The organism is Stenotrophomonas sp. Marseille-Q4652, from assembly GCF_916618915.1.
Lineage (GTDB): Bacteria > Pseudomonadota > Gammaproteobacteria > Xanthomonadales > Xanthomonadaceae > Stenotrophomonas.
In genome coordinates, this window is sequence record NZ_CAKAKE010000001.1 from 229,363 (window position 1) to 682,930 (window position 453,568).

421 protein-coding genes, 8 tRNA genes, 4 pseudogenes and 1 riboswitch (2 of these 434 running past the window's edge) are annotated in these 453,568 nt (G+C 67.8%); of the genes and pseudogenes, 262 read left to right on the forward strand and 171 right to left on the reverse strand.

The window, feature by feature from the left end; all coding sequences use genetic code 11:
• Nucleotides 1-1,010 carry the 3' portion of a DEAD/DEAH box helicase family protein gene (locus tag LG380_RS00980; protein ID WP_225763183.1) on the forward strand. Its footprint begins 1,897 nt before the window's first position, so 1,010 of the gene's 2,907 nt are visible here — the last part of the coding sequence; its start codon lies off the left edge, out of view; its stop codon occupies nt 1,008-1,010.
• 39 nt (nt 1,011-1,049) lie between these two features.
• Nucleotides 1,050-1,241 carry a hypothetical protein gene (locus tag LG380_RS00985; RefSeq protein WP_225763184.1) on the forward strand — a complete coding sequence of 64 codons (192 nt, stop codon included), beginning with the start codon at nt 1,050-1,052 and terminating at the stop codon, nt 1,239-1,241.
• Between the two features lie 84 nt (nt 1,242-1,325).
• Here the strand turns inward: LG380_RS00985 and LG380_RS00990 are convergent, their stop codons facing one another.
• A complete protein-coding gene (locus LG380_RS00990; RefSeq protein WP_225763185.1) occupies nt 1,326-2,273 on the reverse strand; it encodes a cation transporter in 948 nt (315 codons plus the stop codon).
• Nucleotides 2,270-2,725 carry an ABC transporter substrate-binding protein gene (locus tag LG380_RS00995; RefSeq protein WP_225763186.1) on the reverse strand — a complete coding sequence of 152 codons (456 nt, stop codon included), beginning with the start codon at nt 2,723-2,725 and terminating at the stop codon, nt 2,270-2,272. The genes LG380_RS00990 and LG380_RS00995 overlap by 4 nt, the downstream gene beginning before the upstream one ends.
• Nucleotides 2,726-2,874: 149 nt before the next feature.
• Between LG380_RS00995 and LG380_RS01000 the strand changes: the two genes are divergently transcribed.
• The 5 genes from LG380_RS01000 to LG380_RS01020 all read left to right on the forward strand — a co-directional run bounded on the left by LG380_RS01000 (nt 2,875) and on the right by LG380_RS01020 (nt 8,371).
• Nucleotides 2,875-3,183, forward strand: coding sequence for a hypothetical protein (locus LG380_RS01000; RefSeq protein ID WP_225763187.1), 309 nt, complete (start codon nt 2,875-2,877; stop codon nt 3,181-3,183).
• 28 nt (nt 3,184-3,211) lie between these two features.
• On the forward strand, nt 3,212-3,544 hold the full coding sequence (locus LG380_RS01005; protein WP_225763188.1) for a thioredoxin family protein: 333 nt from the start codon (nt 3,212-3,214) through the stop codon (nt 3,542-3,544).
• A gap of 207 nt (nt 3,545-3,751) precedes the next feature.
• Nucleotides 3,752-5,263 carry an ATPase domain-containing protein gene (locus tag LG380_RS01010; protein ID WP_225763189.1) on the forward strand — a complete coding sequence of 504 codons (1,512 nt, stop codon included), beginning with the start codon at nt 3,752-3,754 and terminating at the stop codon, nt 5,261-5,263.
• Nucleotides 5,250-6,917 carry an ATP-binding protein gene (locus LG380_RS01015; protein ID WP_225763190.1) on the forward strand — a complete coding sequence of 556 codons (1,668 nt, stop codon included), beginning with the start codon at nt 5,250-5,252 and terminating at the stop codon, nt 6,915-6,917. The genes LG380_RS01010 and LG380_RS01015 overlap by 14 nt, the downstream gene beginning before the upstream one ends.
• Before the next feature lie 110 nt (nt 6,918-7,027).
• Nucleotides 7,028-8,371 (forward strand): MATE family efflux transporter, encoded by a 1,344-nt coding sequence (locus LG380_RS01020; protein WP_225763191.1) that lies wholly within the window; start codon nt 7,028-7,030, stop codon nt 8,369-8,371.
• A 22-nt stretch (nt 8,372-8,393) separates the two neighbouring features.
• On the opposite strand, the gene LG380_RS01025 is transcribed toward LG380_RS01020, so the two are convergent.
• Nucleotides 8,394-9,020, reverse strand: coding sequence for an MBL fold metallo-hydrolase (locus LG380_RS01025; RefSeq protein ID WP_225763192.1), 627 nt, complete (start codon nt 9,018-9,020; stop codon nt 8,394-8,396).
• Between the two features lie 446 nt (nt 9,021-9,466).
• Nucleotides 9,467-9,874 carry a hypothetical protein gene (locus tag LG380_RS01030; protein ID WP_225763193.1) on the reverse strand — a complete coding sequence of 136 codons (408 nt, stop codon included), beginning with the start codon at nt 9,872-9,874 and terminating at the stop codon, nt 9,467-9,469.
• Between the two features lie 212 nt (nt 9,875-10,086).
• Here LG380_RS01030 and LG380_RS01035 point away from each other — a divergent pair, with 212 nt between their 5' ends.
• On the forward strand, nt 10,087-10,800 hold the full coding sequence (locus LG380_RS01035) for an AraC family transcriptional regulator (RefSeq protein WP_225763194.1): 714 nt from the start codon (nt 10,087-10,089) through the stop codon (nt 10,798-10,800).
• Nucleotides 10,801-10,903: 103 nt separating this feature from the next.
• Nucleotides 10,904-13,561 carry a M1 family metallopeptidase gene (locus LG380_RS01040; RefSeq protein WP_225763195.1) on the forward strand — a complete coding sequence of 886 codons (2,658 nt, stop codon included), beginning with the start codon at nt 10,904-10,906 and terminating at the stop codon, nt 13,559-13,561.
• Nucleotides 13,562-13,695: 134 nt separating this feature from the next.
• Here LG380_RS01040 and LG380_RS01045 read toward each other — a convergent pair whose 3' ends face one another.
• The 5 genes from LG380_RS01045 to gcvP form a co-directional block, all read right to left on the reverse strand.
• Nucleotides 13,696-14,025 (reverse strand): hypothetical protein, encoded by a 330-nt coding sequence (locus tag LG380_RS01045; RefSeq protein WP_225763196.1) that lies wholly within the window; start codon nt 14,023-14,025, stop codon nt 13,696-13,698.
• A gap of 88 nt (nt 14,026-14,113) precedes the next feature.
• Nucleotides 14,114-16,180, reverse strand: coding sequence for a S9 family peptidase (locus LG380_RS01050; RefSeq protein WP_225763197.1), 2,067 nt, complete (start codon nt 16,178-16,180; stop codon nt 14,114-14,116).
• 292 nt (nt 16,181-16,472) lie between these two features.
• Nucleotides 16,473-17,231: a hypothetical protein gene (locus LG380_RS01055; protein ID WP_225763198.1), complete on the reverse strand. Its 759-nt coding sequence runs from the start codon at nt 17,229-17,231 to the stop codon at nt 16,473-16,475.
• A gap of 18 nt (nt 17,232-17,249) precedes the next feature.
• On the reverse strand, nt 17,250-18,695 hold the full coding sequence (locus LG380_RS01060; protein ID WP_225763199.1) for an XVIPCD domain-containing protein: 1,446 nt from the start codon (nt 18,693-18,695) through the stop codon (nt 17,250-17,252).
• A gap of 201 nt (nt 18,696-18,896) precedes the next feature.
• Nucleotides 18,897-21,761, reverse strand: a complete 2,865-nt coding sequence (gene gcvP / locus LG380_RS01065; RefSeq protein ID WP_225763200.1) for an aminomethyl-transferring glycine dehydrogenase — start codon at nt 21,759-21,761, stop codon at nt 18,897-18,899.
• Nucleotides 21,762-21,845: 84 nt separating this feature from the next.
• A riboswitch (glycine riboswitch) is annotated at nt 21,846-21,954 on the reverse strand.
• Nucleotides 21,955-22,227: 273 nt separating this feature from the next.
• Between gcvP and LG380_RS01070 the strand changes: the two genes are divergently transcribed.
• Nucleotides 22,228-23,478, forward strand: coding sequence for a multidrug effflux MFS transporter (locus tag LG380_RS01070; RefSeq protein ID WP_225763201.1), 1,251 nt, complete (start codon nt 22,228-22,230; stop codon nt 23,476-23,478).
• Between the two features lie 85 nt (nt 23,479-23,563).
• Nucleotides 23,564-23,980 (forward strand): hypothetical protein, encoded by a 417-nt coding sequence (locus LG380_RS01075; RefSeq protein ID WP_225763202.1) that lies wholly within the window; start codon nt 23,564-23,566, stop codon nt 23,978-23,980.
• Between the two features lie 97 nt (nt 23,981-24,077).
• Here the strand turns inward: LG380_RS01075 and LG380_RS01080 are convergent, their stop codons facing one another.
• The 4 genes from LG380_RS01080 to LG380_RS01095 form a co-directional block, all read right to left on the reverse strand.
• On the reverse strand, nt 24,078-26,081 hold the full coding sequence (locus tag LG380_RS01080; RefSeq protein WP_225763203.1) for a M2 family metallopeptidase: 2,004 nt from the start codon (nt 26,079-26,081) through the stop codon (nt 24,078-24,080).
• A 504-nt stretch (nt 26,082-26,585) separates the two neighbouring features.
• Nucleotides 26,586-28,241 carry a phosphoethanolamine--lipid A transferase gene (locus tag LG380_RS01085; RefSeq protein ID WP_225763204.1) on the reverse strand — a complete coding sequence of 552 codons (1,656 nt, stop codon included), beginning with the start codon at nt 28,239-28,241 and terminating at the stop codon, nt 26,586-26,588.
• Nucleotides 28,238-28,996, reverse strand: a complete 759-nt coding sequence (locus LG380_RS01090) for a phosphatase PAP2 family protein (RefSeq protein WP_225763205.1) — start codon at nt 28,994-28,996, stop codon at nt 28,238-28,240. Before LG380_RS01090 ends, LG380_RS01085 begins: the two co-directional genes overlap by 4 nt.
• A gap of 113 nt (nt 28,997-29,109) precedes the next feature.
• Nucleotides 29,110-30,738 (reverse strand): glycosyltransferase family 39 protein, encoded by a 1,629-nt coding sequence (locus LG380_RS01095; protein ID WP_225766392.1) that lies wholly within the window; start codon nt 30,736-30,738, stop codon nt 29,110-29,112.
• 244 nt (nt 30,739-30,982) lie between these two features.
• Between LG380_RS01095 and LG380_RS01100 the strand changes: the two genes are divergently transcribed.
• Together LG380_RS01100 and LG380_RS01105 are read left to right on the forward strand one after the other, a co-directional pair.
• Complete coding sequence (locus LG380_RS01100; protein WP_225766393.1) at nt 30,983-31,693, forward strand: response regulator transcription factor; 711 nt, start codon at nt 30,983-30,985, stop codon at nt 31,691-31,693.
• Nucleotides 31,690-32,982: a histidine kinase dimerization/phospho-acceptor domain-containing protein gene (locus LG380_RS01105; RefSeq protein ID WP_225763206.1), complete on the forward strand. Its 1,293-nt coding sequence runs from the start codon at nt 31,690-31,692 to the stop codon at nt 32,980-32,982. The genes LG380_RS01100 and LG380_RS01105 overlap by 4 nt, the downstream gene beginning before the upstream one ends.
• Nucleotides 32,983-33,079: 97 nt before the next feature.
• On the opposite strand, the gene LG380_RS01110 is transcribed toward LG380_RS01105, so the two are convergent.
• From LG380_RS01110 to LG380_RS01130, 5 genes are read right to left on the reverse strand one after another with little or no spacing between them, the layout of a single operon-like run.
• Nucleotides 33,080-33,574 (reverse strand): hypothetical protein, encoded by a 495-nt coding sequence (locus LG380_RS01110; RefSeq protein WP_225763207.1) that lies wholly within the window; start codon nt 33,572-33,574, stop codon nt 33,080-33,082.
• Between the two features lie 59 nt (nt 33,575-33,633).
• On the reverse strand, nt 33,634-33,891 hold the full coding sequence (gene minE, locus LG380_RS01115; RefSeq protein WP_225763208.1) for a cell division topological specificity factor MinE: 258 nt from the start codon (nt 33,889-33,891) through the stop codon (nt 33,634-33,636).
• 2 nt (nt 33,892-33,893) lie between these two features.
• Entirely contained in the window at nt 33,894-34,703 is an 810-nt protein-coding gene (gene minD / locus LG380_RS01120; RefSeq protein ID WP_225763209.1) for a septum site-determining protein MinD, read from the reverse strand.
• A gap of 34 nt (nt 34,704-34,737) precedes the next feature.
• Nucleotides 34,738-35,478, reverse strand: coding sequence for a septum site-determining protein MinC (gene minC / locus LG380_RS01125; RefSeq protein ID WP_225766394.1), 741 nt, complete (start codon nt 35,476-35,478; stop codon nt 34,738-34,740).
• A 14-nt stretch (nt 35,479-35,492) separates the two neighbouring features.
• Nucleotides 35,493-36,086 (reverse strand): GNAT family N-acetyltransferase, encoded by a 594-nt coding sequence (locus tag LG380_RS01130; RefSeq protein ID WP_225763210.1) that lies wholly within the window; start codon nt 36,084-36,086, stop codon nt 35,493-35,495.
• Nucleotides 36,087-36,223: 137 nt separating this feature from the next.
• Between LG380_RS01130 and LG380_RS01135 the strand changes: the two genes are divergently transcribed.
• The 6 genes and pseudogenes from LG380_RS01135 (at nt 36,224) to LG380_RS01160 (ending at nt 40,825) form a co-directional block, all read left to right on the forward strand.
• Entirely contained in the window at nt 36,224-37,429 is a 1,206-nt protein-coding gene (locus LG380_RS01135) for a sensor histidine kinase (protein ID WP_225763211.1), read from the forward strand.
• A complete protein-coding gene (locus tag LG380_RS01140) occupies nt 37,429-38,070 on the forward strand; it encodes a response regulator transcription factor (protein WP_225763212.1) in 642 nt (213 codons plus the stop codon). The genes LG380_RS01135 and LG380_RS01140 overlap by 1 nt, the downstream gene beginning before the upstream one ends.
• A gap of 83 nt (nt 38,071-38,153) precedes the next feature.
• Nucleotides 38,154-38,222 (forward strand): annotated as a pseudogene (locus tag LG380_RS01145) (DNA-binding response regulator); the annotation flags it as partial.
• Between the two features lie 300 nt (nt 38,223-38,522).
• On the forward strand, nt 38,523-39,590 hold the full coding sequence (locus LG380_RS01150; RefSeq protein ID WP_225763213.1) for a polyketide cyclase: 1,068 nt from the start codon (nt 38,523-38,525) through the stop codon (nt 39,588-39,590).
• A 97-nt stretch (nt 39,591-39,687) separates the two neighbouring features.
• Nucleotides 39,688-40,059, forward strand: coding sequence for a DUF423 domain-containing protein (locus tag LG380_RS01155; RefSeq protein ID WP_225766396.1), 372 nt, complete (start codon nt 39,688-39,690; stop codon nt 40,057-40,059).
• 85 nt (nt 40,060-40,144) lie between these two features.
• Nucleotides 40,145-40,825 (forward strand): DNA-3-methyladenine glycosylase, encoded by a 681-nt coding sequence (locus LG380_RS01160; protein WP_225763214.1) that lies wholly within the window; start codon nt 40,145-40,147, stop codon nt 40,823-40,825.
• A gap of 17 nt (nt 40,826-40,842) precedes the next feature.
• Here the strand turns inward: LG380_RS01160 and LG380_RS01165 are convergent, their stop codons facing one another.
• Genes LG380_RS01165 through LG380_RS01195 form a run of 7 tightly spaced genes read right to left on the reverse strand, consistent with a single transcriptional unit; the run spans nt 40,843 to nt 45,041 of the window.
• Nucleotides 40,843-41,667: a M15 family metallopeptidase gene (locus tag LG380_RS01165; protein WP_225763215.1), complete on the reverse strand. Its 825-nt coding sequence runs from the start codon at nt 41,665-41,667 to the stop codon at nt 40,843-40,845.
• A 9-nt stretch (nt 41,668-41,676) separates the two neighbouring features.
• Nucleotides 41,677-42,243 (reverse strand): PH domain-containing protein, encoded by a 567-nt coding sequence (locus LG380_RS01170; protein ID WP_225763216.1) that lies wholly within the window; start codon nt 42,241-42,243, stop codon nt 41,677-41,679.
• Nucleotides 42,240-43,529, reverse strand: a complete 1,290-nt coding sequence (locus tag LG380_RS01175) for an alpha/beta fold hydrolase (protein ID WP_225763217.1) — start codon at nt 43,527-43,529, stop codon at nt 42,240-42,242. The genes LG380_RS01170 and LG380_RS01175 overlap by 4 nt, the downstream gene beginning before the upstream one ends.
• Nucleotide 43,530: 1 nt before the next feature.
• Nucleotides 43,531-43,710, reverse strand: a complete 180-nt coding sequence (locus LG380_RS01180) for a DUF4177 domain-containing protein (RefSeq protein WP_225763218.1) — start codon at nt 43,708-43,710, stop codon at nt 43,531-43,533.
• On the reverse strand, nt 43,707-43,886 hold the full coding sequence (locus tag LG380_RS01185; protein WP_225763219.1) for an Arc family DNA binding domain-containing protein: 180 nt from the start codon (nt 43,884-43,886) through the stop codon (nt 43,707-43,709). Before LG380_RS01185 ends, LG380_RS01180 begins: the two co-directional genes overlap by 4 nt.
• Complete coding sequence (locus LG380_RS01190; protein ID WP_225763220.1) at nt 43,883-44,167, reverse strand: hypothetical protein; 285 nt, start codon at nt 44,165-44,167, stop codon at nt 43,883-43,885. Before LG380_RS01190 ends, LG380_RS01185 begins: the two co-directional genes overlap by 4 nt.
• Nucleotides 44,168-44,174: 7 nt before the next feature.
• Nucleotides 44,175-45,041 (reverse strand): SPFH domain-containing protein, encoded by an 867-nt coding sequence (locus LG380_RS01195; RefSeq protein WP_225763221.1) that lies wholly within the window; start codon nt 45,039-45,041, stop codon nt 44,175-44,177.
• A gap of 130 nt (nt 45,042-45,171) precedes the next feature.
• On the opposite strand from LG380_RS01195, the gene purT reads away from it, so the two are divergent.
• Nucleotides 45,172-46,359 carry a formate-dependent phosphoribosylglycinamide formyltransferase gene (purT, locus tag LG380_RS01200; protein ID WP_225763222.1) on the forward strand — a complete coding sequence of 396 codons (1,188 nt, stop codon included), beginning with the start codon at nt 45,172-45,174 and terminating at the stop codon, nt 46,357-46,359.
• 48 nt (nt 46,360-46,407) lie between these two features.
• Here the strand turns inward: purT and LG380_RS01205 are convergent, their stop codons facing one another.
• The 7 genes from LG380_RS01205 to LG380_RS01235 all read right to left on the reverse strand — a co-directional run bounded on the left by LG380_RS01205 (nt 46,408) and on the right by LG380_RS01235 (nt 51,403).
• The gene (locus tag LG380_RS01205) at nt 46,408-47,031 is read right to left on the reverse strand and encodes a hypothetical protein (protein WP_225763223.1); all 624 of its coding nucleotides are present in this window, start codon (nt 47,029-47,031) and stop codon (nt 46,408-46,410) included.
• Between the two features lie 39 nt (nt 47,032-47,070).
• Nucleotides 47,071-47,673, reverse strand: a complete 603-nt coding sequence (locus LG380_RS01210; RefSeq protein ID WP_225763224.1) for a hypothetical protein — start codon at nt 47,671-47,673, stop codon at nt 47,071-47,073.
• Nucleotides 47,674-47,677: 4 nt separating this feature from the next.
• Nucleotides 47,678-48,430 (reverse strand): PhnD/SsuA/transferrin family substrate-binding protein, encoded by a 753-nt coding sequence (locus LG380_RS01215; RefSeq protein WP_225763225.1) that lies wholly within the window; start codon nt 48,428-48,430, stop codon nt 47,678-47,680.
• On the reverse strand, nt 48,427-48,951 hold the full coding sequence (locus LG380_RS01220; protein ID WP_225763226.1) for a PAS domain-containing protein: 525 nt from the start codon (nt 48,949-48,951) through the stop codon (nt 48,427-48,429). Before LG380_RS01220 ends, LG380_RS01215 begins: the two co-directional genes overlap by 4 nt.
• A 2-nt stretch (nt 48,952-48,953) precedes the next feature.
• On the reverse strand, nt 48,954-49,343 hold the full coding sequence (locus tag LG380_RS01225; protein ID WP_225763227.1) for a roadblock/LC7 domain-containing protein: 390 nt from the start codon (nt 49,341-49,343) through the stop codon (nt 48,954-48,956).
• Between the two features lie 62 nt (nt 49,344-49,405).
• Nucleotides 49,406-50,617 carry an endonuclease/exonuclease/phosphatase family protein gene (locus LG380_RS01230; protein WP_225763228.1) on the reverse strand — a complete coding sequence of 404 codons (1,212 nt, stop codon included), beginning with the start codon at nt 50,615-50,617 and terminating at the stop codon, nt 49,406-49,408.
• A gap of 48 nt (nt 50,618-50,665) precedes the next feature.
• On the reverse strand, nt 50,666-51,403 hold the full coding sequence (locus tag LG380_RS01235; RefSeq protein WP_225763229.1) for an arginyltransferase: 738 nt from the start codon (nt 51,401-51,403) through the stop codon (nt 50,666-50,668).
• A gap of 160 nt (nt 51,404-51,563) precedes the next feature.
• On the opposite strand from LG380_RS01235, the gene LG380_RS01240 reads away from it, so the two are divergent.
• The gene (locus LG380_RS01240) at nt 51,564-52,133 is read left to right on the forward strand and encodes an EF-hand domain-containing protein (protein WP_225763230.1); all 570 of its coding nucleotides are present in this window, start codon (nt 51,564-51,566) and stop codon (nt 52,131-52,133) included.
• A gap of 108 nt (nt 52,134-52,241) precedes the next feature.
• Here the strand turns inward: LG380_RS01240 and LG380_RS01245 are convergent.
• The 4 genes and pseudogenes from LG380_RS01245 to LG380_RS01265 form a co-directional block, all read right to left on the reverse strand.
• A pseudogene (locus LG380_RS01245) lies at nt 52,242-53,454 on the reverse strand (RNA polymerase sigma factor).
• A gap of 57 nt (nt 53,455-53,511) precedes the next feature.
• Entirely contained in the window at nt 53,512-54,024 is a 513-nt protein-coding gene (locus LG380_RS01255; RefSeq protein ID WP_225763231.1) for a DUF2007 domain-containing protein, read from the reverse strand.
• 1 nt (nt 54,025) lies between these two features.
• The gene (gene tesB / locus LG380_RS01260; protein WP_225763232.1) at nt 54,026-54,934 is read right to left on the reverse strand and encodes an acyl-CoA thioesterase II; all 909 of its coding nucleotides are present in this window, start codon (nt 54,932-54,934) and stop codon (nt 54,026-54,028) included.
• A gap of 61 nt (nt 54,935-54,995) precedes the next feature.
• Nucleotides 54,996-55,775: an enoyl-CoA hydratase/isomerase family protein gene (locus tag LG380_RS01265; RefSeq protein ID WP_225763233.1), complete on the reverse strand. Its 780-nt coding sequence runs from the start codon at nt 55,773-55,775 to the stop codon at nt 54,996-54,998.
• 37 nt (nt 55,776-55,812) lie between these two features.
• On the opposite strand from LG380_RS01265, the gene LG380_RS01270 reads away from it, so the two are divergent.
• Nucleotides 55,813-56,268 (forward strand): copper chaperone PCu(A)C, encoded by a 456-nt coding sequence (locus LG380_RS01270; protein ID WP_225763234.1) that lies wholly within the window; start codon nt 55,813-55,815, stop codon nt 56,266-56,268.
• A 56-nt stretch (nt 56,269-56,324) separates the two neighbouring features.
• Here the strand turns inward: LG380_RS01270 and LG380_RS01275 are convergent, their stop codons facing one another.
• Both LG380_RS01275 and uvrA read right to left on the reverse strand, forming a co-directional pair.
• Nucleotides 56,325-56,735, reverse strand: a complete 411-nt coding sequence (locus tag LG380_RS01275) for a thioesterase family protein (protein ID WP_225763235.1) — start codon at nt 56,733-56,735, stop codon at nt 56,325-56,327.
• Nucleotides 56,735-59,683: an excinuclease ABC subunit UvrA gene (gene uvrA / locus LG380_RS01280; RefSeq protein ID WP_225763236.1), complete on the reverse strand. Its 2,949-nt coding sequence runs from the start codon at nt 59,681-59,683 to the stop codon at nt 56,735-56,737. Before uvrA ends, LG380_RS01275 begins: the two co-directional genes overlap by 1 nt.
• A 277-nt stretch (nt 59,684-59,960) precedes the next feature.
• Between uvrA and rplU the strand changes: the two genes are divergently transcribed.
• The 3 genes from rplU (at nt 59,961) to obgE (ending at nt 61,804) form a co-directional block, all read left to right on the forward strand.
• Nucleotides 59,961-60,269 (forward strand): 50S ribosomal protein L21, encoded by a 309-nt coding sequence (gene rplU, locus LG380_RS01285; RefSeq protein ID WP_225763237.1) that lies wholly within the window; start codon nt 59,961-59,963, stop codon nt 60,267-60,269.
• A 17-nt stretch (nt 60,270-60,286) separates the two neighbouring features.
• Nucleotides 60,287-60,547: a 50S ribosomal protein L27 gene (gene rpmA, locus LG380_RS01290; protein ID WP_225763238.1), complete on the forward strand. Its 261-nt coding sequence runs from the start codon at nt 60,287-60,289 to the stop codon at nt 60,545-60,547.
• 198 nt (nt 60,548-60,745) lie between these two features.
• Nucleotides 60,746-61,804, forward strand: coding sequence for a GTPase ObgE (gene obgE / locus LG380_RS01295; RefSeq protein ID WP_225763239.1), 1,059 nt, complete (start codon nt 60,746-60,748; stop codon nt 61,802-61,804).
• Nucleotides 61,805-62,119: 315 nt separating this feature from the next.
• Here the strand turns inward: obgE and rpsT are convergent, their stop codons facing one another.
• Nucleotides 62,120-62,389 (reverse strand): 30S ribosomal protein S20, encoded by a 270-nt coding sequence (gene rpsT, locus LG380_RS01300; protein ID WP_225766400.1) that lies wholly within the window; start codon nt 62,387-62,389, stop codon nt 62,120-62,122.
• 98 nt (nt 62,390-62,487) lie between these two features.
• On the opposite strand from rpsT, the gene murJ reads away from it, so the two are divergent.
• The 10 genes from murJ (at nt 62,488) to cyoD (ending at nt 73,916) form a co-directional block, all read left to right on the forward strand.
• Complete coding sequence (gene murJ, locus LG380_RS01305; RefSeq protein ID WP_225763240.1) at nt 62,488-64,122, forward strand: murein biosynthesis integral membrane protein MurJ; 1,635 nt, start codon at nt 62,488-62,490, stop codon at nt 64,120-64,122.
• Nucleotides 64,123-64,203: 81 nt separating this feature from the next.
• Nucleotides 64,204-65,151 (forward strand): bifunctional riboflavin kinase/FAD synthetase, encoded by a 948-nt coding sequence (locus LG380_RS01310; protein WP_225763241.1) that lies wholly within the window; start codon nt 64,204-64,206, stop codon nt 65,149-65,151.
• Nucleotides 65,148-67,979 (forward strand): isoleucine--tRNA ligase, encoded by a 2,832-nt coding sequence (ileS, locus tag LG380_RS01315; RefSeq protein ID WP_225763242.1) that lies wholly within the window; start codon nt 65,148-65,150, stop codon nt 67,977-67,979. Before LG380_RS01310 ends, ileS begins: the two co-directional genes overlap by 4 nt.
• The gene (gene lspA / locus LG380_RS01320) at nt 67,979-68,485 is read left to right on the forward strand and encodes a signal peptidase II (protein ID WP_225763243.1); all 507 of its coding nucleotides are present in this window, start codon (nt 67,979-67,981) and stop codon (nt 68,483-68,485) included. The genes ileS and lspA overlap by 1 nt, the downstream gene beginning before the upstream one ends.
• A 57-nt stretch (nt 68,486-68,542) precedes the next feature.
• Entirely contained in the window at nt 68,543-69,493 is a 951-nt protein-coding gene (gene ispH / locus LG380_RS01325; RefSeq protein ID WP_225763244.1) for a 4-hydroxy-3-methylbut-2-enyl diphosphate reductase, read from the forward strand.
• A 36-nt stretch (nt 69,494-69,529) separates the two neighbouring features.
• A tRNA-Thr gene (locus tag LG380_RS01330) sits at nt 69,530-69,605 on the forward strand.
• A gap of 315 nt (nt 69,606-69,920) precedes the next feature.
• Nucleotides 69,921-70,949 (forward strand): ubiquinol oxidase subunit II, encoded by a 1,029-nt coding sequence (cyoA, locus tag LG380_RS01335; protein ID WP_225763245.1) that lies wholly within the window; start codon nt 69,921-69,923, stop codon nt 70,947-70,949.
• A gap of 2 nt (nt 70,950-70,951) precedes the next feature.
• Nucleotides 70,952-72,949 (forward strand): cytochrome o ubiquinol oxidase subunit I, encoded by a 1,998-nt coding sequence (cyoB, locus tag LG380_RS01340; protein WP_225763246.1) that lies wholly within the window; start codon nt 70,952-70,954, stop codon nt 72,947-72,949.
• On the forward strand, nt 72,946-73,581 hold the full coding sequence (cyoC, locus tag LG380_RS01345; RefSeq protein WP_225763247.1) for a cytochrome o ubiquinol oxidase subunit III: 636 nt from the start codon (nt 72,946-72,948) through the stop codon (nt 73,579-73,581). The genes cyoB and cyoC overlap by 4 nt, the downstream gene beginning before the upstream one ends.
• On the forward strand, nt 73,581-73,916 hold the full coding sequence (gene cyoD / locus LG380_RS01350) for a cytochrome o ubiquinol oxidase subunit IV (protein ID WP_225763248.1): 336 nt from the start codon (nt 73,581-73,583) through the stop codon (nt 73,914-73,916). The genes cyoC and cyoD overlap by 1 nt, the downstream gene beginning before the upstream one ends.
• Nucleotides 73,917-74,218: 302 nt before the next feature.
• On the opposite strand, the gene LG380_RS01355 is transcribed toward cyoD, so the two are convergent.
• A complete protein-coding gene (locus LG380_RS01355; RefSeq protein ID WP_225763249.1) occupies nt 74,219-76,300 on the reverse strand; it encodes a bifunctional diguanylate cyclase/phosphodiesterase in 2,082 nt (693 codons plus the stop codon).
• A 269-nt stretch (nt 76,301-76,569) separates the two neighbouring features.
• On the opposite strand from LG380_RS01355, the gene LG380_RS01360 reads away from it, so the two are divergent.
• Together LG380_RS01360 and radA are read left to right on the forward strand one after the other, a co-directional pair.
• Nucleotides 76,570-77,250, forward strand: coding sequence for a lysoplasmalogenase (locus LG380_RS01360; protein WP_225763250.1), 681 nt, complete (start codon nt 76,570-76,572; stop codon nt 77,248-77,250).
• Nucleotides 77,251-77,280: 30 nt separating this feature from the next.
• Complete coding sequence (gene radA / locus LG380_RS01365) at nt 77,281-78,675, forward strand: DNA repair protein RadA (protein WP_318780073.1); 1,395 nt, start codon at nt 77,281-77,283, stop codon at nt 78,673-78,675.
• A gap of 63 nt (nt 78,676-78,738) precedes the next feature.
• Here the strand turns inward: radA and ccsA are convergent, their stop codons facing one another.
• On the reverse strand, nt 78,739-79,524 hold the full coding sequence (ccsA, locus tag LG380_RS01370) for a cytochrome c biogenesis protein CcsA (protein WP_225763252.1): 786 nt from the start codon (nt 79,522-79,524) through the stop codon (nt 78,739-78,741).
• A gap of 107 nt (nt 79,525-79,631) precedes the next feature.
• Between ccsA and ffh the strand changes: the two genes are divergently transcribed.
• The 6 genes from ffh (at nt 79,632) to rplS (ending at nt 84,111) form a co-directional block, all read left to right on the forward strand.
• On the forward strand, nt 79,632-81,011 hold the full coding sequence (gene ffh, locus LG380_RS01375) for a signal recognition particle protein (protein ID WP_225763253.1): 1,380 nt from the start codon (nt 79,632-79,634) through the stop codon (nt 81,009-81,011).
• A gap of 22 nt (nt 81,012-81,033) precedes the next feature.
• Nucleotides 81,034-81,837 carry an aminotransferase class IV family protein gene (locus LG380_RS01380; protein WP_225763254.1) on the forward strand — a complete coding sequence of 268 codons (804 nt, stop codon included), beginning with the start codon at nt 81,034-81,036 and terminating at the stop codon, nt 81,835-81,837.
• 111 nt (nt 81,838-81,948) lie between these two features.
• The gene (rpsP, locus tag LG380_RS01385) at nt 81,949-82,209 is read left to right on the forward strand and encodes a 30S ribosomal protein S16 (RefSeq protein ID WP_225763255.1); all 261 of its coding nucleotides are present in this window, start codon (nt 81,949-81,951) and stop codon (nt 82,207-82,209) included.
• Between the two features lie 42 nt (nt 82,210-82,251).
• A complete protein-coding gene (rimM, locus tag LG380_RS01390; RefSeq protein ID WP_225763256.1) occupies nt 82,252-82,764 on the forward strand; it encodes a ribosome maturation factor RimM in 513 nt (170 codons plus the stop codon).
• 58 nt (nt 82,765-82,822) lie between these two features.
• Nucleotides 82,823-83,566 carry a tRNA (guanosine(37)-N1)-methyltransferase TrmD gene (gene trmD, locus LG380_RS01395; RefSeq protein ID WP_225763257.1) on the forward strand — a complete coding sequence of 248 codons (744 nt, stop codon included), beginning with the start codon at nt 82,823-82,825 and terminating at the stop codon, nt 83,564-83,566.
• Between the two features lie 146 nt (nt 83,567-83,712).
• Nucleotides 83,713-84,111 (forward strand): 50S ribosomal protein L19, encoded by a 399-nt coding sequence (gene rplS, locus LG380_RS01400; protein WP_225763258.1) that lies wholly within the window; start codon nt 83,713-83,715, stop codon nt 84,109-84,111.
• Nucleotides 84,112-84,248: 137 nt separating this feature from the next.
• Here rplS and LG380_RS01405 read toward each other — a convergent pair whose 3' ends face one another.
• Nucleotides 84,249-85,748: an MATE family efflux transporter gene (locus tag LG380_RS01405; RefSeq protein ID WP_225763259.1), complete on the reverse strand. Its 1,500-nt coding sequence runs from the start codon at nt 85,746-85,748 to the stop codon at nt 84,249-84,251.
• Nucleotides 85,749-85,901: 153 nt separating this feature from the next.
• Here LG380_RS01405 and LG380_RS01410 point away from each other — a divergent pair, with 153 nt between their 5' ends.
• Both LG380_RS01410 and LG380_RS01415 read left to right on the forward strand, forming a co-directional pair.
• Entirely contained in the window at nt 85,902-86,159 is a 258-nt protein-coding gene (locus tag LG380_RS01410; RefSeq protein ID WP_225763260.1) for a hypothetical protein, read from the forward strand.
• Nucleotides 86,152-86,562: a S4 domain-containing protein gene (locus tag LG380_RS01415; protein ID WP_225763261.1), complete on the forward strand. Its 411-nt coding sequence runs from the start codon at nt 86,152-86,154 to the stop codon at nt 86,560-86,562. The genes LG380_RS01410 and LG380_RS01415 overlap by 8 nt, the downstream gene beginning before the upstream one ends.
• A 73-nt stretch (nt 86,563-86,635) precedes the next feature.
• Here the strand turns inward: LG380_RS01415 and katG are convergent, their stop codons facing one another.
• Together katG and LG380_RS01425 are read right to left on the reverse strand one after the other, a co-directional pair.
• On the reverse strand, nt 86,636-88,852 hold the full coding sequence (katG, locus tag LG380_RS01420; protein WP_225763262.1) for a catalase/peroxidase HPI: 2,217 nt from the start codon (nt 88,850-88,852) through the stop codon (nt 86,636-86,638).
• Nucleotides 88,853-88,972: 120 nt separating this feature from the next.
• Nucleotides 88,973-89,593 (reverse strand): DUF937 domain-containing protein, encoded by a 621-nt coding sequence (locus tag LG380_RS01425; protein ID WP_225763263.1) that lies wholly within the window; start codon nt 89,591-89,593, stop codon nt 88,973-88,975.
• Nucleotides 89,594-89,723: 130 nt separating this feature from the next.
• Here LG380_RS01425 and LG380_RS01430 point away from each other — a divergent pair, with 130 nt between their 5' ends.
• Both LG380_RS01430 and LG380_RS01435 read left to right on the forward strand, forming a co-directional pair.
• Nucleotides 89,724-90,416 carry a YafY family protein gene (locus LG380_RS01430; RefSeq protein ID WP_225766402.1) on the forward strand — a complete coding sequence of 231 codons (693 nt, stop codon included), beginning with the start codon at nt 89,724-89,726 and terminating at the stop codon, nt 90,414-90,416.
• A gap of 87 nt (nt 90,417-90,503) precedes the next feature.
• Nucleotides 90,504-91,142: a glutathione S-transferase family protein gene (locus LG380_RS01435; protein WP_225763264.1), complete on the forward strand. Its 639-nt coding sequence runs from the start codon at nt 90,504-90,506 to the stop codon at nt 91,140-91,142.
• A gap of 101 nt (nt 91,143-91,243) precedes the next feature.
• Here LG380_RS01435 and mutS read toward each other — a convergent pair whose 3' ends face one another.
• Nucleotides 91,244-93,799, reverse strand: coding sequence for a DNA mismatch repair protein MutS (gene mutS / locus LG380_RS01440; RefSeq protein WP_225766404.1), 2,556 nt, complete (start codon nt 93,797-93,799; stop codon nt 91,244-91,246).
• Between the two features lie 282 nt (nt 93,800-94,081).
• Here mutS and LG380_RS01445 point away from each other — a divergent pair, with 282 nt between their 5' ends.
• Nucleotides 94,082-94,867, forward strand: coding sequence for a helix-turn-helix domain-containing protein (locus tag LG380_RS01445; protein ID WP_225763265.1), 786 nt, complete (start codon nt 94,082-94,084; stop codon nt 94,865-94,867).
• A 4-nt stretch (nt 94,868-94,871) separates the two neighbouring features.
• On the opposite strand, the gene LG380_RS01450 is transcribed toward LG380_RS01445, so the two are convergent.
• Entirely contained in the window at nt 94,872-96,299 is a 1,428-nt protein-coding gene (locus LG380_RS01450) for a GGDEF domain-containing protein (protein WP_225763266.1), read from the reverse strand.
• A 132-nt stretch (nt 96,300-96,431) separates the two neighbouring features.
• Between LG380_RS01450 and LG380_RS01455 the strand changes: the two genes are divergently transcribed.
• On the forward strand, nt 96,432-97,397 hold the full coding sequence (locus LG380_RS01455; RefSeq protein WP_225763267.1) for a cation diffusion facilitator family transporter: 966 nt from the start codon (nt 96,432-96,434) through the stop codon (nt 97,395-97,397).
• 69 nt (nt 97,398-97,466) lie between these two features.
• Here the strand turns inward: LG380_RS01455 and LG380_RS01460 are convergent, their stop codons facing one another.
• A complete protein-coding gene (locus LG380_RS01460) occupies nt 97,467-99,530 on the reverse strand; it encodes a 3-hydroxyacyl-CoA dehydrogenase NAD-binding domain-containing protein (RefSeq protein ID WP_225763268.1) in 2,064 nt (687 codons plus the stop codon).
• A 235-nt stretch (nt 99,531-99,765) separates the two neighbouring features.
• Here LG380_RS01460 and rpoE point away from each other — a divergent pair, with 235 nt between their 5' ends.
• The 9 genes from rpoE (at nt 99,766) to recO (ending at nt 108,480) form a co-directional block, all read left to right on the forward strand.
• A complete protein-coding gene (gene rpoE / locus LG380_RS01465; protein WP_225763269.1) occupies nt 99,766-100,386 on the forward strand; it encodes an RNA polymerase sigma factor RpoE in 621 nt (206 codons plus the stop codon).
• Nucleotides 100,383-101,288, forward strand: a complete 906-nt coding sequence (locus tag LG380_RS01470) for a sigma-E factor negative regulatory protein (protein WP_225763270.1) — start codon at nt 100,383-100,385, stop codon at nt 101,286-101,288. Before rpoE ends, LG380_RS01470 begins: the two co-directional genes overlap by 4 nt.
• 82 nt (nt 101,289-101,370) lie before the next feature.
• A complete protein-coding gene (locus LG380_RS01475) occupies nt 101,371-102,885 on the forward strand; it encodes a DegQ family serine endoprotease (protein WP_225763271.1) in 1,515 nt (504 codons plus the stop codon).
• A gap of 172 nt (nt 102,886-103,057) precedes the next feature.
• Complete coding sequence (gene lepA / locus LG380_RS01480) at nt 103,058-104,851, forward strand: translation elongation factor 4 (protein ID WP_225763272.1); 1,794 nt, start codon at nt 103,058-103,060, stop codon at nt 104,849-104,851.
• Between the two features lie 77 nt (nt 104,852-104,928).
• Entirely contained in the window at nt 104,929-105,729 is an 801-nt protein-coding gene (lepB, locus tag LG380_RS01485) for a signal peptidase I (RefSeq protein WP_225763273.1), read from the forward strand.
• Nucleotides 105,730-105,756: 27 nt separating this feature from the next.
• Nucleotides 105,757-106,137 carry a DUF4845 domain-containing protein gene (locus LG380_RS01490; protein WP_225763274.1) on the forward strand — a complete coding sequence of 127 codons (381 nt, stop codon included), beginning with the start codon at nt 105,757-105,759 and terminating at the stop codon, nt 106,135-106,137.
• Nucleotides 106,127-106,807 (forward strand): ribonuclease III, encoded by a 681-nt coding sequence (rnc, locus tag LG380_RS01495; protein WP_225763275.1) that lies wholly within the window; start codon nt 106,127-106,129, stop codon nt 106,805-106,807. The genes LG380_RS01490 and rnc overlap by 11 nt, the downstream gene beginning before the upstream one ends.
• Complete coding sequence (gene era / locus LG380_RS01500; RefSeq protein ID WP_225763276.1) at nt 106,804-107,706, forward strand: GTPase Era; 903 nt, start codon at nt 106,804-106,806, stop codon at nt 107,704-107,706. Before rnc ends, era begins: the two co-directional genes overlap by 4 nt.
• 27 nt (nt 107,707-107,733) lie before the next feature.
• The gene (gene recO, locus LG380_RS01505) at nt 107,734-108,480 is read left to right on the forward strand and encodes a DNA repair protein RecO (RefSeq protein ID WP_225763277.1); all 747 of its coding nucleotides are present in this window, start codon (nt 107,734-107,736) and stop codon (nt 108,478-108,480) included.
• Nucleotide 108,481: 1 nt separating this feature from the next.
• On the opposite strand, the gene LG380_RS01510 is transcribed toward recO, so the two are convergent.
• The gene (locus tag LG380_RS01510; RefSeq protein ID WP_225763278.1) at nt 108,482-109,210 is read right to left on the reverse strand and encodes a response regulator; all 729 of its coding nucleotides are present in this window, start codon (nt 109,208-109,210) and stop codon (nt 108,482-108,484) included.
• A gap of 116 nt (nt 109,211-109,326) precedes the next feature.
• Between LG380_RS01510 and rlmD the strand changes: the two genes are divergently transcribed.
• From rlmD to LG380_RS01545, 7 genes are all read left to right on the forward strand, one after another.
• Nucleotides 109,327-110,664: a 23S rRNA (uracil(1939)-C(5))-methyltransferase RlmD gene (gene rlmD, locus LG380_RS01515; protein WP_225763279.1), complete on the forward strand. Its 1,338-nt coding sequence runs from the start codon at nt 109,327-109,329 to the stop codon at nt 110,662-110,664.
• Between the two features lie 3 nt (nt 110,665-110,667).
• Nucleotides 110,668-111,171 carry a CYTH domain-containing protein gene (locus LG380_RS01520; protein ID WP_225763280.1) on the forward strand — a complete coding sequence of 168 codons (504 nt, stop codon included), beginning with the start codon at nt 110,668-110,670 and terminating at the stop codon, nt 111,169-111,171.
• 102 nt (nt 111,172-111,273) lie between these two features.
• On the forward strand, nt 111,274-112,278 hold the full coding sequence (gene nagZ, locus LG380_RS01525; protein ID WP_225763281.1) for a beta-N-acetylhexosaminidase: 1,005 nt from the start codon (nt 111,274-111,276) through the stop codon (nt 112,276-112,278).
• Nucleotides 112,278-112,829 carry a hypoxanthine-guanine phosphoribosyltransferase gene (locus LG380_RS01530; protein ID WP_225763282.1) on the forward strand — a complete coding sequence of 184 codons (552 nt, stop codon included), beginning with the start codon at nt 112,278-112,280 and terminating at the stop codon, nt 112,827-112,829. The genes nagZ and LG380_RS01530 overlap by 1 nt, the downstream gene beginning before the upstream one ends.
• 116 nt (nt 112,830-112,945) lie before the next feature.
• On the forward strand, nt 112,946-113,692 hold the full coding sequence (locus tag LG380_RS01535) for an S-methyl-5'-thioinosine phosphorylase (RefSeq protein WP_225763283.1): 747 nt from the start codon (nt 112,946-112,948) through the stop codon (nt 113,690-113,692).
• 87 nt (nt 113,693-113,779) lie between these two features.
• The gene (locus LG380_RS01540) at nt 113,780-113,986 is read left to right on the forward strand and encodes a cold-shock protein (protein ID WP_225763284.1); all 207 of its coding nucleotides are present in this window, start codon (nt 113,780-113,782) and stop codon (nt 113,984-113,986) included.
• Between the two features lie 191 nt (nt 113,987-114,177).
• Entirely contained in the window at nt 114,178-114,450 is a 273-nt protein-coding gene (locus tag LG380_RS01545) for a hypothetical protein (protein ID WP_225763285.1), read from the forward strand.
• Between the two features lie 7 nt (nt 114,451-114,457).
• Here LG380_RS01545 and pdeM read toward each other — a convergent pair whose 3' ends face one another.
• Genes pdeM through LG380_RS01565 form a run of 4 tightly spaced genes read right to left on the reverse strand, consistent with a single transcriptional unit; the run spans nt 114,458 to nt 120,144 of the window.
• Nucleotides 114,458-115,102, reverse strand: a complete 645-nt coding sequence (gene pdeM, locus LG380_RS01550) for a ligase-associated DNA damage response endonuclease PdeM (RefSeq protein WP_225763286.1) — start codon at nt 115,100-115,102, stop codon at nt 114,458-114,460.
• The gene (locus tag LG380_RS01555) at nt 115,092-117,548 is read right to left on the reverse strand and encodes a ligase-associated DNA damage response DEXH box helicase (protein WP_225763287.1); all 2,457 of its coding nucleotides are present in this window, start codon (nt 117,546-117,548) and stop codon (nt 115,092-115,094) included. The genes pdeM and LG380_RS01555 overlap by 11 nt, the downstream gene beginning before the upstream one ends.
• Nucleotides 117,545-119,149, reverse strand: coding sequence for an ATP-dependent DNA ligase (locus LG380_RS01560; RefSeq protein ID WP_225763288.1), 1,605 nt, complete (start codon nt 119,147-119,149; stop codon nt 117,545-117,547). Before LG380_RS01560 ends, LG380_RS01555 begins: the two co-directional genes overlap by 4 nt.
• Nucleotides 119,146-120,144 (reverse strand): ligase-associated DNA damage response exonuclease, encoded by a 999-nt coding sequence (locus LG380_RS01565; RefSeq protein ID WP_225763289.1) that lies wholly within the window; start codon nt 120,142-120,144, stop codon nt 119,146-119,148. The genes LG380_RS01560 and LG380_RS01565 overlap by 4 nt, the downstream gene beginning before the upstream one ends.
• Before the next feature lie 89 nt (nt 120,145-120,233).
• Between LG380_RS01565 and LG380_RS01570 the strand changes: the two genes are divergently transcribed.
• The gene (locus tag LG380_RS01570; RefSeq protein WP_225763290.1) at nt 120,234-121,886 is read left to right on the forward strand and encodes an acyl-CoA dehydrogenase family protein; all 1,653 of its coding nucleotides are present in this window, start codon (nt 120,234-120,236) and stop codon (nt 121,884-121,886) included.
• Nucleotides 121,887-122,018: 132 nt separating this feature from the next.
• On the opposite strand, the gene LG380_RS01575 is transcribed toward LG380_RS01570, so the two are convergent.
• The 3 genes from LG380_RS01575 to LG380_RS01585 form a co-directional block, all read right to left on the reverse strand.
• Nucleotides 122,019-122,366, reverse strand: a complete 348-nt coding sequence (locus tag LG380_RS01575; protein ID WP_225763291.1) for a hypothetical protein — start codon at nt 122,364-122,366, stop codon at nt 122,019-122,021.
• A 143-nt stretch (nt 122,367-122,509) separates the two neighbouring features.
• Entirely contained in the window at nt 122,510-122,863 is a 354-nt protein-coding gene (locus LG380_RS01580; RefSeq protein ID WP_225763292.1) for a hypothetical protein, read from the reverse strand.
• Nucleotides 122,864-122,984: 121 nt separating this feature from the next.
• Nucleotides 122,985-124,160: an acetyl-CoA C-acyltransferase gene (locus tag LG380_RS01585; protein WP_225763293.1), complete on the reverse strand. Its 1,176-nt coding sequence runs from the start codon at nt 124,158-124,160 to the stop codon at nt 122,985-122,987.
• Nucleotides 124,161-124,325: 165 nt separating this feature from the next.
• On the opposite strand from LG380_RS01585, the gene LG380_RS01590 reads away from it, so the two are divergent.
• Nucleotides 124,326-127,175, forward strand: a complete 2,850-nt coding sequence (locus tag LG380_RS01590; protein ID WP_225763294.1) for an autotransporter serine protease — start codon at nt 124,326-124,328, stop codon at nt 127,173-127,175.
• Nucleotides 127,176-127,208: 33 nt separating this feature from the next.
• Here LG380_RS01590 and LG380_RS01595 read toward each other — a convergent pair whose 3' ends face one another.
• Complete coding sequence (locus LG380_RS01595) at nt 127,209-128,306, reverse strand: Glu/Leu/Phe/Val dehydrogenase dimerization domain-containing protein (RefSeq protein WP_225763295.1); 1,098 nt, start codon at nt 128,304-128,306, stop codon at nt 127,209-127,211.
• A 214-nt stretch (nt 128,307-128,520) separates the two neighbouring features.
• On the opposite strand from LG380_RS01595, the gene LG380_RS01600 reads away from it, so the two are divergent.
• Both LG380_RS01600 and sstT read left to right on the forward strand, forming a co-directional pair.
• Nucleotides 128,521-129,441, forward strand: a complete 921-nt coding sequence (locus LG380_RS01600) for a M14 family metallocarboxypeptidase (protein WP_225763296.1) — start codon at nt 128,521-128,523, stop codon at nt 129,439-129,441.
• A gap of 109 nt (nt 129,442-129,550) precedes the next feature.
• Nucleotides 129,551-130,771: a serine/threonine transporter SstT gene (gene sstT, locus LG380_RS01605; RefSeq protein WP_225763297.1), complete on the forward strand. Its 1,221-nt coding sequence runs from the start codon at nt 129,551-129,553 to the stop codon at nt 130,769-130,771.
• Between the two features lie 3 nt (nt 130,772-130,774).
• Here the strand turns inward: sstT and LG380_RS01610 are convergent, their stop codons facing one another.
• Nucleotides 130,775-131,680, reverse strand: a complete 906-nt coding sequence (locus LG380_RS01610) for a LysR family transcriptional regulator ArgP (RefSeq protein WP_225763298.1) — start codon at nt 131,678-131,680, stop codon at nt 130,775-130,777.
• A 123-nt stretch (nt 131,681-131,803) separates the two neighbouring features.
• Here LG380_RS01610 and LG380_RS01615 point away from each other — a divergent pair, with 123 nt between their 5' ends.
• The gene (locus LG380_RS01615; protein ID WP_225763299.1) at nt 131,804-132,439 is read left to right on the forward strand and encodes a LysE family transporter; all 636 of its coding nucleotides are present in this window, start codon (nt 131,804-131,806) and stop codon (nt 132,437-132,439) included.
• 6 nt (nt 132,440-132,445) lie between these two features.
• On the opposite strand, the gene LG380_RS01620 is transcribed toward LG380_RS01615, so the two are convergent.
• Nucleotides 132,446-132,685 carry a DUF2789 domain-containing protein gene (locus LG380_RS01620; protein WP_225763300.1) on the reverse strand — a complete coding sequence of 80 codons (240 nt, stop codon included), beginning with the start codon at nt 132,683-132,685 and terminating at the stop codon, nt 132,446-132,448.
• A gap of 51 nt (nt 132,686-132,736) precedes the next feature.
• Nucleotides 132,737-133,501, reverse strand: coding sequence for a prolyl oligopeptidase family serine peptidase (locus tag LG380_RS01625; protein WP_225766406.1), 765 nt, complete (start codon nt 133,499-133,501; stop codon nt 132,737-132,739).
• A 148-nt stretch (nt 133,502-133,649) separates the two neighbouring features.
• Here LG380_RS01625 and LG380_RS01630 point away from each other — a divergent pair, with 148 nt between their 5' ends.
• A complete protein-coding gene (locus LG380_RS01630) occupies nt 133,650-133,943 on the forward strand; it encodes a hypothetical protein (RefSeq protein ID WP_225763301.1) in 294 nt (97 codons plus the stop codon).
• A 76-nt stretch (nt 133,944-134,019) separates the two neighbouring features.
• A complete protein-coding gene (locus tag LG380_RS01635; protein WP_225763302.1) occupies nt 134,020-135,129 on the forward strand; it encodes an HDOD domain-containing protein in 1,110 nt (369 codons plus the stop codon).
• Nucleotides 135,130-135,136: 7 nt separating this feature from the next.
• On the opposite strand, the gene LG380_RS01640 is transcribed toward LG380_RS01635, so the two are convergent.
• Nucleotides 135,137-136,693 (reverse strand): phospholipase D family protein, encoded by a 1,557-nt coding sequence (locus LG380_RS01640; protein WP_225763303.1) that lies wholly within the window; start codon nt 136,691-136,693, stop codon nt 135,137-135,139.
• A 63-nt stretch (nt 136,694-136,756) separates the two neighbouring features.
• Nucleotides 136,757-137,464, reverse strand: coding sequence for an rRNA pseudouridine synthase (locus tag LG380_RS01645; RefSeq protein ID WP_225763304.1), 708 nt, complete (start codon nt 137,462-137,464; stop codon nt 136,757-136,759).
• Between the two features lie 202 nt (nt 137,465-137,666).
• Between LG380_RS01645 and LG380_RS01650 the strand changes: the two genes are divergently transcribed.
• On the forward strand, nt 137,667-138,182 hold the full coding sequence (locus LG380_RS01650) for a Pvc16 family protein (protein ID WP_225763305.1): 516 nt from the start codon (nt 137,667-137,669) through the stop codon (nt 138,180-138,182).
• A gap of 3 nt (nt 138,183-138,185) precedes the next feature.
• Here the strand turns inward: LG380_RS01650 and LG380_RS01655 are convergent, their stop codons facing one another.
• Entirely contained in the window at nt 138,186-138,683 is a 498-nt protein-coding gene (locus tag LG380_RS01655) for a M48 family metallopeptidase (protein ID WP_225763306.1), read from the reverse strand.
• A gap of 68 nt (nt 138,684-138,751) precedes the next feature.
• Between LG380_RS01655 and LG380_RS01660 the strand changes: the two genes are divergently transcribed.
• The 3 genes from LG380_RS01660 to LG380_RS01670 all read left to right on the forward strand — a co-directional run bounded on the left by LG380_RS01660 (nt 138,752) and on the right by LG380_RS01670 (nt 141,575).
• Nucleotides 138,752-139,306 (forward strand): DUF2058 domain-containing protein, encoded by a 555-nt coding sequence (locus tag LG380_RS01660; RefSeq protein WP_225763307.1) that lies wholly within the window; start codon nt 138,752-138,754, stop codon nt 139,304-139,306.
• Nucleotides 139,307-139,448: 142 nt separating this feature from the next.
• Complete coding sequence (locus LG380_RS01665; RefSeq protein ID WP_318780092.1) at nt 139,449-140,960, forward strand: catalase; 1,512 nt, start codon at nt 139,449-139,451, stop codon at nt 140,958-140,960.
• Nucleotides 140,961-141,017: 57 nt separating this feature from the next.
• The gene (locus tag LG380_RS01670; RefSeq protein WP_225763309.1) at nt 141,018-141,575 is read left to right on the forward strand and encodes an ankyrin repeat domain-containing protein; all 558 of its coding nucleotides are present in this window, start codon (nt 141,018-141,020) and stop codon (nt 141,573-141,575) included.
• 53 nt (nt 141,576-141,628) lie between these two features.
• On the opposite strand, the gene LG380_RS01675 is transcribed toward LG380_RS01670, so the two are convergent.
• Nucleotides 141,629-142,849: a leucine-rich repeat-containing protein kinase family protein gene (locus LG380_RS01675; RefSeq protein WP_225763310.1), complete on the reverse strand. Its 1,221-nt coding sequence runs from the start codon at nt 142,847-142,849 to the stop codon at nt 141,629-141,631.
• 132 nt (nt 142,850-142,981) lie between these two features.
• Between LG380_RS01675 and LG380_RS01680 the strand changes: the two genes are divergently transcribed.
• The gene (locus LG380_RS01680; RefSeq protein WP_225763311.1) at nt 142,982-143,248 is read left to right on the forward strand and encodes a DksA/TraR family C4-type zinc finger protein; all 267 of its coding nucleotides are present in this window, start codon (nt 142,982-142,984) and stop codon (nt 143,246-143,248) included.
• A gap of 8 nt (nt 143,249-143,256) precedes the next feature.
• On the opposite strand, the gene LG380_RS01685 is transcribed toward LG380_RS01680, so the two are convergent.
• From LG380_RS01685 to LG380_RS01715, 7 genes are all read right to left on the reverse strand, one after another.
• Nucleotides 143,257-144,510 carry a sugar transporter gene (locus LG380_RS01685; protein WP_225763312.1) on the reverse strand — a complete coding sequence of 418 codons (1,254 nt, stop codon included), beginning with the start codon at nt 144,508-144,510 and terminating at the stop codon, nt 143,257-143,259.
• A 105-nt stretch (nt 144,511-144,615) separates the two neighbouring features.
• Nucleotides 144,616-145,116 (reverse strand): GNAT family N-acetyltransferase, encoded by a 501-nt coding sequence (locus LG380_RS01690; protein WP_225763313.1) that lies wholly within the window; start codon nt 145,114-145,116, stop codon nt 144,616-144,618.
• Complete coding sequence (locus LG380_RS01695) at nt 145,113-145,667, reverse strand: mechanosensitive ion channel domain-containing protein (RefSeq protein ID WP_225766407.1); 555 nt, start codon at nt 145,665-145,667, stop codon at nt 145,113-145,115. Before LG380_RS01695 ends, LG380_RS01690 begins: the two co-directional genes overlap by 4 nt.
• A gap of 247 nt (nt 145,668-145,914) precedes the next feature.
• Nucleotides 145,915-146,088: a hypothetical protein gene (locus LG380_RS01700; RefSeq protein ID WP_225763314.1), complete on the reverse strand. Its 174-nt coding sequence runs from the start codon at nt 146,086-146,088 to the stop codon at nt 145,915-145,917.
• Complete coding sequence (locus tag LG380_RS01705) at nt 146,042-146,443, reverse strand: YkgJ family cysteine cluster protein (protein WP_225763315.1); 402 nt, start codon at nt 146,441-146,443, stop codon at nt 146,042-146,044. The genes LG380_RS01700 and LG380_RS01705 overlap by 47 nt, the downstream gene beginning before the upstream one ends.
• Nucleotides 146,444-146,655: 212 nt before the next feature.
• On the reverse strand, nt 146,656-148,011 hold the full coding sequence (locus tag LG380_RS01710; RefSeq protein WP_225763316.1) for an Hsp70 family protein: 1,356 nt from the start codon (nt 148,009-148,011) through the stop codon (nt 146,656-146,658).
• Nucleotides 148,012-148,086: 75 nt separating this feature from the next.
• Nucleotides 148,087-148,881 carry a hypothetical protein gene (locus tag LG380_RS01715; RefSeq protein ID WP_225763317.1) on the reverse strand — a complete coding sequence of 265 codons (795 nt, stop codon included), beginning with the start codon at nt 148,879-148,881 and terminating at the stop codon, nt 148,087-148,089.
• Nucleotides 148,882-148,992: 111 nt separating this feature from the next.
• On the opposite strand from LG380_RS01715, the gene LG380_RS01720 reads away from it, so the two are divergent.
• A complete protein-coding gene (locus tag LG380_RS01720; protein ID WP_225763318.1) occupies nt 148,993-149,331 on the forward strand; it encodes a zinc ribbon domain-containing protein YjdM in 339 nt (112 codons plus the stop codon).
• A gap of 33 nt (nt 149,332-149,364) precedes the next feature.
• On the opposite strand, the gene LG380_RS01725 is transcribed toward LG380_RS01720, so the two are convergent.
• Nucleotides 149,365-150,465: a tetratricopeptide repeat protein gene (locus LG380_RS01725; RefSeq protein WP_225763319.1), complete on the reverse strand. Its 1,101-nt coding sequence runs from the start codon at nt 150,463-150,465 to the stop codon at nt 149,365-149,367.
• 299 nt (nt 150,466-150,764) lie between these two features.
• Between LG380_RS01725 and thpR the strand changes: the two genes are divergently transcribed.
• The 5 genes from thpR to LG380_RS01750 all read left to right on the forward strand — a co-directional run bounded on the left by thpR (nt 150,765) and on the right by LG380_RS01750 (nt 153,348).
• A complete protein-coding gene (gene thpR, locus LG380_RS01730) occupies nt 150,765-151,352 on the forward strand; it encodes an RNA 2',3'-cyclic phosphodiesterase (RefSeq protein WP_225763320.1) in 588 nt (195 codons plus the stop codon).
• Nucleotides 151,353-151,391: 39 nt separating this feature from the next.
• Nucleotides 151,392-151,991 carry a hypothetical protein gene (locus LG380_RS01735; protein ID WP_225763321.1) on the forward strand — a complete coding sequence of 200 codons (600 nt, stop codon included), beginning with the start codon at nt 151,392-151,394 and terminating at the stop codon, nt 151,989-151,991.
• 80 nt (nt 151,992-152,071) lie between these two features.
• Nucleotides 152,072-152,251: an oxidoreductase-like domain-containing protein gene (locus LG380_RS01740; protein WP_225763322.1), complete on the forward strand. Its 180-nt coding sequence runs from the start codon at nt 152,072-152,074 to the stop codon at nt 152,249-152,251.
• A gap of 46 nt (nt 152,252-152,297) precedes the next feature.
• On the forward strand, nt 152,298-153,017 hold the full coding sequence (locus LG380_RS01745; RefSeq protein ID WP_225763323.1) for a DUF998 domain-containing protein: 720 nt from the start codon (nt 152,298-152,300) through the stop codon (nt 153,015-153,017).
• A complete protein-coding gene (locus LG380_RS01750; protein WP_225763324.1) occupies nt 153,001-153,348 on the forward strand; it encodes a RidA family protein in 348 nt (115 codons plus the stop codon). The genes LG380_RS01745 and LG380_RS01750 overlap by 17 nt, the downstream gene beginning before the upstream one ends.
• A gap of 111 nt (nt 153,349-153,459) precedes the next feature.
• On the opposite strand, the gene LG380_RS01755 is transcribed toward LG380_RS01750, so the two are convergent.
• The 3 genes from LG380_RS01755 to rnfB form a co-directional block, all read right to left on the reverse strand.
• Nucleotides 153,460-153,798: a Spy/CpxP family protein refolding chaperone gene (locus LG380_RS01755; protein WP_225763325.1), complete on the reverse strand. Its 339-nt coding sequence runs from the start codon at nt 153,796-153,798 to the stop codon at nt 153,460-153,462.
• A complete protein-coding gene (locus LG380_RS01760; protein WP_225763326.1) occupies nt 153,768-154,004 on the reverse strand; it encodes a hypothetical protein in 237 nt (78 codons plus the stop codon). Before LG380_RS01760 ends, LG380_RS01755 begins: the two co-directional genes overlap by 31 nt.
• A 71-nt stretch (nt 154,005-154,075) precedes the next feature.
• The gene (gene rnfB / locus LG380_RS01765) at nt 154,076-154,489 is read right to left on the reverse strand and encodes an Rnf electron transport complex subunit RnfB (RefSeq protein WP_225763327.1); all 414 of its coding nucleotides are present in this window, start codon (nt 154,487-154,489) and stop codon (nt 154,076-154,078) included.
• Nucleotides 154,490-154,627: 138 nt separating this feature from the next.
• Here rnfB and LG380_RS01770 point away from each other — a divergent pair, with 138 nt between their 5' ends.
• Nucleotides 154,628-155,539 carry a pseudouridine synthase gene (locus tag LG380_RS01770; protein WP_225763328.1) on the forward strand — a complete coding sequence of 304 codons (912 nt, stop codon included), beginning with the start codon at nt 154,628-154,630 and terminating at the stop codon, nt 155,537-155,539.
• Here the strand turns inward: LG380_RS01770 and LG380_RS01775 are convergent, their stop codons facing one another.
• The 8 genes from LG380_RS01775 to LG380_RS01810 form a co-directional block, all read right to left on the reverse strand.
• Nucleotides 155,540-156,130, reverse strand: coding sequence for an HAD family hydrolase (locus LG380_RS01775; protein WP_225763329.1), 591 nt, complete (start codon nt 156,128-156,130; stop codon nt 155,540-155,542).
• A 43-nt stretch (nt 156,131-156,173) separates the two neighbouring features.
• Nucleotides 156,174-158,258, reverse strand: a complete 2,085-nt coding sequence (metG, locus tag LG380_RS01780; protein WP_225763330.1) for a methionine--tRNA ligase — start codon at nt 158,256-158,258, stop codon at nt 156,174-156,176.
• Nucleotides 158,259-158,379: 121 nt separating this feature from the next.
• A complete protein-coding gene (locus LG380_RS01785; protein ID WP_225763331.1) occupies nt 158,380-158,826 on the reverse strand; it encodes a DUF2147 domain-containing protein in 447 nt (148 codons plus the stop codon).
• 111 nt (nt 158,827-158,937) lie between these two features.
• On the reverse strand, nt 158,938-159,354 hold the full coding sequence (locus LG380_RS01790; protein WP_225763332.1) for a VOC family protein: 417 nt from the start codon (nt 159,352-159,354) through the stop codon (nt 158,938-158,940).
• The gene (locus LG380_RS01795) at nt 159,351-160,400 is read right to left on the reverse strand and encodes a serine hydrolase domain-containing protein (RefSeq protein ID WP_225766409.1); all 1,050 of its coding nucleotides are present in this window, start codon (nt 160,398-160,400) and stop codon (nt 159,351-159,353) included. The genes LG380_RS01790 and LG380_RS01795 overlap by 4 nt, the downstream gene beginning before the upstream one ends.
• Before the next feature lie 39 nt (nt 160,401-160,439).
• The gene (locus LG380_RS01800) at nt 160,440-162,302 is read right to left on the reverse strand and encodes a DUF885 family protein (protein ID WP_225766410.1); all 1,863 of its coding nucleotides are present in this window, start codon (nt 162,300-162,302) and stop codon (nt 160,440-160,442) included.
• Nucleotides 162,303-162,424: 122 nt separating this feature from the next.
• Entirely contained in the window at nt 162,425-163,210 is a 786-nt protein-coding gene (locus LG380_RS01805) for a queuosine precursor transporter (protein ID WP_225763333.1), read from the reverse strand.
• Complete coding sequence (locus LG380_RS01810) at nt 163,200-163,868, reverse strand: DUF502 domain-containing protein (RefSeq protein WP_225763334.1); 669 nt, start codon at nt 163,866-163,868, stop codon at nt 163,200-163,202. The genes LG380_RS01805 and LG380_RS01810 overlap by 11 nt, the downstream gene beginning before the upstream one ends.
• 60 nt (nt 163,869-163,928) lie before the next feature.
• On the opposite strand from LG380_RS01810, the gene LG380_RS01815 reads away from it, so the two are divergent.
• The gene (locus LG380_RS01815; protein ID WP_225763335.1) at nt 163,929-165,281 is read left to right on the forward strand and encodes a hypothetical protein; all 1,353 of its coding nucleotides are present in this window, start codon (nt 163,929-163,931) and stop codon (nt 165,279-165,281) included.
• Here LG380_RS01815 and LG380_RS01820 read toward each other — a convergent pair whose 3' ends face one another.
• From LG380_RS01820 to trxA, 3 genes are all read right to left on the reverse strand, one after another.
• Nucleotides 165,282-165,746 carry a DUF4442 domain-containing protein gene (locus LG380_RS01820; protein ID WP_225763336.1) on the reverse strand — a complete coding sequence of 155 codons (465 nt, stop codon included), beginning with the start codon at nt 165,744-165,746 and terminating at the stop codon, nt 165,282-165,284. It lies immediately after the preceding gene.
• A 33-nt stretch (nt 165,747-165,779) separates the two neighbouring features.
• Complete coding sequence (locus LG380_RS01825) at nt 165,780-167,348, reverse strand: CHASE2 domain-containing protein (protein ID WP_225763337.1); 1,569 nt, start codon at nt 167,346-167,348, stop codon at nt 165,780-165,782.
• Between the two features lie 189 nt (nt 167,349-167,537).
• Nucleotides 167,538-168,398, reverse strand: coding sequence for a thioredoxin (trxA, locus tag LG380_RS01830; RefSeq protein WP_225763338.1), 861 nt, complete (start codon nt 168,396-168,398; stop codon nt 167,538-167,540).
• A gap of 123 nt (nt 168,399-168,521) precedes the next feature.
• On the opposite strand from trxA, the gene LG380_RS01835 reads away from it, so the two are divergent.
• The 7 genes from LG380_RS01835 to rlmH all read left to right on the forward strand — a co-directional run bounded on the left by LG380_RS01835 (nt 168,522) and on the right by rlmH (nt 175,527).
• Entirely contained in the window at nt 168,522-169,139 is a 618-nt protein-coding gene (locus tag LG380_RS01835) for a DUF998 domain-containing protein (RefSeq protein ID WP_225766411.1), read from the forward strand.
• A gap of 169 nt (nt 169,140-169,308) precedes the next feature.
• The gene (gene leuS / locus LG380_RS01840) at nt 169,309-171,951 is read left to right on the forward strand and encodes a leucine--tRNA ligase (RefSeq protein ID WP_225763339.1); all 2,643 of its coding nucleotides are present in this window, start codon (nt 169,309-169,311) and stop codon (nt 171,949-171,951) included.
• Nucleotides 171,952-172,143: 192 nt separating this feature from the next.
• Nucleotides 172,144-172,725: an LPS assembly lipoprotein LptE gene (gene lptE, locus LG380_RS01845; protein ID WP_225763340.1), complete on the forward strand. Its 582-nt coding sequence runs from the start codon at nt 172,144-172,146 to the stop codon at nt 172,723-172,725.
• A 45-nt stretch (nt 172,726-172,770) separates the two neighbouring features.
• Nucleotides 172,771-173,814 (forward strand): DNA polymerase III subunit delta, encoded by a 1,044-nt coding sequence (holA, locus tag LG380_RS01850; protein WP_225763341.1) that lies wholly within the window; start codon nt 172,771-172,773, stop codon nt 173,812-173,814.
• A gap of 17 nt (nt 173,815-173,831) precedes the next feature.
• On the forward strand, nt 173,832-174,512 hold the full coding sequence (nadD, locus tag LG380_RS01855) for a nicotinate-nucleotide adenylyltransferase (protein ID WP_225763342.1): 681 nt from the start codon (nt 173,832-173,834) through the stop codon (nt 174,510-174,512).
• A 56-nt stretch (nt 174,513-174,568) separates the two neighbouring features.
• Nucleotides 174,569-174,979: a ribosome silencing factor gene (rsfS, locus tag LG380_RS01860; RefSeq protein ID WP_225763343.1), complete on the forward strand. Its 411-nt coding sequence runs from the start codon at nt 174,569-174,571 to the stop codon at nt 174,977-174,979.
• A 77-nt stretch (nt 174,980-175,056) separates the two neighbouring features.
• A complete protein-coding gene (rlmH, locus tag LG380_RS01865; protein ID WP_225763344.1) occupies nt 175,057-175,527 on the forward strand; it encodes a 23S rRNA (pseudouridine(1915)-N(3))-methyltransferase RlmH in 471 nt (156 codons plus the stop codon).
• 45 nt (nt 175,528-175,572) lie between these two features.
• Here the strand turns inward: rlmH and LG380_RS01870 are convergent, their stop codons facing one another.
• Complete coding sequence (locus LG380_RS01870) at nt 175,573-176,238, reverse strand: TonB family protein (RefSeq protein ID WP_225766412.1); 666 nt, start codon at nt 176,236-176,238, stop codon at nt 175,573-175,575.
• A gap of 518 nt (nt 176,239-176,756) precedes the next feature.
• Between LG380_RS01870 and LG380_RS01875 the strand changes: the two genes are divergently transcribed.
• Nucleotides 176,757-179,774 carry a TonB-dependent receptor gene (locus LG380_RS01875; protein WP_225763345.1) on the forward strand — a complete coding sequence of 1,006 codons (3,018 nt, stop codon included), beginning with the start codon at nt 176,757-176,759 and terminating at the stop codon, nt 179,772-179,774.
• 143 nt (nt 179,775-179,917) lie between these two features.
• Here the strand turns inward: LG380_RS01875 and LG380_RS01880 are convergent, their stop codons facing one another.
• On the reverse strand, nt 179,918-180,652 hold the full coding sequence (locus LG380_RS01880) for an SIMPL domain-containing protein (protein WP_225763346.1): 735 nt from the start codon (nt 180,650-180,652) through the stop codon (nt 179,918-179,920).
• A 130-nt stretch (nt 180,653-180,782) separates the two neighbouring features.
• Here LG380_RS01880 and LG380_RS01885 point away from each other — a divergent pair, with 130 nt between their 5' ends.
• The 4 genes from LG380_RS01885 to tldD are packed head-to-tail and all read left to right on the forward strand — an operon-like array spanning nt 180,783 to nt 188,360.
• Nucleotides 180,783-181,406 (forward strand): Maf family nucleotide pyrophosphatase, encoded by a 624-nt coding sequence (locus LG380_RS01885; protein ID WP_225763347.1) that lies wholly within the window; start codon nt 180,783-180,785, stop codon nt 181,404-181,406.
• Nucleotides 181,407-181,411: 5 nt separating this feature from the next.
• Nucleotides 181,412-182,896: a ribonuclease G gene (gene rng / locus LG380_RS01890; protein ID WP_225763348.1), complete on the forward strand. Its 1,485-nt coding sequence runs from the start codon at nt 181,412-181,414 to the stop codon at nt 182,894-182,896.
• Between the two features lie 51 nt (nt 182,897-182,947).
• Nucleotides 182,948-186,868: a YhdP family protein gene (locus LG380_RS01895; protein WP_225763349.1), complete on the forward strand. Its 3,921-nt coding sequence runs from the start codon at nt 182,948-182,950 to the stop codon at nt 186,866-186,868.
• Between the two features lie 46 nt (nt 186,869-186,914).
• Nucleotides 186,915-188,360, forward strand: a complete 1,446-nt coding sequence (tldD, locus tag LG380_RS01900) for a metalloprotease TldD (RefSeq protein WP_225763350.1) — start codon at nt 186,915-186,917, stop codon at nt 188,358-188,360.
• 92 nt (nt 188,361-188,452) lie between these two features.
• Here tldD and yjgA read toward each other — a convergent pair whose 3' ends face one another.
• A complete protein-coding gene (gene yjgA / locus LG380_RS01905) occupies nt 188,453-189,034 on the reverse strand; it encodes a ribosome biogenesis factor YjgA (RefSeq protein ID WP_225763351.1) in 582 nt (193 codons plus the stop codon).
• A 62-nt stretch (nt 189,035-189,096) separates the two neighbouring features.
• Between yjgA and pmbA the strand changes: the two genes are divergently transcribed.
• Together pmbA and LG380_RS01915 are read left to right on the forward strand one after the other, a co-directional pair.
• Complete coding sequence (pmbA, locus tag LG380_RS01910) at nt 189,097-190,464, forward strand: metalloprotease PmbA (RefSeq protein ID WP_225763352.1); 1,368 nt, start codon at nt 189,097-189,099, stop codon at nt 190,462-190,464.
• Nucleotides 190,465-190,548: 84 nt separating this feature from the next.
• Nucleotides 190,549-190,905, forward strand: a complete 357-nt coding sequence (locus tag LG380_RS01915; protein WP_225763353.1) for a DUF4870 domain-containing protein — start codon at nt 190,549-190,551, stop codon at nt 190,903-190,905.
• Between the two features lie 72 nt (nt 190,906-190,977).
• On the opposite strand, the gene LG380_RS01920 is transcribed toward LG380_RS01915, so the two are convergent.
• From LG380_RS01920 to LG380_RS01935, 4 genes are all read right to left on the reverse strand, one after another.
• Nucleotides 190,978-191,856 carry a farnesyl diphosphate synthase gene (locus tag LG380_RS01920; protein ID WP_225763354.1) on the reverse strand — a complete coding sequence of 293 codons (879 nt, stop codon included), beginning with the start codon at nt 191,854-191,856 and terminating at the stop codon, nt 190,978-190,980.
• Nucleotides 191,846-192,103, reverse strand: coding sequence for an exodeoxyribonuclease VII small subunit (locus LG380_RS01925; RefSeq protein WP_225763355.1), 258 nt, complete (start codon nt 192,101-192,103; stop codon nt 191,846-191,848). Before LG380_RS01925 ends, LG380_RS01920 begins: the two co-directional genes overlap by 11 nt.
• Nucleotides 192,104-192,135: 32 nt before the next feature.
• Nucleotides 192,136-193,431 carry a tRNA lysidine(34) synthetase TilS gene (gene tilS, locus LG380_RS01930; RefSeq protein WP_225763356.1) on the reverse strand — a complete coding sequence of 432 codons (1,296 nt, stop codon included), beginning with the start codon at nt 193,429-193,431 and terminating at the stop codon, nt 192,136-192,138.
• 73 nt (nt 193,432-193,504) lie between these two features.
• Nucleotides 193,505-195,214, reverse strand: coding sequence for an alkaline phosphatase (locus LG380_RS01935; RefSeq protein WP_225763357.1), 1,710 nt, complete (start codon nt 195,212-195,214; stop codon nt 193,505-193,507).
• A gap of 151 nt (nt 195,215-195,365) precedes the next feature.
• Between LG380_RS01935 and LG380_RS01940 the strand changes: the two genes are divergently transcribed.
• From LG380_RS01940 to LG380_RS01970, 7 genes are all read left to right on the forward strand, one after another.
• Nucleotides 195,366-196,697, forward strand: a complete 1,332-nt coding sequence (locus tag LG380_RS01940) for a dicarboxylate/amino acid:cation symporter (protein ID WP_225763358.1) — start codon at nt 195,366-195,368, stop codon at nt 196,695-196,697.
• Nucleotides 196,698-197,004: 307 nt separating this feature from the next.
• On the forward strand, nt 197,005-197,532 hold the full coding sequence (locus tag LG380_RS01945) for a hypothetical protein (protein ID WP_225763359.1): 528 nt from the start codon (nt 197,005-197,007) through the stop codon (nt 197,530-197,532).
• Nucleotides 197,533-197,537: 5 nt separating this feature from the next.
• On the forward strand, nt 197,538-198,170 hold the full coding sequence (locus LG380_RS01950; protein ID WP_225763360.1) for a hypothetical protein: 633 nt from the start codon (nt 197,538-197,540) through the stop codon (nt 198,168-198,170).
• A gap of 226 nt (nt 198,171-198,396) precedes the next feature.
• Nucleotides 198,397-199,896 (forward strand): adhesin, encoded by a 1,500-nt coding sequence (locus LG380_RS01955; protein ID WP_225766413.1) that lies wholly within the window; start codon nt 198,397-198,399, stop codon nt 199,894-199,896.
• 136 nt (nt 199,897-200,032) lie between these two features.
• Nucleotides 200,033-200,737, forward strand: coding sequence for a C39 family peptidase (locus tag LG380_RS01960; RefSeq protein ID WP_225766414.1), 705 nt, complete (start codon nt 200,033-200,035; stop codon nt 200,735-200,737).
• Between the two features lie 10 nt (nt 200,738-200,747).
• On the forward strand, nt 200,748-201,515 hold the full coding sequence (locus LG380_RS01965; protein ID WP_225763361.1) for a hypothetical protein: 768 nt from the start codon (nt 200,748-200,750) through the stop codon (nt 201,513-201,515).
• Between the two features lie 36 nt (nt 201,516-201,551).
• Complete coding sequence (locus tag LG380_RS01970) at nt 201,552-202,829, forward strand: transporter (RefSeq protein WP_225763362.1); 1,278 nt, start codon at nt 201,552-201,554, stop codon at nt 202,827-202,829.
• 22 nt (nt 202,830-202,851) lie between these two features.
• On the opposite strand, the gene LG380_RS01975 is transcribed toward LG380_RS01970, so the two are convergent.
• From LG380_RS01975 to LG380_RS01985, 3 genes are all read right to left on the reverse strand, one after another.
• Nucleotides 202,852-204,180, reverse strand: coding sequence for a sigma-54 dependent transcriptional regulator (locus LG380_RS01975; protein WP_225763363.1), 1,329 nt, complete (start codon nt 204,178-204,180; stop codon nt 202,852-202,854).
• A 304-nt stretch (nt 204,181-204,484) separates the two neighbouring features.
• Nucleotides 204,485-205,216 carry a C40 family peptidase gene (locus LG380_RS01980; protein ID WP_225766415.1) on the reverse strand — a complete coding sequence of 244 codons (732 nt, stop codon included), beginning with the start codon at nt 205,214-205,216 and terminating at the stop codon, nt 204,485-204,487.
• Between the two features lie 124 nt (nt 205,217-205,340).
• The gene (locus LG380_RS01985; RefSeq protein WP_225763364.1) at nt 205,341-205,877 is read right to left on the reverse strand and encodes a C40 family peptidase; all 537 of its coding nucleotides are present in this window, start codon (nt 205,875-205,877) and stop codon (nt 205,341-205,343) included.
• 110 nt (nt 205,878-205,987) lie between these two features.
• On the opposite strand from LG380_RS01985, the gene LG380_RS01990 reads away from it, so the two are divergent.
• From LG380_RS01990 to LG380_RS02015, 6 genes are all read left to right on the forward strand, one after another.
• Entirely contained in the window at nt 205,988-206,467 is a 480-nt protein-coding gene (locus tag LG380_RS01990; RefSeq protein WP_225763365.1) for a peptidylprolyl isomerase, read from the forward strand.
• Between the two features lie 109 nt (nt 206,468-206,576).
• Nucleotides 206,577-207,791: a DUF418 domain-containing protein gene (locus LG380_RS01995; protein WP_225763366.1), complete on the forward strand. Its 1,215-nt coding sequence runs from the start codon at nt 206,577-206,579 to the stop codon at nt 207,789-207,791.
• A gap of 9 nt (nt 207,792-207,800) precedes the next feature.
• On the forward strand, nt 207,801-209,048 hold the full coding sequence (locus LG380_RS02000) for an FAD-dependent oxidoreductase (RefSeq protein ID WP_225763367.1): 1,248 nt from the start codon (nt 207,801-207,803) through the stop codon (nt 209,046-209,048).
• Entirely contained in the window at nt 209,045-210,409 is a 1,365-nt protein-coding gene (gene gorA, locus LG380_RS02005) for a glutathione-disulfide reductase (RefSeq protein ID WP_225763368.1), read from the forward strand. Before LG380_RS02000 ends, gorA begins: the two co-directional genes overlap by 4 nt.
• A gap of 121 nt (nt 210,410-210,530) precedes the next feature.
• Complete coding sequence (locus LG380_RS02010; RefSeq protein ID WP_225766416.1) at nt 210,531-210,848, forward strand: MGMT family protein; 318 nt, start codon at nt 210,531-210,533, stop codon at nt 210,846-210,848.
• Between the two features lie 41 nt (nt 210,849-210,889).
• Entirely contained in the window at nt 210,890-211,534 is a 645-nt protein-coding gene (locus LG380_RS02015; protein WP_225763369.1) for a rhomboid family intramembrane serine protease, read from the forward strand.
• 77 nt (nt 211,535-211,611) lie between these two features.
• On the opposite strand, the gene LG380_RS02020 is transcribed toward LG380_RS02015, so the two are convergent.
• Together LG380_RS02020 and LG380_RS02025 are read right to left on the reverse strand one after the other, a co-directional pair.
• Complete coding sequence (locus LG380_RS02020) at nt 211,612-213,615, reverse strand: M13 family metallopeptidase (RefSeq protein WP_225763370.1); 2,004 nt, start codon at nt 213,613-213,615, stop codon at nt 211,612-211,614.
• Nucleotides 213,616-213,801: 186 nt separating this feature from the next.
• Nucleotides 213,802-215,898 carry a M13-type metalloendopeptidase gene (locus tag LG380_RS02025; protein WP_225763371.1) on the reverse strand — a complete coding sequence of 699 codons (2,097 nt, stop codon included), beginning with the start codon at nt 215,896-215,898 and terminating at the stop codon, nt 213,802-213,804.
• Nucleotides 215,899-216,034: 136 nt separating this feature from the next.
• On the opposite strand from LG380_RS02025, the gene LG380_RS02030 reads away from it, so the two are divergent.
• Complete coding sequence (locus LG380_RS02030) at nt 216,035-217,660, forward strand: NAD(P)/FAD-dependent oxidoreductase (RefSeq protein WP_225763372.1); 1,626 nt, start codon at nt 216,035-216,037, stop codon at nt 217,658-217,660.
• A 4-nt stretch (nt 217,661-217,664) separates the two neighbouring features.
• Here LG380_RS02030 and LG380_RS02035 read toward each other — a convergent pair whose 3' ends face one another.
• The 3 genes from LG380_RS02035 to LG380_RS02045 form a co-directional block, all read right to left on the reverse strand.
• On the reverse strand, nt 217,665-218,444 hold the full coding sequence (locus tag LG380_RS02035) for a hypothetical protein (protein ID WP_225763373.1): 780 nt from the start codon (nt 218,442-218,444) through the stop codon (nt 217,665-217,667).
• Between the two features lie 145 nt (nt 218,445-218,589).
• Nucleotides 218,590-220,554, reverse strand: coding sequence for a S9 family peptidase (locus tag LG380_RS02040; RefSeq protein ID WP_225763374.1), 1,965 nt, complete (start codon nt 220,552-220,554; stop codon nt 218,590-218,592).
• Nucleotides 220,555-220,694: 140 nt separating this feature from the next.
• A complete protein-coding gene (locus LG380_RS02045; protein ID WP_225763375.1) occupies nt 220,695-223,490 on the reverse strand; it encodes a TonB-dependent receptor in 2,796 nt (931 codons plus the stop codon).
• 332 nt (nt 223,491-223,822) lie between these two features.
• Between LG380_RS02045 and apbC the strand changes: the two genes are divergently transcribed.
• The gene (gene apbC / locus LG380_RS02050) at nt 223,823-224,677 is read left to right on the forward strand and encodes an iron-sulfur cluster carrier protein ApbC (protein WP_225763376.1); all 855 of its coding nucleotides are present in this window, start codon (nt 223,823-223,825) and stop codon (nt 224,675-224,677) included.
• Between the two features lie 139 nt (nt 224,678-224,816).
• The gene (dcd, locus tag LG380_RS02055; RefSeq protein ID WP_225763377.1) at nt 224,817-225,392 is read left to right on the forward strand and encodes a dCTP deaminase; all 576 of its coding nucleotides are present in this window, start codon (nt 224,817-224,819) and stop codon (nt 225,390-225,392) included.
• A gap of 68 nt (nt 225,393-225,460) precedes the next feature.
• Here the strand turns inward: dcd and LG380_RS02060 are convergent, their stop codons facing one another.
• From LG380_RS02060 to LG380_RS02070, 3 genes are read right to left on the reverse strand one after another with little or no spacing between them, the layout of a single operon-like run.
• Nucleotides 225,461-225,625: a DUF5668 domain-containing protein gene (locus LG380_RS02060; protein ID WP_225763378.1), complete on the reverse strand. Its 165-nt coding sequence runs from the start codon at nt 225,623-225,625 to the stop codon at nt 225,461-225,463.
• 31 nt (nt 225,626-225,656) lie between these two features.
• Nucleotides 225,657-226,079: an HIT family protein gene (locus LG380_RS02065; protein ID WP_225763379.1), complete on the reverse strand. Its 423-nt coding sequence runs from the start codon at nt 226,077-226,079 to the stop codon at nt 225,657-225,659.
• Nucleotides 226,076-226,735 carry a dienelactone hydrolase family protein gene (locus LG380_RS02070; RefSeq protein WP_225763380.1) on the reverse strand — a complete coding sequence of 220 codons (660 nt, stop codon included), beginning with the start codon at nt 226,733-226,735 and terminating at the stop codon, nt 226,076-226,078. The genes LG380_RS02065 and LG380_RS02070 overlap by 4 nt, the downstream gene beginning before the upstream one ends.
• 145 nt (nt 226,736-226,880) lie before the next feature.
• On the opposite strand from LG380_RS02070, the gene rimO reads away from it, so the two are divergent.
• Together rimO and LG380_RS02080 are read left to right on the forward strand one after the other, a co-directional pair.
• Nucleotides 226,881-228,248, forward strand: coding sequence for a 30S ribosomal protein S12 methylthiotransferase RimO (gene rimO, locus LG380_RS02075; RefSeq protein ID WP_225763381.1), 1,368 nt, complete (start codon nt 226,881-226,883; stop codon nt 228,246-228,248).
• Between the two features lie 6 nt (nt 228,249-228,254).
• Complete coding sequence (locus LG380_RS02080) at nt 228,255-229,088, forward strand: DUF3025 domain-containing protein (RefSeq protein ID WP_225763382.1); 834 nt, start codon at nt 228,255-228,257, stop codon at nt 229,086-229,088.
• Here LG380_RS02080 and greB read toward each other — a convergent pair whose 3' ends face one another.
• A complete protein-coding gene (gene greB / locus LG380_RS02085) occupies nt 229,089-229,592 on the reverse strand; it encodes a transcription elongation factor GreB (RefSeq protein ID WP_225763383.1) in 504 nt (167 codons plus the stop codon).
• A gap of 104 nt (nt 229,593-229,696) precedes the next feature.
• Between greB and LG380_RS02090 the strand changes: the two genes are divergently transcribed.
• Nucleotides 229,697-231,151: a rhomboid family intramembrane serine protease gene (locus LG380_RS02090; protein WP_225763384.1), complete on the forward strand. Its 1,455-nt coding sequence runs from the start codon at nt 229,697-229,699 to the stop codon at nt 231,149-231,151.
• A gap of 62 nt (nt 231,152-231,213) precedes the next feature.
• Here the strand turns inward: LG380_RS02090 and LG380_RS02095 are convergent, their stop codons facing one another.
• Both LG380_RS02095 and LG380_RS02100 read right to left on the reverse strand, forming a co-directional pair.
• Nucleotides 231,214-232,485, reverse strand: coding sequence for a hypothetical protein (locus tag LG380_RS02095; protein WP_225763385.1), 1,272 nt, complete (start codon nt 232,483-232,485; stop codon nt 231,214-231,216).
• 64 nt (nt 232,486-232,549) lie between these two features.
• Nucleotides 232,550-234,310, reverse strand: a complete 1,761-nt coding sequence (locus LG380_RS02100) for a DUF853 domain-containing protein (RefSeq protein ID WP_263973773.1) — start codon at nt 234,308-234,310, stop codon at nt 232,550-232,552.
• Here LG380_RS02100 and LG380_RS02105 point away from each other — a divergent pair.
• A complete protein-coding gene (locus LG380_RS02105; RefSeq protein WP_225763387.1) occupies nt 234,230-235,819 on the forward strand; it encodes a transglycosylase SLT domain-containing protein in 1,590 nt (529 codons plus the stop codon). The two genes, LG380_RS02100 and LG380_RS02105, sit on opposite strands and share 81 nt — an antisense overlap.
• Nucleotides 235,820-235,941: 122 nt before the next feature.
• Here the strand turns inward: LG380_RS02105 and asd are convergent, their stop codons facing one another.
• Together asd and LG380_RS02115 are read right to left on the reverse strand one after the other, a co-directional pair.
• On the reverse strand, nt 235,942-236,784 hold the full coding sequence (gene asd / locus LG380_RS02110; RefSeq protein ID WP_225763388.1) for an archaetidylserine decarboxylase: 843 nt from the start codon (nt 236,782-236,784) through the stop codon (nt 235,942-235,944).
• Complete coding sequence (locus LG380_RS02115; RefSeq protein ID WP_225763389.1) at nt 236,781-237,425, reverse strand: SCO family protein; 645 nt, start codon at nt 237,423-237,425, stop codon at nt 236,781-236,783. Before LG380_RS02115 ends, asd begins: the two co-directional genes overlap by 4 nt.
• Before the next feature lie 167 nt (nt 237,426-237,592).
• Here LG380_RS02115 and prmB point away from each other — a divergent pair, with 167 nt between their 5' ends.
• The 8 genes from prmB (at nt 237,593) to LG380_RS02155 (ending at nt 245,473) form a co-directional block, all read left to right on the forward strand.
• Complete coding sequence (gene prmB / locus LG380_RS02120) at nt 237,593-238,519, forward strand: 50S ribosomal protein L3 N(5)-glutamine methyltransferase (protein WP_225763390.1); 927 nt, start codon at nt 237,593-237,595, stop codon at nt 238,517-238,519.
• Nucleotides 238,516-239,619: a chorismate synthase gene (gene aroC / locus LG380_RS02125; RefSeq protein WP_225763391.1), complete on the forward strand. Its 1,104-nt coding sequence runs from the start codon at nt 238,516-238,518 to the stop codon at nt 239,617-239,619. Before prmB ends, aroC begins: the two co-directional genes overlap by 4 nt.
• Nucleotides 239,612-240,646, forward strand: a complete 1,035-nt coding sequence (locus LG380_RS02130; RefSeq protein WP_225763392.1) for a D-glycerate dehydrogenase — start codon at nt 239,612-239,614, stop codon at nt 240,644-240,646. Before aroC ends, LG380_RS02130 begins: the two co-directional genes overlap by 8 nt.
• Before the next feature lie 84 nt (nt 240,647-240,730).
• Nucleotides 240,731-241,756, forward strand: coding sequence for an aspartate-semialdehyde dehydrogenase (locus LG380_RS02135; RefSeq protein WP_225763393.1), 1,026 nt, complete (start codon nt 240,731-240,733; stop codon nt 241,754-241,756).
• Between the two features lie 105 nt (nt 241,757-241,861).
• Nucleotides 241,862-243,631 carry a FimV/HubP family polar landmark protein gene (locus tag LG380_RS02140; RefSeq protein WP_225763394.1) on the forward strand — a complete coding sequence of 590 codons (1,770 nt, stop codon included), beginning with the start codon at nt 241,862-241,864 and terminating at the stop codon, nt 243,629-243,631.
• Nucleotides 243,632-243,645: 14 nt separating this feature from the next.
• The gene (locus LG380_RS02145) at nt 243,646-244,011 is read left to right on the forward strand and encodes a VOC family protein (protein WP_225763395.1); all 366 of its coding nucleotides are present in this window, start codon (nt 243,646-243,648) and stop codon (nt 244,009-244,011) included.
• Between the two features lie 38 nt (nt 244,012-244,049).
• Nucleotides 244,050-244,823, forward strand: a complete 774-nt coding sequence (gene truA, locus LG380_RS02150) for a tRNA pseudouridine(38-40) synthase TruA (RefSeq protein ID WP_225763396.1) — start codon at nt 244,050-244,052, stop codon at nt 244,821-244,823.
• The gene (locus LG380_RS02155; protein WP_225763397.1) at nt 244,820-245,473 is read left to right on the forward strand and encodes a phosphoribosylanthranilate isomerase; all 654 of its coding nucleotides are present in this window, start codon (nt 244,820-244,822) and stop codon (nt 245,471-245,473) included. Before truA ends, LG380_RS02155 begins: the two co-directional genes overlap by 4 nt.
• Nucleotides 245,474-245,494: 21 nt before the next feature.
• Here the strand turns inward: LG380_RS02155 and LG380_RS02160 are convergent, their stop codons facing one another.
• Nucleotides 245,495-246,382, reverse strand: coding sequence for a LysR family transcriptional regulator (locus LG380_RS02160; RefSeq protein ID WP_225763398.1), 888 nt, complete (start codon nt 246,380-246,382; stop codon nt 245,495-245,497).
• 94 nt (nt 246,383-246,476) lie between these two features.
• Between LG380_RS02160 and trpB the strand changes: the two genes are divergently transcribed.
• From trpB to pnp, 30 genes are all read left to right on the forward strand, one after another.
• Nucleotides 246,477-247,691 carry a tryptophan synthase subunit beta gene (trpB, locus tag LG380_RS02165; RefSeq protein WP_225763399.1) on the forward strand — a complete coding sequence of 405 codons (1,215 nt, stop codon included), beginning with the start codon at nt 246,477-246,479 and terminating at the stop codon, nt 247,689-247,691.
• A 29-nt stretch (nt 247,692-247,720) separates the two neighbouring features.
• A complete protein-coding gene (trpA, locus tag LG380_RS02170; RefSeq protein WP_225763400.1) occupies nt 247,721-248,533 on the forward strand; it encodes a tryptophan synthase subunit alpha in 813 nt (270 codons plus the stop codon).
• 120 nt (nt 248,534-248,653) lie between these two features.
• Nucleotides 248,654-249,538, forward strand: a complete 885-nt coding sequence (gene accD / locus LG380_RS02175; RefSeq protein WP_225763401.1) for an acetyl-CoA carboxylase, carboxyltransferase subunit beta — start codon at nt 248,654-248,656, stop codon at nt 249,536-249,538.
• Nucleotides 249,538-250,890 carry a phosphoglucosamine mutase gene (gene glmM, locus LG380_RS02180; protein ID WP_225763402.1) on the forward strand — a complete coding sequence of 451 codons (1,353 nt, stop codon included), beginning with the start codon at nt 249,538-249,540 and terminating at the stop codon, nt 250,888-250,890. Before accD ends, glmM begins: the two co-directional genes overlap by 1 nt.
• Nucleotides 250,891-251,068: 178 nt before the next feature.
• Entirely contained in the window at nt 251,069-252,007 is a 939-nt protein-coding gene (locus LG380_RS02185; RefSeq protein ID WP_225763403.1) for a 2-oxoglutarate and iron-dependent oxygenase domain-containing protein, read from the forward strand.
• A 173-nt stretch (nt 252,008-252,180) separates the two neighbouring features.
• A complete protein-coding gene (gene tpiA / locus LG380_RS02190) occupies nt 252,181-252,933 on the forward strand; it encodes a triose-phosphate isomerase (protein WP_225763404.1) in 753 nt (250 codons plus the stop codon).
• A 28-nt stretch (nt 252,934-252,961) separates the two neighbouring features.
• Nucleotides 252,962-253,387, forward strand: coding sequence for a preprotein translocase subunit SecG (gene secG / locus LG380_RS02195; protein WP_225763405.1), 426 nt, complete (start codon nt 252,962-252,964; stop codon nt 253,385-253,387).
• A 48-nt stretch (nt 253,388-253,435) separates the two neighbouring features.
• Nucleotides 253,436-253,520 (forward strand) — tRNA-Leu (locus LG380_RS02200).
• 112 nt (nt 253,521-253,632) lie between these two features.
• Nucleotides 253,633-253,989 (forward strand): NADH-quinone oxidoreductase subunit A, encoded by a 357-nt coding sequence (locus tag LG380_RS02205; RefSeq protein WP_225766417.1) that lies wholly within the window; start codon nt 253,633-253,635, stop codon nt 253,987-253,989.
• Nucleotides 253,980-254,534, forward strand: a complete 555-nt coding sequence (locus LG380_RS02210; RefSeq protein ID WP_225763406.1) for an NADH-quinone oxidoreductase subunit B — start codon at nt 253,980-253,982, stop codon at nt 254,532-254,534. The genes LG380_RS02205 and LG380_RS02210 overlap by 10 nt, the downstream gene beginning before the upstream one ends.
• 34 nt (nt 254,535-254,568) lie before the next feature.
• Entirely contained in the window at nt 254,569-255,321 is a 753-nt protein-coding gene (locus LG380_RS02215; protein ID WP_225763407.1) for an NADH-quinone oxidoreductase subunit C, read from the forward strand.
• A gap of 74 nt (nt 255,322-255,395) precedes the next feature.
• Nucleotides 255,396-256,625, forward strand: coding sequence for an NADH-quinone oxidoreductase subunit D (locus LG380_RS02220; RefSeq protein WP_263973790.1), 1,230 nt, complete (start codon nt 255,396-255,398; stop codon nt 256,623-256,625).
• A gap of 91 nt (nt 256,626-256,716) precedes the next feature.
• On the forward strand, nt 256,717-257,244 hold the full coding sequence (gene nuoE / locus LG380_RS02225; RefSeq protein WP_225763409.1) for an NADH-quinone oxidoreductase subunit NuoE: 528 nt from the start codon (nt 256,717-256,719) through the stop codon (nt 257,242-257,244).
• Between the two features lie 3 nt (nt 257,245-257,247).
• Nucleotides 257,248-258,588: an NADH-quinone oxidoreductase subunit NuoF gene (gene nuoF, locus LG380_RS02230; protein ID WP_225763410.1), complete on the forward strand. Its 1,341-nt coding sequence runs from the start codon at nt 257,248-257,250 to the stop codon at nt 258,586-258,588.
• Nucleotides 258,585-260,819, forward strand: coding sequence for an NADH-quinone oxidoreductase subunit NuoG (gene nuoG / locus LG380_RS02235; RefSeq protein WP_225763411.1), 2,235 nt, complete (start codon nt 258,585-258,587; stop codon nt 260,817-260,819). Before nuoF ends, nuoG begins: the two co-directional genes overlap by 4 nt.
• Entirely contained in the window at nt 260,816-261,907 is a 1,092-nt protein-coding gene (nuoH, locus tag LG380_RS02240; protein ID WP_225763412.1) for an NADH-quinone oxidoreductase subunit NuoH, read from the forward strand. Before nuoG ends, nuoH begins: the two co-directional genes overlap by 4 nt.
• Nucleotides 261,908-261,911: 4 nt before the next feature.
• Nucleotides 261,912-262,400 (forward strand): NADH-quinone oxidoreductase subunit NuoI, encoded by a 489-nt coding sequence (gene nuoI, locus LG380_RS02245; protein ID WP_225763413.1) that lies wholly within the window; start codon nt 261,912-261,914, stop codon nt 262,398-262,400.
• 9 nt (nt 262,401-262,409) lie between these two features.
• A complete protein-coding gene (locus tag LG380_RS02250) occupies nt 262,410-263,072 on the forward strand; it encodes an NADH-quinone oxidoreductase subunit J (RefSeq protein WP_225763414.1) in 663 nt (220 codons plus the stop codon).
• Nucleotides 263,069-263,374, forward strand: coding sequence for an NADH-quinone oxidoreductase subunit NuoK (nuoK, locus tag LG380_RS02255; protein WP_225763415.1), 306 nt, complete (start codon nt 263,069-263,071; stop codon nt 263,372-263,374). The genes LG380_RS02250 and nuoK overlap by 4 nt, the downstream gene beginning before the upstream one ends.
• Nucleotides 263,375-263,381: 7 nt before the next feature.
• On the forward strand, nt 263,382-265,490 hold the full coding sequence (gene nuoL / locus LG380_RS02260; protein ID WP_225763416.1) for an NADH-quinone oxidoreductase subunit L: 2,109 nt from the start codon (nt 263,382-263,384) through the stop codon (nt 265,488-265,490).
• Between the two features lie 20 nt (nt 265,491-265,510).
• Nucleotides 265,511-267,019 carry an NADH-quinone oxidoreductase subunit M gene (locus LG380_RS02265; RefSeq protein ID WP_225763417.1) on the forward strand — a complete coding sequence of 503 codons (1,509 nt, stop codon included), beginning with the start codon at nt 265,511-265,513 and terminating at the stop codon, nt 267,017-267,019.
• A gap of 35 nt (nt 267,020-267,054) precedes the next feature.
• A complete protein-coding gene (nuoN, locus tag LG380_RS02270; RefSeq protein WP_225763418.1) occupies nt 267,055-268,509 on the forward strand; it encodes an NADH-quinone oxidoreductase subunit NuoN in 1,455 nt (484 codons plus the stop codon).
• Between the two features lie 214 nt (nt 268,510-268,723).
• A tRNA-Met gene (locus LG380_RS02275) sits at nt 268,724-268,800 on the forward strand.
• Between the two features lie 206 nt (nt 268,801-269,006).
• Nucleotides 269,007-269,597, forward strand: a complete 591-nt coding sequence (rimP, locus tag LG380_RS02280; RefSeq protein WP_225763419.1) for a ribosome maturation factor RimP — start codon at nt 269,007-269,009, stop codon at nt 269,595-269,597.
• 4 nt (nt 269,598-269,601) lie between these two features.
• Complete coding sequence (nusA, locus tag LG380_RS02285; protein ID WP_225763420.1) at nt 269,602-271,113, forward strand: transcription termination factor NusA; 1,512 nt, start codon at nt 269,602-269,604, stop codon at nt 271,111-271,113.
• Between the two features lie 95 nt (nt 271,114-271,208).
• Entirely contained in the window at nt 271,209-273,845 is a 2,637-nt protein-coding gene (infB, locus tag LG380_RS02290) for a translation initiation factor IF-2 (protein WP_225763421.1), read from the forward strand.
• A gap of 72 nt (nt 273,846-273,917) precedes the next feature.
• The gene (gene rbfA, locus LG380_RS02295) at nt 273,918-274,313 is read left to right on the forward strand and encodes a 30S ribosome-binding factor RbfA (RefSeq protein ID WP_225763422.1); all 396 of its coding nucleotides are present in this window, start codon (nt 273,918-273,920) and stop codon (nt 274,311-274,313) included.
• A gap of 110 nt (nt 274,314-274,423) precedes the next feature.
• Entirely contained in the window at nt 274,424-275,335 is a 912-nt protein-coding gene (truB, locus tag LG380_RS02300) for a tRNA pseudouridine(55) synthase TruB (RefSeq protein ID WP_225763423.1), read from the forward strand.
• A 160-nt stretch (nt 275,336-275,495) separates the two neighbouring features.
• Nucleotides 275,496-275,756 carry a 30S ribosomal protein S15 gene (rpsO, locus tag LG380_RS02305; RefSeq protein ID WP_225763424.1) on the forward strand — a complete coding sequence of 87 codons (261 nt, stop codon included), beginning with the start codon at nt 275,496-275,498 and terminating at the stop codon, nt 275,754-275,756.
• 200 nt (nt 275,757-275,956) lie between these two features.
• On the forward strand, nt 275,957-278,065 hold the full coding sequence (pnp, locus tag LG380_RS02310; protein WP_225763425.1) for a polyribonucleotide nucleotidyltransferase: 2,109 nt from the start codon (nt 275,957-275,959) through the stop codon (nt 278,063-278,065).
• 89 nt (nt 278,066-278,154) lie between these two features.
• Here the strand turns inward: pnp and LG380_RS02315 are convergent, their stop codons facing one another.
• Nucleotides 278,155-278,718: an isochorismatase family cysteine hydrolase gene (locus LG380_RS02315; RefSeq protein ID WP_225763426.1), complete on the reverse strand. Its 564-nt coding sequence runs from the start codon at nt 278,716-278,718 to the stop codon at nt 278,155-278,157.
• Nucleotides 278,719-278,935: 217 nt separating this feature from the next.
• Nucleotides 278,936-281,686, reverse strand: a complete 2,751-nt coding sequence (locus LG380_RS02320; protein ID WP_225763427.1) for a TonB-dependent receptor — start codon at nt 281,684-281,686, stop codon at nt 278,936-278,938.
• Between the two features lie 363 nt (nt 281,687-282,049).
• Between LG380_RS02320 and LG380_RS02325 the strand changes: the two genes are divergently transcribed.
• Nucleotides 282,050-283,663 carry an alpha-glucosidase gene (locus tag LG380_RS02325; RefSeq protein ID WP_225763428.1) on the forward strand — a complete coding sequence of 538 codons (1,614 nt, stop codon included), beginning with the start codon at nt 282,050-282,052 and terminating at the stop codon, nt 283,661-283,663.
• A 205-nt stretch (nt 283,664-283,868) separates the two neighbouring features.
• Nucleotides 283,869-284,090 carry a hypothetical protein gene (locus LG380_RS02330; protein ID WP_225763429.1) on the forward strand — a complete coding sequence of 74 codons (222 nt, stop codon included), beginning with the start codon at nt 283,869-283,871 and terminating at the stop codon, nt 284,088-284,090.
• Between the two features lie 62 nt (nt 284,091-284,152).
• On the opposite strand, the gene LG380_RS02335 is transcribed toward LG380_RS02330, so the two are convergent.
• The gene (locus LG380_RS02335) at nt 284,153-286,222 is read right to left on the reverse strand and encodes a glycoside hydrolase family 97 protein (protein ID WP_225763430.1); all 2,070 of its coding nucleotides are present in this window, start codon (nt 286,220-286,222) and stop codon (nt 284,153-284,155) included.
• Nucleotides 286,223-286,226: 4 nt separating this feature from the next.
• A complete protein-coding gene (locus LG380_RS02340) occupies nt 286,227-288,998 on the reverse strand; it encodes an alpha-1,6-glucosidase domain-containing protein (RefSeq protein WP_225763431.1) in 2,772 nt (923 codons plus the stop codon).
• A 206-nt stretch (nt 288,999-289,204) separates the two neighbouring features.
• Between LG380_RS02340 and LG380_RS02345 the strand changes: the two genes are divergently transcribed.
• Both LG380_RS02345 and LG380_RS02350 read left to right on the forward strand, forming a co-directional pair.
• Nucleotides 289,205-290,683 (forward strand): MFS transporter, encoded by a 1,479-nt coding sequence (locus LG380_RS02345; RefSeq protein WP_225763432.1) that lies wholly within the window; start codon nt 289,205-289,207, stop codon nt 290,681-290,683.
• Entirely contained in the window at nt 290,683-292,386 is a 1,704-nt protein-coding gene (locus LG380_RS02350; RefSeq protein ID WP_225763433.1) for an alpha-amylase family glycosyl hydrolase, read from the forward strand. The genes LG380_RS02345 and LG380_RS02350 overlap by 1 nt, the downstream gene beginning before the upstream one ends.
• A gap of 79 nt (nt 292,387-292,465) precedes the next feature.
• Here the strand turns inward: LG380_RS02350 and LG380_RS02355 are convergent, their stop codons facing one another.
• Nucleotides 292,466-293,497: a LacI family DNA-binding transcriptional regulator gene (locus LG380_RS02355; RefSeq protein WP_225763434.1), complete on the reverse strand. Its 1,032-nt coding sequence runs from the start codon at nt 293,495-293,497 to the stop codon at nt 292,466-292,468.
• 310 nt (nt 293,498-293,807) lie between these two features.
• Between LG380_RS02355 and thrS the strand changes: the two genes are divergently transcribed.
• The 10 genes from thrS to LG380_RS02405 all read left to right on the forward strand — a co-directional run bounded on the left by thrS (nt 293,808) and on the right by LG380_RS02405 (nt 302,819).
• Entirely contained in the window at nt 293,808-295,712 is a 1,905-nt protein-coding gene (gene thrS, locus LG380_RS02360; RefSeq protein ID WP_225763435.1) for a threonine--tRNA ligase, read from the forward strand.
• 61 nt (nt 295,713-295,773) lie between these two features.
• Complete coding sequence (gene infC / locus LG380_RS02365; protein ID WP_225766418.1) at nt 295,774-296,298, forward strand: translation initiation factor IF-3; 525 nt, start codon at nt 295,774-295,776, stop codon at nt 296,296-296,298.
• Between the two features lie 288 nt (nt 296,299-296,586).
• Nucleotides 296,587-296,784, forward strand: a complete 198-nt coding sequence (rpmI, locus tag LG380_RS02370) for a 50S ribosomal protein L35 (RefSeq protein WP_010342861.1) — start codon at nt 296,587-296,589, stop codon at nt 296,782-296,784.
• An 11-nt stretch (nt 296,785-296,795) separates the two neighbouring features.
• A complete protein-coding gene (rplT, locus tag LG380_RS02375) occupies nt 296,796-297,155 on the forward strand; it encodes a 50S ribosomal protein L20 (RefSeq protein WP_017157120.1) in 360 nt (119 codons plus the stop codon).
• 185 nt (nt 297,156-297,340) lie between these two features.
• On the forward strand, nt 297,341-298,336 hold the full coding sequence (locus LG380_RS02380) for a phenylalanine--tRNA ligase subunit alpha (RefSeq protein ID WP_225763436.1): 996 nt from the start codon (nt 297,341-297,343) through the stop codon (nt 298,334-298,336).
• Between the two features lie 93 nt (nt 298,337-298,429).
• Entirely contained in the window at nt 298,430-300,811 is a 2,382-nt protein-coding gene (gene pheT, locus LG380_RS02385; RefSeq protein WP_225763437.1) for a phenylalanine--tRNA ligase subunit beta, read from the forward strand.
• A 19-nt stretch (nt 300,812-300,830) separates the two neighbouring features.
• A complete protein-coding gene (locus tag LG380_RS02390) occupies nt 300,831-301,130 on the forward strand; it encodes an integration host factor subunit alpha (protein ID WP_054657702.1) in 300 nt (99 codons plus the stop codon).
• Nucleotides 301,111-301,467, forward strand: a complete 357-nt coding sequence (locus LG380_RS02395) for a MerR family transcriptional regulator (protein ID WP_225763438.1) — start codon at nt 301,111-301,113, stop codon at nt 301,465-301,467. Before LG380_RS02390 ends, LG380_RS02395 begins: the two co-directional genes overlap by 20 nt.
• A gap of 65 nt (nt 301,468-301,532) precedes the next feature.
• Nucleotides 301,533-301,609: transfer RNA gene (locus LG380_RS02400), tRNA-Pro, on the forward strand.
• 220 nt (nt 301,610-301,829) lie between these two features.
• On the forward strand, nt 301,830-302,819 hold the full coding sequence (locus tag LG380_RS02405) for a TraB/GumN family protein (RefSeq protein WP_225763439.1): 990 nt from the start codon (nt 301,830-301,832) through the stop codon (nt 302,817-302,819).
• Nucleotides 302,820-302,894: 75 nt separating this feature from the next.
• Here the strand turns inward: LG380_RS02405 and dxs are convergent, their stop codons facing one another.
• From dxs to rnd, 7 genes are all read right to left on the reverse strand, one after another.
• A complete protein-coding gene (gene dxs, locus LG380_RS02410) occupies nt 302,895-304,805 on the reverse strand; it encodes a 1-deoxy-D-xylulose-5-phosphate synthase (RefSeq protein ID WP_225763440.1) in 1,911 nt (636 codons plus the stop codon).
• Nucleotides 304,806-305,036: 231 nt separating this feature from the next.
• On the reverse strand, nt 305,037-305,702 hold the full coding sequence (locus tag LG380_RS02415; RefSeq protein ID WP_225763441.1) for an HNH endonuclease: 666 nt from the start codon (nt 305,700-305,702) through the stop codon (nt 305,037-305,039).
• A gap of 97 nt (nt 305,703-305,799) precedes the next feature.
• On the reverse strand, nt 305,800-307,590 hold the full coding sequence (locus LG380_RS02420; protein ID WP_225763442.1) for an acyl-CoA dehydrogenase C-terminal domain-containing protein: 1,791 nt from the start codon (nt 307,588-307,590) through the stop codon (nt 305,800-305,802).
• Between the two features lie 59 nt (nt 307,591-307,649).
• Nucleotides 307,650-308,129 carry an LEA type 2 family protein gene (locus LG380_RS02425; RefSeq protein WP_225763443.1) on the reverse strand — a complete coding sequence of 160 codons (480 nt, stop codon included), beginning with the start codon at nt 308,127-308,129 and terminating at the stop codon, nt 307,650-307,652.
• Nucleotides 308,130-308,383: 254 nt separating this feature from the next.
• Nucleotides 308,384-308,459: transfer RNA gene (locus LG380_RS02430), tRNA-Phe, on the reverse strand.
• Between the two features lie 198 nt (nt 308,460-308,657).
• Nucleotides 308,658-308,733 (reverse strand) — tRNA-Ala (locus LG380_RS02435).
• 16 nt (nt 308,734-308,749) lie between these two features.
• A complete protein-coding gene (gene rnd / locus LG380_RS02440) occupies nt 308,750-309,841 on the reverse strand; it encodes a ribonuclease D (RefSeq protein WP_225763444.1) in 1,092 nt (363 codons plus the stop codon).
• A gap of 117 nt (nt 309,842-309,958) precedes the next feature.
• Here rnd and LG380_RS02445 point away from each other — a divergent pair, with 117 nt between their 5' ends.
• Both LG380_RS02445 and LG380_RS02450 read left to right on the forward strand, forming a co-directional pair.
• Nucleotides 309,959-311,809: a formylglycine-generating enzyme family protein gene (locus tag LG380_RS02445; protein WP_225766419.1), complete on the forward strand. Its 1,851-nt coding sequence runs from the start codon at nt 309,959-309,961 to the stop codon at nt 311,807-311,809.
• Between the two features lie 94 nt (nt 311,810-311,903).
• Nucleotides 311,904-312,809 (forward strand): M48 family metallopeptidase, encoded by a 906-nt coding sequence (locus LG380_RS02450; RefSeq protein WP_225763445.1) that lies wholly within the window; start codon nt 311,904-311,906, stop codon nt 312,807-312,809.
• A gap of 34 nt (nt 312,810-312,843) precedes the next feature.
• On the opposite strand, the gene xseA is transcribed toward LG380_RS02450, so the two are convergent.
• Together xseA and queG are read right to left on the reverse strand one after the other, a co-directional pair.
• The gene (gene xseA / locus LG380_RS02455; RefSeq protein WP_225763446.1) at nt 312,844-314,196 is read right to left on the reverse strand and encodes an exodeoxyribonuclease VII large subunit; all 1,353 of its coding nucleotides are present in this window, start codon (nt 314,194-314,196) and stop codon (nt 312,844-312,846) included.
• Nucleotides 314,189-315,334, reverse strand: a complete 1,146-nt coding sequence (gene queG, locus LG380_RS02460) for a tRNA epoxyqueuosine(34) reductase QueG (protein WP_225763447.1) — start codon at nt 315,332-315,334, stop codon at nt 314,189-314,191. The genes xseA and queG overlap by 8 nt, the downstream gene beginning before the upstream one ends.
• Before the next feature lie 23 nt (nt 315,335-315,357).
• Between queG and LG380_RS02465 the strand changes: the two genes are divergently transcribed.
• The 6 genes from LG380_RS02465 to LG380_RS02490 all read left to right on the forward strand — a co-directional run bounded on the left by LG380_RS02465 (nt 315,358) and on the right by LG380_RS02490 (nt 322,926).
• Nucleotides 315,358-316,827 carry an NAD(P)H-hydrate dehydratase gene (locus LG380_RS02465; protein ID WP_225763448.1) on the forward strand — a complete coding sequence of 490 codons (1,470 nt, stop codon included), beginning with the start codon at nt 315,358-315,360 and terminating at the stop codon, nt 316,825-316,827.
• 7 nt (nt 316,828-316,834) lie between these two features.
• Complete coding sequence (gene tsaE, locus LG380_RS02470; protein WP_225763449.1) at nt 316,835-317,320, forward strand: tRNA (adenosine(37)-N6)-threonylcarbamoyltransferase complex ATPase subunit type 1 TsaE; 486 nt, start codon at nt 316,835-316,837, stop codon at nt 317,318-317,320.
• Between the two features lie 79 nt (nt 317,321-317,399).
• Complete coding sequence (locus LG380_RS02475; protein ID WP_225763450.1) at nt 317,400-318,983, forward strand: N-acetylmuramoyl-L-alanine amidase; 1,584 nt, start codon at nt 317,400-317,402, stop codon at nt 318,981-318,983.
• A gap of 165 nt (nt 318,984-319,148) precedes the next feature.
• The gene (gene mutL / locus LG380_RS02480) at nt 319,149-321,029 is read left to right on the forward strand and encodes a DNA mismatch repair endonuclease MutL (protein ID WP_225763451.1); all 1,881 of its coding nucleotides are present in this window, start codon (nt 319,149-319,151) and stop codon (nt 321,027-321,029) included.
• Between the two features lie 38 nt (nt 321,030-321,067).
• Nucleotides 321,068-321,970 (forward strand): DUF1684 domain-containing protein, encoded by a 903-nt coding sequence (locus LG380_RS02485; protein ID WP_225766420.1) that lies wholly within the window; start codon nt 321,068-321,070, stop codon nt 321,968-321,970.
• 32 nt (nt 321,971-322,002) lie between these two features.
• Nucleotides 322,003-322,926 (forward strand): TraB/GumN family protein, encoded by a 924-nt coding sequence (locus LG380_RS02490; RefSeq protein WP_225766421.1) that lies wholly within the window; start codon nt 322,003-322,005, stop codon nt 322,924-322,926.
• A gap of 57 nt (nt 322,927-322,983) precedes the next feature.
• On the opposite strand, the gene phaR is transcribed toward LG380_RS02490, so the two are convergent.
• The 3 genes from phaR to gluQRS form a co-directional block, all read right to left on the reverse strand.
• Complete coding sequence (phaR, locus tag LG380_RS02495) at nt 322,984-323,514, reverse strand: polyhydroxyalkanoate synthesis repressor PhaR (protein WP_225763452.1); 531 nt, start codon at nt 323,512-323,514, stop codon at nt 322,984-322,986.
• Between the two features lie 150 nt (nt 323,515-323,664).
• Nucleotides 323,665-324,405 (reverse strand): acetoacetyl-CoA reductase, encoded by a 741-nt coding sequence (phbB, locus tag LG380_RS02500; RefSeq protein WP_225763453.1) that lies wholly within the window; start codon nt 324,403-324,405, stop codon nt 323,665-323,667.
• Between the two features lie 46 nt (nt 324,406-324,451).
• Nucleotides 324,452-325,348, reverse strand: coding sequence for a tRNA glutamyl-Q(34) synthetase GluQRS (gluQRS, locus tag LG380_RS02505; RefSeq protein WP_225763454.1), 897 nt, complete (start codon nt 325,346-325,348; stop codon nt 324,452-324,454).
• 91 nt (nt 325,349-325,439) lie between these two features.
• Here gluQRS and htpX point away from each other — a divergent pair, with 91 nt between their 5' ends.
• Entirely contained in the window at nt 325,440-326,306 is an 867-nt protein-coding gene (htpX, locus tag LG380_RS02510; protein ID WP_225763455.1) for a protease HtpX, read from the forward strand.
• 145 nt (nt 326,307-326,451) lie between these two features.
• Here htpX and LG380_RS02515 read toward each other — a convergent pair whose 3' ends face one another.
• Nucleotides 326,452-327,279: an inositol monophosphatase family protein gene (locus LG380_RS02515; protein ID WP_225763456.1), complete on the reverse strand. Its 828-nt coding sequence runs from the start codon at nt 327,277-327,279 to the stop codon at nt 326,452-326,454.
• A 118-nt stretch (nt 327,280-327,397) separates the two neighbouring features.
• Here LG380_RS02515 and LG380_RS02520 point away from each other — a divergent pair, with 118 nt between their 5' ends.
• The 3 genes from LG380_RS02520 to LG380_RS02530 all read left to right on the forward strand — a co-directional run bounded on the left by LG380_RS02520 (nt 327,398) and on the right by LG380_RS02530 (nt 331,262).
• Nucleotides 327,398-328,159 carry an RNA methyltransferase gene (locus tag LG380_RS02520; RefSeq protein WP_225763457.1) on the forward strand — a complete coding sequence of 254 codons (762 nt, stop codon included), beginning with the start codon at nt 327,398-327,400 and terminating at the stop codon, nt 328,157-328,159.
• An 89-nt stretch (nt 328,160-328,248) separates the two neighbouring features.
• Entirely contained in the window at nt 328,249-329,130 is an 882-nt protein-coding gene (locus tag LG380_RS02525; protein WP_225763458.1) for a phosphate/phosphite/phosphonate ABC transporter substrate-binding protein, read from the forward strand.
• The gene (locus LG380_RS02530; RefSeq protein WP_225763459.1) at nt 329,127-331,262 is read left to right on the forward strand and encodes an EAL domain-containing protein; all 2,136 of its coding nucleotides are present in this window, start codon (nt 329,127-329,129) and stop codon (nt 331,260-331,262) included. Before LG380_RS02525 ends, LG380_RS02530 begins: the two co-directional genes overlap by 4 nt.
• 33 nt (nt 331,263-331,295) lie before the next feature.
• Here LG380_RS02530 and epmB read toward each other — a convergent pair whose 3' ends face one another.
• Entirely contained in the window at nt 331,296-332,324 is a 1,029-nt protein-coding gene (epmB, locus tag LG380_RS02535) for an EF-P beta-lysylation protein EpmB (RefSeq protein ID WP_225763460.1), read from the reverse strand.
• 99 nt (nt 332,325-332,423) lie between these two features.
• On the opposite strand from epmB, the gene efp reads away from it, so the two are divergent.
• The 5 genes from efp (at nt 332,424) to LG380_RS02560 (ending at nt 336,680) form a co-directional block, all read left to right on the forward strand.
• Nucleotides 332,424-332,990 carry an elongation factor P gene (efp, locus tag LG380_RS02540; RefSeq protein ID WP_225763461.1) on the forward strand — a complete coding sequence of 189 codons (567 nt, stop codon included), beginning with the start codon at nt 332,424-332,426 and terminating at the stop codon, nt 332,988-332,990.
• 176 nt (nt 332,991-333,166) lie between these two features.
• Entirely contained in the window at nt 333,167-334,510 is a 1,344-nt protein-coding gene (locus LG380_RS02545; RefSeq protein ID WP_225763462.1) for a TRZ/ATZ family hydrolase, read from the forward strand.
• Nucleotides 334,511-334,560: 50 nt separating this feature from the next.
• Nucleotides 334,561-335,289 carry a bifunctional 2-polyprenyl-6-hydroxyphenol methylase/3-demethylubiquinol 3-O-methyltransferase UbiG gene (gene ubiG / locus LG380_RS02550; RefSeq protein WP_225763463.1) on the forward strand — a complete coding sequence of 243 codons (729 nt, stop codon included), beginning with the start codon at nt 334,561-334,563 and terminating at the stop codon, nt 335,287-335,289.
• Nucleotides 335,286-335,975: a phosphoglycolate phosphatase gene (locus LG380_RS02555; protein ID WP_225763464.1), complete on the forward strand. Its 690-nt coding sequence runs from the start codon at nt 335,286-335,288 to the stop codon at nt 335,973-335,975. The genes ubiG and LG380_RS02555 overlap by 4 nt, the downstream gene beginning before the upstream one ends.
• Nucleotides 335,976-335,999: 24 nt before the next feature.
• Entirely contained in the window at nt 336,000-336,680 is a 681-nt protein-coding gene (locus tag LG380_RS02560; RefSeq protein WP_225763465.1) for a squalene/phytoene synthase family protein, read from the forward strand.
• A 337-nt stretch (nt 336,681-337,017) separates the two neighbouring features.
• Here the strand turns inward: LG380_RS02560 and LG380_RS02565 are convergent, their stop codons facing one another.
• From LG380_RS02565 to yidD, 3 genes are read right to left on the reverse strand one after another with little or no spacing between them, the layout of a single operon-like run.
• Nucleotides 337,018-337,863 carry a M23 family metallopeptidase gene (locus LG380_RS02565; protein ID WP_225763466.1) on the reverse strand — a complete coding sequence of 282 codons (846 nt, stop codon included), beginning with the start codon at nt 337,861-337,863 and terminating at the stop codon, nt 337,018-337,020.
• Nucleotides 337,863-339,209 (reverse strand): dihydroorotase, encoded by a 1,347-nt coding sequence (locus tag LG380_RS02570; protein WP_225763467.1) that lies wholly within the window; start codon nt 339,207-339,209, stop codon nt 337,863-337,865. Before LG380_RS02570 ends, LG380_RS02565 begins: the two co-directional genes overlap by 1 nt.
• Nucleotide 339,210: 1 nt before the next feature.
• The gene (gene yidD, locus LG380_RS02575; protein ID WP_225763468.1) at nt 339,211-339,462 is read right to left on the reverse strand and encodes a membrane protein insertion efficiency factor YidD; all 252 of its coding nucleotides are present in this window, start codon (nt 339,460-339,462) and stop codon (nt 339,211-339,213) included.
• Nucleotides 339,463-339,739: 277 nt separating this feature from the next.
• Here yidD and dksA point away from each other — a divergent pair, with 277 nt between their 5' ends.
• On the forward strand, nt 339,740-340,942 hold the full coding sequence (dksA, locus tag LG380_RS02580) for an RNA polymerase-binding protein DksA (protein ID WP_225763469.1): 1,203 nt from the start codon (nt 339,740-339,742) through the stop codon (nt 340,940-340,942).
• Nucleotides 340,943-341,017: 75 nt separating this feature from the next.
• On the opposite strand, the gene LG380_RS02585 is transcribed toward dksA, so the two are convergent.
• The 3 genes from LG380_RS02585 to cysS form a co-directional block, all read right to left on the reverse strand.
• Nucleotides 341,018-342,265: an MFS transporter gene (locus LG380_RS02585; protein ID WP_225763470.1), complete on the reverse strand. Its 1,248-nt coding sequence runs from the start codon at nt 342,263-342,265 to the stop codon at nt 341,018-341,020.
• A complete protein-coding gene (locus LG380_RS02590) occupies nt 342,262-342,702 on the reverse strand; it encodes a SufE family protein (protein WP_225763471.1) in 441 nt (146 codons plus the stop codon). The genes LG380_RS02585 and LG380_RS02590 overlap by 4 nt, the downstream gene beginning before the upstream one ends.
• 64 nt (nt 342,703-342,766) lie before the next feature.
• On the reverse strand, nt 342,767-344,167 hold the full coding sequence (gene cysS, locus LG380_RS02595; protein WP_225763472.1) for a cysteine--tRNA ligase: 1,401 nt from the start codon (nt 344,165-344,167) through the stop codon (nt 342,767-342,769).
• Between the two features lie 158 nt (nt 344,168-344,325).
• Between cysS and LG380_RS02600 the strand changes: the two genes are divergently transcribed.
• The 20 genes and pseudogenes from LG380_RS02600 to LG380_RS02695 all read left to right on the forward strand — a co-directional run.
• Entirely contained in the window at nt 344,326-344,895 is a 570-nt protein-coding gene (locus tag LG380_RS02600) for a hypothetical protein (RefSeq protein ID WP_225763473.1), read from the forward strand.
• A 306-nt stretch (nt 344,896-345,201) separates the two neighbouring features.
• Nucleotides 345,202-346,212: an N-acetylornithine carbamoyltransferase gene (locus tag LG380_RS02605; RefSeq protein ID WP_225763474.1), complete on the forward strand. Its 1,011-nt coding sequence runs from the start codon at nt 345,202-345,204 to the stop codon at nt 346,210-346,212.
• 28 nt (nt 346,213-346,240) lie between these two features.
• Entirely contained in the window at nt 346,241-347,434 is a 1,194-nt protein-coding gene (locus LG380_RS02610) for an argininosuccinate synthase (protein ID WP_225763475.1), read from the forward strand.
• A 75-nt stretch (nt 347,435-347,509) separates the two neighbouring features.
• Nucleotides 347,510-348,607: an acetylornithine deacetylase gene (locus LG380_RS02615; protein ID WP_225763476.1), complete on the forward strand. Its 1,098-nt coding sequence runs from the start codon at nt 347,510-347,512 to the stop codon at nt 348,605-348,607.
• A 70-nt stretch (nt 348,608-348,677) separates the two neighbouring features.
• On the forward strand, nt 348,678-350,006 hold the full coding sequence (locus LG380_RS02620) for an acetylglutamate kinase (RefSeq protein ID WP_225763477.1): 1,329 nt from the start codon (nt 348,678-348,680) through the stop codon (nt 350,004-350,006).
• A gap of 3 nt (nt 350,007-350,009) precedes the next feature.
• Nucleotides 350,010-350,606, forward strand: coding sequence for a GNAT family protein (locus LG380_RS02625; RefSeq protein ID WP_225763478.1), 597 nt, complete (start codon nt 350,010-350,012; stop codon nt 350,604-350,606).
• The gene (gene argC / locus LG380_RS02630) at nt 350,603-351,556 is read left to right on the forward strand and encodes an N-acetyl-gamma-glutamyl-phosphate reductase (RefSeq protein WP_225763479.1); all 954 of its coding nucleotides are present in this window, start codon (nt 350,603-350,605) and stop codon (nt 351,554-351,556) included. Before LG380_RS02625 ends, argC begins: the two co-directional genes overlap by 4 nt.
• 60 nt (nt 351,557-351,616) lie before the next feature.
• Nucleotides 351,617-352,912 carry an argininosuccinate lyase gene (gene argH / locus LG380_RS02635; protein WP_225763480.1) on the forward strand — a complete coding sequence of 432 codons (1,296 nt, stop codon included), beginning with the start codon at nt 351,617-351,619 and terminating at the stop codon, nt 352,910-352,912.
• Nucleotides 352,912-353,175, forward strand: coding sequence for a YciI family protein (locus tag LG380_RS02640; protein WP_225763481.1), 264 nt, complete (start codon nt 352,912-352,914; stop codon nt 353,173-353,175). The genes argH and LG380_RS02640 overlap by 1 nt, the downstream gene beginning before the upstream one ends.
• A 21-nt stretch (nt 353,176-353,196) precedes the next feature.
• Nucleotides 353,197-354,354: a glutamate 5-kinase gene (gene proB / locus LG380_RS02645; RefSeq protein WP_225763482.1), complete on the forward strand. Its 1,158-nt coding sequence runs from the start codon at nt 353,197-353,199 to the stop codon at nt 354,352-354,354.
• 24 nt (nt 354,355-354,378) lie between these two features.
• A complete protein-coding gene (locus LG380_RS02650) occupies nt 354,379-355,626 on the forward strand; it encodes a glutamate-5-semialdehyde dehydrogenase (protein WP_225763483.1) in 1,248 nt (415 codons plus the stop codon).
• A 142-nt stretch (nt 355,627-355,768) separates the two neighbouring features.
• A protein-coding gene (locus LG380_RS02655) for an IS3 family transposase (RefSeq protein ID WP_225763484.1) occupies nt 355,769-356,901 on the forward strand; the annotation gives its coding sequence in 2 pieces (ribosomal slippage) (nt 355,769-356,024 and nt 356,024-356,901; 1,134 coding nt in all).
• Nucleotides 356,902-357,115: 214 nt separating this feature from the next.
• Nucleotides 357,116-357,324, forward strand: a pseudogene (locus LG380_RS02660) (hypothetical protein).
• Between the two features lie 252 nt (nt 357,325-357,576).
• Nucleotides 357,577-358,668, forward strand: coding sequence for a catalase family protein (locus LG380_RS02665; protein ID WP_225763485.1), 1,092 nt, complete (start codon nt 357,577-357,579; stop codon nt 358,666-358,668).
• 24 nt (nt 358,669-358,692) lie between these two features.
• Nucleotides 358,693-359,388: a hypothetical protein gene (locus LG380_RS02670; protein WP_225763486.1), complete on the forward strand. Its 696-nt coding sequence runs from the start codon at nt 358,693-358,695 to the stop codon at nt 359,386-359,388.
• A gap of 1 nt (nt 359,389) precedes the next feature.
• Nucleotides 359,390-360,766, forward strand: coding sequence for a Dyp-type peroxidase (locus tag LG380_RS02675; protein WP_225763487.1), 1,377 nt, complete (start codon nt 359,390-359,392; stop codon nt 360,764-360,766).
• An 87-nt stretch (nt 360,767-360,853) separates the two neighbouring features.
• Nucleotides 360,854-361,003 carry a hypothetical protein gene (locus LG380_RS02680; RefSeq protein WP_158230263.1) on the forward strand — a complete coding sequence of 50 codons (150 nt, stop codon included), beginning with the start codon at nt 360,854-360,856 and terminating at the stop codon, nt 361,001-361,003.
• A gap of 63 nt (nt 361,004-361,066) precedes the next feature.
• Nucleotides 361,067-362,046 (forward strand): IS5 family transposase gene (locus LG380_RS02685; protein ID WP_225763488.1). Its coding sequence is split into 2 segments (ribosomal slippage): nt 361,067-361,337 and nt 361,337-362,046, totalling 981 coding nucleotides; the frame shifts between segments, so codons are not numbered across the junction.
• Between the two features lie 481 nt (nt 362,047-362,527).
• Nucleotides 362,528-362,710 carry a transposase gene (locus LG380_RS02690; RefSeq protein ID WP_263973791.1) on the forward strand — a complete coding sequence of 61 codons (183 nt, stop codon included), beginning with the start codon at nt 362,528-362,530 and terminating at the stop codon, nt 362,708-362,710.
• Nucleotides 362,711-362,732: 22 nt separating this feature from the next.
• A pseudogene (locus LG380_RS02695) lies at nt 362,733-362,933 on the forward strand (GFA family protein); the annotation flags it as partial.
• 78 nt (nt 362,934-363,011) lie between these two features.
• On the opposite strand, the gene LG380_RS02700 reads toward LG380_RS02695, so the two are convergent.
• On the reverse strand, nt 363,012-363,374 hold the full coding sequence (locus LG380_RS02700; RefSeq protein ID WP_225763489.1) for a YajD family HNH nuclease: 363 nt from the start codon (nt 363,372-363,374) through the stop codon (nt 363,012-363,014).
• A gap of 363 nt (nt 363,375-363,737) precedes the next feature.
• Here LG380_RS02700 and LG380_RS02705 point away from each other — a divergent pair, with 363 nt between their 5' ends.
• The 7 genes from LG380_RS02705 to LG380_RS02735 all read left to right on the forward strand — a co-directional run bounded on the left by LG380_RS02705 (nt 363,738) and on the right by LG380_RS02735 (nt 369,280).
• Nucleotides 363,738-366,305: a GGDEF and EAL domain-containing protein gene (locus tag LG380_RS02705; RefSeq protein WP_225763490.1), complete on the forward strand. Its 2,568-nt coding sequence runs from the start codon at nt 363,738-363,740 to the stop codon at nt 366,303-366,305.
• A 453-nt stretch (nt 366,306-366,758) separates the two neighbouring features.
• A complete protein-coding gene (locus LG380_RS02710; protein WP_225763491.1) occupies nt 366,759-367,127 on the forward strand; it encodes a hypothetical protein in 369 nt (122 codons plus the stop codon).
• A 12-nt stretch (nt 367,128-367,139) separates the two neighbouring features.
• A complete protein-coding gene (locus tag LG380_RS02715; protein WP_225763492.1) occupies nt 367,140-367,526 on the forward strand; it encodes a hypothetical protein in 387 nt (128 codons plus the stop codon).
• 106 nt (nt 367,527-367,632) lie between these two features.
• The gene (locus tag LG380_RS02720; RefSeq protein ID WP_225763493.1) at nt 367,633-367,986 is read left to right on the forward strand and encodes a hypothetical protein; all 354 of its coding nucleotides are present in this window, start codon (nt 367,633-367,635) and stop codon (nt 367,984-367,986) included.
• Between the two features lie 76 nt (nt 367,987-368,062).
• Entirely contained in the window at nt 368,063-368,365 is a 303-nt protein-coding gene (locus LG380_RS02725; protein ID WP_225763494.1) for a hypothetical protein, read from the forward strand.
• A 133-nt stretch (nt 368,366-368,498) separates the two neighbouring features.
• Entirely contained in the window at nt 368,499-368,669 is a 171-nt protein-coding gene (locus LG380_RS02730) for a hypothetical protein (RefSeq protein ID WP_225763495.1), read from the forward strand.
• On the forward strand, nt 368,666-369,280 hold the full coding sequence (locus LG380_RS02735) for a hypothetical protein (protein ID WP_225763496.1): 615 nt from the start codon (nt 368,666-368,668) through the stop codon (nt 369,278-369,280). The genes LG380_RS02730 and LG380_RS02735 overlap by 4 nt, the downstream gene beginning before the upstream one ends.
• 79 nt (nt 369,281-369,359) lie before the next feature.
• Here LG380_RS02735 and LG380_RS02740 read toward each other — a convergent pair whose 3' ends face one another.
• The 6 genes from LG380_RS02740 to LG380_RS02765 form a co-directional block, all read right to left on the reverse strand.
• Nucleotides 369,360-370,628 carry an MFS transporter gene (locus tag LG380_RS02740; protein ID WP_225763497.1) on the reverse strand — a complete coding sequence of 423 codons (1,269 nt, stop codon included), beginning with the start codon at nt 370,626-370,628 and terminating at the stop codon, nt 369,360-369,362.
• A gap of 79 nt (nt 370,629-370,707) precedes the next feature.
• Nucleotides 370,708-370,784, reverse strand: a tRNA-Pro gene (locus LG380_RS02745).
• Between the two features lie 157 nt (nt 370,785-370,941).
• Nucleotides 370,942-371,018, reverse strand: a tRNA-Pro gene (locus LG380_RS02750).
• Between the two features lie 57 nt (nt 371,019-371,075).
• A complete protein-coding gene (gene cydX / locus LG380_RS02755; protein WP_225763498.1) occupies nt 371,076-371,168 on the reverse strand; it encodes a cytochrome bd-I oxidase subunit CydX in 93 nt (30 codons plus the stop codon).
• A gap of 24 nt (nt 371,169-371,192) precedes the next feature.
• Nucleotides 371,193-372,338 carry a cytochrome d ubiquinol oxidase subunit II gene (gene cydB / locus LG380_RS02760; protein WP_225763499.1) on the reverse strand — a complete coding sequence of 382 codons (1,146 nt, stop codon included), beginning with the start codon at nt 372,336-372,338 and terminating at the stop codon, nt 371,193-371,195.
• A 14-nt stretch (nt 372,339-372,352) separates the two neighbouring features.
• Nucleotides 372,353-373,933 (reverse strand): cytochrome ubiquinol oxidase subunit I, encoded by a 1,581-nt coding sequence (locus LG380_RS02765; RefSeq protein WP_225763500.1) that lies wholly within the window; start codon nt 373,931-373,933, stop codon nt 372,353-372,355.
• A 196-nt stretch (nt 373,934-374,129) separates the two neighbouring features.
• Between LG380_RS02765 and cydD the strand changes: the two genes are divergently transcribed.
• On the forward strand, nt 374,130-375,839 hold the full coding sequence (gene cydD, locus LG380_RS02770) for a thiol reductant ABC exporter subunit CydD (RefSeq protein ID WP_225763501.1): 1,710 nt from the start codon (nt 374,130-374,132) through the stop codon (nt 375,837-375,839).
• Nucleotides 375,836-377,515, forward strand: a complete 1,680-nt coding sequence (gene cydC / locus LG380_RS02775; RefSeq protein ID WP_225763502.1) for a thiol reductant ABC exporter subunit CydC — start codon at nt 375,836-375,838, stop codon at nt 377,513-377,515. Before cydD ends, cydC begins: the two co-directional genes overlap by 4 nt.
• Nucleotides 377,516-377,650: 135 nt before the next feature.
• Here cydC and LG380_RS02780 read toward each other — a convergent pair whose 3' ends face one another.
• From LG380_RS02780 to ccmA, 12 genes are all read right to left on the reverse strand, one after another.
• A complete protein-coding gene (locus LG380_RS02780; RefSeq protein WP_225763503.1) occupies nt 377,651-378,250 on the reverse strand; it encodes a DUF1294 domain-containing protein in 600 nt (199 codons plus the stop codon).
• A 68-nt stretch (nt 378,251-378,318) separates the two neighbouring features.
• Nucleotides 378,319-379,167 carry a DNA ligase gene (locus LG380_RS02785; protein WP_225763504.1) on the reverse strand — a complete coding sequence of 283 codons (849 nt, stop codon included), beginning with the start codon at nt 379,165-379,167 and terminating at the stop codon, nt 378,319-378,321.
• Nucleotides 379,168-379,269: 102 nt separating this feature from the next.
• Nucleotides 379,270-380,382 carry a homoserine O-acetyltransferase gene (locus tag LG380_RS02790; protein WP_225763505.1) on the reverse strand — a complete coding sequence of 371 codons (1,113 nt, stop codon included), beginning with the start codon at nt 380,380-380,382 and terminating at the stop codon, nt 379,270-379,272.
• Between the two features lie 67 nt (nt 380,383-380,449).
• Complete coding sequence (locus LG380_RS02795; protein WP_225763506.1) at nt 380,450-381,448, reverse strand: tetratricopeptide repeat protein; 999 nt, start codon at nt 381,446-381,448, stop codon at nt 380,450-380,452.
• Nucleotides 381,442-381,879 carry a cytochrome c-type biogenesis protein gene (locus LG380_RS02800; protein WP_225763507.1) on the reverse strand — a complete coding sequence of 146 codons (438 nt, stop codon included), beginning with the start codon at nt 381,877-381,879 and terminating at the stop codon, nt 381,442-381,444. The genes LG380_RS02795 and LG380_RS02800 overlap by 7 nt, the downstream gene beginning before the upstream one ends.
• Complete coding sequence (locus tag LG380_RS02805) at nt 381,876-382,505, reverse strand: DsbE family thiol:disulfide interchange protein (RefSeq protein WP_225763508.1); 630 nt, start codon at nt 382,503-382,505, stop codon at nt 381,876-381,878. The genes LG380_RS02800 and LG380_RS02805 overlap by 4 nt, the downstream gene beginning before the upstream one ends.
• Entirely contained in the window at nt 382,498-384,435 is a 1,938-nt protein-coding gene (locus LG380_RS02810) for a heme lyase CcmF/NrfE family subunit (protein ID WP_225763509.1), read from the reverse strand. The genes LG380_RS02805 and LG380_RS02810 overlap by 8 nt, the downstream gene beginning before the upstream one ends.
• The gene (gene ccmE, locus LG380_RS02815) at nt 384,436-384,900 is read right to left on the reverse strand and encodes a cytochrome c maturation protein CcmE (protein ID WP_225763510.1); all 465 of its coding nucleotides are present in this window, start codon (nt 384,898-384,900) and stop codon (nt 384,436-384,438) included.
• On the reverse strand, nt 384,897-385,070 hold the full coding sequence (gene ccmD, locus LG380_RS02820) for a heme exporter protein CcmD (protein WP_225763511.1): 174 nt from the start codon (nt 385,068-385,070) through the stop codon (nt 384,897-384,899). Before ccmD ends, ccmE begins: the two co-directional genes overlap by 4 nt.
• Entirely contained in the window at nt 385,067-385,816 is a 750-nt protein-coding gene (gene ccmC, locus LG380_RS02825; protein ID WP_225763512.1) for a heme ABC transporter permease CcmC, read from the reverse strand. Before ccmC ends, ccmD begins: the two co-directional genes overlap by 4 nt.
• A 41-nt stretch (nt 385,817-385,857) precedes the next feature.
• Nucleotides 385,858-386,550 (reverse strand): heme exporter protein CcmB, encoded by a 693-nt coding sequence (ccmB, locus tag LG380_RS02830; protein WP_225763513.1) that lies wholly within the window; start codon nt 386,548-386,550, stop codon nt 385,858-385,860.
• Nucleotides 386,547-387,176, reverse strand: a complete 630-nt coding sequence (ccmA, locus tag LG380_RS02835) for a heme ABC exporter ATP-binding protein CcmA (RefSeq protein ID WP_225763514.1) — start codon at nt 387,174-387,176, stop codon at nt 386,547-386,549. Before ccmA ends, ccmB begins: the two co-directional genes overlap by 4 nt.
• Before the next feature lie 144 nt (nt 387,177-387,320).
• On the opposite strand from ccmA, the gene LG380_RS02840 reads away from it, so the two are divergent.
• The 3 genes from LG380_RS02840 (at nt 387,321) to LG380_RS02850 (ending at nt 389,823) form a co-directional block, all read left to right on the forward strand.
• Complete coding sequence (locus LG380_RS02840; protein ID WP_225763515.1) at nt 387,321-388,469, forward strand: pyridoxal phosphate-dependent aminotransferase; 1,149 nt, start codon at nt 387,321-387,323, stop codon at nt 388,467-388,469.
• Nucleotides 388,470-388,483: 14 nt separating this feature from the next.
• Nucleotides 388,484-389,299, forward strand: coding sequence for an amidohydrolase (locus tag LG380_RS02845; protein WP_225763516.1), 816 nt, complete (start codon nt 388,484-388,486; stop codon nt 389,297-389,299).
• A gap of 92 nt (nt 389,300-389,391) precedes the next feature.
• Entirely contained in the window at nt 389,392-389,823 is a 432-nt protein-coding gene (locus LG380_RS02850) for a hypothetical protein (protein ID WP_225763517.1), read from the forward strand.
• An 87-nt stretch (nt 389,824-389,910) separates the two neighbouring features.
• Here LG380_RS02850 and LG380_RS02855 read toward each other — a convergent pair whose 3' ends face one another.
• From LG380_RS02855 to LG380_RS02865, 3 genes are read right to left on the reverse strand one after another with little or no spacing between them, the layout of a single operon-like run.
• Nucleotides 389,911-391,500 carry a pseudouridine synthase gene (locus LG380_RS02855; protein ID WP_225763518.1) on the reverse strand — a complete coding sequence of 530 codons (1,590 nt, stop codon included), beginning with the start codon at nt 391,498-391,500 and terminating at the stop codon, nt 389,911-389,913.
• Nucleotides 391,493-392,380 (reverse strand): SMC-Scp complex subunit ScpB, encoded by an 888-nt coding sequence (gene scpB, locus LG380_RS02860; protein WP_225763519.1) that lies wholly within the window; start codon nt 392,378-392,380, stop codon nt 391,493-391,495. The genes LG380_RS02855 and scpB overlap by 8 nt, the downstream gene beginning before the upstream one ends.
• A 16-nt stretch (nt 392,381-392,396) precedes the next feature.
• Entirely contained in the window at nt 392,397-393,305 is a 909-nt protein-coding gene (locus LG380_RS02865) for a ScpA family protein (protein ID WP_225763520.1), read from the reverse strand.
• A gap of 343 nt (nt 393,306-393,648) precedes the next feature.
• Between LG380_RS02865 and LG380_RS02870 the strand changes: the two genes are divergently transcribed.
• From LG380_RS02870 to LG380_RS02910, 9 genes are all read left to right on the forward strand, one after another.
• Nucleotides 393,649-393,948 carry a YciI family protein gene (locus LG380_RS02870; protein WP_225763521.1) on the forward strand — a complete coding sequence of 100 codons (300 nt, stop codon included), beginning with the start codon at nt 393,649-393,651 and terminating at the stop codon, nt 393,946-393,948.
• Nucleotides 393,945-394,208: a BolA family protein gene (locus LG380_RS02875; protein ID WP_225763522.1), complete on the forward strand. Its 264-nt coding sequence runs from the start codon at nt 393,945-393,947 to the stop codon at nt 394,206-394,208. Before LG380_RS02870 ends, LG380_RS02875 begins: the two co-directional genes overlap by 4 nt.
• Before the next feature lie 106 nt (nt 394,209-394,314).
• Nucleotides 394,315-395,358 carry a LacI family DNA-binding transcriptional regulator gene (locus tag LG380_RS02880; protein WP_225763523.1) on the forward strand — a complete coding sequence of 348 codons (1,044 nt, stop codon included), beginning with the start codon at nt 394,315-394,317 and terminating at the stop codon, nt 395,356-395,358.
• A 46-nt stretch (nt 395,359-395,404) separates the two neighbouring features.
• Nucleotides 395,405-398,443 carry a TonB-dependent receptor gene (locus LG380_RS02885; protein WP_225763524.1) on the forward strand — a complete coding sequence of 1,013 codons (3,039 nt, stop codon included), beginning with the start codon at nt 395,405-395,407 and terminating at the stop codon, nt 398,441-398,443.
• Between the two features lie 198 nt (nt 398,444-398,641).
• Entirely contained in the window at nt 398,642-400,204 is a 1,563-nt protein-coding gene (locus LG380_RS02890; RefSeq protein WP_225766422.1) for a glucoamylase family protein, read from the forward strand.
• 9 nt (nt 400,205-400,213) lie between these two features.
• Nucleotides 400,214-401,503, forward strand: coding sequence for a sugar ABC transporter substrate-binding protein (locus LG380_RS02895; RefSeq protein ID WP_225763525.1), 1,290 nt, complete (start codon nt 400,214-400,216; stop codon nt 401,501-401,503).
• Complete coding sequence (locus tag LG380_RS02900; protein WP_225763526.1) at nt 401,500-402,384, forward strand: sugar ABC transporter permease; 885 nt, start codon at nt 401,500-401,502, stop codon at nt 402,382-402,384. The genes LG380_RS02895 and LG380_RS02900 overlap by 4 nt, the downstream gene beginning before the upstream one ends.
• The gene (locus tag LG380_RS02905) at nt 402,381-403,217 is read left to right on the forward strand and encodes a carbohydrate ABC transporter permease (protein WP_225763527.1); all 837 of its coding nucleotides are present in this window, start codon (nt 402,381-402,383) and stop codon (nt 403,215-403,217) included. The genes LG380_RS02900 and LG380_RS02905 overlap by 4 nt, the downstream gene beginning before the upstream one ends.
• A 115-nt stretch (nt 403,218-403,332) precedes the next feature.
• Nucleotides 403,333-406,509 (forward strand): discoidin domain-containing protein, encoded by a 3,177-nt coding sequence (locus LG380_RS02910; RefSeq protein WP_225763528.1) that lies wholly within the window; start codon nt 403,333-403,335, stop codon nt 406,507-406,509.
• Between the two features lie 109 nt (nt 406,510-406,618).
• Here the strand turns inward: LG380_RS02910 and LG380_RS02915 are convergent, their stop codons facing one another.
• From LG380_RS02915 to zwf, 5 genes are read right to left on the reverse strand one after another with little or no spacing between them, the layout of a single operon-like run.
• Complete coding sequence (locus LG380_RS02915) at nt 406,619-407,278, reverse strand: bifunctional 4-hydroxy-2-oxoglutarate aldolase/2-dehydro-3-deoxy-phosphogluconate aldolase (RefSeq protein WP_225763529.1); 660 nt, start codon at nt 407,276-407,278, stop codon at nt 406,619-406,621.
• 24 nt (nt 407,279-407,302) lie between these two features.
• Nucleotides 407,303-409,216, reverse strand: coding sequence for a phosphogluconate dehydratase (edd, locus tag LG380_RS02920; RefSeq protein WP_225763530.1), 1,914 nt, complete (start codon nt 409,214-409,216; stop codon nt 407,303-407,305).
• A gap of 36 nt (nt 409,217-409,252) precedes the next feature.
• The gene (gene pgl, locus LG380_RS02925; RefSeq protein ID WP_225763531.1) at nt 409,253-409,972 is read right to left on the reverse strand and encodes a 6-phosphogluconolactonase; all 720 of its coding nucleotides are present in this window, start codon (nt 409,970-409,972) and stop codon (nt 409,253-409,255) included.
• The gene (gene glk / locus LG380_RS02930) at nt 409,969-410,973 is read right to left on the reverse strand and encodes a glucokinase (RefSeq protein ID WP_225763532.1); all 1,005 of its coding nucleotides are present in this window, start codon (nt 410,971-410,973) and stop codon (nt 409,969-409,971) included. The genes pgl and glk overlap by 4 nt, the downstream gene beginning before the upstream one ends.
• The gene (gene zwf, locus LG380_RS02935) at nt 410,970-412,436 is read right to left on the reverse strand and encodes a glucose-6-phosphate dehydrogenase (RefSeq protein WP_225763533.1); all 1,467 of its coding nucleotides are present in this window, start codon (nt 412,434-412,436) and stop codon (nt 410,970-410,972) included. Before zwf ends, glk begins: the two co-directional genes overlap by 4 nt.
• Before the next feature lie 232 nt (nt 412,437-412,668).
• Between zwf and ugpC the strand changes: the two genes are divergently transcribed.
• Nucleotides 412,669-413,763, forward strand: a complete 1,095-nt coding sequence (gene ugpC, locus LG380_RS02940) for a sn-glycerol-3-phosphate ABC transporter ATP-binding protein UgpC (protein ID WP_225763534.1) — start codon at nt 412,669-412,671, stop codon at nt 413,761-413,763.
• A 3-nt stretch (nt 413,764-413,766) separates the two neighbouring features.
• On the opposite strand, the gene LG380_RS02945 is transcribed toward ugpC, so the two are convergent.
• Nucleotides 413,767-414,630: a folate-binding protein gene (locus LG380_RS02945; RefSeq protein WP_225763535.1), complete on the reverse strand. Its 864-nt coding sequence runs from the start codon at nt 414,628-414,630 to the stop codon at nt 413,767-413,769.
• A gap of 40 nt (nt 414,631-414,670) precedes the next feature.
• Here LG380_RS02945 and LG380_RS02950 point away from each other — a divergent pair, with 40 nt between their 5' ends.
• The 10 genes from LG380_RS02950 to LG380_RS02995 all read left to right on the forward strand — a co-directional run bounded on the left by LG380_RS02950 (nt 414,671) and on the right by LG380_RS02995 (nt 421,580).
• Entirely contained in the window at nt 414,671-414,838 is a 168-nt protein-coding gene (locus LG380_RS02950; protein WP_225763536.1) for a DUF1674 domain-containing protein, read from the forward strand.
• 66 nt (nt 414,839-414,904) lie between these two features.
• Nucleotides 414,905-415,291: a succinate dehydrogenase, cytochrome b556 subunit gene (gene sdhC, locus LG380_RS02955; RefSeq protein ID WP_225763537.1), complete on the forward strand. Its 387-nt coding sequence runs from the start codon at nt 414,905-414,907 to the stop codon at nt 415,289-415,291.
• 2 nt (nt 415,292-415,293) lie between these two features.
• Nucleotides 415,294-415,677: a succinate dehydrogenase, hydrophobic membrane anchor protein gene (gene sdhD, locus LG380_RS02960; protein ID WP_225763538.1), complete on the forward strand. Its 384-nt coding sequence runs from the start codon at nt 415,294-415,296 to the stop codon at nt 415,675-415,677.
• A gap of 7 nt (nt 415,678-415,684) precedes the next feature.
• A complete protein-coding gene (sdhA, locus tag LG380_RS02965) occupies nt 415,685-417,475 on the forward strand; it encodes a succinate dehydrogenase flavoprotein subunit (protein WP_225763539.1) in 1,791 nt (596 codons plus the stop codon).
• An 18-nt stretch (nt 417,476-417,493) separates the two neighbouring features.
• A complete protein-coding gene (locus LG380_RS02970; RefSeq protein WP_225763540.1) occupies nt 417,494-418,279 on the forward strand; it encodes a succinate dehydrogenase iron-sulfur subunit in 786 nt (261 codons plus the stop codon).
• A 110-nt stretch (nt 418,280-418,389) separates the two neighbouring features.
• Nucleotides 418,390-418,644 carry a succinate dehydrogenase assembly factor 2 gene (locus LG380_RS02975; RefSeq protein WP_225763541.1) on the forward strand — a complete coding sequence of 85 codons (255 nt, stop codon included), beginning with the start codon at nt 418,390-418,392 and terminating at the stop codon, nt 418,642-418,644.
• Nucleotides 418,595-419,044 carry a hypothetical protein gene (locus tag LG380_RS02980; RefSeq protein ID WP_225763542.1) on the forward strand — a complete coding sequence of 150 codons (450 nt, stop codon included), beginning with the start codon at nt 418,595-418,597 and terminating at the stop codon, nt 419,042-419,044. Before LG380_RS02975 ends, LG380_RS02980 begins: the two co-directional genes overlap by 50 nt.
• A 23-nt stretch (nt 419,045-419,067) precedes the next feature.
• A complete protein-coding gene (locus LG380_RS02985) occupies nt 419,068-420,309 on the forward strand; it encodes a lipoprotein-releasing ABC transporter permease subunit (protein WP_225763543.1) in 1,242 nt (413 codons plus the stop codon).
• On the forward strand, nt 420,302-421,012 hold the full coding sequence (gene lolD, locus LG380_RS02990; protein WP_225763544.1) for a lipoprotein-releasing ABC transporter ATP-binding protein LolD: 711 nt from the start codon (nt 420,302-420,304) through the stop codon (nt 421,010-421,012). The genes LG380_RS02985 and lolD overlap by 8 nt, the downstream gene beginning before the upstream one ends.
• A 109-nt stretch (nt 421,013-421,121) precedes the next feature.
• A complete protein-coding gene (locus LG380_RS02995; RefSeq protein WP_225763545.1) occupies nt 421,122-421,580 on the forward strand; it encodes a DUF6491 family protein in 459 nt (152 codons plus the stop codon).
• A gap of 4 nt (nt 421,581-421,584) precedes the next feature.
• On the opposite strand, the gene LG380_RS03000 is transcribed toward LG380_RS02995, so the two are convergent.
• The 3 genes from LG380_RS03000 to ftsY all read right to left on the reverse strand — a co-directional run bounded on the left by LG380_RS03000 (nt 421,585) and on the right by ftsY (nt 424,304).
• Nucleotides 421,585-421,860 (reverse strand): oxidative damage protection protein, encoded by a 276-nt coding sequence (locus tag LG380_RS03000; protein ID WP_225763546.1) that lies wholly within the window; start codon nt 421,858-421,860, stop codon nt 421,585-421,587.
• Between the two features lie 14 nt (nt 421,861-421,874).
• Complete coding sequence (mutY, locus tag LG380_RS03005) at nt 421,875-422,936, reverse strand: A/G-specific adenine glycosylase (RefSeq protein ID WP_225766423.1); 1,062 nt, start codon at nt 422,934-422,936, stop codon at nt 421,875-421,877.
• A 93-nt stretch (nt 422,937-423,029) separates the two neighbouring features.
• Nucleotides 423,030-424,304 (reverse strand): signal recognition particle-docking protein FtsY, encoded by a 1,275-nt coding sequence (ftsY, locus tag LG380_RS03010; RefSeq protein WP_225763547.1) that lies wholly within the window; start codon nt 424,302-424,304, stop codon nt 423,030-423,032.
• Between the two features lie 99 nt (nt 424,305-424,403).
• Here ftsY and LG380_RS03015 point away from each other — a divergent pair, with 99 nt between their 5' ends.
• A complete protein-coding gene (locus tag LG380_RS03015; protein WP_225763548.1) occupies nt 424,404-424,706 on the forward strand; it encodes a hypothetical protein in 303 nt (100 codons plus the stop codon).
• A gap of 54 nt (nt 424,707-424,760) precedes the next feature.
• Here LG380_RS03015 and htpG read toward each other — a convergent pair whose 3' ends face one another.
• Nucleotides 424,761-426,668, reverse strand: coding sequence for a molecular chaperone HtpG (gene htpG, locus LG380_RS03020; RefSeq protein ID WP_225763549.1), 1,908 nt, complete (start codon nt 426,666-426,668; stop codon nt 424,761-424,763).
• A gap of 194 nt (nt 426,669-426,862) precedes the next feature.
• On the opposite strand from htpG, the gene rsmD reads away from it, so the two are divergent.
• From rsmD to LG380_RS03050, 6 genes are all read left to right on the forward strand, one after another.
• Nucleotides 426,863-427,483, forward strand: a complete 621-nt coding sequence (rsmD, locus tag LG380_RS03025) for a 16S rRNA (guanine(966)-N(2))-methyltransferase RsmD (RefSeq protein ID WP_225763550.1) — start codon at nt 426,863-426,865, stop codon at nt 427,481-427,483.
• Nucleotides 427,480-427,986, forward strand: a complete 507-nt coding sequence (coaD, locus tag LG380_RS03030) for a pantetheine-phosphate adenylyltransferase (RefSeq protein WP_225763551.1) — start codon at nt 427,480-427,482, stop codon at nt 427,984-427,986. The genes rsmD and coaD overlap by 4 nt, the downstream gene beginning before the upstream one ends.
• Nucleotides 427,987-428,028: 42 nt before the next feature.
• Nucleotides 428,029-428,520 (forward strand): hypothetical protein, encoded by a 492-nt coding sequence (locus LG380_RS03035; protein WP_225763552.1) that lies wholly within the window; start codon nt 428,029-428,031, stop codon nt 428,518-428,520.
• Between the two features lie 99 nt (nt 428,521-428,619).
• Nucleotides 428,620-428,904, forward strand: coding sequence for a YfhL family 4Fe-4S dicluster ferredoxin (locus LG380_RS03040; protein WP_225763553.1), 285 nt, complete (start codon nt 428,620-428,622; stop codon nt 428,902-428,904).
• Nucleotides 428,901-430,640, forward strand: a complete 1,740-nt coding sequence (gene ggt, locus LG380_RS03045) for a gamma-glutamyltransferase (RefSeq protein ID WP_225763554.1) — start codon at nt 428,901-428,903, stop codon at nt 430,638-430,640. Before LG380_RS03040 ends, ggt begins: the two co-directional genes overlap by 4 nt.
• Before the next feature lie 106 nt (nt 430,641-430,746).
• A complete protein-coding gene (locus LG380_RS03050; protein ID WP_225763555.1) occupies nt 430,747-431,637 on the forward strand; it encodes an MBL fold metallo-hydrolase in 891 nt (296 codons plus the stop codon).
• A 65-nt stretch (nt 431,638-431,702) separates the two neighbouring features.
• Here LG380_RS03050 and upp read toward each other — a convergent pair whose 3' ends face one another.
• Nucleotides 431,703-432,335 carry a uracil phosphoribosyltransferase gene (gene upp, locus LG380_RS03055; protein ID WP_225763556.1) on the reverse strand — a complete coding sequence of 211 codons (633 nt, stop codon included), beginning with the start codon at nt 432,333-432,335 and terminating at the stop codon, nt 431,703-431,705.
• Nucleotides 432,336-432,495: 160 nt separating this feature from the next.
• Between upp and LG380_RS03060 the strand changes: the two genes are divergently transcribed.
• From LG380_RS03060 to LG380_RS03075, 4 genes are all read left to right on the forward strand, one after another.
• A complete protein-coding gene (locus LG380_RS03060) occupies nt 432,496-435,039 on the forward strand; it encodes a TonB-dependent receptor (RefSeq protein WP_225766424.1) in 2,544 nt (847 codons plus the stop codon).
• On the forward strand, nt 435,039-436,220 hold the full coding sequence (locus LG380_RS03065; RefSeq protein ID WP_225763557.1) for a phytase: 1,182 nt from the start codon (nt 435,039-435,041) through the stop codon (nt 436,218-436,220). The genes LG380_RS03060 and LG380_RS03065 overlap by 1 nt, the downstream gene beginning before the upstream one ends.
• Nucleotides 436,217-437,593: a metallophosphoesterase family protein gene (locus LG380_RS03070; protein WP_225763558.1), complete on the forward strand. Its 1,377-nt coding sequence runs from the start codon at nt 436,217-436,219 to the stop codon at nt 437,591-437,593. The genes LG380_RS03065 and LG380_RS03070 overlap by 4 nt, the downstream gene beginning before the upstream one ends.
• Nucleotides 437,594-437,932: 339 nt before the next feature.
• A complete protein-coding gene (locus tag LG380_RS03075; protein WP_225763559.1) occupies nt 437,933-438,556 on the forward strand; it encodes an inorganic diphosphatase in 624 nt (207 codons plus the stop codon).
• Between the two features lie 205 nt (nt 438,557-438,761).
• On the opposite strand, the gene LG380_RS03080 is transcribed toward LG380_RS03075, so the two are convergent.
• Nucleotides 438,762-440,258, reverse strand: a complete 1,497-nt coding sequence (locus tag LG380_RS03080) for an aminotransferase class III-fold pyridoxal phosphate-dependent enzyme (RefSeq protein ID WP_225766425.1) — start codon at nt 440,256-440,258, stop codon at nt 438,762-438,764.
• Between the two features lie 119 nt (nt 440,259-440,377).
• Here LG380_RS03080 and LG380_RS03085 point away from each other — a divergent pair, with 119 nt between their 5' ends.
• From LG380_RS03085 to fabV, 7 genes are all read left to right on the forward strand, one after another.
• Complete coding sequence (locus LG380_RS03085) at nt 440,378-440,809, forward strand: Lrp/AsnC family transcriptional regulator (RefSeq protein ID WP_225763560.1); 432 nt, start codon at nt 440,378-440,380, stop codon at nt 440,807-440,809.
• Nucleotides 440,810-440,889: 80 nt separating this feature from the next.
• Entirely contained in the window at nt 440,890-441,924 is a 1,035-nt protein-coding gene (queA, locus tag LG380_RS03090) for a tRNA preQ1(34) S-adenosylmethionine ribosyltransferase-isomerase QueA (protein WP_225763561.1), read from the forward strand.
• Between the two features lie 94 nt (nt 441,925-442,018).
• Nucleotides 442,019-443,158, forward strand: a complete 1,140-nt coding sequence (tgt, locus tag LG380_RS03095; protein ID WP_225763562.1) for a tRNA guanosine(34) transglycosylase Tgt — start codon at nt 442,019-442,021, stop codon at nt 443,156-443,158.
• Nucleotides 443,159-443,278: 120 nt separating this feature from the next.
• The gene (yajC, locus tag LG380_RS03100; protein ID WP_225763563.1) at nt 443,279-443,605 is read left to right on the forward strand and encodes a preprotein translocase subunit YajC; all 327 of its coding nucleotides are present in this window, start codon (nt 443,279-443,281) and stop codon (nt 443,603-443,605) included.
• Nucleotides 443,606-443,662: 57 nt separating this feature from the next.
• Nucleotides 443,663-445,513: a protein translocase subunit SecD gene (secD, locus tag LG380_RS03105; RefSeq protein ID WP_225763564.1), complete on the forward strand. Its 1,851-nt coding sequence runs from the start codon at nt 443,663-443,665 to the stop codon at nt 445,511-445,513.
• A gap of 19 nt (nt 445,514-445,532) precedes the next feature.
• Nucleotides 445,533-446,507, forward strand: a complete 975-nt coding sequence (gene secF / locus LG380_RS03110; protein WP_225763565.1) for a protein translocase subunit SecF — start codon at nt 445,533-445,535, stop codon at nt 446,505-446,507.
• Nucleotides 446,508-446,749: 242 nt separating this feature from the next.
• Complete coding sequence (gene fabV / locus LG380_RS03115; RefSeq protein WP_225763566.1) at nt 446,750-448,027, forward strand: enoyl-ACP reductase FabV; 1,278 nt, start codon at nt 446,750-446,752, stop codon at nt 448,025-448,027.
• A 45-nt stretch (nt 448,028-448,072) separates the two neighbouring features.
• Here fabV and LG380_RS03120 read toward each other — a convergent pair whose 3' ends face one another.
• From LG380_RS03120 to LG380_RS03130, 3 genes are all read right to left on the reverse strand, one after another.
• Nucleotides 448,073-450,145: an EAL domain-containing protein gene (locus LG380_RS03120; protein WP_225763567.1), complete on the reverse strand. Its 2,073-nt coding sequence runs from the start codon at nt 450,143-450,145 to the stop codon at nt 448,073-448,075.
• A 90-nt stretch (nt 450,146-450,235) separates the two neighbouring features.
• Nucleotides 450,236-451,426: an NAD(P)/FAD-dependent oxidoreductase gene (locus tag LG380_RS03125; protein ID WP_225763568.1), complete on the reverse strand. Its 1,191-nt coding sequence runs from the start codon at nt 451,424-451,426 to the stop codon at nt 450,236-450,238.
• Between the two features lie 3 nt (nt 451,427-451,429).
• Nucleotides 451,430-451,978, reverse strand: a complete 549-nt coding sequence (locus tag LG380_RS03130) for a YaeQ family protein (protein ID WP_225763569.1) — start codon at nt 451,976-451,978, stop codon at nt 451,430-451,432.
• 474 nt (nt 451,979-452,452) lie between these two features.
• Between LG380_RS03130 and LG380_RS03135 the strand changes: the two genes are divergently transcribed.
• From LG380_RS03135 to LG380_RS03145, 3 genes are all read left to right on the forward strand, one after another.
• Complete coding sequence (locus tag LG380_RS03135) at nt 452,453-452,662, forward strand: cold-shock protein (RefSeq protein ID WP_039005002.1); 210 nt, start codon at nt 452,453-452,455, stop codon at nt 452,660-452,662.
• Between the two features lie 128 nt (nt 452,663-452,790).
• Entirely contained in the window at nt 452,791-453,498 is a 708-nt protein-coding gene (locus LG380_RS03140; protein WP_225763570.1) for a glutathione S-transferase, read from the forward strand.
• Nucleotides 453,499-453,526: 28 nt separating this feature from the next.
• Nucleotides 453,527-453,568, forward strand: the beginning of a protein-coding gene (locus LG380_RS03145) for a YdiU family protein (RefSeq protein WP_225763571.1). Its footprint extends 1,518 nt past the window's final position; the window shows 42 of its 1,560 coding nt (coding positions 1-42); the start codon lies at nt 453,527-453,529; its stop codon lies beyond the right edge, outside the window.

Genomic DNA, 453,568 nt, shown 5'->3' on the forward strand with positions numbered 1-453,568 from the left:
ATCCTGGCAAGGACACCACCTACATCCTCGACTTCCAGAACGACACCGACGAGATCCTGCAGGCATTCCGCACCTACTACGAGACTGCCGAACTGGAGGCGACCACCGACCCCAATATGGTCCTGGACCTGCGGGCCAAGCTTGACGCGGCTGGCCACTACGACCAGTACGAGGTCGAGCGGGTGGCGAAGGTGGAGCTGGACCCGGATGCAAAGCAGTCACAACTGGTGGCTGCGATCCAGCCGGTGGCCGACCGGTTGCTCAAGCGCTACCAATCCGCCGCCCATGCCTTGGCCACGGCCGAGGCGGCAGGCGATGGCCAGGCAGCCGGCGAAGCGAAGGACACGCTGGACGCCCTGCTGTTGTTCAAGGGCGACATGGGTGCGTTCAACCGGATCTACGCGTTCTTGTCGCAGATGTTCGATTACGGCAACACCGACATCGAAAAACGCTTCCTGTTCTACCGCCGGCTGCTGCCCCTGCTGGAGTTCGGGCGCGAGCGCGACACCGTGGATCTGTCCAAAGTGGTGCTCACTCACCACACGCTGCGCAGTCGGGGGGCGCAGGCACTCAGTCTGCCCGGTGCCGAGGCGTACCCATTGTCACCAATGGATGGCGTGGGCAGCGGTGGCGTGCGGGAAAAGGAGCAGGCGTACCTCTCCGAGATCATCGAGCGAGTCAACGGGCTGTTCGAGGGACAGATCACGGACGAGGACCAGCTGCAGTACGTAAACGGGGCCATCAAGGGCAAGCTGTTGCAGAACGCGACCCTTGTGCGGCAAGCAGCCGACAATTCCAAGGAGCAATTTGGCAATTCTCCGGACCTGACCCGCGCGTTGGTGGACGCCATTATCGATGCCTTCGAGGCCCATGCCACGATGAGCCAGCAGGCGCTGGATTCCCCACGTGTCCAGCAGGGCCTGAAAGACATCCTCCTGGGGCCGGGGCAGCTGTACGAAACGCTGCGTGCGAGGGGAACTTCCGGCCAGGTCGCTGCCTCGGCCCGCTGATTCGCCGGTTTCGCCCTGGGCCGATAACTTGCGCAGCGCTTGAATGAACCTGGCCCTATTTCCCTGCTGGGCAGCGACCTGATGAGCGCCTCGCTGGAGGGCTATGCGGTGCTGAAGGTGTCCGGCAAGGGCGCCGGGCTGGATGGCCTGCGGCAGATGCTGTCGGCGCTTTTTGCGCGCAAGCGCCGCACCGAACCGGTCGCCCCGTTGAAGGAAGCCGAGCCGGCCTGAGTGCCGCGTCTGCTTGAACAAAGGCCGCCCCCGGGCGGCCTTTCCTTTTCTGCTTCAGCGCGGTGGCTCCGGGCGGCTACGGGCTCAGTCGCCCCCGTTCCCCACCGCCACCTCGATCCGGTCCAGCCGCCAGTGCAGGGCACGGGCGACGCTGCGGATCTCCTCGGCCTGTTCGAGGCTGACCTGCGGATTGTCCAGCAGCACCACGCCGGAGAGGCGGAAGCCTTCCTCGTGCAGGCGCACCGCGCAGCCGTGGACCCAGGGCAGGGCGCTGATGCGCTCGCACAGGCGCTCGGGCAGGGGATCGGGATCGCTGCGGTCCAGGGTCTGCGGGCGGGCATCGTGCAGGTCGCGCACGGCGGCGCGCAGGTTGCCGGCGCCGTCGCGCAGGATGCTGCCGGCGATCACCAGCGCGGCCACCGCATCGGCCCACCACCAGCCCATGCCGATGCCGGCCACGCCGACGATGCCGGCGGCGGCCGTCATCCAGTCGGCCTTGCTGACGTCGGCATCGGTATGCAGCGGCTTGAGGCTGAGCTTCCTGGCCAGCGCCAGTTTCTTGTGGCCCAGGATCACTGGAGGCACGGCGGACAGCGCCAGTACCGCCATCATCAGCCAGCCCTGCCACAGCACGTGGCCGGCGATGACCACGCTGCCGACCACCGGCCGCGTGGCGGTGAGCAGGGTATGCACGCCGTCGTAGACCAGCGCCAGGCCGACGCCGGTCAGGGCCACGGCCGAGATCAGGAAGTTGATGTCGAAGGCGCGCTCGCGTCCGGTGATGTACTCCTCGTCCACGCCCTTGCGGCGGAAGCGGCTGGCCACGAGAAAGGCGATGGACGGCACCAGGCTCAGCACGTCCTCGACCAGCGCGGTCTTCATCGCCTGCGAACCGCCCATGACCAGGTACATGGTGATCGAGACCAGCGACATCCACAGCAGGGTCCAGCGGCACAGGCGCTCGGCGCGGTGCAGGGCCTCGCGCTGTTCCGGCGGCAGGGCGCGTGGGGTGGGGCGTTGGGCAATACTCATCGCGCGCCCTCGTGTTCGACCAGCCAGGTGTCCACGGCCAGCTGCCAGGCCGACTGCCCCGGCGGCAGGGCAATGCGACGCTCGGGCATGGGGCCGTGCGGCCCAGCGCGCAGGCCATGCGGGCGCGACCAGCCCACATCCGGCTTCCACGGCGTGTCCGGGTGGTGGCCACCGATCACCGCATGGAGGCGCGCGTGCTGCAGCTCGCGCATCAGCGCTTCGTGCGCGCCCGGCTGCCAGATCACACGGTAGCCGCGCGATTCGGCGAAGCGCTCGAGCAGGGCGGCCTCCTCGCCGCTGACCGAGCCATCGGCGCCGACGATCACCCACGGCGGATCGTGGCTGGCGCCCACGCGCATGCCGTGGCTGGCGGCCTGTTCGCTCAGCCCGTCGGCATCGCGCGGGTAGCGGTCGCAACCGGGCAGACCGAGCAGGGCAAGCAGCAAAAGCATCAAGAGCAGTGAGCGGGCCATGCCGGCCTTATGGACGCAGTGGGGTGAAAGGCCCGTCACCATTGCAGCACCTTGTGCCGGGACGCGCACACGTGATGGCCACGAGCTGCATGCCAAGGTGATCGCAGACCCCTGTTGGTGGCCCTGCCATGCACCTGATCCAGCTGTTCCTGCCGCTGTATGACAACGAGGGCGCGGCCTTCCCCCGGGCGCTGTTCGACGAGGTACGCGCGGAGCTGGCCGAGCAGTTCGGCGGCGTCACTGCCTTCGTGCGCTCGCCGGCCGTCGGGCTGTGGGAAGACGACGAGGGTGATGTGCAGCGCGATGATGTTGTGCTGCTGGAGGTGATGGCCGAGCACGTTGACCACGGCTGGTGGCGCGGCTATCGCGGGCAGCTGGAACAGCGCTTCCGCCAGGACGAGGTGCTGGTGCGTGCCAGCGCGGTGGAGCGGCTGTAGCACACTGTCCTGACCGAGGAGCCTGACGATGAGCGGTTACGCAACGCATTACCTGGACACCGAACCCGCCCGTGCCGACGTGGATGCACGCGCGGAAACCCTGCTGCTGGAATTCGGCGCGCCGTGGTGCGGCCACTGCCAGGCCGCGCAGCCGGCAATCCGCGCGCTGGTCGGTGAATACCCGCAGCTGGAACACCTGCGGATCGAGGACGGCCGCGGCAAGCCGCTGGGCCGCTCGTTCCGGGTCAAGCTGTGGCCGACGCTGGTGCTGATGCGCGGTGGCGAGGAGCTGGCACGCGTGGTGCGGCCGGTCTCCGATGCGGACCTGGCGCCGCTGCGCGAGGTGTTGGCTGCGGGGTGAGACAGGGACCGGGTTTGTTGATGCCTGGGTGTGCGCGGCAACCCGTTGCCGCGATGCAGCTGCCGGCTACCCTGACCCGCGCATTTTTCGGTCGCCGGGTGAGGCGCGGCTTGCTTGAATACACAGGCCTCCAACGCCGCGCTGCCTTCACATCAGTTCGGGATAGTGGCTCATCCCATGTCCCGCGCGAACGCGGAAGGTCCCACCATGCAGCACGGCTCCGGCCAACAGATTGGCAAGCGTATTTCCACCGGCAACCCGGGCCTGGATGACATCCTCGGCGGCGGGCTGGATCCGGACCGGCTCTATCTCTACGAAGGCCGCCCGGGCGCCGGCAAGACCACCCTGGCACTGGAGTTCCTGCTCGAGGGCGCGCGGCGTGGCGAGCGGGTGCTCTACATCACGCTGTCCGAAAGCCAGCGCGAACTGCAGCTTGTGGCCGAGCGCCATGGCTGGGACCTGTCGGGGGTGGAAGTCATCGAGATGGCCCCTTCCGAGGCCATGCTCGAACAGGAGCAGGAGATCACCCTGCTGCACCCGGCCGAAGCGGAGCTGGGGCAGACGACCCGCTTGATCCTGGACCGGGTGGAACAGGTCAATCCCAGCCGGGTGGTCATCGACAGCCTGTCCGAGCTGCGCCTGCTTGCGCAGAACTCGCTGCGCTATCGCCGCCAGGTGCTGGCGCTCAAGCAGTTCTTCGCCAACCGCAACTGCACGGTGGTGCTGCTGGATGACATGACCTCGTCCGAGGGCGACCTGCAGTTGCATTCGATTTCCCACGGTGTGGTGCTGCTGGAGCAGCTGGTGATCGACTACGGCGCCGAACGCCGCCGCCTGCGCGTGATCAAGATGCGCGGGATGGACTTCCGTGGCGGTTTCCACGACATGAAGATCGTGCGCGGTGGCATCGAGGTATACCCGCGGCTGGTGGCGTCCGAGCACCACACGATATTCACCGGAGACTTTGCCCCCAGCGGCAATCCCGGCCTGGACATGATGCTGGGCGGCGGGCTGGAACGTGGCACCAATGCGCTGCTGATCGGCCCGGCCGGTGTCGGCAAGTCCTCGCTGGCATTGACCTACGCCATGGCCGCTGCCGGGCGCGGCGACCGCACCGCGCTGTTCGCCTTCGACGAGGGACGCGGCACGATCGTGGCGCGCGCCCAGGCCCTGGGCCTGGACCTGCTGCCGGCGATGGAGCAGGGGCTGGTGATGTTCCAGCAGATCGACCCGGCGGAAATGTCGCCCGGCGAGTTCGCGTCCATCGTGCGCCGGCGGGTAGATGAGGACGGCGTCCGGCTGGTGGTGATCGACAGCCTCAACGGCTACCTCAACGCCATGCCGGACGGGCGCTTCCTTATCCTGCAGATGCACGAACTGCTGACGTTCCTGGCCCAGCAGGGCGTGGTGACACTGCTGGTGCTGGCCCAGCACGGCATGGTCGGTCCGGTCGACGCACCGCTGGACCTGAGCTACCTGAGCGATGCGGTGCTGATGCTGCGTTACTTCGAGCATGCAGGCCGGGTGAGGCGGGCGATGTCGGTGGTGAAGAAGCGCAGCGGTTACCACGAGCAAAGCATCCGCGAATTCCAGCTGGGCCAGCGCGGGCTGGTGGTGGGGCCGCCGCTTACCGACTTCAGAGGTGTACTGGCGGGCGTGCCGACCTACACAGGTGATGGGATGCCCTTGTTGCCAGGCGAAGAACATGCCGCTGGATGACGCCCCCGTCCTGGTGTTCGCCCCCACCGGGCGCGATGCCACTGCAGCGTTCGACCTCCTCCAACGGGCCGGCATCGCCGCCCGCATCTGCCGCGACCATGCGCACCTGCTGAACGAGCTGGACGGAGCCGCGGCCGTCTTTGTCGCCGAGGAGGGGATGGTCGGCCAGCCGGCGGAGGGCCTTGCCCACTGGGTTGAAAACCAGCCTCCGTGGTCGGACCTGCCGTTTGTGATGCTGACCAGCCGCGTGGACCATCCACGGGCTGCTGCCTGGCGGCAGGAGCAGGTCGAGCGCCTGGGCAACGTGGCGCTGCTGGAACGTCCGGTCCAGCCCATCACCCTGATCAGCGTGATCAAGGCGGCTTTGCGCGCACGCGCCCGCCAGCTGGAGGTGCGCGCGTTGCTGGATGCACGCGCGGCCGCGGCGGCGACCCTGGAAGCCCAGGTGGAGCAGCGCACCGCCCAGCTGCACGAGGCCAACGGACGCCTGCGCGAGGAGATGGACCGCCGCGCGCGGATCGAGCTGTCGTTGCGTCATGCACAGAAGATGGAAGCGCTGGGCCAGCTCACCGGTGGCGTGGCGCACGACTTCAACAACCTGCTGATGGTGATCAGCGCCGGGCTGGACATGCTGGATACCACCGATGATCCGGCACGCCGCGAGCGCTTCATCGAGGCGATGCGCCAGGCCAGTGCCCGCGGCGCATCGCTCACCCGTCAGTTGCTGACGTTCTCGCGGCGCCACGCCCTGCATGCCGAAGCGGCGCTGCTGCCCGCATTGCTCGACAACATGGGCGAACTGCTGGACCGCAGCCTGCGCGGCGATGTGACGGTAAACGTGCAGCTGGCACCGGACCTGTGGCCGGTGCATGTCGATGCGGGCGAGTTCGAGATCGCCCTGCTCAACCTGGCCGTCAACGCGCGCGATGCGATGAGCGGCAGTGGATGCCTCACCATCCGCGCGGAAAACGTGATCGAACAGGTGGACGGGCAGGCGCAGGAAATGGTGCGGCTGGAAGTGCGCGACACCGGCGCGGGCATGAGCGAGGCGGTCAAGGCACGCGTGTTCGAGCCGTTCTTCACCACCAAGGATGTCGGCAAGGGCTCGGGCCTGGGGCTGGCCCAGGTGTATGGCTTTGCCCAGCAGTCCGGTGGGCGGGTGGACATCGATTCGGCGCCGGGCAAGGGCACGGCGATCGTGCTGTTGCTGCCGCGCTCGCCGCACCCGTTGCCGCTGGACCGCACTCCGCCGGCGAGGAAGCAGGCGCCGGCCGAAACGCCCGGCCACTGCGTGCTGCTGGTGGAGGACGAGCAGGAGGTGGCCAGCCTGGTCCAGGAAATGCTGCGCTCCATCGGCTGCGAGGTGGTGCACGCGATGAGCGCGCGTGCGGCGTTGGGGGCGCTGGCCAACGGCCGCCATATCGACCTGGTGTTCTCCGACGTGATGATGCCCGGCGGTACCAATGGCATCGACCTGGCGCGGGAAGTACGCCAGCGCCGGCCGGAACTGCCGATCCTGCTCACCAGCGGCTTCGCCGACTCGATCGGCTCGCAGGCGCAGGAACTGGACATCCCGGTGCTGCGCAAGCCGTACTCACTGGAGGACCTGCGCGCGGCGGTCCAGCAGCAGTTGCAGAAGGTGCACGAGCACTAGCGGCGCTTTATGTCCGCGATGAACCCAGGCCAGCGGCGGTACGTGGCTGAGCCTGTTCGCGTCAGGCGGGCTTGCATGTCCGGAGCCACAGGCTCCGGCATCATTGCCCGATGACTGTTGCTTCCACCGCCCATGCCGACCCGTTGACCCGCGCCGGGATCGCCCGCCGGGCATGGCCGATCATCCTCGCCAACGCCTCGGTGCCGTTGCTCGGCCTGGTCGATACCGCGGTGATTGGCCACTACGGCAGCACGGCCGACCTTGGCGCGCTGGCGCTGGGCGCGCTGCTGTTCAACTTCGTCTACTGGAGCTTCGGCTTCCTGCGGATGGCCACCACCGGCTTCATCGCCCAGGCCGCCGGCGCCGGCGACGAGGCCGAGGTGCGTGCGGCGCTGGCGCGGCCGCTGCTGATGGGCGCGGGCCTGGGCGTAGTGATCTGGCTGCTGCAGTGGCCGTTGGCGGTGGGTTACTTCGCGGTGATGGATGCCAGCGATGCGGTGGCTGCGACCGGGCGTGAGTACTTCAGCGCCCGGGTCTGGGGCGCGCCAGCGGCGCTGGCGCTGTATGCACTCAGTGGCGCACTGGTCGGGCTGGGCCGCAGTCGCAGCCTGCTGGCCGTGCAGTTGCTGCTCAACGGTTTGAACGCCGGCCTGGACGTACTGCTGGCCGGCACGCTGGACCTGGGCGCGCGCGGCATCGGCTTGGGCACGGCGATCGCCGAATGGACCACCTGTGTTGTCGCGGCTTGGCTGGTGTGGCGTGTGCTGCGCGCACGCCATCGTGATGCGACGCACTTCCTGGACTGGCAGCGGATCGCCGATCGCGCGCGGCTGCGGCGCACGCTGGTGGCCAATGGCGACATCATGGTGCGCACGCTGTGCCTGCTGGCCGGCTTCGGCTGGTTTGCCCGGCAGGGCGCGACGTTCGGTGATGCCACGCTGGCGGCCAACCACCTGCTGCTGCAGCTGGTGTCCTTCAGTGCGTTCTTCCTCGATGGCTTTGCCTACGTGGCCGAGGCGCAGGTCGGCCGTGCGGTTGGCGCTCGTGACCGCGCCGGCTTCCGCCGCGCGGTGCGGCTGACCAGCGAACTGGCGCTGGCCACGGCGTTGCTGCTGGCCGTGAGCGTGTGGCTGGGTGGTGACGCGGTGATCAAAGCGCTGACCTCGCTCGGCGAGGTCGCCACGTTGGCCGGCGTCTATCTGCCGTGGGCGGGCCTGTACGTGCTGCTGTCAGTGGCCGCGTTCCAGCTCGATGGCGTGTTCATTGGCGCGACCGGCACGCGGCAGATGCGCAATGCGGGGCTGATCTCGCTGGCCATGTTCCTCGCCTGCGCGCTGCCGATGGCGGCGACCTGGGGCAACCACGGGTTATGGGCGGCCTTCGTGCTGTTCGTGGTGGCACGTGTGCTGGCGTTGCTGCCGTACTACCGGCGGCTGGAGCGCGGGCTGCGCTGAGCCTGGCAGCGCACGGTGCCGATCAGCCGCTCGCGCGCGGTCGGCAGGGTTCGCCGAGCGCGCGACCGGCCAGTGCTTCGAACTGCACCGGATCATGTGAGCAGAAGATGGTTACCCCCGACTCGCGAAGTGCCAGGTGCCGCAGGCGGTCACGGTGTTCGAGCCGGGCGCGGCGGTCCTTCTCCATGAGGCACTGGTACAGGCGCAGTCCTGGGGTGCAGCGGGGCTCGGGGTCCATTTCGCGGCGATCGAAATGGGCGTCTCCGGCCAGCAGCAGCCACTCCTGGTCGCGACGGATTGCCACGCCGGCATGACCATGGGTGTGGCCGGGCAGGTGCGACATCAGGATCTCCGGCGGCAGGCCGTGCAGGCCGGAGACGCTGTCGAAGCCCATCCAGGTTTCAGTGCGCGCGTCGTCGTAGGTTCGCCAGCGGAGGCGCGATCCCCATTGCGCCGGACGGAAGCGCTGGCGGTCCAGCCAGGTGTGCTGCCGCTCGGCGAACTGCTGCTCCACCGCGCGCAGATGCACGGTGGCAGCGGGGAAATCATCCAGGCCGCCCGCGTGGTCGAAATCCAGATGGGTGAGGACGATGTCGGTGACGTCCTCCGGTGCATAGCCGAGTGCACGGACCTGATGCGCAGCGGTCATCATCCCTGCGCAGGTCAGGCGACAGCAAGCCGAGAAAGAAGCCGCTCAAGCGGTCCCGCGGCGCGGCCACGTCGCGCAGGCCCAGTCCGGTGTCCACCAGCACGAGCCTGTCGGCGGTCTCCAGCAGGAGGCAATGGCAGGCCAGCGTTGCCCGGGTCAGTCGCGGCGTGCGCCCGTCCATCAGGTGGCCGCCCACTGGACAGGTGGAGATGCAGCTCAGGTGGTGCACGATCATGCAAACCCCCGGCGTGGCGATCGCCGTTTGTAACGGCAGGGACCGAGATCATGCGCAGGGTAAGCGCGTCGCGCTGCGCAGGCGGATGTTGCGGGCTCGGCAGCGGGAAGGCAGCGCCAAGTGGTGTTCACCGCAACGGCACGCCAGGCGGCCCGCCGCAGAGGCGATGCAATCCCAGCGCATGCGACAGGCATGGGAAGGCGAGTCCACCTCAACGCGGTGGAATGTTGGGAATGTCGTTGATCTGCTTTTCGATGATGGTGGTGATCGCGGCCACGGTATTGCCGAAGGCACCGGCATTGCCCGCGTCGAAGGCCTGCTTCCACTGGCCGTAGCCTTCCAGGTAGGCCGGGTCGGTCTCGCGCTCGCCAATCAGCGTCGGCTCGCTGTAATCCAGGGTCGGGGCGGTGATCGGCGCATGCGCCATCCTGGTCTGGATGCCACCCGGCGCGTGCGGGTTGCGGATGCGCAGGTTGTCCAGGGTGACATGGAAGATCTGCCCGCCCAGCGGATGCTCGTCGATGCGGTTGATCAGCACGGTCGGCTGTTCATCGGCAGTGCGTCCTCGGCATTGCCATAACTGGCCGACGGCATAGCGGGAGGCGGAAGGGAAGCTCATCGGAAACCTCGACGTGAAGGGCGGTCTGGCGGCAGGCGGGTCACTCCCGGCGACCGGCAACGCTACCGCAAGCGGGCCCCTCCGTTTTTGCTCCATCTGGCAGCAAATCGTGATCGTGGACCAATGGATGACAGCTACCGGGACCGCCGTCGGTGGAGCTGGGACGCTGGGCCATAATGGCCGGTAATGTCGGCCCCAGGACCATGGAAGCGATGCGCGTAGATCCGGCTGAGATCGAAGCCCTGTTCGATGCCATTCCCAACGTGCTGTTCTTCGCCAAGGACACGCGGGGGCGCTACACCCATGTCAACAAGACCATGCTGCAGCGGCTGGGGGTGAAGTCGCGCGCGCTGGTGATCGGCAAGCGCGCCGACGAGGTGTATCCGGCCGGCATGAGTGAGGACTACGTGGCCCAGGACGAGCGCGTGCTGGCCGGCGAGGTCATCGAGAACGTGATGGAGCTGCACCTGTTCGCCAACCGCCAGCCGGGCTGGTGCCTGAGCTGCAAGCGGCCGATCGTGGTGGACGGACGCATCGTCGGGCTGATCGGCATCTCGCGCGACCTCGGCCAGCGCGGTGGGCTGGAAGGCGAGTACGAGCCGCTGCGCCTTGCGCTGGACTACCTCAACGCCAACTACGGCCAGAACGTGCGCATGCAGACCCTGCTGGACATCACCGGCTTCTCGCTGTCCAAGCTCGAGCGCAGCTTCCGCAAGGTGTTCCAGATGACGCCGCAGCAGGTGCTCAGCCGCCTGCGCATCCAGATGGCCATGCACCTGCTGCACGGTCCGGACAGCATCGCCGCCATCGGCCAGGCCTGCGGCTTCACCGACCAGAGCGCGTTCACCCGCAAGTTCAAGGCCGAAACCGGCATGGCCCCGCGGCAATACCGGTTGCAGGTGGGCGGGGGCGCGGGATCGCATTGAGCAGAGCTCGCGCATGACTTCTGGCGGTGGGGGCATCACTGGCACCGGCGGATGATCAACTCGGGCAATCGCGCCTTCATCAAGGTTCCGAAGGGGGAATTCCATGCGTCGTACCCTGGCTGTTGCTGTCTCGCTGGCACTGGCACTCACGGCGGTGGATGTACTCGCCACCGAAGCTGGCCCGGCCGCCCCGGCCGCCGGCAAGGCAATCACCACGCAGTTGCCTGCCACCGCCCGTCCGTCGCATTACCGCATCGAGGTGACGCCTGACGTCGAGGCGCGGCGTTTCACCGGCAAGGTGGAGATCGCGCTCGAGGTGCTGGAGCCGACCCGCAGCATCGTGCTGCAGGCCGTGGACATGAACTTTTCCAACAGCCGGCTCACCGGGCCCGACGGCAAGACAATCACGCTCAAGGCCAGCGCCGACGCGGCCAACCAGACGGCCAGCTTCGATGCCGGCCGCATCCTGGCGCCCGGCAGCTACACCCTCAGCACCGATTACACCGGGCTGATCGGCACCCAGGCCAATGGCCTGTTTGTGCTCGAGTACCCGACCGCAGACGGCAACAAGAAGGCGCTGTTCACCCAGTTCGAGAATTCCGACGCCCGTCGCTTCGTGCCCTCATGGGATGAGCCCAACTTCAAGGCTACCTTCGACCTGACGATGAATGTGCCGGCCGGGCAGATGGCAGTGAGCAACATGCCGGTCAAACAAACGCGCGGCATCGGCAAGGGCATGGAGCAGGTGGTGTTTGGCACCTCGCCGAAGATGTCCACCTACCTGCTGTTCCTGGCCGTGGGCGATTTCGAGCGCGCCGCGAAGGCGGGCCCGGATGGCGTGGAGATCGGCGTCATCACCCAGAAGGGCAAGATCGACCAGGCGCGTTTCGCGCTGGAATCCAGCGACGAGGTGCTGCGCGAATTCAACGACTACTTCGGCGTGCCATACCCGCTGCCGAAGCTGGACAACATTGCCGCGCCGGGCCGCAGCCAGTTCTTCGGCGCGATGGAGAACTGGGGCGCGATCTTCAGCTTCGAGCACATCCTGCTGGTGGACCCGAAGATCTCCAGCATCGGCGACCAGCAGGCCATCTATTCCACGGCCGCGCACGAGATTGCCCACCAGTGGTTCGGCAACCTGGTCACGATGGCGTGGTGGGACGACCTGTGGTTGAACGAGGGCTTCGCCACATGGATGGCCGCGCGCACCACGCGCAAGCTGCATCCGGAGTGGAACCTCAATGACACCCGCGCCGCCTTCACCAGCCGCGGTGCGATGGAGCGCGATGCCTATGCCACCACTCACCCGGTGGTGCAGCACGTACAGACCGTGGAGCAGGCCAGCCAGGCATTCGATGCCATCACCTACGGAAAAGGCGCGGCGGTGATTTCCATGCTCGAGGACTACATCGGTGCCGATGCCTGGCGCGACGGCGTACGCAGCTACATCGCTGCCCATGCCTATGGCAACGCGGTGACCGACCAGCTGTGGGAGCAGATGGACAGGGCGGCGCCGGGCAAACACTTCCTGCAGGTCGCGCATGATTTCACCCTGCAGCCGGGCGTTCCGCTGATCAAGGCTGATGCGCAGTGCGTGGGTGGCAAGACCCGCGTGGCGCTGGAACAGGGCGAGTATTCGCTGGACCAGCCCGGCAAGACGCCACTGCGCTGGCAGGTGCCGGTGAAGCTGCGCGCCGGCAAGGCCGAACCGGTGACCGTGCTGGTCGATGGCATCTCACAGGTGGAGCTGTCGGGCTGCAAGGCACCGGTGGTGGTCAACGCCGGGCAGAAGGGCTACTTCCGTACGCTGTATTCCCCCGGTCACTTCAAGACGCTGCGCACCGGCTTTGACAGCCTGCCAGCGGTGGACCAGCTAGGTGTGTTCATGGATACCAGCGCGCTGGCCGTGGTGGGACAGCAGCCCGAAGCCGACCTGCTGGACCTGGTCACCACGCTCCCGGCCGATGCGGCCACCGACCTGTGGCTGGTCGCCGCCGGCACGATGGGCGCGATTGACAAGCTGTATCGCGATGACCCGCGGCAGACGCAGTTCCGTCGATTTGCCATCGCCCGGCTGTCGCCGGTGATGCAGTCGCTGGGCTGGGATGACCGCAAGGACGACTCGGCCGAAACCAAGCAGCTGCGCACGCGCCTGATCGCCACGCTTGGCGGGCTGGGCGACGAGGCGGTGCTGGCCGAGGCACGGCGTCGCTTCGATGCCTTCCTCGCGCAGCCGGAGAGCCTGTCACCGGAATTGCGCCGCACTGTCCTCGGCCTCGTCGCCCGCAACGCTGATGCCGCCACCTGGGACACGCTGCGCAAGCTCGCCAACGCCGAGACCGCTTCGCTGGTGCGCGAGCAGTACTTCAACCTGCTGGCCCTGCCGGCGGACAAGGCGCTGGCACAACGTGCGCTGGACATGGCACTCACGCCCGAGCCGGGCGCGACCGGTGGTGCGGCGCTGATCGCGGCCGTGTCGCGTGAACATCCGCAGCTGGCATTCGACTTCGCCACCGGCCATCGCGAAAAGGTGGACAGCCTGGTCGACTCCACCTCGCGCTCGCGCTACTACCCGGGCCTGGCGGGCGCGGCCAACGACCTGTCGATGGCAGCCAAGGTCCGCGCCTTCGCCGCCGAGCACATCGCCGAAGGCTCGCGCCGTGACGCCGAAACCGTGGCAACCCGCATCGAGACCGCGGTCAAGCTGCGCGCACAGCGTCGGCCGCAGCTGGATGCCTGGCTGGATGCGAACGTGAAGTAAGCGGGCGCAGGCAGAAGAAGCACGGGCGGCCGCTGGCCGCCCGTTTCTTTTGCAGCCCGTGGCCAGGCGCGCCACCTGCAGGGAGGTCGCCAGACATTACAGTCGTGGATCTTGACCCAAGGACCGCTACACGCTCAGGACGCGTCGCGTTTTCGCACGGCGTAGAACTCGACCTTGCCGCAGCCGCTGCAGATGAAGGTATCCAGCGCCTCGCGCGTGACCATCAGCTCGCCGATGTTGCCGAACAGGAACGGCGCCAGCTGGCTCCCTGCATGCAGTTCGATCACCCCTGCCGCAACCATGGGCTGCGCACAGCGCAGGCAGTGCTGCGGCGGGAATGCGTTGGCCGCCATCGGGGTGCTCGCGGTAGCCGCGCTCGCGTCCGGATCGAAGCCGCAGCGGGTACAGACCTTCCAGCCTCCAGGCACGGCCTGGTCGCAGTTGGGACAGATCCAGTCGTTCATGGTGCGCTCCATGCGGGAGGTCGCCGGCCGGGAGGGCAGCGGCCCGTCGGGACAAAACAGGAGCGGCCTTGCGGCCGCTCCGGAGGGATTACTTGCGTACCTCGGGCTTGTGCGCCTGCAGTGCGCCGGCCAGGCCCGGCACGTTGTCCGCACCGGTCGGCACCTGGATGCTGGAGCCGGCGAAGTCGTCGCCGATCGGCTGTGCGCGTCCGCCCAGGCAGGTGGACAGGAAACCTTCGGCCACCGCGTTGAAGGCCTTGCTGTTTTCCGGACGGTGGAAGCCGTGGCCCTCGTCCGGAAACAGTACGTAGGTAACCGGGATGTTGCGCGCCTTCATCGCATCGACGATCTGGTCGCTCTCGGCCTGCTTGACCCGCGGGTCGTTGGCGCCCTGGCCGATCAGCAGCGGCTTGCTGATCGCATCGACGCGGCCCAGCGGCGAACGCTCGGTCAGCCAGGCCTTGCCTTGCTCGGTGGCCGGATCGCCCATGCGCCGGGTGAGCTGCTGGTAGAAGCTGGCCCAGTACGCCGGCACGGTGGACAGCAGGGTGTTGAGGTTGGACGGGCCGACGATGTCCACGCCACAGGCGAAGTCGTCCGGGGTGAAGGTCAGGCCCGCGAGCGTGGCGTAGCCGCCGTAGCTGCCGCCCATGATCGCGACCTTGTCAGCGGTGGTGACGCCCTGCTTGACCGCCCAATGCACGGCGTCGATCAGATCGTCGTGCATCTTCGCCCCCCATTGGCCGTCACCGGCGTTGGTAAACGACTTGCCGAAGCCGGTGGAGCCGCGGAAATTCACCGACAGCACCGCGTAGCCGCGGTTGGCCAGCCACTGGTTGTAGCCGCTGTAGCCATAGGCGTCGCGCGCCCACGGACCGCCGTGCACCAGCAGCACCAGCGGCACCGGCACATTGGCCTTGCCGTCCCCGTCCGGGTCGGCGTGCAGCGGCAGGGTGAGGTAGCTGGGCAGGGTCAGGCCGTCGCGCGAGCGGATCTCGTGCGGCCACATCGGCGCCAGCGGCTTGCCATCCAGCGCCGGGCGCGCGGAGAACAGCTTGGTCAGCTTGCCGGGGGCACCGGGCGTGCGGTCGTAGCGGTAGTAGACCAGCGGCGATTCAGCCGCCGAGTAGGTGACGATCCAGGTGCGGTCATCGAGCGTGCGCGAATTGACCCCGATCTCGCCCGGGCCGATGGCTTCAAGCGTGCGCAGGTCCGCGGCGAGCGTGCCATCCAGCGGCTTCCATTCCTCGCGCAGGTAGTTCACCGACACCGCCTGCAGCTCGCCGCTGCGCGGGTCGGTCAGCCAGTCCTGCACGTCGGCGCGCGCATCCTCGGCCAGCAGCTTGCGGCCGCCGGAGTTGCTGTCCACCGCGTCCACCGCGGCAGTGTCGCGGCCGCGCGAATCGGACAGGTACAGGGTGCTGCCGTCGCGGGTCATGCCCAGCACGTTGGTGGTGAGCACGTCCTCGAACGGCACCTCTTCGGCCTTGTCCCAGCGCTCGCCGTTGCGCTTGAGGATGTCCAGACCGCCATCGGGGCGCGAACGCGTGGCAAAGCGCAGGTTGAAGTCGCCGTCGACGAAGTAGGTCGCGATCTCGGTGGTGTTCCTCTCCACCAGACTGCGCTTGCCGCTGGCCAGGTCCACCCGGTACAGGTCATGCCACTTGGTGTCGCGGTCGTTCATCCCCACCAGCAGGCTGTCCGGATGCTGCGGGCTGCCGGCGACCACCCGTGCCGTGGTCTTGGGGAAGGGGCTCAGGTCGCGGCTCTGGTCGCTGGCCACGTCCACCGAGTGCAGGTGGAAGTCCTCGTCGCCGCCGGTGTCGCGCAGGTAAAGCAGGGTGTCGGGCTGGTAGGACCAGAAGTAGTTGCGGATGCCGCGGGCCTTGTCCCCGGTGACCGGGCGACCGGCCGCCGGATCGTCGACCGGCGCGACCCAGACATTCATCACCCCGTCGACGGGGGCGATCCAGCTCAGGTACCTGCCGTCGTGGCTGATCTGCACGCTGGCCCGTTCGGGATTGCCGAACAGCGCATCGCGCGGGATCAGTTCGACCTGTTCAAGGCGGGTGGTCGATGTCGCGCCGGAATCGGAGGTGGAGGCGCAGGACGCCAGCGCCAGGGCAACGCAGGACAGCAACACGGTGTGCTTCATCGGTGTACCCCTTCCCTGAGTGGAAGCCGCACGCTACCGCAGATCCGGGCACCGTGCCCGGCATCGGATCGCAGGGTGGGGGCCCGCTCCATCGCCACGTCCGGCCAGCCCCTCGCAGGTTGCCCACGAGGCGGGCGCGTTGGAGTGTAGGAATGTCGCGTTGTGCTGGCGTGCGCAGGGCGGGAATGGTGTCGTCGCCCGAAAAAAGGCCCCGCAGTGCGGGGCCCCTTGTTCGCTGTGGTTGGGATCGCCCTGTCAGCCGCCTTGGTGGCGGCGTTTGGTGGGTCTCCGCTTATCGGCGTTGGATGCGGAACCCATTCCCGGTCCAGAGGAGGTCGCCACCGTGTATCAAGCCGGGTTCGGCGTAGCTGGTTCCAGGCAGGTCGGCCGGCAATGGCCGATCAGGATCGGCTTCCCGCCATATGGCCATTCGATCTTGATTGGCCAACATCCCTGAGGCAGCAAATGGAGGGCTCACCCCCATGTCGTCGAGCATCCGCTGCTGGGCGTCGGAGAGATCGGGGAATAGCCGCCCCTCCACCTCGGTTACGTGATGCAACTCGCCGTCGGGCGTGAGGGTAAACAGGAGCAGGCCCGTATCGAACTCCCCCAGTCCGCGTTGTGAGCAACTGCGACTCAGGGCGGAGTAGTCCGCTTTGGTCATCAGGTGCGCTTGAGGGAGTCGGTTGCAGGACCCTGCGATCTGAAGGGCGATCCCGGCGTGGCCGCGCTGGCGCCCATCAAAGTGGCGTATCCAGATCGAAAAATCGTCCCCGCGTGCATAGAACTCCCGTTTTGTGGAGTGGGCGTAACGAAGGCTGGAAAGGGCGCCAAGGGCAGGCCTGTCCAAGGGCGCAACTGCCTGCGGCAGGTTGATCAGCACTGCTTGAAGATGGGCAGGCAGCGCTTCCCAAGGGCCTTTCTGGGGGGTGTAGTGCAGGGTGTCCATTCCCGCGAAGGATGCTTTTTCGGAAATGGTGGAGTTCGAGCGAGCAGAGGCGCATGCCACCAGCAGGCATGCGATGAAGAAGGCGGGGGCGCGATGGCGCATTCAAGGAACTCCTCGTTTTTATCGAGCCAGAGGCTGGGTTTGATTCAAACTTTGCTGCAGGCGATCCGGAACTGCCTGGTTCTCTTCTCTCGCATGAGCGGCGAGTTGATCCAGTGCGCTCTCTACAGTGCTTTGTGAAAGGGCGGATGCGGGAACTGCCAGTCGCTGTCTGGCAGGGTCGTTGCCTTCTGTCCTGACCAAAAAAACGGTTTCTCCTGCTTGAGCATCAGGCAGGGGGTGACTTGTTCGGATTGCGTCGACGGAATCCCAGTTTGCCTCCTTCGCCGCGTGCAGAATGGTCAGGGAAACAGCATCCAAGCCTTCCGGCCAACGCTGTCCCATTCCTTGCACATGTTGCCGGATCTGTGAGTACAGCCTGTGATCCGGGTGGTCAGGCATCCTCGCATCTGCCTCTCTGCGGCCGAAGGCGGTGACCATGGATGGGTCGTGCCTGTCGATCTGTTCTGGCTGGCTGCTGGTCAATACATACTGCCATCGTGCCTGGCCTGGCGTGCCGCGCAGGGCCTCCAAGTACCTGCCATAGACGCCTTCGCGGCGGTCGTCTTGGCCGGGCAGGGTCTGGCAACCTGCGGAGTCAGTGTTTCTGTTACTCCCCATGTGGTGTTTGAACGTGTCGTTCAGCGGTTGGATTCCCATCGCGTCAGCGGAGTCAAACCAACCATCGCCGTTCGTGTCGCGCTGTACGCCGGAAGTCCTGTCCTCCACCGCAGCTCGTGACGGGCGCAAGGCGAAATGAGTGGCGCCCCGGCCACCCGGTGTGAGATGGGTCGTCGCGCGCATTTCAACAGAGCCTTCGGCGAGTCGCCCAAGATCAGCGGTACCATCCTGGTTGCTGTCCATCCCTTCGGCACGTCGAAAACGGGAGTCCTGGAACGGGCTTGGGCGGGGGACGAATCCGGAGCGTGCGTCGTATTGGGACGTCGGCTCGGTGTTGGCGTTGAAGTGCGCGAATCCAGTGGTGTTATCCGTGTTTTTCCAGAGCACCACCATACGGTCGTCATAGTAGCCTCGCCCCGCATTTGCGGTGGTTCTTGTTTCATTGCGGATTCCCAATATCACCCGATTCCCGGCGTTGAGATCCTCGATGGCTTCGGTGCTTCCTCGTGATGACACGATACTGGCGTACGCATGGAACTGCTGGGGGGCGCTAAGTATTTCCAGTTCTTCGTAGGTGGGGAGGCGTGGAGGAAGGGAACTATCAAGAAGCCGCTGTCGCGTTGACCGCAGGAGAGCATCGGATTCAAGAGGGCTCTGATCCGCTGTAACGAAATACTCTCGGTTCTCGGCAATGACGTACCGATCGAGGGCTTCCTGCACCGCGAGAGGTTGGTCCTGACGTAGTTGTTCCAGTCTTCGAAGCGCTGCAGCTGTCCCCGCTTGAGAGAACAGCCGGCTGATCTCGTTCGCGGAGGTGCGAATATCGAGGTAATCCTGTTCGTCCATGGCGACTTCCTGTCGTGCTCCCGCTGCAATGCTAGGACAAACAGGAGGAGTGATTCGTGCGGATTATCACAATGAGTTTGCCGCGATGACTGGCCGCTGGAACCGCTGGAGGCCGGTAGCCCAGGCGTTGCGGAATAAAAACAACAAAGGCCCCGCAATGCGGGGCCCTTGTTGTCACATGTTGCTGGAACGGACCGAGGCTCAAGCCTCCACGTCGTCCTTGTAGGCGTCGACCGGGATGCAGGCGCAGAACACGTTCTTGTCGCCGTGCACGTTGTCCACGCGGGCTACCGGCGGCCAGTACTTCTGGCGCTTCAGCGATTCGAGCGGGAAGGCCGCCAGTTCGCGCGGGTAGCCGTGGGTCCACTCGCTGGCCGAGACGTGCGCGGCGGTGTGCGGCGCGTTCTTCAGCGGGTTGTCCTCGCGGTCGAGCTTGCCGGCCTCGATGTCCTTGATCTCGGCGTGGATCTGGATCATCGCGTCGATGAAGCGGTCCAGTTCGCCCTTTGGCTCGGACTCGGTCGGTTCGACCATCAGCGTGCCGGCGACCGGGAAGCTCAGGGTCGGGGCGTGGAAGCCGAAGTCGACCAGGCGCTTGGCCACGTCCTCGGCGCCGATGCCGGTGGCCTTCTCCAGCGGACGCAGGTCGAGGATGCACTCGTGGGCGACCAGGCCGTTGCGGCCGGTGTACAGGGTCGGGAAGTACGGGGCCAGGCGGGTGGCGACGTAGTTGGCGTTGAGCAGGGCCACCTGGGTGGCACGGCGCAGGCCGTCGCCGCCCATCATCGCGATGTACATCCAGCTGATCGGCAGGATGGAGGCAGAGCCGTAGCTGGCCGCGCTGACCATGCCCACCGCGCCGTTGTCGCCGAGCTTGCCCGGCAGGAACGGGGCCAGGTGCGACTTGACCGCGCACGGGCCCACGCCCGGGCCACCACCGCCGTGCGGGATGCAGAAGGTCTTGTGCAGGTTGAGGTGCGAGACGTCCGAACCCCAGTTGCCGGGACCGGCCAGGCCGACCAGGGCGTTCATGTTGGCGCCGTCGGTATACACCTGGCCGCCGTGGGCGTGGATGATCTGGCAGATCTCCACCACATCCTCTTCGAACACGCCGTGGGTAGAGGGGTAGGTCATCATGATCGCGGCCAGGTTGGCCGAGTGCTTCTCGGCCGCAGCGCGGATGTCTTCCACGTCGATGTTGCCGTTGGCATCGCACTTGGTGACCACAACCTTCATGCCGGCCATCTGCGCCGAGGCCGGGTTGGTGCCGTGCGCGGATTCCGGGATCAGGCAGATATTGCGATGCGACTCGCCACGGCTGGCGTGGTAGGCGCGGATCGCCAGCAGGCCGGCGTATTCGCCCTGCGCGCCGGAGTTGGGCTGCAGGCTGACGGCGTCATAGCCGGTGCACGCGACCAGCATCTGCTCCAGGCCGTCGATCAGTTCCCTGTAGCCGGTGGTCTGGTCGGCCGGGGCCAGCGGGTGGATGTTGGCAAACTCCGGCCAGGTGATCGGGATCATCTCGGCCGTGGCGTTGAGCTTCATGGTGCACGAGCCCAGCGGGATCATCGTGCGGTCCATCGCCAGGTCCTTGTCGGCCAGCGAACGCAGGTAGCGCAGCATCTCGTGCTCGCTGTGGTGCGTGTTGAACACCGGATGCTGCAGGTAGGCGCTGGTGCGCAGCAGGCCGGACGGCAGTTCCTCGCCGATGGCCGCATCGAGTGCGTCGATGTCGCAGGTGGCGCCGAACAGGCCGGCCAGCGCGACCACGTCCTCGCGGGTGGTGGTCTCGTCCAGGCTGATGCCAAGCGAGATGCTGTCGATGTGGCGCAGGTTGTAACCGGCGGCCACGGACCTGGCGTGGACCGCCTCGGCATCGATGCCGGTGATGTGCAGGGTGTCGAAGAACTCATCGCCGACGTTGATGCCGGCATCGCGCAGCGCCGCGGCCAGGATGCTGGCCAGGCGGTGGGTGCGCTGGGCGATGCGCTTCAGGCCTTCCGGGCCGTGGTAGACGGCGTACATCGAGGCCATCACCGCCAGCAGCACCTGCGCGGTGCAGATGTTGGAGGTGGCCTTCTCGCGGCGGATGTGCTGTTCGCGGGTCTGCAGGGTCAGGCGGTAGGCCGGGTTGCCGTGCGCGTCGACCGACACGCCGATCAGGCGACCCGGCATCGAGCGCTTGTAGGCGTCGCGGCAGGCCATGAAGCCGGCGTGCGGGCCGCCGAAGCCGAATGGCACGCCGAAGCGCTGGGTGTTGCCGATGGCGATGTCCGCGCCCCACTCACCGGGAGCGGACAGCAGGGTCAGCGCCAGCAGGTCGGTGGCCACGGCCACCAGGCCCTGGCGGGCGTGCACGGCCTCGACCAGCGCGGCGTGGTCGGCGACCTTGCCGAAGGTGTCCGGGTACTGCAGCAGCACACCGAAGCTGTCGGTTTCCAGCGCCTGCACCGGGGTGCCGATGACCAGCTCGATGTCCAGCGGCTGGGCGCGGGTCCTGAGCAGCTCCAGGGTCTGCGGGTGCACGGCGTCGTGCACGAAGAACACGTTGGACTTGCTCTTGGCCGAACGCTTGGCCAGGGTCATCGCCTCGGCGGCGGCGGTGGCTTCGTCCAGCAGCGAGGCGTTGGCGATCTCCATGCCGCACAGCTCGGCGACCATGGTCTGGAAGTTGATCAGCGCTTCCATGCGGCCCTGCGAGATTTCCGCCTGGTACGGGGTGTAGGCGGTGTACCAGGCCGGGTTCTCGAGGATGTTGCGGGCGATGACGTGCGGCGTGTGGGTGCCGTAGTAGCCCTGGCCGATGAAGCTGCGCAGGACCTTGTTCTTGCCGGCAATGGCGCGGATCTTCTCGAGCGCCTGGACTTCGGTCAGCGAGCCGGGCAGGTCCAGCGCGGCGGCGGCCTTGATGCTGCCCGGGACGATGGCGTCGGTCAGCGATTCCAGCGAGTCCTGGCCGACCACGGCCAGCATCTGGGCGATTTCGCTGGCATCCGGGCCGATATGGCGTTCGACGAAGGCACCGTTGTGCTCGAGCGCGCGCAGGGAAGGGGTGTTCTGGGACATGGTCTGGAGGTCTCAGGAATCAGGCAGGGGCGGGGTGCGGGCCGCAACCGTCCACGCAAGCGGACGGAAAGCGCGGCTTTCCGCGGGTGCCCCTCTGTCCTTTTGCCTGAGAGTTTGGAAGCGACGCGACGAGGATCGTGCGCTTCGTGCCCCTTCGGCGCCGGGTTGGACCGGTCTCTCCAGAGTGTTGGTGCAGATGGTATCGGGCCTGAGCGATTACGGGCGTTGCGCCTTCGGCAGCGGGTCGAGCCGCTTCTCCCACCTTGTAGCCCGGCAATTATAGCCCGGTACAGCTGGCCGGGACGGGGCTGGCTTAAACTGCGCGCCCTTTTGTTACCGCTTCGCCCGGCGCCTGTTGGCCGCCCGGGCGCTCGCGCGTGAGCTCCTTGATGCCGCCACGCAGGCCGCGGGGCTGTCATGCTGAATGGGCGCGCGTACCTGGCGTGGCCCGCAACCTGGAAACCCAATGCAAGCTACCAAGCAGCTCTCGCCCGGCCGCATCGCCTTGCTGATCGGCGGGTTGTCGATGTTCGGCCCGTTCGCCATCGATGCGATTTTCCCGGCGTTCCCGCAGATGGGCGCGCAGCTGGGTGCCGACAAGCTGGCCATGCAGCAGACCATCAGCGTCTACCTGTTGGCCTATGCGTTCATGAGCCTGTTCCACGGCGCGCTGTCCGACGCGCTGGGCCGCAAGCGGGTGATCGTGGGCGGCCTGATGGTGTTCATCCTGGCCTCCATCGGCTGCGCGCTGTCGCGCGACATGGGCACGCTGCTGTTCTTCCGCGCGCTGCAGGGGCTGTCAGCCGGCGTGGGCTACATCATCGGCCGCGCGGTGATCCGCGACCTGTACGAGGGTGACGATGCGCAACGGCTGATGAGCCACGTCTCGATGGTGTTCTCCATCGCGCCTGCCATCGCGCCGATCATCGGTGGCCTGCTGCTCGGGTGGACCGGCTGGACCGGCGTGTTCTGGTGCCTGGTCGGGTTCTCGACCCTGCTGCTGCTGACCACCTGGCTGTGGCTGCCGGAAACCCATCCGCCGCACGCGCGGCAACCATTGCGTGCCGGCCAGCTGGCACGCGACTACATCGGCATCGCCTCCAATGCGCGCTTCCTGCGCCTGGCCGCTGCCGGTGCGCTGGGCTTCGGCGGGCTGTTCCTGTACATCGCCTCGGCTCCGGCCTTCGTGATGGACCTGCTGCGTCTGTCCGAACGTGAGTTCGCGTGGCTGTTCGTGCCGACGATCGGCGGCATGGCGCTGGGCGCATTCGCCTCGGGGCGCGCGGCCGGCCGCATCCCTGGTGAGCGGTTGGTCGCCATCGGCTATGGCTGCATGGCCGCGGCCACACTGTTCAACATCGGCTACAACACCTTCGCCACGCAGATGAGCGTGCCGTGGGCGGTGTTGCCGATGTCGATGACGGCCTTTGGCGTAGCGCTGATCTTCCCGATCCTGAGCCTGGCGATCCTGGACATGTATCCGCGTCTGCGCGGTTCGGCTTCGTCGTTGCAGGCGTTCAGCACGCTCATCACCAATTCGGTCATCGCCGGCCTGCTGTCGGCGCTGCTCAGCCACAGCGGCCTGTCGCTTGCCATCGGCGCGGGGTGTTTCGCGCTGGCCAGCTTCGGGATGTGGTCATGGGAGATGCGGGTGTCTGGACGTGTGCTGCCGGCCAGCGTCGAGCCGCATCCGCTTGAATCCAGCGAGTCCGCCTGAGTCCGCGCCCATCCACGCAGCCAGCGCGGCGATGCGGGACAATGGCGTCCCCGCCGGCCCCACGCCGTCCACAGTGAGTTTTACGATGTCCATCGAGTCCAAGAACCGCCGCGATGCCCGCAAGAAGCAGGCCGAGCGCGAGAGCAACCGCGCCGCCGCCAATCCGCCTGCGCGCCCGGCCATCGAGCCGCACGCCGAGCTGCGCGACCAGCACCGGACCCTGCTGGCCGGCATCGTCCGCCGCGAGGGCGAATGGGTGCTGGGCATGGACGGCAAGATCGCCGGCGAGACCACCAGCGCCGCGCGCGTGCTGGCGCTGCTCATGCAGGCCGCCGAGCTGCACGAACGCCAGGGCACGCCGGTGCGGCTGATGTATTCGGACGCGCTCAAGGACGCCGCCCACGCCGAAGCCGCGGGCAATGGCCAGACCTTCGACGAGTTCAAGGCCGCGCTGGCCGCTGAACTGGGCGGCGGTGGCGAACCTGCTCCGCTGAGCCACTGACTCCGGCCAGCACTGGCAGAAAAAACTCCCGGCATGACCGGGAGTTTTTTTTGTCCATCCTTGGTAGCCGTCCTCGCGAACGGCCACCAGCGCGGGATCAGCCGGCGTTGGCTGCCGGAGCCGGAGCCGGAGCTCCCGCCGAGGCTTCCCAGCCGCACATCTGGCCCTCGTTCTGCTGCTTCAGCCATTCCTGCAGCGGCGAGAAGTATTCCAGCAGCGGGGCGGCGTCGAGCTTCTGGGTGCCGGTCAGCTCGTTGAGCGTGGCCTGCCACGGCTGGCTGGCGCCCTTGTTGAGCATCGCCCAGAACTTCTGGCCGGCTTCCTTGTTGCCGTAGAAGCTGCATTCGTTGAGCGGGCCGGTGTAGCCGGCCGCATCGCACAGGCCCTTGTAGAACTGGAACTGCAGCACGCGCGCCAGGAAGTAGCGGGTGTACGGGGTGTTGCCCGGCACGTGGTACTTGGCGCCCGGATCGAACAAGTCCTCGCCGCGCGCGGTGGCCGGGGCCACGCCCTGGTACTTCGCCTTCAGTTCCCACCACTTGGCGTTGTACTGCTCGGGCTTGATCGAGCCGTCGAACACGCCCCAGCGCCAGCGGTCGATCATCAGCCCGAACGGCAGGAACGACACGCCGCTCAGCGCCATGCGCATCTGGTTGTTGATCACCGCCTCGCGGCTTTCCTGCGGCTGGTCGACCAGGCCGATCGAGCTCAGGTAGCGAGGAGTCATCGCCAGCACGATGGTGTCGCCGATGGCCTCGTGGAAGCCGTCGTTGGCACCGCCCTGGAACAGCGGCTGCTGCGGGTTGTAGGCCAGGTCGTAATAGATGTGGCCCAGTTCGTGGTAGATCGTGGTGAAGTTTTCCTCGGTCGGGGTGATGCACATCTTGGTGCGCACGTCCGGGCTCTTGCCGTCCTCGCCACCCATGTTCATGTCCCAGGCGCTGGCGTGGCAGACCACATTGCGGTCCAGCGGCTTGATGAACTGGGTGTTCTGCCAGTAGCTCTCCGGCAGTTTGGGCATGCCCAGAGACACGTAGAAGTCCTCCGCGCGCTCGGTCATCTGCCTGGCGGTCAGCAGTTCGGCCTCACGCTGCGCCTTGAAGCGGGACTCGGCGCTGGCGGTGGCGCCCGGCTTGGCCAGGGCGGCGCTGAGGTTGGCCTGGTGCTGCTTTTCCAGCGCGGCGGTGATGTCCAGGCTGCCGGCACCAGCGTAGGGCTCGAGCATGTCCCACAGGTTGCTCCAGTCCTGCTGCCACATGTTGCCGGCGAGGTGCGCCGGGATCATGCCGCCGGCCACTTCGCCCTTGTCCTTGCCATAGGACTTCACCAGCTTGCTGCGGGTGTAGCAGTGCAGTTGCTCGTACAGCGGCTTGACCTGTTCCCACAGGCGGTCGGTTTCGGGGCCGACCTGCTCGGCCGGCATGTCGTAGGCGCTGCGCCACATCGCGCCGGCATCGGCAAAGCCCATTTCCCTGGCACCTTCGTTCACCAGTTCGACGAAGCGCTGGTAATCCTTGCGCATCGGCGCGGCGGTGGCGTGCCAGCCCTGCCAGGCGTCGAGCTGCTTGTCGTAGTCGCGCGAGCGCGCCAGCACCTGTTCCAGCTCACCGAGCTGGCGGCACTGCTTCGCATCGCCCTCGCCGGTGCAGTACTCGCCCGAGCCGTAGTCGCCTTCCATCTTGGTGGCGATGCGGGTCAGCTCGCCGAGCTTGGCCGGGTCACGCGGGGCCGGCATCGAGGTCGACAGCTTCAGCAGGTTGATCGCGCGCTTGGTGTCCTCGCTCATCGGCTGGCCGTCGTACTTGCCGGCCTGTTCGATCCAGCCATTGAGGATGGTCAGCCAGCGCTCGTTGGCCTTGGCCGCCACGCGCGCCGAGTCGTCATTGATGTAGGTCGACGACAGCCACTGGGCCGAGGTCATTTCCGGGTACATCGCCTTGAGCTCGGCGTTGACGCGGGCGATGAACTCATCGGCGCTTTCGGCCGGAGCGGCGCTCGCCGCCGGTGCGGTGGTTTCCGGCGCTGCTTCCTTCTTGCAGGCCGACAGCGAAAGGACGGCGGTGCCGATGGCAGCGGCCAGCAACAGGTGACGATGGTTCACGGATATCCCCGGTGGTGTTGAATACCGGCGAAGGCTAGAGGGCGTCACCCCTGGCCGCAAGTGCGCCGGTCGGCGCCGCAGCGCCATCAACAGCACGCCGCCGCCGATCATCGCCAGCCCGGCCCATCCGCGCCATGCCAGCCGTTCGTGCAGGAGGGCGCACCAGCAACACGCTGGGCTTGCCCGCCGGCGCTGCCTGCGAGCCTGCCGGCGTTGCAGGGCACGGAAGTCGAAGACCAGAAGGCACCCGCGGCCAGGGCGGACAGCGCGGACAGCGCAACCAACCCGGCGTGGCCGCCGGCAGCCGCGCCGGATTGCTCCACTGGCGGCGGCGGGCGCAACCGCCGTCTAGACGACCAAGGTGACGACGGTGCGCAGCTGGATCGCCAGGTCCGAGTGATCCGCTGCAGCGAAGGCTGACAGAGCCGACACCAGTGCCCAGAACAGCCATTGCGGATGGGGGGCATGACCGAGACTCCAAAGCGACCACCGTGGTGTCTGGCGTCAGGTCGCGCAACCGGCGAACAGGTCGCGCGAGCGGTCGTAGAGCGAGGTCCGCACCTGCATCAAGCCGAGCACGGACGGAAACAGATTGTCGTGATCGCTGCGCTGGGCAGCGCGCTGGCGCACGCACGCCAGATCCAGCCCGCGGTCCTGGGCAAACCCCTGCGAGAACCACATCACCATCGGTACCCGCGTCTGTTCCTGCGGCGCGATGGCGTAGGGCACGCCATGCAGGTACAGGCCCTTCTCGCCGAGTGATTCGCCATGGTCGGACAGATAGATCATCGCGCTGTCATAGTCGTCCATGGCGCGCAGCGTGCGGATCGTGCGGCTGAGGAAATGGTCGGTGTAGCGCACCGAGTTGTCGTAGCTGTTGACGATCTGCTCGCGGCTGCACTTGCCCAGGTCGGCCGTGTCGCAGGTGGGGCCGAAGTGCCTGAACGTGGCCGGATAACGCTGGAAGTAACTGGGACCGTGGTTGCCGAGCTGGTGCAGAACGACCACCCGGTCGCCGGGTTTGGCCCGCACCTGCGCGGCCAGGTCATCGAGCAGGATTTCATCCATGCAGCGGCCATCGGCGCACAGCCCCGGCTTGCGGGCCTCATCCAGGCGCTGGATCTCGAGCCCCTCGCATACGCCCTTGCAGCCGGACTGGTTGTCCCGCCACAGGGTCGAGATGCCCGCATGCTCGAGCACATGCAGCAAGGACTGGTGTCCGCGGATCTTCTTCTCGTCGTAATCGTGCCGGCCGAATGGAGAGAACATGCAGGGCAATGAAACTTCCGTGCTGGTGCCACAGGCATGCATGTCGGGAAAGTTGATCGCCTCGGTCTGGGCCAGTTCCGGTGTGGTCTGTCGCTCGTAGCCATTCAGTCCCCAATTCTGCGCACGCACCGTTTCGCCTACAACCAGCACCAGCAGGCGTGGGCGGCTGCCGGCAGCGCGGGGCAGGGTACTGGCGTCAGTGCCGAGTGGCAGCCTGGGTTGTTTGCCGATGGCACCGGCGGAGGAGAGGTTCTGCTTCAGCGCCACCAGGTAGTTGACCGGCGTGGCGAGGTAGCGCACTTCGCGATGGTTGCGCAGCAACGCCGAGAGGTCCTGGAAGGAAACCATGGCACTGGCGCCGCCGACAACGACGATGCCGGCGAGGAAGGCCAGTCGCCACAACAGCGCGTGGGTCCAGCGGCGCCGGCGCAGCCGCAGCCGCGACAGGGCCAGGATGGGAAGCACGGCATAGCCCAGCAGCGGCAGGATCAGCGCCGGCGTCATCAGCTCGCGCGATTCCTTCTGGTCGGTTGCCAGCACATTGCGCAGCATGTCCGCATCCAGGTACACGTTGTAGCTGTTCATGTAATGCGTGGCGAAGGCGGTGGCCACCAGCAGGACGACCAACAGCGACTTGGCGTTCCAGCGCCACAGCAACAGGCCGAGCAGCAACGCATGCACCGACACCAGCAGCGCCAACAGCGACCCGGCGAACAGCACGCTGCCCGGATGGGTTGCCATGGCGTTGCGCCAGAACAGCGCGTTGCAGGCCAGGGCGAAGAACGTGCTGGCTGCCAGGATCAAGGTCTCGGTGGACAGCTCGGGGCGCCAGCTGCGCAGGCCGGAAAGTGACGGAAGGCGGCTCCTGGTCTGGACGGCGGCGACATTCATGCCCGTGCTCCAGCGGTCGGTGCCTGGACGGCAACGGGCACAGCACCCGCGGCCAGTCGTGGGAACATGACCAGGAACAGCGTGGCTGCGACCAACCAGCTGATCCCCAGCGACCACAGGTCGTGCGAGAGGAAATGCGCGCCACGCAGTTGTTGGCCGGCGCCGAAAATCGCTCCGGCCAGCAACGCGGTGGCAAGCAGGCGCCCACGTAGCTGCGGGCGGACCACCCAGGCGAAGAAGTACAGCGCCACCCACGCATAGCCGGCGCTGGAATGACCGCCGGGAAAGCAGGCCGCAGACGGCATGTCCGGCGGCCGTGCCTCGAAGAGGCCGACGAAGCTGCGCGTACCGCCGTAGCGGTCCAGGTCCCACGGGCAGTCCATGTGGGTGAGCGACTTCAGCAGCGACACCAGGCCGGTGGACAGTCCAAGCGCAAGCAGCAGGTAAAGCAACGGACGGCGAAGCTGTCGCCAGCGGATATCGGTGCCGGCGCGCGCCAGCGCGGCCACGACCACCAACGACGCGCCCACGCTCAGCCACTTGCCGCCGCGATGGATCAAGCCACTGGTAAGCCATGCGTCCCTCAGTCCCCAATGGTTGCCTTCCAGCTGGTACAGATGGTCGGCAAGCCACAGGTCACCGCCACCGCCCATCAGCAGCGCGCTGAGCAGGACGAGTGCGGACGCAGGGAGGAAAAGGTGCTTGCAGGAAAACTCCAGGCGTGCCGGTGGCAGGCTCGAAGTGGAACGGAACAAGAAAGGCTTCATCAGCTGACATGCATGCCATCGGCAGGGAAGGCGGCATGGTCGGTCGGTCACTGTCGGAAGCCGGTTGGAGGTATGTCGGAGAGCCGTTAACAGCGCCGGGTTCAATCCTGCTCGATTCCGCCAACGGCCGTGGTGCCGGCATCGACCGTGCAGCCGGCGCGCATCGCGGTGCCGGGCAGCAGCAGCCAGCGGTTGCGATTGGCCGTACCGATGGCGATCACCTGGCTATGGTCCACGCAGGGGCTCAACGCGCGATCCAGCACGAACAGCCAGCGTCGCTTGGGCGCGGCGGCGAGCCAGCGGCTGGCATCGCGCCATTGTTCGGAAACGGGTCGCTTGAAGCCGAAGTCCACTGCGCGGGGACGGGCCTGCAGCAGGTTCTGTTCGCGCCAGGCCACCATGCCCAGTTCCGCACCCGGGCCGATGCGTGCCTGTACCTTGCGCATCACCGCCGAGGCAGAACTGTAGGGATCCAGGGTCGGCATCAGGCCCAGTCCGTAGCTGCACCACAGCAGTGCCGTCATTGCGACCACCGCCAGAGCGGCATGGCGCAGGCGCGTAACCGCCAGCACGATCAGCGTGGCGACGCCGAAGCCGAGCAGCCAGTATCCAAGGGGGTGCAGGACGGAAGGATCGATTGCCCGGCGCAAGGCAGCCTGCCGCGCCCAGCCTGCGCCGGCAATCGCGCCGGTGCCGGATATCAGCGCGCCTGCGCCCAACGCGGCGACGTACACGGCCAGTACCCAGCGCACGCCCGTGCGACGCAGCAGGCCAGGCAGCAGCGGGGCGGCGGCGATCGCCAGCGCCGGCAGCATCGGCAGCACATAGACCTCGCGTTTGCCGGGACTGAGGCTGAAGAACAGCAGCACCAGCGCGGACCAGCCGAGCAGCAGCAGGTGGCGCGGGTCGACGCGTCGGCAGCGCCGCCACCACGCCGGCAACAGCCAGGGCAGCAGCAGGCTGCCCGGCAGCCAGAGCAGGAGCATGACCTGCAGGTAGTACCAGGCGGGTTGGCGGTGGTGCCAGGCCGCGGCGTAACGCGTTCCGGTCTGTCTGAACAGCAGTTCGTGCGCGTAGGCCGGCAGGGCCGGATCGGCACCGTGCAGCAATGCAATGGACAGCGGCAGCAGCCAGACCGCCGTGCCTGCGAGGAACAACGGCGGCAGCAGGGCCCAGCGCCAGCGATCGCCCGGCCGTGCGGCGGCCAGCCTTGGCCTCCGCCGGCGCAAGGCCAGCCAGGGCAACAGCACCAGCAAGGGCAGGAAGCCCACGCCCTTGGTCACCGTGCCAATGCCGGCGGCAACCACGCCGATGGCGAACGCCGGCCAGTCGGGTCCGCGCAGCAGGTGCCGCATCAGGCCCCACAGCGACAGCGTGGTCATTGCCACCAGCGCCATGTCGATCTGCCCGCGCTTGGCCATCAGGCCGAACTGCAGGCAGGCGAACAGGGCCACTGCCGCGTAACCGGCGACGCGGTGGTTCCACAGGCGCCGTGCCAGGTCCCAGGTCAGAGCCAGTGTCAGCAATGCCGCCAGCAGCGAGGGCAGCAGGAAGGCGACCTCCCAACGCCCGAGCAACTGGTACGCGGCCGCCTGCATCCACATGAAGACCGGCGGCTTCTCGGCGTAGAGCTCGCTGCCGCGATGTGGCAGCAACCATCGTCCGCTCTCGACCATCGTGCGCGCGGCCAGCACGAAACGGGGTTCGTCCGGAGGTGATGGCTGGCGCATTCCCAGTCCCGCGGCCAGGCTTGCCGCGATCAGCGCCAGCAGGGCAAGAAACGGGTAGGGAATGCGGCGAGGGCGCGGACTGGACGATTGCACGTTGGCACGGACTCCCACCGGGTCCGTCCATGCTCCGCTCCGCCATGTCGGAATCGCGTCCGAAGACGGCGTTTTCGACATTCCTCCGACACCCGCGGGCTACCATTCCCCGCGACGCCCCGTGCCGGGGAGCTTGCTTGTGGTACCGACGATGCGGCTGCTGGTGATTGAAGACAATCGCAACCTGGTCGCCAATCTCTTCGATTACTTCGAAGCGCGCGGCCATGTGCTGGATGTCGCGCCCGATGGCGTCACTGGCCTGCACCTGGCGAGCACGCAGCGCTATGACGCGCTGATCCTGGACTGGATGCTGCCGCGGATGGAGGGCCCGGAGATCCTGCGCCGGCTGCGCGAAGAACATCATTCCCAGGTGCCGGTCATCATGTTGACCGCACGCGATGAGTTGCCCGACAAGATCGCCGGCTTCCGCGCCGGTGCCGACGATTACCTCACCAAGCCGTTCGCACTGCCGGAGCTGGAGGTGCGGCTGGAAGCACTGCTGGCACGTGCCAACGGACGCCAGCAGCGGCGCGTACTGGAAGTGCACGACCTGCGGCTGGACCTGTCGACGCTGGAAGCGACGCGCGCCGGCCAGGTCCTGCACCTGTATCCGGCCTGCCGCAAGCTGCTGGAGGTGCTCATGCGCGCCAGCCCGGCGGCGGTGCCGCGCGAGGCCCTGGAGTTCGCGCTGTGGGGCGATGAACCGCCGGATGGCGACATGCTGCGCTCGCATGTGTACGAGCTGCGCCGCAGCGTGGACGCACCGTTTGCCGAAAAGCTGATCCACACCCTGCCACGGGTGGGGTACCGCCTCTGCGCACCGGCATCCACGCCGGTGGCAGATGCGACGGATCGGGGATGAAGCGCAAGCCCCTGGGCCGCAAGCTGCTGGGCTGGCTGGCCACCTATCTGGCGCTGGTGACACTGGCAGTGTTCGGCGCCGCCAACTACGTGCATGAACATGCCGAACACGCGGTGTGGCGCGCGCTGCTCAACTCCGAGCTGGACAGCATCCTCGGTCACCTGCGCGAGGATGGCGACTACCGCTGGCAGGATTCGGACACGCTCCGCCTGTACCGCGAATCGGACCCCGGAGGGCTGCCGGCGGAGCTGCGTGGGCTGCACCCTGGCCTGCATGACGGCGAGTTCATCGAGGCCCGCAAGAGCGCGCTGATGGTGCGGCAGACCCCGGACCTGGGGCGGGTCGTGCTGGTTCTGGACATCGCCGACTTCGCCGAACTGGAAGGTTTCATCAGCCGCCTGGCCATGTGGGCCGGCGTGGCCCTGGCCATCGTGACCCTTTTGATGGCCTGGGTGGGCGTGGCGCGGCTGGTCCATCCGTTGTCAGCGCTGGCGCGGGACATCGGCGAGCTGCAACCGGAGAAGCCGGGCCAGCGGCTCGAAGTTGGGCCGCAGGGCAGCGCCGAACTCGAGGTCATCGCCGCCGCGCTCAACGATTACCTGCGGCGCAACGAACAGTTCGTCGAGCGCGAACGCACCTTCGTCGGCATGGCCAGCCACGAACTGCGCACGCCGGTGGCGGTGATCACCGGGGCCGCCGGGCTGGCGCTGGAACAACCCGGCCTGCCCGAACGTGCGCGCCAGCAACTGCAGCGCGTGGAAAGCACGGCGCGTGGCATGGAGGAGCTGATCCAGATGCTGTTGATGCTGGCGCGGGAGCCGGCGCGGCTGGCCGCCCTCGCCGAGCCGGTGGCGCTGGATCGGCTGTTGCCGGAGATCATTGCCGACCACCGACACCTGGCCGAGGGCAAGGCGCTGGAGATCGTCATGGAAACTGCGCCGGCCTGCGAAATCCTGGCGCCTTCGGGCGTGATCCAGGCCACCTTCGGCAACCTGCTGCGCAACGCCATCGAGAACAGCGACCGCGGGAAGATCGTCGTGCGCCTGTCAACGCAGGGGATGGTCATGATCGACGATCCCGGCCATGGCCTGAGTCCGGAGGAGATCAGCCAGGCGTACGCGCAACTGGCGCGCGGCGGGCGCAGTCCGCTCGGTGGCCTCGGTCTGGACCTGCTCGGAAGGCTGTGCGAACACCTGGGCTGGACACTGCGCTTCGAGTCGCTTGCAGGCGCCGGCACGCGGGTCATCCTCGGGATGGGAGCTTCGCTACCGCCCGGGAGCCCAGGCTAGGTCACTTCTGCGCGTCATTCACGCGCACGGTGCATACACGAGGCAGGAATCGAAAGATGCCTGTTGCGCCACGCGGATGCATGGCGCCGCGGCCGGATCAGCTGACTGGCAGGCCGCGTTGTTCCAGCCAGCTGCGGGCGTTTTCCGCATCCTGCTCGAACCACGCCCGGGTGGAGCCCAGGCGGTAGGTGTAGCCCCAGGCATCCATGTCGGCCATCAGCCGCGCGCTGCCGACGCCGGGCAGGCGGCCGGCCAGCACGATCTGCAGGTAGCAGGTGGCGTCCTCTTCCTCGACCGAATCGGTGGCATCGGTATGCACCGCGGCGCGGCGCTCGGCCGGCAGAACGATCAGGTGGCAGGCCTCGTGCAGCATCGAGTGCACCGGCGTGTCATCGCGCACGTATACGTCGTGGGCAATGACGCCGGCTTCCGGCTCGCCCCAGTAGCTGCCGGGGATCTTGTCGCCGTCAGCGACGCGGTTCAGCCGCAGCCCGTACTGCGCGAGCAGGCCTTCGGCGTCGGCCCACGCGATATCGCCCACGCACAGCACATCCGGCGTGGGTTCCTGGGTATCAGCCGGATGGTCGGGCATGGGAATGGCGGGATCGGAAAAAAACAGGACCGCCAGCGGCGGTCCCGGGATTCAGCAGGTCAGGACTGCGGGCCTTCGGGCAGGGCAACCGAGATGTCGAGCACGTCGTGCTCGCCATCCTTGACCAGGTCGACCTTGACCGCATCAACATCGATGTTGACGTACTTCTTGATCACTTCCAGCAATTCGCGCTGCAGCAGCGGCAGGTAGTCCGGCCCCCCGCGCTGGCTGCGCTCCTGGGCGATGATGATCTGCAGGCGGTTCTTGGCCGTTTCCGCGGAGGTCGTCTTGGTCTTGAGGAAGTCGAACAGTCCCATGCTTACCCTCCGAACAGCTTGCTGAAGAAGCCTTTCTTCTCCACGCTGGTGAAGCGCATCGGGCGTTCCTCGCCCAGGATGCGGCGAACGGCATCTTCATACGCCTGTCCGGCCGGCGATTCGGCATCGAGGATGACCGGTTCGCCCTTGTTGGATGCATTGAGCACGTCGCCCGATTCGGGGATCACGCCGATGGCCTTGAGCCCCAGCACTTCCTCGACGTCACCGATGGACAGCATCTCGCCGGTCTCCACGCGGGCCGGGCTGTAGCGGGTCAGCAGCAGGAACGCCGGCACCGCGCCGCCGTTCTCGGCCTTCTGGGTCTTGGAATCGAGCAGGCCGATGATGCGGTCCGAGTCACGCACCGAGGACACTTCAGGGTTGACCACGACCACGGCGCGGTCGGCGAAGTACATCGCCAGGAACGCACCCTTCTCGATGCCGGCCGGCGAGTCGCACAGGATGTAGTCGAAACCATCGGCTGCCAGGTCCTTGAGGACCTTCTCCACGCCTTCCTTGGTCAGCGCGTCCTTGTCGCGGGTCTGCGAGGCAGCCAGCACGTACAGGTTGTCGAAGCGCTTGTCCTTGATCAGGGCCTGCTTGAGCGTGGCCTCGCCATGGACGACGTTGACGAAGTCGTACACCACGCGACGCTCGCAACCCATGATCAGGTCGAGGTTGCGCAGGCCCACGTCGAAGTCGATGACCGCGACCTTCTTGCCAAGACGGGCCAGGCCGCACGCCAGGCTGGCGCTGCTGGTGGTCTTGCCCACGCCGCCCTTGCCGGAGGTGACAACGATGATTTCAGCCAAAGGATTTCTCCAGAATGTTCGTTAGGGGGCTGCGTCAGTCCAGCGCAGCGATCTTGATCTGGTCCTGTTCCAGCCAGACCTGCACGGCCTTGCCGCGCAGCTGTTCGGGAACATCGTCCAGCACCTTGTAATGACCGGCAATGGCAACCAGCTCGGCATGGAAATCACGGCAGAAGATCCGCGCGCCGGTATTGCCCTGGGCACCCGCCAGTGCCCGGCCACGAAGCGTACCGTAGATATGGATGCTGCCGTCGGCAATCACCTCGGCGCCGGCGCCGACGGTGGACAGTACGGTCAGGTCGCAGTTCTCCGCGTACAACTGCTGGCCCGAGCGCACGTTGCCATGCTGCATGCGGCCGGGCTGCGGCGCGGCGGCCGGCGGAGCCGGGGCGGGCGCAGGTTCCGGGCGCGGCGGCGGAGGCGGCGCGGCGGCAGCTGGTTCGGCGCGTTCGTACTGCGCACGGAACTTGGCCAGCAGCGGCAGGCCGAGCTGCTCGGACAACCGTTCGGTCTCGGAGGTGCCATAGGCCAGCGCGACCGGCAGCACGCCGGCGCCGCGCAGGCCATCGAGCAGGGCCTTGGCCGTGGCCACGTCGGGCACGTGGCTCAGGCCGCCGAAATCCAGGATCACCGCGGCGCGGCCGAACAGCTTGGGCGCGCGGGCCACACGTTCCTGCATCTCGCGCACGAGGCGCGGGACGTCGAGGGTGCGGATGCGCAGGTTGGCAATCCCGACCTGGCCGATCTTCAGTTCGCCGGCCTGTTCGTAATCCATGTTCACCGCCACGCTCAGGTCCCCGTTGCCTGCTGGCCCGCGGCGACGACGCGCGGCTTGCCCACCCAGGGCGCGTCCGGCAAGTTGTCGCCGTAGGTCTTGCGCACCCATTCATAGCTGCACAGGTCCTTGAGCAGCATGCTGGCGCGCACGTCGACGTCCGGCATCAGGTTCTGCCCGACCTCGCGGAAGCCGAAGCTGCCATGGAACAGCAGGGCCGCGTCGGCGCCGTGGTCGAGGAACACCTCGCAGGCCATCTGCGGGTAGCGCAGCTCGGCATAGCTCTGGGCATCGGCGTAGAACGCACGGCCCACGCCGCCACCGCGGCGACGGGACGCCACGACGATGCGGTCGATGTAGAAGAACTTGGGGTAACGCTCGCGGAACCAGGCGAAATTGCAGCTGTCGTGCTGGTTGTCGCTGCCGAAACCGACCAGGAAACCGGCCAGGTTGCCGTCGCGCTCGGCGACGCGGAAGTACTCGGCGTTCTCGTAGAAATGGCGCAGCCTTGCTGCATCCAACGGCAGGATCGCCAGCCCGGCATTGTTGTTGAGTGCCAGGACGGAATCGAGCTCGTGCTCGCGCACGTCGCGGATGACGATCGACATTAGGACTCCGTGGGGTAACGCGGTCGGCCCCGAAGGGCTGTGCGCCCGATTATCGCATGGGCGGCTCGGCGCAAGCGAGCGTAAGTGCATGACTTCCGTGGGAGTGCGCGGAAGCGGGTTCAGCCTAAGATGGCCGGATGTTGGGATACCTCAGTCATACCCGCGTCCTGCGGCTAGCCGGCCTGTTCACCTGGGCCATCGTCTGCGTGCCCTTGGTCTACGCACAGTACGTGCCCGTGGAAGAGGGCGGCGGCTTCCTGTACGAACGCGCCGAGGTGCTGTGGCTGTTCATGGCCTACCTGGCCTTCGGCGGCTGTTATTTCTGGCTGACCCGGGGCCTGTCCGCCGGCGGCCATTCGCAGTGGTACGACCGCTTGATGCTGCTGGCGCTGACGATCTCGGCGCTGGCGGTGAGCTACCTCAGTGGTTCGGGCCTGGGCAGCATCCTGATGATGGTCGCCGCAGGGGTGATTCCGTGGCTGCTGACCGTGCGGGTGGGCGTTGCGTGGCTGCTGCTTAGCCAGCTGGCGGTGCTGCCGGTCTATTACCTGATCCTGGGTTTTCCACTGTTCGAGGCCCTGATGCAGTCGCTGCTGTACGGCGGGTTTTCGATGTTCATCTTCGTTACCAGCCTGGTGGCGCGGCAGCAGACCGAGGCCCGCGAGGAGCAGCGCCGGCTCAACGCCGAACTGCGCGCCACCCGCCTGCTGCTGGCCGAGAGCGCGCGCATCAACGAGCGCACCCGCATCTCCCGCGAGCTGCATGACCTGCTGGGCCACCACCTGACCGCGCTGAGCCTGAACCTGGAAGTGGCCGGGCACATCACCGAGGGCCAGGCGCAGGAGCACGTCCGCCAGGCCCACACCCTGGCCAAGCTGCTGCTCACCGACGTGCGCGAGGCGGTGAGCCAGCTGCGCGAGAGCGGCACCATCGACCTGGCCGCGGCGCTGCGGCCGCTGACCGAGCAGGTCCCATCGCTGGACATCCACTTGGACATCGACGAGCCCCTCAACGTCGAGGACCCCGAGCGCGCCCACGTGCTGCTGCGCTGTACCCAGGAAATCATTACCAACGCCGTGCGCCACGCCCGCGCCCGCAACCTGTGGATCCAGGTGCGGCGCGAGCAGGGGCAGGTGGTCATTGCCGCGCACGACGATGGCCTGGGCGCCGATCCGGCAGGCATGATTCCCGGCAATGGCCTGCGCGGCATGCGCGAGCGTGTCACCCAGTATGGTGGCGAACTGAATATCGAGACCGGGCAGGGGCGGGGCTTCCGGCTGACCCTGTCGGTCCCCGGCGTTGCCAGCCCGATGCTGGCCCCCGTTCCACAAGGAGTGCACTGATGATTCGCGTCTGCCTGGTCGACGACCAAACGCTGGTGCGGCAGGGGATCCGCTCGCTGCTGGCGCTGGATGACGGCATCGAGGTGGTGGCCGAGGCCGCCGACGGCCGCCAGGCCGTGGAGATGATCCCTGGCGTGGCCCCTGACGTGGTGCTGATGGACATGCGCATGCCGGTGATGTCCGGCCTGGAGGCGCTGCAGACGCTGTCGCGGCTGGGCCAGTTGCCGCCGACCATCATCCTGACCACCTTCGACGACGACCAGCTGGTGCTGGCCGGGCTCAAGGCCGGGGCCAAGGGTTACCTGCTCAAGGACGTGACCCTGGAGCAGCTGGTCGGCGCGATCCGCACCGTCGCCGATGGTGGTTCGCTGGTGCAGCCGGCGGTGACCCAGCGCCTGCTGTCCGGGCTGGAGCACATGCGCAACGAGTTCGTCAGCCTGGACCGCCCGGACCCGCTGACCGACCGCGAGACCGAGATCCTGCGGCTGATGGCCAGTGGCTTTTCCAACAAGGAGATCGCCAACTCGCTGGGCGTGGCCGAGGGCACGATCAAGAACCACGTGTCCAACATCCTGTCCAAGCTCGGCGTGCGCGACCGCACCCGCGCCGTGCTCAAGGCCTTCGAGCTGCAGCTGGTCTGACCGACAGGATGCCCGGCCCGCCGCAGCGCGGCGGGCGTTCGCGGCCACGCGAGGCGGTGCCTCGCAGGCAGTGGCCGCTCACCCTGTCCAAGCTCGGCGTGCGCGACCGCACCCGCGCCGTGCTCAAGGCCTTCGAGCTGCAGCTGGTCTGACCGACAGGATGCCCGGCCCGCCGCAGCGCGGCGGGCGAGGCGCTGCCTGTCTGAACGGTTGAGCCGGTGTGCTGTGCTTTGCCGGAACTGGCGTGAAGGCCGTCCATCATCGCCGGAATGCTGCAGTGCTCATGTCCAGCGGTGGCATGATGCGCTACCCTCCGCTGCCGTTACGCGGAGAATTCCGCTGCCGGCATGGAGGTCGGTAACCGACCTCGTAAACAACGGCCGCGTTCCCTGATAGGATGGGGGCTTGGCTTCAATCAACCCGGCCGTGGGATCGGCCCCGGAGACTCCTGAATGACCCGTATTATCGAGTTCCTGATCGCCTTGGGGATCGTGGCTGGCCTGTTCGTCATCATTGGCGTGTGTCTGCCGGGCGAGCGCCACCTTTCCGAAAGCATCGAGACCAACCGCAAGATGACGATCGTGTACGACACGGTCAGCAGCCTGCGCCGCTTCAAGGACTGGAACCCGCTGGTACTGCGCGATCCCGCCGTTGAACTGAAGCTTTCCGGCCCCGAGTCGGGCGTCGGTGCCCGCCTGGACTACAGCTCCAAGGAAGGCTCGATCGGCCAGGGCAGCTGGGAGATCACCGAGGCCGAGAAGGACAGCCGCGTGGCCATCGCCATCCAGGATCGCGCCAAGGGTCATGACAAGACCACGGTGTTCAACCTGGAGCCGACCGGCAAGAACAACCGCAACGTCAAGATCACCCAGGAATACAGCGTCAAGTACGGCTTCGACCTGCTCGGCCGTTACGCCGGCCTGTACGTGACCCGTCACGTCGGCGACGACCTGAAGCTGGGCCTGTCGCGCATGGTCAACATGCTGGCCACCGTGCCGAACGTGGACTACCGCGCCTCCGAAGCCCCGCTGACCGACCTGAAGGTCGTCGACGTGCCGGCCGAGGACCTGCTGGTCGTCAACGCCGGCAACATCGATCGCGGCAACGACACCATCCGCAAGTCCATCGAGGACAACCAGGAGTGGATCAAGCGCGCGATGGAGGCCAACGGCCTGGAAGCCGCGGGTCCGGTTCGCATCGTGACCACCGACTTCGGTGCCGAGAAGTACGCCTTCGACGTGGCCCAGCCGGTCCGCAAGAAGGGGGCCGAAGGCAAGCTGGAAGTGAAGATCCCCGGCGGCAATCCGGCCACCTACGTCCACACCGAACCGCGTCGCTCGGCCTACGCAACCTACACCGGCCACATGGCTGGCCTGGACATCGCACGCAACGCCCTGCGCGCGTGGGCGACCACCGCCGGCTACGAAGTGGTTGATCGCCCGTACGAGTCCTGGAAGGGCGGCGTCGACAAGGCCTTCACCACCGAAGGCAGCTACGACGTGTACTGGTCCATCAAGTAAGCAACTGCTTCGCGATGACCTGATAGTCGAAAACGCGCCGCTCCATGCGGCGCGTTTTTTTTTGCCGGCCACCTGGCCGCAGGCAGGAAAAACGATGATGCTCAGCCTGGAACGACGCGCCCGCAAACCTTCCCTCCTGGCCTGCCTTGGCGGGCTGCTCGCTGCCGCGGCCATCGGCGTGTCGGCCTGGGCCGCCCATGGCGTGGCCGACCCGCATGCGCAGTCACTGCTCGACACCGCCTCGCTGTACGCCTTCGGCCACGGCGCCGTGCTGGCTGCGCTGGGGCCGCGTGCGGACCGCTCGTTCGGCCGCCTGTCGCTGTATCTGTTGCTGCTGGGCACGCTGCTGTTTTCCGGCAGCCTGGTCGCCGGGGCGATGCTGCAGTGGTCGACCCGGCTGGCACCGATCGGCGGCGGCACGCTGATGGCCGGCTGGCTGCTGCTGGCGATCAATGCGCTGCGGCGCTGAACCGGCTGCGACGATGGGGCTGCCCGTCAATCCGGTCCATCGTGCGCGCGCCCGCCGCACCCTTCTGCTGCCGGGGGCCTGAGCCATGCCCCGGCATCCGCGTGGCTTTGATGTCGAGCGGGCACACAGGCATCTGTTGCGCCATGACCGGGCGCTGGCCGGCTGGATCCGTCGCATTGGGCCCATCCCGCCGCCGGATGGCTGGCGACGTCCTTTCGACCCGGTCGATGCGCTGGCCCGCTCGATCCTGTTCCAGCAGCTCAGTGGCAAGGCCGCTTCCACCATCGTCGGCCGCGTGGAGCTGGCCATCGGCAGTGACCGCCTGCATACCGACACGCTCGGCCGTGTCGATGACGCGACGTTGCGGGCGTGTGGGGTATCGGCCAACAAGACGCTGGCGCTGCGCGACCTGATGCGGCGTGAGGCCGAAGGCGGGATTCCCAGCCTGCGCCGCATGGCATTCATGGACGAGGATGCGATCGTGCAGGCGCTGGTGCCGATACGCGGCATCGGTCGCTGGACGGTGGAGATGATGCTGATGTTCCGCCTCGGCCGGCCCGACGTGCTGCCGGTCGATGACCTTGGTGTGCGCAGGGGCGCACAGCTCGTCGATGGACTGGACGCCCTGCCGACACCAAAGCAGCTGGCCGAGCGCGGCCGGGCCTGGGGTCCGTACCGTACCTGGGCCAGCCTCTACCTGTGGCGGATCGCTGACGGCGCCGGTGACGATGTCACCGCGCCACGCACCAACCGCTCGCAGGACTAAGCGACAGCCGAGCGGCGTTATCCGGGCCGGGCGCTCGCGTCGGCCGCGCCATGGAAGCGCCAGTGCCAGGGTTCGTAGACGATGCCGTGCGGGTTCTCGCGCGGATAGCTCATGTGGAAGCCGAAGTCCGCGGCGCGGCCTTGCAGCCAGACGAAGGCCTCGGTGGTTTCGAACGATTCCTCGGCCGGTGGCTCGCCGGGCGTGCCGATGTCCAGTGCGTCGCCGCCATGGTGCTCGCTGAAGCCCGGCGCGGCGTTGACGGTGAGGATCTGCGCGACGCTCTGCCCGCGCGCGAGCTTCCGTTCGAAGATGCCCAGCTGGTAGTCGTGGCTGCGGTAGCCGGAGATGGCGTGCAGGGCCACGTCATCAACGGCAGCGGCCAGGCGCAGGCGCTGCCAGCCGCGTGCCGCGGCGGGCGAGAGCCACAGCGGGCGGCGCCAGCAGTCGAAACCGGCCAGCTGCAGCACCGCCGGTTCGGCTTCCAGCTCGAGGCCGGTGCGCGTGGCGTAACCCTCGTCCAGCCCGAGCTGGTCCAGGCGCTCGTGCAGCCGGTCCAGCGGCAATGTGGTGCCGATGCCGGGGATGCCGCGCGGCTTGCGCTGCAGTTCGTACACTAGGGCGAGGGCCTGTTCGATGCCTGGCTCGCGGCGCAGCCGCGGCACCAGCGGGAGCAGGCCTTCAGGCAGCGACGCGGCGAGATAACGGCCGTCGCGCTTGCGCCGCAGCACATGGCGGGCACGGGCCAGCGCGCGGGCATCGGCATTGCTGCGCGCGCGCAGCAGGCCACCGGGCCACAGTTCGATGGCCGGCGTGTTGAACAGGAAGGCGGGAGCGGGACGCATGGGGCCAGCTTAGTGCGCGGTGCCAGGAGCGGCCAGTTCGCGGAGTTCATCCAGCAGCTGGCGCGGGTTTTCCGGGCTTACCAGCACCCAGCTGCCATCGCGCAGCGGCAGCGCCAGCACCTTGCTGTTGTCGGTGACCAGGCAGAAGCAGCGGCTGCCGTCGCGCATGCGGAAATGGCCGGAGCGGAAGCCGGGGATCTGGTAGCCGTTGGTCTTGAGCGCGGGCTTGAGGTCGGTGTGTTCCTCCAGGCTCATCACCCGCGCACGGTCCAGCTCCAGGCTGTCCAGCGCCACCCGCCGCCGGTAGAACGTGCTGGTGATCGCCAGCTGCGTCGGTTCCAGCACGATGCGGCGTCGGCGGTACATCAGGGTCAGGCCCAGCATCACCAGCGGCAGGATCACCAGTGGCGACCAGGAGTCGAACGTCGGCCGGATGGGTGGCTTGCCGTCGAACACGTTGAGCACCGGCGCGATGGCCAGCACCACCAGCAGCGGCACCCATAGCCACCACAGCGTCGAGGCGGCCGGCTCGGCCACCTTGACGTGGCGGGGATAGCCGCCGGCCCGCGCCTTCATCGCGACCTGATCCAGCTGGCGATGTCGCCGATCAGGGCCGCATCGACGTGGCCGGGCTGCGCGTATTCCTCCAGGCTGCCCTTGCCCTGCCCGGCAATGCCGAGGTGGTTGAGGGCAGGGTAGTGGTGGAAACGGTAGCGATCGCCGGACAGTTCCTGCTTCCAGCGCTGCCAGTCGGCATCGACCACCTGGAAGTCTCGCCCGCCCTGCAGCAGCAACGCCGGCAGGCCGCTGGCGCGCACGTCGGCCACCGCGTCGACCTGTTCCAGCTCCTGCCAGAAGCGACCCGGGGTGTTCAGCAGTGAGGCTTGGGGATCGCGGCGGACCGCGGCGATGGCCGCGTCCAGTGCGTCCAGGTGCGCCTGTTCCTCGGCGCTGACGCTGCCGTCCAGGTTGACGAAGTAGCGGTTCTGTTCGGCCAGCAGGTCGAGCAGGGGGCGTGCCGGGGCGGCGAACAGCACCAGCCCGGCAACCTTGCCTGCGCTGGCCTTGGCGATGTGCCCGGCCAGCAGGCCGCCCTGGCTGTGGCCGAGCACGAAGACGCGCTTCGGATCGATGCCATCGATGGCGGCCAGTGCGGCCACCGCGGCCACGGCGTCGTCGACGGTTTCCTCGGCGATCCCGAAGCTGGCGGTGAAATCCTGCGGACGCGCATGGGTGCGTTTGTCATAGCGCAGCACGGCGATGCCCTGCGCGGCCAGGCCGCGGGCGATGTCCAGGAACGGGCGGGTCGGACCGATGGTCTCGTCGCGGTCCTGCGGGCCGGAGCCGTGCACCAGCACCACGGCCGGGAACGGTCTCTTGCCGCGCGGCAGGGCGAGGGTGCCGGGCAGGCCCGGCCTGCCATCGTTGCCCGGCACCTCGAAGGCCTGCTCGGAGAACGGCGCATCGGCGGCCGGGGCAGGGGCCGGATCGGCGGCGGCCGGCTGCACCAGGAAGCCGACGACCTGGCCCTCGGCATTCACCGCCACCTGCGCCTGCAGGCGTGCCTTGGCGTATTGCAACGGGATCACCACGCTGCCCGCTCCGCCCTCGGCCTGGCTCACCTTTGCCGGGCCGCGCTCACCGCGTGGGCCGGCCTGGGCTGGTAACGATTCCCACACCGCCTTGAGCTTGTCGGCCGGCACGGCGGCCTTCATTCCCGGCGAGAACATCGCCTCGGCCGCGGCGTACTGGCCGGCGTCGAGCTGGTCGAGCAGGCGCGTGGCGATGGCCTGCGGATCGGCGGCCAGCGCGCTGGCGACCGGAACCAGGGCTAGCAGGGCAGCGAACGTGAGTCGACGCATGTCAGCTCTCCCTCTTGAACAGCAGGATCAGCGGGTACATCGCACCGTTGTTGACCGAATTCACCAGTTCCCAGCCCAGCTGGCCCTGGCGGTTGAGATGGTCCTGCACCACGGAAGCATCGTGGCCGCCAAAGGTCTTGGGTTTCACTTCCACGGTCAGGTACTGCCAGCGCTTGCTCACGACTCGTCCTCCTTGTCCTGTTTCGGTTTGGGCAACCGCCCGGCCTTGCGCAGTGCGTCGCGCAACACGTATTCGATCTGCGCGTTCAGGCTGCGCAATTCGTCATCGGCCCAGCGCTGCGCCGCCGCCAGCACGTCGGCGTTGATGCGCAGCGGATAGGCCTTCTTCTCGCTCATCGCCGCGGGGCCTGTTTCGAGCCGCGGCGCAGGTGCAGCACCAGCGACACGCCGAGCACGTTGACCGCGACCACCAGGGCAATGACCACCGCGTACATCGCGCGCTGGTTGCCGCTGGCCAGGTACAGGCCCAGCGCGCCGGCGAACATGCTCAGCGCGATCAGGGCCCAGCGCAGCCCGGTGCCGCGGGCGTGGTCGCTGTCGTCGCGCCCTGACCAGCCGGCGATGACCAGGGCAGGCACGCCGGTGGCAGCGATGATCAATGGGGCGAGCACATCCATGGCCACCTCAGTACAGCGAACCGGCGTTGACGATCGGCTGGGTGCCGCGGTCCGAGCACAGCACGGTGAGCAGGTTGCTGACCATGTGCGCCTTGCGCTCCTCGTCCAGCTCGACCACGCCGTTCTTCTGCAGTTCGGCCAGCGCCATCTCCACCATGCCCACCGCGCCGGCGACGATGCGGGTGCGGGCGGCGATCACCGCGTTGGCCTGCTGGCGCTGCAGCATCGCCTGGGCGATTTCCGGGGCATAGGCCAGGTGGCTGATGCGGGCATCGAGCACCTGCACGCCGGCGTCGGCCAGGCGTTCGGCCAGTTCGTCCTTGAGGTGCTGGGAAATCTCTGCCGCGTGGCTGCGCAGCGCCAGCTGGCCTTCCTCGTGCTGGTCATAGGGATAGCTGGTCGCCATCGCGCGCAGCGCCGACTCGGACTGGATGTGCACGAAGCTCTCGTAGTCGTCGACGTTGTAGACCGCTTCGGAGGCATCCACCACCTGCCACACGATCACCGCGGCGATCTCGATCGGGCTGCCATCCAGTTCGTTGACCTTGAGCTTGCCGGACTCGAAGTTGCGCACGCGCTGGCTGACCTTCTTCTTGGAGTAGAAAGGGTTGTTCCAGCGCAGGCCGTTGTCCTTGACCGTGCCCACGTACTTGCCGAACAGGCTCAACACCGCGGCCTGGTTGGGCTGCACCGAGTACAGGCCGGTCAGCATGAACGCGCCGACGATGAAGACCAGCACCGAGCCGATCGTGGCCGTGCGCGGAAGCTCATCGGCGCCGGCCAGCATCATCACCCAGACCGCCAGGCCGAAGGCGGCAAGCAGCATCAGCACCAGCGGAATGCCAGACAGCGAACGAATCGGCTTCTCTTTCATGGGAGTACGTCCTGTGGGTTGTGGATTGAAGATATCAAATTGATATCAGGTTGCAAGAGGGGGCCCGCGAGCGGTCGCGGCGGGCCGCCGTTTAGAATTGGCGCCCCTCAAACGCATCGATGGAACCGCCATGACCACGCTCGGCACGCCGCTCTCGCCCTCCGCCACCCGCGTGCTGCTGCTCGGCTCGGGCGAACTGGGCAAGGAAGTGGCCATCGAACTGCAGCGCTTCGGGGTGGAGGTGATTGCCGCCGACCGTTACGCCGACGCCCCGGCCATGCAGGTCGCCCATCGGTCGCACGTGCTGGACATGCTTGACCCGGTCGCCCTGCGCCAGCTGATCGAGCGCGAGCGCCCGCACCTGGTGGTGCCGGAGATCGAGGCGATCCATACCGAGACCCTGGTGCAGCTGGAACAGCAACTGGGCCAGCGGGTGGTGCCGACCGCGCGCGCCGCACGCTTGACCATGGACCGCGAAGGCATCCGTCGCCTCGCTGTCGAGACCCTGGGCCTGCCGACCTCGCCGTACCGTTTCGTCGATACCGAGGCCGAGTACCGCCAGGCCGTGGCCGAGATCGGCCTGCCGTGCGTGGTCAAGCCGGTGATGTCGTCCTCGGGCAAGGGCCAGAGCACGCTGCGCAGCGAGGCCGACATCGCCCCGGCCTGGGAATACGCGCAGACCGGCGGCCGCGCCGGCGCCGGCCGTTGCATCGTCGAAGGCTTCATCGACTTCGATTACGAGATCACCCAGCTGACCGTGCGCCATGCCGGCGGCACCTCGTTCTGCGCGCCGGTGGGGCACCTGCAGAAGGATGGCGATTACCGCGAGAGCTGGCAGCCACAGCCGATGTCGCCGCGCGCGCTGGCGCGTGCGCAGGAGATCGCCGGCGCCATCACCGCTGACCTCGGCGGCTGGGGCGTGTTCGGCGTGGAGCTGTTCGTCAAGGGCGACGAGGTGTGGTTCAGCGAGGTGTCGCCACGTCCGCATGACACCGGCCTGGTGACCCTGGCTTCGCAGGAGCTGAGCCAGTTCGCGCTGCATGCGCGGGCGATCCTCGGCCTGCCGGTGCCGTCGATCGTGCAGCATGGGCCGTCGGCCTCATGCGCGATGCTGGCGGTGGGCGAGGGCGTGCCGGAGTTTGCCAATGTCGAACAGGCGCTGCAGGTGCCGGGCACGGCGCTGCGCCTGTTCGGCAAGCCGTCGGTGCACGGCCAACGCCGCGTCGGCGTGACCCTGGCCCGTGGCGAGGATGTCGAGCAGGCCCGACGTATCGCGCGCGACGCGGCCGCGGCCATCGATGTCACCCTGCGCGCCTGAGGCGCGCCCTGCCTGCGGCCGGGGTGATGCCGCCGCAGGCCTGGAGTATCAGAGCGGGGCAGCGAAGCGCGCTCCGGCCAGGCGGATGCTCCACACCAGTTCGACCATGGCCAGATTGCTGAGCAGCGGCTCGCCGGCCAGGATCAGCCAGTAGCCGGTCTCGTCGATCCAGAACGGCACGAACGACCAGTCCGGGAGCAGCATGTCCGGATCACTGAAGAACGACACATGCCGTGCACCCGGCCAGCCGCGGTTGGCCTGGCGCTGCGCGTAGCTGGAGAAGTCGGCCGCCGCCGCGCTCAGGGTCTCGGCCATGTCCTGGTCCAGGCCGCACTGGCCCAGGCAGAACCCGCCGTCGGAGGCGAGGATGGCGCGGCGTTCGCCCGACAGCGGTGCGATCACGTGCTGGGCGAAGTCACCCAGGCGCACGTCCGGGGCCGGGGTTTCGCGCTTGAGCAGTTGCACCCACTGCTTCTCGCGCAGCGTGTCGAGCATGCGCCCGGTGCGGTCGTGCTCGTTGCGCCAGTCGGCCAGCGCCATCGCGCGCGGTGCCGACAGCAGGGCCTGGGTGGCCTTCTGCACTGCATTGGGGGAAGGCGAGGAAAATGCGTGCAGGGCGCCGCGCGGGGTGGGCAGCAGCCAGGTGGCCTCGGTGGCGGTGTCAGTGGTCATGCTCGGCTTCCTTGAAGAGGGGGCGCGATACGGCGGCGGTTACTGCACGTCGCCGCCGCTGCCGCGGCGTTCCAGCCATGCGGCCACCTGGCTCCAGCGGTCGCCGACGGCCACTTCGTGGCGTCGCAGGTCGCGGCTGGCCACCATGAAGGCCAGCTTGTCCTGGCAGGAGATGCAGTGGTCCAGGAAATCGTTCTCGATGCGCGGTGCCTGCATCGGGTCGCCGTCCAGCAGGGCCTCGACCACCTGTCTGGCCATCCGCCGGGAGTGGTCCGGGCTGGTGCGGCGCACCCGTGCCGGCACGTTGGCAGAGGGCTGGGCGAATACCGACCAGCGCGTGGCCAGCGGGGTGATCACCGACAGCGCATGGCCGTGTGCGTGGCGGGCAAAGGCCTCGGCCACGTAGGGATGCAGGCGCCCGCCGGCCAGCTGCAGCGCCACCTGGCGCATCGCGCCCTCGCTGCCGGGCAGCGCGACGAACATGTCCGCCAGCACGCCCTGCACCGGCTCGGTGTCGTCCAGCTGCAGGGCGGCGTGCAGGCGCGCCAGGTGGCTGGCGGGGTCCTGCGGGGCACGGGCGACCGCGCAGGTGCGTGCGCGGAAGCCGCGGCGGGCATCCAGGGTGGCGTCGGTCAGGGACATGCGCTCAGTCCAGCAGGGTGTCCATCAGGTCGATCATGAACTCGGCGTCCTCGCTGGACATCGGCTCGAAGCCGCCGGGCAGGCCAAGCGCATCGAGCACCTGGTAGTCGGCACCGTTGTCCGGGTCCATGCCCAGCAGCGCGTCGCTCAGGTGCGGCAGGCGATCGCCCACGCGCGGGTGTGCCAGCACCACGTGGCTGATGTCGCGCAGCCGGCTTTCGACCAGCACGCGCAGCCGTTCGCGGGTGATGCGTGCCAGCGAGTGGTAGGCCGAGGCAAGGAAGAAACCGGCATCGGTCAGGCCGCCCAGGGTCATGCGCGCGGCGGCCTGGTAGCTGCTGGCCGGGCGCCACTTGATGTCGGCTTGGGTCAGGTCGGCCGGTTCCAGCAGGCGCAGGCCTATCAGCTTGACGTCGTGGTTGTCGGTCAGCGCGATGCTGCAGCCCGGGCGCAGGTCTTCCACGCACTGCCAGGGTGAATCGATCGCGGTGGCGATCACCATCTCGTCGGACTGTCCGCGGGGTCGCGCCACCGGCACGAAACCGCGGCCACGGATCAGCCCGGCCGCGTCGAACGGGTTGGCGTAGATCAGGTCGGTGCTGTCGCCGGCCAGGAGCTGCGTCTGCTCGGCGCCGGTGGCGGGCATCTGCAGGTGCAGGCGCAGGCCGGAACGCTGCTGCAGCGAGGTGCTGAGCATGTACCAGCCGGGGAAGTTCTCTGGCGCGAAGTCCGGGGCGATAAGCATGTTGAGGGTCATGCCAGCACCTCCGGCTCGCGCTGCTGCTGTTCCTGCTGCAGCCACTGGCGGTACACCGGCAGCAGGTCCTCGATGCGCTTGCGCGAGGGCTTGCGCCGCACCGAGCTGTAGCCGACCACCTTGCCGTCGCGGATGTTGGGCAGCGCGGTGGCGTAGACCCAGTAATGCGCGCCATCCTTGCGCAGGTTTTTGACGTAGCCATGCCATTTGCGGCCTTCCTGCAGCGTGGACCACAGGTCCTTGAACGCGGCGCGCGGCATGTCCGGGTGGCGCAGGATGTGGTGCGGTGCGCCGATCAGCTCGTCGCGGGTGTAACCGCTGAGTTCGACGAAGGCATCGTTGGCGTGGGTGATGATGCCGTCCAGGTTGGTACGCGAAACGATCAGGCGGCCATCCGGGTAGGGCACTTCCCGGTCACTCCAGTGCAGCAGGCGCTGGGCTCCGTCGCTGAAGGTGAAACGGGCCGAGCGGTGTTCCTCGGCCGGCGGCGTCATGTCGGGCAGGAGCATCCTGGTGGTCATCGTCAGACCAGGCGGCTCAGTGCCTGGGCGGCACGCTTGATGTCCAGGAAGGCGAGACCAAGCTTCACTTCGGCCTTGGTCAGCACCGTCAGCACGGCTTCCTCGCCGGCGGCGGTCATGATCACGTAGCCGTTCTCGCCCTGCACCAGCACGCGCTCGAGGCGGCCGCGGCCGAGCTCGCGGGCGGTGCGCTCGCCGAGCGAGAGCAGTGCGGCCGACATCGCGCCGATGCGGTCCTCGTCCATGCCCTGGGGCATGACCGAGTCGATCAACAGGCCGTCGATGGAGATCAGCGCGGACGCCTCGATATCGGCACTGGAGGCGTTGAGGCCTTCCAGTGCCTGGCGGATGTCCTGCGCGCGTTGCGGGTGAGGGAGGGCGATGGCGTTCATGCGGGCATTGCAGCAGGCATGAACGCGCGGGGCCTTGATCCGGATCAATCCCTCCGGCGGACTCAGTGGTCCGTGTCGACGTCCACCCAGACCAGGCGGTGATCACTGCCGTCGACGATTGCCGCTTCGGCACTTTGCTGCGATGGCCAGAAAACGCCTGCATCCACGTACCTGAAGTTGGCCGACGGCAGCACGTAGTCCAGCCGCATGGTGCCGGCCGGCGGGCCGAAGTCACCGGTGGCCTGCGCCAGCGTGCCGCTCCGGGTGATGCCGCGTTCGGCATATTCCTGTCCCGCCTGCAATGCGCCGGCGCTGGTCGGCACCGGGTACTGCAGCACGCGCGGATGCTGCAGCAGGGCATGGATGGCCTGGCGATGGCCTGCGCCATCCTCCGGATCGTTGTTGAGGTCGCCCAGGATCACGAACCGTGCATCGGCGGCCAGTCCTCCACAACGTCCCCGGTCATCGCACAGCCACTGGCTGTCGGTCGAATCCAGGTACTCGCGCCACAGGCGCAGTTCGTCGTGGTTGCGCGCGCGATTGCGGCGTTCCGGGCCGTCGAACACCGGCGGCGTCGGGTGCGAGGCGAGCACGTGGAGCGTGCCGTGCGGCGTCTCTACCGGTACGTCCCAGTGCGACTTGGACGACAGCCGCAGCTGCGACCACACCGCATCGTTCCAGAACGGCTTGCCGGTCGCCGGATCCTGCGGCCGCATCGCGCCGGGCATGGCGCTCCACTTCAACAGCTGGAAGGTGCGTGCGCGCGCGTCGTCGATCGGGTGGCGCGACAGCACCAGCATCCCGTACTGACCCGGGTGCAGGCCGTAACCCCAGGCGTCATTGCCGCGGTCACGTCCGCTGCCGCCGACCTCGCCATTGTTGTCCAGGTCCAGGCCGCTGGGCACGCCGGTGTTCACCGGTGCCAGGTAGCGGTAGGCGTAGTGCAGCGGCTCGCCACCGCCGGGCTGGGCGACTTCCAGATAGCGCTGCTGGAACAGGTCGGCCGCGCGATGGTTGGCGTCGTAATCGAACTCGCTCAGCAGCACCACGTCCGGGCGAACCTGCTGCAGCACTGCGGCGATCTTGCGTGCATGCGCGCTGTCGCCTTCCAGTTCGCGGATCAGGCCGCCGGCCTCCTCCGAATACAGCGAGGCGTTGTAGGCGGCGATCCGCAACGGCGTGGGGTCCTGGCTGGCTTGCGACGGGGAAGGCGAGGTGGTGGTGCAGGCGCCGCACAGCAGGGCCAGCAACAGCGGCAGGGAAAGACGTTTCATCCCGACATTCTGCACTGTCGCGCGCGCTGGCGCATCGCGACCAATGGCCTACAGGCCGTCCAGCGCAGGATCGAACTCATGCCAGCGGCGGCCGTCGTAGGCCTCCAGCGGGCGGTAACGCCGCTTGTAGTCCATCTTCCGGTGGTCGCGGATCCAGTAGCCCAGGTAGAGGTGCGGCAGACCCTCGCGCGCGGCCCACTGGATCTGCTGCAGGATCCCGTAAGTCCCCAGCGAGCGGTCGTGCTGGTCCGGATCGAAGAACGTGTAGACCGCTGACAACCCATGGGTGGTGACGTCGGTGACGGCCACGCCGACCAGTGCGCCGTGCAGGCGCATTTCCATGAAGCGCCCATGCGACCAGCTGCCGACCAGGAACTGGTCGAACTCGTGCGGGCCGTGCTGGTCCATGCCACCGCCGGCATGGCGCTGTGACAGGTAACGCTGGTACAGCGCGAACTGCTCGTCGGTACGCTGGGCAGGAACGATGCGGCATTCGATGTCGGCATTGCGCGCCAGGCAGCGGCGCTGGCTGCGGTCCGGTATGAACCGCGCCACGGGGATGCGCACCGGCACGCAGGCGCTGCACGAAGGGCAGTGCGGCCGGTAGACCAGGTCGCCGGAACGACGGAAGCCCCAGCCCAGCGCCATCGGATACACCACGCCCAGCCGCGGGTCCTGCGGATCCAGTACCAGGTCGCGGGCCTGGCGGTCGGGCCAGTAGCCACAGGGATGCGTGCCGGTCTGGAACAGCCTGAGGTCGTCGCGGGGGTCGGCGTGGATGGCCATGACGGAAAGCATAGCGCTGGCGTGTCTCAGCAGCGGCGACTGTCTGCCGGATGAACATGGCCGGCCGGTGCGTCAACCCTGCGCGTGCTGCCGCGTTATCCCCACTGACGGCGCGCGACACCCCACGCCGCTCACTCCTACATCAAGACGGAGCAACACCATGAGTCAACGCACCCCGATGATCCTGCTGGCCATGCTGCTGGCGACCTCCACCGGCGTCGCGATTGCCGCCACCCAGCAGGCCCCGGAAAAGTCCCGGGCGCCGCGCATCGATGCCAACAATGATGGCGTGATCGACCGCAGCGAAGCTGCTGCCCGTCCGCGCCTGGCCGAGCGTTTCGACCAGCTCGACGTCAACAAGGACGGCAAGCTCTCGCGCGAGGAGATGCCGCGCATGCGTCACCACGGTGGCCGCTTCGGCCACCACGGCAAGGGCGGTCCGGGTGGCGGCTTCGGCATGGCCGGCATGGACACCGACAAGGACGGCCGCATCAGTGCCGCCGAGGCGCGTGCCCACTTCGAGAAGATGGACGTCAACAAGGACGGCTACATCGACCAGGCCGATTACAAGGCAATGGCCGAAAAGCGTCGCGCCGAGTGGTTCGCCCGGGTCGATACCGACAAGGACGGCAAGCTGAGCCAGGCCGAGCTGGACGCGGCCAAGGCGAAGTTCGGCGAGCGTCGTGGTAGTGGCGAGCGCGCCCCCGGCCAGGCGCCGGCCAAGCGCTGAGTCCTGCAGTACGAGGTCATTGCCATGCAATGACCGGGCGCCGATAGACGAACGCCCCGGCCTGGCCGGGGCGTTTCCTTTTGCATGCACCTGCCCGGTAGCGGGCGCTCAGCGCAGGAAGACATAAAGCACGGCGGCCACGACGAAGAGCGTGGTGCCGGCCACGGCGCCACGGCCGAACATGCTGCGGTAGATCCACGTCGGTCCGCTGCGCCCATGGCGCGCGGCGTCGCGGGCCAGCATCGGTCCCATTACCCGCGGCTGGATCACCAGGTACTGGTAGTTGATCACGCCCATGCCACCCAGCAGGACCGCGGCCACGTAAAGGCTATCGAGCCGGAGGGCCACCGTCGCCAGCGTGGCCATGCAGAAAACCGCGCTGCTGAAGGTCTGCAGGCGGACCAGCCTGCGCACCTGCGCCCGCTCGGTGTCGTTCCCGGCAAAGCGCAGCAGGTACAGGCCCCCCAGATAGGCGCTGGCAACGCCGATCGTCACGCAGGCCAGGGTCAAACCCAGGTGGAAGGTGTCTGAAAGATAGGCCTCGACGGCTGCACCCAGTGATCCCAGTGCGGCGCCACCGCCGGCGCTGCTGGCACCCAGTCCGCCAGCACCGAGCTTGCCGGCACCGGCACTGGCCCCGGCCATGCCGCTGCCGACGATGACCGCGTTGGCCGTGCCCGGCGCGGCGACCATCAGCAGCGAGCTGACCGTGGCCGCGAACGCCGTGCCCGGCGCGCTGCTGCGGGCGAAGGTTCCAAATCGCTGCATCAGCTCCTCGCGCACGCTGGCCCGGGCCCGCGACAGGCGTTTGCGCACGGCTGCATCACTCAGGCCCAGCAGCGCGGCAACCTGCTGCGAGCTCTGGCCCTCGCGGTAATAGAGCAGCAGGGTCTCGCGGCTGTCCTCGGGCAGCGCGGAAATGATGTCCTCGGCCACGCACTCCTCTTCCAGCCGCAACAGCCGCTGGGCGGGCGAGGGCGACGGGTCGGCGGCCATGCCGATGGCGATCTCGGCCGCTTCGCCGGTCAAGGGCCGGCGCCGGTTGGCGCGCAGCCAGTCGCGGGGCCAGGTTGCGGGTGATCTGCCGCAGCCAGGGCAGGAAGCTGGCGTGGTTGTTCAGGTGGTGCAGTTGCTGCCAGGCCTTGAGGAACACCTCCTGGGCGATGTCCTCGCTGGCCTGCACGTCGCGGGTGATGGCCAGGGCGACGGCGGTGACGGTGTTCTGGCAGCCGCTGACGATGCGGCCATAGGACTGCGTGCAGCCGCGGGCAGCGATGGGCAGTTCACGCTGCAGCAGCATCTCGAGCGGGGCACCGTTCATGGAGACTCTCCTTGCGGGGTACCTGCCATGACGTGGGCCGCGGCCGGATGTGACCGCTCAGCGTCGCGCCGGATCGGCCGGCTGGATGCGGACCCGGACTTCCTCTTCTTCCGGCTGTGGGTCAGCCTGCTGCGGAACCGTCACTGGTGCCTGCTGAGGTGCTGGCGCGGCCGGGGGCGGAGCGTTGCGGTGGCGCAGGGTCACGAACATCGCCACTGCGGCGATCACCAGCAGCAGTGCGATGCGGATGCGCCAGGCCCAGCTGCGGCCGCTGCCCTGGGCAGGCGCGTCGCGGAAGGCGAACTCGGCCGTGGGGTGGTCGCGGCGCGTGGTGTCGAGCAGCCGCGCCTGGCGCAGGATCTCGCGTGCACGCGGCTGGTCGTCGGCGTGGATCACCCACACCGCCGGGTACTTCTGCGCGTCGCCCTTGTCGAGGTAGCTGAACTGCCCCTTGCGCTTGCTGTGGTACGAGCGGCCGTTGCTGATGCGCACCTCGATACCCGCGTCGCGTAGCAGGTCGGCCACGCCCTCCACCGTTTCCACGCGTTGGCTGCTGAATACCTGGCGCATGTCAGTCCTTTGCCGGCACGGCGGTGACGGCCTCGCGGTTGTTGACGACCCGGATCAGGCCTTCCTGTGCAGTGCTGGCCACCAGCACGCCATCACGGGTGAAGAACTGGCCACGGGCCAACCCGCGCGAATCCTGCGCGCTGGGGCTGTCGAGCGAGTACAGCAGCCAGTCGTCGGCACGGAACGGGCGGTGGAACCACAGCGCGTGGTCGAGCGAGGCCATCTGCACGTGCGGCTGGTAGTAGCTGATACCGTGCGGAAAGGTGGCCGTGCCCAGCAGGTGGAAGTCCGAAGCATAGGCCAGCAGCGCCTGGTGCAGTTCCGGCCTGTCGCCGACCGGCTCGGTCAGTCGCAACCACACCTGGTGGTAGGGCGGGCGCTTGGGCGGGTTGAGTTCGTCGCGCGGGTAGACGTGGCGGAACTCGAACGGGCCGCCACGCGAGAGCCAGCGCTGCACCTTGATCGGCAGCCGTTCCAGCACGTCCTGCGGCAACGGCCGGTTCGGTTCGATGTCTTCGGGCTGCGGCACCTCGGGCATCTTGTGCTGGTGCTCGGCGCCGGTTTCGGCGTCCTGGAAGGAGGCCGCGCAGAAGAAGATCACCTTGCCGTGCTGGATCGCGGTGACCCGGCGAACCGAGAAGCTGCCGCCGTCACGGGTGCGGTCCACGTCGTAGACGATGGGGTGGTCGATATTGCCGGCACGCAGGAAGTAGGCGTGCAGCGAATGCACGTGGCGGCCGTTGTCGACCGTGGCCTGCGCGGCGGACAGCGCCTGGCCGAGCACCTGGCCACCGAACACGTACTTGGTGCCGATGTCGCGGCTCTGGCCGCGGAACAGGTTGTCCTCCAGCCGCTCCAGCGTGAGCAGGTCGATCAGTTCGGAAACAACGGGTTCGTGCTGTGCGGACAAGGGGGCAGCCTGGGGGAGTCAGGCCGCGATTATAGCGAGCGGGTCCGGGCTGCTGCGGGGCTCAGGCCTTGCCGATGCGGGCTACCAGCGCGTGCAGTGCGGCCTGTGCATCGGGCGCATACCAGGCATCGACGAAGCGCTCGATCTGGATCAGGTCCGGCTGCAGGGATTCGTGCAGCTCGGCGCGGGCGATGGCGCGGGTCAGCAGCATCGGCTGGCGCGGCAGGCGCAGCAGCGACTCCATCCACTTGATGGCACGGGCGACGACCTGCGGGCCATCGGCCAGTTCGTCGACCAGGCCGATTTCCAGGGCCCGCTCGGCGCTGACCATCTCGCCGCGGGCGAGCAGGTTGGCCGCGCGATGCGCGCCGACCGCGCGACGCATCAGGCGCTGGATGCCTTCCGGCGCGACCAGGCCGACCTGCACCTCGTTCAGGCCGATGGCATACGGCTGCGCCGGGTCCACGCTGCGCGCCATGATCCGGTAGTCGCAGCACAGCGCCAGCACGCAGCCGCCCGCCGGGGCATGGCCGGTCAGCGCGGCCACGACCGGGATCCGCGACTCGGCCAGGGTGCGCACCGCACCGAAGAACGCCTGCCAGCTGTCCAGCAGCCCGTGCTTGTCCTCGCCATGCGAGAGCAGGTGCGGCACATCCATGCCCGCGGTGAAGATGCGCTCGCTGCCGGAGATCACCAGGCCGTGCACGTCCTCGGCCATGGCGTGGTTTACCGCGGCGATCAGGGCACGGCACAGCTCGGTGTCGAGCGCGTTGACCGGCGGGCGGGCCAGGCGGAGCTCGCGGATGGGTCCGTGGTTGATCACCTCGATGCGTGTGGTCATGCTGCAGATCCTGGCTTGGGCGTAAGGACGGGCGACGATGATAACCAAACCATTCGGGCGGGTACTGTTTGCCGTGGCCGCGTGGTTGCCGCTGTCCGTGCCTGCTGCCGGAGGCACGACGCCGTGCCTGCAGATGCGCAAGGGCTGGGTGCGGCAGCCGCCGCACACGGCGATGCCGATGGCCGCCGGCTTTGGCACGCTGGTCAATCGTTGCGAGGCCGCGCAGGTGGTGGAAGGTGCCGCGAGCAGCCTGTTCGCCGAGGTGTCGCTGCATGAAACCATCAGCGACGATGGGATCAGCCGGATGCGCCCGATCGAGCGGCTGGTGGTGCCGGCCCGGGGGGAAGTGACGCTGGCGCCCGGTGGCCTGCACCTGATGCTGATGCGCGGTGGCAAGCCCCTGGTCGATGGCCAGCCGGTGCCGCTGGAACTGCGCCTGCACGACGGCACGGCGGTACCGGTCGAGATGCGCGCGGCCAGGTCCGCGCCCTGATCCAAACGGAAACGGCGGCCAGTGGCCGCCGTTCTTTTTTCAAACCGGAGTCCGGCTCAGACCGAAGCCGCGCGCACGGCGTCCGGCAGCGGGGCGCTCCTGCCGGTCTGGGTGTCGATCCACACCACCACGACGTTGCCGTCCGAATACAGCACCGACGGATCCTTCTGGTCGACGATGCGGTGGGCGATGGTGACGCTGGAGCTGCCCAGGCGCTCGACGTACAGCTCGACGGTGATGTCGTTGGGCCACACGATCGGCGCGCGGTAGTTGACGTTGGTATTGGCCACCACCGGGGCGACGCGGTCGCTCATCGACACGCCTTCCACGCCCAGCATCCAGCGCACGCGCGCTTCTTCCAGGTAGGAGATGTACTTGGAGTTGTTGACGTGGCCCATGGCGTCCATGTCGCGCCAGCGCAGGGTGATCGGCACGCGGGCCAGCAGCTTGGGGGTGTTCTCGCTCATTACTCGCTCTTGTTGCGGGTGGATTTCTTCGTGGCCTTGGTCGCCTTGGCAGCCTTGCGCGGCGGACGGGCATCGGGCTTGTTGGCCACGGCGGCCGGCTGCTCGGGCCGTGCGCTGGTGGAGGGCAGCATCTTGGCCAGGAACTGCCCGGTGTACGAATCCGGGTGCGCCGCCACTTCCTCCGGGGTGCCACTGACCAGGATGGTGCCGCCGCGATGGCCGCCTTCCGGACCCAGGTCGACGATCCAGTCGGCGGTCTTGATCACGTCCAGGTTGTGCTCGATCACCACCACGGTGTTGCCTTCGTCACGCAGCTTGTGCAGCACGCCCAGCAGCGCCTCGATGTCGTGGAAGTGCAGGCCGGTGGTCGGCTCGTCGAGGATGTACAGGGTGCGGCCGGTGTCGCGACGGCTCAGTTCCTTGGACAGCTTGACGCGCTGCGCCTCGCCGCCGGACAGCGTGGTCGCGCTCTGGCCCAGCTTGATGTAGCTCAGCCCGACGTCGACCAGGGTCTCGAGCTTGCGCGCGATCGACGGCACCGGCTCGAACAGCTTCAGTGCATCCTCGACGGTCATTTCCAGCACGTCGTTGATGTTGTAGCCCTTGTAGAGGATGTCCAGCGTCTCGCGGTTGTAGCGCTTGCCGTGGCAGACGTCGCACGGCACGTAAACGTCCGGCAGGAAGTGCATCTCGACCTTGATCAGGCCGTCGCCCTGGCAGGCTTCGCAGCGGCCGCCGCGCACGTTGAAGCTGAAGCGGCCCGGCGAGTAGCCGCGCGCGCGTGCCTCGGGCACCTGCGCGAACAGCTCGCGCAGCGGGGTGAACAGGCCGGTGTACGTAGCCGGGTTGGAGCGCGGGGTGCGACCGATCGGCGACTGGTCGATGTCCACGACCTTGTCGAACAGGTCCAGCCCGTCGATTTCCCTGTACGGGGCGACCGGGTGCGAGGAGCCGTTGATCTCGTTGGCGGCCAGCGAGAACAGGGTGTCGTTGATCAGGGTCGACTTGCCCGAGCCGGACACGCCGGTCACGCAGGTCAGCAGGCCCGAGGGAATCTCCAGGTCCACGCCCTTGAGGTTGTTGCCGCTGGCGCCGCGCAGGCGCAGGGTCATCTTCGGGTTTGGCTTGTGCCGGCGCGCCGGGATCTCGATCGCGCGCTTGCCCGACAGGTACTGGCCGGTCAGCGAGCGCGGCGATTCCAGGATGTCCTGCAGCGTGCCCTGCGCGCAGATCTCGCCGCCGTGCACGCCGGCGCCGGGTCCGATGTCCAGCACGTAGTCGGCCAGGCGGATCGCGTCCTCGTCGTGCTCGACCACGATCACCGTATTGCCGAGGTCGCGCAGGCGGGTCAGGGTGCCGAGCAGGCGCTCGTTGTCGCGCTGGTGCAGGCCGATGGACGGCTCGTCGAGCACGTACATCACGCCGACCAGGCCGGCGCCGATCTGGCTGGCCAGGCGGATGCGCTGGGCCTCGCCACCGGACAGGGTGTCGGCCTTGCGTTCCAGGGTCAGGTAATCCAGGCCGACGTCGACCAGGAAGCCCAGGCGTTCGCTGATCTCCTTGACAATCTTGGACGCGATCTCGCCGCGCCAGCCCGGCAGGCTCAGCTCGCGGAAGAACCGCAGCGCATCGTCAATCGGCAGCACCACCAGCTCGGGCAGGGCACGCTCGGCGACGAACACGTTGCGCGCGGCCTTGTTCAGGCGCGCGCCCTTGCACTCGGGGCAGGCGCGCTCGCTGATGTACTTGCCGAGTTCTTCCTGCACCGCGGCCGATTCGGTCTCGCGGTAGCGGCGCTCCAGGTTCGGGATGATGCCCTCGAAGCGGTGCTTGCGCTGGGTGCGGCCACCGGCCTCGGTGAAGTAGGTGAAGGTGATCGCCTCCTCGCCGCTGCCGTACAGCACGGCCTGCTGCACGTCGCCCGGCAGCGAGTTCCACGCCGCATCCACGTCGAACCTGTAGTGCTTGGCCAGCGAGGCGATGAGCTGGAAATAGTAGGCGTTGCGACGGTCCCAGCCGCGCACCGCGCCGGCGGCCAGCGACAGCTCCGGGTGCACCACCACGCGCGAGGGATCGAAGAATTCGGCCATGCCCAGGCCATCGCAGCCCGGACAGGCGCCCATCGGTGCGTTGAACGAGAACAGGCGCGGCTCCAGCTCCGGCAGCGAGTAGTCGCACACCGGGCAGGAATACTTGGACGAGAACAGGGCCGGCGCGGCGTCGGCATTGTCCAGCGACTGCACCGAGGCCATGCCATCGCCCAGCTTGAGCGCGGTCTCGAAGCTTTCGGCCAGGCGCTGCTTGAGGTCCTCGCGCGGGCGGAAACGGTCGATCACCGCCTCGATGGTGTGCTTGACGCGCAACGCCAGCGGCGGCACCGCATCGATCTCGTGCAGCTCGCCGTCCACGCGCACGCGCACGAAGCCCTGCGCGCGCAGCTGGTCGAACACCTGGGCGTGCTCGCCCTTGCGGTCACGGATTACCGGGGCCAGCAGCATGTAGCGCTGCTCCGGGTCCAGGGCCAGGACCTGGTCGACCATCTGGCTGACGGTCTGCGCTTCCAGCGGGTAGCCGTGGTCCGGGCAACGCGGGGTGCCGACGCGGGCATAGAGCAGGCGCAGGTAGTCGTAGATCTCGGTGATCGTGCCGACGGTCGAGCGCGGGTTGTGCGAGGTCGACTTCTGTTCGATCGAGATCGCCGGGGACAGGCCCTCGATGTGGTCCACGTCGGGCTTTTCCATCACGCTCAGGAACTGCCGGGCGTAGGCCGACAGCGATTCCACGTAGCGGCGCTGGCCCTCGGCGTAGATGGTGTCGAAGGCCAGCGACGACTTGCCCGAGCCGGACAGGCCGGTGATCACGATCAGCTTGTCGCGGGGCAGGTCGAGGTCGAGGTTCTTCAGGTTGTGCGTCCGCGCGCCGCGGATGCGGATGAAATCCATCGCCATGGGGGATCCGTTTGTAGCCGCTCTAGGCCCGGAGCGGGGGAGTGGGAGCGCCGCACGCGGCAGTCGATCAGCCTAACGAGCCACTGATCTGGGGGCAATTGCCGCGATCCCCACCGCCCTGCCGGCCCTTGTGGCGCAAAGGCCGGGCCCGGTTGGGCCGCGGTTTATCCAGAGTGCGGGGCGGGTTGACCCGGACCTGGTCGTGCCGGTAAAATCCCGCTTCTGTCCGCCCTCGACGGCGGCAGGCGACCACAATAACTACAGAGGAAGACTGGTCATGTATGCAGTTCTGGTAACCGGCGGTAAGCAGTACCGCGTGGCGCAGGGCGAAACGCTCCGCGTGGAAAAGCTCGAAGCCGAGGCCGGCAGCGAGATCAAGTTCGACAACATCCTGATGCTGGGCGACAGCGACGGCATCAAGCTGGGCGATGCGCTGAAGGGCGCCTCGGTGACCGCCAAGGTCGTGGCCCACGGCCGCGCCGACAAGGTCCGGATCATCAAGTTCCGCCGCCGCAAGCACCACATGAAGCGGCAGGGCCATCGCCAGCACTACACCGAAATCCAAATCACCGGCATCGCCGGCTAAGCTAAGGAGAATCCGTCATGGCACATAAAAAGGGCGTAGGCTCCTCGCGCAACGGTCGCGATTCCAACCCGAAGTACCTGGGCGTCAAGATCTTCGGTGGCCAGGCCATCGAGGCTGGCAACATCATCGTCCGGCAGCGCGGCACCCAGTTCCACCCGGGTTCGGGCGTTGGCCTGGGCCGCGACCACACCCTGTTCGCGCTGGTCGATGGCAAGGTCGAGTTCTCGGTCAAGGGTCCGAAGAAGCGTCGTACCGTCAGCGTGGTCGCGGAAGCCTGATTTCCGCACCCGCAGGCACCCGCCGCGCGCGGGTCTGCTGACGAAAGCCCCGCTTCGGCGGGGCTTTTCGTTGCTGCAAAACAAGATTTCCGCGGTGGTGTCGGGCCCTTTTTGGGGTGGCATCCCGCAGTCGTTACACTTGGCGTGGCGCTCGGTCGTCCGCCGATCTTCCTTCCGAAACATCCCGATAGTGGTCAGATGAAACTTGTAGACGAAGCAGAAATCCAGGTCATCGCCGGCAATGGCGGCAACGGCTGCGTCGGCTTCCGTCGCGAAAAGTTCATCCCGCTGGGCGGGCCGGACGGCGGCGACGGTGGTGCCGGCGGTAGCGTGTGGATCCGCGCCGATGAGAACCTCAATACCCTGGTGGACTTCCGCCACGACCGCATCTTCAAGGCGCAGCGTGGCGAGAACGGCATGGGCCGGCAGATGTACGGCAAGGCCGGCGAGGACCTGGTCATCACCGTGCCGGTCGGCACCGTGGTCATCAACGTCGATACCGACGAGGTGATCGGCGACCTCACCAACCATGGCGACCGCCTGCTGGTGGCCAAGGGTGGCAAGGGTGGCCTGGGCAACATGCACTTCAAGAGCTCGGTCAACCGGGCCCCGCGCCAGGCGCTGCCGGGCGAGGAAGGCGAGGAGCGCACGCTCAAGCTCGAGCTCAAGCTGCTGGCCGACGTCGGCCTGCTGGGCTTCCCCAATGCCGGCAAGAGCACCCTGATCCGCGCCGTGTCCGCGGCCACCCCCAAGGTGGCCGATTACCCGTTCACCACGCTGTACCCGAACCTGGGTGTGGTGAAGGTGGAGAACTACCGCAGCTTCGTGATTGCCGACGTCCCCGGCCTGATCGAGGGCGCGGCCGATGGCGCCGGGCTGGGTACCCAGTTCCTGCGCCACCTGCAGCGCACCCGCCTGCTGCTGCACCTCGTGGATATCTCGCCGATGGAAGGTGGCGTGGAGGGCGTGTCGCCGGTCGAGCAGGTGCGTGCGATCGAGCGCGAGCTGGAAAAGCACGATCCGGAGCTGCTGGAGAAGCCGCGCTGGCTGGTGCTGAACAAAGCCGACCTGATGTTCGAGGACGAGGCGAAGGCCGCAGCCGAGCAGGTCATTGCCGAGCTCGGCTGGACCGGTCCGTGGTACCTGGTGTCGGCGTTGGGCCGTGAAGGCACCTGGCCGATCATGAAGGACGTGATGGCCTTCTTTGACCGCCAGCGCGAGGAAGAAGCCGAGGCCCGCGACGCCGCGGGCGCCTGACCGGGGCGGGTGAGGGGCGGGCAGCCGAGACGCGGTTGCTCGCTGGTGAGGTCACTACGGGAAGCTGCAACTTCCCCCGCTGCAGCAGCAAAAAACCGGCCGTAGCCGGTTTTTTTGTGTTTCATGGTGGCTGCCCTGTTGCTCGTGAGCCCGGGAAGGGCTGGAGCTTGCCGCGCGGCGCGCTGGCCAGGTGCGGAACCGCTCGCTGGGCCTGTTCAGCGGGTCCAGTGGGCGTCTATACTGCAGGCACGCAAAAAACCCGGCCATGGCCGGGTTTTTCCGTCCGACCGGGAGCTGGCTCCCGGCGGCGCCGGATCAGGCGGCCTTGAGGGCCTTGATGCGGGCGGTGATGCGGCTCTTGTGACGCGCAGCCTTGTTCTTGTGGATCAGGCCGCGGGCGCTGAAACGGTCGAGGATCGGCTGGGCGACGGCGAAGGCGGCTTCGGCGCCGGTGGCATCGTTGGCGTCCAGGGCCTTGATCACCTTCTTGACAGCGGTGCGCAGCATCGAACGCTGAGCCGTGTTGCGCGCGTTGCGCACGACGGTCTGCTTGGCGCGCTTCTTTGCGGACTTGATATTGGCCACGTTGGTGGTTTCCTGAAAAAACGGTGTAATGGGAACAGCAGCAAGCTGGAAATTATGAGGCCTATGGAAATCTGCGTCAAGTTGAGTTGTCAAGAGGGATGGCTGTGAGCGGCAAGTTGCTGCGGTCCGCCGCTGTTTTCAGCTCCATGACCTTCCTGTCCCGCATCAGCGGGCTGGTCCGCGACCAGGTCTACGCGCAGGTTTTTGGCGCCAGTGCGGCCATGGATGCCTTCGTGGTCGCGTTCAGGATCCCGAATTTCATGCGCCGGCTCTCGGCCGAGGGCTCGTTCTCGATGGCCTTCGTCCCGGTGCTGGCCGAGTACAGGGCCCGGGGCGACCATGCCGCGGTCAAGGCCCTGGTGGACCGGGTGGCCGGGGTGCTCAGCGCCTCGCTGCTGCTGGTGACCGCGCTGGCCATCGCCGCTGCGCCATGGCTGATGCAGGTGTTCGCGCCGGGCTTCCCGGCCGGCAGCGAGCAGGCCGAGCTGGCCACGCTGATGCTGCGGATCACCTTCCCGTATGCCCTGTTCATCTCGATCGCCTCGCTGGTGGGCGGGGTGCTGAACAGCTACCAGCGGTTTGCGATCCCGGCGCTGTCGCCGATCCTGCTGAACGTGTCAATGATCGCCGCGGCGTTGTGCCTGGCGCCGCAGCTGGAGAGCTGGGGCTACGAACCGGTGCTGGCGCTGGCCTGGGGCGTATTCGCCGCCGGCATCCTGCAGCTGGCCTTCCAGTTGCCGTCGCTGGCCCGGCTGGGACTGTTGCCGCGACCGCGCTGGGACGTGGCCCACGCCGGGGTGCGCAAGATCATGAAACTGATGGTGCCGACCCTGTTCGGCTCCTCGGTGGCCCAGTTCAACCTTTTGTTCAACACCCTGGCGGCATCGCTGCTGGTGGGTGGCAGCGTGACCTGGCTGTACTACAGCGACCGCCTGCTGGAGTTCCCGCTGGGCATGTTCGGCGTGGCTATTGGCACGGTGATCCTGCCGCACCTGTCCAGCCGCCATGCCGAGGCCGACCCGGCCGGCTATTCCAGGGGCCTGGACTGGGGTTTCCGGCTGTGCCTGCTGGTCGGCGTGCCGGCCTGCCTGGGTCTGGTGCTGTGTGCCGAGCCGCTGCTGGCCACGCTGTTCCAGTACCGCAACTTCACCGCCGAGGACGTGCGCATGAGCGCGCTGAGCCTGATGGCGCAGTCGCTGGCGGTACCGGCCTTCCTGCTGGTGAAGGTGCTGGCCCCGGCGTTCTATTCGCGACAGGACACCCGCACCCCGGTCAGGGCGGCGCTGGTGTCAATCGCGGTCAACGCGGCCTGCACGCTGCTGTTCTTCGTGCTGCTGGTGGTCGTCAGCCCGACCGGGCAGGCGGCGCTGGCGGCCGCCGACGGCAACTGGCTGCGGGCGCTGAAGCTGATCCCCGGTGCCCACGCCCTGCTGGCGCTGGCGATCGCGGTGGCCGGCTGGGTCAATGCCCTGCAGCTGGCCTGGTACCTGCGCAGGGCGCGGGTCTACCAGCCGCAGCCCGGCTGGGGCCGGTTCCTGCGCCAGCTGGCGCTGGCCAGCGTGCTGATGGCTGCGGCGGTCATCGCCCTGCGCCTGCTGTGGTGGGACTGGAGCGCCTGGGCCTGGTGGGAACGCGGCTGGCGCCTGGCCCTGCTGGTCGGCACCGGCGGAGTGGTGTACGCCGCGGTGCTGCTGGCCATGGGCTACCGGCCGCGCGACCTGCGTGGCCAGTAAGGCCCCGGTCGCGGCGGCACCGCTATACTTCCCGGCTACATGTCGCAATGAACCGGCCCTGCGGGGCCGCATCCGGGTTGAATGAGCAGGCTGTTTAGAGACGTCGACGGCGGGGAGTTGTTCCCGCAGGGAAGCGTGGTCTGCATCGGCGCCTTCGATGGCCTGCATCTGGGCCACCGGGCACTGGTGCGCCACGCCGCTGCCCGTGCGCGGGCGCTTGGCCTGCCGGCGGTGGCCCTGGCGTTCGAACCGCTGCCGCGCGAATTCTTCGCCACCGGGGCCAAGCCGCCGCGACTGAGTCTGGCCCGCAACAAGGTCGCGCTGCTGCGCGAGCTGGGCATCGACTCGGTCGGCCTGCTGCGCTTTGACGGGCGCATGGCCGCCACCGCGGCCGAGGACTTCGTGCGCGACATGCTGGTGCGCCGCCTCGGCGCCCGCGAGGTCTGGATCGGCCCACAGTTCCACTTCGGCAACCGCCGCCGCGGCAACCTGGCGCTGCTGCAGGAGATGGGCGCAGGGCTGGGCTTCAGCGCCGGCGAGATCGAACCGGTGCACGTGCACGGCGAGCGTGTGTCCAGCACCCGCATCCGCGAGCTGCTGGTGGCTGGCGAGTTCGACCGCACCGCCGACCTGCTCGGACGGCCGTACACGATTGCCGGGCGGGTGGTGCGCGGCCGCCAGCTGGGCCGCACGCTGGGCTTTCCCACCGCCAACCTGCGCTTCCCCAAGACCCCGGCGCTGGCCGGGATCTACGCCACCTGGGTGCACGGCGTGTTCGAGCAGCCGTGGCCGTCGGTATCCAGCTTCGGCACCCGGCCCACGGTGGAGGGCGTCGAGCCGCTGCTCGAGGCGCACCTGTTCGACTATGCGGGCGACCTGTACGGTCGCCACATCGAAGTGGAGTTCGTCGCCAAGCTGCGCGACGAAGAGAAATTCAACGACCTGCCGGCGCTGACCGCGCAGATGCATCGCGACGCCGAGCAGGCCCGTCGCATCCTTTCAGAACACAGACTGCGAGCCACCGCGTGAGCCAGGACTACAAAGCCACCCTCAACCTGCCGGCAACCGATTTCCCGATGCGCGGCGACCTGCCCAAGCGCGAGCCGGGCATCCTGGCGCGCTGGGAGGAGCAGGGGCTGTACGCGCAGTTGCGCGCCAACGCCGAAGGCCGTCCGCTGTTCGTGCTGCACGACGGCCCGCCCTATGCCAACGGCCAGATCCACCTGGGCCACGCGGTCAACAAGATCCTCAAGGACATCATCGTCAAGTCGCGCTACCTGGCCGGCTTCGATGCGCCCTACGTGCCGGGCTGGGACTGCCACGGCCTGCCGATCGAGATCGCGGTGGAGAAGAAGTTCGGCAAGGTCGGCACCAAGCTGGACGCGGTGCAGTTCCGGCAGAAGTGCCGCGAGTACGCCGCCGAGCAGATCGAGCTGCAGCGCCGCGACTTCAAGCGCCTGGGCGTGACCGGCGACTGGGACAACCCGTACAAGACCCTGGACTTCGCCTTCGAGGCCAACGAGATCCGCGCGCTGGCCAAGATCGTGGCCAATGGCCACCTGGTGCGCGGCGCCAAGCCGGTGCACTGGTGCTTTGACTGCGGCTCGGCGCTGGCCGAGGCCGAGATCGAATACCAGGACAAGACCTCGCCGGCGATCGACGTGGCCTACGCCGCGCGCGACGGCAAGGCGCTGGCGGCCAGCTTCGGCGTGGAGCTGCCTGGCGACGTGGAAGTGGCGGTGCCGATCTGGACCACCACGCCGTGGACGCTGCCGGCCTCGCTGGCGGTGTCGCTGGGTGCCGACATCGAATACGCGCTGGTTGAAGGTCCGGCCCATGAGGGCCGCCGCCGCTGGCTGGTCCTGGCCTCGGCGCTGGCCGAGCGTTCGCTCAAGCGTTATGGCGTGGAGGAGGTGATCGTCCACGGCCACGCCCCGGGCTCGGCGCTGGAGAACCAGCTGCTGGCGCATCCGTTCTACCCGCAGCGCGACATCCCGCTGCTCAACGGCGAGCACGTGTCCGATGCCGACGGCACCGGCGCGGTGCACACCGCGCCCGGGCACGGCCAGGAAGACTTCGTGGTCAGCCAGAAGTACGGGCTGATGGACACGTACAACGCCGGCCAGGTCAATCCGGTCGACGGCCGTGGCGTGTACCTGGAATCGACCCCGCCGGCGGGCGACGTGGGACTGGCCGGGCTGCACCTGTGGAAGGCGCAGCCGCTGATCGTGGACGTGCTGCGTGCCTCCGGCGCGCTGCTGGCCTTCGCAGAGATCCAGCACAGCTACCCGCACTGCTGGCGGCACAAGACGCCGGTGGTGTTCCGCGCCACCCCGCAGTGGTTCATCTCGATGGACAAGGCCGGCCTGCGTGCCGATGCCATGGCTGCCATCGACAGCGTCGGCTGGTTCCCGGGCTGGGGCAAGGCGCGCATCAGTTCCATGGTCGACGGCCGCCCGGACTGGTGCATCAGCCGCCAGCGGACCTGGGGCGTGCCGATCGCGCTGTTCACCCATCGCCAGACCGGTGAACCGCATCCGCGCAGCGTCGAGCTGATGAACGCGGTGGCCGACCGCGTGCAGGTCGAGGGGATCGACGTGTGGTACTCGCTCGATGCCAGCGAGCTGCTGGGCGAGGAGGCCGCGCAGTACGAGAAGGTCACCGACATCCTCGACGTCTGGTTTGACTCGGGCGTGACCCATGAAGGCGTGCTGCTGGAGCGTGGCTTCGGCAAGCCGGCCGATCTGTACCTGGAAGGTTCTGACCAGCACCGCGGCTGGTTCCAGTCCTCGCTGCTGACCGGCGTGGCGATCGACCGCCATGCGCCGTACAAGCAATGCCTGACCCACGGCTTCACCGTGGACGAGCACGGTCGCAAGATGTCCAAGTCGCTGGGCAACGGTATCGAGCCGCAGGACATCATGAAGACCCTGGGCGCGGACATCCTGCGCCTGTGGATCGCCAGCGCCGACTATTCCAACGAGATGTCGCTGTCGCAGGAAATCCTCAAGCGCAATGCCGACGCCTACCGCCGCCTGCGCAACACCGCGCGCTTCCTGCTCGGCAACCTGGACGGCTTCGACCCGGCCGCGCACGCGGTGCCGCTGGACGGCATGGTCGTGCTCGACCGCTGGATCGTGCACCGCGCCTGGGAGCTGCAGGAGAAGATCAAGGCTGCCTACGACGTCTACAACATGGCCGAGATCGTCCAGCTGCTGCTGAACTTCTGCAGCGTGGACCTGGGCTCGCTGTACCTGGACGTGACCAAGGACCGCCTGTACACGATGCCGACCGATTCGCGCGGCCGGCGCTCGGCGCAGACGGCGATGTTCCACATCGCCGAGGCCTTCACCCGCTGGATCGCGCCGATCCTGACCTTCACCGCCGACGAGCTGTGGGGCTACCTGCCGGGCGGGCGCAAGGACAACGTGCTGTTCACCACCTGGTACGAGGGCCTGGCGTCAATGCCGGCCGACGCCCAGCTGTCAGCCGCTGATTTCGACCAGTTGCTGGCCGTGCGCGAGCAGGTGGCCAAGGTGCTCGAGCCGATGCGCGCCAACGGCGCCATCGGTGCCGCGCTGGAGGCGGAGATCACCATCGCCGCCAGCGAAGAGCAGGCCGTGCGCTGGCAGCCGCTGGCAGACGAGCTGCGCTTCCTGTTCATCAGCGGCGATGTGCAGGTGCGCCCGGCGACCACCGACGAGGTGTTCGTCAGCGCCCAGCCGACCAGCAAGGACAAGTGCGTGCGCTGCTGGCACTATCGTGCCGACGTCGGCAGCGTGGCCGCGCATCCGGAGCTGTGTGGCCGTTGCGCCGGCAACGTCGACGGCGCCGCCGAAGACCGGCGGTGGTTCTGATGACCGCTGCGCGTCCGCATCCCAATGCACTGGTGTGGCTGCTGCTGTCGGCAGCCGTGATCGGCCTGGACCAGTGGTCCAAGGCCTGGGTGCTGTCCAGCCTGCCCGAGTACCAGCCGGTGGTCGTCATCGAGGGCTTCTGGAACTGGTTCCGCACTTACAACACCGGCGCGGCATTCAGCTTCCTCAGCAATGCCGGTGGCTGGCAGCTGTATTTCTTCACCGCTCTGGCAGTGGGCATCAGCGGGCTGCTGGCGTTCTGGCTGTCGCGTACCGCCCGCGGTGACTGGCGCGGCGCGCTGCCGTACGCGCTCGTGATCGGCGGCGCGATCGGCAACGTGATTGACCGCCTGGTGCATGGTCACGTGGTCGACTTCATCCAGTGGCACGTCGGCGAGCATTACTGGCCGGCGTTCAACGTGGCCGACATGGCGATCGTCGGTGGCGCCATCGGCATCGCACTGTTCGGTCTGTTCGAAGGCAAGAAGGCCAAGAAAGCGGGATAATTCCCGCCTGTCCCCCCCGCATGGAACCGGCCGTAGCCGGCCGGAGCTGCTGATTTGATGGATGTCCTGCTCGCCAACCCCCGAGGCTTCTGTGCCGGCGTCGACCGTGCGATCGAGATCGTCAAGCGTGCGATCGAGACGCTGGGTGCGCCGATCTACGTGCGCCACGAGGTCGTGCACAACCGCTTCGTGGTCGATGACCTGAAGGCGCGCGGGGCGATCTTCGTCGAGGAGCTCGACGAGGTGCCGGACGGCAACACCGTGATCTTCAGCGCCCATGGCGTCTCCAAGGCGGTGCGTGCCGAGGCCGACCGCCGCGGGTTGAAGGTGTTCGATGCCACCTGTCCGCTGGTGACCAAGGTCCACCTGGAAGTCAGCCGCCACTGCCGCGCCGGCCGCGACGTGGTGCTGATCGGCCACGAAGGCCATCCGGAGGTAGAGGGCACGATGGGGCAATGGAGCCGCGAGGGCGGCACCGGCCAGATCTACCTGGTGGAAAGCGTCGAGGACGTGGACGCGCTGGTCGTGGCGCAGCCAGACAACTTCGCCTACACCACCCAGACCACGCTGTCGGTGGACGACACCCGCGCGGTGATCGAGGCGCTGCGCCGGCGCTTCCCGGCCATCCAGGGCCCGAAGAACGACGACATCTGCTACGCCACCCAGAACCGCCAGGACGCGGTGCGCGAACTGGCGCGCCGCTGTGACCTCGTGCTGGTGGTCGGCTCGCCCAACAGCTCCAACTCCAACCGTCTGGCCGAGCTGGCCCGGCGCGAGGGCGTGGAGTCCTACCTGATCGATGGCGCGCACGAGATCGATCCTTCCTGGGTGATCGGCAAGCAGCACATCGGCCTGACCGCGGGCGCCTCCGCGCCGCAGGTGCTGGTCGATGGCGTGATCGCGCGCCTGCGCGAGCTCGGCGCTGGCAGCGTGGCCGAGCTGGATGGCGAGCCCGAGTCGATGGTGTTCGCCCTGCCCAAGGAACTGCGCCTGCGCCTGGTCGATTGACCGGTATGCGGGGCAGGGCCTAGAATTCACGGCTTCGCCGGAATAGCTCAGTTGGTAGAGCGGCGCATTCGTAATGCGTAGGTCGCAGGTTCGACTCCTGTTTCCGGCACCATATTCAGACCAGCTCCGGCTGGTCTTTTTTTGCTCCGCCTCCGGCGCGCGCATCAGCCCATCGACACGCGGGAGTTTGTCTATGCAAAAGACGGGATGCGCGCGCGGTGCGGCAATATGTCGCACATCAAAACCCGCTTTTACTGCGCTGGATCATTGCCCGAGTCTTTCTAAAGATTCCTGCGCCGCCTAAAATCACGGGGCTGAATCCATGACCAAGTCATCGCTCCGCATCGGTAACCCGATGTGGGGCGATCCGCGCATGCGGATACGGTCCGGTCGTGGGTTCGGCGCCCCCTCGCAATTGGATCGACCGATGATTCCGTTGAAATCTCTTGGACGCATGCTGCGTCCGGGCCTGCTGCTTGTCATGACCGCGATCCTCGCGGGCTGCAACTCGGCCATCCTCAGCCCCAAGGGCCAGATCGGCCAGGACGAGAAGACCCTGCTCATCACGGCCACCGTGCTGATGCTGCTGGTCGTCATTCCCGTGATCGTGCTGACCCTGGCATTCGCATGGAAGTACCGCGCTTCCAACACCAAGGCCCGCTACGAGCCGACGTGGTCGCACTCCACCGCCATCGAAGTGGTGGTCTGGTCGATCCCGTGCATGATCGTGCTGGTACTGGCCGTGCTGACCTGGCGCTCCTCGCATGCGCTGGACCCGTACAAGCCGCTGGAGCATGAAAAGCCGGGCATCGAGATCGAAGCGGTTTCGCTCGACTGGAAGTGGCTGTTCATCTATCCGGAAGAGAAGGTCGCGGTCGTCAACGAACTGAAGTTCCCGGTCGATACCCCGCTGAACTTCAAGCTGACCTCCGACACGGTGATGAATGCGTTCTTCATCCCGCACCTGGGCAGTATGGTCTACTCGATGGCCGCCATGGAGACCAAGCTGCACCTGATCGCCAACGAGGAAGGTGCCTTCCCGGGGCGTTCGTCGAACTACAGCGGCAACGGCTTCTCCAAGATGCACTTCACTGCCCATTCGGTGAGCGATGCCGAGTACCAGCAGTGGCTGGGCGAGGTGCGCGCCGATGGCAAGCGCATGGACAAGGCCGCCTTCGCCGAACTGGGCGCCGAGCGCAACCATGACTGGTACCCGGTAACCTACTACGGCCAGGTCGAGGACGGCCTGTTCGACTGGGTTGTCGAGAAGCACATGGGCGACAACCACCACTTCGGCATGAAGCATGCCGCCAGGGACGGTGCCGAAGGGCACGAGGGCCATGAAGGCCACGCCGCGCATGATGCCGGCGCCGCCGAGGAAGCGGTGGAACACGCGCACACTGAAATCACTGACGAGCACGCGGCCCACCAGGGGCACGGCGTCTCGGGAGAATGACAATGTTCGGAAAACTCTCTTGGGGAGCCATTCCGCACGACCCGATCGTGATCACGACGTTGATCGCGGCCGGCATCGGCGGACTGCTGGTCCTCGCACTGATCACCAAGTTCAAGCTGTGGGGCTATCTCTGGAAGGAGTGGTTCACCTCGGTTGACCACAAGAAGATCGGCGCGATGTACCTCATCGTTGCCTTCGTCATGCTGCTGCGCGGCTTCGCCGACGCGATCATGATGCGTGTCCAGCAGGCCATTGCCGCTGGCGGTGCCGAGGGCGTGCTGCCGCCGCACCACTACGACCAGATCTTCACCGCCCACGGCGTGATCATGATCTTCTTCGTGGCGATGCCGCTGATCACCGGCCTGATGAACCTGGTCGTGCCGCTGCAGATCGGCGCGCGCGACGTGGCGTTCCCGTTCGTCAACTCGCTGAGCTTCTGGCTGTTCGTGGCCGGCGCGGCGCTGATGATGATCTCGCTGGGCGTGGGCGAATTCGCCCAGACCGGCTGGCTGGCGTTCCCGCCGCTGTCGGGCCTGGACTACAACCCGGGCGTCGGCGTGGATTACTACATCTGGGCACTGCAGGTAGCAGGCCTGGGTACAACGCTGAGCGGCATCAACTTCTTCATCACCATCCTCAAGATGCGTACCCCGGGTATGCCGCTGATGAAGATGCCGGTGTTCAGCTGGACCGCGCTGGTGACCAACCTGCTGATCGTCGCCGCCTTCCCGGTGCTGACCATCACCCTGGTGCTGCTGACCCTGGACCGTTACCTGGGCACGCACTTCTTCACCAATGACGGTGGCGGCAACGCCATGCTGTACGTCAACCTGATCTGGATCTGGGGCCATCCCGAGGTCTACATCCTGGTGCTGCCTGCGTTCGGCGTGTTCTCCGAGGTGATTGCCACCTACTCGCGCAAGAGCCTGTTCGGCTACAAGGGCATGGTGTACGCGACCGCCGCCATCGGCGTGCTGTCCTTCATCGTGTGGCTGCACCACTTCTTCACCATGGGTTCGGGCGCCAACGTCAATGCCTTCTTCGGCATCACGACGATGATCATCTCGATCCCGACCGGCGTGAAGATCTTCAACTGGCTGTTCACCATGTTCCGCGGCCGCGTGCACTTCACCACCCCGGTGATGTGGACCATCGGCTTCATGGTGACCTTCGTGATCGGCGGCATGACCGGCGTGATGCTGGCCATCCCGGCCATCGACTTCGTGCTGCACAACTCGCTGTTCCTGATCGCCCACTTCCACAACGTGATCATCGGCGGCGTGGTGTTCGGCATGTTCGCCGGGATCACCTACTGGTTCCCGAAGATGTTCGGCTTCAAGCTGGACGAAACCTGGGGCAAGCGTGCGTTCTGGGGCTGGTTCATCGGCTTCTATGTCGCCTTCATGCCGCTGTACATCCTGGGCTTCATGGGCGCCACCCGCCGCATGCAGAGCTACCCGAACCTGGAATACCAGCCGTACTTCATCGTGGCTGGCATCGGCGTGGCGATCATCGCCCTGGGCATCCTGTGCCAGGTGATCCAGATCATCGTCTCGATCCGCGACCGCAAGAAGAACGCGGACCTGACCGGCGACCCATGGGATGCCCGTACGCTGGAGTGGGAAACCTCTTCGCCGCCGGCCTTCTACAACTTCGCCGTGCTGCCGAAGGGCGAGGAGCTGGACGACTTCTGGGCGCGCAAGCAGCGTGGTGAGGCCTGGCCGAAGCCGGCGAAGTACGCCGACATCCACATGCCGCGCAACACCGGTACCGGCGTGGTGATCGGCGCCTTCAGCCTGGTGTTCGGCTTTGCGATGATCTGGCACATCTGGTGGCTGGCCATCGTCGGCCTGGTCGGCATGATCGGCACGTTCATCTACCGCACCTTCGACAAGGACGTGGACTACTACGTGCCGGCGGCCGAGGTCGAGCGCATCGAAAATGAGCATCGCCGCCACCTGGAAGCCCAGGGGCTGGTGAAGACGGAGCTGAAGGCATGAGCAATATCTCCCACACCCTGAACCACGGTTCCGCCGCGCATGCGGCGGACCATGGCCACGACCACGAGCACCACGACACCGGCGAGAACACCATCTTCGGTTTCTGGGTGTACCTGATGAGCGATCTGCTCATCTTCGCCACCCTGTTCGTGACCTTCGTGGTGCTCTCCGGTGCCACCAACGGCGGCCCGGCCGGCAAGGACCTGTTCGACCTGTCCTTCGTGGCCTGGGAAACCGCGCTGCTGCTGCTGTCCTCGCTGACCTTCGGCCTGGGCATGATCGCCATGCACCAGAAGAAGGTCGGCCTGATGTTCGGCTGGCTGGCGATTACCTGGCTGCTGGGCGCCGGCTTCATGGCCATGGAAATCTGGGAGTTCAATCACCTGATCCATAACGGCCATGGCCCGGGCCACAGCGCCTTCCTGTCGGCGTTCTTCGCCCTGGTCGGTACCCACGGCCTGCACGTGACCGCCGGCCTGCTGTGGCTGCTGGTGATGTTCGTCCAGCTCAAGCAGAACGGCCTGACCCAGACCAACAAGACCCGCATGGCGTGCCTGAGCCTGTTCTGGCACTTCCTGGACCTGGTCTGGATCGGCGTGTTCTCTGTCGTCTACCTGTCGGGAGCCCTGTAATGTCCGCACACGACAACACCCATGGCGCCGGCGGCGAAAGCCACGGCAGCGTCAAGTCCTACCTGATCGGCTTCGTGCTGGCAGCCGTGCTCACCATCATCCCGTTCTGGGTGGTGATGAGCGGCAGCATGACCGGCTTCGCCGCCGGCATGGTGATCCTGGTCGCCGGCATCCTGCAGTTGCTGGTGCACCTGGTGTTCTTCCTGCACCTGGACGGTTCCTCGTCCTCGCGCTGGAACATCAATGCCGGCCTGTTCACCTTGGTGGTCATCGGCATCATCGTTGCCGGCACCCTGTGGGTGATGTGGAACATGAACTACTTCATGATGCACTGAGCCGCTTCGCCGGTTTGAAGGAAAAGGCCGCCTCCGGGCGGCCTTTTTCTTGCCTGCGCCTCGCTGCTGGCTGCTCGACGGGAGGGCTGCGACATCCCCGTCGATGTCCGCCTGCGGCTTCGCGCATGTGCCGGGCGCAGGCACAGGCCCGGCGAGTGGATTCTGGACATGTCCACCCCATGAGCCTTGCCGCGGACGTCGCGGACCAAGGGAGTGGCGCTCTGCGCGCCCGTGGAATGCGTGCGGGTCCTGGGGAGATCGCAGCGCTGCCAGCTGCGCAGGCGCAGTGCCAGCTTACGGAATCAGCCCGGTGACGACGCGCCGTGCCCTGCCGCGTCCAGGAAGCGTGCCGCATCCATCGGCCGGCCCAGGTGGTAGCCCTGCAGGGAATCACAGCCCAGTTCGCTGAGGTAGGCCTGCTGTTCCCGGGTCTCCACGCCTTCGGCAACGATGCGCAGGTTGAGCGTGCGTCCCAGCGCGATGATCGACGACACGATCGCTGCGTCCTCGGCGCCGTGCACAAGATCGCGGACAAAGGCGCGGTCGATCTTCAGCTCGGAGGCCGGCATGCGCTTGAGGTAGAGCAGGCTGGAGTAACCGGTGCCGAAGTCGTCGATCGAGATGCGGACGCCCAGCGCGGTCAGCGCCGACAGGATCGCCAGGCTGGCATCCACGTCCTTCATAGCCGTGGTTTCGGTGATTTCCAGGGTCAGCCTGTCGGCGGGAATGCGATGGCGCTGCAGGGTGTCGGCGACCAGCCGGGGCAGTTCGCTGTCGGTGAACTGCACGGGGGAGAGATTTACCGCCATCGACCAGTGTGGGTAGCCGGCGTCATGCCAGCGGCGCAGCTGCGCGCAGGCCTGGTCCAGCACCCATTGCCCGATGGGGAGAATCAGCCGGCTGCGCTCGGCCAGCGGGATGAAGAGGTCCGGAGCCAAGAAGCCGCGCTCGGGGTGGTTCCAGCGCAACAGGGCTTCGGCGCCGGTCACCAGCGCCGGTGCGCCGGCCGCGAACTTGGGCTGGTAATGGAGGACCAGCTCCCCGCGCTGCTGGGCGCGCCGCAGGTCCTGCAGCAGGCGCAGGGCGTCGCTCGCGGCGGCTTGCATCGTCGGGGTGAAGAAGCTGTAGCCGTTACGGCCGTGCTGCTTGGCGTGGTACATCGCCGTGTCGGCGCTGGCGAGCAGGCCGTGGGCGTCCTGGGCATCCTGCGGGTAGAAGGCCACGCCGATACTGGCGCCGATGGCGATGTCCGCCTCGTCGGTGGGCATGGTCTCGGCCAGGGTGCTGCAGATCCGCTGCGCGACTTCGGCGGCGTCCTCCGGCGTATCGACCTGGGTGAGCACGATGAACTCGTCGCCACCCAGCCGCGCGATGGTGTCCTGGGCCCGCACGGCCCTGGCGATACGTCCGGCCACCAGCCTGAGGACGTGGTCGCCGAGGTGGTGGCCGTAGGCATCGTTGACCTCCTTGAAGCCATCGAGGTCGACGAACATCAGCGCGAGCAGCTGGCCATTGCGCCGGGCCTTGAGGATGGCCTGCTCCAGCCGGTCCTGCAGCAGCAGGCGGTTGGGCAGGTGGGTGAGCGGATCGTGCAGCGCGGCCTGGACCAGCTTTTCATTGGCATCGGCCAGCGATTCGCTGAGCCGCCCGGTGCGCTGGCGCATCTGCCGGTCGTAGACCGAGGCGATCAGCGCGATACCGATCGTCGCCACCGTGGCGACGATCACCACCAGGGCAAGCCAATGGCTGTCCATGCCGCCATTGCCGGCCGCGCTGCAGATGCTGCCGGCCGGAAAGTTCGCCGCCGCCATCCCGGTGAAATGCATGCCGACGATGGCCAGGCCCATCAGCAGCGAGGCCAGCAGGCGCATCGACAGGCGCGGTACCTGGCTCGTTTCCAGCCACAGCGTGATCCACAGCGCTGCAGCGGACGCAGCGATGGCGATCACGATCGAGCCGGCAAACCACAGCGGGTCGTAGTCGATGCCGGGGTCCATGCGCATTGCCGCCATGCCCAGGTAGTGCATGGTGGCGATGCCCAGGCCCATCAGCAGTGCGCCGGTGGCGAGCTGGCGGCGCCGTAGCTGCGGACGCGACACCAGCCACAGTGCATAGCCGGAGGCTGCCAGTGAAGCCAGCAGCGAATAGCCGGTGATGGCCAGGTCGTAGCCCAGCGGGATCGGCAGACGGAAGGCGAGCATGCCGATGAAGTGCATCGACCACACCCCCAGTCCCATGGCCAGCGTGCCCGCCGCCAGCCAGGCGCGGGAAACGCTTCCCTTGGTGTGGCGCACCCGCCCGGCCATGTCCAGCGCGGTATACGAGGCGAGGATGGCAACCAGGAAGGCGGCGAAGACGAGCTGGGGGTTGTAGGTGCCGGACATGCGGAAAGCCGTGTGGGTTGGAGCAACGGCTTGCAGGCTGTCAGGCAGCGTCCCGGGTGCCTGGGATCCTGCGCCATCGCGGACGGGCAGGGCCAGGGCCAGGGTGCAAAGACATGGTGGTGCACCGAATGCGCGCGGATTCTAGCAAGCGCCGACGCCAGGGCCGGGCGGGGCCCAGTTGCCTGTTCAGCAAGCGTCGTCCCGAGGGCCACCCTTTTGCTTTCGCCAGGCCGGCCGGGGATGCTTGGCGCTCTGGAAGGGGAGAATGCATGGAACGGAACCGGATGTTGGGGATGGCGGTGGCGCTGGCTGCCGCTGGGGCGATCATCGGCGCGGCGGCAGGGGGTGGTTGGCTGTGGCTGCATTACGTGTGCAAGCCGCTGACGACGGTGCTGGTGCTGTGCGCCGCGCTCTGGGCCGAGGGTGTCGTTCCGCGCTACCAGCGCTGGGTGGTGGCTGGGCTGCTGCTGTCCCTGGCCGGTGATGTGTTCCTGATGCTGCCCGGTGACTTCTTTGTGCCGGGGCTGGTGGCCTTCCTGCTGGCCCACCTCTGCTACATCGCCGCCTTCATTCCCGGGGTGCGCCTGCTGCACTCGCCCGGCATCGGCCTGGTGCTGGTTGCCTACGGCGCGGCCAACGTGCTGGCGCTGTGGCGGTATCTGGAAAATGCGCTGCGGGCGCCGGTGGTGGTCTACCTGCTGGTGCTAGCGACGATGGTGTGGGTCGCACTGGCGCGCTGGCGGCAGATGCCTGCCGGGGTTGCCGGTCGTGGCGCCGCCGGTAGTGCGGCGCTGGGCGCTGTGCTGTTCATCAGCAGCGATTCGCTGCTGGCCTGGGACCGCTTTGCCGGCGCCGTGCCACTGCCGGCACTGGGAATCCTGGCCACGTATTTCCTCGCGCAATGGTGCATTGCCCGCTCGGTCTCAGCCGGCGCGAATGCGCCGCGCTAGAGTTGTGCCCCTTCCGAGACAGGATCGATGATGGCCAAGAGCACGGGCAAGCCCCGCACCGCCTACGTGTGCAGCGAATGCGGCGCCGAGTACAGCAAGTGGCAGGGGCAGTGCACCGAGTGCGGTGTGTGGAACGTGCTCAGCGAGATCGCACTGGAAAGCCCAGCCGCGGCCAGGTCGCCGGCCTCGCGCCGCACCGGCTGGGCCGGCAAGGTCGAGGCGCCGAAGATCACCGCGCTCAAGGACGTGCAGCAGGGCGAGCATGCACGTGTCTCCACCGGCATCGGTGAGTTCGACCGCGTGCTGGGCGGCGGCCTGGTTGAAGGTGCGGTGGTGCTGGTCGGTGGCGACCCGGGCATCGGCAAGTCGACCCTGCTGCTGCAGGCGCTGGCGATGATGGCCGCGCAACTACCGGTGCTCTACGTCACCGGCGAGGAATCGCTGGCCCAGGTGGCCGGGCGCGCGGTGCGGCTGGACCTGCCGCTGGACGGCCTCAACGCACTGGCCGAGACCGGCATCGAGAACATCCTGCAGCACGCCTCGGCAGCGAAGCCGCGGCTGATCGTGGCCGACTCGGTACAGACGCTGTGGACCGAAACCCTGACCGCCGCACCCGGCTCGGTGAGCCAGGTGCGCGAGAGCGCCGCGCGGCTGGTGCGTTACGCCAAGGAGACTGGCACCGCGGTGTTCCTGGTCGGCCACGTCACCAAGGAGGGCGGCATCGCCGGGCCGCGCGTGCTCGAGCACATGGTCGATGCAGTGCTGTATTTCGAAGGCGAGAGCGGCAGCCGTTTCCGCGTGTTGCGCGCGTTCAAGAACCGCTTCGGCGCGGTCAACGAGCTGGGCGTGTTCGCGATGGGCGAGAAGGGCCTGAAGGAAGTGCCCAACCCGTCGGCGATCTTCCTGTCCGGCGGCAGCACCCGCCAGCCCGGCAGCTGCGTGATGGTCACCCGCGAAGGCACGCGCCCGCTGCTGGTGGAGGTGCAGGCGCTGGTCGATTCCTCGCCGCTGTCCAATCCGCGCCGCGTTGCCGTCGGCCTGGAACAGAACCGGCTGGCGATGCTGCTGGCGGTGCTGCATCGCCATGGCGGCGTGGTGGTCGGCGACCAGGATGTGTTCGTCAACGTGGTCGGCGGCATCCGCGTGCAGGAAACCGCGGTCGACCTGCCGGTGCTGCTGGCGGTGCTGTCCTCGCTGCAGGACCGGCCGCTGGGCGAAAAGACGATTGCCTTCGGCGAGGTCGGCCTGTCCGGCGAGATCCGCCCGGTGCCCAACGGCGAGGAACGTCTGCGCGAGGCCGCTACCCACGGCTTCAAGCGCGCCATCGTGCCCAAGGCCAATGCGCCCAAGGGCGGACAGATCAAGGGGCTGGAGATCATCGCGGTGGAGCGGCTGTCGCAGGCCATCGAAGCTGCCTGCGAATAGTGCGATCGTGTCGGGGCGCGCTTCCCTGGGCTGGTGGATTGGCGCCAGCGTTCGCCGCCGGCGTCAGCGGTTGAACACCAGCTCGATCGCGGCCTTGGAGCCGAAGAAGGCCAGCAGCAGCAGGATGCTGGCGACCAGGGTCAGGCGCACGGCCTTGAGGCCGCGCCAGCCCCAGCGCCAGCGGCCCAGCAGCAGCGTGCCGAACACCACCCACGACAGCACGCTGAGCACAGTCTTGTGCACCAGCTTCTGCGCCAGCAGGTCATCGACGAACAGCACGCCGCTGATCAGGGCCAGGGTCAGCAGGAAGAAGCCGGCGCTGATCGTGCGGAACAGCAGCGTTTCCAGTTCATTGAGCGGCGGCAGGATGCGGCTCATGCCACCGAGCCGGCGCTGGCGCAGGGCACGTTCCTGGACCCGCAGCATCAGCGCGAGCAGGGTGCCCACGGCCAGCGTGGCGTAGGCCAGCAGTGCCAGCCAGGCATGGGTGGCCAGCCGCCAGCCCAGTGCCGGGGATGGCGAATGGTCGGCGAACTGGAAGGCCAGCAGCGAGAGGGCGGCCAGCGGATAGGCCACCAGCGCCAGCGCGCCAAGCCGGCCGCGGGCGGCGACCAGGCTGGTCAGCCCGGCCATGCCCAGCCCGACCAGCGACAGCGCGGCGAAGAAATGCAGGTCCGGGCCACCCGGGGTCGAGAGCGCGATGTCGACGTGGTGCAGGCCATGGAGCGCCACGGCCAGGATGCCCGGCGCCAGCCAGCGCCAGCGCCCCTTGCCTGGATGCAGGGCGGTATGGGCCAGCAGCAGGCTGGCGACCAGGTAGGACAGGGCCGCGACGAGAACGATTGCCATCGAAGCAGTTTCGCATAGCGCGCACCCCGATGCGATGCATCCACGGGTGGCTGCGGGCCAGCGGCTATAATGCGCCGTTTCCGTCCTTTGCCCGCAGGTTGCACCGCATGTTCGAGTCCCTGACCCAGCGCCTTTCCGGCACCATCGAGCGCCTGCGCGGGCGCGGCCGCCTCACCGAGGAGAACATCCGCGAGGCCACCCGCGAGGTCCGCATCGCGCTGCTGGAGGCCGACGTCGCGCTGCCGGTGGTGCAGGCGCTGATCGAGCGCATCAAGGTGCGTGCGGTCGGCCAGGAAGTGCTCAAGTCGCTGACCCCGGGCCAGGCCCTGATCAAGGTCGTGCGCGACGAGCTGACCACGGTGATGGGTGCCCAGGCCAGCGACCTGAACCTCAACGTCCCGGCCCCTGCAATCATCCTGATGGCGGGCCTGCAGGGCGCCGGCAAGACCACCACCGTGGGCAAGCTGGCCAAGCACCTGAAGGAAAAGCGCAAGAAGAAGGTGATGGTGGTGTCGGCCGACGTCTACCGTCCGGCCGCGATCGAGCAGCTCAAGACCCTGGCCGAGCAGACCGGCGTGCTGTTCTTCCCGTCGGCGGCCGACCAGAAGCCGGTGGACATCGTCAACGCCGCCATCGCCGATGCGCGCAAGTCCTTCGTGGACGTGCTGCTGGTCGATACCGCCGGCCGCCTGGCCATCGACGAAGCGATGATGGCCGAGATCAAGGCCCTGCACGCGGCGGTCAATCCGGCCGAAACCCTGTTCGTGGTCGACTCGATGACCGGCCAGGACGCGGCCAACACCGCCAAGGCCTTCGGCGAGGCACTGCCGCTGACCGGCGTGGTGCTGACCAAGACCGACGGTGACGCCCGCGGCGGCGCCGCGCTCTCCGTGCGCTACATCACCGGCAAGCCGATCAAGTTCGTCGGTACCGGCGAGAAGGTCGACGGCCTGGACGTATTCCACCCCGACCGCGTCGCCAGCCGCATCCTGGACATGGGCGATGTGCTGTCGCTGGTCGAGCAGGTCGAGCAGCAGGTCGACAAGGACAAGGCGCAGAAGCTGGCCGAGAAGGTCGCCAAGGGCAAGAAGTTCGACCTCAACGACATGCGCGACCAGCTCGAGCAGATGCAGAACATGGGCGGCATCGGCGGCCTGATGGACAAGCTGCCGGGCCTGGGCCAGATCCCGGAGAACCTCAAGGCGCAGGTCGCCGGCAGCAAGGAAGTGCCGCGCATGATCGCCATCATCAACTCGATGACCAAGAAGGAGCGCCGCAACCCGGCCATCCTCAACGGTTCGCGTCGCGCCCGCATCGCCCGCGGCTCCGGCACCCAGCCGTCCGACGTCAACAAGCTGATGAAGCAGTACCAGCAGATGGAAAAGATGATGGGCAAGCTGGCCGGCGGCGGCATGAAGGGCCTGATGCGCAACATGAAGGGGATGATGGGCATGATGGGCGGCCGCGGCGGACTGCCGTTCCGCTGAGCCCCCGCGACGCCGCCCGGTAATGGCCGCGATGGACGCGCTGTTCTGCAACGGTCGGCCCGCCGGCGTGCCGGACCTGGCGGCGGCGCTGGTCAACTACGGCCACTTCACCTCGCTGCAGGTGCGCGCTGGCGCGGTGCAGGGCCTGGACCTGCATCTTTCGCGTCTGCGGCAGGGCAGCCTCGAGCTTTTCGGCAGCCCGCTGGACCTGGCGCAGGTCCGTAACTGGATGGCCGAGGCGCTGCGGGCGACCGGACGGGACGATGCCTCGCTGCGGGTGACCGTGTTTTCCCCCCAGTTCGATTTCCGCAACCCGCTGCGGGCGATGGCGCTCGACGTACTGGTCGCCGTCGGTGCGCCGGTGGCGATCGAGCCGCGGCCACGGCGGGTGCGTACCGCGTGCTTCCGCCGCGACACCCCGCAGATCAAGCACGTCGGCACCTTCCCGCTGTTCCAGCAGCGTCGGGCGGCGATGCGCGACGGCTTTGACGACGTGCTGTTCGTCGATGCGGAGGGGCGCATCAGCGAGGGCAGCACCTGGAACATCGTCTTCCACGACGGCAGCCAGCTGGTATGGCCGCAGGCCCCCGCGCTGCGCGGCACGGCCGAGGCGCTGCTGCGAGACGGCTGGGAGGGGCCGCAGCAGGAATACCCGGTGATGCTGGACGGGCTGGGCCGGTTCGGCGCGGCAATCGCCTGCAATGCCTCCGGGCTGTGGCCGCTGGCCAGCATCGACGGGCAGGCACTCGCGGGCTCGCAGGCCCTGTATGAGCAGGCGCGGCAGGTGCTGGATCCGGTGCCATGGGAACCGCTGGCCCCGGCCTGAGGCAGGTCTCCGGGTCGAAAGCGGGGGTGGGCTTGGAATGCGCCGTAGCCGCCGCTATAATTCGCCGCTTACCTCGCCATCCTGGCGACTGGGCAACAAAGGAAAATCCCCATGGTCAAGATTCGACTGACCCGCGGCGGCGCCAAGAAGCGTCCGTTCTACCACATCATCGTTACCGACGTCCGTAGCGCCCGCGACGGCCGCAACATCGAGCGCGTCGGCTACTACAACCCGGTCGCCCAGGGCGCCGAGCAGCGCGTGGTGCTGGACATTGCCGCTGTCGACAAGTGGGTCGCCAACGGCGCCCAGATGACCGACAAGGTCCGCAACCTGTACAAGGAAGCGGCCAAGGTCCAGGCCACCGCGGCCTGATCCTGAGGGCCACCCGCAAGGGTGGCCCGTTGGTATACGCAGATGAAAGATACCGAGCGCCGGATCCTGCTGGGCAGGGTGACCGGCGCTTTTGGTGTCCGGGGCGAGGCCAAGCTCGAGTCCTGGACCGAACCACGCACCTCGATCTTCCGCTACCAGCCGTGGATCCTGCGCAGTCCCTCCGGGCAGGAAACCGAAATGACCGGCGCCCGTGGCCGCGATTCGGGCAAGCACCTGGTGGCGACGCTGCCGTGCGTGACCGACCGCGACGTGGTCGAGGCCATGCGCGGCACCGAGATCTACGTGCCGCGCAGCGCGCTGCCGCCGCCAAGGCCGGACGAATACTACTGGGTCGATCTGGAAGGCCTGCAGGTGCAGACCGTCGAGGGCGTGTCCCTGGGCCGGGTGTCGCACCTGTTCTCCACCGGCTCCAACGACGTGATGTCCGTGGTCGGTGACCGCGAGCGGCTGGTGCCGTTCGTGCAGCCGGATTTCGTCAAGTCGGTGGATTTCGACGCCGACCTGATCGTGGTCGACTGGGACCCCGAGTTCTAGTCCCGGCCGGACGGGGGTAAGGTGCTTTCGCACTGCCGCCGACCTCCCGCACGCCTCCATGCGCATCGACGTCATCACCCTGTTTCCCGACTTCCTGGCCCAGTCCGCTGCGCTGGGCGTGGTCGGCCGTGCGCAGGAGCGCGGGCTGATGTCGCTGCACGGCTGGAATCCGCGCGATTACGCCGAGGGCAACTATCGCCGCGTCGACGACCGTCCCTTCGGCGGCGGCCCCGGCATGGTGATGCTGATCGAGCCGCTGCAGGCCTGCCTGGAGGCGGTACGCGCCGCCGACCCGCAGCCGGCACCGGTGATCTACCTCAGTCCGCAGGGCAAGCCGCTGACCCAGGCCAGGGTCCGGGAGCTGGCCGCGCTGCCGCGGATGATCCTGCTGTGCGGGCGCTACGAGGGCGTGGACGAGCGCTTCCTGGCCTCGGCGGTGGATGAGGAGATCTCCATCGGCGACTACGTGCTGTCCGGCGGCGAGCTGGGCGCGGCGGTGATCGTCGACGCAGTCACCCGGTTGCAGGAAGGTGCCCTCAACGATGCCGAATCCGCGGTGCAGGACAGCTTCGAAGGCGACGGCCTGCTCGACTGCCCCCACTACAGCCAGCCGGCCAGCCATCCGCTGGGTGACGTGCCGGACGTGCTGCGCTCGGGCAACCACGCCGCGATCGCCCGCTGGCGCCGGCAGCAGTCCCTGCTGCGCACGGCGCAGCGGCGCCCGGACCTGCTCGACGAGAGCTCCCTGTCCAAGGCCGACAAGGCCCTGCTGGCCGAGGCCCGCAAGGATCCGCGCCCCTAGCGCGGGCCCGGCGAACCCGTTAGAATTGCGGATTCCCACGGGCATGTCCGTGAGGGATCCAATAACAAACGTGTGGCGCAATCCGGCGACCGCATGAGCCCAAGCTGTCAATCGACACGCCCACCCCGAACACAATCGGTGCACCCATGAGCAAGCTGAACAAATCCATCGTCGCGGAATTCGAATCCGCCCAGATCACCCGCGAACTGCCGAAGTTCAGCCAGGGCGACACCGTCGTGGTGAACGTCAAGGTGAAGGAAGGCAACCGCGAGCGTATCCAGGCCTATGAAGGCGTGGTGATCGGCACCAAGAACGCCGGCCTGAACTCCTCGTTCACCGTCCGCAAGATCTCGCACGGCTACGGCGTCGAGCGCGTGTTCCAGACCCACAGCTCGATCATCGACTCGGTCGAAGTCAAGCGCCGCGGCAAGGTCCGCTCGGGCAAGCTGTACTACCTGCGTGGCCTGGAAGGCAAGGCTGCCCGCATCAAGGAAGACCTGGCTGCCGCTGCGCAGGCCAAGGCTGCCCGTCTGGCTGCCAAGTAATACCGACAACCCCGTTGTCAGCGACGGCCACCTTCGGGTGGCCGTTTGCGTTTGTGGCGGCTGGATTCGCCGGCCTTGTGTTTGCTGCCGCCGCGGGACACACCAGTGGCAGCGAAGCAGCGACGTAGCTGGCCGGCTCAGCGCCCGCGCGCCGGCGTTGCCGGGTGGTCCATTGTTTCCCCGGCCAGGTCCGGGGCCGGATCGGCGACCGGGGAGGGCGGGCTGGCCGGCACTTCAGCGGGCGTCGCCACCTCATGGTGCTGGGCAGGCAACATGTGCGCCTCGCGCCAGCGGCCCCAGCGGTAATAGGCCAGCGACATCAGCATTGCCAGCAGCGCGCTGACCGGGAAGCTCCACCAGATCGCATCGACGCCGAGGCTGGGCTGCAGCCAGCGGGCAAACGGCACGCGGATGCCCCACATCGTCACTGCCAGGATCAGCAACGGCACCATCACCGCACCGGTGGAGCGCACCACGCCGGACACCACGAAGTTCACCCCGAAGAACAGGAACGACCACACCGCGATGTGGTTGAGATGGCGGGCAATGTCCAGCGAGGCGCTGCCGCCGGGCAGGAACAGCGCAAGCGTCCAGCGGTCGAGCAGGATGATCGGCGCGATCAGTACACCGGTCAGCAGGAAGTTGAAGACCACGCCGTAGCGGGTGGTCGCTTCCACGCGCGGCCAGTGGCCGGCGCCCACGTTCTGCGCGGCCATGGTCGAGCACGCCGCGCCAATGGCCATTGCCGGCATCTGCACGTAGGTCCACAACTGCATCGAGGCGCCGTAGGCGGCGGCGGTGTCGGTGCCGTAGTGGTTGACCAGGCTCATCATCATGATCATCGCCAGCGAGATCAGCACCATCTGCAGGCCCATCGGCACGCCCTTGACCACCAGCGTGCGGATGATCGTCCAGTCCGGCAGGAACAGGTGCATGTCCACCCGGCCCAGCCACAGCACATGGCGCTTGTGGCGCAGGTACAGGGCCATGGCCAGCAGGGCGGTGGCCTGCGACACCAGCGTTGCCCACGCCGAGCCGGCTACGCCCCGCTCCGGCAGCGGGCCGTAGCCGAAGATCAGCAATGGGTTGAGCACGATATCCAGCCCGACCGACAGGAGCAGGAAGCGGAACGGCGTGCGTGCATCGCCGGCACCCCGCAACGCGGCGCTGAAGAAGGCGAAGGCATACAGCAGCGGCATCGCCAGGAAGATCACCCGCAGGTAGGCGTCGGCCATTTCCAGCGAGGCCTCCGGCGTGCCCATCGCCAGCAGCAGCCGGTGGGAGACGAACTGTCCGGCAATGGCGATCAGCACCGAGATCCCGATGAAGAACGTCGCGCTGGAACCCATGATCCGCCGCGCCTGGCCGATGTCGCGGGCGCCGATCGACTGGCCGATCAGGATCGAGGCGGCCATGCCGATGCCGAACACCGAACCGATCAGGAAGAACATGATGTTGTTGGCGTTGGCCGTGGCGGTGAGCGCGGCCTCGCCAAGGAAGCGGCCGACCCAGATCGCGTTGACCGAGCCATTGAGCGACTGGGCGATGTTGCCGGCAAGGATGGGTAGCGAGAACAGCAGCAGGTTGCGGCCGATCGGGCCTTCGGTGAGCGATCGGGAAGGAGCGGTGGCAGCCATGGCGTATTCAGCGGAGTGGAACGTGAACCCTAGCAGTGGCCGCGTGACATTCCGGTACTTCCTTCCTGTGCGGTCCGGCACGCGCGAGGCTAGGATCGGTTGTCGGACACGGTGCGGCCATGGTGGCCCGCCCGACACTACAGGGAGAGGTTGATGGTCAGTCGTATGGGGGTGGTGGTGGCGATGCTGGCGCTGTCGGCGTGCGCCAGCCAGGACCGGTTGATGGACGCGGGCGTGCGGCCAGCCGACCGGCCCGATTGCCTGGTCGGCAACGATCCGCTGGATGACGGCAGCAAGGGCACGCGTTCCGCGCGCCATGAGCGCTGCAATCCGGAGCGCTCCCTGACATGGAGTAGCGAACAGTCCCGCGGCAAGCCGATGGAAGTGGATTTCAGGAAAAAGAATGACTGAAGCAGCGGACACCACCCCGGTCGCGATCCGCCTGGACGTCTGGTTGTGGGCGGCACGCTTTTTCCGTACCCGCAGCCTGGCCAAGCAGGCGGTGGAGACGGGCAAGGTCGAGGTGGACGGACAACGGCCCAAGGTCTCGCGCTCGGTGCGCATCGGCGATGCGCTGCGCATCGTGCGCGGCGATGACGTGTTCGAGGTCAGCGTGCGTGGGCTCAGCGACAGCCGCGGCCCTGCAGCGGTGGCACAGGCGTTGTACGAGGAAAGCGCGGCCTCCCGCGAAGCCCGCGAGCTGGCCCGCAAGCAGCGCATGGCCGCGCGCACCGGCTACCAGCCGCCCGAGCACAAGCCGGACAAGCGTGCGCGCCGGCTGATCCGCGCACTGGGCGACATCGACGCGCTGTAAGCAGTTTTTCGGGACACACAAGAAAGGACCGGGCCTTGCGGCCCGGTCCTTTCGTATTGCTGCCTGCGTGCGATCAGCGCAGGTCGAAGCGGTCCAGCTCCATCACCTTGACCCAGGCGGCGACGAAGTCTTTGACGAACTTCTCCGCGCCATCGGCCTGTGCGTAGACCTCGGCGAGGGCGCGCAATACCGAGTTGGAGCCGAACACCAGGTCCACGCGGGTGCCGGTGTACTTCTTGGCGCCGGTCTTGCGGTCCAGGCCGTCGAACAGGTTGCGGCCGGCCGGCTTCCACTCGGTGGCCATGTCCAGCAGGTTGACGAAGAAGTCCGTGCTCAGCGTGCCCGGACGGTCGGTCAGCACACCGGCCTTGCCGCCGTCCCAGTTGGCATCCAGCACGCGCAGGCCACCGACCAGGGCGGTCATCTCCGGTGCGGTCAGGGTCAGCAGCTGGGCCTTGTCGACCAGCAGGTGCTCGGCCGGCACCTCGGAGGCGGACTTGAGGTAGTTGCGGAAACCATCGGCGAACGGCTCCATGAAGCTGAAGGATTCGACGTCGGTCTGTTCCTGCAGCGCATCCACGCGGCCCGGGGTGAACGGCACTTCGGTCGGGAAGCCGGCCGAGGTGGCGGCCTTCTCGACGCCGACGTTGCCGGCCAGCACGATGATGTCGGCCAACGACAGGTTCGAGCCCTTCTGGATCTCCTCGAGCCTGGGCAGCACCTGCACAGCGCGCTGGTTGACCTGCCAGCCGCGCTGCGGATCCAGACGCAGGCGCGCACCGTTGGCGCCGCCCCGTTTGTCGCCGCCGCGGAAGGTCGACGCCGAGGCCCAGGCCACCGACACCAGGTCACCCACCGACAGGCCCGAGGCGGCGATCTTCGCCTTGGCCTCGGCGATGTCGGCCGGGGACGGATTGTGCAGCGGGCGCGGCAGCGGGTCCTGCCAGATCAGGTCCTCGTTGGGCACTTCCGGGCCGATGTAACGTGCCTTTGGGCCCATGTCGCGGTGGGTCAGCTTGAACCAGACACGCGCATAGGCCGTGGCGAAGGCCTGCGGGTCGTCGCGGAAGCGGCGCGAGATTTTTTCGTAGATCGGATCCACGCGCAGCGACAGGTCGGTGGTGAGCATGGTCGGCTTGCGCTTGGGCGAATCCGGGGTCGGGCCCGGAATGAACGCCTCGGCGTCCTTGGCCACCCACTGGTGCGCGCCGGCCGGCGATCGGGTCAGCTCCCACTCGAAGTCGAACAGGAACTTGAAGAAGTCGTTGCCCCACTGCGCCGGGGTGCTGGTCCAGGTCACTTCCAGGCCGGAGGTGATGGTATCGGCACCCTTGCCGGTACCGAACTTGTTGGCCCAGCCCAGCCCCTGCAGCTCGAGGTCGCCTGCTTCCGGTTCGGCACCCACGTTCTCGGCCGGGCCGGCGCCGTGGGTCTTGCCGATGGTGTGGCCACCGGCGATCAGGGCGACGGTCTCCTCGTCGTTCATGCCCATGCGCGCGAAGGTGTCGCGGATGTCATGGGCGGCCAGCAGCGGGTCGGGGTTGCCATCCGGGCCTTCCGGATTGACGTAGATCAGGCCCATCTGCGCCGCGGCCAGCGGATTCTCCAGCTTGCGGCTGTGGACCTTGCCGCCGGCATCGTCGTCGGCCGACAGCACGGCGGCCTCGCCCGGTTTGACCACGCCCTCGGAGCCATGCGCATAGCGTTCGTCGCCACCCAGCCAGGTGGTCTCGCGGCCCCAGTACACGTCCATGTCCGGTTCCCACACGTCCTCGCGGCCGCCGGAGAAGCCGAAGGTGCGGAAACCCGCCGATTCCAGCGCGACGTTGCCCGCCAGGATCATCAGGTCGGCCCAGGAGATCTTCTGGCCGTACTTCTGCTTGATCGGCCACAGCAGCCGGCGCGCCTTGTCCAGGCTGACGTTGTCCGGCCACGAGTTGAGCGGGGCGAAGCGCTGCTGGCCACGGCCGCCGCCGCCACGGCCATCACCGCTGCGATAGGTGCCGGCGCTGTGCCAGGCCATGCGGATCATCAGGCCGGCATAGCTGCCGAAGTCGGCCGGCCACCATTCCTGGGAGTTGGTCATCAGTTCCAGCAGGTCCTTCTTCAGCCCGGCGTAGTCGAGCTTCCTGAATTCCTCGCGGTAGTTGAAGTCCTTGCCGAGCGGATTGGAGCGCTCCGAATGCTGGTTGAGCAGGTCAAGGCGCAGCTGGTTCGGCCACCAGTGCTGGTTGGTGGTGCCGCCGCCGGCGGCGGCATGGGGGAACGGGCACTTGGCTTCGGTGCTCATGGGGAATTCCTTTTGACAATGGGCTTCCGGCTGGGCCGGGACCGTGTGGGGTGGAGACACCATAAGCACGGTCGATGGATCGGTAAATTTGAATTAACCGAATCAAACGATAGCTATTGCTTATCGTTTGCCGAGAAGGCCGGCGCCGAGCTTCAACAGGTCGCCGGCATCCAGCCGGCCATTGCCGTCCTGGTCGAGCAGACCGCCAAGCAGGTCGCCCATGCCGCCACCGCCCAGCCCAAGCTGGCGGCTCTCCTGGCCCAGCGTGTCGCGAAGTTCGTTGGCGTTGCCCTGCTGGGCGAAGCGCCGGGCAAGGAAGGCCATCACGATGGGCGCCAGCACCGCGAGCAGCTGCGAAGCCTTGCCGCTGTCCAGGCCGGCCTGTCGGCCCAGCACCTGGGCGGCCTGGGGCGTCTGGTTGCCGAAGACGTGGCCGAGGATGCCCGTGCCATCGCCGGCCTTGCCGGCACCGCCACCGAGCACAGTGTCCAGCAACTGGCCAAGCCCGGGCGGCGGCCGGTCCGCGGCAGGGGCGTGGTCGCGCTGCAGGGCGTTGAGCAGGGACTGGGCGCCCTGTGGGGAGCTGGCATTGCTGCCCATCGCCGCCAGCAGCAGCGGCACCGCCGTGCCAATGGCCTGGCGGGCCTGGGATTCGTCGATTCCTAGTTTCTGCGACACCGGGCCGAGGCCCTCCTGTTGCAGTTGCTCGAACAGGCTGGCGGCAAGCGAGGACGTATTCACGGCAGGCTCCTGCGGCAGGGATCGTGGAGGCGAGGATAGCGCCGTGCGCCGGCACCGGCTTCCCTGCGATGGTCGCAGCGCCTGCGGCATGCCTATGCTGTTGCGTCAGTCCAAGCCAGCCGTGATGCCGATGTCCCAGCGCGCCACCCGCCTGCTGCTCCTGCTGGACGAACTGCGACGGCGGCGAACGCCGGTGCGCGGCGCGCAACTGGCCGGACAGCTGGGGGTGAGCCTGCGCACGCTGTACCGGGATATCGACGTCCTGCGCGGGCAGGGCGCCGACATCGGCGGCGATCCCGGCGTGGGTTACCTGTTGCGTGGCGGCTTCCTGATGCCGGCGATGATGTTTTCAGCCGAGGAGCTGGAAGCGGTGGTGCTGGGCACCCGCTGGGTCGCGTCGCATGGTGATCCCGAACTGGCCGCAGCGGCCGGGAACGCACTGGATCGCATCATTGGCGTGCTGCCCGGTGCATTGCGCCTGCAGGTGGAAACCAGCGGCCTGTTCGCCCCGCTGTGGGGCGGGATACAGCCCGAGCCGTGGCTGCCGGTGCTGCGCCGCGCGATCCGCGACGGTCACGTGGTGCACATCCGCTATCGCGATGGCGAAGGCCGGGAAAGCGAGCGGCGGATCTGGCCGTTCGCAATGGCCTTCCTCGACCAGGTGCGGCTGCTCGCCGCATGGTGCGAGCAGCGCGGTGACTTCCGCCATTTCCGCGCCGACAGGATGCTCTCGCTGGCAGACACCGGCGAGTGCTATCCCGACCAGCGCCACCAGTTGCTGCGGCGATGGCAGCAGCAGCGGCTACGACAGCATGTCGAGTAACAGCCCGACCTGACCAGCACGCTGCTGACACTGGATGTCAGCAGCGTCCGGGCAGACTGGCCGCTCTTCCAGTGACCGGAGCCAACCATGAGCAAGACGCTGACCTTCTACACACACCCGCAGTCGCGTGCCCGCATCACCCGCTGGATGCTGGAGGAAACCGGATTGCCGTACGAGGAGGTGGTCCTCGATTTCGGCACCACGATGAAGTCGCCCGACTACCTCCAGCTCAATCCGATGGGCAAGGTGCCGGCGATCCGCCATGGCGACGTGGTGGTGACCGAGAACGCCGCGGTGTGTGCCTATCTGGCCGAACTGGTGCCGGAGAAGCAGCTGGCGCCACCGCCCGGCTCCCCGGAGCGCGGTGCGTATTACCGCTGGCTGTTCTTCCTCGCCGGTCCCGTGGAGGCATTGCTGACCGCCAGGCATGCCGGCGCGCTGGCTCCGGCGATGTCGGCAGGCTACGGCACCGAGGAAGACGTGCTGCGAACCCTGGAGCAGGCCGTGTCCGGACGCCAGTACCTGGCAGGCGGGCATTTCACTACAGCCGACCTGCTGATGGCCGCGTTCCTCGGCTACTACATGATGACTGGGCTGATCGAGAAGCGGCCGGCATTCGTGGAATATGCCCAACGCCATGCGCAGCGCCCGGCCGCGCTCGCGGCCAATGCGCGCGACGAGGCGCTGGCGCAGGCTCGGCAACCGGGGCAAGCCGCCAGCGCCTGAGCGGGCTGGCTCGAACGCGCTCGCATTCGCCAGCCGGAAGTGCGCAGTCGATAAGCGATTCCCGGCAGCTGACTGCTGCCGGGTGCGTCGCGCAGCCTGCGTTACAGCAGCGACTTGAGCCGGTACAGCGCCTCGAGCGCCTGCTTGGGGGTGAGCTCGTCCGGCTCGATGGCCGCCAGTGCTTCCTGTGCGGCGGAGCTGGCCTGGGCGAACAGGCCGAACTGCTGCGGTGCATCCAGCGCCTGCGGTGCGACCGAGGCAGCGTGGCTGTCGCCGCCGCGCTGCTCCAGTTCGGCGAGGCGACGCCGGGCCTGGGCCACGGTCGTTTTCGGAAGGCCGGCCAGTGCGGCTACCTGCAGGCCGAAACTGCGGTTGGCCGGGCCGTCCTTGACCGCATGCATGAACACCAGCGATTCGCCGTGCTCGACCGCGTCCAGATGCACGTTGGCGATGCCGCTGGGGCCGCCTTCGAAGCTCTCGTCGGCCAGCGCGGTCAGCTCGAAATAATGGGTGGCAAACAGCGTGTAGCAGCGGTTCTGGTAGGCGAGGTGGCGCGCGACCGCATCGGCCAGTGCCAGGCCGTCGTAGGTCGAGGTGCCGCGGCCAATCTCGTCCATCAGCACCAGCGACTGGCTGGTGGCGTGGTGCAGGATGTAGCTGGTCTCGGCCATTTCCACCATGAAGGTGGACTGGCCCTTGGCCAGGTCGTCGCCGGCGCCGATGCGGGTGAGGATGCGGTCGATCGGGCCGATCACCGCGCGGCTGGCCGGCACGAAACTGCCGATGTGGGCCAGCAGCACGATCAGCGCGTTCTGCCTCATGTAGGTGGACTTGCCGCCCATGTTCGGGCCGGTGATGACCAGCATGCGGCGGTCCGGGTGCAGGTCCAGGTCATTGGGCTCGAACGGCTGCTCGCGCACCGCTTCCACCACCGGGTGGCGGCCGCGTTCGATCTTCAGGCACGGCGCGGTTTCCAGCTCCGGCTGCGACCAGTCCAGCGCCTGCGCGCGTTCGGCGAAGGCGGCCAGCACATCCAGTTCGCTGAGCGCGGCGGCGCAGCGCTTGAGCGGTTCCAGCACTGCGCCCAGGCTGTCGAGCAGCTGCTCGTACAGCAGCTTCTCGCGGGTCAGCGAACGCTCGCGCGCGGACAGCACCTTGTCCTCGAAGCCCTTGAGCTCCTCGGTGATGTAGCGCTCGGCATTGGTCAGGGTCTGGCGGCGGGTGTAGTGCACCGGCGCCTTGTCGGCCTGACCCTTGCTGATCTCGATGTAGTAGCCGTGCACGCGGTTGTAGCCGACCTTCAGGGTCGGGATGCCGCTAGCCTCTCGCTCGCGCGCTTCCAGGTCGATCAGGAACTGGTCGGCGTGCGTGGACAGGCGGCGCAGTTCGTCGAGCTCGGCGTCGAAGCCTTCGGCGATCACGCCGCCATCGGACAGCTTCAGCGGCGGCTGCTCGGCGACCGCGCTGGCCAGCAGGCGCGCGCTGTCCTCGTGCGACCCCAGTTCGCCGCGCAGCGCGGCCAGCCGCGGCGAATCCAGCGGAGCCAGCACGTCGGCGACCGAAGGCAGCATTGCCAGGCCATCGCGCAGGGTGGAGAAGTCACGCGGGCGTGCCGAACGCAGGGCGATGCGGGTGAGGATGCGTTCGATGTCGCCCAGCGCACGGAAGGATTCGCGCAGCTCGGCATCGGCGCCGCGGTCAACCAGCGTGGCCACCGCGTGGTGGCGCTGCATCAGCACCTCGCGCAGGCGCAGCGGGCGGTGCAGCCAGCGCCGCAGCAGGCGCCCGCCCATCGGTGTCACCGTGGTATCGAGCACCCCGAGCAGGGTGTTGCGGGTGTCGCCATCCACGCGCGTGTCCAGCTCGAGGTGGCGGCGCGTGGCGGCGTTCATCGCGATCGCCTCGCCGGCGGTTTCGGTGGCGATGGCAGTCAGGTGGGGCAGGCGCTGCTTCTGCGTTTCCTCGACGTAACCCAGCAGCGCGCCGGCGGCAGCGGTGGCGCGCGGCTTGTCGTCGATGCCGAAGCCGGACAGGTCATGCAGCTTGAAGAAGGCCAGCAGCTGGCGACGGCCGCTGTCGGCATCGAACAGCCACGGCGCGCGACGGCGCACGCCGCTGCGCTGGCGCAGGAAACCTGGCCAGTCCTCCTCGTCGGGCACCAGCAGCTCGGCCGGTTCCAGTCGCGCCAGCTCGGCTTCCAGCGCGTCGTCGGTCTCGACCTCGTTGACCAGGAAGCGGCCGCCGGCCAGGTCGGCCCAGGCCAGGCCGTAACCCTGGCGGGTGCGGGCCACGGCCATCAGCAGGGTGTCGCGGCGCTCGTCCAGCAGCGCCTCGTCGGTCACCGTGCCGGGGGTGACGATGCGCACCACCTTGCGTTCGACCAGACCCTTGGACGCGGCCGGATCGCCGATCTGCTCGCAGATCGCCACCGACTCACCCAGCGCCACCAGCCGCGCCAGGTAGCCTTCGTAGGCATGCACCGGCACGCCGGCCATCGGGATCGGCGCACCGCCGGAACTGCCGCGCTGGGTCAGGGTGATGTCGAGCAGCCGCGCCGCCTTGCGGGCGTCGTCGTAGAACAGCTCGTAGAAGTCACCCATGCGGAAGAACAGCAGCAGGTCCGGATATTCGGACTTGGCCGCGAAGAACTGCTTCATCAGCGGGGTGTGCTCCGCGCCGCCCTTGGCCGGGCGCGCGTTGGTCGAATCAGTGGTCTGCAAAAGTCATCCTCGTACATAGCGACGCGCCCGGAAAAGGAGCATGGCCCGGCGCTCACCGTGGGACGGGAGACGGCCAGGCGCTACGGAAGGCGCGTGCTGCACCCCGAAGTTTAGAGGGTCTGGCGGACATGTCACGGCACATGCCGGCCTCGGTCACCACGCGGAGGCGGCGGGGGCGGGGGGTATCATCCCCATGTGCCCGCAGTCCCAGCCGGATCAATGTCCATCCCTTCCCAGCCACAGCGCGATGCCCGGCTCACGCCGAACCCGGCGGCCGCCGACGATGGCGATGCGCTGCGCTTCTGCAGCACCTGTGCGTTCTCCGATGCCTGCATGTCCGAAGGAATGGACAAGACCCGCCTGGCGGACCTGCACGTGCTGGTGGACCACGTCGGCCCGTACCACGCAGGCGACTACATCTTCCGCGCCGGCGATCCCTTCGACGCGATTGCCGCGGTGCGCGCGGGCATGGTCAAGACCTTCGTCGATGACAGCCAGGGCAACGAGCAGGTGCTCGGCTTCAGCCTGCCCGGCGAGGTGATCGGCCTCAATGCCATCCACGGCACGCGCTATCCGTGCAATGCGGTGGCGCTGGATACGGTGTACCTGTGCCGGTTCTCGTTCTCGAAGATGAGCCTGCTGGCCACGCGCACGCCCGGGCTGCAGGCGCGGCTGTTCAGCCTGCTCAGCGCGGAGATCGGCAAGATCGCCTCGCTGGCGGCCAACCACAGCACCGAGGAACGGATGGCCGCCTTCCTGCTGGACCTGTCGTCGCGTTACGCAAGGCGCGGCTTCTCGGCTACCCACTTCAACCTGGCCATGGCCCGTGCGGACATCGCCAACTACCTGCGCATGGCGCCGGAAACCGCCAGCCGGGTGCTGCGCCGGCTGTGCGATGACGGGGTGATCGCGGTACGCCAGCGCGAGATCGAACTGCTGCAGCCGCAGCGCCTGGCCGAGCTCGCCGCGCCGCGGCCGGACACGGTGCCGCCGGGCAGGGGCTGACCGGTCAGCGGCGCTCGAGCTCGCGCAGGCCCGGGGCGATTGGCAGCTCGGGCGTGGCCAGGATGATGCGGTTGCGGCCCTGCTTCTTGGCCTGGTACATCGCGCCGTCGGCGCGGGCCATCAGGCGCTCGTAATCCGGATGGCCGTCATGCAGGGCCAGGCCGATGCTCGCGGTGATCGGCAGCGCCTCGCCATCGGGCATGGCGATCGGCGACTGGGCGATGCGCGAACACAGTTCGCTGGCAATCATCAGCGCCTGCGACTCGTTGACCGACACCAGCACCACCACGAACTCCTCGCCACCGTAGCGGAACAGATAGTCGCTACCGCGCGAGTACTGGGTCAGGATCGCCGCAACGTGCTGCAGGGCACGGTCGCCGCCCTCGTGGCCATGGTGGTCGTTGATTGATTTGAAATGGTCCAGGTCCAGCAGCAGCACAGCGAAGCTTTCGCCCGTCCTGGCGGCCAGCTCGATTTCCCGGCGCAGCACGGTCGGCAGGAAACGGCGGTTGAGCAGGCTGGTCAGCGCGTCACGTCCGGCATCCAGCTCGCCCACGCGCTCGAACAGCATGCCCAGCAGGTTGCGCACCTGCGCCAGCTGGCTGCGCACCGGCTGCAGCACCGCGAAGCGCTCCGCCGGGGTGCTGGCTTCGGCGACGGTACCCAGTTCGTCGTCGATCTGCGCGATCAGCTGGCTGATGCCACGGGTCTCGCTGCTCTCGCCAAAGCTGGGAATGCCCTTGTGGGTGAACCACAGGCCGAAGTCCGACTGTGACAACGGCATGCTGGTGTTCGGCGGTGCCTGGGCCGCAACCGTGTACAGCAGGCTGTTCTCCCAGTCCAGCAGCAGCGCGCGCTGGCGTTCGCGCTCGGTGCTGACGTTCTGCATCAGCGAGAACAGGCGATAGGCGGCGTCGGTGCGTGCCGAGCGTTCCCGGGAGCTGGTGTAGGCCAGGGTCATGCCTTCCAGCGCGATGTCGATCGACGAGCTCAGGCAGGCCATGGCCGCGTACGCCACTTCCGGGGCGTGAGCCACTTCGATGATGCGCTCGGACAGGCGCTGCTTGAGGATGCGCGCGCCGCGGGTTACCAGATCCACCGGGATGCCTACCTGGGCATGCACGTCGCCGATGACGCGCTGGACAATGATCAGGTGCTCGACCTGATCCGGGGTCGCCCGCAACAACTGGTGGACCCAACGCTCCATGGCGGGCTTCAGCCGGCCGCGGACCTGGTCGTGCGACAGGAAACGGTTGGCGCGCGGGTCATCGAGCATTGCGCCATAGAAGTACGAGGCCATTTCGGCCGGGCCCTGGTCGGCCAGGGCAGCCAGCGTCTCCCGGGCAGCGGGCGGGGTGCCTTCCAGCACCGCGACCCATGCCTCCGCCAGCGGGCGGGTGGTCTCACTGGTGCTGTTTTCGTGGGAGTACATCTGGACAACCGTTCTGGAGTGGGGGCGAACAGGGAATTATCGGCGCACGCCGGGAAAACCTGAGGTTTCGGGTGCCTGTAATAGTCTACGCAGGCGGCCTTCCCTACGCTTGCTCCAGCCCCCGGAGCCGCCATGAGCCACGACCACAACCACGTCCCCACCCAGATCCGTCACGAACGCCCGCTGTGGTGGGCACTGGGCCTGACCGGCCTGTTCCTGCTGGTCGAGGTGGCCGGCGCCTTCTACACCAACAGCCTCGCGCTGCTGTCCGACGCCGCGCACATGGCCACCGACACCCTGGGCCTGACCATCGCGCTGGTCGCTGTACGCCTGAGCCGGCGTCCGGCCGATGCACGCCGCACCTACGGCTACGTGCGGCTGGAGGCACTGGGAGCCGTCGCAAACGGCGCGCTGCTGTTCCTGGTGGCAATCTACATCCTGTGGGAGGCGGTCGGACGGTTCCGCCAGCCGCAGGAGATCGCTTCGGTCGGCATGCTGCTGGTGGCGGTGTTCGGCCTGGCGGTCAACCTGGTGGCGATGCGCCTGCTGGCCGCCGGCAGCGGCGAGAGCCTCAACCTCAAGGGTGCCTACCTGGAAGTGTGGAGCGATATGCTCGGCTCGGTGGCGGTGATCATCGGCGCGCTGTTGATCCGCTGGACCGGCTGGAAGCTGATCGATCCGATCCTGGCGATCCTGATCGGGCTGTGGGTGCTGCCGCGGACCTGGATCCTGCTGCGTGAGGCCCTGAACGTGCTGCTGGAAGGCGTGCCCAAGGGCATCGAGCTGGGCCAGGTGGATGCCGCTCTGCGCGGGCATCCTGGCGTGGTCGACGTGCATGACCTGCATGTGTGGGCACTGGCTTCCAGTACCCCGGCGCTGACCGCACACGTGGTGATGGGACAGGGGCAGGATCCCGACCGCCTGCGCCGCTCGCTGGGCGAGCTGCTGCATGAGCGGTTCGGCATCGAGCATGTGACCCTGCAGGTGGAGGCTGACCACTGCGGCGACGAAGCCTGTGGCGTGGGTGCCGGCAACGGCCATGGGCATGATCACCACCACGATCATCACGATCACGATCACCACGGCCACCGGCACTGATTGTTCCGGTGGCAAAAAAGAAAAACGGAGCCTTTTGGCTCCGTTTCTTTTTGCCCTTTACCGCTGGCCTCAGGCCACCGGCTCGCGCAGGACCGGGTTGTCCCAGCCGGGACGCGGGGCGAAGCGATCGCCGTAGCGGCCCTGCAGGGTGCGCAGCTTCTCGACCAGCGCGTCGGCGCCGGTGGCGCGGATGTGCTGGATCGGGCCGCCGCGGAACGGGGCAAAGCCGGTGCCGAAGATCACGCCGGCGTCGAGCAGGTCGGCATCGCTGACCACGCCTTCGGCCAGGCAGGCCACCGCCTCGTTGAGCAGCGGCAGGATCAGGCGGTCTTCCAGATCGGCCGGAGCCTGGTAGTCCTTGGCCACTTCCGGCTTGACCGCCTTGCCGTTCTCCCACTTGTAGATGCCCTGGCCGTCCTTCTTGCCGCGCTTGTTCGGCTCCACGGTGGCCAGTGCCGCCGGGATCTGCAGGCCCAGGAACGGCGCCAGCTCCCTGCCCACGCCCGAAGCCACATCCAGGCCAACGGTGTCGAGCAGTTCGATCGGGCCCATCGGCATGCCGAACTTGACCGCGGCCCTGTCGATCACCGGGCCCGGGATGCCTTCGGCATAGCAGTTGGCCGCCTCGAGCATGTACGGGAACAGCACGCGGTTGACCAGGAAGCCGGGGGTGCCCGCCACCGGCACCGGGAACTTGCCCAGCGCCTTGCAGAACGCGGCCAGGCGGCGCTCGGTCTCCGGCGCCATGCCGTCGTGGCGGATGATCTCCACCAGCGGCATCTGCGCCACCGGGTTGAAGTAGTGCAGGCCGGCGAACTGGGCCGGACGCGCGATGTGGTCGCGCAGCTCAACCAGCGGGATCGAGGAGGTATTGGTGGTCAGCAGCGCATCGGCCTTCATCCTCGGCTCGAGCGTGGCGTACAGGTCGCGCTTGGCCTGCGGGTTTTCGATGATCGCTTCGATCACCAGGTCGGCCTCGGCCACGCCTTCGCCGGCCAGGTCGGCCTTCAGTCGCGCCGCCACGGCCGGGCGCTTGCTGTCGTCCTTGACCTTCTTGGCGAACAGCGTCTGCGCGCGTTCCATGGCCGGATCGATGAAACGCTGCTCGCGGTCCTGCAGGGTCACGTTGAAGCCCTTCAGCGCAGAAAACGCGGCGATGTCGCCGCCCATCACGCCGGCACCGACCACGTGCACGTGCCTGATGCCATGGTCACCGGCACCCAGGCCCTTCATCCGCTCGCTCAGGAAGAAGATGCGGATGAGGTTGCGCGCGGTCGGGGTGGCGGCCAGCTTGACCACGGCGCGGCGCTCGGCGTCCAGGCGCGCCTGGATGCCGCTGCCACCGGCCTTGGCCCATGTGTTGATCAGCGCGTACGGCGCCGGGTAGTGGTCCTTCCTGGCCTTGCGCGCGACCTGCTTGGCCATCTGCGGCGCAAGGATCTTGCGCGCCAGCCAGGTGTTGGTCGCCCACGCGGTGGCGCGCTGCTTGAACGGGCGGGTCGTGCCGGACAGGGCCAGGGCCACCGCGGTGTCCACCAGCACGGCCGGGGCGACAACCTTGTCGACCATGCCGATGCCGCGTGCGGCCGAGGCCGACAGGGTGCGGCCGGTCAGCATCAGGTCCATCGCAGCCGGGGCGCCGACCAGCTGCGGCAGGCGCGCGCTGCCACCCCAGCCCGGGAAGATGCCCAGCTGGGTTTCCGGCAGGCCGATGCGGGTGGAGCTGTCGTTGGACGCGACCCGGTAGCGGCAGGCCAGCGCCAGCTCGGCACCGCCGCCCAGGCAGTGGCCGTGGATCGCGGCCACGGTCGGGCAGGGCAGCTCGGACAGCTTCTGGTACACGTTCTGGCCACGACGGATCGCGTCATTGACCGTGCCCTGGCGGTCGAACTCCTGGAATTCCTTCAGGTCGGCGCCGGCGATGAAGCCCGCCGGCTTGCCCGAACGCACCACCACGCCCTTGGGCGGATCGATGCCCATGCGCTCGACCAGGTCGCCCAGTTCCAGCAGCACGTCCTGGGACATCGCATTGACCGCGCTGTTGAGGCGGTCGAGGGTGAGGACGACGACGCCGTCTTCGCGGATCTCGGCCTGCCAGTGATTCAAACGCAGCCCATCAAAGCCTGAGAGCATGGGGTTCCATCCGGTTGTGTATGGAGAAGGTCGCTATGATCGAGAGGTTGTTTCCCTGCCGTCAAATCCCAATGGTGGGGTGACGGCGTCCGCTTGGTCACACCTATTGGTAGAGGCTAGCGGAACGACGGTTAAAAGCTGGTGCGGTGCCGCCGTGACGGGGTGCTGAACTTTTCCCGGGATTGGCGGTCTCATTGCCCGACGTCGGTTGGGCTGACAGGAGTGGCGGCCCGCTATGGCCGAGGTTGATACACCGCAGGAGCTTGATCTGGAGCTGGTCCGGCGCGTGCAGCGCGGCGAGAGCGCGGCGTTCGACGTGCTGGTACGCAAGTACCAGCACCGCATCGTCGCCCTCATCGGGCGCTACATCGCCGACTGGAGTGAATGTCAGGACGTGGCCCAGGACACTTTCGTGCGCGCCTACCGCGCGATCGGGAATTTCCGTGGCGACGCCCAGTTCTATACCTGGTTGCACAGAATCGCAGTGAACACGGCCAAGAACTACCTGATGGCGCACAACCGCCGGCCCCCGACCGATGACGTGGACATCGGCGATGCCGAGCAGTTCGACGGCGGGGCGCGCCTGCGCGATACCGACACCCCCGAGCGCGAGCTGATGCGCCAGGAGCTGGAGAACACGGTGATGAAGGCGGTCAACGCGCTGCCGGAGGAGCTGCGTTCGGCCATCACCCTGCGCGAGGTGGAGGGCCTGAGCTACGACGAAATCGCACAGAAGATGGGGTGCCCGATCGGCACCGTGCGCTCGCGGATCTTTCGTGCCCGCGAGGCCATCGATGCAGAACTGCGTCCGCTGCTGGACACCGACAGCGCCACCCGCGAACGAAGCCGCATATGAGCAGGACCATGATCCCCAACGATTCCAACGGTTTGTCTTCGGACAAGTTCGATACCCACCACCGGCAACAGCTGTCTGCGTTGGTCGACGGCGAGCTGTCGGCCGACGAGGCCCGCTTCATGCTGCGCCGGCTCGAGCACGACGCGCAGCTGGGCGGCTGCCATGAACGCTGGCACATGATCGGTGACGTGATGCGCGGCCAGGCCTGCGCGCCGGCGCCGGTGGATTTCAGCGCCCGCGTGCGCCTGGCCGTTGCGGCCGAGCCGGTACCGGCTGCCACCCCGCGTCAGAGCCGTGCCGTTTCTGGCTGGATGCGCTGGAGCGGCGGTGCCGCGATCGCGGCGTCGGTGGCCGCGCTGGCGATGTTCATGGGCCGCGGGCAGATGCCGCAATCGCCGGCCGAAGCGCCGGCGCCGATGGTCGCCACCGTGGCCGACGTGCCTGCACCGGTGGCAGCCGCCAGCGTGCCTGTGCCGGTGCCGGAGCCCGTTCCGGCTCCGGCTCCCGCTCCCAGCGCCGCGGAACTGGTAGCCAGTGCCGCCCCGGCGGTTGCGGTGGCCGCGGCCACCCGTCGCCCGGAAGCCAGCCGCCGCGGCAGTGCCACCCGCAACCAGCAGGTTGCACGCGCTGCCAGCCTCCGCCAGGCCGAGGCCATCCCCGCGGTGGCAGCAGTGGCGGCCCCGGCCACGGCCCTGCCGGTGGCGCAGGACAATCCCTTTGCCAGCCTGCAGGCACCGTTGCCTGCCCGTCCGTGGCCGCGTTCGACGGTGGCAAGTGGCCTGCCGCAGGGCACGTTCAACGCTACCCTGTCCGCGCAGGAGCCCGGTTCGCCGACGTTCTATCCGTTCGAGCCCCGGCTGCCGGCCGACACCCCTTCCCACGGGACGGCACGGGGGGAGTGACCCCGCTGCCCCCCACGCTTGCGCGCGGCCCGTCCGCGGGCCCGCTCCCTTTGTTTCCTGACCAACCGGAGGTTCGCGTCCGATGACCCATAGCATCCACACCAAGGCGCTGGCCCTGCTGGCCATGACCTTGCCCCTGGTCGCCTGTGCCCAGGACAGCACGCCCACCGCCGCCAACGACCCGGCGCCGGCAGCGCGCACCGTGGCCCCGGCCCAGCCGCTGGTCAGTGGCCTGCCGGACTTCACCCAGCTGGTCGAGCAGGTGCGCCCGGGCGTGGTCAACATCGAGACCACCATCGTGCGCAACCGCCAGGTGCGCCGCTCCGGCCCGGACATGGACCAGATGCCGGAGTTCTTCCGCCGCTTCTTCGGCCCGGATTTCCCGATGCCGGGGCAGGGCGAGGACGGTGGCCCCAGCATCCGCGGCCGCGGCATGGGCTCGGGCTTCATCATTTCGGCCGACGGCTACGTGCTGACCAACCACCATGTGATCGACGGTGCCAGCGAGGTCAAGGTCCGCCTCAGCGACCGCCGCGAATACACCGCCAAGGTTGTCGGCAGCGATGCCCAGTACGACGTGGCCCTGCTCAAGGTCGATGCCAAGGGCCTGCCGACCGTGCGCGTGGGTGACTCCAACACGCTGCGGCCGGGCCAGTGGGTGGTGGCGATCGGCTCGCCGTTCGGCCTGGAACACTCGGTGACCGCCGGCATCGTCAGCGCGGTCGGCCGCAGCACCGGCGGCCAGGAACAGCGCTACGTGCCCTTCATCCAGACCGACGTGGCGATCAACCAGGGCAACTCGGGCGGCCCGCTGCTGGATACCCGCGGCCAGGTGGTCGGCATCAACTCGCAGATCTTCTCCGCCTCCGGCGGCTACATGGGCATCAGCTTCGCGATCCCGATCGACCTGGCGATGGGCGCGGTCGAGCAGATCAAGAAGACCGGCAAGGTCAGCCGCGGCCAGCTTGGCGTGGTGGTGCAGCAGGTCACCGCGCTGGAGGCCGAGTCGCTCAAGCTGCCCGATTCGCGTGGCGCGCTGGTCAACCAGCTGGTCGAGGATGGCGCCGCGGCGAAGGCCGGCGTGGAAATGGGTGATGTGATCCGTTCGGTCAACGGCAACGAGATCAACAGCTCCAGCGACCTGCCGCCCCTGATTGGCGCGCTGCCGCCGGGCAGCAGGGTCAAGCTGGGGATCCTGCGTGATGGCAGGCAGCGCGAGATCACCGTGACCCTGACCGAACTGGCCGAGGATGCGCAGCGCAGCGCCGCCCCGTCGCTGGAGGGTGCGCCAGCCAGGCCGGAGACCGGCGCCAACGCCCTGCTGGGCCTGGAAGTGGCCGAGCTGACCGCAGCCGAGCGTCGCCAGGCCGGCCTGGGTGCCGGCGAGGGCGTTCGCGTGACCAAGGTCAACGGCGCCGCTGCACGCGAGGCGCGCCTGGCTCCGGGCATGGTGATCCTGCAGGTCGGCCGCAACCCGGTCGGTACGGTGGCCGAGCTGAACCGCCAGCTGGGCGGCTACCGCAAGGGTGACGTGGTGATGCTGCTGGTCCGCTCGGGCAGCTCCAATGCCTTCGTGACCGTGAAGCTGGGCGACTGACCGGTTCTGCCGGCACCTCTCCGCGGCCGGCAGCGAGCCTCGTGCTCCTGTCGGCCGTTCATTCTGGGAGCCAGGCCGGCCGGGCGTTCCGCGCCACTGCCCCGGGCGTGCGATAATTTGCCGTTACCCTGACGACGCAGTGCCGCCGCCGCCACCTATGTCACACGATTCAATGCGGTACATCCGCAACTTCTCCATCATCGCCCACGTCGACCACGGCAAGTCCACCCTGGCTGACCGGATCATCCAGATGTGCGGCGGCCTGCAGGCCCGCGAGATGGAAGCCCAGGTGCTGGACTCCAATCCGATCGAGCGCGAGCGCGGCATCACCATCAAGTCGGCGTCGGTGTCGGTGACCTACACCGCACGCAATGGCGAAACCTACTTCCTGAACTTCATCGACACCCCCGGCCACGTCGACTTCTCCTATGAAGTCAGCCGCTCGCTGGCCGCCTGCGAGGGCGCGCTGCTGGTGGTCGATGCTGCCCAGGGCGTGGAGGCGCAGTCGGTGGCCAACTGCTACACCGCGGTGGAGCAGGGCCTGGAGGTGGTGCCGATCCTCAACAAGATCGACCTGCCGACCGCCGACATCGACCGCGCCAAGGCCGAGATCGAGGCGGTGATCGGCATCGACGCCACCGACGCGGTGGCGGTCTCGGCCAAGACCGGCCTGAACATGGAGGAGGTGCTGGAGGCGATCGTCCACCGCATCCCGCCGCCGGTGGACCGTGGCAGCAACAAGCTGCAGGCGCTGATCATCGACTCGTGGTTCGACAACTACCTGGGCGTGGTCTCGCTGGTGCGCGTGATGCAGGGCGAGATCAAGCCGGGCGACAAGATCCTGGTCATGTCCACCGGGCGCTGGCACCAGGTCGACAAGGTCGGCATCTTCACCCCCAAGCGCAAGGAGACCAAGGTCCTGCGCGCCGGCGAGGTGGGCTGGATCACCGCCTCGATCAAGGACGTCCATGGCGCCCCGGTCGGTGACACCCTGACCCTGCTGGCCGACCCGGCCCCGGAAGCCCTGCCGGGCTTCCAGGAAATGCAGCCGCGCGTGTTCGCCGGCCTGTTCCCGGTCGACGCCGAGGACTACCCGGACCTGCGCGAGGCGCTTGAAAAGCTGCGCCTGAACGATGCGGCCCTGCGCTTCGAGCCGGAAAGCTCCGAGGCGATGGGCTTCGGCTTCCGCTGCGGCTTCCTGGGCATGCTGCACATGGAGATCGTCCAGGAGCGCCTGGAGCGCGAGTACGACCTGGACCTGATCAGCACCGCGCCGACCGTGGTCTACGAGGTGCTGCGCAGCGACGGCGAGATCATCAACATGGACAACCCGGCCAAGCTGCCGCCGGTGAGCAACGTCCAGGAGATCCGCGAGCCGATCATCCGCGCCAACATCCTCACTCCCGAGGAATACATCGGCAACATCATCAAGCTGTGCGAGGAAAAGCGCGGCGTGCAGATCGGCATCACCTACATGGCCAGCCAGGTGCAGATCAGCTACGAGCTGCCGATGGCCGAGGTGGTGCTGGACTTCTTCGACAAGCTCAAGTCGGTGTCGCGTGGTTATGCCTCGCTGGACTACCACTTCGTGCGCTTCGAGCCGGGCCCGTTCGTGCGCGTGGATGTGCTGATCAACGGCGACAAGGTCGATGCGCTGTCGCTGATTGCCCACCGCAGTCATGCCGACCGCCGTGGCCGCGAGCTGTGCGAGAAGATGAAGGACCTGATCCCGCGGCAGATGTTCGACGTGGCCATCCAGGCCGCGATCGGCTCGCAGATCATCGCCCGCACCACGGTCAAGGCGATGCGCAAGAACGTGCTGGCCAAGTGCTATGGTGGCGACGTTTCGCGCAAGAAGAAGCTGTTGGAGAAGCAGAAGGAAGGCAAGAAGCGCATGAAGCAGGTGGGCCGCGTGGAGATCCCGCAGGAAGCCTTCCTCGCCGTGCTGCAGATGGACAACAAGTAAGTCCCGGGCGGGCAGGGCACCGGTGCCGGCGTCCTGCCTCCATCCGGCGGCCTGGTACCCGTGGCAAAGGATGACGAATGAAATGGTTTGAAATCGCACTGGTGGTGCTGACCCTGGGCTCGGGCCTGGTGGTGCTGCTGGACAAGCTGGTGCTGGCCAGGCGCCGCGCCGAGCATGCCGGCCTGCTGGATTCCGAGCCGGTGCTGGTGGACTACTCGCGCGCGTTCTTCCCGGTGCTGGCCGTGGTACTGGTGCTGCGCAGCTTCGTGGCCGAGCCGTACAAGATCCCGTCCAGCTCGATGATGCCGAACCTGCTGATCGGCGACTTCATCCTGGTCAACAAGTTCTCCTACGGCTTCCGCCTGCCGATCACCAACACCAAGTTCATCCCGGTCGGCGAGCCCAAGCGCGGCGACGTGGTGGTGTTCAAGCCGCCGCATGCCCCGGACCAGAACTGGATCAAGCGCGTGGTCGGGTTGCCGGGTGACCGCATCGGCTTCCACGGCGACACGCTCTACATCAACGACGAGCCGCTGCGTTACGAGCTCATTGGCAAGTACGAGGGCAAGGGTCGCGGCCGCGACATGACCGGCTCGACCCTGCTCACCGAGGAGTTGCCGGGCCGTGCCCACACCGTGCTGGAGTGGGTGGACCGCGCCAACCCGGCCGGACAGGGTGACTGGCTGGTGCCGGAAGGCCACTATTTCGTGATGGGCGACAATCGCGACAATAGCGAGGACAGCCGCTTCTGGGTCGAGACCAACTTCCTGCCGGAGCAGAACCTGCGCGGCAAGGCGTTCCTGATCTGGCTCAATTGCGAAGACTGGTTCTGCAAGGGGAGCTTCGATCCGTCGCGTATCGGATCGGGCATCAAGTAACGACAACGCGTATCTGGGGATATCGCTATGAAGGGCAACAAACAACGTGGCATGACGCTGACCTCGTTCCTGGTAGTGCTGATCGTGGTGGCGTTCGCGCTCTACGTCGGCATGAAGCTGCTGCCGATGTACCAGGAGTACTACTCGGTGCGCACGGCACTGAAGGGGCTGGCCAACGAACCGGGCAGCGCCGACATGGATCCGTCCAAGGTGCAGGACCTGTTCTTCCGCCGCATGGACATCAATTACTCCGATCACGTGAAGCCGGAGAACGTCAAGTTCGAACGCATCGACGGCGGCTGGCGCATGAAGGTGGCCTACGAGGTCCGGCGCGAGCTGATCGGCAATCTCGACGTGGTGGGCAAGTTCGACACCTCCCAGGACCTGAAACGACGCGGTGGTGACTAAGACGTTCCAACGGGGTGACCTGATCGGCCATCCCTTCCGTGACCAGGGCCTGCTTGCACAGGCCCTGACGCACCGTAGTGCCGGTGCCCCGCACAACGAGCGGCTGGAGTTCCTCGGCGACAGCATCGTCAACATGCTGGTGGCCCAGGCGCTGTACCAGCGCTGGCCCAAGGCCGACGAGGGCGCACTGACCCGCGCTCGCGCCTCGCTGGTGTGCGAAGGGGCGCTGGCGACCATCGCCCGCACCCTGAAGCTGGGCGAGCGCCTGACCATGGGGCCGGGCGAGATGAAGTCCGGCGGCCATCGCCGCGACTCGATCCTGGCCGATGCGCTGGAAGCGGTCGTGGCCGCGATCTACCTGGATGCCGGTTTCGAGGCCTGCCGCGCGGTCGTGCTGCCGTGGTTCGAAGCCTCGCTGCAGGCGCTGCCGGCCACCGGCAAGCCGGAGAAGGACCCCAAGACCCGGTTGCAGGAATGGCTGCAGGCGCGGCAGAAGGGCCTGCCCGTTTATGAACTGGTCTCCGAAACCGGCGACGACCATGCCAAGCTTTTCCGCGTACGCTGCAGCGTGGCCGACCCGGCCGTGACCACCGAGGGCGAAGGCACCTCGCGGCGACTGGCCGAACAACAGGCGGCTGCCACCGCCATCGAGCGACTGGATTCAAAGTGAACGAGACCACCCCCCATCGTTGCGGCAGCGTTGCCGTCATCGGCCGTCCGAACGTCGGCAAGTCCACCCTGACCAATGCCCTGGTCGGCGCCAAGATCAGCATCGTCTCCAACCGGCCGCAGACCACGCGCCACCGGTTGCTGGGCATCGCCACCTTCCCGGAAGGCCAGCTGGTGCTGGTCGATACTCCCGGGCTGCACCGCCAGCAGAAGCGGGCGATGAACCGGGTGATGAACCGCGCCGCGCGGGGCTCCCTGGATGGCGTCGATGCCGGGCTGCTGGTGATCGAGGCCGGTCGCTGGGACGAGGAAGACACCCTGGCCTTCAACGTGCTGCGTGATGCCGGCATCCCGGTGGTGCTGGTGGTCAACAAGGTCGACCGGCTCAAGGACAAGGGTGCCCTGCTGCCGTTCCTGCAGCAGGTCACTGAAGGGCGCGACTTCGCCGCCGTGCACCCGATCTCCGCGCTCAAGCGCAATGGCCTGGAGCAGCTGGTCAAGGACCTGCTCAGGCTGGTGCCCGAGGCGCCGCCGATGTTCGGCGAGGACGAGATCACCGACCGCAGCCAGCGCTTCCTGGCCGGCGAACTGGTGCGTGAGCAGCTGATGCGCCAGCTTGGCGAGGAACTGCCGTACGCCACTACCGTGGAGATCGAGCGCTTTGCCGAGGACGGCAACCTGCTGCGCATCGGTGCGGTGATCTGGGTCGAGCGCGAAGGCCAGAAGGCAATCGTGATCGGCAAGGCCGGGGCGCGCCTGAAGGAAATCGGCGCCAAGTCGCGCCTGCAGATGGAACGCCTGTTCGGTGCCAAGGTCTTTCTGGAGACCTGGGTGCGCGTGCGCGAGGGCTGGTCCGACGACGAGGCCGCACTGAAGGCCTTCGGCTACGGCGAGAACTGATTCACCAGGGCCCGGCGCGCCTGATCCATGCGCATCGAGGACGAGCCGGCCTACGTGCTGCACGCCCGGGCCTGGCGCGAAACCAGCCTGCTGGTCGAGGTGCTGAGCGAGAACCACGGCCGCCTCGGCCTGCTCGCCCGCGGCGTGCACGGCCCGCGCAAGCAGCCGCTGCGCGCGGCCCTGCAGCCCTTGCAGGCGATCCGCTTCAGTGCGGTGCAACGCGGCGAACTCGCCCAACTGCGCGGTGCCGAGGCGATGGATGCCGCACCGCGCCTGGCCGGCGACAGCATGCTCGCCGGCTTCTACATAAACGAACTGCTGCTGCGGTTGGCCCCGCGCCAGGACCCGCTGCCCGAGCTGTATGACGCCTACGCCCGGGTGCGCCAGCGCCTTTCGGCCAGTGAGCCGCTGGCCTGGAGCCTGCGCCGCTTCGAGCGCGACCTGCTGGAGGCACTGGGCTTTGGCTTTGACCTGGCGCACGCGGCTGACGGCCAGCCGATCGATCCGGCGGCGCGCTACCAGCTTGATCCACTGGAAGGGCCGCGCCGCGTGCTCAGCGAACGCGCCGGCCAGCACCGCCGTGACATGGCCACCGGTGCCGCGCTGCTGGCGCTGGGCGAGGACCGCCAGCCCGGCACTGCCGACCTGGCCAGCCTGCGTCCGGTCATGCGTGCGGTACTGGCCCACCATCTGGGCGGGCGCGGCCTGAAATCCTGGGAAATGCTCGATGACCTGGCGCGGCGCCGGCAGCGGCCGGACCGCGCGCAGGATTGAGTTAGTGCAGCAGCGCGGCGACCGCCTCGCTGAACTGGTTGCGTGCCTGCATCGATCCCGGATGGTGGTGCAGCTCGCGCACCGCACGGCCCAGGCGGGCCGCCCCGACAAAACCACAGCTGGCCTGCAGGCGATGCAGCTGGCCCCGCAGCGCGGCCTCGTCCTGGCGCTGCAGCGCCGCGACCACGGCTTCGTGGGTCACCGGCAGTTCGGCCAGGAACAGTTCGCGCAGTGCCACCAGGTGGGTGCGCTGGCCGTTCAGTGCCGCCAGCGCGGCGGTTTCGTCCCAGTCGCCCAGCGGCGGCTGCCCGGCCGGCGGCGGATGGTCGTCGGCGCCACGGGCCAGCGCCCGGCGCACCGCCTTGAGCAGGGCGTCGGCGGTCATCGGCTTGACCAGGGTTTCGCCAAACCCGGCCCGGCGCAGGGATTCGCGCATTCCCGCGGTACCGTCGGCGGTGTGGGCCAGGGCCGGGACGCACGGCCAGCGCCGGCGTAGCTGCCGCAGCAGGTCGCCGCCGCTGCCGTCGGGCAGGTAGGCATCCACCAGCCACAGGTCGTAGCGGGTTTCCGCGGCCAGCCGCATGGCTTCGGCTACCGAGGCCACCGCATCCACGTTGGCCGGCAGCGACTCCAGGGTCGCCAGCAGGAAGCGCTGGCTGATCGGGTCGTCCTCCACCAGCAGCAGGCGGGGCAAGGGATCCTGTCCGGGAATCATGAGGGCTGCCTCCATGTCAGCTGTCCGGGCATCTTCAACCACGCCGGGCGCCGCTGCAACCGGGCGAGCCAAGCTCCGGTGCGCTTTCTGCGACAATAGCCGGCCATTTTTTGCCCGCAGCCTGTAGCCAAGTGGCCCGATCCCGCTCCCGCCTCGACAAGACCCCCTTCCAGACCGAAATCCTCGACCTCAGCCACGATGGCCGCGGCGTCGCCCGCCGCGACGGCGAGGGCGGCAAGGTCACCTTCGTCACCGGCGCGCTGCCGGGCGAGGTGGTGATGGCCGAGCAGACCGGCAAGAGCCGCCACTTCGACGAGGCGCGCACGGTGGAAGTGCTGCAGGCCTCGCCGCAGCGCGTGCAGCCGCGCTGTCCGCATTTCGGGGTGTGCGCCGGCTGCGTGCTGCAGCACCTGGAGGAGTCGCAGCAGATCGTGGCCAAGCAGCGCGTGCTGATGGACAACCTCGAGCGCATCGGCCACGTCAAGCCGGAAACGGTGCTGCCGCCCCTGGTCGGCGACAGCTGGGGCTACCGCCGCAAGGGCCGTTTCTCGGTGCGCCGGGTCGAGAAGAAGGACAAGACCCTGGTCGGCTTCCGCGAGCTGGATCCGCGCTTCGTCGCCGACCTGTCGCTGTGCCTGACCGTGATCCCGGAGATCGGTACCAAGGTCGCCGCGCTGTCGGCTTTCATTGAATCGCTGGAAGGCAAGCGCGACATCCCGCAGATCGAGTTCATCGGCGGCGACAGCGCGATTGCGCTGACCGTGCGCCACCTGCAGCCGCTCAGCGATGCCGACCGCCAGGCCTGGATCGACTTCGGCCAGCAGCATGGCTTTGCGATCTACCTGCAGCCCGGCGGTCTGGAGTCAGTACATGCGCTGTGGCCGGCCGAAGGCGTGGCGCTGTCGTTCCGCCTCCCGCAGTGGGACGTGGAACTGGCGTTCCGTCCGCTGGACTTCATCCAGGTCAACGCCAAGCTCAACGAGAAGATGATTGCCCACGCGCTGGAGCTGCTCGGCGCCGGCCCGGACGAGCGCGTGCTCGACCTGTTCTGCGGGCTGGGCAACTTCACCCTGCCGCTGGCGCGCACCGTGCGCGAGGTGTTGGGCGTGGAAGGCGAGGCCGGGCTGGTGGCACGTGCGCGCGAGAATGCGCAGCGCAACGGCCTGGACAACGCGCAGTTCTTCGCTGCCGACCTGACCCAGGACCAGCGCGCCACGCCGTGGATGCGCCAGGGCTTCGACAAGCTGCTGCTGGATCCGCCGCGTTCGGGCGCGATCGAAGTGCTGCAGCAGTTGCCGCTCAAGCAGTTCAACCGCATCGTCTATGTCAGCTGCCATCCGGGTTCGCTGGCCCGTGATGCGGGTTACCTGGTCAACGAGCAGGGCTTCCGCCTGGTCTCGGCCGGCGCGATGGACATGTTCCCGCACACCGCGCACGTGGAAAGCATCGCCGTCTTCGAGAAGAAGTAAGCCATGGGCATCGAGATCGAGCGCAAGTTCCTGGTCACCGGCGACGGCTGGCGCACTGCCGCGCACGAGGTGGTGCCGATGGCACAGGGCTACCTCAACGATGCCGCTTCGCTGGATGGCGGTACACAGAAGGCCTCGGTGCGGGTGCGCATCGAGGGCGACCAGGCCTTCCTCAACATCAAGTCGCGCGAGCTGGGCCACACCCGCCAGGAGTTCGATTACCCGGTGCCGGTGGCCGACGCCATGCAACTGCTCAAACTCTGCGTGGCCGGCCTGGTGGAAAAGCGCCGGCACCTGGTGCGGCACGAAGGCCACCTGTGGGAAGTCGACGAGTTCCTCGGCGACAACCTTGGCCTCGTGGTGGCGGAGATCGAACTGCAGTCGGCCGATGAAGCCTTTGCGCGGCCGGACTGGCTGGGCGCGGAAGTCACCGACCAGGCGCGCTACTACAACCTGCTGCTGGCATCGCGCCCGTACGCCAGGTGGTCGCCCGAAGAGCGTGGCTAAACACGCTCTATTCAGCGCCCGTAGCCCGTTTCTGACGAAGATTCCGGCTTCTGCGACAATGCGGCAGTGCGCCATCCCGGCGCCCCGCAATGGAGGAACCGCATGCTTGTGATCGGCGTCGCCGGCACCGAACTGACCGCCCAGGAGCGGGACTGGCTGCAGCACGACGCGGTTGCGGGCGTGATCCTGTTCAAGCGCAACTTTGCCTCGCGCGCGCAGGTGGCCGAGCTGTCAGCGGCGATCCGCGCCGCAGCGCCGCGCCCGCAGCTGGTGTGCGTGGACCAGGAAGGCGGCCGCGTGCAGCGTTTCCGCGAGGGCTATACCGAGTTGCCGCCGCTAGAAGGCTTCGGCGCGCTGTATGCAAAGGATCCCGACGCCGCGCTGGCGCTGGCCGAGCAGCATGCCTGGCTGATGGCGAGCGAGGTGCGCGCCAGCGGCGTGGACCTGAGCTTTGCCCCGGTCGTGGACCTGGGACGCGGCAACCTGGCCATCGGCAACCGCGCCTTCAGCGACGACCCGCAGGTGGTCGCCGCGTTTACCCGGGCCTACGTGCGCGGCATGCACAGTGTCGGCATGGCCGCCACGCTCAAGCATTTCCCCGGCCATGGGACGGTGCGTGAGGACACCCACGTCGACCAGGCCACCGATCCGCGCCCGCTTCAAGCGCTGCAGCGCGAGGATCTGGTTCCGTTCGCCGCCGGCATCGAGGCCGGTGCTGACGCGGTGATGATGGCCCATGTGGTTTATCCGCAGGTGGCGCCGGAACCGGCCGGCTATTCCCCGCGCTGGATCCAGATCCTGCGCCAGGAGATGGGCTTCCGCGGCGTGGTGTTCTCCGATGACATCGGCATGGCCGCCTCGTTCACCGCCGGAGGTGTCAAGGCGCGCGTGGATGCGCACCTGGATGCCGGCTGCGACGTGGTGCTGGTCTGCCACCCGGAGCTGGTGGAGGAATCGCTGCAGGCCGTGGCCCACCGCCCGCTCAACACCGCCGCCGTGCTCGGCCTGGTCGGCCGCGGCGCGCTTGGCTGGGACGGCCTGCTGGCCGACGTCCGCCATGGCGACACACAATCCCGTTTGTTCGAAAACCTTGGAAGAACCGTCTGATGCCCAACCTCACCATTGCCCAGGCCCTGGAGCAGGCCGACCTGCTGGTCGACCGCCCCACCATTGACAAGGCCATCGCGCAGATCGCCGACGCCATCGCCCGCGACTACCAGGGCGAGATCCCGGTCTTCGTTTCGATCATGAACGGCGCGATGCCGTTCGCCGGCCTGCTGGCCCTCGCCCTGGGCGAGCGCGGCCAGGACGTGCAGCTGGACTATCTGCAGGCCTCGCGCTACCACGGCGAAGCCGGCGGCCAGCTGGTGTGGAAGCACCGTCCGGTCAGCTCCCTGTTCGGACGCCGCGTGATCCTGGTCGACGACATCCTCGACGAGGGTTACACCCTGCAGGGCGTGCGCGAGTGGTGCCTGGAGCAGGGCGCCACCGACGTGCGCGTGGCCGTGCTGACGGTCAAGAAGCACGACCGCTGCATCCCGGGGGTCAAGGCCGACTATCCGGGCGTGGAGCTGCCGGACCGCTTCGTGTTCGGCTTCGGCATGGATATCGACGAGACCCTGCGCACGCTGCCGGCCATCTACGCGATGAAGCAGTAAGCCGCACCGCGCCGCGGTGGCGGCGCGTGTCGCGCAGGACGCCACGACGGTGGCAATGCCGGGACGGGGTTGATTCCCGTCCCGTGCCTTTGACATGCAACTTCCCGGGACCTGATATGGAACACATTGCCCTGGCCGTGATCGGCGGCACTGGCGTCTACAAGCTGGCCGCGCTGGACGACGTCCAGACGCACAACGTCGAAACCCGCTACGGCACGCCCTCGGGCCCGGTGCGCGTGGGCCGCCTGCTCGGCCAGAAGGTCGCCTTCCTCGCCCGCCACGGCGAGGGCCATTCGCTGCCGCCGCACAGGATCAACTACCGCGCCAACCTCGCTGCGCTGCAGCAGATCGGTGCCACCCGCGTGCTCGCGCTCAACACCGTCGGCGGCATCACCGACGACTTCGGGCCGCGGGTGCTGGCCTGCCCGGACCAGCTGATCGACTACACCTGGGGGCGCATCTCCACCCTGTGCGAGGAGCCGGGCAGCGAGGTGCTGCACGTGGATTTCGGCCACCCGTATTCGCCGGCATTCCGCAGCAAGGTGCTGGCCGCGGCGAAGGTGACCGGCGTGCGCATGGTCGACGGCGGCTGCTACGGCGCGACCCAGGGCCCGCGCCTGGAAACCATCGCCGAGATCCGGCGCATGCGCCGCGATGGCTGCGACCTGGTCGGCATGACCGGCATGCCCGAAGCGGCGCTGGCACGCGAGCTGGAGCTGGAATATGCCTGCCTGGCAATCGTCGCCAACTGGGCGGCTGGTTGCGGCAACGCAGAAGAGATCACCATGGCCGAGGTGCTGGCCAACGTGGAGGCCGCCTCGGCCGGATTGCCGGAACTGGTAGGCGAATTGGCGCGGGGGTGATTGTCAACGCGGTACAAGGTTTGCATACTCCGCCGGTACGCTTCTGCCGTACACCTTCCATTCATTCGCATAAGGTCTTGCATCAAAATGCCGAACGGTACCGTCAAGTGGTTCAACGACGCCAAGGGATTTGGCTTCATCTCACCGGAGGACGGCAGCGCCGATGTCTTCGCGCACTTCTCCGCGATCAATGCCAAGGGCTTCCGCAGCCTGCAGGAAGGCCAGCGTGTCACCTATGACGTGACCCAGGGCCCGAAGGGCGCACAGGCTTCCAATATCACGCCTGCCGAGTGATCCACGCGGCAGTGCATTGAAAACCCCGCTTCGGCGGGGTTTTTTTGTGCCCGCATGGTTGGGGTGTGCCGTTCGTGAAAGTTTCCTTGGCGCCGGTTGACGGGGGTCTCACCGCCGCTGCGGCATAAACGCTCCATCACTTTACGCAGTCGCCGATGCATCCGGCGACCCGCAGGTCCCAGGAGCGTTCCATGGTGTTGACCCCCACGATGATCGAGTCGGAAATCAGCAAGCTGCGTGGGCTGCTGCAGATCCTGCACGACGACCAGCCCGACGTGATGGAGGAGGTGTTCCGCTTCCACGTCAACAACCTCATCGGTCACGCGCCGGAAGACCAGCACCCGCGCATCCGCAGCTGTGCGGCGGAGATGCTGGAGGCCATCCGTGCGCAGCCGCGCGCCGGGGTCATCCACGGCGCTCAGTTCCAGCTGATGCCTGAGCTTGAGCTGGCGCGCACCGCCTGATCGATGTTCACGCCGGTGGCAGCGCCACGGCCAAGCCGTCGGCGCAGGCCACCATCCGTTCGCCGGGCCGCAGCAGTGGCGCCACGCCGGCGGTAAAGCGCGAGAACGCTGGCAGCACCGTCATTCCCTCGCGCAGCCAGAAGGCTGGTAGTTTTCGTCCCAGTCCTGGCAACGCAACCTGCGGGTGCAGGTGTCCGGCCAGCACATGCATGCCCGCACGCGCTCGCGGGTCGTGCCGCAGCAGGAACGGCCCGAGCGCGGCCGATTCCCCATGCACTTCCACTTCCAGTCCGGCTGCGGGCAGTTGCCGGTCATGGTTGCCGGGCACCACGTGCACCTCCAGTTGCGGATTGGATTCGCGCCAGCCCAGCCACTGCCGGTACCACGCGGCGCGGTGTACCGGGCCGTGCAGGATGTCACCGAGGATCCACAGCTCACGGCACGCCCATGTGCGGACCAGCGCATCCAGCCGCTGCAGGTCATCGCGGGTGCCCCCGGCGGGCAGGGCAATCCCCGAGCGCCGGAACACATCGGCCTTGCCCAGGTGCAGGTCGGCGATCAGCAGCGCCTGTCCGGCAGGCCAGTAGAGCGCGCGTTCGCCCAGCAGCAGCACTGGTTCACCGCCGAGTTCGATGCGCACCTCAGCGTCCATGACGCTTCTCCAGTTGCTGGGCCGCGCGCAGCACGCGGGTGCGCCAGTCCTCGTTGCTGAGCTGGCCGCGCATCCGTTCGGCCCACAGCGGAAACGCCAGTGGCGTCAGCGTGCGGGGTGCCTGCAATGACAGCGCCTGGCCTTCGATGCGCTGCAGGCACTGCCGCAGGCCCTCGAAATCCAGGCTCTCCTGCAGCACCTCGCGCTCGGCCAGTGCCAGCAGCAGATGGTGCGGGTCATGCTCACGCAGCACGTCGAACAGCAACCCGGCCGAGGCCTGCAGCTGGCGCAGCGAGCGGGGGGCACCGCCGGGCAGGTTGGGCATCAGCAGCCCGGCCACGCGGGCGATGCCGCGGAACTGGCGGCGTGCCAGCTCGCCCAGGTTGACCGCCGCGCGCAGGTCTTCGAGCAGCTCACCAGCGGACAGCAACTGCCGCCACTGTGCTTCCTCCAGCGCCTGCGGCAGGGCAGGGGACAGCACCAGCCCGTGGTCGTTGACCGCGTAGGCGATGCTGTTGCGCTGCAGCCGCGTGCAGCGCAGCGCCAGCAACGCAGCCAGCGCTTCGTGCACGTGGCGGCCGGCGAAGGGATAGACGAACAGGAACTGGCCTTCGCGGCGGCGTACGTCCTCCACCAGCAGGTGATCGCTGCCGGGTCGTGCCGAGAGCCGGTCCTGCAGCGCCAGCAAGGGTGCGAGCCAGCGCATCTCCGGGCTGTCATCGACACCGGACAGCACCGCTTCCAGTTCGCGGCCCAGTGGCATGGACAATGGCAGCTGGCCGCCCTGCCAGCGCGGCACCGCGCCTTCACCGCCACGGGCCAGGCGCACATAGGCGGTCATGTCCTGCAGTTGCACCAGCTCCAGCAGGCGCCCGGCGAACTGGAAGCGGTCGCCACGGCGCAGGCGGCTGGCGAACTGTTCCTCCACCGCGCCCAGGCTGCTGCCGCGCATGAACTGCACCCGCACGCTGCCATCGGAACTGATCGTGCCGACCGACAGGCGATGGCGCAGCGCCTGGCGGCGGTCATGCACGCGATAGACACCATCGTCATCGCGCACCACCTTGTGGAAGTCGGGGTACTGCGACAGCGCGCGGCCGCCCTGCACGATGAAATCCAGCACCGCCTGCCATTCCGCTTCGTGCAGCTGGGCAAAGGCATGGGTGCGGCGAACCTGGGCCAGCAGCTCGCCGGCCTCGAAGCCGCCAGCCAGTGCACGGCTCACCGCATGCTGGGCGAGCACGTCCAGCGACAGCGTGGGTGGCGGCCGCGATTCGACGACGTCGGCCGCCAGCGCGCGGCGCACTGCGGCGTACTCGGCCAGCTCCAGCGCGTGGCTGGGCACGCACACGACTTCGCCACCGGCACCCGGGCGATGGCGCGCACGGCCGGCGCGCTGCCGCAGCCGCGCCACGCCCTTGGGGCTGCCCAGCTGCAGTACCTGCTCGACCTCCGGAAAGTCCACGCCCAGGTCCAGGCTGCTGGTGGCGACCACGCAGCGCAGCCGCCCATTGCGCAGTCCGTCCTCGACCTGCTGGCGCAGCGCGGGATCGAGCGAGCCGTGGTGCAGCGCCAGCGTGTCGAGGTCTTCGGGCCATACCGCCGACAGCGCCTGATGCCACAGTTCGGCCTGCGAGCGGGTGTTGGTGAACAGCAGGCTGCTGCGCTCGGCCATCAGCGTCTGCAGCACCCGCTGCAGTTGCGCCAGCCCAAGGTGCCCGGCCCACGGGAAGCGATCGCCCGGCTTGGGCAACAGCGTGCGTACCTTCACCGGGCGCGGCCGCACCCCCTGCACCAGTTGCGTATCGTCGCGGCCGAGCAGCAGTACCTCGCGCGCCTGCTGCAGGTTGCCCAGCGTTGCCGACAGGCCCCACAGCTGCATCTCCGGCGCCGCGTCACGCAGCACCGCGAGGTTGAGTTGCAGCAGCACGCCGCGCTTGCTGCCGAGCAGTTCGTGCCACTCGTCCACCACCACGCAGCGCAGCTGGCGCATGCGCGGCAGGGTGTCGGGGTAGGTGAGCAGCAGGGCCAGCGATTCGGGCGTGGTCACCAGCACGTCGATGCGACCCTCGCGCGCGAGCCGGCGTTCGCGGCTGCTGGCATCGCCACTGCGCAAGCCGACCTGCCAGTCCAATCCCAGTCCCTCGATCGGTGCACGCAGCGCGCGTGCGGTGTCGCTGGCCAGCGCACGCAGCGGCGTCACCCACAGCACCTGCAGCGGGCGCACCGAGGTGGCGCGCTTGGGGCGTGGCGGCGGATCCAGCAGCGCCTGCAGCAGCGGGCCGCCGAACATCGCCAGGGTCTTGCCGCTGCCGGTGGGCGTGAGCAGCAGGCCGCTGTCGCCATCGAGGTAGTGCCGCCACATCGCACGCTGGAACGGCAGTGGACGCCAGCCACGCGTCTGGAACCAGCCCGAGAGCCGGCGCATCGCCTGCGTGCGGTTCATCGCGCCAGTGCCTGCAGCTGCGACAACGCATCGGCCTCGCTGGCCGGTTTGTCCTGGCGCCAGCGCAGGATGCGCGGGAAGCGCACGGCCACGCCGGACTTGTGCCGCTTGCTCTGGTTCACCGCTTCGAAGCCGAGTTCGAACACCTGTTCGGCGCGCACGCTGCGCACCGGCCCGAAGCGTTCCAGCGTGTTGGCGCGGATCCATCGATCCAGCGCGAGGATTTCCTTGTCGTCCAGCCCGGAATACGCCTTGGCTACCGGCACCAGGGTGTCGCCGTCCCACACGCCGAAGGTGTAGTCGGTGTACAGCGTGCTGCGCCGGCCATGACCGGCCTGGGCATACAGCAGCACCGCGTCGATGGTCAGCGGATCGATCTTCCACTTCCACCAGTCGCCACGCCGGCGGCCACTCTGGTAGACCGAGTCGCGGCGCTTGATCATCAATCCCTCTACGCCACGCTCGCGGGCCTGGTCGCGCAGCTGCGCAGCGTGTTGCCAGTCGCGTGCGTGGACCTCGGGCGAAAGCTGCACGCGCGGATCATCGAGTGCGCCGATGACCTGGGCCAGGCGCTGGCGGCGCTGCTGTAGCGGCTGCTCGCGCAGGTCTTCGCCGTCGTGTTCCAGCAGGTCGTAGGCCAGCACCCGCACCGGTGTATTGCGCAGCGTCGCTGCGCCCGGCTTGCGCCGCTGGATGCGGGTCTGCAACGCGGTGAACGCGCGCGGCGCATCGACCGCTTCGTCCCAGGCCAGCAGTTCGCCATCGAGCACGCAGCCATCGGGCAGCGCCATCGCCGCCTGTTCGATTTCCGGGAAGCGGCCATCCAGCCGCTCCTCGCCACGCGACCACAGCGCGACTTCACCGCGCCGGCGCAGCAGCTGCAGGCGGATGCCGTCCCACTTCCATTCCAGTATCCAGTCCTGGGCCGGCCCCAGCCGGTCGGTGTCGTCCTCCAGCGGTGATGCGAGGAAGAACGGATAGGGCTGCTGCCGGTCCAGTGGCTGCTCCTCGTGCGAGAGCAAGGCCTCGAGCAGGCGCGGCGAGGGCACCCATTCGCCGAGCATGCGCTGGGCGATGCGTGCGATGTCCAGGCCCGACAGCTCGGCCAGCGCCTGCTGCACCAGCCGCTGCGACACGCCTACCCGCAGCGAGCCGGTCAGCAGCTTGTTGAATACCAGCCGCTCGCCGGCCGGCAACTGTTGCCAGCCGCCGACCACCACCGCGCGGCGCACGTCCCCGGGCTGGTTGGCCACCGCCAGCAGGTGGTCCTCGATCCACTCCGCCAGCGGGCGATCCGCGCCGGCTTCGGCTGGATCGTCCAGCAGCAGGGTGAGGGTCTCGGCCAGATCGCCGACCTGGTCATAGCTGTCGTCCACCAGCCATGCCGGCAGGCCCGACTCCTCGCTGATCCACGAGCGCAGTTCGCTACTGGCGGCGATCTTGCGTCGCGCCCCGCCCACCTTGCCGCCGCTGAGCAGGTACAGCGCCCACGCCGCGTCGTGCGGACGCGCTGCACGGAAGTAGTCCACCAGTGCCGCCCGCTTGTCGCTGGTGGCGGTGCTGCGGTCCAGCCGCTGATAGAGCGAGGCGAAGGCCTTCATTCCTCGCCCCCGAAATCAGTACGGAACGCCTCGGCGGCGACCCCGCGTTCGCGCAGGAACGGAATCAGCGCGTCGGTATTGCCGTGGGTGGCGATCACCCGGCTTGCGCCGGTCTGTTCGATGGTCTGCAGCAGCGCCGGCCAGTCGGCATGGTCGGAGATCACGAAACCGCGGTCGTAATTGCGCCGGCGGCGGTTGCCGCGCAGTCGCATCCAGCCCGAGGCAAAGCCGAGCTGGTGCTTGCCGAAGCGACGCAGCCACGTCGTGCCGGCCGCCGAGGGTGGGGCAATGATCAGCTTGCCGCCCGCATCGGGTTCGCGTCCCTGCTCGGCGACGGTGTGGGTTTCCAGCATGTCGATACCGGCTTCGCGATACACCACAACGCCATTGGCTACGGCGCCGTGCAGCCAGGCCGGCGGTTCGCCCAGGCGCTGCAGTTCGGCCAGCACCCGCTGCGCCTTGCCCAGCGCGTAGCACAGCAGCACCGCGGCCTCGCCGCGTTCGCCGCACTCGCGACGCCAGTCGGCGATCTCCGCGGCGACCGCCGGCGTGTCCGGCCAGCGGTAGATAGGCAGCGCGAACGTCGCCTCGGTGATGAAGGTATCGCAGGGCACCACCTCGAACGGCGCGCAGGTCGGGTCGGGCTGGCGCTTGTAATCGCCCGAGGCCACCCAGACCTGCCGTCCATCATCAAGGCGCACCTGCGCCGAACCCAGCACGTGCCCGGCCGGGTGGAACGACACCCGCACCCCGCCCAGCTCGAAAACATGGCCGTAGTCGTGGCCCCGCACGGATACCTCGCCCAGTCGCCAGTGCAGGATTGGCAGGCTCTCCGTGCTGCAGTAATAGCTACCCATGCCACTGCGCGCGTGGTCGCCATGGCCATGGGTGATCACCGCGCGCGGCACCGGGCGCCAGGGGTCGATGTGGAAGTCGCCGGCGGGGCAATACAGCCCTTCCGGGCGCAGCACCACCAGATCGTCGTTGCGTGCCATGGGGCCACTTTCGCCGCCGGCTCGTGCACGACGTGAGAATGCGGGTGGGCCTGGGGCAGAATCGGTCCAACTCCCTGCAGGACCGCGCCATGGCCGACAGCACGCAGCATCCCCCGGCCTTCGAGACCCACGTGGTGTCCAACCAGCCGCCGCCGTTCGCAGGGCGCGACCTGTGGGCCGACGATGTCGTCCTGCGCGAAGCGTTCAGTCGCGAGGGCGGTGCGGCATTTGCCGGGCAGGTCGCCACCTACGGTGCGCTCGCCGGCGGCGAGCTGTACCGGCTGGGCTTCGACGCCAATCGCGACCGCCCACGGCTGCGCACGCATGACGCGCAGGGGCACCGCATCGACCAGGTCGAGTTCCACCCCGCGTACCACCAGCTGATGGCCGCGGCCAAGACGCACGGCGTTGCTGGCCTGTCGTGGCAGCACGCGACGCAGCCCGGTGCACACGTCGCCCGCGCCGCGCTCAGTTACCTGCACCACCAGGCCGAGGCGGGTACCAGCTGCCCACTCACCATGACCCACGCCGCGGTCGCGGTGCTGCGCCAGCATTCGGAGCTCTCCGATTGGGCGGACAAGGCGGCCGCCCCGGTCTACGACCCGCGCGATGTGCCGATTGCCGGCAAGGCCGGCATCACCCTGGGCATGGGCATGACCGAAAAGCAGGGCGGCTCGGACGTGCGCAGCAATGCCACTGTCGCCACGCCGCGGGCCGGGGACGGCAGCTACTCGCTGGTCGGGCACAAGTGGTTCTTCTCGGCGCCGATGTCCGATGGCTTCCTGGTGCTGGCGCAGGCGCCGGGTGGCTTGAGCTGCTTCCTGCTGCCGCGACGCCTGCCCGATGGTCGTCGCAACGCGTTCCACCTGATGCGGCTGAAGGACAAGCTGGGCGACTGGTCCAACGCATCGAGCGAGGTCGAGTTCTGCGGCGCGCAGGCGTGGCGGATGGGCGAGGAGGGGCGCGGCGTGGCCACCATCATGGGCATGGTGATGATGACCCGGCTGGACTGCATGCTCGGCGCCGCGGCGGAAATGCGCATGGCACTGGCCCAGGCACTGCACCACGCGCGCCACCGTCAAAGCTTCGGCAAGCGCCTGGTCGAGCACCCGCTGATGGCCAACGTACTGGCCGACCTGGCGCTGGAGTCCGAGGCCGCTACCGCGTTTGCCCTGCGCGTGGCCCGCGCGGTGGACGCCGCGCCACGCGCCCCGGTCGAGGCGGCGTTCGCCCGCATCGCCACCGCGATCGGCAAGTACTGGCTGTGCAAGCGCGTCGTACCGTTCGTCAACGAGGCGCAGGAATGCCTCGGCGGTGCCGGCTACGTGGAGGAATCGATGCTGCCGCGGCTGTACCGGCAGGCGCCGCTGAATTCGATCTGGGAGGGCAGCGGCAACATCCACTGCCTGGACGTGCTGCGCGCGCTTTCACGCGAGCCGCAGACGCTGGCTGCTTTGCGCGAGGAACTGCTGGGTGCCAGCGGGCGCCATTCGGTCTTTGATCGATTTGCCGAGACCTTGCTGGATCCGGCGGAGCAGGCGGCCTTGCACGAGGCCGGCGCGCGCCTGCTGACCGAGCGCTGGGCCTTGGCGCTGCAGGCCGCGGCGCTGCTCAGGGCTGGCAGTCCGCTTGCGGAGAGTTTCGTGACCAGCCGGCTGGCCGTCGGGAGGGGACAGGCCTTCGGCACCCTGGCCGCCGCAACGCCCTTCAACGACATCCTGCTGCGGGCGCTCCCCGCCTGAATCCGGGGCTGGCGGCGGGACTGCGACAGGTGTTTCTCTTACACACGGTGCGCGCGGCCGGGTGCCGGCAAGGAAAAACCCCACGGTCGTTCGACCGTGGGGCTCTGGAATCCAACGATCAGCGGGAATGACTCAGCGACGTTCGACTTCGTCCGCGTTCTGGCGCGCGTCGTCGGCCACATCGCGGGCCTTGTCGGCGACGTTGTCGGCGGCATTGGCGGTAGCCTCGCTGGCGTTGGCAGTTGCGCGGCGGGCAGCGACCTCGGCCTCGTCCGCGGCTTCGGCGGTAGCGTCGGCAGCGCGATCCAGCGCAGCGCGGGATTCGGCGGCAGCCTCGTCGGCGGCCTGGCGGGTGGAGGCGGCGGCGTTGTCGGCCGCCGAAGCGGCATCACGCTTGGCCTGCTCGCCGCTGGGGTTGTTGCAGGCAGCCAAGGCCAGGGTCAGGGCAGAGGCGGCCAGGGGAAACAGGATCTTCTTCATCGGGTGCTCCAGTGGCTTGGGTTGACGGTCCCAGCCTAGGCAGGACCGGATGCAGACCGTGTCAATCCAGCTGAACAGGAGGCAAAGAAAAAGCCGCTGGCAGGGCCAGCGGCTTCTTCAGACTTGCGTTGAAGCAGAACTGATTAGTTCTTGGCTTCTTCAGCAGCGTCCTTGGCCTGGTCGGCCACGTCTTCGGCAGCCTTGGCAGCGTCGGCAGCGGCGTCAGCAGCGGCGTCGGTGGCGGCGCCAGCAGCGGCGTCGGCAGCAGCGCCGGCGGTGTCGGCGGCGGTGGCAGCGGCGTCAGCGGCCTGCTGGGCAGCGTCGGCAACTTCGGTACCTTCGGCGGCAGCCTGGTCGGCGGCAGCCTGGGCTTCGGCAGCGGCTTCGGCAGCGGCTTCGTTGGCCGAAGCGGCGGCGTCAGCAGCCTGTTCCTGCTTCGAGCAGGCAGCGACGGCCAGGGCCAGGGCCAGTGCGATCAGCAGCTTGTTGATGCTCATTAGTGAATCCTCGTCGTTAGATAGGCAACGCGCTGTTGCGCGCCGGGGAACATGATGACAAGCCCAAATTTGCTGTCAAGCACATGCGCATTCAGGTTTGCGAAACAGGGGTTAATTGCTTTTAAATCAATTCAATAGCGATGGCGGTCGCTTCGCCGCCACCGATGCAGAGCGTGGCGACGCCGCGCTTGGCACCGCGGGTGCGCAAAGCATTGACCAGAGTGACCACCAGGCGTGCACCGGAGGCGCCGATCGGATGGCCCAGTGCACAGGCGCCGCCGTGGACGTTGACCTTCTCGTGCGGAATGCCCAGTTCGCGGATGGGGGCCATGGCCACCACCGCAAAGGCTTCGTTGACCTCGAACAGGTCCACGTCCTCCAGCTTCCAGCCGGTCTTTTCCAGCACCTTGTTGATGGCGCCGATGGGCGCGGTGGTGAACCATTCCGGTTCCTGCGAGCAGGTGGCATGGCCGGCGATGCGGGCCAGCGGCTGCAGGCCACGGCGGGAGGCTTCATCGGCCGAGAGCAGGACCACGGCGGCGGCGCCGTCGGAGATGCTCGAGGAGCTGGCCGCGGTCACCGTGCCGTCCTTCTTGAAGGCCGGACGCAGGGTGGGGATCTTGGCTATGTCGGACTTGCCCGGCTGCTCGTCCTGGCTGAATTCGACCTCGCCCTTGCGGGTGGCGACCTTCACCGGAACGATTTCGTCGTTGAATGCGCCATTGGCCGCGGCGGCCTGCGCGCGCCTGACCGATTCAATCGCGTAAGCGTCCTGCTCCTCACGGGTGAAGCCGAACTTGGCCACGGTGGACTCGGCGAACACGCCCATCGGCTGGCCGTCGTACGGGTTGGTCAGGCCGTCCCACGCCATGTGGTCGACGGTCTGGAAGTTGCCGTAGCGGTTGCCGGTGCGCGAGTTCGGCAGCAGGTGCGGGGCGTTGGACATCGATTCCATGCCGCCGGCCACGACGATGCTGGCCGAGCCGGCCTTGATCAGGTCATGGCCGAGCATGATCGCCTTCATGCCCGAACCGCACACCTTGTTGAGCGTGGTGCAGCCGGCGGTGGTCGGCAGGCCGGCGGCAAGCGAGGCCTGGCGCGCGGGCGCCTGGCCCAGGTTGGCCGGCAGCACACAGCCCATGATTACTTCCGACACATCGGCGGCCGGCACGCCCGACTGCTCCAGGGCGGCGCCGATGGCGGCCGCGCCCAAGGTGGTGGCCGGAACGCCGTTGAACTGGCCGAGGAAGGAGCCGATGGCGGTGCGTTTTGCTGCTGCGATGACGATGTCGGACATGTTCAATCCTGTGGATACCTTGCGGTAATTATCGAAAGATGCCGGCGCCATGCCCATTGGACCAACGGCACATATCCCGGCAGACAGCGGACCTGCGTTGCAGTATAGATGGTGGCCGGCGGCCATCCGGGCCGTCTGCACCACCGGGGATGACGGAGCGCTGTGATGAGCAAGGCAGGATTGGCGGCAAGCCTGTTGGCAACTGGCGTGGCACTGGCCCTGACGGCCTGTGGCGGAGGCGGCGGCAACACCAGGGCCGATGCCCCGCCACCCACGCCGCCGCCGTCGGCACCGCCCCCGAGTCCGCCGCCCACGCCGCCGCCGACGACGCCTCCGCCCACCACCCCGCAGCCGGCCATCGATGCGCACCTGGCGCTGACCAATGCCCGCAACACCGGCTACACCGGCGCCGGCTACCGGATCGGCGTGGTCGACTCGGGCGTCAACCGCAACCATCCCACGCTGGCCGGGCGGGTGCTGGCCAACTACAACTACGTGGATCCGCGGACGAACAACACCAGCGTCGATGACGTGGTGGGCCATGGCACCACCGTGGCCCAGCTGGCCGCCGGAGCGGCCACCGGGCAGTGGCCCGGTGGCATCGCGCCCGGGGCACGGATCCTGTCGGCACGGATCATCGCCGACAAGGCGCCGGAGGATGACGGGTCGGGTGATGGCAACGAGGTCGACGGAGCGCTTGGCCTGGCCCCGATCCATCGAGACCTGATCAATGCCGGCATGCGCATCATGAACAACTCATGGGGCGGGCTGTACTGGACCAACCCGGCGGCTACCGCCGCGATCGCCGGCGAGTACCGGCCCTTCATTGCCAACCATGACGGCCTGGTGGTGTTTGCCACCGGCAACGAATCCAAGTCCACGCCCTCGGACATGGCGGCCCTGCCCAGCCAGCCCGGCCCCAACGGCACGCGGCCGGCGGCCGACCTCGAACGAGGCTGGCTGGCGGTGGCTGCGCTGGATACGGCCAACCCCACGCAACTGGCGTCCTATTCCAATGCCTGCGGCGATGCACGCAACTACTGCCTGGTCGCGCCGGGCACCTCGATCTTCATCCACGCCGACAGCACGCCCGACGACCTCAAGTACTACTACGGCAGCGGCACCTCGTACGCCGCGCCGCTGGTATCCGGTGCCGCGGCCCTGGTCTGGGAAGCCTTTCCCTGGTTCAACAACGACCTGGTCCGGCAGACCCTGCTGGGCACGGCCACGGACCTCGGCGAACCCGGCGTGGACGCGGTGTTTGGCCACGGCCTGCTCAACGTCGGCAAGGCGGTGAAGGGACCGGGCCGGCTGGACTGGGGCAACATCACCGCCGACGTGCCGGTGCTGGCCAACAAGCCGGTGTGGGGCAACGACATCAGTGGCGCGGGCGGGATCATCAAGCGCGGCGCCGGCGGACTGGTGCTGACCGGCGACAACAGCTACCTGGGCCGGACCCGGATCGAGGAAGGCGTGCTGGTCCTGCAGGGGCAGGGCGCGCTGGCCTCGGGCGTGGACATTGCAGCCACGTCCTCGGCCGTGCTGCAGTTCCACCAGGGCGGACGCGTGCGTGGCGACGTGGCCAATGCCGGCGTCGTGGCCCTGCTCGATGCCGGGGCCCCGGGCCGGATCGACGGCAACTACGTGCAGTTGGCCAGCGGCATGTTCCTGACCCTGCTCGGGGCGCAGCCGCTGCAGGTCGGTGGCACCGCCACGCTCAATGGCGGCCAGGTCTACGTGGGGGGCGTGGTGGATGGCTACGTCACCCGACAGACCCAGCGCCTGATCGATGCCCAGGGCGGGCTGAGCGGCCAGTTCGGATCACTGGGCTGGGGCCAGCAGTTCAGCCTGCTCGAGGCCACGTTCGCCTATGACGCCAACTCGGCATGGCTGGAACTGACGCGGGTGGAGGTCAATGCCGCCGCCGCGGCGGTCGGCCTGGGTGGCAGCGCCCTGGCCTCGGCGAGCCGGCTGGAATCGGCGTTCGGCGTGCTTGATGGCATCCCGCCGGGCAGCCTGGCTGGCCTCGGGGGTGGCTTCACCGCAGCCGCCGCGCAATTGCAGCGGGTCGCGCCCGCCGCCCTCGGGGCGACGCTGGAAAGCCTGTCCGGGCAGTCGCATGCCACTGCCTCGGCGATGACCTTCGACAGCCTGGACATGGGTCGGCGGGCGCTGTCGGCCGAACTGGAGACGCGCCTGCAGGAGCGTCCGCAGGCCAGCAGCTGGATGCGCCAGCTCGGTGGTGGCGGCCGCGGAAGTTATGCCGGCAGTGGGTTCCAGCTCGATGGCTGGATGATCGGCCGCGACGCGTCGTGGGGTAGCAACGGGGCGCTGGGTTTTGCCTTCGGCGAGACCCGCGCGCTGCATTCGCCGCAGGCGCTGCTGGACCGCGGCCGCGATCGCCAGACCCAGGCCCAGCTGTATGCGGGCTGGAACATGGGCAGCGGCTACGTGCTGGGCCAGGCGGGCGCCGGCGCCTTCACCCGCGACATCGACCGCCAGCTGCTGCTGGGCAGTGAAGCCACCGGCGTGCATGCCGACTACAACGGCAGCTTCCGTACCGCGGCGGTGGAAGCCGGCTATCGCCTCGGCTCCGGCACCATGGAGCTGACGCCCTACCTCGGCGCGTCCTACGCACGGGTGGAGGGTGGTGGCTTCAGCGAGGAGGGCGGCCATGGGTTCGGCCTGCGCGCCGATGCCTGGTCGTCATCGCGCAGCCAGGCCCTGGCCGGTGTACGCGGTCGTTACCAAGGGCGCAACTGGAGCGTGGGTGGCTATGCCGAATGGCAGCAGACCCTGGCCAGCGATGGCCTGGAGCTGGCGGCCAGTTTTGTCGGCGTGGATGCGTGGACGCCGCTGCAGGGGCTGCAGCCGCAGCGGTCGGGCGGCCTGGCTGGTTTCTCGATCGATACCTGGCTGTCGCGCAACAGCCGCCTGGGCCTGGGCTACGACCAGCGCTTCGGTCCGCGCGGCAACGACGCGCTGGCGTCGCTGCGTTACTGGTACGGGTTCTGATCCTGTCGCGGGCCGGGTGCCCGCGGCATGCCCTCACTCGCCCCGCAGGCTGCCCATGCGCGGCCGGGTGCGGCCCATCGGCATCTTCAGCTTGCCGATGGACTGGATGCGCGCTTCGGCCATGCGGTCGGCCATGCGCTGCGGCGATATGTCCTCGCGCGCGGACTGCTCGAAAATGCGGCCCAGCGTGTGGTAGATGCTGCGGATCAGGCGCATCGCGCGCTCGCGGTTGTAGCCGTCGATCTCCAGCGACACGTTCATGACGCCGCCGGAATTCACCGCGTAATCGGGCGCGTGCAGGATGCCGCGGCGATGCAGTTCGTCGCCGACTTCCGGGCTGGCCAGCTGGTTGTTGGCGGTGCCGCAGATGATCTTCACCTTCAGCCGCGACAGCGCGTCCATGGTCAGCGCACCCTCGAGCGCACACGGGGCGAAGATGTCGGCCTGCACGTCGAGGATATCCTCGGGCCTGACCGCCTCGGCGCCGTATTCGCTCACCGCGCGCTGCACGAGGGACTGGTCCAGGTCGGCGACGTAGAGCCTGGCGCCACGGTCGCGCAGCAGCTTCACCAGCTCCATGCCGATGTGGCCCAGGCCCTGCACCGCGATGCTGGTCTTGCCGACTTCCTCATGGCCGAGTTTGTGCGCCATCGCGGCCATCAGGCCCTGCAGCGCGCCATAGGCAGTGAACGGGGCCGGGTCGCCGGAGCCGCCATGCACCTGGTGCACGCCGGTGACGTACTCGCTCTCCAGGTAGATGTGTTCCATGTCGTTGACGTCGGTGCCGACATCCTCGGCGGTGATGTAGCGGCCACCCAGTGCATCGACATGGCGGCCGAAGGCACGGAACAGCACCTCGGTCTTGTCGGTGCGGGGGTCGCCGATGATCACCGCCTTGCCGCCACCGACATTGAGGCCGGCAAGTGCGTTCTTGTAGGTCATCGTGCGGCTGAGATGCAGCGCATCGGCCAGCGCCTCCTCCGTGCTGGCGTAGGGACGCATGCGCACGCCGCCCAGCGCCGGGCCCAGCGTGGTGTTGTGGATGGCGATGATCGCGCGCAGTCCGGCATCGGGGTTGTGGCAGAACACGACCTGTTCGTGGCCGGAGGTGGCGAGGGTCTCGAAAAGCATGTGAGCTCCGATGGCGCGTTTTGCGGGAACGCCTGCGATGTTGCAGGGAAGCGGGCCGGAATGAGTGAAGTACGGACGTCTTGCACGTCGTGCAGGCCGCCATTCTAAGCCATTCGCCGCCGGTGCCCGTGGAGCGGCCGGAGCGGCCATCGGGAGGGCGGCGACGGGCCGGGTGTAAAGTGCCGCTCCCATCCATCGCCTGCAGGTACACGCCATGACGGCTTTCGCGTTCTATCCCATCGGCACTCCCGGCCAGCCCTGGGGCGAGGCGGAGCGCGCGCAGTGGCTGGCGCGGCAGCGGGTGCAGCGCAGCTACGTCGGCGAGGTCGTGAGCCGCATCGACGCGCTGCGCGACCGCTTCGATGTGGTGCAGTACGGCAACTTGGACTATCCCTCCGGCAGCTATCCGTTGCTGGCCATCCGCAGCCGCGACTGGAACGCGCAATTGCCGACGGCGCTGGTGACCGGCGGCGTGCATGGCTACGAAACCAGCGGCGTGCACGGTGCGCTGCAGTTCGTCGAGGACCACGGCCAGGCCTATGCCGGCCGCACCAACCTGCTGGTTGCCCCCTGCGTCAGTCCGTGGGGCTATGAGCGCATCCAGCGCTGGAACGCGCTGGCGCTCGACCCCAACCGCTCCTTCGTCGCCGACAGCCCGGCCCCGGAGTCGGCCGCGCTGATGGCACTGGTTGCCTCGGTTCAAGGTCCGTTCCTGATGCACGTGGACCTGCACGAAACCACCGATACCGACGAAAGCGAGTTCCGGCCGGCGCTGGCCGCGCGTGACGGCAAGCCCTTCGTGCCAGGTGGGATTCCCGATGGCTTCTATCTGGTCGACGACAGCGGCAACCGGCAGCCGGCGTTCCAGCAGGCGGTGATCACCGCGGTCGAGCAGGTCACCCATATCGCCCCGGCTGATAACGAAGGCCAGATCATTGGCTCGCCGGTGGTCGCCCATGGCGTCATCGAGTACCCGCTCAAGGCGCTGGGCCTGTGTGCCAGCGTCAGCGGCGCGCGCTACACGACCACTACCGAGGTCTATCCCGACAGCCCGTCGGCCACGCCGGAGCAGTGCAACCAGGCGCAGGTGGCCGCGGTGCGCGCTGGCCTGGACTACGCGCTCGCCCATCCCTGAGACCCACGCATCGTGCTGCCGGCGTTCCTCCCGGCATGACCGTTGGCGGTAGCCGGGCAGGGGGTGAAGTGGGTGACAATCGGTGATCGCTCAGAAGGATTGCCTGCCGATGCCCGCTTCTCCCGCGTTGTTCCGCCGTCCCGGCCTGGTGGCCCAGATCGTCATCGGCCTGGTGGCCGGCATCGTGCTGGCGCTGCTGTCGCCGCGCGCCGGTGCCGCCGTTGGCCTGCTGGGCACGATCTTCGTGTCCGCGCTGAAGGCGGTGGCCCCGGTCCTGGTGCTGGTGCTGGTCGCTGCATCGGTCGCAACCCACCGCCATGGCGAGAAGACCGGGATCAAACCGGTGCTGGCGTTGTACCTGGTCGGCACCGTCCTGGCCGCGCTGATCGGCGTGGCGGCCAGCTTCATGTTCCCCACCGTGCTGGACCTGCGCGCGCCGGCCGAAGCCAGCCTCGCCCCGCCCGGGGGGATTGGCGAGGTGCTGCGGACGCTGGTGCTGAAGATCTTCGACAACCCGGTCAACGCGCTGGTGCAGGGCAACTACATCGGCTTGCTGGCATGGGGCGCGGGCCTGGGCTTTGCGCTGCGCCATGCCACCGAGGGCACCCGCCAGGCACTGGCTGACCTGGCCACCGCGATCACCTGGCTGGTTCGGCTGGTGATCCGGCTGGCGCCGTTGGGCGTATTCGGCATCGTCGCCTCGGTGCTGGCCGAATCCGGCCTCGGCGCGTTGCAGGCCTACGCGCAGCTGCTGGGCGTGCTGGTCGGGGCGATGCTGTTCGTGGCCCTGGTTGCCAATCCGCTGATCGTGTTCGCAGTCACCCGGCGCAACCCGTATCCGCTGGTGCTGACCTGCCTGCGCGAAAGCGGCATCACCGCTTTCTTCACCCGCTCATCGGCGGCCAACATCCCGGTCAACCTCGAGCTGTGCCGAAAGCTCGGCTTGGACGAGGAAACCTATTCGATCGCGATCCCGCTCGGCGCCACGATCAACATGGCCGGCGCGGCGATCACCATCTCGGTGCTGAGCCTGGCCGCGGTGCATACCCTTGGCATCCCGGTGGACCTGCCCACGGCACTGCTGCTGAGCGTGGTGGCGGCCATCGGCGCCTGCGGTGCCTCCGGCGTGCCGGGCGGCTCGCTGCTGCTGATCCCGCTGGCCTGCGGCCTGTTCGGCATCAGCGATGACATCGCCATGCAGGTGGTGGCCATCGGCTTCATCGTCGGCGTGGTGCAGGACTCGGCCGAGACCGCGCTCAATTCCTCCACCGACGTGGTGTTCGTGGCGGCGGTCAGCCGCCGCGAGGCCGACAGGGCCAGCGCCGGTTGAGCCTCAACGGCGCCGGCGCACCAGCGTCGACGCCGCCTCCAGTACGGCCCTGGTGAGCAGGCCCATGCTGTTGACCTCGCCCTTCCAGTGCTGCCAGTACAGCGGCACGTCTTCCCAGACCCGCTGCTTGACGTAGACCAGCCGGCCGCTTTCCAGATGCCGGCGCACCAGCGGCAACGGGTTCATGGTCCAGCCCAGCCCACCGAGGTTGGCCTGCACGAAGGCGCGGGTGGAGGGAATCCACCAGGTCGGCGCGTTGAGCGGCTGCTCGCTGCCGGCCAGCCGCCGCGCGTGGCGGGCCTGCAGGTCGTCCTTGCGGTTGAACACCAGCACCGGCGCCTGCGCGAGCGACTGCGCATTGACCCCGCGGGCAAAGTGCCGGGCATGGAACTCCGGCGTGCAGGTGGCCACGTAGCGGATGCTGCCCAGCGGATGGATCTGGCAGCCCTGCACCGGCTCGGACAGCGTGGTCACCGCACCCAGCACCGCGCCCTGGCGCAGCAGCGCCACGGTGTGGTCCTGGTCCTCGGTATGCAGGTCCAGCGTCGTGCCGGTGGAGTGCGAGAAGCGGATCGCCGCTTCCGGGAACCAGGTCTCCAGGCTGTCGTGGTTCACCGCCACCGGAATACTGGCGCGCGGCAGGTCCTCCTCTGCCACGCCCATGCGGTGCAGCGCGTCGTGCTCGAGCAGGGCCATCTGTTCGGCCAGCTGCACCAGCACCCGGCCCTCGGCGGTGGCCTCGGCCGGGGTCGAGCGTTTGACCAGCAGGTGGCCCACGCGCTCCTCCAGCGCCTTGATCCTTTGCGATACCGCCGAGGCGGTGACGTTGAGCGATTGCGCGGCGCGCTCGAATCCGCCTTCGCGGACGACGGCGGCAAGCGCGCGGAGCTGGGCGTGGTCAAGGCGCATTCTTAAGTTCTGCTAAAGATACTTAAAGAAGTTTAGATCAACTTCTTGATGCTGCAGTGCCACAATGCGCTCATCCCCGACGCCGTGGAGTCTCCCGGCGCCCTCGTTACACCAGGTATCCCCATGTTTTCCGCACTTACCAGCAATGCCGGCCTGGGCGCGTGGCTCAGTGGCGCCGGTGTTGGCATCGGCCTGTTCGCCATCGTCGGCGCGCAGAGCGCCTTCATCCTGCGCCAAGGCATCATGCGCCAGCACGTGTTTGCCGTGATCGGCACCTGCGCGGCGATCGATGCCACCTTCATCTTTGCCAGCGTGGCCGGCCTGCGCACGATCACCGACAACCTGCCGTGGCTGACCACGGTGCTGCTGTGGGGGGGCGTGGCGTTCCTGGCGTGGTACGCGCTGCAGTCTGCGCGTCGCGCGATGAGCGGCGGCGGTGGACTGCATGTGGACGACAACGCCGAGTCCTCGCGCCGTGCGGCGATGATGGCCGCGGCGGGCTTTTCCATCATCAATCCGCATTTCTGGCTGGACATGATGGTGATCGGCTCGATCGCCGAGAACTTCGGCAATGCGCGGATGAGCTTTGCCGCTGGCGTGGTTACCGCCAGCTTCCTGTGGCTGACGGCGCAGGGCCTGGGGGCGCGCCTGCTGGCGCCGCTGTTCACCCGGCCCGGCACGTGGCGGGTGCTCGACGGCACCATCGCCGTGCTGCTGAGCGTGCTGGCCCTGACCCTGGCGATCCGCGGGGTCAACTGACCCCGCTCAGGCCCTGCCGCGCAGGGCCAGGTTCAGCTGGTCGATCTGGATGGCCCAGTCGGCGTCCTCGACCCATTCCTCGCGCAGCAGGTCGGCCTGGGCCGCGGTCCAGAACGGCGCATCGGCCAGCCGCACGGTTTCGGGCAGCGGCGAATGCCGGGCGATGAAGGCGCGGATGCTGGCCTCGTCGGACGGCAGGCCGAGCTGGGCGAACAACTGGTGGAACGGGTGCAGCGGCATTTCCATGGTGGGGGCTCCTGTCGTTCTGTGCCGGGCCGCACCCGGCAATCCAAGGGGTCAACGGCGCTGGGCGAACAACCATTCCCACATCGCCGCATCGCGGTAGGCCGGATCCCAGGCATTGTGCCCGACACCCGTGTATTCGGTGTAACGGAAATCGGCGCCGATCTCCCTGGCTGCCTGCAGCAGGCGACGGTCGTCTTCGGGCGGAACCAGCGGGTCGTCGGCGCCGTGGAAGCTCCACACCGGCACATGCCGTAGCCGCTGCGCCACCACCTTCCACGGCTCGGCCTCGCCAGCCACCTGTTCGACGAACAGCGTCGGCCGCTCGGCACGCGGCGCATGCAGGGCGCCGCAGACCGGCACCAGCGCAGCAAACCGCTGCGGGTGGAGCAGGGCGGTTTCCCACGTGCCATAGCCGCCCATCGACATGCCGGTCAGGTAGGTGCGGTCGCGGTCGCCGCCGAATTCATCACTGGCCGCTTCCAGCGCCGCCATTGCCATGGTCACGTTGCGGCCCAGCCATTCCTCGCCTTCCGGCGCCTGCGGCAGCACCACCAGGGCGGGGAAGGTACGGGCGTTTGCCAGCAGGTATGGCCCCAGGCCGACACTGAGCTGGCGGCGGCCATCGCTGCCGCGCTCACCGGAACCGTGCAGGAACAGCACGACGGGCCTGGGCGCCTTGGCCTGGCCGGCGGGCACGAACACCTGGTAACGCCAGGTGCGTCCATCCAGTTCCAGCTGGCGCTCGACGAAACCGCCGCGAGCGGAGCCCGGCGCGGGGCCGGGCAGTGCGGCGCAGGCGGTCAGCAGGGGCAGCATCAGGGCAAGCAGCATCCGCATCGTCGTTTCCGGCATCGAAGATGGGCGGAGGATAGTGCGCGCGCCGTCCACGGCGGGTGCAAGCGCGTGGCCGCCGCAGCGGGCTTGCTGTCAGAATCCGCTGTCCCCGGTCCTTTGTGGAATGGCAATGCGGAAATGCTGCGCGCTGGTGCTGTCGGGCCTGTTCCTGGTGCTTGCTGCCTGTGCGCAGCCGCCGCGCGGTGCGTGGACCGATGAGGCCGGGGCCGGCCGCTATGTGTTTGGTGACGATGGCCAGGTCAGCATCAGCCTGGCCGGTGCCCAGCATCAGGGCCGCTACACCCGCCAGGACGAGCGGGTGCGCATCGAGCTGGCCACGGGCTCGGTGCTGGAGTTCCAGCTGCAGGACGACGGCAGCCTGCTGGGCCCGATGGGCGTTCGACTGCGTCCGGTGGACGAGTGACCCTGGCCGGCGGCGACACCGGCCGACAGCCCTTCAGTCCTGTCTCCTGCAGCCGATACCGACGGCGGTCCCCTGCATGAATCCTCCGAGCCTCCCGATGGTGCCCTTGCTTGCCGCATTGACTGCTGCCGCCATGGCGATCCTGGTGTTCGTCGTGTCGCGCGCCGCACGCCGGCACGACTCGACCGAAGAAAAGGTGCGGCCCAGCCGTTCACGCTGGTCCGGCGATCCGGTTGCCGCAAAGGCGGTGACTTCGGCTTTTGATCCAGCGGTGCTGGCCGATGTCCGCGGCCGGCTGCTGGCGATGGCGCTGGAGGCCGCCCAGCCACATGCTGCGGAGGAACAGGTCGCGCATGACGAGGCCGCCGCCGGTGCCGGTGCCGTGCTGGCGCGGCTGGACCTGTCACCACGCTACACGCCGCGTCGCCCGCACCTGCTGCCGCAGCTGGTGCAGACGGTGAACGATGCCGATTCCTCGGCCCGCGAGATCGCCGGAATCATTGCCCAGGACCCGGTGCTGGTCGGTAACCTGCTGCGCATCGCCAACAGTCCGCTGTACCGCCTGCAGGCGCGCCCGGTGGAAAGCATCGAACGTGCGGTGACCCTGCTGGGCACCGACGGCATCCGCCAGATCATTTCCGCCGCGCTGGTGCAGCCGGTGATGAAGCTCGGCGGCAGCGCCTTCCCGCAGTTCCAGTCGGTGGTGTGGGAGCACTCGCTGCTGGCCGGCGCCGCAGCGGCCGACCATGCCCGCGCGATCGGCCGCGAGGACGGACTGCCGGCCCAGTTGCTGGCGCTGCTGCATGGCCTGGCCGGGGTCGTGGTGGTGCAGGTACTGCTGGACGAATACGAGCGTCGTCCTGGCCTGGTGCCCTCGGCCACGGTGGCACGCGCACTGCTGCAACAGTGGGTGCCGGTCACCGCAGAACGCATTGCCGAGCGCTGGGCGCTGCCCGATCCGCTGCGCGACGCACTGCGCGCGGCTGTCGACGGCAGTGGCAGTTCGGTCTCGCTGGCGCGCTCGCTGGAGTTCGGCCAGGTGGCGGCCACGCTCACCCTCCAGTGCCGTCGCGGCGAGCTGGAGGAATCCGAAGCACTGGCCATCCTTGGCGCGCGCGAATCGCAGTCCCACGCCACGCAGTGGATCTGGCGCCGGCTGCGTGCCTCGGAGCAGGACGCAGCCTGACCGGCGCCTACAGTTGCGATTCGATCGGCAGCCAGCCCAGCAGCCACACCATCGAACGCATGCCCCAGCCGGTATCCGGCTCGGTATCGAGCACGGTTGGCGGTTCGGCATCGCGGTCGAGCCAGCGCAGGTGGCCTTCCCCGTCCAGGAACACCCAGTAGCTCTGGGCGGGGTCGGCGAGGTGCAGGTATTCCTCGACCAGCCGGCGGCCGATCTCCGGGTCATCGAAGATCACGCCCATCTCGGTGTTGAGGTAGACCGAGCGCGGGTCCAGGTTGAACGAGCCGACGAAGCCGCGGCGGTCGTCGACCACGAAGGCCTTGGTATGCAGGCTGGCGCCGCTGCTGCCGAACACGCCGGCGCGGTCCACCTTGCCCTGGGCCTTGAGCTCGTACAGCTTCACGCCTGACCTGAGCAGGTCCTCGCGGTAGCGCTTGTAGCCGCTGTGCACCGCGGCCACGTCATTGGCGGCCAGCGAGTTGGTGATGATGCCGACGTTGACGCCGCGCTGGACCATGCGGGAAAACGCCTCGCTGCCGGCATCGCCGGGCACGAAATAGGGCGAGATCAGCAGCGCCTTGCGCTGGGCCGAACGCAGTTCCTCGCCCAGCTGCTGCACCAGCCACTGCGATTCGTTGTCCTGCCCCTTTTTCAGCGGCGGGTCGGAGACGATGGCGACGCGGTCGCTCCAGGTCAACGGCATCTCGCGGGCCAGGTACTGGCCGATCGACGGCGAGCGCGCCACCCGAGCGAGGAAGACCCTGGCGCCGGGCTGCTGGCTCAGCCGCCTGCTGCCCTCCACCAGTTTTTGCATCTCCGTCGGGGTGTGGTGCACCAGCGTGCCGATCGGCACCGCCGCGGCGCTGTTCCAGAAACGGTCGAAGATGATCGAGGCCTGCTCCACGGCCGGGCCGGCAACCAGCAGGTCGAGATCGCGGAAGTTGACGTCGTTGCGGGCGTCGAAATACTCCTCGCCGATGTTGCGTCCGCCCACCACGGCGACGCGACCGTCGGCGATCCACGCCTTGTTGTGCATGCGGTAGTTGATGCTGAAGATCCGCTGCACCATCTCCACCAGCCGCCACAGGCCCTCGCGGTTGCGGAACGGGTTGTAGACGCGCAGCTCGATGTTGGGATGGGCATCAAGCGCGGCCAGCTGCAGGTCCATCCGCTTGGTGTTCATGTCATCGAGCAGGATGCGCACGCGCACGCCGCGCTCGGCCGCGGCGTGGATCTCACGGGCCAGCAGGTGGCCGGTAAGGTCGTTCTTCCACATGTAGTACTGCAGGTCCAGGCTGCGCCCGGCGTCGCGCGCGGTGACCGCGCGCACGGCAAAGGCATCCACGCCGGTGGAGACGAAGCCGATGCCGGATTTGCCGGGATGCCGGGCCAGTTCCGGAGCCAGCGCCCGGTCGATGGCGGTCTGCGCCGGCTGCACCGGCAGCGCATGTCCGGGCTGGCCCATCGATTGCGGGGTCAGGTGGTCGGCCAGCAGCAGGCCGCTGGTCACCAGCACGAACAGGACCAACAGTACGAACAGCAGGCAGCGCAGCAGGCGGCGCATGGGGTTCTCCAGGAAGAATGGCGACATCCTACCCAAGGCCTGATGACGCAGGCGCCACGGCGCTCAGAAGCGGCCGTCGCCCAGGTAACGCCACTGGCCTTCGGGCATCTTGCTCAGGCCGATGCGGCCGATGCGCAGGCGGCGGAGGCCAGTGGCCTCCAGCCCGGCCTGGCGGCACATGTCCTGCAGCTGGCCCGGCTGCACGTCCTTGATCGCAAAGCGCAGGCGGTTCTCGCTCTGCCAGCTGACCTTGCACGGCGGCAGCGTGCGGCCGCGGTAGGCCAGGCCATGGGCCAGCCTGCTCAGCGCCCACGGACTGGCTGTGCCCTGGACCTCGACCACGAATTCCTGTTCCAGCCCCGGCAGGTCTTCCTGCAGCAGCCGGCGCACGCGCCAGTCCTGGCTGAATACCACCAGCCCGCTGGCCATGTCCTCCAGCGGGGCGAGGGCTACGAGACGCTGGAAATGCCGGTGCAACGGGCGGACGCCGGTCTCGTCGGTCGCGGCGCGCCGGTCCGGCTCCAGCAGGGCGGCGGTGGCCGCCGCATCGATGCCGGCAGGCTTGTGCAGCAGCAACGTGGCCGGCTCGGCGGCTTCGGCGCTGGCCTCCGGGTCGAGTTTCACCGTCTCGGTGGTGACCATGGTCTGCGGGGCTTCGACGATCTGGCCGTCCACGCTGACCCAGCCGCCCTCGATGTACTGCCGGGCCTCGGCGCGCGAACAGCCGAGCAGTTCGACCAGGCGCTTGTCCAGGCGGGTGGGGTGGGTCATCGGAACACTCCTTGCGGCGGGGGGCGAGTTTAGCCCCCTCCGGGCACGGGCGGGCCGATTGCGTTACGCCCATGGCTGGCGCGTAATCGGCCGGTGTCGTCCCGCCGGGGAAAGCGGGACGGCGCGGGGAGAAGGTCCATCCACAGTGCCCGCGCAGCGCCGTCGCCGGCGGCGTGGCCGCGGGCCGGACAGGGGAGAGATCGTGAGCCAGAACGCCTTGATCGCCGTGACCACCGATGCCATCCGCGGCCTGCTGCAGGCCGCCGTGGGTGAGGCGGCACGGATAACGCTGAGCCATCCGGCGCAGTCGCGCGAAGGCGGTGACGCCCTCGGCCTGCAGTTGCTGCGCATCGGCCTGCCGCCGATGATGCGTTCGGTGCCGGTGATCGGTGCCGACGGCCGCCGCCTGCACGCGGTGCAGAACCTGCAGCTGGACTACCTGGTCGACCCGCGGACGTCCGATCCGCTGCAGGGCCAGCACCTGCTGGGCTGTGCGCTGGCCGCGCAGGCGCGGCAGCCCTCGCTGGACGTGCCGGTATTGACGCCGCTGCTGTCACGCCCGGACCTGCTGCAGAGCCTGCTGCCGGCCGTGCTGGGCATTACCCTGCGCGCGCTGGAGCTGCCGCTAGTGGAGCAGGCCTCGCTGTGGTCGGCGTTGGGTGCACCGGCCCACGCGGCGCTGTTCTGGCGCGCCGAGGTGACCTGGCAGGCGCAGTAGCGCTCAGCGCCCGCTGCAGTCCAAGTGGGTCAGGTACAGGCGCAGGTCGAATTCGAGCTGGTGGTAGTCCGGTTCCATGTGCCGGCACAGCTGGTAGAAGGCCTTGTTGTGGTCAGCCTCCTTCAGGTGCGCCAGCTCGTGCACCACGATCATCCTCAGGAACGCGGCCGGGGCGTCGCGGAACACGCTGGCGATGCGGATCTCGCGGCTGGCCTTGAGCCGGCTGCCCTGCACGCGGGACACCGTGGTGTGGGTACCCAGCGCATGCTTGAGCACCTGCAGGCGGTTGTCGTAGAGCACCTTGCCCAGCGGCGCGGACTGGCGCAGGTAGCGGTCCTTCAGGTCCTGCACGTAGTCATACAGCTGGCGGTCGTTGCGCACCGCGTGCGGCTCGGGATGGCGCTGCTGGATCACCGCGCCCAGCTGGTCCTGCTCGATCAGGATGCGCACCTTGTCCAGCACGTGCGGTGGATAGCCACCCAGGTACTTCAGTGCTTGCATCGGCTCGGTGGGGACGTCGCGGGAAGGGGCCAGTATGATGACATCCCGGCAACAACCCACGTACGCACATGGCCAAGGCCAACCCCCTCCAGGAACAACTGCTCAAGGCCGGTCTGGTCAAGAAGTCCGCCGTGGCCCAGGTCGCGCGCGAGCAGGTCAAGGCCGCCCACGCCAAGGGCCCGAAGGGGCCGAGCCAGAGCCAGATCGAGGCCGAGCGCGCCCGCGCCGAGAAGGCCGAGCGTGACCGCCAGATCGCCGCCGAGCGCAACGCCCAGCGCCGTGCCGCCGAACTGCGCGCCCAGGCCCGGCAGATCATCAACGACAAGCGCGTGCCGCTGACCGGCGAGGTGGAATACCGCTTCGAGCACGGTGGGGCGATCCGCACCCTGCTGATAACCGAGGCATTGCGCAAGCAGGTGATCGACGCGGCCCTGGTGGTCGTGGTCCACGGTGACGGCTACGCGCTGCTGCCGCGCGCGGCTGCGGTCAAGGTGCGTGAGCGCGACGAAAGCCTGGTCGCGCTGGACAACGCCGCGCGTGACTACGTCGAACCGTCCACCGGCAATGCCGAGGACGACGCCTACTACGCGCAGTTCCAGGTGCCCGACGACCTGGTCTGGTAAGCGTTTGGCGGGGCTTGCAGACCCGCGTTTTCTTTAATCGGATATGGCTATTGCTGGCATCCGATCATTCGATTTCCCAGCGGCGTCCTGAATGGGAATCCTTGCAGCCCTCGCAAGGAGTCCCTTCATGAAGAAAAGCCCCCTGTTCCTCGCGCTTGCCCTGGCAGGCGCCGCGCTGGCCAACACTGTCGTTGCCGGCAACCTGACCCGCGACAACGGCGCCCTGGTCGGCGACAACCAGAACTCGCAGACCGCCGGGGCCAACGGCCCGGTCCTGCTGCAGGACGTGCACCTGATCCAGAAGCTGCAGCGCTTCGACCGCGAGCGCATCCCCGAGCGCGTGGTCCACGCCCGTGGCACCGGCGCCTATGGCGTGTTCACCGCCTCGGAAGACCTGTCCGAGCTGACCCAGGCCTCGCTGTTCACCGCCGGCAAGCAGACGCCGGTGTTCGTCCGCTTCTCCTCGGTGGTGCACGGCAACCACAGCCCGGAAACCCTGCGTGACCCGCGCGGTTTCGCGGTCAAGTTCTACACCGAGCAGGGCAACTGGGACCTGGTCGGCAACAACTTCCCGACCTTCTTCATCCGTGATGCCATCAAGTTCCCCGACATGGTCCACGCCTTCAAGCCGGACCCGGACAAGAACTACGGCACCAACAAGACCCTGTTCGACTTCTTCCAGCACGTGCCGGAAGCGACCCGTACCCTGACCCTGCTGTTCTCCAACGAGGGCACCCCGGCCAGCTACCGCGAGATGGACGGCTCCTCGGTCCACGCCTACAAGCTGGTCGATGGCGAGGGCAAGTTCCGCTACGTCAAGTTCACCTGGAAGAGCCAGCAGGGCGTGCGCAACCACGACCCGAAGCAGGCCGAAATGGTGCAGGGCAAGGACTTCAACCACATGTCGCGCGACCTGATCGAAGCGATCAACGCCGGCAAGTTCCCCAAGTGGGACCTGTACCTGCAGGTGCTGGAAGCCGACCAGCTGGCCAGGTTCGAGTTCGATCCGCTGGACGCCACCAAGATCTGGCCGGAATCGCTGGTTCCGGCCCGCAAGATCGGCACGATGGAGTTGAACCGCAACCCGGCCAACATCTTCCAGGAAACCGAGCAGGTCGCGATGGCCCCGGCCAACACCATTCCGGGCATCGAGCCGTCGGAAGACCGCCTGCTGCAGGGCCGCGTGTTCTCCTACGCCGACACCCAGATGTACCGCCTGGGCGCCAACCACATGCAGCTGCCGATCAACCGTCCGCTGGTCAAGATCAACTCGAACAACCAGAACGGCGCGATGAACGTTGGTGCGCGCAGCGGTGAAGTGAACTACGAGCCGAGCAGCAACCAGCCGCGACCGCAGGTGCCCACCGCCCGCTACAGCAACCTGCCGCTGGAAGGCGTCACCCAGCAGCGCAAGATCGCCCGCGAGCAGAACTTCAAGCAGGCCGGCGAGCTGTTCCGCAGCTATGACAAGAAGATGCAGGCCGACCTGATCCAGTCGCTGGGTTCAGCGCTGAGTGAGGCCGACGATGCGGCCAGGTACGCCATGCTGTCGTACTTCTACAAGGCCGATGCCAGGTACGGCGAAGGCCTGACCCGCGTGGCCAAGGGCGATCTGGCCCGCGTCCGTGAACTGGCTTCCAGGCTGGTCGACTGATGTCTCCCGGCCGGGCGGCTGCACGCCGCCCGGTCCGGACTGTCGTGAGGAAACGAGATGAAGCGAACCTTTGCCCTGGTGTTGTCCGCCCTGCTGGGCCTGGCCAGCCTGCCGGCCCTGGCCGCCGACACCGTTGCGTCCGATCCGGTGGCGCTGCGCCAGCAGCTGGACACCTATCTTTTCGATGCTGCACGCGCGGGCGACACCGCGATGCTGGCCGAGTTCATCGCCAGCGGCTATGACCTCAATCGCCAGGACGCCAAGGGCTATACCGCCCTGATCCTGGCCGCCTACAACGGCCGCAAGGCCGCGGTGACCCAGCTGCTCCAGGCCGGCGCCGATCCCTGCGTGGAAGACAAGCGCGGCAACACCGCCTTGCTGGGCGCGATCTTCAAGGGCGAGATCACGATCTCGCGCCAGCTGATGGCGGCCGAGTGCGCGACCAACCACCGCAACCATGCCGGCCAGACCCCGGCGATGTACGCGGTGCTGTTCCAGCGTGCCGAGATCCTGGAGGAGCTGCGCAAGCGCGGCGCCGACATGGACGCGCGCGATGCAGCCGGCAACAGCGTGCAGTCGCTGGCCCGCGGCGAGTTCGCCCAGCCATCGCGCTGAGCCTGCTTCCAATGAATGGGTGACACGGCACCGGCGACGGTGCCGTTGTCATGTCAGGCCGTCGCCAGCGTTGCGCCGGGCCGGGTGCAGGCGCGCAGCTCGGCCTGGAGGTGGGCGAAGGCGCGCCACTCCATGGCCTGCAGCAGCGCCACCTGCGCAGGCGGCAGGCCCTCGGTGAGCGTGGCGGCGCCGAAGTCGCTGAGCACCACGTCGCCGCCGTGCAGATCCCACAGCAGGTTGTGGGCGTACAGGTCGCCATGCACCACGCCGCGGGCGTGCAGGTGGGTGACCGCCGCATGGACCTGGGCGAGCAGGTGTTCGGCCTGGGCGGGCGAAAGGTGGAAACCGGCTGGATAGACATCGCGGGTGCAGCTGTCCAGGTCCGGAGGCCCGGCCAGTGCGACGAAGCTGTCGGGCAGCAGTGGCAGGGCCGTGGCCAGGCCGGCATCGGCGCGGCCATCCACCCGCGCCAGCGGGGTCAGCAACTGCGGGTGGCTGCCCGCACGCAGGCCGGCGGCCAGTTCGCTGGCCGGCGTGCCGTCGCTGGTCTGGGCGGCCTTGAACAGTTTCAGCGCGACGGGCTGGCCGCTGTGGCGATGGCGCGCGCGATGGATGCGGCCGCTGGCGCCTTCACCCAGCAGTTCGCCCGGCTCCAGTGCGTCCATCGGCCACGCGCTTGCCTCCGCATCCTGCAGCGCGTGTGTCTCGGCAGCGGCGGTGAGCGGATTGCCTGCGAGCGCCAGCCAGCACAGCGCCGGCAGCGCGAACAATGACGGCGGGATCGCCTCGAAGCGGTTGCCGGCCAGGCGCACCAGTTCCAGTTGCGTGCAACCGGACAGATCCGGCAGTTCCTCAAGCTCGTTGCAGGAGAGCATCAGCTTCTGCAGGCGCGGGCGCTGGCCCAGCGCAGCGGGCAGGTTGCGGATGTGGTTGCCGGTGAGGATCAGCCAGCGTAGAGCCGGCGGCAGGCTGTCGGCGGGCACCTCGCTGATGGCGCAGGCCTTGAAGCCGACCATTTCCAGCGCCGGGCACTGGCCCAGCACGGGCGGCAGGCGGGTGAACGGGTTGTCCGAGGCAAACAGCACGCGCAACCGGGTGAAGCGGTGCAGGTCGTCGGGCAACGCGCTGAGCGCATTGCCGGACAGGTCGAGCAGTTCCAGCGTGTCGGCCAGCTCGAACAACTGCCGGGGAAATTCGCCCAGTCCGAGGTGGGTGAGGCGCACCTGCGTGGCGCCGGCCAGCGCGCCGCGCTCGAGGTCATCAAGGGTATGCATGGGCGCGCAGTGTAGCGGTGTGCGCCTGCCACTTTGCAGCGAGGCACAATGCAGGAGCAGCAGCCAGCGCATTGACCAAGGGTTCACAGCGGCGGGTGCAGCGTGGCAACGTGGTGTCGTGGAGGCGAGGCAATGGCAACGGGTTGGGCAGGTGATGGTGCGGTCCAGGACCAGATCGACGCGACGGTCGACGATGCGATCAAGCGGGCGCGCAGCAGGCTGCCGTCCGGACCGAGCCTGGAGTACTGCGAGGAATGCGGCGAACTGATCCCCGAAGCGCGCCGCAAGGCCGTGCCGGGCGTGCGCCTGTGCATTGCCTGCCAGCAGGCGCTGGACGAGGAAGACGGACCATCAGCCGGTTACAACCGCCGCGGCAGCAAGGACAGCCAGCTGCGCTGACCGACTGCTCAGTGTGGGCGCGTATCCACGTGGAAGCTCGCCGCGTGCCGGTGCATGGTGCGCAGCCACCACAGCCCGGCCGCCAGCGCCAGCACGCCACCGACCAGGCCGATGTGGCGCAGGCCGACGTGCAGGCTGACCTGGCTGCCGATCAGCGCACCGGCGCCGATGCCGATGTTGAAGATGCCCGAAAACAGCGACATCGCCACGTCGGTGGCGTCCGAGGCCAGGTGCAGCACCTTGGACTGCATGGACAGTGCCACGCAGATCATCGCCACGCCCCACACCGAGGCCAGCGCAGCCAGCGCCCAGGCACTGCCGGCGGCCGGTGCAAGCAGCAGCAGGCACAACGCCAGCGCCGCGATCGAGACCAGCAGGAAGCCGCGCGGCCAGCGCAGGCCCAGGCGCGAGAACAACATGCTGCCGACCAGACCCATGCCGCCGAACAACAGCAGCACCAGCGTGGTGACGTGGCTGCTGAAACCGGCCACCTGCTGCACGAACGGCTCGATGTAGCTGTAGGCGGTGAACTGCGCGGAGATCACCACCGCCACCAGCAGGTACAGGCCAGTCAATGCCGGGCGGCGGAACAGGACGGGCAGGCTCGACAGCGAACCGGCGTTCTGGCTCGGCAGCGGCGGCAGCAGGCGCGCCAGCACTGCCATCACCAGCAGCGCGACCGCGCCGATGCCCAGCATCGAGGTGCGCCAGTCCATTACCTCGCCGATCACCCGGCCCAGCGGGATGCCCAGCACCATCGCCATCGAGGTGCCGGTGGCCAGCAGGCCGAGTGCCTGCGGGCGCTTGCCCTGTGGCGCCACGCGCACCGCCAGCGAGGCGGTGATCGACCAGAACACCGCGTGCGCCAGCGCGATGCCGATGCGGCTGGCGATCAGCACCGGGAAGCTCCACGCCACCGCCGAAAGTCCGTGGCTGAGCACGAACAGCACGAACACGCCGAGCAGCAGCCGGCGCCGGTCCATGTTCCGGGTCAGCAGCATGCACGGCAGCGAGGTAAGCGCCACGACCCACGCATAGATCGTCAGCATCAGCCCGACATGCTCCACCGGCATGCCGAAGCTGGCACCAATGCCGCTGAGCAGCCCCACCGGCACGAATTCGCTGGTGTTGAAGATGAAGGCGCCCAGCGCCAGTGCGACCACGCTCAGCCAGCGCTGGCGGTCGTCACGCGTGGGGGAGTCGGGAATCGCGGAAGGCGCGCCAGCCGCCGGGGACGGGCACGTGGTGTCGTGGGAAGGCATGGGCAGGAGACTGCAGGGTGGGGAATCCCGCATGTGCGGGTGCAGCAATTCTGCCACGCCGGGCCGGTGGGGTAGTGAAACACTGCAGTGCGGTGCTCGCGCCGGTCAACCGGCTGGCACTGCTGCGACGACGGGGCCGGGATGCAGCATCTGCCGGTGCGTAGTGGTTTCGCCGATGACCTCGAAGCCGTTGCGGCGGTAAAGCCCCATTGCTGGGTTGACCTTCAGCACCTGCAGCCACACCGGCCTGCCGGGATTGCGGGCGAGCACCGCCTGCAGGAGGGCTCCGCCCATGCCGCGACGCTGCCAGGCAGGCAACAGGGCCAGCGACAGCAGGCGGACCGGGTCATTGTCCTCGTCGAGTACCAGCATTCCAACCGTTTGCCCGTCCAGTCGCAGGGTCCAGGTGAGCCGCGGCTGGAAGCCGGCAGCGAAGCGGGCTGCCTGGTCCACCTCGTCCCAGCCCCAGGTCGCCTCCACATGGTTACGCATCGCCGCGCGGTGTACCTGCCAGCAGGCATCCCGGTCCCCATCGCTGGCCGGGTGCAGCTGCAGCTGCGTGCCGGGCAGTTGCCACGGCGCGCGCGGGTCGGCGTCGGGGATCAACCATCCCCCTGCACGTCGCCGGCCACGGCCGTGCTCGGCCCCCAGCGTCGCGTTGCGCGCTGGAAGAACAGGCTGTTGGGAATCTGCACCAGGTTGTTGCCGGTGCCGCTGGTTTCCTCCAGCGTCGAATAGATCAGGTTGACGTCGATGACGCGGCCCTTGAAGCCGGGCTTCTCGCCGTTCTCGACCAGCTCGATGGTGTCGCCGATGCGGAACGGCCGCGTAGTGAAGATCAACAGCGTGCAGAAGATGTTGGACAGCACGCTCCATGCGGCGAAGAACGCCACCGCGCCGACCGCGGCAAAGCCGGTGAACGCCGTCCACAGCACGGTGGCCGACACACCCAGCTGGTCCAGGATCAGCACCAGCGAGGTGGTCCAGATCAGGAAGTTGGAGAGCCGCCGCGCGGCGATCTCAAGTTGCAGCGGCAGCGTGTAGTGGCGGCCGAGGCGCGCCAGCAGGTGCCTGGCAAGCAGCCGCATCAGCCAGGCGACGGCGAGGATCGCCATGATGTTCAACATGACCTGGAGGGTGCCAATCCACTGGTGCATCCAGGAAGGGAGGTATTGCTCGACCACGCACGATCTCCTTGCGATGCCGCGATTCGCTGAAGGGGCGGCGAGCGCAACGGTACCGGCAGGCAAGCATGGGGATCAATGCACGTGCTGGCGCGGCCCGTGCCGCCGGGGACGCAGGTGCGAGCAGGACATGTTGTGCCCCGCAAAACAGACACGGCGCCAGATCGGCGCCGAGCCAAAGGATGAAGGCCGCAGCGTTGCTCCGGCCGACACCCGGGCATTACTCGCTGATCTTCTTCAGCGTATTGGTATTGCCGAGCACTTCGATCTTGCCGCCTGCCTTGCGGAAGGCGGTCAGGTCGGCGGCAATGCGTTCGCGGCTCAGGCCGGAGCCGGACTGCTTGCGATCATTGCGGTCGACACGGGGCTGGCTCTTCAGTGACGAACGGGGCATGGAACCTCCTAGCGGTACTGGTCAGGGGAACACCGCGCTGCATCTGGTCCAGGTACTCATTGCGGACCTCGCGGCAATAGGGGCCGCCCATGGCGAACTGGCGGCAGATTGCGGGACGCTGCTCGTAGATCGTGCAGCGCAGGTGCAGGTTGTCCACGGCGACGCACCAGCCTTCCTCGTTGCGTGCCATCACGTGCAGGCCATCATCGTTGTATTCGGTGAGGTGGCCGGGAATGCGGTCCTCGGGCATCAGCACCACGGTCAGGCGGCAGCACACGGCATCGCAGCGGCTGCACGCGGTAGCGGGCGCGGGCCTCGGGGCGGCTGCGGCAGTGGCGGTGTGGGACTGTCCCACCGGCGGCCTCCTGGAAAGCGTGGGGCTCCGCGCTGGCGGAACCGGGCGTCTCGAGAGACGAAGCGACAGTCACTGCCGAAAGGGCAGCGGACCGAGACGGGGAAGATGCGGGAAAGGACGCAGCAAAGGCGCAGTAGCGCCGGGTGCGTGACGTGGAAACGGTCCGACCATACAGGACCGGGCGTAATTACTTGTTAATCGGGGGGCGAGGGTCAGCCCGCCGCAGCCAGCGCCAGACCCTGCACCACGCCGAAGGACGGGACGCCGTGGACCACGCGTGCACCCGGGAAGGCCCGCGCCACGGCGTCCTGGATGTAGCCGGCACGCGACATGCCGCCGGTCAGGAAAACCGCGTCCGGATCATGGCCGATGTCCTGGCGTACCTGCTGCAGCAGGGCGGCCAGTTCGCCAAGGTAGCCGGCTGCGGCCTCGGCCAGGCGCGGGGCGCTGGTTTCCACCTGCAGGTCGCGCTCGATGAAATCCAGCACGCTGGTGTGGGTCGGTTCGCTGCTCAATGCGATCTTGCAGCGTTCGACCTCGCGATACAGGCGCGCGGTGTTGCCGGTGTCCTGCAGTGCCTGCAGGCGGGTATCGAACGGTGCCGGTACCTCGTCATAGCGGTGCAGGCGGAATTCACGCTGGCGCGGCATGTCCTGGACCATGGCCGCCTCGACGTAATGGTGCGCGGGCACGCGGGTGATCCCGCGGCCGAACAGCGGCATGTAGCCGGCCAGGCTCAGCGCCAGGTCGATGTCGGTACCGCCGCGGGCAATACCCCAGGCACGATGGATCTTCGGTTGGCCGCTGCCGCCGACCTGGGCGTGGGCGACGTCGGTGGTGCCGCCGCCGATGTCCACGATCACCGCCTCGTGCGGCTGCGCGCTGCCGGCGTGGTAGTGCATGGCCGCGGCGGCCGGTTCCTCGAGGAACTCGATCTGGTCGAAGCCGGCGGCAATCGCCGCGCCGTGCAGGATCTCCAGCGCCTGTGCGTTGCCGGCCTCGCCGATCGAGCTGCGGAACTGCACCGGGCGACCCAGCACCGCGCTGCGCACCGGCACCTGCAGCTGCTGCGAGGCAGTCAGGCGAATGTGCTCGAGGATGTGGGTGGCGATGCCGGTGATGGTCTGCCGGGCGCGGGGATGCAGGTTGTAGCCGAGCATCGACTTTGGGCTCTGCACCAGGTTGCCCTCGTTCTCCTCGAAGTAGGCTTCCAGCGCCTCGTCGCCGTACACCGCATTCTGCAGCAGGGTGGTGGAGGACAGCGGCTCGCGCATGCGCTCTTCCATCCATTGCCGGCGCACGACGCGGATCGCGTCGCGGCGCAGCTGCTCGGCAGCGCGTTCCTGGCCGGCGGCACGGGCGTCGCGGCGGGCCGATTCCATCAGTTCGGCGACCTGGTGTTCCAGCGCCGGAGTCAGCTCGAAATCGGCCGGATCACGCATCACCTCCGGGAAGTACACCGTGGTGCGGAACTGCAGCGCCTCGCCGAAGCGGATCGGCATGACCGCACCGTCGACGACCGTCGCGGCGGCGGAGTTGCTGGTACCAAAGTCGATTCCGAGTTTCATGGTGCGGGCAGTGCAGGGGGGGCGCGCACTGTGGGCCAGTGCGCGCGCCGGTGCAAGCCGCGGGCCGCGGTGCGGCTAGTTGACCGGGTACACCGCCGCGACGGTGCACCAGGCGCCACCGGTGAGGATGCCGCCCGGCCGCGCGGTGCGGCCCAGCAGGTTGCCACCCGGATCCAGGGTTTCCTGCACGGCAACCACGCGGTCGCCCGGATTGCCGCAGATCACGCCCACGTCCATGCCGGACTGGAACTGCAACGGCGGGCTGGAGGTAAGCATGGGGCAACTGCCGGCCAGCTCGATCGCATAGACGCGGTTGCCGGCATTGCGGCTGGGCGAGACCTGCACCTGCAGCCCGTAGGGCGTTTCGTTCCAGCTGCGCATGTGGGTAGGGTTGAAGCAGTAGTCGGCGGTGCCGGCAAAGGCGCGTGCGTAACGGCGGCTGCGGTCGGTGCCGCTGCTGGCGGTTACCGTCACCGGGGCCAGCGTGTTGCGGTCATGGCCGGCGGCGCGCCGCGCATGGCGGGCGTATTCGCGGCTGTCGATCTCCTCCACGGCGGACACCGGGCAGCGCAGGCTTTCACCCTGGACGCTTTCGTTCGGTCCACCGCATGCCCAGCCCGCCGGCGCAACCAGCAGCGGCGAGGCTTCGGCGGCGATGCCGGGGCAACCCCCGACGAACTGCAGGCGGTAGAACCGCTGCGCGCTGGCAACCACGACCGAGGCCTCATCGCCCTGGTACATGCCGGTGATCTCCCGCGCATCCAGGCAGTGCGGAGCGGGCGGGATACGTGCCGGTATTTCCTGCGCGGCGGCGACAGGAGCGAGCAGGGCCAGTGACAGGCCGAGGGCAAGGGGGCGCGGGGTAGGCATGGGCAATCCTTCCGTGGGAAGGGAGCATCTATACCCCGATCCGCCGGCGGGTGTTGGGCCGGGGGCAGTCTTCACGCCGGTTAGAATGGCGGTTTTCCAAGGAGTCAGCAGATGTCCAGCGCCCCCGCCTGCCCCCAGTGTGGCCTCGAGAACACCTACGCCGATGGCGCGCTGTGGATCTGCGCCGATTGCGGCCACGAGTGGGCCGCCGGTGACGCCACCGGGGGCGAGGCACTGGTCGTGCGCGACAGCAACGGCAATGTGCTGGTTGCCGGTGACACCGTCACCGTGATCAAGGACCTCAAGGTCAAGGGCTCGTCGATCCCGCTCAAGCAGGGCACGGTGATCCGCAACATCCGCCTGGTCGAGGACGATGCCGAGCACATCGAAGGCAACTCGGACAAGATCAAGGGCCTGGTGCTGAAGACCTGCTTCCTGCGCAAGGCGTGACCGGCCGCCGGCCCATGACGGGCCGGTGACGCGTCAGTGCTGGGCGGTGCGCCTGCCCAGCCGGCGCAGGCTGTCGAGCTTGTCCTGGTAGCGGCCCTTGGTTTCGCTGCTCTGGGCCATGCGTTCGGCCAGCTGCAGTTCGCGCTCGGCGTTGCGGTCATTGCCGACCAGGAAATAACTGCGGGCCAGGCCGAAGTGGAACTGGTGGGCACTGGGATACAGCTCCACTGCGCGCCGGTAATGGCGGATGGCGGCGCTGTAGTCGCCCCTGTCCTCGGACTGGTTGCCGAGCATGAAGTGGTAGAACGGATCGCGCTGGCGCACCTTCTCCATGCGGGCGGCCAGCTGCGCAGCGCGCGCGTACTCGCCGCGACGCTTGTGCAGTGCAGTGGCATTGGCCAGTGCGGCCGGGTTCTTCGGGTCGATGGACAGCGCGGTCTGGTAATGGCGCACCGCGTCCTCGTCGTTGCCCAGGCGCGAATGCAGCACGCCCAGGTTGTTCCAGGTGGAGGTGAAGCGTGGCTCCAGGCTCAGCGCCATCGCGTAGTGGGCCTTGGCGGCCTCCACTTTCTCCATCGCCATCAGCTCGGCGCCGCGGTTGTTGTAGAAGTGGGCCAGGGCACGGATGTCGCTGATCGGGCGCGGCCCGCGGCGGTCGTAGAGCACGTTGCGGTCCAGGTCCACGGTGCCCTTGCGGCCGGCGACGTCCAGGCCGACGTTGACGTGGCCGGCGTTGTAGATCAGTCCCTTGTCCTGGTACCAGGTCACCACCTGGCGAACTTCCTGCACGCGTGCATCCAGCCCGGCCTCGCGCGCCAGGGCGACGAACAGCAGGGTGAAGGACAGGCAGTTGGCGCGACGCGTGGCGAAGGTTTCGGCCACAGTCTGCGTGGCCTCGGCGTCGTACTCCAGCTCCAGCCCTCCGGGCAGCAGGACCATTTCCACCAACCGGTACAGGCGCTGCTCGGGCGAGCGCACCGGGGTGATGCGTTCGTGCAGCATCTGCTTGAGGGCCGGCGGAATCGCCATCACCTGTTCCGGGGCCGGGGTGGCTGGTTCCGGCAATACCGGCGCGGATGGCGGCGGGGCCAGCGTCGTGGCGGCCAGGAAGGCCAGTGCGCTCAATCCGATCATGGCAGGCACCTCGCAGGGGGCGGCATCCCCGTCGGACCGAGTGTATGCCCGTGCGGGGCGGATGTGGATTGAGGAATTTCATCCACACCCGGTGTGGATCAGCGCCGGACAAACATGTGGATAACCCGCCGCAGCCCGCATCGGGCAAGGCCCTTCCAATGGCTGGTCAAAAAATGACCAGGTCGGGAATCGTGGCCCGCAACCCGGCGGGCCGGGGAGGAGAGTGGTCTGGTAGTATCCGCGGCCTTCGATACATGCCCGTGCACGGCTGTGGGTCCATCGCCGCGACCCGCGTTTCCATGAACAAGCCACTTCCTTCCGCCACTGCGCAGATGTTGCTGGGATTCGGCGACGACATCCCCACCGAGCGCCTGTTCTTCGCGGTGATGCCCGATGCGCATACCGCTGCCCGCATCATCGAACTGGCCGCGGGGCTGTGCGAGGAACACGGGCTGGTGGGCAAGCTGCTGCATCGCGATCGCCTGCACGTGACCCTGCACCATGTCGGCGATTTCGCCGGGATCCCGCCGGCCCTGCTGGCGCGGGTGCAGCAGGCTGCCGGGCGGGTGAGGATGCCCGCCTTCGAGGTGTGCTTCGACCAGGTAGGCAGTTTTGCCGGACGCCGGCAGAACCCATTCGTGCTGCGTGGCGAATCGGGCGTGGAGCACCTGCATTCATTGCAGCAGGCGCTCGCCCGCTCCCTGCAGGGCGTGGGTGGCAAGCCTGGGCATGCGTTCACCCCGCACATGACCCTGTTGTACGACCAGCGCCACCTGCCGCTGCAGCCGGTGCAGCCGCTGCGCTGGCACGTGGGCGAGTTCCTGCTGGTCCGCAGCTTCCTCGGCCAGACCCGTTACCAGCTGGAAGGGCGCTGGCAGCTGGGCTGAGCGCTTGCGCCGCCCGCGTGCGCTGGCAAGATGGCCGGCATGCCTGATGCTCCGCTGATCCTTCCCGCCGCGCAGCTGGCCGAACTGGGGGCCGCCTACGCCGATCCACCGCGGGCGTATCACAACTTTGGTCACGTGCAGGCACTGCTGCGCCACTTCGACGAGGTTGCGGCCGGCCCCGGCTGGCAGCAGCCGCGCGAGGTCTACCTGGCCATCCTCTACCACGACGCGATCTACCAGGCCGGGCGCAGCGACAACGAGGAACGTTCGGCGCAACTGGCCGCGCGGGCCATCGCCCAGTGGCTGCCCGATCACGCCATCGACAGCGAACGGGTCATCGAACTGATCCGCCTGACCGCCCGCCACGGCCAGCTGCGGCCCCAGGACGTGGATGCCGAGGCCGCGTTGTTCCTGGATTGCGACATGGCGATCCTCGCCGCGCCGGCCGATGTGTTTGATGCCTACGACCGCGGCATCGCCGAGGAGTACCGGGGCAAGGTCCCGGGGCTGCTGTTCCGGATCAACCGCCGCCGCTTCCTCAAGGGCGTGCTCGCCCAGCCGCGGATCTTTCTCAGCGACTTCTTCCACGCGCGCTGCGATGCGGCGGCACGGGCCAACCTGCGCCGTGCCACAGGCTGAGCAACGGCCCTGCGCACGGGCGCTCCGGGCCTGCCGGCTACAATGACGGTCCTTCCAACTGGCCGGCGCGCTCCGGTGCAATGACTACGATCCTGCCTCCCGATCCGGACCCGCGGCCGCTGCCGCCCGAAGAGCCGGGCCCCAACGAGTGCTGTGGCAGTGGCTGCCCGCTGTGCGTGCTGGACCTCTATGCCGAGGAACTGCAGCGTTACCGGCACGCGCTGGCCGAGTGGAAGCGGCGGCATCCGGAAAGCGAGTAGGACCAGCTCGGGACGGGAAGGTCCGCACCATCACTGGAAAACCGCGATGTCCGAACGCCTTCCCGATCCTGCCGCGCCGTGGACAACCGCCAATGGCACCGGGCGACTGCCGCTCGCCTTCGGTCTCGCACTGCTCTCATACGCGATGTTTGGCGCGCTGGTCATTGCGCTGCAATTCGCGCGCACCGATCTGGACTGGATGCACGCCACGCTGAGCCTGTACCTGCATGGCCCCTGGGGACTGTTGCTGCGCAGTGCGTACTGCCTGCTGGCCCTGGCCATCGTGCTGATGGCCACTGCGGTGTACCGCAGCCAGCCGCGGTCCCTGCGCAGCGCCGCGCCGGTGTTGTTGTTCAGCGCTGCCGCGGTTGGTCTGGCCGGTGTGGCGGTGGGCGACAGCTACCTGCCCGAGCAGGCGCCGCTGCTGGCGCCCCTGGTCCATGGGCTGTCAGCACAGACCGCCTTCCTCTGCGTCACCGTGGCGATGCTGCTGCAGGCCTCGCTCTTCCGCGCCGATCCGGCCTGGGCGCCCCTCCACGCCCGCAGCTGGTGGCTGGCGTGGTGCGTGTTTGCGGCGCTGTGGGCCAATGTGCTGTGGCGCGAGCTGCCGCGCGGTGGCAGCCAGAAGCTGGTGATCGCCGGAGTGCTGGCCTGGCTGGTGATGGTGGCGTGGCAGGGATGCAGGCGGGTGCCGCAACCGGTCGCGGCAGGTCACAATGCAGGCATCCCAACCCACAGGAAGCAGCCTGATGATCGAGCGCTTTGACACCGGTCCGCGCATGTCGGAGATGACCATCCACAACCGCGTGGCCTACCTGGCCGGGCAGGTGCCCGAGGACACCAGCGTCGACATCGTTGGCCAGACCGAACAGGTACTCAAGGCGATCGACGAGCTGCTGGCGCTGGCGGTGACCGACAAGAGCAACATCCTGCGCGCGGAGATCTTCCTGGCGGACATGGCCGATTTCGCCGGCATGAACCAGGCGTGGGATGCATGGGTGCCGCGCGGCGCTACCCCGGCACGCGCCACCGTGGAAGCCAGGCTCGCCAACCCGGAATGGAAGGTGGAGATCGTGGTGACCGCGGCGGTTCCCTGAGCGGCATCCGCACCTCCAGATGCGCACAGCCCCCGCGTTGGCGGGGGCTTTTCATTTCAGGCGACGCTGCGGGGCGCTCACAAGGCCTGCCGTGCATCCTGACAAAGCCAGTCAGTGGCCGTGGTGGCCCTGATGCGATTTCCCCGGGGGATAGCCCCGCAATTGCGGGTAGCGTGCGTTCTGTTCGCTGGTCAGCAGGTCGCGCTGCTCGATGTGGGCGGCCAGGTGTGCATGGCGCAGGGATGCTTCCAGTGCAGCGATCCTGTCGAGCTGTGCCTTCAGTGTCGCCGCATCCACGTGCCCGTAGCGGAACATCATTTCCAGCTTTTCCTCGGCAGCCACCAGGTCGGTCCCCAGGGCAATCGCCTGCTGTTGCATGCGGGCGCGGAGTGCGGTGGTGGCCTCGCGCTGGGCAGGCGTCAACTCCAGCGCATCAGCCAGTTCAAGCACGTGCAGCGGGCCGGGGTAGCCGTTGAGCTCCGCGGCTTTGCATAGCCCAGGCCCTTGCCGGCCACCAGGCCTTCGATACGGTCCGGAGACAGCGACCTGATGCTCCGGCCATTTCCGCCGGCGTAGGGCGGCATGGGTTCTGCCGCGCCCGCCACGGGGCAGGCGAGCAGCGCGGACACAGCAAGCACCAGGGTGTGCAACTTCATCAGGCAAGTCCTGCAGGCAAGGGGGCAGGCGAAAAGTGTGCCGGACGAGGCCGGAGTCTGCGCGCGAGCGCTCAGGCGGGCTTGAGCTCGATGCAGTCCACCGGGCAGGGCGGGATGCACAGCTCGCAGCCGGTGCACAGATCCGCCAGCACGGTGTGCATGTACTTGGCGCCGCCAATGATCGCGTCCACCGGACAGACCTGGATGCACTTGGTGCAGCCGATGCAGTCGGCCTCGACGATCACCGCCACCTGCGCTGCCTTGTGCTCGCCACGGCTGCGATCGAACGGAATCGCCGGCACGCCCAGCACATGGGCCAATGTGCGGGCACCGGCATCACCGCCGGGCGGGCAGTGGTCCACGCCGGCCTCGCCACGGGCCATGGCCTCGGCATACGGGCGGCAACCGTCGAAGCCACACTGGCCGCACTGGGTCTGCGGCAGCAGGCGGTCGAGGCGTTCGACGAGTGGAGGGGCAACGGACATCGGCAGGCTCGGGGACAACAGGGCGGCATTATCGCAGCCGCGCAGGTGCCGGCCTAACCGGATATGGCGGGTAGCCGGCGTGCACCGCAAGCTGGGCAGGGCGTGGCAGCATGGCGGCCTCCCCTGCCTGGCCTCTCCATGAGCGATCTGCGTCCGACCCGCGACGGCGTGCCCGCGAGCCGCATCCAGCTGCCGGACGGGCCATGGCGCACCGTGTTCGAGGCGCTGTGCGCGTTGTTTCCGTCCATTGATGGGGAAACCTGGGCGCGACGGTTCGAGCGCGGCCGGGTGCTCGATGCCCACGGACGGCCGCTGACGCTGGATGCGGGGTACCGGCTGGGGGACACGGTGCATTACTTCCGAGAGGTGGTGGACGAGCAGGTGATCCCGTTCGCCGAGACCCTCATCCATGCCGACGAGGACATCGTGGTGGCCTGCAAGCCGCACTTCCTGCCCGTGGTGCCGGCCGGCGCCTACGTGCGCCAGAACCTGCTGGCACGGCTGACCGAGCGGCTGCACAACCCGCATCTGGTGCCGCTGCACCGCATTGATCGCGACACCGCCGGGCTGGTGCTGTTCTCGGCCAATCCCGCCACCCGCGGGCAATACCAGGCGCTGTTCCGCGAACGCCGCATCACCAAGGAATACCTGGCCGTCGCCGCGCCGCTGCCGCATCTGGCATTCCCGCATGTGCACCGCAGCCGGCTGGTGCCGGGCGAGCCGTTCTTCCGCATGGCCGAAGCTGCCGGCGAGCCGAACAGCGAAACGCTGGTCGACGTGGTCCATCGCGGCGCCGAGTACTGGACCTACCGGCTGCAACCCATCACCGGGCGCAAGCACCAGCTGCGCGTGCACATGGCCGCGCTGGGCGCGCCGCTGCTGCATGACCGCTGCTATCCGCAGTTGCTGGAGCCGGCGGCGGATGATCCAGAGCGGCCTTTGCAACTGCTGGCCTGGAAGCTGGCTTTCGTGGACCCGCTGAGCGGCCAGGAGCGGCGATTCGAGTCGACCAGGTCCCTGACGCTCGATCGCGGCCCTGTCACCGACTGATCAGGACACCAGCTTGCCGCGATACCAGCGCTCGTGCGCCAGCGCGAGCATCGGCTTGTCCTCGCGGCTGTCGCCGTAGGCGTGGATCCGCAGGTACTTGTCCAGCTCGAACAGGCGGCGGATGTGGGCCACCTTGCGTGGGCCGCAGTCGGCATCGGCGTAGCGACCGGTGAGGCGGCCGTCGACCACTTCCAGCCGGTTGCAGACCATCTGCACGCCAAGCTCTCCGCACCAGCGCTGCAGGTACAGGTCGATAGAGGCGGAAACGACCGCCACGGTGTGACCCTGCGCCTTGTGCCAGTGGATCTGCTCGAGCATCTGCGGCCGCACCATCGCCGGCAGGTGTTCGCGGGCGTAGTCGCGTGCCAGCTGGGCGATCTCGCCGGCATGGCGGCCGGTGAACACCTGGGCGGTCACCCGCCGGCGGATGCGTTCGGCCGAAATCAGCTTCAGCCGGTAGGCCAGTAGCCACGGGCCGACCCGCCACCAGGCCTGCGCGCGCTGTTCCGGCGTGGCCACCCGGCGCAGGAAACGGCCATAGGTGTCGCAGGTGGTGATGGTGTGGTCGAAGTCGAACAGCGCCAGTTCCATGGCGGCTCCGGAAGAGGGCGCGGACAGGCCGCGCCCGGTGCCATCAGCGGACCGGCATGCCGGCCGCTGCACCCTCGTCGGCATCCAGCAGCGCCAGCGCGCCGCCGTCGAAGCCGGCCGACAGGATCATCCCTTCGCTGATGCCGAAGCGCATCTTGCGCGGGGCCAGGTTGGCGATGAACACCACGCTGCGGCCGACCAGCTTTTCCGGCTCGCCGTAGGAGGCGCGGATGCCGGAGAAGATCTGGCGCTCGCCCAGGTCACCAGCGTCGAGCTTGAAGCGCAGCAGCTTGTCCGAGCCTTCGACGAAGCCGCACTCCAGCACCTTGCCGATGCGCAGGTCGAGCTTGGCGAAGTCGTCGATGCCGATGTACTGCGGCGCGTCGCCTTCGGCCTTCGCCGCCGGGGCCGCCTCGGTCTTGGCCGGCTCGGCAGCCTGCTTCTCGGTCTTGGTGTCGGCGGCCGGGGCAGCAGCGGTCAGGGTGTCCTTGGAGGCGTCGGTCATGGCGTCGATCAGCTTGGTATCGATACGGGTGAACAGCGCCTGGTAGGGCGCGATGGCGTGGGCGGTGAGTGGCTGGTCCAGGTCGGACCACGCATTCACCTGTGCGTTTAGGAAGGTCTCGGCCGCGGCGGTGGTGCGCGGCATCACCGGCTTGAGCGCGGCGGCCAGCACGCGGAACAGGTTCAGGCCCTGGGTGCAGACGGCCTGCAGCTCGGCGTCGCTGCCTTCCTGCTTGGCGATCACCCACGGCTTGGTATCGTCGATGTACTTGTTGGCCTCGTCGGCCAGGGCCATGGTCAGGCGGATCGCCGCGGCCGGGTCGTTGCGCTCGTAGGCCTCGCGGATCGGCGCCAGCGCGGCGACGAAACGGTCGTATTGCGCCGCATCGGGCAGGGTGGCGGCGAGCTGGCCATCGAAGCGCTTGGTGATGAAGCCGGCCGCGCGGCTGGCCAGGTTGACGAACTTGCCCACGATGTCCGAGTTCACGCGGGCGACGAAATCGGACAGGTTCAGGTCGAGGTCGTCGACGCCGCCGCTGCTCTTGGCCGCAAAGTAGTAGCGCAGGGCTTCCGGTTCCAGACCCACATCGAGGAAGGTGCGTGCCTTGACGAAGGTTCCGCGCGACTTGCTCATCTTCGCCCCGTCCACGGTCAGGTAGCCGTTGACGTGCAGCTTGGTGGGCACAAGCAGTTCGGTGCCATGCAGAACCGACGGCCAGAACAGGCCGTGGAAATTGACGATGTCCTTGCCGATGAAGTGGTGCAGCTCATTTCCACTGTCCTTGTGCAGGAAGGCAGCAAAATCTTCGCCGGTCTTCACGCACAGGTTCTTGAAGCTGGACAGGTAGCCGATTGGCGCGTCCAGCCACACGTAGAAGTACTTGCCCGGCGCGCCGGGGATCTCGAAGCCGAAGTACGGCGCGTCGCGGGAGATGTCCCAGGCGCGCAGGCCACCCTCGGCGTCCAGCCATTCGGCCAGCTTGGCCTTCACGCCGGGCAGGGCGACGTCCTGCGCCAGCCAGCCGCGCAGGAATTCCTCGAAGTGCCCGACCTCGAAGAAGTAATGCTCCGAGTCGCGCATTTCCGGGGTGGCGCCGGAAATCACCGAGCGCGGCTCGATCAGTTCGGTCGGGCCGTAGGTGGCGCCGCACACCTCGCAGTTGTCGCCGTACTGGTCCGGCGACTTGCACTTGGGGCAGGTGCCCTTGATGTAGCGGTCGGGCAGGAACATGCCCTTGGCCGGGTCGTAGAACTGGGCCACCGAACGGCGCGAGATGTGGCCGGCGGCGTCCAGGCGGCGGTACAGCTCCTCGGTCAGCTCGCGGTTGGCCGCCGAGTTGGTCGAGTCGTAGTGGTCGAAGTCCACGCCAAAGGCAGCGAAGTCGGCCTCGTGGCTGGCCTGGATGCCGGCAATGTAGGCCTCCGGGGTGAGCCCGGCCTTCTCGGCGCCGAGCATGATCGGGGTGCCGTGGGTGTCGTCGGCGCAGACGTACCAGACCTTCCCGCCCATCAGCCGCCGCGCGCGGACCCAGATGTCGGCCTGGATGTAGCCGACCAGGTGGCCGAGGTGGAGCGGGCCGTTGGCATACGGCAGGGCGTTGGTGACGAGAGCGCTACGGGTCATGGCCGTTCGTGATTCGGGGGACCGGCGATTATCGCACGCCCTCCCGGGGCGGCCAGCGCGGGGCCGGAAACAAAGGACCCGGCCAGTGGCCGGGTCCGGGATGTTGCATGGAGCGGGTCGCTCAGAGGCGTTCCCACACCTGGGTCTTGCAGATGAAGGCCACGCAGCCGGAAACCTCCAGCTTCTTGCCGCCTTCGATCAGCGCCATCTTGGAGTTGTAGACCTTGCCCTCGTCGGGCTTGAGGATCTTGCCGCCTTTCCACTTGCCGGCACCGTCGGCCTGCATGCCGCGGATGATCTCCATGCCGGTGATCGGCTTGTTCTTGCGGTCATCGCTGCACTTGTCGCAGGTCGGGTTCGGCCTGGACGGGTTCAGCAGCTCGACGATCTTGCCGTTGAGCTGGCCGTTGCCGGCGCGGCTGATCTCGACGATGGACTTGGCGCGGCCGGTGTCCGGGTCGATCTGGCGCCAGCGGCCTTCGGCGCTGGTGTTGTCGGCGTGGACGCTGCCAATGGCGGCCAGGCCCAGCGGCAGGGCCAGCAACAGGGTCTTGAAGCTCTTGCGCATGTTCCCCTCCCAGGGATTTCGTTGGACCCGGCGCAGGGCCGGGGATGGCCCGACTTTATACCCATTCGGCCGGGTACGGAATCCGCCCGGAGGCAGTGGAAACTGTACCCGTCAGGCTGGGTGCAGGAGTGCGTCAACGGTTTCGTACAGTTCCAGCGGCAGCTCGTCCGGATCGGCAAGGAAGGTGAAGCGATGTCCGGTGTACTCGTCCACGCGCACCGGCTCGGTAGCCACGCCATTGGCGTGCAGGTGGGCGATGCTCGCATCGAGGTCCTCGACGCGGAACGCGAGGTGGCGCAGGCCGCGCGCTTCCGGGCGGCTCGGGCGCGGTGGCGGGGCGGGGAAGGAAAACAGTTCGATCTGGCTGCCATCGGGCAGGGCCAGGTCGAGCTTCCACGAGTCGCGCTGCGCCCGGTAATGCTCGGCGAGCACGCGCAGGCCGAGGATGCGGGTGTAGAAGTCCTTCGAGCGCGCGTAGTCCGAGACGATCAGGGCGACGTGGTGGATGCCGGCCAGCCCCGCGCTCATTGCAGGACATCCAGCCAGCGTTGGGCGATGCGCAGCGCGGTGGGATAGGGCTCCGGATCGTTGCGGTTGGTCAGCACGATCACCGTGAGCCGCTGGTCGGGATAGCGCAGGATCACGTTGCGGAAGCCGATGCTCTCGCCACTGTGCCATTGCGCCTTGCCATTGAGCCGCCAGCCAAAGCCATAGGACGGCACATCGGGCTCCGGCGTCGGCGTGGACGGGGAGAACATCTGGCGCAGCGAGGCGCGTGAAAGCAGACGTCCGTCGTACAGCGCCGCGTCCCAGCGGGCCAGGTCATCGAGCGAGGAGTAGATGCCGCCATCACCGAGCACGGCGCTGGTGGTGCTCTGGTCGGTGCGCTGCCAGCGGCCGTCGACGAGGCTGTGGCCGTAGGCGCGATGCGCCACCTCATCCACGCCGTCCTGGTGGGCGACGGTGCCGGTCATGCCAAGCGGCTGGAAGATGCGCCGCTGCAGGAAGCTGGCGAAATCCATGCCCGAGGCCTGGGCGACCACCAGCGCCAGCAATGCATAGCCGCTGTTGCTGTAGCGGTACTGGCTGCCGGGTGCGAAGTAGGTGCGGTCCTCGCGCTGCAGCAGTTGCAGGACGTCGCTGTCGTGCACCTGGCGGGTGTCGGCCGGGTCCATCAGGTCTTCGTAGTCGAGCAGGCCGCTGGTGTGGCTGAGCAGGTGGCGCAGCGTGACCGCCTCCGCGGCCGCTGGCAGGCCGGGCAGCCAGCGTTTGAGTGGATCATCGATCGACAGCCTGCCGTCCTCGGCCAGCAGCAGGATGGCCGCGGCGGTGAACTGCTTGCTGACCGAGGCCAGGCGGAAGTTGGTCTGTGGCGTTACCGCGGTGGCCTGTTCCAGTTCGGCCAGCCCGTAGCCGCGGCGGAACACCGGCTTGCCCTCGTGCAGGACCAGCACCGCCGCACCGGGCACCTGGCCGTCGTAGTCGCGCATCAGTGCGTCGATGCCTGGATCTGGCGGTGCCAGTTGCGGCGAGGCCAGCGCGGCTCCGGCAGTGCAGGACAGCAACAGGACCATCAGGCGGGCACAGGTCCGGAGCATCGTGGCGTCCTCGGGTCAGGGGCGGGACTGGCTGGCGATCCAGCGTTCGATCTTGGCCTGCAGGATATCCAGCGGCAACGAACCATCGCGCAGCACTTCGTCGTGGAAGGCGCGCACGTCGAAACGCTCGCCCAGCGCCTGCTCGGCGGCCGCACGCAGTTCGAGGAACTTCAGCTCACCGGCGCGGTTGGCCAGCGCCTGGCCCGGCTCGGCCAGCGAGCGCTCGACGTCGGCCTCGGCCGTCGCCGGTTCCAGGCCACCGACCCGCACCAGGTAGTCGACGGCCTGCTTGCGGCTCCAGCCCTGGGCATGCAGGCCGGTATCGGCGGCCATCCGGGCGGCACGCGACAACGCGGCCTGCAGGTAGGCGATGCGTGCGTGGGGATCGTCGTACACGCCCAATTCCAGCCCCAGCGATTCGGCGTACAGCCCCCAGCCTTCGACGAAGGCTACGTCGCCGCCGAGGTGGCGGAAGCGCGGCAGCTTGTCCAGCCCCTGCTGCAAGCCCAGCTGCACGTGGTGACCGGGCAGGGCCTCATGCACGAACTGCATCGGCACCGCCCAGCGCTTGCGCGCGGCCAGGTCGCTGGTGTTGACGTAGAGCACGCCGGGCGCACCGTCGGACAATGGCTGCTGGTAGGAGATCGCCGGCGCGGTGGCCGCGCGTGCGGCATCCATGGCCTGTACCTGCAGCGGTGCCCCGGGCAGGGTGCCGATCAGGATTGGCAGGCCGGCGCGTACCTTGTCATGGACCTGGCGGTAGTCGGCCAGCAGCGCTTCGGCACTGCTGGAGCGGAACTGCCTGTCATTGCGCATGTTGCGCAGCAGCTTCTCCGGCGAGCCACGCAGTCTGGCCTGCTTCATCTCCGCCACGATCCGTGCCTGCAGCTCCTCCACCTGAGCCACCGCGGCGGCATGCAGCTCTGCAGGCGCCTGCGTGGTTGAGGTCGCCTGGCGCAGGTGATGCGCGTACCAGGCCTGGCCGTTGGGCAATGTCGACAGTCCATCGCCATTGCGCGCGGCCGGCAGGTAGGCCGTGGCGATGAAGCCGCGCAGCGAGCGGTACGCGGGCATGATCCGGTTCTCGATCATGCGCTTGTACTCGGCGGTGAGCCGAGCGCGGTCTTCTTCCGAGAAATCCTCCGGCATGTTCCGGATCGGCATCCAGAACAGGCTTTCTTCCGCGGTTGGGCGGATCACCGCGTCCAGCTGCGGCAGCACCTTCTCCATCACCACCCGGGGCTGCACCACGCCCGCGGCAATGCCCTGGCGCATGTTGTCGATGGCCTGGTCGAACAGTACGGGGATGCCAACCGAGCGGCGCGACCAGTTCTCGTAATCCTTCACCGTGGCGAACGGTTGCGGGCCGGCACCGGAGCCAAGTACCGCCATGATGCTGGCGACATTGGAGTACTGGCTGATCGGCATCATCCAGCTGGGAAACTTCTCCGCTTCCAGCGCCAGGCGTGCATCACGCACGAACAGCTCGTAGCTGAGCAGGTCCTGGCCGGTGAGGCCCTGCGGACCGATGGCCTCCACCTTGCCCAGCCACTCCACGGTGAAGTCATGCGACTGCTGGCGGAACGCCGCAGACAGGAAGTTGGGGAGCTCGCCGTTGTGGCGGCCATCGCCCTGGAAGGTCGCCTTGAGCGGGTTCAGCCGCATCGAAGCGTCCCAGTACTGCTCGTAAAGCCGGTTCAGCTGTGCGGCGCGGTCCTGGCTTGCCGGCGCCTTGGGCGCGGCGCTGCGCACCTGCGTGGCGGCCGGGCGCTTGGCCTTCTTCCTGGTGGCCGCATCGGCCGGCAGTGCGATGGACAGGCCCAGCAACGCGGCGATGGCGAACGCCAGGGCGGTCGACAAACGGTGGGACATCGGCAATTCCACGGGAACACGAAGCGGGGAGAGTGCCCGATAACACCGGATACGACCACCCGCCGCAGGTGTCAGCGCGTAATGCCGGGTTCACCTGTCGCGGAGAACACCCCGTCCCGGAAAATCGGTCAGTCCGCGGCGGCCTGCAGGCGCAACTGCTGTGCCGGTTCGGCACCGAGATAGGCGGTGATGGCCCGGCGCATCAGGTACAGCAGCGGGATCAGCGCGACGGCGAACATCAGCTTGTAGGCGTAGTTCACCGTGCTCACCGCCAGGAACAGCGAGGTCGGCCACTGCTGCGGGCCGAGCACGAAGGCGATCCAGATCACCACGAAGCTGTCCACCAGCTGCGAGACCGCGGTCGAACCGGTCGCGCGCAGCCACACCATGCGTTCGCCGGTGGCGCGGCGGATGCGGTGGAACACCGCCACGTCGATCAGCTGGCCGACCATGAACGCGACCAGCGAGCCGGCAATCGTCCACATGCCCTGGCCGAACACCGCGGCGAACGCGGCCTGGTAATCGGGCACGCCTTCAGCCCGCATCGCGGTGACCCACCAGCTGGCCGGCACCAGCGCGATCGCGGCAAAGGCGAACAGGAAGCCGTAGCTGATCAGCACCGCGGCCAGCCACGAGATGAAGCGCACGCCACGCTTGCCGAAGAACTCATTGATGGTGTCGGTCATCACGAACACCACCGGCCACAGCAAGGTGCCCGCGGTGAAGCTGAGCGAGCCTGTCTGGCCGAACAGGTTCCAGTTCAGCGGCGCGATGCCGAGGGTGTCCTCCAGGGCGAAGATCTTGACGCCGATCAGCTCGGCCAGCACCGCGTTGGCGCAGAAGAACGCGGCCAGCACGATGAACAGCAGGACCGCCCGATCCTGCAGCGGCCGCGGGGTCACCTCAGCGCTCACCGGCGCGGGTGAAGGGCATCGTGTCCGGCGCCACCGCGCCGCCGGAGATGATGAAGCCCATCGCCTGGTCCACGGTCCAGTCGGTGGGAGTGAGCAGTTCCACCGGCACGATTTCGAGGTAACCCGAGGTCGGGTTGGGCGTGGTCGGCACGTATACCGCGGCCAGCTCGCGGCCGGTGCCGGCCTCCTGGATCACCCGCGTTACCAGGCCGACCGACTTCATCTCCCGGTGCGGGAAGTCGATCAGCACCACGCGCTGGGTGCTGCCGGGCTTGGTCTGCAGGATGTCCAGCAGCTTGCGCGCGCTGTCATAGATGATGCTGGCCAGCGGAATGCGGCGGATGATCGCGCCGAACCAGCGCAGCAGTTGCTGGCCGATCACGCGACGGCTCAGTGCGCCCACCGCCAGGACCACCAGCACGGTGGCGAACACGCCGAACACCGCCTGCACCCACTCGGCCTTTACCCAGCCCAGGTAATGCGGGAAGGACGCGGCCATCTGGTGCGAGAGCGGGATCACCAGCGGGCTGCTGATGTCCGACAGCAGCCCGAACACGAACTTGACCACGACCCAGGTCAGCCAGATCGGAAGCAGGGTCAGCAGGCCGGTGAGGAAGAGTTTCTGCACCGAGGTGCGCGGGAAGGTGTCGGAAGCCATGCGCTATTGTAGCCGGCGGCTGGAGGCGACCAGGACGGGCGCCGGCCAAGGGGGAAGGGAATGAAGGCACTGGTATGGATTGCAAAGGGACTGGCAGCCGTGGCGGCGCTGGTCGTGCTGGTCTGGGGGATTTCCAGGGCGCTGCCGGTACCGGCCGAACACCGCCAGGCGCGCGCGCTGCTCGAGGCCGATCCCGGCTTCACCGGCCGCAATGGTTTTGCCGCACTGTGGTTCCTGCCCTACGAGGGCATTCCGGAAGATCGCCATGCCGAGCTGCTGGCCCGGGATGTGGCCGCCCAGCAGGAGATCGTGGCCAGGCGTGTGGCTGCGCAGCAGGCCGGTCAGGAAACCGACCTGCCGGTGCCGCCGCCGAGCGTGGCCGCCGGCCTCTGGCCGCGTGTGGATATCCGCGCCAGGCCCGCCTGCGGACTCGCTGAGCTGGACTGCCTGGACAAGGTGCGCACGGCACCGCAGGACTATGCGAAGGCGCTTGAAGACCAGCAGGGGCTGCTGGCACGTATCGCCGCGCTGGGCGATTACGACTACGTGCAATCGCCGCTTCCGCAGGACACTAGTACGCCGCTTCCCGAGCTGCAGGTCCTGGCCCGCGCGTACACCGCACACGCGCTGGCGCATGCACAGGGTCGCAGCGACGAGGCGCTGGTCGGGCTGTGCCGTTCTGTGGTGACCGGCCGGATGCTGATGTCGCGCAGTGATTCGCTCGTACTGGCGATGATGGGCTCCAGCCTGGTACATGCCAGTTCCCGCTTGTTCTCGCAGGTGCTGGCCGAACTGCCCGCGGACCACCCACTGCCGGCTGGTTGCAGTGATGCGTTCGCACTACCGGCGCCAGCCGAACTGAGTGCCTGCAACGCGATGCGCGGCGAGTACCGGATGGTCACCAGCATATGGCCGACGCTGAGGCGCGAGGACAAGCGCGGCGTCTGGCTACTGCTGGACGAGGACAAGAGCATTGGCCGCCAGGCCTGGGTGCTGGCTCCGGCCTGCACTGAGCAGGCCGCCGCTGCGCTGGCGCAGGACGCGCCACCGCCGCCCGCGCCGCAGATCAATGCCTCGCCGTGGACGCTGCGCTGCGCGGCAAATACCGTCGGCTGCATCGTTACCTCGATCGCCGGACCGGCCTATACCGATTACCCGGCACGGCTGCAGGACGCCGGCGCCCAGCTGCGGCTGGTGTCCATCCTGCTGTGGCTGCGCGGGCAGCCGGGCGATGGCGACGTCGCGGCACGGCTGGCCGGCCTGCCCGGACCGCTGCGCTCGCCCTCAAGGGCAGTGTCGGTCAGTGCCGACGGACGCTGGCTGGAGATGCCGGCCTACAGCAGCCGCGAGGCGACGAAACCGCAGGTGGCGTTGCCACTGCAGCCGAGCGACGCGGCCGCCGGCGCGCATTGATCAGCCGGCCGGGATGCGTGCGGCTGGCTTGAGCCGCACGTAGACCTGCTTGCGCACGCGGGCCACCACTTCGCCCTTGGCGTCGGTGATGTCGTTCTCGAACCAGTGCAGCACCTTGCCGCCATCGGCGGCCCTGGCCCGCAGCTCGTCCAGCGTGGCCTCGTCCAGATGGAACGACGTACCGACCGTGCCCTTGCCGGGTTTGACGAACTCGATCTCGGCGGCCTTGTCCCAGACGAAATACCTGTTGCCCAGGTTGCGCAGGACCGAGAACATCCAGAACGGGTCGGTCATCGCAAACAGGCTGCCGCCGAAGTGGGTGCCGACATAGTTGCGGTTCCACGGGCGCATGCGCAGTTCGACGTCGATGTCACGGAAATCCCGTGACACCTTGGTCACATGGATGCCAGCGAGCAGGAACGGTGGCCACAGGTTGATGCCGTGGCGGAACAGCGTTGGATTCATGCGTGGGAAAGAGCGGAAAGGCAGGCGCGAAGCTTAGCATTCGGGCCCGTATGGTTGGGCCGGCGACGCTGACTGCGCCACGTAACCATCGCCTCCCAGTGCGCGTGCATTTTCCAGCGCGGCCGTGGCCGCCATCAGCACCTGCCGCGGCGCGGCCGGCCCGTCTTCCACCGCCACCACACCGGCGCTGAGCGTGCACACGGGGCGCAGGTCTGCCTGCAGGTCCTGGATCAGCTGGACCGCCCCATCGCGACCGGTCCCGGGCAGCACCAGGCCAAAGCGGCCCTGGCCGAGATGGGCCGCCACGTCGCGCGGCCGCCGCGCGTGCCGGCCGATGGCCGCGCCCGTGGCCTGCAGGATCGCGGCGTCGGCCGCGGTGGCGCCGTCCAGTGCCAGCATCGCGACCCCCAGTGGCTCGCCCCGGCGCAGCGCCACGGGCAGGGCATGGGCAAGCGCGCGTTCAAACCGGCCGGCATTGACCAGCCCGGTCCGGCCGTCACGCTCGCGCAGGTGCCAAAGCTGCAGGCCGGTCGTCAGGGCCCGACCCAGCAGCAGGAGAGTGATGGCCAGCAGGGCCGCGGCCGGCGCGAACCAGTAGCCGGCCGCGGCCAGTGCCACGGCCAGCGCGATCGGCAGCAGGCTTGCGAGGGCGGTGGCCGCCCAGCGCCAGCGAAGGCGAATGCAGCCCGCCGCAGCCACCAGCAGCGGCAGTACGACACCCACCGCGGCGATGACCAGCGGCGGCAGCGGGATCAGGAAACTGCCCTGCTGCAGCCTCGCGGCAGCCATAACATGGAATTCGGCCGGGCTGATCCGCTGCCCGGTGCCTATGACGACCGGCGTGGCCAGGGAGGGCGCGGTCGCGCCTATCACCAGCGGGCGGCCGCGCAGTTGCCCGGCCGCTACGCGCCCGGCGAGGACATCGTGGTAGCTGTAGCGCGGCATGTCGGTGGTGACCAGCCGCGGCAGCAGTACCGGATGGCACCCCTGCCAAACGTAGGGCGACTCCGCCAGGGTGGCGGGTGCGGTGGGGGGCGATATGCCGGCCAGCAGCGCGGACAGCGCGGGCCACTCGCTGTTGGCCGGGCCGGCGCGCAGCAACAGGGACCGGGTACGCCCGTCGTCATCGGATGCGATGCCGGCATGGCCCAGGGCCGCGGCTGCGATGGCGAACGCCGGCAGCGGTGCGCGGTGGGCCGACAGGCCCGGCGTGTCGGTGGTCGGCACCACCGGCAGCAGCACCGCGCCGTGGCGGCGGATGGCAGCGGCCAGCTGTGCGTCGCCCGCGGGATCGCTGGAACCTGGTGCAGACAGATCCAGCTCGAGGGCGACCCGACCGGAGCCGGCGGCGCGCAGCTGGTCGAGCAGCCGCGCGTGCGTGCCGCGTGGCCATGGCCACGGGCCCAGGGCCTGCAGGCTGGCCTCGTCGATGGCGATCAGTGCCGTGCCGGGTTGGGCCGATGCGGCAGGGGCAATGGCCAACCGGTCGAACAGCCAGCGATCCGCTGCATGCAGCAGGCCGGCGTATCCGGCCCAAGAAGTGGTCAGGCCCAGCGCGAAGGCCAGCAGGATCCAGTACAGGCACCTCGGGCGCCGGTACATCGGTCAGGCAGGAGCATGTGGAAGGACGCGAGCCGACGATGCGGCGGGAATGCCCGCGGCCGCCCCGGAGGGCGGCAGGGAAGACGCTGTGTTCACCGGCAAGGACATGGCAGTGCAGGGCAGCGGTGGAGCGCCGAGTCTAGGCCGGGCGGGGCGCCGCGGCCAGCGGGCAAGGGATTGCCCGGCGGCTCAGAACAGGACCGCCGACATGCGGCGGCGGTAGCGGCCGACCAGATCCTCGTCCTCGATCACGCGGAAGGCATCGATCAGGGCCTTGCGCGGCAGGCCATCCTGGAAGCCGCGGTCACGCTGCAGCATCGCCAGGAACTGCTCCAGCGCGGCCTCGTCCTCACCGGCGAGCAGGTGGTGCACGCCGAGCAGGTGGCGGGCCTGCAGGTCGTTGCCATCGGCGGCCACCCGTTGCGCCAGCACGTCGGCGGCCGGCGCATCCTGCAGCGCGCTGGCGAAATCCAGACGGGCGCGGGCACGGATCGCGCGATCGTCGGTAGCCAGGTTGGCCGGCAGCGCTTCGATCAGCTGCGCGGCTTCGGTGGTGGCGCCGGTACGCAGCAGGGCCAGGGCGAGGTCGAGCTTGAGCTCTTCCTTGTCCGGCTCGGCGCTGATGGCCTCGCGCAGCGCGGCGACTTCGGCCTGCGGATCCAGCGGCAGCGCTTCGGCCTCGGCGGCCTCGACCGCGGCGGCTGCGGGCTCGATGCCGTGCTGCTTCAGGAACTCACGCAGCTGGCCTTCCGGGATCACGCCGGGGAAGCCGTCCACCAGCTGGCCGCCCTTGATCAGGAACACGGTCGGCACCGAGCGGATCTGGAAGGCCGCGGCGATCTGCTGCTCGCGGTCCACGTCCACCTTGGCCAGCTCGAACGCGCCGTTGTACTCGCCGGCCAGCTTTTCCAGGATCGGTCCCAGCGTCTTGCACGGCCCGCACCAGGTGGCCCAGAAGTCGACCAGCACCGGCACCTGCAGCGATTTCTGCAGGACCTCGGCCTCGAAGGTCTCGGTGGTGGCGTCGAATACGTGGGCAAGCTCGGTCATGGTCGCGGGTTCTGCAGGCAGGAATCCCCTGTATGGTGCCAGACCCCGCCACTCTCAACCCGCCCGTGCCCGGTGATCAGGGACAATGGCGGCTGTTCCGGCAGGGCCGGATTTGCCGGAGGAATCATGTCGATCGATCGTGCGGGCCGCTGGGCCGGAGTGGCTGCGGCCCCGCTGTGGACCGCGGCGGTGCTGGGATTCGGCGCCGCGCTGCCGGGCTTTGAACAGGCGCTGCATCCGCTGGCCCTGCTGGGAGCCTCCGGCGTGCCCAATGCGATGGCCTTCAACCTGCTCGCCTTCCTGTTGCCGGCGCTGCTGGCCGGGTGGGTGGCGTTGATCCTGTTGCGACGCGTGGCCGCCGAGCCGCGCTGGAGCCTGCGCATTGGCGCGCAGCTGGTGCTGCTGTCGGTGCTGGCGTTCGCCGCCATGGGCCTGCTGCCGCTGGACAGCAGTGACCTGGAGAACCGCGCCAGCCAGCTGCATGCCAGCGCGTGGATGCTGTGGGTGGTGGCCTTCGTCCCCGGCAGCCTGCTGTTGGCAACCGGCGGTCGGGGCGACTGGCGTGCCTTGGCCCGACTGAGCCTGCTGTGCGGCCTGGGCGTGGCCGGCGGTGCCTTCGTGTTGGCCGCGCTGGTGCCGGTGGCGCTCGCCCAGCGGCTGGCATTTGCGGCCTGGCTGCTGTGGCTGGCGGCCGCGCCCTGGGCCTGGCCCGCCCGCGGTGCCGACCGGCGACCGGGGTGACACCGGCGCGGAATCCGTGCCGGCCGTCGCAACTCGTTGCTGGGGGCAAAGCGGGTTTCCCTGCCGGATCAGTGACATGGAGCCGGGGCGCCGGCACGGCCCGGGATCGATTGGAGCCGCTTGATGCACTGCGGTACCCTGTGCTGCTTTGCCGCCGCCCTAGTGTTCCATGTCCAGCGTCGAACCCAATATCTACGACCCGCAGCAGGTTGAATCGGCCGCCCAGAAGTTCTGGGATAACGCCCGTGCCTTCGAGGTCGACGAGACCTCCGACAAGCCCAAGTTCTACTGCCTGTCGATGCTCCCGTACCCGTCCGGTGCGCTGCACATGGGCCACGTGCGCAACTACACCATCGGTGACGTGATCAGCCGCTACAAGCGGATGACCGGCCACAACGTGCTGCAGCCGATGGGCTGGGACGCCTTCGGCCTGCCGGCCGAGAACGCGGCGATCAAGAACAAGACCGCCCCGGCCAAGTGGACCTACAAGAACATCGACCACATGCGCAGCCAGCTCAAATCGCTGGGTTACGCCATTGACTGGTCGCGCGAGTTCGCCACCTGCACGCCGGACTACTACGTCCACGAGCAGCGCATGTTCACCCGGCTGATGCGCAAGGGCCTGGCATACCGCCGCAACGCGGTGGTGAACTGGGATCCGGTGGACAACACCGTGCTGGCCAACGAGCAGGTCATCGACGGCCGCGGCTGGCGGTCGGGCGCGCTGGTGGAGAAGCGCGAGATCCCGCAGTGGTTCCTGCGCATCACCGACTATGCCCAGGAACTGCTGGACGGCCTGGACGAGCTCGATGGCTGGCCGGAATCGGTCAAGACCATGCAGCGCAACTGGATCGGCCGCTCCGAAGGCCTGGAGATCGAGTTCCAGGTGCGCGATGCCGCCGGCAGTGCGCTGGACCCGCTGCGCGTGTTCACCACCCGTCCGGATACCCTGATGGGCGTGAGCTTTGTTTCCATCGCCGGCGAGCACCCGCTGGCCCTGCACGCGGCGAAGAACAATCCGGCGCTGGCCGCGCTGCTGGCCGAGCTCAAGCAGGGCGGCGTGTCCGAGGCCGAGCTGGAGACCCAGGAAAAGCGCGGCATGGATACCGGCCTGAAGGCCGTGCATCCGGTCACCGGCGAGCAGGTGCCGGTGTGGGTCGCCAACTTCGTCCTGATGGGCTACGGCACCGGCGCGGTCATGGCCGTCCCCGCGCACGACCAGCGCGATTTCGAATTCGCCAGCAAGTACAGCCTGCCCAAGAAGCAGGTCATCGTGCTGAAGGATCCTCGCAACGACGAGGAGCGCAGCTGGACCCCGGACGAGTGGAAGGACTGGTACGGCGACAAGACCCGCCAGATCGAGCTCATCAACTCGGCCGAGTTTGACGGCCTGGACTTCCAGGGTGCCTTCGAGGCACTGGCCGAGCGCTTCGAGCGCAAGGGCCAGGGCCAGCGCCGCGTCAACTACCGCCTGCGCGACTGGGGCGTGAGCCGCCAGCGCTACTGGGGTTGCCCGATCCCGGTGATCTACTGCAAGAGCTGTGGCGCGGTGCCGGTGCCCGAGGACCAGCTGCCGGTGCTGCTGCCGGAGGACGTGGTGCTGGAAGGCACCGGTTCGCCGATCAAGGCTGACCCGGAATGGCGCAAGTGCAAGTGCCCCGAGTGCGGCGCTGACGCCGAGCGCGAGACCGACACCTTCGACACCTTCATGGAGTCGAGCTGGTACTACGCCCGCTACACCTCGCCGGGTGCGCGCGAGGCCGTGGACAAGCGCGGCAACTACTGGCTGCCGGTGGACCAGTACATCGGCGGCATCGAGCACGCGATCCTGCACCTGATGTACTTCCGCTTCTTCCACAAGCTGCTGCGCGACGCCCGCATGGTCGACAGCAACGAGCCGGCGAAGAACCTGCTGTGCCAGGGCATGGTCATCGCCGAGACCTTCTACCGTCCCAACCCGGACGGTTCCAAGGACTGGTTCAACCCGGCCGACGTGGACGTGGTGCGCGACGAGCGCGGCCGCATCACCGGCGCCACCCTGCGCAGCGACGGTGCGCCGGTGGTGATCGGTGGCACCGAGAAGATGTCCAAGTCCAAGAACAATGGCGTGGATCCGCAGGCGATGGTCGCCAAGTACGGCGCCGACACCGTGCGCCTGTTCTCGATGTTCGCCGCGCCGCCGGAACAGTCGCTGGAGTGGAACGAGGCCGGCGTGGATGGCATGGCGCGATTCCTGCGCCGCCTGTGGTCGCAGGTGCACAGGCACGCCGCCGATGGTGCCGCACCGGCACTGGACGTGGCCGCGCTGGACGCCGGGCAGAAGGCGATCCGCCGCAAGACCCACGAGACCATCGGCAAGGTCGGTGACGACTACGGCCGCCGCCACAGCTTCAACACCGCCATCGCCGCGGTGATGGAACTGCTCAACACCCTGGCCAAGTTCGACGACGCCAGTGAGCAGGGCCGTGCGGTGCGCCAGGAGGCCCTGCAGGCTGCGGTGCTGCTGCTCAACCCGATCACCCCGCATGCCTGCCATGCGCTGTGGCAGGTGCTGGGCCACGGCGAGACGCTGCTGGAAGACCAGCCGTTCCCGCAGGTCGACAGCAGCGCGCTGGTGCGTGATGCCATCACCCTGGCGGTGCAGGTCAACGGCAAGCTGCGCGGCACGATCGAAGTGGCCGCCGATGCGACCCGCGAGCAGATCGAAGCCCTGGGCCTGGCCGAACCGAACGCGGCCAAGTTCCTGGAAGGACTGACCGTGCGCAAGGTCATCATCGTGCCGGGCAAGATCGTCAACATCGTGGCGGCCTGAGCCACCGGTGCGGCCGGGTGACCGGCCGCAGCGATACCGCAGGCGCAGCCATGGCTGCGCCTGCGGCATTTCCGGGGTGCGCTCCTTGCCGGCATGTCGCGGTGCCCACGCGGTCTTGCGCCGCGCTCACGCGGCCCCGGCGATGATGCTCCGGCTATTGCCGCCCCCTTCCTGCTCCGCCAGACTGTTCCCATGACCCGATTCCTGCTTGCCATCGCCCTTGCCGCCGGCCTGTCCGGCTGCGGTTTCCACCTGCGCAACTCGTTGACCCTGCCGGCGGACACGCCCGCGGTGATGGTCCAGTCCTCGACCCGTTACAGCGAACTGGTGAAGCTGCTCGAACGCGGCCTCCGTGCCTCAGGTGCGGAAGTGGCCTCCGCCGACGACAAGGTGGAAGGCGCTGCCCGCCTGCAGATCCGTTCCGAACGCTGGGGCGACCTGCCCATCGCCATCGATGCGCAGGGCCGTGCACAGGAATACAGCCTGCGCTACGCCACGGTATTCGTGTTCCATCGCGCCGACGGCAGCGTGCTGGTGCCCGAGCAGGTCATCGAGCTGTCGCGCGACTACATTTCCCAGCCGGTCGACGTGACCGGTACCACGACCGAGCGCGAGATCCTGGCTGATGAACTGCGCCGCGAGATGTCAGCCTCGATCCTGCGTCGCATCGACAGCGTGATCCGCGCGCAGATCGAACATGGCACCGCCCCGGCCTCGGCGGGTTCCAGCGCTACCCCGGCGCAGGAGCCGGAACAGGTCCAGGACGGTGGCTGAGCGTCTGCCGGTACTGGCCGCCAGCCGATGCCGGCCGGCCTGACGATGGAACTGCGTCCGGAACAGCTCAGCAGCCAGGTGGCCTCGCAGCCGCTGGCCCCGGTGTACCTGGTGGCGGGGCCGGAAATGCTGCGCGTGCTCGAGGCTGCCGATGCGGTGCGCGCCCGCGCCCGCGCCGAGGGCATCAGCGAGCGCGAGGTGTTCGACGCCGATGGTCGTGATTTCGACTGGAACCAGCTCGACTCCAGCTTCAATGCGCCCAGCCTGTTCAGTGCCCGCCGCCTGGTCGAGGTGCGCCTGCCCAGTGGCAAGCCGGGCAAGGAAGGATCCGAGGTCATCAGCAACTTCTGCGCGCGTCCCCCGTCTGACGTGGTCCTGCTGATCACCGCCGGCGAGTGGAGCAAGGCGCACCAGACCAAGTGGTTCGACGCGGTGGCCAAGGCCGGCGTGGTTTCCATCGCCTGGGCGATCAAGCCGCACGAGCTGTCGGACTGGATCGACCGCCGCCTGCGCGGCAAGGGCCTGCGCGCCGATCCCGCCGCGGTACAACGCCTGGCCGAGCGGGTGGAAGGCAACCTGCTGGCCGCCGCCCAGGAAATCGACAAGCTCGCCCTGCTGGCCGAAGGCAAGGCGCTGGACGTGGCGACGATGGAGTCGCTGGTCGCCGATGCCGCCCGTTATGACGTGTTCCGCCTGGCCGAAGCCGCGTTCTCCGGCCAGCCGGGCGCGGTGATGCGCATGCTCGCCGGCCTGCGTGCCGAGGGCGAGGCGGTAGCGGCACTGATGCCCATCGTCGTGCGCGAACTGCTGCTTACCGCCGGACTGGCGCGGGTCCACGCCCGCGGCGGCAACCTGGCCGCGGAGATGAAGGGCAAGGGCATCTGGGAGGCACGGCAGGCGCCGTTCAAGCGCGCGCTGCAGCGCCATCCCGAAGCGCGTCGCTGGGAGCGCTTCGTCGCCGAGGCCTCGCGCGTGGACCGCATCGCCAAGGGCCGGCTGGAAGGCGATGCGTGGCTGGCGCTGGAGCGCCTGCTGGTAGCCGTGGCCGAGCCGCGCGCGGTACGCCTGCTGGCCCGCGCCAACGCCTGATCTTCGCCGAGTCGACCATGGCCCACGGCACCGACGCGCTGATGCTGTTCTACGGCGGCACTTTCGATCCCGTGCACCTGGGCCACCTGGCGATCGCCCGCGGCGCCCGCGATGCGCTGCAGGTTCCGGTGCGGTTGATGCCCGCGGCCGATCCGCCACATCGCGCGCCGCCCGGCGCCGATGCCGGGCAGCGGGCGCGGATGCTGGCGCTGGCCATTGCCGGCGAGGCCGGCCTGCTGCTGGATGATCGCGAGCTGCAGCGCGCCGCCCGCGATCCGGGTGTGCCCTCGTGGACGGTGGATACCCTGCTGGAGCTGCGCGCCATGGTCGGCGCGGAGCAGTCCCTGGCGCTGCTGCTGGGCGCCGACAGCCTGCTCGGGCTGCCGTCCTGGCATCGCTGGGAGGAGCTGTTCGCGCTCACCCATTTCGTGGTCGCCGACCGCCCGGGCAGCGAGCTGGGCGCGGCGCTGCCGCCGGCGCTGGCCCGGCGCCTGCAACCGGCGTGGACGCAGGAGCCCCGGGATCTCGCATGCAGCCCGGCCGGCTGCGTATGGCGTCTGGAACAGCCGCTGCGGACCGAATCGGCAACCGAGGTCCGCCGCCGCATAGGCGCTGGCGGCGACTGGCGGTCGCTGCTGCCAGCCGCGGTGGCCGACTACATCGCCGACCAGCGTCTGTATGGCTTCCAGGCTACGTGAACGCCGAACGGCCTGTCTTTCCTTATAATTGGCGCCAAATTCAGCGAGTTTTTCCTTTGATTACCGAAGCCCACGTCATCAAGACCCAACTCCCCAGCCCACCGCCGTCGGTGCCGGCCCTCCTGGCCTCCGTGCACGGCGCACTGGACGAACTCAAGGCCAAGGACCCCGTCGAGATCGATGTGCGCGGCAAGTCCAGCGTCGCCGATTTCCTGGTGGTGGTGTCCGGTACTTCCAGCCGCCACGTCAAGGCGATTGCCGACGAAGTGGTGAAGTTCGCCAAGAACCTGGGCGTGATGCCGCTGGGCGTGGAAGGCGAGCGCGAGGCCGAGTGGGTGCTGGTGGACCTGGGCGACGTGATCGTCCACGTCATGCTGCCGCGCGTGCGCGAGTTCTATGCGCTCGAGCGACTGTGGACGGTGGGCGACCAGCCGCCGTCGATCGAAGACGAGCCGGCCGCGGGCTGAGCCCGGCGGTCTTAGCGACAACGGCGCCCGAGGGCGCCGTTGTTGTTTCCAGCATCACCGCCGCGGAGGCAGGCACCATGAAGGCCAAACTGATCGCCACCGGCGAACGCGCCCCGTCCTGGGTGGCGCAGGGATTTTCCGAGTACCAGAAGCGGCTGTCGCACTGGCTGCCGCTGGAGCTGGTCGAGATCGAGCCCGGCCTGCGCGGCAAGGGGCGTGATCCCAGGCGCGCCATCGAGGACGAGGGACGCCGGGTGCTGGCGGCACTGCCCAAGAATGCCTACGTGGTGGCGCTGGACGTGCCGGGCCGCCAGCTCAGTTCCGAGCAACTGGCGCAGCGGCTGGAGCACTGGCGCAGCCAGGGGCGTGACCTGGCGTTCCTGATCGGGGGCCCGGAAGGACATTCGCCCGAGGTCTCGGCACTGGCTGACGAGAAATGGTCGATCGGGCCGTTGACCCTGCCGCACATGCTGGTGCGGCTGGTGGTGGCCGAACAGCTGTACCGCGCCGCCGCGATGCTGGCCAACCACCCTTACCACCGCGCCTGAGCCGCGCCGGCAGGGCAGGGGCGCATGACGCCCCTGCCCATGTGTTTACTGCAGCGAGAAATCCACCGGCACCAGGCCTACGGCCTGCACCGCGCGGCCGCCATCGGTGGCGGGCTGGAACTTCCACTGGCGCAGCACCTGGATGCGGGCAGCCAGGTCGAGCGAGCGATGGCCGCTGCTGCGCTCGATGTCCACCCGCAGCGGTGAACCGTCCACATCCACCAGCACCTTGAGCACCACCGTGCCCTGCTGGCCGGCGCGCAGGGCGGCGGCTGGATATGCCGGTGCCGGCGCGCGCAGGTAACGCAGCTGCACTCCGCTTGCCGGGACGTCCATGGCCGGGCCCGCCGGGGCGACGTCGATGCCGGGGACCGCGGTTTCCTCGGCCGGCTCCGAAATCTTCGCCTCCACGGCAAACACCGGGACCGCGGGTGCCTCGATCTGGACCGGTGCCAGTGCGGGCGCCGGCGGAACCACGGGTGCGACGACCGGTGCGATCTGCCGGGGCGGGGGCGGGGTGGTCACGACGACGTCCGGAATCACCCAGCGCACCTCGGTGCGTGCCGGATCCACCGGCAACGGCGTTCTCGAAAGGGGAACCAGCAGCAAACCTGCGGCGAGCACGTGCAGGGCGATGGCCGTACTCATGGCGAGCACGCGGGCGGGATCGAAGCGTTGCGGACTGGCGTAGGGCTGCGTGCGAACCATGATCCACCTCCATGACGGACAGTTGGTGACGGCAACGTGGGAAGCAGCGGACGGGCCTGATGGCGATCCCGCCGTGCCATCCCACTGCGCCAGCGCGAGGTGGTCTGCACAAGCTTGACTGGCCAGTCCAGTCAGCTGGGAGAAAGCTCCCCGACTGCCCCAGCTGCACGCGCGCTCTTTCATCTGAGCCGCATACCGGCTCCGCGAATCGTCACCAGGCATGGATGTTCCATCCTGCAGGGCAATGCGGGAAAAGCGTTGGCGACTAACTTCTCCGCAAAAATCAACCGCTTGCCGGTTCTATTGGGCTGCCGCCGGGCGGCTGCTCAGTCTTTGGTCCAATTGCAATCGTGAAAACCTGGTGTTTTTCGCGGAAAAGGCTCGTTATATTCCGGTTAACCCGGTCCTTGTTCATTTTCCAGCAAGCTTTGCCTGGTGCCGGGGGCAGTCGATCCAGATCTACCCCTTCAAACGACTTGAGAGAGGTTGGTGCTGTGACGAAGACGAAGAACTCCCTTGGTGTGAAAAGTATCAAGCGCAGCATGCTCAGCCTGGCGCTGGGCATGTGCATTGCCGGTTCCGCATGGGCTGCCGACCCGGGCAGCCTGCGCATCAGCATCAACGGTGCCGACGGCAGGCCTGTCGCCGGTGCCGAGGTCAGGGTCAGCTCGCCTGACAGCCTGGTCAGCAAGAGCGGCGTCACCGGTGCCGACGGCACGGTGCGCCTGCAGGGCCTGGATCCGGCCACCAACTACACCGTGCAGATCTCGGCAGATGGCTACAACGAGTACACCGCTTCCAACGTGGCGGTCGTCTCCGGCCGCAACCTTAGCCTGGGCTACAACCTCGGCGGCGGCAGTTCCAGTGCTAACGCGACCAATCTGGATGCCGTGCTCGTCACTGGCTCCTCGCTGGCCGCCATCGACACCACCTCCGCCACCGTCGGCTCCACGCTGACCCTGGAGATGGTGGAATCGCTGCCGACCGGCCGTAACTACCAGAGCTACCTGCAGCTGGTCCCGGGCGTGAAGCCCAGCGCCGGCGGCAACCCGTCCTCCAAGTCCGGCGTCAATTACAGCGACATCGGCGGCGCCGCGGGTACCTCGAGCGACAACATCTACCTGATCGACGGCGTCGACGTCACCGACAGCAACACCGGTACCTTTGGCGCGAACTTCAACTCGGAGATCATCCAGGAGCAGCAGGTCATCACTGGTGGCGTGCCGGCCGAATATGCGGGTGGGTCGGGCTTGATCTCCAAGGTCATCACCAAGTCCGGTAGCGACGAGTGGCACGGCTCGCTCAACTACTACCTGCAGAACGACAGCCTGGTGAACAAGGACAAGCACGACGAGTCCGGCGGCTTCTCCACCTATGACACCGCCTTTACCCTGGGTGGCCCGATCATCAAGGAGAAGCTTTGGTTCTTCGCGTCCTACCAGAAGAAGTACCGCGAGGACGACGTGCTCGACCCGAGCACGGGCGAGGCGATGCGCTCGGTCGACAACGACGGTCGCTACGCGTTCTTCAAGACCACCTGGCAGATCACCGAGAATGATCGCCTGGCCGCGACCTTCTTCAACGACCCGACCGAGATCAGCGGTTCGCGCGTTGCCACGACCCTCAACAACCGCGACTTCGCGCGCAAGCAGGGCGGTGACAACTACAAGCTCGAATACACCCGTGACTGGGGTCCGCTGCTGCTGAACGTCTATGGCTTCCGCCACGAGGGCGAGCTGAGCGACATCCCGGCCAAGCAGGACGTTTCGCTCAACAATGTCGCCTTCTTCAACTCGCCGGCGACCCTAGCGCAGCGTAGCCAGGGTGGCGGCGGCACCGCTCTGATCACCGAGCGCAACCGCGACGAGTACGGCCTGAGCCTGGAATACTACCTGGACACCTCCTGGGGTACGCACACGATCAAGGGCGGCTTCTCCTACTCGGAGAACGAGTACTTCGAGGATTCGTTGATCACCGGTCCGGACAAGGCGCGCTATGCGTCGATCGCCGCGGCCAATGCGGGCGTCACCCTGGGCCAGTTCTTCGGTCCGGGGTGGTCCGGCACCCGCTCCATCTCCAGCAGTGACTACTCGCGCCTGATCAACGACACCGGCCGTCCGGGTGTGGGCAACTCGACCGCAGCCGACCGCGCCTACTTCCTGAGCGTGGTGGACCGAAATGGCGATGGCGTGGTCTCGGTGGACGAACTTAATGCCTACCAGTTCACCAGCACGGCGGGCAACCCGACCGGCCAGGTCAACAACTACCGCATCGTCGAGGCCACGGCCGCGCCGTTCTCGGTGTTCACCAAGGGCCGCACCGCGTACCTGCAGGACACCTGGACCATCAACCAGTGGACGGTCAACGCCGGTGTCCGTGCCGAGGAGTGGACCCACTCCGACTCCAAGGGCGGGCAGTCGGCCAAGTTCGACTGGGAATTCGCCCCGCGCCTGAGCGTGGTGTATGACCTGTTCGGCGACGGCCGCTCCAAGGTGTTCGGCTTCTTCGGTCGTTACTACGATCCGATCCGCACCAACATGGCCGACTTCGCAGGCAACCTCACCGGTCCGGAGCTGCACGAGCAGATCTTCATCGGTGACCGCTGGCTCACCTTCCGCGTCCGCGGCGGCGAGAAGACCCCCGATGCACTGTTCGCACCGTCCACCAAGACCCCGTATACCGACGAGTTCATGCTGGGTGCCTCGCACACCATCGGTACCGACCTCAGCCTGTCGGTGACCTACACCCGTCGCGACACCAAGGACATCCTGGAGGACTACGACCTGGCGCTGTACTCCGACCCGACCGTGCCAGTCGGCTCGCATGGCGTGGCCCACCCGGGTTCGATGTTCTACCTGCCGTACTCGTATTTCGGCTACGACGGGGCGCCGAACTCGAACTACGTGATCGGTACCCTGGCCGGCGGCAAACGTGAGTACCAGGGCCTGGAAGTCACCCTGCAGAAGTACAAGAGCAACAACTGGCAGGGCATGCTGTCCTACACCTACAACGACGCCCACGGCAACACCAACTCCGACTCCAACGCGGACTTCCAGGGTGACTGGCTGGCCATCGACCCGCGTGCTCCCAACATGTGGGGACGCCAGCCGGGCAACATTGAGCACCAGTTCAAGGCCTGGGGCTCGTACGAGTTCGATTTCGGCCTCGAGCTGAGCGCGGTGTTCAACTGGAACAGCGGCATCATCTACAGCCGCTCGCAGCTGATCTCCGGACGCTACCTGCCGGTGATGGGTGACGAGTACGAGTACGACGGCATCTATGACACGTGGGTGCTGCCGAACAGCATCGGCGCCGAAACCGGTCCGTCGTACTACACGCTGGATGTGCGCGCGAAGTACGTCAAGGAGCTGCCGGTTGGCCAGCTGGAGTTCTTCGTCGACATCTTCAATGTGCTGAACAAGCAGTCGGCCACCAGCCACATGGCCCTGGTCGACGGCAATGGCGTGTATGACTTCGGCCAGCCCAACGACTGGGTCGAGCCGCGTCGTGCCTACCTGGGCGTGCGTTACTCGTTCTGAGCCGCAGGGTGCCCTGTCGCAAAAGACCGGCGCCTTCGGGCGCCGGTCCTTTTTCCGGGTGGCTATACGTCGGCAGCGTCGCGTGCCGCACCCGGGCAGAAGGCCCGGACAGGCAGGGGCGGACAATGCCGCCCGCCGCGGGTTCAACGGCCCAGTTCGAACACCACGTCCAGGCTCACCGACAGCGTGGTTTCGCCCGGCGCCACCGGCGTGGATTCGAGACGGTCCGCCTTGGCCATGGCCATCACCGGGACCGGATGGAAGCCGCCGCCACCGCCTTCGGAAATGCTGACGATGCGGCGCACGCGCAGGCCCAGCGACCTGGCATAGGTCTCGGCACGGGCCTGGGCCTTCTTCAGGGCTGCCACACGGGCTTCATCCTGCACCGGCTCCGGGTCATCGATCTGGAAGCTGGGGCCATTGATCTGGTTGGCGCCCTGCGCGGCAAGTACGTCGAGCACCTGGCCCAGTCTGGCGATGTCGCGGACCTTCACGTTGACCGTATTGCTGGCCTGGTAGCCGGTGATCTTCGGTGCCTCGTTCTCGGCGTAGCGGTACTGCGGGTTGAGGTTGATGCCGCTGGTCTGCACGTCGCGCTCGGCGATGCCGGCCTTGCGGATCGCGGCCACCACCCTCGCCATCTGCTCTGCGTTCTGGCGCATGGCGGCGTTGCCGTCGGCGGCCTGGGTGACCACGCCGGCCGACAGCGTGGCCACGTCCGGCACGCGGCTGGCCTCGGCCTGGGCGGAGACGTTCAACAAGGTGGCGTCGGCGGCAATGCCAACGGCGGGCGCCGTGGTCTGCGCGTGGGCGGCCACGGCAGCTCCCAGGGCAAGGGACAGGGCGAACAGCACGGGGGTGATGGATCGGCGGCGCATGGTGGCTCCTTGGTGTGCGCGGGAAGAGTGTTGCCGCACGGATGAACACTTGGTGAGGCGCGCCGGCTTTTGTGGTCTCCGCGCCCCCGCGTCAACCATCCAGCCAGCCGCCGCGGGTTATCCTTCCGCGATGCTCTATCTTGCCTCCCGCTCTCCCCGAAGACACGAACTGCTGGCACGCCTTGGCGTGCCGTTTGCCCCGCTCGATCCGCAGGTGGAGGAGGTGCGCGGCCCACAGGAATCCGCCCTCGACTACGTGCGCCGCGTGGCCACCGAAAAGGCCCGGGCCGGCCTCGCACTGGTTGCCGCCGAGCCGGACGCGGTGGTGCTGGGTTCGGACACCGAAGTGGTGCTGGACGAGCGCGTGTTCGGCAAGCCGGCCGACGCCGACGATGCCGCGGCAATGCTGCGTACCCTGTCAGGCCGCACCCACCAGGTGATCACCGTCGTCGCGCTGGCGGCCCATGGCCGCACCGAGTCGGTGACGGTGGAATCGCAGGTGGCCTTCGAGGAGCTGGACGAGGCCGACATCACCGCCTACGTCGCTACCGGCGAGCCGATGGGCAAGGCCGGAGCCTATGCGATCCAGGGCGGCGCCGAGCGCCATATCCGCCATCTGGCCGGCAGCTATTCCGGCGTGATGGGGTTGCCGCTGCAGCAGACCGCGCAGTTGCTGCGCCAGTTCGGCCTGCTGCCGGGCACCACCGAGCCAGGACATCCGCCGGCAACGGCTGCAATGCACAGGGGAACATGAGCGTCATGTCCGAAGAGATCCTGGTCAATGTCACCCCCCGCGAGACGCGCGTTGCGGTGATCGAGAACGGAATGCTGCAGGAGCTGCACATCGAGCGCGGCTGGCGCCGTGGCGTGGTGGGCAACATCTACAAGGGCAGGGTGCAGCGGGTGATGCCCGGTATGCAGGCGGCCTTCGTCGAGGTCGGGCTGGAGCGTGCTGCGTTCCTGCACGCCAACGACGTCGTGCGGCCGGCGCCGGTCACCAGCGACGATGCCGATTCGGCCCTGCCGCTGCCCTCGACCACGCCGATCGTCGAGCTGCTGCGTGACGGCCAGGACATCGTGGTGCAGGTGGTCAAGGATCCGATCGGCAGCAAGGGCGCGCGCCTGACCACGCAGATCTCGATCCCGTCGCGCTACCTGGTGCTGTTGCCGCAGTCGCGGATGATCGGCGTGTCGGCGCGGATCGAGGACGAGGCCGAGCGCCAGCGCCTGAAGACCCTGGTGGCCGACCTGGCCGCCAGCCACGGCGGCTACGGCTACATCATCCGCACCAATGCCGAGGGCCAGCCGGCCGAAGCCATTGCCGAGGACATCGCCTACCTGTCGCGGGTGTGGAACGTGGTCGAGCGCCGCGGCCGCGAGGCGCCGTCGTGCAGCATCATCTACGAGGACCTGAGCCTGCCGCTGCGTTCGGTGCGCGACCTGATCCGCAAGGACGTGGACAAGGTCAAGGTCGATTCCAAGGAGACGTTTGGCCAGCTGCAGGCCTTCGTCAACAAGTACATGCCGGTGCTGGCCGAGAAGCTGGAGCTGTACACCGGCGACCGCCCGATCTTCGACATGTACGGCGTGGAGGACGAGATCGGCCGTGCGCTGGACAAGCAGGTGCCACTCAAGTCCGGCGGCTACCTGGTCATCGACCAGACCGAGGCGATGACCACGATCGACGTCAACACCGGCTCGTTCCTGGGCCAGCGCAACCTCGAGGAAACGGTGTACCGCACCAATCTGGAGGCCGCCCAGGCGGTGGCGCGGCAGCTGCGCCTGCGCAACCTCGGCGGCATCATCATCATCGACTTCATCGACATGGATGACGCCGAGCACCGCCGCCAGGTGCTGCGCACGCTGGAGAAGGCGCTGGCGCGCGACCACGCCAAGACCACGGTGTACGAGTTCTCGCCGCTGGGCCTGGTGGAAATGACCCGCAAGCGCACCGTCGAGAGCCTGGAGCGGCAGTTGTCCGAGCCATGCCCGGAATGCAGTGGCCGCGGTTCGATCAAGACCGCCGAGACGGTGACCTACGAGATCTTCCGCGAGATCACCCGCGCCGTGCGCCAGTTCGATGCCGCGCGCCTGCTGGTGATCGCCTCGTCCAAGGTGGTGGCGCGCATCACCGACGAGGAGTCGACCGCGGTGGCCGAGCTGGAGGAATTCCTCGGCAAGAGCATCCGCTTCCAGGCCGACGAGCAGTACCTGCAGGAACAGTTCGATGTGGTCCTGCTCTGACCTCATCCGGTGCCCGGTCGCGGGCGCTGGTGTCCCTTCCGGCTCGGCTTGATGCAGACCCCGCCGCGCCGTCGCCTGCGCCTGCTGCGCCGCTATGCGTTCTACGCGCTGGCGGTGGCCCTGGTCTGCGTGGCGCTGGTGGTCGGCGCGATCAGCCAGCTGCTGCCGCTGGTCGAACAGCATCCGGACAAGGTCGCCGCCTGGCTCAGTGACCGCGCCGGCCAGCCGGTGCGTTTTGACGACGTGGAAACAGCTTGGACCCGGCGTGGCCCACTGCTGCGGTTGGACGGGCTGCACATCGGCCGGGGCGAGGGCGTGCGCATCGGCCAGGCCGAGGTGCTGGTGTCGCTTTACACCGGGCTGTGGCCAGGCAGCTCGTTCACCGAGCTGCGCCTGCGCGGGCTGTCGCTGACGCTGGAGCGGGCCGGGGATGGCCGCTGGTCGGTGCGCGGCCTGCCCGGTGGTGGCGGTGGTGATCCGCTGGACACCCTGCGCAACCTGGGCGAGCTGCAGGTCATCGATGGCCGCTTGACCGTCGATGCGCCGTCGCTCGGCGTGCAGACCGAAGTGCCGCGGCTGGACCTGCGCGTGCGCGTGGACGGACAGCACCTGCGCGCCGGCGCGCGCGGCTGGATCGATGCTGGCGCGCCGCCGCTGGTCGCCACCTTGGACTTCGACCGGCAGGCAGGGGATGGCCTGGCCTGGGTCGCGGCCGAACCGGCGGACCTGGCCGCGTGGTCGCAGCTGCTGCAGTTCGCTGGCGTGCGCGTGCAGGCCGGCAAGGGCGATGTGCGCAGCTGGGTGCAGCTGCGCGACCACCGGGTCGTGGCCATCACCACCGACGCGGACCTGCGCGGAGTGCGGCTGGCCGGCACGCCGCTGGAAAAAGGCGCGGACGCGCCGCTGGAAACCTTCGACACCCTGCAGTTGCGCGCGCGCTGGCTGCACACCGCCGAGGGCTGGCGGCTGGATGCACCGCGCCTGTGGCTGGGCTGGGAGGGCGGCGAGCAGCAGCTGGACGGCCTGCTGCTGGCCGGCGGCGAGCGTTTCGCCCTGGCCGGCGAACAGCTGGACCTGACGCCACTGCTGCGCGTGGCCAGCCTCAGCGACCGGATCGACGCCGGCACCCGCCGCTGGTTGCGCCAGGCCCAGCCGCAGCTGCGTTTTTCGCGGGTGCAGGTCGGTGGCCTGCGCGGCGGTGCGCTGCGTGGCAGTGGCGACTTGGACGAGATGGCCTTCGCCCCGGTGGGCGGGGCGCCGGGCCTGTCGGGGTTGCGAGGGCATTTCGAGGGCGATGGCGAGGCGGTCGAGCTGACCCTGCGCCCGGACAGCACCCTGGCGTTCGACTGGCCCGGCGGTTTTGGCGAGGTGCATGAGATCCGACTTGCTGGACGCCTGGTCGGCTGGCGCGAGGGCGAGGGCTGGCGCCTGGGTACGCCGGCGATGCGCGTGCAGGGCTCCAACTACGCCGCCGACCTGCGCGGCGGGGTCTGGTTCCAGGGCGATGGGACCCGGCCGTGGCTGGACCTGGCCGCCGAACTGGACGACGTGCCGATGGTCGCGGCCAAGCGCTTCTGGGTGCGCTCGAAGATGAGCCAGGCCGCGATCGACTGGCTCGATGCCGCGCTGGTGGATGGCCAAGTGCGTAACGGTCGCGGACTGGTGTCCGGGGACCTCGATGACTGGCCGTTCGACGGCAACAACGGCCGCTTCGAGGCCAGCGGCCATATCGACCAGGGCGCGATCCGCTTCCAGCAGGAATGGCCGGTAATGGAGCAGATGCAGGCCGACATCGCCTTCATCGCCAACGGCTTCACCATCCGCGGCCGTGGTGACCTGGCCGGCGTGCCGGTGGAGCGCTTCGAGGCCGGCATCCCCGACTTCGGCGAGTCGCGGCTGCGGGTAACCGCCGACAGCCGCGCTGATGCCGCGCAGCTGCTGGCGATGCTCAGGCAGAGCCCGCTGCGCGAGGACCATGCCGACACCTTCGACAACCTGGTTGCCAGTGGACCGACGCGGGTCAGCTTCGACCTGCAGCAGCCGCTGCATGCCGAGGACGGCCCGGGCCGGTTGTCCGGCGAGGTCGAGCTGCGCGGCGCGCGGCTGGTCGACAAGCGCTGGGACCTGCGTACCGATGCGGTGCGCGGCATCGCCCGTTACAGCGAGGGCGGTTTCGCCGCGCCGGAGCTGGCGGTGCGCATGAACGACCACGACGGCGTGCTGGCACTGCGCGCCGGGGCGCATGTCGAAGACCCGGGCAATGTGTTCGAGGCACGCCTGTCGGCGATGCTGGATGCACGGACCCTGCTTCAGCGCGCACCGGAACTGTCCTGGCTGCAGCCACGCATCGACGGCATCTCGCGCTGGACCGTGGGCGTGGACGTGCCGCGCACGGCACCGGGCGTGGCCGTGGATCCGCCCAGCGAGCTGCGCCTGCGCTCGGACCTGGTCGGCACCGCGCTGCTGCTGCCCGCGCCGCTGGACAAGCCCGCCGGCGAGGCGCTGCCGACCACGGTCAGCGCCAGCCTGCCGCTGGGCAGCGGCCGCGTGGACGTGGCGTTCGGCAAGCGCCTTGCCCTGGCTGCACAGGGTCGACAGGGCCGTACCGGCGTACAGGTCACGCTGGGTGACGACGAGGTCGATCGCCCACCGCCGGCCGATGGGCTGGTGGTCACCGGCCGCACCGGCAGCCTGGATGCACTGGAATGGATTGGCCTGGCGCGCGGAGCGGCAGACGGGCCGGAGAGCGCGGACAGCACGGCCAGCACGGCCAGCACGGCCAGCAGCGACTCGCTGGCCCTGCGCCAGGTCGACGTGCAGGCCGCGCAGCTGCTGCTGGCCGGCGGCATGTTTGCCGACACCCGGCTGCAACTGCGGCCGCGCCGCGATGCGGTGACGGTGCAGCTCGATGGCCCATCGCTGGCCGGCGAGCTGGAGGTACCCAACGCCGATGGCGGCACCATCGTCGGCAAGCTGGACCGCGTGCACTGGAAGATGGCGCCGACCGCTGCGGCGCTGGTGGGTGAGCCCGCGGCGCCTGCCAGCGAGGCAACCGATCCGGCCAAGGTGCCGCCGCTGTCGCTGGTGGTGGATGATCTGCGTTTCGGGACCGCCCAGCTCGGCGGTGCCGCGTTGCGTACGCGTCAGTTGCGTGACGGGCTGGAGGTCGAGCAGCTGCAGCTGCGCGCGCCGCGCCAGGCCATCGACATCACCGGCCAATGGCGTGGCACCGGCGACCAGGCCAGTACCCGCCTGCACGCGTCGGTGACCAGCGAGGATCTTGGGCAACTGCTGCAGAGCCTTGATTACGGCGGCCAGCTGCGTGGCGGGCAGGGCACCCTGGAGCTGGAGGCCCGCTGGCCCGGTGGCCCGGGCAGCTTCGCCCTGGCCGAACTGCAGGGCTCGCTGGCGCTGCAGGCCCGCAATGGCCAGCTGCTGGAAGTGGAGCCCGGGGCCGGGCGCGTGTTGGGCCTGCTGAGCGTGGCCCAGCTGCCGCGCCGGCTGATGCTGGATTTCCGCGACTTCTTCTCGCGCGGCTTTGCCTTCAACCAGATCGAGGGCCGGGTGCAGTTCGGTCAGGGCACGGCGCGTACCGAGGGCGTCAGCATCGAAAGCCCGGCCGCCGACCTGCTGATCAGCGGCCAGACCGACCTGCGCACCCAGCAGTTCGACCAGACCATCGACGTCAACCCGCGCTCGGGCAACCTGCTGACCGTGGTCGGCGCGGTGGCGGGTGGTCCGGTCGGCGCGGCCGTGGGTGCCGCTGCCAACGCCGTGCTGTCCAAGCCGCTGGGCGGAATCGGCGCGCGCACCTATCACGTCACCGGGCCGTGGAAGGATCCGAAGGTCGAGGTGATCGAACGCAACACCCCCGCGGCGCCGCCGCCGGCCAGTCCGCGTGGAAAGCCCGTCGTCTCGCCGCCCGGCGCGAACCCGGACACACTGCCTTCCCCGGCCCCGGGCCAAGCTTGAACGCCGTTCGCTTGCGATCGGCGCCCCCATCCCCACTTCCAGAGCCATGACCGACACCGCCCTCAGCCTTGCCCAGTCCCGCCTGCTGCTTCCCGCGGGCCTGGACGACCATCTCCTGGAACGCACCTTCGGCACCCTGCTGGGCCCGGGCATCGATTTCGGCGACCTGTACTTCCAGCATTCGCGGCGCGAGAGCTGGAGCATGGAGGACGGCATCGTCAAGGACGGCGCCCATTCCATCGAACAGGGCGTGGGCGTGCGCGCCATTGCCGGTGAGAAGACCGGCTTTTCCTATTCCGATGACATCCACCCCGACGCGCTGCGCGTGGCCGCGCAGTCGGCGCGTGCGATCTCCCGCGACGGCGGCGCACGGGACGCGCGCTCGCTGGTCCGCGGCAACGGGCGCGCGCTGTACCCGGCCATCGATCCGGTCGACAGCCTCGGCAACGAGGCCAAGGTGGAGATGCTCAAGCGCCTGGACCGCTTCCTGCGCGCGGCCGACCCGCGGGTGCAGCAGGTGATGGTCAGCCTGTCCGGCGGCGTGGACACCGTGCTGGTGGCGCGCAGCGACGGCGTGCTCGCCGCCGACGTACGCCCGCTGGTGCGCCTGAACGTGCAGGTGCTGGTCGAGCAGAACGGCCGCCGCGAGTCGGGTTATGCCGGTGGCGGTGGCCGCTACGACTACGCCGAACTGTTCGCCGGTGACCGCCCGGAAGCCTTCGCCCGCGAGGCGTTGCGCCAGGCGCTGGTCAACCTCGAGGCGATCCCGGCGCCGGCCGGGGTGATGCCGGTGGTACTGGGCCCGGGCTGGCCCGGCGTGCTGCTGCACGAGGCCGTCGGCCACGGGCTGGAGGGCGATTTCAACCGCAAGGGCACCAGTGTCTACGCCGGCCGCATCGGCGAGCGCGTGGCCTCGCCCGGGGTGACCATCGTCGACGACGGCACGCTCGACGGCCGCCGTGGTTCGCTCAACATCGACGACGAGGGCACGCCGACCCAGTGCACCACCCTGATCGAGGACGGCATCCTGGTCGGCTACATGCAGGACACCCTCAACGCCCGGCTGATGGGCGTGGCGCCGACCGGCAACGGCCGCCGCGAATCGTTCGCGCACCTGACCATGCCGCGCATGACCAACACCTACATGCGGGCCGGCCAGCACGATCCGCAGGAAATGATCCGTTCGGTGAAGAAGGGCCTGTACGCGGTCAACTTCGGCGGCGGCCAGGTCGACATCACCAGCGGCAAGTACGTGTTCTCGGCCACCGAGGCCTACCTGATCGAGGACGGCCGGATCACCGCGCCGGTGAAGGGCGCGACCCTGATCGGCAACGGCCCGGAAACCATGCAGAAGGTGCGCATGGTCGGCAACGACCTGGCGCTGGACGAGGGCGTGGGCATCTGCGGCAAGGACGGGCAGAGCGTGCCGGTGGGCGTGGGCCAGCCGTCGTTGCTGATCGACGGCCTCACCGTGGGTGGTACCCAGGCCTGAGCGTGATGCCGTCAGTGGCACCCGCGTGCTGGATGGCCGGCATTTGCCGGCCGCGACAGTGGGAAGGGCGCGGCGCCGGGGCGCCGCACCGCTCAGTCGTTTTCTTCCTCGTCGAAGTCCTCGTCCGCGTCGGACGCGACATCGCCGCCGACCTGCGCCGGCAGCATCAGCCCGCGCAGCACCTGGTAGATCTCGCGGTACGCGCGCGGCGGCTTGTTCCTGGCCTTCTCGGCCCGGGCGTTGCGCACCAGCGTGCGCAGCTGCTGGCGGTCGGCCTGCGGGTATTCCTCGAGGAGCTCGCCCAGCGCGGCGTCGCCTTCGGCCAGCAGGCGCTCGCGCCAGCGTTCGATGCGATGCATGATCGCCACCTCGCGTCGCGAGGTCTCGCTGTTGGCGCTGAGCGCGTCGCGGATCGCCTCCAGGGTCGAGTCCTCTTCCCGGCGCATCTGCTTGGCCAGGAAGGCCAGCTGCCGCTTGCGCGCGCCGTGCGAGGTGATGCGCTTGCTGGACTCGATGTGTCCCAGCAGGTCCTCGGGGATCGGCAGCCGGGCCAGCTGGGCCGGGGTCAGGTCCACCAGCTGTTCGCCCAGCGCCAGGATCTCCAGCGCCTCGCGCCGGTTCTGGCTGCGGCTTTCGCCAAGGAATTCACCGGTTTCTTCGTCGCGTCCGCGCATCGTCCTTCCAATTCGATCTATCGCCCCGCCACGCGGGGTCACAACGTCCACAGGATAAAGCATTGAACGCCATCACCCCTGAAACCCGGGCCAGCGACGACAGCCTGCAGCGGCTGGAGAACCTGGCCGGCATCTCCCAGCGCCTGCTCGAGCGTGCCCGGGCCATGGGCGCCACCCAGGCCGAAGTCAGCTGCAGCGAGGAGCGTGGGCTGGAGGTCAACGTGCGCCTGGGCGAGGTGGAGACCGTGGAATCCACCCACGACCGCGGCATTGCGGTGACCGTGTACTTCGGCCAGCGCAAGGGCAGCGCCAGCACTGCCGACCTGCAGGAATCCAGCCTGGAGGCCACCGTCGCCCAGGCCTGCGCGATCGCCCGCCATACCGAGGACGACCCGGCCGCCGGCCTGGCCGATCCGGAACTGATGGCCACCGGGTTCCCCGACCTGGACCTCTGGCACCCGTGGCAGCTCGGCGCCGACGAGGCGATCGACCTGGCGCTGGCCTGCGAGGCCGCCGGGCGCGATGCCGATCCGCGCATCAGCAATTCCGACGGCGCTTCGGTCGGCACCAGCCAGAGCCTGTCGGTCTACGCCAACTCGCACGGCTTCATCGGCCGCGACCGCGGCAGCCATCACTCCATCGGCTGCGCGCTGATCGGTGGGCAGGGCGATGGCATGCAGCGCGACGGCTGGTACTCCAGCGCGTTGGCCCGCGAGGACCTGCAGGACGCCGCGCAGATCGGCCGCACCGCCGCCGAGCGCACGCTGGCGCGCCTGCAGCCGCGCTCGCTGCCCACCGGCGAGGTGCCGGTGCTGTTCGCCAGCGAGGTCGCCCGTTCGCTGATCGGCCACCTGCTGTCGGCCGTGTCTGGCGGCTCGCTGTACCGCCGGGCCAGCTTCCTGCTCGACAGCGCCGGCACGGCGCTGTTCCCGTCGTGGTTCAACATCGACGAGCTGCCGCTGCTGCGCCGTGGCCTGCGCTCGTCCGCCTTCGATGGCGAGGGCGTGGCCACGCGCAATTCGGCGCTGGTCAGCGACGGCGTGCTGCAGCGTTACATCCTTGGCAGCTACTCGGCGCGCAAGCTGGGCCTGCAGACCACGGCCAATGCCGGCGGCGTGCACAACCTGCAGGTCAGCGCCAATGCCGGCGACCGCGCCTCGCTGGTGGCCGGGATGGGACGCGGCCTGCTGGTCACCGAACTGATGGGGCAGGGCGTCAATGGCGTCACCGGCGACTACTCGCGTGGTGCCGGTGGTTTCTGGGTGGAGAACGGACAGATCGCCTATCCGGTGGACGGCATCACCATCGCTGGCAATCTCAGGCAGATGTTCGCCTCGATCGAGGCGGTGGGCAGCGACGTGGATCCGCGTTCGCACGTGCGTACCGGTTCCATCCTGGTCGGCAGGATGACCGTCGCAGGCGAAGATTGACGTATTCTTAACTGGTTGCGTCGTGCGGGGGGACCGGCGGCGCAACGTCCACCAAGACTACGATCCAGCCATCAGGGGAGTACCGTGAGCGAATTTGAAAACAGCACCGCACCGCAGGACCAGCGCACCATGGCGCTGGTGGCCCATATCCTTGGCATCTTCACCTGGGTCGTCGGTGCCCTGATCGTCTGGCTGATCAACAAGGATGATGCCGGCAAGGGTTTCGTCGTCGACCAGGCCAAGGAAGCGCTGAACTTCCAGATCACCATGGGCATCGCGTTCATCGCGACGATGATCCTGGTCATCATCAGCTTCGGCCTGCTGTTCTTCCTGCCGGGCCTGCTGGGTATCGTCAACCTGGTGTTCTGCATCATCGCCGCGGTCAAGGCCAACAATGGCGAGACCTATCGCTATCCGTTCGCGCTGCGCCTGATCAAGTAAGCGTCGGCAGCAGCGACACGCAAAAAGGCCCGGGATTCCCGGACCTTTTTGGTTTGTTTCGGTCGTGCCGGCTCAGTGGCTGCGCTCGACTGCCAGTCGCGCCAGTGCCTGCAGCGCGGAGGCGCGCTCGCCGAAGGGCTGCAGTTCACCGGCCATGCGCGTGGTCAGCTGCGCCAGGTAGGCCTTGGCTTCGTGCATGCCGAGCAGGGCCGGGAAGGTCGACTTGTCCTGCGCACTGTCCTTGCCGGCGGTCTTGCCGAGCTGGTCGGAACTGGCTTCCACGTCGAGGATGTCGTCGCGCACCTGGAATGCCAGGCCCAGGGTGGCGGCGAAGCGGTCCAGTCGTTGCAGCGTGGCTTCGTCCGCACCTCCGCACAGCGCGCCCATGCGCACCGCCGCACGGATCAGTGCGCCGGTCTTGAGCGCATGCATGCGTTCGAGGTCGGCCAGCGGCTGCTGTTGGCCGGTGGCGTCGATGTCCAGTGCCTGGCCGCCGCACATGCCGGCCGCGCCGGAGGCATCGGCCAGGGTCTGCAGGCAGGCCACGCGCAGTTCGGCCGCAGCCGGCATCGATGCCAGCAGCGAGAACGCAGCGGCCTGGAGCGCATCGGCGGCGAGGATGGCGGTGGCTTCGTCGTAGGCCACGTGGACCGTCGGGCGGCCGCGACGCAGCTCGTCGTCGTCCATCGCCGGCAGGTCGTCATGCACCAGCGAATAGGCGTGGATCATTTCCACCGCGGCGGCCGGGGCATCCAGCAGGGCCTCGTCGGCGCCCAGCAGGTTGCCGGCGGCATAGGCCAGCAGCGGGCGCATGCGCTTGCCGCCGCCGAGCGTGGCGTAGCGCATGGCCTGGTGCAGCCTCAGCGGCGCAACGGTAGCCGCCGGCAAGGCGGCATCGAGCTGGCGTTCGGTGCGCTCGCGCCAGTGCCCGAACAGGGCCTCAGTCGTCATTGCCAAGGCTGTCGAACGGCTCGGACTTGTCCGGCTGGGCGGGATCGGTGAGCAGGCGCACGCGCAGTTCGGCCTGTTCCAGCGCCTGCTGGCACTGGCGGTAGAGGCCGACGCCGCGTTCGTAGGCGCTGAGCGACTGCTCCAGGCTCAGGTCGCCGGCTTCCATCTTCTCGACCAGTTGCTCCAGTTCCTCGAGCGAGCGCTCGAACTGGGCGACCGGGGAGGTTTCGGGTTTTGACTTGGACATGCCCGGAAGTGTGAGCGGCAGGCCCGGCAGGGTCAATCGCAGGACGTGGCGGTTTGCCAGTGCAGGCGTGCGCCGTGGCGTTGCAGCCAGTCGTGCAGGCGCGCGGAAATGATGCGGTTACCTGCGGCCAGCACCTCTTCGCCGTCACAGAGCAGCGGCATCGCGGTGCGCAGCCAGGGCGGGAGCTCGGCCTGCTGCAGCAGATCCTTCAGCGCATGCGAATGCGACCGGCCGGGGAGGGTGATGCGCTCGCCGCCACGGCGCGCACGCACCTGCAGCGGGTGCTCGAAACCGGGGCTGCCCTCCAGTTGCAACTGGCCGCCGCCGGGCAGGGCCAGTGGCTCGTGGCCATCCCAGGTGATGTTCCAGTGCGGTGGCAACGGCGCCGGGGCCGGTAATGCATGCAGCTGGTCGCGCCAGCGCCGGACTTCGGCCCGGCCCCAGCGGAAGGCGGCCTGGCGGTCGTGTCCGGCCGGCAGCAGCTCCTGCTCGATGACGCGCAGGCCGTTGGCTGGCAGTGGCGGCAGGCCGCGGTGGCGGACCCAGGCACGCAGCACGCCAGCACGTCGTTCGGTGGGCAAGGACAGCAGGGCGGGCAGCGAGAGGGCGTCGCCGGCCAGGCACTGCGCCAGGTCCCGGTCGTGCTGTGTGGCGAGCTGCGCGGCGGCCTCGCCGGCCAGGGTCGCGCTGCGTGCCAATGCCTGTGCAGCATGCGGCCAGCGCTTGGCCACGAGAGGCATCACCTGCAGGCGCAGGAAGTTGCGGTCGGCCGTGTCCTCGGCGTTGCTCGGATCCTCGATCCATTCCAGTCCGTGGGCTCTGGCGTAGTCGTGCAGGCCGCTGCGCGGGACCGGCAGCAGCGGCCGCCACAGCATGCCGGCCGCGAACGGTCGCAGCGACCGCATCGCGGCAAGACCGTCGACGCCGGAGCCGCGCAGGGCGCGCAGCAGGAAGGTTTCGGCCTGGTCGTCCAGGTGATGGGCCAGCGCCAGCCATTCGTCCCGGGCCAGTGCCTCGGCAAAGGCGGCATGACGGGCGCTGCGGGCGGCCGCTTCCGGACCGCTGCCCGTGTCATCGGGAACCCGCACGCGCACCACATGCAACGGCACGTGCAGCGCCTGGCAGAGTTCTTCGCAATGAGCGGCCCAGGCATCGGCCTGCGGCTGCAGGCCATGGTGGACGTGGATGGCCCGAAGGCCCCTGGCGCGCTGCGCGGGATCAGCGGCCAGCAGGTGCAGCAGGGCGGTGGAGTCGAGCCCGCCGCTGAAGCCGACCAGCACCGCGGTGTTGCAGGCGGGCTGGAGCGGGACCGGGGCTGGCGGGTTCATGCGCCCGCTACCGCCAAGCAGCGCCGTGCGGGTCGCCGCCTGGCATGGATGTGGTGCTGGCGCGCAGCCGGGCTCACGGTGTGGCGCTGCGCTCGAACCTTGCCGGGGTGGGCAGTTCCACCGGCACACCCTGGTCATCGCAGGTGCCGGCCTGGCACAGGCGTTGGCGCAGGCGCGGGGTGGCCTGCACGATCAGGTGGAAGATGGTGTTCTGCTCCATCGTGCCGCGCACCGCCTTGCTGCCCGGGCCAACGGCCCAGATGCCGACATCCTCGCCGCCGTGGGATTCACTGCGCGCAGGGACCAGCGCCTCCTGCATGTAGTCCACGTGCTCGGTGTCGACGTCGGTGAGGTCCGGGCGGCCATGCGCGGCCTCGAACCGGCGGGCGATGTGCGGGAAGGTCTTGGGACCGGCCGGCTGGCGGTCGCTGGCGCCGGTGTAGCCCGGCCCATTGGCGTAGCTGAGCGTGGTGTAGGGCAGGCCCATCCCGTCGAGGGCCAACGCCAGCCCGCCGGTGCGGTCCTCGCCACCCTTGTCCCTGACCTTGCCCAGGATCGGGTTGCCACGCGCCGGATAGCCGACGAAGTTGAGGGTGTGCGAATGGTCGGCGGTGACGATGATCAGCGTGTCCTCGGCCGAGGTCGCTTCCACCGCCGCGCGCACCGCATCGGACAGGGCCACGGTGTCGCTGAGCGCACGTGAGGCATTGCCGCTGTGGTTGGCGTGGTCGATGCGCGCACCCTCGACCATCAGCACGTAACCCTCGCCGTGGCGAGAGAGGTTGGCGATCGCGGTGCGGGTCAGCTCGGCCAGGCTGGGCTCGCCGGCGCCGTCGCGCGCGCGGTCGTGCTCGTACTGCATGTGGTCCGGCTCGAACAGGCCCAGCAGGGCCGGGGCATCGGCCGCGGCCTTGAGCTGGTCGGCGTTCCAGACGTAGGCGCCCTGCGGATGCGCGCGCAGCCATTCGGCGATCAGGTTGCGGCCATCCTGGCGGATGCCGGTCATGTCGGCGTATTCCGGATCGCGCTCCTGCTCGGGGGTGAACTGGCCACGGCCGCCACCGAGCGCGACCAGCGGGCCGCGTCCGTAGCGCGCGGTAGCCAGCAGTTGCTGGGCGATGTCCACGCAGCCGGCGGCGCGGGCGGCCTCGGGCACGTTGGTGTCGTTTTCCCAGTTGCGGTCCGGTACGTGGGCGTAGGTGGCCGCCGGGGTGGCATGGGTGAGCCGTGCGGTGGAAATGATGCCGGTGGCCATGCCGGCGCTGTCGGCCAGCTGCAGCCAGGTCAACAGCCCCTTGCCGCGGCTGTCATTGCAGTCGTTGCGGATACCGGCGCTGACGCCAATGGCACCCATGTGGGTCTTCACCCCGGTGGTGATGGCGGTCATGGTGCCGGCCGAGTCCGGGGTCTGCGAATCGGTGTTGTAGGTCTTGCTGAAGGCCGTGGCCGGGAAGCGCTCCCAGGACAGCAGGTTCTCCTCGCCCGGGCCGCCGTTGCGCTGGCCCTCCAGGATGCGCGCGGCCGCCACGGTGGTCAGGCTCATGCCATCACCCAGGAACAGGATCACGTTCTTCGCCCTGCCGGCCATTGCGCCATTGGCGGCGGCCTTGGCCGCGCCGTTGCGGTACCACCACTGCGGGGTCTCGCCCTGCGGGCGCGCGATGGCCGGAACCTCGACGTGGAGCCCGGTTTCCCGGGCGGTCGGCGGATCGAGAGGGGACGTGGTGGCGCAGGCGCCGAGCAGCAGGGTGGTGGCGCAGGCCAGGGCGGTGGTGCGGAGCATGGGGAGGAACGGCTCAGGACAAACGGAAGCGCCCATTATGACAACTGCCAAGGGTTGCGCCGGTGACACGCTGTTTCCCCGGGCCGAACTCGTGGCGCAACCATGCGTGCGTTATCGTTTGCAGTCCGAAATTCCCTGGGTTCCCGACATCATGAAGCTGGTCTCCGCGTGGTTGCGCATCCCGTTCTGGCAACGCGTGGTGGGCGGTTTCGTGCTCGGCGCCCTGGCCGGCTGGCTGATGGGGCCTGCGGCGGAAACCTGGTTCGGCCCGCTGGGTGATCTGTACGTCACCCTGATCAAGATGATCGCGGTGCCGCTGGTGTTCTTCGCGGTGATCAACGCCATTGCCTCGCTGCACGGCCAGAAGTCGATCGTCGCCCTGGGCGGGCGCACCTTCCTGTGGTTCCTGGTTACCGCCGCGCTGGCAGTGGCGGTGGGCCTGGCGGTCGGCACGGTGATGCAGCCGGGTACCGGAAACCTCAGCCTCAGCGTGGACAGTGCCTATACCCCGCGCGATGTGCCCAGCGTGGCCAAGGTGCTGATGGACGTGGTGCCGTCCAACGTGTTCTATGCGCTGGCCGGCATCGGCACCCGCGTCAACGCCGCCGGCGAGACCGTGCTGGCGGCCGGCCGTGGTTCGATCCTGCCGGTGATCTTCTTCGCCGCGCTGCTCGGCTTTGCCATGGTCAAGCTCGGCGAGAAGGTGGCCGAGGCGCGCAAGCTGGCCGGGCAGATGAGCGAGATCATGATCCAGGTCACCCGCTTCGTGCTGGAGATGACCCCGATCGGTACCTTCGGCCTGATCGCCGGCCTGGTCGGCAGCTATGGCTTCGGCAAGCTGTTGCCACTGGGCAACTTCGTGCTGGCGCTGTACGTGGCCTGTGCGCTGCACATCGTCATCGTCTATGGCGGCCTGCTGCTGGCCCATGGCCTGAATCCGCTGAAGTTCTTCCGCGGCGCCGCACCGGGCATGCAGGTGGCCTTCGTCAGCTCGTCGAGCTTTGCGTCGATGCCGGTGGCGATGCGTTCTATCACCGACAACCTGGGCGTCAACAAGGATTACGCCTCGTTCGCCGTGCCGCTGGGCGCGAGCATCAAGATGGACGGCTGCGGTGCGATCTATCCGGCGCTGTGCGCGGTGTTCATCGCCCAGTACACCGGCGTGCCGCTGAGTCCGGAGCAGTACGTGGTGGTGATGATCGCCTCGGTGCTGGGCAGCTTTGGCACCGCGGGCGTGCCGGGCACGGCGGTGGTGATGGCCACGGTGGTGCTGAGCGCGGCGGGCCTGCCGCTGGAAGCCATCGGCTACCTATACGCCATCGACCGCATCCTGGACATGATGCGCACGATGACCAACGTCACCGGGCAGATGCTGGTGCCAGTGCTGGTCGCGCGCGAGACCGGCCTGCTCGACAGGCAGCTCTACGAGACCGCTGCCGTGCGCATGGGCGTGGATGCCGACGTGGATGCCGGCAAGGGCTGAGTCGGCCCGACATGATCGGTTCCGCTTCCACCCATGGCAGGAGCGGAGGGTGAGCCGGTCGTGCAGCCGGGTGTAACAACCTGTTACCCACTGCTGTAGCGCAGCTGTTACACCCCACGTAGGGCCCGGTGTTGCTGGCCGGGCGACTTGTCCGGCAGTCCGTGGCGGCTATACGGGCGCTTTGCCTGTTACAGGACCAGTCCGTCCGGCTTGCGTTGCTGTGCTGCAAGTTGCTGTTTTAGTTAAAGAAAAATAGTTGGCACGGTTGCTGCGATGTACCCCGGGCATTGTCATCGGGAACACCGCAATGGATCGCAGGCACCACCATCCGCTCCTGCTGCTGGGATTGCTGGCCACCGCCACCATCCCGTCCGCCTTTGCGTCAGGCGCCCGCCAGGGCGTGCATCCCCGCCCCGGCGAGATGGTCCTTCTGCGCGATGTCTCCGCCCGCCATGCCTACCGTCCGGCGCCGCCGGGAATCGCGCTGATCGCCGATCCCACGCCGACCCGCGAGGTCGCTTCGGCACTGGGAACTGGCGGGATGGACGAGCTGAGCGACGCGGACTATGCCGCGATGGGCTCGGGCCTGGCGGGCGCGCCGCAGGCGTCGCAGCAGACCGTGGTCGAACAGGTCACCGGCAGTGCGGTGAACGGCACCCTCGGGCGAGTGACCGGCGCCAACGGCGTGCTCTCCGGCGGACAGCTCGGCCGGATGATCGGCGGCCCGATGGGGGCGGTGGGAGGAGCCACGCGTGGCATTGGCGACCAGGTGCGTGGCGCACTGGCGCAATTCCCGCTGCAAGGTGCCCCTGCCGCTGGCGGTCCGGGGAACTGACGGCCATGGTCCGGCGTGCTGCACATCTGCTTGGAGGCCTGGCGCTGGCAATCGCCTGCGCCGGGGCCGCCCATGCCGGTGGGGACGAGTACGCCGCCATGCTCGGCTACCTTGTCGACAGCCGCATCGATGGGCGTGCGCTGTCCGGGGCCGAGGGCCGCATAGCGGTGAACATGGCCGCCGGCGACCTCAACAAACAGGCCAACCTGCACGCGATGGCAGCAGGTGGGGCCGCCTCGGCGCAGGCCAGCGCCAGGCAGGACACGCGGGGCGACCGCTACGACCTTCCGATGCATGCGAGCGCCACGATCGGCGGCAATGCATTGGTCGGCGCGAGCGGCATAGCCTCCATCAACCAGGCCAGCGGCAGTGGCAACGCAGAGACGAACCTCGTCACTGCCACGCTGGCCCAACAGGGCATACGCGAAACGGACGAAGCGGCCTTGGCCTCCTTCGGTTCCATCGCGTCGGCAGGGGGGCAGGATGCCGGCGGGCCAGTCCCGCCGGGAACCCGCAGGGTAGGCGTTGAAGCCTCCGCCCTGCGTGGTTTCGAAGGTGTGCTGCAACTCAATCAGATCGCGGGATCAGGCAACGCCACGGACAACCAGCTGAGCATTTCCGTGCAGACCGTCCCGTGAGAAAGCGTCACTTCAACCACCCGATAGTGATTCCAGAGAGGGCAACATGAACGCGAACATCAGGAAGACCGCAATTGCCATGGCCGTGGCCGCCGTCGCCGCCAGCCCCGCCGCTTTCGCCCAGGACGACCCCAACGAAAGCATCGACATCAACCACAACCACATCGTGGTGGAGGACTGGGACATCACCATTGATGACACCCGCAACTACACCACCAATACCGTCGTGCTGGACGACACCACCACCAATACCACGGTGCTGGACGACACCACGACCAACACCACGATCAACGATACGACCAATACCACTACCAATACCAACACCACGACCAACGAGCTGACCAACACCGAGACCAACACCACGGTCAACGACGTCAACACCGCGCTCAACGCCGAAGCGAACCTGTTGCTCAACGCCGAGGCGAACCTGCTGCTGAATGCCGAAGCGAACATCAACTTCGACGGCAACTACAGCGAGGACATCAGCAACACCGAGGTGACCGAGTCGTATGACGGTTCGTACAACGCCGTCAGCAACACCGAGGTCTCCGAGTCGTATACCGGCACCTGGAGCAACGAGGTCTACGAGAACATCGAGCGTACCGAAGTGGTGAACTCGGACATCCGCAAGGAAGGCAACGAGCACCAGGTCGCGGTATCGCTGAAGAAGGATCTGTCGCTGACCTCGGACATCAACTTCTCGGGCGACCCGGAAATCACCGGTTCCATCGATCTGGATTCGGCCGCGATTGCAATCGTCGACAACCGCCAGACCATCACCGGCAACAGCGGCGACAACAGCCTGCTGAGCAATGACGCCTCGATTGCCGATGACGTCGGCTCCACCGCGTCGGGCAACATGGGCTTCAACGTCGCCGCCGGTGACAACAATGCCCAGGACAACGCCGCGGCCCTGTCGGCTGCAGACGCGTCCTTCAGCTTCGGCATGGCCGACGCCGAGGTCTTCGTCAACCAGGTCGGCGCGCAGAACGAGACCATCAACAGCGGCGTGACCAATGCCGCCAGCCTGGGTGGCAACGCGTTCAGTGGGGCCACCGGCAACATCGGCGTGAACATTGCCTCGGGCAACAACAACGCGCAGAAGAACGCGCTGACCGCCTCGGTGGCCACCAGCGCCTATGCCACCTCGAGCATAAGCTCCAACCAGATCTCCTCGGGTAACACGGTGTCCAACGCCGGTTACGAGGAAGAGCGCACCAGCACCATCGACGTGGCCCTGTCCGGCACCGTCAGCGGCAGCCTGGGTGGCGAGGGTGGCCAGGTCGTGGGTAGCTACAGCGGCCGTGGCAACTCCTACCAGCAGTCCAACTTCTATCCGGACACCTACGACAACGGCAACAACCATCCGAATGGCGACCGTATCGGTCATGACGACTGGGACAACGAAGCGCAGGGTGCCGTCGCCAATCCGTACCGTCCGGGCGTGGGCGGCATGGCGTGGGATACCGACGAGGAAGGCGACCTGGTCCTGGAGCTGGGCAACGTCGACCTGCTGGCAGAGCTGAGCGGCGAAGTGACCCAGGTGCAGTACGTGGTGGTCGATGCGACCAACACTGCCAGCCTGTCGGGCAGCGCCTTCTCGGCGGCCTCCGGCAACATCGGCGTCAACGTCGCCTCCGGCACCGGCAACCTGCAGGCCAACAGCCTGGCCCTGGCCGTGGCGCAGCCGTCCACCGGCGGCGGTGGCGGCGGCAACGGCGAGTAAGCGTGGCCGGTATTCCGGATTCCACGCGTTAAAAGCGCAACAAACCCGGTCATCCGCCAATGGCCGGGTCCCCGGAGCCCCCCGTCCCTCTCCCCCTGGGGCGGGGGCTCCAACCTGCGATGGAGCCGCCGTGTCGATGATCCGCCCCGTGCCGTGGCTGTACCTGTGCCTGCTGTTGCTGCTGATGTTTCCGTCCAGGGCCGCCGACGTACGTTTCAGTGCCGTCCTGCCCAACGGCGCAATGCTCACCCACAGCGTGGAGAGCATGCGCGAGCGCCGCTTCCGAAACCTGGTCCGGCAGCACACCGATTACAGCTGTGGCGCCGCGGCGCTGGCCACCATCCTTCGCTACGCCTACCACCTGGAAGCGGACGAGGCGACGGTGATCGAAGGGATGATGGGCGTGTCGGACCCGGTACTGGTCCAGCAGCGCGGCTTCTCCCTGCTGGACATCAAGCGCTACGTCGAATCGCTGGGCATGCGCGGACGTGGTTACCGGATCAACGAGGAGCGGCTGCGGTCGTTGCGGGTCCCCGGGCTGGTACTGATGGACGTGCGCGGCTTCCGCCACTTCGTGGTGCTCAAACAGGTCCGCGACGAGATGGTCGAGGTGGGTGATCCGATCCTCGGCAACCGCGTCGTCCCGCTCAACGAGTTCCTCGAGGCCTGGCCGTCGCGCGCGGTATTCGTCGTCATCGGCAGTGACTTCGACCGCAACACGGCCCTGCTGCAACCCAGCGAACGACCCAGCGCACGGGCGCTGGCCGCACGCCAGGGGCGCGGTCCCATCAGCGATGCCGAACTGGTCGATTTTGGTTTCACCCATGCCGACCTGTTCTAGGAGCGTGACCATGAACATCCGTCTTTCTTCCAGTGGCCTGGCGCTTGCGCTGGCACTGGCCATCCCCGCCGCGGCAGCGCAGGAGCAGGCACGGCTGGGCAAGGGCGTCACCGAGATTCCCGACCCCGAACTCAACCTGATGCGGGGCCGTTACACCGTGGGTGGCAATGCGGTGGCCTGGTTCGGCGTCACCATGGTGTCGCAGTGGCAGACACAGACCGGGCAGACCCTGCAGGGGTCGCTGGCGCTGGGGATGGACTTCAGCCGCGGTGGCACCCCGAAGGTGAGCTTCACCCCCAGCGTCAACATCACCGAGGCCAACGCCGCGATGCCGGAAACCAGCGGCCGCAGCGTGGACGGCAGTGGCCTTCAGAACGTCGCCGGCATGACCCAGAGCGTGCAGGTCGCCGGGGATCGCAACACGGCCAGCAACGTCACCCTGCTCACCATCCGCGATGGCGGCGAGGTGCCGCAGGGCAGCGGCGTGGTGGCCGGCGACGCCGTCGCGCGGCAGGGCAATGCCAGCGCCAGCGCGGGGTTCGACGGCAGCGCGGCCAACCTGCTGCTGCAGATCGACGGCCATGGGGCGGTCCAGCAATGGATGCGCTCGGGCAGCGTGGGCCAGAGCATCCAGCTGACAGCCGATGGCCAGCGCGCCAGCAACCGGCTGCAGATCGACCTGGTACGCAGTCCGCTGGCGGAGAACACGCCGCTGGCACAGCACGTCTCCCAGGCCATCACCCTGGGACGCGGGATCGGGGGCGGTCCTGGCGGCTGAGCCCCGGCAACAACAACCATGCGAGGGAACACGCAAATGAAGGTACTGGCGATGGCGGCGCTGGTGGGCCTGTCTCTGGGATCGTCCAAGGTGCTGGCGCAGCAACAGGCTGCCGGCACCAGCGAGGCGGAGATGAAGGCGCTGATGGCCCAGCTTGAGGCGCTCAAGGCAAGTTATGCGCAGGAGGTGCGCCGGCTGCGCGAACTGGACATGCAGGTCCAGGCGATGCAGGCGCGCATCAGCGGACGCGCGGCGGCGGCTGCACCGCCGCCACAGACACCGGCAACCCCGCCGCCTCCGGCCGAGGGCTACGCCAGCAGCGCGGCCGAAGCCGAGGAGGCCAAGGAGGCCGCGCGTCGCAGCGTCGACGACGTCAAGCAGCAGCAGGCGGCGCTGTTCAACCGCAAGCTGATCATCGAGAACAGCCTCAACTACGCGCGCTACGACCGAAAGCAACTGACGCTCAATGGCTTCCTCGCGCTGGATGCGATCTTCCTGGGCAACATCGCCATCGAGAACGTCGAGTCCGACTCGCTGACCTACAACCTCGCCGCGCGCTGGGGAATCAATCCGCGGCTGACGCTCAACGTCGACGTTCCCTACCTCGCCCGCAAGACGATCTACCAGAAGGGCGGGGCAGGGGGCTCGGCCGCGGCCATCGCGCAGGAGGAGACCAGCGGGCATGGTCTGGGCGACATCACCGTCAGCGCCAACTACAAGCTGTTGTCCGAGCACCGCTGGCTGCCGGAAACCGTGCTGACCGTCGGCGTCACCGCGCCCACCGGTCGCGAACCCTACGGCCTGGACTGGCGGGTGCTGGAGCGGGACGACGATGACTTCATCCGTTTCGCCGTGCCGGCCGAGCAGCCCACCGGCAACGGACTGTGGCAGGCCAACGTCGGCCTGTCGTTCGTGAAGACCGCGGACCCGGCGATCCTGTTCGCCAATGTCGGCTACGTGCGCTCGTTCGAGCGCAGCTTCGACGACATCGATTCCAACCCCGACACCGTCAACCCGGGCGACGTGCGGCTGGGTGATGCCTACTATTTCGGTGCCGGCGTGGCCTTCGCCTTCAACGAGCGCACCAGCCTGAGCATTTCCTTCAGCGACAAGCTCAGCGCGCGTGCGTCCACGCGCTACCGCAACGGGCAGTGGATGAAGGTGATCGGCAGCGACGCCAATGCCGGCACGCTCAATCTGGGCGTGACCTATGCGCTGACCTCCAAGTCCACCTTCGTCAGCATGCTCGGCATCGGCCTGACCCCGGACGCTCCGGACTTCACCCTGGCCTTCAAGCTTCCCTACAGCCTGTGACGCACGCCAGCGCGTGGAAGCTTCAGCGCAACTGCTGGAGCTCCACGCGGTGCTTGCGGCACAGCCGGTACACCGTGACGCGCGACACCCGCATCCGCCGGGCGCAGGCGCTGACGTTGTACTGGCTCTGCTGCAGGCAGTGGATCAGCGCATCGCGTTCGGCCTGCATCCGCACCAGGTCCAGCACGCCGGCCGAGGCCGCGCTGTCTCCCAGTTCCATGTCCGCGCAGCTGATCAGCTCGCCTTCGGCGAGGATGGCCGCGCGCTGCACGCGGTTGAGCAGCTCGCGCACGTTGCCCGGCCACGGGAAGGCTTCCATCGCCTCGAGCGCCGGCCGGCTGAATCCGCGTGCGCGGGTACGGTGGCGTTCGCGGAAGGTCTTCAGGAAATGGGTCGCCAGCAGCGCGATGTCGCCGGGGCGATCGCGCAGTGCCGGCATCGGCAGGCGCAGCACGTTGAGCCGGTAATACAGGTCGCGGCGGAACCGGCCCTGCTCGACGGCCTGTTCCAGGTCCACGTGGGTGGCCGCCAGCACGCGCACGTCCACCTTCACCGGGGTGCTGCTGCCGATGCGCTCCACCGTGCCTTCCTGCAGCACGCGCAGCAGGTTGGTCTGCACGTCCAGCGGCAGGTCGCCGATCTCGTCCAGGAACACGGTGCCGCCATTGGCCGTCTCGAACAGGCCCAGCCGGCGCGTACTGGCACCGGTGAACGCGCCGCGTTCATGGCCGAACAGTTCGGACTGGACCAGGGTGGAGGGGATGGCGCCGCAGTTGATCGCGATGAAGGCGCGGTCCGCACGCGGTGAAAGCTCGTGGATCGCGTGGGCGGTGACTTCCTTGCCGGTGCCGGTTTCGCCGGTGATCAGTACAGGCAGGTCGACCGGGGCGAACTTCCGGATCGAGGCACGCATGGCCAGCATCGGCGGGCTCTGGCCGATCAGGCCCTGCAGTCCGCCGGCATGCGGCATTTCCTCGCCGCCCAGCCGCTGCAGGCATTCCGCCAGGGCGCCCGGGTCTGCCTGCGGATCCACGTGGTCGCTGCACGCCTCAAGCAGCCGCTGCACGCGCGGATCCTCCCGGTCGGTGCGGGCGTCGCTCAGCGCCACCAGCGCCATGTGCCGGTGGTCATCGAGCAATGCCTGTATCGCGTCCAGGCAGGCTGGACTGCGCCCACGCAGGTCGACCAGGCCGACCACCAGGTCATCGCCGCGCAGGCCGATGCCGGGTTGTTCCCCTGCCGCGACCTCCCGGATCTGCCAGCCTCCGGCGGCCAGCTGGGCGCGCTCATGGGCCTGCGGGCGTCCAAACCAGATGACACAACGCTTCGGAAACGCGGGTATTGCTGCCATGCGCGTGCACCACTCCGTCATGCGCGGGCGGAGCGCAATAGCCAGACGAATCCCGGTCGTGCCGCCCCACGCCGGGTTCAGCCCCGCACGAGGCCCCGGCAACGGAAGCCGGCCCGTACGGGTAATCCTTGCTCCGGAGAGCAGAAGGGAGAACGCGGCACCCGGGAGGAACCGGCCACCGCCGCGGCGTGGATGCGCGCGCCGTGCCTGTCACTCAGGGGTCACAGGTGGTCCGTGGCTTTTCGCGGGCAACAAAAAAGGCCGCGGTCGATGCCGCGGCCTTCTGTATCCACGCTGCTGTCTGTCAGAGATCCAGACGGCGGGCCTGCATGAACTTGCCGCCCCAGTAGCCGCTGAGCAGCGAGTCGGTGCGCACGTCCTTGCCACTGCTCGGCGCATGCAGGAACTGGCCATCGCCGACATAGATGCCGACGTGGTCGACGCGGCCCTTGCGGCCGAAGAACACCAGGTCACCAGCGGCCAGGGCGGCACGGTCCTTGATCAGTTCGGCGTCGGCCTTGACCGCCATCTCGCGCGACACGCGCGGCAGTTCGATGCCCAGCGCGGTGCGGAACACATAGCCGACCAGTCCGCTGCAGTCGAAACCGCCGTCCGGCGAGTTGCCGCCCCAACGGTACGGGGTGCCGATCAGGGTCATGGCGCGGCGCAGGACGCTCTGGACCTTGCCGTCGTTGCCCGCACCGGTGGTGGCCACCTTGCCCTGGGAGACGTCGTAGTTGGCCAGCAGGCGGCTGAGGTCGCCGGCGAACATCGCCGAGCGGTCCATCAGCGGAATGGTGTCGTTGGCTGCCAGGTGCGGCAGCAGGGCGGCCAGGGTGGCGGTGGCAGCGGCATCGGCCTTGCTGCGCGGCGCCTCGGCCCTGGCGGCGGGCTTTGCGACTTCGGCTGCCGGGGCAGCGGTCGCGGGGTCGGCGGGCGCCTCCTGGGCCATCAGGGGCGCAGAAACGCCAAGGGCCAGGAGGAGGAAGAAGCGGTGGGCGGCTCGCAAGGGAGCGGCTGTCTGGCCTTTACACATCAGGTCGTCAGTCGTCACGCGGCGGTCACAAAAAGAAGCGATGGGCGATGATGCCGTGGACGCGCTGTGAAAGGGTACAAATTTCGTTAAATATTCGTTACGCCTATTGTGACGATTGTCCCAGTCAATGCAATACCCGCCGTGCACCGCTGTAATGGTCCCGCCAGTAGGGCCCGTCCAGATGGTCCAGGCGGACCGTTCCGCCGGTGCTGGGGGCATGGACGAACCGGCCCTCACCTACATAAATGCCGACATGCCAGACCTGGCCACGGCTGCCGAAGAACACCAGGTCGCCCGTGGCCAGCTTGCCGGGGGCGAGCCGGGGACCCTGCATGGCCGCCAGTTCGCTGGAGCTGCGCGGCAGGCGCAGGTCGAGCATGTCCCGGTAGACGTAATTGACCAGTCCGCTGCAGTCGAATCCCGAGTCGGGGGTGTTGCCGCCATAGCGATAGGGGGTGCCGACCAGCCCCAGCGCGCGCATCAGCACGGCATTGGCCGCGGCGGGATCGGCAGGGGTAACGGCGGGCCAGTGGCCGCTGGCCGGCGGGGGCGTGGATTTCACCGAGGGTGCCGGGCCGCCGCAGCCAGCCAGCACCAGGATCACGGCCGCCGCGGCCAGCAGGCGCGGGCGCAAGGGGGGGACAACTGGCGTGATATGCATGTAGCCGGGATAATGCGCGACCTCGGAAGGTCGCCATGATGGCGGCGTACCCGGCGGCCGACAAGCCGTCCTACCGTCTGCCGTCGGGCAGCCCCAGCACAGAGTTTCCAATGAAGATCGAAAAAGACCGCGTCGTCCGTTTCCACTACACCGTTTCCGAAGTCGGCCAGGAGCCGATCGAGAGCTCGAAGGATCGTGAGCCGCTGGCGATCCTGATCGGCCACGGCAACATCATCCCGGGCCTGGAAAACGCCATGATGGACAAGGCCGCCGGCGAGAGCTTCGGCGTGGACGTGACCGCGGCCGAAGCCTACGGCGAGCGTCGCGAGGGCCTGACCCAGCGCGTGCCGAAGAAGCACTTCGGCAACACCCGCCTGCAGGTGGGCAGCCAGGTGATCCTGCAGACCAACTTCGGCCCGCGCGCGGTGACCGTGCAGAAGATCGGCATGAGCGTGGTCGACGTCGACCTGAACCACCCGATGGCCGGCAAGGACCTGCACTTCGACGTTGAAATCGTCGAAGTCCGCGAGGCCAGCGAGGAAGAAATCCAGCACGGCCACGTGCACGGCGACGGTGGCCACCACCACTGATACGCCCCGGCCCCAGTGCCAGGAACGGCCCGATTCGTCGGGCCGTTTTCGTTTCCGGCCGCCGCCCGGCGGCGTGCTCTAATCGCCGCTTCCCACAGATCCCGTCGCCGTGAGCCACTCCCTCCCATTGCAGCCGCTGGCAGCCGCGCAGCGCATCACCACGCTGGACGTGCTTCGGGGCTTTGCCCTGTTCGGCATCCTGCTGATGAACATCGAGACCTTCGTGGGTCCTTTCGAGCTGGCGCAGGGGATCAATCCGCAGTGGCAGGGCCTGGATCGCTGGGCCGACGCGCTGGTGTTCGTACTGGTGCAGGGCAAGTTCTTCACCCTGTTCTCGCTGCTGTTCGGCATGGGCTTTGCCGTGATGTCGCAGCGCGCCGAGGCGGCGGGGCAGGCGTTCACCCCGATGTACCTGCGCCGCAGCCTGACCCTGCTGCTCATCGGCCTGCTGCATGTATCGCTGGTCTGGTCGGGCGACATCCTGGTCAGCTACGCGCTGCTGGCACTGATGCTGCCGGCCTTCCGCGAGGCGCCCCGCAGCTGGTTGCCGGCGTTGGGCACGGCCTGTTACCTGGCGGCAGTAGTGCTGCTGGTGGTGGTGTTCGCGGCCATGGGACTGATGGGCGACGGTGGCAAGGCGGAGATGCTGGCCAGGGTGCAGGACGGCATCGAGGCGCAGCGCCAGATCTATGGACATGGCAGCTGGACGCAGGCCGTCGGCCTGCGCCTGCGTGAATTCGGGGCCGCGCTGGGCGGATTGCCGGTCGTCGGTCCGGAGGTGTTCGGCATGTTCCTGTTGGGTGCGTGGTTCGTGCACAGCGGGGCGATTGCCGACCCGGCCGCGCATCCGCGCCTCCATGCCGGCCTGCGCTGGATCGCACTGCCGCTGGGGCTGGCGGTGATGCTGTGGGTTGCCTGGTGGCAGCCGTGGCAGGAGCCCGGGACCTTCGACACCCGCATGGGCATCGCCGCGGCCGTGGGAGCGGTGGCCGGCGCGGTGATGTCGCTGGGTTACCTGGGTTGGGTGGTGCGGTGGCGCGGCTGCCTGGGCTGGCTGGCGCCGGCCGGGCGCATGGCACTGACCAACTACGTCATGCAGTCGTTGGTGTGCACCTTTGTCTTCTATGGCTATGGCCTGGGCGGCTACGAACAGCTGGGCCGGGCATGGCAGCTGGTGTTCGCGCTGGCGCTGTTCGCGCTGCAGGTGTGGCTGAGCACGATCTGGCTGCGCCATTTCCAGTTCGGCCCGCTGGAGTGGCTGTGGCGCGCGGCAACCTACGGACGCTGGCCGCCATTGCGCCGACGGGAGCTGGCGGCGGCATAGACTGTGGCGGTGAACTCCCCCCACGACGACGTCCTGATCATCGGTGCCGGTGCGGTGGGCCTGGCGACGGCACTGGCGCTGTCCGAGGCTGGTCGCAGCGTGCGCTTGCTCGATGCCGGGCGGGTGGGCGGCGGCACCTCGCATGGCAACTGCGGCACCATCACGCCCAGCCACGCGCCACCGCTGGCCGGCCCGGGTGTGCTGCTGCGCGCATTGCGCTGGACGCTGTCACCGCAGGCACCGCTGTACATCCCGCCGCGGCTGGATCCGCAGCTATGGGACTGGCTTGCCCACTTCGCCGCGCGCTGCAACCGGCGCGACTGGCTGCATAGCACGCGCGGCCGGGCGGCGCTGCTCAATGATTCGCGCCAGCGCCTGGCCGACTGGGTACGGCGTTACCAGCTGGACTGCGAATTTGGCGAGGAGGGCCTGGATTACGTGTTCCGCGAGCAGCGCAACTTCGAGCTGCATGCCGCCGAGTGCGAGGCGCTGGCGCAGCTGGACATTCCCACCGGGATCATCAGCGGCCGCGATTACGAACGGCAGGAACCGGCATTCCGGCCGGGCGTGGTTGGCGCGATCCGCTTCCCGGGTGATGCGCGCCTGCGCCCGGACCGCTACACCGCCGAACTGGCGCGCGTCCTGCGCGCCCGCGGCGTGGTCATCGAGGAGCATTGCCAGGTGCGGGGCCTGCACGCCGATGCGGACGGGGCCAGCGTGGAAACCGATCGCGGCCGCTTCCGTGGGCGCGAACTGCTGCTGGCCGCCGGGCCATGGTCGCCGCAGCTGGCCGACAAGCTCGGACTGCGCGTGCCGATCCAGGCCGGCAAGGGTTACTCGATCACCTACGCGCGTCCGTCGCTGGTGCCCTCGCGCCCGGTGGTGCTGAAGGACCGCTCGGTGTTCGCCATTGCCTGGGACGGTGCGATGCGGCTGGGCGGGACGATGGAGTTCTCCGGCCAGGACGCGCGCCTCAACGAGGGCCGCCTCGCGGCGCTGGAGCTGGCGGCCGCGCAGTACCTGCAGCAGCCGCCGGGCGGGGTGCAGGAACGCTGGTATGGCTGGCGGCCGATGACCTGGGACGACATGCCGGTGCTGGGCCGTTCGCCACTGCATCCTCACGTCTGGATCGCGGCAGGCCATGGCATGCTCGGGATCAGCATGAGTTGTGGAACGGGACAGATGATGGCCGACCTCATTACCGGGCAGGCGCCTGCGATCGATCCGGCGCCGTACCGGCTGGAGCGTTTCCAGTGAGCAGCGCAGGCCAGGGCTTCGACTACGACCTGGTCGTGCTGGGTGGCGGTTCCGGTGGCCTGGCCACCGCGATCCGCGCCAGCGAGCACGGTGCCCGCGTTGCGCTGCTGGAGCCGGACGAGCTGGGCGGCACCTGCGTCAACCTGGGCTGCGTGCCGAAGAAGGCGATGTGGCTGGCCGCGGAGATGGCGCACCGGATCACGCTGGCCGCGGGCATGGGCTTCGACGTGCCGGCACGTCCGGCGCTGTCGTGGCCGGAACTGGTGGTGCATCGCCAGCGCTACATCACCGGCATCCATCGCAGCTACCTCAAGCGCCTGGACGAGCGGGGCGTGGTGCGCGTGCCAAGCAAAGGCACCCTGGTCGATGCACATACCGTGGAGTGCAGCGATGGCGTGCGCATGAGCGCGGCGCATATCGTCATTGCCACCGGGGCGCACCCGCTTCGGCCGGAATTCCCGGGCGCTGGGCTGGCCCGGGTCTCGGATGATTTTTTCGCGTTGCGTGAAGCGCCCGCACGGGTGGCCGTGGTCGGCGGCGGCTATATCGCCGTCGAACTGGCCTGCCTGCTGCAGGCGCTGGGCAGCCAGGTCAGCCTGCTGGTGCGCGGTAAGCGCCTGCTCGAGCGCTTCGATGCCGAGCTGGCCAGCCTGCTGGTCGAGCACCTGCGCCAGCAGGGCGTAAAGGTGCATTTCGGTTACCGCCTGCGCGAACTGCGTCGCGACGGCGACACGATCCGGGCCTACGGCCACGACGCACCGGGCGACGGCATCTATGACGAGGTGTTCCTTGCTACCGGCCGTCGGCCGAACAGTGCCGGGCTGGGGCTGGAGGCGCTGGGCATCGAAATCGGTGACAAGGACGAGGTGGTGGTGGACGGATTCCAGACTACGGCCGTGCCCAGCGTGCATGCCGTGGGCGATGTCGCCGGCAAGGTCGGCCTGACCCCGGTGGCGGTCGCCACCGGTCGCCACCTGGCCGATCGCCTGTTTGGCGGCAGGGAAGGGGCGAAGATGGATTTCGACAACGTGCCCAGCGTAGTGTTCTCGCATCCGCCGCTGGGCCAGGTGGGCATGAGCGAGGAGGACGCGCGCAAGGCCCATGAACAGGTGAGCGTCTACCACAGCCGCTTCCGGCCGATGCTGCAGGCGCTGGCCGACAGCAACCAGCGCAGCGTGTTCAAGCTGGTCTGCGCCGGCGAGGATGAGCGGGTAGTGGGCATACACCTGCTCGGCGAAGGTGCCGACGAGATACTGCAGGGCTTTGCGGTGGCGCTGAAGATGGGCGTGACCAAGCGACAGCTCGACGAGACGGTGGCGATCCACCCGACCTCGGCCGAGGAAATGGTGTTGATGCGCTGAGCGCAGCGCAGCGCGGCGATGACTGGCTATGCTGCGCGCCCCGCCCGCATCTGCCGCCATGAAACGAGCCACTGCCTCCCGCAATCATCAGACCAGGGCTGCGCCGGTCGATCCGGCGACGATGCGCGAGCGGATCCTGGCCGCCATCAACGCGATCCCGCATGGGCAGGTGCTGGGCTATGGCGAGGTCGCAGCGCGCGCCGGACTGCCCGGACGCGCGCGGCTGGTCGCGCGCCTGCTCGCCAACAACGATGAACCGCAACTGCCGTGGCACCGCGTGCTGCGCAGTGATGGCCGCATCGCGTTGCCGGAAGGCTCCTCCGGCTGGCACGAGCAAACACAGCGGCTGCGCGCCGAGGGCGTGGTGGTCGAGAACGGCCGGGTGAAGAAGCCGGCGCCGCCGCGCGACCTCGATGCCGCCGTGTGGGGGCCGGGCTAGGCGCTGCGGCTATCATGGGCGCAGTTCCAATGGATGCCCCCATGTTCCCCCGACTGCCTACCGTCACCAAGACGCTGCTGATCGCCAACATCGTGCTGTTCGTGCTGCAGCAGCCGTTCCTGCTCGGCAACACGCTCGCGCCCTTCATGCTGTGGCCGATCGACAGCTATGGCTTCAGCCAGTTCCAGCCGTGGCAGCTGCTGACCTACGGGTTCCTGCATGGCAGCTTCGGCCACCTGTTCTTCAACATGCTCGCGCTCTTCATGTTCGGCGCGGCGCTGGAACAGACCTGGGGCGAGAAGCGTTTCCTGACCTACTACCTGGTCTGCGTCGGCGGTGCCGGCCTGTGCCAGTTGCTGGTGGCGGCGATGATGGGCGGTGGCGCGCCGGTGCTGGGCGCGTCCGGCGGCGTGTTCGGCCTGCTGATGGCCTACGGCATGCTGTTCCCCAACCAGCGGGTGATGCTGATGTTCCCGCCGATTCCGATGAAGGCGCGCACCTTCGTCATCGTGTTCGGCGTGATGGAACTGGTGCTGGGCATGACCGGCTGGCAGCCGGGCGTGGCCCATTTCGCCCACCTGGGCGGCATGCTGTTCGGCTGGCTGCTGATCCGCTACTGGCGCGGGCAGCCGCCGTTCAACCGTCCCGGTGGCCGCCGTCCCAACCACCTGCGACGGGTGAAGTGATCCCGCCGGGCGTCATGGCCCGGACATGAAAAAGGCGCGGAACTCCGCGCCTTTTTCGTTGCCGCCAGGATCCGGCGTCAGCGCCAGACCTTGATCTGCTCGGCGTCGGTGCGCTGCATCGGCTGGCCCGGCTTGCAGCTGAAGCTGGCGGCGAAGCCCGGGAGGTTGGCGAGCGGGCCGTTGGTGCGCCAGATGCCCGGCGCGTGGATGTCCGAGGCCAGGCGCTGCACCGCCTCGTTGGCCGAGAGCTGCTGCGCCCACAGACCGGCCCAGGCATTGAAGAAGCCCTGGCGATCGGCCGGCTTGGCCGCCGGCTCGGCGGCGGCGTACGCCTCCCATGCGATCTCGACACCGGCCAGGTCGGCCAGGTTCTCCTCGCGGGTCAGCGCGCCGTTGACCTTGGCACCCTTGACGCCGGGGAAATCGTAGGCGGCGTACTGGCCGACGATGCGGTTGCCAAGCTGGGTCCATGCGGCGCGGTCGGCGTCACTCCACCAGTTGCGCAGTTCGCCACGGGCATCGACCTGCGCGCCCTTGGCATCGATGGCGCGGGTGATCTCGTGGGCGACCAGTGCACCGAAGGAGCCGTACTTCTGCGCGGTGCTGGCAGTGCCGGTGAAGATCGGTGGCTGCAGTGCGGCGGCGGTGACGATCAGGCGGTTCTGCGCCAGGTCGTAGGCCACCGCCGGCTGCTGTGGCAGCACGTCCCAGCGACGGTCGGCATTGCCCTTGCCGATGCGCTTCATTTCCTCGCGGTGGCGCCAGGTCGAGGCGATCAGCATGTTGCCGCCGAAGCTGCCGCGGCCCATCGGCTGCACGCTGTAGTCGAGGTCACGCCTGGGCGCACCCACTTCGATCTTCAGTGCCGCCAGCTTGGCTTCGGCCTCGGCCTTGGCCTCCGCACCCAGCCAGCTGCTGCGCCTGACCGCATCGATCTGGGCCTGGCGCACCTTGTCGGTGATGGCCTCGGCCTGGCGGCGGTCGGCCGCGGTCAGGTGGGTGGCGGTGTACTCACGTCCCAGCATCGGGCCAGCCGCGACATTGATCGCATCCAGCACCTGTTCCCAGCGCGCCGGGGCGAGGGCCTGTCCGCGCAGCAGGCGGCCGCGGAACTCGAACTCGGCATCGCGGTAGGCCTTGGACAGGTACGGGGCCATCGCATCACCCACGCGCCAGCGCAGGTAGGCCTTCCAGTCATCGGGCTTGACCTTGGTGACCATGCCGTCCAGCGCCTGGAACAGGGCCGGGTTGGCCAGCGACACCAGGTCGTCATTGACGCCCTGGGCCTTGAGGAAGGCGTCCAGCTGCAGATTCTTGTAGCGGCCGGTCAGTTCCTTGGTCGGCAGCGGGGCGTAGTTGTTGAAGGGGTTGTTGATGCCCACCAGCGGCTGCGCCTGGCGGGCGATCTGGGTTTCCAGTGCGATCACCGCGGCCGACTCGGCATCGAGCTTGCTGGCGGCAGTGCCGGTCAGCGCCAGGATCTGCTTTACATAGTTGCGGTAGTGGCCCATCAGCGCGACGGTGCCGGCGTCGGTGCGGGTGTAGAAGGCCGGGTCGGGCAGGCCCAGCCCACCCTGGGTGAAGTAGCCGATGTGGCGGTCCAGCGCCTTCAGGTCCACGTCGGGGCTGAAGTTGAACGCCACCGGGATGCCGACCTGGTGCAGTGCCGCGATCGAGGCCGGCACGTCCTTGGCCTTCCGGATCGCGTTGATGCGCGAGAGCAGCGGGGCGATGGGGTTGGAGCCATCGGCTTCCACCGCCGCCTCGTCCAGGCCGCTGGCCCAGAAGTCGCCCAGCAGCTTCTGCACGTTGCCCTGCGGGCTGGCCATGGCCGAGTCCAGCAACTGGCGCTGCTGCAGGCGGGTGCGCTCGGCCAGCTGGCCCAGCGCGGTCACCGCGCCGGTCTGCGGCACCGGATTGGCCTTGAGCCAGGCAGCGTTGGCGACGTCATGGAAGTTGCTGCAGGCCGGACTCACCGCCGGGGCGGCCGCTTTCTTCTTCGTTGCCGCGTCGGCGTGGGGAGTGGCCAGCACCGCCAGGCCAAAGCCCAGCGCGAGGGAAAGGGGACGTAGGTTGGGCATGTGTCGCAAATCCACCGGGGATTAAAGTCGGCGGAGTTTAACAAGCACCATTTGTGCAGGCGTTGAGCCCGCGTGAGGGCCCATGCGCCGGGCATCGCGACGCGTGCGGCCTTGCTGCCAATACCGGAAAACAGCAAGGCCCGGACATGCCGGGCCTTGCCTTGGATCACATCGGCAGTGACTGGCTTACCAGATCACGACCTGCTGTTCACCCTCACGGACCATCGGAGTACCCGCCTTGCACTGGAACGCCGCGGCGAAAGCCGGCAGGTTCGACGGCGCACCCATTGCGCGGAACTGCGCCGGGGCGTGCGGATCGGTGGCCAGGCGGACCTTGGCGTTCTCGGGGGTGTACTTGGTACGCCACACGGTGGCCCAGTTGGCAAAGAAGCGCTGGTCGCCACTCATGCCGTCGATTGCCGGGACTTCCTTGCCTTCGGTGGCCATCTTGTAGGCGTCGTACGCGGTAGCCAGGCCGCCCAGGTCGGCAATGTTCTCGCCCAGGGTCAGCTGGCCGTTCACGTTCTGCTCGCCGACCTTGTACTGGTTGAACTGGTTGACCAGCTTGCCGGTCAGCCCGCTGAAGCCCTTGGCGTCCGCTTCGCTCCACCAGTTCTCGAAGTTGCCCGAGGGGCCGAAGCGGCTGCCCTGGTCGTCGAAGCCGTGGGTCATCTCGTGGCCGATCACCGCGCCGATGCCGCCGTAGTTCAGGGCGTCGTCGGCGTTCGGGTCGAAGAACGGCGGCTGCAGGATCGCGGCCGGGAACACGATCTCGTTGGCCAGCGGGTTGTAGTAGGCGTTGACCGTCTGCGGGGTCATGCCCCACTCGGTCTTGTCCACCGGCTTGCCGATCTTGGACAGCGCGAACTTGTAGTTGAACTCGTTGGCGGCGCGCACGTTGCCCAGGTAGCTGTCGCGGCTGGTGGTCAGGCCGCTGAAGTCACGCCACTTGTCCGGGTAACCGATCTTCGGGGTGAAGGTAGCCAGCTTGGCCAGCGCCTTTTCCTTGGTCTCGTCGCTCATCCACGCCAGGTTCTGGATGCGGTTCTTCAGCGCGGCGCTGAGGTTGTCCACCAGCACTTCCATCTTGGCCTTGGCTTCGGGCGAGAAGGCGACCTTGACGTACAGCTGGCCGAACGCCTCGCCGGCGCCGCCCTCGATGGTGCCGAGCACGCGCTTCCAGCGCGGCTTGATTTCCTTCTGGCCGTTGAGGGTCTTGCCGTAGAAGTTGTAGTTCTCCTCGACGAAGGCATCGGCCAGGTACGGCGAGGCCGAATCAACGGTGTGGAAGCGCAGGTAGGCGCGCCACACCGACGGATCGGTGTCGGCCAGGGCCTTGCTCACTTCCTGGTGGAAGGACGGCATGGCCAGCGAGAACTTGTCCGGCGCAACGATGCCCTGGGCCTCGAAGAAGCGGGTCCAGCTGAAGTTCGGGGTCAGCTTGTCGGCCTCGGCCGGGGTTACCGGGTTGTAGTACAGCGAGACGTCACGCGACAGCTCGACGCTGGACTTGGAAGCCTTGGCCAGGCGGGTCTCGAACTTGACGACCTCGGCCGCCTGCTTGCCAGCCTCGTCGGCAGCCACCCCGGACAGCTCCAGCACCTTGGCCACGTGCGCCTGGTAGGCCTTGAGCTTGTCGGCCTTGTCGGCGTCGAAGTAGTAGGTCTTGTCCGGCAGGCCCAGGCCGCCCTGCATGGCGTAGGCCATGTTCATGGAGGAGTTCTTGAAGTCCGCTTCCGGGCCGAAGCCGAACACGAAGCCTTCGCCCTTGGCCGCGCTGGTGCGCAGGTAGTCGGCGATGGCGTCCTTGTCCTGCAGGCCGTCGATCGCGGCAAGGTCGGCCTTCAGCGGCTCCAGGCCCTGGGCGTTGACCTTGGCCTCGTCCATGCCGGTGGCCCACAGGTCACCAACGATCTTCTCGATACCGGTGGCGTTCTCGATCTTCGCGACCTGCTCGACCAGCTGGTGCTGCACGGCAACCGAGCGCTCGTCGAGGATGGTGAAGGCGCCCCAACTGGTACGGTCGCCCGGGATTTCATTGGCCGCCAGCCACTTGCTGTTGACGTGGCCGCCGAAGTCGGTGCATGCGTCGATGTTCGGATCCAGGTCCGAGACGTGGAAGGCGTTGTAGGCCGGCAGCTTGCTCTCGTCCAGGCTCAGCGCATTGGCTTCGGCCGGGGCCTGGGTGGCGACGTCCGCGCTCGCGGTCTCGTCCTTCTTGCAGCCGACCAGCGCGGCACCGATGGCCATGGTCAGCAGGAGAATCTGGGGTTTGCGGATCATTTCAGGTGGCCTCCAGGCCGGTGACATGCACGGGGAGCCCCGCCAGGCGGGACCGGTGCGCAGACGATACGCCCTGTGCGGCTGGCGCAGGGGTGTAGAAGGTCATGGCCGGCCGCGGTGCTGCTATACAGCGGGCATGGGAACGACATCGGTGGTGCAGTGGGACGCGGTCATCGTCGGCGGTGGCCACAACGGACTGGTGTGTGCGGCCTATCTGGCGCGGGCCGGGCAGCGGGTGCTCGTACTGGAGCGCCGCGAGGTGGTCGGCGGCGCCGCGGTGACCGAGGAATTCCATCCTGGTTTCCGCAATTCGGTCGCCTCGTACACGGTGTCGCTGTTGCAGCCACAGGTCATTGCCGACCTGGACCTGCATGGCCACGGCCTGCGCATCGTGCCGCGCCGGATCAACAATTTCCTGCCGCTGCCCGATGGCCAGTACCTGCTGGCCGGCGCTGGCCTGACCGGCGGGCAGGTGGCCAGGTTTTCCGCCCGCGATGCCGAGCGCCTGCCGGCCTACGAACAGCGGCTGGAGATATTTGCCGACGTGCTGCGCGCGCTGGCGCTGCAGCCGCCGCCCAATGTCACTGACGGCGGCTGGTGGCAGGCTCTGCCCGAACTGCTGCGCGCGGGCCGGCTCGGGCGCGAGCTGCACGCACTGTCACCGGCATTGCGCCAGGAACTGCTGGACCTTTTCACCATCTCCGCGGCCGAGTACCTGGACCGCTGGTTCGAAAGCGCGCCGATCAAGGCGCTGTTCGGCTTCGATGGGATCGTCGGCAACTACGCCAGTCCGTATGCGCCCGGCACGGCCTACGTGCTGCTGCACCACGTGTTCGGTGAGAGCAACGGGGTCAAGGGCGCGTGGGGTCATGCGATCGGCGGCATGGGCGCGATCACCCAGGCAATGGCGAAAGCGGCAACCGCGGCGGGCGCGGTGATCCGCACCGGACAAGGCGTGACGCGCATCGTGGTCGAAGGTGGCCGCGCCGTTGGCGTGGAGACGACCGGCGGCGAGATGGTCCGTGCGCGCACGGTGGTCGCCAACGTCAATCCGAAACTGCTGTACCAGCGCCTGCTGGCGCCGGAGCACGTACCCGAAGCGACGCGTTCCCGGATGGAGAACTGGCGCTGTGGTTCGGGCACGTTCCGCATGAACATGGCACTGTCACGGCTGCCGGACTTCAGCGTGCTGCCGGGGCAGGGCGACCATCTCACCGCCGGCATCATCATCGCCCCGGATCTGGACTACATGGATCGCGCCTGGCGCGATGCACGCGAGCATGGCTGGTCACGCGAACCGGTGGTGGAGATGCTCATCCCCAGCACGCTGGACGCTTCGCTGGCGCCGCCCGGCCAGCACGTGGCCAGCCTGTTCTGCCAGCATGTCGCCCCGGAACTACCGGGCGGACGCAACTGGGACGACCATCGCGAGGAAGTGGCCGACCTGATGATCGCCACGGTGGACCGGCATGCGCCGGGTTTTGCCGCCTCGGTACTGGGGCGGCAGGTGCTCAGCCCACTGGACCTGGAGCGCACCTTCGGCCTGGTCGGCGGCGACATCTTCCACGGCGCGCTGAGCCTCAACCAGCTGTTCAGCGCCCGGCCGATGCTTGGCCAGGCCGGCTACCGCGGCGCGATCCCCGGGCTTTACCTGTGCGGGTCGGGCACCCATCCCGGGGGCGGCGTCACCGGAGCGCCGGGCCACAACGCCGCGGCAGTCGTGCTGAAGGACATCGGCCGCCAGCGGCGGCCGATGGGGTAGGGCGTCAGGGCTTGGAATCCAGCCGGGGCATTGCGTCCTCGGTCTTCGGTTCCTCGGCATCGATCATAGGAGCTACCTCGGGGATGCGGCTGTCCAGTTCCGGCTGCGGCACCTGGGTAAGCTCACCCACATCAACCTTGGCAATGCGCGGCTCCTTCCATATTTCGTCGTGCCACTGTAGGTATTTTTCCGGGTTCCAGTAACGTTCGTCGTAGAACTTCGAGCCATCGATCGACATGCCCTCGCCGTCGGGACCTGGGACGTAGATCCTGAGGTTGCCCACCGTACCCAGGCGGCTGCCGGTCATGCGCGTGCGCTCGCGTCGCAATACCGTGGCTAGCCGTGGCTTGGCCGCGTCATCGCCGTACTGTGCGTAAATTGCCTGTCCTTCCTCCAGCGCGCGCACGCGCTGTCCTTCATCCAGGCGTGACCAGTAGCGTTCGCGGAGTCCAGTGAAACCCTTGTAACCACGCTCGGCTGCCAAGTCCATCCAGGCGTAGGCCAGGACCGGGTCGGCACTGGTGCCTTGGCCGTTCCACAGCATTTCGGCGACCATGCCCTGCGACGGTTTGTCGGCGTAGTAGGCGGCCCGCTTGAAGAAGTCGAATGCCTCGTTGAGCTTGCCATCTCGCATGCGCTCCATGCCAAGCAGGCGGTAGCGCAGGTCAGGATGGCTGGAGAGAAAGCCGGCGGTGGACATGATCGGATCGCGCGTTGGATCCGGCGGCGCCTTGCCCGGCTCGGCTGCACTGGCGATGGAAGCGGTCGCGATGCTGGTCAGCAAGAGACCTGCCGCCGGCCCTGACTTCACTGTCATAGTTTTTCCTTAAAGGCGCGGCCCCGGGTGGGCCGCTGTACTTGCAAGGGTTGCAGGCCCGGATCCCCGAAGCACCTGCCATCAGTTGGGCTGATGGCAGGTGGAGGGCACCTCAGGGCTTCTGGCCGATGTGCCGGTTGAAGAACTCCAGCATTTCGCTGTACAGCTTGAGGCGGGCTTCGTCGCCATAGAAGCCGTGCATCTCACCTGGCTGGATGATCATGCCTTCGGGCTTGTTGCCAGCCGCGATCAGCGCCTTGCTCATCAACTCGGTCTGCTCGGGGACGGCGCGGGCGTCGCGGGCACCGGCGGCCAGATAGACCGGGATTTTCACTTCGGCGGCGCGCTGGGCAGGAGAGGCGCGATTCCAGTCAGCCTTGTTGGTGCCGTGGGTGCGGCGCAGGTAACGCAAGCCCGAATCACGCTGGGGGATATCACCCTTGGTGAAAAGCATGCCCACGTCGTAGACGCCGACGTAGCCGAAGGCACACTTGAACAGCCCGGGCTCGCGGATTGGCGCCATCAGCGAGGAATAACCACCAAAGCTGCCGCCGTAGATGCAGATGCGTTCCCGGTCGGCATAGCCGTTGTTGATCACCCAGTGGGTGGCATCGAGAATGTCATTCTGGATGCCTTGGTCCCACTGCTGGTGACCGGCATCCTGGAACGCCTTGCCGTAGCCGCCCGAGCCCCGAAAGTTGATCTGCAAAGTGGCGTAACCACGGCTGGCAAAGAGTTGTGCCTCGGGATTGAACGACCAGTCATCGCGCGGACCGATCGGGCCACCGTGCGGGTTGACGATCAACGGCAGGTTCCTGCCCTCGGAGCCGTGGGGAAGCGTCAGGTAGGCGTGGATCAGCTGGCCGTCGCGCGCGGTGAAGGTAAACGGCTTGGTGCTGGCCATCTTGCCGGGATCAATCTGCGGCTTGCGTGCCAGCAGTGGCCGCGCCTTGCCGCTGTCACGGTCGAACAGGTATAGCTGGCCCGGATTGCGGTCACTCATCACCGAGACCAGGATCTTCCGACCGTCCTGGGTGTAGCTGGCGAAATCAACCTTCTGGCCATCAAATGCGGCTGCCAGCGAGGCGTACAGGGCTGCGTCCGGGTGTTCCTCGTCGATCAGGGTGACCTTTGGAGCTCCGGCCTCGGTGACGGCACCAATCAATGTTGAGGCGTCGGTGGACCAGATCAGCTGCGTTACCTCGGCGACCGGATCGCTGAAGAGAGGGGTGAACTCGCCGGTCGCCGTGTTGAGGGTGCCAAGCGAGGCAGGTGCCTTGTTGTCATTGAGATAGGCGTAGACCGTGCCGTTCTCGGTGGTCCGCTCCACCGTCAGGTGCTTGCCGTCGGTCTTGGAGGAATTGACCAGGGTCCAGTTCTGGCCATCGCGGCGGTACAGTTCGCTGCGTTCGTCGTACTGGCCCGATTCGTCGCGGCTGGAGGAGCAGATCGCAAAGCGCGGCTGCTTGTCGGCGTCCAGGGTGATGCTGCAGTTTTCCTTCGGCGCGCGGCCCATCGAGGTGCGGCGGCCGTTGAACACGTCCAGCTTCACCAGCTCGGTGCCGACGCCTTCGGAAGAGCGCGCACTGGTCGCCTGCATGATCACGAAGTTGTCGTCGTCACGCAGGGTGTCCACTAGCGAGAAGTGCTCGTTGCCGACTGCCTTGCTGGCCTGCGTCGCGTCACGGGTACCGTAGAAGATCAGTGGGCGCGGCTGGCTGCCATCGGCGTTCACCGCAAACCATTCGCCGGTGCTGAAAGGCTGTGCGTAGCCGCCCATCTTCTTGATGGCGGTGAACATGAGGCGCTCCGGGCTGACCCAGTAGAAGCCGCCGATGCTCTTCTTGTCGGGCAGCTGATTGATCTTCAGCGGGCTCATGTCAGTGGTGCGGAAAACCACCAGTACGTCCTGCTCGCCCTTGTCCACGGTCATGGCCAGATAGCGGCCATCGGGCGAGATCTTCGCAGTGCCGTACGCGGGACGACCCACGAAGTCGCTGATCGGCTGTTCGGTTGCGGCGATGGCCTGGGGCGTGAGTACGGCCAGGCACAGCAGTAGTTTGCTGCGGAATTTCATGTGTGCTCCTTGCGTTGTTCTGTATTGGCAGGGGCAGCGGCCGGTGCGCCGGCTGGAAGGGCGGCGGCACCACGTCCCTGCGAACGAGAGAAAGCCCGGCGTTGCCGGGCTTTCTCCTTGTTGCAGATCTACTCGAACGATCAGAACTTGTAGTTCAGTTCCGCCGAGATCTGACGGCCCACAGCCGAATAGGCGCGCCAGAAGTACGGGTACGAGTTGTAGGTGTCATCATTGCCACCGGCCTTGTCGAACACGTTGACCACCTGGATGCCCACCGAGGCCTTGTTGGTGATCTTCTTGTTCACCGTCAGGTTCCAGGTGAAGTACGGCGCAACGCGATCGGTCTCGGCCCAGTTCGGCAGCGAGCCGGCGCGGGTGCCGTAGATCGAGGCGCTCCAGTCGTCCTTGCTCCAGGAAGAGTTCAGGGTGACCTTGCTGCGGTAGTTGAAGTACTGCATGTGGTCGCGGACGTTGACCAGCTCACTGTCCGGCAGGTCACGCTCTTCCAGCTTCAGTACGTGGGTGTACTTCATGCCGAAGCCGAAGCGGCCCCAGCGGTCGGTGTCGAACTTGTAGTCCAGTGCGGCGTCGATGCCCGAGGTGCGCATCATGGCCTGGTTGAACGGAACCGACAGCTTCTCGGTGACCTTGTTGGTGCCCAAGTCGGTGGTGTCGCGGGTAATCAGGCCGGTAAAGTACTGGCACGCGCCCGAGTTGCCGTCCACCGCGGTGCCATCAATGGTCTGGCCCAGGATGCAGTCTGCTTCGTTGCGGAACAGGTAGTCGCTGTCGATGTCGGCAACGGCACCTTCCAGCTTGATGTTGTAGTAGTCAACGGTCAGCGACAGGTCGTCGATGATGTCCCACACCAAGCCGACGGTGAACGACTTGCCAGTCTCTTCTTCCAACTCACGGCTGCCCTGGCGGGTGCTGAACACCTGGTAGTAGTAGTCGGTGTTGCCGGTGCAGGCGCTGGCCTTCGGATCCAGGCCCGCCTGGCGGCAGCGCAGCTGGTCGACGATGTACGAGTACGAGCCCGACGGGCCGGCGAACACGTAGTGCATGTCCGGGGCGCGGAAGCTGGTGGAGTAGTTGCCGCGCAGCAGCAGGCTGTCGAACGGACGCCATTCCAGGCCCGCCGACCAGGTGCTCGCGCCGTCGACGTTGGTGACGTCGTCGTACTTGTCGAAGCGACCAGCGACGCTCGCCTTCAGCGAATCGAAGATCGGGATGCTGAGCTCCAAGCCCGCAGCGTAACGGTCACGCTCGCCACCACCGCCGGTGGCGGTCAGGTTGTAGATCTTGTCCGCGCCAGTGTAGGTCACGGTGGAGCGGATGTCCGGATCCAGGGTGTATTCCTGGGTCGCGGCTTCCACGACCAGCGCCGCGCTCAGCGGGCCGGCCGGCAGGTCGAACAGGTCACCGCTGATGGTGAAGCTGCCGGTGGTGTTCTTCGACGAGCCGCTGTTGCGGACGTTGGTGATCAGCGAGTTGTAGACGTCCGGGGTCATTGGGCTGAACAGGCGATCCACGTTGAAGTTGTGGATGGCGTAGCTGCCCTGGTTGCCCAGCTTCGGTCCCAGGAAGTAGTCGTTGATCTTGTTCGTCAGGAAGCGGGGACGGCTGGTGTCGTAGTCGAACTTGGAGTGCGAGACACTGGCATCCCAGTCGAAGCGGTCGGCGATGATGCCGCGTACGCCACCGACGACGTTGATCGAGGTTTCGTCATAGACGGTCGCCTGCGGGCCACCCACTTCTTCAGGGGTGAAGATGCGCTGGGCCTGCACGTAACCCAGGGCCGGGTCGTAGACGTAGCCGGTCTGCCAGAACTGGGTCGAGCTGTAGCCCTTGTTGGTGCTGTCGGTCACCAGCGCCTGGGCGTAGGCCTGCAGGCCGTTGGAGAAGTCGTAGGTGCCGGCGATGTAGCCGGAGACCTTGTCGAAGGCGTTCTGCACCGACTGGGTCGCCGGGTAGCCAAAGTAACCGCAGCGGTTCGGCGTAGCGTTGTTCACGCTGGCCGAGCTGTTGTACGGGCTGAATTCCGGCGAGGTCGCGGCGCAGGCTTCGTTGAGGTTCTTGACCGAGTTATTGATGCTGCCGTCGGCGCCCTTCCACACGTACTGCGAGCCGGTGTTGCGGTACAGGTACACGCCGCTGGTCGCGGTGGCGAACTCAGGCTTGCCCTTGAAGTCGGGGTTGTCGTAGTAGGAGTCCATGAAGTCGCGCTGCGACGCCAGGATCTCTTCGCGGTTCAGGTACTCGGCCGCGTAGGTCACGCTCCAGTTGTCACCGCTCTTGCCGCCAGTGAACTGGAACAGGCCGGTGTCGCCGCCGCCACGGGTGGTGGTGCCGGCACGGACCTTGATGGAATTACCGTCGTAGTTGCTCTTGGTGATGATGTTCACCACGCCGGCCACGGCGTCGGAGCCGTAAATGGCCGATGCGCCACCGGTCAGGACTTCGATGCGCTCGACCGCAGCGCCCGGGATGCTGCTCAGGCTGACGGCGTTGGAGCGGCTGTTGTACGGCTGCGGGTAGTCCGCCATGCGCTTGCCGTTGATCAGGATCAGGGTGTAACCCGGACCCATGCCGCGCATGTTCAGGAACTGGGCGTTCGGGGTAAAGCCGCTCTGGGTCAGTTCGTTCTGCACGTCGCCGGTGATCTGGCTCAGCGTGGTGAGCGCCTCATAGACGGTGTTGAAGCCTTCCTTCTCGATGTCGGCGGCGGTCAGCACAACGACCGGGGTCGGACCTTCCACGTCGGTGCGCTTGATGCGCGAGCCGGTGACGGTGACCTTGTCGAGGGTGGTGGCGCGTTCGGCCGAAGCGGTGCCGGTCTGGGCGCTGGCGTCCTGCGCGAATGCGGCCGGCGCACTCATCGCGGCCAGCAGGGCGCTGGTCAGAACGGTACGCTTGAATGTGGTTTTGCGAGTCACTTTGGAGAATCCCCTGAATTGGCTAGGATGACAGTTGCTACCGGGCCGGGAACGTCCCGGGAACGGGGAGAGGGCTGAACGGCAGCTGGCTGTGGAGTGAACGTAACATGACTTTAACGACTGGTGCACACTTTCCCAGCAACTTCTGCACAAATTTTTTATAAATAGGCTTGGTCCCACTGAGCCGATAGATGTAACTGGAGACGTGCGCCACCGGTGTACCTTGGCCTGGGCACCTGATCGCAGTGGTCAGGGATACGGGAGCAGGGCGGCCAGCCAGCTGTTCCGCTAGCGGCTGCTACCATTTCCGGCTCCCCATGATGGTTGTAGCCATGTCCCAGCCAACGCCGCGGGTGCCTGCCCGCGCAGTCCAGAACGGGCTGTCTCCGCATCCCCGCATCCGCAACGTCATTGCCGTCGCCTCGGGCAAGGGCGGAGTGGGCAAGTCCACCACGGCGGTCAACCTGGCCGTGGCCTTGGCCGGTCAGGGCGCGCGGGTCGGCGTGCTGGACGCGGACATCTACGGTCCCAGCGTGCCGGCGATGCTCGGCCTGGAGGGACGCCCCGAGAGTCCGGACAACAAGTCGATCGAGCCGATGCGTGCGTTCGGCGTAGAGACCATGTCCATCGGCTTCCTGATCGAGCAGGACACCCCGATGATCTGGCGTGGCCCGATGGCGACCTCGGCGCTGATGCAGCTGTTCAATGACACGCTGTGGGGTGACCTGGACTACCTGCTGATCGATCTCCCGCCAGGCACCGGCGACATCCAGCTGACCCTGTCGCAGAAGATCCCGGTGGCCGGTGCGGTGGTGGTGACCACCCCGCAGGACATCGCCACGCTCGATGCGCGCAAGGCGGTGAAGATGTTCGAGAAGGTCGAGGTGCCGGTGCTGGGCATCGTCGAGAACATGGCCGTGCATACCTGCTCGGGCTGCGGCAAGGTCGAGCACCTGTTCGGCGAGGGCGGTGGCCGGCGCATGGCCGAGCAGTACGGCGTGCCGCTGCTGGGCTCGCTGCCACTGGAGATCGGCATCCGCGAACAGGGCGATGCCGGCACCCCGATCGTGGCCGCCGCGCCGGAGTCGCCGGCAGCGCAGGCGTACCTGTCCGCGGCGCAGCGGCTGGTCGAGGAACTGGGCAAGCGGCCGCGGGCCTCGATCCCGATCAGCGCCAGCCTGCTCTGACGCCGCCCCGTCGTCGCATGCCGGCGTTCCACCGGCAGCGCGGCGCCCGGGCTGTCGGCTAGAATCCGGGGCCCGATGCGCGCCGCCAGCCGGCTGGCGCGCCTTCGGCCCCGACCTTCCGTTTTTTCAGGACCCGTGAATGAGCATCAAGAGCGACCGCTGGATCCGCCGCATGTCCGAACAGCCCAACGGCATGATCGAGCCGTTCGAACCGGGCCAGGTGAAGCAGGTCGACGGCAAGCGCATCGTCAGCTACGGCACTTCCAGCTACGGCTACGACGTGCGCTGCTCGCGCGAGTTCAAGGTGTTCACCAACATCAACTCCACCATCGTCGACCCGAAGAACTTCGATCCGGGCAGCTTCGTCGACATCGTGGGTGATGAGTGCATCATCCCGCCCAATTCGTTCGCGCTGGCACGCACGGTGGAATACTTCCGCATCCCGCGCGACACCCTGGTGGTGTGCCTGGGCAAGAGCACCTACGCCCGCTGCGGGATCATCGTCAACGTGACCCCGCTGGAGCCGGAGTGGGAGGGCCACGTGACGCTGGAGTTCTCCAACACCACGCCGCTGCCGGCGCGCATCTACGCCAACGAGGGCGTGGCGCAGATGCTGTTCTTCCAGTCCGATGCCGACGACATCTGCGAGACCTCGTACCGGGACCGCGGCGGCAAGTACCAGGGCCAGACCGGGGTTACCCTGCCGCGGACCTGACCGTCGCTATTGGTCACGCAAAGAAAAAGGCGCGGATGTCCGCGCCTTTTTCGTTCCAGCAATGTCCGTTACTTGCGCCCGAACAGCAGGCCAATGCCCACGGCCACCAGCAGCGCCGGCCACCACGTGGCGAAAATGCTGCCGATGTTGCCGTTGATCCAGCCCAGGTTCTTTGCCAGGAAAAACAGGCCGACGATGATCAGGATCAGGGCGGCAAACAGGTTGGAACGCATCGGCTTGCGGTGTCCGTGGTGGATGGGGGGCTTATCGTAGCCGCTGGCGCCAGATTTCGACACGCTCGGCCAGCACCTCCGGATCGAAACGCTGTGCCGGTCCCGTTCCCCACACCGGGCCCGGCCAGGCGGCATCGCCTTCGCGGCGGCCGACGATGTGGATATGCAACTGCGGCACGATGTTGCCCAGCGCGCCGATGTTGAGCTTGGTCACGCCGGGCTTCTGCTTGAGGTGGCGGGAGATCTGGTTGATCTCGGCCAGCAGCAGGCGCTGCTGGTCGCCATTGAGGTCGATCCACTCGCTGGCCCCGGACACGCGCGGCACCAGCACGATCCACGGGAAGCGGTCGTCATTCATCAGGCGGATCTGCGACAACGGGCCGTCGGCAATCAGCACGCTGTCGGTGGCAAGGCGGGAATCCAGTTCGAACTCGTTCGTCACTGCTTCGGTCATCGCAGGTTCTCGCTGAGGAAGGTCAGGGTGCGCTCTCGTGCCAGCCGTGCGCTGGGCTCGTGGTAGTGGGGGTCCCCGGCGCGGTTGAACGCGTGCCCGGCCGGGTACTCGAACAGCTGCATCTGCGGCAGCCGCTCGCGGTGCTGCTGTACCGCCTCGGCCGGGATGCTGGGATCCTCGCTGCCGAAGTGGAACATCACGGGAGCCTTTGGCGTCTCGCCGAGGAAAGCGGTATTGCGCGCGCCGTAGTAACTGACCGAGGGCAGCCCCAGGCGGACGGCGGCCAGCAGGGCGATCGTGCCGCCCCAGCAGTAGCCGACCGTGCCGACCTTGCCGGCGGGGGCCAGCACCCGCGCGGCGGCGGCGACGATGTCCAGTGCCGCGTCGGTGCCCAGCGCCTGCACCAGCTCGCGGCCGCGGACCAGGCCGGCGTCGTCGTAGTCCAGCTCGACGTCACGCTCGACCAGGTCGAAGAAGGCCGGTGCCAGCACCTCGAAGCCAGCCCCGGCAAAGCCGTCGGCCACGGCGCGGATATGTGCATTGGCGCCGAACACCTCCTGGATTACCACCAGTGCGGCCCGGGGCGGGGTGGCCGGGGTGGCGTGCCAGGCGGCAACCTGGCCGCGTTCGGTTTCCAGCGTAGTCCAGTGGCCCATGGCTTTTCTCCTGAACAGGGCCCGACATTATCAGACGATGACCATGAGGGGATCGTTGGGCCAGCAGGGCCGCCCGCGCCGGTATAATCGGCCGGCTTCCGGCCCCCGGTCATTCCGATCCCCGGCCCCCAGAACCGCATACCCCATGTCCCAGCTGAACCCCAAAGTCGGCTTCGTCAGCCTTGGCTGTCCGAAGGCGTTGGTCGATTCCGAACGCATCCTCACCCAGCTGCGGGTGGAGGGCTACGACATCGTGCCGTCCTACGATGCCGCCGACGTGGTGGTGGTCAACACCTGTGGCTTCATCGATTCGGCCGTGGCTGAGTCGCTGGATGCCATCGGCGAGGCGATGAACGAGAACGGCAAGGTCATCGTCACCGGCTGCCTGGGCAAGAAGTCGGAAATGATCCGCGAGCAGTACCCGGACGTGCTGTCGGTGTCCGGCCCGCAGGATTACACCAGCGTGATGGAGGCCGTGCATGCGGCCATCCCGCCGCGGCACAACCCCTTCGTGGACCTGGTGCCGGACTACGGCATCAAGCTGACCCCGCGCCACTACGCCTACCTGAAGATTTCCGAAGGATGCAACCACCGCTGCAGCTTCTGCATCATCCCCTCGATGCGCGGCGACCTGGTGTCGCGCCCGGTCGAGGACGTGCTGCGCGAGGCCGAGCGGTTGGTCAAGGGCGGCGTGCGCGAGCTGCTGGTCGTCTCGCAGGACACCTCGGCTTACGGCGTGGACCGCAGGTACGCCCCGGGCACCTGGCGCGGCAAGGAATACGCCACGCGCATGAAGGCGCTGTGCGAGGGGCTGAGCGAGCTCGACGCGTGGACCCGCCTGCACTACGTCTATCCGTACCCACACGTGGATGACGTCGTGCCGTTGATGGCCGAGGGCAGGATCCTTCCCTACCTGGATATTCCGTTCCAGCACGCCAGCCCGCGCATCCTGAAGCTGATGAAGCGCCCGGGTGCGGTGGACAAGACCCTGGAGCGCGTGCTGCGCTGGCGCGAGATCTGTCCGGACATCACCGTGCGTTCGACCTTCATCGTCGGCTTCCCCGGCGAGACCGACGCCGAGTTCGAGGCGATGCTCGACTTCCTTGATGCCGCGCAGCTGGATCGCGTCGGCGCGTTCGCCTATTCGCCGGTGGAAGGGGCAGCGGCCAACGCGCTGCCCGACCCGGTGCCGGAAGCGGTCAAGCAGGAACGCCTGGCCCGCTTCATGGAGAAGCAGGCGCAGATTTCCGCCGCCAAGCTCGAGGCAAAGATCGGCAGCGTGCAGCAGTGCCTGGTCGACGTGATCGAGGACGGCATCGCCGTGGCCCGCTCCAAGGCCGATGCGCCGGAGATCGACGGCCTGGTGCACATCCAGAACGCCGAGGAGATGAAGCTGCAGGCCGGCCAGTTCGTCGACGTGGAAATCACCGACAGCGACGAACATGACCTGTTCGGCGATGCGCTGCCTGCCACGGCTCCGGCCAGCCGCAAGCTGGACCTGGCCGTCCTCTGATCGCAGATGCCGGATGCAGGGTCAGGGCGGCAGCAAGTCGCGCCGCCACGACGCTTCGTTCCGCCCTCCCGCGGCGAGGTTGATCCGGCCTGCTATGCGCATCCGCTGCTGGCGCCATACGCGTGCTGGCATGAGTTGCTGGCGGGGCCGCAATGGCCTGCGGTCGTGGCCCTCGACGCTGCGTTGTCCATCACCGGCAAGCAGCTGGTCGAGCAGGACCATGCGCTGCTGGCTGATGGCCTCCACTACGAGCAGCGCATTGCCGCCGGGCGTATTGCCACCCGTCCGTGCAACTGGCATGACCTGTTCAACGCGCTGGCGTGGGCGCGCTACCCCGCGCTCAAGCACGCGCTCAACGCTCGCCAGTGCAGCGATATCGACCGCGTCGGGCCGCGCCGGCGCACTGCCGCGCAGCAGGCGCTGACCCAGTTCGACGAGAGTGGGCTGGTCGTGCGCGTGGCCGATACCGGCCTGCTGGCAGCCTGGGATGCACACGACTGGCAGCAGCTGTTCGTGTTGCGTGCGCAGGCATGGCGCGACAGCGCGATTTCGGTGGCTGCGGCGTTCGGCCATGCACTGCTTGAGCAGGTGCTGGTGCCGGGGCGGTTGCTGGTCGGCAAGTGCCTGGTGGTCGTGGCCGGTGACGATGCCGCCGCGCTCGAGATCGCAGCCGAGGCGATCCGTTCCGGCAAGGCGTTGAACGCGGCCTCGGAACTGCGGCCGCTGCCGCTGGCCGGTATCCCCGGCTGGCATCCGCGGCAGGATGCGGGCTTTTATGCCGGGCAGGATTACTTCCGGCCGCTGCGCGAGGGACGGACCTATCCGCCGCCGCTGCGATGATCAGGAGTCGTAGCGAACGTCGATGATGCAGAAGCCGGTGCGGCCGCCCGGCAGCTCGACCTCGAACTCGTCGTCGATGCGCTTCTTCAGCAGGGCCCGGGCCAGCGGCGAGTCGATGCTGATCCAGCCCTTGCCGGCATCGGTCTCGTCGGGGCCGACGATGCGGTACAGGTGGGTTTCGCCGCTGTCCACGTTCTCCAGCTCGACCCGTGCGCCGAAGAACACCGCCTGCGGATCGGACGGCGCGGTATCGACCACGCGCAGCGCTTCCAGCCGCTTGCTCAGGTAGCGCACGCGGCGGTCGATCTCGCCCAGCTGCTTCTTGCGGTAGGTGTACTCCGCGTTCTCCGAGCGATCGCCCTCCGCCGCCGCCGCGGCCAGCGCCTTGACCACTTCCGGCCGGCGCACGCGCCACAGCTCGTCCAGCTCGGCCTTGAGCCGGGCATGGCCTTCGGCGGTGATCAGCGCGGTACTTTTTTCGGCAGGGGGACGCCAGCGGCTCATGGATCGACAGGCAACATCAAGGGAACGGAATGGTAGCCGCGCCGGCTTGCACGGGGCCAGCCGATCCCCGAAGCTGCGCGCAGTCTCGACACGGATGTCCACGCATGCTGATCCTCCCGCTGCACAAGCCGCTGACGCTGGCCAACCTGCCGGTGGCCACGCTGCTGCTGGTGATGGCCAACGTGCTGGTGTTCTTCGGCTGGCAGGGCGGTGACGAAGCCCGGCTGCAGGCCGCGCAGCGCCATTACGTGCAGTCAGGCCTGGGCGCACACGAGGTCGATGCCTATCTGCGCTACCTGCGGGCAGATGGCCAGACCCGGGAAGCCGACGAACTGGCGCGGCTCGATCCCGCCACGCGCGTGCAGGCGGTGGGTACCCGTACGCTGACCGACGTGCGTTTCCAGCAGGCGCTGCGTGAGGGGGCGCTGTTCCAGGGCGAGGTCGACCGGCGAGCATGGCAGTCGCTGCGGCCGGCCTACGATCGCCAGCTCGATGAGGTATTCACCCTGCGCCACATGCTGCGCAGTTCGGAATGGTCGCCGTCGCGGATGTTCTCCGCGGCCTTCCTGCACGCCAACCTGGGCCACCTGCTCGGCAACATGCTGTTCCTGGTGGTGCTCGGCCTGCTGCTGGAAGGTGCGGTCGGGCCTTGGCGCCTGTTGCTCGTTTACGGGCTGGGGGCGCTGGGTTCCAGCGCGGCCAGCCTGTTGTGGCGCTGGGGAGAGGCCGGTGGCGGCCTGGGCGCTTCCGGCGCGGTGGCGGCGATGATGGGCGCGTTCTGCGTGGTCTGGGGGCGGAATCCGGTGCGCTTCTTCTACTGGGTCGGCGTCTGGTTCGACTACGTCCGCACGCCGGCGATCTGGCTGCTGCCGGCGTGGCTGGGCTGGGAGATCTACAACCTGCTGGCCAACAGGCACCTGGGCGTGGGCTTCGATGCGCACGCCGGCGGACTGCTCTGTGGTGCTGCGCTCGGCGCGGTACTGGTGCTGACCCGGCAGGTGCGCAACGACTACATGCAGCCCGAGCCCGGCGAGGTGGTCGATGACCGCTGGGAGCGTGCGCAGCGCCACCTCGGGCGCATGGAAAACCGCGAGGCCGAGGAGCTGCTGGCTGCGCTGGCGGACGAACAGCCTCACCGCGCCGACGTGGCGATGGCGCGCCATCGCGCCGCGGCCAACGGCGGCAGGCGCCTGGCCGCCCGGCAACATGCGCTGCAGGTACTGCGGATGCCCGCACACGATGGCGAGACCCGGCGACTGCAGGCTGAAGCCGCCGGCGTGCTGGCCGGCACCCAGCCTCCGCTGGATGTCGACGAAGCCAGTCTGGTGCTGGACACCTGGCTGGCTCTGGGGCGTCTTGAGGAAGCCGAAGCCCTGCTGCTCCAGGGCGCGGAGGTGCTGCCGCGCGAGACGCAGGCCCGGCAGTGGTTCCGGCTGGCCCTGCAGCACGGTGAGCAGAGCCGGGTCGAGTGCCAGTACCGCCTGCTGCAGTCGCTGATCGAACGTTTTCCCGAGCTGCCGCAGGCCGGCAAGGCGCGTTTCCTGCTCGAGCAGGGTTGAGTCGCGGCTGATTCCCCGGCAGGAAGTGCGCCCGCTGCCTTGCAAGGCAGCGGGCGGGGCCATCAGCCGACCGGGGCCTGGATCGCCTTCAGTGCAGCCTTCAGCCGGCGTTGCTGCTCCTCATCCTCGCAGCGCTGCAGCGCCTGCTCCAGCAGTCGCGCAGCCTCGGCGTCACGGCCATGGCGTTCGGAGAGGATCAGCGCGGCCTGCAGTGCCCATTGCGGAGCCTCGGCCGCACGCGGCCACGCCCGCAGCATCGCCCGGAGGGCATCGCTGGCGAGCTGGAACTGGCCGCCAAGGCGCGCACGTTCGGCCAGTTGCATCGCGTACTCGGGCTGGGCCGGGGTGAAGTCCGGATCGGCATCCAGTGCTTCGCGCAGCAGTGCCAGCGCCTTGCGGTCCTGCTTTTCGGTAACCAGGCGGGAGATGTACTGGCGGGTGTGTTCGCGCAGCTCGTCGGGGCGGTCGGCCGTGCGCAGCAGGCGCTGGTAGAGCTCGTGCACGGGCAGGCCGACCGCACGCGAACGTACCGCGCTGCGCAGCACCTGCAGGGCTTCGACCGGATGCCCGTCGCGCACGAACTTCCCCGCCTCGTCCAGCAGCCCCTGGTCCGGATCGAAATGCGACAACGCTTCGGGCGCACCTTCCGGTTCGAAGCCCAGCACCTCGTGGTACTGGTAGACGAGGTAGCCCATCAGGTGGAAGGCGGCGAACAGGCCCCAGATGGTGAAGAAGGTCAGCGCCACGTCGCCGAGGATCGGCGGCAACCACCGGTGTACCCACTCACCCGCCTTCAGTGCGCTGGCCTGGATCACGAACAGCAGCGCGAATGCGGCCAGGTAGGGCGCGCCGATGCGGCCGGCCAGGGTGAGCGAGGTGACCGGGTTGGCAGCCTTGCGCAGGCTGCCATCCATCGCCAGCGAGATAACGCAGCCCGGCTGCAGGAATACCACCAAGGCCAGCGCGGCTATCGCTGCGACTGGCCCCAGGAAGGCGGCGACCAGTCCGACGAAGAAGCCCATCAGCAGGACCAGTGCGATCAGCCGGTACACCGTGCCATCGCTGGAACCCAGGGTGTGCTCGGGCGACTCCATGCGCCCGTTGGCGGTCTCGCGCAGGATCTCGAAGGCGTAGCGGTACACCGCCAGCCAGGTGACCAGTACCAACAGCCAGCCGATGCCCGGGAGCAACCCGGTGAGGGTGCACAGGGTGAGCGCCACCAGCGAGTACAGCGCCGGCCCGCGCACCGGATACAGGGTGATGGCGCGAAGCCGCTGCCAGAATGGTTCGGGCGCGGCCGGTGGCCGCAGCTGCGTGCGCTGGTGTACTGCCATGGTTTCCCCCCCTTGGTCGATGCCCGATTGTGCGGGCATCGCCAAGGGCGCGGCAATGTGCCGCTCAGCGGCGGCCGAAGATCCCGCCGAGGATGCCGCGCACGATCTGGTTGCCGATCTGCGAGCCGTACTTCTTGCCGGTCTTGCCCATCACCGACTCGCCGATCGAACCGCCGATGTTGCGGCCGATCTGCGCGCCGACGTTGCGGGTGGTCTGCTTGGCGACCGACTCGACCACGCCCTGGCGGCGGCCGTTGCCGAACATCAGGTCGCGGAACGCCTTGCCCAGCCCGCCGGATTCCTCGCCCTTCGCCGCCGGCGCATTGGCTTCGGCGGCGAGCTGCTGCGCACGCGCGGCCAGCATCTCTGCGGCCGATTCGCGGTTGACCGCGGTGTCGTAACGCACGCCGACCGGGCTGCCGGAACGTACCTGTGCGCGCTCGGTCTCGGTGATCGAGCCCATCCGGCAGCGCGGCGGGGCAATCATGGTCTCCTGCACCGGCGAGGGCACGCCCTTGTCCTGCAGGGTGGAGACCAGCGCCATGCCGGTGCCCAGCTGCGAGAGCTTGGCGGCCACGTCCAGCTTCGGATTGGGTACGAAGGTCTGCGCGGCGGTGCGCACCGCCTTCTGGTCGCGCGGGGTGTAGGCGCGCAGCGCATGCTGCACGCGGTTGCCGAGCTGGCCGAGGATATTGGCCGGGATGTCGTCGGGGAACTGCGAGCAGAAGTACACGCCCACGCCCTTGGAGCGGATCAGCCGCACCACCTGCTCGATCCGCTGCACCAGCGCCGGCGGCGCGTCGTCGAACAGCAGGTGGGCCTCGTCGAAGATGAAGACCAGCTTGGGCTTCTCCAGGTCGCCCACTTCCGGCAGGGTCTCGAACAGCTCGCTCAGCAGCCACAGCAGGAAGGTGGAATACAGGCGCGGCTTGAGGATCAGCTGGGCGGCGGCGAGGATGCCGATCACGCCGCGGCCGTCATGGTTGACGCGCATGATGTCGGCCAGCTCCAGCGCCGGCTCGCCGAAGAAGCGCTCGCCGCCGTCCTGCGACAGGCGCAGCAGCGCGCGCTGGATCGCCGCCACGGTCTGCGCACTGACCAGGCCGTACTCGACCGAGATCTGCTTGCGCTCGGCGGCGGCCAGGTTGAGCAGGGCGCGCAGGTCGTCAAGGTCCAGCAACAGCAGGCCGCGGTCGTCGGCCAGCTTGAATACGATGTCCAGCACGCCGGCCTGGGTGTCATTGAGTTCGAGGATGCGGGCCAGCAGGGTCGGGCCCATCTCGCTGACCGTGGTGCGCACCGGATGGCCAAGCTGGCCGTACAGGTCCCAGAAGATGGTCGGGCTGGCCGACGGTGCGTAGTCGGATACACCGATTTCGGCCGCACGTTGCAGCAGCTTGTCGCCGCCGTCGCCGGCTACCGCCAGTCCGGCCACGTCGCCCTTCACGTCGGCCAGGAACACCGGCACGCCGATCCGCGAGAAGCCTTCGGCCAGGGTCATCAGGGTGACGGTCTTGCCGGTACCGGTGGCGCCGGCGACCAGCCCGTGGCGGTTGCCGAAGCGGGGAAGCAGGGTGACCGCGACGTCGTCGGTGATGCCTTTGCCGAGCAGGATGGGATCCATTGATGGGCTCTTGGTGAGGTGGCCGGATTCTAACGAGCGACTGTATCGCGGTGCTGGCGTCCTTGCCCGTGGCGCGAGGGGAGGGCTACCCTGCCGGTTCTTCCGAGCATGTTGTGGCTGATGTCCCTTTCCTTCCTGATTGCCCGCAGCTGGCCGGTCCTGGTTGCCGCCTCGCTGCTGTCCGCGGCCCCGGCCGCCCACGCACAGCGCGTCTCGGCGCGAGACCGCGAGAAGATCGAAGCCCTCGAGCAGCGGATGGCCGCCGCCGAAAAGCGTTTCACCGAGGCCCAGCTGCTGGTCGCCAACGCCGACCCCAAGGGCACTGCCGAAGCCGATGCCGCACTGGAGGACATGGAAGACGTCATCAGCGCCTGCATCGCCCAGCGCGGCTGCCAGGTCGGCAGCCTGCTGGTGACCTACAAGCGGCTGCTCAAGCGTGACACCGACGGCGTGGCTGCGGCCGATGAGGGCGAGGAAGGGCGGCCGCTGGAGGCCGACCCGGATCACGTCGCCCCGCTGGAAGCCGACGTGCCGGAGGCCGCGCGCGCCGCGGCCCTGCTCAACGACCATCGCCACGCCTTCGACGAGATGGTCGAGTACAACCCGGCCGTCCAGGCCGGCATCCGCCGCTGGCTGACCGACATGCGCCCGGCGCTGCTGACCAGCTACGAGAACTACATGAACCTGCGCCCGGTGATGTGGCCGGAGTGGGAGAAGCGCGGCCTGCCCGAGGCGCTGCTGTTCGGGATCATGGCCAAGGAATCCAACGGCCGCGTGCATGCCAGCTCGCGCGCCGGTGCCGCTGGCCTGATGCAATTCATGCCGGCCACCGGTCGCCGCTTTGGCCTGGGTCCGGACGGCACCGGCTTTGACACCCGCTTCGATCCGCGCAGCGCGGCCGAGGGCAGTGCGGCCTACATGAACGAGCGCATGGCCCAGCTCAACCGCAACATCGAGATGGCGCTGGCGGCCTACAACGGCGGCGAGGGCCGCGCCGCACGTGTGTTCCGCGACAGCGGCGGCCAGAGCTTCTGGACCGACTTCGTCTACAACCAGTTCCCCGGCGAAACCAAGGACTACGTGCCGATGGTGATCGCCGCGGCCTGGATCTTCCTGCACCCGCAGCAGTACGGCGTGGAGTTCCCGAAGATCAACGCGCAGCCGGCGACGATCAGGCTGGCCAAGTCGACCACGATCTACGAACTGACCATCTGCCTGGGCAGCGCCGGTACCCGCGACGGCCACATGCGCGCGCTGCGCAACCTCAACCCGCGTTACGAGGCCGACGGCTGGATCCCGGCCGGCACGGTGATCAATGCCACCACCCGCATCGCCGGCCTGTACAACCGCTACTGCGTTTCCGGTCCGCGCGCGGACCTGGCCCGCACCCTGATCACCGCCGACCTCAATGCCGCGATCAAGCGTCCGCAGGCCTCGGCCTACAGCGGCGTCGTGGCGGTGGGCGACATGCAGTCGATGGCCGGCAACGCCGCAGCCACGCCTGCTCCGGCAAGGCCTGCGCCGCGTCCGGCCCCGCGCCCGGCGCCCCTGCGCAGCTACAAGGTGGTCAAGGGCGACACCCTGGGCCGCATTGCCTCCAAGTTCGAGTGCTCGGTCCCTGAACTGGCCCGCGCCAACGGCCTGCGTGCACCGGCCTATGCGCTCAAGCTGGGCCAGAGCCTGAAGCTGGAAGGCTGCAGGAAGCGCTGAGCCTCACTTGGCTGGCAAGCAAAGGCCGCCTTCGGGCGGCCTTTGTCGTTGCGGCGTATCGCAGCAGTGGATGCAGAAAGGCCGCCATCCGGCGGCCTTTTCTGGTCCTTCAATGGCGGCGCTTACTTCAACCGCGCCAGTGCCTGGCCCAGTTTCACCGGGCCTTCGGCCACCAGGCCGGACTCGAGCTCGGCCACGCCCGGCGGCAGCAGTACGACCACGGTGGAGCCGTAGTTGAAGCGCGCCATCTCGGCAAAGCGCTGCAGGGTGATGCCCTGGCCGCGGTAGTCCTTGCGGGTGATGCCGTCGCCGTAGGCCGGGATTTCCTCGCCGCCCCACACCGTTTCCACGCCGGACACCAGCAGCGCGCCGACCATCACCTGCACCATCGGGCCGAATTCGGTATCGAAATGGCAGACCAGGCGCTCGTTGCGCGCGAACAGGCGCGGCACCTTCGCCACCGCGGCCGGGCCCACGCTGAAAAGGCGGCCCGGTACGTGCACGGTTTCGCGCAGGGTGCCGGTAAAGGGCATGTGCACCCGGTGGTAATCGCGCGGGGACAGATAGATGGTGGCGAACAGGCCATCGCAGAACACCTTGGCGTCCTCCGCATCGCCCAGCAGCTCGGCAGCGGTGAACGACTGGCCCTTGGCCTGGAAGATGCGGCCACCCTCGATCGTGCCCAGTTGGCTGATCCGCCCGTCGGCGGGCATCAGCAGCGCGCGCGGATCGGGGTCGGCCACGCGTGCGCCTTCCTTCAGCGCACGGGTGAAGAAGCGGTTGAAGCTGGTGTAGCTGCGCGGGTCCGGGTCCAGAGCCTCCTCCAGGTCCACGCCGAACTTGCGGGTGACGGTGTCGATCAGCCAGCGCGAGACCCGCGGGTTCTCCGAATACGCCAGGTTGCGCGCCATCGACGACAGCAGGCGGTGGGGCAGGGCGTAGGTCAGCAGGGTGGTCAGGCTCATGGGGCGGTGTTCTCGGTCAGCTGCAGCAGGTCGGCGGCAATCGCGGCCGGGTCGAAGGGCGGGCGGATCAGTCCGGCCAGCCGGCCATCGGGGTCGAGCACGGCGATGCTGGAGGAATGGTCCATCGTGTAGTCGTCGGGGTTCTCGTCGAAATGCCTGCCCTCGACCTTCTGGAACACGAAGCCCAGCGAGGTGGCGAACTTCTCCAGCGAGGGGATGTCGCCGGTGGCGGCCAGTGTGTGCCTGTGGAAGGCATGGGCGTACTCACCCAGCCGGGCCGGGGTGTCGCGCTCGGGGTCTACCGAGACCAGCACCACCCGCGGGCGGATGCCGTCCGGCAGCGTTTCCCACTGCTTCTGCGCGGCGGCCAGCTGCGCCAGGGTGGTCGGGCACACGTCCGGGCAGGCGGTGAAACCCAGGAACACCAGGGTCCAGTGGCCCTTGAGCTCGCCGGGGATCAGGCGCGTGCCGTCGGACTGGCCCAGGCTGAAGTCGGGCAGTTCGCGCGGCTGCGGGTAGAAGGTGATGGCGCGGGCGCTGCGCCCGCCGCCGTCGCGGTCGAAGAATTTCTTGCCGGCCATCAGGCCGAGCCCGGCGGCGAGGGCGACAAGCAGGATCAGGGCCGTCGTACGGTTGAACATGTAGCCAGTGTTCCAGGTGGGCGGGCCGCGGAGCGGCCGGGCGGACGATGGCATCGCTGGCGGGCGACTGCCGGTGGCGTCGCGGCGAGGTTTCGCCTGCAACGAACGCTCAATATACCGGGCCGCCCCCTATAATCGGGGGCCTTGTCTGCACTACAGCTATTGTCATGACTGCCGAAGCGGCTGCCGAACTCCACACGATCATTGACCTGATCCGCTACGGCACCAGCCGTTTCAACGAAGCCGGACTCACCTTCGGCCACAGTTACGACAACGCGCTGGACGAGGCCACCCAGCTGGTCCTGCACAGCCTGCACCTGCCGCATGACCTTGGCCCGGCCTACGGCCAGGCCCGCGTGCTGCGCCCGGAGAAGGAAAAGGTGCTGGCGCTTTTCGAGCGCCGCATCAACGAGCGTGTGCCGGCGGCCTACCTGACCGGTGAGGCCTGGTTCGCCGGGCTGAGCTTCAAGAGCGACAGCCGTGCCCTGGTGCCGCGTTCGCCGATCGCCGAACTGATCCTGGGCGGTTTCGAGCCGTGGCTGGCCGGTCGTGACGTGAGCCGCGCGTTGGACCTGTGCACCGGCTCGGGCTGCATTGCCATCGCGATGGGTCACTACTACCCGAACTGGCAGGTCGACGGCAGCGACATCAACGATGCCGCGCTGAGCCTGGCCCACGAGAACAGGGAGCGCCTGCTGGCGCACAACGTCGAGATCATCAAGTCCGACCTGTTCGCCGGGCTGGAGGGTCGGGTCTACGACCTGATCGTGACCAACCCGCCGTACGTGACCAACCAGGAGACCGACGAGCTGCCGGACGAGTACCGCCACGAGCCGGAACTGGCGCTGCGCGCCGGTGATGATGGCCTGGACCTGGTGCTCAAGATCCTGCGCGACGCTCCGGACCACCTGAGCGAGGATGGCCTGCTGATCTGCGAGGTCGGTGATTCGGAGCAGCACGTCAACGCGCTGCTGCCGGAACTGGATCTGGCCTGGATCGAGTTCAAGGTCGGCCAGATGGGCATCTTCGCGGTCGAGGCGGCCGAACTGCGCCGCCACCACGCACGGATCTCGGAGCTGGCCGCGCAGCGATGAGCTCCAACAGTTTCGGCAAGCTGCTCACCGTCACCACCTTCGGCGAATCGCATGGTCCGGCGATCGGCTGCGTGGTCGATGGCTGCCCGCCGGGACTGGAGATCGCGCCGGAGGAGTTCGCCCACGACCTGCAGCGCCGGGCCACCGGCAAGTCGCGCCACACCTCGGCGCGACGCGAGGCCGACGAGGTCGAGATCCTGTCCGGCGTCTACGAGGGCCGCACCACCGGTACGCCGATCGCCCTGCTGATCCGCAACACCGACCAGCGCAGCAAGGACTACAGCGCCATCGCCGCGCAGTTCCGTCCCGGCCACGCCGACTACAGCTACTGGCAGAAGTACGGCATCCGCGACCCTCGCGGTGGCGGGCGTTCCTCGGCGCGCGAGACCACCATGCGCGTAGCCGCCGGCGTGATCGCCAAGAAGTGGCTGAAGCAGCGCTTCGGGGTCACCGTGCGCGGCTACCTGTCGCAACTGGGCAGCATCACCCCGGACGGTCTTGACTGGGATGCTGTCGAGGACAACCCGTTCTTCTGGCCCGATGCCGCGCAGGTGCCGGAGCTGGAAAGCTACATGGACGCGCTGCGCAAGTCCGGCGATTCAGTCGGCGCGCGCGTCAACGTGGTCGCCGATGGCGTGCCGCCGGGCTGGGGCGAGCCGATCTACGGCAAGCTCGACGGCGAGCTTGCCGCGGCGCTGATGAGCATCAACGCGGTCAAGGGCGTGGAGATCGGCGACGGCTTTGCCAGCGCTGCCCAGCTCGGCACCGAGCACCGCGACCTGATCACCCCTGACGGTTTCCTGTCCAACCATGCCGGCGGCATCCTCGGTGGCATTTCCACCGGCCAGCAGGTCACCGCCTCGATCGTGCTCAAGCCGACCTCGTCGCTGCGCCTGCCCGGTGCCACGGTCGATACCGCCGGCCATCCCGTCGACGTGATCACCACCGGCCGCCACGATCCCTGCGTGGGCATCCGCGCTACCCCGATCGCCGAGGCCATGGTCGCCCTGGTGCTGATGGACCAGGCATTGCGCCATCGCGCGCAGTGCGGTGATGTCGGCACCGTCACGCCGCGCATCCCGGGCAGTGTCGATGGCTGAAGCCCGGCCCCGCGTCTGGGTATCGCAGCCGCTGTTCGACGACATCGTCGACCGGTTGCAGCAGTACTTCGAGGTGGTCGCCGCGACCGAGGTCACCGCGTACACACCGGAGGCCATCGCCGCGCAGCTGCGTGATGTCGATGGCGCCGTGGTCACCCTCAACGAACGCATCGGCACGGCCGAGATCGCCGGCGCCCCGCGCCTGCGTGCCATCGCCAATGTCGGCGTGGGCTACAGCAACCTGGACATCGCTGCGCTCGGCGATGCCGGCATCCTCGCAACCAACACGCCCGACGTGCTGACCGGGACCACCGCCGACCTCGGCTTTGCCCTGCTGATGGCCGCGGCGCGGCGCATCACCGAATCCGAACGCTGGCTGCGCGAAGGGCAGTGGGGGCAGTGGTCGTTCTCGACCATGCTCGGCGCCGACGTGCACGGCAGCACCCTGGGCATCCTCGGCATGGGCCGGATCGGGCAGGGCATCGCCCGCCGTGGCCACCATGGCTTTGGCATGCGCGTGCTCTACCACAACCGCTCGCGCCTGCCGCAACCGGTCGAAAGGGAGCTGGGCGCACAGTGGGTCAGCTTCGAGGACCTGCTGGCCCAGGCCGACCACCTGGTCACGGTGCTGCCCTACAGCGCCGACACCCACCACATCATCGACGCCGCCGCGCTGGCGCGGATGAAGTCCACGGCGACGCTGGTCAACATCGCCCGCGGTGGCATCGTCGACGAGCTCGCGCTGGCCGATGCACTGGCCAATGGCCGCCTGGCCGCGGCCGGGCTGGACGTGTACGAGGGCGAGCCGGCGGTGCGCCCGGAACTGCTGGCGCTGCGCAACGTGGTGCTGACCCCGCACATCGGCAGCGCGTCGCTGGCCACGCGCCGGGCAATGGTGACGCTGGCCGTGGACAACCTGATCGCCGCGCTCGGCCACGGCCCGCAGGCGGGTCGTCCGTCGTCCCCGGTCAACGCCGACGCCGTTGCCGCGGCCGCCATGAAAAAAACCGCCGGCTGCAAACGATAGGGAACCTCCTTCGCCCGTGACCGGAGGTTCCCCGAACCCAGCGTGCAGAGCGTTCCCACTTCAGAATTCCAGCGAGAAACCCCCATGAGCAATGCAACCCGTTCCTTCCATGTCGCTGTCGTCGGTGCCACCGGTGCGGTCGGCCAGACCATGCTGTCCATCCTCGCCGAGCGCGGCTTCCCGGTCGGCAAGCTGAGCGTGCTGGCCTCGGCCCGTTCGGCCGGCAACCAGATCGAGTTCGACGGCGGCAAGATCACCGTCGAGGACCTGGCCACCTTCGACCCGGCCGGCGTGGACATCGTGCTGTTTTCGGCCGGTGGCGATATTTCGAAGGAATACGCGCCGAAGTTCGCCGCCGCCGGTGCGGTGGTGATCGACAACTCCTCGGCCTTCCGCTACGACGATGACGTGCCGCTGGTGGTCTCCGAGGTCAACCCGGACGCGGCGAAGAACCGTCCGCGCGGCATCATCGCCAACCCGAACTGCTCGACCATGCAGCTGATGCCGGTGCTGGCGCCGATCCACCGCGAGGCCGGCATCGAGCGCATCAACATCGCCACCTACCAGTCGGTCTCCGGCGCCGGCCAGACGGGTATGGAGGAACTGGGCAGGCAGACCGCACAGTTGCTCGGCTTCCAGCCCGCCGAGGCGAAGAAGTTCCCGGTGCAGATCGCCTTCAACCTGATCCCGCACATCGACGAATTCCAGGACAACGGCTACACCAAGGAAGAGATGAAGCTGGTGTGGGAGACCCGCAAGATCCTCGGCGACGACTCCATCCTGGTGAACCCCACTGCGGTGCGCGTGCCGGTGTTCTACGGCCACTCCGAGGCGGTGCACATCGAGACCCGGCAGAAGATCAGCGTCGAGCGCGTGCGCGAGCTGCTGGCCGCCGCGCCGGGCGTGGAAGTGGTCGACGAGCGCACCGCCGGCGGGTACCCGACCCCGGTCACCCACGCCTCGGGTAACGATCCGGTCTATGTCGGCCGCCTGCGCGAGGACATCTCGCACCCGCGTGGTCTGGACATGTGGGTGGTGGCCGACAACATCCGCAAGGGTGCCGCGCTCAACGCCGTGCAGCTGGCCGAGCTGGTCGCCGCCGGCGGCTGAGCCCACACCGGGCCCGTTGCCACCTTGCTGCAGCGGGCCCGGCGGTATTCGCAGCGCGGCGCAGCCGGTATATTTGCCGGCATGAAAAACAGGGGCAAGGACGCGATGCGTCCCTTAAAGGGCATCCTCGCCATCGCACTGACGCTGTGCAGCAGCGCGGCGATGGCCCTGGGTCTGGGCGACATCCGCGTGCTTTCCCGCCCGGGACAGCCGCTGGTGGCCGAAATCCCGGTGATCTCCAGCGACCCGGGCGAGCTTGAGAATGCCCGCGTCGGCCTGGCATCGGCGGCCACCTTCGCCCGTGTCGGCCTGGAGCGACCGCAGGGGCTGGTGAGCGAGCTGCAGTTCGAGTTCGCGCAGAACGCGCAGGGCCGGGCCGTCATCCGCGTGACCAGCAGGGCGCCGGTCCAGGTGCAGGCACTGAGCTTCCTGATCGAGGTCGACTGGGGCAAGGGCCGGCTGGTGCGCGAGTACTCCGCGCTGGTCGATGCACCCAACACCGCCGCGGCCATTGCCGAGCCGGCGATCGAGGCGCCGCAGGCCGCGCTGCCCAACACCATCATCCGTGACCCCGAGCCGCTGCCGCTGGACGAGGCGCCGGCTCCCGCTCCGGCACCCGTTGCTCCGGCACCGCAGATCGCACCGGCACCGGTTCCGGTTGCGCCGGTGGCTGCCGCATCCGCGCCGCGCCCGGCTGCGGGTGGCCAGGAGCTGGCACCGGTGCAGCGCGGACAGACCCTATCGCAGATTGCCGGCGAGCTGTCGCGTGGCAGCGGCTACTCGGTCAACCAGACCATGGTCGCGCTGATGCGCGCCAACCCGGAGGCCTTCATCCGCGGCAACGTCAACCTGCTCAAGCAGGGCGCGGTGCTGCGTACGCCGCGCCAGGACGAGCTGGCCCAGGTCAACGCGGCCGAAGCGGCGGCCATCGTCCGCGAGCAGGCCGCGCAGTGGCGCCAGGCGCGAGCGCCTGTGCCGCAGCCGGCCGAAGCGGGCACTGCCCCGGCATCTGCGCCGGTCACGGCTGCCGCGGCCGCACCGGCGGCCACTGATGCACGACTGGAAATCGCCCCGGCCGTGGGCGATACGGCACAGAACGCGGGAACGACGACCGGCCTGGCGGCCGGTGGCGAGGGTGACATGCTGGCAAACGAACAACTGCGACAGGCCAAGGAAGACCTGGCTACCCGCGACGCCGAACTGCAGGAGTTGCGCGACCGCGTGGCCGAACTGGAGAAGCTGCAGCAGCAGCAGCAGGCGCTGATCGCGATGAAGGACAGTGACCTGGCCGCCGCGCAGCAGCGCCTGGCGCAGTCGCCGCAGAACAACGAAGCCGGCCTGCCGGCATGGTTGTGGGGCGGCGTGGTCCTGCTCGCCGTCGGTGGCGTGGCCTGGCTGCTGTCGCGCCGTCGCAAGCCCTCGCCGCTGCCGCCGCTGTCGCGCCATGGCCTGGACAGCGCCGCGCTGGCCGCGGCGATGCCGGAAGGCCGCAACGAGCCGGTCGAGGTGCCGACGCTGGAAGAGCGCGACGAGGACGTTGCCGCCAGCCAGTACGACGAGCAGGTGGCCGAGGCCCCGTTCGTCGCGCCGGTGGACGAGGTGGTCGAAGAGACCGTCGAGGAATCCGCACCGGTGGAGATCCCTGGTTTCGAGGTCGAGCCGGAAACCATCGAGGACCAGGCCTGGCGTGACGCCGATCCGGCCCGGATCGCACCGCTCAATCCCGCTCCTGCCGGCCGCGAGCGTCTGGAACTGGCGATCGCCTACATGGACCTGGGCGATGCCGAAACCGCGCGCACCCTGCTGCAGGAAGTGGCGATGGGCGGTGACGAGCAGGCGCGTGCCGAGGCGATCGAGCTGCTTGGCCGCCTGTGAGCGGCGCGGCTGACATGACTGACCCCCGCGAGCGACGGATCGACTACGTCGAGTTCGCCTCGTCCGACCCGGCGGCCAGCCGCCGCTTCTTCGAACAGGTTTTCGGCTGGCAATTCGAGGACTACGGTCCGGACTACGTCGCCTTCGATGATGGCCGCCTGCAGGGCGGATTCTTCCGCGGGCAGCCGCAGCAGGCCGGCGCCGGCGCACCGTTGCTGGTGCTGTATGCCGATGAGCTGGAGCCGGTGCAGCAGGCGATCCTCGCCAACGGCGGCCAGCTGCTGAAGCCGGTGTTTTCCTTTCCCGGCGGCAGCCGGTTCCATTTCGCCGAGCCCGGCGGCAACGAGCTGGCCGTGTGGTCCATGCGCGACGCCGCGTGAGCCGGGCGCGCCGGTGGCAACAATTCCGAGGTTGAGACATGCGTTACGCGCTGGGCGTGGAATATGACGGCAGCGACTTCAAGGGTTGGCAGCAGCTGGGCGAGAGCGGTTGCGCCAGCGTGCAGGCCACGCTGCAGGACGCGCTGTCCTCGGTGGCCAATGCCCCGGTCAGCGTGGTCTGCGCCGGGCGTACCGATGCCGGCGTCCACGGCGAATGCCAGGTGGTGCACTTCGACAGCGACGTCGCGCGTGATCCGCGCGGCTGGATGCTGGGTACCACCACGCGCCTGCCGCCGTCGGTGGCGGTGCGCTGGTGCGTGCCGGTGGCCGATGACTTCCATGCACGCTTCTCGGCAAGGGCGCGGCGCTATCGCTACCGGCTGCTCAACCGCCAGGTACGTCCGGCGCTGTACCGGCAGACGCTGAGCTGGGAGCGCCGTCCGCTGGACACCGATGCCATGCACGAAGCAGCGCAGGTACTCATCGGCGAGAACGACTTCAGCGCTTTCCGCAGCGTGCAGTGCCAGGCGCTGCATGCACGGCGCGAGCTGCAGTCGATCTCGGTACGGCGTCATGGCGAGGTGGTCGAGATCCAGGTGCAGGCCAATGCATTCCTTCATCACATGGTGCGCAATATCGTCGGCTCGCTGATTCCGGTGGGGGCCGGCGAACAACCGGTGAGCTGGATCAGCGAACTGCTTGCAGGGCGCGATCGCAACGTTGCCGGCCCCACCGCGCCGCCGCAGGGGCTGGTCTTCGTCGGTCCCCTGTATCCCGATAACTGGCACCTGCCTGCCGAGGTCACCCTATGACGCGCAATCTCTATCGCACGCGCATCAAGTTCTGCGGCATGACGCGCGCCGGCGATATCCGCCTGGCCGGCGAACTGGGCGTGGATGCGGTCGGTTTCATCTTCGCCAAGGGCAGCCCGCGCCGAGTGGCCCCGGCCGAGGCGCGCGCGATGCGCCAGGCCACCGCGCCGATGGTCGACGTGGTCGCGCTGTTCCGGAACAACCCACGCGAGGAAGTACGCGAGGTATTGCGCACCGTACGACCAACCCTGCTGCAGTTCCACGGCGAGGAAGACGAGGCGTTCTGTCGTGGCTTCAATCTTCCGTACCTGAAGGCCATCCCGATGGGGGGCGAGCCGATGAGTGCACGCTCGCTGCAGCTGGCCTATCCCACCTCGGCCGGCTTCCTGTTCGACAGCCATGCGCCGGGCGCCCAGGGCGGCACCGGCGTCGCCTTCGACTGGTCGCAACTGCCAACCGGCCTGCATCGCCCGTTCCTGCTCGCAGGTGGCCTGCACCCCGAGAACGTGTTCGACGCGGTGACCTCGGTGCTGCCGTGGGGCGTGGATGTGTCCAGCGGCATCGAATCCGAGCCGGGGATCAAGGACGGGTACAGGATGCGCAAGTTCGTCGAGGAAGTGCGCAGGGCCGACTGCCACGAGATGTCCTGACGCCGGCCACGCCCGCGATTATCAGTTCCGCAGCTGGTCCCGTAGCCAGCGGGCCAGCGCATCGATGCGTGGATCGGAGCGGCCGGCGCTGCGGCACAGCACCCACTGCCCACCGGTCTCGGTGAAGCCCCACGGGGCGACCAGCCGGCCGTGGACCAGGTCGTCGGCCACCAGGGGCTCTGGCGCGATGGCGATGCCGATTCCGGCCACGGCGGCTTCAAGCAGGTAATAAAGGTGTTCAAAGACGGTGCCGTAGTGCAGCCGTGCCGGCTCCAGCCCCTGTGCGCTTGCCCATGTCGGCCAGGCCTGGGGGCGCGAGGCGGTGTGCAGCAGCGGCTGTGACAGCAGGGCCTGCGGATCGTCGCCGGGCAGGGTGGCGGCCAGGGCCGGGGCCATGACCGGGCCGATTTGCTCGGTACCCAGTGCGTCCACCTGCCAGCCGGCCGGCCACGGGCCCTGGTCGATCAACAGCGCCGCGTCCACGCCATCGAGCGAGGCGCGGCTGTCGCCTTCCTGGGCGGACAGGTGCAGGGTCAGCCCGGGCAGGTCGCGCTGCAGCGCAGGCAGGCGCGGGATCATCCAGCGGGCGAGCAGGCTGCCGGGGCAGCCGAGCACCAGTGCCTCGTTTCGCGCGGGCTGGCGCAGTTGCGCCACCGCGCCGCGGATCCGCTCGAACGCCTCGCCCGCGGCCTGCTGCAGGTGCCGGCCTGCCGCGGTCGGGCGGATGCCGCGGCCATCGCGCTCGAACAGGTCCAGCCCCAGCTCCTCCTCGAGCAGCCGCAGTTGCCGGCTTACCGCGCCGTGGGTGACGTGCAGCTCGGCCGCCGCCGCGCTCACGCTCTGCAGGCGCGCAGCTGCCTCGAAAGTGCGCAGCGCGTTGAGCGAGGGGAGGGTGCGGACAGTTTTCATGTGATTTTTTGTAACATGATTGTGCAGACTTTATCGATTTTCCTGCCGGAACGTGTGCGTTAAGGTGACGGCCTGAATTCATTGGCGCGCTTCCATGTCCTCTCCCGTCCCCGATTTCCACGCTTTCCCCGACGCCTCCGGACACTTCGGTCGGTACGGCGGCAGCTTCGTTGCCGAGACCCTGATCGGGCCGCTGCAGGAACTGGCCGCCGCCTATGACGCAGCGCGGGTCGATCCGGCCTTCCAGCAGGCCTATGACAAGGACCTGGCCCACTACGTTGGCCGGCCGAGCCCGATCTACCACGCGCAGCGGCTAAGCCGCGAGGTCGGTGGCGCGCAGATCCTGCTCAAGCGCGAGGACCTGAACCACACCGGCGCGCACAAGATCAACAACACCATCGGCCAGGCGCTGCTGGCCGCGCGGATGGGCAAGAAGCGGATCATTGCCGAGACCGGTGCCGGCCAGCATGGCGTCGCCTCGGCCACGGTCGCCGCGCGCCTGGGCCTGGAGTGCGTGGTCTACATGGGTGCCACCGACATCGAGCGGCAGAAGATCAACGTCTACCGGATGAAGCTGCTCGGCGCCACGGTGGTGCCGGTGACCAGTGGTTCGGCGACGCTGAAGGACGCGCTCAACGAGGCCATGCGCGACTGGGTGACCAATATCGCCGACACCTTCTACATCATCGGCACCGTCGCCGGCCCGGACCCGTATCCGCGCATGGTGCGCGACTTCAATGCGATCGTCGGCCGCGAGGCGCGCGAGCAGATGCTGGCCGAGTACGGCCGCCTGCCCGATACGATCACCGCCTGCGTGGGCGGTGGCTCCAATGCGATCGGCCTGTTCCATGCCTTCCTCAACGACCCGGGCGTGGCGATCTACGGCGCCGAGGCGGCCGGTGACGGCATCCACACCGGCCGCCATGCGGCCTCGATCAGCGCCGGCCGCCCGGGCGTACTCCACGGCAACCGCACCTATGTTTTGTGCGATGACGACGGCCAGATCACCGAGACCCATTCGATCTCCGCCGGCCTGGACTACCCCGGCGTCGGCCCCGAGCACGCTTTCCTGTCCGACAGCGGCCGCGCCACCTACGTCGGCATCACCGACGAGGAGGCGCTGGAGGCCTTCCACCGCCTGACCCGGGTCGAGGGCATCCTGCCGGCGCTCGAATCGAGCCATGCGGTGGCCCAGGCGATCAAGCTGGCGCGGACGATGTCGCCCGACCAGATCGTGCTGTGCAACCTGTCCGGCCGTGGCGACAAGGACGTGCACACCATCGCCGGCCGCGAGGGCATCAGCCTGTGAGCGCCGCATCCGCTGTTCCGGGTAACGCCATGACCGCACCGCGCATCGATGCCGCCTTCGCCCGCCTCAAGGCCGAAGGCCGCAAGGCCCTGATTCCTTTCATTACCGCCGGCGACCCGTCGCTGGAGGCCACGGTGCCGGTGATGCACGCACTGGTCGCCGCCGGCGCCGATGTGATCGAGCTGGGCGTGCCGTTCTCCGACCCGATGGCCGACGGCCCGACGATCCAGCGCAGCTCGGAGCGCGCGCTGGCCCGTGGTGCCGGCATGCGCTACGTGCTTGAGGCCGTGGCCCAGTTTCGCCTTGCCGACACCACCACCCCGGTGGTGCTGATGGGCTACCTCAACCCGGTCGAGATCCGCGGCGCTGAAGGCTTTGCCAGCGCCGCCGCCGAGGCGGGCGTGGACGGCGTGCTCCTGGTTGACCTGCCGCCGGAAGAAGCCGGCGACCTGCGTGCCGCGTTTGCCGCGCGCCAGCTCGCGCTGGTGCTGCTCGCCTCGCCGACCACGCCGGAAGCTCGCGTGGCCCGGCTGTGCAGTGACGCTGCCGGCTACCTCTACTACGTCAGCTTCAATGGCGTGACCGGTGCCAGCGACCTGCTGGACATGGACGCTGCCGGCCAGCGCCTGCGCCACCTGCGCCAGGCGGCCAGTGTGCCGGTGGTCGCCGGTTTTGGCATCAGGGATGCGGCTACCGCGGCGGCGATGGCGGTCGATGCCGACGGCGTGGTGGTGGGCAGTGCGCTGGTGGCCGAACTGGCCCGGGCCAGCGGCGTGGACGATGCGGCGCAGCGCGCCGGCGCCTTCCTGTGGCCCCTGCGCGAGGCGCTAGATCGCGGCTGAACCCCTTGCCGGAGCGGCGGCGGTAGCGTTTTCCATTCGCTACCGTCGGTTTCATGCGCCGCGCTAGACTGTCCCCTTGTCGCGGCCCCGGGGCCGCCCTGAACGGAACCGTCACCCCGCATGAGTTGGCTCAGCAAGTTGATGCCTTCGGGCATCCGCACCGAAAACACTCCCAGCAAGAAGCGCAGCGTCCCCGAAGGTCTGTGGGAAAAGTGCAGCAATTGCGGCGCGGCGTTGTACCGGCCGGAGCTGGAAGAAAACCTGGAGGTGTGCCCCAAGTGCGACCACCACATGCCGATCCGAGCCCGTGCCCGCCTGGCCTCCCTGCTGGACGAGGGCAGCATGGTCGAGATCGGCGCCCGCTTGGGGCCGACGGACGTGCTCAAGTTCAAGGACCAGAAGCGCTACGGCGAGCGCATCAAGTCCTCGCAGAAGAACACCGGTGAATATGACGCTCTGGTGGCCATGCGGGGCGAGCTCCAAGGTCGCGCGCTGGTCGTCGCCTCGTTCGACTTCGCCTTCATGGGAGGATCGATGGGTTCGGTGGTCGGCGAGCGCTTCGCCCTGGCGGCCGAAACCGCGCTGGAGCTGGGCTGCCCGTTCGTGTGCTTTTCCGCCAGTGGTGGCGCGCGCATGCAGGAAGGCCTGCTGTCGCTGATGCAGATGGCCAAGACCTCGGCCGCGCTGGGCAAGCTGCGCGAAGCCGGCCTGCCGTACATCTCGGTGCTGACCCATCCGACCACCGGTGGCGTGTCGGCCTCGTTCGCGATGCTGGGCGACATCAACATCGCCGAGCCCAAGGCGCTGATCGGCTTCGCCGGTCCGCGTGTGATCGAGCAGACCGTGCGCGAGAAGCTGCCCGAAGGCTTCCAGCGTTCGGAGTTCCTGCTCGAGCACGGTGCCATCGACCAGATCTGCGACCGCCGCCAGATGCGCGATCGCCTTGCCTCGCTGCTGGCCATGATGATGCGCCAGGAGCGCCCGTCCGCGCAGGCGGTCGCCTGATGTCCGCGCGCAGGTACTTCGGGACCGACGGCATCCGTGGCCGGGTCGGACAGGGGCCCATTTCCGCCGATTTCGTGCTGCGCCTGGGCAACGCCCTGGGCCGCGTGCTGCTGCAGCGCTCCGCCGGCCGTCGGCCGGTGGTGGTGATCGGCAAGGACACCCGCATTTCCGGCTACATGTTCGAGGCCGCGCTGGAAGCCGGGCTGGTTGCCGCCGGTACCGACGTGCAGCTGCTCGGGCCGATGCCGACCCCGGCGGTGGCGTTTTTGACCCGCACCCTCGGTGCCGACGCCGGTATCGTCATCAGCGCCTCGCACAACCCGCACTACGACAACGGCATCAAGTTCTTCTCGGCCGAAGGCGAAAAGCTCGACGACGCGACCGAGCTGGCGCTGGAAGCTGCGCTGGACGCGCCGTTCTCCACGGTCGAATCCGAGCGCCTGGGCAAGGCCATGCGCACCCGTGATGCCATTGGCCGCTACATCGAATTCTGCAAGGCCAGCGTGCCGCGGGGCTTCCACCTGCGCGGGACGAAGGTGGTGCTGGACTGTGCGCATGGCGCCACGTACCACATCGCCCCGCTGCTGTTCCGCGAGCTGGGTGCCGAGGTCATCGCCATCGGTGCCGAGCCCAACGGCGTGAACATCAACGACGGCGTCGGCTCGATGCATGTCGCCAACTTGGCGGCCAAGGTACGGGAGACCGGCGCGGACCTGGGTATCGCCTTCGACGGCGACGGCGACCGCGTGCTGATGGCCGACGACCAGGGCCGGCCGGTGGATGGCGACGGCCTGCTGTACGTGCTGGCCCATGCGTGGAAGGCGTCCGGCCGCCTGCGCGGTCCGGTGGTCGGTACGCTGATGACCAACTACGGTTTCGAGCAGGCCATGGGCGCGGCGCAGATCCAGTTCGTGCGGGCAAAGGTCGGCGACCGTTATGTGCACCAGGCGTTGGTGGAAGGTGGCGGCGTGCTGGGTGGCGAGGCCTCCGGGCACCTGTTGTGCCTGGACCGCGCCACCACCGGCGATGCCATCGTCAGCGCGCTGCAGGTGCTGGACGTGCTGCAGGCCAGCGGTCGCAGCCTGCGCCAGGCGCTGGAGGGCTTGGTCATGGTCCCGCAGAGCACGGTCAACGTGCGCCTGACCGGCGATGCCAAGGCCGTGGTCGGCTCGGACGCCGTGCAGGCGGCGCTGGCGGCTGCGCAGTCGGCCGTGCAGGGGCGGGGAAGGGCGTTCCTGCGGCCTTCCGGCACCGAGCCGGTGGTCCGCGTGACGGTTGAGGCCGACAGCCGTGAGCTGGTCGATTCGACCCTGCAGACCCTGGCTGACGCGGTCCGCGCCGCGGCAGCCTGATCCAGTCGGGCGGTCAATTCGGAGGCGGTGGCCAGGAGGCCGTCGCTTAGCGCCAATCCGCCCGTTCCGCAATGACTTCGGTCGGCCCGGGTTGGGTCTTGTTGGTGGATAATTGCCGCCCCTCCCCAACCGGGCGCGCCGCGCCTGTGCCCCTCCGGGCATCCACTCCGAGCCAGACATGACTGCACGTATTCCCACCCTGGACATCACCCGCTTCGACACCGACCGCGAAGCGTTCGTCGCCGAGCTGGGCGCCGCCTATCGCCAGTGGGGTTTTGCCGGCATCAGCAACCATGGCATCAGCCAGGAACTGATAGACAACGCCTACGCCGCCTTCCGCAAGTTCTACGCGTTGCCGGAAGAAACCAAGAAGAAGTACCACCTGGCAGGCCAGGGCGGTGCGCGTGGCTACACCCCGTTCGGCATCGAGACCGCCAAGGATTCCAAGTACTTCGACCTGAAGGAGTTCTGGCACATTGGCCGCGAGCTGCCGGAGGATTCGAAGTACCGCGACGTGATGCCGCCGAACGTATGGCCTGACGAAGTGCCGGAATTCAAGGAATACGGCCTGGCCCTGTACAACGCGCTCGACGCCCTGGGCTCGCGCGTGCTGGCCGCGCTGGCCCTGCACATCGACCTGCCGGAGAACTTCTTCGCCGACAAGACCAACTTCGGCAACTCGATCCTGCGCCCGATCCACTACCCGCCGATCACCGCCGACGACATCCCCAATGTGCGCGCCGGTGCCCATGGGGACATCAATTTCATCACCCTGCTGGTCGGTGCCTCCACTGCCGGCCTGGAAGTGCGTTCGCATGACGGCGAGTGGGTGCCCTTCACCTCCGAGGGCGACACCATCGTGGTCAACATCGGCGACATGCTGCAGCGCCTGACCAACCACGTGTATCCGTCGACCATCCACCGCGTGGTCAATCCCCCGGGTGAGCTGGCCCGCCAGCCGCGTTACTCGGTGCCGTTCTTCCTGCACCCGAACCCGGACTTCCTGATCAAGACCCTGCCGGGCTGCATCAGCGAGGAGAACCCGGACCGCTATCCGGAGCCGATCACCGCACACGGCTTCCTGGAAGAGCGCCTGCGCGAGATCAAGCTGAAGTAATCACTCCCGCCACGGGATATCGACGGGACGGCGGGCCATGGCCCGCCGTTCCTGTTTCTGCCCTCCGGTGGCGCGTCCCGGCGGCCAAGGGGTGAGGGCAGGTAGCCGCGGGCTATGGGGCCAGCTGGGTAGATCGGCTATCCTTGCGCGCCAATTTGCACAGGATGGGTGAGATGCGCCGCAAGATCGTCGCCGGTAACTGGAAACTCCATGGCAGCCGCCAGTTCGCTTCGGACCTGGTCGGCGGTCTCGTCGCCGCGCCGGTCGAAGGCGTGGAGCTGGTGGTCATCCCGCCGGTCGCCTACCTGGACGGCCTGGCCTCGGGGTTCGCCGGCCGCGGCGTGGATTTCGGTGCCCAGGACGTCAGCGAGCACGAGAAGGGTGCCTATACCGGCGAGATCTCGGCCGCAATGCTGGCTGATGTCGGTGCGCGTTACGTCCTGGTTGGCCATTCCGAGCGCCGCCAGTACCACCACGAGAGCAGCGAGCTGGTCGCCCGCAAGTTCGCCGCCGCGCTGAAGGCCGGCCTGGTGCCGGTGCTGTGCGTGGGCGAGACCCTGGAGCAGCGCGAGGCGGGCGAGACCGAGCAGGTGATCGCGGCCCAGTTGCGTCCGGTGATCGACCTGGTCGGCGCCGGGGGCTTCTCCTCGGCCGTGGTGGCCTACGAGCCGGTGTGGGCGATCGGTACCGGCCGCACCGCCAGCCCGGAGCAGGCGCAGGCCGTGCATGCCTTCATCCGTGGCGAATTTGCCTCGTGCGATGCTAGAATCGCCGATTCGCTGCCCCTCCTCTACGGTGGCAGCGTGAAGCCCGACAATGCCGCCGAGCTGTTCTCGCAGCCCGATGTCGACGGCGGGCTGGTGGGTGGCGCCTCGCTGGTGGCCGCCGATTTCCTGGCCATCGCCAAGGCGGCGGCTGGTCGCTAAAGATTTGTACGGTCCGGACGAAATCCAAATGCTGATGTTGATCCTCAATGTGGTCTATGTGCTGGTGGCAGTGGCGATGATCGCCCTGATCCTGATGCAGCGCGGCTCGGGTGCGGCAGCGGGTTCGGGTTTCGGTGCCGGTGCTTCGGGCACGGTGTTCGGCTCGCGCGGCGCGTCGAACTTCCTGTCCAAGTCGACCAAGTGGCTGGCCATCGTGTTCTTCGGCATCAGCCTGTTCATGGCGTGGTACGCCACCCATGGCGCCCGCCCGAACACCGACGCTGGCCTGATGTCCGCACCGGTGGAGACGGCCGCCCCGGCCGTTGCCCCGGGCGAGCTGCAGGTGCCGCAGGCGCCGGTGGCCGATCCGGCTGCGCAAGGCGCTGTGCCGACTGCGGCCGAATCGACTTCTTCGAGTGAAGAAAAGCCGTCGGAAGGCTCGCAGAAAGACTGAAGACGGTTACAATATGCAGCGCACTGGCAAAGCTCGGTGCGTACGCATGCCCAGGTGGCGGAATTGGTAGACGCACTACCTTGAGGTGGTAGCGACGAGAGTCGTAGGGGTTCGAGTCCCCTCTTGGGCACCATTATGTTTGTTTGCGGGTTTCGTGGGGCGGGCAAGCGCTGCGAGTGGCAACCCGCCAATCCCCCATGCCAACGCGCCAGCAGGCGCAGCGGCAGAGGCAAGAGAGAATCGCTGTGCTGGCCGAATATTTGCCGTCCCTGCTGTTTCTGATCGTTGCCACCGGTATCGGCGTGGCGCTGATGCTGGTCGGTCGATTCCTCGCCCCCCGTAGCCCGGACGCCCGGAAGCTCTCGGCCTACGAGTGCGGCTTCGAGGCCTTCGAGGATGCGCGCATGAAGTTCGACGTGCGCTACTACCTCATCGCCATCCAGTTCATCGTCTTCGACCTGGAAATCATCTTCATCGTGCCCTGGACCCAGGTGTTCATGGAAATCGGCGCCCGTTCGCTGATCACCATGGGCCTGTTCGTTGGCATGCTTTTCCTTGGCTTTATCTACGTTTGGAAGAAGGGAGCGCTGGAATGGGAGTGATTCAGACTCTCGATGGGCTGATGAACAACCCCATCCCGGAAGGGCGGGTTGACGACATCCTGCGCCCGGAAGGCGAGAACCCGCTGCTGGAGAAGGGTTACGTCACCACCAGCGTCGATGCGCTGCTCAACTGGGCGCGCACCGGCTCGATGTGGCCGATGACCTTCGGTCTGGCCTGCTGCGCGGTCGAGATGATGCACGCCGGCGCCGCGCGCCTGGACCTGGACCGCTACGGCGTGGTGTTCCGCCCGTCGCCGCGCCAGTCCGACGTGATGATCGTCGCCGGCACCCTGGTCAACAAGATGGCCCCGGCGCTGCGCAAGGTCTACGACCAGATGCCGGACCCGAAGTGGGTCATCTCCATGGGTAGCTGCGCCAACGGCGGCGGCTACTACCACTACTCCTATTCGGTGGTGCGCGGTTGCGACCGCGTGGTGCCGGTGGACGTGTACGTGCCGGGCTGCCCGCCGACCGCCGAAGCGCTGGTCTACGGCATCCTCCAGCTGCAGAAGAAGATCTGGCGTACCCAGACCATCGCGCGCTGATTCCTTTCGTCTACAAGAGCACGCCAAGCCCCCCATGGCACAGCAAGCATCCTCCTTCATCGATCGACTCACCGCGCGTTTCGCCGGCGCGCAGGTCTTCGTGGTCGAACCGCGCGGCGAAGTGACGCTGGAAGTGCCTGCCGCCCAGTGGCACGACACCTGCCTGGCGCTGCGCGACGAGCTCGGCTTCGAGCAGCTCGTCGACATGTGCGGCGTGGATTACCTGGGTTACGGCAGCGACGAATGGGACACTGACGACGTGTCCTCCCAGGGCTTCAGCCGTGGCGTGGAAGGCAAGGCCGTCGGCCGTTTCGCCTGGGGCGAGTTCCCCAGCCGCGAGACCGCCGAGGGCGTGCAGCCGCAGCCGCTGCCGCAGCAGCGTTTTGCCGTGGTCGCGCAACTGCGTTCCTACCAGCACAATCTGGCCATGCGCGTGCGCTGCTATGCGCCGAACGACGAGCTGCCGGTGGTCGCTTCGCTGACCGATGTGTGGCCGGGCGTGAACTGGTTCGAGCGCGAGGCGTTCGACCTGTTCGGCGTGATCTTCGAAGGTCATCCGGACCTGCGCCGCATCCTGACCGACTACGGTTTCGTGGGCCATCCGTTCCGCAAGGACTTCCCGCTGATCGGCAACGTCGAAGTGCGCTACGACGAAGAGAAGAAGCGCGTGGTTTATGAGCCTGTGACCTCGGTCGAGCCGCGTGTGAACGTGCCGCGCGTTATCCGCGACGACGCGCGTTTCCAGACCGCAGCCGGCGAGCGCGCGCAGACGGAGGCAGCGAAGTGAGCATTATCCATCCGGCCAGCGAGGCCTTTGCGAGCAATCCCGCCGAAAGCCGGCAGGAGATCCGCAACTACACGATGAACTTCGGCCCGCAGCATCCGGCCGCGCACGGCGTGCTGCGCCTGATCCTGGAAATGGACGGCGAGACCATCATGCGTGCCGACCCGCACGTGGGCCTGCTGCATCGTGGCACCGAGAAGCTGGCCGAATCCAAGCCGTTCAACCAGTCGATCCCGTACATGGATCGACTGGACTACGTGTCGATGATGTGCAACGAGCACGCCTACGTCCGTGCCATCGAGAGCCTGATGGGCATCGAGGCGCCGGAGCGTGCGCAGTACATCCGCACGATGTTCGACGAGATCACCCGCATCCTGAACCACCTGATGTGGCTGGGTTCCAACGCGCTCGACCTGGGCGCGATGGCGGTGATGCTGTACGCCTTCCGCGAGCGCGAGGAGCTGATGGACTGCTACGAGGCGGTCTCCGGCGCGCGCATGCATGCGGCCTACTACCGTCCGGGTGGCGTCCATCGCGACCTGCCGGACCACATGCCCAAGTACAAGGAATCGCGCTGGCGCAAGGGCAAGACCCTAAAGCACTTCAACGCTGCCCGCGAAGGTTCGCTGCTGGACTTCATCGAGAACTTCACCAACGAGTTCCCGGCGCGCGTCGACGAGTACGAAACCCTGCTGACCGACAACCGCATCTGGAAGCAGCGTACCGTCGGCATTGGCGTGGTCTCCCCGGAACAGGCCCTGGCCTGGGGCATGACCGGCGCGATGCTGCGTGGTTCGGGTATCGAGTGGGACCTGCGCAAGAAGCAGCCGTACGCCAAGTACGACGCGGTTGATTTCGACATCCCGGTCGGCATCAACGGCGACTGCTACGACCGTTACCTGGTGCGCGTGGCCGAGATGCGCGAGTCCAACCGCATCATCAAGCAGTGCGTGCAGTGGCTGAAGGCCAACCCCGGCCCGGTCATGGTCAAGAACTTCAAGGTCGCTCCGCCCAGGCGCGAGGACATGAAGGACGACATGGAAGCGCTGATCCACCACTTCAAGCTGTTCAGCGAAGGCTACTGCGTCCCGGCCGGCGAGACCTACGCCGCGGTCGAGGCGCCGAAGGGTGAGTTCGGCTGCTACCTGCTGTCCGATGGCGCAAACAAGCCGTTCCGCGTGCACCTGCGCGCGCCGGGCTTCGCCCACCTGTCGTCGATCGACACGATCGTGCGCGGCCACATGCTGGCCGACGTGGTGGCGATGATCGGTACCTACGACCTGGTGTTCGGCGAGGTCGACCGGTGATGTCCGGCGACCACTCGGAACTTGCGACCCGGCAGGCGATGCCGGCGGCGCACAAGCCCAATCATGATTTGATATTTGCTGAGGTCGGCCGATGAAGGCGACAGGTAATTTCGAGGCGGCGCGCGACGTCGACCCGATGGTGGTGCTGAGCGACAAGACTCGTGCACACATTGACCACTGGCTGACGAAGTTCCCGCCGGACCGCAAGCGTTCGGCGGTGCTGCAGGGGCTGCACGCCGCGCAGGAACAGAACCAGGGCTGGCTGACCGACGAGCTGATCGCCGCCGTGGCCAAGTACCTGGACCTGCCGCCGGTGTGGGCCTACGAGGTCGCCAGCTTCTACTCGATGTTCGAGACCGAGAAGGTCGGCCGCAACAACGTCGCCTTCTGCACCAACATCAGCTGCTGGCTCAACGGCGCCGAGGACCTGGTCGCGCATGCCGAGAAGAAGCTCGGCTGCAAGCTGGGGCAGTCCACCGCCGATGGTCGCGTGTACCTCAAGCGCGAGGAAGAATGCCTGGCCGGTTGTGCCGGCGCGCCGATGATGGTCATCAATGGCCATTACCACGAGCGCCTGACCGTCGAGAAGGTCGACGAGCTGCTGGACGGGTTGGAGTAAGCCATGGCACATCACCACCAAGCTACCGGCCCGGTCGGTCCTGCGCCGCAGCCGCACAATGTGGTCTACACCACGCTGCATTTCGACACGCCCTGGTCGTACGAGAACTACGTCAAGACCGGTGGTTACGCCGCGCTGCGCAAGATCCTCGAGGAGAAGATCGCGCCGGCCGACGTCATCGAGATGGTCAAGCAGTCCGGCCTGCGCGGCCGCGGCGGCGCGGGCTTCCCGACCGGCCTGAAGTGGTCCTTCATGCCCAAGGGCGACATGCAGAAGTACATCCTCTGCAACTCGGACGAATCCGAGCCGGGCACCTGCAAGGACCGCGACATCCTGCGCTACAACCCGCACGCGGTGGTGGAAGGCATGGCGATCGCCTGCTACGCCACCGGTTCGACCGTGGGCTACAACTACCTGCGCGGTGAGTTCCACCACGAGCCGTTCGAGCATTTCGAGCAGGCCCTGGCCGATGCCTACAGCAATGGTTGGCTGGGCAAGAACGTGCTGGGCAGTGGCGTGGACATCGACATCTACGGTGCGCTGGGCGCCGGCGCCTACATCTGCGGCGAAGAAACCGCGCTGATGGAGTCGCTGGAGGGCAAGAAGGGCCAGCCGCGCTACAAGCCGCCGTTCCCGGCCAATTTCGGCCTGTACGGCAAGCCGACCACGATCAACAACACCGAGACCTACGCCTCGGTCCCGGCGATCATCCGCAACGGCCCGGAGTGGTTCAAGGGCCTGAGCAAGACCGCCAACGGCGGCCCGAAGTGCTTCTCGGTGTCCGGTTGCGTGCAGAAGGGCGGCAACTTCGAGGTGCCGCTGGGCACCACGTTCAACGAGCTGCTGGAAATGGCCGGTGGCCTGAAGCCGGGCCGCAAGCTCAAGGGCGCGATCCCGGGCGGCGTGTCGATGCCGGTGCTGACCGCGGCCGAGCTGGACAACCTGCCGATGGACTACGACACCATCCGTGCGCTGGGCTCGGGCCTGGGGTCGGGCGCGATCGTGGTGCTGGACGACAGCGTGTGCTGCGTGAAGTTCGCCTGCCGCATCAGCCAGTTCTTCCACAAGGAATCCTGCGGCCAGTGCACTCCGTGCCGCGAGGGCACCGGCTGGATGCACCGCGTGCTGGAGCGCATCGTCGCCGGCAAGGCCACGATGGAAGACCTGCACCAGCTCAAGGCGGTGGCCGGCCAGATCGAAGGCCACACCATCTGTGCGTTCGGCGAAGCGGCGGCATGGCCCATCCAGGGTTTCCTGCGCCAGTTCTGGGACGAATTCGAGTACTACATCGTCAACGGTCATTCGATGGTTGACGGCAAGAAGGTGGAGGCTGCTGCCGCATGAGCGCGCAACCGGTAAATCCCAACGTGCCGCCGGACCACGTGACCGTCGAGATCGACGGCCAGTCCCTGGTCGTGCCCAAGGGTTCGATGATCATCCAGGCCGCCGACAAGGCCGGCATCCCGATTCCGCGCTTCTGCTACCACGAGAAGCTGGCGATCGCGGCCAACTGCCGCATGTGCCTGGTCGACGTGGAGAAGGCGCCCAAGCCGACCCCGGCCTGCGCCACGCCGGTGATGGACGGCATGAAGGTGTCTACCCGCAGCGACAAGGCGCTGAAGTACCAGCGCTCGGTGATGGAATTCCTGCTGATCAACCACCCGCTGGACTGCCCGATCTGCGACCAGGGCGGCGAGTGCGAGCTGCAGGACGTTTCGCTGGGTTATGGCCGCTCGGTCAGCCGCTTCAACGAGCGCAAGCGCGTGGTGCCGGACGAGGACATGGGGCCGCTGGTCGCCACCGAGATGACCCGCTGCATCCAGTGTACGCGCTGCGTGCGCTTCACCGCCGAAGTGGCTGGCACCTATGAACTGGGTGGCATGTACCGCGGCGAGAACCTGCAGATCGGTACCTACGACGGCAAGCCGCTGACCACCGAGCTGTCGGGCAACGTCATCGACGTGTGCCCGGTCGGCGCGTTGACCAACAAGGTGTTCCAGTTCCGCGCCCGTCCGTGGGAACTGACCGCGCGAGAGTCGCTGGGCTACCACGACGCGATGGGTTCGAACCTGTTCGTGCACGTGCGCCGCGGCGAAGTGCTGCGCGTTGTCCCGCGCGACAACGAGCTGGTCAACGAGTGCTGGCTGTCCGACCGTGACCGCTATTCGCACCAGGGCCTGTACGCCGCCGACCGCGCCGTCAAGCCGATGCGCAAGGTCAATGGCCAGTGGCAGGAAGTGAGCTGGGCCGAAGGCCTGGCCGCCGCCACCGAGATCCTGTCGGCCAACCGTGGCGACGACGTCGGCGTGCTGGTGCATCCGTCCACCTCCAACGAGGAGGGCGCGCTGCTGGCCCGCCTGGCCGCCGGTCTGGGCTCGGCCAACATCGACCACCGCATCAACAACCGCGACTTCTCCGACGCCGCCACCGCCGAGGTCTTCGGCCTGCCGCTGGCCGAGATCGAGAAGGCCGCCAGCATCGTCGTGCTCGGCAGCAACATCCGCCACGAGTTGCCGCTGCTGCACGCCCGCCTGCGCAAGGCGCACACCCGCAACGGCGCGCGCATTCATGCGATTAACCCGGTCGACTTCGACTTCGCCTTCAAGCTGGAAGGCAAGCAGATCGTGGCCCCGTCGCAGTTCGTCGCGGCCCTGGGCGATGCCACGCTGCGCGAGGCGGTCAAGGCCAGCGGCAGCGCCGTGCTGATCGTCGGTGCTATTGCAGAGAACCACCCGCAGGCCGCCGCGATCCGCGCCGCCGCGCGTGATTTCGCTGCTGCCACCGGCGCCCGCCTGTGCCGCGTCCCGCAGGGAGCCAATGCCGTGGGCCTGTCCCGCGCCGGCGTGCTGCCGGCCGGCAAGGACGTGGCGGCGATGTTCGCCCAGCCGCGCAAGGCCTATGTCATGTACGGCATCGAGCCGGGCCTGGATTTTGCCGACACCGCCTCCGCGCTGAAGGCGCTGAACGCCGCCAAGGTCGTGGCCTTCAGCCACTTCGCCTGCGAATCGACCCGCGCCGCGGCCGACGTGATCCTGCCGATCGGCCTGCTGCCGGAGATCGATGCGACCCTGACCAACCTGGACGGCCGTGACCAGCACGCCCGTGCCGGTGGCAAGCTGCCGGGCGAGGCCCGCGAGGGCTGGCGTGCGCTGCGTGCACTGGGTGGCGAGATGAAGCTGGCCGGTTTTGATTTCATCGACCTGACCGGCCTGCGCGCCAGCCTGGCGCCGGTGAATGTCGCTGTTGCCGCCTCGGCGCAGCCGCAGGTTTCCGGCGAAGGCCTGGAAGTGGTCGCAACCCCGGCCATCTACCGTACCGATGCGGTGGTCCGTCGCGCGGCCGCGCTGCAGGCCCATCCGCTCAACACCGCCGCGCGCATCGTGCTCAACAGCGACGATGCCGCCCGCCTGCAGTTGCAGGAAGGGCAGGTGGCCAAGGTGGGCAGCGAGGCCGGCAAGGCCACGCTCCCGGTGGTGGTCGACGCCCGCGTCGCCTCGGGTTCGGTCTGGATTGAAACGGGCCACGGTGCGACCGCACCGCTGGGCGCCGGTCGTGTAACGGTGGTGGCTGCATGAACGAGATGCTGTTGAACGCGGTCAGCCCGCTGCAGCAGTGGCTGCTCGGCCTGGGTGATATCGGCGTGGTGCTGTGGATCGTGCTGAAGGTCCTCGTCATCGCGATGCCGATCATCATCGCTGTGGCCTTCTACGTGGTGTGGGAGCGCAAGCTCATCGGCTGGATGCACGTCCGCCACGGGCCGATGTACGTCGGCATGGGCATCTTCCAGGCCTTCGCGGACGTGTTCAAACTCCTGTTCAAGGAGATCATCCGTCCGAGCAGTGCGCACAAGGCGATCTACGTGCTGTCGCCGCTGATCGTGCTGGCCCCGGCGTTCGCCGCCTGGTCGGTGGTGCCGTTCGACTCGCAGCTGGTGCTGTCCAATGCCAACGCCGGCCTGTTGTACCTGCTGGCGATGACCTCGCTGGGCGTGTACGGCATCATCCTGGCGGGCTGGGCCTCGAACTCGAAGTACGCATTCCTGGGCGCGATGCGCTCGGCCGCGCAGGTGGTCAGCTACGAAATCGCCATGGGCTTTGCCCTGGTCGGCGTGATGATCGCCGCCGGCAGCCTGAACCTGACCGACATCGTGCTCGCCCAGGGCGGTGACGACGGCTTCTTCGACTGGTTCCTGCTGCCGCTGCTGCCGCTGTTCGTCGTGTACTGGGTGTCGGGCGTTGCCGAAACCAACCGTGCGCCGTTCGACGTGGTGGAAGGCGAATCGGAAATCGTGGCCGGCCACATGGTGGAGTACTCCGGCGGCGCGTTCGCGCTGTTCTTCCTGGCCGAATACGCCAGCATGATCCTGGTCAGCTTCCTGATCTCGATCTTCTTCCTGGGTGGCTGGCTGAGCCCGATCCAAGGCTGGGTCACCGCGGACATCTCGCCGTGGATCAACTGGATCTGGACCGGCGGCTGGCCGTGGCTGCTGCTGAAGGTCTTCTTCTTCGCCAGTGCCTACATCTGGTTCCGTGCCAGCTTCCCGCGCTTCCGTTATGACCAGATCATGCGCCTGGGCTGGAAGGTCTTCATTCCGCTCACCATCTTCTGGATCGCGGTGACGGCGTTGATGGTGTTCTACGGCGTGATCCAGAAGGGCGTGTAATTCGATGAACAAGATCACCCATTACTTCAAGAGCCTGCTGCTGCTCGAACTGATCGGCGGCCTGTGGCTGACGCTGAAGTACACCTTCAAGCCGAAGTACACCGTGCTGTACCCGATGGAGAAGTTCCCGCAGTCGCCGCGTTTCCGTGGCCTGCACGCGCTGCGCCGTTACCCCAATGGGGAAGAGCGCTGCATCGCCTGCAAGCTGTGCGAGGCCGTATGCCCGGCGCTGGCCATCACCATCGACTCGGCCAAGCGCGAGGACGGCACCCGCCGCACCACGCGTTATGACATCGACCTGTTCAAGTGCATCTACTGCGGCTTCTGCGAGGAAAGCTGCCCGGTGGACTCGATCGTCGAGACCCACATCCTCGAATACCACTTCGAGAACCGTGGAGAGAACATCGTCACCAAGCCGCAGCTGCTGGCGATCGGCGACCGGCTCGAAGCCGAGATCGCGGAGCGCCGCGCCGCCGACGCCGCCTATCGCTGAGGTCACGAGATGGATTGGGTAAATATCAGTTTCTGGATCTTCTCGATCGTGGCCGGCATTTCCGCTGCGGCCGTGATCAGCGTGCGCAACCCGGTGTATGCCGTGCTGTGCCTGATCCTGACGTTCTTCTCCGTGGCCTGCGTGTGGCTGCTGGTCGGCGCCGAGTTCCTGGCCGTCGCCCTGGTGCTGGTCTACGTCGGCGCGGTCATGGTGCTGTTCCTGTTCGTGGTGATGATGCTCGACATCGACACCAGCAACCTGCGCGAAGGCTGGGTGCGTTACCTGCCGATCGGCCTGATCGTGGCTGTGGCCATGCTGGTGCAGATGCTGATGCTGATCGGCGTCAAGGGCAGGGCGGTCAACCCGTTCCCGGCCGACAACGCCGCCGCGCTGGCCGCCGATACCTCCAACATCACCTGGCTGGCCCGCAGCCTGTTCACCGAGTTCCTGCTGCCGTTCGAGTTCGCGGCCGTCATCCTGACCGTGGCCGTGGTGGCCGCCGTCATGCTGACCCTGCGCCACCGCACCGGCATCAAGACGCAGAACCCGGGCGAGCAGACCATGGTCAAGGCCGGTGACCGCCTGCGCATCGTCAAGATGAAGGCCGAAAAGCCCGTCGTGCACGTTGCCGGCAATTCGCAATCGCAGGACGCCGAGGAGTCTAAGCCATGATTACTCTGGGCCACATGCTGGCACTGGGCGCGGTGCTGTTCTGCATCAGCGTTGCCGGCATCTTCCTCAACCGCAAGAACGTCATCGTGCTGCTGATGTCGATCGAGCTGATGCTGCTTTCGGTGAACATCAACTTCGTCGCCTTCTCGCGCGAGCTGGGCGACACCGCCGGTCAGCTGTTCGTTTTCTTCATCATGACCGTGGCCGCGGCCGAAGCCGCCATCGGCCTGGCGATCCTGGTGACCCTGTTCCGTACCCGCCGCACGATCAATGTCGGCGAAGTCGATTCGTTGAAGGGCTGATCCACAGATGGAAATCACTCTCTCCAAGAGTCTGTTGATCGCAGTGGTGCTCGCACCGCTGTTCGGCAGCATCATCGCCGGCCTGTTCGGGCGCCAGGTGGGACGTTTCGGCGCACAGGCCGTGACCATCCTCGGCGTGGCAATCTCCTGCGCGCTGTCCAGCTTCGTGCTGTACCAGCTGGTCTCGCAGGGAGCCAGCCCGTTCAACGAGAACGTCTACACCTTCTTCGAGGTCGGCCAGTACTCGGCCCACGTCGGCTTCATGGTCGACAAGCTGACCGCGATGATGATGGTCGTGGTGACCTTCGTGTCGCTGCTGGTGCACATCTACACCATCGGCTACATGGAAGGCGACCCGGGCTACCAGCGGTTCTTCAGCTACATCTCGCTGTTCACCTTCTCGATGCTCACCCTGGTGATGAGCAACAACTTCCTGCAGTTGTTCTTCGGCTGGGAAGCGGTAGGCCTGGTGTCGTACCTGCTGATCGGCTTCTGGTTCAAGCGCCCGACCGCGATCTTCGCCAACATGAAGGCCTTCGTGGTCAACCGCATTGGTGACTTCGGCTTCCTGCTGGGCATCGCCGGCGTGCTGTGGGCGTTCGGCACCCTGGACTACGCCACCGTGTTCGCCAATGCCAGCGCGGTGCTGGGCAATGACATCACCGGCTACCCGGCCGTGCAGATCATTGCCGGCCAGGAGTGGAACGTCGCCACGATGATCTGCATCTGCCTGTTCATCGGCGCGATGGGCAAGTCCGCCCAGGTGCCGCTGCACGTGTGGCTGCCGGACTCGATGGAAGGCCCGACCCCGATCTCGGCGCTGATCCACGCCGCGACCATGGTGACCGCGGGCATCTTCATGGTCACCCGCATGTCGCCGCTGTTCGAGCTGTCGCAGACGGCGCTGGACTTCATCCTGTTCATCGGTGCCACCACCGCGTTCTTCACCGGCCTGATCGGTATCGTGCAGAGCGACATCAAGCGCGTGGTTGCGTACTCGACGCTGTCGCAGCTGGGCTACATGACCGTTGCGCTGGGCGTGTCGGCCTATTCGGCCGCCGTGTTCCACCTGATGACCCATGCCTTCTTCAAAGCGCTGCTGTTCCTGGGCGCCGGCTCGGTGATCATCGGCATGCACCACGAACAGAACATGCTGAAGATGGGTGGCCTGCGCAAGTACATGCCGCTGACCTTCATCGGTATGTGGATCGGCACCCTGGCCCTGGTCGGTACCCCGTTCTTCTCGGGCTTCTACTCCAAGGATACGATCATCGAGGCCGCCGAGCTGCACGCCCATGCGACCGACAGCTGGGTGGCCACCTACGGCTACTGGGCGGTGCTCGGCGGCGTGATCGTCACCAGCTTCTACTCGTTCCGCCTGCTGTTCCTGACCTTCTACGGTCCGGAGCGCTTCCGCGACAACCATCATGACGACCATGGCCACGATGCCCACCATGACGACCATGGTCACCATGGTGCACACGAGCCGCACGAGTCGCCGTGGGTGGTGACCCTGCCGCTGATGCTGCTGGCGATCCCGTCGATCTTCATCGGCTTCTTCACCATTGGCCCGATGCTGTTCGGTACCGACTGGACCGGCCACGGCCCCGCCGATGGCATCCCGGGGCAGGCGATGTCCTTCTTCACCGGCATCGTTGATTTCTACGACCCGGCGCGCAACACCATCGCCGAGCTGGGCAAGGAGGGCTGGCATGGCGCCGTCAAGTTCGCCCTGCACGGCATGACCGTCGCACCGTTCTTCCTGACCGTTGCCGGTTTCGTCCTGGCCTGGGTGTTCTACATCTGGAGGCCGGACCTGGCGGGCAGGTCGCGCCGGATGTTCGCGCCGCTGGTGTCGGTGCTGGAGAACAAGTACGGCTTCGACAAGCTGTGGATCAACGGCTTCGCCGGTGGTTCGGTGCAGATTGGCAAGGTGTCGCGCTGGATCGACAGCAACATCGTCGACGGCCTGTTCGTCAACGGTTCGGCCCGCGTGGTGGACCTGTCCGCCCGCCTGCTGCGCCGCACCCAATCCGGTTTCCTCTATCACTACGCCTTCGTGATGATCATTGGCCTGATCGCCCTGCTGGGCGTGCTGATGCACAACTGGCGTTGACCTGTACGGAATAAGAAGACGTGTCGAACTGGCCCCTACTCAGTGTCCTCATCTGGCTGCCGATCATCGGCGGTGCCCTGATCCTTGCCGTGCGCAACGCCGAGACCGCCCGCTGGGCGTCGCTGGCCGTCGCCCTGGTGACCTTCCTGCTCAGCCTGTCGCTGCTGACCGGCTTTGACAGCAACAGCGACGCGTTGCAGTTCGTCGAGCAGCGGCCGTGGATCCCGGCCTTCGATGTCGGCTACAACCTCGGCGTGGATGGCATCGCCATCGCGCTGGTGCTGCTGACCACCCTGATCGGCGTGCTCGCGCTGATCGGCGCCTGGGGCGTGGTCAACAAGCGCGTGCACCAGTACGTGGCCGCGTTCCTGATCCTCGAGGGCGTGACCGTGGGCATCTTCGCGGCGACCGACGCGATGCTGTTCTACGTGTTCTTCGAGGCGATGCTGATCCCGATGTTCCTGATCATCGGCGTCTGGGGCGGCCCGCGTCGCATCTACGCGGCGATGAAGTTCTTCCTGTACACCTTCCTCGGCTCGGTGCTGATGCTGGTGGCGCTGATCTACCTGTACCTGAAGGGCGGCAGCTTCCAGCTGGCCGACCTGTACGCGCTGCCGCTGTCGGCGACCGAGCAGACCTGGATCTTCTTCGCGTTCCTGATCGCCTTTGCGGTCAAGGTGCCGATGTTCCCGGTCCACACCTGGCTGCCTGACGCGCACGTGGAAGCGCCGACTGCCGGTTCGGTGATCCTGGCCGCCATCGCGCTGAAGATCGGTGGCTACGGCTTCCTGCGCTTCAACCTGCCGATCGTGCCGGACGCCTCCCAGGAATGGGCGTGGCTGGTGATCGCTGCCTCGCTGATCGCCGTGATCTACGTCGGCCTGGTCGCGCTGGTGCAGGACGACATGAAGAAGCTGATCGCCTATTCGTCGATCGCGCACATGGGTTTCGTCACCCTGGGCACCTTCATCGCGCTGTGGCTGGTGCGTGATGCCGGCAACCCGGACGCCGCCCGCCTGGGCCTGCAGGGCGCCATGGTGCAGATGATTTCGCACGGCTTCGTTTCCGGCGCGATGTTCTCCTGCGTGGGCGTGCTGTACGACCGGATGCACAGCCGCCGCATCGCCGATTACGGCGGCGTGGTCAACGTGATGCCGTGGTTCGCCACCTTCGCCATGCTGTTCTTCATGGCCAACGCCGGCCTGCCGGGCACCAGCGGTTTCGTCGGTGAGTTCATGGTCGTGCTGGCCAGCTTCCAGTGGCATCCGCTGGCGGCCTTCGGTGCGGCGACCACGCTGATCATCGGCGCTGGTTACACGCTGTGGCTGTACAAGCGCGTGTTCTTCGGCGAAGTGGCCAATGCCCATGTCGCCGAGCTTAAGGACATCAACGGCCGCGAGTGGCTGGTGCTGGGCGTGTTCGCCATGGGCGTGCTGGCGCTGGGTATCTATCCCAAGCCGTTGACCGACCTGATGGAGCCGTCCATCGCGAAGCTGGCGATGCAGATCGCATCCAGCAAGCTGCTGTGACCGGCCGTCTAGAGTATTGATTCCAGGATTTCATGATGACCACGCCCGTGCCGTTGACCGCCGCCGACCTCATGCCGCTGCTGCCAGAACTGGTGCTGGTCGGCAGCACCTTCGCGCTGCTGATCCTTGACCTGTTCATCAGCCAGCGCAACAAGGTCTGGACCCACTTCCTGTCGGTCGCCATCCTCGTGGTGGTGTTCGCGATGCTGCTCTCCGGTGCGGGCGGGCAGGGTGAGGTATTCCACGGCATGTTCGTGCGCGATGCCGCTGCCGACGTGATGAAGACCGTGGTGGTGCTGGTCAGCGGCCTGACCCTGCTGTTCGGCTTCAACTACCTGCGCGAGCGTGACCTGTACCAGGGCGAGATCCCGGTGCTGCTGCTGTTCGCCACCGCCGGCATGATGATCCTGGTCTCGGCCGGCAGCCTGCTGATGGTCTACCTGGGCCTGGAATTGCTGGCGCTGTGCTCCTACGCGCTGGTGGCCAGCAATCGCGAAAGCCCGCTGGCGACCGAAGCCGGCATGAAGTACATCGTGCTCGGCTCGCTGGCCTCGGGCCTGCTGCTGTACGGCATGTCGCTGGTCTACGGCGCGACGGGCACCCTGGACCTGGGCAACATCCACGCAGCCGGGGCCGACTCCGAAGAAACCCTGCTGCTGCTGACCGGCGTGGTGTTCATGATCGCCGGCGTGGCCTTCAAGCTCGGTGCCGCCCCGTTCCACATGTGGCTGCCGGACGTCTACCAGGGTGCCCCGGCCCCGATCGCGCTGTTCATCAGCTCGGCACCGAAGCTGGCTGCCTTCGGCATGGCCTACCGCCTGCTGGAAGTCGGCGCGGGCCCGATGTCCGAGCAGTGGCAGCAGGTGATCGGCGGGCTGGCCGCGCTGTCGCTGGTGGTCGGCAACCTGATGGCCATCGCGCAGACCAACCTGAAGCGCATGCTGGCCTATTCGACCGTGTCGCACATCGGCTTCCTGCTGCTGGGCATTGCCGGTGGTGGCGAGCGTGGCTTCAGCGCCGCTCTGTTCTACGCGGTGAGCTACGCGATCATGTCCACCGCTTCGTTCGGCGCCATCATCGCGCTGTCGCGCCGTGGCTTCGAGGCAGAGAACATCAACGACTTCAAGGGGCTGAACGCGCGTAACCCGTGGATGGCCGGCCTGGTGCTGTGCATCATGGCTTCGCTGGCCGGCGTGCCGCCGTTCCTGGGCTTCTGGACCAAGCTGATGGTGCTGGGCGCGGCCGTTGATGGCGGCATGCTGTGGCTGGCGATCCTGGGCGTGATCTGCGCGGTGATCGGCTGCTTCTACTACCTGCGCGTGATCAAGGTGATGTACTTCGACGAGCCGACCGGCGAGGCGATCTCCACCGGCAACAACCGCCTCGTGGGCGTCGTGCTGGGTGTGAACTCGCTGGCGCTGCTGGTGCTGCCGCTGGGCATGAACCCGATCCTGCAGTGGTGCAAGAACGCGTTCGCGCATTTGTCCTGATTTTTGACACAGAACGGCGAAACTCGTGTAATATTCGTCGCCTGTGTTAAGGAATGCCGCCTCGCCAGAGTGCGGCATTCGGGTCAGCCAACGGTTGATCCAGGGTGGGGTGGCCAAGCCGTCCTTCCTTCGCGGGTTCCACTACGGAATCAACGAGAAAGAGGTTTCCGGGGCTTGCAATATTCGCGCCGTTACCTCATAATTCCGCTTCTGCTGCGGGGTGGAGCAGTCTGGCAGCTCGTCGGGCTCATAACCCGAAGGTCGCAGGTTCAAATCCTGCCCCCGCTACCAGCTTTGAGTCGCGCCGCACTTCTCCGGAAGTGCGGCGAAGATTCGGAAAGCTGGGCTCGCAAGGACGATATGTTCCCGTTCTTGCACCGGAATCCAGATTACCGGAGTTGTACCGGACAAGGGCCCAGCGGGCCCTTTGTTGTTTCCGGAAGGCGGAAAATCCGGCTGGGTAGTGCCAGTCTCCATTCAAAGAAACAAGGCAGGCCGTGAGCGACAAGGCTACTGAAATCGCGAATCTGCTGGGCCCCACCGTGCAGGCACTGGGGCTCGAGCTGTTGGGCGCGGAATACCTTCCGGCCCCGGGCGGCGCCACGCTGCGCCTCTACATCGACGTGCCGCTGGACGAACAGCCCGAGCGCGTGGTCAACATCGACGACTGCGAACGCGTCAGTCGCGAAGTGTCCGCGCAGCTGGACGTCGAGGACCCGATCAGCGGCAACTACACGCTGGAAGTGTCCTCGCCCGGCGTGGACCGTCCGCTGTTCACCCTGGAGCAGTTCGAGCGTCACCTCGGCGAGTCCGTCAAGGTCGGCCTGAAGCTGCCGCAGGATGGCCGTCGCCGCCTGCAGGGCCGTATCGACGCGGTCGATGCGGAGCAGGGCACCATTACCTTCGATGTCGACGGCAAGCCGTTGGTGGCCGCCTTCGACAACATCGACAAGGCACGCATCATTCCGGACTGGGCAGCGCTCGGTCTGGCACCCCAGAAGCCCACCGGGCCGGCCCCCAAGCGGGACGGCAAGGCTGGCAAGAAACCAACCAACGATCCGGCGGCAAAGAAGCCGCGCGCGGAGTGAGCCAATGAGCAAGGAACTTTTGCTGGTAGTTGACGCAGTCGCCAACGAAAAGGGCGTGCCGCGTGAAGTGATCTTCGAGGCGATCGAGGCCGCACTGGCGTCGGCGGCGAAGAAGCGCTATCCCGACCAGGACGTGCTGGCCCGCGTGGCCATCGACCACAAGGACGGCAGCTACGAGACCTTCCGCCGCTGGGAAGTGGTGGCCGATGACGTGGTGATGGAATCACCCGACCGCCAGATCCGCCTGATGGATGCGATCGACGAAGCCGAGGGCGTGGAAGTCGGTGACTACATCGAAGAGCAGATCGAGAACCCCGACTTCGGTCGCATCGCCGCGCAGGCCGCCAAGCAGGTCATCGTGCAGCGCGTGCGCGAGGCCGAGCGCCAGCAGGTGGTCGATGCGTGGAAGGATCGCGTCGGTGAACTGGTCACCGGCGTGGTCAAGCGCGTCGAGCGCGGCAACATCTACGTCGACCTGGGCGGCAACGCCGAGGCCTTCATCCCGAAGGACAAGGGCATCCCGCGCGACGTGCTGCGCGCTGGCGACCGCGTGCGCGGCTACCTGGCCGAAGTGCGCTCCGAGCCGCGTGGCCCGCAGCTGTTCATCAGCCGTGCCGCCCCGGAATTCATGATCGAGCTGTTCAAGCTCGAGGTGCCGGAAGTCGGCCAGGGCCTGGTCGAAATCAAGGCCTGTGCGCGTGATCCGGGCGACCGCGCCAAGATCGCCGTGCTGGCCCACGACACCCGCACCGATCCGATCGGCGCGTGCATCGGCATGCGTGGTTCGCGCGTGCAGGCCGTGTCCAACGAGCTCAATGGCGAGCGCGTGGACATCGTGCTGTGGAACGAGAACCCGGCCAACTTCGTCATCAACGCGATGGCCCCGGCCGAAGTGCAGTCGATCATCGTCGACGAAGAGAAGCACTCGATGGACCTGGCCGTGGCCGAGGACCGCCTGGCCCAGGCCATCGGCAAGGGCGGCCAGAACGTGCGTCTGGCCAGCCGCCTGACCGGCTGGCAGCTCAACGTGATGACCCAGGACCAGGTTGCCGCCAAGTCCGAGGCCGAGCAGGCCGTCGCCCGCCAGCTGTTCATGGACAAGCTGGAAGTGGACGAGGAAATCGCCGGCATCCTGGTGTCCGAGGGCTTCAACACGGTCGAGGAAATCGCCTACGTCCCGGTCGGCGAACTGCTGGCCGTGGAAGGCTTCGACGAGGACATCGTCGAGGAACTGCGCGCCCGCGCCCGCGACGCACTGCTCAACGAGGAGCTGGCGGCCGAGGAAGGTCTGGACGGCGGCGAGCCGGCCGAGGACCTGCTTGCCCTGGAAGGCATGGACGAGGCCACCGCCTACGCCCTGGCCGCCCACGGCGTACGTACTTCTGAGGACCTGTCGGATCTGGCTGCCGACGAAATCCTCGAGTTCGGCATCGAAGGCCTGGACCTGGAGCGCGCCGCCGCCCTGGTGCTGGCCGCACGCGCCGAGGAGATCGCCCGCCTGGAGCGCGGCGAATGAGTCAGCGATGAACAGCGCCCTGACCCGTTCAGGGCTTAGAATCCGCGCTGCCTTCGCTTTCGCCGGGGGGGCGCCAACAAGATCATAGGATCCGAATGTCGCAGGAAACCACCATCCGCAAGCTTGCCGCACTGGTCAACACGCCAGTCGAAAAACTGCTGGAACAGCTGGCCGAGGCCGGTATGAAGTTCAGCGGTCCCGACCAGGTCGTGACCAGCACCGAGAAGATGAAGCTGCTCGGCTTCCTCCGCCGCACCCACGGCAAGGGCGAGCAGCCCGCCGACGAGGCCGAGGCCGCGCCGAAGAAGATCACGCTGAACCGGCGCAAGCTGCAGGAAGTGACCGTCAACGCCGGACGTAGCAAGACCACCGTCAACGTGGAGGTGCGCCAGAAGCGCACCTACGTGAAGACGGCCGAGTCCGATGCCGTCCGTCCGAAGGCTGTTTCGGTGGATGACGAGCGTGCGGAAATCCTGCGCAAGCTGGAAGAGTCCCGCCAGCGCAACCTGGAAGAGCAGCGCCGCCTGGCCGAGATCGATCGCCAGCGTGCCGAGGAAATCGAGCGCAAGCGCCAGGACGAAGAAGCCGAGCGCGCCCGCGTCGAGGCCGACCGCAAGGCGGCCGAAGCGGCTGCGACCGCTGCCGCCGCCAGTCCGGTACCGGAAGTGCGCGAAGTCGAGCGTCCGGCCCGTGCCGCTGCCCCGGCCGCCCCGCGTTCGGCCCCGCCGCGCGCCGATGACCGTGCCTCGCACAAGGCGCCGAAGGGTCGCACCCATGGTTCGGATGACGACGGTGGCAACCGTTTCGCCGGCCAGCTGCACCTGTCGGCGGCCGACCGCGCGCGTCGTGGCAACAGCAACAACCGTGGCCGGCCGACCGGTCGCCCGGGCAGCAACAACAACCGTCGTGGCAACGAACAGCAGTCGCGCAGCGGCGCCGGCAGCCACGGCTTCGAGCGTCCGACCGCCCCGGTCGTGCGCGAGGTCGCCATCGGCGAGACCATCACCGTGGCCGACCTGGCGCAGAAGCTCGCGCTCAAGGGCGGCGAGGTGGTCAAGGCGCTGTTCAAGATGGGCGTGATGGCCACCATCACCCAGTCCATCGACCACGACACCGCCGCGCTGGTGACCGAGGAGCTGGGCCACAAGGTGACCCGTGCTTCCAGCAACGATGCCGAAGACGCACTGCTGGCGATCACCGACACCGAGGCCGGCGAAGCCGTGTCGCGTCCGCCGGTGGTGACCATCATGGGCCACGTCGACCACGGCAAGACCTCGCTGCTGGATTACATCCGCCGCACCAAGGTCGCCACGGGAGAAGCTGGCGGCATCACCCAGCACATCGGTGCCTACCACGTCGAAACCCCGAAGGGCGTCATCAGCTTCCTCGACACCCCGGGCCACGCCGCGTTCACCTCGATGCGTGCCCGTGGCGCCAAGATCACCGACGTCGTGGTGGTGGTGGTGGCGGCCGACGACGGCGTCATGCCGCAGACCAAGGAAGCCATCCAGCACGCCCGCGCCGCCAACGCGCCGATCGTGGTGGCCATCAACAAGATCGACAAGTCGTCGGCCGACCCGATGCGCGTCAAGAACGAGCTGCTCGCAGAGCAGGTCGTGGCCGAGGAATTCGGTGGTGACGTGCAGATGGTCGAGATCTCGGCCAAGACCGGCCTGGGCATCGACGACCTGCTGGATGCGATCAGCCTGCAGGCCGAAGTGCTCGAGCTGAAGGCCGTCAACACCGGCCGCGCCAGCGGCGTGGTGATCGAATCCTCGCTGGACAAGGGCCGCGGCCCGGTAGCCACGGTGCTGGTCCAGCAGGGCAGCCTGAAGAAGGGCGACTACCTGGTGTGCGGCATCCAGTATGGCCGCGTGCGCGCCCTGTTCGACGAAACCGGCAAGCAGCCGGCCGAAGCGGGCCCGTCGATCCCGGTGCAGGTGCTGGGCCTGTCCGGCGTGCCGGATGCGGGCGACGACTTCGTGGTCGTCGACGACGAGCGCCTGGCCAAGGAAGTTGCGCAGCAGCGCGAGACCAAGCGGCGCGAGTCGCGCCTGGTGGCTTCGGCGGGCAGCCGCATGGAAGACATCATGGCGCAGATGGGCAAGGGCGAAGGCCAGCAGGTGCTGAACCTGCTGATCAAGGCCGACGTCCAGGGTTCGGTGCAGGCGCTGAGCCAGGCGCTGACCGCGCTGTCCAACGACGAGATCCGGATCAACGTGATCCACTCCGGCGTGGGCGGCATCACCGAGTCCGACGCCAACTCGGCCGTGGCCTCCAAGGCCACCGTCATCGGCTTCAACGTGCGTGCCGACGCTTCGGCCCGCCGCATCATCGAATCCAATGGCGTGGACCTGCGTTACTTCTCGATCATCTATGACGTGATCGACCAGGTGAAGCAGGTGGCTTCCGGCCTGCTGGGCGTGGAGATCCGCGAAGAGATCATCGGTACCGCCGAGGTCCGCGACGTGTTCCGCAGCTCCAAGCTGGGCGCGGTCGCCGGCTGCATGGTGGTCGAGGGCGTGGTCAAGCGGAACAAGCCGATCCGCGTGCTGCGCGACTCGGTGGTGGTGTTCGAAGGCGAGCTGGAATCGCTCCGTCGCTTCAAGGAGAACGTCGACGAGGTCCGCAACGGTACCGAGTGTGGTATCGGCGTGAAGGCCTACAACGACGTCAAGGTGGGCGACCAGATCGAGTGCTTCGAGCGCATCGAGGTCCAGCGCACCCTGTAATGCAGGAATGGCCGGCGCGCCGTCAGGCGTGCCGGTCCTGCCGCAACATCGCTTCCCAATACGAGTTTCCCAGTGCCCAAGACTTTCCATCGTACCGACCGTGTGTCCGCCCAGATCCGCCGCGACCTGGGCACGATCGTGCATGCCGCCGTGCGCGAGCACGGGCTGCCGTCGGTCAGCGTTTCCGATGTCGAGGTCACCCGCGACATGGCCCATGCCAAGGTGTTCGTCACCGCGCTGATGCCCGAGCGTTCGGCCGAGGCAATGGCCGGGCTGAAGGAGCTGGCCGGCGAGCTGCGCACTGCGCTGGCGCGGGCCATGAAGCTGCGTCATGTGCCGGAGCTGCATTTCCACTACGACGATTCGGTCGACCGTGGCGAGCGCATCGACAACCTGCTGCGCGACCTGCCCGACACCGTGGCGGCGGAAAAGCGCCGGCAGGCCGACGACGACGAGGCGTCCGAGTAACAACACGACAGCCCGCAAGGGCTGTTGTCCTGTAGGGCGTGCGCAATCCGTTGCGGCGCCGGGGCCGGCCTGATCCGGCAGCGCCTGCGGGCGCCCATCCAAGCGAACCCATGGCACCCCGAATTTCCTTCCGCCGCCTGGACGGCATCCTGTTGCTGGACAAGCCCACCGGCATGAGCTCCAACGCCGCGCTGCAGCTTGCCCGGCGCCTGTTCCGTGCCGAGAAGGGTGGCCACACCGGCAGCCTTGATCCGCTGGCCACCGGCATGCTGCCGCTGTGCTTTGGCGAGGCAACCAAGATCGCCGGCCTGCTGCTGGGTTCGGCCAAGGCCTATGACGCCGAGGTGTTACTTGGCGCGACCACCGATACCGACGACTCCGACGGCCAGGTGCTGCGTACCCGTCCGGTGCCGCCCATCGACGCAGCCACCCTGGCCGCCGCACTGGTTCCGCTGCAGGGCCGGATCCGCCAGCGGGCCCCGATCTATTCGGCGCTCAAGCAGGGCGGCGAGCCGCTCTACGTGAAGGCCCGCCGTGGCGAGGCCATCGAGGCACCGGAGCGCGAGGTCGAGGTCCACTCCATCGAGGTGCTGGAGCAGCAGCCGGAGCGGCTATCGCTGCGGGTGACGTGCGGATCGGGGACCTACATCCGCAGCCTGGCCCGCGACCTGGGCGAGACCCTGGGCTGCGGCGCCCACATCGCCGGGCTGCGACGGCTGTGGGTGGATCCGTTCCGGGAGGCGCCGATGGTGACCCTGGCCGCGCTGGAGCAGGCCCTGGAGCAGGGCGGGGAGGAGGCCCTGATGGCACGGCTGCTGCCGCTGTCGGCCGGCCTGGTCGGGTTCCAGCGGATCGAACTGGATGACAGCCAGGCCCGCCGCTTCCGGATGGGCCAGCGCCTGCGTGGGCCGGGCTGGACCGCCGGCACCGCCGCGGTGTTCCAGGCCGACGGGCCGGAACTGGGGCTGGGGCAGGTGGACGACACCGGGCTGCTGGCTCCGCAGCGCCTGTTCAACCTCTGAATGAACAGCCGCGCCTTGTCCGGCGGGGCCCCGGCAAGTACAATTTCGCGGCCCAATATCGGGCCGTCCACCGTCCGGCGGACAACTTCATTTCACGGCGAGCTGCGCGGTGCGTCCAATGCACGTTCCTGCCGGCCACGCATCACAGAGAAAATTCCCAATGTCGATCGACACCCAGAAGGTCATTGAAGATAACAAGCGCGGCGCCAACGACACCGGCTCCCCGGAAGTCCAGGTCGCCCTGCTGACCGCCCGCATCGAACTGCTGACCGGCCACTTCAAGACCCACAAGAAGGACCACCACAGCCGCCGCGGCCTGCTGCAGATGGTCAACCGTCGTCGCAGCCTGCTCGACTACCTGAAGAAGAAGGACGTCGAGCGCTACAAGGCCCTCATCGAGAAGCTCGGCCTGCGCCGCTAATCCCAGTACCCACCGCGGCGCAGCGATGCGCCCCAGTACCCACCGCGGCGCAGCGATGCGCTGCGGTTTTGTTTTAGGCAGTACGCAACACCCCCGACACGCAGCACACCCAGACACGGCCGGAATCGTTCCGGTCACCCGTTGGCGGCAAGGGTCGGCAACGGTCCATTCGAAGAAAGCATCATCCAAGGAAACCCCTCGTGGCAAAAATCACCAAAACCTTCCAGTACGGCAAGCACACCGTCACGCTTGAGACCGGCGAGATCGCCCGCCAGGCCAGCGGCGCCGTCATCGTCAAGATGGACGACACCGTGCTGCTGGTCACTGCCGTTGCCGCCAAGAGCGCGCGCGAAGGCCAGGACTTCTTCCCGCTGACCGTCGATTATCAGGAGAAGTTCTACGCGGGTGGCCGCATCCCGGGTGGTTTCTTCAAGCGCGAAGGCCGTGCGACTGAAAAGGAGACCCTGATCTCCCGCCTGATCGACCGTCCGATCCGCCCGCTGTTCCCCGAGGAATACAAGAACGAGGTCCAGATCATCGCCACGGTGATGTCGCTGAACCCGGAAATCGACGGTGACATCCCGGCCCTGATCGGCGCCTCGGCTGCCCTGTCGCTGGCAGGCACCCCGTTCAAGGGCCCGATCGGCGCTGCCAAGGTCGGCTACAAGAACGGCGAGTACATCCTCAACCCGACCGCCGCAGAGCTGAAGGAATCGCAGCTGGAGCTGGTCGTGGCCGGTACCGCCAACGCCGTGCTGATGGTCGAGTCCGAAGCCGCGCTGCTGTCCGAAGAAGTGATGCTCGGCGCCGTGACCTTTGGTCACCGCGAGATGCAGAAGGTCATCAACGCGATCAACGAGCTGGTCGCCGAAGCCGGCATCAAGCCGAGCGAATGGGTCGCCCCGGCCAAGAACGAAGCGCTGGTCACCGCCCTGAAGGACGTGGTCGGCACCCAGCTGGCTGCTGCCTTCCAGATCCGCGACAAGCTGGAGCGCCGCGACGCCATCGCCGCGGTCAAGAAGGCCGCGATGGAGACCCTGGCCGAGCGAGTTGCCGCCGAAGGCTGGAACCCGGCCGAGCTGGGCAAGGAATTCGGCGAGCTGGAATACCGCACCATGCGTGACTCGGTACTGGACACCAAGGTCCGCATCGACGGCCGTGCCCTGGACACCGTGCGCCCGATCTCGGTGAAGGCCGGCGTGCTGCCGCGCACCCACGGCTCGGCGCTGTTCACCCGTGGCGAGACCCAGGCCATCGTGGTCACCACCCTGGGCACCGCCCGTGACGGCCAGGTCATCGACGCCGTCTCCGGTGAGTACAAGGAAAACTTCCTTTTCCATTACAACTTCCCGCCCTACTCGGTGGGTGAGTGCGGCCGTTTCGGCGCGCCGAAGCGCCGCGAGATCGGCCACGGTCGCCTGGCCAAGCGCGGCGTGCTGGCCGTGATGCCGACCCTGGAAGAGTTCCCGTACACCATCCGCGTCGTGTCGGAAATCACCGAATCCAACGGCTCCTCGTCGATGGCCTCGGTGTGCGGCTCGTCGCTGGCCCTGATGGACGCCGGCGTGCCGGTGAAGGCCCCGGTGGCCGGTATCGCCATGGGCCTGGTGAAGGAAGACGACCGCTTCGTGGTCCTGTCCGACATCCTGGGTGACGAAGATCACCTGGGCGACATGGACTTCAAGGTTGCCGGTACTGCCGAAGGCGTGTCCGCGCTGCAGATGGACATCAAGATCGAAGGCATCACCGAAGAGATCATGAAGCAGGCGCTGGAACAGGCCAAGGCGGGTCGCCTGCACATCCTGGGCGAAATGGCCAAGGCCCTGACCGCGCCGCGCGAAGAGCTGAGCGACTACGCGCCGCGTCTGCTGACCATCAAGATCCACCCGGACAAGATCCGCGAAGTGATCGGCAAGGGCGGTTCGGTGATCCAGGCGATCACCAAGGAAACCGGCACCCAGATCGACATCCAGGACGACGGCACCATCACCATTGCTTCGGTGAACAATGCTGCCGCCCAGGAAGCCAAGCGCCGCATCGAGCAGATCACCTCGGACGTCGAGCCGGGCCGTATCTACGAAGGCAAGGTCGCCAAGATCATGGACTTCGGTGCGTTCGTCACCATCCTGCCGGGCAAGGACGGCCTGGTGCACGTCTCGCAGATCTCCAGCGAGCGCGTGGAGAAGGTCAGCGACAAGCTGAAGGAAGGCGACGTGGTCAAGGTCAAGGTGCTGGAAGTCGACAAGCAGGGCCGTATCCGCCTGTCGATCAAGGCCGTGGAAGAAGGCGAGGGTGCCTCGGCCGAATAAGCCGATCCCGGACTGGATCCAGAAAAAAGCGGGCTTCGGCCCGCTTTTTTTTGCCCGCTCGGGACGGATCTGCCCGCTGGGTATCCCGCTCAGTCCGGGAACAGCTCCCTGGTCGCCCGGCTGGAGCGGGTGCGCACATGCATCGAGGCGGCCATCAGCTTCAGCGCCCGCGTCGAGCGTTCGGGCGAGATGGCCGCCACGCAGTCGCTCGGCACCCAGAGGTCGTACTCACGCATGTTCGCGCCCTGTGCGGTGGCCAGGATGCAGGAGTCCGTCGACAGGCCGGCCAGCACCAGACGGGGCATGCCCAGCTTGGCCAGCAGGATCGCCAGCGGCGTGCCGAGGAAACCGGAGTGCTTGGGTTTGAGTACGTAGTAGTCGTGCGCACGTGGCGCCAGGTGGCGGACGATCTCCGAGGGCGGCCCCTCGGCCTCCAGGCAGGCGCCGAGCAGGTCGCGGAACTCCCCCCGCCAGTTGGCGAAGTTGTCGTTGACGTAGAGCGTGGGCGCGCCGGCATCGTCGAAGCGCTGGCGCAGGCGGGCGATGCGCGGGGCAATGGCCGCAGCCGCCTCGGCCAGTGGCCGGCCACCTTCGAAGTCGAACAGGTTGATCATGTCCACGATCAACAGGGCGGTATCCGATCGCGGTTGCATCGCGCTTCCTCGTGCTCGCAGTGGTCGCGGGTTGCAGGCCGGGCAGGGCGGCCGGGGCAGCCAGTGTCGACGGTCGGATGTGGCCGCGGGGTCAATGCGGACGGCGGCGACCCGTGGCGAATCTGTCTTCGTTCCGCGGGGGCGCCCGGGCACTCACCCACAAAAAAAGCCCGCTGCCAAGGGCAGCGGGCTCGGGTTTACGCGTTGCAGCCAGCGATCAGAACTTGTAGTTCACGCCGATCTGGTAGCTGCGACCCCATTCGACGGATTCCAGCGGGCGGTCCTTGGTCTCGGCGTAGGTCTTGTACATCGAGTTGGTCAGGTTGCTGCCCTGCAGGAAGATGCTCAGGCCCTGCAGCGAGCTGCCATCGGCGAAGGTGTAGCCGATCTGGGCGTCCACCACGTCCTCGCCTTCGACGTAACGCAGGGTGCGCGCACCGTTGAAGTTGCCGATCTCACCGATGAAGTCCGAACGCTTGCGCTGGTTCACGCGCACTTCGAAGCCGCTATTCTCGTAGTAGGCGGTGAAGTTGTACACGCGCTTGGACAGGCCCGGCAACATGATCGGATCGCTGCCCACCGAGGAGGTGGTGGCCGGGTCCGGCAGGATGCTGATGTCGCTGTCGTTGAAGCCGGCGCTGGCGACCACGCCGAAGCCACGCAGGGCATCGGTGAACAGGTCCAGCGGCAGCGAAGCGGTCAGCTCCAGGCCGCGCAGGCTGCCACCGTTGCCGTTGAACGGGGCGGTGTAGTAGCCGGTGGACTGGATCGGCGCCCTCAACTTCTCGGCGTTGCCTTCAACCTTCAGCCATTCGGCTACCTGGTTGGTGAAATCGTAGCCGTCGCGCTTCTCGGTGTAGATGTAGGTCTTCAGGTCCTTGTAGAAAAACGAAGCAGCCACGTAGGCCTTGTTGCCAAAGTACTTCTCCCAGGACAGGTCGACCGCATTGGCGATCCACGGATCCACTTCCGGATTGCCGCCGCTGGCGCCGGGGATGCCAGTGCTCTCGTCCACGTAGAACTCGAGCGACGCACGCAGTTCGTCCACGCGCGGACGTGCAACCTGGCGGGCCAGGGCGAAGCGCACGGTGTTCTCTGCCGGCAGTTCGAAGGCCAGGTTCAGGCTGGGCAGGAAGTCGGTGTAGGTCTTGCCCTTGTTGACCGGGATGACCTGGCTGCCGACCGGCTGCGAGTCATCCCAGTAGTTCGAGTGCGAGGACTGGTCGACGTGCTGGGCCTGGATGCCGATATTGCCGCGCACCGGGATCGAGCCGATCTGGGTGCTGATGTTGGCGCGCAGGAAGGTCGTGGTGATTTCCTCGTCCACGGTCCACTGCTTGGGGATCAGGTAGCTCTCGGTGGTGGTCGGGTTGAACACCATGTAGCGGGCGACCGCGGCCGGCACGTTCCAGGCCGGGATCACGCCGGCCCCGGCAAAGCCGAGGTTGACCGGGGCGTACTGCAGGTCGGCGGCAATGCTGGTGTCACCCTGTGCGCCGACGTTGATGTTGCCTTCGGCCTGGGTCTTGTTCTTGCTGCGATCGGCGTAGTTGACGCCCACGTCGATGTCGGAGAACCAGGAGAAACCTTCCGGTGCGGCGAAGCTGGCCATCAGCTTGAAGCCCTTCAGCTCATCGTCCACGTGCGGAGTCTTGCCGTAGCCCGAACCATAGATGGTGTTGGTCAGGTACAGGTCGGCCGGGTTGGAGTAGTCCAGGCCCGGGGTGAACTGCGGGAACTTGCCGCCGTCGAAGTTCACCGTCACCGAATCCAGCTGCGGGGCCGGCAGCAGCTGCAGGTTGTTTTCCAGGTTCAGCTCGTCGCGCTCGGCCTTGGACCAGCTGACGTCGGCAATGACGCGGACCTTCTCGAAGTTGAATTCGTTGTTCCAGCCCAGCGCCTTGATGTTGTCCTCGCGGTGGTTGTACATGCCGCGCACCAGCGGATAGACGTTGTTGGCCACGCCGCCGACGAAGGTTCCATTGCCGTTGATCACCGGGTTGGTGACCTGCAGGCGGTCATAGCCACCGTTGAAGTCGCCCAGGCGGATTTCCATCTGGTTGGCGGTGTCGTATTCCTCGGCATCGGTGTAGAAGCCGTCCAGTGTGCTCGTCCAGGTGTTGTTCGGACGGAACTGCAGGGTGGCCATCACGCCATCGCGCTTGGCATTGCCGGTGCGGCGCAGAGCCTTGATGCCGTCCGAATAGAACGTGCCTTCCGCAACGCCCGGGCGCCAGCCATCACCGATGGCCTGCCACGGCTCGTACAGGCCGACCTGGTTTTCCTGCTTGGCCATGTCCGAGTGGGAATAGCCGATGGCCAGGCCGATGGTGCCGTTGGCGAACTGGTCGATGTAGCTGGCGTTGATGCGGTTGCCGTACGGATCCACGCCGGCGGCTTCGCCCAGCGAGTTCTTCTGGTAGCGGCCGCTGACGGAGATCACGCGCTCGGAGAAGCTGAGCGGACGCACGGTCTGCATGTCCAGCGTGCCCGACAGGCCCTGGCCGATCAGGCCGGAGTCCGGGGTCTTGTACACGGTCACGCCGTTGATCAGTTCCGACGGGTACTGGTCGAACTCGACGCTGCGGTTGTCACCGGTGCTGACCATTTCGCGGCCATTGAGCAGGGTGGTGGCGAAGTCGGGCGACAGGCCACGCACGCTGATCACCTGGGCGCGGCCGGCAACACGCTGTGCGGCCAGGCCCGGCAGGCGGGCGATCGACTCGGCGATGCTCACGTCCGGCAGCTTGCCGATGTCCTCGGCGGAGACGGCCTCGACGATCGAGGTGGCGTCACGCTTGACCGAGATCGCGCTCTCGATGCCGCGACGGATGCCGGTGACCTGGACGGTGTCGAGGTCGACGGCGCCCTGGCCAGTGGTGGTTTCGGTGGACTGGGCGACGGCCCAGCCCGGCGACACGATGGCGGTCAGCGCCACGCTGAGTGCGCTGCGTTTGAGGTTCAACATTTTCCCTCCCAGGCAATGTTGGGATTCTTTCGAATCCGGAATCTGTGTTGTGTTGTAAGACGTCCGTGCGGATGCAGGATCGCCCCGCATTCCTATGGCGCGGCGCGCACATGTTAAGCGGCGGCCTTTGCGGCTTGAGTGCACTGCATACGTATTCAAAGCGTTTTCCACGGGGAAGAACGCGCGATGCGGCGGGTTGCGGCCCGGGCGATGTCCGCCATCGTGGCTGCAGGACAGTCGCGGCCATCCTGAGTGGGCCCGTGCAGTGAATACGTATGCAACCAGGGCGGTCACCAAGGTGCCGCCGCTAACCTATTGCCGCGGCGCCGACGAGCGCCTGTTTTGGCCCGGAGGGGGGCATCCATGACGCAACAACCCTGGTGGCGCGGTGCCGTCATCTACCAGATCTATCCGCGCAGCTTCCTGGACACCAATGGCGATGGCGTGGGCGACCTGCCCGGCATCATCGATCGCCTCGATTACGTGGCCTCGCTGGGCGTGGACGCGATCTGGATCTCGCCGTTCTTCAAGTCGCCGATGGCCGACTTCGGCTATGACATCGCCGACTACCGCGACGTCGATCCGCTGTTCGGCAACCTGGACGACTTCGACCGCCTGCTCGACAAGGCGCATCGGCTTGGCCTGAAGGTGATGATCGACCAGGTGCTCAGCCATACCTCGATCGAGCACGACTGGTTCCGCGAAAGCCGCCAGGACCGCACCAATCCCAAAGCCGACTGGTACGTGTGGGCCGACCCGCGCGAGGACGGCACGCCGCCCAACAACTGGCTGTCGCTGTTCGGCGGCAGTGCATGGCAGTGGGAGCCGCGGCGCGAGCAGTACTACCTGCACAACTTCCTGGTCGACCAGCCTGACCTGAACTTCCACAACCCGGACGTGCAGAAGGCCACGCTGGACAACGTGCGCTTCTGGCTGGACCGCGGCGTCGATGGCTTCCGCCTGGATGCGATCAACTTCTGCTTCCACGACGCACAGTTGCGCGACAACCCGCCCAAGCCGGCGGACAAGCGCGTGGGTCGCGGCTTCAGCCCGGACAACCCGTACGCCTACCAGTACCACTACTTCAACAACACGCAGCCGGAAAACCTGCCGTTCCTGCAGCAGTTGCGCGCGTTGATGGACGAGTACCCGGGCGCGGTCGGCCTGGGCGAGATCTCCTCGGAGGACTCGCTGGCCACCACCGCCGAATACACCTCCGGCGGCCGCCTGCACATGGGCTACAGCTTCGAGCTGCTGGTCGACGACTACAGCGCCGGCTACATCCGCGAGACCGTCTCGCGGTTGGAAGCGGCGATGACCGAAGGCTGGCCGTGCTGGGCGATCTCCAACCACGACGTGCAGCGTGCGGTGACCCGCTGGGGCGGCGGCGCGCAGACGCCGGGCTTTGCGAAGATGCTCGCGGCGATGGTCTGCTCGCTGCGCGGTTCGGTGTGCATCTACCAGGGCGAGGAACTGGGGTTGCCCGAGGCCGACGTGCCCTTCGAGAAGCTGCAGGATCCCTACGGCATCACCTTCTGGCCCAACTTCAAGGGTCGCGATGGATGCCGAACGCCGATGCCGTGGAATGGCAGCGACAACGGTGGCTTCAGCCAGGCCACGCCGTGGCTGCCGGTGCCGGACGAACACCTGCCGCTGTCAGTGAATTCGCAGGATGGCGTGGCAGACTCGGTGCTGCAGGCGTTCCGCCAGTTCATGCACTGGCGTGCGCAGCAGCCGGCGCTGCGCCTGGGGTCGATTGAGTTCATCGAACTGCCCGAGCCGGTGCTCGGCTTCGTGCGCGAGCACGACGGGCAGAAGCTGCTGATGCTGTTCAACCTGTCGGCCGGGGCCGTGCAGCAGGCAGCTCCGGCCGGGACGTGGAACGTGCTGCCGGTTCCGGGCCAGGCCAATGGCCAGCTGCAGGGGCATGTGGCGGCGCTGCCGGGCCATGGCGTGCTTTGCCTGGTTGCCGGTTGATCCCGTCCCACGGTTGTTGATGCGAAGGGCCCTGCGGGGCCCTTCGTCCTTTCCGGCGCAGCGTGCGCCTTGTCCGGTGCAGGCGTCCGCGATCCATCGCCAGCGGCGTCCGGTTCATCGCCGCATCCGCGGTTCCGTCGCGCCGCTGTTGTAGCGGCCGGTTGCCGGCAGCATGCTCGGTCGCGCTGACACACTGGAGATGGAAATGAAGCTGCTGCTGGTGTTCCTGGCCTGGTGCATCCTGTTCGTGCTGTGCTGGCCGCTTGCGGTGCTGGCACTGATGGCATGGCCGCTGCTTTGGTTGCTGTCGTTGCCGCTGCGCCTGGTCGGCATCACGTTGGGCGGTGTATTCGCCCTGCTGACCGCGCTGGTGCAGCTGCCCGCACGCCTGCTGGGCTGGCGGCCGGCAGCGGCCGTGGCGCGCTGAGAGCAAAAAAATCCCGCGCCATGGGGCGCGGGATGGGGAACACCGGATCGTTGGTGGAAGGTTCAGTGCGGCTGCGCTGGAAGCGGGACCAAACGCACCGCCGCGCCACCGCCGGCGCCCATCGGCAGCGCCAGGCTGTCATCACGGGTCACCTCGCGGGTCTCGTGGACGAAGGCAAACGGGTTGCTCTCCCAGTTGGCACCCTCGCCATCGCGGTAGATCTCGGCGCGGTAGCGCTGGCCCGGCGCCAGGAAAGACAGGGCGGCCTGCAGCTGGCGCGGCTGGTTGTCACCGACAGCACCGAGGAACCACTCCTCGCTGCCACGCGCCTTGCGTGCCAGTACCGCGTATTCGCCCACGGCACCATCGACCAGCCGGCTTTCCTCCCAGTCCACTGCCACGTCGCGGATGAACTGCAAGGCCTGCGGCTGCTTTGCGTAGTGCTCGGGAAGGTCGGCCACCATCTGCACCGGGCTGTACAGCACCACGTACAGCGCAAGCTGCTTGGCCAGCGTGCTGCGCAGCTTCTGCCCGTTGCGGCCTAGCAGGCTGACGATGCCCGGGGTGTAGTCCATCGGCCCGGCCAGCATGCGGGTGTACACCAGGGTGGCCTCGTGCTCCGGCGGATTCGGCGGATCGGCCCAGGCGGCGAACTCCATGCCGCGCGCACCTTCGCGCGAGACCCAGTTCGGATACGTGCGGCGCAGGCCGGTGTCCTTGATCGGCTCGTGCGCGTTGATCGCGATCCTGCGTTTGGCCGCGGCCTGCACCACGCGCAGGTGGTGGTTGCTCATCCACTGGCTCTCGTGCCACTCGCGCACCACCGGGCCATTGGCGCGGTCCTGGCGCTGGATGTCACCGGCGTCGCAGACGTAGCCGGTCTTGACCACGTCCACGCCGTTGCGCGCGTACAGATCCAGCGCGGCCGGCAGCTGGCGCTCGTAGTGGCTGACCGCGCAAGCGGTCTCGTGGTGGCCGATCAGGTGCACGCCCTTGCCGGCGGCATAGCGGGCCAGCGCCGGCAGGTCGAAGTCGGCAGTGGAGCGGGTGAAGTCAAAGCCCCAGCCATTGGCGAACCAGTCGCCGTCCCAGCCCGGGTTCCAGCCTTCCACCAGCACGCCGCGGAAGCCGTTGTCGGCGGCGAAGTCGATGTAGCGGCGGGTGTTGGCGGTGGTGGCACCGTGCTTCGGGCCGGTGGCCCAGGTCTCGGTCTCCAGGTGCAGCGACCACCACACACCCACGTACTTGGCCGGGGTGAACCAGCTGATGTCGCCGATGGCATTGGGCTCGTTGAGGTTGAGGATCAGGCTCGATTCGACCAGTCCGGCGGCCTCGGCCGCGATCTGGATCGTGCGCCACGGGGTGTTGAACGGCAGCTTGCGCACCACTGCCGCGCCCTCGCTGGAGGGCGTCAATGCCGCACGCAGCACGTCACCGTCACCCCGGGCCAGGTTCATGCCGGCGTAGTCGACCAGCGCGGCCTCGTGGATGGAGACGTGCACGCCGCTGTCGGTGCGCAGGGTCAGCGGGGTCTGCGCGGTGCCGATCTGGTTGAGGGGGGTGCGGGTGTACAGGTATTCCTCGCGGTTCCACTCGAACGCCGGGATCCACCACGCGGTGGCGGGCTGGGCGATGGCGAACTCGGTCAGCTCGGCACGGATCCGTGCCTGCTGCATCGCCTTCTGCTGCGGGAATTCGTAACGGAAGCCGACGCCGTCGTCGTACACGCGGAACACCACGTCAAAGCGCCGGCCGTCGCCACGCTCGGCGAAGCTGGCACGCAGCTCGTTGTAGTGGTTGCGCGTCTGGCGGCGCTCACCCCAGGGCTGCTCCCAGGTTTCATCGACGCTGCGGGTCGACTGGCCGACGAACTCCAGGTTGCGTTCCAGCCGCCCGTCACCGAGCAGGAAGCCCAGCCGCGAGGGGGCGATCACCGGCTGGCCGGCGCGCTCGATGCGGTAGGCCGGGCGGTTCTCGTGCTGGGCTTCCAGCACCAAGGTCAGCACCTCGCCCGGCGAGCTGATGCGCGCCAGGGTTTCAGCAGCCGCCGGCCAGGCAGCGGCCCAGGCCAGCAAGAGGGCGACCAAGGGCCACGACGGCCGGCGGTGCGGGGCAGGAGAGCGATGGCTCATGGGCTTACTCCAGGACGTAAACAAGGACGGTGCGTGGTGGCACGCTGAAACGGCCGCGCGAGGGATGGTGCCGTGCCTGCTCGCGCGGACGCGGGTCGGCGGCGGTCGGCGACAGGTGGACCGGATGCAGGCGGTAGCGCTTGCCGGATTCGCCTGGCAGTTCCACTACCTGCGCTTCGGGCGAGGCGTTGAGCAGGTACAGCACTTCGGCGAAGTTCGCGCCTTCCAGGTCGCGTCCGTCGAGATGGCCGGCGATCACCAGCGGGTTCTGCCGTGGGCCGCTGTTGGGGAAGCGCAGCCGTGCGTTGACCTGGCCGGCATCGCGCAGGCGGAACAGCGCTGAGCTGGCGCGGATGCGCAGCAGGTCGCGCAGCGCATCGCGGGCGAAGGCGATGTCCGCCGACGACGGCCTGATTGACGCATCGGCCAGGCGCGGCGCGATCCACGGCCAGTCCTTTTCGTTTCCGCTGGCCGGCGGCAGGCCGGTGCCGAAGAAGTTGTCGCGGTAGGTCCAGTCCAGCCGGTTGAACCAGTCGCCGGAGTCGAAACTGTTGCGGTCCATCGACTTCGATCGCAGCGTGTCGATGCCGGCGTGGAAGTAGGCCACGCCCTGGCTCAGCGCGGTGGTGGCCATGCCCAGCACCTGCACGCGGGCGCGCTCGTGCGCCGGGGTGCCCAGCGGCAGGCGGTAGGCGTTGAGGTCGAACAGCGTCTCGTTGTCGTGGTTCTCGACGTAGTTGACCACCTCGCCCGGTGCGGCCGCATAGCCGGCCGGCTGGCCGTTGTAGTCCAGCTCGTGCAGTGGCAGCTGGCGGCCATCGGCGGCGGTGAACACGTAGTCGCGCAACGTGCCGGCCAGGCCGACCCGGACCAGGTCGGCTGCAGCCAGCAGCTCCTTGTGACCGAGCGCGGGATCGGCGTCCGCGTTGGGCGCGTAGACCAGGCCGTTGAGCCAGCCCTGTCGCGCCACCTTGTCGCGGCCGCTGTCGCCCGGGCTGCCTCCACGCAGCGCATCGCGTCCGCGGTCGCTGAAGGTGCCGATGCCGCTGCCGGCCAGCGACAGCTGCGAGGCCTGCACGAAGCGTTTGCCGTCGACCACCTCGCCGAAATTCCAGCCTTCCCCGATCAGCTGCACCGGACGGCCGGCGGCCGCATCCACGCGACGCTGCAGGGCCTCCATCGCCGCACGCGGCTGGTGGCCCATCAGGTCGAAACGGAACGAGTCGATGCGGTAGTGGCGCGCCCACAGTTCGGCCGAGTCGATCATCAGCCGCGCCATCATCGCGTGCTCGGTGGCGGTGTTCTCGCAGCAGGTGCTCTGCTCGACATTCCCCGCGGCATCAAGCCGGTGGTAGTAGCCGGGCACGATGCGGTCCAGCACCGAGCGCTCGTCCTGGCCGGCGGCAAAGGTGTGGTTGTAGACCACGTCCATGCCCACGCGCAGGCCCATGCCATGCAGGGCCATGACCATTGCGCGGAACTCGCGGATCCGCACGGCGCCATCGGACGGGTCGGTGGCGTAGCTGCCTTCCGGGGCATTGAAGTGGTACGGGTCGTAGCCCCAGTTGAAGCAGTCGCCGGCGGCATCGGCCATCACCGCGGCCTGCTGCGCCGGGCTGTCGGCCGCCGCATCCGGCACCTGTGGGGTACTGCAGCCACGCTCGGGCACGCTGGCGAAGTCGTAGACCGGCAGCAGGTGCACGTCGGTCAGTCCGGCGTCCTTCAGGGCGCGCAGGTGTGCCATGCCGGCGCTGCCGGTATCGGTGAAGGCCAGGTACCTGCCGCGATGGGCGGCCGGCACGCTGCTGTCGCCGATCGAGAAATCGCGCACGTGCAGTTCGTAGATCGACATGTCGGTCTGCGACGGCAGCGGTGCCGGGCGCGGGGCTTGCTCCCAGCCGGCGGGCTTGAGCGCGGGATCGTCGAGGTCGGCGATGAAGCTGCGGCGTGAGTCGGCGCCAAGGCTGACCGAATATGGATCGGTGACGCGATTGCGGACCATTCCGTGGCCACGCACGTACACCTCCACCAGCCAGGTGTAGTAACTGCCGCGAAGGTCGGCGCCGGCCTCCGCATGCCAGATGCCGGTGGCGGGATCGACGCTGGCTTGCAGCCGTCGCAGGGCAGGGCCCTCGCCGTCGGCATGCACGCACACCGAAACCGCCTGCGCGCTCGGTGCCCACAGGCCGAACGTCGTGCTGCCGGCGGCTGGTATTGCGCCCAGCCCGCTCGCTTCGGTCGCGGCCGCATACAGGTCATCCAGCGCGCCGGGGGATTGCACCGCCGTGGCGGCAACTACCCGGCCGGCGGCGTCCTCTGCCACCAGCACCAGCGCCTGTCGATGCAGTTCGCGCAGGCGCCCGTCATCGATCGACAGCTGCAGTTGCGGCCCTTCGCCGACATGGGCGAAGCGTCGGTGTACGCCTTCGTCCCCGCCTCCGGCCGGCTGCAGTTCCAGCACGCCGGCATGGCCGCGCACACGCCTGCCGGGCAGGGCGACGATGCCACCGCGGGGGGCGTGGTAGAGACGGTATCGGGTTGCGGTCTGGGCACCCGGCCAGCGCAGGGTGTGGCGGTCCAGCCAGATCGCGCGGGCCTCGTCCGGGCCATGACGGTCGGCGGCGAGCACCTGCACCGGGCCGCGGTCGCAGTCGGCCAGTGGTAGCGACGTGGCGGCGAGTGTGGCCGCCGGCAGCAGGGCCAGGCCGAGCGCGGCGGCGTGCAGGGCGCACGGTCGCAGGCGCCAGCGCGAGCTGGCGTGGGTGCGGTGTCGCATTGTCCCCTCCCGGGATGCTGCGGGTTGTTCGTCCGTGCCGGGGCACGGGGGGCAACACTATAGGCACGCACGCTCGTGATCCGGCCCGATTGCAAGGCATTGAATACGTATGCGTCGAACGTGCGCCGCTGGTGAGCGGCCTCTACCATGGCCCGGCATCCCGCAGTCCACATCGCATCGTGCTTCCCGGAGGGGGGAACCGCTTGATGAAAAGCAAACCGCAGCTGTCGTTCTGGCAGATCTGGAACATGTGCTTCGGCTTCCTGGGCATCCAGTTCGGCTTCGCCCTGCAGAACGCCAATGCCAGCCGCATCTTCCAGACCCTGGGTGCGGACATGGATGATGTGGCCGGCCTGTGGATCGCCGCCCCGCTCACCGGCCTGCTGGTGCAGCCGATCGTCGGCTATCTCTCCGACCGCACCTGGAACCGCTTCGGTCGCCGTCGCCCGTACTTCATGGTCGGCGCGCTGTTCACCACGCTTGCGCTGCTGGTGATGCCCAACTCGCCGGCGCTGTGGATCGCCGCGGGCACGCTGTGGGTGCTGGACGCCTCGATCAACATCTCGATGGAACCGTTCCGCGCCTTCGTCGGCGACCAGCTGGCGCCGCGCCAGCGTCCGGCCGGCTATGCGATGCAGAGCTTCTTCATCGGCGTCGGTGCGGTGGTCGCGAGCATGCTGCCGTGGCTGCTGGCCAAGGCCGGCGTGGCCAATACCGCCGAGGCCGGTATGGTTCCCGATACCGTGCGCTACGCGTTCTATCTGGGCGGCGTGGTGCTGTTCCTGGCCATCGGCTGGACCGTGCTGCGTACCCGCGAGTACTCCCCGCAGGAGCTGGCCGCGTTTGACGATGCCGAACCCGCGTCGGCTACCCCCGCCGGAGAGGGCGTCGCCATTGTCGCCGGCAGTGCCTGGGCGTGGCTGCTGGCCGGCATCGCCATGGCCGTGGGCATCCATCTGGCTGCCGGTGACCGCATGCTCTACGTGCTGGCCGGCCTGTTCGCCGCCTACGGTGCGCTGGTGCTGATTGCCCGGCGCCTGCAGCCGACGCGGATGCTGGCGGTGATCGTGCATGACGTGCAGCACATGCCCTCGACCATGCGCCAGCTGGCGGTGGTGCAGTTCTTCTCCTGGTTCGCGCTGTTTGCGATGTGGATCTACACCACCGCCGCGGTCACCGGCGTGCACTTCGGTGCCACCGATACGTCCTCGGCCGCCTACAACGACGGCGCCAACTGGGTTGGCGTGCTGTTTGCCGCCTACAACGGTTTTGCCGCGCTGGCCGCGATCCTGATCCCGTGGCTGGTGCGCGCCATCGGCCTGCGCTGGAGCCACCTGGTCAACCTGTGGCTGGGTGCGGCCGGCCTGCTGTCGCTGCTGGTGATCCGCGACCCGCAGTGGCTGCTGCTGTCCATGGTCGGCGTCGGTTTCGCCTGGGCCTCGATCCTGTCGCTGCCCTATGCACTGCTGTCCGACAGCGTGCCGGCGGCAAAGATGGGCGTGTACATGGGCATCTTCAATTTCTTCATCGTCATCCCGCAGCTGGTCGCGGCCAGCGTGCTCGGCTTCGTGCTGCGCCACTGGCTGGGCAACCAGCCGATCCTGGCCCTGGCCGTCGGCGGCGCCAGCCTGCTCGTCGCCGGCCTGTGCGTGCTGCGGGTCCATCACCAGAACCAGGAGGCCTGATGCGCCCGAACATCCTCAAGCTCTCGATGGCGCTGGCCCTGGCCGGTGCCGGCAGCGCGCATGCCGCCGACAAGGACTACTACGGCACCCTGGAGCCCTTCGCCAGCCACGCGGTGTACTTCGTGGTCACCGACCGTTTCGTCAACGGCGATACATCCAACGACCAACGCGGGCAGGGCGGCGAGCACCGTACCTTCGACATCCCGGTGCCGTGCGACGACGGCATCGACGGCAACATCGGCTACCTGGGGGGCGACTTCAAGGGCGTGCTGGACAACGCCGGCTACATCCGCGACCTCGGCTTCGGCGCGGTGTGGATCACCCCGATTGTCGAGAACCCCGACCAGGCCTTCACCGGTGGCAAGCCGCTGAGCTGCGGGAGCTCACTGACCGACAATGGCAAGACCGGCTACCACGGTTACTGGGGCATCAACTTCTACAGGCTTGACGAGCACCTGCCCAGCGAGGGCCTGGATTTCGCCGCCTTCACCAAGGCCATGCACGAGCAGAAGCTCAAGGTGGTGCTGGACATCGTTGCCAACCACGGCTCGCCGGCGTGGGGCATGGCCAAGACGCAGCCACAGTTCGGCCAGCTGTTCGACCGCGATGGCACGCTCATTGCCGACCACCAGAACCTGCCGCCACAGCAACTGGACCCACAAGGCAACCCGCTGCACGCGTTCTACAACAACGTCGGCGCGGTCGATGGCAGCAAGGGCTCGATCTTCGACGGCAACCTCGCCGAGCTGGCCGACTTCAACCAGGACAACCCGGCGGTCATGGAGTACCTGGCCGGTGCCTACCTGCAGTGGCTGGGGCAGGGCGCCGATGCGCTGCGCATCGACACCATCGCCTGGTTGCCGCATCCGTTCTGGAACGAGTTCACCCGGCGCCTGCGTGCGGAGCACCCGGGCCTGTTCATGTTCGGCGAGGCCTTCGATTACGACGCGGCGAGGATCGCCGAGCACACCGATCCGGCCAATGCCGGGGTCAGCGTGCTCGACTTCCCGCTCAAGCAGGCGCTCGAGTCGGTGTTCGGCCACGAACAGGCCGGCTTCCAGCGCCTGGCTGGCGCGCTGCACCTGCAGGACGGCCCGTACGCCAATCCGTACGAGTTGATGACGTTCTACGACAACCACGACATGCCGCGCATCGATGCCAGCGACGAGGGCTTCATCGACGCGCACAACTGGCTGTTCACCGCGCGCGGCATCCCCGTCATCTACTACGGCTCGGAAACCGGGTTCATGCGCGGCCGCGCCGAGCACGCCGGCAACCGCAACTACTTCGGCCAGGAGCGGGTGGATGCCGCGCCGCAGAGCCCGATCTTCCAGCAGCTGCGCCGCATCGCGCGGCTGCGCGAAGCCACGCCGGCGCTCCAGCGCGGCCTGCAGGTCAACGTGGAACTGCGTGGCGACACCGCAGCGTTCTACCGCGTGCTGCAGCACGAGGGCACGGCGCAGACCGCGCTGGTACTGCTCAACAAGGGCGACCGGGCGAAGACCATGAAGGTCAGCCGCTACCTGCAGGCCGGCACCTGGCGCGACGCGTTCAGCGGTGAATCGGTGGAGGTCGGGCGGCAGCTGAAGGCCGACGTCCCGGCCCATGGGGTCCTGGTCTTCCTGTCCGATGCCCCGGTTACCCGCGCCGACCTGCTTGGGCAGCTGGATGCGCTGATGGAACGGAAGTCGGCACAGCGCTGACCCGCACCGGCTCCGGCAGCCGCCGGGGCCCCCTCGGGTATTCCTGCAAGCGACAGCCGCCCGGCGAGGGCGGCGCGTCTCAGGACGCGACGGAGGAGCCGCGGATCACCAGTCGCGCCGGGATCGTGCGGTTCTGGCCCGGCTCGCCATTGATCCGGGCGATCAGGCTTTCCACCAGCAGGGTGCCGGCCAGCTTGGTGTCCTGCTGCACCGTGGACAGCGGCGGCACCGCCGAGGCGGCCACCGGGATGTCATCGAAACCCACCACGGACACGTCCTGCGGGATGCGCAGCCCGTGCTCGCGCAGCGCGCGCATCGCCCCCAGGGCGATCAGGTCGCTGGCGGCAAATACCGCATCGAACGGTTGGTCCCGCTGCAGCAGGGCCGTGGCCGCCTCGTGGCCGGACAGCTCGGTGGTGATCGCATCGACCTGCAGTGCGGGCTCCGGTTCCAGTCCCGCCTCGCGCAGGGCCTGGGTGTAGCCGCGCCAGCGCTCCTGGAACTCCGGGTAGTGGTCGGAGGCATCGCCGAGGAAGGCGATCCGGCGCCGGCCGACCTGCAGCAGGTGGGCGGTGATATCCAGCCCGCCCTGGAAATTGTCGCAGCCGATCGAGATGCCCGGCTGGTCCGGCAGGGTGGCGCCCCAGCGCACGAAGTGCGTGCCCTGTTCGACCAGGCGCTGCAGCCGGTGCTGCGCCTCCAGGTAGTCGCCATAGCCGAGCAGGATCAGCCCGTCGGCCTTGTTGCTGTCCTCGAAGTCGGCATGCCAGTCGCTGGACAACTGCTGGAACGAGACCAGCAGGTCATAGCCGCGCACCGCGCAGGCCCGGGTGATCGAGCCCAGCATCGAGTGGAAGAACGGGTTGATCAGCGAGTCGTCCGGGGTCGGGTCCTCGAAGAACAGCAACGCCAGCGTGCCCGACTGCTGGGCGCGCAGGCTGGAGGCGTTCTTGTCGACCTTGTAGTTCAGCTCCCGGGCGATGGCCAGGATCCTGCGCCGGGTTTCCTCGTTGACCATCGGGCTGCCACGCAGCGCCCGCGACACCGTCGGCTGCGAGACGCCAGCCAGGTAAGCGATGTCCAGGGAGGTGGCCTTGCCTTTGATGCTCATGGGCGCCCGGGTGTGAAAGTGCCGGCTATGATGCCATGCCCGGCCAGTCCGATCGCCCCGCGGGGCAGGCATCCCGGGCCTGTTTGGTTTAAGATCGCGGCATCCCTTGGATCCGGATTCAGGTGGCCCGCGGAAACGCCGGCCGAGCGTGCGACATGAGCACTACCACCGCCCACTGCTGACGTTGCCGAGGCCCTGGCTGCAGGCGCCCTCGCGGCGCTTTTTTTGTTGCCTGTATTTTCCCCGCGGACAGCACTTTCCATGTGCCTGCCGCCCCCGCCCAGAGCGGGTCCCGACCCCAGTGAATGCCATGATCACCATCACCCTTCCCGACGGCAGCCGCCGCGAATTTGAAAATCCGGTCAGCGTCATGGACGTTGCCCAGTCCATCGGTGCCGGCCTGGCCAAGGCCACCATTGCCGGTTCGGTCGATGGCGTGCTGGTGGACGCCTGCGACGTCATCGACCACGACGCCACCCTGCGCATCATCACCGCCAAGGACGAGGAGGGCGTGGAGATCATCCGCCACTCCTGCGCCCACCTGGTTGGCCACGCGGTCAAGCAGCTGTACCCGGACGTGAAGATGGTCATCGGCCCGGTGATCGCCGAGGGCTTCTACTACGACATCTACTCCGAGCGCCCGTTCACCCCGGACGACCTGGCCGCGATCGAGAAGCGCATGGGCGAGCTGATCGCCCAGGACTACGACGTCATCAAGAAGATGACCCCGCGCGCGGAAGTGGTCGAGATCTTCAAGGCCCGCGGCGAGGACTACAAGCTGCGCCTGATCGAGGACATGGCCGACGACATCCAGGCCATGGGCATGTACTACCACCAGGAATACGTGGACATGTGCCGCGGCCCGCACGTGCCCAACACCCGCTTCCTGAAGGCGTTCAAGCTGACCCGCATCTCCGGCGCCTACTGGCGCGGTGACGCTGCCAACGAGCAACTGCAGCGTATCTACGGCACCGCCTGGGCCGACAAGAAGCAGCTCGAGGCGTACATCAAGCGCATCGAGGAAGCCGAGATGCGCGATCACCGTCGCATCGGCAAGCAGCAGGATCTGTTCCACCTGCAGGAAGAGGCCCCGGGCCTGGTGTTCTGGCACCCCAAGGGCTGGGCGCTGTGGCAGGTGGTCGAGCAGTACATGCGCAAGGTCTACCGCAACAGCGGCTACGGCGAAGTGCGCTGCCCGCAGATCCTGGACGTGAGCCTGTGGAAGAAGTCCGGTCACTGGGACAACTACCAGGAGAACATGTTCTTCACCGAGTCGGAGAAGCGCACCTACGCGGTCAAGCCGATGAACTGCCCGGGCCATGTCCAGGTGTTCAACCAGGGGCTGCACAGCTACCGCGACCTGCCGATCCGCTATGGTGAATTTGGTTCCTGCCACCGCAACGAGCCGTCCGGCGCGCTGCACGGCATCCTGCGCGTGCGCGGCTTCACCCAGGACGACGGCCACGTGTTCTGCACCGAAGGCCAGATCGAGTCCGAAGTGACCGCCTTCCACCAGCAGGCGCTGGCGGTCTACAAGCACTTCGGCTTCGAGGAAATCCAGATCAAGATCGCCCTGCGCCCGGAATCGCGCCTGGGCGACGACGCCACCTGGGACAAGGCCGAAGGCGCGCTGCGCTCGGCGCTGTCCAGCTGCGGCGTGGAGTGGCAGGAACTGCCGGGCGAGGGCGCGTTCTACGGCCCGAAGATCGAGTACCACCTCAAGGACGCCATCGGCCGCACCTGGCAGCTGGGCACCATGCAGGTCGACTTCATGATGCCGGGCCGCCTGGGCGCCGAGTACGTGGACGAGAACAGCCAGAAGAAGCACCCGGTCATGCTGCACCGTGCGATCGTCGGCTCGATGGAGCGTTTCATCGGCATCCTGATCGAGCACCACGCCGGCCAGTTCCCGGCCTGGCTGGCCCCGGTACAGGTCGTTGTCGCCAACATCACGGACGCTCAGGCTGAATACGTGAACGAGGTCCGCAAAACCCTTGCGGATCAAGGCTTCCGGGTCACTGCCGATTTGCGGAACGAGAAGATCGGCTATAAGATCCGCGAGCATACGCTGCAGCGGGTGCCGTATCTGCTGGTGGTCGGAGACCGCGAGAAGGAGAATGGTGCCGTGGCCGTGCGCACGCGTTCGGGCGAGGACCTGGGATCGATGCCGGTCCAGGATTTCATCGAACGACTGCGGGCCGAACAGGCGCAGTGAGCAACCCCGGTCCGGCGGATGAGCCGCACGGACCGGACCGACACCATTTGGAGATTGGAATATCAGCACCCCTGACAACAAACAGAACCGCAAGAATCATGAAATCCGTGTGCCGCGCGTCCGCGTGATCGGCAGCGACGGAGAGATGATTGGCGTGTTGTCGCGCGACGAAGCGCTGTCGATGGCCGAGGACGAAGGCCTGGACCTGGTCGAGATCCAGCCGCAGGCGGATCCGCCGGTCTGCAAGATCATGGACTTCGGCAAGTTCAAGTTTGAAATGCAGAAGAAGGCCAACGAGGCCAAGAAGCGCACCAAGCAGGTCGAGATCAAGGAAGTGAAGTTCCGTCCGGTCACGGACGAGGGCGACTACCAGATCAAGCTCCGCAAGATGCGCGGCTTCCTGGAAGATGGCGACAAGATCAAGGTCAACATCCGCTTCCGTGGCCGTGAGATGAGCCACCAGGAGCTGGGTCGTGAGATGGCCAACCGCATCGAGGCCGACCTGGGCGAGGACATCGTGATCGAATCGCGCCCGCGCCTTGAAGGCCGGCAGATGGTCATGATGATCGCGCCGAAGAAGAAGTAAGCCGCGGCCTCAGGGCCAGCAGCTTTCGGTAGTGGACGGGCGCCGGCAGGCGCCCGTTTGCCGTTCCGGCGCCTCGCGGGCCCGGAGGCCACTGCCAATCAATGGTTTGCATTGACCCCTTCACGAGGGCATAATGGGCGGCCCGGTATTGCCGGGTGCCGTGCAAACGGCTCAGGACCGGTCAGCGCCCGCAGGGGTGGCGGACTTACAAGCAGGCAAGGGCACGGACGGAAAGTGTGGCAAGGCCACCGCCCTGGTCAGTGACAAAACACCATCAAGGACATAGCAATGCCCAAGATCAAGACCAACCGGGCGGCGGCCAAGCGTTTCCGCAAGACCGCATCCGGCAAGTACAAGGCTGGCCACGCCAACCGTAGCCACATCCTCACCAAGAAGGCGACCAAGCGGAAGCGTAACCTGCGTCAGACGAACCACGTCCGCGCAGAAGACGCAGGCCGTCTGGACCGCATGCTCCCGTACCTCTGAGGAATTAAGACATGGCACGAGTAAAGCGTGGTGTGCAGGCGCGCCGCCGCCACAAGAAAATCCTGACCCTGGCCAAGGGCTACTACAACGCCCGCCGCAAGGTCTTCCGCGTTGCCAAGCAGGCCGTCATCAAGGCCCAGCAGTACGCCTACATCGGTCGTAAGCAGAAGAAGCGCAACTTCCGTTCGCTGTGGATCACCCGCATCAACGCGGCTGCCCGCATCAACGGCATGAGCTACAGCCGTTTCATGAACGGCCTGCTGAAGGCTGGCATCACCCTGGACCGCAAGGTGCTGGCCGACATCGCCGTGCACGACGCGGCCGGTTTTGCCGCGCTGGCTGAAAAGGCCAAGGGCGCACTGGCAGCATAAGTCCCTCCCCTGCTGTTGCCGTTCGCGCGCAACGGCGGTGGGTAAGGCAATGCATGGGGAAGGGCGCAAGTCCTTCCCCATTGCTTTTTCAGGGCCACCAACCCGCGTGGTGGCCGGTAGCGGTGGCGACGGGGGTCGGCCCGGCGCGGACCGTGGTGGCATACGAACCGAGGCTCCGTCGATCCATGAGCGACATCCAATCCCTGACTGCGCAGGCGCTGGCCGAAGTGGCCGCCGCGCAGACTCCCGAAGCGCTGGAAGCCCTGCGCGTGGCCCTGCTGGGCAAGAGCGGCAGCATCACTGCCCAGCTCAAGCAGCTCGGCGGCCTACCCGCCGAAGAGCGCAAAGCCGCCGGCGAGGCGATCAACCGCGCCCGTGATGCGCTGAGCACCGCGCTGACCGAACGCAAGGCCGTGCTGGAAGACGCTGCGCTGGACGCGCGCCTGGCTGCCGAGGCGATCGACATCACCCTGCCGGGCCGGCGTGGCGAACGCGGTGGCCTGCATCCGGTCACGCGCACGCTGGAACGCATCACCGAGATCTTCGGCCGCCTGGGCTACGAGCTCAGCGAGGGTCCGGAAATCGAGGATGACTGGCACAACTTCGAGGCGCTGAACTTCCCGCCGCACCATCCGGCGCGCGCCATGCACGACACCTTCTACTTCGGCGATGGCCGCCTGCTGCGCACGCACACCTCCGGCGTGCAGGTGCGCTACATGGGCGATCACGCGCCGCCGCTGCGCATGATCGCCGCCGGCAAGGTGTACCGCTCGGACTCCGACCAGACCCACTCGCCGATGTTCCACCAGGTCGAGGGCCTGCTGGTCGACGAGCATTCCACCTTCGCCGACCTCAAGGGCACGCTGAGCGAATTCGTGCGCGCGTTCTTCGAGCGCGATTTCGAGATGCGCTTCCGTCCCAGCTACTTCCCGTTCGTGGAGCCGGGCGCGGAAGTGGACATCGCCTGGCAGCAGGCCGATGGCAGCACCCGCTGGCTGGAAGTGCTGGGCTGCGGCATGGTGCACCCGAACGTGCTGCGCAATTGCGGCATCGATCCGGAGCGCTACACCGGCTTTGCCTTCGGCCTGGGCGTGGAGCGTTTCGCGATGCTGCGTTATGGCGTCAACGACCTGCGGGCGTTCTTCGAGAACGACGTGCGCTTCCTGCGCCAGTTCGCCTGATCCAGACCTGCATTCGCATAGCGGCCGCGCCTGGCGCGGCCGATCCTGCAAACGGACACGGCGGGGAACAGCCCGCCAAACGGTGACAATCCGATGAAATTCTCTGAAAACTGGCTGCGCAGCCACGTTCCCACCAGCGCCTCGCGTGACGAGCTCAGCGCGGTGCTGACCGCCATCGGCCTGGAAGTGGAAGAGGTGACTGCGCTGGGCGAAGGCCTGCAGCACGTGGTCGTGGCCCGCATCGTCGAGGCCGTGCGTCATCCCGAAGCTGATCGCCTGCAGGTGTGCAAGGTCGACGCGGGGCAGGGCGAGCTGCTGCAGATCGTGTGCGGCGCGCCGAACGCGCGCGCGGGCTTGGTCGCGCCGCTGGCGATGGTCGGGGCGCAGATTGGCGAGCTGAAGATCAAGCCGGCCAAGCTGCGTGGCGTCGAATCCAACGGCATGCTGTGCTCGGCCAGGGAACTGGGTCTGGACAGCGATGCCTCCGGCCTGTTCGAGCTGCCGGATGATGCGCCGGTCGGCCAGACGCTGGTCGAGTATCTGGGCCTGCCGGACGCCAGCATCGAGATCAAGCTCACGCCCAACCGCGCCGACTGCTTCAGCCTGCGCGGCATCGCCTTCGACGTGGCTGCTGCATGCGCCAGCGAAGTGGTGCCGTTCGCCGCCGAGCCGGTGCCGGCCAGCGGCAGCCGCGAACTGCAGGTGGCGCTGGACGCCGGTGCCGAAGCGCCGCGCTACCTTGGTCGCGTGATCGAGGGCATCAACCCGGCCGCGCGTACGCCGCTGTGGATGGCCGAGCGCCTGCGCCGCAGCGGCGTGCGTCCGGTGTCGCTGCTGGTGGACATTACCCAGTACGTGATGCTGGAACTCGGCCAGCCGATGCACGCGTATGACCTGGGCACGCTGCAGGGCTCGATCGGGGTGCGCCGTTCACGCGCCGGCGAGGTGCTCAAGCTGCTGGACGGTCGCGACGCCACGCTGGATGACAGCTTCCTGGTCATCACCGATGCCGACCGTCCGGTCGGCCTGGCCGGCCTGATGGGCGGCTTCGATACCCGTGTCACCGATGCCACCACCTCGGTGTTCCTGGAGGCGGCACACTTCGCCCCGGCCGCGATCATGGGCCGCGGCCGCAAGCTCGGCCTGCACACCGATGCCGGCCACCGCTTCGAGCGCGGCGTGGATCCGGAACTGCCGCGCCTGGCCATCGAATACGCTACCCGCCTGGTGCTGGACCTGGCCGGTGGCAGCGCCTGTCCGGTGACCGAGGCCGTGCGCAGTGACGATCTGCCCAAGGCCGCCAGCATCGCCCTGCGCCGCGCCCGCATCCGCCGCGTGCTGGGCATCAAGATTGCTGACGCCGACGTCGAGCGCATCCTGCGGGCGCTGGGCATGGGCGTGACCGCGACCGGCGAAGGCTGGCAGGTCACCGCGCCCAGCCGCCGTTTCGACATCGCCATCGAGGAAGACCTGATCGAGGAGCTGGCCCGTATCCACGGCTACGACCGGATCCCGACCACGCTGCCCGGCGGTGCCTCGCGCATCGCCATGCCGAGCGAGACCCGCCTGGACGAGGCGAGCGCGCGTCGCCAGCTGGTCGCGCGCGACATGCTGGAAACCATCAACTTCGCCTTCGTCGATGCCGGGCTGCTCAAGCAGTGGGGCCTGGACGGTGCGCAGGTGCCGCTGGCCAATCCGCTGTCGGCCGAACTGGCGGTGATGCGTCCGCAGCTGCTGCCGGGCCTGGTCGCCGCGCTGGGCCGCAATGCCGCCCGCCAGGCCGGCCGCGTGCGCCTGTTCGAACTGGGCCGCGTGTTCCATCCGCAGGCCGGCGAAGGCAAGCCGGCGCCGGTGGAAACGCTGCGCGTGGCCGCCGCGGTCTGCGGCGATGCCGACGCCCTGCAATGGGGCACGACGACCCGCAAGGTCGATTTCCATGACCTCAAGGGCGACCTGGAATCGCTCGCCGCCGCTTCGGGCGCCGCGCTGGAGTTCCGTCCGTCGCAGCGCTCGTTCGGCCATCCGGCCCGTTCGGCCGACGTCTGGCGCGATGGTGCCTGCATCGGCTGGATCGGCCAGCTGCATCCGCGCCTGGCCAGGGCGCTGGACATCGATGTGGACGTGATTGCCTTCGAACTGGATGTCGAGCCGCTGCTCGCGCGCCAGGTGCCGCGTGCCGGCGAGCTGTCGCGCTTCCCGTCCGTGCGCCGTGACCTGGCCTTCCTGGTGCCCGACGAGGTCACGTGGGCGGCGCTGGCTGCCACCATCCGCACTGCCGTCGGCCCGCTGCTGCGCGACGTGGTGCTGTTCGACCGCTACGTCGGACAGGGTGTCGATCCGGGGTTCAAGAGTCTCGCTATGGGCTTGATTTTGCAGGACAAGTCGCGCACTCTCACGGATCGCGACGTGGATGCCGTGGTTGCCGACGTGGTGGCTGCCATCGAGCGCGAACATCGCGCCCGGATCAGGGGCTGAGCAGGACACAGGGGGCAGCATGGCGTTGACCAAGGCGGAGATGGCCGATCGTCTGTTCGACGAGGTCGGTCTGAACAAGCGCGAGGCGAAGGAATTCGTTGATGCATTCTTCGATGTCCTGCGCGACGCGCTTGAGCAGGGACGCCAGGTGAAGCTCTCCGGTTTCGGCAACTTCGACCTGCGGCGCAAGAACCAGCGCCCGGGCCGCAACCCCAAGACCGGCGAGGAAATTCCGATTTCGGCCCGTACGGTGGTCACCTTCCGTCCGGGACAGAAGCTCAAGGAGCGGGTGGAGGCATATGCTGGATCCGGGCAGTAACCGCGAACTTCCGCCGATTCCGGCCAAGCGCTACTTCACCATCGGTGAGGTCAGCGAGCTGTGCGACGTCAAGCCGCACGTGCTGCGTTACTGGGAGACCGAGTTTCCCAGCCTGGAACCGGCCAAGCGCCGTGGCAACCGTCGCTACTACCAGCGTCATGACGTGCTGATGGTGCGGCAGATCCGCGGCCTGCTGTACGAACAGGGCTACACCATCGGCGGTGCGCGCCTGCGCCTGGAAGGCGAGGGCGGCAAGCAGGAGTCGGCGCTGAGCAACCAGATCATCAAGCAGGTGCGGATGGAACTGGAAGAAGTGCTGCAACTGCTGCGTCGCTGAGTCACAGCGACGGCAAAAGCGGTTATACTTTCCGGCCCGCCGACCAGCGGGAATGCAATCAAGTTCGGGGCGTAGCGCAGCCTGGTAGCGCATCTGCCTGGGGGGCAGAGGGTCGTCGGTTCAAATCCGGCCGTCCCGACCAAATTTGCAGATATCCAAAGGCCTGTGCAGCGATGCATGGGCCTTTTGGTTTTCTGGCGTCTAGCGATCTGGCGAAAGCGTTCGAGAGGTGGGGCGCCTGCCGGGATGGCCCTCAGCCCACACTTCCCAAGGGCGAGCGGTTAATGTCGCCACTTCCGCCACGGCAAGGAATGTCCGGGAAGATGCGAAAAGCAACATGGGGTTTGTGTATCTGGGGTTGGATGCTGGCATCGACTCCGTTCGCGCAGGCCGCCGGGGATCTTGCCGGCACGGGCGACGCCGTAGCCGATACGGGCCCGATCAAGGACCTGGAGACGCTGGTGGTCACCGGCGTCCAGCCCGGTCCGGGGCTGTGGCGGGTGAGCCATGAAGGCAATGTGCTGTGGATCCTGGGCACGGTGTCGCCGTTGCCGGCGAAGATGGAGTGGGAGTCGGCCGAGGTGGAAGCCGTCATCGCCGATTCGCAGCAGGTGCTGCTCCCGCCCTCGGTGACGATGACAGCTGACATCGGGCTTTTCCGTTCGCTGGCTCTGGCGCCGTCTGCGCTGAAGGCGATGCGCAACGCCGATGGGGCTACGCTTGCGGACGTCCTGCCGCCGGCCCTGCATGCGCGCTGGCAGGTGCAGAAGCAGCGCTACCTCGATGGCGGGAAGTCGATCGAACGAAAGCGCCCGCTGTTTGCAGCGGCGGAACTGCAGGCGGCGGCGATCAAGTCCGCGGGGTTGGGCGGCAAGCCGGTGGTCATGCCCGTGGTGGAGCGTGCGGCCAAGGCGGCGGGGATCACGCCAACCAGCACCACGCTGAAACTGACGCTGGAAGATCCGAAGTCGGCCATCCGCGAATTCCGCGGTGGCGACATCGATGACACGCCCTGCCTGGAGAAGCCCCTTGCACTGGTGGAGCGTGACCTGCCAAAGCTCGTCGTGCGTGCCAACGCCTGGGCGGTCGGCGACAAGGACGCCTTGCGGCGGCTGCCATATGAAAGTGCAGCGGAAACCTGCATGGAGGTCGTCACGCACTCGGCGTTTGGCCGCAATCGCGGCTACGGCGACGTGCGGGAGCGGGGCCGGCACCACTGGCTGTCCATTGCCGAAACCGCACTGCGGAAGAACCGACAGACGTTTGCCTTGCTGCCTGTCGACGGGCTGCTGGCCGTTGACGGCTACCTGAGCTTGCTGCAGGAACGCGGCTACGAAATCGAGTCGCCGTAACCGCACCGGCATCGCGGGTTGGCGCTCAAGGCGCTGCCGCTATGAAAAGGCCCTGCATTGCAGGGCCTTCGTGCATCAGCTGGCGGCGGACAGTGCCGACGGCGTGGCGCCCAGTTTGGGCCAGCGCTTGAGGATGGCGGCGCGGATGCCGGCGGCATCGATGCCGGCTTCGGCCAGCAGGTCCTCGCGGCTGGCGTGGTGCTGGAATTCGTCCGGCAGACCCAGATGCAGCACTGGCAGGGTCACCGCCTCGGCATTGAGCAGTTCGGACACGCCCGAGCCGGCACCGCCGGCCACCACATTGTCCTCGACGGTGACGAAGCCCTCGTGTTGCTGGGCAAGCTTCAGCACCATCTCCCTATCAAGCGGCTTGATGAAGCGCATGTTGACCACGGTCAGGCCCAGCTCGCGGCCGACTTCCTCAGCCGCGGCGACGGTACTGCCGAAGGCCAGCACGGCAATGCGGCTGCCTGACTGGCGCAGCTGCGCCTTGCCGATTTCCAGCGTGGACAGGTCGGTGCCTGCGGCAACGCCAGTGCCCGAGCCGCGCGGATAGCGCACGGCGGCCGGGCCCTGGAAGCGCAGGCCGGTGGTAAGCATCTGCCGGCATTCGGCCTCGTCGGCCGGGGCCATGATCACCATGTTCGGCACGCAGCGCAGGTAGCTCAGGTCGAGGTTACCGGCATGGGTGGCGCCGTCCGGGCCAACCACGCCGGCGCGGTCGATCGCGAACAGCACGTCCAGGTTCTGGATCGCCACGTCGTGCACCAGCTGGTCGTAGGCGCGCTGCAGGAAGGTGGAGTAGATCGCCACCACCGGCTTGGCGCCACGCGTGGCCATGCCGGCGGCCAGCGTCACCGCGTGCTGCTCGGCAATGGCGACGTCGAAGTAGCGCTGCGGGTATTCCCTGCTGAAGCGCACCAGGCCCGAGCCCTCGCGCATCGCCGGGGTGATGCCCATCAGCTGCGGCTCGGCCGCGGCGGCATCGCACAGCCAGTCGCTGAAGACGTCGGTATAGGTCGGCTTCTTCGGGCCGGCCTTGGCCGGCAGGCCCTTGCTCGGGTCGAACGGGCCAACCGCGTGGTAGCCGATCTGGTCACCTTCGGCCGGCTCGTAGCCCTTGCCCTTGGTGGTCATGATGTGCAGCAGTTGCGGGCCCTTGGTGTCCTTCAGGCGCTTGAGCGTGGACAGCAGCAGCGGCAGGTCGTGGCCGTCGATCGGGCCGGTGTAGTGGAAGCCCATCTGCTCGAAGGCGGTGGACGGCACGAACATGCCCTTCCACTGTTCCTCCCAGCGCTTGACGAAGCGGGCAGGCGGACTGCTGCGCTTGTCGCCGAGGATCTTCTTCCCGCCCTCGCGCAGCGCGTTGAGCGTGCGGCTGGCGGTGGCCCGGCCGAGCATCTTGGTGAGCCCGCCCACGGCCTCGGAGATCGACATGTTGTTGTCGTTGAGGATGACCAGCACGTTTGGCTCGTCATCCATGCCGCCGGCGTGGGCCAGTGCCTCGAACGCCATGCCGGCGGTCATCGCGCCATCGCCGATCACCGCCACGACCTTGCGCGGATCGCCCTGCAGCTGCGCGGCGATGGCCATGCCCAGCGCGGCGGAGATCGACGTGGAGGAATGGCCGACGCCGAAGGTGTCGTACTCGCTTTCGTCGCGCTTGGGGAACGGCGCAACACCGTCCTTCTGCTTGACCGTGTGGATGGTGTCGCGGCGGCCGGTCAGGATCTTGTGCGGATAGGTCTGGTGGCCTACGTCCCACACCAGCTGGTCGACCGGCGTGTTGAACAGGTAGTGCAGGGCGACGGTTAGTTCGATCACGCCCAGGCCGGCGGCGAAGTGGCCGCCGCTGCGGCCGACCGATTCGATCAGGTACGCGCGCAGTTCCCCGGCGATGGCGACGAGTTCGGATTCATCGAATCCGCGCAGGTCATCCGGCGTCTGGATATGGGAAAGGCGGGGATAGCGGTCGGAATCGATCATTGGATTGGCGTTTCAGCTGAACCGGTATTTTCGCCCCCATCACCGGGGCGGGCAAGCAAAGTTGCGGTTTTTCAGGCGGTTATTGCAGCCGGGTGCGACAAAGTGACGCGCATCTGTGCGGCGAGGCAGGAATCGGCGGGAACGCCGCGGCGTTCAACGAGGGAAACAGCTTCGGCGCTGCACGATGACGCCTGCGTAAATGGCGCACCGGCCGGGTCATGTGCGAAGCAGTCAGAGCAGTCGCGGGCGCGGCTTGCGCGGTAGTTGCGCGCGCAGGAAGGCCATCTGGTCGGCCAGGATGTTGCGGTTGGACAGGATCAGATGCTCGATCCAGCTCGGCCGGTAGGGCACCGCCAGCAGCGGCATGCCGGCCTGCTGCGGGGTGCGGTTGGCCTTGCGTGAATTGCAGTGGAAGCATGCGCTGACCACGTTCTCCCAGGTATCGCGGCCACCCTTGGAAATCGGCATCACGTGGTCGCGGGTGAGCTGCGGGCGGTTGAAGTGCTGGCCGCAGTACAGGCACAGGTGCGCGTCCCGCGCGAACAGCGCGGTGTTGGTCAGGTTGGGCGTGGGATCGATCGCGCGCGAACGTGCATGGCCGCGCGCGGCGATGATCGGGTGCAGGTCCATGCCGCTGCGCAGCCCGGTGACGCGGCAGGTGCCGCCGCGCACGTGCAGGCAGGGATCACCCAGCGTCCAGGCCACGGCATCACGCGCATAAAGGCAGGCGGCGTCCTGCCAGGTGATCCAGTCAAGCACGCGCCCATGCGCATCGAGCGACAGCAGCCGCACCGTGCCAGGAGAGGGAAGGGGAGTAACGGAAGCCGATGCTTCGGCGGCCGGGGCCGTGGCGGCTCCGGTTTCGATCAGACCAAGCGTGGCTGTGTCTGTCTCCATCGGGAAAACAGCTTATACCCGAAGTCCTGCGTGTTGTGTATCCGCCCCGGCGCGCGGGCCGGGGCGGATAGGGGCCGGCAGGACCGGCCCGCGGGAGTTACTCGCCGAAGCGGGTGTTGTCCATGGCCATCAGCGACTCGGCGCCGGCGGCGATGCCGGCGGCATGGGCCAGGGTGCGCGGCAGGATGCGTGCGTAGTAGAAGCGCGCGGTCTCCAGCTTGGCCTGCTTGAACGACTCGGCCTGCGAGGAGGCCGCGGCCGCGGCGGCGCTGCGGGCCCACCAGTAGGCCAGCACCACGTAGCCCGAGTAGAACAGGTAGTCGTGGCTGGCAGCGCCCAGTTCTTCCGGGTTGGCGGCGGCGCGCTGCAGCACGTCCATGGTCAGCTTGCCCCATTCCTTGGCCTTGGCGCCCAGCACCGGCAGGAACTCGGCCACGGCCGGATTGGAGGTGTTCTCGCCGATGAACTGCTCGATCTCGGCCAGGAACAGCTTCAGGCCAGCGCCCTGGGACATGGCGGTCTTGCGGCCGATCAGGTCCAGCGCCTGAATGCCGGTGGTGCCTTCGTACAGGGTCAGGATGCGGGCGTCGCGCGCCAGCTGCTCCATGCCGTGCTCGCGGATGTAGCCGTGGCCACCGAAGCACTGCATGCCGTTGTAGGTGGCTTCGATGCTCCACTCGGTAAGGCAGGCCTTGGTGATCGGGGTGAGGAAGCTGACCAGGGTCTCGGCCTTGGCGCGGGCTTCGGCATCGGCTGCGTGCTGGGCAGCGTCGAGCTGGGTGTAGGCGTGCGCGGCCAGCAGGCGCGCACCTTCGGTCAGCGACTTGATGGTCAGCAGCATGCGGCGCACGTCCGGCTGCATGATGATCGGGTCGGCCGGCTTGTCCGGCAGTGCGGCACCCTTGGGCGAACGCGACTGCAGGCGCTCGCGCGCATAGGCCAACGCGCCCTGGTAGGCGCGCTCGGACTGCGACAGGCCCTGGATGCCCACGCCCAGGCGGGCGGAGTTCATCATCACGAACATCGCCTGCAGGCCCTTGTGCGGCTGGCCGACCAGGTAGCCCTGGGCGCCGTCGAAGTTCATCACGCAGGTCGAACTGCCGTGGATGCCCATCTTGTGCTCCAGTGCGCCGCAGGCCAGCGCGTTGCGCTCGCCCATGGTGCCATCCTGACCCACCTTGAACTTCGGGGTCACGAACAGCGAGATGCCCTTCGGGCCCGGAGGGGCGTCGGGCAGCTTGGCCAGCACCAGGTGGACGATGTTCTCGGCCAGGTCGTGCTCGCCGGCGGTGATGAAGATCTTGGTGCCGGTGATCGAGTAGGAGCCGTCGTCGTTGGCTTCGGCACGGGTCTTGATCAGGCCCAGGTCGGTGCCGGCGTGCGGCTCGGTCAGGCACATGGTGCCGGTCCAGCGGCCTTCCACCAGCGGCTTGAGGAAGACTTCCTTCTGCCAGTCCTGGCCGTAGTGCTTGAGGGCCTCGACCGCGCCGTGCGACAGCAGCGGGAACAGCGACCAGGCCAGGTTGCCGCCGGACAGCATCTCGCTGACCGCCATGCCGAGGGTTTCCGGCATGCCCTGGCCGCCGAATTCCGGCGCCGAGGTCAGGCCGGTCCAGCCGCCTTCGACAAACTGTTCGTAGGCCTGCCTGAAGCCCGGTGCGGTGGTCACCTCGTTGGTGGCCTTGTCCAGTACGCAGCCCACTTCATCGCCGACGCTGTTCAGCGGCGACAGCACGGTGCCGGAAAAGCGCGCGGCTTCCTCCAGCACGGCATCGACCACGTCGGCGGTGGCATCGGCAAAGCCGAGGCTGGCAAACAGCGACTCGACCTTCAGCACGTCGTGCAGGGCGAAGCGGAGGTCGGAGACGGGGGCTTTGTAGCTGCTCATCAGGATCAGTCTCGTTGATGGAGTAAGTGGCGATCGGTCGCCGGGAATGGGTTGGAGGCTCAGCGCAGCACGCCGGGCAGGCCCGCGGCCGGGCTCAGGCTGCTGCGGGCCTTGATGTCGAAGTTGCGCTGGCTGCGGTCCCGCGGCGTGGCGCTGACGCTGCCTTCCAGTTCGTAGGGCAGGGAGCGGCGCCCGGCCAGGGTGTCGGCCACCAGCAGGCGACTGGCAGAGGAGGGCTTGAGTGCGATGGAGACCACGTCGGCCGATTCGGGGCCGATTTCCAGCGAGGGCGAGGACTGCAGCGTGCCGGCCTCGGCGTCGCCGACGGTGAACTTGAGCGACACCGTGTCAAAGCGCATCGGCATCGAGCTGAAGTTGCTCAGACGCAGCTGCACGTCCCAGTTGCCGTCTGCGCCCACGGAAAGCTGCTGGATGCTGGCCGCCGGTTCGGATACGCGCTTGACCGTGCCGCCACCACAGGCAGCCATGGCCAGCAGGCCCAATGCCATCACGACAAACTTGATGCGCGGCAGTTTCATCCTGGTCTCCCGGTGGCGGTGGAAGATGGAGGATACTACGGCGTATGGACGCATGTCAGACGCGCGCGGGCGCCACGCTCTGTCACGCACACATGGGCACGCTTGCGCTGGTGGTCGTGCATGACGACATGATTGTCGGAGGACTCACGCAGGCGCACACACGGGGATGCGGCTTCGTTGCGGTCGGCGGGAACAGTGCTGCCCGGATTTCGGGCATAAAAAAACCTGCGTTTCCGCAGGTTCTTCTTTCGAAGTGGTGGCCGGGGAGGGAATCGAACCCCCGACACGGGGATTTTCAATCCCCTGCTCTACCAACTGAGCTACCCGGCCACTTCATCGCGACGTTGTCGTCGGCGAGGACGCGCATCATACGGGGCTGTTCGTAATCCGGCAAGAGAAAATTGCATTCAATTTTCAAACTGGCCGAACAATACCCGCTGCGGTGTGCATCCACTGCACTTCGCCGGAAAGAGCACCGGCTCCGCAAAAAAACGCGTCATGTCTTCCGACATGACGCGCTTGGAAATTTGGTGGAGCGGAGGAGGATCGAACTCCCGACCTTCGCATTGCGAACGCGACGCTCTCCCAGCTGAGCTACCGCCCCACACGGTCCGGCAATTCTAGCCCGCCGCGGCCGGTTCCGCCAAGAGGGGCGCCAGCCGCTGCTCGAGCTCGGCGCGACGCCACTGGCCCAGCAGGGCCGGCCACTGGCCGCTTTCCAGCCAGGTCTCCAGGTGCCGGCGCGAAGCGAGTACGCCATCGGGCAGGCCCAGTTCGGCCGCACGCGCGGCAACCGCGTCCTGCAGGCGCTTGATGGTGTTCTTGCTGGCATCGGTGGGCTGGCTGGCCAGTGGTGCCTGCGCCTCGTCTTCCAGCGGCGTGGTCAAGGCCTGGAACAGCGGCTGCGCAAGCCGGCGCGGCGCCTTGGGGAAGCGATCCATCAGCCGCAGCAGCGCATCGGTATCGGCCGGCGGGTTGCGCGCCAGCGTGGTGGCCAGCTCGTTGTCCAGGATCCAGCTGCGCGGGCGATCACTCTGCCGGGCCTGCAGGTCACGCCAGCGCAGCAGGCGCAGCAGCCGGCGCTGGGATTGGGCATCGAGGAACTGCGCCGCGCGCATGGAGACGTGCGGCCAGCGGTCCTCGTCGTCGTCGACGCTGGCCAGCAGGCGCTCGCTGTCCTCCTGCAGCCAGGCGGTGCGCCCCTTCTGCTCCAGCTGGCTGCGGATTTCATCGTGCAGCGCGAACAGGTGGACCACATCATCGGCGGCGTACTCGAGCTGGGTCGGCGAGAGCGGGCGCCGCATCCAGTCCGAGCGGGTTTCGCCCTTGGGCAGGGTGACGCCGGTGATCGCGGCCACCAGCTTCTGGTAGCCCATGCCGCTGCCGATGCCGGCCAGTGCCGCACCGATCTGGGTATCGAACAGCGGTCGCGGCAGCACGCCGCAGGTGTGCTTGAACGCCACCAGGTCCTCGCTGGCGCTGTGCATCACCTTGGTGATCGAGGTGTCCGTCAGCCACGGCTTGAGGGCCTCGGCCATGCCGGGAATGAGCGGGTCGATCAGTAGGATCTCCTCGCCGATAGCCATCTGCACCAGCGCCAGTTGTGGCCAGAAGGTGCGCTCGCGGATGAATTCGGTGTCCAGTCCGATGCGGTCGGGATGTTGCTGGTAACGCTGTTCGAGTTCCGCCGGATGAGTGATCCAGTAAGCCACGTGTTTTCCGTCAACTGCAGGGTTTGCCCAGGCAGGTGAGAATAGCCTAACGTCGGCGCGGCCCCGGGCACGGCGGCTACCCGTGATGGAGGAAACTTGCGCAATTCCGGCACCCTGATGCTGTTGGCAACGCTGGTGATCTCGGCCCTGGTGGGCTGCTCGCGTTCGCCGCAGCAGGACGGTCCCGCGGCTGCGGGGCTGGAGCCGGAGCGCGAGGCGCTGGAGATCCCGGCCCCGGAAAAGGTACGGGTCGATGTTCCCGACGCGCCGGTGGCGGCAGCCACGTGGCGGCCGCCGGAGGTGGAACTCGGCGAGGCGCAGCTGGAACAGGCACGGCGCAACGCGGCACGCGCGCTGGCTGCCGGGCAGCTGTACCAGCACGCCGACGATGCGATCCCGCTGTACCTGGCGATCCTGCAGCTGCAGCCGCAGGATCGCGTGGCCACGGCTGGACTGGCCCGGGCACGGCAGCAGTTGCAGCGCGATGTCGACGCCCTGGTGGCGCAGCGTGAGCACCAGCGCGATGCGCTGGCCGGGGCTGCGGAACGGGTGGCGGTACTGCGCGCGCTGGCGCCGGACGACCCAACGGTGCAGGAACTGCACGAGCGCGTGGAACTCGCACGCCGCATCCAGGCCCTCAATCGCGCCGGCGAAGCGGAGCTGCGTGCCGGACGGCCCGGCGATGACAGCGGAGGCGCACTGGCCCGGTTCCGTGCCGCGCTGGTGCTGGATCCGGAGGACAGTCGCGCACTGCAGGGTGTGGCCGCGGTGGAGAGCGCGATGATTGCCCGCGCTGAACTGGCGGCCGCGGCCGCTGATTTCCAGCAGGCCGCGCAGTGGCTGGCACGCGCGGAAGGACTGCGCAGCGATGCCGAGACCGTAGCCGATGCGCGGGTGCGAATCGAGTTGATGCGCGCGGCGCGGCTGACTGCACTGCGCGATGCGGCGCTGCGCCAACTCACCAGCGCCCAGGGGCTGCGCCCGGCGCGCGCCATCCTGGCCGAAGCCGAGCGCATCGCCTTGCCGGATGAGCCGGTCGTGGCGCTGCTGCGCGAGCGCATCGAACTGGCGACCCGATACGGCAGCTTCCGTCCCGGCCAGGTGTTCACCGACGCCCTGCAGGATGGCGGGCGCGGGCCGCAGATGATCGTCATCCCGCACGGCAGTTTCGAAATGGGGGCCAGCGATGACGAGCCGGGTTCCGTGGCGGCGGAGCGGCCACGACACACGGTCCGGTTCGAGCGTGGTTTTGCCATGTCCATCACCGAGGTGACCGTGGCCGAATTCGGGCGGTTCGTGGCCTCGGCCGGTGCGCGCCCGCGTGCGACGCGGCGTGGCCATTCCACCGTGTATGACGAGCGCAGCGGCAACTTCGCCCGCCGCAGTGGGGTGGACTGGCGCTCCGGCTACAACGGTGCGCGCGCGGCACCCAATGATCCGGTGATGCACGTGAGCGTGCGCGATGCCGAGGCCTATGCGGCGTGGCTGTCCGAACAGACCGGCCGCCATTACCGGCTGCCGAGCGAGGCCGAGTTCGAGTACGCGCTGCGTGCGGGTCGTAACGGGCGTTTCCCGTGGGGTGATGACGGCGTGCCGCCGGAAGGCGTGGGCAACTTCACCGGCGGCGAGGATGTGTCGCCAAGGGGACGCCGCTGGAACAACGCCTTCATTGGTTACGGCGACGGTTACTGGGGGCCGGCACCGGTGGCCAGCTTCCGGCCCAATCCGTGGGGCCTGCACGACATGGGCGGCAACCTCAGCGAGTGGGTGGCCGATTGCTGGCACTCCAGCTATCGCCGCGCCCCGTCCGATGGCGTGGCCTGGTTCAACCCGGGGTGCCGCCAGCGGCTGGTACGTGGCGGCAACTGGGCCAATGCCCCCGAACAGGTGCGTGCGGCATGGCGGCTGCAGCAGGATTCGGACGTGACCAGTGCCCGAATCGGCTTCCGCCTGGTGCGCGGCATCTGACCGCCAATCGTGACGCCGGCATCGCGTCCGCAGGCGCTAGCATGGCGTCGGTGGCCACGACCCGGGCGGGTCGGCCCATTCCGGGAAACCTCAGATGCGAAATGATCCTTTCGGTGGTCGGCAGCCGGCGCAGCGTGGCCGGCGGCCGGGTCTGTTCGGCAACGTGCGCTGGCTGGTGCTGCTCGCCTTTGCCGGCTATGCGGCGTTCTACTGGTTCTCCAACCGCTCGGTGGATCCGTACACCGGCGAGAAGGTGCTGATCGATGCCTCGCTCGATGCCGAGCAGGAAAAGGCGCTGGGCCTGCAGGCCTACGAGCAGATCCTGTCGCAGGAGCGGCCGGTGGATCCCAATTCCCAGATCGCGCGCCAGGTGCGCGAGATCGCCCGCCAGCTGATCGCCAAGGTCGACGTGGTGGAAGCCGCGCTGGCCGAGGAGCACGGACAGGAGCCGACGCACTTCTCGCGCGATTTCGAGTGGGACGTCAACGTCATCGAGTCCGACCAGGCCAATGCGTTCTGCCTGCCGGGCGGCAAGATGGCCGTCTACACCGGCCTGATTCCAGTCGCGCAGAACGCCGACGCGGTGGCCGTGGTGATGGGCCACGAGATCGCCCACGCATTGCTGCGCCACGGCGCCCAGCGCATGGCCCAGCAGAAGCTGACCCAGATCGGGCAGATGGCCGGCGCCGCCAGCGGCATGGACCCGCAGCAGCAACAGATGGTGATGGCGGCCATGGGCTACGGCTACCTGCTTCCGTATGCGCGCGCCCACGAAACCCAGGCCGACGAGGTCGGGCTGATGCTGGCCGCGGCCGCCTGCTTCAATCCGCAGGAAGCGGTGCCGCTATGGGAGCGCATGGGTGCGGCCAGTGGGGGCGAGGCGCCGGCGGAGTTCACCTCCACCCATCCCAATCCCGGTACCCGCATCCAGAACCTGCAGGCGTTGATGCCCAAGGCGATGGAATACCGGCAGCGCTTCTGCGAGACCGCGAACCGCTGATCTCCACGGCCGGGCTTGTCCCGGCCGTTTTGCCTCATTCCTTTTCCGGCAACCTGCCTTCGGCGCGCAACTGCAGCGCGCCGTCAGCCACGCGTGCGTGCAGGACGTCGCCGGGCTGCACCTGGGCCGTGGAGCGCACCAGCGCGCCATCCCCTGCGTGGGTGAGGATGGAATAGCCACGGGCCACCGTGGCCAGCGGGCTTACTGCTTCCAGTGAACGGGCCAGGCCACGCAGGCGCAGGGCGTCGCGTTGCAACTGGCGCGCCATCGCCGCCTGCGGCCGGTTGCCAAATGCCAGCAGGCGATCGCGCAGCATGCCGAGCCGACGCTGCGGATGGGCGGCGCGCAGCACCGCACTGGCATGGCGCAGGCGGGCCAGACGACGCTCCTGGCATTGCAGCCACAGCGCGTGCAGTCGGCGCGCGGCCACCTGCTGGCGTTGCCGCAGCATCGCCAGCCGCGCCTGCGGGCTGACGGCCTGCAGGCGCAGCGCGGCACGGTCCGCGCGCTGCATGGCCTGGCCAAGCATATGGCGCTGCATCTGCAGCAGGCGCGCGTGTTGGCGACGCAGGTGCATGTCGAGGTCACGCTGGTCGGGCACCAGCAGTTCGGCCGCGACCGAAGGCGTGGGCGCACGCACGTCAGCGGCGAAGTCGGACAGGGTGAAGTCGGTTTCGTGGCCCACCGCCGAGACCACCGGCGTGTTGCTGGCAGCGATGCTGCGGGCGAGCTGTTCGTCATTGAACGCCCACAGGTCTTCCAGGGAGCCGCCGCCGCGGGCCAGCAGGATCACGTCGTAACGGCCACTGGCATCGGCGCGGCGCAGCACCGAGGTGATCTGCGCCGCGGCGGTCTCGCCCTGCACCAGGCTGGGCAACAGCTCCACCTCGACCATCGGGAAACGACGCGCCAGCACGCTGAGCACGTCGCGCACGGCGGCACCGGTGGGCGAGGTGATCACCGCCAGACGGCGCACATGCGCAGGCAGTGGCCGCTTGCGTTGTGCATCGAACAGGCCTTCGGCCTCCAGGCGTGCCTTGAGCTCCTCGAACGCGCGCCGCAGCGCGCCTTCGCCGGCTTCCTCCATGTGGTCGAGCACCAGCTGGTAGTCGCCGCGGGCTTCGTACAGCGTCAGGCGTCCACGCGCGAGCACGCGCAGGCCTTCGCGCGGCGCGAACTTCAGCCACTGGCTCTTGGGCTTGAACATCGCGCACTTCACCTGTGCGCGGGCGTCCTTCAGGGTGAAGTACAGGTGCCCGGACCCGGGACGGGTGACGCTGCCCAGCTCACCCTCGACCCACACCAGCGGGAACGCGCTTTCCAGCAGGTCGCGCGCCAGCGTGTTGAGCTGGCTGGGGGAAAGGATCCGGGAACTACGGTCATTCATCGATGCGTGGCGGTAAAGCGTGGCCGGCCATGGTCGCATGGACGGCGGTGGAGTCGGGTCCACCGGTGCGTGCGTGACGTGCAAGTGCCCACTGCACATGCTCGCGGATGAGTTGCGAAGGGTGGTGCTCCCGACTGCGCAACGCCTGCAGCACGGCATCACTGGTGGGTGCGTTGCCAAGCGCCACGGCAATGTTGCGCAGCCAGCGTTCGTGGCCGCTGCGGCGAATCGCGCTGCCCTCGGTGCGACGCAGGAATTCGTCCTCGTCCCAAGCGAAAAGCTGCGGCAGGGTGGCGCTGTCCAGTTCGTTGCGGGCGCGGAAATCCGGCTCGTCTGTGCGGCGGGCGAACTTGTTCCACGGGCACACCAGCTGGCAGTCGTCGCAGCCGTAGATGCGGTTGCCCATCAGTGGGCGCATTTCCTCTGGAATCGGCCCTTCATGCTCGATGGTCAGGTAGGAAATGCAGCGCCGCGCGTCCAGCCGGTTCGGCGCGGTGATCGCCGCAGTCGGGCAGATGTCGATGCAGCGCGTGCAGGTGCCGCAGTGCGCGGTGGCCGGCGGGTCGACCGGCAGCGGCAGGTCGACGTAGATCTCGCCGAGGAAGAACCAGGAGCCGCCATTCCGGTCGATCAGGCAGGTGTGCTTGCCGATCCAGCCCAGTCCCGCGTTGCGGGCCAGCGCCCGTTCCAGCACCGGCGCCGAATCCACGAAGACCCGGTAGCCGAACGGGCCGATCTCGCCGGCAATTCGCTCGGCCAGCTTCTGCAGCCGGTTGCGCATCAGCTTGTGGTAGTCGCGGCCCAGTGCATAGCGCGCCACGTAGGCGCGCTCGCCCTCTTGCAGCGTGGCCCAGGCCGCTTGGTCGTCCTTGTGCCCGTAATCCAGTCCGACCGAGATCACCCGGACCGTGCCGGGCACCAGTTCGGCCGGGCGCGAGCGCATCGTGCCGTGCCGGGCCATCCATTCCATCGTCCCGTACAGCCCCTGGGCCAGCCAGTCGGCCAGATGGGCCTCGTCCTCGCCCAGCTCGATGCCGGCGATGCCGCAACGCTGGAAACCGGCCTCGCGGGCCAGCTCCCGGATCCGCAGCGCAAGCTGCGCCGGGTCGGCGGGGGCGGGGAGGGGAACGAAAGCCATGGGCGCAAGTATAGAATCGCGCCATGCCAGACCCTGCCGACCTCTTCGATATCGCGTCGGCGCGCCACATCGACGCGCAGGCAAGTGCCCTGCTGGGCGACGGCTTCGGCCTGATGCTGCAGGCTGGCAAGGCGGCGTGGCAGTGCCTGCTCCAACGCTGGCCGGAAGCCCAGCGCCTGGTGGTGGTGTGCGGCCCGGGCAACAACGGTGGCGACGGTTACGTGCTCGCACGCCTGGCCCGCCAATCCGGACGCAAGGTCTGCGTGGTCCACCTGCCGCACGGCGGCCCGCGCACGCCGCTGGCCCAGCGCGCCTGCACCGAGTACCTGGCCCAGGGCGGGCAGGTTGAAATATTCCGCGACACGCTGCCCCCGGGCGACGTGGTGGTCGATGCGTTGTTCGGCATTGGCCTTGCGCGTGCGCCGGAGCAGGAAGATGCCGCCCTGATTGGTGCGATCAACCGCCATGGCGCTCCTGTGTTCGCGCTGGACGTGCCCAGCGGCGTGGATGCCGACCTGGGTCGTGTTCCCGGTGCCGCGGTCCGCGCCGAGGTCGTGCTGCAGTTCATCGTCGCCCATCGTGGCCTGTACACCGGCGACGCACTCGAGTTCGCCGGTGAGCGCCTGCTGGCGCCGCTGGAACTGCCTGATGGCGCACTTGCCGGCGTCGAGCCCAGCGCCCGTATCTGGGACGAGGGCCACCTGCTGGTCGAGCTGCCGCCGCGGCGGCTGAACACCCACAAGGGTGAATCCGGGCGCGTGCTGTGCATCGGTGGCAATGCCGGCAGCGGCGGCGCGGTGATGCTGTGCGCCGAGTCGGCCCTGCGCAGTGGCGCCGGCCTGCTCAGCGTGGCCACGCGGATGCAGCATGTAGCGCCGCTGCTGGCGCGCTGTCCCGAGGTGATGGCGCTGCCGGTGGATGATGGCGCGCAGGTGCAGCCGCTGCTCGAACGCGCCGGCGTGGTCGCCGTCGGCCCTGGCCTGGGGCGCGATGACTGGGCGCAGGAGCTGTGGCGACTGGCGCTGGCCAGTGGCCGTCCGCTGGTGGTCGATGCCGATGCGCTGAACCTGCTGGCCGCCGCGCCGCGTCCGCTGCCCGGCACGGTGCTGACCCCGCATCCGGGTGAAGCGGCGCGCCTGCTGGGCACGGATACCGCCACGATCCAGCACGATCGCTACGCCGCCGCGCAGGCGCTGGCCGAACGCTTCCACGCCACGGTCGTGCTCAAGGGCGCCGGCAGCCTGGTCGCTTCGCCCGGTGAACTGCCGCGGGTCGTAACTGCCGGCAATCCCGGCATGGCCGTGGGCGGCATGGGCGACCTGTTGACCGGCGTCATTGCCGCCTTGCGCGCCCAGGGCCTGTCACCATTCTCCGCTGCCAGTACCGGTGCGCTGGTGCATGCACTGGCTGGCGATGCCGCTTCGGCCGAAGGCCAGCGCGGCCTGCTTCCTTCCGACCTGCTGCCGCACCTGCGGCGGCTGTGCAACCCGTGATCCTCCAATGACCGAATTCCATCTGGCTGACAGCAACGCCACCGACCAGCTCGGCCGCATGCTTGCCGCCACCCGTCCGTCCCAGGCCGTCGTGCAACTGCACGGCGACCTCGGTGCCGGCAAGTCCACCCTGGCCCGGGCGCTGTTGCGCGCGCTGGGCGTGCAGGGCGCGATCCGCAGTCCCACCTACACGCTGGTCGAGCGCTATCCGCTTCCAAAAGGCGGCGAGGCCTGGCACATGGACCTGTACCGCATCGGTGATGCGGGCGAACTGGATTTCCTCGGGCTTGACGATGCGCAGGCCACGCTGTGGCTGGTGGAATGGCCCGAACGCGGGGCCGGTGCCTTGCCGCCGGCGGACCTGGACATCCATCTGTCGATTGAGGGGCAGGGCCGTCGGGCGCGTCTGCAGGCGGCCAGTGCGGTGGGCGAGGCGTGGGTCTCGCAGCTGGGTGACGGGGCGAACTTGCAAGGGGTTCCTGTCGCTGGATGACAGGAGTCAACGGCAGGTGACGGAATATTAAGGAAAAAATCTGTTGCAATCGCGTTTGGGCGGTGTTTGAATCCCGTCCATGCCCCGTGGGAACCGCCTCCTCGCGATCTGTGCCCTAGCTGCAGGCCTGTGCTTGGGCAGCATTGCCGCGTGGGCCGGCGAGGTGCGCAACGTCGTTCTGGATGCCGGCAGTACCGGTACGCGCGCCGAGATCCAGCTTGCCGGTGCCGGCAGCTACAAGACCATGACCTTGTCCGGGCCCAATCGCCTGGTCGTGGATTTCCCTGATTCCAGTGGCGTGCGTGGCCTCAAGCTGCCCGCGCCTGCCGGCGTGGTGACCGCTGTCCGGACCGGCCAGCCGACGCCCGGTACCTTCCGTGTCGTGTTCGACCTTGCCGAATCGGTGGCGCCGTTCAAGCCGCAGATGATCGGTTCGGGCGCCGATGCGCGCCTGGTGATCGAGTGGCCGGGCGAGCACCCGGTCGCCGCCGCATCGACCCCGACCCCGGTCGCGGTGTCGTCGGCACCGGCCCCGGTTGCGCCCCCTGCCATCAGCGAGGCCCAGGTCCGCGCCGAAGCGGCACGCGCCACCGCCGCGCTGACCGCTGCGGTCAGCCAGCAGGCCAGCTCCGCTCCGGCGGGTGCCCCGGTTGCCACTCCCGCGACTTCGCCCGCGGTCTCGACTCCGGCGCTGTCGCCGGCCGCCATCCTCGGTGGCCAGTCCGTTGCCGGTCCGGGTACGCCGTCGCCGGCTCCGGCGGCGCAGGCTCCGGCCACCGCGGTTGCCGCGGTAGCGTCGCGTCCCGCTGTCGCCGACGCCGCGGATGAGACCGCGGCGACGCCTTCGGTGCCGCGTCCGACCATGCCCAGCGATGCCTCGCGCATCACCATGAAGCCGGGCATGCGACCGCTGGTGGTGGCGATCGATCCCGGCCACGGCGGCCAGGATCCCGGCGCGATTGGTCCGACCGGCAAGCGCGAGAAGGACGTGACCCTCGCGGTAGCCCGCGAACTGGCGCGGCAGGTCAACGCCACGCCCGGGCTCAAGGCCTACCTGACCCGCGATACCGACGTGTTCATTCCGTTGCCGATGCGCGCGCAGAAGGCGCGTGCGGCCAAGGCCGACATCTTCATTTCGATCCATGCCGATGCGGCCGAGAACCGCAACGCCACCGGCTCGTCGGTGTATGTGCTCTCGACCAAGGGCGCGTCGTCGCAGCGTGCGCGCTGGCTGGCCGACAAGGAAAACGCGGCCGACCTGATCGGCGGGGTGCGCCTGCAGAAGACCGAAGGCGTGCTCGCCAATGTTCTGCTGGACCTGGCCCAGAGCGGCTACATGAAGGCCTCCGAGGACGCCGCCAGCCACGTGCTGGGCGGACTCAAGCGCATCGGCAAGAACCACAAGCCCAACATCGAGCGCGCCAACTTCGCGGTGCTGCGCACCTCGGACATGCCGGCGATGCTGGTCGAGACCGCGTTCATTTCCAATCCCGACGAAGAGCGTCGCCTGGTCGATCCGGCCTACCAGCGCCAGATCGCCGGTGCGGTGCTGGACGGGGTCAGGACGTTCTTTACCCGCCAGCCACCGCCGGGCACGCTGTTCGCCGCCCGCGCCCAGGCCGAGATGGACGCCAGCGCCACCGTTGCCGGCGGCAGCAAGTAACCAGCCCGCGCGATGGGATCGCCCTGCAGTGTCCTTGGGTGGGGGCTGCCTCGGCTATCATCGTGAACGTCTTCAGTCGCCGGCTCCGTCCCGGCATCGTGCCTGGTACATGACCCTGTTGCTGCATTTCCGCGCATCGCGCGCGCCCTGGATGGGGGCGGCCGCATGAGCATCCGCCAACTCCCGGAAATCCTGATCAACCAGATCGCCGCGGGCGAGGTGGTCGAACGGCCCGCATCGGTGGTCAAGGAACTGGTGGAAAACGCGCTCGATGCCGGCGCCACCCGCGTGGACATCGACCTGGAAGAAGGTGGCGTGCGCCTGATCCGCATCCGTGACAACGGCGGCGGCATCGCGCCGGAGGAACTGCCGCTGGCGATCTCGCGCCATGCGACCAGCAAGATCGCCTCGCTCGACGACCTCGAGTCCGTCGCCACGCTGGGTTTCCGTGGCGAAGCGTTGCCGTCGATCGCCTCGGTCAGCCGCTTCACCGTGGCCTCGCGGCGTCCGCAGGACGAGCACGGCTCCTCGCTGCAGGTCGAAGGTGGCCGGGTAGGCGAGGTCACCCCGCACGCGCATGCGCCGGGCACCACGGTGGAAGTGCGCGAGCTGTTCTACAACGTGCCGGCGCGGCGCAAGTTCCTGCGCGCCGAGCGTACCGAGCTGGGCCATATCGAGGAGTGGCTGCGCTCGCTGGCGCTGGCCCGGCCCGACGTCGAACTGCGGGTCTCGCACAACGGCAAGCCGTCGCGCCGATACAAGCCCGGCGAGCTGTATTCGGACGCGCGCCTTGGCGAGACGCTGGGCGAGGACTTCGCGCGGCAGGCGCTGCGCGTGGACCACAGCGGTGCCGGCCTGCGCCTGCATGGCTGGATCGCGCAGCCGCAGTACTCCCGGGCCAGCGCGGACCAGCAGTACCTGTACGTCAATGGCCGCAGCGTGCGTGACCGCAGCGTGGCGCATGCGGTCAAGATGGCCTATGGCGACGTGCTCTACCACGGCCGCCAGCCGGCCTACGTACTGTTCCTGGAGCTGGACCCGGCCCGGGTCGACGTCAACGTGCATCCGGCCAAGCACGAGGTGCGTTTCCGCGATGCGCGGCTGATCCATGATTTCGTCTACCGCACGCTCAAGGATGCACTGGCCGAGACCCGCGCCGGCCTCGACGCGGCGGCAGCTTCCGCCGGTCATCCCGCTGGCGCGGTGCCATCTGCGTCTGGCGCCGTTGCTGCTCCGGGAGTTGGCAATGGTGGAGCAGGCGACTGGGCTTCTCAGGCCTATGCCCCGGCACGTCAAGCGTCGGCACCGGACTGGCGACCGCAGCAGTCGCCACTGGGCCTGAGCGTGTCCGATGCGCCCACCGCGTACGCCGCGCTTTACGCGGGCCCTGCAACGGCGACATCGGGCGAGGCGCCGCCGGCCTGGTCGGGCGGACTTCCCGCCACCGCGGTCGGCAGTGGCGTGCCACCGCTGGGTTACGCACTGGCGCAGTTGCACGGCATCTACATCCTGGCCGAGAACGCCGAAGGCCTGATCGTGGTCGACATGCATGCCGCGCACGAACGCATTGGCTATGAGCGGCTGAAGAACGCGCATGACGGCATCGGCCTGCATGCGCAGCCGCTGCTGGTGCCGATCACCCTCGCCGTGGGCGAACGCGATGCCGACATCGCCGAGCGCGAAGCCGAAACGCTGGCCGTGCTGGGTTTCGAGGTCACCCGTTCCGGTCCCGGTTCGCTGCACGTGCGCAGCATCCCGGCGCTGCTGGCCAACGCCGAGCCTGAGTCGCTGCTGCGCGACGTGCTGGCCGACCTGCGCGAACACGGACAGACCCGGCGCGTGGCTTCGGCCCGTGACGAACTGCTCTCGACCATGGCCTGCCACGGCGCGGTGCGCGCCAACCGGCGCCTGACGATTCCTGAAATGAACGCCCTGCTGCGCGACATGGAAAACACCGAGCGCTCGGGGCAGTGCAACCATGGCCGCCCGACCTGGGCGCGCTTTTCTCTGGCTGAAATCGATCGTTGGTTCTTGCGGGGACGTTGATGAAATACACGGGGGCAATGACGTTGCTGCTGGCCGCGATGCTGGCAGGGTGCAACGGGGGCGACGGCGATGCGGGGGCATCAACCGCGCCGGTGATCGATGCGACATTCGCCAGCGAGCACCAGGCCTGGCGCATGCAGCGGCTGGAGGAGCTGCAGGCGCCGGACGGCTGGACCAGCCTGGTTGGCCTGCACTGGCTGGAATGGAAGTCCCACTACATCGGTAGCGGCAGCACCAGCGGGATCCGACTGGCGGCCGGGCCGGCGAAGATGGGCCTGGTCTCCCGCGACGGCAACACCGTCTGGTTCACTCCCGAGGCAGGCGTCGACCTGCAGCTGGACGGGCAACCGCTCAAGGGCCGCGTCCGCTTCCAGAGTGACCAGGACCCAGAGCCGACCGTGATTCATTTCGACGAGGGGCAGGGTGCGCTGAGCCTGATCCGCCGCGGCAACCTGTACGCGCTGCGGGTCAAGCATGCCAATGCGCCGACCCGCACGAACTTTGCCGGCCTGGACTACTGGCCGCTGGACCCGACGTGGCAGGTCAAGGCGCGCTTCGTCCCGCATCCCGGCAACAAGACACTGCCGATCGTGGACATCGTCAGCATGACCAGCGAGATGCCCAACCCGGGCCTGCTGGAGTTCCAGCGCGATGGCCGCACCTGGCGGCTGGAGGCGATCGGCCAGCCCGACGGCAGCCTGTTCGTGATCTTTGCCGACCGCACCAGCGGCCACGGCAGCTATCCGGCCGGCCGCTATCTCGATATCGCAAGGCCGGACGCGAACAACGAGGTGCTGGTGGACTTCAACCGCGCCTACAACCCGCCGTGCGCATTCACCCCATTTGCAACCTGCCCGCTGCCGCCACCGGAAAACCGCCTGGACCTGCGGGTCGAGGCCGGTGAGAAGAACTACGCCAAGCCGGCGGGGGATCAATCGTGAGCCGCTGGCTGCGTTCGCTGCTCACCGCGGTGATGGTGGTGGGCCTGTGCTGGGCTGGCCCCGCACAGCTGGCGCTGGCCGCCAGGTCCGAGGCGGTGGCGACCATCGCGCCGCCGGTGCCGCTGTTGTGGAAGGTCAGCAACAAGGACGGCACTGCGCTGTACCTGCTGGGCTCGTTCCACATGCTCAAGGCCGATGACTATCCGCTCTCCAGTGACGTGGATGCGGCGCTGGACGCTTCGGCGCGGGTGCTGTTCGAGCTGTCACCGGAGGAAATGAATTCGCCGGCGCTGGCACGCAGCATGCTGCAGGCAGCGATGTATACCGGCGGGCGCCAGCTCAAGGACGACCTTGCTCCGGCGACCTGGCAGCAGTTGCAGTCCTATGCGCAGGCCAACCAGCTGCCGCTGGCAAGCCTGGCGATGACCAAGCCCTGGTTTGTCGCGCTGTCGATCAGCATGGCCGAGATGGCGCGGCAGGGCATGGATGCCCAGGCAGGGCTGGACCGGCATCTGATGGCGCGCGCGTCCGAGGCCGGCAAGCGGACTGGTGGACTGGAAACGGCCGCCACCCAGATCGCGATGCTCGATGGCATGGCGCCGGTGGAGCAGCAGCAGTTGCTTTCCGAGGCGCTGCAGCAGGCCGGTGATGGCGAGCTCAGCCGCCGCCTGCACGAGGCCTGGCGTCGGGGCGATGACCGGATGCTGTGGGAAGAAATGGCCCAGCAGATGCGCCGCGACTATCCGCAGCTGTACCAGCGCATCAACGTCGACCGCAACGATGCCTGGCTGCCCGCGCTCGAACAGCGCCTGCAGGCCGGGCAGGGCAACACCCTGGTGGTGGTCGGTGCGCTGCACCTGCTCGGCAGCGACGGCGTGGTGGAGAAGCTGCGCGCGCGCGGCTACGCGGTGGAGCGGATCTGCTCGGCCTGCGCCCGCAAGGGCAGGCGCCCGTAGAACGCCTGATCAAGCGCCGGAAATGAAAAGGGCCTGCTTGGCAGGCCCTTCCAGGATTCAGCGCTTGCCGCGGCTCTTGCCGCCGGAGGCCGGTGGCGGAGTCGCCGGCTTGCTGCCGGTGCCCGTGCCGGTGGGGCGGGTGCCGAAGCCGGCGCCCATGCTGCGCTGGAATTCCTGCCACAGCTCCAGGTTGCGCTCGGTCAGCTGGTTCATCAGGGTCCACGGGGTCTGCCCCAGCAGGTTGCCCATCTGCTGGCGGAACTGCTGCTGCTGGTCGAGGAAGACCTGCATGCTGCGCTCCAGGTAATTGCCCATGAAACCCTGCAGCGAGTCGCCGTAGAAACGGATCAGCTGGCTCAGCAGCTGGGTGGACAGCATCGGTTCGCCGTCCTGTTCCTTGTCCGCGATGATCTGCAGCAGCACCGACCGGGTCAGGTCCTCTCCGCTCTTGGCGTCGCGGACTTCGAAGTCCTCGCCATCGATGATCAGCTGGCGCACGTCCTCGATGGTGATGTAGCTGGAAATCTCGGTGTCGTAGAGCCGACGATTGGGATACTTCTTGATGATGCGGGTCGTCGCAGCAGCCATTAAGCGGGCACTCGTATCGGTCAGGCGCGCAGCATGGCGCAGCGCAACAGGCCTTGCAACCGCCGAAGGTACATGTTGACCGGACCTGCCCGGTGTCATTCATGTTGCGCAGCATGGACCCGGGCCAGCTGCAGCATCGGGCGGCCGGCGTCACCAGCCCATGTGGTGGCCGCCGTTGATGTCCAGGTTGGAGCCAGTGATCCACGACGCCTCCTCGGCGACCAGGAAGGCGACCGCGTAGGCGATCTCTTCCGGCTTGCCGAGGCGGCCGGTGGGGATGTCGGCGATGATCTTGGCGCGCACCTCGTCGGGCACGGCCATCACCATGTCCGTGGCCACGTAGCCCGGCGAAATGGTGTTGACGGTGATGCCGAAGCCGGCGTTCTCGCGCGCCAGGGAGATGGTGAAGCCATGCATGCCGGCCTTGGCCGCAGCGTAGTTGGCCTGTCCGTATTGTCCCTTCAGGCCATTGATCGAACTGATCTGGATGACCCGGCCCCAGCCGCGCCGGCGCATGCCCTCGATCACCGGCCGCGTCACGTTGAACACCGAATTGAGGTTGGTGTTGATCACCTCGTGCCACTGCTCGGCGCGCATGCGGTGGAAGGTGGTGTCGCGGGTGATGCCGGCGTTGTTGACCAGGATCTCCACCGGCCCCAGCGCTTCCTCAACCTGGCGCACCATTTCCGCCGCACTGTCCGGGCAGGATACATCGCCCGGGAAGATCGCCACCTCATGGCCCTGCTCGCGCATCCGCTGCTCCCATAGCTGCGCCTTCCCGGCGTTGCGGAAGTTGGTGGCCACGCGGTGCCCTTGGGCAGCCAGGCGCTGGCAGATGGCGGTACCAATGCCGCCGGTTCCACCGGTGACCAGGGCGACGCGTGAAGTCATGAGGCGGGAACTCCAGACAGGGGGCGGGCACGAGGAGAGCTGGATTCTAAGCATGAACGGCGTCCGCCGGTGGCGCAGCATCATCCGGCGTGGCCTGCAGCATCGCCGGATCAAAGTGGCACACGGCCAGTTCAAGAGCTTCAGCCACACGGGTGGCATTGGCCAGCGCCGCGTCGGGCTGGCCGAGCGATCGCCAGGCGCGGCGCAGCGCAGGCAGTGGGTCGGACGCATCCACCGGCAGCGCCGCCATCGACTTGGAAAGCTTGTTGCCTTCGGTATCGCGCAGCAGTGGCAGGTGCAGGTAACGCGGCGTGGGCAGCGCCAGCGCCTGCTGCAGGAGGATCTGCCGCGGGGTGGAGTCGAGCAGGTCGGCGCCGCGCACGATGTCGGTGATGCCCTGTTCGGCATCGTCGACCACGACGGCCAGCTGGTAGGCCCAGAAGCCATCGGCGCGCTTGAGCACGAAGTCGCCGACCTCGGCATGCACGTCCTGGATGACTTGGCCCTGCAGCCCGTCGTCGAACTTCACGACGGCGCCGGGCGCAACGCGCAGGCGTACGGCCGGATGCGCGCGGTGCGCGTGCGGGGTGCAGCGCTGGTGCACCCCGCCCCGGCTGGCCAGGTCGGTGCGGCTGCAGTGGCAGGCAAATGCCTTGCCCCCCTCTAGCAGCTGGTCCAGTGCGCGCAGGTACAGCGCATCGCGCTGGCTCTGGTACTGCACCGGCAGGTCCGACACCAGGCCGAAGGCTTCCAGCGTGGCGAGCTGGTGTTCGGCGGCACCGGGCACGGTCCGCGGCGGGTCGATGTCCTCGATGCGCACGATCCACTGGCCACGCGCATGGCGGGCCAGCAACCAGCTGCCAAAGGCAGCCAGGAGCGAGCCCGGGTGCAGGGGGCCGGTGGGCGAGGGCGCGAAGCGGCCGCGGTAGGAAGGCGAACTCATCTAAAATGAATCCTCAGTCAGTTTGCCGCTTGAATTCAATATCGGCATCCATAAATCTGACTGCATTCGTATTCCCAGAGACGCACACCCCATGTTCTCCCGCATCGGCCTGTTCCTGCTGACCAACTTCGCCGTCCTCATCCTTGCCGGCATCGTGATGTCGATTCTTGGGGTGAACCCGAGCCAGATGAGCGGATTGCTGGTGATGGCCGCAATCTTCGGTTTTGGTGGCTCGATCATCTCGCTGCTGCTGTCCAAGTTCATGGCCAAGCGTGGCACCGGCGCGGTGGTAATCACCCAGCCGCGCAACGCGACCGAGCGTTGGCTGGTCGATACCGTGGCCCGCCAGGCCAAGGCCGCCGGCATTGGCATGCCGGAAGTGGCGGTCTACGAGGCGCCGGAAATCAACGCCTTCGCCACCGGCGCCAACCGCAACAACGCACTGGTGGCCGTGTCCACCGGCCTGCTGCACAACATGAGCGAGGACGAGGCAGAGGCGGTGCTGGGCCACGAGATCGCCCACGTGGCCAACGGCGACATGATCACCATGGCCCTGCTGCAGGGCGTGCTGAACACCTTCGTGATCGTGCTGGCCCGCGTGGTCGGCGGCGTGATCGACAGCGCGATGTCGGGTAACCGCGAGGGCGGTGGCCGCGGCTTTGCCTACTACATCATCGTGTTCGCGCTGGAGATGGTGTTCGGCCTGTTCGCGACGATGATCGCGATGTGGTTCTCGCGCCGCCGCGAGTTCCGCGCCGATGCCGGCGGTGCCCACCTGGCCGGCCGCCAGAAGATGATCGCCGCGCTGGAGCGCCTGAAGCTCAACCACGGCCAGAGCACGCTGCCGACCCAGATCGCCGCCTTCGGCATCTCCGGCGGTGCGGCGAAGAAGCTGTTCCTCAGCCATCCGCCGCTGGAAGAGCGTATCGCCGCGCTTCGCGCCTCGACCCAGGTCTGATCGCTTCGCTGCACTGCTGAAAACGCCCGGCCACGCCGGGCGTTTTCGTTTCTGGAGGCGGTTGGAGGCGGAAGATGGCGGATGTCCGCAGGTACGAAAAAGACGCCCGGAGGCGCCTTTCGTGTTCCCGCGATGGAACGGGCAATCAGAACTTGGCGTCGAACGCCGCGGCGTAGCCGGTGTTGACGATGACCTTCTGCAGCGCGTCGGAGACCTTGATGTTGCCGGCCACGATCTGGTGCATCTCCGGGCCGCGGGTGTCCATGCGGGCCAGTGCTGCACCCTTGTAATCACAGACGCGGCCGCCGGCCTCGCGAACCAGGAGTGCGCCGGCGGCGATGTCCCATGCCTTTACGCCGGCCTCGAAGTAAGCGTCGGCACGGCCGCAGGCCACGTAGGCCAGGTCCAGCGCGGCCGAACCGGTACGGCGCACGTCCTCGGCCTGCACCAGCAGCGCATCCACGCACTTGAGCTGGGAGCTGGCACGGGCACGCTCGCGCGGGGCGAAGCCGGTGTGGACCATCGCGCCGCCCAGGTCCTTGCGGTCGGACACGCGGATCTTGCGATCGTTGAGCACGGCGCCGGCGCCGCGGCTGGCGGTGAAAAGTTCATTGCGGAGCGGGTCGAAGATCACTGCATCCACCGGCTCTCCGTTCTCGACCAGGGCGATGGACACGCAATAGTGCGGGAAGCCACGCAGGTAGTTGCTGGTGCCGTCCAGCGGGTCGATCACCCACATGAAGCGGTTGGCACCCTGCACACCGGTTTCCTCGCCGATCACGCCGTATTCGGGGTAGGCGCGCTTGAGTTCCTTGACGATCACCTTCTCGGCGTCCGCGTCGACCTCACTCGCATAGTCCATCCGGTCCTTCTGGACGACGTTCAGCGCCTCGAGCTTGTTGATGTTGCGCAGCAGGACGTTGCCGGCGAGGCGTGCGGCCTTGACCATGACGGTGACGGCGGGTTTTTGCATGGCGAAAGGCTCCCGTGAAGGCTGGGGTTGGATCTGGCGGGGGAAAAGAGCGGTCCGGCGCATCGGCCGGCCGCGCAGTTTACCATCTACGGCTGTCTGTCTCCTTAGCGCCGTATTCATGCCTGCTACTTCACGCATCCGCTTCGTCCTGGTCGGTACCCAGCATCCGGGCAACATCGGCGCCGCCGCCCGCGCGATGAAAACCATGGGCCTGGCCCGGCTGGTCCTGGTCGCTCCCGAGCGGCCGCTGGACGAGGATGCCTACCGGCGCTCGGCCGGCGCCGAGGACGTGCTGGGCGATGCCCCGGTGGTGGCCACCCTGGCCGAGGCCGTGGCCGACTGCTGGCTGGTACTGGGCTGCACCGCGCGCTCGCGCCGGGTGCAACTGGAGGAGCTGCTGCCGGAAGTGGCCGGCCAGCGTGCCGTGGCCAAGGCCGTCGAGCTGGGCGAGGTGGCCTTCGTGTTCGGACGCGAGCGCACCGGCCTGTCCAACGAGGAGCTGCAGTTGTGCCACGCCGCGGTGCACATCCCGTCCGATCCGGAATTCAGTTCGCTCAACCTGGCTGCCGCGGTGCAGGTGCTGGCCTACGAAGTGCGCATGGCCTACCTGGCCCTGGCGGCCGAGCCGGCACCGCCGCCGGCGGCGGGTTTTGGCGAGGAACCGGCCAGCCATGCGCAACTGGAGGGCCTGTTCGGCCAGCTCGGCCAGACCCTGGATGACATCGACTTCCACAAGGGTCGTGCCCCGGAGTCGGCGATGCGCAAGTTGCGCCGGCTGTTCGCCAAGGCCGAGCTGACCGAACAGGAAGTCCGGCTGCTGCGCGGCATCCTTTCCGATGCACAGCGGATGGCGCGCCTGGCAGGGCAGAACGGCGGCTGAGGCTCTCCCGGAGACATGGTTTTCGGTTAGTCTTTTGCAACTGCCGGGGGGATGCCGTTTTGCGTGTGCTGCGATGGCTTTGGGGAGCGATGTTGCTGTCGCTGTGGCTTGTGCCTGGGGAGGCCAGCTGCACGTCGGTACTGGTGCTGGGACGGATCAGCGATGATCCGCAGTCCCACTATGAACAACTGCAGCCTCTGCTCGACTATGTCGTGCCGAGGATGGCCGACGTCGGGATCCGCGAAGGGCGGATCCTGATGGCCAGGGATGCCCAGCAGATGGCCAGTTACCTGCGCCGCGGCCGGGTGGACTGGCTGACCGAGACTGCCGGTACCGCGATGGCGCTGGGACAGCGCAGTGGTGCCGAGCCGCTGCTGCTCACCGAGCGCAACGGCGAACGCGAGTACCGCAGCGTGTTCTTCGTGCGCAACGAAAGTCCGTTGCGCAGCCTGGCCGACCTCAAGGGACGCTCCCTGGCCCTGCAGAGCCCGCTGTCCACCAGTGCCTACCTTGTGCCGGCGATGGAGCTGCTCGATCACGGCCTGCGCCCGGAAATCCTGCTCACGCCCAGCGACACGCCCGCGCGGGACTCGGTGGGCTACGTGCTGGCGCGCAGCGAGCTCAACATCTCCACCTACGTGCACAAGGGCATGGTCGACGCCGGCGTGGTCAGCGATATCGACTGGTCCCGCGAGCGCAGCGTGCCGGCCGCCTTCCGCCGCGACTTCCGCATCATCCACACGACCGAGCCCTATCCGCGTGCGATCGAGATGGTGCGGGCCGACCTCGAACCGCGGGTGCGCGAGCGCCTGCGCCAGGTCCTGCTGCAGGCCGCGGATGATCCCAAGGCGCGGCCAGCCCTGGAGAAGTTCTTTGGGACCTCGCGGTTCCACCCGGTGGATTCGGTCACCCGCCAGCGCCTGGACCACCTCAAGGCCGCGCTGCTGCGGATCCGGATGGAAGTCGAATGAAGTCCCCTCGATTCGGACTGCAGGCGCGTTACCTGCTCGGCATGGGCGCCGCCCTGGTCGTGGTGGTCGCGATCGTGGCGATGATGCTCGGCCGCCAGACCTCGATGCAGCGCGAGGTGCGCGAGCTGAGCGGCAGCGTGATCCACGCGCTTTACGACCGCAGCGTGCGTGCGCGCGGCGAGGCGCTGGCCACCCAGCTGGCCAATACCCTGGCCAACCCGCTGTACTACTCCGACCTGGAGACCATCGGTGCGCTGGTGCGCAACACCGCCAGCCAGCCGATAGTGAGCTACGTCCAGGTCTACGACCCCAAGGGCAGGCTCATCCACGACGGCTCGGTGGACGTGGCCGGCTATGGCCGCGAGATGCAGGATCCATTCGCCAGGGCTGCCATCGGTGCCGATGGGCTGGTGGTGCAGGAAAGCGCGATGGTGCTGGACACTTCCGCCCCGATCAGGATCGGCAACCAGAACATCGGCGGCGTGCGCGTCGGCATGTCGCTGCAGGAGATCCGCAGCCTGGAGTCGCGCGCCAACGTCCTGCTCGGCGAACGGCTGGAGACGATCGGCAAGCGCCACCTGGGCTGGGTGGCGCTGATGCTGTTGGCGCTGGTGGCGATCTGCGTGGTGCTGGCCGTGTACGTGCAGCGCACCCTGGTGCAGCCGATCCGCTGGCTGGCCGCCGCCGCGCGCCAGATCGAGGGCGGCGACTACGCCATCATCCTGCCCAAGCGCTACCGCAACGACGAGGTCGGCGAGCTGGTGCAGGCTTTCGGCCGCATGAGCGAGAGCATCGCCCGGCATGACCGCGAAGTGCGGCACATGGCCTACACCGATGCGCTGACCGGGCTGACCAACCGCCTGGCGTTCCGCGAGACGCTGGACCACCGGATGATGGCGGCCCGCACTTCCGGCCAGCGGCTGGCGCTGCTGTTTGCCGACATCGACGACTTCAAGCGGGTCAACGACACCATGGGCCATGAGGCCGGTGACCAGGCCCTGCTGCAGTTCGCCGAGCGCATCAACGACGCGGTGGCCCAGACCGGAGGCGACGACGCGCTGGTGGCGCGTTTTGGCGGCGACGAGTTCGTGATCCTGCTCAGCGACGGCGAGGTGGCCACCTCGGCCATGCAGCTGGCCGAAGTGCTGGTGCGCGAACTGGGCCGGCCGCTGACGGTGCTGGGGCGCGAGGTGTTCCTGGGCACCTCGATCGGCATCACCCTGTTCCCGGACGATGCCGCCGATGCGACGTCGCTGTTGAAGAACGGCGACATCGCCATGTACCAGGCCAAGGTCGCCGGCAAGAACTGCTACCGCTACTACAGCCGGGCGATGGACCATGCGGTCGAGCGCCGCGTGCACATGGAGCAGGAGCTGCGCGGTGCGTGGGAGCGCGGCGAGCTGCACCTGGTCTACCAGCCGATCTACCGCACCCGCGACCGCAGCCTGGTCGGCGTGGAGACCCTGCTGCGCTGGCAGCACCCGGAACTGGGCGCGATCCCGCCGTCGGTGTTCATCGACGTGGCCGAGCAGAGTGGCCTGATCGAGACGCTGGGGCCGAAGGTGCTGCGTGCCGCCTGCATGGAGGCACGCCAGTGGCAGCAGTACGCCGGCGGCTCCGGGCTGTTCGTGTCGGTCAACGTCTCGCCGCGGCAGTTGCGCGGCGGTGACCTGGCCGAAATGGTGGCCGACGTGCTGCGCGAATCCGGGCTGCCGGCTTCGCGCCTGCACCTGGAGCTGACCGAGACCGCGGTAATCGGTGACGAGATGCTGGCCGCCGCGCTGCTGGACAAGCTGCACCGTACCGGCGTGAAGGTGTGGCTGGACGATTTCGGTACCGGCTTCTCCGGCCTGAGCCACCTGCGCCAGGTGCCGGTCGACGGCGTGAAGATCGACAAGAGCTTCGTCGCCGACCTGCAGCGTGATCCGGACGACCTGGCCCTGACCACGGCGATCATCGCCATGGCCCATGCGCTGGGCATCACCGTGGTGGCCGAGGGCATCGAGCAGGAAGCGCAGTTCGACCTGCTGTGCCAGCGCGGCTGCGACCTGGGCCAGGGCTACTGGCTGAGCCGGCCGCTGACCTCGACCGACCTGGTGCAACTGATCACCCGCGAGCACGTGGCCTGCTGAGCCGTCGTGCCGCGGCCAGCGACAGCCCGATGGTTACAGCGGGCGCTTGCTGGTATCGCCGGCGATCTCGCGCACCAGCTTGGGCACCAGGTAGCCGGACAGGTGGGCCATCAGCCCGGCGTGGAGTTCCAGCGCACGTTCGTCGCTGACCTCGAAATGGGCCACGCCCTGCACCCGGTCCAGCTGGAACAGGTAGTAGGGCAGCACGCCGGCGGCAAAGCTGCGCTCGCTCAGCGCAATCAGCTCGGGCAGGGCGTCGTTGACCCCGCGCAGCAGCACGGCCTGGTTCAATAGGTGCACCCCGGCGCCGCGCAGGCGCGCCATGGCCTGGTCCACCGCCGCGTCGAACTCATTGGCGTGGTTGGCGTGGATCACGAACGCGACCGGCCACGGCAGCGAGGCCAACCAGCGCACCAGGTCATCGTCCACGCGCTCGGGCAGCACCACTGGCAGGCGGCTGTGGATGCGCAGCCGCTTCAGGTGCGGGACCGCGCGCAGCGCGTCCGTCAGCTCCGCCAGCTTGTGGGTGGCCAGGGACAGCGGGTCGCCGCCGGAGAGGATCACCTCGTCGATGTCCGGATCGGTCGCGATTGCCGCCACCGCCTCGTGCCAGTTGCCACGCGCGGCGTTCTCGGCGGCGTAGTCGAAGTGGCGGCGGAAACAGTAACGGCAGTGCACCGCGCAACTGCCGGTTGTCACCAGCAGGGCGCGGCCACGGTATTTCTGGATGACGCCGGTGGCCTTCCTGGCCGGACCGTCGCCAACTGCGTCCAGGGAGAAACCCTCGACCAGGCGCATTTCGTCGTCGATCGGCAGCACCTGGCGCAGCAGCGGGTCGTTGGCATCGCCCACGCGCATGCGCGAGACGAAGGCCTCCGGCACCCGCATCGGGAACTGCGCCAGTGCCTCGGCCGAGACGCCCAGCATCGCCGGATCCAGCTGCAAGCGGGCCAGCAGGGCCATCGGATCACGCAGCGCCTGTCGCCATGCGAGCTGCCAGCGCGACGCGGGAACGGGCGTGATGGCTTGTTCTGGAGTGGCGAGGGGGGCTGCGGTTATCATTGGCGGTCAGGAAAACAAAGTGCCCGTCAGTCGCGGCGGGCTGTCCATTCTATCCGGCCGGCCGCCCCCGCGCGGCGGTTTTGCCCCCAGGAGTACTGCATGGCCACTTATGGCATGAACGACGTCAAGAACGGGATGAAGATCCTGATCAACAACGAACCGGCGATCATCAACGAAACCGACTACGTCAAGCCGGGCAAGGGCCAGGCCTTCACCCGCGTGCGCTACCGCCTGATCAAGTCCGGCCGCGTGCAGGAAATCACCATGAAGTCGACCGACTCGGTGGAAGGCGCCGACGTCGTTGATACCGACATGCAGTACCTGTACAGCGACGGCGAGTACTGGCACTTCATGCAGCAGGAAACCTTCGAGCAGGTCCAGGCCGACAAGGCCGGCATGGCCGGCGCCGAGAAGTGGCTCAAGGGCGAGGAGGACTGCGTCGTGACCCTGTGGAACGGCACCCCGATCGCCGTGCAGCCGCCGAATTTCGTCGAGCTGAAGATCGTCGAGACCGATCCGGGCGTGCGTGGTGACACCTCGGGCGGCGGCGGCAAGCCGGCCACCCTGGAAACCGGCGCCGTGGTCCGCGTGCCGCTGTTCGTCGGCCAGGACGAAGTGATCAAGGTCGACACCCGTTCGGGTGAATACGTCTCGCGCGTCAAGTAAGAACGCGCCAGCGCCGCATCCGGCCATGCCGGATGCCGGTGCATCCCGGTTGCCCGCCCCGCGGGCACCGGATTCCCCCGGGCCCGGCCCGGTGCGGTTGCCGAACGGCGTCAGGCGGATGATGGCCATGCGCCTTCTCGCCCCCGGTGACTTTCCCCCACGACCACGGCCGCTGCATGACTGACTCCACGCCTATCCCCGAATCCTGCGACCTGCTGATCGAAGCGGGCTACGTTGTCCCGATCGAACCGCACGCGGTGGTGCTGGAAGACCACGCGGTCGCCGTGCAGGACGGGGAGATCGTGGCCGTGCTGCCCACCGCCGAGGCGCGCCAGCGCTTCGCGCCGCGCCAGACCGTCTCGCGCCCCGATGCCGCGCTGATGCCTGGCCTGGTCAACGCGCACACCCACAACCCGATGACCCTGCTGCGCGGCGTCGCCGACGACCTGCCGCTGATGGTGTGGCTGCAGCAGCACATCTGGCCGGTGGAAGCGGCGGTGATCGGGCCCGAGTTCGTGGCCGACGGCACCACCCTGGCGATTGCCGAGATGCTGCGCGGTGGTACGACCTGCGCCAACGAGAACTACTTCTTCCCCGACGTGCAGGCCGCGGTCTACAAGAAGCATGGGTTCCGCGCGCTGGTCGGCGCGGTTGTGATCGACTTCCCGACCGCCTGGGCCAAGAGCGACGACGAATACTTCTCCCGCGCCGGCGAGCTGCATGACCAGTGGCGCGGCGATGCGCTGATCGGCACCGCCTTCGCCCCGCATGCGCCGTACACGGTGACCGATGCGAACTTCGAGCGGGTGCGGATGCTGTCCGACCAGCTCGACATTCCGGTGCACCTGCATACCCACGAGACCGCCCAGGAAATCAGCGACTCGATCAAGCTGCACGGTCAGCGCCCGCTGGCGCGGCTGGACCGCCTGGGCCTGGTCAACGACCGCCTGATCGCGGTCCACATGACCCAGCTGACCGACGGCGAGATCCACCTGTGCGCCGAGCGCGGGGTGTCGGTGGTGCATTGCCCCGAATCCAACCTCAAGCTGGCCTCTGGCTTCTGCCCGGCCTGCGCGCTGCAGCGGGCCGGCGTCAACCTGGCCATCGGCACCGACGGCTGCGCCTCGAACAACGACCTGGACATGTTCAGCGAGAACCGCACCGCGGCGATCCTGGCCAAGGCCGTGGCCGACGACGCCACCGCGCTGGATGCGGCCACCACTTTGCGCGCGGCCACCCTGGGTGGCGCACGCGCGCTGGGCTTTGGCGACCGCATCGGTTCGATCGAGGTCGGCAAGCAGGCCGACCTGGTCTGCGTGGACCTGTCGGCGCTGGAAACCCAGCCGCTGCACCACGTGCTGTCGCAGCTGGTGTACGCCGCCGGCCGCCACCAGGTCAGCGACGTGTGGATTGCCGGCCAGCCCAAGCTGGTGCGGCGCGAGCTGGTCGGCATGGATACCGCCGCGCTGGTGGCCAATGCCCGCCAATGGCGCGACCGCATCCGCAGCGTCCGCGCCTGAGACACTCCCGGGGCGCGCCGCCAAGGCGTGCCCGCAGAAGGAACCACGACATGAATGCGTCCAGCGACAACGTTTCCTCCAACTACGATCAGGCCGAACTGGACAAGTTCGCGGCGCTGGCCAACCGCTGGTGGGACGCAGACGGCCCGCAGAAGCCGCTGCATGCGCTCAACCCGGTCCGCCTGAAGTACGTCGCCGACCGTGCCCCGCTGCGTGGTGCCAAGGTGCTGGACATCGGGTGCGGTGGCGGCCTGCTCAGCGAAGCGCTGGCCCGCGAGGGCGCCGAGGTGACCGCCATCGACCTGGCCCCGGAACTGGTCAAGGTCGCGCGCCTGCACGGCCTGGAAAGTGGCGTGTCCGTCGACTACCGGGTGCAGGCTGCCGAGGACCTGGCCGCCGAGCAGCCGGAAGCCTACGACGTGGTCACCTGCATGGAGATGCTCGAGCACGTGCCCGATCCGGGTGCGATCATCGAGGCCTGCCGGCGCCTGCTCAAGCCCGGTGGCCAGCTGTTCCTGTCCACCATCAACCGCACCCCGGCCGCGTTCGCGGTGGCCGTGGTCGGTGCCGAGTACATCGCCCGGTTGCTGCCGCGTGGCACCCACCACTACCAGGACTTCATCAAGCCGGCCGAACTCGGACGCTGGCTGCGCGAGGCCGGCCTGCAGCTGCAGGACGTCAGCGGCATGGCCTACGAGCCGTGGCGCAACCGCGCACGGCTGAGCTCGCGCACCGACATCAATTACCTGGCCCACGCGGTCAAGCCGGGCCAGGCGTGACCGCCACGGCTTACCCAGCGGTGGTGCTGTTCGACCTCGACGGCACCCTGCTGGACAGCGCACCGGACTTCATCGCCACCGCCAATGCCATGCGCCAGGCACGTGGCCTGTCGCCGATGGCGCTGGAGCAGCTGCGCCCGGTAGTTTCCAAGGGGTCGCGGGCGATGCTGGCCGAAGCCTTCAGCGACCTGCCGGCCCACGAGCGCGAAGCGCTGGTGCCGGCATTCCTGCGCACTTACGAGGCGCTGATCGGCCAGCACGCCGGCCTGTTCGAGGGCGTGGCCGAACTGCTGCAGGCGCTGGAGCAGGCCGGCAGCCGCTGGGGCATCGTCACCAACAAGCCCGAGTACCTGGCGCGGCTGATCCTGCCGCAGCTGGGCTGGGAGCAGCGCTGCGCGGTGCTGATCGGCGGCGACACCCTGGCCGAGCGCAAGCCGCATCCGCTGCCCCTGCTGGAAGCCGCGCGCCGGCTCGATACCGCCCCGGGCGCCTGCGTCTACGTCGGTGACGACGAGCGCGACATCCTCGCCGCGCGTGCCGCTGGCATGCCGTCGGTGGCCGCGCTGTGGGGCTATCGCCTGGACAGCGATGACCCGCTGGCCTGGCAGGCCGATCGTATCTGCGAGTACCCGCAGCAACTCTGGCAGGTCCAGGCGTGGCCGCTGGCCGCCGCGGCCGTGGTCTGATCCATCCGTTTTCGAGGTAATGACGTGAGCAGTGGGCTGGACAGTTTCGTGGACAAGTGGCGGGCACGCTGGCCCGAGTGGGCGTTCGTCGAGCGCTTCGTCGATCCGGCCCATCGCGACCGCGCGGTGGCGTGGTTCGCCCTGCTGCAGGAATTCGACGACATCCTCAACGTCAGCAGCGACCCGACTCCGTCCGACGCCAAGCTGGCCTGGTGGGGTGAGGAGCTGCGAAGCTGGGCCGGGCAGCGTTCGCGGCATCCACTGGGGCGGGTGCTCGAGCCGGTCCGCGCGCCGTGGGCGCAGCTGGCCGAGAGCCTGCCGTCGCTGATCGACGCGCGCGAGCGTCCGGCCGATCCGGCCCAGGCGCGTGCGCAGCTGGCAGGGTTTGCCGAGGCCGTGGCCGAGGTCGAGGCCGCGGTGTTCGATGTGCCGGTCAAGGCGGCTGCCGCCCGGGCGGTGCTCGACCAGATGCTGGCGCAGCGGGTACAGGAGCGCGGTATTGCCGCCGTGCCGGCAAGCACCGACGAGGCCCGGTGGCAGCAGCAGCTGCTTGGCGGCTGGCCGGGCCGGGTCGCCGGCTCGCGTCCGCGCCGGCTGTATTCCTCGCTTGCACGGGCGCGCCTGCAGGCCCGGCTCAAGGGCGGTGAATTCCAGCCCAGCCCGGCGGCGATGCTGCTGCGCAGCTGGTGGGCCGCGCGCGGCTGATCGATCCGGCCAGTCCTTCGCGACCTGCGGCCCGGCTGGTTTCAGTCGGGCCGCTGTCGTTCCGGGATGGGCGAGGACGGGGGACCGCTGCGCCCGTGCGATCAGGTCTCAGCGACCGCGCTCAAGCACCAGCAATGGGTCGATGCGCACATCGAACCGCGCCAGGCAGGAGTTTCGGTGCCGGTGATGTGACCGCGCCGCCGCGCGCCTGTGCAATGAAGCCTCAGCGGCCGCGCTCGAGTACCAGCAGAGGTCGATGCGGACATCGAACCGCGCCATGCAGGAGTTTCGGTGTCGGTGATGTGACCGCGCCGCCGCGCGCCTGTTCAATGAAGCCTCAGCGGCCGCGCTCAAGTACCAGCAGGGGGTCGATGCGGACATCGAACCAGTTCATCCCCCAGTGCAAATGCGGCCCGGTGGCCCGCCCGGTCGCCCCCACGGCACCAATCACCTGACCCTGCTCGATGCGGTCGCCAACCTTCACGTCGATCCGCGACAGGTGCAGGAAGTTGGAGCTGATGCCAAAGCCGTGGTCCAGCAGCAGGGTGCCGCCGGTGAGGTACAGGTCGGGGTTGGCGAAGGTGACCACGCCGGCAGCCGGCGCCTTGACCGGGGTGCCGTTGGCCGCGGCGATGTCCATGCCCGAGTGGCCCGCACCCGGCTGGCCGTTGTAGACCCGCGCGTTGCCGAAGCGGCCGCTGATGCGGCCCTGCACCGGCCAGATGAAGCTCTGCGCGAAGTCGGTGCGCTCGTCATCGCGGCTGCGCGCCGCGGTGACCTGCGCCTGTTCGCGCTTGATCCGCTCGGCGATCGCCGGCGGCGGGTTCACCGTCTTCGGCGGCACGCCGTTGACCCGTTCCACCGGCCAGTCACGACGGGTCACCGCGATGGCGCGGGCCTCCTCGCGACCGTCCGCCAGCCGCACCTGCACCTGCAGCGGACCCGCCTCGTCGCGACCCACCCCAAACACCACCGTGCCGTAGTTGCTGACCCGCAGCGAGCGTCCGGCATGGCGCACCTGGCTGCCGGCCGGCACCTTGCCGATCACCAGCGCGCCCTGCGACACGCTGGCCGGGAACACCACGCGCTGGTCGACCAGCTGGCCGACCGGATCCTGTGCGCTCGCTTCAACCGCAACCATCGCCGGCCCGAGCAGGGCCAGCGCCACCAGCAGCACGCGCATCAGCGGTCGAACGCCAGGCGCTGGCCGTTGGCTTCGCCGACGATGCGGTTGCCATCCCACGCCAGTTCGCCGTTGACCCAGGTCGAGGCGATGCGCGAGCGGAACGTCATGCCCTCGAACGGCGACCAGCCGCACTTGGACAGCACGTTCTCGCGCCTGACGGTGAATGCGTTGTCTTCGACCAGCACAAGGTCGGCCCAGTAGCCCTCGCGAAGGAAACCGCGCTGGCTGACATCGAACAGCTGCGCCGGGGCATGGGCAAACTTCTGCACCACCCGGGTGATGTCCAGCTTGCCCTCGTGCACCAGCTCCAGTGCCGCGACCAGCGCGTACTGCACCAGCGGCAGGCCCGAGGGCGCCTGTGGGTAGGGCTTCTGCTTCTCGTCCCAGGTGTGCGGGGCGTGGTCGGTGGCGAGCACATCGATCACGTCCTCGACCAGCGCGGCGGTCAGCGCCTCGCGGTCGCTGGCGTCCTTGATGGCCGGGTTGCACTTGATCAGGTTGCCCAGCCGCGCGTAGTCGGCACGATCAAAACGCAGGAAGTGGATGCAGGTCTCGGCGGTGATCTGCTTGCGGCTGCCATCGGCGCGGATCATCGGCCCACGCTCGAACAGGGCCAGCTCGTCGGCGGTGGAGATGTGCAGCACATGCAGGCGGGTGCCATGCTTTTTCGCCAGCGACACCGCCAGCTGCGAGGACTTCAGGCAGGCCTCGCGCGAGCGGATGTCCGGATGCTGCTCGGCGCTGAGGCTGTCGCCGTACTTTTCGACGTACGCCTTCATCAGCGCGTCGATCATCGGCGTGTCTTCGCAGTGGGTGATGATCGGCGTCGGCGCGTCGCGGAAGATCGCGTCCAGCGTTTCCGGGTTGTCCACCAGCATGTTGCCGGTGGAGGCACCCATGAACACCTTGATGCCCGGCGCGGTCTTCGGGTCGAGCTTCTGGATGTGCTCCAGGTTGTCGTTGGAGGCGCCCATGTAGAAGCCGTAGTTGGCGCGGGCGCGACCGGCGGCGGCGTCGTACTTGGCCTGCAGTGCCTCGGCATTGAGCGTCGGCGGATTGGTGTTGGGCATGTCCATGAAGGTGGTCAGCCCGCCGGCCACGGCCGCGGCCGATTCGGTGGCGATGTCTCCCTTGTGGGTCAGGCCCGGTTCGCGGAAGTGGACCTGATCATCGATCATCCCCGGCAGCAGCCAGCGGCCGGCGGCATCCACGACCTGCTCGCCGTCGCGGGCGGAAAGCCCGCTGCCGATCCGGGCAATGCGGCCCTGCTCCATGCGCAGGTCGCCTTCTAAAACCTGGCCTTCGTTGACCAGTCGGGCGTTGACGATGAGGGTGGAAGGCATCTCAGTGTTTTCCTGTGCAGCGGCAAGAGGGAGTGTCGGCCGGCGGGACGGGGTCGAAGCCGCCGGGGTGCAGCGGATGGCAGCGGCCGAGCCTGCGGATCGTCAGCCAGCCGCCACGCAGCGGACCGTGGCAGGTGATCGCTTCCATCGCGTATTCCGAACAGCTGGGCACGAAGCGGCAGCGCGGGCCGAGCAGGGGGCTGATGAATCGCTTGTAGAAGCGCAGCAGCGCGATGAGCAGGCGGGTTGTCACGCCGGAATCATAAGCCAGTTGGCATTATCCCCGCGTTTGGCGCAGGATGGCTCGATGGTGCATCAGGTCGGTCTGGCCTGTGCCCAGCCAACGGCACGTCGCCGTTGGTTTCGTTCCGAACTGCGCGAAACGGTCCGGTTACGTACACAAGGACCGTTCCCACGCATACGGCAAGCCCTTTTGTTTACAGGGTCCCGGGCGTGGTTGCTGCTGCTGGTCGGGTAGGCTATAAAGGCCCGCTTTCCCGGGCCCCGGGGGAACCAAGGAAGAGCGTTTCGTGGCTGCTAAAAAACCTGCAAAAAAGGCCGTCAAGGCCGCCAAGAAAACCGCCAAGCCTGTTGCCAAGAAGGCCGCGGCTAAGACTGTCGCCAAGAAGCCGGTCGCCAAGGTGGCCAAGAAGGCGGTGGCCAAGCAGCCGGTGAAGAAGGCCGCTGCCAAGAAGGCCGTGGCCAAGGCGCCGGCAAAGAAGACCACGTCCGCGGCCAAGGCCCCGGCAAAGAAAGTGACCAAGGCAGCGGCGAAGCCGGCGCCGAAGTCGACCAGGACCACAAAGGTGGCCAAGACGTCCGTCAAGTCGCCCGCCAAGGCGGCCAAGGTCGCCAAGGCTCCCGTCAAGAAGGTGACCAAGCAGCCGGCCAAGGCAGCGAAGGTTGCCAAGGTCGCCAAGACCACCAAGGTTGCAGCCAGCAAGACCGCCAGGCCGGCAGTCGCGAAGGCCGCACCGACCAAGGCGGCCAAGCCGTCCGTTTCCAAGTCTGTAAGCAAGTCCGTACCGAAACCGGCTCCCGCGCCGGTGCCGGCCAAGCCTGTCCCGGCCAAGGCCGCTACGCCAGCTCCAGCTCCGGCTCCCAAGCCGACCGCCAAGCCGGCCACCGCGTCCAAGGCCCCGCAATCCAAGAATCCCGTGCCTGTTTCGAAATCCCCCGCAAGAACCACCGCCGCTCCTGCCGCCCCGAAAGCCACGCGCCCGGTCGGCAAGGTTGCTGTTGCCGTGACCGCCCGCTCCACCGCGCCGGCCCCGCGCAGCAAGTACAAGGTGGTCGAGTACAAGACCGACGAGGCCACCGGCCGCCCGATCCTGCCCGAGGGTTACAAGCCCAGCGCGGAAGAGGAATACATGAGTCCGCTGCAGCAGGAGTACTTCCGCCAGCGACTGATGCAGTGGCGCGCCGACCTGGTCGAGGAGTCCAAGCAGACCATCGAGAACCTGCGCGAGGAAGTGCGTGACATCGGCGACGAGGCCGAGCGTGCGACCCGCGAGACCGAGAACTCGCTGGAACTGCGTACCCGCGACCGCTACCGCAAGCTGATCGGCAAGATCGACAGCACGCTCAAGCGCTTGGAAGCCGGCGACTACGGCTACTGCGTCGATACGGGCGAGGAAATTGGCCTGGAGCGTCTGGAGGCCCGTCTCACCGCCGAGCGCACCATCGATGCGCAGGAGCGCTGGGAGCACCTGCAGAAGCAGCAGGGCGACTGACCGGTCTCCGATCCACACGAAAAACCCGGCGCAAGCCGGGTTTTTTGTTGCCTGCAGGGTGGCTGGAAACCGCCCTCAGTGCAGGTCGCGCAGGTTCAGCCGGCGCAGGATCGGGTTCTTCCAGGCGGTGATGCCGGCCACGCCCAGTACCGCGCAGCCGCCCAGCACCACCGCCGGGACCAGGCCGAGCCAGCGCGCCATGGTGCCGGCGTAGAACGCGCCCAGTTCGTTGGACGAGCTGATGAACAGGCCGTTGATCGAGGACACCCGCCCACGCATTTCATCCGGCGTGGCCAGCTGCAGGATGGTCGAGCGCACCACCACCGACACCCCGTCAAACGCGCCGTAGAACAGCAGGATCGTCGCCGACAGCCAGAAGCTGCGCGACAGACCGAAGGCAATCACGCACAGGCCGAACCCCGCCACGGCGGTGAGCAGTACCGGGCCGGCGTGGCGCTGCAGGGGTCGGCGGGCCAGCCACAGGCCGACCACCACCGAGCCCAGCGCCGGGGCTGCGCGCAGGATGCCCAGGCCTTCCGGACCGTAGTGCAGGATTTCCTGGATGAAGGCCGGCAGCATCGCCACCACGCCGCCAAGCAGCACCGAGAACATGTCCAGCGCCATTGCGCCGAGCATCACCGGGGTGTTCCAGACAAAGCGCGCTCCCTCGGCGATGCTGGCGAAGATCGGCGCGGGATGGGCCGGGGCAGGGGGCTCTTCCACCTTCAGCGCCGCCAGTGCCCACAACGCCAGCAGCGCGGCCGCAGCCGCCACGCCGTAGGCCACGCCCTTGCCTCCCCAGGCCACCAGCACGCCGCCCAGGGCGGGGCCGATCACCATGCCGGCCTGGAACACCACGCTGCCCACGCCCGCCCCCCGGGCGAACTGGCCGCGTGCCAGCACCCGCGCGAACAGCGCGTTGTAGATCGGCGACAGGAAGGCGCGGACCATGCCGGTCAGGGCGATCGCCGCGTAGATCGGCCACACCCCGTCAAACGGCAGCCAGCCACTGGCCACGCCGACCAGGATCAAGGCCGTCAGCACCAGCCCGGCGCAGGCGGCCATGCCCAGGCGGCGCCGCGGCAAGTGGTCGACCAGGTAGCCGGCAAACGGGGCCACGCAGAAGTAGGGGAGCACTTCGGCCAGGCCGATCAGGCCCAGCGAGAACGGATTGCGGGTGATTTCGTAGATGTGCCAGCCGACCGTCACCGCGACGATCTGGTAGGACAGCATCGCGGTGATGCGGTACAGCAGCAGCGCGATGAAGCCCGGCTGGGCCAGCAAGGGTGCCGGGACGTCCTCGCCGGGCCGGGGCCCGCTCACTGCTGCTGCGACTGCGCGGTTTCGCGGATGAAGGCCAGCATCGCCGCCAGGCCGTTGCTGCGGGTCGGCGACAGGTGCCGGGCCAGGCCGATGGAGGCCACGTAGTCCGGCTCGGTGGCCAGGATCTCCTGCGCCGAGCGCCCGGAGTACACGCGCAGGGCCAGGTAGATCAGCCCCGAGACAATGGCCGAGTCACTGATGGCATGGAAGCGCAGCTGTTCGGCATTGCCCTCCGGCACGATCCACACCATCGACTGGCAGCCGTGCAGGCGGTGCTCCTCGGTCTTCCACTCTTCGGGGAACGGCGGCAGCTTGCGGCCGAGGTCGATCAGGTACTGGTAGCGCTCGGACCAGTCACCGAAGAACGAGAACTCCTCGGCAATGGCGGCCTGGGCCTCGGCGGCGGTGGGTTCAAGCGGAAACGGGGAATCGGTCATCGTGCTCTTCTTTGATGGACGCCCCGCAGGCCGGACCTGCAGGGCGTGCGGCGTGCCGGTCGGCTCAGCCGTGCTTGCGGACCCAGCGGACGCCCTGCGGGGTGTCTTCCAGGATGATGTTCCCGGCGGCCAGCTGGTCGCGGATGGCATCGGCGCGGGCGAAGTCGCGGGCCTTCTTGGCGGCGATGCGCTCGTCGATCAGGGCCTGGATGCGGGCATCGTCGTCATTGCCGGCGCCACGGTTGAACCACTCGCCCGGCGACTGCTGCAGCAGGCCCAAGGCCAGGCCTGCGCCGAGCAGCTGCGACTTCACCGCCGAAAGATCGACCTCGCCGGCATTGCCGTCGGCGGCCAGGGCCTGGCGTGCCTGGCTGGCCAGCCGCGCCAGCACCGACAGGGCCAGCGGGGTGTTGAGGTCGTCGTCCAGCGCGGCCTCGATCTCGGCCGGGATCACCGGCCCGGCCGGCACGTCGGCCAGGTCGCGCAGGGTGCCGTACAAGCGGTCCAGGGTACGCACCGACTGCTCGATCAGCGCGTCGGACCAGTCCAGCGGCTGCCGGTAGTGGGCCGAGAGCAGGGCAAGGCGAAGCGCCTCGGGCGGGTGCTGGCGGACCAGGTCATGGACGCGCTCGATGTTGCCCAGCGACTTGCTCATCTTGGCGCCGCCGAAGTTGAGCATGCCGTTGTGCAGCCAGAACCGCGCGAACGGCGCCCCGCCATGGGCGCACTCGCTCTGCGCGATCTCGTTCTCGTGGTGCGGAAACTGCAGGTCCACGCCGCCGGCATGGATGTCGATGGTCTGGCCCAGGTGCGCGGCAGCCATCGCCGAGCACTCGATGTGCCAGCCCGGGCGGCCGCGGCCCCAAGGCGAATCCCAGCCGGGCAGGTCCTCGGTCGAGGGCTTCCACAGCACGAAGTCGCCGGCGTCGCGCTTGTACGGGGCGACCTCGACGCGGGCACCGGCCAGCATTTCCTCGGGGTCGCGGCGCGAGAGCTTGCCGTAGCCGGGGAAGCTGGCCACCGAGAACAGCACGTGGCCCTCGGCCGCGTAGGCGTGGCCTTCGGCGATGAGCTGTTCGCACATGGCGATCATCTGCGCGATATGGCCGGTGGCCGTCGGCTCGATGTCCGGGGCGGAGTCGCCGCTCACGCCCAGCGCAGCCATGTCCTCGCGGTAGGCCTGGGCAAAACGATCGGTGATCACCGAAATCGGCACGCCCTGTTCGCTCGCGGCGGCGTTGATCTTGTCGTCCACGTCCGTGATGTTGCGGGCATAACGCAGCGCGCCATAGCGACGGCGCAGCAGCTTGGCCAGCACGCCGAACACCACCGGGCCACGCGCGTTGCCGATGTGCACGTAGTTGTAGACCGTCGGGCCGCAGACATACATGGTGGGGCAGGCCGGGTCGATCGGGGAGAACGGCTCGAGCTGCCGCGTCAGGTTGTTGTGCAGGCGCAGGGTCATGGAGTGCGTCGGGGGGAGGAAGGAAAGCCCTGTGATTCTACCGGCCCGGCCGCCACCGGGCACGGGCGGCTGGGCAGGCGGGCGCTGGAGGGGTAATGTTCAGACCTACGTGGGCGTACGTGCCTACACTGTTGCCGTTGCCCGACTGACTGGTACCAATGAATCCCGTCCTGTTGTCTCCCCTGGTCTGCCTGCTTGCATGTGTTGCCCTGCCGAGCGTCGCCCAGGACCAGTCGCAGGATCCGGACCAGCGCAACCGCGTGGTGATCGTGGAGAACGTGCGCTACGACTACGCCCAGGTGCTCAATGTCGAGCCGGTGTTCCAGGTCCTGCGTGCCACGCGCACCGAGGAGCACTGCATCCCGGTTACCACCCGGACCCTGGACCCGGTCACCGTCACCGCCGAGGAGGAGAAGGGGCGTTTCGGCCGCTTCATGGATTCGGTGCGCAACATCTTCCGGCGCGATGACGAGGATCCGGAGGCGCGCGAGGCCGCCAAGCTGGCCGCCCGGCCGCCCAACTCCACGCTGCTGACCCCGGACTGCCGCATCGTCGAGGTGGGCCGTGAGTTCCGCCGCCCGATCGCCTACGACGTGGATTACGTCTACAAGGGCACCAAGTACCGCTCGCGCCTGCCCGAGGATCCGGGCAACCGCCTGCGCCTGCGGGTCTCCGTTACCCCGGATCTGGGTCCGGTCAGCGAGTCCTCGACCGCAGTCACCCCGTGACTTGCACGGTCCCCGGACTAGTGACATCATCGCCGGCCATGAAACCGAACAGTTCCCAGCTTGGTACCAGCGCCGCCCGGATGGCCTCCGGCATGACGTCGCGTGCCCGCCGACCGGAACCCCACATCCTCGCTGGGTAACCGGAGCTTCGTGCTGTCTGTTCGGAAAACCCAGCCCAGGCTGGGTTTTTTCGTTTCCGCTCCACCGGAACGGTTTCATTTCTGATCTTTTTTGCGTTTTCCCATAGGCAATGCGCATTCCGCGCCCCCACCACCGGCAACGGTGTCACCTGCAAAGGATGGATAGATGTCCCTCAAGCATTTCCTGAACACCCAGGACTGGAGCCGTTCCGACCTGGACGCCCTGCTGACCCAGGCGACGCTGTTCAAGCAGCACAAGCTCGGCGACCAGCTCAAGGGCAAGTCCATTGCCCTGGTGTTCTTCAACCCGTCCATGCGCACCCGCACCAGCTTCGAGCTGGGTGCCTTCCAGCTCGGTGGCCACGCGGTGGTGCTGCAGCCGGGCAAGGATGCGTGGCCGATCGAGTTCGACCTGGGCACGGTGATGGACGGTGACACCGAGGAGCACATCGCCGAGGTGGCCCGGGTCCTGGGCCGCTACGCCGACATCCTGGCCGTGCGCGCCTTCCCGAAGTTCGTCGACTGGCAGGTCGATCGCCAGGACCGCGTGCTCAATGCCTTTGCGAAGTACTCGCCGGTGCCGGTCATCAACATGGAGACCATCACCCATCCGTGCCAGGAGCTGGCCCACATCCTGGCCCTGCAGGAGCACTTCGGCACCACCGACCTGCGCGGCAAGAAGTACGTGCTGACCTGGACCTACCACCCCAAGCCGCTGAACACCGCGGTAGCCAACTCGGCGCTGACCATCGCCACCCGCATGGGCATGGACGTGACCCTGCTGTGCCCGACCCCGGACTACATCCTGGACGAGCGCTACATGGGCTGGGCCGAGCAGAACGTCGCCGAGAGCGGCGGTTCGCTGCAGGTCAGCCATGACATCCAAAGGGCCTACACCGGCGCCGATGTCGTTTACGCCAAGAGCTGGGGCGCGCTGCCGTTCTTCGGCAACTGGGAGCCGGAAAAGCCGATCCGCGACCAGTACAAGCACTTCATCGTCGACGAGGCGAAGATGGCGCTGACCAACAACGGCGTCTTCAGCCACTGCCTGCCGCTGCGCCGCAACGTCAAGGCCACCGACGCGGTGATGGATTCGCCGCAGTGCATTGCCATCAACGAAGCCGAGAACCGCCTGCACGTGCAGAAGGCGATCATGGCTGCGCTGGCCACCCAATAAACCCCACGAACCACTGGATCCCCCACCCATGAGCAACAAAGACATCGTCCTGGCCTTCTCCGGCGGTCTGGATACCTCCTTCTGCATCCCCTACCTGCAGGAACGCGGCTGGGCGGTGCACACCGTGTTCGCTGACACTGGCGGCGTGGATGCCGAGGAGCGCGACTTCATCGAAAAGCGCGCCGCCGAACTGGGCGCGGCCAGCCACGTCACCGTCGACGGCGGCCCGGCGATCTGGGACGGCTTTGTCAAGCCGTTCGTGTGGGCCGGCGAGGCCTACCAGGGCCAGTACCCGCTGCTGGTATCCGACCGCTACCTGATCGTCGACGCCGCGCTCAAGCGCGCCGCCGAGCTGGGTACCAGGGCCATCGCCCACGGCTGCACCGGCATGGGCAACGACCAGGTCCGTTTCGACCTGGCGGTCAAGGCGCTGGGGGACTACGAGATCGTCGCCCCGATCCGCGAGATCCAGAAGGAACACACCCAGACCCGCGCCTACGAGCAGGCCTACCTGGAAGAGCGTGGCTTTGGCGTGCGTGCCAAGCAGAAGGCCTACACCATCAACGAGAACCTGCTGGGCGTGACCATGTCCGGTGGCGAGATCGACCGCTGGGAAGCCCCGGGCGAGGGCGCCCGCGCCTGGTGCGCGCCGCGCAGCGCGTGGCCGGTCGAGCCGCTGCACGTCACCCTGAAGTTCGTCGAGGGCGAGGCCGTGGCGCTGGACGGCAAGGAAATGCCGGGTGAGCAGATCCTGGCCAAGCTCAACAGGATGTTTGCCCCATACGGCGTTGGCCGTGGCGTCTACACCGGCGACACCGTGATCGGCCTGAAGGGCCGCATCATCTATGAAGCACCGGGCCTGGTGTCGCTGCTGGCCGCGCACCGCGCGCTGGAAGACGCGGTGCTGACCAAGCAGCAGAACCGCTTCAAGCCAGACGTGGCCCGCAAGTGGGTGGAGCTGGTGTACGAAGGCTTCTACCACGACCCGCTGAAGACCGACATCGAGGCCTTCCTGAAGTCCTCGCAGGCCAAGGTCAACGGCGAGGTGGTGCTGGAAACCCGCGGTGGCCGCGTCGACGCGGTGGCCGTGCGCTCGCCGCACATCCTCAACGCCAAGGGCGCGACCTACGCGCAGTCGGCCGACTGGGGCGTGGAGGAAGCCGAAGGCTTCATCAAGCTGTTCGGCATGAGCTCCACCCTGTACGCCTCGGTCAACCGCTGATCGCCCGCGTTGCCTGAGCCACGGTGCGCCCCTGCAAGGGGGCGCACTGCTGTATCCCCCTCATCGATTCCCGCCATGACCCCGTTGCTGTCCGCCACCCTCGACCACCTGGAGAAGCTGGTGTCCTTCGACACCCGCAATCCGCCGCGCGCCATCACCACCGGCGGCATCTTCGATTACCTGCGCGACAACCTGCCGGGCTTCAACGTCGAGGTCATCGACCACGGTGCCGGTGCGGTCAGCCTGTACGCGGTACGTGGCACCCCGAAGTACCTGTTCAACGTCCACCTGGACACCGTTCCCGATTCCCCGCACTGGTCGGCCGACCCACACGTGATGCGCCGCCTCGACGACCGCGTGGTCGGCCTCGGCGTATGCGACATCAAGGGCGCTGCCGCCGCGCTGGTAGCCGCGGCCAATGCCTGCGATGGCGACGCCGCGTTCCTGTTCTCCTCCGACGAGGAAGCCAACGACCCGCGCTGCATCGCCGCCTTCCTGGCCCGTGGCATCCCTTACGAAGCGGTGCTGGTGGCCGAGCCGACCATGAGCGAGGCGGTGCTGGCCCATCGCGGCATTTCCTCGGTGCTGATGAAGTTCAGCGGCCGCGCAGGGCATGCTTCCGGCAAGCAGGATCCGTCGGCGTCCGCGCTGCACCAGGCCATGCGCTGGGGCAACAGGGCGCTGGACCATGTCGAGGCGCTGGCGCACGAGCGCTTCGGCGGCCTGACCGGGCTGCGCTTCAACATCGGCCGCGTCGAAGGCGGCATCAAGGCCAACATGATCGCCCCGGCCGCCGAGCTGCGCTTCGGCTTCCGGCCGCTGCCGTCGATGGACATCGACGCGCTGCTGGCGACCTTCGCCTCGTTCGCGCAGCCCGAAGCAGCGCACTTCGAGGAAACCTTCCGCGGCCCGAGCCTGCCCTCGGGCGACATCGCCCGTGCCGAGGAACGCCGCCTGGCCGCGCGCGACGTCGCCGACGCGCTGAACCTGCCGATCGGCAATGCGGTGGATTTCTGGACCGAGGCCTCGCTGTTCTCGGCCGGCGGCTACACCACGATGGTGTATGGCCCGGGTGACATCGCCCAGGCGCACACCGCCGACGAATTCGTCACCCACGAGCAGCTGCAGCGCTACGCCGATTCGGTGTTGCGCATCCTGCAGCAGGGCGCCTGAGGCGCCACCCACCGGCCCGGTTCCATCGGCCCTTTCCCCCTTGCGGCCCCCGCCGCCTGAAGAAACCGCAATGTCTCCTTCCCAGCAAGCCCACCGCCAGACCCGCCAGACCATCGTGCGTCTGCTTTCCTCCATGGCCAGCGCCAAGGAGATCAGCCAGTACCTCAAGCGTTTCTCGCAGCTCGATGCCAAGCGCTTCGCGGTGGTCAAGGTCGGCGGCGCGGTGCTGCGCGACGACCTCGACGCGCTGACCTCGTCGCTGTCGTTCCTGCAGGACGTGGGCCTGACCCCGATCGTGCTGCACGGCGCCGGCCCACAGCTGGACACCGAGCTGTCCGCGGCCGGCATCGGGAAGCAGACCGTCAACGGCCTGCGCGTGACCTCGCCCGAAGCGCTGGCGATCGTGCGCCGCGTGTTCCAGCAGTCCAACCTCAAGCTGGTCGAGGCGCTGCAGAAAAACGGCGCGCGCGCAACTTCCATCACCGGTGGCGTGTTCGAGGCCGAGTACCTGGATCGCGACACCTACGGCCTGGTCGGTGAGGTCAAGCGCGTCAACCTGGCGCCGATCGAAGCCAGCCTGCGCGCCGGTTCGATCCCGGTGATCACCTCGATGGGGGAGACAGCCAGCGGCCAGATCCTCAACGTCAACGCCGACTTCGCCGCCAACGAGCTGGTGCAGGAACTGCAGCCCTACAAGATCATCTTCCTCACCGGCACCGGTGGCCTGCTCGACGAGAACGGCAAGCTGATCGACTCGATCAACCTGTCCACCGAGTACGACCAGCTGATGGCGCAGCCGTGGATCCACGGCGGCATGCGGGTCAAGATCGAGCAGATCAAGGACCTGCTGGACAAGCTCCCGCTGGAATCGTCGGTGTCCATCACCCGTCCGTCGGACCTGGCCAAGGAACTTTTCACCCACAAGGGCTCGGGCACCCTGGTCCGTCGCGGCGAACGCGTGACCAAGGCGGCCTCGTGGGACGAGCTGGACCTGGAGCGGCTCAAGGGCCTGATCGAGTCCAGCTTCGGCCGCACCCTGGTGCCGGACTACTTCCAGAAGACCCGGCTGCTGCGCGCCTACGTCAGCGAGAACTACCGCGCCGCGGTGATCCTGACCCAGGAAGCCGAAGGCGTGTACCTGGACAAGTTCGCCGTGCTCGAGGATGCGCAGGGCGAAGGCCTGGGCCGCGCGGTATGGAACGTGATGCTGGAGGAAACCCCGCAGCTGTTCTGGCGCTCGCGCAACGGCAACCCGGTCAACCACTTCTACTACGCCGAGTCCGATGGGTGTTACAAGCTCGATCACTGGAAGGTGTTCTGGTACGGCGCCAATGGCTTCGACGACATCAAGGGCTACGTCGGGCACTGCGCCGCACGCGCGCCGAGCCTGCAGGGCTGAGCCATGGCCGCCGGCTGGACCGTCGTGCCCACGCTGACCGGGCGTCACGCGCGGCTGGAGCCGCTGCAGGTCGACCACGTGCCGGCATTGCAGCAGGCCGTGGAGGGCAGTGGCCTGGACCGGCTCTGGTACACCAACGTGCCGTCGGTCGAGCGCGTGCCTGCCTACGTAGAAGCCGCGTTGCGCAGCCAGACCGAAGGCAAGGCTTTGCCGTGGGTCGTGCGTGACGCCGCCGCCGACGTGGTCGGCACCACGCGCTTCTACGCCATCGAAGCCGACGTGCCCAGGGTCAGCATCGGCTACACCTGGTATGCACCGCGCGTGCAGCGTACCGGCGTCAACACCGAGGCCAAGCTGCTGCTGCTCGGCCACGCGTTCGAGCAGCTGGCCTGCATCAGCGTCAGCTTCGAGACCAGCTGGTTCAACCACGCCTCGCGCACCGCGCTGGCCCGCCTTGGCGCAAAGCAGGACGGCGTGCTGCGCAACCACAAGCGCCATGGCGACGGTACGCCGCGCGATACCGTCGTCTTCTCCATCATCGATTCGGAATGGGCAGGGGTGAAGCGCCACCTGCAGTTCCGCCTGGATTCGCACCCATGACTGACAAGAAGTTCTCCCTCGGCATCGTCGGTGCCCGCGGCCACACCGGCAGCGAACTGATCCGCCTGCTGGCCGCGCACCCGGCCATCGAACTGGCGTTCGTGTCCTCGCGCGAGCTGGCTGGCCAGCGCGTGGCCGACCACAATCCCGCCTTCAGCGGCGAGCTGCGCTACGAGAACCTCGACGCCGAGGCCGTGGCCGCCAAGGGCGTGGATGCCGTGGTGCTGGCCCTGCCCAACGGCCTGGCCGCACCGTTCGTCGCCGCCCTCGATGCCACCAAGCCGGACACGGTGATCGTCGACCTGTCGGCCGATTACCGGTTCGACACGAGCTGGTACTACGGCCTGCCGGAACTGACCCGCGGCCGCTACGACGGCAACAAGCGCATCTCCAACCCGGGCTGCTATGCCACCGCGATGCAGCTGGCGATCTCGCCGATGCTCGACGTGCTGGCCGGCCCGCCGCAGTGCTTTGGCGTCAGCGGCTACTCCGGCGCCGGCACCACGCCCTCGGACAAGAACAACACCGAACTGCTGGCCTGCAACCTGATGCCGTATGCGCTGGCCAACCACGTGCACGAGCGCGAGGTCACCGGTCATCTCGGCTTTCCGGTGGAATTCATGCCGCACGTGGCGCCGCATTTCCGCGGCATCACCATGACCGTCAACCTGTGGCTGACCCAGCCGATGACGCTGGAGCAGGTCAGGTCGCGCTACGAGGCTGCGTATGCCGGTGAACCGCTGGTGGAGGTAATCGACACCGCGCCGTGGGTGAGCCGCATCGCCGGCCGCAACGGCGCGCAGATCGGCGGTTTCACCCTGGCCCCGGGCGGCAAGCGCGTGATCGTGGTCGCCACCCTGGACAACCTGCTCAAGGGCGCGGCGACGCAGGCGCTGCAGAACCTCAACCTGGCCCTGGGCCTGGACGAGCTGACCGCCATCGAACCCTGAGCGGCCGGCCCGCATCACGAACAACACGGGGCGGCAGCGACCGGCCCACGGAGCAAGCACATGGCAGAGCTGTTGTGGCAGAAACCCGGCGTCCACGTCGACGCCAAGATCCAGACCTTCCTCGCCGGCGATGACGTCATCCTCGACCGCGAGTTCTTCCTGTACGACATCCAGGCGTCCACCGCGCATGCCGAAGGCCTGCAGCACATCGGCATCCTCTCGGCCGAAGAGCTGGAAGGGCTCAAGCGCGAGCTGGCGGTGCTGGCCGACGACTTCCGCAGCGGCGCCTTCGTGCTCGACGAGCAGTACGAGGATTGCCACTCCGCCATCGAGGCGCGCCTGACCGAGCGCCTGGGCGATGCCGGCCGCCGCATCCACACCGGCCGCAGCCGCAACGACCAGATCCTGGTCGCCACCCGCCTGTGGCTGAAGGACAGGCTGGCCCGCGTTGCCGAGCTGTCCAAGGCGATTGCCAGGGTCGCGCTGGACCGCGCCGAGGTCGAGAAGGCACAGCCGCTGCCGGGTTACACCCACATCCAGCGCGCCGTGGTGTCCTCGGCGGGAATGTGGTGGGCCGGCTGGGCCGAGGCCTTCATCGACAACGCCGTGCGCGCCGCCGATACCCGCAAGCTGGTGGACTGCAACCCGCTGGGCACCGCCGCCGGCTACGGCGTCAACCTGCCGCTGGACCGCGACCACACCACCGCCGCGCTGGGCTTCGCACGCATGCAGGTCAGCCCGGTCTACGCCCAGCTCTCGCGCGGCAAGTTCGAGCTGGCCGCGCTGGAAGCGCTCGGCGGCGCCACCTTGGACCTGCGCCGCATCGCGTGGGACCTGTCGCTGTTCACCAGCGGCGAGTTCGCCTTCGTCAGGCTGCCGGCGCAGTACACCACCGGCTCGTCGATCATGCCCAACAAGCGCAACCCGGACGTGGTCGAGCTGATGCGCGCGACCCACGCCTCGGTCGCCGCCGCGCGTACCGAGATCGAGCAGTTGCTGTCGCTGCCCTCGGGTTACCAGCGCGACCTGCAGAACTCCAAGGGCGCGATCGTCCACGGTTTCAGCCGCGGCTTGATGGCGCTGGAACTGCTGCCGGCGCTGCTGGAGAACCTGGACTGGAACGACACCGCGATCCGCGCCGCCATTGACTCGGGCATGTACGCCACCGATGTCGCGGTGGAAGCGGCCGTGGCCGGCGTGCCGTTCCGCGAGGCCTACAAGGCCGCCGCGGCCGCCTCGGATACGGCCGGGCAGGGGCGCACGCCGGAAGGCAGTCTCGCCGCACGTGTCTCTCCCGGTGCCGCCGCCGACCTGCGCCTGGGCGAGCTCAACGCACGCTGGCAGGCGCTGGCCTGATGGGCGCCAGGCTGTACCTGGTGATGGCGATGCGCCGGCCGGATTTCCCGGCCGACGTGGTGCAGCCGCATCGGGAATTCCTCGCCGAACTGCGCGCGCGCAACCAGCTGCAGCTGACCGGCGGTTTCAGCGACGGCCGCGGCGGCGCCTACGTGCTGTGCAACGTGGATTCGCTGGCCGATGCGCAGGCCATCGTCGCGCGCGATCCGCTGGTGCTGCGCGGTGCCTCGACGCTGACCGTCCACGAATGGAACGTACACTGATCCACCCCTGACCCGACGCCCATGACGACAATGCCCTCCGACAAGGCCTCTCCCTTTCCCGTCCAGACGGTGCCGGAGTGGCGGCGGGCGGTCCTCAAGGTCGGCAGCAGCCTGCTGGCTGCCGACGGTGGCGGGCTCACGCCACGCTTCGCCTTGGGCCTGGCCCAGTTCGTCTCGGCCAACGTGCTGGCCGGGCGCGAGGTTGTCATCGTCTCCTCCGGCGCGGTGGCCGCCGGCCGCGCCATCGTGCCGGGCACGCTGCAGGCCGGTGCCTCGATTGCCGCACGCCAGGCGCTGGCCGCGCTTGGCCAGGCGCGGCTGATCAGCCTGTGGCAGCGCTTCTTCGAGCGTCCGGTCGCGCAGGTGCTGCTCACCCATGACGACCTGCGCAACCGGCGCCGCTACCTCAACGCCCGCGCCACGCTCAACGAGCTGCTGGCGCTGGGCACGCTGCCGGTAGTCAACGAGAACGACACCGTCTCGGTCGACGAGCTCAAGCTCGGCGACAACGACAACCTGGCCGCCATCGTCGCTGCGCTGGTTGATGCCGATGCGCTGTTCATCGCCACCGACATCGATGGCCTGTACACCGCCGACCCGCGCCGCGACCCGCAGGCGCAGCCGGTGTCCGAGGTCCACGAGCTGGGCGCCGAGGTGCTGGCCATGGCCGGTGGCAGCGGCACCTCGGCCGGCACCGGTGGCATGCACACCAAGCTGCAGGCCGCGGCCAAGGCCGGCGCGGCCGGCATCGACACGTACCTGTTCAATGGTCGTGATGCCGACGTAGTGCGCGGCCTGGCCCAGGGCCAGCTGCGTGGCACCCGCCTGCATGCCGGGCGCAGCCGCGTGGCCGCACGCAAGTACTGGCTCCGCCACGCCCCGGTGGAAGCCGGCGCGATCATGGTCGATGGCGGCGCCGCTGCTGCGCTCAAGGACAAGGGCGCCTCGCTGCTGCCCGGTGGCGTGGTCGGTGCCGAGGGCGAATTCCGCCGCGGTGACATGGTCGAGATCCAGCTGCGCGACGAAGCCGGCGTGCGCAGCGTGGCGCGCGGCGTCAGCCAGTACTCGGCGCAGGACATCCGCCGCATCGCCCGCCACCACTCGCGTGAGATCGAGGCGATCCTCGGTTACAACTACGGGGGCAACATCGTCCATCGCGACGACCTGGTGCTGCTGTAACTCCCCCGCGCAACGAGGTGACAGATGACTGACATCCGCACGCAGGCCCTGCAATGCCGCCAGGCGGCGCAGGTGCTGGCGCAGCTATCCACCGCCGCCAGGAACGACCTGCTGCAGGCGATGGCGCGGGCACTGGAGGAGGACGCTGACGCCATCCTCGCCGCCAACGCGAGGGATCTGGCCGCCGCCGAAGCCAAGGGCGTGGGTTCGGCCATGCTCGACCGCCTGCGCCTGGATCCGGTGCGTCTTGCCGGCGTTGCCGCAGCCGTGCGTGAAGTGGCACTGCTGGCCGACCCGGTCGGGCAGGTGACCCGCGACGACGTGCGCCCCAACGGCATCCGCGTGCAGAAGGTGCGCGTGCCGCTGGGCGTGATCGCGATGATCTACGAGGCCCGTCCCAACGTCACCGCCGATGCCGCGGCGCTGTGCATCAAGGCCGGCAACGGCGTGATCCTGCGCGGCGGCTCGGAGGCCATCCATTCCAATACCGCGATTGCGGCCGCGCTCAAGCGCGCCCTTGCTGCGGCAGGGGTACCCGAGGCCGCGCTGACCCTGGTCGAGGACCTGCGCCGCGAGACCATGCTCGAGCTGCTGCAGCTCTCCGACATCATTGATCTGGCCATCCCGCGCGGTGGGGAAGGGCTGATCCGTTTCGTCGCCGAACACGCGCGCGTGCCGGTGATCAAGCACTACAAGGGCGTGTGCCACCTGTTCGTCGATGCCGATGCCGACATCGAGCAGGCGCTGGGGCTGCTCATCGACGGCAAGTGCAGCCGGCCTTCGGCCTGCAACGCGCTGGAAACCCTGCTGGTGCACCGGGACATCGCTGGCGAATTCCTGCCAAGGGCGGCGGTCGCGCTGCGCGAGCGTGGCGTCGAGCTGCGTGGCGATGACGCATCGCGCGCCCTGGTGACGGACATGATCCCGGCCACCGACGCCGACTGGGACACCGAATACCTGGACCTTGTGCTGGCCGTGCGCGTGGTCGACGACCTGCAGGCCGCCATCGCCCACATCCAGCGCCACACCTCCGACCACACCGAAGTCATCGCCACCCGCACCCCCGCCAACGCCGAGGCCTTCGTCGCCGCACTGCGCAGCGCGGTGGTCATGGTCAATGCCTCGTCGCGCTTCTCCGACGGTGGCCAGCTGGGCCTGGGCGCGGAGATCGGCATTTCCACCACCCGCCTGCATTCCTACGGCCCGATGGGGCTGGAAGCACTGACCGTGGAGCGCTTTGTCGTGCGTGGCGAGGGACAGGTCCGCGCCTGACGCCCACGCCACTGGCGTGGCCATGCGGCTGCAGACCGCTGCCGGGGCTTCGCCACAGCCAAATAGCCCCTGCAGGTGACCTGCCCCCACTGAGCCATACCAGCCGAAGCTAGGTAGAGTCCGTCATCCAGAGAGGACGGACATGCGCAAGAGTCGCTTCACCACGGAACAGATCATTGGCTTCATCAAGCAGGCCGAGGCCGGCATGGTGGTATCGGAGTTGGGCCGGCAGCACGGTTTCAGCCCGGCCAGTTTCTACGCTTGGCGGGCCAAGTACGGCGGCATGGAGGCCGAAGACGCCAAGCGCCTGAAGGAGCTGGAGTCGGAGAACAACCGCTTGAAGCGGCTGCTGGCTGAAGCGCACCTGGACATCGAAGCGCTCAAGGTCGGCTTCGGGGTAAAACGCTAGCCCCACAACGCAAGCGCGAGGCGGTCCGTCGCATGCTCGAAGCCACCACGGTGAGCGAGCGTCGGGCCTGCCGCCTTGCGGGGCTGTCCCGCGATGCCTTCCGCCATCGGCCCGAACAGGCGCCTGCGAACCAGGCGCTGTCAGCGCGCATCATCGAACTGGCGCAGGCGCGCCGCAGGTTCGGCTATCGCCGCCTGCACGACCTGCTGCGTCCGGAGTACCCGGCTGTGAACCACAAGAAGGTCTACCGCCTGTATCGCGAGGCGAACCTGGCCGTGCGTCGTCGCAAGAAGGTCCGCAGGCCGCCCGGCGAGCGCCAGCGGCTGTCGTCTGCAACGGCCCCCAATGCGGTATGGAGCATGGACTTCGTCAGCGACGCGCTGGCCAATGGGCGCCGCCTGAAGTGCCTGACGGTCGCCGACGACTTTACCCACGAGTGCGTCGACATCACGGTCGACCATGGCATCAGTGGCGCCTACCTCGTGCGCGTGCTGGATCAGGCTGCGCGGTTCCGCGGCTACCCGCGGGCGGTGCGCACGGACAACGGTCCGGAGTTCACCAGCCGGGCCTTCATCGCATGGGCGCAGCAGCATGGCATCCAACACCTGCTAATCGAGCCTGGCCGGCCTATGCAGAACGGCTACATCGAGAGCTTCAACGGCAAGTTCCGCGACGAGTGCCTCAACGAGCATTGGTTCACGTCGCTGGTCCAATCCCGCAGCGTCATCGCCGAGTGGCGCCGCGACTACAACCAGGTGCGACCACACAGCAGCTGCGGACGCATCCCGCCGGCCCAGTTCGCTGCCAACCACCGAACCCAAACCCATCCCACCGCAGTACCCTTCAACCCCGGGCTCCACCAGTAATGGGTGGTACGGCTACTGGGGGCAGGTCACTTCGATTTCACAAAGGCGCGTCACGCGTTTTCCTTGGGTACTGGTCGAACCCCAGGCGATGTGCGCGCCGGGTCGGTCAAGCGCGTTGCGGCCGCCGTGGGCGAGGGCGCCGCCGTGGTCTCCCAGATCCATCAATACCCGGCATCGCGCCAGCCCGTCCTGCCCCTCCCCCCCGAGGAAAGCCATGCGCCCGCGCTGCACGCATGAAGACCAGATTGTCGATGTCACGCCAAGCGCGCTGGGCTACGAGTAATGCTCGGCCATCCGATCATCGAAGGCTACGAGCCGCCCGAAGGCTGGGGCTAGTGCTATGTCGACGAAGTGGAAGTCGAACTGCCGGACCAGACCCCGCAGCTGATCCCGCGCTACTTCTCAGCTTCGTGCCGTCCTTGACCCGGCGGGTCATCGGTTGAGCAGGCCAACGCTTCCCACCGGAAAGTCTCGGCACGCACCGCTCATGCGTGGACCGACGCGGCGAGGCCAGGGCGTGCCGAAAGCGAGCCAACCTTCTGCAACCCGAGGCCATGAAGCGAGCGGCTTCATGGCCTCATCACGCTTGCATGTCCAGTATCGTAATCCCCAATACCCTGTCGTATGGCGGCGTGCCGGACAACCGCATGCCATGCCTATCGACGCAGGAGATCCATGGTCGATCAACCCGTTCTTTACAGCGAAGCACTGGAAAACGTCGACGAAGACGAGGATCGTCTGATCGAGGAGATCGTCACGCAGATGGCCGAAGGTAGCCGTGCTGCCTATGAGCGCCATCGGCATGCCATTCGCGATGCGCATGCAAAATCGCACGCGGTCCTCAAAGGGGAGTTGTCCGTCCATTCGGACCTCCCGCCAGCACTTGCGCAGGGGATATTCCGCAGGCCCGCGACCTACGGCGTGGTGGCGCGCCTGTCCTCGGCGCCCGGCGATATCCACTCCGATGCGATCCCGGCGCCGCGCGGGTTCGCAATCAAGCTGATCGGTGTGGACGGCGAACGTCTGTCACCGCAGATCGGAGGCCGCAATCAGGATTTCCTGATGGTGAACTTCCCCGTGCTCGCCTTTGGCACCATCCCCAAGTACAAGACACTGCTGGGCGTGCTGGAGAAGAACGCACACGCGCCGGACATCTTCCAGCGGATCGTCGCCGGGCTCGCACGCGGTACCAAGGAAGCAGTCGAAGCGCTGGGCGGGACGCCCGGTGCGACGCTCGAGGGCCTGGGGCGCGACAACCACAACCCGCTGGGAGAGTCCTACCACACGCAGGGCGCCCTGCGTTTCGGCGACTACGTGGCCAAGCTTTCGCTGGTGCCAGCGTCCAACGATGTGCGCGCACTGACCGGGGTGGCCGTGGAGGATGTCGGCTTCTCGACGATGCGGGATGTGATCGAGCAGCATTTCGCGCGTCATGGCGCCGAGTACACGCTGCGGGCGCAGTTGTGCACCGACGTAGCGAAGATGCCTGTGGAGGATGCAGCCGTGCGCTGGGACGAGGATGCCTCGCCGCACATGCCGCTTGCGACGCTGCGCTTTGCCCCGCAGGCGCCCTATACGCCCGCACGCCGGGTCTACGGCGACGACGTGTTGTCGTTCAATCCCTGGAATGGCGTGCAGGCCCATCGTCCGTTGGGCGGGATCATGCGCATCCGCCGCGCCGCGTATGAGCGTTCCAGCAGTTTCCGCCATGCCATGAACACCCAACCGCGGGTCGAGCCGGAGCATCTGGCCGATATCCCGGATTGAGCCTTCCCACGACAAGGACCCCCGATGACCACGTCGAATGATCCACGCCTCGCCGATGAGACCAAGCCGGAGGAGATCCGGCGCCTTGCTGGCGAACTGGCGCAGGACTTGCCAAAGCTTGCCAGGATCGCGCTCGAAGCCTTGATCAAGCAACACAACGATGCCTACAAGGGCAGCTCCCAAAGCGCCGGTCGCGCCGGTCGGCAGTCGGGAAATGTCTCCGAGTTGTCGGCCATCGCCACGCTCAAGCCCGGTGGCGCGGATCGGCTCAGGCGCATCTTCGGCCTGACCGGGGGCAATTTCGACGGCGCGCAACGCGTGTCCACGCTTCATGACATGCGGTTTGTGTTGTTCGATGACGACACGCGGATCCTGTTCGCCACGGCCTACGATGGTGACTGGGATACCTACATCAACGATTTCGCCACCAAGATTCCAGGCTTGATGGACCTGTTGTTCGCCAACGTGGAGGGCTGGCCTGGCATCGACAGTCCGCAGGTCAAGGATTTCATCGCCGATCACCAGATCGACGCGGCCGGTTGGTTTGTCGCCAATCCCCAGGTCACGGTAGTGGACGTGCGCCGTTACCAACGCATGGACAAGGCGTTGCAGGCCTTCTTGGATACGATGTCCGAAAATACGCAGATGGATGCGACCACGCGTGCAGCGCTGGAGACGCTGGAGCAGGCCATCTCCGTCCCGCAGGGGGTGGATTACTGACATGGGCCTGCTCGCTGACCTTGCTGCCCGTTTCCGTCGTGACCGGGTGACCCTGAACCTCGATGACATCCAGGCGCTCATCCTGCGATCGCGTCCTGAGCCTTACGTCGGGATTCATGCTTTGCTGCACGTGGAACAGCCGGCCGGTGGGCGCGATCTGCTGCGCCGGCTCGCCCCGCATGTCCCCACTGCTTCCGGCTGGACCGAGGAGCTTGATACCTGGATCGGCGTGGCCATCAGTCACGAAGGGCTCAAGGCGCTTGGATTGCCGCGGTCCTCGCTGGAGAGCTTCCCCCTGTCGTTCCGGCAGGGAATGGCAGCACGCGCCGAACAGCTGCGTGACTTCGGGGAAAACGCTCCAGAGACTTGGGAGGAAGTGTTCAAACCGGGCAATTGCCATATCGCCCTGACCATCTATGCGCGCGATGAAGTACATCTGGATGTTGCGGTGGACAAAGCCATGGGCGAGCTAAATGCCTGCAGTGGCGTGACCTTGCTGGCAACGCACCGTTTCGGCGCCGACGCCGATGCCCAGAATCCATTCGGCTTCCGCGATTCGATTTCGCAGCCAACAGTGGCTGGCGCTGGCGTGGAACCACAGCCCGGGCAGCAGCGTGCGATCGCTGCGGGAGAGTTCATCCTCGGGGAAAACAGCGAAGCCGGTGCGCCGTTGCGCATGCCCCAGCCGGACGTATTGGGGCGCAACGGCTCGTTCGTGGTGATGCGCAAGTACGAAAGCCGGGTGGGTGCGTTCAACGATTTCATGCGCATACATGCAGGCGAGGACAAGCAGGCCCAGCATGCTCTTGCCGCGAAGATGTTCGGACGCTGGCGCTCCGGCGCGCCGCTACCGCTAGCGCCGGAACGAGACGATCCCGAGCTCGGCGCCGACCCGCAACGCAACAACGATTTCGACTACCAGCATGATGCCCTTGGTCGGATGTGCCCGCATTCGGCACATATGCGCCGCCTCAATCCGCGGGGGAGCCAGCTGACGATCCTCAGCGACGAGCACATTCATCGCATCATTCGGCGTTCGTCCACGTTTGGACCAAAGTGGAGCGATGACGTGACCGGCACCGACGATGCCAAGGCGGATCGCGGGATCTTCTTCATCTTCATCAGCGCCCGGGCCTACGACACGATCGAATTCCTGCAGCAGGAATGGATCAATCGCGGCAACTTCATCGACCTGGGTTCTGAACGCGACCCGATCGTCGGCCTGCACGAGGAGCCCGGCAGCTTCACGATTCCCCAGTCGCCAGTGCGTCGACGCGTGGCCGATGTGAGTACCTTCAATCGCCTGCGCGGCGGCGAGTACATGTTCATGCCGTCATTGAGCGCGCTGCGCTGGATCGGCGAGGGGAAGTTCGATTGAGCCGGCGCGGGCGCGCTGGGCGCTATGCGTGCTCGCGGGCCCTGCACTGAGAGGCCACCGTGCCCAGGCGGCACGGTGGCCTAAGCCTTGCGCCACGCCCGCGCGCACTGGCACGCCAGCGGCCATCCGATCATCGAAGGCTACGACCTGCCCGAAGGCTGGGGCCGGTGTTACGCCGATGACGTGGAAGTGGACCTGCCGGATCAAACGCCGCAGCGCGGCTCGATCTCTCGCTAGGGAAGCTCTGAACAACTCCCGCCGTATCGCCGACAATGGCCTTCAACTTCGAGAGGCAGGCAGATGCGGCTGACGTTCGGTGATGCCGAGGATCTTGGCCAGCGCAAGCAGACCCGGCGCGAGGTGTTCCTGGGTCAGATGGATCAAGTGGTGCCGTGGAAGGCGTTGTTGTCGCTGATTGAGCCGCACTATCCCAAGTCAGGCCAGCCGGGGCGTCAGCCGTATGCGCTGGAGACGATGCTGCGCATCCACTTGCTGCAGCAGTGGTATGCATTGAGTGATCCGGGCATGGAAGAAGCGCTGTACGACATGCCGGTGATGCGTCGCTTTGCCAGTTGGGTGGGCTGGACGGGATCCCGGACGAGACCACGATCCTCAACTTCCGACGTTTGTTGGAGATCCATGATCTGGCGAGCAAGCTGCTGGGCCGGGTCAACATGCACTTGTCGAACAAGGGATTGAGTCTGCGCGGCGGGACGATCGTCGATGCCACGATCATCGCCGCGCCAAGCTCGACCAAAAACGCCCAAGGCAAGCGTGACCCGGACATGCATCAGACCAGGAAGGGCAACCAGTGGTATTTCGGGATGAAGGCGCACATCGGCGTGGACGATGCCTTTGGCCTGGTGCACCACGTGCAATGCACGGCGGCCAAAGTGGCTGACATCACCCAGACCCATAAGCTGCTGCATGGCGATGAGGACACGGTGTGTGGCGACAGCGGCTATACCGGTGCGGACAAGCGCATCGAACTGAGCCAGAGCAAGGCCGGGTTTCTGATCGCGGCCAAGCCTTCGAAGGTGCGGGCCATCAGGAACCAGCGCAAACGTGCGGTTGTCGAGGACTGGGAACATTTCATCGCCCGGCTCAGGGCCAAGGTCGAGCATCCGTTCCGGGTGATCAAGCGTCAGTTTGGCTACACCAAGGTGCGCTATCGCGGCCTGGCCAAGAACACCGCGCAGGTGATGACGCTGTTTGTGCTGTCCAATCTGTGGATGGTGCGCCGGCAGTTGATGCCGGCCGCAGGGCCAGTGCGCCTGTAAGGCGGGGAAATCCCGCACACCTGTGCCAATTGGGCGCAATGAAAGCGTTGTTTCAATGAAATCCACGCCGACCGGATGGGGCTCAAACGCAGATGAGTGTTGTTCAGACCTTACTTAGGGTTGACGATGGTGCGATCCTGCCCTGCCCATCGTCCGCGTTCTCGTCTAACGTGCAGGCCACCACAGACCCGCGCCAGATATGGAGCGGCCTTCACAGCCCTCTGTCGTCTTTTCAAGCCCTATCCCGCTGCTTTCGCAGTGATCCAAGCTCGCGTTTCACGAAGAATTTCGTCCGATAGCACCTCTTCATGGGCCATGCGGGCCAGGATCAAGGCTCCTACCATCGCCGCCCAAGTGCCGGTGGCCGTTCGGCGTTTGCCAGCCTCATCCGTGCCGTCAGTCATCTCACTAAGGTGCTGAAGCTGGCGCTTGAGCCCGTCCGTCATCTCGGCCCGGGCCACTCCGGGTTGGCGAATGGTATCTGACGCGAGCGCAGCAACTGGGCACCCGCACGAGCAGCGTCATCGCCGAGTGGCGCCGCGACTACAACCAGGTGCGACCACACAGCAGCTGCGGACGCATCCCGCCGGCCCAGTTTGCTGCCAACCACCGAACCCAAACCCATCCCACCGCAGTACCCTTCAACCCCGGGCTCCACCAGTAATGGGTGGTACGGCTACTGGGGGCAGGTCAACCAGTTCAATACCGGGACAGCGAAGCATTACTTCTGCGGCACCTGTGGCATCTACACCCACCACCGGCAGCGATCCAATCCGGAAATGTACGGGTTCAATGTCGGCTGCCTGGAGGGGATCAACCCGTTCGCCATCGCGGACGTACCCGTGAACGACGGGGTCAACCATCCGGCAGACCGGGGTGGAGCGTGACGAAATCCGGGCCGAAAATCAGCGGCTCACTTGGCTGCGTTTTTTCTGCGCGAACCGTGCCCGGCGCTGCGACGACGCTCAACGCTTGAGCAGGTCCTTCAGCCCGGCAAACGGGTTGGCGGTGGCCGCGGCGACCTTTTCCTCCGCGTCACTGGCGGCCACGCCGGTGTAATCGCCGTAGCGCGAGTGTTCGTTGTCGTGGCAGTACAGGCACAGCAGCTCCCAGTTGCTGCCGTCGGCCGGGTTGTCGTCGTGGTTGTGGTTGCGATGGTGCACGGTGAGTTCGTGCAGGTTGGCGCGGGTGAACTCGCGCGCGCAGCGGCCGCAGACCCACGGATACATCTTCAACGCGCGCTCGCGGTAGCCATGCCCGCGGGCCTCGGCCTCGCGCCGGGCCTTGGCGACGATCTGGTCAAGCTTGCTGGAGGAGGGGGGGCACATGGCGGCTGGCTGATTGGAGGCGATGCGCCATTCTCCCCGATCACGACGACAGGTGCGGCCCGGGTGTCTTCTCGTGTCTCCGGCTGATCGATTGAAGTCGGCCATGGCGTGAGCGCTGCTGCCACGGCACTCACTCCGGTTGGGGTATACGGGGGTAACCCGGCGATATGCGTCATCCGTAGCCGGGAAACTGATTGCAATGGAACAAAGTGGCGGAGTCATGCCGGGTATGGGCATGGAAGCCGGGCTTTTCGGGCAGGAATGTTTGCGGCATATACTCCTGGGTCCCTGTCAATGCAGGCTTCGGTGTCCCAGGGTTCACGTGGTTGAGTCTTCCGATCGTCGTCCGTCTGGAGCGCTTGCATGCCGTTTTCCGCCGTCAATCCCTCAGAAGCTGGTACGCAGCTGGAGAACCGGTGGAGCGCGTTTGACAAGGCCATGGCGCTGGCGGAGTTCAGCCTCGACGGGCAGCTGATTTTCGCCAACGACCGATTCCAGGAGCTGCTGCACCTGCAGGCAGGACAACTGGCTTCGTTGCAGCATGCCCAGCTGTGTCCGTCTGAATTGGTGAACAGCCCGGGCTACGAAACGCTGTGGGAGTCCCTGTGCACCGGGCACGAGTTCTCCGGCGTGGTCGAACGCGTATGCAGCGACGGCACGCATTGCTGGCTGGAGGCGCTGTACGCCCCGGTGCGCGACAGGCAGGGCTGCGTTACCCACATCATGATGGTGGCTACCGACGTCACCCACAGCAAGCGCATCGAACTGGCGCGGCAGGACCACCTCTGGCGCCTGCTGGTGGCCGACACCACCGATGCGGCGATCGTCATCACCGACTCGCATTCGCGGGTGGTGTATTGCAATGGCGGTTTCCAGCGCATGTTCGGCTGGTCCCTGGGCGAGATCCAGGACCGGAAGATGCTGGAACTGCTCGCACAGCAGACGCCGATCGCGCTGTTCGAGCGCGTGCGTACCGACCTGCGCCAGGGACGCGCCGCGAAGATGGAAGAGGTGGTGACCGGCAAGGAAGGTCGCCGCTACTGGGGCAAGATCCTGTGCAACCCGGTCATGGATGCGCAGGGCAAGTGGGCCTACACGGTGTCGGTGCTGCTGGACATCACCAAGACCAAGGTCCATGAAGTCCTGCACCACCGTGCGCTGCAGGCCATGTCCCGCGACCTGCCGCTGATGCAGGTGCTGGAGGTGGTGTGCGAGGAAGTGGAGCGCGTTGCGCCGGAGGTCTCTGCCTCCATCCTGCAGGTGGACGAGCAGGGGCTGCTGCATCCGATGGCCAGCCCGAGCCTGCCCTTCAGCTATTCCTCACTGCTCGATGGCGTGGCGATCGGCCCGCAGGTCGGATCGTGCGGTACCGCGGCCTGGCGCAAGGCGCCGGTCCTGGTTACCGACATCTCCACCGACCCGTTGTGGGCCGAGTACAAGGACCTGATCCTGCCGCTGGGCTACAACGTCTGCTGGTCCACGCCGATCCTGCAGAAGGACGGCAAGGTGCTCGGCACCTTTGCCTTCTACTACCGCGAGAACGGCCCGTTCGTGGCGTCCAGCTTCCACCAGCAACTGGTGCAGGCCTGCACCGACCTGTGTGCGCTGGCGATGGAGCGCGAGATCGCGCGCGAGCGCATCCAGGAGCTGGCCTTCTACGATGCGCTTACCGGTCTGCCCAACCGCAGCCTGCTGGAAACCCAGGTGGCACAGTTGCTCGACACGGCGCAGCAGAGCGGGCAGCGCGTGATCGTGCTGTACCTGGACCTGGACCGCTTCAAGCACATCAACGACTCCATGGGCCACGCCATGGGCGACGCGCTGCTGCGCGAGGTGGCGGCGCGTATCCGCGAGTGCGCCCGCCAGGGCGGCGTGGCCGGACGCCTGCCCGGTGATGAGTTCATCGTGGCGGTGCCGCTGCGTCCGGAAGAAGAGGTCAACGCGCTCATCGAACGATGGCAGGCCCATCTGATGCGGCCGCTGCGACTGGCCCAGGAGGAAGTAGACCTGAGTGTCAGCCTGGGCGTGGCGATGTTTCCGGAAGACGGTACCGCCATGACCAGCCTGCTGCACCGCGCGGAGATGGCGCTGCAGCAGGCCAAGGCCGGTGGTGCAGGGCGCGCGGGCTTCTTCAGCCATGAATTGAGCCGCGCCGCCGAGGAACGCCTGGCCCTTGAAAAGGCGCTGCGCGAAGCCCTGCAGGGCGGCGCCCTGCAGTTGCATTACCAGCCGCAGATCGAGCTGGCCACCGGTCGCCTGCACGGGCTCGAGGCACTTGCCCGCTGGAATCATCCGACCCTGGGTCCCATCTCGCCGGGCCGCTTCATCCCGCTGGCCGAGGAGTGCGGCCTGATGGGCGCGATGGGTCGCTGGGCGCTGGACCAGGCCTGCCGCCAGCTGGTGCAGTGGCGCAGGGAAGGGCTGGAAGTACCAGCAGTGGCGGTCAACCTGTCCGCGTCCAACTTCCACAACCTGCAGCTGCCCGCCATCGTCGCGCAGACGCTGGTGTGCCATGGCCTGCAGGCATCGGACCTGGTGGTTGAGCTCACCGAGAGCATCCTGCTCGACAGCAATGCCACGACCCTGCAGACCATCGACCGGCTGCATGCCCAGGGTGTGCGCCTGTCGATGGATGACTTCGGTACGGGCTATTCCAGCCTGAGCTATCTGCGGCGGCTGCCCATTACCGAGCTCAAGCTCGACCAGAGTTTCGTGGCCGACCTCGAGAACGAGCCCACCGCGCGCGCGCTCAGTGAGGCGATCCTGGAGATCGGCACAAGCCTCGGCCTGACGGTGGTGGCCGAAGGCGTGGACACCGAAACGCAGAAGAACATCCTGCAGGAGCAGGGTTACGCAGTGGTGCAGGGTTACTTCTTCGCCAGGCCGATGGCGCCGGAACAGCTCGCAGGCTGGCTGGACTCCCGCTCCTGAGGCACTCCGGCACTGCATCGCAGTGCACCGCCAATAATGCTCCGACAGGAGCGAGCTCCGGCGTCCGTTTCATCTCCAACCGCCTTACCGGCGACAAATACGGCTGCCAGACCAAGTGCGTGTGATCAGCGCTGCGCAGATACGGCGACTGGCGAGCCGGGTGCGTCCCAAGAATGCGAGCTCCGGGAGTCTGCTCTATGCGGCGAGACCTATTCCTCTGCAGGATTCAGTTGCGGCAACAGGGATGGGTCGTGCTGCACCACGTGCGACAAAGCAGGGATGGCCGCGTATGCTGCCGGCGAAGGGAGCAGCTGGGAAGTTTCGCGGTGAAGAACGGGCCAGTTGATCAAAGCTGGTCAGCCTGATGGGCTAATCGAGCCAGTCTGCTTTTGCGACGGCGCTGTATTCAGTTGCTTGCTCTTGAATGGAAGGCGACAAACAAGGAGATTCGCGATGAAAGCAGTCCTGCCAATGCTGTTGCTTCTTGCCTGCCCGTTCCACGTATCCGCGGGCAAGGCCCAGTCAGTCCAGTTCCAGGGCGTGGTCCAGCGGGATGACACTGTTCCCGTGCGGTTTGATCTCCACGTTCCTGCGGAAAGTCGTCTCGCGGTGGAGCTGGATGATGGCTCCCGGCTGGAGCTGGCCGCGCCCAACGGTGAGGAATCGGCGACGGCTCGCCTGGTCTCGGCGTCTGGTGAGGTTCTGCACAGTGCGGCGTTTACCGATGCCGGCCTGGCAAGTACGTCGCTCGCGTATCTGGTCTGCGATGGCAGGGTGACCTACATCAGTCCCGCTCCAGCGGCGGATCCCTCGTGCCCGTAGGCTGACTCCTCGATGGATGACGCGCTGGAAGCCGAGGACGGGAAGATCTCCCACAGCATCCGCAGGTACGGCTGCCTCGGTTGGCTGCTGTCCGGATTGCTGGCGGTCAAGCGTGGCAATGACGCCAGGGGGCGTCAGGGTCTGACTGGAGTGAAGGACTGCATGGGCAAGAAGGATTACTGGTTCCCCGCCAGGCGCCACGGATACGGCTGGGGGCCACCGGTGAGGTGGCAGGGCTGGTTGGCGGTGGCACTGTTCCTGCTGCTCCAGGCGGGGGCTCTCGTGGCCTTCCCGCCCGCCCGCGATCCCGGCACCTTCGTGGCGGTTACGCTCTTCGGCGCTCTCGCGTTGATGCTGGTGTGCGTGCTCAAGGGCGAGCCGCTGGACAGGCAGGGGTAGCGGCCGCGTTGACGGGTTTCCCGGCAGGCCCTGGGCGGGCTACCCTCCATGGACGGTCCGCGCTGGGGTGTTGCGCTGCCCGTCCTCGTTCAGAAGGACTTACGCGATGCTCTCCCTCCTGCTGGGTATGGCCGTGGCTTCGAGTGCTCCTGCGCACACCGCGGTGATTGATATGGATGTCGAGTCCTGCATGGCGCAGCGGCTTCGCCCGCTCGTGGGGCCGGCCGGTGTCCGCAGGCCATGGCCGATCGCGACGCAGGTGCCCGGGCATCTGCGCGATCGGATGGGTGTGCAGATTTCCAGCCAAGGCGTGGTGTCCGATGGTTACAACCACTGGCTGCTGCTGGACCGGGACGCCAACGCGGCCTGGGTCGTGCAGCGCGGGGGTTATGCGGGGCGGGAGACCTTCTACGGACCCTTCCCGCTGGCCTCGTGCCCGCAGGTCGCGGCAGGGACGTAGCGGGGCGGCGCGATTCGTATACGGGCCACAACCCACATCAACCGGCCGCAGGCCGCACACGAAGGACGGGGAAGACATGGACATGCGTGAACTGATGGGCGAGCCGCGGGCCTGGCGCTGGATGCGTCTGGTGCTGTTCGGTGGATTCGCAGTGGCTGCTACGGCCTGGGCCATCGGCCGGAAAGATGTGGCCATGCTCGCCAATGGAGTTGGCCTGGGCATGTTCGCTGCCGCGATGTTCTGCCGCCCGGCCTGGCATTTCCGCGGTGCCGGGCGGGAGGTGTATGCACGCCTGGCTTCGTCGCCGGCGGTACTGTTCCTCTATGTCGGCAGCTTGACCCTGTTTGGCTTTGGGCTGCTGGCCCGCTGGCTCATGTAGTCCTTCGTTTCCGTTCTGGACGTACAGTCTTTGTACAAGTTCGTGTTGTACGAAGGCTAACGGTTTTCTCCCTAACGTCAGCGCCGTCGCCAACCAGGCGATCCAACTGCCCTGATCGATTGGAGAGATCCCCATGCGTACCTGGATGCTTGTTCCCCTTGCCGCCCTGTTTGCCACGTCCGCGCATGCGGCCGGGCCGGAGGCGGGCCGCTTTTCGATGTCCCTCATCGGTGGCGCGGATGTGCCGGTCAACGGCGATGTCCATGGCGGCGCAGTGGCGGCCGTGCCGGACCTGGCCCGTTGAACCCGGCCCTGGCCGGCGTGGATGCCGAGTTGCGCATCGGTTCCCGCGACCACGGCCGCATCCATGACCGGGCCACCATCTATGGCCTGGAGTTTGCGTGGGGCCTGGACGACAGCTCCGAAGTGTTCGGGCAGGTGCTGCGGACCGAGGCCGGCAAGGGCCGTGTGATGGTCGGCGGCGCCTACGTGCCGGCGCTGGCCACCGAGCTGCCGGTGTACGGTACCTTCGACGCCTACAAGGCGCTGTCGGCCGAGATTGGCTACCGCCGTTACTTCGGTACCCCCGGGTCGGCCCGTCCATTCGTGGGCGCCCGCATCGGCGGTACCCGCGTGGATGCGATCCGCGCCACGTTCGAGATCCCCGATGGCGGCATCACCATCGCGAACGCGCCGTTCTACAGGTCCGGCTGGTCGGCCAGCGGTGGCGTGGACGTGGGCGTGATCATGCCGGTGTCCGACACCTTCAGCTTCACCCTGGCCAGCGGCCTGCGTTACAGCAGCGACCTGAAGGACGACGACAGCGCCATCGGTGGCCTGGGCCTGGCCAGCATCAACGACACCGGCAGCCGCCTGTCGGTGCCGGTGACGCTGACGGCGCGCTGGGATTTCTGATTCCGGGATTGTTCCCTAACCCGGTTACAAAAAAAGGCCACCTTGCGGTGGCCTTTCACGTTGGATGGCGACGGGCGGCTCAGCGCTGCCACTGGTCTTCCAGCCATTGCGGGCGGCACACCAGCAAGGCGCTGAGCGAGGTCAGCACCACGCAGGCGGCGAGGAAGGCGAAGGGCAGGGTCCAGCCGTGGCTGGACTCGTGCAGCAGGCCGAACATCAGCGGCCCCAGGCAGCTCAGGCTGTAGCCCACGCCCTGCATGAAGCCGGACAGTGCCGCCGAGGCCTGCGGGGTGCGGGTGCGCAGGTTGATCAGGGTCAGGGTGAGCGGGAAGGTGCCCGGGCCAAGGCCCAGCAGTACCACCCACAGCACCGGTGCCTTCATCGGCGCCCACAGCAGGCCGGCAAACGCGGCGAAGTAGGCCAGGCCGCAGGCCAGCACCACCGGGAACGGGTTGCGCAGGCGGGTAGCCAGCGACGGCATCACCAGCGCGCTGAGCAGGCCCAGCGCCGAGAACAGCGCCACCATGTTGCCGCCGAAAGCGCGGCTGGCGCCGGCATCCACCAGCAGCAGCGGCAGCCAGGTGAACATGGCGTAGGTCACCAGCGAGGTGGTGCCGAACATCACCGCCATCCCCCAGCCCAGCGGGGTGCGCCAGACCCGGCCCCGCGCGGCGGTCACGCCCGCCTGGGTTGCCGTGGTGGCAGGCGCCACGACCGCTTCAGGGGCCCTGGCCAGCGGCGAGCCGGCCCGGCGTCCGGCGCGCAGCACGGCGATCCAGGCCACAGCGGCCACGGCGGCCAGTACGGCCCACATGCCCAGCGAGACACGCCAGCCGGCGGCATCGGCTACCGGCACCGCGGCCAGCGCGGGCAGCATGGTGCCCAGCTGCAGCACGGTGATGTAGGCGGTGCTGACGGTGCCGACGCGGCTGGGGAAGTAGCGCTTGACCAGGGGTGGCAGCACCACGTTGCCAATGCCCATGCCGGCCAGCGCCAGCAGCGAGGTGGCCAGCAGTCCGCCGGTGCCGCCGACCAGGGCACGCAGGGCCAGGCCGGCGCAGGCCAGTGCCATCGCCAGCAGCGCGGTGCGTTCCAGCCCGATGCGGTGGGTCAGGCTGGGCGTGGCGACACCGAACAGAGCGAAGGCGGCGGTGGGTGCCATGCCGAGCACGCCGGTCATGGTCGCGCCGAAGGCGAACTCGTTACCCAGCACGTCCAGCAGCGGGCTCAGCGAGGTCACGGCGGTGCGCAGGTTGAATGCCGCCAGCAGGATCGCGGCGAAGGCGAGCATGCGTCCCTTGAACGGGGAGGGTGTGCCGGCGGAAGCGGCCATGGAAGGAACAGGCATCAAGGGCTCCATGACGAAAGACGGATGCAATAAAGCAAAAGCCGGCGCTAGGCCGGCTTTTGCTTTGAAGCTTGAAAACTGGTCGGGGAGACAGGATTCGAACCTGCGACCTCTACGTCCCGAACGTAGCGCTCTACCAGACTGAGCTACACCCCGATTGAGCCGCCTATGATAGCGACCGTCCCCGGATTGGGCAAGCATTTTTCACATGCTGCCGACGGCCCGGAGCTCCCTCGCTTTTCCGGCAACAGCCGGCCCTTCATTGAAAAAGCCCGGAAAGCATGCGTGCTTTCCAGGCTTTTTGCCGACCTTTTGGTCGGGGAGACAGGATTCGAACCTGCGACCTCTACGTCCCGAACGTAGCGCTCTACCAGACTGAGCTACACCCCGAAGGAGCCGGAAAAGATACCGGCTGGACGCGTTTTCAGCAACAGGAATTTTCGATCCTTACTCCTGCTCGCGGGCTTCGAACCACATGCCGTTGAGGATGGCGGCGGTGCAGGCCAGGCCTGCACCGAGGATCCACGCGAAATACCACATGTCAGTTTCTCCTTGGTCGCCCGATCAGTAGGCGTTGGGGTTGTCGCCCATTTCGGCGCTGGTGACCTTGCCCTTGAGGACGCGGTACACCCAGGTCGTGTAGGCCAGGATGATGGGCAGGAACACGATCGTGGCCAGCAGCATGATCCACAGCGTCAGGTGGCTGGACGAGGCATCCCACACCGTCAGGCTGGAGTCCGGCGAGATCGAGGACGGCAGCAGGAACGGGAAGATCGCAAAGCCCACGGTCAGGATGATGCCGGCAATGCCCACGCCCGAGGCGATGAAGGCCTTGCCGCCCTGGCGGGCACGCAGGAACACGCCCGACAGCAGCATGCCCAGCACGCCGGCCAGCGGGGCCAGCACGGTGGCCGGCATGCGGCTGTAATTGGCCAGCCAGCCACCTTCGTGGGCCACCGTCTTGAGCAGCGGGTTGGACGGACCATCCACCGCGGCGGCCAGCGTCACCGAGTAACCCGGCAGGCCCATGGCCACCCACACGCCGGCGAGGGCGAACAGGATCACCGTACCCAGTGCCGCGACCGCACCGATGCGACCCGCGCGCTCGGCGACGACGCCGTCGAGCTTGATCACCAGCATCGCCGCGCCGTGGGCGATCAGCATCGCTACCGACACCAGGCCGGCCAGCAGGGCGAACGGGGTCAGCAGGCCGATCAGGTTGCCGTGGTAGCTGACACGCGCGGTTTCATCGATCTGGAACGGGACGCCCAGCAGCACGTTGCCCACCGCCACGCCCATGATCAGGGCCGGGATGAAGCCACCGATGAACAGCGCACGGTCCCAGTTGTCGCGCCATTTCTGCGACGGCATCTTGCCGCGGTACTTGAAGCCGACCGGGCGCAGGATCAGCGCGAACAGGATCAGGAACATTGCCAGGTAGAAGCCGGAGAAGCTCACTGCGTACAGCGGCGGCCAGGCGGCGAAGATCGCACCGCCACCCAGCACCAGCCACACCTGGTTGCCTTCCCACACCGGGCCGATGGTGTTGAGCACCAGGCGGCGCTCCTCATCGGTCCTGGCGACGAACGGCAGCAGGGTGCCCACGCCCAGGTCGAAGCCGTCCATCACGGCAAAGCCGATCAGCAGCACGCCCAGCAGCAGCCACCAGATCACGCGCAGCGTTTGGTAATCGAGAAGAATGAAGTCCATGGTTTCTCTCCTGCTCAGGCCTGGACGGGTGCCGGGCTGGCAGCGGGGGTGGAGGCGGCCGGCTGCAGCGACGGCAGCACGTGGTCCGGGCCCTTGGCGATGGCTTTGAGCATCAGCTTGATCTCGATGACCATCAGCACGGTGTAGATCGCGACGAAGCCGATCAGCGAGGCGGCGATCTCGTACAGGGCCAGGCCCGAGGCGGCATAGAAGGTCGGCAGCACGCCGTCCACGGCCCACGGCTGGCGGCCATACTCGGCGATGAACCAGCCGCACTCGATGGCGATCCACGGGATCGGCAGCGACCACAGCGCGACCTTCAGGAACGTGGTCTTCGATTCAAAGCTGTGCTTGCACGAGTAGTAGAAGGCCAGTGCGAAGAAGCCGATCAGGTAGAAGCCGGCGGCGACCATGATGCGGAAGGTCCAGAACAGCGGGCCGACCGTGGGCACCGTGTCGAGCGCGGCCTGGGAGATCTCCTGCTCGGTGGCGTTGAGGATGTCGTCGCGGTAGCGCTTGAGCAGCAGGGCATGGCCCAGGTCCTGCCAGTTCTGGTCGAACACGGCACGGGCCTCGGTATCCCCCTTGTCGGCGCGGATGCGTTCCAGCGCGGCGTAGGCCACCTGGCCGTCGCGGATGCGCTGTTCGGCCTGCTCGACCAGGTCCAGGATGCCCGGGATCTCCTCGTCCAGCGAACGCGTGGCGATCAGACCCATCACGTACGGGATCTTGACCTCGAAGTTGTTGCGGCGCTCGGACTGGCTGGGGATGGCGAAGACGCTGAACGAGGCCGGGGCCGGGTGGGTTTCCCACATGCCCTCGATGGCGGCCAGCTTCATCTTCTGGTTCTCGGCGGCGGCGTAGCCGGACTCGTCACCCAGCACGGCGACCGAGATCGAGGCCAGCAGGCCGAACGCGGCGGCCACGGCGAACGAGCGGCGGGCCAGGTCGCGGTGCTTGCCGCGCAGCATGAAGAACGCCGAGATCGACATCACGAACATCGCGCCGGTCACGTAGCCGGCCGAGACGGTGTGCACGAACTTGGCCTGGGCGACCGGGTTGAACAGCACGGCGGCGAAGTCCACCACCTCCATGCGCATCGTTTCCGGGTTGAACACCGCGCCGACCGGGTACTGCATCCAGCCGTTGGCGATCAGGATCCACAGCGCCGACAGGTTGGTGCCCAGCGCCATCAGCCAGGTGACTGTCAGGTGCTGCACCTTGGACAGGCGGTTCCAGCCGAAGAAGAACAGGCCGATGAAGGTCGCTTCCAGGAAAAACGCCATCAGGCCTTCGATCGCCAGCGGCGCACCGAAGATGTCGCCGACGTAATGGCTGTAATAGGACCAGTTCATGCCGAACTGGAACTCCATCACGATGCCGGTACCCACGCCCATGGCGAAGTTGATGCCGAACAGCACGCCCCAGAACAGGGTCATCTTGCGCCAGATCTGCTTGCCGGTCATGACGTAGACGCTCTCCATGATCGCGATCATGAAGGACAGCCCCAGCGTCAGCGGGACGAATAGGAAGTGGTACATCGCGGTAAGCGCGAACTGCAGCCGCGACAGTTCTACGACTGTGGAGTCGATCATGGCCTGTCAACCTCGTTGGGCATGTACATCGTTTTTGGTGGGGCAGGGTGGGTTTGGGGACTGAATGATCCTTCGCCGCGGGATTGCCAGCCTTGATCCAGATCAAGGGCGCGGCAGGGCCGGGCGGCGAAGGTATGTGCGCGGCCAACGGGTGGCTTGCATACAATTCCTGTTCCGTCGTCGAGCCCTCCCCGACTTGTCCTCCCCCGAGACTTCCCCCGAATCGCCGGCACTCCGGCGCCAGCGCCAGCAATGGCTGGCCAGCCTGGCGGCCCATGCACGCCCTCAGCAGCGGCTGGCGGCCGCGGCGGTGTGCCTGTCCGGCGCGCTGCTCGTGGTACAGGCCGGCGCGATCGCCTGGCTGATCCAGCATGTCCTTGTCGAAGGCCACGCGCTTGCCGGGGCGGCGACGGCCCTGGCGGTGCTCGGCGGCACCCTGCTGGTACGCAGCGCGCTCGGCGGCGTGGCCCAGCGGGCGGCTGGCGACGTGGCCGATGCGGCACGGCTGGCGCTGCGCAGCCAGGTCTACCGGCGGCTGCTCGGGCACGGCCCGCTGTGGCTGCGCCAGCGGCGCACCGGCGAACTGGGCGAACTGCTGCTGGCCCACGGCGACGCGATCGAGGGCTACTACGCCGGCTTCCAGCCGGTCCGCGCCGAAGTCATGGTCGTGCCGCTGCTGATCGCCGCCGCGGTGGCCTCGGTGGACTGGGTGGTGGCGCTGATCCTGCTGCTGACCGCGCCGCTGGTGCCGTTCTTCATGATGCTGGTGGGCTGGGGCGCCGAGGCGGCCGGCCGCGACCAGCTCGGGCAGATGGCGCGCATGGGCGGCCATTTCGCCGATCGCATCAAGGGCTTGGGCCTGCTGCGCCTGTACGGCCGGGGCGAGGCCGAGCTGCGTGGCGTGGAAGCCGCCGCCGAGGGCGTGCGCCTGGGCAGCATGAAGGTGCTGCGCATCGCCTTCCTGTCGTCCACCGTGCTGGAGTTCTTCGCCTCGGTCAGCGTGGCGATGGTGGCGCTGTACCTGGGCCTGAGCTACCTGGGCCTGCTGGAGATCCGCCCGGTGACCCCGACCCTGGGCATCGGCGTGTTCTGCCTGCTGCTGGCGCCGGAGTTCTACGGGCCGCTGCGGCGACTGGCCGCGCATTACCACGACCGCGCCAATGCGCTGGCCGCCGCGGCCGAGGTAGAACGCCTGCTTGGCGAACTGCCCGGCGACGACGCCACGCCCATCGGGCAGCGCCAGCGCGAACCCGAGCCGGCCGAGCGCCATGCCCCGCCGCTGCAGGCGCGTGGTCTGGTGCTGCGCCCGCAGGGTGGCAATCGCGACGTGCTGCGTGGTTTCTCGCTGCAGCTGGAGCACGGCCAGCGCCTGGCCCTGGTCGGCCCCAGCGGCAGCGGCAAGAGCACCCTGCTCGAAGCGCTGGCCGGCTGGCTGCCGCCGCGCGAGGGCAGCCTGGTGTGGCGTCCGGGCCTGACCATCGGCTTCGCCGGGCAGCGTCCCTACCTGTTCCATGGCTCGATCGCCGACAACCTGCGGCTGGCCGATCCCGCCGCCAGCGATGCACGGCTGCGCGCGGTGGCCGAGGCCGCGCAGGTGATGCGCTTCGTCGAGGCACTGCCCGAGAGGCTGGATACGGTGATCGGCGAGCGTGGCTTTGGCCTGTCCGGCGGCGAGGCGCGGCGCATCGGCCTGGCCCGGCTGCTGCTGCGCAATCCCGAACTGCTGCTGCTGGATGAGCCCACCGCCTTCCTTGATCCGCAGACCGAGGCTGACCTGCTTGAGGCGCTGGCCGCCTTTACCCGGGGCAGCTCGGTCATCGTGGCCACGCACAGTCCGGCGGTGATGCGCTGGGCCGACAGCGTGCTGGAACTGCCGGCCCCGGCTACGACGGAGGACGGCCGATGAGCGCGCCGCGCGACGACCTGCGCCAGGTATTCCGGCGCCACCGCTGGCGCCTGCTGCTGGCCACCGTGCTGCTGCTGACCACGATGCTGGCCGGCGTCGGCCTGCTCGGCCTGTCCGGTGGCTTCCTCACCGCCGCGGCGCTGGCCGGGCTGGCGGGGCTGGGCAGCGGTTTCAACTTCTTCTCGCCCTCGGCCGGCATCCGCGGCCTGACCATGGCGCGCATCGTCTCGCGCTATTTCGAAAAGCTGGTCGGCCACGACGTCACCCTGCGCATCGCCCGTGACCTGCGCGTGTGGTTCTTCCGCCGCGCGCTGCCGCTGGCCCCGGGCCGGCTGGCCGCTACCCGCACCGGCGAACTGCTGGCACGGCTGATGTCCGACATCGGCGAGGTCGATGGCCTGCTGGTGCGCGCGCTGGGCCCGCTGCTGGCCCTGCTCGGCATCGCCGTAGCCTCGGTGGTGGCGGCGGGGCTGATCTACTGGCCGGCGGCGCTGCTGCTGGCCGCACTGGCCCTGCTGATCGGCGTGGCCGTGCCGATGCTGGGCGTGCGCGGCGGCAATGCCGGCGAACAGCAACGCGCGGCCCTGCGCGCGCAGCTGCGCACGCTGGCTTTCGAGGGGCTGGAAGGCGCGGCTGACCTGACCGCGCTGCATGCGCGCGAGGCCTGGATGCTGCGGGTCGAGCGCGAGGCCGCGCAGGTGGCCACCGCCGACCGTCGCCGTCGCCTGCGCCTGATTGCCGGCAACGTCGCGCATTCGGCCGGCTCGGGCCTGGGCCTGTTCTCGATGCTGTGGCTGGCGCTGTGGGCGTTCGAGCGCGGGCAACTGCAGGCACCGATGGCCGCGGCACTGGTGTTCCTCACCGTGGCGCTGCTGGAAGTGGCTACCGGCATCGGCGCGGCCTGGCAATCACTGCAGTCCGGGCAGGTGGCCGCCGCACGCCTGCAGCAGATCACCGCGCAGCCACCGTCGGTCGAGGAGCCGGAGCAGCCGCAACCGGTGCCCACGGGCCCGGCCACGCTGTCCTTCGAGAAGGTCGTGTTCTGGTGGCCCGGGGAAACCCGGCGCCTGCTCGATGGCATGGACCTGACCCTGGCACCGGGCGAGCGCATCGCCATCCGCGGCGACAGCGGCTGTGGCAAGACCACGCTGTCCTCGCTGCTGCTGCGCCAGTGGGATCCGCAGCAGGGCAGCGTGCGCCATGGCGGCGTGGACCTGCGCCGCTTCGCCCAGGCGCAATGGCATGCCCAGCTGGCCTGGCTGCCGCAGGGCGCGCCGGTGTTTGCCGGGACCATTGCCGAGAACCTGCGCCTGGGTGATCCCGATGCTGCTGACGAAGCGTTGTGGCAGGTACTGGATGGCGTGCGCCTGGGCGACTGGGCGCGCGGGCTGGGTGGCCTGCAGGCCTGGGTGGGCGAGAACGGCGCGACCATGTCGGCCGGGCAGGCGCGCCGCCTGGCGCTGGCCCGTGCGCTGCTGCGCAACGCCCCGATCATGGTGCTGGACGAGCCGACCGAAGGCCTGGACGTGGACACTGCCAACGCGCTGCTGCGCGACCTGGCCGCCGCGCTGGGACAGCGCAGCCTGCTGATGATCACCCACGGCGAATTGCCGGCCGGTGTGGTCCATCGCAGCTACCGCCTGCAGCACGGCAAGCTGCTGGAGTGGGTGGAGTAATTCTGTCGCCAGGCGCCGCGCCATTGACGGCGCAGTTGTCCCTCGTGTTCGCGGACGTACCTGGCCGAAGCACCTTGTGTGCCGGCTACCGGTCGAACCTGCAGCCCCCGCTTGGGGGGCAGGAAGAGCGCCTTCCTAGATTGCCGACACGCTGCGCAGCATCCACGCCACGCCAACCAGGTTCAGCACGACGGTGACCCAGAACACCGACTGGAACGCGGCCTTGCTCGACTTGTGCCGGAACAGCGCCTGCGCCACCAGTGCGCCGGGCCAGCCGCAGAGCATCCCGAGCAGGTGCAGCGTGTTTTCCGGCGTGCGGCGCTGGCTGCGCTGGGCGGCGGACTTGTCCGCGCCATAGACCAGCAGGGCCAGCACGCTCATCCCGAGGTAGGTCCACGCCAGCCACATCGGCCACCAGCCCGGCACTGTTCCCGTGAATACGATTGCCAGCGCGACAAGCTCAATGCCAAGTCGCGGCAGCTTGCGGGTACCGGTGCCGATTGGAGCGCGGGCTAAGGACGTACTGGTGGCGGCATAGCGGATGCGCGTGGCATTGCAGCGGCCGCGCGCATCGCGCTCGGCCACGTAGCTGATCAGTTCGCCCTCGCGCGGCCGCCGGCCGCTGCGCTCGAACGCCTTGATGTGGACGAAGGCACGCTCGCCGCCGCCATTGGGGGTAACGAAGCCGTAGCCCTTGTCGTCTTGCCAGTCACTGAGGCGACCCTGGTAGCGCATGGTTCCGGTCCATGGAGGAAGCCGCTGATTGGACGCGATCATCCCTGCGTCTGGGAAGTCCCCGCCGCTCAAGGCGACGCGGCCGGTGACTCGTGGCGGATGCGCAGGAAGCGGGCAAAGCGGGGCAGGCCATTACCGGTCAGCCCGTTGTAGCGGTAGGTGACCTGTGCGCCGATCGGCGGCGGATCTGCGCGCTGCGCATCCTTGAAGCCACTGCCCAGGCGGAAGCGCGTGCCGTCCTCGCGCTCGACCAGCAGCGCACCGAGCATGCCCTGGTATTTGCCCTTGCCGGGGATGTGCGCGACCACGCGCGCCTCGGCATCTTCCCAGGGCTTGAGCTTGAACAGATGCGGGCTGCGGCCGGCGACGTAGCGGCCATCGTGGTGGTGCAGTATCAGGCCTTCGCCACCGGCTGCGACCACCGCCTGCAGTCGTGCCTGCAGGGCGGCGGCGTCCGGCACCCGTTGTTGTTCGATGGCCTGCAGCCAAGGGCTGCGGGTGGCGCTGATGACGGCCTGCAGCCGGGCAAGGCGCCGGCCGAATGGCCCGCCATGGGTGGGCAGGTCGAAGGCCATGAAGCGGATCCGCCGCCAGCCCTCGTCATCGACCTGCAGTGCACGCACGAGCGCGCTGGCCTCGTCAAAGCGCTGGCGGCCGATCCACAGTTCGCCATCCATCGGTTGTGCCGGCCAGCCGGCGGTAAACCACGCCGGCGCGGCGATGCGGTGGCCACTGCGGGTCCACAGCACGCGGCCGTCCCAGCGTGCACGTACGCCGTCCAGTTTCTCGCTGACCCAGTAATCGGCGACATCCTGCCGTCCGTCCCAGCTGGAGGCGAGCATCATCCCGGGTGGCTCGGCGGCCCCGGCGGGAAACACGGTTGTCAGCAGCAGGCACAGCACGATCCAGATGCGCATGTCCGGTCCCTGGAAGGCGGGCGGAAAGTGTGGCCGCATGTGGCGACCGGTCGGATCGGGCGCGTGCCCGGCGCGGCGTAGGAAACCGCCGCGCGGGCTCGGTCAGAGTGTGTCGAGGAACCCGCGCACGGCCGGCCCGAACCGGGCGAAATCGACCAGGAAGGCGTCATGGCCCTGCGGCGAGTCCAGCCCGATGAAGCTGGCCTCGGCGCCACCGGCGCGCAGGCCTTCGGCGATCTGTTCCTGCTGCTGCACCGGGAACAGGATGTCGGTGTTGGCACCGATCGCCAGCGCCTTGCCCACGCGGATCTTCGCCAGCCCGGCCAGCACGTCGCCGTCGGCGTACTCGGCCAGGTCGAACCAGTCCATCGAACGCCCCAGGTAGAGGTAGCAGTTGGGGTCGAAGTGGCGCACGAAGCGGCGGGCGTGGCCTTCGAGGTAGCTCTCGACCTGGAATTCCAGGCCGAACGGATCATCGGCGCTCTGCTCCGAATCCAGCCGCACGCGGCCGAAGCGGCCGTCCCATTCCAGCGCCGAGCGGTAGGTGATCACGCCGAGCTTGCGCGCCATGCGCATGCCCGATTCCGGATACACATCCTCGTCGTAATTGCCGCCGTTCCAGTTCGGGTCCAGCCGGATCGCCTCTCGCTGCAGCGAGCGGATGGCGATGGAGAACGGCAGGGCCTGGGCGCTGCCGGAGATGTTGATATGGGCGCGGGCGATACCGGGGTGCTGCAGCAGGATGGCCAGTGCGGTCATGCCGCCCATCGAGTTGCCCACCAGGCAGGCCAGCTCGTTGATGCCGAGTGCGCGCACCACTTCGACCGCGGCATTGGCCACGTCCTCGATCGACAGCTTGGGAAAACGCAGGCGGTACAGCTCGCCGGTGGCCGGGTCGATCGAGGCCGGGCCGGTGGAGCCCTTGCAGCTGCCCAATGAGTTGACGCAGACCACGAACCAGCGGTCGGTATCGATCGGCTTGCCCGGACCCAGCATCGCCTCCCACCAGCCGGCGGCGGGGTTGTCCGGGTTGGACGCGGCATGCGCATCCGGCGACAGCCCGGTGACGATCAGGATGGCGTTGCCGGCCTGGGCATCCAGCGTGCCCCAGGTCTCATAGGCCACGCGCGCGCCGATCAGCTGGCCGCCGCGTTTCATCGGGAAGGGCGAAGACAGGGGGTGGTAACGGGTGCCCGGCGGGATGAATTCGGTCATCGGGAGATTCTAGCGTCCTGCGGTGACCAGGCCGTCCGCGCCGACGGCACCCAGCGTTCCGCCGGGCTCAGCGAGCGCCGATGGACAGCGACACGGGTGCCTCGGCCGGCAGCCTGACCCGCACCGGCGCGGTGGCGATATCACCTTCCTGCGGCATCGCGTTGCCGCTGGCCGACAGCCGCGCCAGCACTTCCACCTCGTCCAGCGCCGAGAGCTTCTGCGTCGGCATCGGGCTGTCACCGTCATCCAGGGTCACGGTCAGCGGCAGGTCCTGCAGCGCGTGCTTTTCCACGGCCACCGGCATCGGCGGGCCGCCGGGGATGCGGGCGATGACGAACACCGTGGTGTCGCCGGCCAGCCGCACGCGCGAGGCGAAGTCCGGATCCAGCGCGACCTGCACGGTCAGCGTGCGCGCCGCGGCCGGGGCCGGCAGCGGCGGCAGCCCGGCCTGCTGGCGGGCGATGCCGATCTGTTCGCGCAGGGCCTGGGCGGCGCCGGGCTCCAGTCGCGGCAGGAGCGCCTCCCAGGTGCGGGCAGCGTCGGCGTCCTGTCCGCGCTGGCGCTGGGCGATACCCAGCAGCCAGGCGGCACGCTCGGCCTCGGGTGAGACTTCCAGCGCATGGCGCAGCCAGGCCACGGCCTGGTCGTCGAAGCGGCGATCGGGAGCGGCCTGCGCGCGGGCCTGGGCGGCTTCGACCAGCAGGGTCGGTTCGTCCGGGGCCAGGCGCACCGCCTGTTCGTAGGCCTGCAGTGCCTGCGCGGTATTGCCGCGCGCCAGTTCGGACTGGGCCAGCAGCGCCCAGCCATCGGCCCGCTGCGGTTGTTCGTCCAGCGCCTGGCGCAGGCGCGCGATGCCTTCGTCCAGCGACTGTGGGGCGCGCCGCTGCTGCGGATCCAGGGCCTGCGGCGTGCCGATGACCAGGTACAGCGCCGGCGTGGACACGGCCAGGACCAGCACGCAGGCCACGAAGCTGCCACGGCTGCCGGCGCGCCACAGCGGCCATGCCACCGCGGCACCCAGCAGCGCGCCCAGCAACCCCGCCAGCAGGGCAAAGCCGCTCACCATTCCTGCTCGTCCATGTCCTGCGGTGCGACCTGGCGGGCGCGGCGGCGCACCACGCGTACCAGCACCAGCGCCCCGGCAATCAGCACCAGGCCCGGACCGAACCACAGCAGCCAGGTGCCGGACTCCAGTTGCGGGCGGTACAGCACGAACTGGCCATAGCGCTCGACCAGGAACTGCTTGATCTGCGCATCGCTGTGGCCCTGCTGCATCAGCACCAGTACCTCGCGGCGCAGGTCCTGGGCGATCCGGGCATTGGAATCGGCCAGCGACTGGTTCTGGCACTGCACGCAGCGCAGTTCGGCGGCCAGTGCGTGGAAGCGTGCCTCCTCGGCGGCATCACGGAACGGCAGGGGCGAAGGGTCGCCGGCCGGCTGCGCCAGGGCTGCCGGCGACAGGCACAGCAGCAGGGCAAGCAGCCAGCGCACGCTCATCGTGCCGCCCGCAGCATGGCCGGGGCGCCAGCCGCGCCACTGGTGGCAGTGGTGCGCTCGGCCTGTTCCAGCGCGGGCAGGAGCTGTTCGTCGATCACCTTCTGGGTCAGCGTGCCGCTGTGCTTCCAGCGCACGATGCCGGCGGCGTCGACGAGGAAGGTTTCCGGCGCGGCAATCACGCCCCAGTCGATCGCGGTACGGCCTTCCTGGTCGGCCAGCACCACGAAGTAGGGGTTGCCGAGCTGTTCCAGCCAGCGCAGCGCATCGGCCGGCTCGTCCTTCCAGTTGTAGCCGACCACCCGCACCCGCTTGGACAGGGCAAAACGCGACAGCACCGGGTGCTCCTCGCGGCAGGCCGGGCACCAGCTGCCCCAGACGTTGAGCACGTACGGTGCCCCGCGCAGGTCGCCGCTGCGCACGGTGATGCCCGGGTCATGCAGGATCGGCAGCTCGAAGGCCGGGGCGGCCTTGCCAATCAGCGCCGAAGGCAGGGTGTCGCGGCCGGGTTGGCCCGAGCGCATCACCCCGTGCAGCATCAACCCGATCAGGCCGAAGAAGAACAGCACGCCGATGACGATGGCGACCGGCGGAATGCGAGGAGGCGGGGAAGGAGGTTGCTCAGCCATGACGGTTCTCCGGAATCCGGCGGAAGCGGCGGTCGGCGGCGGTGACGAAGCCCCCCAGGGCCATCAGCAGCGCGCCCAGCCAGATCCAGCGGACGAAGGGTTTGATGTGTACTCGCAGTGCCCAGGCATCATTGCCCAGCGGCTCGCCCAATGCCACGTACAGGTCGCCGCCGAGCCGGGCGTGGATGCCGGCCTCGGTCATCACCTGGCCACCGCTGGCGTAGCGGCGTTTTTCCGGATGCAGCAGGGTGAGCTCACGGCCGTCGCGCAGCACGCGCACGTGGCCGCGTTCGGCCTCGAAGTTGGGTCCCTCGCGGCGGTCCACGCCTTCGAAGCGGAACGAAAGCGTGCCCACGTCCACTGACTGGCCCGGGGCCAGGGCAACCTCGCGCTGCACGTTCAGCCCTTCCACCAGCAGCGCGCCGGCCAGGAACACGGCCACGCCGGCGTGGGCCAGCACCATGCCCAGCATCTCGGCGGTGAAGCGGCCATTGCCGCGCAGCCGCGTCCAGGCGAAGCGCGCGGTGCCCAGCAGCACCCATGCCGCGGCGGCCACGCCCAGCGCGGTCTTGCCGGCGCCACGCGGAGCCAGGAAGAACGCCGCCACGCCGCCGGCCACGGCCATCAACAGCCACGGCAGCATCAGGGCCAGCGGACGGGAAGCCTGCTCGCGCTGCCAGCGGGTCAGCGGGCCGAACGGCAACAGGGCGACGAGCGGTGCCATCAGCAGCAGGAACAGGGTGCCGAAGTAGGGCGGGCCGACCGAGATCTTGCCCAGCCCCAGCGCATCGGCCAGCAGCGGATACAACGTGCCGAGCAGGATCATCGCGCAGGCGCAGGCCAGCAGCAGGTTGTTGACCAGCAGCAGGGTCTCCCGCGAACTGGCGGCAAAGCCGCGGCGCGGATCGTCGGCCACTGCGGCCAGCGCAGGCGCACGCAGCACGTACAGCAGCAGCGAGCCACCGATCACCAGGGCGAGGAATACCAGGATGAACATGCCGCGCGCCGGATCGGCGGCAAACGAATGCACGCTGGTCAGCACGCCCGAGCGCACCAGGAATGCGCCCAGCAGCGACAGCGCGAACGCGGCGATGGCCAGCAGCAACGTCCAGCCGCCGAAACTGCCGCGCTTTTCGGTCACCGCCTGCGAGTGGATCAGCGCGGCACCGGCCAGCCACGGCATGAAGCTGGCGTTCTCCACCGGATCCCAGAACCACCAGCCACCCCAGCCCAGCTCGTAGTACGCCCACCAGCTGCCCAGCGCGATGCCCAGGGTCAGGAAGCCCCAGGCGGCATTGGTCCACGGCCGGGTCCAGCGCAGCCAGCGTGCATCGATGCGTCCTTCCAGCAGCGCGGCGATGGCGAAGGCGAACGGCACCGAGAATCCGACGTAACCCAGGTACAGCATCGGCGGATGGATGATCAGCCCCGGGTCCTGCAGCAGCGGGTTGAGATCGCGGCCCTCGGCTGCCGCCGGCAGCAGCCGCTCGAACGGGTTGGAGGTGAAGACCAGGAAGGCGAGGAAGCCGGCACTGACCAGTGCCAGCGTGCCGAGCACCCGGGCCTGTACCGGCAGGGGCAGGGCGCGCGAGGTCGCCGCCACCGCCGCCGTCCACAGCGCCAGCACCAGCGCCCACATCAGCAGTGAACCCTCGTGCGCGCCCCACACCGCCGACCAGCGATAGATCATCGGCAGCAGCGAGTTGGAGTTCTCGGCGACGTAGCGCACCGAGAAATCCTGGGTGATGAAGGCATGGGTCAGCGCGGCAAACGCACCGGCCACCAGCGCCAGCTGGGCGAAGGCCGCCGGCCGTGCCACCGCCATCCATGCGCTGTTGCTGCGGTGCGCGCCGGCCAGCGGCAGCACGGCCTGCAGCAGGCAGGCCAGCAGGGCGAGGGCGAGCAGTACCTGCCCGAGTTCAGGAACCACCTAGGGTGCTTCCCCGGCGGCCGGCGCCGCCACATCGTGCTTCTGGTGGGCGGCGCCCATCTTGTCGGCCAGCTCCTTGGGCACGTAGCTCTCATCGTGCTTGGCCAGCACCTCGTCGGCGACGAACACGCCGTCGACGAGGCTGCCGGTGGCGACCACGGCCTGCCCCTCGCGGAACAGGTCCGGCAGCATCTTCGAATAGCGCACCGGCAGTTGCGCATCACCGTCGGTGACGCGGAAGCTGGCCTCCAGCGAGCCTTCGGCACGCTGGAACGAGCCCTTCTCGACCATGCCGCCAAGGCGGAAGCGCGCGCGTTCGCCGGCGTCGCCGCGCAGCACTTCGGCCGGCGTGTACAGGTAGGCCACGTTGCGCTGCAGGGCCATGGCCGCCAGCGTGGTCGCCAGGCAGCCAGCCACCACCAGCGCGCCGACCAGCAGCAGGCGACGGCGACGGAGCGGATTCATCGCTCCAGCTCCTGCAGCGACGGGGCCGGCGCCGGCTGGCGGCGCTTCGAGCGCAACTGCGCCTGGCGCAGGATGCGCCGCAGCTGCAGGCGAGGGGCCAGGAAATCCCAGGCCAGCACCACGAGGAACACCGAATAGGCGGCGATTACGTACGGCAGGTGGTTGCTCATGACTTCTCCCCGGACATCCGCAGCACCCAGTCCTTGCCGGCCTCGCGGCGCAGGTTGTCGGTACGGGCGCGGGCCAGCAGCGAGCCGGCGAACCAGAACTTGGTGGCGATCACCATCCACCACAGTGGCGCCATCAGCGCCGGGTCGATCGCCGACTGGCCGAACACGCTGATGCTCTGGCCCTGGTGCAGCGAGTTCCACCACACCACCGAATAGCGGATCACCGGCAGCAGGGCCACGCCGACGATGGCCAGCAGGCCGGCGGCGCGGGCGCCGTTGCGGCGGTCCTCGATGCTGGCGTACAGCGCCATCACCCCGATGTAGAGGAACAGCAGGATCAGTTCAGTGGTCAGGCGCGGGTCCCAGTCCCACCAGCCGCCCCAGGTCGGCTTGCCCCAGATGCTGCCGGTCAGCAGGGTGATCAGGGTGAAGCCGGCGCCGATCGGCGCGCAGGCCATGGCCAGGATCTCGCACAGCTTGATCCGCCAGATCAGGGCGATGGCCGCGTACAGCGCCATCAGCGCGTAGACCAGCAGGCTCATCCACGCACTCGGCACATGGATGTAGAGGATCCGGAACGAATCGCCCTGGTAGCGCTCGGCCGGCACCACCCACAGCGCCTGGTACATGCCGACGGCCAGCAGCACCGCGGCGATCGCCCAGCACCACGGGGCCCAGCGGGCGGCAAAACGGTCGAAGGTGGGAGGTGAGCCGAGTTGGTGGAACCAGCGGACGATGGGATTCATTCGTACTCGGACTAGCAGTGGTGCAGGCGAGGGCGCGTGGATCAGCTCAGGGAAATGCGTATGGCGGCGGCTGCCGCCAGCGGTGCCAGCACCAGGCCGGCGACCAGCCCCGCTGCCAGCATCAGCAACGCGGGTACCGGATCCAGCCCCTGCGTGCGGGCAACGACGCTTCCTGCCCCGAACACCAGCACCGGCACGTACAGCGGCAGTGCCAGCAGCGCCACGAGGATACCAGAGCGTTTCATGCCGACCGTCAGTGCTGCCACCACGCTTCCAAGCAGACTGAGCAGTGGCGTTCCCAGCAGCAACGATGCCAGCAGCACCGGCAGCTGGTCATGTGGCAGGTGCAGCAATTGCGCGAGCAGCGGCGTGGCGATGATCAGCGGCGCGGCGGTGGTCAGCCAGTGCACCAGCACCCGCACCAGCACCAGCCAGGCCAGCGGCACCGGTGCCAGCAGCCATTGTTCCAGCGAGCCATCCTCGGCATCGCTGCGCAGCAGGGTGTCCAGCGACAGCAGCCCGGCGAGCAGCACCGCCAGCCACATCACCGCCGAGGCCGACTGCGCCAGCAACTGCGGGCGTGCGCCCAGCGCCAGTGCGAACAGGGCGACGATCAGTAAGGCGAACAGCACCGGCTGCAGGCTGTCGCCGCGGCGGCGCCACAGCAACTGCAGGTCGCGCGTCACCAGGGCGCGGGCAGCCTGGGTCATCGAGGGCAGGGGCGTGGCGCTCATGCGGCTGCTCCCAGTTCCAGCATGCGCGTGCGTACCGGCGGGGCCGAATACGCGCCGTGGGTGGTCACCAGCGCCGCGCCACCGCCACGCAGGTGCGCCGAGATCATGCGGTTGACCAGGTTGATGCCTTCCAGGTCGAGGTTGGCGTAGGGCTCGTCGAGCAGCCACACCGGTGCCGGCGACAGCCACATCCGGGCCAGCGCCAGGCGCTTCTTCTGGCCAGCCGAGAGCTGGCGCACCGGCGTGTCCTCGTAGCCGCCCAGGCCGACGATGCCCAGGGCGTCGGCCGGGTGCTGGCGCGCGCGCCGGCCCTGGATGCCGCACAGGTAGCGCAGGTTCTGCAGGGTATCGAGTTCGTGCTTGAGCGCCGGCAGATGCCCCAGGTAGGCGAGGAAGTGGGCGCGGCGGTAGCGGTCGGCGGGCTTTCCATCCAGCACCACGGTGCCGCGGTCGGCATCCAGCAGGCCGGCCAGCACGCGCAGCAGGGTGGTCTTGCCGGCGCCATTGCCGCCCTGGACCAGCAGCGCCTCGCCCGCGTCGACATGGAAATCGAGCGGGCCGAACACCGGCTCGTCGTCGCGGGAGAAGCCCAGTTCCTGTGCGGCCAGCAGCGGAGGGAGGTTCAAGGAGGCGCGCCCGGCGTGCGATTGCGAAGGAGGGCGATTGTATCGGCAGCGGCTGCGCGGCGCGGAACGCTGGATTGCGCGGCGGTCGGCCGGAGCGGCGCCGGCATTGCGTACACTCGGCGTTTTCCCGTGATGTCCCCGCCCATGCAACCGCAAACCAAGCTGCCCAAGGTCGGCACCACCATCTTCACCGTGATGTCCCAGCTGGCTGCCGAACACGGCGCCGTCAACCTGGGCCAGGGCTTCCCCGACTTCGCCGCGCCGCAGCGCCTGATTGATGCCACCGCCCGGGCAATGGCCGACGGACTGAACCAGTACGCGCCGATGACCGGCGTGGCGCCGCTGCGCCAGGCCATCGCGCAGAAGGTGCTGGACTGCTACGGCGCACAGGTGGACGTGGACAGCGAGATCACCGTCACCAGCGGCGCAACCGAGGCGATCTTCAACGCCATCCATGCCGTGGTGCGTGCCGGCGAGGAAGTGATCGTGCTCGACCCGGCCTATGACTGCTACGAACCGGCGATCGACCTGGCCGGCGCTCGCGCGGTGCACGTGCCGCTGGACCCGCAGACCTTCGCGGTGGACTGGGACCGTGTGCGGGCGGCGATCACCCCGCGTACCCGCCTGCTGATGGTCAACACGCCGCACAATCCGTCCGGCGCGATGCTGACCGCCGACGACATGCAGGCGCTGGCCGACGTGCTACGCGGCACCGGCATCTACCTGGTCTCCGACGAGGTCTACGAGCACATCATCTACGACGGCCGCCGCCATGAGTCGGCGCTGCGCTATCCGGAACTGCGCGAGCGCGCGTTCGTGATCTCCAGCTTCGGCAAGACCTACCACTGCACCGGCTGGAAGATCGGCTATGCGATCGCGCCGCCGGCGCTGAGCGCCGAGTTCCGCAAGGTCCACCAGTACAACACCTTCACCAGCTTCGGGCCGGCCCAGTACGGATTTGCCGCGATGATCCGCGACGAACCCGCGCACCACCTGGAGCTGGGCGCGTTCTACCAGGCCAAGCGCGACCGCTTCCGCGAGCAGCTGCTGGGTACGCGGTTGAAGCCGCTGCCGGTGCCGGGCGGCTATTTCCAGCTGGTCGACTACTCGGCGGTCAGCGACCTGCCGGACCATGAGTTCGTGAAGTGGCTGACCATCGAGAAGGGCGTCACCGCCATCCCGCTGTCACCGTTCTACGAAACCGCGCCGGCCGGCCAGCGCCTCGTGCGCCTGTGCTTTGCCAAGAACGAAGCCACCCTGGACGCGGCGATCGAACGCCTGCGCGCGCTGTAAACGGGAGGACGGAAATGCAGGACCTGCGCATCAGCCTGGTACAGGGCAACACCCGCTGGCATGACCCGGCCGGCAATCGCGACTACTACGCCTCGCTGTTGGCACCCCTGGCGGGACGCACCGATCTGGTGATCCTGCCGGAGACCTTCACCAGTGGCTTCTCCAACGACGCCATCACCCAGGCCGAAGGCATGGACGGCCCGACCGTGGCGTGGATCCGCGAGCAGGCGGCGCTGCTCGGCGCCGCGGTGACCGGCAGCGTGCAGCTGCGCGAGGCCGGCGGTGTCTACAACCGCCTGCTGTTCGCCACCCCCGACGGTGGCCTGCAGTACTACGACAAGCGCCATCTGTTCCGCTACGGCCGCGAACACGAACGCTATGCCGCCGGCAGCGGGCGCCTGTGCGTGGAATGGAAGGGCTGGCGGATCAATCCGCAGGTCTGCTACGACCTGCGCTTCCCGGTGTTCTGCCGCAACCGTTACGACGTCGAGCGCCCCGGGCAGCTGGATTTCGACCTGCAGATCTTCGTCGCCAACTGGCCGTCGGCTCGTGCCTATGCGTGGAAGACCCTGCTGCGCGCGCGTGCGATCGAGAACCTGTGCTACGTGGCCGCGGTCAACCGCATCGGCGTGGATGGCAACGAGCTGCACTATTCCGGCGACAGTGCGGTGATCGATTTCCTCGGCCAGCCGCAGGTGGAGATCCGCGAACGCGAGCAGGTGGTGACCACCACCATCTCCGCGGCGGCACTGGCGGCCCACCGCGAGCGCTTCCCGGCCATGCTCGATGCCGATGCGTTCACCCTGCAGGGGCTGGCATCGGCGTCCTGAATGAATCCCCGTGTGCCATGGCGCGCATCATCCGCAGTGGACATGGCCGCTGCTAGATTCGCCGCCACTTTCCCCGAAACGGAGTTGCACTGATGAGGAAGCTCCCCGCCGCAATGGCCCTGCTGGGTCTGGCCGCCATCGCTCCGGTTGCCCAGGCCGCCGACGTGGACTGCGAACTGCGCTACAACCTCACCGGCTGGTCGGCGTTCTATTCGACCGCCGAGGGCACCGGCACCATCCACTGCGACAACGGCACGACGATCCCGGTCAAGATCGAGGCCAAGGGCGGCGGGCTGACCGTGGGCAAGAAGCGCATCACCGACGGCAAGGGCAGGTTCTCCGCGGTGCCTTCGACCTCCGAGCTGCTGGGCACCTACGTCGCCGCCGAAGCGCACGCCAGCGCGGCCAAGGCCAGCGGCGCGCAGGTGATGACCAAGGGCGACGTGTCGCTGGCCCTGGCCGGTACCGGCGAAGGCTGGAGCCTGGGCGTGGGCTTTGGCGGCTTTACCATCACCCGTCGCTGATCAGTCGGATACGGTCGGACGCAGTCCTGCCGGGCCGCAACGAAAAAGGGCGCCTTCCGGCGCCCTTTTTCATGGCTGCAGACCCGATCAGCCGCGCGGACCGCGCGAGCCGCCGGGGCGGTTGCCACCCGGACGACCGGCGCCCTGCGGACGGTTGCCGCCGGGGCCACAGTTGCCACCCGGGCCGCGGGCAGCACCCGGGCCACGGTTGCCGCCCGGACCACGACCCGGACCGGCATTGCGGGCCGGACGCGCCGCCGCGCCGTACGGGCTGTAGCCCGGATTGGCGTGGTCGGACGGGAATACCGGGGCGTTGGCCGGATGACCATACGGATGCTTGCGCTGGCCCTGTGCACCACCGGTGCCGGCACCTGCGGCGCGGCCACCGGCACCACCACGGCCGGCACCGCCGGCCTTCGGCTTGCCGTAGGGACGGTCCTGTCCTGGCCGGCCCGCGCCCGGGCCGCGGGCACCCGGCCCGGCGTTGCGGTGGCCGCTCGGGCCGGTGCTCACACCTTCCGGCACATACCAGCTGCGGAACGCAGCCGGATTGCCGTCCGGCAGCGGCTTTGGACCCTTGGCGGTGCGCTGCTTGAACGGCTTCTGCGACTGCTTGGCCGCGGCTTCGCCGCTGACGGTCAGGCCGCCCTTGAAGCCGCCGCCCTTGCCACGGCCACGGCCGCGGTCCTCGCGCACGTTGTCGAAGCGGCGCAGTTCACGGCCTTCGTCGGCGGTGCTGTGGCCGTTGACGTAGGCATTGCGGCCGCCACCGTCGCGCGAGACGCGCACGGTGGTCTTGGCGGCGCGACGCTGGCCGATCACCGGCTGCAGGGTCAGTGCCGACGGGGTGCCTTCCTCCAGCTTGAGTTCGGCGCGCATGGCTTCGACCTGGGCGGCCGGCAGCTCGACCGAGTGGCCTCGCAGCAGTTCGCGCGGCAGGGTGACCTTGCCGTAGCGGGTGCGCTTCAGGCGCGAAACCTGGCAGCCCTGCGATTCCCACAGGCGGCGCACTTCGCGGTTGCGGCCTTCCTTGACCACGACGCGGAACCAGTCGTGCGAGTCGGTGCCGCCGATGCGCTCGATCTCGTCGAACTTGGCCGGGCCGTCATCCAGCGCCACGCCACGGGCGAGGCGGTCGACGATGTTGTCCGGCACCTTTTCCTGGCCTTCCGGGGCGCGCACGCGCACCACGTACTCGCGTTCAATCTCGAACGAGGGGTGCATCATCGCGTTGGCCAGCTCGCCGTCGGTGGTGAGCAGCAGCAGGCCGGTGGTGTTGATGTCCAGGCGGCCGATGGCGATCCAGCGCGCACCCTTGAGCGGCGGCAGCGCCTCGAACACGGTCGGGCGGCCTTCCGGATCATCGCGGGTGATCACTTCGCCTTCCGGCTTGTTGTAGACCAGCACGCGCGCCGGATCGGTCAGCGCGGTCGCGACGAAGGCGCGGCCGTCCAGTTCGATCTTGTCGCCGCTGCGCACCGACATGCCGGTCTGCGCGACCTCGCCGTTGACCTTGACCAGGCCATCGGCAATGCGCTGTTCCAGCGCACGGCGCGAACCGAGCCCGGCCTGGGCCAGGACCTTGTGCAGGCGTTCTTCGAGCTTGGGCTGTTCGACGGCAGCGTCGCGCTTGAGCGAGAGCTTGTTCAACGACAGCTTGCGGGGGGTGTCACTCATCATCTTGGCTCCGGCCGGCGGTGTCCGCTTCGGCCTCATGTTCGGGATCGGCTTCGTCAACAGCCCCGGTCGTCATCACGACGGCGTTGTCTTCGGTTTCGTTCACTTCCGCCACGCGCTCTCCCGGCGCGGCTTCGGGGTCGCCAGCAAGGGCGGAATCAGTGTCTGCACCGGTATCGGCCGGGGCATCCATATCTTGTTGATCAGACGCGGCGCCAGCATCGGCAGTCTCGCCTTCACCATTTGCGTCGGCGTCATTGGCAGCCGCTTCGTCGTCGGCCGGGGCCGCGCCGGCGGTGATCGGGGCGGCCGGCTGGCCGTCGCCGTCCAGCGGCAGTTGCGGCTCCAGTTCGCCCAGGTCGCGCAGCTCGGACAGCGGCGGCAGTTCGTCCAGGCGCTTGAGGCCGAAATAGTCAAGGAACGCCTTGGTGGTGCCGAACAGCGCCGGGCGGCCCGGCACGTCGCGGTGGCCGACCACGCGGATCCACTCGCGCTCTTCCAGTGCCTGGATGATGCTGCTGCTCACCGCCACGCCGCGGACCTGCTCGATCTCGCCGCGGGTGATCGGCTGGCGGTAGGCGATCAGCGCCAGGGTTTCCAGCGTGGCACGGGTGTAGCGGGTCTTGCGTTCGGTCCACAGCCGCGCCACCCAGGCGTGCACGTCGGCCTTGACCTGGAAGCGGAAGCCGGAGGCCACCTCGACCAGCTCCACGCCGCGCCCGGCGCAGGCCTCGCGCAGCAGTTCCAGCGCACGTTCGACGCTGCCCGGCGGCGCCGGTTCTTCCTCCGGGAACAGCCCCTGCAGCTGGACCAGCGTCAACGGCTGGCTGGAGGCCAGCAGGGCGGCTTCGACAATGCGGGTGATCAGCGATTGATCCATGGGATCGGTCGGTTGCTCAGTTTTCGTTGGCGTCGTCGCCGTTGTCGTCGTCGAACTCGCTGGAGAACTGCAGCGGTTCGTTGGTGTTGCCGGCGGCGAGCGACTTGACGTAGATCGGGGCCAGCGGTGCTTCCTGCACGATGTCCAGCAACTGTTCCTTGGCCAGTTCCAGCAGGGCCAGGAAGGTCACCAGCACGCCGAGCTTCCCTTCCTCGGCGGTGAACAGCGTTTCAAACCTGTAGAACCGGCCATCCTCGAGCCGTCCGAGCACGTCGCCCATGCGCTGGCGTACGCTCAGGGCTTCGCGCTTGATCGCGTGGCCGCTGAACAGCTCGGCGCGCTTGAGCACGTCGTGCAGCGCCAGCAGCATTTCCTTCAGCTCGACCGGCGGCGGCAGCTTGATCGCCGCGCGGTCCGGCACGTGGGCCTGCACCGGCGAGGTGTCGCGGTCCTGGCGGGGCAGGGCGTCCAGGTCCTCGGCCGCCTGCTTGAAACGTTCGTACTCCTGCAGCCGGCGCACCAGCTCGGCGCGCGGGTCGGCTTCCTCGCCGTCCTCGGCGGGCGGCCGCGGCAGCAGCATCCGCGACTTCACTTCGGCCAGGATCGCCGCCATCACCAGGTACTCGGCGGCCAGCTCGAAGCGCAGTTCCTGCATCACGCCGATGTATTCGACGTACTGCTTGGTGATCTCGGCGACCGGGATGTCCAGGATGTCCAGGTTCTGCCGGCGGATCAGGTACAGCAGCAGGTCAAGCGGACCTTCGAACGCGTCAAGGATGACTTCCAGCGCATCCGGCGGGATGTACAGGTCCTGCGGGATCTGCAACACGGGTTGCCCATGCACGACGGCAAGCGGCATTTCCTGCTGCTGCGGCACCTGCGGCTGGGTTTGCGTGTTCGCGTCCTGCGCGAGTTCTGAAGTCATCAGTCGGTTGACGTCGGTATTGCAGCAGCAGCCCGGCATGGCCGGTCCGTCCGGTCGTACCCATGCCCTTGCGAGCCACACATCGCACCGGCGTCGGCGCGATGTCATACATGAACACAGGGCGCGCGCTGGTACGCGGCAGCGAAAAAACGAGGAGGTCGTCTACGCGTTCCGGCGGGGGCTGTTCGGGGCGGTCGTCGGGCGGCTGGAACCTGGTGCCGACGGGCCGTTACAGTCCGGTCGCGTGCAATTGTGCCAAGGGTAATGTGCCGGAGGCAGTGGTGTCCAGCGCCGCCGGGCTAGAATTGGCAAGGGATTCATCCGGCAAAGGACAGGTCGCACCGTGTGGTACGTGATTGAAGGCTATGACGGACAGCAGGTGCTGCCCGCGCGACTGGCGGCCCGGCCCGCCCATCTGGCCCGGCTGCAGGCCCTGCAGGAGCAGGGGCACCTGCTGCTGGCTGGCCCGTGCCCGGCCCTCGACGCCGAGGACCCGGGCCCGGCAGGCTTCAGCGGCAGCCTGGTGGTGGCCTGGTTCGAGGACCTGGAGGCCGCCCGTTCCTGGGCCGATGCCGATCCCTACGTGGAGGCCGGCGTCTACCAGCGGGTAGAGGTCCGTCCGTTCCGCAAGGTGCTGCCATGACCCGGGTCGAGCGCATCCGCGCCGCGCTGGAGGTCGCCTTCGCCCCGCAGTTGCTGGAGGTCGAGGATGACAGCCACCGACATGCCGGCCATGCCGGTGCGCGCGATGGCCGCGGACATTTCAACGTGCTGATCGTCAGCGAGGCCTTCGCCGGGATGCCCCCGCTGGCCCGCCACCGTGCGGTCTATGCCGCGCTGGGCACGATGATGGAAACCGACATCCACGCCCTGTCGATCCGCGCCGAGGCACCGGCCGCCTGAAGCGGCGCAAGCGCGGCCCAGCCGCGGTTGCCAGTTGCGGCTGTTTACGTTTCTTCGTCCGTGACCTATACAGTCCGCCCCAGTCTGGAGGGCGGAGGGACGTCGCATGGCCAGGGCAACGATCACGATCAGGGATGTCGCACGCGAAGCCAGGGTTTCGGTGGCCACGGTATCGCGGGCACTGAACGGGCAGCACAACGTCGCCGAGCCGGTCCGCAAACTGGTGCTGGAGGTGGCCCAGCGCCTGCGCTACACCCCCAACGCCGCCGCGCGCAGCCTCTCCAGCCGCCGCACACAGACCATCGGCGTGGTGTTGCCGGACCTGCATGGCGAGTTCTTTTCCGAACTGATGCGCGGCATCGACGGCGTGGCACGCGGCCATGCCCACCACCTGCTGGTGTCCAGCTACCACGGCGACCAGGAACAGCAGGGGCTGGCCCTGCAGGCGATGCGCGGGCGGGTCGATGGCCTGCTGGTGCTGTCGCCGTACGCGGCCAATCCCGGATTCCTCACCGACAACCTGCCGGCCGGGCTGCCGGCAGTGCTGATCAATACGCCCGGGCTGGAAAGCCAGCACGCGGTGCTGCGCATCGACAACCATGCCGGCGCGATGACGATGACCCGTTACCTGCTGGGCTGTGGCCACCGGCGCATCGCCTTCATCGCCGGTCCGGCCTCCAACCACGATGCCGGCGAACGCCTGCGCGGGTTCCGCGAAGCAATGGCCGGCGCGGTCGAGGCCGAAGCCATCGAGCTACAGGGTGGATTCGACGAAGCCAGTGGCCATGCCGCCGGCCTGTCGCTGCTGGACCTAGGGCCACTGCCCGATGCCGTGTTCGCGGCCAACGACATGATGGCGCTCGGTTGCCTGTTCGCCCTCACCCAGGCGGGCGTACAGGTGCCGGGGCAAGTCTCGCTGGCCGGCTTCGATGACATCCCGCTCGCCCGTTTCGTTCACCCATCGTTGACGACGATGCAGGTGAACATCGCTGAACTCGGTGGCCGCGCGATGTCCCATCTCTTGCAACTGATAGACAGCCCGGAGGAAGCCAGCGCTTCCGTGCAGACCCTCGTGCCGATGCTGGTCGCACGGAACTCCACGGCCATGCATGACCCGCAGGCCCCGGCCGGCGTGCCCGCCGCACCATGACACCAGAGGCGGCCGCCATGCGCCGCCGTCCAACGGAGACAGACCCATGAACCTTCCCGTCAACCGCCGCGTACCGGCCCGTCGACTGCTCAGCTGCGCGCTGGCCAGCTGCCTGCTGCTGGGTGCCGCGCCGGCGTTCGCGCAGAGCACCAGCGGCACTATCCGCGGCCAAGTGATGCTGGATTCGGCACCGGCCGCCGAGGCCAGCGTGACCGCGACCAACCTCGCCACCGGGCTGACCCGATCGGTGCAGAGCACCGCCAGCGGCAACTACTCGCTGGCCGGCCTGCCGCCGGGCAACTACCGGGTGGACGTGACCAGCGGCGGGCGCACCCGTTCGGAGAACATCACCGTGCGCATCGGCCAGACCGCGACCCTGGACCTGGCGGTGGGCGGCGAGGCCGAAACCGGGGCCACCGGCGCGGAAATCACGCTGGATGCGGTGCAGGTGACCGCGACCGCAGTGGTCGAGACCAGGACCTCGGAAGTGGCCAGCTACGTCTCGCAGAAGCAGATCGAGGTGCTGCCGCAGGCCTCGCGCAACTTCCTGGCCTTTGCCGACACCGTGCCGGGCATGATCTTCGAAAGCGGTGCCGATGGCTCCAGCAAGCTGCGCAGCGGCGCGCAGAACTCCAACGGCATCAACGTCTTCATCGATGGTGTGGGCCAGAAGAACTACGTGCTCAAGGGCGGCATCAGCGGCCAGGATTCCTCCAGTGGCAGTCCGTTCCCGCAGCTGGCCATCGGCGAGTACAAGGTCATCACCTCCAACTACAAGGCCGAGTACGACCAGATCAGCTCGGCAGCGGTGACCGCCGTCACCCGGTCCGGCACCAACGAATTCCACGGCAGTTTCTTCTGGGATACCACCAGCGAGCAGTGGCGCAAGCCGACCTATTCCGAGGAGCAGAGCGGCACCAAGGTGCCGTCCAGCGAGCGCCAGTACGGCGCCTCGTTCGGCGGCCCGATCGTGCGCGACAACCTGTTCTTCTTCGGCACCTACGAGGCCAAGCGCATCAACCGCCCGCGCGAGGTCCGACTGGGCACCAGCGCCTACGATCCGTCATGGATCACCCCGGAAATCGCCTCGTACCTCGGGCCGGCCAATGCCACCTTCGACCAGGACATGTACTTCGGAAAGCTGACCTGGCAGGCCGGGGCCGACCACCTGGTCGAGCTGTCGGCCAAGCGCCGCGAGGAGCAGGAGATCAGTGGCGTGGGCGACGGCCCCAACGCCGCCAGCTACGGCAGCGCCAAGTCCAACGACAGCACCCGCGTGGACCTGCGCTGGCAGTGGAGCACCACCGACTGGCTCAACGACCTGCACCTGACCAGCGAGGATGACTACTGGAGCCCGCGCCCGGTGACCATTGGCCCGGGGCGCTCGATCCGCTCGACCCTGAGCAACTTCAGCGATGGCGACACCCTGATCAACATCGGCGGCGGCCAGGACTACCAGAACAAGGGGCAGAAGGGCTATTCGCTGCAGGACGACTTCACCTTCTACGGTTTCGAGGGCCACACCCTCAAGGCCGGCGTGAAGTTCAAGAACGTCAAGGTCGAATCCTTCGAGCAGCAGCCCTACAACGCGCAGTTCCGTTACGACCTGTACGAGAACCTGCTCGGCGGTCGCAGCCAGATCGACGCGATGATCCCGTGGCGGGTGGAGTTCGGCGCGCCGCTGCCGGGCATCGCCGACCGCAACGTGTCCTCGCGCAACCGCCAGTTCGGCATCTACCTGCAGGACGACTGGCAGGTCACCGACCGGCTGATGCTCAACCTGGGCGTGCGCTATGACTACGAGACCACACCGGGCTACGAGGACTTCGTGACCGATCCGGGTCTGGTCGCCGCGCTGCGCGGCTGGAGCAACCTGCAGGGCCCGAACGTCGACTACGACATCAACGACTACATCAGCACCGGCCGAGAGCGCAAAGCGGACAAGAACAACTGGGCCCCGCGGCTGGGCTTCTCGTTCGACCTCAATGGCGACGAGCGCCACGTGATCTTCGGCGGTGCCGGCCGTTCCTACGACCGCAACCTGTTCGACTACCTGGCGCTGGAACGTTCCAAGAGCACCTTCCCGCGCTACACGTACTTCTTCGATACGGACCTGCACGATTGCGCGCCGGGCAGCGCCAACTGCCTGGCCTGGGATCCGGCCTACTACGACATCAACAACCTCTACGCGCTGACCCAGGCCAATCCGAACCTCGGTTCGGAAGTGAACCTGATGAACAACAACCTGGTCACGCCGTACTCCGACCAGTTCTCGCTGGGCATGCGCAACCTGGTGACGCTGGCCGGGCAGGACTGGAGCACCTCGGCCACCTTCGCCCACATCCGCAGCTACGAGGGCATCGTGTTCACCCTGGGCAACCGCTGGCCGGACGGCAGCTTCCGTGATCCTGCCGTGCCGGGTGCGACCTGGGGCGGGCAGCCGTGGGGCCAGCCGATCCCGGGCTATGGCTCGCTGATCATTGCCGACAACGGCCTGGAGACGAAGCTCAACCAGCTGCTGCTCTCGGCCGAGAAGGCCTACAGCCCCGACTCGCCGTGGGCGGTGACCGTGGCCTACACCTACAGCGATGCCAAGGAGAACCGCTCGAACGTGGCCAACTCCGACGAACACTACCTGTTCGACTATCCCAGCCCGGACGACCTGCCGTTCCTGCGCTCGACCGGCATCCCGAAGCACCGTTTCGTGGGTACCGGCCTGTATGAGTTCTGGGGCGTCACCGTATCGGCCAAGCTGACCCTGGAGAGCCCGCGCCCGAAGGATGCGACCAACTGCTTCGATGCGATCAGCGTCAACAACTGCTTTGCCGACACGGCCACCCCGCGCGGCAGCATCGGCTACAAGCAGTTCGACCTGGCCGTGCAGAAGCAGTGGGACACCGGCGCCGGGCTGAAGTACAAGGTGCGCGGCGACGTGCTCAATGTGTTCAACTGGCAGAACTTCACCGACTACGACACCTGGCGTGGTTCGGTGGGCGAGGCCAACCCGAACTACCTGCGCCGCAACGGAGTCAGCACGATCTATCCGCCGCGGATGTTCAAGCTGTCCTTCGGGCTGGACTGGTAACAAGGCCGTCCCGGTGCCGTGCGGCGACCGGGACCTGCCGCATGTGCCGGCCGCGCCACGGCGGCCGGGACTTCCTGCACATGAAGGCGACCTGCAAGGCGTGGATGGTGGGTCCCTGGTGATTTGACGGGTGTCGGTTTGGACGATCAACGCGGCAGGTTTGCTCATGGGTTCCGGATATGCGCCGTCGCCGCGACCCTGGCGGTGCTGGCAGGCTGCGGGAAAGCCCCGGAAAAGGAACCGAAAGCACCGATGCAGGTGATCGCGGTCGAGGCCGAACTGCCACCGCCGCCGCTGAAGCCGGAGCTGCCGGCGCTGTTCGATGACATCGAGCGCCGCACCTTCCAGTTCTTCTGGGATACGACCAACGAGGTCAACGGCCTGACTCCGGACCGCTACCCGTCGCGGCCGTTCGCCAGCATCGCCTCGATCGGCTTTGCGCTGACCGCCTATCCGATCGGCATCGAGCACGGCTGGATCAGCCGCAACCAGGCCATCGACCGCACCCTGACCACGCTGAAGTTCTTCCGCGACGCGCCGATGGGCCCCCAGCGCACCGGCCGTACTGGATACAAGGGCTTCTACTACCACTTCCTGGACATGCAGCAGGGCCACCGCTACGACAGCTGGGTGGAGCTCTCCAGCGTGGATACGGCGCTGCTGATGATGGGCGTGCTGTTCGCCCAGTCCTACTACGACGGCGACGACGCGCGGGAGAAGGAGATCCGGCAGATTGCCGACGCCCTGTACCGGCGCGTGGACTGGACCTGGCTGCAGAAACGCCCGCCGCTGGTGTCGATGGGCTGGTTCCCCGAAAGCGGCTTCATCGAGCATGACTGGATGGGCTACAACGAGGCGATGATGCTGTACATCCTCGCCCTCGGTTCGCCGAGCCATCCGGTGAGCCCGGATGCCTGGACGGTGTGGACGCGGACCTACGACAACGACTGGGGCGTGTTCCAGGGCCAGGAATACCTTTCCTTTGGGCCGCAGTTCGGCCACCAGTACAGCCATGTCTGGATCGACTTCCGCGACCTGCAGGACCAGTACATGCGCGAGCGCGGGATCGACTACTTCCTCAACAGTCGCCGCGCGACCCTGGCCCAGCGCGACTACGCGGTCGAGAACCCGATGAAATGGAAGGACTACGGCGAGAACGTGTGGGGCCTGACCGCCGGCGACGGCCCGCAGAACACCACCCAGGAATACCGGGGTGAGCAGCGCCAGTTCCGCCACTACTCGGCGCGTGGCGCCGGCCTGCGCGAGAACTTCGACGACGGCACCATCGCCCCGACCGCGGCGATCGCCTCGCTGGTGTTCGCTCCGGAGCTGGTGATCCCGGCCACGCAGGAGATGCACCGCCGCTACGGCTCTTTCCTGTATTCCAGCTATGGCTTCCTGGATTCGTTCAATCCCAGCTTCAACTACGACATCCCGCTCAAGACCGGGCGCCTGGTGCCGGGCCGTGGCTGGGTGGCCAGCGATTACATCGGTATCGACCAGGGGCCGATCCTGACCATGATCGCCAACTACCGCAACGAGTTTGTCTGGGACGTGATGAAGCGCAATGCCTACATCCGCACCGGCCTTGAGCGAGCCGGCTTCACCGGCGGCTGGCTGACCCCGGAAGGCGAGGCTCCGCCGACCCCACAGCGCGACGAGCGTGCCGCTTCGGCGCGGGCGACCGGCATTGTCGAGTCGCGCGCGGCCGCGGCGCAGGAACAACGCAAGCCGGGCCCACGCCCGGCACAGGGCAAATAAGGCCCGCCGATGATCCGCCGCGCGCTGCTGGCAATGCTGTCCTTGGCCATGCTGGCCATGGCCGGCTGCACGCGCCAGCAGGACGGCGTGACCCTGCGTTTCTGGGCTATGGGCCGCGAGGCCGAGGTGGTGACCGGGCTGATCCGCGAGTTCGAGCAGCAGAACCCGGGCATCCGCGTGCAGGTGCAGAACATCCCGTGGACCGCCGCCCACGAGAAGCTGCTGACCGCCTTCGCTGCCGAGGGACTGCCCGACGTCTGCCAGCTGGGCAATACCTGGATCCCCGAGTTCGCCACGCTGGGCGCGCTCACGCCGCTGCAGCCCTACGTGGATGCCTCGGCAATCGTCGACGAGGCGGATTACTTCCCCGGCATCTGGGACACCAACCTCATCGACGGCGAGCTGGTCGGCGTGCCGTGGTACGTCGATACCCGGCTGCTGTACTACCGAAAGGACCTGCTCGCCCGCGCCGGCTACGACCACCCGCCGCGGACCTGGGACGAGTGGGCCGAAATGATGGCGGCGATCAAGCGCCAGCAGGGCGCGGATCGCTACGCGGTGCTGATGCCGATCAACGAGTTCGAGCAGCAGCTGTCCCTTGCCCTGCAGCAGGACGATCCGCTGCTGCGCGAGGACGGCACCCGCGGCAACTTCCGCAGCCCCGGGTTCCGCCGCGCGCTGGCGTTCTACGCGCGGATGTTCGAGGAGCAGTGGGCACCGCGCATGTCCGAAACCCAGATCTCCAATGTCTGGGACGAGTTCTTCCGCGGCTTCAACGTCTTCTACCTGTCCGGGCCCTGGAACATCGGTGAGTTCAACAAACGCCAGCCGGCTGATCTGGCAGGGCAGTGGGGGACGGCGCCACTGCCGGGTCCGGACGGCCCCGGTGCAGGCATCGCCGGCGGTACCAGCCTGGTGATGTTCCGCTCCTCGGCGCACAAGGACGCGGCGTGGAAGCTGGTCGAGTTCCTGTCGCAGCCGGACGTGCAGCAGCGCTTCCATGCCCTGATCGGCGACCTGCCGCCACGGCGCAGCACCTGGGAGCACCCGGCACTGGCCGGCGATCCGCTGGCTGCGGCGTTCCGCGACCAGCTGGAGCGGGTCAAGCCCACGCCCAAGGTGCTGGAGTGGGAGCGGATCGTGCAGGAGATGCGCATCGTCACCGAGCAGGTGGTGCGCGGCGGGCTGGGCCAGGACGAGGCGGTGGAGCGGCTGGACGAGCGCGTGGACGGAATCCTGGCCAAGCGCCGCTGGATCCGGGAACAGCAGGTGCAGGCTGCGGCGGGAGTGGCGCCATGAGCCGGCGGACCTCGCTCGCCGGCTGGATCTTCGCTGCGCCGGCATTGCTGGTGATCGGCGTGTTCTTCGGCCTGCCGGTGCTGGCCGCACTGGCACTGAGCCTGACCGACTTCGACCTGTACGCGCTGGCCGACAGCCGCCACCTGCGCTTCACCGGGCTGGGCAACTACCTGGACCTGCTGCAGACGCCGATGTTCTGGAAGTCGCTGGGCAACACGGTGTACTTCGTTGCGGTGGGCGTTCCAGTGTCGATCGCGGTGTCGCTGGGTGCAGCGCTGCTGCTCAATGCACCGGTGACGCGGTTCAAGGCGCTGTTCCGTACCGCGCTGTTCGCCCCGGTGGTGACTACCCTGGTCGCGGTGGCGGTGATCTGGCGTTACCTGTTCCACACCAGCTATGGGCTGGTGAACTGGGCGCTGGCCCATGTCGGCATCGCGCCGGTGGACTGGCTGGGTGACCCGCGTTGGGCGATGCCGACGATCATGTTGTTCGCGGTGTGGAAGAACTTTGGCTACAACATGGTGATCCTGCTGGCCGGCCTGCAGTCGATCCCGCAGGACCTGTACGAGGCCGCGCGCATCGATGGAGCCTCGCGCTGGCGGCAGTTCCTGCACATCACCCTGCCGATGCTGGGGCCGGTGCTGATGGTGGTCGGGGTGATCACCGTATCCGGCTATTTCCAGCTGTTCGCCGAGCCCTACGTGATGACCCGGGGCGACCCGCTGCAGAGCACGGTGAGCGTGCTGTATTTCATGTTCGAGGAAGGCTTCAAGTGGTGGAACCTGGGCCGGGCCTCGGCCGTGGCGTTCCTGCTGTTCCTGATCATCCTGCTGGTGACCACGCTGATGATGCGGTTCGGCCGCCGCAAGGGGGTGCTGTGAGCCGCGAGGTAGGCCAATCGCGCTGGCATGGCTGGTGGGTGCACGGTGCACTGCTGGTGCTGGCCGTGCTCAGTCTGGCACCGCTGCTGTGGATGCTGTCGGTGTCGTTCATGCCGGCCGGAGATGCCTCGCGCTTCCCGCCACCATTGCTGCCGGCGGCGGTGACCACGGACAATTACCACGAGCTGTTCGCGCGCACCGGCATGGCCCGCAACTTCCTCAACAGCCTGCTGGTGTCGCTGGCGATCACCGGCGGCTCGCTGCTGTTCAACACCATGGCCGGCTATGCCTTCGCCAAGCTGCGTTTTGCCGGCCGCGAACGGCTGTTCCAGCTGCTGCTTGCCGCGCTGGTGATCCCGGCCCAGGTGGCGATGCTGCCGCTGTTCCTGCTGATGAAGCTGCTGGGCCTGGTCAACAGCTTCGGCGGGGTGGTGGTGCCGGCGCTGGCCGGGGTGTTCGGCATCTTCCTCGTGCGCCAGTACGCGCGCTCGATCCCCGATGAACTGCTGGAAGCCGCGCGCATCGACGGCGCCAGCGAGCTGCGGATCTTCTTCCAGATCGTGCTGCCGATGCTCAAGCCAGTGCTGGTGACGCTGGCCATCTTCACCTTCATGGCCGCCTGGAACGATTTCATGTGGCCGCTGATCGTGCTGACCGACCAGGAGCACTACACGCTGCCAGTGGCGCTGGCCGCGCTGTCACGCGAGCACATCATGGACGTGGAGATGATGATGGCCGGCGCGGTGGTCACGGTGCTGCCGGTGCTGCTGCTGTTCCTGCTGCTGCAGCGCTATTACATCCAGGGGCTGCTGCTGGGAAGCGTCAAGGGCTAGGGCCGTCAGTAACACTTTCAGCGATGGCATGCCGGCAAAACGCGCCCCCCCCGTGCCAATGTCTTTTTGCGAGAATCCCCATGGATCGTGGCAGGAACCAGATACGGTGTCGTCAATGAAGAAGTCCGCTGCAACCGGCCTGTTGGCGGCCGTCCTGGCCGGGGTTGCCGGCAATGGCTCGGCGAACGTGCTGGATGACTTCAACGACCCTTCGCAATGGCAACTGGTGGTATCCAACCAGGTGACCGGCACGCTGCGTCCCGTGGCCGGCAGTGGCGGCGGGCGTGCCCTTTGCCTGGACTACGATTTCCACAATGTTTCCGGTTATGCAGGGCTGCGCCGCAAGCTCGACATCCGCTACCCGGAGAACTACCAGCTGCAGTTCGAGCTGCGTGGCAACTCGCCATCCAACGACCTGCAGTTCAAGCTGCTGGACGAAAGCGGTGACAACGTCTGGTGGGTCAATCGCCCCGGCTATGAGTTCCCGAAGGCGTGGACCCGCGTGGCCTACCGCAAGCGCCATGTCGACAAGGCCTGGGGGCCGGGCAAGGATCCGGAGCTGCGGCGAAGTGCTGCGGTGGAGCTCACCATCTACAGCAAGGTTGGCGGCAAGGGCACGGTGTGCTTTGACAAGCTGGCGCTGGTGCCGTTGCCGGCAACGGACACCACTGCGCTGACCGCCAGTGTCATCGCCGACACCGCACCGGCCCTGCAGCAGCGCATCGCCGATGGGCGCCCGGACACCGTGTGGATCAGTGGCGGGGTCAAGCAGCAGACCGTCAGCCTGGACCTTGGCAAGGTGCGCGAGTTCGGCGGCGCCGAGATCCAGTGGGTGCCGGGACTGGAGGCGTCGCGTTACCTGGTCAAGTCTTCGGCCGACGGGCGCGACTGGAAGGTGTTGCGCGAGGTGGTTGCCGGCAGCCCCGGCAAGCACTGGCTGGCGCTGCCGGAAACCGAGGCGCGCTACCTGCGCTTCGACCTGGTCGACGGGCCGAGCTGGCGCTACGGCATCCGTGACATCAGCCTCAAGCCGCTGGAATACGCGGCCACGCCCAACGACTTCGTCAAGTCCATCGCGCCGCAGTTGCCGCGCGGCGCGCTGCCGCGTGGTTTCAGCGGCGAGCAGCCGTACTGGACCCTGCTGGGCCTGGATGGCGGTCGCGAGCAGGCCCTGATGGGCGAGGATGGCGCGCTGGAGCCGGCCCGCGCGGATTTCAGCGTCGAACCGTTCGTGGTGGTCGATGGCAAGACGCTGACCTGGGCCGATGTCGAAACGGCGCAGTCGCTGCAGGACCGCTACCTGCCGATTCCCACCGTGGAGTGGAAGCACGACCAGGCGCGGCTGCAGGTGACCGGCTTCGTGCAGGGGCGCCCGGAGCAGGCGCAGCTGGTGGCCCGCTACCGCCTGCACAATCCCGACAAGACCGCCCACAGGTACACCCTGGCGCTGGCGGTGCGGCCCTTCCAGGTCAATCCGCCCAGCCAGTTCCTCAACACCGTGGGTGGGATCAGCCGGATCGAGCGGCTGTCCTTCGCCGGCAACCGCGTGGACGTCAACGGCAAGCCGCGCGTGTATGCCGCGCAGGCGCCGGATGCGGTGTTCGCCACGGCCTTCGACAGCAAGCCGGAGGTCACCCACCTGGCCGAAGCGGAGCTGCCGCCGACCCGCGAGGTGCGCGACACCACCGGCCTGGCATCGGGCGCGATGCTGTACCGCTGGACGCTGGAGCCGGGGCAGACGCGCGAGGTGGCGCTGGTGCTGCCGCAGACCGGACAGTGGCAGATGTCCAATGCCTTCGATGCGGAAAAGGCGCAGCAGCAGGTGGCCTCGGTGTGGCGCGGCAAGCTTGACCGCGTGCGCCTGCGCGTGCCCGCCGCCGGCCAACCGCTGGCCGACAGCCTGCGCACCGCGCTGGCGCACATGCTGATCTCGCGGGTGGGCCCGAGCCTGCAGCCGGGTACGCGCTCGTACGCGCGCAGCTGGATCCGCGACGGCGCGATGATTTCCGAAGGCCTGCTGCGGCTGGGCCGTACCGATGCGGTGCGCGAGTACGTGGACTGGTACGCGCCGTTCCAGTTCGACGACGGCATGGTGCCGTGCTGCGTGGACGCACGCGGCAGCGATCCGGTGCCGGAGAACGACAGCCACGGCGAGCTGATCTTCACCATCGCCGAGTACTGGCGCCATACCGGCGACGGTGGCTTCCTGGAGCGGATGTGGCCGCACGTGGAAGCGGCCTATGGCTACATGGAGAAGCTGCGCCTGAGCGAGCGCACCGAAGAGAACTTCATGCGCAACCCGGCCTTCTACGGAATGATGCCGGTCTCGATCAGCCACGAAGGCTATTCAGCCAAGCCGATGCATTCGTACTGGGACAACTTCTGGGCGCTGCGTGGCTACAAGGATGCGGTGGAGATTGCCACCGCGCTGGGCAAGGAGGAAGCGTTGCCGGGGATGATTGCCTCGCGCGACGAGTTCCATGCCGACCTGCTGGATTCGCTGCGCGTGGCGGTCAGCCAGCACGGCATCGATTTCCTGCCGGGTGCCGCCGAGCTGGGTGACTTCGACCCCACCTCGACCACCATCGCGCTGGCGCCGGGCGGCGAGCAGGGGCGGCTGCCGCAGAAGCTGCTGGAACGCACCTTCGAGCGTTACTGGAGCGAGTTCGTCCAGCGCCGTGACGGCAAGCGCGAGTGGAAGGACTACACGCCCTACGAGTGGCGCAACGTCGGCGCCTTCGTGCGCCTGGGCTGGCGCGAACGTGCGTGGGACGCAGCGCGTTACTTCCTCGACGACCGCGCACCGCGGGCCTGGAACCAGTGGGCCGAGGTGGTGACGCCGACGCCGCGCAAGCCGTTCTTCCTGGGCGACCTGCCGCATGCCTGGGTGGGTTCGGACTTCGTGCGCTCGGCGCTGGACATGTTCGCCTACACCCGCGAGGTCGATGACAGCATCGTGCTCGCCGCCGGCGTGCCGACCGCGTGGCTGGCCGGCGAGGGCATCAGCGTGGAGGGCCTGCGCACCCGCCACGGTCCGCTCGGCTACACGCTCAGCCGCAGCGACCGGCAGATGAAGCTGGAAGTGGACGAGGGACTGCAACTGCCCGCCGGTGGCCTGGTGCTGGCGTGGCCATGGGCCGGCGAACCGGGCCTGGCCACCCTCAATGGAGAGGCCGTGGAGTGGACCGGTGGCGAGTTGCGGATCAACACGCTGCCGGCCGTAGTCCACATCGACCTGCCGCCGGCAGTGCGCCGTGCCGAGCGTCGCGGCGCGGGTGGCGGCGGCGAGTAAGCCGCCTGAGATGGGCGGGGCGCTTCCGGAAGTGGAGCGCCCCGCGCAACTGCAATAACGTCAGGCTGGCGCTCCGCCGCGTCGCGGCAGAGCCATAACGACAACCGTTTCAGCCCTTGCGTGCGTCGCGCACGAGCGCCGCGGCCCTGGCTGCGCTGTCGCGGACCTTGTCACACTCGCCGCCCTCGATCCAGTTGCCCGGCACCATCCACGAGCCACCAATGCAGACCACGTTCGGCTGTGCAAGGTAGTCGGCCGCGGTGGTCTCGCCGATGCCGCCGGTGGGGCACAGCTTCAGCCCGGCCAGCGGACCGGCCAGTCCCTTGATCATCGCCAAGCCGCCCACCGCGGTGGCCGGGAACAGCTTGCAGACGCTGAAGCCGAGGTTCATCAGCGACAGCAGTTCGGTCGGCGTGGCGCCGCCGGGGACCACCGGCACCGGGGCGCGGGCCAGTGCCTCGGCCAGCGGTGCCGGCGTACCCGGGGTGACCAGGAAATCGGCACCGGAATCGATGGCCTGCTGCATCTGCGTGGCATCGAGCACGGTGCCGGCGCCCACCACCACGTCCGGCAGTTCGCGCTTGAGCATGGCCAGCGCTTCCATCGCCACCGGCGTGCGCAGGGTCAGTTCGATGGCCGGCAGCCCGCCTTCCAGCAGCGCGGCCGATACCCGGCGCGCCTGTTCCAGGGTGTGGACGGTGACCACCGGCAGGATGCCGGCGGCGTGCAGCAGCTGTTCGGCGCGGTTCTGGTGCTCGGCAAGGCTCATGGATGTTCCAAAGGTGGGAAGGACTTACGCGTCCTTGGGGGAGTGCGGGGCGAGTGCGGCTGGGGCATCACCGCCGAGTTCGTACTCGGCGTCGTAATCCCAGGCACCGCCATCGCGCGAGGGCGGGCCGCAGGAGATCGACAGCGCTCCCTGGTCGGCCGGGCCCACCTGGGCGCGGTTGAAGGCGAACAGGTTGCGGCCGAGGTCGTGTGCGGAGGGCGCGGTGTTGGCCGCGACCGGGCGGGCGACGAATTCCTCGGTAGGCACCAGCACTTCCAGCGTGCCGGACTCGGCATCGACGCGCACGATGTCGCCATCGCGGACCTTGCCGATCGGGCCGCCACGTGCGGCTTCCGGGGTGACGTGGATCGCCGCCGGGATCTTGCCCGAGGCACCGGACAGGCGTCCGTCGGTGACCAGCGCGACCTTGCGCCCCTGGTTCTGCAGCATGCCCAGCAGCGGCGCCAGCGAGTGCAGCTCGGGCATGCCGTTGGCGCGCGGGCCCTGGTAGGTGACCACGGCGACGAAGTCATGCGGCAGCACGCCGGCGGCATGCAGCTTGTTGAGCTTCTGCGGGGCGTCGACCACCACCGCCTGCGCCTCGACGTAGCGATGCTCGGGCTTGACCGCCGACAGCTTGATCAGGCCGCGGCCGATGTTGCCGCGGAGCAGCCGCAGGCCGCCCTGGCTCTCGAACGGCGCGGCCACGGTGCGCACCACGCTCTCGTCTGCCGACACGCCCGGCGACGGGGCCGAGGTCAGCACACCGTTCTCCAGGCGCGGCTCGCGGGTGAAGGCGCGCATGCCTTCCGGCACCACCGTGGTGAGGTCGTGCATCAGGCCGGCGTCGAGCAGCTCGCGGAACACGAAGGGCACGCCGCCGGCGGCCTGGAAGCGGTTCACGTCGGCCTCGCCGTTGGGGTACACCCGGGCCAGCAGCGGCACCACCTGCGAGATCTGGTCCATGTCCTCCCAGGCCAGGACGATGCCGGCCGCGCGCGCCACCGCGATCCAGTGGATGGTGTGGTTGGTCGAGCCGCCGGTGGCCATCAGCGCGACGATCGCGTTGACGATTGCGCGCTCGTCGATCAGCCGGCCCAGCGGACGGTAGTCATCGCCCAGCGCGGTCATCTGCAGCACGCGGCGCACGGCCTCCTCGTCCAGGGCCTTGCGCAGCGGCGTGCCCGGGTTGATGAAGGAGCTGCCCGGCAGCTGCACGCCCATCGCCTCCAGCAGCACCTGGTTGGAGTTGGCGGTGCCGTAGAAGGTGCAGGTGCCGGCCGAGTGGTAGGACTGCGACTCGACTTCCAGCAGCTCCTCGCGGGTGGCCTCGCCGGCGGCGTAGCGCTCGCGCACCTCGGCCTTCTTCTTGTTGGGGATGCCCGGCGGCATCGGGCCGGCGGGCACGAACAGCGCCGGCAGGTGGCCGAAGGCCAGCGCGCCGATCAGCAGGCCCGGCACGATCTTGTCGCAGATGCCCAGGTACAGGGCTGCGTCGAAGGCGTCGTGGCTCAGGCCGATCGCCGCGGCCTGGGCGATCACGTCGCGCGAGAACAGCGACAGCTCCATGCCGCCGCGCCCCTGGGTGACACCGTCACACATCGCCGGCACGCCGCCGGCCACCTGCGCGGTGGCGCCCAGCTCACGGGCCAGTGATCGGATGCGTTCGGGATAGTGCTCGTACGGCTGGTGCGCCGAGAGCATGTCGTTGTAGGCGGTGATGATGCCGAGGTTGGGCGTGGCGCCGCCGCGCAGCCGCGACTTGTCGTGCTCGCCGCAGGCGGCGAACACGTGGGCCAGGTTGGCGCAGCTCAGCGGGTTGCGGTTGGGCCCGTTGCGCACGGCCTCGTCGATGCCGGCCAGGTAGGCGGCACGCGAAGGGGCGCTGCGCTGGCGAATGCGCTCGGTGACGGCTTCGATCTTGGGATGCAGGCTCATTGGAATCCGGTCAGTAGTGGGGGGCAGTGGCGGTGCTCAGGGGCACCAGTGCACCCGCAGGCGCGCGCCGGGCGTCCTGATCGCCGCCAGCACCGGGTGCTGCAGTTCGTCGTCGCCTTCCAGTGCCTGCTGCAGCACGTCGAGTTTCTTCTGCCCGCGCAGCAGCAACAGCCGGGTGCCCACCTTGGCCAGCCCGTGCGGGGTCAGGGTGATGCGCAGCGTCCATTCGTTGGCGACCGGGCAACCGGTGGCGTCCAGCGACACGTAGGGATGGGTGCTGGCCAGGGCGCGTGGCAGGTCGCGCGAGCCGGGAAACAGCGAGGCGGTGTGGCCGTCATTGCCCATGCCCAGTACCGCCAGGCACGGCGGCGGGCTGTGCCGGGCCTGCAGGTTGGCGCTGTGCACGCAGTCGGCCACCGGCATGCCGACCCGCACCAGCGGGTCGAAGTGCGCGCCCTCGGCACGCCTGAGGAAACTGTCGCGAACCAGCCAGGCGTTGCTGTCTTGGTCCTGCGGCGAGAGCCAGCGCTCGTCGACCAGGCCGACCTCGACCCGGTCCCACTGCAGCGGCAGCTCGGCCAGCGCCTGGTAGACCGGCGCCGGGGTGGTGCCACCGGACAACAGCATGCGCGCGCGGCCACGTTCGGCGATCTCGCCCTCCAGCGCCTTGCGCATCTCGGCGGCGCAGACCTCGATCCATTCGTCCGGATCGCTGTGGCGGACAAGCTCGATGGCGTCGGTGGCAAGCGCGGTCATCGTCGGATCTCCCTGGCAAGCGCGGCATCGGCCGCGTAGGCGGCGGCACCCAGCAGGCCGGGGCAGGGGTGCACCACGGCCAGCGAAGGTACGCGCGACATTGCCGGCGAGAACCGGCCCTTGTTCTCGAAACGCTGGCGGAAGCCGGAATGCTGCAGCGATTCCAGCATCCGCGGCACCAGGCCACCGGTGAGGAACACGCCATCCCAGGCGCCCTGCATCAGCACCAGGTCACCGGCGATGGAACCGAAGATGGCCAGGAACACGTCCACCGCGCGCATCGACAGCGGATCGCCCTGCGCCGCGCGTGCGGTGACGTCGGCCGGCTGCAGCACGCCCGGGTCGGAACCGGCGATCTCGCTCAGGGCGCGGTGGATGTTGACCAGGCCCGGGCCACAGATCAGGCGTTCGTTGGAGACGCGGCCGAACTGCTGCGACAGGATTTCCAGGATGCGGATTTCCTCCGGCGTGCCGGGCGGGAAGCTGACATGGCCGCCCTCGGTCTCCAACGGGTAGTTGCGGCCGTCGCGCACGATCAGGCCACCCACGCCCAGGCCGGTGCCCGGGCCGATCACGCCGTAGTTGCGCGGCTCGCCGGCCGCCGAGGGCGTCCAGCTGGCCCCGCCGATCTGCACCACGTCGCCGGGCTGCAGCAGCGAGATGGCCATGGCCTGCGCGGCAAAATCATTGATCAGGTGCAGGCTGTCGAAGCCCAGCATCGCGGCGGTGCGCGAGCGCGAGATCACCCACGGATGGTTGGTGATGCGCGCCTCGTCGCCATCCACGCGCCCGGCCACGGCGAACACGCCGCTGCGTGCCTCGCTGCCGATCTGCTCGAGGTAATGGCGCGCGGCATCGCCCAGCGAGGGGAAGTCGACGACCGCGAACTCGCGGATGCTGTCCATGTCCAGCGGGCTGGTGCCGCCGAGGTGGGCCAGCGCGAAACGTGCGTTGGTGCCGCCGATATCGGCTACCAGAGCCGGTGCGGGCGAAATGCTCATGCCTGGTCTCCGGCGTGATGGATGGGGTGGATGTCGTCGGGGAGGAAGTCGCGCGCCTCGCGCGGACCCCAGCTGCCGGCCGGGTAGGGCGCCATGGTCATGCCCGCTTCCTTCCAGGCATGGCAGACGCTGTCGATCCAGGCCCAGGCCGCGCGCACCTCGTCGTGGCGCACGAACAGCGCGCTGTTGCCGTTGAAGGCGTCCAGGAACAGGCGTTCGTAGGCAATGCGGCGATGCAGGCCGGTCGGCACGGACAGCTCCAGTTCCAGTGGCTGCAGTTCCAGCGCGCCCCATTCCGGGCCGGCCAGCGAACTCATCAGGCCCAGCTCGATGTTCTCCTGCGGCTGCAGCTGGAAGGTCAGCCGGTTTGGCGCGGCCTGCTGCCGGGTCGGGCGCTCGAACAGCCAGTGGGTCACCGGCTTGAGCGTGACCACGACCTTGGTGGTGCGTTCGGGCAGTCGCTTGCCGGTCACCAGGTGGAAGGGCACGCCCGACCAGCGCCAGTTGTCGATGTGGGCGGTGACGCCGACGAAGGTCTCGGCCTCGCTGCCTTCCGGCGGCTGGTAGGCCTGTGCCGGCTGGCCATCGATCTGGCCGGCGGTATAACGGCCGCGGATGCTGTGCTGCGCGGCGTTGCGTGCATCGAGCGGGCGCAGCGAGCGCAGCACCTTGACCTTCTCGTCGCGGATGCGGTCGGCCTCCAGCGAGGCGGGCGGCTCCATCGCCACCAGGCACAGCAACTGCAGGATGTGGCTCTGGACCATGTCGCGCAGCGCGCCGGAGCGTGAGTAGTAGGCATCACGGCCGTCCACGCCCTCGCTTTCGGCCACCAGGATGTGCACTGACTCGATGTAGTTGCGGTTCCACACCGCCTCCAGCAGCGTGTTGCCGAAGCGCAGCGCCAGCAGGTTCTGCACCGCCGCCTTGCCCAGGTAGTGGTCCAGGCGGAACACGCGGTCCTCGTCGATCAGCGCGCCGATGGCATTGAGGATCTCGTCGGCGCTGTGCGAATCCGAACCGATCGGCTTCTCCAGCATCAGCCGGTGCGGCGCGGCCAGCGCGCCGCCCTTGGCCAGGCCCTGGCAGGTGGAGATGTACAGGCCCGGCGGGATCGCCAGGTAGCTCACGCACTGGCGGTCGACCAGGTCGGACACCGCCGCGGCCACCGAGTCGGCATCGCGCAGGTCCACCGAGCGGTAGTCGATGCGGGCCAGCAGGGCGTTGATGTCGTCCTGCCGGCCGTGCGGCCAGGACTGCTGCAGGCGCGGGCGGAGCACGTCATGGAAGGCCGCGGTGTCGTGCGGCGACAGCGCAAGCGCGCGCACCCGGAAGTCGTCTGGCAGCAGGCCGTCGGCCAGCAGGCGCAGCAGCGAGGGGAACAGGTAGCGCTGCGCCAGGTCACCGGTCGCGCCGAACAGGAGGAGTGTGTCGTGCATCGCCCGAGTCTCGGTTTCGGTTGACATCGCTGTCAATTGCCTCGCAAAGGATGGGAACAGGATGGCGGAACCTCCGCCCGGGCTTGTGATGCAGCGCGGCAGGCCGTGTCGGCCACCGGTCCGCGATGGTGCCATGCCCGTGCAGGCGCGTGGCAGAATGCGCCGCACTGTATTCGTATGCATTGCGTGCACGGCGCCGATGCTTGGATCGGGTCCGTTCCGGCGGGTCCGGCGACCGCAACAAAGGACAGGATCGGCGATGGCCAACGTACTGCTGCAGGATGTCCGCAAGGTCTATGACAACGGGCACGTGGCGGTGCAGGGGGCCAGCTTCGAGATCGCCGATGGCGAGCTGATGGTGCTGGTTGGCCCATCGGGCTGCGGCAAGTCCACCCTGCTTCGGATGATCGCCGGGCTGGAGCACATCAGCGCCGGCACCCTGTGCATCGGCGGGCGCGTGGTCAACGACGTGGCGCCCAAGGACCGGGACATCGCCATGGTGTTCCAGAGCTATGCGCTGTATCCGCACATGACCGTGGCCGAGAACCTGGCCTTCGGGCTGAAGCTGCGCGGCCATGACAAGGCCACGGTCAAGGCCAGGGTCGCCGCTGCCGCGCAGACGCTGGGGCTGACCTCCATGCTCGACAAGCTGCCGCGCGAGATGTCCGGCGGCCAGCGCCAGCGCGTGGCCCTGGGCCGGGCACTGGTACGCGAACCGGCGGTGTTCCTGCTCGACGAACCGCTGTCCAACCTCGACGCCAAGCTGCGCCACAGCGTGCGCACCGAGATCGCCCAGCTGCACCGCAAGCTCGGCACCACCATGGTCTACGTCACCCACGACCAGGTCGAGGCGATGACCCTGGGACAGCGCATCGTGGTGCTCAACGAGGGCGTGGTGCAGCAGATCGACACGCCGATGGCGCTGTACGAGCGCCCGGCCAACCTGTTCGTCGCCGGCTTCCTCGGCAGCCCGGCAATGAACGTGCTGCGCGGCCGGCTGGTCGAGGGCGAGGGCGGCTGGTGGCTGGAAGACGGCGGGCTGCGCACTCCGCTGGGCCCGGCATCGATGGACCGGGCGTGGGCTGGCCAGACCGTGGCGGTAGGGGTCCGCCCCGAGCACCTGCAGCCGGCCGCGGCCGGGGAGGTGCTTGGCTTCGAGGCAGTGGTCGAGGGCGTCGAGCCGGTAGGCAACGAGATCTTCGTCAACCTCACCTACGGGGCACAGCTGCTGACGATGCGGGTGCCGCCGCAGGACCTGCCCCCGGTCGGCGCACGCATGCGCGTGGCCGTGCAGCCATCGCGGCTGCACCTGTTCGATGGATCAAGCGGCCAGCGCCTGCAGGCGTCGGCGTGAGGATCAGCGCGCCAGGCCCGGCACGAACGGCAGCGGCCGCGCCGGCTGGCCCCTGATCGACAGCGGACTGTCGGCGGTCTCCAGCGGCAGTACGGCCAAGGCGAGATCGCCGGCGACGCTGGCCACGGTGCCCAGCGCATTGCCGTCCTGCTCGACGCTGTCGCCGGCGGCCACCAATGGGGCCTGCAGCAGCTGCAGCGAGCGCTTGGCCTTGCCCAGGAAGTGGGTGCGGGCCACGATTTCCTGGCCCGGATAGCAGCCCTTCTTCACGCTGTAGCCGTTGAGCCGGTCCAGCCCCAGCTGCTGCGGGGTCCAGGCCTCGTGCTGGCTGGTCTCAAGCCGCGGCAGGCCAAAGCGCAGGTCGGCCTGGCGCCAGGCCAGCGCAAGGCTGGCGTCATCATCTGCCGCGAAGGCCCCGGCCGGTCCGATCCGCAGCGTGCGTGGCAGCTCGTCGCTGCCCAGGTCCAGCTCCCAGCCGGCCCCGCCGAGCTCGGCGATGGCCGCGCCACTGGCGGCTTCCGGTGCGGTGAATGCGCCGGCCACGGCCAGGTCCTGGCGCCATTCCAGCTTGACCTTGCGCCGGAACACGAAGCGCTGCAACTCGGCGGCAAGCGCCTCGGCGCCGCCGTCGGCCAGTACCAGCAGTACCTCGGTCTCGTTCAGCCGCAGCAGCTGGAACACCGCCCGCACGCGGCCCTTGGCCGAGAGCCAGCTGCTCCACTGCCAGTGCAGCGGGGGCAGGGCGCTGACATCGCTGCTGAACTGCGAGTGCGCGAACACCGTCGCGTCAGGGCCAGACAGGCCGAGAAGCTGGTGTCCGTGAAGGCGCGGATACGCGACGAAAGTAGGAGGAAGGTTGTCAGGCACGTGAACGGGGACTAAAATTTTGTGCGTTGCGAGACCCACGATGATAGGCCAAACAACCCCCACTCCCGATACCGAGTCCGAAACTGCCCAGGTCCCGGCGCCAGAACGCGTCGAGCAGCCAGAGCAGAAGGAGATCGGTGGTCGCGGCGGACTGGATCCGGTGCGATACGGCGATTGGGAGAAAAACGGACGCTGCATCGACTTCTGAGGTCGTGCGGCAATTAGCCAATGCGGCGCTACCTTGCCGCCCAGCCGAGACAACGAGCCCAGCGAAATGGCGAACCGACCCCGCCCCCTCTCCCCGCACCTGCAGGTGTATCGCTGGCAGATCCAGATGGCCACCTCGATCCTGCATCGAGTCACCGGCATCGTTCTGTCTGTTGGAGCCCTGATCATCGCCGGCGGCCTGCTCGCCCTGATGATGGGCCCCGAATCCTGGAACTGCTTCAGCGGCCACGCCAGCGCCTGGTACGGCAAGGCCTTCCTGTTCGCATGGACCTGGGTTTTCGCCTACCACCTGTGCAACGGCATCCGCCACGTCGCCCAGGATTTCGCGATCGGCTTCAGCAAGGCTGCCTTCATCCGCAGCTCGTGGCTGTCGGTGATCGGCTCGCTGGTCATCACTGCCCTGGTCTGGGCCTACGTCCTGATGGGGGCCTGATCATGAGCAACTTCCGTACTCCGCTGAAGAACGCGCGCGGCCTGGGCAGCTCCAAGTCCGGCACCGAGCACTTCATCCACCAGCGCCTGACCGCCACCGCACTGGTGTTCCTGTCTATCTGGTTCCTGTGCTTCGTGCTCAGCCTGATGGGCGCCGATTACGCCACCGCCACCGAGGCGGTCACCAAGCCGTGGAACGCGGTGCTGCTGGTCGGCTTCCTGGTCGCCATGTTCTGGCACGCCCAGCTCGGCCTGCAGGTCGTGCTCGAAGACTACATCCATAACTCGCTGCTGGCGCTGGCCCTCCAGGTCACCGTGAAGTTCGTCGCCGTGCTCGGCGCGATCGTCAGCATCTTCGCGGTCGCCCGCATCGCGCTTGGGAACTGATATCTCCATGTCCGCTTACAAGATCACCGAACACAAGGTCGACATGGTCGTCGTCGGCGCCGGCGGCGCCGGCCTGCGTGCGACCTTCGGCCTGGCCCAGAAGGGCCTGCAGACCGTCTGCATCACCAAGGTCTTCCCGACCCGCTCGCACACCGTGGCCGCCCAGGGCGGCATCTCGGCGGCGCTGGCCAACATGGGCGAGGACGACTGGCGCTACCACTTCTACGACACCATCAAGGGCTCGGACTGGCTGGGCGACCAGGACGCCATCGAGTACATGTGCCGCGAGGCCATCCCGGCCATCATCGAGCTGGAACACTACGGCGTTCCGTTCTCGCGTACCGAAGACGGCAAGATCTACCAGCGTCCGTTCGGCGGCATGACCACCAAGTACGGCGAAGGCCCGTCGGCGCAGCGTACCTGCGCGGCCGCCGACCGTACCGGCCACGCGATCCTGCACACCCTGTACCAGCAGTCGCTGGCCCACAACGCCCGCTTCATGATCGAGTACTTCGCGCTCGACCTGATCATGGACGAGGAAGGCGTGTGCCGCGGCGTGCTCGCCCTGGACATGGCCGAAGGCACCCTGCACCTGTTCCGCGCCCATGGCGTCGTGCTGGCCACCGGTGGCTACGGCCGCGCCTACTTCTCGGCCACCTCGGCCCATACCTGCACCGGCGACGGTGGCGGCCTGGCCATGCGTGCCGGCATCGCCATGCAGGACATGGAGTTCGTGCAGTTCCACCCGACCGGCATCTACGGCGCCGGCTGCCTGATCACCGAAGGCGTGCGAGGCGAGGGCGGCATCCTGCGCAACGCCAACGGCGAGCGCTTCATGGAGCGCTACGCACCGCACTACAAGGACCTGGCCTCGCGTGACGTGGTGTCGCGTTCGATGACCATCGAGATCAGCGAAGGCCGCGGCGTCGGCGAGCACAAGGACCACATCCTGCTCGACCTGACCCACCTGGGCCCGGGCGTGATCGACGAGAAGCTGCCGGGCATCGCCGAATCGGCCCGCATCTTCGCCGGCGTCGACGTGCACAAGCAGCCGATCCCGGTGATCCCGACCGTCCACTACAACATGGGTGGCATCCCGACCAACTACCACGGCGAAGTGGTGCAGAAGTCGGGCGACAACCCCGATGCCGTCGTCCCGGGCCTGTACGCCATCGGCGAAGCGGCCTGCGTGTCGGTGCATGGGGCCAACCGCCTGGGCTCGAACTCGCTGCTGGACCTGGTGGTGTTCGGTCGCGCCGTGGCCAACCGCTGCGCCGAGACCATCAAGCCGGGCGCCTCGCACAAGCAGCTGCCGGCCAGCGCCTGCGACAAGGCCCTGGGCCTGCTGGACAAGCTGCGCCACGCCAATGGCGACACCCCGACCGCCGTCATCCGCGACCGCATGCAGCGCACGATGCAGGCCGACGCCGCCGTGTTCCGCACCAGCGAGAAGCTGGCGGCCGGCTGCAAGAAGATGGCCGAGGTGTTCGACTCGTTCCAGGACGTCAAGGTCTCCGACCGCTCGCTGGTCTGGAACTCGGACCTGATCGAGACCTACGAGCTGAACAACCTGCTGCTCAACGCCGTGGCCACCATCAACTCGGCCGAACAGCGCAAGGAAAGCCGCGGCGCCCACGCCCACGAGGACTTCCCGGACCGCGACGACGTCAACTGGCACAAGCACACGCTGGTGACCGTCGACGAGAAGGGCAAGTGCAGCTTCGACTACCGTCCGGTGCACATGTACACGCTCAGCGATGACGTGGCCGTGGTTCCGCCGAAGCCGCGCGTCTACTGATCCCGGGAACACACGAACATGGCTGAATTTTCTCTACCCAAGAACTCCCGGGTCACCAAGGGCAAGCACTTCCCGGCCCCGGCCGGTGCGAAGAACACCCGCACCTTCAAGATCTACCGTTGGAGCCCGGATGGCGGCGAGAACCCGCGTACCGACACCTACGAGCTGGATCTGGACGCCTGCGGCCCGATGGTCCTGGACGCCCTGATCAAGATCAAGAACGAGATCGACCCGACCCTGACCTTCCGTCGCTCGTGCCGCGAGGGCATCTGCGGTTCGTGCGCGATGAACATCGACGGCACCAACACGCTGGCCTGCACCCGCGCCATCGAGGACTGCCAGAAGCAGGAAGTGCCGATCTACCCGCTGCCGCACATGGACGTGGTCAAGGACCTGGTTCCCGACCTGACCCACTTCTACGCGCAGTACGCCTCGATCAAGCCGTGGATCCGCACCCAGACCCCGGCGCCGTCCGATCGCGAGCGCCTGCAATCGCCGGAAGACCGCAAGAAGCTCGACGGCCTGTACGAGTGCATCCTGTGCGCCTGCTGCTCGACCAGCTGCCCGAGCTACTGGTGGAACGGCGAGCGTTACCTGGGCCCGGCGATCCTGCTGCAGGCCTACCGCTGGATCATCGACTCGCGTGACGAGGACACCGGTGCCCGCTTGGACGATCTGGAAGATCCGTTCAAGCTGTACCGCTGCCACACCATTATGAACTGCGCACGGACCTGCCCGAAGGGCCTGAACCCGGCGCTGGCGATCGCCGAGATCAAGAAGCTGATGATGGCGCGTCGCGCCTGATCCAGCGGATCGACGCGGCGTCGTGAGGCGCAGCATCCCGACGGCACTGGTCCCGAGACTGGTGCCGTCGTTGTTTCCGGCGTCGTATCGCCGGGCCACGAGGCAAACAAATGAACGTTGAAGAAGAAGTCATGCTGAAGAAGCTGCGCTGGCGTTGCCGCCGCGGCATGCGCGAACTGGACCAGCTGTTCGGCCGTTACCTCGACCAGCGCTGGGGGCAGGCCCCCGAGGACGAGCGCGCGGTTTTCCTACAGTTGCTGGAGACCGAGGACGATAAGTTGTGGCGCTGGTCCATGGGCTACGAGGCATGCCCCGATGCGCAGCAGGCCCAACTCATCGCCTACATCCGCGCCCTGCCGGTTTGAGTGGCGCCCCTCGCGCTGGCTGCAGGCCTGCCTGCTGTTGCTGGTCGCGTTGATGCCGCCGTCGGTGGCATTGTCCGACTTCGAAGGGCCGCTGGCCTGGCTGCTGGCATTGACGGCAATGGGCTGGGGACTGTGGATTGCTCGTCGCGAATGGCGTCGGCCTGCGCGCCGCCTGCTGGTCCCGACCGGCGAGGCACCGGCCAGCGTCAATGGCGAGCCGGTGGAAGACCTGGACGTGCGCTGGCAGGGGCCGCTGGTCATCGTGGCATGGCGCAGGGCAGGGCGTCGCCACGAGCTGCTGTTCTGGCCCGATACGCTGCCAGCCGCGCAACGGCGTGAACTGAGACTGGCCATGTCCACGCGGCGTGTTCCCGCGTCGACGCTGCAAGTGGCACCATAGCGCCACTTCATTGGTTCACGCGCATGTTCAAACCCATTCCTGTCGCGATCGGACTGCGCTACCTGCGCGCCAAACGCCGCAACGGCTTCATCTCCTTCATTTCCATGGCCTCGATCCTCGGCATCGCGCTCGGGGTCACGGTACTGATCACCACGCTGGCGGTGATGAGCGGTTTCCAGAAGGAAATCCGCGACCGCCTGCTGCAGATGTCCGCCCATGCCACCGTCACCAGTGATGGCGAGCCGATGACCGACTGGCAACGCGCGATGGACGTTGCCAGGCAGGATCCACGCGTGGCCGGCGCCGCGCCTTACGTCGAGATCCAGGGCATGCTCAGCGGCACCCGCGTCCAGGGCGCGATGGTGCAGGGCATCGAGCCGGCGCTCGAGCCTGCCGTATCGGTGATCGCCGAGAAGATGAAGAAGGGCTCGCTCGACGACCTCACTCCCGGCTCCTACAACATGCTGCTCGGCCAGGAGCTGGCCCTGTGGCTGGGTGTGGACGTGGGCGACACCGTGGTCGCCACCCTGGCCGAGGTGCAGGGCAGCCCGGTCGGCGCGCTGCCGCGGATGAAGCGTTTCACCGTCAGCGGCATCTTCGAGGCCGGCTACAACGAGATCGACCGCGGCCTGGCCTTCACCAACATGCGGGACCTGGAGCGCGTGCTGCGCATCGAGGGTGCAACGGGTGTCCGCCTGAAACTGCATGACATGGACCAGGCCTACGTGGTCGCGCGCGACCTGGCGCTCAACCTCAACGGCTACTACCGCGTCAGCGACTGGACCCAGCAGAACGCCAACCTCTACCACTCGCTGAAGATGGAAAAGACGGTGATGGGCATCCTGCTGTCGCTGATCATCATGATGGGCGCCTTCACCCTGGTGAACTCCCAGGTGATGCTGGTGACCGACAAGCAGGCCGACATCGCCATCCTGCGCACGCTGGGCCTGACCCCGTCCGGGGTGATGCAGGTGTTCATGGTGCAGGGCACGCTGATCGGCGTGATCGGCACCCTGCTGGGCCTGGTCGGTGGCATCACCCTGACCTTCAACCTGGAGCGCATCCTCGGCCTGATCGAGTCGGTCTTCAACATCAAGCTGCTGCCCGAGGACGTCTACTACATCACCGGCCTGCCCACCGACATGCAGACGCCCGACGTGGTCGGCACCGTGCTGGTGGCGCTGCTGATGAGCTTCCTGGCAACGCTGTACCCGGCCTGGCGCGCGGCGCGTACCCAGCCGGCGGAGGCGCTGCGTTATGAGTGAGAACAACCTGATGCACGCAGCCATCCGCGCTGAAGGACTGGCCAAGACTTACGCAGAGGGGCGGATGCACACCCCGGTGTTCAACGGCCTGGAACTGTCGGTCGCCGCTGGCGAGACCGTCGCCATCGTCGGCGCCTCCGGTGCCGGCAAGTCGACCCTGCTGCACCTGCTGGGCGGGCTGGACATGCCAACCGCCGGCGAGGTCTACGTGGCCGGGCAGAAGATGTCCGAGCTGTCCGACGCCGCGCGTGGCCGCCTGCGCAACAGGTCGCTGGGCTTCGTCTACCAGTTCCACCACCTGCTGCCCGAGTTCACCGCACTGGAGAACGTGATGATGCCGGTACTGCTTGGTGGCGCCGAGGTGGCCGATGCCGGCGGGCGCGCCCGTGCGCTGCTCGAAGCCGTGGGGCTGGGCCATCGCCTGGACCACAAGCCGGGCGAGCTGTCCGGTGGCGAGCGCCAGCGTGCTGCCGTGGCGCGTGCACTGGTGAACCGTCCGGCCTGCGTACTGGGCGACGAGCCGACCGGCAACCTCGATGACCGCACCGCGGCTACCGTGTTCGAGCTGATGCTCGAGCTCAACCGTGCGCAGAAGACCAGTCTGGTGCTGGTGACCCATGACCGTGGCCTGGCGCGCAAGCTCGACCGCGTGCTGGAGCTTCGCGAAGGCCGCCTGCACGAACTGGCCCACGAGGCGCTGTAAGCGCTTCGGCCGCAATGAGCACGGCAGCTGAATGCCGACGCGGACAGGCTGCCCCAAGGGCAGCCGTCGGTCGCATCATCAGATTCTTTCCACGCCATGGAGGTGAGCGATGAAGACCTTGCTGACGGCAGCGGCGCTTGGCCTTTCCTTGGCCGCCTGCGCTACCACCGGGGGGCTTTCCGACGCCGAGAAGCTCGAGCTCTACCGCGCCCACGCCGGTGAGCCGGTACGTGATTTCCGCTACTACGGCCAGCTCAACGGCTGGACCAGCCTGGGTGACAGCGCGCTGGCGGTGTGGACCCGCCCCAGCGAGGCCTGGCTGCTGGATCTGGGCGGGCCGTGCATGGACCTGTCCAGCGCCCCGACCATCGGCCTGACCAACCACATGGGCAATGTGTCGGCGAAGTTCGACAGCGTGATCGTCTACAACACGCCGACCGGCTTCCGTGTGCCTTGCCGGATCCGTGACATCCGCCCGCTGGACGTCAAGGCGCTGCGCATCTCCGAGAAGGAACTGCGCGAGGCGCGGCTGCAGCAGCGCGAGCAAGAAGCCGCGCCGCAGGACTGAGGCTTCAGCCGCCCTGCGGGGCGACGTAGCCGGCCGGCTTGTCGGCGCCGCCGGAGAACAGGAACTTCACCAGTTCCTCCTCGAGGAAGGCGCGGTGCTTGGGATCACGCGGTGACAGCCGATTCTCGTTGATCAGCATGGTCTGGTGCGCCAGCCAAGCGCTCCAGGCCTGCTTGCCGACGTTGGCGAAGATGCGCTGGCCCAGCTCGCCCGGGTAGGGCACGAAGTCCAGGCCTTCGGTTTCGCGTTGCTCGTACTGGCAGAAGATGGTGCGGGACATGCGGAGTTCCTGGGTCAGAGGCTGTCGAGCAGCTTGCGGATGGGGGCGGGCAGGCCAAGCGAAGGCAGGGCCGTGCGCGATACCCAGCGCAGGTCGGCATTGTCGCCCACCGCCCCACGCAGGGCGACCTTGCGCAGGCGCAGCGGCTGCAGGTGCAGGCGGTAGTGGCTGAAGGTGTGGACGATGCGCGGCATCTCGTCGGCGGCCTCGTAATCGCCGTCGATGTGGCGGGCGAACCACTCGCGCAGCCCAGCGTCGGTATCGGCCTGCGGCAGCGTCCAAAGTGAGGCCCAGATGCCGGTCGGCGGGCGCCGCTGCAGCAGGATCCCGCCTTCGCGGTTTTCCAGCAGCAGGGCCAGCGCCTCGCGTTCGGGCAGGGTCCTGCCCGGTTTCGGCGTGGGCAGTGAGTCGACCAGCCCTTCGTGCAGCGCCACGCAGCTGGCCTGCAGCGGGCACAGCACGCAGGCCGGTCTGGCCCGGGTGCAGAGGGTGGCGCCGAAATCCATCTGCGCCTGGGTCCAGTCGGCCAGGAGGCCGTCGGGCACGTGCTGCAGGTGCTCGCTGGCGAGCGCCCACATCTGTTTTTCCACCGCGGGCAGCCCCGGATGGCCGGCAATGCCGTGGTAGCGCGCCAGTACCCGCTTGACGTTGCCATCGAGGATGGGAAAACGCGCGTTCCAGGCCTGGCTCAGGATCGCCCCGGCGGTGCTGCGGCCAATGCCGGGCAGCGCGTGCAGGGCGTCGAAGTCCCGTGGCAGGTCGCCACCGTGTCCGGCCACGCACTGCTTCGCGGCGGCGTGCAGATTGCGGGCGCGGGCGTAGTAACCCAGCCCGGCCCAGTGGGCCATCACCGCGTCGCTGTCGGCTGCGGCCAGCTCGGGCAGGGTGGGAAAGCGCTGCACGAAGCGCTGGAAATACGGGATCACCGTGGCGACCTGGGTCTGCTGCAGCATCACTTCCGACAGCCACACCCGGTAGGGCGAGCGCGGATGCTGCCAGGGCAGGTCGTGGCGACCGTTGGCGTCGAACCACGGCAGCAGGCCGGCCACGAACGGGTCGTGGCCGGTACCGGGCATCGAGGTCGAATCAGCGGCCATCAGCGGGGCTGCCGGAAGGATGGCGGCAGTCACCACCACGCATCAGTGACCGGCCGGTACGACGGGCTCCGCTCAACCGCCCAGTGCCTCGGGCAGCAATGCGTCGACGAAGGCTTCCGGATCAAACACGCGCAGGTCTTCCGGGCGTTCGCCGATGCCGGCAAAGCGGATCGGAATGCCGAACTCGCGGGCCAGCGCGAACACCACGCCACCCTTGGCGGTGCCGTCGAGCTTGGTCACCACCAGGCCGGTCACGCCGACCGCGGCATGGAACTGGCGCAGCTGGTTGAGTGCGTTCTGGCCGGTGGTGCCGTCGATGACCATCAGCACCTCGTGCGGCGCGGACGGGTCGATCTTGCCGAGCACGCGGCGGATCTTGCCCAGCTCGTTCATCAGGCCGGTCTGGGTGTGCAGGCGGCCGGCGGTGTCGGCGATCAGCACCGAGGTGCCGCGCGCCTTGCCGGCCTGCAGCGCGTCATACGCGACCGAAGCGGCGTCCGCGTTCTGGCCCTGGGCGACGACGGTTACGCCGTTGCGCTCACCCCAGATCTGCAGCTGGGCCACCGCGGCGGCACGGAAGGTATCGCCAGCGGCCAGCATCAGGCTGTGGCCTTCGTCCTTGAAGCGCTTGGCCAGCTTGCCGATGGTGGTGGTCTTGCCGACGCCATTGACGCCGACGGTCAGCACCACGAACGGCTTGGCCTGGCGGTCGATCACCAGCGGCCTGGAGACCGGCTGCAGCATCGCGATCAGGTCGGCGCGCAGGGCGGCCAGCAGCGCGTTGGCATCGGCGAACTCGCGCGCCTTCATGCGCTTGCGCAGGTCCTCGACCAGGGCGGTAGTGGCTGGCACGCCGACGTCGGCGGTGATCAGCGCGGTCTCGATCTCGTCGAGCAGGTCGTCGTCCAGTCGCGGATTGCGCGAGAACAGGCCGCCGAAGCTGCGGGCGAAGGTGGAATTGCGCAGGCGCTCGCGCCAGCCGATCTTGCCGGCCGGTGCGGCGGGCTCGGCATTGGCCGGGATCAGGGCTTCGTCGCTGCTGTCCTGCGCCGCCGCGACCGGGGAAATGACTGCCGGGTTTGCCTCGACGACCGGCGCAGGCTGCGGCACGGCGACCGCGTCGCTGGCCACCACTGGAGCGACCGGCGTTTCGACGGGAGCAACTAGCGAAGGCGTCGGCTTCGGAGCGGGTTCGGCAACTGCCGGCGCCGGGGCGGGCTCGGCCGGCGTGTTGACCTGGGCCGGCGCGGACGGAAACGCCGCAGCCAGCTCCTCGGTGCTGTAGTGCTGGGTCTTGGGGGCCTCAGTGGCGTCCTGGGGCTTCTTGCGACGGAAAAAACTGAGCATTGGGGGCGGGACCTCGGTCAGGCGGACATGCTACCACCGGCGCCGTGGCCGGCCTGGAAGGTCCATTCAAGTTGGGACGCGCCCGGCCGATGCAATGGCATGAACGCGATTTCTTCGATTTCCCTGTCGGGAATGCGGGTGGCAATGCAGGGCATGCACGCAGCGGCGCACAACATCGCCACGCTGCCGGTCGAGCCGGTGCGGCGCCAGCAGGTGCAGGCCAGTGAAGCGGCTGGCGGCGGCGTGACCGCAGCTTTCAGCACGCTCGACGAACCCGGCCAGGATGCCTGGGTGCGCGACCTGCTGACGGCGAAGCTGGCGGTCACCACCTTCACTGCCAACGCCCGGCTGGTCACCACCTGCGACGACATGCTCGGCAGCCTGTTCGACGCCAGGGCCTGAGCGCCGGCATCGAGTGCGCCGCGACCGTGGCTGGCCACGGTCGCGGGTCGGTGCTTACGCGCCGGACAGTTCCAGCAGCAGCTTGTTGAGCCGGCGCACGTAGGCGGCCGGATCCTTCAGCCCGTCGCCAGCCGCCAGCGCAGCCTGGTCGAACAGCACCCGCGCCAGGTCGCCGAAGCGGGCTTCGTCCTGCTCGTTGTCGAGCTTGCTGATCAGCGGGTGGCCCGGATTGAACTCGAACACCGGCTTGCTCTCCGGCACCTTCTGGCCGCTGGCTTCCAGGATCTGGCGCATCTGCAGGCCCAGGTCCTGCTCGCCGATGGCCAGGATCGCCGGCGAATCGGTCAGGCGATGCGACACGCGCACCTCGGCCACGTCGTCGCCGAGTGCGGTCTTGATCCGCGACACCAGCGCTTCCTTGGCCTTGGCTGCTTCCTCGGCGGCCTTCTTGTCTTCCTCCGATTCCAGCTTGCCCAGGTCCAGGTCGCCGCGCGCGACGTCGACGAACGACTTGCCATCGAACTCGGTGAGGTAGCCCATCAGCCACTCGTCGATGCGGTCGGTCATCAGCAGCACTTCGATGCCCTTCTTGCGGAACACCTCCAGGTGCGGGCTGTCCTTGACCTGGGTATGGCTCTCGCCAGTCAGGTAGTAGATCTTGTCCTGGCCCTCGACCATGCGCGAGACGTAGTCGGCCAGCGACACCTTCTGCTCGCCGCCAGCCTCGTGGGTGGAGGCAAAGCGCAGCAGGCCGGCGATCTTCTCGCGGTTGCCGAAGTCCTCGGCCGGGCCTTCCTTCAGTACCTGGCCGAAGTTGCTCCAGAAGCCGGCGTATTCCTCGGGCTTGTCCCTGGCCAGCTTCTCCAGCATGTCCAGGGCGCGCTTGGTCAGCGCCGACTTCATCGAATCGATCACCGGGCCGGACTGCAGGATCTCGCGCGAGACGTTCAGCGGCAGGTCGTTGGAATCGACCACGCCCTTGATGAAGCGCAGGTACAGCGGCAGGAACTGCTCGGCCTGGTCCATGATGAAGACGCGCTGCACGTAGAGCTTCAGGCCCTTGGGTGCGTCGCGGTGGTACAGGTCGAACGGGGCGCGGCCGGGCACGTACAGCAGCGAGGTGTACTCCAGCTTGCCCTCGACCTTGTTGTGGCTCCAAGCCAGGGGGTCCTGGTGGTCGTGCGCGGTGTGCTTGTAGAACTCCTGGTATTCCTCGTCCTTGATCTCTGACTTGGCGCGGGTCCACAGCGCGTTGGCGCGGTTGACGGTTTCCCATTCCGGCTCGGCCGGCTTGTCCTTCTCCTCGCCGTAGTGCTCCTTGACCAGCTGGATCGGCAGGCCGATGTGGTCGGAGTACTTCTTGACCAGCCCGCGCAGCTTCCAGCCGTCGGCAAAGCCTTCCTCGCCGTCCTTCAGGTGCAGCACGATGCGGGTGCCGCGCTCGGGCTTGTCCACGGTGGCGACGGCGAACTCGCCCTCGCCACGGCTGGACCAGTGCACGCCCTCGCTGGCCGGCAGGCCGGCGCGGCGGCTGTAGACGTCGACCTGGTCGGCGACGATGAAGGCCGAATAGAAGCCCACGCCGAACTGGCCGATCAGGTTGGCGTCCTTTTTCTGGTCGCCGGACAGGTTCTTGAGGAACTCGCCGGTGCCGGATTTGGCGATCGTGCCCAGGTGGGTGATGGCCTCCTCGCGGCTCATGCCGATGCCGTTGTCGTCGATCGTCAGGGTGCGCGCGGCCGGGTCGGCCTCGATGCGGATGCGCAGCTCGCTGCCACCTTCAAGCAGCTCGGGATGGGTGATCGCCTCGAAACGCAGCTTGTCGGCAGCGTCGGCGGCGTTGGACACCAGCTCGCGCAGGAAGATTTCCTTGTTCGAGTACAGCGAATGGATCATCAGGTGAAGCAGCTGCTTCACCTCGGTCTGGAAGCCCAGCGTTTCCTGGTGGGTTTCTGCGTTCATGGGTCTGTCTTGCTCCGTGGCTGTCGGGCCGCTGGCAATGCGCGGCACTGCCCGCCGGAATGGGGCCATCGGCGCCTTTTTCAAGCGCGGAAGCGATGGGCGCGCTGGTCTATCATTCGTTCCTTTCCCGCCGCAGAGCTGACGATGGCCCCCAGTTCCGTCCTCCCGACCGCCGCTTCCGCAGGACTGCGCGCATGAGCGGCAGCCGTGGACCGCGCGCCGGTAGTGTGGGGCAGGTGCGGATCGTGGGCGGGCGCTGGCGCAATACCCGGCTTCCGGTGTCGCAGCTGCCGGGCCTGCGCCCGACCAGCGACCGCGTGCGCGAGACCCTGTTCAACTGGCTGATGCCGCGGCTCGCCGGCGCCCGGGCGCTGGACCTGTTCGCCGGCAGCGGCGCGCTGGGGCTGGAGGCAGTGTCGCGTGGCGCTGCCCATGCCTGCCTGGTCGAGCGCGACCCGGCACTGGCCACGGGACTGCGCCAGGTCGTGCAGAAGCTGGGTGCCACCTCGCAGGTGCAGGTGGTGGGCGAGGACGCGCTGCGCTGGCTGCAGTCCGCGCCGCAGGCCGCCGCCGACATCGTGTTCGTCGATCCCCCGTTCGCCGCCGGGCTGTGGGAACAGGTGTTCGAACAGCTGCCGCGGCACGTGGCCGACGGGGCCTGGCTGTACGTGGAGTCGCCGGTCGACGCCGTGCCGCCGGTTCCGGCGGAGTGGGCGCTGCACCGTGAAGGCAGTACCCGCGAGGTGCGTTATGCCCTGTACCGGCGTGCCGCTGCTACACTTCGCGGCGACCATCACGCGGTATCCAACGCATGACCTCGGCCAATAGCCGCATCGCCGTTTATCCCGGCACCTTCGACCCGATCACCAATGGCCACATCGACCTGGTGAACCGGGCCGCGCCGCTGTTCGACAAGGTGGTCGTCGGCGTGGCCCAGAGCCCGTCCAAGGGCCCGACGCTGCCGCTGCAGCTGCGCGTGTCGCTGGCCCGCGAGGCACTGACCCGCCACGACAACGTCGAGGTGGTCGGTTTCGACACCCTGCTGGCGCATTTCGTGCGCTCGGTGCAGGGCGGGGTGCTGCTGCGCGGCCTGCGCGCGGTGTCCGACTTCGAATACGAGTTCCAGATGGCGAGCATGAACCGCCACCTGATCCCGGAGGTGGAGACGCTGTTCCTCACCCCGGCCGAGCAGCACAGCTTCATTTCATCGTCCCTGGTTCGCGAGATCGCGCGCCTGGGTGGCGATGTTTCCGGCTTCGTGCCGCCGACGGTGCTCGAGGCCCTGCGCAAGGCACGCCAGGCCCAGCCGGCGAGTTGACACGAACCAATCCTTAAAGATCACAGAGGGAGGAGATTTCCAATGAACAACACAATGCGCGCCATGCTGGTCGCATCCCTGGCGCTGGCTTTCACGGCGTGCAAGAAGGAAGAAGCCGTGCAGACCGGCGAGGCCCAGCAGGCCCTGGTCGCCCCGGCCAAGGAAGATGACGCCGGCTGGCGCAAGTACCTGCAGGAAGTTGCCATCCAGAACATGGGCAACATCACCAACAGCCCGTTCCTGTACTACCTGCCGCCGGAATCGGATCCGGAATTCGAAGCCAAGTACGCCCGCCAGGTGGAAAGCGCCACTGCCGCCGTCGGCCGTGGCATCCAGCCGGGCAACATGATCGCCTTCGGTTCCTCGGCCTCGACCAAGATGGCCGACATGATCGAAGCCGTGTTCAAGGACGTGCAGGTCGACTCGATGAAGGGCGTGCGCGTGGTCTACATCGGTGATGCCGCCGACAACGCCCGCGTGCAGACCCTGGTGCAGCCGACCGGCGCCGAATACATCTTTGTTGAAGCCAAGTAATACCCGTGCAAGGCCGGGCGCGCGCAACGCGCGCCCGGTTGCGGTTCCGGGCGTAGCCGGGCCGCGATCTGCCGACAGGCGCGGGCGTGGAGTATCGCGATGTCGCTGAAAATCAATGAGCTGTGCGTCAACTGCGACGTCTGCGAGCCGGCCTGTCCTAACCATGCGATCAGCATGGGCGAAACCATCTACATCATCGATCCGGCGCGCTGCACCGAGTGCGTAGGCCATTTCGACGAACCCCAGTGCGTGGTGGTCTGCCCGGTCGAATGCATCGACCCGGACCCCGAGATTCCCGAGACCCACGACCAGCTGCTGGCCAAGCTGATGCGCCTGCAGCGAGACCACCCGGAACTCTACGAAGCGGAGTCGACATCCGAATGAAGATCTTTGCGCGCAGCCTGCTGCTGGTCCTGTTCCTGGCGCCGCTGGCCTGGGCGGCCGATGGCGATGCCCCGCTGGCCACCCGCCCGGATGGAGCGGCGATTGCCAGTGGCCATCACCTGGCCACCGAGGCCGGCATGGAGATCCTGGCCCAGGGCGGCAATGCCTTCGACGCGGCGGTGGCGGTGTCCTCCACGCTGGCCGTGGTCGAGCCGATCAGCTCGGGCCTGGGCGGCGGCGGCTTCTTCCTGCTGCACGACGCGCGCACCGGCAAGGAGCTGATGCTTGACGCGCGCGAGACCGCGCCGGCTGCGGCCACGCCCGAGCAGTTCCTGGACAGGGACGGCGAGCTGGATCGCGACCGATCGGTCAACGGCCCGTGGTCGGCCGGCATCCCGGGCCTGCCGGCGGCGCTGGCCAAGCTGGCCGAGGAACATGGCCGCCTGCCGCTGGCGACTTCGCTGGCACCGGCCATCCGCGTGGCCAGCGAAGGTTTCCCGGTGTATGCGCGCATGGCACGCGGCTACGCGTCCCGTCGCGAGGTGATGGAGCGCTATCCCGGCACGCGCGAGGTCTACCTGCGCAACGGCAAGCCGATCGCCGAGGGCGACATCTTCCGCCAGCCGGAGCTGGCGAAAACGCTGAAGCTGCTGGCCAACAAAGGCTTCGATGGCTTCTACCGCGGGCAGAATGCGCGCCTGCTGCTCAAGGGCGTCAAGCAGGCCGGTGGCCGCTGGACCGCCGAGGAGCTGGCCGGCTACCAGGTCAAGGTGCGCGAGCCGATCACTTTCGACTACCGCGGCTGGAAGATCACCACCGCCTCGCCGCCGTCATCCGGCGGCATCGCGCTGGCGTCGATGCTGCAGATCCTGGAAGGCTGGGATCTCAATGCGATGGACGAGGCGCGCCGCACCCACCTGGTGGTGGAGGCGATGCGTCGTGCCTACCGCGACCGCACCTTCTTCCTCGGCGATCCGGATTTCGTCGACATCCCCCAGAGGGTGCTGACCAGCGGCGACTACGCCCAGGGCCTGCGCGCGACCATCCATCCGGAAAAGGCCACGCCCAGCGACCTGCTGTCGGGCAAGCCGACGCCGCTGGAGGACGAGGAGACCACCCACTTCTCGATCATCGACGCCGAGGGCAACCGCGTCGGGGGCACGCAGACGGTCAACCTGCTGTATGGCTCGGGCCTGATCCCGGCCGGCACCGGCGTGCTGCTCAACAACGAGATGGACGACTTCGCGCTCAAGCCCGGTACTCCCAACGCCTTCGGCGTGATGGGTTACGAGGCCAACGCGCCGAAGGCCGGCAAGCGCATGCTCAGCTCGATGACCCCGACCTTCATGGACAACGGGCAGAAGGTCGTGGTGCTCGGCACCCCCGGCGGCAGCCGCATCATCACCATGGTGCTGCTGGGCATCCTCGGCTATGACGCCGGGCTGGATGCGCAGCAGGTTGCCGCGTTGCCGCGTTACCACCACCAGTGGCTGCCGGACACGATCTCGGCCGAGAGCGGTGCCTTCAGCGCCGGGGTGGCCAGCCAGCTGCGGGCGATGGGGCACGAGGTCGACCTGCCGGGCGACAGCGCCGAGGGTGGCCGCGGTTCCAGCCATGTCTGGGGCAACCTGCAGACCGTGGAATGGGATCGCAAGGCCAACGTCCTGCGCGGTGGCAGTGATCCACGCAACCCGGTCGGCAGCGCCGCGGTAAAGGCGATGGCAGCAACGCCCTGATCGCCATCCCGATCTCACAGGCCCCGCCGCAAGGCGGGGTTTTTCGTTTGCGCCCTGCGGGCTTCGACTTGCGAATATTTAACGCGCTGGCCGTAGAATTTTTCACATGAAACTATGGTCGATTCGCGGCAACACCCAGAAACTCGACGGCGGTGCGATGTTCGGCAACGCTCCCAAGGCGCTGTGGCAGAAGTGGGCCGCACCCGATGACCTGAACCGGATCGAGCTGGCATGCCGTGCGCTGCTGGCCAGCCCCCTTGGCGGCAAGACCGTGCTGTTCGAAACCGGGATCGGCGCGTTCTTCGAACCAAAGCTGCGTGAGCGCTACGGCGTGCAGGAACCCCGCCACGTGCTGATCGAATCGCTGCGCGAGGCCGGCTTCGAGCATGAGGACATCGACGTGGTTGTGCTCAGCCACCTGCATTTCGACCATGCCGGCGGGCTGCTGGCGCCGTGGACCGAAGGGCGTCCGCCGGAGCTGCTTTTCCCCAATGCCACCTTCGTGGTCGGCGCCGAGCACTGGCAGCGGGCGCTGCGCCCGCATCCGCGCGATCGCGCCAGCTTCATCCCGGAACTGCCAGGCCTGCTGGAGGCCAGTGGCCGGCTGGAAGTGGTGGAGGGCGAGTATTCGCAGGCGCTGGGCAAGGCGGTGCGTTTCAGCTTCAGCGATGGCCACACGCCGGGCCTGATGCTGGCCGAGATCGTTGGCCAGCCGACCGCCGATGGCACCACCCGTGGCGGCGTGGTGTTCTGCGCCGACCTGGTCCCAGGGCGTTCGTGGGTGCACGTGCCGATCACCATGGGCTACGACCGCAACGCCGAGTTGCTGATCGACGAGAAGCGCCGCTTCCTGGAGGACAAGCTCGCCCGCCACGTGCACCTGTTCTTTACCCACGACCCGCAGTGCGCGATGGCCGAGGTGACGTGCGACGAGAAGGGGCGTTTTGGCACCACCCATGAGGTGGGCGAACTGAAGGCGCGCACGCTGGCGGCCTGATCAGAGCCCGCGCCGGGCGGGGGCGTCCGGATTGCATCAAGCCGGCCGTAATGGCCGGCCCGTGCTCATTCCATGCGGGTGCCGAAGATGCGGTCGCCCGCGTCGCCCAGCCCAGGCAGGATGTAGCCCTTCTCGTTGAGGCGCTCGTCGATCGCGGCGGTGTAGATCTCCACGTCCGGATGCGCGGCTTCCAGTGCCTTGAGGCCTTCGGGCGCGGCCACCAGGAAGATGCCCTTGATGCGGCGGGCGCCTGCACGCTTGAGCATGTCGATGGTGGCGATCAGGGTGCCGCCGGTGGCCAGCATCGGGTCCAGGATCAGCGCATCGCGCTCGGTCAGGCGGCCGGTCAGGCGCTCGAAGTAGGGCACCGGCTGCAGGGTTTCCTCGTCGCGCTGCAGGCCGACCACGCTGACCCGGGCCGCGGGGATCAGCGCCAGCACGCCCGGCAGCATGCCCAGGCCGGCGCGCAGGATCGGCACCAGGGTGATCTTGGCGCCGGCGATGCGCTGCACCTGCACCGGCCCGGCCCAGCCCGGCTGGGTGTGCGACTCGGTCTCCAGGTCGGCGGTGGCCTCGTAGGCGAGCAGGGTGCCCAGCTCGGTGACCAGTTCGCGGAAGCCCTTGGTGCTCAGTTCGGCGTCGCGCAGCAGGCCGATCTTGTGTTTGACCAGGGGATGACGGGCTTCGACGATCTTCATGGCGGCGTGGCGGTTGGATGACAGTGGCGCACAGTGTGCCGCAGCGCGGGCGGCCGCGACCAGCGTGGCGGCGGCAAAACCTTCCCATCGTGTAACGGGGATGCAACTAAGCGGACATACCGTGCACACCCATTCTTTACACCGAATGGGAACCCCCACAGTGCACACCAAGAATCCGTTGTTCGTGGCGATCGCGATCGGCCTGGGGAGCGTGGTGGCCGCCGCCGGCGCGCGCGCCGCCGATGCGGCGCCGGCCGCGGCGTCTGCGGCGACCGACCTCGATCGCATCGAAGTGCGTCCGCAGCTGGAAGCGCAGGCGCGCGCGGTCGACCTCAAGCGCGAGTCCGACGCGATCCTCGATGCGGTGTCCGCCGACGAAGTGGGCGATTACCCGGACCAGAACGTCGCCGAATCGCTGCAGCGCCTGCCGGGCGTCAGCGTGACCCGCGACCAGGGCGAGGGCCGCTTCGTGGTGGTGCGTGGCCTGGATGCGGCGCTCAACAGCGTCAGCGTCGACGGCATCGCCATCGGCACGCCCGAGAGCGACAACCGCGCCGCGCCGATGGACGTGATCCCGTCCGAGTCGACCGAGCGGCTGAAGGTGGTCAAGTCGCCGACCCCGGACATGCCGGGCGATTCGATCGGCGGCGCGATCCTGGTGGAATCGCCCTCGGCGTTCGACCGTGACGGCCGCAGCATCCGCGCCAAGGTCGAGGCCAGCCACCAGCAGCTCAGCGGCAAGACCAGCCCGAAGGGCTCGTTCAACTACAGCGACCTGTTCGCCGACAACACCTTCGGCGTGGCGCTGGGCCTGAACTACCAGGACCGCGAGTTCCAGTCCGACAACACCCAAGGCGAGTACGACGAACTCGACAACGGCGACATGTTCATGATCCAGCAGCAGCGCCGCAAGTACTACATCGAGCGCAAGCGCTTCGGCGCCAACCTCAACCTCGACTGGCACCCGGACGCGGACAACCGCTATTACCTGCGCACGCTGTTCAGCGACTTCCAGGACGCAGAGACCCGCCAGAACACCGTCATCGACTTCGACGCCGGCGACGTGGTCGCCAATGGCGACGGCACCTACAGCGCGCCGGTGGACGACCTCAGCAAGCGGGTGCGTTACCGCACCAAGAAGGAAAACACGCTGGCGACGAGCTTCGGCGGCGAGAACCGTTTCGACGGTGCGGTGCTGGACTATCAGGTCGGCTACACCAAGACCGAGGAACGGGTGAACGACGAGAAGGAAGCGCGCTTCAAGCTCGACAAGAGCGTGCGTAGCGACCTCGAGGCGACCATCGACCAGACCACCGGCATGCCGCGGATCGACTTCTCCAACACCGACTGGGAAGACAACGACAACTACAGCTTCAACAAGTGGGTGCTGTCGCCGGGACGCACCGACGACGAGGAGAAGAGCGCCAAGATCAACGTGCGCTTCGATGGCGAGAACGCCAGCTACAAGGTCGGCCTGCTCGGGCGCTGGCGCGACCGCAACGTCGACAAGAACGAGACCGAGCTGTCCGAAGGCCCTGGCATCGACCTGGCCGACTGGACCGTGTCCGCGCCGGAACACCGCCACAACAGCCTCGGCGAGGCGCTGAGTTCCTCGGTGATGAACGCCTACTGGGCCGCCTACGGCAACCAGTTCAGCGCCGACGCCGGCGATGCCGGCAGCAACGCGATCAGCACCCTGTCCGAGGATTACGTGTCCAAGGAAGACATCCTGGCCGCCTACGCGATGGGCACCTGGGACATCGGTGCGCTGCGCGTGATCGCCGGCGTGCGCGTGGAGAGCACCCGCTTCAAGGCCAGCGGCTACCAGATCGATGTCAGCGACGATGGCGAGACCTTCACCGTCGACCCGCTGGAAGCCAGCAGCAGCTACACCAACGTGCTGCCGGGCCTGCACCTGCGCTGGGATGCCGGCAACGACTGGGTGCTGCGCGGCTCGCTCAACAAGACCGTGTCGCGCCCGGGCTTCGGCCAGATCGCCCCGCATGCCTCGATCAACAACGATGACGAGGAAGTCGAGCTGGGCAACCCGAACCTGGAGCCGTACGAGTCCACCAACCTGGACCTGTCGTTCGAGCGCTACCTGGGCAAGACCGGCGTGCTGTCGCTGGGCCTGTTCGGCAAGTCGATCGACAACTACATCGTCGACACGGTGATCGACAACGACGCGGCCTACAGCGGCTACGACGTCAGCATGGCGATCAACGGCGACAAGGCCAAGGTCTATGGCGCCGAGTTCAACTGGCAGCAGCAGTTCGATTTCCTGCCCGAGGGCTGGAACGGCCTGCTCGCCGGCGTCAGCGCGACCTGGCTGCACACCGATTTCGACCCGGGCCTGGAAGACCGCGCCGGCGACGACTTCACCCTGCCGCGCGCTTCGAAGAACGTCTACACCGCATTCCTCGGCTACGAGAAGGGCGGCTTCTCCAGCCGCGTCTCGGCGGTGCATCGCAGCGAGTACCTGGACGAGCTGGGCAAGTCCAGCGCCTACGACATCTACGTCGCCGCCAATACCCAGCTGGACTTCAGCCTGGAATACCAGCTCACCGGCAACGTGCAGCTGTATTTCGATGCGTCCAACCTGCTCGACAAGCCGCTGGAACGCTACCAGGGCGACAGCGCGCACACCCAGCAGTTCGAAGAGTACGGTCGCAGCTATGCGGTCGGCCTGCGGGTGAAGCTGTGATGATCAACAAGGGAACCATGATGAAGCTGCATACCACCACGCTTGTCCTGGCCTGTGCGCTTGCCGGCTGCGGCAAGGCGCCGCCACCGGAACCGACCAATGCCGCGCCGGCCGCCAACGGCGCGGCCGCGGCCGCGGACCGCGAGCCTGACGAGAACATGGAGAAGGATCCGCTGCTGAGCGAGGCCAAGGTCGCGCACAGCGAGGTCGCCGAGGCGTTCGTGACCGCGGCCACGCCGCAGGACAACCTCGATTCGCCGGCGGCCTGGGCCGCGCCGGATGGCAAGCGCTGGGTCATCACCACCGCCAAGAAGAGCGGCGAACTGGTGGTGTTCGACGGCGACAGCGGCGAGCGCCTGCGCACCGTCGGTGGCAAGGGCAGCGCGCCCGGGCAGATGGATCGCCCCAACGGCGTGGCGGTGGTCGGCGACCTGGTGCTGGTGGTCGAGCGCGACAACCACCGCGTGCAGGCGTTCTCGCTGCCGGACTTCACCTCGGTCGCGGTGTTCGGTGGCGACGACCTGAAGAAGCCGTACGGCCTGTGGGCGCACGCCAAGGACGGTGGCATCGAGGTCATCGTCAGCGACAACTACATGCTCGGCGCTGACGAGGAAACCGTGCCGGCGCTGGCCGAACTGGGCCAGCGCTTCCGCCGCTACCAGCTGGTGCGCGATGGCGCGGCGTGGAAGGCCTCGTTGCAGCAGACCTTCGGCGACACCTCCGAGGCCGGCGCGATCCGCATCGCCGAATCGGTCTACGCCGATCCGGACAACAACCGCCTGTTGCTGGCCGAGGAGGACGTGCCGACCGGCACCCGCCTGCGCGAGTACACCCTGGCCGACGGCAAGTACGCCGGTCGCGACATCGGCGCCGACCAGTTCAAGGCGCAGGCCGAGGGCATCGCGCTGCTGGCCTGCAAGGACGGCAGCGGCTACTGGATCGGCACCGACCAGTTCAAGGACCGCAGCGTGTTCCACGTGTTCGACCGCAGGACGCTGGAGCACGTCGGCGCGTTCGCCGGCAAGCTCACCGCCAACACCGATGGCGTGTGGATGGATGCGCGCGGCAATGCGCGCTTCCCGCAGGGCGTGTTCTACGCGCTGCACGACGACCAGGCGGTGGCGGCGTTCGACTGGCGCGATGTCGCTTCGGCGCTCAAGCTCAAGGCCTGCGCGCAATGAGCCAACGCTATCCCGGGGGATGGGGCGCGGCGCTGCTGCTGGCGCTGTTACCGGCACTTGCCGGTGCCGCGCCGGCAGCCGAGCCCAACACCCAGGTGCCGAAGGGCAGTACCCATTACGCGGCCACCGGCTTCCCGGACCGCATCGTCGCCTCGCCGGCGCAGGCCGCGGCCCATGGGTTCGCGGTGGCCTGGCGCACCGACGCCAGCGTGTCGCAGCCGGCGCTGGAGCTGGTCGTCGCCGGCGATTCGCCGGACCTGGGCGCGCCGAAAGTGTTCAAGGCGGGCACGCAGGTGCTGAAGACCGAGAACGGCGTGGCGCACCACCATCGCGTCGACATCGACGGCCTTGCGCCCGACACGCTGTACGCCTATCGCGTGCAGGGCAAGAACACCTGGGGCAGCTGGAACCACTTCCGCACCGCCGCGCCGGCGGGTACGCCGCTGACGCTGCTGTATTTCGGCGATACCCAGAACAAGAACCTGAGCCTGGTCTCGCGGGTGATCCGCCAGGCCTGGCGCAGCACGCCCGACGCGCGGCTGGCGCTGTTCGCCGGTGACCTGGTCAGCGGCAAGGATGGTGTCGACGACAGCGAGTGGGCCGAGTGGTTCGAGGCCGGGCGCTGGATGCTGGAGGGTACCGCGGTCGCGCCGGCACCGGGCAACCACGAATACCACGAGGAAGCCGAGGACACCCCGCAGGCGCGGCGCGTGCTCGGCAACCACTGGCCGGTGACGTTCGCGCTGCCGAAGAACGGCCCGGCCGCGACCGCGCAGACGACGTACTGGTTCGACCACCAGGACGTGCGCGTCGCGGTGATCGACGGTACTTCGGCGCTGGACCTGGGCACCGGCGCGGCGCAGGCGGCGTGGCTGGACAAGGTGCTCGCCGACAACCCGCATCCGTGGTCGATCGTGCTGATCCACCAGCCGTTCTATTCGCCACGCGCCGAGCGCGACAACGCCAAGCTGGTCGAGCAGGTGCTGCCGGTGATCCGCCGGCACAAGGTCGACCTGGTGCTGCAGGGCCACGACCACACCTACGGCCGCCGCGGCGACGCCGACGCCACCACCACGCCGGTGTTCATCGTCTCGGTGGCCGGGCCGAAGCAGTACCGGCTGTCGGACTACGCGCGCAGGACGATGCAGCCGACCGGCGAGGACACCCAGCTGTACCAGGTGTTGAAAATCGATCCGCAGCACCTGTCCTACGAGTCGCGCACCGCCACCGGCCGGCTGTACGACGCGTTCGAGGTGGTACGCGACGCCGACGGCGGCAAGCGCCTGCTCGAACGCAGCGACGGCCGCATCGTCCCGCGCGACTGCGCCCGCGCGGTCTCTCCGAAGGGGCGCGAGGACCGCTGCTGGGAGTAGGGCCGGGACGACGCGGGCATGGCGTGCGTCAGGCACCGGCTGTCGTGGGAGGGACTTGAGCCCCGACGCTTCGCCGGTGATGCCGGTCGGGACTGAAGTCCCTCCCACAGGCCCAGCGCCCGACCGGCCTTGCCGAAGGGGTGCGAGGACCGCTGCTGGGAGTAGCGCGTCGGCGGCAGCCCGCGCTTTTGCAGGAGCGGCTTCAGCCGCGATGAGGCTTTACCGGGAACGCCACATCGCGGCTGAAGCCGCTCCTGCAACCGCTGATTCATCTCGGGACTGATGTCCCCCACTCCGGCACAGCGGCCACCGCTGCGTCGCCTGCATCGAGGAAATCTCATGATCCGTTCCTTCCTGCTGCGCACCGCCTTGCCGGCGCTGCTGCTTGCCAGCGTCGGCGCCAGCGCCGGCGAGTTCGCCCGCAATCCGCTGCTGGCCGCGCAACCGAAGAACGCGCCGGATGAGGTCAACCTGGCGGTGGAGATTCCCGCCGGTAGCTTCACCAAGTACGAGACCAACGAGGACGGACTGGTGTTCGTCGACCGCTTCCAGTCGATGCCGGTCGCGTATCCGGCCAACTACGGCTCGATGCCGAGCACGCTGGCCGGCGACAACGATCCGCTCGACGCGCTGGTGCTGACCCGCGAGCCGCTGCATCCGGGCGTGCTGATCGCATTCCGTCCGATCGGCGTGCTGCGGATGATCGACAAGGGCGAGCACGACGAGAAGATCATCGGCGTGCCGACCGACAAGGTCGACCCGACCTACGCCAACATCCGCGACCTCAATGATCTGCCGGAGATCGAGCGCCAGCGCATCGAGGCGTTCTTCCGCGTCTACAAGGAACTGCCGGCCGGTCGCAACACGGTCGAGCTGCATGGCTGGGGCGATGCCGCCGAGGCCAGGACCGTCATCGCCGACGCGCTGAAGCGCTTCGCACAGGCGCATCCGAAAGCGCGTTGAGCGCAGGGATGGGCGGCCCTCATCCGCCCTTCGGGCACCTTCTCCCTACAAGGGGACTGCTGTCCCGCAAGCGGGAGAAGGAATGAAGTCCTGCAGCCCGGCAACCAGCAGACCCGCATGAACCATCCCTTCTCCCGCACGCGGGAGAAGGTGCCCGAAGGGCGGATGAGGGGCTGTCCTCGACCACACGCCCCGCAGCAGCTCCTCAGGCCGCGGCGGCCTGCTCGCGCCGGGGGCCTTCGCGCAGGGCGCGGCCGACCATCGACACCAGCAGGTCCAGTTCCTCGTCATCCATCATGAACTGCGGGGTGAAGCGCAGCGAGTTCTCGCCGCCGTGGATGACGTTGATGCCGTGGCGACGCAGCCATTCCTCGGTGGACCCGGCGCCGTAGCACTTGAACTGCGGAGCCAGCTCGCAGGAGAACAGCAGGCCGGTGCCCTGGACCTTGGTGATCAGGCCGCCCAGCTGGTCCTTCAGTGCCTCCAGCTTGCGCACCGCCGCCTGCCCGCGCTCGCGGATGTTGTCGCGCACCTGCGGGGTGAGCTGGGCCAGGGTGGCGCAGGCCACGTCCAGCGCACGCGGGTTGGCGGTCATGGTGTTGCCATAGATGCCCTTGCGGTACAGGCCGGCGGCCTGCTCGCTGACGGCCAGCACCGACAGCGGGAACTGGGCGGCATTGAGCGCCTTGGAGTAGGTTTCCATGTCCGGCGGATCCAGCGATTCAAAGCCCGGGTAGTCGACCACCGACAGCACGCCGTGCACGCGCAGGCCGGCCTGGATCGAGTCGACCAACAGCAGGCTGCCGTGGGCGCGGGTGAGTTCTCGGGCCACCGCGTAGAACGCAGGCGGCAGCGCCCGGCCGGGGTCGCCTTCGCCCATCACCGGCTCCAGGAACACCGCCTCGATGAACCAGCCATTGGCCTCGGCGTCGGCGAACGCGCGCTTGAGCGCGTCGGCGTCGTACGGGGCGATGGCGATCACCGAATCCTCGCCCCGGTAGCTGGCCAGGTGCTGCTGGTAGGTGCGTCGGGTGGAATCGGAATACAGCGCCGGGCGCTCGGTACGGCCGTGGAAGCTGCCCTTGACCACCACGCGCTTGATCGTGGCACCGGCATGGCGGGCGCCGTCGTCGGTCTGCAGCTTGGCGTTGACGTCGACGATGCGTGCGGCCAGGCCCACCGACTCGGAGCCGGAGTTGAGGCACATGAAATGCGAGAACGGGCAGCCGCCGCGGGTGTGGCCGATCTCCCTGCGCAGTGCGCGCACGAAGCGCTGCTGCGACAGGCTCGGGGTCATGATGTTGGCCATCACCTGCGGGCGCGCCATCGCTTCGAGCACCTCCGCCGGGGTGTGGCCGTAGCCGAGCATGCCGTAGCCGCCGGCGTCGTACAGCACCGCGCCCTTGAGGGTGATCACCCACGGGCCGCGGGCAGCCAGTGCGACGTACGGGGTTACGCAGTCATCGGCGTAGAAGTTGACGAAGCCCGACTGCAGGGTCTGGATCTGCGCGGCCTCGTCCAGGTCCAGCAGTTCGGCGAATTCGCCGGCCACGCGCTGGAACTCATCGGCAGCGGCCTGGATGGCCTCGCGCAGGACCGGGTGGCTGGCCGCCAGGCGCTCCACGGAAGCATCGTCCAACCCTTCGGTCAGGCGGGCGCCGGCGTGGGCGCGCAGGGGGGCGAGGGGGCCGAGTACGGTCATGCTCATCTCCAGAATCGTTGCTGAACCATCCATTATCAGCAGCGAGCTGTCATTTGGCAGAGACGATTTGCGCAGGAAACCGTATTATTTCGTCGGATCGACGACATGATTCCGACGATATGAAGACTTCGCCCTCCGACGAGCAACTGCTTTCGCTGCTGCGCGAGGACGCCCGTGCCTCCACCGCGCAGATTGCGCGGCGGCTCGGGCTGTCCCGCACCACGGTGCAGAGTCGCATCGACCGGCTGGAGCAGCAGGGGGTGATCCGTGGCTACACCGTGCGTACCCACGAGGACTACGAACACGGCGCGATCCGCGCCCACATCATGATCACCGTGCTGCCCAAGAAGATGACCTCGGTGGTGATGGCGCTGCGCGAGATACCCGAGGTGCGCGAGCTGCATTCGGTCAGCGGCGAGTACGACCTGATCGCTCTGGGCGTGGTGCGTGCAGTCAACGACATGGACGTGCTGACCGACGCCATCGGTGCGATCGAGGGGGTGGAACGCACCACGTCCTCGATCATCCTGTCGACCAAGTTCGAGCGCTGAGCGGGGCGCCGGCCGGCGCCGGGCGGCGCCGGGCGGGGCAGGGGCCTACAATACCGGCCCCCCGAATCGATGTGCCGGCCTTGAAGAAGTCCGATTTCCACTACGAACTGCCCGAGGAACTGATCGCGCAGGCCCCCCTGGCCGAGCGTTCGGCCAGCCGCCTGATGGTGGTGCCGCCGGCCCCGGCCGCGTTCTCCGACCGCCACGTGCGTGACCTGCCCGAGCTGCTGCAGCCCGGCGACCTGCTGGTGTTCAACGACACCCGGGTGATCCCGGCGCGGCTGTTCGGGCAGAAGACCTCCGGCGGGCGGGTGGAAATCCTGATCGAGCGGCTGCTGGGTGGCCAGCAGGCGCGGGTGCAGATCGGCGCCAGCAAGTCGCCCAAGCCCGGCGGGGTGATCCTGCTCGACACCGGTGGCCAGGCCGAGGTGCTGGGCCGCGAGGGCGAGTTCTACGTATTGCGCTTCGAGGTCGACGAGCCGCTGGAGAAGTGGTTGGTGCATGCCGGCCGCCTGCCGCTGCCGCCCTACATCCAGCGCGAGCCCGACCAGGCCGACCGCGAGCGCTACCAGACGGTGTTCGCGAAGGAAGTCGGTGCGGTGGCCGCGCCGACGGCCGGCCTGCATTTCGACGAGCCGCTGCTGGCGCGCCTGCGCGAGCGCGGCGTCGAGTTCGGCCACGTGACCCTGCATGTCGGGGCCGGCACCTTCCAGCCGGTGCGCGTGGACGAGCTGTCCCAGCACGTGATGCACCGGGAGTGGATCAACGTCGGGGCCGAGCTGGTGGAGAAGGTGCGGCGCACCCGGGCCAACAGCGGCCGGGTGATCGCGATCGGCACCACCGTGGTGCGGGCGCTGGAAAGCGCGCTGCGCGATGGCGGGCTGCAGCCATTCTCCGGCGAGACGCAGATCTTCATCCTACCCGGTTACCGCATCCGCAGCGTCGATGCGATGGTCACCAACTTCCACCTGCCCGAAAGCACGCTGCTGATGATGATCTCGGCCTTCGCCGGCAAGGAGCGGGTGTTCGAGGCCTACCGCCACGCCATCCACCAGCGCTACCGTTTCTTCAGCTACGGCGACGCGATGCTGCTGTTCCCGCAGCCAGAAGGCTGACTGCACGACCGCCGGGCCAGGTCCGGGGCCAGACGCACGTGCCCCGGACCGGCGTATGCGGGACAATGGCCGACCCTCGTCCAGTTCCTGCCCCATGTCCCGACTGCAATTCCAGCTCCAGACCACCGATGGCCGTGCCCGCCGCGGACGCTTGACCTTCCCGCGCGGGACAGTCGAGACCCCCGCATTCATGCCGGTCGGGACCTATGGCTCGGTCAAGGGCGTGCTGCCGGAGCAGGTCCGGGCACTGGGCGCGGAGATCATCCTCGGCAATACCTTCCACCTGTGGCTGCGGCCCGGGCTGGACGTGATCGCCGACCACGGCGGCCTGCATGGCTTCTGCAAGTGGGACGGGCCGATCCTGACCGACTCCGGCGGTTTCCAGGTGTTCTCGCTGGCCCACCGCCGCAAGATCACCGAGGCCGGCGTGAACTTCGCCGCGCCCACCGACGGTGCCCGGGTGTTCCTGAGTCCCGAGGTCAGCATGCAGATCCAGAAGGTGCTGGACTCGGACATCGTGATGATCTTCGACGAGTGCACCCCGTACCCGGCCACCGAGCAGGTGGCGCGGACCTCGATGGAGCTGAGCCTGCGCTGGGCCCAGCGCAGCCGCAACGCGCACGACGAGCTCGGCAATGATGCCGCCCTGTTCGGCATCGTGCAGGGCGGGGTGCACACCGACCTGCGCAGCCGCTCGGCCGAGGCGCTGCAGAAAATCGGCTTCGACGGCTATGCCATCGGCGGCCTGGCGGTCGGCGAGCCCGAGCACGAGCGCAACGCCATGCTCGACCACCTCAACCCGCTGCTGCCCGCCGACCGTCCGCGCTACCTGATGGGCGTCGGTCGTCCGGAAGACCTGGTCGAGGGCGTGGCCCGCGGCGTGGACATGTTCGACTGCGTCATGCCTACCCGCAACGCGCGCAACGGCCACTATTTCACCTCGTTCGGCACGGTGCGCATCCGCAATGCCAGGTACGAGCGCGACATGGACCCGATCGAGCCCGGTTGTGGCTGCCACGCCTGCACCAGCGGCTACAGCCGTTCCTACCTGCGCCACCTGGACCGCTGCAACGAGATGCTGGCGCCGATGCTGGGCACCCTGCACAACCTGTTCTATTACGAGAAGTTGATGGCCGACATGCGCGCGGCCATCGCCGCGGGAACCTTTGCGGCCTTCCGCGAGTCCTTCTACGCGGCCCGCGGGGTGGCCGCCCCGGAACTGCCCGGTCAGTAAGGCCCGTCTTGGCGCCGGGGACGAGTTTCCGGCGCCGTGGCATACTTCACGGCTGATTACCGTTTCGCGCCTGCCGCACCGGAACCTCCCGGGCGGTGGATGCCCAACCAAGGACACATGATGAATCCGATCGCCTTCCTGCTTCCCGTGGCCCAGGCCACTTCCGCGCCCATGGGAATGAGCACCCTGCTGTTCCCGGTCATCCTGATCGCGATCATGTATTTCATGATGATCCGCCCGCAGATGAAGCGACAGAAGGAACACAAGGCGATGCTGGAAAAGATCGCCCGTGGTGACGAAGTGCTGACCTCCGGTGGCATCGCCGGCGTCGTCACCGAGATCGGCGACAACTTCGTCACCATCGAAGTGGCCGACAACGTGCGCATCCGCGTGCAGAAGGGCGCCATCGGCAACGTGCTGCCCAAGGGCACGCTGAAGTCCGCCTGATCGAATCCTCCGACAGCCACACGCGGTGCCGTCGCAGGCGCCGCGCAGGATCCTGCAATGCTCGAATTTCCCCGCTGGAAGTACTTCCTCATCCTGATCATCCTGGCGGTCAGCGCGCTGTATGCGTTGCCCAACATCTACCAGAAGGATCCGTCCGTGCAGATCACCGCCAACCGTGGCGGCCAGCTGGACGACGCATTGCGTGACCGCATCGCCGCGGACCTGGCCAAGGCCGGGATCCAGCCGCTGTCGGTGGCACAGGAAGGTGAGAGCCTGATGGTGCGACTGCCCAGCCTGCAGGCGCAGACTGCGGCCAACGACCTGCTGCGCAGCAGCCTGGGCGAGAACTACACCGTTGCATTGAACCTGGCGTCCACCGTGCCGGACTGGCTGAGCAACCTCGGCGCCAAGCCGATGGTACTGGGCCTGGACCTGCAGGGCGGCGTGCACTTCGTGCTGCAGGTCGACCAGAAGGCCGCGCTGGAAAAGCGCCTGGACGGTTACGCCGAAGACATCCGCAGCAGCCTGCGTGATGCACGCATCCCGTACCAGTCGGTCGAACGCCGCAGCGACAACGGCATCGTCGCCACCCTGAGCCCTTCGGCCGGTGCCGATGCCCCGGCCAAGGCCGCGGAGGTGCTGGCCAAGGCGCAGCCGCTGCTGGGCTACCAGGCCAGCGGTAACCGCGTGCTGGTGACGGTTCCCGAAGCCGAGCTGGCGCAGATCGCCGCCGGTGCCATCGAGCAGAACATCGCCACCCTGCGCAACCGCGTCAACGAGCTGGGCGTGGCCGAGCCGATCATCCAGCGCCAGGGCGAGGACCGCGTGGTCGTGCAGCTGCCCGGCGTGCAGGACACCGCCGAAGCCAAGCGCATGATCGGCGCCACCGCCACCCTGGAATACCGTGCGGTGGTCGACGGCAATGCCCAGGACGCCGTGGACACCGGCCGCATCCCGCCGGAAGCCAAGGTCTACTACCGCCGCGATGGCCGTCCGGAACTGCTGAACAAGCGCGTGATCGTCACCGGTGACCAGATGGTCGCCGCCTCGGTCAGCACCGACCAGAACGGCATGCCGGCAGTGAGCGTGACGCTCAATAACGTTGGCGGCCAGCGCATGTTCGACTTCACCAGCGCCAACGTGAACAAGCCGATGGCCGTGGTCTACACCGAGCGCGTGCCGCAGGTGAGCGTGGTCGATGGCAAGGAAGTGCGCAGCTTCCGGGTCAAGGAGGAAATCATCTCCGTGGCCAACATCAATGGCGTGTTCGGCAAGAACTTCCAGACCACCGGCCTGGAGAAGACCGAAGCTGACAACCTGGCCAAGCTGCTGCGCGCCGGTTCGCTGGCCGCACCGATGGACTTCATCGAGGAGCGCATCGTCGGCCCGTCGCTGGGTGCCGAGAACGTGGCCCGCGGCGTCACCGCCGTGCTGTATGCCTTCCTGTTCACCCTGGTGTTCTTCACCGTCTACTACCGCATGTTCGGCGTGCTGACCTCGCTGGCGCTGCTGTTCAACCTGCTGATCGTGGTGGCGGTAATGTCGCTGTTCGGCGCGACAATGACCCTGCCGGGCTTCGCCGGCCTGGCGCTGTCCATCGGCCTGTCGGTGGACGCCAACGTGCTGATCAACGAGCGCATCCGCGAGGAACTGCGCGCCGGCATGCCGCCCAAGGCCGCCATTGCCGCCGGTTACGAGAAGGCCTCGGGCACCATCTTCGACGCCAACCTCACCGGCATCCTCGCGGGCGTGGCCCTGTATGCCTTCGGTACCGGCCCGCTGAAGGGCTTCGCCGTGACCATGATCGTCGGCATCTTCGCCTCGATGTTCACCGCGATCACCGTTTCCCGTGCGCTGGCCGTGCTGCTGTACAGCCGCCGCAAGAAACTCAAGTCCCTGGCCATCTGACGGGAAGAAGAGCGAAACCATGAAACTGTTCCCGTTGCACCTGATCCCGAACGACACCAAGTTCGACTTCATGCGCACCCGCTGGGTCGCGGTCACCATTGCCGCGATCATGTTCGTGGCCTCCATCGGCCTGATCGTCGGCAAGGGCTTCAACTACGCGCTGGACTTCACCGGCGGTACCGTGGTCGAAGTGCGCTTCGAGAAGCCGGCCGACGTGGATGCCGTGCGTGACCACCTCGAAGGCGCCGGCTATGCCGGCGCCCAGGTCCAGAACTTCGGCAGCGGCAGCGACCTGCTGATCCGCCTGCAGCCGCAGGAGCTGGGCGAAGGCGAGGATGCCGGCGAAGCCAACACGCGTACCGCGCAGGCCGTGCTGCAGGCGATCTCGCTGGCTGACAACAAGGCCACGGTGATGAGCAGCGAGTTCGTCGGCCCGCAGGTGGGTCGCGAGCTGGCGATGAACGGCGTGTACGCGGCGCTGTTCGTGATCGTGGGCTTCCTGATCTACATCGGCTTCCGCTTCGAGCTGAAGTTCGCGATCGTGGCCACCCTCACCACCCTGTTCGACGTGCTGGTGACGGCAGCGTTCTTTGCGGCGACCGGGCGCGAGTTCGACCTCACCGTGCTGGCCGGCCTGCTGGCGGTGATGGGCTTCTCGATCAACGACACCATCGTGGTGTTCGACCGTGTCCGCGAGAACTTCCGCTCGCTGCGCGCCGAGCCGATGGAGATCATGAACCGCTCGATCAACCAGACCCTGTCGCGCACCATCATCACCTCGCTGGTGTTCTTCCTGTCGGTGTTTGCCCTGTACCTATACGGTGGCGGCTCGCTGGAAAGCCTGGCCCTGAGCCAGATGATCGGCGCGGTGGTCGCCACGCTGTCCTCGATCTTCATTGCCTGTCCGCTGCTGACCATGGGCGCGCTGAAGGTCACCAAGGCCGACCTGCTGCCCAAGGCCAAGGACGTCGAGGAGCTTGCGCGCCGTCCGTGACGGATCGCGTTACCTGTTGTTCCTGGAAGCCGCGCCCAGCGCGGCTTTCTTTTTGCGTGCGGGAAAGTGCAGCCGGCCCCGCGCCACCATGCGCTGGCGTCGGTTGTCCAAATGGAGTGCGGGCACTACGATCCACCGGCTCGGCCGCTGTGTCGCAACTGCCGCATCACCAACGGCGATGACCGTGCAGTCGTCGCAGGCAGCAACAGCGCCGTCCACCTACTTTCCAGTTCGAGGTACCCATGGTCATCAAACCGCGTGTGCGCGGCTTCATCTGCGTCACCACCCATCCGGTTGGCTGCGATGCCGCCGTCAAGGAGCAGATCGACTACATCAAGGCCAAGTCGAAGATTGCCAATGGCCCGAAGAAGGTCCTGGTGCTGGGTGCCTCGACCGGTTACGGCCTGGCCGCGCGCATCACCGCCGCCTTCGGCAGCGATGCGGCGACCCTGGGCGTGTTCTTCGAGCGTCCCGGCACCGCGAGCAAGCCGGGTACCGCCGGCTGGTACAACTCGGCGGCCTTCCACAAATACGCCGCCGAAGCCGGCCTGTACGCGCGCAGCGTCAATGGCGATGCGTTCTCCGACGAGGTGAAGCAGAAGGTCATCGAGATCATCAAGGCCGACCTCGGGCAGGTCGACCAGGTGGTCTATTCGCTGGCAGCGCCGCGCCGCAAGCATCCCAAGACCGGCGAGGTCATCAGCTCCACGCTCAAGCCGATCGGCGCGCCGGTGACCCTTCGCGGCCTGGATACCGACAAGGAAGTGCTGACCGAGACCACGCTGCAGCCGGCCACGCCCGAGGAGATCGCCGGTACCGTCGCGGTGATGGGCGGCGAGGACTGGCAGATGTGGATCGACGCACTGCTGGAAGCCGGCGTGCTGGCTCCGGGCGCGACCACCACGGCCTTCACCTATGTCGGTGAGGAGATCACCCAGGCCATCTACTGGAACGGTTCCATCGGTGCGGCCAAGAAGGACCTGGACCAGAAGGTGCTGGGCATCCGCGAAAAGCTGGCGGCCATTGGCGGCGATGCACGCGTGTCGGTGCTCAAGGCGGTGGTGACCCAGGCCAGCTCGGCGATCCCGACGATGCCGCTGTACCTGTCGCTGCTGTTCAAGGTGATGAAGGAGCAGGGCACGCACGAGGGCTGCATCGAGCAGCTCGATACCCTGTACGACATCCTCTACAACGGCCCGCAGGGCGGCAGCAACGCAGCCGACCACCTGCGCCGCGAGCTGTCCTTCGACGGACGCAACGTGGCGCTGGTCGACGAAGAGGGCCGCCTGCGTGCCGACTACAAGGAAATGGCGCCGGAAGTGCAGGGCAAGGTGGTCGAACTGTGGCCGCAGGTGACCAACGAAAACCTGTACCAGGTCACCGACCTGGCCGGTTACAAGGCCGACTTCCTGCGCCTGTTCGGCTTCGGCATCGACGGCGTGGACTACGACGCCGACGTGAACCCGGACGTGGCCATTCCCAACCTCGACGAGGTCAGAGCCACGCCCACGGGGCATTGAAAAAGGCCGCGCAGTGCGCGGCCTTTTTCGTGGGCGCGGCTTCGATCAGGAGAAGTCGAAGTTCAGTTCCGGCCCGGCCTGGCCGACGAACTCGCCCTGCACGTAGTCCACGCCCGCGGTAAACAGCAGGCTCATCGAGGTCGGATCGGAGACGAACTCGGCCACGGTGCGGATGCTGGCCTCCTGCGCCCGAGCAGTGATCTCCCGGATCTTTTCCTGGTGTTCCTTGGTGCGGTTGAGATCGCAGGTGAAGTCGCGATCCAGCTTGAGGAAGCTGGGGTTGAAGTGGGCGAGCAGCTGGAACGAGTCCAGGCCCGAACCGAACTGCTCCAGTCCGACCTTGCAGCCCAGCGCGGTCATGTCGGCCAGGAACTGCTGGGCATTGCGCAGGTGGGTGAACACCTTGGCCTCCGGTGTCTGCAGCCACAGCCGCTCACCCGGGATGCCCTGGGCCTGCAGGCCGTCACGCACCCGCTCCACCAGCTTGGGATCGGTGAAGGACTCCGGCGTCACCTTGACCATCAGGTGGGTGGAGTGGCCATCGCGGTGGCGCTCGCCGATCACGCGGATCGCCTCGTTCACCACCCAGCAGTTGATGTCGCCCAGCAGGCCGTGGTCGGCGGCGATGTCCAGGAAGGCGGTCGGGCTGACCAGCTCGCCATTGTTCTGCAGGCGCAACAAGACCTCGTAGAGCTCGATCGGCTCGCCCTGCAGGTTCAGCGCCGGCTGGAAGTGCAGCTGGAAGCCGTCGCCGGCCAGCGCCTCGCGGATGCGGGCCACCCAGCGCTGGACACGTTCTTCCTCGGCGCGATCGACTGCACCCGGGTCGAAGATGCGGGAGGCATTGCCGCCAAGCTGGGTCACGGCCTGGGCGCATTCGTTGGCACGGGCCAGGATCTGGCCGACGCTCGCGATCTTCTCGCCGACCTGCACACCGCCGACGCTGACCGTCACCGTGGCCGAGCGTTCGCCGATGGCGAAGACGCGCGCGGCGAAGGCTTCGCGGATCTGCTCGGCCAGCGCGGCGGTGGAGGCGTAGGGGCCTTCCATCAGCACCGCGAAGCTGTGTTCGCCGAAGCGGGCGATCTGCGGCCCGTCACCGAGCGTGGTGGCCAGGTGCTGGCCCAATGCAGCGATCAGTGCATCGGCCGAATCCAGGCCGATATCCGGCAACAGGCGTGCGTAGTGGTCCGGTTCGATCAGCAGGAAGCCGTACTGGCCCTCGCTGCGGCTGACCTGGGCCACCGCGTTCTCCAGCTGCACCATGAAGGTGGGGCGGTTGAGCAGGCCGGTGACCTGGTCGCGCTGGCGCAGGTCCTCCACCTCGCGGGCCAGCTCCGGATCGAACTCGTCGCGGCGGCGGAACACCACCTGCAGGCAGGATTCGCCCTCGTAGGTGGCGGCGGTGAATTCCATCGTCGCCGGGAAGGTCTCGCCGTCCTGGTTGCGCGCGTCCACCCGGTACTGCGGCGGCGGTGCCTCGCCCTTGCTCAGCGACTTCAGCAGTTGCTTGAAGTCCTCCACGTACTGCGGGGCGACCATGTCCAGTAGGGAGATGCCTTCCACGTCGTCGAACGACTCGTACCCGAACATCTCCAGGTAGGACTCGTTGGCGCGGATGTGCATGCCCTCGTGGATGTAGGCGATCGGGTCGCGCGAGGAGGAGATCAGCGCATCGCAGCGGCGCTCGGTCTCGCGCATCTGCGCCTCGATCCGGCGCAGGCCGCGGCGCGCCTGCAGGTCGGTCCACTCGTTGCGGACCACCGACAGCAGGTGCTCGGGACGCTGGCGCAGGGCGATGGCGCGGATGCCGTTGGCGACCGACTCGACCAGCTCGTCCTCGTCGATGCGGTCGGCCAGCAGGATCACCGGCACGTCCTTGCCGCTGGCCGCCACGTGCTGGGCCACCTGTAGCGGCGGGATGGTCTGTGACGGAGCCGCCAGCACCAGGTCGATCGGCTGGCTGCCCAGCACCTGGGACAGTTCAGCCTGGTCCTGGGGACGCGCCGGCCGCACCGCGATGCCACTGTTGCGCAGGGTGCTGACGATGGCTTCGGCGTTCTCGCTGCTGTCGTCGACAATCAGCAGGCGGATGGTGATGTCGTTGCCGTTCTGCATTCGGGCCTCTCTTGGACGGTCCTTAATACATGATGCCCGCGGTGCCGTCCATGAGCCCAACGGTGGTGGGAAACAGGGATGCGTGGTGGATCACGCAGCATTGCCGGCGGCATGCCCGGACGCCCACGCCCACTGGAAGTTGTAGCCGCCCAGCCAGCCGGTGACGTCCAGCACCTCGCCGACGAAATACAGGCCCGGGACCAGCTGCGATTCCATCGTGCTGGAGGAAACCTTGCGGGTGTCCACGCCGCCCAGGGTGACCTCGGCGGTGCGGTAGCCCTCGGTGCCGCTGGCCACCAGCGGGAAGTCGGACAGCAAGGCAGCTGCTTCGCGCACCTGGCGCTCGTCGAGCTGGCGCACCGGTCTGTCGGGCAGCCAGTGTTCGCACAGGCGCTGGGCCAGCCGCTTGGGCATGACCTCGGCCAGCACCGTGCGCAGCTCGGAGGCGCCGCGGTCGCGCTTCATCCCGCGCAGCCACTGCTCGGCATCCAGCCCAGGCAGCAGGTCCAGGCGCAGGTCGTCGTCGGGCTGCCAGTAGGAAGAGATCTGCAGGATCGCCGGGCCGCTTACGCCGCGATGGGTCACCAGCATCGAGTTGGCGAAGCTGGCGCGGTTGCAGCGTGCTTCCACCGGCAGGGCCACGCCGCTGAGGTCGGCCCACCGCTCCTGGTGCTTGCCGCTGAGGGTCAGCGGCACCAGGCCGGCGCGCGTGGGCAGGATCTCATGGCCGAACTGTCGGGCCACTTCGTAGCCGTAGCCGGTGGCACCCAGGCTGGGGATCGACAGCCCGCCGGTAGCCACCACCAGAGAGGCGGCATGGAAATGCCCGCCCGAGGTGTGCACATGGAAGCCGTCGGCGCCGCGTTCGATCCGCTCCACGCTGCAGTGGGTGCGCACCTGCGCCCCGGCGGCCTGGCATTCGTCCATCAGCATCCTGACGATCAGCTTGGACGAGACATCGCAGAACAGCTGGCCCAGCTCCTTCTCGTGGTAGGCGATGCGGTGCTGCTCGACCATTTCGATGAAATGCGCCGGGGTGTACCGGGCCAGCGCGGACTTGCAGAAGTGCGGGTTGGCCGACAGGAAGTTGGCCGGAGTGGTGCCGGTATTGGTGAAATTGCAGCGGCCGCCGCCGGACATCAGGATCTTCTTGCCAACCTTGTTGGCATGGTCGATCACCTGCACGATGCGGCCGCGGCGGCCTGCGGTAAGCGCACACATCAGCCCGGCAGCGCCGGCACCGATCACCAGCACGTCGCAACGGATCGTCGACCCGGTCACGGCTTACTCCGCGATGCGCTTGCGCCAGCCAAGCACCAGCTCCATCTGCAGGTTGTCGTTGAGCAGCTGGATCTCGCCGTCCTGGATCAGCACGCTGAAGCGCATCATCCGCTGGATCTGCTGGCCCCAGCGCTCGACGAAATCAGCATCGATATCGACCACGGACAGGTTGTCGTGGCGCTGCATGTGCTTGCCCTGCTTCTGCCACCAGATGTCCGAGGCGTTGCCGCCGTAGTTGACCACCTGCACGCGCTGGCTGCGGTTGCAGGCCTTGCGGATCCGCGATTCGTCGGGGTGGCCGAGGTCGATCCACTGCACGATGTCGCCGGTGTAGTCGTGTTCCCACAGGTCCGGCTCTTCCTCGGTGCTCAGGCCGCGGCCGAACTCCAACCGGTCACCGGCATTGATGCTGAAGGCCAGCAGGCGGACCATCAGCCGCTCGTCGGTTTCGGAGGGATGCTGGGTCAGGGTCAGGGCATGGGTGGCGTAGTAGCCGCGGTCCATGTCGCTGATCTGCAGCTCGGCCTTGCGGATGGTGGCGGTGAGTGCCATGGGAAAACCGGGGAAAAGGGCGCCCATGATACGCGTGTGCCGTCCCGGGCTCCCTGCTGGGGCAGGGCTCGACTCAGCTGTTGTGAAGTCGAGGGTGGCACTGGCAGTCCGCCTGACTCCCGCCGACAACCCGTCAGGCCGTTTGCGCAATTGACCGGGCTGGTCGCCAGTGGCAGGGCGTTATGCAGCAGGCATGGGGTCGGTGCTCGTAGGCAACCGGTTGTTTTGTATAGACTTTTGCACGGGCCTGAAGCGCACCCCTGGCCCGGACAGCGAAAGTGTCGCTTTTTTGGCGAAAGCCGCGTATCGTCCGCCCCACTGTGTTTGCTAGGGTCACCGTGAATCGTGGCCTGGTGCAGTTGATCTGACGATCTGCTTCATCGATCCGCTTTACCAACGCCTGCAACTCAGTCTCGGCCCCGATATCCGGTGGCTGCGATTTTTTTTCACTATATGTTCCAGGAGTTAGTAAACATGTCTGATCGTCAGACCGGCACCGTCAAGTGGTTCAACGACGCCAAGGGCTTCGGCTTCATCACCCCGGAAAGCGGCCCGGACCTGTTCGTGCATTTCCGCGCGATCCAGGGCACCGGCTTCAAGTCGCTGCAGGAAGGCCAGAAGGTGACCTTCGTCGCCGTCCAGGGCCAGAAGGGTATGCAGGCTGATCAGGTGCAGGCGGTCTAATTCCGCCCGCCACCGAAAGGTCGCAAGAACGCCGGAAGCGAAAGCTTCCGGCGTTTTCTTTTGTGCGCGGAAAAGCGCCGGCTCGCGGTGGATACCATGCAAGGTCTGACAGTGGAGGGATCCGATAGATGATTACCGTGCATCATCTGGAGCATTCGCGCTCGCACCGCGTGCTTTGGTTGCTGGAGGAGCTGGAGCTGCCGTACCGGCTGGTCACCTACCAGCGCGACCCCAAGGTGCTGCTGGCACCGCCGGAACTGCGCCGCGTGCATCCGCTGGGCAAGTCGCCGGTACTCGAGGACGACGGGCGGGTGCTGGCCGAGTCCGGGGCGATCCTGGAGTACCTGGTCGAGCGTTATGACACCCAGCACCGGTTTGCCCCGCCGTCAGCCCCGGTCGATGGCGAGGAGCGCATGCGTTACCGCTACTGGATGCACTACGCCGAAGGCTCGGCGATGCCGCCGCTGCTGATGACGCTGGTGTTCTCGCGGATCCGCCAGGCGAAGATGCCGTTCTTAGCGCGCCCGGTTGCCCGCTCCATCGTCGACAAGGTGATGAAGGGCTTCGTCGGTCCGCAGCTGCGTGGCCATCTGGACTGGATGGAGGCCGAACTGGGCAAGCGGCCCTGGTTCGCCGGCGAGCGCTTTACCGCCGCCGACATCCAGATGAGTTACCCGGTGCAGGCGGCCGCGGTCCGTTACGCCGGCCTCGAGCAGTACCCGAACCTGCGCGGCTTCCTGCAGCGCATCGGCGAGCGGCCGGCCTTCCAGCGCGCCGTGCAGAAGGGCGGCGAGCCCATGCTGCCGTCGGGCCGCAAGCCGCCCGGCACCGCGTGATTAAGTGCAGGGGGCCTATCCTGTGGCAATGACTGAACTGCACTTCGACAACCGCTTCGTCCGTGAACTG

Bases quoted from the DNA above. Each gene is read 5' to 3' on its own strand.
- LG380_RS00990 (WP_225763185.1), bottom strand. From the start codon at position 2,273: ATGAGTATTGCCCAACGCCCCACCCCACGCGCCCTGCCGCCGGAACAG.
- LG380_RS00995 (WP_225763186.1), bottom strand. From the start codon at position 2,725: ATGCTTTTGCTGCTTGCCCTGCTCGGTCTGCCCGGTTGCGACCGCTAC.
- LG380_RS01000 (WP_225763187.1), top strand. From the start codon at position 2,875: ATGCACCTGATCCAGCTGTTCCTGCCGCTGTATGACAACGAGGGCGCG.
- LG380_RS01005 (WP_225763188.1), top strand. From the start codon at position 3,212: ATGAGCGGTTACGCAACGCATTACCTGGACACCGAACCCGCCCGTGCC.
- LG380_RS01010 (WP_225763189.1), top strand. From the start codon at position 3,752: ATGCAGCACGGCTCCGGCCAACAGATTGGCAAGCGTATTTCCACCGGC.
- LG380_RS01015 (WP_225763190.1), top strand. From the start codon at position 5,250: ATGCCGCTGGATGACGCCCCCGTCCTGGTGTTCGCCCCCACCGGGCGC.
- LG380_RS01020 (WP_225763191.1), top strand. From the start codon at position 7,028: ATGACTGTTGCTTCCACCGCCCATGCCGACCCGTTGACCCGCGCCGGG.
- LG380_RS01025 (WP_225763192.1), bottom strand. From the start codon at position 9,020: ATGACCGCTGCGCATCAGGTCCGTGCACTCGGCTATGCACCGGAGGAC.
- LG380_RS01030 (WP_225763193.1), bottom strand. From the start codon at position 9,874: ATGAGCTTCCCTTCCGCCTCCCGCTATGCCGTCGGCCAGTTATGGCAA.
- LG380_RS01035 (WP_225763194.1), top strand. From the start codon at position 10,087: ATGCGCGTAGATCCGGCTGAGATCGAAGCCCTGTTCGATGCCATTCCC.
- LG380_RS01040 (WP_225763195.1), top strand. From the start codon at position 10,904: ATGCGTCGTACCCTGGCTGTTGCTGTCTCGCTGGCACTGGCACTCACG.
- LG380_RS01045 (WP_225763196.1), bottom strand. From the start codon at position 14,025: ATGAACGACTGGATCTGTCCCAACTGCGACCAGGCCGTGCCTGGAGGC.
- LG380_RS01050 (WP_225763197.1), bottom strand. From the start codon at position 16,180: ATGAAGCACACCGTGTTGCTGTCCTGCGTTGCCCTGGCGCTGGCGTCC.
- LG380_RS01055 (WP_225763198.1), bottom strand. From the start codon at position 17,231: ATGCGCCATCGCGCCCCCGCCTTCTTCATCGCATGCCTGCTGGTGGCA.
- LG380_RS01060 (WP_225763199.1), bottom strand. From the start codon at position 18,695: ATGGACGAACAGGATTACCTCGATATTCGCACCTCCGCGAACGAGATC.
- gcvP (WP_225763200.1), bottom strand. From the start codon at position 21,761: ATGTCCCAGAACACCCCTTCCCTGCGCGCGCTCGAGCACAACGGTGCC.
- LG380_RS01070 (WP_225763201.1), top strand. From the start codon at position 22,228: ATGCAAGCTACCAAGCAGCTCTCGCCCGGCCGCATCGCCTTGCTGATC.
- LG380_RS01075 (WP_225763202.1), top strand. From the start codon at position 23,564: ATGTCCATCGAGTCCAAGAACCGCCGCGATGCCCGCAAGAAGCAGGCC.
- LG380_RS01085 (WP_225763204.1), bottom strand. From the start codon at position 28,241: ATGAATGTCGCCGCCGTCCAGACCAGGAGCCGCCTTCCGTCACTTTCC.
- LG380_RS01095 (WP_225766392.1), bottom strand. From the start codon at position 30,738: ATGCGCCAGCCATCACCTCCGGACGAACCCCGTTTCGTGCTGGCCGCG.
- LG380_RS01100 (WP_225766393.1), top strand. From the start codon at position 30,983: ATGCGGCTGCTGGTGATTGAAGACAATCGCAACCTGGTCGCCAATCTC.
- LG380_RS01105 (WP_225763206.1), top strand. From the start codon at position 31,690: ATGAAGCGCAAGCCCCTGGGCCGCAAGCTGCTGGGCTGGCTGGCCACC.
- LG380_RS01110 (WP_225763207.1), bottom strand. From the start codon at position 33,574: ATGCCCGACCATCCGGCTGATACCCAGGAACCCACGCCGGATGTGCTG.
- minE (WP_225763208.1), bottom strand. From the start codon at position 33,891: ATGGGACTGTTCGACTTCCTCAAGACCAAGACGACCTCCGCGGAAACG.
- minC (WP_225766394.1), bottom strand. From the start codon at position 35,478: ATGGATTACGAACAGGCCGGCGAACTGAAGATCGGCCAGGTCGGGATT.
- LG380_RS01130 (WP_225763210.1), bottom strand. From the start codon at position 36,086: ATGTCGATCGTCATCCGCGACGTGCGCGAGCACGAGCTCGATTCCGTC.
- LG380_RS01135 (WP_225763211.1), top strand. From the start codon at position 36,224: ATGTTGGGATACCTCAGTCATACCCGCGTCCTGCGGCTAGCCGGCCTG.
- LG380_RS01140 (WP_225763212.1), top strand. From the start codon at position 37,429: ATGATTCGCGTCTGCCTGGTCGACGACCAAACGCTGGTGCGGCAGGGG.
- LG380_RS01150 (WP_225763213.1), top strand. From the start codon at position 38,523: ATGACCCGTATTATCGAGTTCCTGATCGCCTTGGGGATCGTGGCTGGC.
- LG380_RS01155 (WP_225766396.1), top strand. From the start codon at position 39,688: ATGCTCAGCCTGGAACGACGCGCCCGCAAACCTTCCCTCCTGGCCTGC.
- LG380_RS01160 (WP_225763214.1), top strand. From the start codon at position 40,145: ATGCCCCGGCATCCGCGTGGCTTTGATGTCGAGCGGGCACACAGGCAT.
- LG380_RS01165 (WP_225763215.1), bottom strand. From the start codon at position 41,667: ATGCGTCCCGCTCCCGCCTTCCTGTTCAACACGCCGGCCATCGAACTG.
- LG380_RS01170 (WP_225763216.1), bottom strand. From the start codon at position 42,243: ATGAAGGCGCGGGCCGGCGGCTATCCCCGCCACGTCAAGGTGGCCGAG.
- LG380_RS01175 (WP_225763217.1), bottom strand. From the start codon at position 43,529: ATGCGTCGACTCACGTTCGCTGCCCTGCTAGCCCTGGTTCCGGTCGCC.
- LG380_RS01185 (WP_225763219.1), bottom strand. From the start codon at position 43,886: ATGAGCGAGAAGAAGGCCTATCCGCTGCGCATCAACGCCGACGTGCTG.
- LG380_RS01190 (WP_225763220.1), bottom strand. From the start codon at position 44,167: ATGGATGTGCTCGCCCCATTGATCATCGCTGCCACCGGCGTGCCTGCC.
- LG380_RS01195 (WP_225763221.1), bottom strand. From the start codon at position 45,041: ATGAAAGAGAAGCCGATTCGTTCGCTGTCTGGCATTCCGCTGGTGCTG.
- purT (WP_225763222.1), top strand. From the start codon at position 45,172: ATGACCACGCTCGGCACGCCGCTCTCGCCCTCCGCCACCCGCGTGCTG.
- LG380_RS01205 (WP_225763223.1), bottom strand. From the start codon at position 47,031: ATGACCACTGACACCGCCACCGAGGCCACCTGGCTGCTGCCCACCCCG.
- LG380_RS01210 (WP_225763224.1), bottom strand. From the start codon at position 47,673: ATGTCCCTGACCGACGCCACCCTGGATGCCCGCCGCGGCTTCCGCGCA.
- LG380_RS01215 (WP_225763225.1), bottom strand. From the start codon at position 48,430: ATGACCCTCAACATGCTTATCGCCCCGGACTTCGCGCCAGAGAACTTC.
- LG380_RS01220 (WP_225763226.1), bottom strand. From the start codon at position 48,951: ATGACCACCAGGATGCTCCTGCCCGACATGACGCCGCCGGCCGAGGAA.
- LG380_RS01225 (WP_225763227.1), bottom strand. From the start codon at position 49,343: ATGAACGCCATCGCCCTCCCTCACCCGCAACGCGCGCAGGACATCCGC.
- LG380_RS01230 (WP_225763228.1), bottom strand. From the start codon at position 50,617: ATGAAACGTCTTTCCCTGCCGCTGTTGCTGGCCCTGCTGTGCGGCGCC.
- LG380_RS01235 (WP_225763229.1), bottom strand. From the start codon at position 51,403: ATGGCCATCCACGCCGACCCCCGCGACGACCTCAGGCTGTTCCAGACC.
- LG380_RS01240 (WP_225763230.1), top strand. From the start codon at position 51,564: ATGAGTCAACGCACCCCGATGATCCTGCTGGCCATGCTGCTGGCGACC.
- LG380_RS01255 (WP_225763231.1), bottom strand. From the start codon at position 54,024: ATGCGCCAGGTATTCAGCAGCCAACGCGTGGAAACGGTGGAGGGCGTG.
- LG380_RS01265 (WP_225763233.1), bottom strand. From the start codon at position 55,775: ATGACCACACGCATCGAGGTGATCAACCACGGACCCATCCGCGAGCTC.
- LG380_RS01270 (WP_225763234.1), top strand. From the start codon at position 55,813: ATGATAACCAAACCATTCGGGCGGGTACTGTTTGCCGTGGCCGCGTGG.
- LG380_RS01275 (WP_225763235.1), bottom strand. From the start codon at position 56,735: ATGAGCGAGAACACCCCCAAGCTGCTGGCCCGCGTGCCGATCACCCTG.
- uvrA (WP_225763236.1), bottom strand. From the start codon at position 59,683: ATGGCGATGGATTTCATCCGCATCCGCGGCGCGCGGACGCACAACCTG.
- rplU (WP_225763237.1), top strand. From the start codon at position 59,961: ATGTATGCAGTTCTGGTAACCGGCGGTAAGCAGTACCGCGTGGCGCAG.
- rpmA (WP_225763238.1), top strand. From the start codon at position 60,287: ATGGCACATAAAAAGGGCGTAGGCTCCTCGCGCAACGGTCGCGATTCC.
- obgE (WP_225763239.1), top strand. From the start codon at position 60,746: ATGAAACTTGTAGACGAAGCAGAAATCCAGGTCATCGCCGGCAATGGC.
- murJ (WP_225763240.1), top strand. From the start codon at position 62,488: ATGGCTGTGAGCGGCAAGTTGCTGCGGTCCGCCGCTGTTTTCAGCTCC.
- LG380_RS01310 (WP_225763241.1), top strand. From the start codon at position 64,204: ATGAGCAGGCTGTTTAGAGACGTCGACGGCGGGGAGTTGTTCCCGCAG.
- lspA (WP_225763243.1), top strand. From the start codon at position 67,979: ATGACCGCTGCGCGTCCGCATCCCAATGCACTGGTGTGGCTGCTGCTG.
- ispH (WP_225763244.1), top strand. From the start codon at position 68,543: ATGGATGTCCTGCTCGCCAACCCCCGAGGCTTCTGTGCCGGCGTCGAC.
- cyoA (WP_225763245.1), top strand. From the start codon at position 69,921: ATGATTCCGTTGAAATCTCTTGGACGCATGCTGCGTCCGGGCCTGCTG.
- cyoB (WP_225763246.1), top strand. From the start codon at position 70,952: ATGTTCGGAAAACTCTCTTGGGGAGCCATTCCGCACGACCCGATCGTG.
- cyoC (WP_225763247.1), top strand. From the start codon at position 72,946: ATGAGCAATATCTCCCACACCCTGAACCACGGTTCCGCCGCGCATGCG.
- cyoD (WP_225763248.1), top strand. From the start codon at position 73,581: ATGTCCGCACACGACAACACCCATGGCGCCGGCGGCGAAAGCCACGGC.
- LG380_RS01355 (WP_225763249.1), bottom strand. From the start codon at position 76,300: ATGTCCGGCACCTACAACCCCCAGCTCGTCTTCGCCGCCTTCCTGGTT.
- LG380_RS01360 (WP_225763250.1), top strand. From the start codon at position 76,570: ATGGAACGGAACCGGATGTTGGGGATGGCGGTGGCGCTGGCTGCCGCT.
- radA (WP_318780073.1), top strand. From the start codon at position 77,281: ATGGCCAAGAGCACGGGCAAGCCCCGCACCGCCTACGTGTGCAGCGAA.
- ccsA (WP_225763252.1), bottom strand. From the start codon at position 79,524: ATGGCAATCGTTCTCGTCGCGGCCCTGTCCTACCTGGTCGCCAGCCTG.
- ffh (WP_225763253.1), top strand. From the start codon at position 79,632: ATGTTCGAGTCCCTGACCCAGCGCCTTTCCGGCACCATCGAGCGCCTG.
- LG380_RS01380 (WP_225763254.1), top strand. From the start codon at position 81,034: ATGGCCGCGATGGACGCGCTGTTCTGCAACGGTCGGCCCGCCGGCGTG.
- rpsP (WP_225763255.1), top strand. From the start codon at position 81,949: ATGGTCAAGATTCGACTGACCCGCGGCGGCGCCAAGAAGCGTCCGTTC.
- rimM (WP_225763256.1), top strand. From the start codon at position 82,252: ATGAAAGATACCGAGCGCCGGATCCTGCTGGGCAGGGTGACCGGCGCT.
- trmD (WP_225763257.1), top strand. From the start codon at position 82,823: ATGCGCATCGACGTCATCACCCTGTTTCCCGACTTCCTGGCCCAGTCC.
- rplS (WP_225763258.1), top strand. From the start codon at position 83,713: ATGAGCAAGCTGAACAAATCCATCGTCGCGGAATTCGAATCCGCCCAG.
- LG380_RS01405 (WP_225763259.1), bottom strand. From the start codon at position 85,748: ATGGCTGCCACCGCTCCTTCCCGATCGCTCACCGAAGGCCCGATCGGC.
- LG380_RS01410 (WP_225763260.1), top strand. From the start codon at position 85,902: ATGGTCAGTCGTATGGGGGTGGTGGTGGCGATGCTGGCGCTGTCGGCG.
- LG380_RS01415 (WP_225763261.1), top strand. From the start codon at position 86,152: ATGACTGAAGCAGCGGACACCACCCCGGTCGCGATCCGCCTGGACGTC.
- katG (WP_225763262.1), bottom strand. From the start codon at position 88,852: ATGAGCACCGAAGCCAAGTGCCCGTTCCCCCATGCCGCCGCCGGCGGC.
- LG380_RS01430 (WP_225766402.1), top strand. From the start codon at position 89,724: ATGTCCCAGCGCGCCACCCGCCTGCTGCTCCTGCTGGACGAACTGCGA.
- LG380_RS01435 (WP_225763264.1), top strand. From the start codon at position 90,504: ATGAGCAAGACGCTGACCTTCTACACACACCCGCAGTCGCGTGCCCGC.
- mutS (WP_225766404.1), bottom strand. From the start codon at position 93,799: ATGAAGCAGTTCTTCGCGGCCAAGTCCGAATATCCGGACCTGCTGCTG.
- LG380_RS01445 (WP_225763265.1), top strand. From the start codon at position 94,082: ATGTCCATCCCTTCCCAGCCACAGCGCGATGCCCGGCTCACGCCGAAC.
- LG380_RS01450 (WP_225763266.1), bottom strand. From the start codon at position 96,299: ATGTACTCCCACGAAAACAGCACCAGTGAGACCACCCGCCCGCTGGCG.
- LG380_RS01455 (WP_225763267.1), top strand. From the start codon at position 96,432: ATGAGCCACGACCACAACCACGTCCCCACCCAGATCCGTCACGAACGC.
- LG380_RS01460 (WP_225763268.1), bottom strand. From the start codon at position 99,530: ATGCTCTCAGGCTTTGATGGGCTGCGTTTGAATCACTGGCAGGCCGAG.
- rpoE (WP_225763269.1), top strand. From the start codon at position 99,766: ATGGCCGAGGTTGATACACCGCAGGAGCTTGATCTGGAGCTGGTCCGG.
- LG380_RS01470 (WP_225763270.1), top strand. From the start codon at position 100,383: ATGAGCAGGACCATGATCCCCAACGATTCCAACGGTTTGTCTTCGGAC.
- LG380_RS01475 (WP_225763271.1), top strand. From the start codon at position 101,371: ATGACCCATAGCATCCACACCAAGGCGCTGGCCCTGCTGGCCATGACC.
- lepA (WP_225763272.1), top strand. From the start codon at position 103,058: ATGCGGTACATCCGCAACTTCTCCATCATCGCCCACGTCGACCACGGC.
- lepB (WP_225763273.1), top strand. From the start codon at position 104,929: ATGAAATGGTTTGAAATCGCACTGGTGGTGCTGACCCTGGGCTCGGGC.
- LG380_RS01490 (WP_225763274.1), top strand. From the start codon at position 105,757: ATGAAGGGCAACAAACAACGTGGCATGACGCTGACCTCGTTCCTGGTA.
- recO (WP_225763277.1), top strand. From the start codon at position 107,734: ATGCGCATCGAGGACGAGCCGGCCTACGTGCTGCACGCCCGGGCCTGG.
- LG380_RS01510 (WP_225763278.1), bottom strand. From the start codon at position 109,210: ATGGAGGCAGCCCTCATGATTCCCGGACAGGATCCCTTGCCCCGCCTG.
- LG380_RS01520 (WP_225763280.1), top strand. From the start codon at position 110,668: ATGGGCATCGAGATCGAGCGCAAGTTCCTGGTCACCGGCGACGGCTGG.
- nagZ (WP_225763281.1), top strand. From the start codon at position 111,274: ATGCTTGTGATCGGCGTCGCCGGCACCGAACTGACCGCCCAGGAGCGG.
- LG380_RS01530 (WP_225763282.1), top strand. From the start codon at position 112,278: ATGCCCAACCTCACCATTGCCCAGGCCCTGGAGCAGGCCGACCTGCTG.
- LG380_RS01535 (WP_225763283.1), top strand. From the start codon at position 112,946: ATGGAACACATTGCCCTGGCCGTGATCGGCGGCACTGGCGTCTACAAG.
- LG380_RS01540 (WP_225763284.1), top strand. From the start codon at position 113,780: ATGCCGAACGGTACCGTCAAGTGGTTCAACGACGCCAAGGGATTTGGC.
- LG380_RS01545 (WP_225763285.1), top strand. From the start codon at position 114,178: ATGGTGTTGACCCCCACGATGATCGAGTCGGAAATCAGCAAGCTGCGT.
- pdeM (WP_225763286.1), bottom strand. From the start codon at position 115,102: ATGGACGCTGAGGTGCGCATCGAACTCGGCGGTGAACCAGTGCTGCTG.
- LG380_RS01555 (WP_225763287.1), bottom strand. From the start codon at position 117,548: ATGAACCGCACGCAGGCGATGCGCCGGCTCTCGGGCTGGTTCCAGACG.
- LG380_RS01560 (WP_225763288.1), bottom strand. From the start codon at position 119,149: ATGAAGGCCTTCGCCTCGCTCTATCAGCGGCTGGACCGCAGCACCGCC.
- LG380_RS01565 (WP_225763289.1), bottom strand. From the start codon at position 120,144: ATGGCACGCAACGACGATCTGGTGGTGCTGCGCCCGGAAGGGCTGTAT.
- LG380_RS01570 (WP_225763290.1), top strand. From the start codon at position 120,234: ATGGCCGACAGCACGCAGCATCCCCCGGCCTTCGAGACCCACGTGGTG.
- LG380_RS01575 (WP_225763291.1), bottom strand. From the start codon at position 122,366: ATGAAGAAGATCCTGTTTCCCCTGGCCGCCTCTGCCCTGACCCTGGCC.
- LG380_RS01580 (WP_225763292.1), bottom strand. From the start codon at position 122,863: ATGAGCATCAACAAGCTGCTGATCGCACTGGCCCTGGCCCTGGCCGTC.
- LG380_RS01585 (WP_225763293.1), bottom strand. From the start codon at position 124,160: ATGTCCGACATCGTCATCGCAGCAGCAAAACGCACCGCCATCGGCTCC.
- LG380_RS01590 (WP_225763294.1), top strand. From the start codon at position 124,326: ATGAGCAAGGCAGGATTGGCGGCAAGCCTGTTGGCAACTGGCGTGGCA.
- LG380_RS01595 (WP_225763295.1), bottom strand. From the start codon at position 128,306: ATGCTTTTCGAGACCCTCGCCACCTCCGGCCACGAACAGGTCGTGTTC.
- LG380_RS01600 (WP_225763296.1), top strand. From the start codon at position 128,521: ATGACGGCTTTCGCGTTCTATCCCATCGGCACTCCCGGCCAGCCCTGG.
- sstT (WP_225763297.1), top strand. From the start codon at position 129,551: ATGCCCGCTTCTCCCGCGTTGTTCCGCCGTCCCGGCCTGGTGGCCCAG.
- LG380_RS01610 (WP_225763298.1), bottom strand. From the start codon at position 131,680: ATGCGCCTTGACCACGCCCAGCTCCGCGCGCTTGCCGCCGTCGTCCGC.
- LG380_RS01615 (WP_225763299.1), top strand. From the start codon at position 131,804: ATGTTTTCCGCACTTACCAGCAATGCCGGCCTGGGCGCGTGGCTCAGT.
- LG380_RS01620 (WP_225763300.1), bottom strand. From the start codon at position 132,685: ATGGAAATGCCGCTGCACCCGTTCCACCAGTTGTTCGCCCAGCTCGGC.
- LG380_RS01625 (WP_225766406.1), bottom strand. From the start codon at position 133,501: ATGCTGCCCCTGCTGACCGCCTGCGCCGCACTGCCCGGCCCCGCGCCG.
- LG380_RS01630 (WP_225763301.1), top strand. From the start codon at position 133,650: ATGCGGAAATGCTGCGCGCTGGTGCTGTCGGGCCTGTTCCTGGTGCTT.
- LG380_RS01635 (WP_225763302.1), top strand. From the start codon at position 134,020: ATGAATCCTCCGAGCCTCCCGATGGTGCCCTTGCTTGCCGCATTGACT.
- LG380_RS01640 (WP_225763303.1), bottom strand. From the start codon at position 136,693: ATGCGCCGCCTGCTGCGCTGCCTGCTGTTCGTACTGTTGGTCCTGTTC.
- LG380_RS01645 (WP_225763304.1), bottom strand. From the start codon at position 137,464: ATGACCCACCCCACCCGCCTGGACAAGCGCCTGGTCGAACTGCTCGGC.
- LG380_RS01655 (WP_225763306.1), bottom strand. From the start codon at position 138,683: ATGCAAGCACTGAAGTACCTGGGTGGCTATCCACCGCACGTGCTGGAC.
- LG380_RS01660 (WP_225763307.1), top strand. From the start codon at position 138,752: ATGGCCAAGGCCAACCCCCTCCAGGAACAACTGCTCAAGGCCGGTCTG.
- LG380_RS01670 (WP_225763309.1), top strand. From the start codon at position 141,018: ATGAAGCGAACCTTTGCCCTGGTGTTGTCCGCCCTGCTGGGCCTGGCC.
- LG380_RS01675 (WP_225763310.1), bottom strand. From the start codon at position 142,849: ATGCATACCCTTGATGACCTCGAGCGCGGCGCGCTGGCCGGCGCCACG.
- LG380_RS01680 (WP_225763311.1), top strand. From the start codon at position 142,982: ATGGCAACGGGTTGGGCAGGTGATGGTGCGGTCCAGGACCAGATCGAC.
- LG380_RS01685 (WP_225763312.1), bottom strand. From the start codon at position 144,510: ATGCCTTCCCACGACACCACGTGCCCGTCCCCGGCGGCTGGCGCGCCT.
- LG380_RS01695 (WP_225766407.1), bottom strand. From the start codon at position 145,667: ATGCACCAGTGGATTGGCACCCTCCAGGTCATGTTGAACATCATGGCG.
- LG380_RS01700 (WP_225763314.1), bottom strand. From the start codon at position 146,088: ATGCCCCGTTCGTCACTGAAGAGCCAGCCCCGTGTCGACCGCAATGAT.
- LG380_RS01710 (WP_225763316.1), bottom strand. From the start codon at position 148,011: ATGAAACTCGGAATCGACTTTGGTACCAGCAACTCCGCCGCCGCGACG.
- LG380_RS01715 (WP_225763317.1), bottom strand. From the start codon at position 148,881: ATGCCTACCCCGCGCCCCCTTGCCCTCGGCCTGTCACTGGCCCTGCTC.
- LG380_RS01720 (WP_225763318.1), top strand. From the start codon at position 148,993: ATGTCCAGCGCCCCCGCCTGCCCCCAGTGTGGCCTCGAGAACACCTAC.
- LG380_RS01725 (WP_225763319.1), bottom strand. From the start codon at position 150,465: ATGATCGGATTGAGCGCACTGGCCTTCCTGGCCGCCACGACGCTGGCC.
- thpR (WP_225763320.1), top strand. From the start codon at position 150,765: ATGAACAAGCCACTTCCTTCCGCCACTGCGCAGATGTTGCTGGGATTC.
- LG380_RS01735 (WP_225763321.1), top strand. From the start codon at position 151,392: ATGCCTGATGCTCCGCTGATCCTTCCCGCCGCGCAGCTGGCCGAACTG.
- LG380_RS01740 (WP_225763322.1), top strand. From the start codon at position 152,072: ATGACTACGATCCTGCCTCCCGATCCGGACCCGCGGCCGCTGCCGCCC.
- LG380_RS01745 (WP_225763323.1), top strand. From the start codon at position 152,298: ATGTCCGAACGCCTTCCCGATCCTGCCGCGCCGTGGACAACCGCCAAT.
- LG380_RS01750 (WP_225763324.1), top strand. From the start codon at position 153,001: ATGATCGAGCGCTTTGACACCGGTCCGCGCATGTCGGAGATGACCATC.
- LG380_RS01760 (WP_225763326.1), bottom strand. From the start codon at position 154,004: ATGAAGTTGCACACCCTGGTGCTTGCTGTGTCCGCGCTGCTCGCCTGC.
- rnfB (WP_225763327.1), bottom strand. From the start codon at position 154,489: ATGTCCGTTGCCCCTCCACTCGTCGAACGCCTCGACCGCCTGCTGCCG.
- LG380_RS01770 (WP_225763328.1), top strand. From the start codon at position 154,628: ATGAGCGATCTGCGTCCGACCCGCGACGGCGTGCCCGCGAGCCGCATC.
- LG380_RS01775 (WP_225763329.1), bottom strand. From the start codon at position 156,130: ATGGAACTGGCGCTGTTCGACTTCGACCACACCATCACCACCTGCGAC.
- metG (WP_225763330.1), bottom strand. From the start codon at position 158,258: ATGACCCGTAGCGCTCTCGTCACCAACGCCCTGCCGTATGCCAACGGC.
- LG380_RS01785 (WP_225763331.1), bottom strand. From the start codon at position 158,826: ATGCGCAAGAGCTTCAAGACCCTGTTGCTGGCCCTGCCGCTGGGCCTG.
- LG380_RS01790 (WP_225763332.1), bottom strand. From the start codon at position 159,354: ATGAGCGCGGGGCTGGCCGGCATCCACCACGTCGCCCTGATCGTCTCG.
- LG380_RS01795 (WP_225766409.1), bottom strand. From the start codon at position 160,400: ATGGTCCTGTTGCTGTCCTGCACTGCCGGAGCCGCGCTGGCCTCGCCG.
- LG380_RS01810 (WP_225763334.1), bottom strand. From the start codon at position 163,868: ATGGCTTCCGACACCTTCCCGCGCACCTCGGTGCAGAAACTCTTCCTC.
- LG380_RS01815 (WP_225763335.1), top strand. From the start codon at position 163,929: ATGAAGGCACTGGTATGGATTGCAAAGGGACTGGCAGCCGTGGCGGCG.
- LG380_RS01820 (WP_225763336.1), bottom strand. From the start codon at position 165,746: ATGAATCCAACGCTGTTCCGCCACGGCATCAACCTGTGGCCACCGTTC.
- LG380_RS01825 (WP_225763337.1), bottom strand. From the start codon at position 167,348: ATGTACCGGCGCCCGAGGTGCCTGTACTGGATCCTGCTGGCCTTCGCG.
- trxA (WP_225763338.1), bottom strand. From the start codon at position 168,398: ATGACCGAGCTTGCCCACGTATTCGACGCCACCACCGAGACCTTCGAG.
- leuS (WP_225763339.1), top strand. From the start codon at position 169,309: ATGTCCAGCGTCGAACCCAATATCTACGACCCGCAGCAGGTTGAATCG.
- lptE (WP_225763340.1), top strand. From the start codon at position 172,144: ATGACCCGATTCCTGCTTGCCATCGCCCTTGCCGCCGGCCTGTCCGGC.
- holA (WP_225763341.1), top strand. From the start codon at position 172,771: ATGGAACTGCGTCCGGAACAGCTCAGCAGCCAGGTGGCCTCGCAGCCG.
- nadD (WP_225763342.1), top strand. From the start codon at position 173,832: ATGGCCCACGGCACCGACGCGCTGATGCTGTTCTACGGCGGCACTTTC.
- rlmH (WP_225763344.1), top strand. From the start codon at position 175,057: ATGAAGGCCAAACTGATCGCCACCGGCGAACGCGCCCCGTCCTGGGTG.
- LG380_RS01880 (WP_225763346.1), bottom strand. From the start codon at position 180,652: ATGCGCCGCCGATCCATCACCCCCGTGCTGTTCGCCCTGTCCCTTGCC.
- LG380_RS01885 (WP_225763347.1), top strand. From the start codon at position 180,783: ATGCTCTATCTTGCCTCCCGCTCTCCCCGAAGACACGAACTGCTGGCA.
- rng (WP_225763348.1), top strand. From the start codon at position 181,412: ATGTCCGAAGAGATCCTGGTCAATGTCACCCCCCGCGAGACGCGCGTT.
- LG380_RS01895 (WP_225763349.1), top strand. From the start codon at position 182,948: ATGCAGACCCCGCCGCGCCGTCGCCTGCGCCTGCTGCGCCGCTATGCG.
- tldD (WP_225763350.1), top strand. From the start codon at position 186,915: ATGACCGACACCGCCCTCAGCCTTGCCCAGTCCCGCCTGCTGCTTCCC.
- yjgA (WP_225763351.1), bottom strand. From the start codon at position 189,034: ATGCGCGGACGCGACGAAGAAACCGGTGAATTCCTTGGCGAAAGCCGC.
- LG380_RS01920 (WP_225763354.1), bottom strand. From the start codon at position 191,856: ATGACGACTGAGGCCCTGTTCGGGCACTGGCGCGAGCGCACCGAACGC.
- LG380_RS01925 (WP_225763355.1), bottom strand. From the start codon at position 192,103: ATGTCCAAGTCAAAACCCGAAACCTCCCCGGTCGCCCAGTTCGAGCGC.
- tilS (WP_225763356.1), bottom strand. From the start codon at position 193,431: ATGAACCCGCCAGCCCCGGTCCCGCTCCAGCCCGCCTGCAACACCGCG.
- LG380_RS01935 (WP_225763357.1), bottom strand. From the start codon at position 195,214: ATGCTCCGCACCACCGCCCTGGCCTGCGCCACCACCCTGCTGCTCGGC.
- LG380_RS01940 (WP_225763358.1), top strand. From the start codon at position 195,366: ATGAAGCTGGTCTCCGCGTGGTTGCGCATCCCGTTCTGGCAACGCGTG.
- LG380_RS01945 (WP_225763359.1), top strand. From the start codon at position 197,005: ATGGATCGCAGGCACCACCATCCGCTCCTGCTGCTGGGATTGCTGGCC.
- LG380_RS01950 (WP_225763360.1), top strand. From the start codon at position 197,538: ATGGTCCGGCGTGCTGCACATCTGCTTGGAGGCCTGGCGCTGGCAATC.
- LG380_RS01960 (WP_225766414.1), top strand. From the start codon at position 200,033: ATGATCCGCCCCGTGCCGTGGCTGTACCTGTGCCTGCTGTTGCTGCTG.
- LG380_RS01965 (WP_225763361.1), top strand. From the start codon at position 200,748: ATGAACATCCGTCTTTCTTCCAGTGGCCTGGCGCTTGCGCTGGCACTG.
- LG380_RS01970 (WP_225763362.1), top strand. From the start codon at position 201,552: ATGAAGGTACTGGCGATGGCGGCGCTGGTGGGCCTGTCTCTGGGATCG.
- LG380_RS01975 (WP_225763363.1), bottom strand. From the start codon at position 204,180: ATGGCAGCAATACCCGCGTTTCCGAAGCGTTGTGTCATCTGGTTTGGA.
- LG380_RS01980 (WP_225766415.1), bottom strand. From the start codon at position 205,216: ATGTGTAAAGGCCAGACAGCCGCTCCCTTGCGAGCCGCCCACCGCTTC.
- LG380_RS01985 (WP_225763364.1), bottom strand. From the start codon at position 205,877: ATGCATATCACGCCAGTTGTCCCCCCCTTGCGCCCGCGCCTGCTGGCC.
- LG380_RS01990 (WP_225763365.1), top strand. From the start codon at position 205,988: ATGAAGATCGAAAAAGACCGCGTCGTCCGTTTCCACTACACCGTTTCC.
- LG380_RS02010 (WP_225766416.1), top strand. From the start codon at position 210,531: ATGCGCGAGCGGATCCTGGCCGCCATCAACGCGATCCCGCATGGGCAG.
- LG380_RS02015 (WP_225763369.1), top strand. From the start codon at position 210,890: ATGTTCCCCCGACTGCCTACCGTCACCAAGACGCTGCTGATCGCCAAC.
- LG380_RS02020 (WP_225763370.1), bottom strand. From the start codon at position 213,615: ATGCCCAACCTACGTCCCCTTTCCCTCGCGCTGGGCTTTGGCCTGGCG.
- LG380_RS02025 (WP_225763371.1), bottom strand. From the start codon at position 215,898: ATGATCCGCAAACCCCAGATTCTCCTGCTGACCATGGCCATCGGTGCC.
- LG380_RS02030 (WP_225763372.1), top strand. From the start codon at position 216,035: ATGGGAACGACATCGGTGGTGCAGTGGGACGCGGTCATCGTCGGCGGT.
- LG380_RS02040 (WP_225763374.1), bottom strand. From the start codon at position 220,554: ATGAAATTCCGCAGCAAACTACTGCTGTGCCTGGCCGTACTCACGCCC.
- apbC (WP_225763376.1), top strand. From the start codon at position 223,823: ATGTCCCAGCCAACGCCGCGGGTGCCTGCCCGCGCAGTCCAGAACGGG.
- dcd (WP_225763377.1), top strand. From the start codon at position 224,817: ATGAGCATCAAGAGCGACCGCTGGATCCGCCGCATGTCCGAACAGCCC.
- LG380_RS02060 (WP_225763378.1), bottom strand. From the start codon at position 225,625: ATGCGTTCCAACCTGTTTGCCGCCCTGATCCTGATCATCGTCGGCCTG.
- LG380_RS02065 (WP_225763379.1), bottom strand. From the start codon at position 226,079: ATGACCGAAGCAGTGACGAACGAGTTCGAACTGGATTCCCGCCTTGCC.
- LG380_RS02070 (WP_225763380.1), bottom strand. From the start codon at position 226,735: ATGGGCCACTGGACTACGCTGGAAACCGAACGCGGCCAGGTTGCCGCC.
- rimO (WP_225763381.1), top strand. From the start codon at position 226,881: ATGTCCCAGCTGAACCCCAAAGTCGGCTTCGTCAGCCTTGGCTGTCCG.
- LG380_RS02080 (WP_225763382.1), top strand. From the start codon at position 228,255: ATGCCGGATGCAGGGTCAGGGCGGCAGCAAGTCGCGCCGCCACGACGC.
- greB (WP_225763383.1), bottom strand. From the start codon at position 229,592: ATGAGCCGCTGGCGTCCCCCTGCCGAAAAAAGTACCGCGCTGATCACC.
- LG380_RS02090 (WP_225763384.1), top strand. From the start codon at position 229,697: ATGCTGATCCTCCCGCTGCACAAGCCGCTGACGCTGGCCAACCTGCCG.
- LG380_RS02095 (WP_225763385.1), bottom strand. From the start codon at position 232,485: ATGGCAGTACACCAGCGCACGCAGCTGCGGCCACCGGCCGCGCCCGAA.
- LG380_RS02105 (WP_225763387.1), top strand. From the start codon at position 234,230: ATGTCCCTTTCCTTCCTGATTGCCCGCAGCTGGCCGGTCCTGGTTGCC.
- asd (WP_225763388.1), bottom strand. From the start codon at position 236,784: ATGAGCCTGACCACCCTGCTGACCTACGCCCTGCCCCACCGCCTGCTG.
- LG380_RS02115 (WP_225763389.1), bottom strand. From the start codon at position 237,425: ATGTTCAACCGTACGACGGCCCTGATCCTGCTTGTCGCCCTCGCCGCC.
- prmB (WP_225763390.1), top strand. From the start codon at position 237,593: ATGACTGCCGAAGCGGCTGCCGAACTCCACACGATCATTGACCTGATC.
- aroC (WP_225763391.1), top strand. From the start codon at position 238,516: ATGAGCTCCAACAGTTTCGGCAAGCTGCTCACCGTCACCACCTTCGGC.
- LG380_RS02130 (WP_225763392.1), top strand. From the start codon at position 239,612: ATGGCTGAAGCCCGGCCCCGCGTCTGGGTATCGCAGCCGCTGTTCGAC.
- LG380_RS02135 (WP_225763393.1), top strand. From the start codon at position 240,731: ATGAGCAATGCAACCCGTTCCTTCCATGTCGCTGTCGTCGGTGCCACC.
- LG380_RS02140 (WP_225763394.1), top strand. From the start codon at position 241,862: ATGCGTCCCTTAAAGGGCATCCTCGCCATCGCACTGACGCTGTGCAGC.
- LG380_RS02145 (WP_225763395.1), top strand. From the start codon at position 243,646: ATGACTGACCCCCGCGAGCGACGGATCGACTACGTCGAGTTCGCCTCG.
- truA (WP_225763396.1), top strand. From the start codon at position 244,050: ATGCGTTACGCGCTGGGCGTGGAATATGACGGCAGCGACTTCAAGGGT.
- LG380_RS02155 (WP_225763397.1), top strand. From the start codon at position 244,820: ATGACGCGCAATCTCTATCGCACGCGCATCAAGTTCTGCGGCATGACG.
- LG380_RS02160 (WP_225763398.1), bottom strand. From the start codon at position 246,382: ATGAAAACTGTCCGCACCCTCCCCTCGCTCAACGCGCTGCGCACTTTC.
- trpB (WP_225763399.1), top strand. From the start codon at position 246,477: ATGTCCTCTCCCGTCCCCGATTTCCACGCTTTCCCCGACGCCTCCGGA.
- trpA (WP_225763400.1), top strand. From the start codon at position 247,721: ATGACCGCACCGCGCATCGATGCCGCCTTCGCCCGCCTCAAGGCCGAA.
- accD (WP_225763401.1), top strand. From the start codon at position 248,654: ATGAGTTGGCTCAGCAAGTTGATGCCTTCGGGCATCCGCACCGAAAAC.
- glmM (WP_225763402.1), top strand. From the start codon at position 249,538: ATGTCCGCGCGCAGGTACTTCGGGACCGACGGCATCCGTGGCCGGGTC.
- LG380_RS02185 (WP_225763403.1), top strand. From the start codon at position 251,069: ATGACTGCACGTATTCCCACCCTGGACATCACCCGCTTCGACACCGAC.
- tpiA (WP_225763404.1), top strand. From the start codon at position 252,181: ATGCGCCGCAAGATCGTCGCCGGTAACTGGAAACTCCATGGCAGCCGC.
- secG (WP_225763405.1), top strand. From the start codon at position 252,962: ATGCTGATGTTGATCCTCAATGTGGTCTATGTGCTGGTGGCAGTGGCG.
- LG380_RS02210 (WP_225763406.1), top strand. From the start codon at position 253,980: ATGGGAGTGATTCAGACTCTCGATGGGCTGATGAACAACCCCATCCCG.
- LG380_RS02215 (WP_225763407.1), top strand. From the start codon at position 254,569: ATGGCACAGCAAGCATCCTCCTTCATCGATCGACTCACCGCGCGTTTC.
- LG380_RS02220 (WP_263973790.1), top strand. From the start codon at position 255,396: ATGAACTTCGGCCCGCAGCATCCGGCCGCGCACGGCGTGCTGCGCCTG.
- nuoE (WP_225763409.1), top strand. From the start codon at position 256,717: ATGAAGGCGACAGGTAATTTCGAGGCGGCGCGCGACGTCGACCCGATG.
- nuoF (WP_225763410.1), top strand. From the start codon at position 257,248: ATGGCACATCACCACCAAGCTACCGGCCCGGTCGGTCCTGCGCCGCAG.
- nuoG (WP_225763411.1), top strand. From the start codon at position 258,585: ATGAGCGCGCAACCGGTAAATCCCAACGTGCCGCCGGACCACGTGACC.
- nuoH (WP_225763412.1), top strand. From the start codon at position 260,816: ATGAACGAGATGCTGTTGAACGCGGTCAGCCCGCTGCAGCAGTGGCTG.
- nuoI (WP_225763413.1), top strand. From the start codon at position 261,912: ATGAACAAGATCACCCATTACTTCAAGAGCCTGCTGCTGCTCGAACTG.
- LG380_RS02250 (WP_225763414.1), top strand. From the start codon at position 262,410: ATGGATTGGGTAAATATCAGTTTCTGGATCTTCTCGATCGTGGCCGGC.
- nuoK (WP_225763415.1), top strand. From the start codon at position 263,069: ATGATTACTCTGGGCCACATGCTGGCACTGGGCGCGGTGCTGTTCTGC.
- nuoL (WP_225763416.1), top strand. From the start codon at position 263,382: ATGGAAATCACTCTCTCCAAGAGTCTGTTGATCGCAGTGGTGCTCGCA.
- nuoN (WP_225763418.1), top strand. From the start codon at position 267,055: ATGACCACGCCCGTGCCGTTGACCGCCGCCGACCTCATGCCGCTGCTG.
- nusA (WP_225763420.1), top strand. From the start codon at position 269,602: ATGAGCAAGGAACTTTTGCTGGTAGTTGACGCAGTCGCCAACGAAAAG.
- infB (WP_225763421.1), top strand. From the start codon at position 271,209: ATGTCGCAGGAAACCACCATCCGCAAGCTTGCCGCACTGGTCAACACG.
- truB (WP_225763423.1), top strand. From the start codon at position 274,424: ATGGCACCCCGAATTTCCTTCCGCCGCCTGGACGGCATCCTGTTGCTG.
- rpsO (WP_225763424.1), top strand. From the start codon at position 275,496: ATGTCGATCGACACCCAGAAGGTCATTGAAGATAACAAGCGCGGCGCC.
- LG380_RS02315 (WP_225763426.1), bottom strand. From the start codon at position 278,718: ATGCAACCGCGATCGGATACCGCCCTGTTGATCGTGGACATGATCAAC.
- LG380_RS02320 (WP_225763427.1), bottom strand. From the start codon at position 281,686: ATGTTGAACCTCAAACGCAGCGCACTCAGCGTGGCGCTGACCGCCATC.
- LG380_RS02325 (WP_225763428.1), top strand. From the start codon at position 282,050: ATGACGCAACAACCCTGGTGGCGCGGTGCCGTCATCTACCAGATCTAT.
- LG380_RS02330 (WP_225763429.1), top strand. From the start codon at position 283,869: ATGAAGCTGCTGCTGGTGTTCCTGGCCTGGTGCATCCTGTTCGTGCTG.
- LG380_RS02335 (WP_225763430.1), bottom strand. From the start codon at position 286,222: ATGAGCCATCGCTCTCCTGCCCCGCACCGCCGGCCGTCGTGGCCCTTG.
- LG380_RS02340 (WP_225763431.1), bottom strand. From the start codon at position 288,998: ATGCGACACCGCACCCACGCCAGCTCGCGCTGGCGCCTGCGACCGTGC.
- LG380_RS02345 (WP_225763432.1), top strand. From the start codon at position 289,205: ATGAAAAGCAAACCGCAGCTGTCGTTCTGGCAGATCTGGAACATGTGC.
- LG380_RS02350 (WP_225763433.1), top strand. From the start codon at position 290,683: ATGCGCCCGAACATCCTCAAGCTCTCGATGGCGCTGGCCCTGGCCGGT.
- LG380_RS02355 (WP_225763434.1), bottom strand. From the start codon at position 293,497: ATGAGCATCAAAGGCAAGGCCACCTCCCTGGACATCGCTTACCTGGCT.
- thrS (WP_225763435.1), top strand. From the start codon at position 293,808: ATGATCACCATCACCCTTCCCGACGGCAGCCGCCGCGAATTTGAAAAT.
- rpmI (WP_010342861.1), top strand. From the start codon at position 296,587: ATGCCCAAGATCAAGACCAACCGGGCGGCGGCCAAGCGTTTCCGCAAG.
- rplT (WP_017157120.1), top strand. From the start codon at position 296,796: ATGGCACGAGTAAAGCGTGGTGTGCAGGCGCGCCGCCGCCACAAGAAA.
- LG380_RS02380 (WP_225763436.1), top strand. From the start codon at position 297,341: ATGAGCGACATCCAATCCCTGACTGCGCAGGCGCTGGCCGAAGTGGCC.
- pheT (WP_225763437.1), top strand. From the start codon at position 298,430: ATGAAATTCTCTGAAAACTGGCTGCGCAGCCACGTTCCCACCAGCGCC.
- LG380_RS02390 (WP_054657702.1), top strand. From the start codon at position 300,831: ATGGCGTTGACCAAGGCGGAGATGGCCGATCGTCTGTTCGACGAGGTC.
- LG380_RS02395 (WP_225763438.1), top strand. From the start codon at position 301,111: ATGCTGGATCCGGGCAGTAACCGCGAACTTCCGCCGATTCCGGCCAAG.
- LG380_RS02405 (WP_225763439.1), top strand. From the start codon at position 301,830: ATGCTGGCATCGACTCCGTTCGCGCAGGCCGCCGGGGATCTTGCCGGC.
- dxs (WP_225763440.1), bottom strand. From the start codon at position 304,805: ATGATCGATTCCGACCGCTATCCCCGCCTTTCCCATATCCAGACGCCG.
- LG380_RS02415 (WP_225763441.1), bottom strand. From the start codon at position 305,702: ATGGAGACAGACACAGCCACGCTTGGTCTGATCGAAACCGGAGCCGCC.
- LG380_RS02420 (WP_225763442.1), bottom strand. From the start codon at position 307,590: ATGAGCAGCTACAAAGCCCCCGTCTCCGACCTCCGCTTCGCCCTGCAC.
- LG380_RS02425 (WP_225763443.1), bottom strand. From the start codon at position 308,129: ATGAAACTGCCGCGCATCAAGTTTGTCGTGATGGCATTGGGCCTGCTG.
- LG380_RS02445 (WP_225766419.1), top strand. From the start codon at position 309,959: ATGCTGTTGGCAACGCTGGTGATCTCGGCCCTGGTGGGCTGCTCGCGT.
- LG380_RS02450 (WP_225763445.1), top strand. From the start codon at position 311,904: ATGCGAAATGATCCTTTCGGTGGTCGGCAGCCGGCGCAGCGTGGCCGG.
- xseA (WP_225763446.1), bottom strand. From the start codon at position 314,196: ATGAATGACCGTAGTTCCCGGATCCTTTCCCCCAGCCAGCTCAACACG.
- queG (WP_225763447.1), bottom strand. From the start codon at position 315,334: ATGGCTTTCGTTCCCCTCCCCGCCCCCGCCGACCCGGCGCAGCTTGCG.
- LG380_RS02465 (WP_225763448.1), top strand. From the start codon at position 315,358: ATGCCAGACCCTGCCGACCTCTTCGATATCGCGTCGGCGCGCCACATC.
- tsaE (WP_225763449.1), top strand. From the start codon at position 316,835: ATGACCGAATTCCATCTGGCTGACAGCAACGCCACCGACCAGCTCGGC.
- LG380_RS02475 (WP_225763450.1), top strand. From the start codon at position 317,400: ATGCCCCGTGGGAACCGCCTCCTCGCGATCTGTGCCCTAGCTGCAGGC.
- mutL (WP_225763451.1), top strand. From the start codon at position 319,149: ATGAGCATCCGCCAACTCCCGGAAATCCTGATCAACCAGATCGCCGCG.
- LG380_RS02485 (WP_225766420.1), top strand. From the start codon at position 321,068: ATGCTGGCAGGGTGCAACGGGGGCGACGGCGATGCGGGGGCATCAACC.
- LG380_RS02490 (WP_225766421.1), top strand. From the start codon at position 322,003: ATGGTGGTGGGCCTGTGCTGGGCTGGCCCCGCACAGCTGGCGCTGGCC.
- phaR (WP_225763452.1), bottom strand. From the start codon at position 323,514: ATGGCTGCTGCGACGACCCGCATCATCAAGAAGTATCCCAATCGTCGG.
- phbB (WP_225763453.1), bottom strand. From the start codon at position 324,405: ATGACTTCACGCGTCGCCCTGGTCACCGGTGGAACCGGCGGCATTGGT.
- gluQRS (WP_225763454.1), bottom strand. From the start codon at position 325,348: ATGAGTTCGCCTTCCTACCGCGGCCGCTTCGCGCCCTCGCCCACCGGC.
- htpX (WP_225763455.1), top strand. From the start codon at position 325,440: ATGTTCTCCCGCATCGGCCTGTTCCTGCTGACCAACTTCGCCGTCCTC.
- LG380_RS02515 (WP_225763456.1), bottom strand. From the start codon at position 327,279: ATGCAAAAACCCGCCGTCACCGTCATGGTCAAGGCCGCACGCCTCGCC.
- LG380_RS02520 (WP_225763457.1), top strand. From the start codon at position 327,398: ATGCCTGCTACTTCACGCATCCGCTTCGTCCTGGTCGGTACCCAGCAT.
- LG380_RS02525 (WP_225763458.1), top strand. From the start codon at position 328,249: ATGTTGCTGTCGCTGTGGCTTGTGCCTGGGGAGGCCAGCTGCACGTCG.
- LG380_RS02530 (WP_225763459.1), top strand. From the start codon at position 329,127: ATGAAGTCCCCTCGATTCGGACTGCAGGCGCGTTACCTGCTCGGCATG.
- epmB (WP_225763460.1), bottom strand. From the start codon at position 332,324: ATGATAACCGCAGCCCCCCTCGCCACTCCAGAACAAGCCATCACGCCC.
- efp (WP_225763461.1), top strand. From the start codon at position 332,424: ATGGCCACTTATGGCATGAACGACGTCAAGAACGGGATGAAGATCCTG.
- LG380_RS02545 (WP_225763462.1), top strand. From the start codon at position 333,167: ATGACTGACTCCACGCCTATCCCCGAATCCTGCGACCTGCTGATCGAA.
- ubiG (WP_225763463.1), top strand. From the start codon at position 334,561: ATGAATGCGTCCAGCGACAACGTTTCCTCCAACTACGATCAGGCCGAA.
- LG380_RS02565 (WP_225763466.1), bottom strand. From the start codon at position 337,863: ATGCGCGTGCTGCTGGTGGCGCTGGCCCTGCTCGGGCCGGCGATGGTT.
- LG380_RS02570 (WP_225763467.1), bottom strand. From the start codon at position 339,209: ATGCCTTCCACCCTCATCGTCAACGCCCGACTGGTCAACGAAGGCCAG.
- LG380_RS02590 (WP_225763471.1), bottom strand. From the start codon at position 342,702: ATGACCGATTCCCCGTTTCCGCTTGAACCCACCGCCGCCGAGGCCCAG.
- cysS (WP_225763472.1), bottom strand. From the start codon at position 344,167: ATGACCCTGCGCCTGCACAACAACCTGACGCGGCAGCTCGAGCCGTTC.
- LG380_RS02600 (WP_225763473.1), top strand. From the start codon at position 344,326: ATGAATCCCGTCCTGTTGTCTCCCCTGGTCTGCCTGCTTGCATGTGTT.
- LG380_RS02605 (WP_225763474.1), top strand. From the start codon at position 345,202: ATGTCCCTCAAGCATTTCCTGAACACCCAGGACTGGAGCCGTTCCGAC.
- LG380_RS02610 (WP_225763475.1), top strand. From the start codon at position 346,241: ATGAGCAACAAAGACATCGTCCTGGCCTTCTCCGGCGGTCTGGATACC.
- LG380_RS02615 (WP_225763476.1), top strand. From the start codon at position 347,510: ATGACCCCGTTGCTGTCCGCCACCCTCGACCACCTGGAGAAGCTGGTG.
- LG380_RS02620 (WP_225763477.1), top strand. From the start codon at position 348,678: ATGTCTCCTTCCCAGCAAGCCCACCGCCAGACCCGCCAGACCATCGTG.
- LG380_RS02625 (WP_225763478.1), top strand. From the start codon at position 350,010: ATGGCCGCCGGCTGGACCGTCGTGCCCACGCTGACCGGGCGTCACGCG.
- argC (WP_225763479.1), top strand. From the start codon at position 350,603: ATGACTGACAAGAAGTTCTCCCTCGGCATCGTCGGTGCCCGCGGCCAC.
- argH (WP_225763480.1), top strand. From the start codon at position 351,617: ATGGCAGAGCTGTTGTGGCAGAAACCCGGCGTCCACGTCGACGCCAAG.
- LG380_RS02640 (WP_225763481.1), top strand. From the start codon at position 352,912: ATGGGCGCCAGGCTGTACCTGGTGATGGCGATGCGCCGGCCGGATTTC.
- proB (WP_225763482.1), top strand. From the start codon at position 353,197: ATGACGACAATGCCCTCCGACAAGGCCTCTCCCTTTCCCGTCCAGACG.
- LG380_RS02650 (WP_225763483.1), top strand. From the start codon at position 354,379: ATGACTGACATCCGCACGCAGGCCCTGCAATGCCGCCAGGCGGCGCAG.
- LG380_RS02665 (WP_225763485.1), top strand. From the start codon at position 357,577: ATGGTCGATCAACCCGTTCTTTACAGCGAAGCACTGGAAAACGTCGAC.
- LG380_RS02670 (WP_225763486.1), top strand. From the start codon at position 358,693: ATGACCACGTCGAATGATCCACGCCTCGCCGATGAGACCAAGCCGGAG.
- LG380_RS02675 (WP_225763487.1), top strand. From the start codon at position 359,390: ATGGGCCTGCTCGCTGACCTTGCTGCCCGTTTCCGTCGTGACCGGGTG.
- LG380_RS02700 (WP_225763489.1), bottom strand. From the start codon at position 363,374: ATGTGCCCCCCCTCCTCCAGCAAGCTTGACCAGATCGTCGCCAAGGCC.
- LG380_RS02705 (WP_225763490.1), top strand. From the start codon at position 363,738: ATGCCGTTTTCCGCCGTCAATCCCTCAGAAGCTGGTACGCAGCTGGAG.
- LG380_RS02710 (WP_225763491.1), top strand. From the start codon at position 366,759: ATGAAAGCAGTCCTGCCAATGCTGTTGCTTCTTGCCTGCCCGTTCCAC.
- LG380_RS02715 (WP_225763492.1), top strand. From the start codon at position 367,140: ATGGATGACGCGCTGGAAGCCGAGGACGGGAAGATCTCCCACAGCATC.
- LG380_RS02720 (WP_225763493.1), top strand. From the start codon at position 367,633: ATGCTCTCCCTCCTGCTGGGTATGGCCGTGGCTTCGAGTGCTCCTGCG.
- LG380_RS02725 (WP_225763494.1), top strand. From the start codon at position 368,063: ATGGACATGCGTGAACTGATGGGCGAGCCGCGGGCCTGGCGCTGGATG.
- LG380_RS02730 (WP_225763495.1), top strand. From the start codon at position 368,499: ATGCGTACCTGGATGCTTGTTCCCCTTGCCGCCCTGTTTGCCACGTCC.
- LG380_RS02740 (WP_225763497.1), bottom strand. From the start codon at position 370,628: ATGCCTGTTCCTTCCATGGCCGCTTCCGCCGGCACACCCTCCCCGTTC.
- cydX (WP_225763498.1), bottom strand. From the start codon at position 371,168: ATGTGGTATTTCGCGTGGATCCTCGGTGCAGGCCTGGCCTGCACCGCC.
- cydB (WP_225763499.1), bottom strand. From the start codon at position 372,338: ATGGACTTCATTCTTCTCGATTACCAAACGCTGCGCGTGATCTGGTGG.
- LG380_RS02765 (WP_225763500.1), bottom strand. From the start codon at position 373,933: ATGATCGACTCCACAGTCGTAGAACTGTCGCGGCTGCAGTTCGCGCTT.
- cydC (WP_225763502.1), top strand. From the start codon at position 375,836: ATGAGCGCGCCGCGCGACGACCTGCGCCAGGTATTCCGGCGCCACCGC.
- LG380_RS02780 (WP_225763503.1), bottom strand. From the start codon at position 378,250: ATGCGCTACCAGGGTCGCCTCAGTGACTGGCAAGACGACAAGGGCTAC.
- LG380_RS02785 (WP_225763504.1), bottom strand. From the start codon at position 379,167: ATGCGCATCTGGATCGTGCTGTGCCTGCTGCTGACAACCGTGTTTCCC.
- LG380_RS02790 (WP_225763505.1), bottom strand. From the start codon at position 380,382: ATGACCGAATTCATCCCGCCGGGCACCCGTTACCACCCCCTGTCTTCG.
- LG380_RS02795 (WP_225763506.1), bottom strand. From the start codon at position 381,448: ATGGTGAGCGGCTTTGCCCTGCTGGCGGGGTTGCTGGGCGCGCTGCTG.
- LG380_RS02800 (WP_225763507.1), bottom strand. From the start codon at position 381,879: ATGAGCGTGCGCTGGCTGCTTGCCCTGCTGCTGTGCCTGTCGCCGGCA.
- LG380_RS02805 (WP_225763508.1), bottom strand. From the start codon at position 382,505: ATGGCTGAGCAACCTCCTTCCCCGCCTCCTCGCATTCCGCCGGTCGCC.
- ccmE (WP_225763510.1), bottom strand. From the start codon at position 384,900: ATGAATCCGCTCCGTCGCCGTCGCCTGCTGCTGGTCGGCGCGCTGGTG.
- ccmD (WP_225763511.1), bottom strand. From the start codon at position 385,070: ATGAGCAACCACCTGCCGTACGTAATCGCCGCCTATTCGGTGTTCCTC.
- ccmC (WP_225763512.1), bottom strand. From the start codon at position 385,816: ATGAATCCCATCGTCCGCTGGTTCCACCAACTCGGCTCACCTCCCACC.
- ccmB (WP_225763513.1), bottom strand. From the start codon at position 386,550: ATGAGCGCCACGCCCCTGCCCTCGATGACCCAGGCTGCCCGCGCCCTG.
- LG380_RS02840 (WP_225763515.1), top strand. From the start codon at position 387,321: ATGCAACCGCAAACCAAGCTGCCCAAGGTCGGCACCACCATCTTCACC.
- LG380_RS02845 (WP_225763516.1), top strand. From the start codon at position 388,484: ATGCAGGACCTGCGCATCAGCCTGGTACAGGGCAACACCCGCTGGCAT.
- LG380_RS02850 (WP_225763517.1), top strand. From the start codon at position 389,392: ATGAGGAAGCTCCCCGCCGCAATGGCCCTGCTGGGTCTGGCCGCCATC.
- LG380_RS02855 (WP_225763518.1), bottom strand. From the start codon at position 391,500: ATGAGTGACACCCCCCGCAAGCTGTCGTTGAACAAGCTCTCGCTCAAG.
- scpB (WP_225763519.1), bottom strand. From the start codon at position 392,380: ATGGATCAATCGCTGATCACCCGCATTGTCGAAGCCGCCCTGCTGGCC.
- LG380_RS02865 (WP_225763520.1), bottom strand. From the start codon at position 393,305: ATGACTTCAGAACTCGCGCAGGACGCGAACACGCAAACCCAGCCGCAG.
- LG380_RS02875 (WP_225763522.1), top strand. From the start codon at position 393,945: ATGACCCGGGTCGAGCGCATCCGCGCCGCGCTGGAGGTCGCCTTCGCC.
- LG380_RS02880 (WP_225763523.1), top strand. From the start codon at position 394,315: ATGGCCAGGGCAACGATCACGATCAGGGATGTCGCACGCGAAGCCAGG.
- LG380_RS02885 (WP_225763524.1), top strand. From the start codon at position 395,405: ATGAACCTTCCCGTCAACCGCCGCGTACCGGCCCGTCGACTGCTCAGC.
- LG380_RS02895 (WP_225763525.1), top strand. From the start codon at position 400,214: ATGATCCGCCGCGCGCTGCTGGCAATGCTGTCCTTGGCCATGCTGGCC.
- LG380_RS02900 (WP_225763526.1), top strand. From the start codon at position 401,500: ATGAGCCGGCGGACCTCGCTCGCCGGCTGGATCTTCGCTGCGCCGGCA.
- LG380_RS02910 (WP_225763528.1), top strand. From the start codon at position 403,333: ATGAAGAAGTCCGCTGCAACCGGCCTGTTGGCGGCCGTCCTGGCCGGG.
- LG380_RS02915 (WP_225763529.1), bottom strand. From the start codon at position 407,278: ATGAGCCTTGCCGAGCACCAGAACCGCGCCGAACAGCTGCTGCACGCC.
- edd (WP_225763530.1), bottom strand. From the start codon at position 409,216: ATGAGCCTGCATCCCAAGATCGAAGCCGTCACCGAGCGCATTCGCCAG.
- pgl (WP_225763531.1), bottom strand. From the start codon at position 409,972: ATGACCGCGCTTGCCACCGACGCCATCGAGCTTGTCCGCCACAGCGAT.
- glk (WP_225763532.1), bottom strand. From the start codon at position 410,973: ATGAGCATTTCGCCCGCACCGGCTCTGGTAGCCGATATCGGCGGCACC.
- zwf (WP_225763533.1), bottom strand. From the start codon at position 412,436: ATGTCAACCGAAACCGAGACTCGGGCGATGCACGACACACTCCTCCTG.
- ugpC (WP_225763534.1), top strand. From the start codon at position 412,669: ATGGCCAACGTACTGCTGCAGGATGTCCGCAAGGTCTATGACAACGGG.
- LG380_RS02950 (WP_225763536.1), top strand. From the start codon at position 414,671: ATGATAGGCCAAACAACCCCCACTCCCGATACCGAGTCCGAAACTGCC.
- sdhC (WP_225763537.1), top strand. From the start codon at position 414,905: ATGGCGAACCGACCCCGCCCCCTCTCCCCGCACCTGCAGGTGTATCGC.
- sdhD (WP_225763538.1), top strand. From the start codon at position 415,294: ATGAGCAACTTCCGTACTCCGCTGAAGAACGCGCGCGGCCTGGGCAGC.
- sdhA (WP_225763539.1), top strand. From the start codon at position 415,685: ATGTCCGCTTACAAGATCACCGAACACAAGGTCGACATGGTCGTCGTC.
- LG380_RS02970 (WP_225763540.1), top strand. From the start codon at position 417,494: ATGGCTGAATTTTCTCTACCCAAGAACTCCCGGGTCACCAAGGGCAAG.
- LG380_RS02975 (WP_225763541.1), top strand. From the start codon at position 418,390: ATGAACGTTGAAGAAGAAGTCATGCTGAAGAAGCTGCGCTGGCGTTGC.
- LG380_RS02980 (WP_225763542.1), top strand. From the start codon at position 418,595: ATGCGCAGCAGGCCCAACTCATCGCCTACATCCGCGCCCTGCCGGTTT.
- LG380_RS02985 (WP_225763543.1), top strand. From the start codon at position 419,068: ATGTTCAAACCCATTCCTGTCGCGATCGGACTGCGCTACCTGCGCGCC.
- lolD (WP_225763544.1), top strand. From the start codon at position 420,302: ATGAGTGAGAACAACCTGATGCACGCAGCCATCCGCGCTGAAGGACTG.
- LG380_RS02995 (WP_225763545.1), top strand. From the start codon at position 421,122: ATGAAGACCTTGCTGACGGCAGCGGCGCTTGGCCTTTCCTTGGCCGCC.
- LG380_RS03000 (WP_225763546.1), bottom strand. From the start codon at position 421,860: ATGTCCCGCACCATCTTCTGCCAGTACGAGCAACGCGAAACCGAAGGC.
- mutY (WP_225766423.1), bottom strand. From the start codon at position 422,936: ATGCCCGGTACCGGCCACGACCCGTTCGTGGCCGGCCTGCTGCCGTGG.
- ftsY (WP_225763547.1), bottom strand. From the start codon at position 424,304: ATGCTCAGTTTTTTCCGTCGCAAGAAGCCCCAGGACGCCACTGAGGCC.
- LG380_RS03015 (WP_225763548.1), top strand. From the start codon at position 424,404: ATGAACGCGATTTCTTCGATTTCCCTGTCGGGAATGCGGGTGGCAATG.
- htpG (WP_225763549.1), bottom strand. From the start codon at position 426,668: ATGAACGCAGAAACCCACCAGGAAACGCTGGGCTTCCAGACCGAGGTG.
- rsmD (WP_225763550.1), top strand. From the start codon at position 426,863: ATGAGCGGCAGCCGTGGACCGCGCGCCGGTAGTGTGGGGCAGGTGCGG.
- coaD (WP_225763551.1), top strand. From the start codon at position 427,480: ATGACCTCGGCCAATAGCCGCATCGCCGTTTATCCCGGCACCTTCGAC.
- LG380_RS03035 (WP_225763552.1), top strand. From the start codon at position 428,029: ATGAACAACACAATGCGCGCCATGCTGGTCGCATCCCTGGCGCTGGCT.
- LG380_RS03040 (WP_225763553.1), top strand. From the start codon at position 428,620: ATGTCGCTGAAAATCAATGAGCTGTGCGTCAACTGCGACGTCTGCGAG.
- ggt (WP_225763554.1), top strand. From the start codon at position 428,901: ATGAAGATCTTTGCGCGCAGCCTGCTGCTGGTCCTGTTCCTGGCGCCG.
- LG380_RS03050 (WP_225763555.1), top strand. From the start codon at position 430,747: ATGAAACTATGGTCGATTCGCGGCAACACCCAGAAACTCGACGGCGGT.
- upp (WP_225763556.1), bottom strand. From the start codon at position 432,335: ATGAAGATCGTCGAAGCCCGTCATCCCCTGGTCAAACACAAGATCGGC.
- LG380_RS03065 (WP_225763557.1), top strand. From the start codon at position 435,039: ATGATCAACAAGGGAACCATGATGAAGCTGCATACCACCACGCTTGTC.
- LG380_RS03070 (WP_225763558.1), top strand. From the start codon at position 436,217: ATGAGCCAACGCTATCCCGGGGGATGGGGCGCGGCGCTGCTGCTGGCG.
- LG380_RS03075 (WP_225763559.1), top strand. From the start codon at position 437,933: ATGATCCGTTCCTTCCTGCTGCGCACCGCCTTGCCGGCGCTGCTGCTT.
- LG380_RS03080 (WP_225766425.1), bottom strand. From the start codon at position 440,258: ATGACCGTACTCGGCCCCCTCGCCCCCCTGCGCGCCCACGCCGGCGCC.
- LG380_RS03085 (WP_225763560.1), top strand. From the start codon at position 440,378: ATGAAGACTTCGCCCTCCGACGAGCAACTGCTTTCGCTGCTGCGCGAG.
- tgt (WP_225763562.1), top strand. From the start codon at position 442,019: ATGTCCCGACTGCAATTCCAGCTCCAGACCACCGATGGCCGTGCCCGC.
- yajC (WP_225763563.1), top strand. From the start codon at position 443,279: ATGAATCCGATCGCCTTCCTGCTTCCCGTGGCCCAGGCCACTTCCGCG.
- secD (WP_225763564.1), top strand. From the start codon at position 443,663: ATGCTCGAATTTCCCCGCTGGAAGTACTTCCTCATCCTGATCATCCTG.
- secF (WP_225763565.1), top strand. From the start codon at position 445,533: ATGAAACTGTTCCCGTTGCACCTGATCCCGAACGACACCAAGTTCGAC.
- fabV (WP_225763566.1), top strand. From the start codon at position 446,750: ATGGTCATCAAACCGCGTGTGCGCGGCTTCATCTGCGTCACCACCCAT.
- LG380_RS03120 (WP_225763567.1), bottom strand. From the start codon at position 450,145: ATGCAGAACGGCAACGACATCACCATCCGCCTGCTGATTGTCGACGAC.
- LG380_RS03130 (WP_225763569.1), bottom strand. From the start codon at position 451,978: ATGGCACTCACCGCCACCATCCGCAAGGCCGAGCTGCAGATCAGCGAC.
- LG380_RS03135 (WP_039005002.1), top strand. From the start codon at position 452,453: ATGTCTGATCGTCAGACCGGCACCGTCAAGTGGTTCAACGACGCCAAG.
- LG380_RS03140 (WP_225763570.1), top strand. From the start codon at position 452,791: ATGATTACCGTGCATCATCTGGAGCATTCGCGCTCGCACCGCGTGCTT.